Origin of the sequence: Dongia deserti (genome assembly GCF_003574735.1) — a bacterium.
Classification (GTDB): Bacteria; Pseudomonadota; Alphaproteobacteria; order Dongiales; family Dongiaceae; genus Dongia_A; species Dongia_A deserti.
Map to the genome: position 1 here is coordinate 1 of NZ_QORW01000003.1, position 384,695 is coordinate 384,695.

348 protein-coding genes, 1 tRNA gene, 1 pseudogene and 1 riboswitch are annotated in these 384,695 nt (G+C 63.1%); of the genes and pseudogenes, 164 read left to right on the forward strand and 186 right to left on the reverse strand.

Annotated features, from left to right (window positions below; genetic code table 11):
• The first annotated feature begins 265 nt into the window (after positions 1–265).
• The 4 genes from DTX69_RS05130 to DTX69_RS05145 are packed head-to-tail and all read left to right on the forward strand — an operon-like array spanning position 266 to position 6,008.
• Positions 266–1,849, forward strand: a complete 1,584-nt coding sequence (locus tag DTX69_RS05130; RefSeq protein ID WP_119300450.1) for an alkaline phosphatase family protein — start codon at positions 266–268, stop codon at positions 1,847–1,849.
• Positions 1,846–3,477: a glucose-6-phosphate isomerase gene (gene pgi, locus DTX69_RS05135; protein ID WP_284735557.1), complete on the forward strand. Its 1,632-nt coding sequence runs from the start codon at positions 1,846–1,848 to the stop codon at positions 3,475–3,477. The genes DTX69_RS05130 and pgi overlap by 4 nt, the downstream gene beginning before the upstream one ends.
• A gap of 17 nt (positions 3,478–3,494) precedes the next feature.
• A complete protein-coding gene (locus tag DTX69_RS05140) occupies positions 3,495–3,800 on the forward strand; it encodes a hypothetical protein (protein WP_119300451.1) in 306 nt (101 codons plus the stop codon).
• Between the two features lie 24 nt (positions 3,801–3,824).
• A complete protein-coding gene (locus DTX69_RS05145) occupies positions 3,825–6,008 on the forward strand; it encodes a N,N-dimethylformamidase beta subunit family domain-containing protein (protein ID WP_119300452.1) in 2,184 nt (727 codons plus the stop codon).
• A 157-nt stretch (positions 6,009–6,165) separates the two neighbouring features.
• On the opposite strand, the gene DTX69_RS05150 is transcribed toward DTX69_RS05145, so the two are convergent.
• From DTX69_RS05150 to DTX69_RS05165, 4 genes are all read right to left on the reverse strand, one after another.
• Positions 6,166–6,705, reverse strand: coding sequence for a PAS domain-containing protein (locus tag DTX69_RS05150; protein ID WP_162916699.1), 540 nt, complete (start codon positions 6,703–6,705; stop codon positions 6,166–6,168).
• A 15-nt stretch (positions 6,706–6,720) separates the two neighbouring features.
• Positions 6,721–8,055 (reverse strand): histidinol dehydrogenase, encoded by a 1,335-nt coding sequence (hisD, locus tag DTX69_RS05155; RefSeq protein ID WP_119300454.1) that lies wholly within the window; start codon positions 8,053–8,055, stop codon positions 6,721–6,723.
• A gap of 108 nt (positions 8,056–8,163) precedes the next feature.
• Positions 8,164–8,796, reverse strand: a complete 633-nt coding sequence (locus DTX69_RS05160) for a PAS domain-containing protein (protein WP_119300455.1) — start codon at positions 8,794–8,796, stop codon at positions 8,164–8,166.
• Between the two features lie 135 nt (positions 8,797–8,931).
• Complete coding sequence (locus tag DTX69_RS05165) at positions 8,932–9,465, reverse strand: O-acetyl-ADP-ribose deacetylase (protein ID WP_119300456.1); 534 nt, start codon at positions 9,463–9,465, stop codon at positions 8,932–8,934.
• Positions 9,466–9,524: 59 nt separating this feature from the next.
• Between DTX69_RS05165 and DTX69_RS05170 the strand changes: the two genes are divergently transcribed.
• Positions 9,525–10,196, forward strand: a complete 672-nt coding sequence (locus tag DTX69_RS05170; protein WP_119300457.1) for an SOS response-associated peptidase — start codon at positions 9,525–9,527, stop codon at positions 10,194–10,196.
• Between the two features lie 34 nt (positions 10,197–10,230).
• Here the strand turns inward: DTX69_RS05170 and DTX69_RS05175 are convergent, their stop codons facing one another.
• Positions 10,231–10,596, reverse strand: coding sequence for a hypothetical protein (locus DTX69_RS05175; RefSeq protein ID WP_162916701.1), 366 nt, complete (start codon positions 10,594–10,596; stop codon positions 10,231–10,233).
• Between the two features lie 165 nt (positions 10,597–10,761).
• Between DTX69_RS05175 and DTX69_RS05180 the strand changes: the two genes are divergently transcribed.
• Together DTX69_RS05180 and DTX69_RS05185 are read left to right on the forward strand one after the other, a co-directional pair.
• Complete coding sequence (locus DTX69_RS05180) at positions 10,762–12,099, forward strand: NAD(P)/FAD-dependent oxidoreductase (protein WP_119300459.1); 1,338 nt, start codon at positions 10,762–10,764, stop codon at positions 12,097–12,099.
• Positions 12,100–12,102: 3 nt separating this feature from the next.
• Positions 12,103–13,050 (forward strand): DMT family transporter, encoded by a 948-nt coding sequence (locus tag DTX69_RS05185; protein ID WP_119300460.1) that lies wholly within the window; start codon positions 12,103–12,105, stop codon positions 13,048–13,050.
• Position 13,051: 1 nt separating this feature from the next.
• Here the strand turns inward: DTX69_RS05185 and DTX69_RS05190 are convergent, their stop codons facing one another.
• Complete coding sequence (locus DTX69_RS05190; protein ID WP_284735558.1) at positions 13,052–13,645, reverse strand: HupE/UreJ family protein; 594 nt, start codon at positions 13,643–13,645, stop codon at positions 13,052–13,054.
• A gap of 83 nt (positions 13,646–13,728) precedes the next feature.
• Here DTX69_RS05190 and DTX69_RS05195 point away from each other — a divergent pair, with 83 nt between their 5' ends.
• Entirely contained in the window at positions 13,729–14,304 is a 576-nt protein-coding gene (locus tag DTX69_RS05195; RefSeq protein ID WP_119300461.1) for an isochorismatase family protein, read from the forward strand.
• Here DTX69_RS05195 and DTX69_RS05200 read toward each other — a convergent pair.
• The 4 genes from DTX69_RS05200 to cobA form a co-directional block, all read right to left on the reverse strand.
• Complete coding sequence (locus tag DTX69_RS05200) at positions 14,301–15,005, reverse strand: CbtA family protein (protein WP_119300462.1); 705 nt, start codon at positions 15,003–15,005, stop codon at positions 14,301–14,303. The two genes, DTX69_RS05195 and DTX69_RS05200, sit on opposite strands and share 4 nt — an antisense overlap.
• Positions 15,006–15,084: 79 nt before the next feature.
• Positions 15,085–15,285: a CbtB domain-containing protein gene (locus DTX69_RS05205; RefSeq protein WP_284735559.1), complete on the reverse strand. Its 201-nt coding sequence runs from the start codon at positions 15,283–15,285 to the stop codon at positions 15,085–15,087.
• Between the two features lie 114 nt (positions 15,286–15,399).
• On the reverse strand, positions 15,400–16,731 hold the full coding sequence (locus tag DTX69_RS05210) for a cobyrinate a,c-diamide synthase (RefSeq protein ID WP_119300463.1): 1,332 nt from the start codon (positions 16,729–16,731) through the stop codon (positions 15,400–15,402).
• Between the two features lie 175 nt (positions 16,732–16,906).
• Entirely contained in the window at positions 16,907–17,746 is an 840-nt protein-coding gene (cobA, locus tag DTX69_RS05215; protein WP_119300464.1) for a uroporphyrinogen-III C-methyltransferase, read from the reverse strand.
• A 68-nt stretch (positions 17,747–17,814) separates the two neighbouring features.
• On the opposite strand from cobA, the gene DTX69_RS05220 reads away from it, so the two are divergent.
• Positions 17,815–18,903, forward strand: coding sequence for a cobalt-precorrin-5B (C(1))-methyltransferase (locus DTX69_RS05220; RefSeq protein WP_119300465.1), 1,089 nt, complete (start codon positions 17,815–17,817; stop codon positions 18,901–18,903).
• Between the two features lies 1 nt (position 18,904).
• Positions 18,905–19,651 carry a cobalt-precorrin-6A reductase gene (locus DTX69_RS05225; protein WP_284735560.1) on the forward strand — a complete coding sequence of 249 codons (747 nt, stop codon included), beginning with the start codon at positions 18,905–18,907 and terminating at the stop codon, positions 19,649–19,651.
• Here DTX69_RS05225 and DTX69_RS05230 read toward each other — a convergent pair.
• The 7 genes from DTX69_RS05230 to DTX69_RS05260 form a co-directional block, all read right to left on the reverse strand.
• Complete coding sequence (locus DTX69_RS05230; protein WP_284735561.1) at positions 19,648–20,886, reverse strand: MFS transporter; 1,239 nt, start codon at positions 20,884–20,886, stop codon at positions 19,648–19,650. The genes DTX69_RS05225 and DTX69_RS05230 overlap by 4 nt on opposite strands.
• Positions 20,887–20,951: 65 nt before the next feature.
• Positions 20,952–21,725, reverse strand: coding sequence for a precorrin-4 C(11)-methyltransferase (cobM, locus tag DTX69_RS05235; protein WP_119300467.1), 774 nt, complete (start codon positions 21,723–21,725; stop codon positions 20,952–20,954).
• A complete protein-coding gene (cobJ, locus tag DTX69_RS05240) occupies positions 21,722–23,545 on the reverse strand; it encodes a precorrin-3B C(17)-methyltransferase (protein ID WP_119300468.1) in 1,824 nt (607 codons plus the stop codon). Before cobJ ends, cobM begins: the two co-directional genes overlap by 4 nt.
• On the reverse strand, positions 23,542–24,246 hold the full coding sequence (gene cobI, locus DTX69_RS05245) for a precorrin-2 C(20)-methyltransferase (protein WP_119300469.1): 705 nt from the start codon (positions 24,244–24,246) through the stop codon (positions 23,542–23,544). The genes cobJ and cobI overlap by 4 nt, the downstream gene beginning before the upstream one ends.
• Positions 24,243–25,448 (reverse strand): precorrin-6y C5,15-methyltransferase (decarboxylating) subunit CbiE, encoded by a 1,206-nt coding sequence (gene cbiE / locus DTX69_RS05250; RefSeq protein WP_119300470.1) that lies wholly within the window; start codon positions 25,446–25,448, stop codon positions 24,243–24,245. The genes cobI and cbiE overlap by 4 nt, the downstream gene beginning before the upstream one ends.
• Positions 25,445–26,083 (reverse strand): precorrin-8X methylmutase, encoded by a 639-nt coding sequence (locus DTX69_RS05255; RefSeq protein WP_119300471.1) that lies wholly within the window; start codon positions 26,081–26,083, stop codon positions 25,445–25,447. Before DTX69_RS05255 ends, cbiE begins: the two co-directional genes overlap by 4 nt.
• Positions 26,084–26,246: 163 nt before the next feature.
• Entirely contained in the window at positions 26,247–27,329 is a 1,083-nt protein-coding gene (locus tag DTX69_RS05260; protein ID WP_119300472.1) for a sirohydrochlorin chelatase, read from the reverse strand.
• A gap of 71 nt (positions 27,330–27,400) precedes the next feature.
• On the opposite strand from DTX69_RS05260, the gene cbiB reads away from it, so the two are divergent.
• The gene (cbiB, locus tag DTX69_RS05265) at positions 27,401–28,375 is read left to right on the forward strand and encodes an adenosylcobinamide-phosphate synthase CbiB (protein ID WP_119300473.1); all 975 of its coding nucleotides are present in this window, start codon (positions 27,401–27,403) and stop codon (positions 28,373–28,375) included.
• Here cbiB and DTX69_RS05270 read toward each other — a convergent pair.
• From DTX69_RS05270 to cobU, 5 genes are all read right to left on the reverse strand, one after another.
• Positions 28,356–29,810: a cobyric acid synthase gene (locus tag DTX69_RS05270; RefSeq protein WP_119300474.1), complete on the reverse strand. Its 1,455-nt coding sequence runs from the start codon at positions 29,808–29,810 to the stop codon at positions 28,356–28,358. The genes cbiB and DTX69_RS05270 overlap by 20 nt on opposite strands.
• Positions 29,811–29,988: 178 nt before the next feature.
• Positions 29,989–30,600, reverse strand: a complete 612-nt coding sequence (cobO, locus tag DTX69_RS05275; protein ID WP_119300475.1) for a cob(I)yrinic acid a,c-diamide adenosyltransferase — start codon at positions 30,598–30,600, stop codon at positions 29,989–29,991.
• The gene (gene cobN, locus DTX69_RS05280) at positions 30,597–34,388 is read right to left on the reverse strand and encodes a cobaltochelatase subunit CobN (RefSeq protein WP_119300476.1); all 3,792 of its coding nucleotides are present in this window, start codon (positions 34,386–34,388) and stop codon (positions 30,597–30,599) included. The genes cobO and cobN overlap by 4 nt, the downstream gene beginning before the upstream one ends.
• 1 nt (position 34,389) lies before the next feature.
• A complete protein-coding gene (gene cobW, locus DTX69_RS05285; RefSeq protein WP_119300477.1) occupies positions 34,390–35,421 on the reverse strand; it encodes a cobalamin biosynthesis protein CobW in 1,032 nt (343 codons plus the stop codon).
• A gap of 13 nt (positions 35,422–35,434) precedes the next feature.
• Positions 35,435–35,977, reverse strand: coding sequence for a bifunctional adenosylcobinamide kinase/adenosylcobinamide-phosphate guanylyltransferase (gene cobU / locus DTX69_RS05290; RefSeq protein ID WP_119300478.1), 543 nt, complete (start codon positions 35,975–35,977; stop codon positions 35,435–35,437).
• A 31-nt stretch (positions 35,978–36,008) separates the two neighbouring features.
• Positions 36,009–36,217: riboswitch (cobalamin riboswitch) on the reverse strand.
• Between the two features lie 301 nt (positions 36,218–36,518).
• On the opposite strand from cobU, the gene DTX69_RS05295 reads away from it, so the two are divergent.
• Positions 36,519–37,685, forward strand: a complete 1,167-nt coding sequence (locus tag DTX69_RS05295) for a PAS domain-containing sensor histidine kinase (protein ID WP_162916705.1) — start codon at positions 36,519–36,521, stop codon at positions 37,683–37,685.
• Here the strand turns inward: DTX69_RS05295 and arsC are convergent.
• Together arsC and DTX69_RS05305 are read right to left on the reverse strand one after the other, a co-directional pair.
• On the reverse strand, positions 37,682–38,026 hold the full coding sequence (gene arsC / locus DTX69_RS05300; RefSeq protein ID WP_119300480.1) for an arsenate reductase (glutaredoxin): 345 nt from the start codon (positions 38,024–38,026) through the stop codon (positions 37,682–37,684). The two genes, DTX69_RS05295 and arsC, sit on opposite strands and share 4 nt — an antisense overlap.
• A gap of 131 nt (positions 38,027–38,157) precedes the next feature.
• A complete protein-coding gene (locus DTX69_RS05305; RefSeq protein ID WP_119300762.1) occupies positions 38,158–39,564 on the reverse strand; it encodes a methyl-accepting chemotaxis protein in 1,407 nt (468 codons plus the stop codon).
• 189 nt (positions 39,565–39,753) lie between these two features.
• Between DTX69_RS05305 and moaD the strand changes: the two genes are divergently transcribed.
• The 3 genes from moaD to DTX69_RS05320 all read left to right on the forward strand — a co-directional run bounded on the left by moaD (position 39,754) and on the right by DTX69_RS05320 (position 41,407).
• Positions 39,754–40,005, forward strand: coding sequence for a molybdopterin converting factor subunit 1 (gene moaD / locus DTX69_RS05310; RefSeq protein ID WP_119300481.1), 252 nt, complete (start codon positions 39,754–39,756; stop codon positions 40,003–40,005).
• 8 nt (positions 40,006–40,013) lie between these two features.
• Complete coding sequence (locus DTX69_RS05315; protein WP_119300482.1) at positions 40,014–40,463, forward strand: molybdenum cofactor biosynthesis protein MoaE; 450 nt, start codon at positions 40,014–40,016, stop codon at positions 40,461–40,463.
• 173 nt (positions 40,464–40,636) lie between these two features.
• Entirely contained in the window at positions 40,637–41,407 is a 771-nt protein-coding gene (locus tag DTX69_RS05320) for a hypothetical protein (RefSeq protein WP_284735562.1), read from the forward strand.
• 56 nt (positions 41,408–41,463) lie between these two features.
• Here DTX69_RS05320 and DTX69_RS05325 read toward each other — a convergent pair whose 3' ends face one another.
• A complete protein-coding gene (locus tag DTX69_RS05325) occupies positions 41,464–42,360 on the reverse strand; it encodes a branched-chain amino acid aminotransferase (protein WP_119300483.1) in 897 nt (298 codons plus the stop codon).
• A 91-nt stretch (positions 42,361–42,451) separates the two neighbouring features.
• On the opposite strand from DTX69_RS05325, the gene DTX69_RS05330 reads away from it, so the two are divergent.
• From DTX69_RS05330 to DTX69_RS05350, 5 genes are all read left to right on the forward strand, one after another.
• Positions 42,452–42,943, forward strand: coding sequence for a MarR family winged helix-turn-helix transcriptional regulator (locus tag DTX69_RS05330; protein WP_119300484.1), 492 nt, complete (start codon positions 42,452–42,454; stop codon positions 42,941–42,943).
• Positions 42,944–42,955: 12 nt separating this feature from the next.
• Positions 42,956–43,651 carry a response regulator gene (locus tag DTX69_RS05335; protein WP_119300485.1) on the forward strand — a complete coding sequence of 232 codons (696 nt, stop codon included), beginning with the start codon at positions 42,956–42,958 and terminating at the stop codon, positions 43,649–43,651.
• Between the two features lie 9 nt (positions 43,652–43,660).
• The gene (locus tag DTX69_RS05340; protein ID WP_284735563.1) at positions 43,661–45,001 is read left to right on the forward strand and encodes an ATP-binding protein; all 1,341 of its coding nucleotides are present in this window, start codon (positions 43,661–43,663) and stop codon (positions 44,999–45,001) included.
• Positions 45,002–45,011: 10 nt separating this feature from the next.
• Entirely contained in the window at positions 45,012–45,599 is a 588-nt protein-coding gene (locus DTX69_RS05345) for a methyltransferase (protein ID WP_284735564.1), read from the forward strand.
• A gap of 155 nt (positions 45,600–45,754) precedes the next feature.
• Complete coding sequence (locus DTX69_RS05350) at positions 45,755–46,318, forward strand: hypothetical protein (protein WP_119300486.1); 564 nt, start codon at positions 45,755–45,757, stop codon at positions 46,316–46,318.
• Positions 46,319–46,322: 4 nt separating this feature from the next.
• Here DTX69_RS05350 and pgeF read toward each other — a convergent pair whose 3' ends face one another.
• The 3 genes from pgeF to lgt form a co-directional block, all read right to left on the reverse strand.
• On the reverse strand, positions 46,323–47,087 hold the full coding sequence (pgeF, locus tag DTX69_RS05355) for a peptidoglycan editing factor PgeF (RefSeq protein WP_119300487.1): 765 nt from the start codon (positions 47,085–47,087) through the stop codon (positions 46,323–46,325).
• Entirely contained in the window at positions 47,084–48,157 is a 1,074-nt protein-coding gene (locus DTX69_RS05360) for a class I SAM-dependent methyltransferase (protein ID WP_119300488.1), read from the reverse strand. Before DTX69_RS05360 ends, pgeF begins: the two co-directional genes overlap by 4 nt.
• 148 nt (positions 48,158–48,305) lie before the next feature.
• The gene (gene lgt, locus DTX69_RS05365) at positions 48,306–49,097 is read right to left on the reverse strand and encodes a prolipoprotein diacylglyceryl transferase (protein ID WP_119300489.1); all 792 of its coding nucleotides are present in this window, start codon (positions 49,095–49,097) and stop codon (positions 48,306–48,308) included.
• Positions 49,098–49,178: 81 nt separating this feature from the next.
• On the opposite strand from lgt, the gene DTX69_RS05370 reads away from it, so the two are divergent.
• The 6 genes from DTX69_RS05370 (at position 49,179) to DTX69_RS05395 (ending at position 52,889) form a co-directional block, all read left to right on the forward strand.
• The gene (locus DTX69_RS05370) at positions 49,179–49,493 is read left to right on the forward strand and encodes an accessory factor UbiK family protein (RefSeq protein ID WP_119300490.1); all 315 of its coding nucleotides are present in this window, start codon (positions 49,179–49,181) and stop codon (positions 49,491–49,493) included.
• A 218-nt stretch (positions 49,494–49,711) separates the two neighbouring features.
• A complete protein-coding gene (locus DTX69_RS05375) occupies positions 49,712–50,164 on the forward strand; it encodes a type III secretion system chaperone family protein (protein ID WP_284735565.1) in 453 nt (150 codons plus the stop codon).
• Between the two features lie 9 nt (positions 50,165–50,173).
• Positions 50,174–51,013 carry a pyrroline-5-carboxylate reductase gene (gene proC, locus DTX69_RS05380; RefSeq protein ID WP_119300492.1) on the forward strand — a complete coding sequence of 280 codons (840 nt, stop codon included), beginning with the start codon at positions 50,174–50,176 and terminating at the stop codon, positions 51,011–51,013.
• A complete protein-coding gene (locus DTX69_RS05385; RefSeq protein WP_119300493.1) occupies positions 51,013–51,498 on the forward strand; it encodes a YbaK/EbsC family protein in 486 nt (161 codons plus the stop codon). Before proC ends, DTX69_RS05385 begins: the two co-directional genes overlap by 1 nt.
• Before the next feature lie 86 nt (positions 51,499–51,584).
• On the forward strand, positions 51,585–52,244 hold the full coding sequence (locus DTX69_RS05390; RefSeq protein ID WP_162916707.1) for a TetR/AcrR family transcriptional regulator: 660 nt from the start codon (positions 51,585–51,587) through the stop codon (positions 52,242–52,244).
• Between the two features lie 156 nt (positions 52,245–52,400).
• Positions 52,401–52,889 carry a phasin family protein gene (locus DTX69_RS05395; protein ID WP_119300495.1) on the forward strand — a complete coding sequence of 163 codons (489 nt, stop codon included), beginning with the start codon at positions 52,401–52,403 and terminating at the stop codon, positions 52,887–52,889.
• Positions 52,890–53,014: 125 nt separating this feature from the next.
• Here DTX69_RS05395 and DTX69_RS05400 read toward each other — a convergent pair whose 3' ends face one another.
• Both DTX69_RS05400 and DTX69_RS05405 read right to left on the reverse strand, forming a co-directional pair.
• Positions 53,015–53,584 carry a hypothetical protein gene (locus DTX69_RS05400; protein WP_162916709.1) on the reverse strand — a complete coding sequence of 190 codons (570 nt, stop codon included), beginning with the start codon at positions 53,582–53,584 and terminating at the stop codon, positions 53,015–53,017.
• Entirely contained in the window at positions 53,581–54,171 is a 591-nt protein-coding gene (locus DTX69_RS05405; protein WP_119300497.1) for a hypothetical protein, read from the reverse strand. Before DTX69_RS05405 ends, DTX69_RS05400 begins: the two co-directional genes overlap by 4 nt.
• A gap of 135 nt (positions 54,172–54,306) precedes the next feature.
• Between DTX69_RS05405 and DTX69_RS05410 the strand changes: the two genes are divergently transcribed.
• Positions 54,307–54,672, forward strand: coding sequence for a tRNA-binding protein (locus DTX69_RS05410; RefSeq protein ID WP_119300498.1), 366 nt, complete (start codon positions 54,307–54,309; stop codon positions 54,670–54,672).
• 11 nt (positions 54,673–54,683) lie between these two features.
• Entirely contained in the window at positions 54,684–55,835 is a 1,152-nt protein-coding gene (locus DTX69_RS05415) for a M24 family metallopeptidase (RefSeq protein ID WP_119300499.1), read from the forward strand.
• A gap of 2 nt (positions 55,836–55,837) precedes the next feature.
• On the opposite strand, the gene DTX69_RS05420 is transcribed toward DTX69_RS05415, so the two are convergent.
• Together DTX69_RS05420 and DTX69_RS05425 are read right to left on the reverse strand one after the other, a co-directional pair.
• Entirely contained in the window at positions 55,838–56,644 is an 807-nt protein-coding gene (locus DTX69_RS05420) for a class I SAM-dependent methyltransferase (RefSeq protein WP_162916711.1), read from the reverse strand.
• Positions 56,641–57,324 carry an ArsR/SmtB family transcription factor gene (locus tag DTX69_RS05425; protein WP_119300501.1) on the reverse strand — a complete coding sequence of 228 codons (684 nt, stop codon included), beginning with the start codon at positions 57,322–57,324 and terminating at the stop codon, positions 56,641–56,643. Before DTX69_RS05425 ends, DTX69_RS05420 begins: the two co-directional genes overlap by 4 nt.
• Before the next feature lie 72 nt (positions 57,325–57,396).
• On the opposite strand from DTX69_RS05425, the gene DTX69_RS05430 reads away from it, so the two are divergent.
• From DTX69_RS05430 to DTX69_RS05440, 3 genes are read left to right on the forward strand one after another with little or no spacing between them, the layout of a single operon-like run.
• Positions 57,397–58,245: a sterol desaturase family protein gene (locus tag DTX69_RS05430; protein ID WP_119300765.1), complete on the forward strand. Its 849-nt coding sequence runs from the start codon at positions 57,397–57,399 to the stop codon at positions 58,243–58,245.
• Entirely contained in the window at positions 58,242–59,240 is a 999-nt protein-coding gene (locus DTX69_RS05435) for a VTT domain-containing protein (RefSeq protein WP_119300502.1), read from the forward strand. The genes DTX69_RS05430 and DTX69_RS05435 overlap by 4 nt, the downstream gene beginning before the upstream one ends.
• A 51-nt stretch (positions 59,241–59,291) precedes the next feature.
• The gene (locus DTX69_RS05440) at positions 59,292–60,419 is read left to right on the forward strand and encodes a cysteine desulfurase family protein (protein ID WP_119300503.1); all 1,128 of its coding nucleotides are present in this window, start codon (positions 59,292–59,294) and stop codon (positions 60,417–60,419) included.
• A 60-nt stretch (positions 60,420–60,479) separates the two neighbouring features.
• Here the strand turns inward: DTX69_RS05440 and DTX69_RS05445 are convergent, their stop codons facing one another.
• Positions 60,480–61,313 carry an AraC family transcriptional regulator gene (locus DTX69_RS05445; protein WP_119300504.1) on the reverse strand — a complete coding sequence of 278 codons (834 nt, stop codon included), beginning with the start codon at positions 61,311–61,313 and terminating at the stop codon, positions 60,480–60,482.
• Between the two features lie 325 nt (positions 61,314–61,638).
• Here DTX69_RS05445 and DTX69_RS05450 point away from each other — a divergent pair, with 325 nt between their 5' ends.
• From DTX69_RS05450 to DTX69_RS05470, 5 genes are all read left to right on the forward strand, one after another.
• The gene (locus tag DTX69_RS05450) at positions 61,639–62,574 is read left to right on the forward strand and encodes a ribose-phosphate pyrophosphokinase (protein WP_119300505.1); all 936 of its coding nucleotides are present in this window, start codon (positions 61,639–61,641) and stop codon (positions 62,572–62,574) included.
• Between the two features lie 125 nt (positions 62,575–62,699).
• Positions 62,700–63,440, forward strand: a complete 741-nt coding sequence (locus tag DTX69_RS05455; protein ID WP_119300506.1) for a 50S ribosomal protein L25/general stress protein Ctc — start codon at positions 62,700–62,702, stop codon at positions 63,438–63,440.
• 26 nt (positions 63,441–63,466) lie between these two features.
• Positions 63,467–64,069, forward strand: coding sequence for an aminoacyl-tRNA hydrolase (gene pth / locus DTX69_RS05460; RefSeq protein ID WP_119300507.1), 603 nt, complete (start codon positions 63,467–63,469; stop codon positions 64,067–64,069).
• An 18-nt stretch (positions 64,070–64,087) separates the two neighbouring features.
• Positions 64,088–65,191 carry a redox-regulated ATPase YchF gene (gene ychF / locus DTX69_RS05465; RefSeq protein ID WP_119300508.1) on the forward strand — a complete coding sequence of 368 codons (1,104 nt, stop codon included), beginning with the start codon at positions 64,088–64,090 and terminating at the stop codon, positions 65,189–65,191.
• Between the two features lie 64 nt (positions 65,192–65,255).
• Positions 65,256–66,053: a nucleotidyltransferase domain-containing protein gene (locus DTX69_RS05470; RefSeq protein ID WP_119300509.1), complete on the forward strand. Its 798-nt coding sequence runs from the start codon at positions 65,256–65,258 to the stop codon at positions 66,051–66,053.
• A 10-nt stretch (positions 66,054–66,063) separates the two neighbouring features.
• Here DTX69_RS05470 and DTX69_RS05475 read toward each other — a convergent pair whose 3' ends face one another.
• The gene (locus tag DTX69_RS05475) at positions 66,064–67,287 is read right to left on the reverse strand and encodes an MFS transporter (protein ID WP_119300510.1); all 1,224 of its coding nucleotides are present in this window, start codon (positions 67,285–67,287) and stop codon (positions 66,064–66,066) included.
• Between the two features lie 116 nt (positions 67,288–67,403).
• Here DTX69_RS05475 and gcvA point away from each other — a divergent pair, with 116 nt between their 5' ends.
• Positions 67,404–68,336 carry a transcriptional regulator GcvA gene (gene gcvA, locus DTX69_RS05480; protein WP_119300511.1) on the forward strand — a complete coding sequence of 311 codons (933 nt, stop codon included), beginning with the start codon at positions 67,404–67,406 and terminating at the stop codon, positions 68,334–68,336.
• 42 nt (positions 68,337–68,378) lie between these two features.
• Positions 68,379–69,344 (forward strand): dipeptidase, encoded by a 966-nt coding sequence (locus tag DTX69_RS05485; RefSeq protein ID WP_119300512.1) that lies wholly within the window; start codon positions 68,379–68,381, stop codon positions 69,342–69,344.
• Here the strand turns inward: DTX69_RS05485 and DTX69_RS05490 are convergent.
• From DTX69_RS05490 to petA, 4 genes are all read right to left on the reverse strand, one after another.
• The gene (locus DTX69_RS05490) at positions 69,341–70,198 is read right to left on the reverse strand and encodes a VOC family protein (protein WP_119300513.1); all 858 of its coding nucleotides are present in this window, start codon (positions 70,196–70,198) and stop codon (positions 69,341–69,343) included. The genes DTX69_RS05485 and DTX69_RS05490 overlap by 4 nt on opposite strands.
• A 134-nt stretch (positions 70,199–70,332) precedes the next feature.
• Positions 70,333–71,103: a cytochrome c1 gene (locus tag DTX69_RS05495; protein WP_119300514.1), complete on the reverse strand. Its 771-nt coding sequence runs from the start codon at positions 71,101–71,103 to the stop codon at positions 70,333–70,335.
• Positions 71,103–72,506, reverse strand: a complete 1,404-nt coding sequence (locus DTX69_RS05505; protein ID WP_322090877.1) for a cytochrome b — start codon at positions 72,504–72,506, stop codon at positions 71,103–71,105. The genes DTX69_RS05495 and DTX69_RS05505 overlap by 1 nt, the downstream gene beginning before the upstream one ends.
• A gap of 16 nt (positions 72,507–72,522) precedes the next feature.
• The gene (gene petA / locus DTX69_RS05510; RefSeq protein WP_119300515.1) at positions 72,523–73,065 is read right to left on the reverse strand and encodes a ubiquinol-cytochrome c reductase iron-sulfur subunit; all 543 of its coding nucleotides are present in this window, start codon (positions 73,063–73,065) and stop codon (positions 72,523–72,525) included.
• Positions 73,066–73,343: 278 nt separating this feature from the next.
• Between petA and DTX69_RS05515 the strand changes: the two genes are divergently transcribed.
• The 3 genes from DTX69_RS05515 to DTX69_RS05525 are packed head-to-tail and all read left to right on the forward strand — an operon-like array spanning position 73,344 to position 76,358.
• Entirely contained in the window at positions 73,344–73,802 is a 459-nt protein-coding gene (locus tag DTX69_RS05515; RefSeq protein WP_119300516.1) for a tRNA (cytidine(34)-2'-O)-methyltransferase, read from the forward strand.
• Entirely contained in the window at positions 73,799–74,674 is an 876-nt protein-coding gene (hemF, locus tag DTX69_RS05520; protein ID WP_119300517.1) for an oxygen-dependent coproporphyrinogen oxidase, read from the forward strand. The genes DTX69_RS05515 and hemF overlap by 4 nt, the downstream gene beginning before the upstream one ends.
• A 10-nt stretch (positions 74,675–74,684) precedes the next feature.
• Complete coding sequence (locus tag DTX69_RS05525) at positions 74,685–76,358, forward strand: glycosyltransferase family protein (protein WP_119300518.1); 1,674 nt, start codon at positions 74,685–74,687, stop codon at positions 76,356–76,358.
• Here the strand turns inward: DTX69_RS05525 and DTX69_RS05530 are convergent.
• A complete protein-coding gene (locus tag DTX69_RS05530; RefSeq protein ID WP_119300519.1) occupies positions 76,347–76,817 on the reverse strand; it encodes an Lrp/AsnC family transcriptional regulator in 471 nt (156 codons plus the stop codon). The two genes, DTX69_RS05525 and DTX69_RS05530, sit on opposite strands and share 12 nt — an antisense overlap.
• A 157-nt stretch (positions 76,818–76,974) precedes the next feature.
• On the opposite strand from DTX69_RS05530, the gene DTX69_RS05535 reads away from it, so the two are divergent.
• Together DTX69_RS05535 and DTX69_RS05540 are read left to right on the forward strand one after the other, a co-directional pair.
• Positions 76,975–77,991, forward strand: a complete 1,017-nt coding sequence (locus tag DTX69_RS05535) for a 1-aminocyclopropane-1-carboxylate deaminase (protein WP_119300520.1) — start codon at positions 76,975–76,977, stop codon at positions 77,989–77,991.
• Positions 77,992–78,116: 125 nt separating this feature from the next.
• Positions 78,117–78,758, forward strand: a complete 642-nt coding sequence (locus tag DTX69_RS05540; protein ID WP_119300521.1) for an alanyl-tRNA editing protein — start codon at positions 78,117–78,119, stop codon at positions 78,756–78,758.
• Here DTX69_RS05540 and DTX69_RS05545 read toward each other — a convergent pair.
• From DTX69_RS05545 to DTX69_RS05575, 7 genes are all read right to left on the reverse strand, one after another.
• Positions 78,755–79,246, reverse strand: coding sequence for a hypothetical protein (locus tag DTX69_RS05545; protein WP_284735566.1), 492 nt, complete (start codon positions 79,244–79,246; stop codon positions 78,755–78,757). The genes DTX69_RS05540 and DTX69_RS05545 overlap by 4 nt on opposite strands.
• 45 nt (positions 79,247–79,291) lie before the next feature.
• Positions 79,292–80,242: an ornithine cyclodeaminase family protein gene (locus DTX69_RS05550; protein WP_119300522.1), complete on the reverse strand. Its 951-nt coding sequence runs from the start codon at positions 80,240–80,242 to the stop codon at positions 79,292–79,294.
• A gap of 6 nt (positions 80,243–80,248) precedes the next feature.
• Positions 80,249–82,228, reverse strand: a complete 1,980-nt coding sequence (locus tag DTX69_RS05555; RefSeq protein ID WP_119300523.1) for an oxidoreductase — start codon at positions 82,226–82,228, stop codon at positions 80,249–80,251.
• Between the two features lie 48 nt (positions 82,229–82,276).
• Positions 82,277–82,810, reverse strand: a complete 534-nt coding sequence (locus DTX69_RS05560; RefSeq protein WP_119300524.1) for a PAS domain-containing protein — start codon at positions 82,808–82,810, stop codon at positions 82,277–82,279.
• A gap of 78 nt (positions 82,811–82,888) precedes the next feature.
• The gene (locus tag DTX69_RS05565) at positions 82,889–84,103 is read right to left on the reverse strand and encodes a CCA tRNA nucleotidyltransferase (RefSeq protein WP_119300525.1); all 1,215 of its coding nucleotides are present in this window, start codon (positions 84,101–84,103) and stop codon (positions 82,889–82,891) included.
• Complete coding sequence (locus tag DTX69_RS05570; protein WP_119300526.1) at positions 84,093–84,764, reverse strand: CoA pyrophosphatase; 672 nt, start codon at positions 84,762–84,764, stop codon at positions 84,093–84,095. The genes DTX69_RS05565 and DTX69_RS05570 overlap by 11 nt, the downstream gene beginning before the upstream one ends.
• On the reverse strand, positions 84,764–85,333 hold the full coding sequence (locus tag DTX69_RS05575) for a DUF1285 domain-containing protein (protein WP_119300527.1): 570 nt from the start codon (positions 85,331–85,333) through the stop codon (positions 84,764–84,766). Before DTX69_RS05575 ends, DTX69_RS05570 begins: the two co-directional genes overlap by 1 nt.
• An 86-nt stretch (positions 85,334–85,419) precedes the next feature.
• On the opposite strand from DTX69_RS05575, the gene DTX69_RS05580 reads away from it, so the two are divergent.
• Genes DTX69_RS05580 through DTX69_RS05605 form a run of 6 tightly spaced genes read left to right on the forward strand, consistent with a single transcriptional unit; the run spans position 85,420 to position 94,796 of the window.
• Positions 85,420–86,451, forward strand: a complete 1,032-nt coding sequence (locus DTX69_RS05580; RefSeq protein WP_119300767.1) for an AAA family ATPase — start codon at positions 85,420–85,422, stop codon at positions 86,449–86,451.
• Positions 86,452–86,478: 27 nt separating this feature from the next.
• On the forward strand, positions 86,479–87,396 hold the full coding sequence (locus DTX69_RS05585) for a DUF58 domain-containing protein (protein ID WP_119300528.1): 918 nt from the start codon (positions 86,479–86,481) through the stop codon (positions 87,394–87,396).
• Between the two features lie 7 nt (positions 87,397–87,403).
• Positions 87,404–90,133 carry a DUF4159 domain-containing protein gene (locus DTX69_RS05590; RefSeq protein ID WP_119300529.1) on the forward strand — a complete coding sequence of 910 codons (2,730 nt, stop codon included), beginning with the start codon at positions 87,404–87,406 and terminating at the stop codon, positions 90,131–90,133.
• Positions 90,130–92,202, forward strand: coding sequence for a hypothetical protein (locus tag DTX69_RS05595; protein WP_119300530.1), 2,073 nt, complete (start codon positions 90,130–90,132; stop codon positions 92,200–92,202). Before DTX69_RS05590 ends, DTX69_RS05595 begins: the two co-directional genes overlap by 4 nt.
• A 57-nt stretch (positions 92,203–92,259) precedes the next feature.
• Complete coding sequence (locus DTX69_RS05600; RefSeq protein WP_284735602.1) at positions 92,260–93,264, forward strand: glycosyltransferase family A protein; 1,005 nt, start codon at positions 92,260–92,262, stop codon at positions 93,262–93,264.
• Positions 93,261–94,796, forward strand: a complete 1,536-nt coding sequence (locus DTX69_RS05605) for a hypothetical protein (RefSeq protein ID WP_162916715.1) — start codon at positions 93,261–93,263, stop codon at positions 94,794–94,796. Before DTX69_RS05600 ends, DTX69_RS05605 begins: the two co-directional genes overlap by 4 nt.
• A 69-nt stretch (positions 94,797–94,865) precedes the next feature.
• Here the strand turns inward: DTX69_RS05605 and DTX69_RS05610 are convergent, their stop codons facing one another.
• Complete coding sequence (locus DTX69_RS05610) at positions 94,866–95,213, reverse strand: hypothetical protein (RefSeq protein ID WP_162916717.1); 348 nt, start codon at positions 95,211–95,213, stop codon at positions 94,866–94,868.
• A 211-nt stretch (positions 95,214–95,424) separates the two neighbouring features.
• On the opposite strand from DTX69_RS05610, the gene DTX69_RS05615 reads away from it, so the two are divergent.
• The 4 genes from DTX69_RS05615 to DTX69_RS05630 all read left to right on the forward strand — a co-directional run bounded on the left by DTX69_RS05615 (position 95,425) and on the right by DTX69_RS05630 (position 99,651).
• The gene (locus DTX69_RS05615; RefSeq protein WP_119300534.1) at positions 95,425–96,336 is read left to right on the forward strand and encodes an isocitrate lyase/PEP mutase family protein; all 912 of its coding nucleotides are present in this window, start codon (positions 95,425–95,427) and stop codon (positions 96,334–96,336) included.
• Between the two features lie 207 nt (positions 96,337–96,543).
• On the forward strand, positions 96,544–97,359 hold the full coding sequence (locus DTX69_RS05620) for an LOG family protein (protein ID WP_119300535.1): 816 nt from the start codon (positions 96,544–96,546) through the stop codon (positions 97,357–97,359).
• Positions 97,360–97,472: 113 nt separating this feature from the next.
• Complete coding sequence (gene guaD, locus DTX69_RS05625) at positions 97,473–98,765, forward strand: guanine deaminase (protein WP_119300536.1); 1,293 nt, start codon at positions 97,473–97,475, stop codon at positions 98,763–98,765.
• Positions 98,766–98,826: 61 nt separating this feature from the next.
• Positions 98,827–99,651 (forward strand): DinB family protein, encoded by an 825-nt coding sequence (locus DTX69_RS05630; RefSeq protein ID WP_162916719.1) that lies wholly within the window; start codon positions 98,827–98,829, stop codon positions 99,649–99,651.
• A 6-nt stretch (positions 99,652–99,657) separates the two neighbouring features.
• Here DTX69_RS05630 and DTX69_RS05635 read toward each other — a convergent pair whose 3' ends face one another.
• Complete coding sequence (locus tag DTX69_RS05635) at positions 99,658–100,023, reverse strand: response regulator (RefSeq protein ID WP_119300538.1); 366 nt, start codon at positions 100,021–100,023, stop codon at positions 99,658–99,660.
• A gap of 319 nt (positions 100,024–100,342) precedes the next feature.
• On the opposite strand from DTX69_RS05635, the gene DTX69_RS05640 reads away from it, so the two are divergent.
• On the forward strand, positions 100,343–101,539 hold the full coding sequence (locus DTX69_RS05640; RefSeq protein WP_119300768.1) for an aminotransferase class I/II-fold pyridoxal phosphate-dependent enzyme: 1,197 nt from the start codon (positions 100,343–100,345) through the stop codon (positions 101,537–101,539).
• Here DTX69_RS05640 and DTX69_RS05645 read toward each other — a convergent pair.
• From DTX69_RS05645 to DTX69_RS05655, 3 genes are all read right to left on the reverse strand, one after another.
• Positions 101,536–101,739, reverse strand: a complete 204-nt coding sequence (locus DTX69_RS05645) for an ATP-binding protein (RefSeq protein WP_119300539.1) — start codon at positions 101,737–101,739, stop codon at positions 101,536–101,538. The genes DTX69_RS05640 and DTX69_RS05645 overlap by 4 nt on opposite strands.
• 37 nt (positions 101,740–101,776) lie before the next feature.
• Positions 101,777–102,136, reverse strand: a complete 360-nt coding sequence (locus DTX69_RS05650; RefSeq protein ID WP_119300540.1) for an SPW repeat protein — start codon at positions 102,134–102,136, stop codon at positions 101,777–101,779.
• Positions 102,137–102,276: 140 nt separating this feature from the next.
• A complete protein-coding gene (locus DTX69_RS05655) occupies positions 102,277–102,909 on the reverse strand; it encodes a LysE family translocator (protein WP_284735568.1) in 633 nt (210 codons plus the stop codon).
• Between the two features lie 129 nt (positions 102,910–103,038).
• Here DTX69_RS05655 and DTX69_RS05660 point away from each other — a divergent pair, with 129 nt between their 5' ends.
• Entirely contained in the window at positions 103,039–104,145 is a 1,107-nt protein-coding gene (locus tag DTX69_RS05660) for a hypothetical protein (protein ID WP_284735569.1), read from the forward strand.
• Between the two features lie 284 nt (positions 104,146–104,429).
• Positions 104,430–105,338, forward strand: a complete 909-nt coding sequence (gene galU / locus DTX69_RS05665; RefSeq protein ID WP_119300541.1) for a UTP--glucose-1-phosphate uridylyltransferase GalU — start codon at positions 104,430–104,432, stop codon at positions 105,336–105,338.
• Here the strand turns inward: galU and DTX69_RS05670 are convergent, their stop codons facing one another.
• The 8 genes from DTX69_RS05670 to torT all read right to left on the reverse strand — a co-directional run bounded on the left by DTX69_RS05670 (position 105,339) and on the right by torT (position 113,414).
• Positions 105,339–106,313 (reverse strand): 5-oxoprolinase subunit C family protein, encoded by a 975-nt coding sequence (locus DTX69_RS05670; protein ID WP_119300542.1) that lies wholly within the window; start codon positions 106,311–106,313, stop codon positions 105,339–105,341.
• Positions 106,303–107,178: a 5-oxoprolinase subunit B family protein gene (locus DTX69_RS05675; RefSeq protein WP_119300543.1), complete on the reverse strand. Its 876-nt coding sequence runs from the start codon at positions 107,176–107,178 to the stop codon at positions 106,303–106,305. The genes DTX69_RS05670 and DTX69_RS05675 overlap by 11 nt, the downstream gene beginning before the upstream one ends.
• Positions 107,175–108,575: an acetyl-CoA carboxylase biotin carboxylase subunit gene (locus DTX69_RS05680; protein WP_119300544.1), complete on the reverse strand. Its 1,401-nt coding sequence runs from the start codon at positions 108,573–108,575 to the stop codon at positions 107,175–107,177. The genes DTX69_RS05675 and DTX69_RS05680 overlap by 4 nt, the downstream gene beginning before the upstream one ends.
• Positions 108,572–108,820, reverse strand: a complete 249-nt coding sequence (locus DTX69_RS05685) for an acetyl-CoA carboxylase (protein ID WP_119300545.1) — start codon at positions 108,818–108,820, stop codon at positions 108,572–108,574. The genes DTX69_RS05680 and DTX69_RS05685 overlap by 4 nt, the downstream gene beginning before the upstream one ends.
• Positions 108,821–108,985: 165 nt before the next feature.
• Complete coding sequence (locus DTX69_RS05690) at positions 108,986–109,714, reverse strand: LamB/YcsF family protein (protein ID WP_119300546.1); 729 nt, start codon at positions 109,712–109,714, stop codon at positions 108,986–108,988.
• Positions 109,715–109,737: 23 nt separating this feature from the next.
• Positions 109,738–110,760 carry an ABC transporter permease gene (locus DTX69_RS05695; protein WP_119300547.1) on the reverse strand — a complete coding sequence of 341 codons (1,023 nt, stop codon included), beginning with the start codon at positions 110,758–110,760 and terminating at the stop codon, positions 109,738–109,740.
• Positions 110,760–112,328 (reverse strand): sugar ABC transporter ATP-binding protein, encoded by a 1,569-nt coding sequence (locus DTX69_RS05700; protein WP_284735570.1) that lies wholly within the window; start codon positions 112,326–112,328, stop codon positions 110,760–110,762. Before DTX69_RS05700 ends, DTX69_RS05695 begins: the two co-directional genes overlap by 1 nt.
• Positions 112,329–112,337: 9 nt before the next feature.
• Positions 112,338–113,414: a TMAO reductase system periplasmic protein TorT gene (gene torT, locus DTX69_RS05705; protein WP_119300548.1), complete on the reverse strand. Its 1,077-nt coding sequence runs from the start codon at positions 113,412–113,414 to the stop codon at positions 112,338–112,340.
• 201 nt (positions 113,415–113,615) lie between these two features.
• On the opposite strand from torT, the gene DTX69_RS05710 reads away from it, so the two are divergent.
• Positions 113,616–114,539, forward strand: coding sequence for a LysR family transcriptional regulator (locus tag DTX69_RS05710; protein ID WP_119300549.1), 924 nt, complete (start codon positions 113,616–113,618; stop codon positions 114,537–114,539).
• On the opposite strand, the gene DTX69_RS05715 is transcribed toward DTX69_RS05710, so the two are convergent.
• From DTX69_RS05715 to DTX69_RS05735, 5 genes are all read right to left on the reverse strand, one after another.
• The gene (locus DTX69_RS05715; RefSeq protein WP_284735571.1) at positions 114,481–116,208 is read right to left on the reverse strand and encodes an MFS transporter; all 1,728 of its coding nucleotides are present in this window, start codon (positions 116,206–116,208) and stop codon (positions 114,481–114,483) included. The genes DTX69_RS05710 and DTX69_RS05715 overlap by 59 nt on opposite strands.
• 206 nt (positions 116,209–116,414) lie before the next feature.
• A complete protein-coding gene (locus tag DTX69_RS05720) occupies positions 116,415–117,935 on the reverse strand; it encodes an HlyD family type I secretion periplasmic adaptor subunit (protein WP_119300551.1) in 1,521 nt (506 codons plus the stop codon).
• A complete protein-coding gene (locus DTX69_RS05725; RefSeq protein WP_119300772.1) occupies positions 117,925–120,078 on the reverse strand; it encodes a type I secretion system permease/ATPase in 2,154 nt (717 codons plus the stop codon). Before DTX69_RS05725 ends, DTX69_RS05720 begins: the two co-directional genes overlap by 11 nt.
• A 289-nt stretch (positions 120,079–120,367) precedes the next feature.
• Complete coding sequence (locus tag DTX69_RS05730) at positions 120,368–122,245, reverse strand: calcium-binding protein (RefSeq protein ID WP_119300552.1); 1,878 nt, start codon at positions 122,243–122,245, stop codon at positions 120,368–120,370.
• 256 nt (positions 122,246–122,501) lie between these two features.
• Entirely contained in the window at positions 122,502–124,958 is a 2,457-nt protein-coding gene (locus tag DTX69_RS05735) for a calcium-binding protein (RefSeq protein ID WP_119300553.1), read from the reverse strand.
• A 338-nt stretch (positions 124,959–125,296) separates the two neighbouring features.
• Between DTX69_RS05735 and DTX69_RS05740 the strand changes: the two genes are divergently transcribed.
• Positions 125,297–125,986 carry a response regulator transcription factor gene (locus tag DTX69_RS05740; RefSeq protein WP_119300554.1) on the forward strand — a complete coding sequence of 230 codons (690 nt, stop codon included), beginning with the start codon at positions 125,297–125,299 and terminating at the stop codon, positions 125,984–125,986.
• Here DTX69_RS05740 and DTX69_RS05745 read toward each other — a convergent pair.
• Both DTX69_RS05745 and DTX69_RS05750 read right to left on the reverse strand, forming a co-directional pair.
• Positions 125,954–128,593: a hybrid sensor histidine kinase/response regulator gene (locus DTX69_RS05745; protein WP_119300555.1), complete on the reverse strand. Its 2,640-nt coding sequence runs from the start codon at positions 128,591–128,593 to the stop codon at positions 125,954–125,956. The genes DTX69_RS05740 and DTX69_RS05745 overlap by 33 nt on opposite strands.
• 13 nt (positions 128,594–128,606) lie before the next feature.
• Positions 128,607–129,800, reverse strand: coding sequence for an FIST N-terminal domain-containing protein (locus DTX69_RS05750; protein ID WP_162916723.1), 1,194 nt, complete (start codon positions 129,798–129,800; stop codon positions 128,607–128,609).
• Between the two features lie 337 nt (positions 129,801–130,137).
• On the opposite strand from DTX69_RS05750, the gene fghA reads away from it, so the two are divergent.
• From fghA to DTX69_RS05775, 5 genes are all read left to right on the forward strand, one after another.
• A complete protein-coding gene (gene fghA, locus DTX69_RS05755) occupies positions 130,138–130,986 on the forward strand; it encodes an S-formylglutathione hydrolase (protein WP_119300773.1) in 849 nt (282 codons plus the stop codon).
• A gap of 25 nt (positions 130,987–131,011) precedes the next feature.
• Positions 131,012–131,632 carry a glutathione S-transferase family protein gene (locus tag DTX69_RS05760; RefSeq protein WP_119300557.1) on the forward strand — a complete coding sequence of 207 codons (621 nt, stop codon included), beginning with the start codon at positions 131,012–131,014 and terminating at the stop codon, positions 131,630–131,632.
• Between the two features lie 108 nt (positions 131,633–131,740).
• Positions 131,741–132,721 carry an ABC transporter substrate-binding protein gene (locus DTX69_RS05765; protein ID WP_119300558.1) on the forward strand — a complete coding sequence of 327 codons (981 nt, stop codon included), beginning with the start codon at positions 131,741–131,743 and terminating at the stop codon, positions 132,719–132,721.
• On the forward strand, positions 132,718–133,497 hold the full coding sequence (locus tag DTX69_RS05770; protein WP_119300559.1) for an ABC transporter permease: 780 nt from the start codon (positions 132,718–132,720) through the stop codon (positions 133,495–133,497). The genes DTX69_RS05765 and DTX69_RS05770 overlap by 4 nt, the downstream gene beginning before the upstream one ends.
• Positions 133,494–134,258: an ABC transporter ATP-binding protein gene (locus DTX69_RS05775; RefSeq protein WP_119300560.1), complete on the forward strand. Its 765-nt coding sequence runs from the start codon at positions 133,494–133,496 to the stop codon at positions 134,256–134,258. The genes DTX69_RS05770 and DTX69_RS05775 overlap by 4 nt, the downstream gene beginning before the upstream one ends.
• A 9-nt stretch (positions 134,259–134,267) precedes the next feature.
• Here the strand turns inward: DTX69_RS05775 and DTX69_RS05780 are convergent, their stop codons facing one another.
• From DTX69_RS05780 to DTX69_RS05820, 9 genes are all read right to left on the reverse strand, one after another.
• On the reverse strand, positions 134,268–135,095 hold the full coding sequence (locus DTX69_RS05780; protein ID WP_119300561.1) for a substrate-binding domain-containing protein: 828 nt from the start codon (positions 135,093–135,095) through the stop codon (positions 134,268–134,270).
• 11 nt (positions 135,096–135,106) lie between these two features.
• Positions 135,107–135,568: a c-type cytochrome, methanol metabolism-related gene (locus tag DTX69_RS05785; RefSeq protein ID WP_284735572.1), complete on the reverse strand. Its 462-nt coding sequence runs from the start codon at positions 135,566–135,568 to the stop codon at positions 135,107–135,109.
• Positions 135,569–135,696: 128 nt separating this feature from the next.
• The gene (gene xoxF5, locus DTX69_RS05790; protein WP_119300563.1) at positions 135,697–137,499 is read right to left on the reverse strand and encodes a lanthanide-dependent methanol dehydrogenase XoxF5; all 1,803 of its coding nucleotides are present in this window, start codon (positions 137,497–137,499) and stop codon (positions 135,697–135,699) included.
• 325 nt (positions 137,500–137,824) lie between these two features.
• Positions 137,825–138,958 (reverse strand): pyrroloquinoline quinone biosynthesis protein PqqE, encoded by a 1,134-nt coding sequence (gene pqqE, locus DTX69_RS05795; RefSeq protein WP_119300564.1) that lies wholly within the window; start codon positions 138,956–138,958, stop codon positions 137,825–137,827.
• Positions 138,955–139,239 (reverse strand): pyrroloquinoline quinone biosynthesis peptide chaperone PqqD, encoded by a 285-nt coding sequence (gene pqqD / locus DTX69_RS05800; protein ID WP_284735573.1) that lies wholly within the window; start codon positions 139,237–139,239, stop codon positions 138,955–138,957. Before pqqD ends, pqqE begins: the two co-directional genes overlap by 4 nt.
• Positions 139,236–139,976, reverse strand: a complete 741-nt coding sequence (gene pqqC / locus DTX69_RS05805; protein ID WP_119300566.1) for a pyrroloquinoline-quinone synthase PqqC — start codon at positions 139,974–139,976, stop codon at positions 139,236–139,238. The genes pqqD and pqqC overlap by 4 nt, the downstream gene beginning before the upstream one ends.
• Entirely contained in the window at positions 139,973–140,890 is a 918-nt protein-coding gene (gene pqqB / locus DTX69_RS05810; RefSeq protein WP_119300567.1) for a pyrroloquinoline quinone biosynthesis protein PqqB, read from the reverse strand. The genes pqqC and pqqB overlap by 4 nt, the downstream gene beginning before the upstream one ends.
• Before the next feature lie 60 nt (positions 140,891–140,950).
• Positions 140,951–141,031 (reverse strand): pyrroloquinoline quinone precursor peptide PqqA, encoded by an 81-nt coding sequence (gene pqqA, locus DTX69_RS30950; protein WP_119300568.1) that lies wholly within the window; start codon positions 141,029–141,031, stop codon positions 140,951–140,953.
• Between the two features lie 115 nt (positions 141,032–141,146).
• On the reverse strand, positions 141,147–141,620 hold the full coding sequence (locus DTX69_RS05820) for a hypothetical protein (protein ID WP_119300569.1): 474 nt from the start codon (positions 141,618–141,620) through the stop codon (positions 141,147–141,149).
• 127 nt (positions 141,621–141,747) lie between these two features.
• Here DTX69_RS05820 and DTX69_RS05825 point away from each other — a divergent pair, with 127 nt between their 5' ends.
• From DTX69_RS05825 to DTX69_RS05860, 8 genes are all read left to right on the forward strand, one after another.
• Entirely contained in the window at positions 141,748–142,104 is a 357-nt protein-coding gene (locus DTX69_RS05825; RefSeq protein ID WP_284735574.1) for a hypothetical protein, read from the forward strand.
• Between the two features lie 201 nt (positions 142,105–142,305).
• Positions 142,306–142,710 carry a c-type cytochrome gene (locus tag DTX69_RS05830; protein WP_284735575.1) on the forward strand — a complete coding sequence of 135 codons (405 nt, stop codon included), beginning with the start codon at positions 142,306–142,308 and terminating at the stop codon, positions 142,708–142,710.
• Between the two features lie 53 nt (positions 142,711–142,763).
• Complete coding sequence (locus tag DTX69_RS05835; protein ID WP_119300572.1) at positions 142,764–143,939, forward strand: ABC transporter substrate-binding protein; 1,176 nt, start codon at positions 142,764–142,766, stop codon at positions 143,937–143,939.
• Between the two features lie 49 nt (positions 143,940–143,988).
• Positions 143,989–144,960: a YVTN family beta-propeller repeat protein gene (locus DTX69_RS05840; protein ID WP_119300573.1), complete on the forward strand. Its 972-nt coding sequence runs from the start codon at positions 143,989–143,991 to the stop codon at positions 144,958–144,960.
• 1 nt (position 144,961) lies between these two features.
• A complete protein-coding gene (locus DTX69_RS05845) occupies positions 144,962–145,735 on the forward strand; it encodes an ABC transporter ATP-binding protein (RefSeq protein WP_119300574.1) in 774 nt (257 codons plus the stop codon).
• Entirely contained in the window at positions 145,732–146,544 is an 813-nt protein-coding gene (locus DTX69_RS05850) for an ABC transporter permease (RefSeq protein ID WP_119300575.1), read from the forward strand. Before DTX69_RS05845 ends, DTX69_RS05850 begins: the two co-directional genes overlap by 4 nt.
• 11 nt (positions 146,545–146,555) lie before the next feature.
• Positions 146,556–147,245 (forward strand): hypothetical protein, encoded by a 690-nt coding sequence (locus DTX69_RS05855; RefSeq protein WP_162916725.1) that lies wholly within the window; start codon positions 146,556–146,558, stop codon positions 147,243–147,245.
• Positions 147,246–147,564: 319 nt separating this feature from the next.
• Positions 147,565–147,765 carry a hypothetical protein gene (locus tag DTX69_RS05860; RefSeq protein ID WP_119300577.1) on the forward strand — a complete coding sequence of 67 codons (201 nt, stop codon included), beginning with the start codon at positions 147,565–147,567 and terminating at the stop codon, positions 147,763–147,765.
• A gap of 23 nt (positions 147,766–147,788) precedes the next feature.
• On the opposite strand, the gene DTX69_RS05865 is transcribed toward DTX69_RS05860, so the two are convergent.
• The 7 genes from DTX69_RS05865 to DTX69_RS05895 form a co-directional block, all read right to left on the reverse strand.
• Positions 147,789–148,589, reverse strand: a complete 801-nt coding sequence (locus tag DTX69_RS05865; protein WP_119300775.1) for a pentapeptide repeat-containing protein — start codon at positions 148,587–148,589, stop codon at positions 147,789–147,791.
• Positions 148,590–148,677: 88 nt separating this feature from the next.
• On the reverse strand, positions 148,678–149,751 hold the full coding sequence (locus DTX69_RS05870) for an ABC transporter ATP-binding protein (RefSeq protein WP_119300578.1): 1,074 nt from the start codon (positions 149,749–149,751) through the stop codon (positions 148,678–148,680).
• Between the two features lie 10 nt (positions 149,752–149,761).
• Positions 149,762–150,598 (reverse strand): carbohydrate ABC transporter permease, encoded by an 837-nt coding sequence (locus DTX69_RS05875; RefSeq protein ID WP_119300579.1) that lies wholly within the window; start codon positions 150,596–150,598, stop codon positions 149,762–149,764.
• Positions 150,598–151,533 (reverse strand): carbohydrate ABC transporter permease, encoded by a 936-nt coding sequence (locus DTX69_RS05880; protein ID WP_119300580.1) that lies wholly within the window; start codon positions 151,531–151,533, stop codon positions 150,598–150,600. The genes DTX69_RS05875 and DTX69_RS05880 overlap by 1 nt, the downstream gene beginning before the upstream one ends.
• A gap of 136 nt (positions 151,534–151,669) precedes the next feature.
• Positions 151,670–152,932: an ABC transporter substrate-binding protein gene (locus tag DTX69_RS05885; RefSeq protein ID WP_119300581.1), complete on the reverse strand. Its 1,263-nt coding sequence runs from the start codon at positions 152,930–152,932 to the stop codon at positions 151,670–151,672.
• Positions 152,933–152,961: 29 nt separating this feature from the next.
• A complete protein-coding gene (locus DTX69_RS05890; RefSeq protein WP_119300582.1) occupies positions 152,962–154,140 on the reverse strand; it encodes a PLP-dependent transferase in 1,179 nt (392 codons plus the stop codon).
• Complete coding sequence (locus DTX69_RS05895; protein ID WP_119300583.1) at positions 154,137–154,847, reverse strand: FadR/GntR family transcriptional regulator; 711 nt, start codon at positions 154,845–154,847, stop codon at positions 154,137–154,139. Before DTX69_RS05895 ends, DTX69_RS05890 begins: the two co-directional genes overlap by 4 nt.
• 174 nt (positions 154,848–155,021) lie before the next feature.
• Between DTX69_RS05895 and DTX69_RS05900 the strand changes: the two genes are divergently transcribed.
• From DTX69_RS05900 to DTX69_RS05915, 4 genes are all read left to right on the forward strand, one after another.
• The gene (locus tag DTX69_RS05900; protein WP_119300584.1) at positions 155,022–156,083 is read left to right on the forward strand and encodes an ABC transporter ATP-binding protein; all 1,062 of its coding nucleotides are present in this window, start codon (positions 155,022–155,024) and stop codon (positions 156,081–156,083) included.
• Positions 156,084–156,331: 248 nt separating this feature from the next.
• On the forward strand, positions 156,332–157,969 hold the full coding sequence (locus DTX69_RS05905) for a type 2 periplasmic-binding domain-containing protein (protein ID WP_119300585.1): 1,638 nt from the start codon (positions 156,332–156,334) through the stop codon (positions 157,967–157,969).
• Between the two features lie 137 nt (positions 157,970–158,106).
• Entirely contained in the window at positions 158,107–159,225 is a 1,119-nt protein-coding gene (locus DTX69_RS05910; protein ID WP_119300586.1) for a carbohydrate ABC transporter permease, read from the forward strand.
• Positions 159,226–159,227: 2 nt separating this feature from the next.
• Positions 159,228–160,124, forward strand: a complete 897-nt coding sequence (locus tag DTX69_RS05915) for a carbohydrate ABC transporter permease (RefSeq protein ID WP_119300587.1) — start codon at positions 159,228–159,230, stop codon at positions 160,122–160,124.
• On the opposite strand, the gene DTX69_RS05920 is transcribed toward DTX69_RS05915, so the two are convergent.
• The 4 genes from DTX69_RS05920 to DTX69_RS05935 all read right to left on the reverse strand — a co-directional run bounded on the left by DTX69_RS05920 (position 160,117) and on the right by DTX69_RS05935 (position 164,518).
• Positions 160,117–161,616 (reverse strand): FGGY-family carbohydrate kinase, encoded by a 1,500-nt coding sequence (locus DTX69_RS05920; RefSeq protein ID WP_119300588.1) that lies wholly within the window; start codon positions 161,614–161,616, stop codon positions 160,117–160,119. The genes DTX69_RS05915 and DTX69_RS05920 overlap by 8 nt on opposite strands.
• Complete coding sequence (locus tag DTX69_RS05925) at positions 161,613–162,743, reverse strand: M42 family metallopeptidase (protein WP_119300589.1); 1,131 nt, start codon at positions 162,741–162,743, stop codon at positions 161,613–161,615. The genes DTX69_RS05920 and DTX69_RS05925 overlap by 4 nt, the downstream gene beginning before the upstream one ends.
• Positions 162,744–162,745: 2 nt before the next feature.
• Positions 162,746–163,558 carry a BtpA/SgcQ family protein gene (locus DTX69_RS05930; RefSeq protein WP_119300590.1) on the reverse strand — a complete coding sequence of 271 codons (813 nt, stop codon included), beginning with the start codon at positions 163,556–163,558 and terminating at the stop codon, positions 162,746–162,748.
• Between the two features lie 150 nt (positions 163,559–163,708).
• Positions 163,709–164,518 (reverse strand): metallophosphoesterase, encoded by an 810-nt coding sequence (locus tag DTX69_RS05935; protein ID WP_162916727.1) that lies wholly within the window; start codon positions 164,516–164,518, stop codon positions 163,709–163,711.
• A 392-nt stretch (positions 164,519–164,910) separates the two neighbouring features.
• Here DTX69_RS05935 and DTX69_RS05940 point away from each other — a divergent pair, with 392 nt between their 5' ends.
• A complete protein-coding gene (locus DTX69_RS05940) occupies positions 164,911–165,939 on the forward strand; it encodes a Gfo/Idh/MocA family protein (protein ID WP_119300592.1) in 1,029 nt (342 codons plus the stop codon).
• Positions 165,940–165,954: 15 nt separating this feature from the next.
• Here DTX69_RS05940 and DTX69_RS05945 read toward each other — a convergent pair whose 3' ends face one another.
• Positions 165,955–168,372 (reverse strand): GcvT family protein, encoded by a 2,418-nt coding sequence (locus DTX69_RS05945; protein WP_119300593.1) that lies wholly within the window; start codon positions 168,370–168,372, stop codon positions 165,955–165,957.
• On the opposite strand from DTX69_RS05945, the gene DTX69_RS05950 reads away from it, so the two are divergent.
• The gene (locus DTX69_RS05950; protein ID WP_119300594.1) at positions 168,371–169,078 is read left to right on the forward strand and encodes a TetR/AcrR family transcriptional regulator; all 708 of its coding nucleotides are present in this window, start codon (positions 168,371–168,373) and stop codon (positions 169,076–169,078) included. The two genes, DTX69_RS05945 and DTX69_RS05950, sit on opposite strands and share 2 nt — an antisense overlap.
• Here the strand turns inward: DTX69_RS05950 and DTX69_RS05955 are convergent.
• Positions 169,065–169,706 carry a TetR family transcriptional regulator C-terminal domain-containing protein gene (locus tag DTX69_RS05955; RefSeq protein WP_119300595.1) on the reverse strand — a complete coding sequence of 214 codons (642 nt, stop codon included), beginning with the start codon at positions 169,704–169,706 and terminating at the stop codon, positions 169,065–169,067. The two genes, DTX69_RS05950 and DTX69_RS05955, sit on opposite strands and share 14 nt — an antisense overlap.
• Before the next feature lie 68 nt (positions 169,707–169,774).
• Here DTX69_RS05955 and DTX69_RS05960 point away from each other — a divergent pair, with 68 nt between their 5' ends.
• From DTX69_RS05960 to DTX69_RS05975, 4 genes are all read left to right on the forward strand, one after another.
• Complete coding sequence (locus DTX69_RS05960; protein WP_119300596.1) at positions 169,775–170,893, forward strand: trimethyllysine dioxygenase; 1,119 nt, start codon at positions 169,775–169,777, stop codon at positions 170,891–170,893.
• A 103-nt stretch (positions 170,894–170,996) separates the two neighbouring features.
• Complete coding sequence (locus DTX69_RS05965; RefSeq protein WP_284735576.1) at positions 170,997–172,442, forward strand: aldehyde dehydrogenase family protein; 1,446 nt, start codon at positions 170,997–170,999, stop codon at positions 172,440–172,442.
• A gap of 104 nt (positions 172,443–172,546) precedes the next feature.
• Positions 172,547–173,488 carry a S1C family serine protease gene (locus tag DTX69_RS05970; RefSeq protein ID WP_119300598.1) on the forward strand — a complete coding sequence of 314 codons (942 nt, stop codon included), beginning with the start codon at positions 172,547–172,549 and terminating at the stop codon, positions 173,486–173,488.
• Positions 173,489–173,524: 36 nt separating this feature from the next.
• A complete protein-coding gene (locus tag DTX69_RS05975; protein ID WP_119300599.1) occupies positions 173,525–174,217 on the forward strand; it encodes a cupin domain-containing protein in 693 nt (230 codons plus the stop codon).
• Here DTX69_RS05975 and DTX69_RS05980 read toward each other — a convergent pair.
• Positions 174,205–174,588 (reverse strand): enolase C-terminal domain-like protein, encoded by a 384-nt coding sequence (locus DTX69_RS05980; protein ID WP_119300600.1) that lies wholly within the window; start codon positions 174,586–174,588, stop codon positions 174,205–174,207. The genes DTX69_RS05975 and DTX69_RS05980 overlap by 13 nt on opposite strands.
• Positions 174,589–174,824: 236 nt before the next feature.
• Between DTX69_RS05980 and DTX69_RS05985 the strand changes: the two genes are divergently transcribed.
• From DTX69_RS05985 to treY, 16 genes are all read left to right on the forward strand, one after another.
• A complete protein-coding gene (locus DTX69_RS05985) occupies positions 174,825–175,382 on the forward strand; it encodes an XRE family transcriptional regulator (RefSeq protein WP_119300601.1) in 558 nt (185 codons plus the stop codon).
• Between the two features lie 6 nt (positions 175,383–175,388).
• Entirely contained in the window at positions 175,389–175,925 is a 537-nt protein-coding gene (locus DTX69_RS05990; RefSeq protein ID WP_119300602.1) for a GNAT family N-acetyltransferase, read from the forward strand.
• A gap of 370 nt (positions 175,926–176,295) precedes the next feature.
• Positions 176,296–177,732, forward strand: coding sequence for a mannose-1-phosphate guanylyltransferase/mannose-6-phosphate isomerase (locus tag DTX69_RS05995; RefSeq protein ID WP_119300603.1), 1,437 nt, complete (start codon positions 176,296–176,298; stop codon positions 177,730–177,732).
• Positions 177,733–177,755: 23 nt separating this feature from the next.
• Positions 177,756–179,099, forward strand: a complete 1,344-nt coding sequence (locus DTX69_RS06000; RefSeq protein WP_119300604.1) for a glycosyltransferase family 4 protein — start codon at positions 177,756–177,758, stop codon at positions 179,097–179,099.
• 19 nt (positions 179,100–179,118) lie between these two features.
• A complete protein-coding gene (locus tag DTX69_RS06005) occupies positions 179,119–180,069 on the forward strand; it encodes an NAD-dependent epimerase/dehydratase family protein (protein ID WP_119300605.1) in 951 nt (316 codons plus the stop codon).
• Between the two features lie 31 nt (positions 180,070–180,100).
• The gene (locus DTX69_RS06010) at positions 180,101–181,249 is read left to right on the forward strand and encodes a glycosyltransferase family 4 protein (RefSeq protein WP_119300606.1); all 1,149 of its coding nucleotides are present in this window, start codon (positions 180,101–180,103) and stop codon (positions 181,247–181,249) included.
• Between the two features lie 319 nt (positions 181,250–181,568).
• Entirely contained in the window at positions 181,569–182,588 is a 1,020-nt protein-coding gene (locus DTX69_RS06015) for a sulfotransferase (protein WP_119300607.1), read from the forward strand.
• A 362-nt stretch (positions 182,589–182,950) separates the two neighbouring features.
• Complete coding sequence (locus tag DTX69_RS06020; protein ID WP_162916729.1) at positions 182,951–184,234, forward strand: O-antigen ligase family protein; 1,284 nt, start codon at positions 182,951–182,953, stop codon at positions 184,232–184,234.
• Positions 184,235–184,324: 90 nt separating this feature from the next.
• Positions 184,325–184,957, forward strand: a complete 633-nt coding sequence (locus DTX69_RS06025; protein ID WP_119300609.1) for a nucleoside triphosphate hydrolase — start codon at positions 184,325–184,327, stop codon at positions 184,955–184,957.
• Between the two features lie 187 nt (positions 184,958–185,144).
• Positions 185,145–186,653, forward strand: coding sequence for a glycogen synthase GlgA (gene glgA / locus DTX69_RS06030; protein WP_119300610.1), 1,509 nt, complete (start codon positions 185,145–185,147; stop codon positions 186,651–186,653).
• A gap of 177 nt (positions 186,654–186,830) precedes the next feature.
• The gene (locus DTX69_RS06035) at positions 186,831–190,250 is read left to right on the forward strand and encodes a maltotransferase domain-containing protein (RefSeq protein WP_407643973.1); all 3,420 of its coding nucleotides are present in this window, start codon (positions 186,831–186,833) and stop codon (positions 190,248–190,250) included.
• The gene (gene treS, locus DTX69_RS06040; RefSeq protein WP_119300611.1) at positions 190,247–193,600 is read left to right on the forward strand and encodes a maltose alpha-D-glucosyltransferase; all 3,354 of its coding nucleotides are present in this window, start codon (positions 190,247–190,249) and stop codon (positions 193,598–193,600) included. Before DTX69_RS06035 ends, treS begins: the two co-directional genes overlap by 4 nt.
• A complete protein-coding gene (gene glgB, locus DTX69_RS06045; RefSeq protein ID WP_119300612.1) occupies positions 193,587–195,836 on the forward strand; it encodes a 1,4-alpha-glucan branching protein GlgB in 2,250 nt (749 codons plus the stop codon). Before treS ends, glgB begins: the two co-directional genes overlap by 14 nt.
• Positions 195,836–198,064, forward strand: a complete 2,229-nt coding sequence (gene glgX, locus DTX69_RS06050; RefSeq protein WP_119300613.1) for a glycogen debranching protein GlgX — start codon at positions 195,836–195,838, stop codon at positions 198,062–198,064. Before glgB ends, glgX (DTX69_RS06050) begins: the two co-directional genes overlap by 1 nt.
• Entirely contained in the window at positions 198,061–199,878 is a 1,818-nt protein-coding gene (treZ, locus tag DTX69_RS06055) for a malto-oligosyltrehalose trehalohydrolase (protein ID WP_284735577.1), read from the forward strand. The genes glgX (DTX69_RS06050) and treZ (DTX69_RS06055) overlap by 4 nt, the downstream gene beginning before the upstream one ends.
• Positions 199,875–204,734: a malto-oligosyltrehalose synthase gene (gene treY / locus DTX69_RS06060; RefSeq protein WP_119300615.1), complete on the forward strand. Its 4,860-nt coding sequence runs from the start codon at positions 199,875–199,877 to the stop codon at positions 204,732–204,734. Before treZ (DTX69_RS06055) ends, treY begins: the two co-directional genes overlap by 4 nt.
• Here treY and DTX69_RS06065 read toward each other — a convergent pair.
• From DTX69_RS06065 to ehuB, 19 genes and pseudogenes are all read right to left on the reverse strand, one after another.
• Positions 204,731–207,160, reverse strand: coding sequence for a glycogen/starch/alpha-glucan phosphorylase (locus DTX69_RS06065; protein ID WP_119300616.1), 2,430 nt, complete (start codon positions 207,158–207,160; stop codon positions 204,731–204,733). The genes treY and DTX69_RS06065 overlap by 4 nt on opposite strands.
• Positions 207,161–207,359: 199 nt before the next feature.
• The gene (locus tag DTX69_RS06070) at positions 207,360–208,046 is read right to left on the reverse strand and encodes a spermidine synthase family protein (RefSeq protein ID WP_119300617.1); all 687 of its coding nucleotides are present in this window, start codon (positions 208,044–208,046) and stop codon (positions 207,360–207,362) included.
• Positions 208,047–208,049: 3 nt separating this feature from the next.
• Complete coding sequence (gene selD, locus DTX69_RS06075; protein ID WP_119300618.1) at positions 208,050–210,311, reverse strand: selenide, water dikinase SelD; 2,262 nt, start codon at positions 210,309–210,311, stop codon at positions 208,050–208,052.
• Positions 210,312–210,330: 19 nt separating this feature from the next.
• The gene (locus DTX69_RS06080; RefSeq protein WP_284735578.1) at positions 210,331–210,726 is read right to left on the reverse strand and encodes a hypothetical protein; all 396 of its coding nucleotides are present in this window, start codon (positions 210,724–210,726) and stop codon (positions 210,331–210,333) included.
• A complete protein-coding gene (locus DTX69_RS06085) occupies positions 210,713–211,168 on the reverse strand; it encodes a hypothetical protein (RefSeq protein WP_119300619.1) in 456 nt (151 codons plus the stop codon). The genes DTX69_RS06080 and DTX69_RS06085 overlap by 14 nt, the downstream gene beginning before the upstream one ends.
• 35 nt (positions 211,169–211,203) lie before the next feature.
• Positions 211,204–211,299: transfer RNA gene (locus DTX69_RS29980), tRNA-Sec, on the reverse strand.
• A 120-nt stretch (positions 211,300–211,419) separates the two neighbouring features.
• A pseudogene (gene selB, locus DTX69_RS30955) lies at positions 211,420–213,249 on the reverse strand (selenocysteine-specific translation elongation factor); the annotation flags it as partial.
• Positions 213,246–214,007, reverse strand: a complete 762-nt coding sequence (locus tag DTX69_RS06095; RefSeq protein ID WP_119300621.1) for a tetratricopeptide repeat protein — start codon at positions 214,005–214,007, stop codon at positions 213,246–213,248. The pseudogene selB and the gene DTX69_RS06095, both read right to left, overlap by 4 nt.
• On the reverse strand, positions 213,994–215,412 hold the full coding sequence (gene selA, locus DTX69_RS06100; protein WP_284735581.1) for an L-seryl-tRNA(Sec) selenium transferase: 1,419 nt from the start codon (positions 215,410–215,412) through the stop codon (positions 213,994–213,996). The genes DTX69_RS06095 and selA overlap by 14 nt, the downstream gene beginning before the upstream one ends.
• Before the next feature lies 1 nt (position 215,413).
• Positions 215,414–216,331 carry a formate dehydrogenase accessory protein FdhE gene (fdhE, locus tag DTX69_RS06105; protein WP_119300622.1) on the reverse strand — a complete coding sequence of 306 codons (918 nt, stop codon included), beginning with the start codon at positions 216,329–216,331 and terminating at the stop codon, positions 215,414–215,416.
• 48 nt (positions 216,332–216,379) lie between these two features.
• Positions 216,380–217,084 carry a formate dehydrogenase subunit gamma gene (locus DTX69_RS06110; RefSeq protein ID WP_162916733.1) on the reverse strand — a complete coding sequence of 235 codons (705 nt, stop codon included), beginning with the start codon at positions 217,082–217,084 and terminating at the stop codon, positions 216,380–216,382.
• Positions 217,084–218,031, reverse strand: coding sequence for a formate dehydrogenase subunit beta (fdxH, locus tag DTX69_RS06115; protein WP_119300623.1), 948 nt, complete (start codon positions 218,029–218,031; stop codon positions 217,084–217,086). Before fdxH ends, DTX69_RS06110 begins: the two co-directional genes overlap by 1 nt.
• Before the next feature lie 11 nt (positions 218,032–218,042).
• Positions 218,043–221,123 (reverse strand): formate dehydrogenase-N subunit alpha, encoded by a 3,081-nt coding sequence (fdnG, locus tag DTX69_RS06120; RefSeq protein WP_162916735.1) that lies wholly within the window; start codon positions 221,121–221,123, stop codon positions 218,043–218,045.
• A 398-nt stretch (positions 221,124–221,521) separates the two neighbouring features.
• Positions 221,522–222,520 carry a N(2)-acetyl-L-2,4-diaminobutanoate deacetylase DoeB gene (gene doeB / locus DTX69_RS06130; RefSeq protein ID WP_119300626.1) on the reverse strand — a complete coding sequence of 333 codons (999 nt, stop codon included), beginning with the start codon at positions 222,518–222,520 and terminating at the stop codon, positions 221,522–221,524.
• Positions 222,521–222,543: 23 nt separating this feature from the next.
• The gene (locus DTX69_RS06135) at positions 222,544–223,236 is read right to left on the reverse strand and encodes a GntR family transcriptional regulator (RefSeq protein WP_119300627.1); all 693 of its coding nucleotides are present in this window, start codon (positions 223,234–223,236) and stop codon (positions 222,544–222,546) included.
• A complete protein-coding gene (gene ehuA / locus DTX69_RS06140) occupies positions 223,233–224,021 on the reverse strand; it encodes an ectoine/hydroxyectoine ABC transporter ATP-binding protein EhuA (RefSeq protein ID WP_119300628.1) in 789 nt (262 codons plus the stop codon). Before ehuA ends, DTX69_RS06135 begins: the two co-directional genes overlap by 4 nt.
• Complete coding sequence (ehuD, locus tag DTX69_RS06145) at positions 224,018–224,686, reverse strand: ectoine/hydroxyectoine ABC transporter permease subunit EhuD (RefSeq protein ID WP_119300629.1); 669 nt, start codon at positions 224,684–224,686, stop codon at positions 224,018–224,020. Before ehuD ends, ehuA begins: the two co-directional genes overlap by 4 nt.
• Entirely contained in the window at positions 224,686–225,414 is a 729-nt protein-coding gene (gene ehuC, locus DTX69_RS06150; protein WP_119300630.1) for an ectoine/hydroxyectoine ABC transporter permease subunit EhuC, read from the reverse strand. Before ehuC ends, ehuD begins: the two co-directional genes overlap by 1 nt.
• Positions 225,415–225,494: 80 nt before the next feature.
• On the reverse strand, positions 225,495–226,373 hold the full coding sequence (ehuB, locus tag DTX69_RS06155) for an ectoine/hydroxyectoine ABC transporter substrate-binding protein EhuB (RefSeq protein ID WP_119300631.1): 879 nt from the start codon (positions 226,371–226,373) through the stop codon (positions 225,495–225,497).
• A gap of 208 nt (positions 226,374–226,581) precedes the next feature.
• Here ehuB and eutB point away from each other — a divergent pair, with 208 nt between their 5' ends.
• The 4 genes from eutB to DTX69_RS06175 are packed head-to-tail and all read left to right on the forward strand — an operon-like array spanning position 226,582 to position 230,274.
• The gene (gene eutB / locus DTX69_RS06160) at positions 226,582–227,592 is read left to right on the forward strand and encodes a hydroxyectoine utilization dehydratase EutB (protein WP_119300632.1); all 1,011 of its coding nucleotides are present in this window, start codon (positions 226,582–226,584) and stop codon (positions 227,590–227,592) included.
• Positions 227,589–228,584: a cyclodeaminase gene (locus DTX69_RS06165; RefSeq protein ID WP_284735582.1), complete on the forward strand. Its 996-nt coding sequence runs from the start codon at positions 227,589–227,591 to the stop codon at positions 228,582–228,584. The genes eutB and DTX69_RS06165 overlap by 4 nt, the downstream gene beginning before the upstream one ends.
• Positions 228,585–228,598: 14 nt before the next feature.
• A complete protein-coding gene (locus DTX69_RS06170) occupies positions 228,599–229,783 on the forward strand; it encodes a M24 family metallopeptidase (RefSeq protein ID WP_119300633.1) in 1,185 nt (394 codons plus the stop codon).
• Entirely contained in the window at positions 229,783–230,274 is a 492-nt protein-coding gene (locus DTX69_RS06175; protein WP_119300634.1) for an Lrp/AsnC family transcriptional regulator, read from the forward strand. The genes DTX69_RS06170 and DTX69_RS06175 overlap by 1 nt, the downstream gene beginning before the upstream one ends.
• Here DTX69_RS06175 and DTX69_RS06180 read toward each other — a convergent pair.
• From DTX69_RS06180 to DTX69_RS06195, 4 genes are all read right to left on the reverse strand, one after another.
• On the reverse strand, positions 230,271–230,693 hold the full coding sequence (locus tag DTX69_RS06180) for an aminomethyltransferase family protein (RefSeq protein ID WP_162916737.1): 423 nt from the start codon (positions 230,691–230,693) through the stop codon (positions 230,271–230,273). The genes DTX69_RS06175 and DTX69_RS06180 overlap by 4 nt on opposite strands.
• Before the next feature lie 103 nt (positions 230,694–230,796).
• Entirely contained in the window at positions 230,797–233,745 is a 2,949-nt protein-coding gene (locus DTX69_RS06185) for a sarcosine oxidase subunit alpha family protein (protein ID WP_119300636.1), read from the reverse strand.
• A complete protein-coding gene (locus DTX69_RS06190) occupies positions 233,742–234,017 on the reverse strand; it encodes a sarcosine oxidase subunit delta (RefSeq protein WP_119300637.1) in 276 nt (91 codons plus the stop codon). Before DTX69_RS06190 ends, DTX69_RS06185 begins: the two co-directional genes overlap by 4 nt.
• A complete protein-coding gene (locus DTX69_RS06195; protein WP_119300638.1) occupies positions 234,018–235,274 on the reverse strand; it encodes a sarcosine oxidase subunit beta family protein in 1,257 nt (418 codons plus the stop codon). It lies immediately after the preceding gene.
• 174 nt (positions 235,275–235,448) lie between these two features.
• On the opposite strand from DTX69_RS06195, the gene DTX69_RS06200 reads away from it, so the two are divergent.
• From DTX69_RS06200 to DTX69_RS06210, 3 genes are read left to right on the forward strand one after another with little or no spacing between them, the layout of a single operon-like run.
• A complete protein-coding gene (locus DTX69_RS06200; protein WP_119300639.1) occupies positions 235,449–236,942 on the forward strand; it encodes an NAD-dependent succinate-semialdehyde dehydrogenase in 1,494 nt (497 codons plus the stop codon).
• 9 nt (positions 236,943–236,951) lie between these two features.
• Entirely contained in the window at positions 236,952–238,103 is a 1,152-nt protein-coding gene (locus DTX69_RS06205) for a M24 family metallopeptidase (protein WP_284735583.1), read from the forward strand.
• A gap of 10 nt (positions 238,104–238,113) precedes the next feature.
• Positions 238,114–239,493, forward strand: a complete 1,380-nt coding sequence (locus tag DTX69_RS06210; protein WP_119300640.1) for an aspartate aminotransferase family protein — start codon at positions 238,114–238,116, stop codon at positions 239,491–239,493.
• A 52-nt stretch (positions 239,494–239,545) separates the two neighbouring features.
• Here DTX69_RS06210 and DTX69_RS06215 read toward each other — a convergent pair whose 3' ends face one another.
• From DTX69_RS06215 to DTX69_RS06275, 13 genes are all read right to left on the reverse strand, one after another.
• On the reverse strand, positions 239,546–240,415 hold the full coding sequence (locus DTX69_RS06215; protein ID WP_162916739.1) for a tetratricopeptide repeat protein: 870 nt from the start codon (positions 240,413–240,415) through the stop codon (positions 239,546–239,548).
• A 139-nt stretch (positions 240,416–240,554) separates the two neighbouring features.
• Complete coding sequence (locus DTX69_RS06220) at positions 240,555–241,256, reverse strand: tetratricopeptide repeat protein (RefSeq protein ID WP_162916741.1); 702 nt, start codon at positions 241,254–241,256, stop codon at positions 240,555–240,557.
• 137 nt (positions 241,257–241,393) lie between these two features.
• Positions 241,394–242,374 carry a type II secretion system F family protein gene (locus tag DTX69_RS06225; RefSeq protein WP_119300643.1) on the reverse strand — a complete coding sequence of 327 codons (981 nt, stop codon included), beginning with the start codon at positions 242,372–242,374 and terminating at the stop codon, positions 241,394–241,396.
• Between the two features lie 12 nt (positions 242,375–242,386).
• Positions 242,387–243,352, reverse strand: coding sequence for a type II secretion system F family protein (locus tag DTX69_RS06230; RefSeq protein WP_162916743.1), 966 nt, complete (start codon positions 243,350–243,352; stop codon positions 242,387–242,389).
• Between the two features lie 8 nt (positions 243,353–243,360).
• Positions 243,361–244,755: a CpaF family protein gene (locus DTX69_RS06235; RefSeq protein WP_119300645.1), complete on the reverse strand. Its 1,395-nt coding sequence runs from the start codon at positions 244,753–244,755 to the stop codon at positions 243,361–243,363.
• A gap of 46 nt (positions 244,756–244,801) precedes the next feature.
• The gene (locus DTX69_RS06240; protein ID WP_119300646.1) at positions 244,802–245,977 is read right to left on the reverse strand and encodes an AAA family ATPase; all 1,176 of its coding nucleotides are present in this window, start codon (positions 245,975–245,977) and stop codon (positions 244,802–244,804) included.
• A gap of 22 nt (positions 245,978–245,999) precedes the next feature.
• Positions 246,000–246,659 (reverse strand): TadE/TadG family type IV pilus assembly protein, encoded by a 660-nt coding sequence (locus DTX69_RS06245; protein ID WP_162916746.1) that lies wholly within the window; start codon positions 246,657–246,659, stop codon positions 246,000–246,002.
• Positions 246,660–246,663: 4 nt separating this feature from the next.
• Positions 246,664–247,161: a TadE/TadG family type IV pilus assembly protein gene (locus DTX69_RS06250; protein ID WP_119300648.1), complete on the reverse strand. Its 498-nt coding sequence runs from the start codon at positions 247,159–247,161 to the stop codon at positions 246,664–246,666.
• Positions 247,158–248,735 (reverse strand): pilus assembly protein TadG-related protein, encoded by a 1,578-nt coding sequence (locus tag DTX69_RS06255; protein WP_119300649.1) that lies wholly within the window; start codon positions 248,733–248,735, stop codon positions 247,158–247,160. The genes DTX69_RS06250 and DTX69_RS06255 overlap by 4 nt, the downstream gene beginning before the upstream one ends.
• 37 nt (positions 248,736–248,772) lie before the next feature.
• Positions 248,773–249,039: a hypothetical protein gene (locus DTX69_RS06260; RefSeq protein ID WP_119300650.1), complete on the reverse strand. Its 267-nt coding sequence runs from the start codon at positions 249,037–249,039 to the stop codon at positions 248,773–248,775.
• Between the two features lie 10 nt (positions 249,040–249,049).
• Positions 249,050–250,477, reverse strand: a complete 1,428-nt coding sequence (locus DTX69_RS06265) for a type II and III secretion system protein family protein (RefSeq protein ID WP_119300651.1) — start codon at positions 250,475–250,477, stop codon at positions 249,050–249,052.
• 57 nt (positions 250,478–250,534) lie between these two features.
• On the reverse strand, positions 250,535–251,530 hold the full coding sequence (gene cpaB / locus DTX69_RS06270; protein ID WP_119300652.1) for a Flp pilus assembly protein CpaB: 996 nt from the start codon (positions 251,528–251,530) through the stop codon (positions 250,535–250,537).
• Between the two features lie 152 nt (positions 251,531–251,682).
• A complete protein-coding gene (locus DTX69_RS06275) occupies positions 251,683–251,886 on the reverse strand; it encodes a Flp family type IVb pilin (protein ID WP_119300653.1) in 204 nt (67 codons plus the stop codon).
• A 319-nt stretch (positions 251,887–252,205) separates the two neighbouring features.
• Here DTX69_RS06275 and DTX69_RS06280 point away from each other — a divergent pair, with 319 nt between their 5' ends.
• On the forward strand, positions 252,206–253,318 hold the full coding sequence (locus DTX69_RS06280; protein WP_119300654.1) for a phosphatase PAP2 family protein: 1,113 nt from the start codon (positions 252,206–252,208) through the stop codon (positions 253,316–253,318).
• A 35-nt stretch (positions 253,319–253,353) separates the two neighbouring features.
• The gene (locus DTX69_RS06285) at positions 253,354–254,466 is read left to right on the forward strand and encodes a phosphatase PAP2 family protein (RefSeq protein WP_119300655.1); all 1,113 of its coding nucleotides are present in this window, start codon (positions 253,354–253,356) and stop codon (positions 254,464–254,466) included.
• Between the two features lies 1 nt (position 254,467).
• Here DTX69_RS06285 and DTX69_RS06290 read toward each other — a convergent pair whose 3' ends face one another.
• From DTX69_RS06290 to DTX69_RS06315, 6 genes are all read right to left on the reverse strand, one after another.
• The gene (locus tag DTX69_RS06290) at positions 254,468–255,148 is read right to left on the reverse strand and encodes a hypothetical protein (RefSeq protein ID WP_119300656.1); all 681 of its coding nucleotides are present in this window, start codon (positions 255,146–255,148) and stop codon (positions 254,468–254,470) included.
• A 400-nt stretch (positions 255,149–255,548) separates the two neighbouring features.
• The gene (locus tag DTX69_RS06295) at positions 255,549–256,565 is read right to left on the reverse strand and encodes a sugar-binding protein (protein ID WP_119300657.1); all 1,017 of its coding nucleotides are present in this window, start codon (positions 256,563–256,565) and stop codon (positions 255,549–255,551) included.
• Positions 256,566–256,626: 61 nt separating this feature from the next.
• Entirely contained in the window at positions 256,627–257,733 is a 1,107-nt protein-coding gene (locus DTX69_RS06300; protein ID WP_119300658.1) for an ABC transporter permease, read from the reverse strand.
• Between the two features lie 6 nt (positions 257,734–257,739).
• Positions 257,740–258,477: an ATP-binding cassette domain-containing protein gene (locus DTX69_RS06305; RefSeq protein WP_119300659.1), complete on the reverse strand. Its 738-nt coding sequence runs from the start codon at positions 258,475–258,477 to the stop codon at positions 257,740–257,742.
• Between the two features lie 440 nt (positions 258,478–258,917).
• Positions 258,918–260,231, reverse strand: a complete 1,314-nt coding sequence (locus tag DTX69_RS06310) for a type I glutamate--ammonia ligase (RefSeq protein WP_119300660.1) — start codon at positions 260,229–260,231, stop codon at positions 258,918–258,920.
• Positions 260,221–261,090, reverse strand: coding sequence for a MurR/RpiR family transcriptional regulator (locus tag DTX69_RS06315; protein WP_119300661.1), 870 nt, complete (start codon positions 261,088–261,090; stop codon positions 260,221–260,223). Before DTX69_RS06315 ends, DTX69_RS06310 begins: the two co-directional genes overlap by 11 nt.
• A gap of 177 nt (positions 261,091–261,267) precedes the next feature.
• Here DTX69_RS06315 and DTX69_RS06320 point away from each other — a divergent pair, with 177 nt between their 5' ends.
• The 10 genes from DTX69_RS06320 to DTX69_RS06365 all read left to right on the forward strand — a co-directional run bounded on the left by DTX69_RS06320 (position 261,268) and on the right by DTX69_RS06365 (position 270,621).
• Complete coding sequence (locus tag DTX69_RS06320) at positions 261,268–262,074, forward strand: N-formylglutamate amidohydrolase (protein WP_119300662.1); 807 nt, start codon at positions 261,268–261,270, stop codon at positions 262,072–262,074.
• On the forward strand, positions 262,071–262,727 hold the full coding sequence (locus DTX69_RS06325) for an isochorismatase family cysteine hydrolase (protein ID WP_119300663.1): 657 nt from the start codon (positions 262,071–262,073) through the stop codon (positions 262,725–262,727). Before DTX69_RS06320 ends, DTX69_RS06325 begins: the two co-directional genes overlap by 4 nt.
• Before the next feature lie 119 nt (positions 262,728–262,846).
• Positions 262,847–264,022, forward strand: a complete 1,176-nt coding sequence (locus tag DTX69_RS06330; protein ID WP_119300664.1) for an ABC transporter substrate-binding protein — start codon at positions 262,847–262,849, stop codon at positions 264,020–264,022.
• 56 nt (positions 264,023–264,078) lie between these two features.
• Entirely contained in the window at positions 264,079–264,813 is a 735-nt protein-coding gene (locus tag DTX69_RS06335) for an ABC transporter ATP-binding protein (RefSeq protein WP_119300665.1), read from the forward strand.
• Positions 264,806–265,513, forward strand: coding sequence for an ABC transporter ATP-binding protein (locus tag DTX69_RS06340; RefSeq protein ID WP_119300666.1), 708 nt, complete (start codon positions 264,806–264,808; stop codon positions 265,511–265,513). The genes DTX69_RS06335 and DTX69_RS06340 overlap by 8 nt, the downstream gene beginning before the upstream one ends.
• Before the next feature lie 4 nt (positions 265,514–265,517).
• Positions 265,518–266,408, forward strand: a complete 891-nt coding sequence (locus DTX69_RS06345) for a branched-chain amino acid ABC transporter permease (protein WP_119300667.1) — start codon at positions 265,518–265,520, stop codon at positions 266,406–266,408.
• A 7-nt stretch (positions 266,409–266,415) separates the two neighbouring features.
• Positions 266,416–267,444: a branched-chain amino acid ABC transporter permease gene (locus tag DTX69_RS06350; RefSeq protein WP_119300668.1), complete on the forward strand. Its 1,029-nt coding sequence runs from the start codon at positions 266,416–266,418 to the stop codon at positions 267,442–267,444.
• Entirely contained in the window at positions 267,441–268,109 is a 669-nt protein-coding gene (locus DTX69_RS06355; RefSeq protein ID WP_119300669.1) for a cysteine hydrolase family protein, read from the forward strand. The genes DTX69_RS06350 and DTX69_RS06355 overlap by 4 nt, the downstream gene beginning before the upstream one ends.
• A gap of 8 nt (positions 268,110–268,117) precedes the next feature.
• Positions 268,118–269,434, forward strand: a complete 1,317-nt coding sequence (locus DTX69_RS06360) for an aspartate aminotransferase family protein (protein WP_119300670.1) — start codon at positions 268,118–268,120, stop codon at positions 269,432–269,434.
• Between the two features lie 104 nt (positions 269,435–269,538).
• Positions 269,539–270,621, forward strand: a complete 1,083-nt coding sequence (locus DTX69_RS06365; RefSeq protein ID WP_119300783.1) for a S1C family serine protease — start codon at positions 269,539–269,541, stop codon at positions 270,619–270,621.
• 83 nt (positions 270,622–270,704) lie between these two features.
• Here DTX69_RS06365 and DTX69_RS29985 read toward each other — a convergent pair whose 3' ends face one another.
• Positions 270,705–270,929, reverse strand: a complete 225-nt coding sequence (locus DTX69_RS29985) for a hypothetical protein (RefSeq protein ID WP_162916748.1) — start codon at positions 270,927–270,929, stop codon at positions 270,705–270,707.
• Here DTX69_RS29985 and DTX69_RS06370 point away from each other — a divergent pair.
• Entirely contained in the window at positions 270,928–271,938 is a 1,011-nt protein-coding gene (locus tag DTX69_RS06370) for a glycosyltransferase family 2 protein (RefSeq protein WP_119300671.1), read from the forward strand. The two genes, DTX69_RS29985 and DTX69_RS06370, sit on opposite strands and share 2 nt — an antisense overlap.
• Positions 271,939–271,941: 3 nt before the next feature.
• Here the strand turns inward: DTX69_RS06370 and rfbC are convergent, their stop codons facing one another.
• From rfbC to DTX69_RS06390, 4 genes are read right to left on the reverse strand one after another with little or no spacing between them, the layout of a single operon-like run.
• Positions 271,942–272,490, reverse strand: a complete 549-nt coding sequence (rfbC, locus tag DTX69_RS06375) for a dTDP-4-dehydrorhamnose 3,5-epimerase (RefSeq protein WP_119300672.1) — start codon at positions 272,488–272,490, stop codon at positions 271,942–271,944.
• Positions 272,487–273,845, reverse strand: coding sequence for an NAD(P)H-dependent oxidoreductase (locus DTX69_RS06380; RefSeq protein ID WP_119300673.1), 1,359 nt, complete (start codon positions 273,843–273,845; stop codon positions 272,487–272,489). Before DTX69_RS06380 ends, rfbC begins: the two co-directional genes overlap by 4 nt.
• Before the next feature lie 43 nt (positions 273,846–273,888).
• On the reverse strand, positions 273,889–274,665 hold the full coding sequence (gene rfbF / locus DTX69_RS06385) for a glucose-1-phosphate cytidylyltransferase (RefSeq protein WP_119300674.1): 777 nt from the start codon (positions 274,663–274,665) through the stop codon (positions 273,889–273,891).
• A complete protein-coding gene (locus tag DTX69_RS06390; protein WP_119300675.1) occupies positions 274,662–275,744 on the reverse strand; it encodes an NAD-dependent epimerase/dehydratase family protein in 1,083 nt (360 codons plus the stop codon). Before DTX69_RS06390 ends, rfbF begins: the two co-directional genes overlap by 4 nt.
• Before the next feature lie 430 nt (positions 275,745–276,174).
• On the opposite strand from DTX69_RS06390, the gene DTX69_RS06395 reads away from it, so the two are divergent.
• From DTX69_RS06395 to DTX69_RS06410, 4 genes are all read left to right on the forward strand, one after another.
• Positions 276,175–277,962, forward strand: coding sequence for an MBOAT family O-acyltransferase (locus DTX69_RS06395; protein ID WP_284735584.1), 1,788 nt, complete (start codon positions 276,175–276,177; stop codon positions 277,960–277,962).
• Between the two features lie 9 nt (positions 277,963–277,971).
• Complete coding sequence (locus DTX69_RS06400) at positions 277,972–279,891, forward strand: HAD-IIIC family phosphatase (protein ID WP_119300677.1); 1,920 nt, start codon at positions 277,972–277,974, stop codon at positions 279,889–279,891.
• A complete protein-coding gene (locus DTX69_RS06405) occupies positions 279,888–280,160 on the forward strand; it encodes an acyl carrier protein (RefSeq protein ID WP_119300678.1) in 273 nt (90 codons plus the stop codon). Before DTX69_RS06400 ends, DTX69_RS06405 begins: the two co-directional genes overlap by 4 nt.
• Positions 280,161–280,231: 71 nt before the next feature.
• Positions 280,232–281,164: a hypothetical protein gene (locus DTX69_RS06410; RefSeq protein WP_119300679.1), complete on the forward strand. Its 933-nt coding sequence runs from the start codon at positions 280,232–280,234 to the stop codon at positions 281,162–281,164.
• 61 nt (positions 281,165–281,225) lie between these two features.
• On the opposite strand, the gene DTX69_RS06415 is transcribed toward DTX69_RS06410, so the two are convergent.
• The gene (locus tag DTX69_RS06415) at positions 281,226–282,080 is read right to left on the reverse strand and encodes a BKACE family enzyme (protein WP_119300680.1); all 855 of its coding nucleotides are present in this window, start codon (positions 282,078–282,080) and stop codon (positions 281,226–281,228) included.
• Between the two features lie 106 nt (positions 282,081–282,186).
• Here DTX69_RS06415 and DTX69_RS06420 point away from each other — a divergent pair, with 106 nt between their 5' ends.
• Positions 282,187–283,509, forward strand: coding sequence for an aspartate aminotransferase family protein (locus DTX69_RS06420; protein WP_119300681.1), 1,323 nt, complete (start codon positions 282,187–282,189; stop codon positions 283,507–283,509).
• 3 nt (positions 283,510–283,512) lie between these two features.
• Here DTX69_RS06420 and DTX69_RS06425 read toward each other — a convergent pair whose 3' ends face one another.
• Positions 283,513–284,364 carry a MurR/RpiR family transcriptional regulator gene (locus tag DTX69_RS06425; protein WP_119300682.1) on the reverse strand — a complete coding sequence of 284 codons (852 nt, stop codon included), beginning with the start codon at positions 284,362–284,364 and terminating at the stop codon, positions 283,513–283,515.
• Between the two features lie 134 nt (positions 284,365–284,498).
• Between DTX69_RS06425 and DTX69_RS06430 the strand changes: the two genes are divergently transcribed.
• Together DTX69_RS06430 and DTX69_RS06435 are read left to right on the forward strand one after the other, a co-directional pair.
• Positions 284,499–285,482 (forward strand): TAXI family TRAP transporter solute-binding subunit, encoded by a 984-nt coding sequence (locus DTX69_RS06430; protein ID WP_119300683.1) that lies wholly within the window; start codon positions 284,499–284,501, stop codon positions 285,480–285,482.
• A gap of 69 nt (positions 285,483–285,551) precedes the next feature.
• Positions 285,552–288,146 (forward strand): TRAP transporter permease, encoded by a 2,595-nt coding sequence (locus DTX69_RS06435; RefSeq protein WP_119300684.1) that lies wholly within the window; start codon positions 285,552–285,554, stop codon positions 288,144–288,146.
• Between the two features lie 645 nt (positions 288,147–288,791).
• On the opposite strand, the gene DTX69_RS06440 is transcribed toward DTX69_RS06435, so the two are convergent.
• The gene (locus DTX69_RS06440) at positions 288,792–289,319 is read right to left on the reverse strand and encodes a cupin (RefSeq protein ID WP_119300685.1); all 528 of its coding nucleotides are present in this window, start codon (positions 289,317–289,319) and stop codon (positions 288,792–288,794) included.
• A 210-nt stretch (positions 289,320–289,529) separates the two neighbouring features.
• Here DTX69_RS06440 and DTX69_RS06445 point away from each other — a divergent pair, with 210 nt between their 5' ends.
• On the forward strand, positions 289,530–290,366 hold the full coding sequence (locus tag DTX69_RS06445) for a DUF1003 domain-containing protein (protein WP_119300686.1): 837 nt from the start codon (positions 289,530–289,532) through the stop codon (positions 290,364–290,366).
• Positions 290,367–290,440: 74 nt separating this feature from the next.
• Here the strand turns inward: DTX69_RS06445 and DTX69_RS06450 are convergent, their stop codons facing one another.
• From DTX69_RS06450 to dinB, 3 genes are all read right to left on the reverse strand, one after another.
• Positions 290,441–291,031 (reverse strand): hypothetical protein, encoded by a 591-nt coding sequence (locus tag DTX69_RS06450; protein WP_284735585.1) that lies wholly within the window; start codon positions 291,029–291,031, stop codon positions 290,441–290,443.
• A 123-nt stretch (positions 291,032–291,154) separates the two neighbouring features.
• Complete coding sequence (locus tag DTX69_RS06455) at positions 291,155–292,414, reverse strand: DUF763 domain-containing protein (RefSeq protein ID WP_119300687.1); 1,260 nt, start codon at positions 292,412–292,414, stop codon at positions 291,155–291,157.
• Positions 292,414–293,538 carry a DNA polymerase IV gene (gene dinB / locus DTX69_RS06460; RefSeq protein ID WP_119300688.1) on the reverse strand — a complete coding sequence of 375 codons (1,125 nt, stop codon included), beginning with the start codon at positions 293,536–293,538 and terminating at the stop codon, positions 292,414–292,416. Before dinB ends, DTX69_RS06455 begins: the two co-directional genes overlap by 1 nt.
• A gap of 17 nt (positions 293,539–293,555) precedes the next feature.
• Between dinB and DTX69_RS06465 the strand changes: the two genes are divergently transcribed.
• On the forward strand, positions 293,556–294,062 hold the full coding sequence (locus tag DTX69_RS06465; protein ID WP_284735586.1) for a metallophosphoesterase family protein: 507 nt from the start codon (positions 293,556–293,558) through the stop codon (positions 294,060–294,062).
• Positions 294,063–294,380: 318 nt separating this feature from the next.
• Here the strand turns inward: DTX69_RS06465 and DTX69_RS06470 are convergent, their stop codons facing one another.
• Positions 294,381–296,216: an alpha-amylase family glycosyl hydrolase gene (locus DTX69_RS06470; protein WP_284735587.1), complete on the reverse strand. Its 1,836-nt coding sequence runs from the start codon at positions 296,214–296,216 to the stop codon at positions 294,381–294,383.
• A 252-nt stretch (positions 296,217–296,468) separates the two neighbouring features.
• On the opposite strand from DTX69_RS06470, the gene DTX69_RS06475 reads away from it, so the two are divergent.
• Positions 296,469–296,927 (forward strand): cupin domain-containing protein, encoded by a 459-nt coding sequence (locus tag DTX69_RS06475; protein ID WP_119300690.1) that lies wholly within the window; start codon positions 296,469–296,471, stop codon positions 296,925–296,927.
• Between the two features lie 84 nt (positions 296,928–297,011).
• Here DTX69_RS06475 and DTX69_RS06480 read toward each other — a convergent pair whose 3' ends face one another.
• From DTX69_RS06480 to DTX69_RS06495, 4 genes are all read right to left on the reverse strand, one after another.
• A complete protein-coding gene (locus tag DTX69_RS06480; RefSeq protein WP_119300691.1) occupies positions 297,012–298,181 on the reverse strand; it encodes a M20 aminoacylase family protein in 1,170 nt (389 codons plus the stop codon).
• Positions 298,182–298,213: 32 nt separating this feature from the next.
• Positions 298,214–299,020 (reverse strand): ABC transporter permease, encoded by an 807-nt coding sequence (locus tag DTX69_RS06485; protein ID WP_119300692.1) that lies wholly within the window; start codon positions 299,018–299,020, stop codon positions 298,214–298,216.
• Positions 299,017–300,147, reverse strand: coding sequence for an ABC transporter permease (locus DTX69_RS06490; RefSeq protein ID WP_162916751.1), 1,131 nt, complete (start codon positions 300,145–300,147; stop codon positions 299,017–299,019). The genes DTX69_RS06485 and DTX69_RS06490 overlap by 4 nt, the downstream gene beginning before the upstream one ends.
• A gap of 113 nt (positions 300,148–300,260) precedes the next feature.
• Complete coding sequence (locus DTX69_RS06495; protein WP_119300694.1) at positions 300,261–301,316, reverse strand: ABC transporter substrate-binding protein; 1,056 nt, start codon at positions 301,314–301,316, stop codon at positions 300,261–300,263.
• Positions 301,317–301,524: 208 nt separating this feature from the next.
• Here DTX69_RS06495 and DTX69_RS06500 point away from each other — a divergent pair, with 208 nt between their 5' ends.
• The 6 genes from DTX69_RS06500 to DTX69_RS29990 are packed head-to-tail and all read left to right on the forward strand — an operon-like array spanning position 301,525 to position 307,513.
• Positions 301,525–302,790 (forward strand): aspartate aminotransferase family protein, encoded by a 1,266-nt coding sequence (locus DTX69_RS06500; protein ID WP_284735588.1) that lies wholly within the window; start codon positions 301,525–301,527, stop codon positions 302,788–302,790.
• Complete coding sequence (locus tag DTX69_RS06505) at positions 302,787–303,581, forward strand: GntR family transcriptional regulator (RefSeq protein ID WP_119300696.1); 795 nt, start codon at positions 302,787–302,789, stop codon at positions 303,579–303,581. The genes DTX69_RS06500 and DTX69_RS06505 overlap by 4 nt, the downstream gene beginning before the upstream one ends.
• A complete protein-coding gene (locus tag DTX69_RS06510) occupies positions 303,578–304,693 on the forward strand; it encodes an ABC transporter ATP-binding protein (protein WP_119300697.1) in 1,116 nt (371 codons plus the stop codon). The genes DTX69_RS06505 and DTX69_RS06510 overlap by 4 nt, the downstream gene beginning before the upstream one ends.
• A 42-nt stretch (positions 304,694–304,735) precedes the next feature.
• Complete coding sequence (locus DTX69_RS06515; protein WP_119300698.1) at positions 304,736–305,695, forward strand: BKACE family enzyme; 960 nt, start codon at positions 304,736–304,738, stop codon at positions 305,693–305,695.
• A 16-nt stretch (positions 305,696–305,711) separates the two neighbouring features.
• Positions 305,712–307,130, forward strand: a complete 1,419-nt coding sequence (locus tag DTX69_RS06520; protein ID WP_162916753.1) for an NAD(P)/FAD-dependent oxidoreductase — start codon at positions 305,712–305,714, stop codon at positions 307,128–307,130.
• A gap of 17 nt (positions 307,131–307,147) precedes the next feature.
• Positions 307,148–307,513, forward strand: a complete 366-nt coding sequence (locus DTX69_RS29990) for an AraC family ligand binding domain-containing protein (RefSeq protein ID WP_162916755.1) — start codon at positions 307,148–307,150, stop codon at positions 307,511–307,513.
• 491 nt (positions 307,514–308,004) lie between these two features.
• On the opposite strand, the gene DTX69_RS06530 is transcribed toward DTX69_RS29990, so the two are convergent.
• The 16 genes from DTX69_RS06530 to DTX69_RS06610 form a co-directional block, all read right to left on the reverse strand.
• Positions 308,005–310,668, reverse strand: a complete 2,664-nt coding sequence (locus DTX69_RS06530; protein ID WP_119300701.1) for a response regulator — start codon at positions 310,666–310,668, stop codon at positions 308,005–308,007.
• Positions 310,665–311,771 carry a chemotaxis-specific protein-glutamate methyltransferase CheB gene (cheB, locus tag DTX69_RS06535; RefSeq protein ID WP_119300702.1) on the reverse strand — a complete coding sequence of 369 codons (1,107 nt, stop codon included), beginning with the start codon at positions 311,769–311,771 and terminating at the stop codon, positions 310,665–310,667. Before cheB ends, DTX69_RS06530 begins: the two co-directional genes overlap by 4 nt.
• A gap of 26 nt (positions 311,772–311,797) precedes the next feature.
• Positions 311,798–314,113 carry a hybrid sensor histidine kinase/response regulator gene (locus DTX69_RS06540; RefSeq protein WP_119300703.1) on the reverse strand — a complete coding sequence of 772 codons (2,316 nt, stop codon included), beginning with the start codon at positions 314,111–314,113 and terminating at the stop codon, positions 311,798–311,800.
• 20 nt (positions 314,114–314,133) lie between these two features.
• Positions 314,134–315,591, reverse strand: coding sequence for a HAMP domain-containing methyl-accepting chemotaxis protein (locus DTX69_RS06545; protein WP_119300704.1), 1,458 nt, complete (start codon positions 315,589–315,591; stop codon positions 314,134–314,136).
• A gap of 326 nt (positions 315,592–315,917) precedes the next feature.
• On the reverse strand, positions 315,918–316,418 hold the full coding sequence (locus DTX69_RS06550) for a chemotaxis protein CheW (protein WP_284735589.1): 501 nt from the start codon (positions 316,416–316,418) through the stop codon (positions 315,918–315,920).
• Between the two features lie 122 nt (positions 316,419–316,540).
• Positions 316,541–318,004, reverse strand: coding sequence for a CheR family methyltransferase (locus tag DTX69_RS06555; protein WP_119300706.1), 1,464 nt, complete (start codon positions 318,002–318,004; stop codon positions 316,541–316,543).
• The gene (locus tag DTX69_RS06560; protein WP_284735590.1) at positions 317,997–318,458 is read right to left on the reverse strand and encodes a chemotaxis protein CheW; all 462 of its coding nucleotides are present in this window, start codon (positions 318,456–318,458) and stop codon (positions 317,997–317,999) included. The genes DTX69_RS06555 and DTX69_RS06560 overlap by 8 nt, the downstream gene beginning before the upstream one ends.
• A 655-nt stretch (positions 318,459–319,113) precedes the next feature.
• Positions 319,114–319,494: a response regulator gene (locus DTX69_RS06565; RefSeq protein WP_162916757.1), complete on the reverse strand. Its 381-nt coding sequence runs from the start codon at positions 319,492–319,494 to the stop codon at positions 319,114–319,116.
• A gap of 683 nt (positions 319,495–320,177) precedes the next feature.
• A complete protein-coding gene (locus tag DTX69_RS06575) occupies positions 320,178–320,984 on the reverse strand; it encodes a class I SAM-dependent methyltransferase (protein ID WP_162916760.1) in 807 nt (268 codons plus the stop codon).
• Positions 320,985–321,106: 122 nt separating this feature from the next.
• Positions 321,107–322,894: a helix-turn-helix transcriptional regulator gene (locus tag DTX69_RS06580; RefSeq protein WP_284735591.1), complete on the reverse strand. Its 1,788-nt coding sequence runs from the start codon at positions 322,892–322,894 to the stop codon at positions 321,107–321,109.
• A 472-nt stretch (positions 322,895–323,366) separates the two neighbouring features.
• Positions 323,367–324,263 carry an ABC transporter ATP-binding protein gene (locus DTX69_RS06585; protein WP_119300711.1) on the reverse strand — a complete coding sequence of 299 codons (897 nt, stop codon included), beginning with the start codon at positions 324,261–324,263 and terminating at the stop codon, positions 323,367–323,369.
• Positions 324,264–325,007: an ABC transporter ATP-binding protein gene (locus DTX69_RS06590; protein ID WP_119300712.1), complete on the reverse strand. Its 744-nt coding sequence runs from the start codon at positions 325,005–325,007 to the stop codon at positions 324,264–324,266.
• Complete coding sequence (locus DTX69_RS06595; protein WP_284735592.1) at positions 325,004–326,071, reverse strand: branched-chain amino acid ABC transporter permease; 1,068 nt, start codon at positions 326,069–326,071, stop codon at positions 325,004–325,006. The genes DTX69_RS06590 and DTX69_RS06595 overlap by 4 nt, the downstream gene beginning before the upstream one ends.
• Positions 326,068–326,970, reverse strand: a complete 903-nt coding sequence (locus DTX69_RS06600) for a branched-chain amino acid ABC transporter permease (protein ID WP_284735593.1) — start codon at positions 326,968–326,970, stop codon at positions 326,068–326,070. The genes DTX69_RS06595 and DTX69_RS06600 overlap by 4 nt, the downstream gene beginning before the upstream one ends.
• A gap of 89 nt (positions 326,971–327,059) precedes the next feature.
• Positions 327,060–328,283: an amino acid ABC transporter substrate-binding protein gene (locus DTX69_RS06605; RefSeq protein WP_119300713.1), complete on the reverse strand. Its 1,224-nt coding sequence runs from the start codon at positions 328,281–328,283 to the stop codon at positions 327,060–327,062.
• Between the two features lie 704 nt (positions 328,284–328,987).
• A complete protein-coding gene (locus DTX69_RS06610; RefSeq protein ID WP_162916762.1) occupies positions 328,988–329,284 on the reverse strand; it encodes a hypothetical protein in 297 nt (98 codons plus the stop codon).
• A gap of 692 nt (positions 329,285–329,976) precedes the next feature.
• Here DTX69_RS06610 and DTX69_RS06615 point away from each other — a divergent pair.
• A complete protein-coding gene (locus DTX69_RS06615) occupies positions 329,977–330,651 on the forward strand; it encodes a Crp/Fnr family transcriptional regulator (protein WP_162916764.1) in 675 nt (224 codons plus the stop codon).
• 37 nt (positions 330,652–330,688) lie between these two features.
• On the opposite strand, the gene DTX69_RS30565 is transcribed toward DTX69_RS06615, so the two are convergent.
• The 5 genes from DTX69_RS30565 to DTX69_RS06640 all read right to left on the reverse strand — a co-directional run bounded on the left by DTX69_RS30565 (position 330,689) and on the right by DTX69_RS06640 (position 336,042).
• On the reverse strand, positions 330,689–331,429 hold the full coding sequence (locus DTX69_RS30565) for an FAD-dependent monooxygenase (RefSeq protein WP_284735594.1): 741 nt from the start codon (positions 331,427–331,429) through the stop codon (positions 330,689–330,691).
• Between the two features lie 751 nt (positions 331,430–332,180).
• The gene (locus DTX69_RS06625; protein ID WP_119300716.1) at positions 332,181–333,110 is read right to left on the reverse strand and encodes a hypothetical protein; all 930 of its coding nucleotides are present in this window, start codon (positions 333,108–333,110) and stop codon (positions 332,181–332,183) included.
• A 46-nt stretch (positions 333,111–333,156) separates the two neighbouring features.
• Complete coding sequence (locus tag DTX69_RS06630; protein WP_119300717.1) at positions 333,157–334,470, reverse strand: TRAP transporter large permease; 1,314 nt, start codon at positions 334,468–334,470, stop codon at positions 333,157–333,159.
• A gap of 6 nt (positions 334,471–334,476) precedes the next feature.
• A complete protein-coding gene (locus DTX69_RS06635) occupies positions 334,477–334,995 on the reverse strand; it encodes a TRAP transporter small permease (protein ID WP_119300718.1) in 519 nt (172 codons plus the stop codon).
• A gap of 72 nt (positions 334,996–335,067) precedes the next feature.
• Positions 335,068–336,042, reverse strand: a complete 975-nt coding sequence (locus tag DTX69_RS06640; protein ID WP_119300719.1) for a TRAP transporter substrate-binding protein — start codon at positions 336,040–336,042, stop codon at positions 335,068–335,070.
• Positions 336,043–336,330: 288 nt separating this feature from the next.
• Here DTX69_RS06640 and DTX69_RS06645 point away from each other — a divergent pair, with 288 nt between their 5' ends.
• The 5 genes from DTX69_RS06645 (at position 336,331) to DTX69_RS06665 (ending at position 340,964) form a co-directional block, all read left to right on the forward strand.
• Positions 336,331–337,470: an ABC transporter substrate-binding protein gene (locus DTX69_RS06645; RefSeq protein ID WP_119300720.1), complete on the forward strand. Its 1,140-nt coding sequence runs from the start codon at positions 336,331–336,333 to the stop codon at positions 337,468–337,470.
• Between the two features lie 162 nt (positions 337,471–337,632).
• On the forward strand, positions 337,633–338,553 hold the full coding sequence (locus DTX69_RS06650; protein WP_119300721.1) for a branched-chain amino acid ABC transporter permease: 921 nt from the start codon (positions 337,633–337,635) through the stop codon (positions 338,551–338,553).
• Complete coding sequence (locus tag DTX69_RS06655) at positions 338,550–339,539, forward strand: branched-chain amino acid ABC transporter permease (protein WP_284735595.1); 990 nt, start codon at positions 338,550–338,552, stop codon at positions 339,537–339,539. The genes DTX69_RS06650 and DTX69_RS06655 overlap by 4 nt, the downstream gene beginning before the upstream one ends.
• Complete coding sequence (locus DTX69_RS06660) at positions 339,532–340,281, forward strand: ABC transporter ATP-binding protein (RefSeq protein WP_119300722.1); 750 nt, start codon at positions 339,532–339,534, stop codon at positions 340,279–340,281. Before DTX69_RS06655 ends, DTX69_RS06660 begins: the two co-directional genes overlap by 8 nt.
• Positions 340,281–340,964: an ABC transporter ATP-binding protein gene (locus tag DTX69_RS06665; protein WP_119300723.1), complete on the forward strand. Its 684-nt coding sequence runs from the start codon at positions 340,281–340,283 to the stop codon at positions 340,962–340,964. Before DTX69_RS06660 ends, DTX69_RS06665 begins: the two co-directional genes overlap by 1 nt.
• Before the next feature lie 178 nt (positions 340,965–341,142).
• On the opposite strand, the gene DTX69_RS06670 is transcribed toward DTX69_RS06665, so the two are convergent.
• The gene (locus DTX69_RS06670) at positions 341,143–342,117 is read right to left on the reverse strand and encodes a trypsin-like serine peptidase (protein WP_162916766.1); all 975 of its coding nucleotides are present in this window, start codon (positions 342,115–342,117) and stop codon (positions 341,143–341,145) included.
• Positions 342,118–342,691: 574 nt separating this feature from the next.
• On the reverse strand, positions 342,692–343,183 hold the full coding sequence (locus DTX69_RS06675; RefSeq protein WP_162916768.1) for a MarR family winged helix-turn-helix transcriptional regulator: 492 nt from the start codon (positions 343,181–343,183) through the stop codon (positions 342,692–342,694).
• Between the two features lie 142 nt (positions 343,184–343,325).
• Here DTX69_RS06675 and DTX69_RS06680 point away from each other — a divergent pair, with 142 nt between their 5' ends.
• A complete protein-coding gene (locus tag DTX69_RS06680) occupies positions 343,326–343,826 on the forward strand; it encodes a methyltransferase family protein (protein WP_119300726.1) in 501 nt (166 codons plus the stop codon).
• A 57-nt stretch (positions 343,827–343,883) separates the two neighbouring features.
• A complete protein-coding gene (locus DTX69_RS06685) occupies positions 343,884–344,507 on the forward strand; it encodes a VTT domain-containing protein (protein ID WP_119300727.1) in 624 nt (207 codons plus the stop codon).
• Between the two features lie 79 nt (positions 344,508–344,586).
• Here DTX69_RS06685 and DTX69_RS06690 read toward each other — a convergent pair whose 3' ends face one another.
• Together DTX69_RS06690 and DTX69_RS06695 are read right to left on the reverse strand one after the other, a co-directional pair.
• Positions 344,587–345,612, reverse strand: coding sequence for a Gfo/Idh/MocA family protein (locus tag DTX69_RS06690; protein ID WP_119300728.1), 1,026 nt, complete (start codon positions 345,610–345,612; stop codon positions 344,587–344,589).
• Positions 345,609–346,595 (reverse strand): MDR/zinc-dependent alcohol dehydrogenase-like family protein, encoded by a 987-nt coding sequence (locus DTX69_RS06695; protein WP_284735596.1) that lies wholly within the window; start codon positions 346,593–346,595, stop codon positions 345,609–345,611. Before DTX69_RS06695 ends, DTX69_RS06690 begins: the two co-directional genes overlap by 4 nt.
• Positions 346,596–346,813: 218 nt before the next feature.
• Here DTX69_RS06695 and DTX69_RS06700 point away from each other — a divergent pair, with 218 nt between their 5' ends.
• The 7 genes from DTX69_RS06700 to DTX69_RS06730 all read left to right on the forward strand — a co-directional run bounded on the left by DTX69_RS06700 (position 346,814) and on the right by DTX69_RS06730 (position 352,216).
• Complete coding sequence (locus tag DTX69_RS06700) at positions 346,814–347,248, forward strand: CBS domain-containing protein (RefSeq protein ID WP_119300793.1); 435 nt, start codon at positions 346,814–346,816, stop codon at positions 347,246–347,248.
• A gap of 8 nt (positions 347,249–347,256) precedes the next feature.
• Positions 347,257–347,445, forward strand: a complete 189-nt coding sequence (locus DTX69_RS06705; RefSeq protein WP_119300730.1) for a DUF3008 family protein — start codon at positions 347,257–347,259, stop codon at positions 347,443–347,445.
• Positions 347,446–347,540: 95 nt separating this feature from the next.
• Positions 347,541–348,617: an inositol-3-phosphate synthase gene (locus tag DTX69_RS06710; protein ID WP_119300731.1), complete on the forward strand. Its 1,077-nt coding sequence runs from the start codon at positions 347,541–347,543 to the stop codon at positions 348,615–348,617.
• 21 nt (positions 348,618–348,638) lie between these two features.
• Complete coding sequence (locus DTX69_RS06715) at positions 348,639–349,742, forward strand: CgeB family protein (protein ID WP_119300732.1); 1,104 nt, start codon at positions 348,639–348,641, stop codon at positions 349,740–349,742.
• Between the two features lies 1 nt (position 349,743).
• Positions 349,744–350,493 (forward strand): sugar phosphate nucleotidyltransferase, encoded by a 750-nt coding sequence (locus DTX69_RS06720; protein WP_119300733.1) that lies wholly within the window; start codon positions 349,744–349,746, stop codon positions 350,491–350,493.
• 11 nt (positions 350,494–350,504) lie between these two features.
• The gene (locus DTX69_RS06725; RefSeq protein ID WP_284735597.1) at positions 350,505–351,287 is read left to right on the forward strand and encodes a TIGR04290 family methyltransferase; all 783 of its coding nucleotides are present in this window, start codon (positions 350,505–350,507) and stop codon (positions 351,285–351,287) included.
• Entirely contained in the window at positions 351,284–352,216 is a 933-nt protein-coding gene (locus DTX69_RS06730; protein WP_119300734.1) for a glycoside hydrolase 5 family protein, read from the forward strand. Before DTX69_RS06725 ends, DTX69_RS06730 begins: the two co-directional genes overlap by 4 nt.
• Positions 352,217–352,243: 27 nt before the next feature.
• Here the strand turns inward: DTX69_RS06730 and DTX69_RS06735 are convergent, their stop codons facing one another.
• A complete protein-coding gene (locus DTX69_RS06735) occupies positions 352,244–353,245 on the reverse strand; it encodes a UDP-glucuronic acid decarboxylase family protein (RefSeq protein ID WP_119300735.1) in 1,002 nt (333 codons plus the stop codon).
• A gap of 297 nt (positions 353,246–353,542) precedes the next feature.
• Between DTX69_RS06735 and DTX69_RS06740 the strand changes: the two genes are divergently transcribed.
• The 8 genes from DTX69_RS06740 to DTX69_RS29995 all read left to right on the forward strand — a co-directional run bounded on the left by DTX69_RS06740 (position 353,543) and on the right by DTX69_RS29995 (position 361,083).
• Positions 353,543–354,658, forward strand: coding sequence for an NAD-dependent epimerase/dehydratase family protein (locus DTX69_RS06740; protein WP_119300736.1), 1,116 nt, complete (start codon positions 353,543–353,545; stop codon positions 354,656–354,658).
• Positions 354,659–354,741: 83 nt separating this feature from the next.
• Positions 354,742–355,788: an SDR family NAD(P)-dependent oxidoreductase gene (locus DTX69_RS06745; RefSeq protein WP_284735598.1), complete on the forward strand. Its 1,047-nt coding sequence runs from the start codon at positions 354,742–354,744 to the stop codon at positions 355,786–355,788.
• Positions 355,785–356,945, forward strand: a complete 1,161-nt coding sequence (locus tag DTX69_RS06750) for a glycosyltransferase family 4 protein (RefSeq protein ID WP_119300738.1) — start codon at positions 355,785–355,787, stop codon at positions 356,943–356,945. The genes DTX69_RS06745 and DTX69_RS06750 overlap by 4 nt, the downstream gene beginning before the upstream one ends.
• 10 nt (positions 356,946–356,955) lie before the next feature.
• A complete protein-coding gene (locus DTX69_RS06755) occupies positions 356,956–358,080 on the forward strand; it encodes a CgeB family protein (protein WP_119300739.1) in 1,125 nt (374 codons plus the stop codon).
• A 9-nt stretch (positions 358,081–358,089) separates the two neighbouring features.
• Positions 358,090–359,175, forward strand: a complete 1,086-nt coding sequence (locus tag DTX69_RS06760) for a CgeB family protein (protein WP_119300740.1) — start codon at positions 358,090–358,092, stop codon at positions 359,173–359,175.
• Positions 359,172–360,278 carry a CgeB family protein gene (locus tag DTX69_RS06765; RefSeq protein ID WP_119300741.1) on the forward strand — a complete coding sequence of 369 codons (1,107 nt, stop codon included), beginning with the start codon at positions 359,172–359,174 and terminating at the stop codon, positions 360,276–360,278. The genes DTX69_RS06760 and DTX69_RS06765 overlap by 4 nt, the downstream gene beginning before the upstream one ends.
• A 77-nt stretch (positions 360,279–360,355) precedes the next feature.
• Positions 360,356–360,889 (forward strand): ferritin-like domain-containing protein, encoded by a 534-nt coding sequence (locus tag DTX69_RS06770; RefSeq protein WP_162916770.1) that lies wholly within the window; start codon positions 360,356–360,358, stop codon positions 360,887–360,889.
• Between the two features lie 35 nt (positions 360,890–360,924).
• Complete coding sequence (locus DTX69_RS29995) at positions 360,925–361,083, forward strand: hypothetical protein (RefSeq protein WP_162916772.1); 159 nt, start codon at positions 360,925–360,927, stop codon at positions 361,081–361,083.
• Between the two features lie 198 nt (positions 361,084–361,281).
• On the opposite strand, the gene DTX69_RS06775 is transcribed toward DTX69_RS29995, so the two are convergent.
• On the reverse strand, positions 361,282–361,491 hold the full coding sequence (locus tag DTX69_RS06775) for a cytochrome P450 (protein ID WP_119300742.1): 210 nt from the start codon (positions 361,489–361,491) through the stop codon (positions 361,282–361,284).
• A gap of 15 nt (positions 361,492–361,506) precedes the next feature.
• Here DTX69_RS06775 and DTX69_RS30000 point away from each other — a divergent pair, with 15 nt between their 5' ends.
• The gene (locus tag DTX69_RS30000; protein ID WP_162916775.1) at positions 361,507–361,713 is read left to right on the forward strand and encodes a hypothetical protein; all 207 of its coding nucleotides are present in this window, start codon (positions 361,507–361,509) and stop codon (positions 361,711–361,713) included.
• Here DTX69_RS30000 and DTX69_RS06780 read toward each other — a convergent pair.
• Together DTX69_RS06780 and DTX69_RS06785 are read right to left on the reverse strand one after the other, a co-directional pair.
• Positions 361,710–362,555, reverse strand: coding sequence for an SIR2 family protein (locus tag DTX69_RS06780; RefSeq protein WP_119300743.1), 846 nt, complete (start codon positions 362,553–362,555; stop codon positions 361,710–361,712). The genes DTX69_RS30000 and DTX69_RS06780 overlap by 4 nt on opposite strands.
• 29 nt (positions 362,556–362,584) lie before the next feature.
• On the reverse strand, positions 362,585–362,917 hold the full coding sequence (locus tag DTX69_RS06785; RefSeq protein WP_119300744.1) for a hypothetical protein: 333 nt from the start codon (positions 362,915–362,917) through the stop codon (positions 362,585–362,587).
• 179 nt (positions 362,918–363,096) lie between these two features.
• Between DTX69_RS06785 and DTX69_RS06790 the strand changes: the two genes are divergently transcribed.
• Both DTX69_RS06790 and DTX69_RS06795 read left to right on the forward strand, forming a co-directional pair.
• Entirely contained in the window at positions 363,097–364,923 is a 1,827-nt protein-coding gene (locus tag DTX69_RS06790; RefSeq protein ID WP_119300745.1) for an ABC transporter ATP-binding protein, read from the forward strand.
• 667 nt (positions 364,924–365,590) lie between these two features.
• Complete coding sequence (locus DTX69_RS06795) at positions 365,591–367,048, forward strand: phospholipase D-like domain-containing protein (RefSeq protein ID WP_119300746.1); 1,458 nt, start codon at positions 365,591–365,593, stop codon at positions 367,046–367,048.
• Positions 367,049–367,647: 599 nt separating this feature from the next.
• Here the strand turns inward: DTX69_RS06795 and DTX69_RS06805 are convergent.
• Complete coding sequence (locus tag DTX69_RS06805) at positions 367,648–367,947, reverse strand: DUF2934 domain-containing protein (protein WP_119300748.1); 300 nt, start codon at positions 367,945–367,947, stop codon at positions 367,648–367,650.
• Between the two features lie 713 nt (positions 367,948–368,660).
• Here DTX69_RS06805 and DTX69_RS06810 point away from each other — a divergent pair.
• Positions 368,661–369,560 carry an NAD(P)/FAD-dependent oxidoreductase gene (locus DTX69_RS06810; RefSeq protein WP_284735599.1) on the forward strand — a complete coding sequence of 300 codons (900 nt, stop codon included), beginning with the start codon at positions 368,661–368,663 and terminating at the stop codon, positions 369,558–369,560.
• A 10-nt stretch (positions 369,561–369,570) separates the two neighbouring features.
• Positions 369,571–371,478, forward strand: a complete 1,908-nt coding sequence (treZ, locus tag DTX69_RS06815; protein ID WP_119300797.1) for a malto-oligosyltrehalose trehalohydrolase — start codon at positions 369,571–369,573, stop codon at positions 371,476–371,478.
• Here the strand turns inward: treZ (DTX69_RS06815) and DTX69_RS30005 are convergent.
• Positions 371,465–371,755, reverse strand: coding sequence for a hypothetical protein (locus DTX69_RS30005; protein ID WP_162916777.1), 291 nt, complete (start codon positions 371,753–371,755; stop codon positions 371,465–371,467). The genes treZ (DTX69_RS06815) and DTX69_RS30005 overlap by 14 nt on opposite strands.
• 220 nt (positions 371,756–371,975) lie before the next feature.
• On the opposite strand from DTX69_RS30005, the gene DTX69_RS06820 reads away from it, so the two are divergent.
• Both DTX69_RS06820 and DTX69_RS06825 read left to right on the forward strand, forming a co-directional pair.
• Positions 371,976–374,150 (forward strand): PAS domain-containing sensor histidine kinase, encoded by a 2,175-nt coding sequence (locus DTX69_RS06820; protein WP_119300798.1) that lies wholly within the window; start codon positions 371,976–371,978, stop codon positions 374,148–374,150.
• The gene (locus DTX69_RS06825) at positions 374,147–374,515 is read left to right on the forward strand and encodes a response regulator (RefSeq protein ID WP_119300750.1); all 369 of its coding nucleotides are present in this window, start codon (positions 374,147–374,149) and stop codon (positions 374,513–374,515) included. Before DTX69_RS06820 ends, DTX69_RS06825 begins: the two co-directional genes overlap by 4 nt.
• A 63-nt stretch (positions 374,516–374,578) precedes the next feature.
• Here the strand turns inward: DTX69_RS06825 and DTX69_RS06830 are convergent, their stop codons facing one another.
• Both DTX69_RS06830 and DTX69_RS06835 read right to left on the reverse strand, forming a co-directional pair.
• Positions 374,579–377,032, reverse strand: a complete 2,454-nt coding sequence (locus DTX69_RS06830; RefSeq protein ID WP_119300751.1) for an AI-2E family transporter — start codon at positions 377,030–377,032, stop codon at positions 374,579–374,581.
• An 87-nt stretch (positions 377,033–377,119) separates the two neighbouring features.
• Entirely contained in the window at positions 377,120–378,229 is a 1,110-nt protein-coding gene (locus DTX69_RS06835) for a TIGR03885 family FMN-dependent LLM class oxidoreductase (protein ID WP_284735600.1), read from the reverse strand.
• Positions 378,230–378,245: 16 nt separating this feature from the next.
• Here DTX69_RS06835 and glgX (DTX69_RS06840) point away from each other — a divergent pair, with 16 nt between their 5' ends.
• Entirely contained in the window at positions 378,246–380,402 is a 2,157-nt protein-coding gene (glgX, locus tag DTX69_RS06840) for a glycogen debranching protein GlgX (protein WP_119300752.1), read from the forward strand.
• A gap of 64 nt (positions 380,403–380,466) precedes the next feature.
• Here glgX (DTX69_RS06840) and DTX69_RS30960 read toward each other — a convergent pair whose 3' ends face one another.
• The 6 genes from DTX69_RS30960 to DTX69_RS06870 all read right to left on the reverse strand — a co-directional run.
• Positions 380,467–380,751 (reverse strand): DUF2934 domain-containing protein, encoded by a 285-nt coding sequence (locus DTX69_RS30960; protein ID WP_119300753.1) that lies wholly within the window; start codon positions 380,749–380,751, stop codon positions 380,467–380,469.
• A gap of 81 nt (positions 380,752–380,832) precedes the next feature.
• Complete coding sequence (locus tag DTX69_RS06850) at positions 380,833–381,255, reverse strand: hypothetical protein (protein ID WP_119300754.1); 423 nt, start codon at positions 381,253–381,255, stop codon at positions 380,833–380,835.
• Positions 381,256–381,716: 461 nt separating this feature from the next.
• On the reverse strand, positions 381,717–382,007 hold the full coding sequence (locus DTX69_RS06855) for a hypothetical protein (RefSeq protein ID WP_119300755.1): 291 nt from the start codon (positions 382,005–382,007) through the stop codon (positions 381,717–381,719).
• A gap of 33 nt (positions 382,008–382,040) precedes the next feature.
• Positions 382,041–383,426, reverse strand: coding sequence for a sensor histidine kinase (locus tag DTX69_RS06860; RefSeq protein WP_119300756.1), 1,386 nt, complete (start codon positions 383,424–383,426; stop codon positions 382,041–382,043).
• A 157-nt stretch (positions 383,427–383,583) separates the two neighbouring features.
• The gene (locus DTX69_RS06865; protein WP_162916779.1) at positions 383,584–384,090 is read right to left on the reverse strand and encodes a cupin domain-containing protein; all 507 of its coding nucleotides are present in this window, start codon (positions 384,088–384,090) and stop codon (positions 383,584–383,586) included.
• 345 nt (positions 384,091–384,435) lie between these two features.
• Positions 384,436–384,695 (reverse strand): cupin domain-containing protein (locus DTX69_RS06870; RefSeq protein ID WP_284735601.1); only part of this gene is annotated, 260 nt, incomplete at its 5' end.

The window sequence follows — 384,695 nt, forward strand, 5'->3', positions numbered from 1 at the left end:
ATGCCAATGCGGATAAGCTTATCCATGGACGGCTCCCTTCAATGAGATCTGCAACGACCTCATTCTGGCACATCGATGCCGCGCGGGGGCCGTCCACACCATCACGAGTTTGCCTGCAACAGCGTCACTTGACCCAATGAAACTTGTGGATGGTCGTGCCAAGCACGACCATGACAAAACCACTGCACGGTGACACATGACCGGTTGCGGAGTCGGACGGCTTTGTTGACAATCGCGGCTCCCGCCAACCCTCCGGTCAAGGTCCATGAGCGAGCAGATCCGCAAAGTCCTCTACATCAGCGTCGATCAGTGGCGCGGCGAGTGCCTGTCGGTGGTCGGGCATCCTGTCGTGAAGACGCCCCACCTCGATGCGCTGGCGGCCGATGGTGTGCTGTTCAAGCGGCACTACACCGTCTGCGCACCCTGCGGACCAGCCCGCACCAGCCTGCATACCGGCTGCTATCTCATGAACCACCGCTCGGGGCGCAACGGCACGCCGCTTGATGACCGCTTTACCAATGTCGCGCGCGAGGCGCGCAAGGCCGGCTTCGATCCGACCTTGTTCGGCTACACCGATACCAGCATCGATCCGCGCACGCGCCATCCCGACGATCCCGCGCTCAGGACGTATGAAGGATTCTTGCCTGGATTCACCGTCGGGATGCCGTTGCCGGAGCACATGGCAAACTGGATCGCGGATTTGAAGGCGCGCGGCTATGACCTGCCGAACGGGCGCTGGGATGTCTACAAGCCGCGGCCCGGTTTCCGGAAACCGGCCGATCGCGGGCACAGCTTCACCCCGCCGGTGTTCACCGCGGAGGAAAGCGAGACCACGTTCATGGCGAACGCGATCCTGCGCTATCTGTCGGTGCGGCGGGACGAGAACTGGTTCGTGCACGGCGTGTTCCTGCGGCCGCACCCGCCGGTGATCGCACCGGAGCCATACAACGCGATGTACGATCCGGCCGAAGTGCCGATCGTTCAGCGCAAGAAGACGCCGGAGGAAGAAGCGGAGCAGCATCCGTTCCTGAAGATGAAGATCGCCGCGCTCGCGGCCACGAGCGGCGTCGACGAGCACAATCCCAACAACGCCGTGCATATGCCGGAGCTGGAACTTCGGCAGATGCGCGCGACTTACTACGGCATGATCTCGCAAGTGGATGACCAGATCGGGCGCCTGATCGCGCATCTGAAAGAGACCGGCGAATACGACGAGACGCTTATCATCGTGACCTGCGATCACGGCGAGATGGGCGGCGACCATTATTGCTGGGGCAAGGAAGTCTATTTCGACCAGAGCTTCCACATCCCGCTGATCATCCGCGACCCACGCCGCGTTGCAGACCGCAATCGCGGCCGCCAGGTCGGACACTTCACGGAATCGGTCGACGTCCTGCCAACAATTCTGGAGTGGCTGGGCCGGCCGATTCCAGACCAGTGCGACGGACGGTCACTGCTACCCTTCATCGAGGGCGCGTCGCCGCCGGATTGGCGCACCGAGGTGCATTACGAGCTCGATTTCCGCACCTCGCCGAACGCGCCGAACATCGATCCGGAAGCCGCGCTCGGCATCGCCCCGGACGAATGCTATCTGACGGTGCTGCGCGACGAGCATTACAAGTATGTTCATTTTGTTTCCCTGCCGCCGCTTTTGTTCGACCTCAAGAATGATCCGTATGAAATGACCAATCTTGCCGATGATCCCGTCTATCGCGACGTGCTGCTAACCTACGCGCAGAAGATGCTGTCCTGGCGCATGCGCTATGTCGACCGCACGCTGGTCAACTTTCATCTCAGCCCCGCAGGCGTAACCGACGGCCGCCGTCGACGCGCGTGGAGTGCGGTATGACCATTGCGGACTTGACTCGTTCGCCCGAATGGGCGGCGCTGAAGCGCCACCGCCAGTCTCTCGCCAAGACCCGCGTCGCCGACCTGTTCAAGGATGATCCGCAGCGTTTCACGGATTTTTCGCTGACGCTGGACGAGTTCGCGTTCGATTTTTCGAAAAACCTCGTGACCGCGAAGACTATGCGGCTGCTGCACGACCTGGCGAGCGCGGCGGATGTGGCCGGATGGTGCGAGCGCATGTTCGCCGGAGAGCGCATCAACACGACGGAAGACCGCGCGGCCTATCACGTCGCGCTGCGCCATCAGGGGCCGGAGCCCATGATGGTGGACGGCAAGGACGTGATGCCGGACGTGCGTAAGGTGTGGGAGCAGATGCGCGGCTTCGCCACGTCGGTCCGCGAGGGGACTTGGCGCGGCGCGACCGGCGAGCGCATCAGGACCGTGATCAATATCGGCATCGGCGGTTCCGACCTCGGCCCCGCGATGGCGGTCCAGGCGCTCCGCCCCTTCTGCCATCCGGAGATGCACTTCTATTTCGTCTCCAACGTCGATGGCGCGCATCTGCAGGCAGCCCTGGCCCATGCAGATCCGGCGTCTACTCTCTTCATCGTCTCCTCCAAGACCTTCACGACTCAGGAGACCTTGGCGAATGCGAACGCCGCTCGCGACTGGCTGACGGCGCGCCTATCGCCCGGCGCGGTGCCGAAGCATTTCGTCGCGGTCAGCGCCGCGGTCGACAAGGCCAGCACCTTTGGCATCGCGCCGGAGAACGTGTTCGGCTTCTGGGACTGGGTCGGCGGACGCTATTCCATGTGGTCGGCCATCGGCTTGCCGATCGCGGTGGCGTTGGGCTGGGACGGGTTCGAACGGCTGCTGGCCGGCGCGCACGCGATGGACCAGCATTTCAGAAGGGCGCCGGCGGAACAGAACATCCCGTTGACCATGGGCCTGATCGCGCTCTGGAACATCGACTTTCTCGACGCCGATGCCTATGCCGTTCTGCCTTATGCGCAGGATCTAGCGCGGCTGCCGGCCTATCTGCAGCAGCTGGAGATGGAGAGCAACGGCAAGACCACGCGCCGCGACGGCAAGCGGGTGAAATGCGCGACCGGTCCCGTCCTGTTCGGTGAGCCCGGCACCAACGGGCAGCATGCCTTCTATCAGCTGATCCACCAAGGCACGCAGCGGGTGTTCTGCGACTTCATCCTTGCGGCGCGCGACCGGTCCGGCTACCCGGATCTCCATCGGCTGCTGGCCGCGAATTTCCTGGCGCAAAGCCAGGCGCTGATGTTGGGCAAGAGCGCCGCTGAAGCGATGGCCGAGATGCGCCAGGCCAAGATGAAGGCCGGCAAGGCGCGCGCTCTGTCAACCCATCGCAGCTTCGCCGGCAACCGGCCGAGCAACAGTATCCTGCTGGGCGAGCTCGACCCATATCATCTCGGCAAGCTGGTCGCGCTCTATGAGCACAAGACCTTCGTGCTCGGCATCCTGTGGGGGATCAATTCCTTCGACCAGTGGGGCGTGGAGCTCGGGAAACAGCTCGCAAACGACATTCTGGGCGGGCGTGGTGTCGCCCGCGACGGCTCGACAGCGGGTCTCAAGGCTCTCTATGATGCCTGGCAAGGATAGCCGGGGAATCATCATTCATGCTGTCGATCGACCCATCGCGCACCGATCTGTGCGAGGAGTTCAAGCGCAAGCCGTTCGGCCGGCATAGCGCCGATCTGCACAAGCTGCTGGATCTCATGCGCTGGGGCTTCGCGCGCGGGCGCACCGTCATTCTGTGCACCGTTCCGCACAAGGAGTGGCGCCTGGCGAAGTTCGGTCCGCGCCGCGGCACGCCGATGCAGATCGACGAGAACCGCGCCTTCAATAGCTATCAAGATGCGGTCTGGGCCTGCTTCCGCGCGCGCTGGAAGGAAATGACCGGCCGCGACTGCCCCATCGAGTGATGTCACAACCATATCTGCCGCATCATGCCTGACCGCCTATTGGCCTATACCGACAAGTTGAGCTTAGAGCCCGGCGACCTCGTCGAGGTGAAGGTGAGCTCGCCGCGCCCCGGCAGCTATCGCGCGTCCTTGGTGCGCATGATCTGCGGCGATGATTCACCGGAAGGGCCGGGCTACAAGGCGGAGCCCGTCGCCGGCGTGCCCAGCAACGAGTATCCCGCCCGGCATCAGCCGATCCCCTGCGGCTCCTATGTCGAGATCGACGACCGCAACGCCTTTGCCTTGCAGAGCTTCTCGATCCGCACCTTCATCTGGCCGACCTGGCTGGACAAAAGCAGCGAGCAATGCATCCTCGGCAACTGGGATGCGGCGAGCAAGACCGGTTACGCGTTGTATCTCGATGCAGCTGGCCGGTTGGCTCTGCGCATTGGAGACCAGGCCCCGCTGCTGCTGCCGCATGACCTTGTCTCGCGTCATTGGTACTTGGTCGCCGTCGCTTTCGATGCCAAGAGCGGGCGCGCAACCCTCGGCTCGCGCCGGCTCATGGCCTACGGGCATTCCGGCCAGCGACACTTCGTCGAAGGACAGCTTGCGCCCTCCGCTGTGGCCAACCGCTTCCTGATCGCAGCGTGGAACAACGCGAAGAAAGTCGCTGCGCACTTCAACGGCAAGATCGATTCGCCCGCCATCTATGGGGAGGCACTGAAGCTGGAAGCGCTGCTGGCGTTTCCCGGCACGCGCGACGAGGTGCCGCCGGAGCGCGCGGTGGCGGACTGGGACTTCTCGCAGGATGTCGGCGGGACCTGGGTCATCGATTCCTCGCGTCACCGCCGCAACGGCCATACCGTCAACCTGCCGACCCGCGGCATGACGGGATGGAACTGGGACGGCAGCGAGATGAACTGGAAGCGCAAGCCGGAGCAGTACGGCGCGATCCATTTCCATGATGACGATCTCTACGATTGCGCCTGGCAGACGGATTTCTCGATGCGCCTGCCGAAGGACCTGAAGAGCGGCGTCTATTGCGTCCATCTCATGCAGGATGAGCTGGAGGAATTCGCGCCGCTGTTCGTGCGACCGGCAAAAGGCAAGCCGACCTCTTCGCTCGCGTTCCTGGTGCCGACCGCGAGCTATCTCGCCTATGCCAATCACCAGATGGATACCAGCTGGAGCTTCGATGAGCTGAGCTCCGCGCGCTTCACCTCGATCAACCGCACCGATCAGTTCCTGGAAGAGATCTACTCGCTCGGCCTCTCGACCTACGACCTGCATGGCGACGGCAGCGGCGTGTGCCACTCCTCGCGCCTCAGGCCAATCCTCAACATGCGGCCCAAGGGCGATCTGTGGCAGTTCAACGCCGACACCCACATCATAGACTGGCTGGCGGCGAAGGGGCTCGACTGCGACATCATCACCGACGAGGACCTGCATCGCGATGGGCTCGATTGCCTAAAGCCGTACCGCTGCGTCATCACCGGCACCCATCCCGAATACTACAGCCTGAAGATGCTGGACGCGGTGCAGGACTACACCGACCGCGGTGGGCGCCTGATGTATCTTGGCGCCAACGGCTTCTATTGGCGCATCGCCTGGCACCCTTCCCTGGAAGGCGTCATCGAACACCGCCGGTCCGAGGACGGCATGCGTGCCTGGATGACCCAACCCGGCGAAAGCTACATGGCGTTCACCGGCGAATATTCCGGCCTTTGGCAGCGCAATGGCCGGCCGCCCAACATGCTGGTCGGCGCCGCCTTCAGCGGACAAGGGTTCGACGTCGCCTCGTACTACAAGCGCCTGCCGGCCAGCCGAGATCCGCGCGCCGCTTTCATCTTCGAAGGCGTGACAGAGGATCGCATCGGCGATTTCGGATCGATCGGTGGCGGCGCGGCTGGCTGGGAACTGGATCGCGCTGACACTTCCCTCGGAACGCCGCCGCATGCGCTGATCGTGGCAACCGCCGATGACTTCCCCGCCAGCTATCACTGGGTGAACGAAGAGCTCAACCACACCCACTCTGCCGTGAACGGCGACACCTGTCCGATGATCAAGGCGGACATGGTGTTCTTCGAGACTCCTCATGGCGGCGGCGTGTTCTCGGTCAGCTCGATCTCCTGGGCAGGATCGCTGGCGCATAACGGCTACGACAACAACGTCAGCCGCATCACCGAGAACGTGGTCCGCCGCTTCCTCGATGCGAAGCCGTTGTAGGGCGCAGGTGGACGTACTTCTCTAACTGTCACCCCGGCCAAGCGTAGCGTGAGCCGGTGTCCATCCCGACGGTCACTGCGACGGATGAATGGACGCCGGATCATGCCGCTTCGCGGCTGTCCGGGGTGACGGGAGAACGGTATCCAGAATGCGTGACTTACCCGACCGGCAGAGCGCCCGGCCGTGTATCCAGATAGTGCGAGTAGACCAGTATGTCGGTGACTGCGACGCCGACATCGGAGAACGGCAAGAACAGCACTTCCGTTGCGATGAACCGCTTGCTGCTGTTGATGTCGACGGAAAGATCGAGCAATCCATCGCCGGCCGTCACAACGCGGTCGTAGTTCTCCAGCACGAAGTCCAGGATCTCGCCCTGGTGGCACTGACGCACCGTGCGGCCGGTCGGATCCTCGCCGCGCACGTCCATCTCGCGCTGGCCGCAATAGCGATAGCGGTAGTCGTGCGCCGCCTCGAGCACCTCGACCATCAGCATGTTCGGCATGAGGTCGGAGATCGGCTCCAGTGAGAAGTCGGCGAGCTTGAGAAGGCCGTGCGCCTGCCCAGCCTGTCGCCACAGTTCGAACGCGCGCCGCGTCTCGTTGCTGACGCGGCCCAGCCCTTCGACCACGCTGAGCTTTTCGCCGATCCCGAGAAGGCTCCCGTCGGGGCCGATCAATGTGCGTCGGCTGATATGCACGCCGGATCGTCCATCTTATGAATCATCTGCCATCAGGCGATCGCGCGTTGCGGACACCGCATTGGCGTGGCCGTCGAAGCCTTCATAGGTCGCCAGCCGACCTGCATGGCGCGCCGCCTCGGGATAGCCCAATGTCGTCACATACGCTACCGAGCTGCGCTTCACAAAATCGTAAACGCTGAGTGCCGAACTGGTCTTGGCCGCGCCGGAGGTCGGCAGAACGGCATTCGGTCCCAATACGAAGTTGGCCAAGGTGTTGGGCGTGCGGTCACCCAGCAGGATTTCCGCGGCATTGCGGATCTTGCCCATGTGGCGCCAGGGATCCTTGGCATGGATCGTCAGATGTTCGGGCGCATAATCGTTCACGAAGTCGCAGGCTGCGTCGAAGTCCGGGGACAGCACGATGCCGCCTTGTGGCCCGCCCAGCACGGTCGCCGAGAAATCGACCCGCTGCTGCGACATCTGCGCCCAGAAGCCCGGGATGGCGGCGCGCGCCGCCTCCGCCACCGGCCGGGAGTTGGTGACCAGGAAGCAGGAGGAATCCGGCCCGTGCTCGGCCTCGATCAGCAGGTCGAGGGCCGCCAGCCGGCCATCCGCCGTCTCATCGGCCAGGATGATGGATTCTGAGGGGCCTGCCAGGATGCCAGGATCAATGCAGTGGGAGAGCAGCTTCTTCGCCGCCACCAGATAAGGGCTGCCCGGCCCCACCATCTTCAGCACTCGCGGTACAGTCTGCGTGCCATAGGCAACCGCCGCGACCGCCTGGGCGCCACCGCAGCGGTAGACCTCAGTGACACCGGCGAGCTTCGCCGCCACCAAGGTCGCAGGATCAGTACGGCCATCGGGCAATGGCGGCGTGCAGATGATGACGCGCGGCACCTTGGCAACCATCGCCGGCACTGCGGTCATCACTGCAACCGAGGGAAACGAGCCCTTGCCGCGCGGCACATAGCAAGCAACGGAATCGATCGGCGACCAGCGCTCGCCCGCGAAAATGCCGGGGCGCATCTCCTTCATCCACATCTCTTCCGGCATCTGCGCTTCGTGATAGCGGCGGACGTTGTCGACCGCATATCGGATCGCTTCGACCACCTCGGGCGCGACGCTCTCCATCGCTTCATCGAATTCGCGCTCCGGCGTGCGGATGGCGTCGGGCTTGAGACCGGTCGCCCCATCGAAGCGCGCCCCGAAGCGCGCCAGGGCGGCATCACCGTCGCGCCGCACGTCCTCGATGATCGGCTTCACGCGCTCCTCAAAAAGCGCGAGGTCGGCCTCCGAGCGCACCAGCAAGCGCGCACGCGCCTCCGCCGACAGCGTGGCAAGCTCGAACAGGGCAATGGGCCGATCCATGGGCAGACTCCGTTCTGCGGGGCCTGAGCGCCCGGTTGTCGCGGTTCCAATAGGGAAATTCGGCCGGCATGACAATGAGAGATCCCTCCCCAAAAAGGAGGATGCTGGCTACTCGCCGCTCTGGACCAGCTTCCGGGCCGGGGCCGCCTGCTGGCCGAAGGTCAAAATGTCGCGCTCCATCCGCTCGTAATCCTCGATGGAGATGCTGCGATTGACGGTCACGCCGTCATCGGACAGGGGGAAGAGAGCGAACTCGCACTGTCCGAAATGGCGCGACCGCACCAGCCAGGCATAGTGGCCGAAGATCGGACGCTTTTCCTCCAGCATGCGGCGATAGCACTGCTCGATGAAGTCGCGGCCCTGAAACACCATCTCGTCCAGGCAGCGTCCGGTGAAATCGAAGCCGGTATATTGCACCACCCGGGTACCGACCAGCCGATATCGGAACCGCACCGGGTCGCCGATCGCGTCGATCATCATGAGGTTGGGCAGCAGCTCGCGCACATCGACCGGGTCGATCTCGGCGCGCGACGGCACCCCTCCCTTTGCTTTCGCTTGCCAATAAGTGTTGAGCCTGCCAATCCGCTCCGATCGCACAATCGAGCGGTCAAAACTGCTTGCCATCTTCTGGGCAGCGGTCGTGACATTGTCCAGCGGCCGCAGATCCATCTGAGTGTTTGGACCGCCTTCCGGCCGCGCCGTTTCGCTTCCTTTGGACTCTGATATCGGATCGATCATCATGGAACCCGCCGCCCCTCAGAGCGGACAGGCGCCGGACCGGCGCTCGGGACGTTCACTCTGAGCAATCTCCCACAATATGCGGGGGAATCTTAGGAAAGGCTTGCCACGCTTGGCAAGGTTGATCAACCAAGGGCGTCATCGGCTCGCTACGTTCGCCAGGCAGGCGCGGTAGAGCTGAGCCGTGGCTGAGTCAAAACAGCAGAAAATCACACTCCGCGGCCACGGATGGGCCATAAGCCAGTTTCCGACCGTGGTGACGGCCACCTCCGTCGCCTGGACCGGCGGATAACCAAACACGCCAGTGGAAATCGCCGGAAACGCGACATGCTCTGCCTCGATATCGGCGGCAAGCTCGAGCGACGTGCGATAGCAAGACGTCAGCAGGTCCGCCTCGCCGGATGAGCCGCCATGCCAGACCGGTCCCACCGCGTGGATGACGTGCCGCGCCTTCAGGCCAAAGCCGGGCGTCAGGACAGCGCCGCCGGTTGGGCAATAGCCGAGGCGGCGGCACGCCCTCTCGAGCTCCGGTCCAGCTGCGCGATGGATAGCGCCGCACACACCGCCGCCCGGAAGTAGACGCTCATTGGCGGCGTTGACGATCACGTCCACATCGAGGGCGGTAATATCTCCGACGTGCACGGACATGCGATCGGCGGCGGCTTGCGGCATCGCGACCTCCTTCGCTAAGCATAAGTATATCCCAATCCAGTCCAAAGGCCCGAAGAACAATGTGCGGCCGCTACAGTTTCAGCCTTCCGCCCGAAGCGATCCGCGAGCTGTTTCGCGTGGTGACCGTGCTCAACCTGCAGCCGCGCTACAACATCGCGCCGACGCAGATCGTGCCGGTGATCGGACTGGAGCCGAACGGCGAGCGCGCGCTGAGGATGTTTCGCTGGGGCCTCATCCCATACTGGAGCAAGGCGATGCCGAAGAGCGCGCCGCTGATCAACGCGCGATCGGAAGGCATTGCCGACAACAAGATGTTCGGAGACGCGTTCCACAGGCGCCGGTGCCTGGTGCCGGCCGACGGCTTCTTCGAGTGGAACCAGGACAAGAGCCTCAAGGACAGGACGCCTTGGCGCATCGTCGATCCTGAGCGGCCGGCCTTCGCGTTCGCGGGCGTGTGGGAAGGTTGGCGCAGTCCGGAGGGCGAGATCGTCCGGAGCTTCGCGATCATCACGACCAACGCCAATGAAAAGCTTGCGCGGATCCATGAGCGCATGCCGGTCATCCTGAAGCGCGAAGACGAGGATGCCTGGCTCGATCCCAACAACGCTGAGCCCAAACTCAAGTCGCTGCTGGCACCATACGATCCAACGAGGACTGAGCTCTATCGGGTCGATATGCGCGTCAACTCGTTCAAGTACGACGATCCCGCATGCCTAGCGAAGGTCGAGTGACCCGCACAGCTCCATCGAGACCGAAAAGACGGATCTAGCTTCGCACCGGCTCATCGTTGAGCCACTTCACGGCCGCGACGATATCGTTGTAGAAGACCCGATAGTCGCCTTCCCCGAACGCGAGACGCGCCAGATATGCGAGGCGGCTGTTCGGAACGACGATCGCCCGCTTCAGCTTGATGGCACCCAGCCCTTCATCGAGTTGGCGTTGGGCCAGGGGCACGTCGACCGGGGGTGGCTCCATTTCCAGGGCGTCGCACAGAACCTTGCCTCTCTCCGCGTCTTGTACCAGGAAGAGCACCTTTTCCTGACACTCCTGCAGCAAGGCAGCGGTCGGCTCGCCGCGGATGCGCGCCATCACAAGATCGCCGACGAGTTCGACCCACAATTGGCCCTGCAATCTTGCCTCCCCATGCAGCTGATAGCCGGTCGTCCGGCCCAACCCGGCTGCAGGCGACCACGAGACTGAGCGTAACGCTTCACTGTGGTCTGCGCCATAGAGGATTCGAACCGGGTCTACAGTTCGCAACGAGAGCCTGCTAAGGTGCGCGCCACGAGGGGTGAAATGACCATCAACATCATCGATCCGAATGCGCCGGGTCAGGCGCACGTAGACAGTTATTGGGCTGCAACCGGCGGCGCCGAAATCACCGACGCAACACCTATCGCTGGTGACATGGACGTGGACATCGCCATCATCGGCGGCGGCTACACGGGCTTATCCACCGCCCTGCATCTGGGGCGCAAGTTCGGCGTGACGTCGCACGTGCTGGAGGCCAACCGTATCGGCTGGGGCTGCAGCGGGCGCAATGGCGGTTTCGCGACGCTGGGGATCGGTAAGACCAGCATGGCAGGCTGGATCAGGCGCTGGGGCGAAGCGGAGGCGCGGCGCATCTTCGATCAATCCGGCGATGCCGTGCGGCTGGTCCGCCGATTGCTGACCGATGAAGGCATCGATGCGGAGGCAACGCCGGACGGCAATCTGGAGCTTGCGCATCTGCCTAACCGCATGCGCACATTGGAACACGATCAGCGCATGCTGGAAGCGAAGTTCGGCGTGAAGTCGCGCCTGATCGGCAAGGCGGAGCTGGAACGCAACTACCTTATCAGCCGCGAGGCGCATGGCGCGCTGCTGTTCGAAACCGGCTTCGCACTGCACGCCATGAAGTACGTGCGCGGTCTCGCACGCGCGGCCCAGCGCGCCGGCGCCGTGCTGCATGAGTCTTCCCCCGTGCAAGGCTGGGCGCGAGACGGCAAGCGCCATGTGCTGTCGACGCCCGGCGGAAAGGTGCGCGCGAAGCAGGTCGTGATCGCCGGCAACGGCTACACGGGTGACCGGCTGCATCCGGCGATCGATGGACGCTTGCTGCCGGCGCTCTCCAACATCGTGGTCACGCGGCCGCTGACCGAAACGGAGCGCAAGGCGCTCAACTGGTCGACCACGCTGCCGATCAGCGATACGCGCAATCTGCTGTTCTATTACCGCCAGCTGCCGGATCATCGCATCCTGTTCGGCGCACGCGGCGGCATCGAAGATACGGCCGCGAGCCGGATCGCACACAAACGCTGGCTGTTGGGCCGCCTGACCGACATGTTCCCGATCCTCAAGGACATCGAGACGACGCATTTCTGGAGCGGCTGGGTGTGCGTGCCGTTCGACAAGTCACCGCACGTCAATTCGATCGAAGACGGCACAGTGCACTACGCGCTCGGCTATGTGGGTACCGGCGTCGCGCTAGCCACGTATTGCGGCCTCCTGCTAACCCATCGGCTGGCCGGGGACACCAGCTTGAAGCCGTCTCCGTTGCTGGCGCGACCGCTGCCGCGCTTTCCGTTCCCAGCTCTGCGTCGCACCTACCAGCGCGCGATGTATGCGTATTTCGGGCTGCAGGATCGGTACTGACCCATGGCGGAAGGCGCGCTGGAGCCCCTGACAGCTGCGCCCACGCCGCCGCGTTTGCGCCGCCTGGTGCTCGGGCCTCTGGCGCTGCTCGCCATGGGAGCAATCTGGGGCCTCGGCTTCGCACTCGCCAAGCTCGCAGGCGAAAACGGCGCGCATCCGATCGGGCTCGTGCTGTGGGAGACGATCGGCAGCGGTTCGCTGCTGCTGACAGTCTGCATCCTGCTTGGCCGCTTTCCGCGGAGGCAATGGAGCTATCTGCGCTACTACCTGATCAACGGTCTGTTGGGGTTCACCATTCCAGGGCCGCTGCTGTTCTGGGTGGCACCACATCTACCGGTCGCGGTACTCACCCTGATGATCCCCATGGCGCCGCTGCTGACCTATGTGCTGATTCTGTTCTTGCGCACGGAGCGGTTCGATATCTGGCGGGCCCTCGGCGTGTTGATGGGGTTCGTCGGCGTCGGCCTCATCGTGCTGCCGGAGGGCAGCCTGCCGGAGCCGGGCTTGATCGGCTGGGTGCTGCTGGGATTGGCAGCCTCGTGCTTCTATGCGCTGCAGAATCTCTATATCGCGCTGCGCTCGCCGCCCGATGCCGACGTGCTGACGCAGACCACCGGCATGCTGATGCTGGGCGGGTTGGCCGCCATTCCACTGGCGGCCGGCGTCGATGGCTTCCTACTGCCCGTCTTTCCCATGACTGTTGCGGTCAAGGCAGCCTCGGCCATGCTGCTGATCAACGCCGCGATGATGTTGATCTTCGTCTGGGTGGTGCGGGCGATCGGGCCGGTCTTCGCCTCGCAAACGGCCAATGTGATCGTGCTCGCCGGCGTGTTCTGGGGCTGGGTGATCTTCGACGAAATTCTCAGTCCATGGGTCTGGGGCGCCATCCTCGCCATGGCGGCGGGCGTGGCGCTGGTGACCTTGCGCCACACCACACCAGCCGGAAAATAGCCTACGCGCCGAGCAGCAATCCGCCGCCGACAGCCCCCATCGCCGCGCCGGCGAAGCGGAATGGCATTTTCGTCGCATGGCGATGCACCACGCACGCGATGGCGAAACCGGCCGCATGCAGCAGCGCCGTCGCGGCGACGAAGCCGGCGCCGTAAGCGGCCGGATGCGCAAAGCCCGGCAGCTCCGTGCCATGGGCAAAGCCGTGGAACACGGCAAAGGCGCCGACCAATCCCATGGCCAAGCCAAGCGACATGCGCGCGCTGAACGCGATCAGGCCGCCGATCACGAGGACAGAGCCCGCGATCCCGAACTCGACCATCGGCAAAGCCGCGCCCGAGAGCGCCAGGGCCGCGCCACCGATCATGACCGCGACAAAAGCCGCTGGCACCAGCCAGCCCGCGCGCCTGCCGAGTTGCGCCGCCCACACACCAATACCGAGCATGGCCAGCATGTGATCGAGGCCCATCAGCGGATGGGCGAAGCCGGCCACTAGACCGTTGCCGTGCGCGCCGATGCCGGTATGCGCCAAGGCCGGGGCGGCAGACGCAGCGCCCATGATTGCGGCAAAAGCCACGATACGTGTCAGTCCATTCATGATCCCTGCATCCCTCTCTAGAACTTTCATTGCCTGATCCGCCCTTGTTATACCAGGGCAACCCTCGCGGCCCAAGGATCGCCATGCTCCATCTGCCCCATCGCACCGTTCTCATCCTCATCGACCTGCAGCGTGCGATCGACGACCCGCGCTGGGCCAAGCATGGGCCGCGCAACAATCCCGGCGCCGAGGCGGCGGCAGCCGCGCTGCTCGGCCGTTGGCGTCGACTGGGCTGGCCGATCATCCACGTCCGCCACGATTCGACGGAGCCGGACTCGACCTACAGGCCCGGCACTCCTGGCCATCTCTTCAAAGCTGAAGTTGCGCCGGTCGCAAGCGAGACGGTTATCGCCAAGCAGGTAAACAGCGCCTTCATCGGCACCGACCTCGATCGCCATCTCCGCGACATCAGCGCGCCGGCTCTGGTAATGCTCGGCGTCATTACCAACAACTCGTTCGAAGCCACAGTCAGAAACGGGGGCAATCTCGGGCATGCGGTCTTTGTGCCCGAGGATGCGTGCTTCACCTATGCAAAGCTCGATTTGCGCGGGCGAGTGTGGGCGGCGGAGGATGTTCATGCGCTCTCGCTCGCCAACTTGCATGGCGAATATGCAACCGTCACCAGCAGCACCGACATCTTGTCGGCGGTGCCGCACTAGGCGGCGACACCCGTCTCGTTCGCGTAGCGCTTGAAGAAGGCGCCGGTGAGGAGGCCCAGCACCAGCCAGAACACCAGGCTGGAGGCGATCGCGACCAGGATGAACTTGTGCTCGAGCTCGGCCGGAGCGAGGCCGCCCGGCACCTCCGGCTGCGGCGCGCCGATGATGTGAGGCAGCGCGATCAGCATCACGGCAGCCGCATAGCCATAGACGTTGCGCAGCCGCGCCGCGGCGAACAGGCCACCTGCCGTTGCGACCACAGTGCCGATCCACCACAGCTGGCGATCGAGCAACGGCGCCGCCTCGGTGCCGGGCAGTTCCGGCGGCAGGCCGATCGACGGCGCCAGCGTGAAGCTGGCGAAGCCGGCCAAGCCCCACAGCAATCCGCGGCGCCAGTCCGCGCCCTTGCCGAGGAAAACGATCGCGGCGGTCAGCAGGAAAGCAAAGCCCACGCCGGTGATGATCTGCGCGCCGAGGCTATAGGCATTGCGCTCCCACCCGTCGGCCGGGGCCCATGCTTCTGCTTCGTGCTGATGATCATGCCCGTCGGCCGCGATGGTCGATTCAGCCGCGCCTTCATACACCTCGGCCTGGAGGATGAGCGGCGTGGTGCCGATCATGTGCAGGCCCCAGCCGACCAGACCGGCGCTGATGCCGGCAAGCAAAGCGACTGTCAGAAAGATCCGGAGATAACCGAACATGGCAGAATCACGGCCGATCAGGCCGCCCCTTCGCTTGAATGCCGAAATACGAAGCCCGGACGGAGGCCGGGCGGCTGCCTTAATGGCAGGGGAAGTTGTTGGCGTGACGGGCGTCGTGCGCCGCGTTGTGCAACACATCCGCGCCGGCAAAGCCGATGCCGTAGGTGAACACGGCGCCGAACACGGCCACGATCATGGCGGCCGCCAATGCCGCGGTGCGGCTGTTCAGCTTGGCTTGGGTTTGAGTAGCGGTGCGAATCTGCGACATGTCGATCCCCATCTGCCGCGCCTGCCCACCGGAACGGGACGCCTGACGCGCGGATTGTCCTTCGAGTGCTAAAGTGCCCGATTTCCGTTGCCCTGGCAAGACTTAGCGCCTGCCGGGGATGCGGACTCAGGCCTCATCGATAAGGTGCAGGAACGATCCGAAGACACTGCCCTGCCGGCGACCTTGGCTCCCCAGATTGCGACAGGCTGCATCCTCCACCGCGAACAGCGAATCGCCAGGCCCTTCCGAAGCCACGGTCGCGTAGTGGAACTCGTGCCCCTTGAAGGCCTGTCGGGCCGCGCCCAGCGGGCCGTCGGCCAGCAGCGTGCCCTGGCGATAGCCGAGATGCAGCTTGCGCTCGGCAAAGGACGTGACGACGGGCAGCAGGCCGGCCATCGCGTGGCGCTCGCCTTGAGCATCGATGAGCCCTTCGCCCAGGGTCATGTAACCGCCGCATTCGCCATAGATCGTCGTTCCTTTGCGCGCGGCATTTCTTAGGCCGTTCATGAAGGTGTGGTTGGCTGCCAGCTTGCCCGCATGCAGCTCGGGGTAGCCGCCCGGAAGAAAGACCGCATCCGCAGCGCGATCGGGCGCCTGGTCAGCCAGCGGCGAGAACCTCTTGATCTCGGCGCCTGCCGCCCGCCAGCCGAGCAACGTCGCCGCATAGGAGAATCCAAACGCCACATCATCGGCGACGGCAATGCGCTGGCCGAGTGGCGGAACAATCGGCGCCGGCGCGACTTCAGCGATGGCCGGTTCCGCTGCGAGCGCCCGGAGCGCCGATAGATCGAGATGCGCCGCAACGTGCGCGCTCAGCCCGTCCAGATAGTGATCGAACGCCTCATGCTCGCGCGCCTGTACCAGACCGAGATGCCGGCTCGGCAGCGCGATGTCGTCGAAGGCCGGCAGGTAGCCGAGCACCGGCAGATCGGCGCGCACGGCCGCTTGTGCAAGCATCGCGCGATGACGCTCACCGCCAACTTCGTTGAAGATGACGCCCGCGACGCGGACATCCGGATGATGGCGCGTCATCCCTTGCAGCAAAGCCGCGGCGGTCGAGCCGATTCCTTTGGCGCGCAGCACCAGCACGACCGGCAGCTTCGTGAGCGCTGCGATCTCCGCAGTCGAGCCCGGCGCGAGCGCAGCATCGCTGGGTGCGCCATCGAACAGGCCCATTACGCCTTCGACAACCAACAGCTCCGCATCGCGCGCTGCTTGCCACACCAATCGCGCCAGCGTCGCGGAGCGCATCGCCCAGCCATCGAGATTGAAGCAAGGCAGCCCCGTCGCGCGCGCATGGAACTGCGGATCGATGTAGTCCGGCCCCACCTTGCACGAGGTGACCGCGATGCCGCTCCGCTTCAGCAACGCAAGCAACGCCAGAGTCACCGTGGTCTTGCCGCTGCCGGAGGATGATGCGGCGATAATCAGGCCTTTGGCGGAGCGAGTGGCGTCCATCAACGCAGCACATCACTCCCTCCCCCAAGTTGGGGGAGGGTTGGGGTGGGGGTTGTTCTCTCAAGCGAAGGCTGAGCCGAGCGGAAGCAGCGCCCCCACCCTATCCCTCCCCCGGCTCGGGGGAGGGAACGAGCGCAGATGGCGGTAGCAGAGATCGCACGATGAGGCACGCTCGTTACCCCGTCTGCCCCTGTCGGCGCGTTCCCAGCGGATCCGCTGCCAGCGCGCGGCCGTCAAGCGCGCCGAGCCAATCGAGTGCGGCGCGCAGGCGCACGACTTCGCCGACCACCACGATCGCAGGCGGCTCGATGCCACTCTGGACGACGTCCGCGGCGCAGGTGCCGAGTGTTGATTCCAGCACGCGCTGATCGGGGCCGGTCGCCTTGCTCACCACCGCGACCGGCTCGCTCGGCAGCCGGCCAGCGGAGACCAGGCGCGTGGCGATCGGCTCGATATGCTTCAGCGCCATATACATCACGACTACCGGCGAGCCCTTGGCGATCGCATTCCAATCTATTCCGTCGGGCACCACGCCGCCGGCATCATGGCCGGTCAGGAACGTGACGGCGTGATTGCAGTCGCGATGCGTGACCGGAATACCGGCGTAAGCGAGTCCGCCGATGCCGGCGCTGATTCCCGGCACGATGCGAAACGGAACGCCGGCTTCCACCAGCGACATCGCCTCCTCGCCGCCGCGGCCGAACACGAAGGGATCGCCGCCCTTGAGGCGCAGCACGCGCTGGCCTTCGCGCGCAAGCTGCACGAGACGCAGGGAAATGTCAGGCTGCTTGGCGGACGGCTTGCCGCCGCGCTTTCCGGCATATTCCAGCTGGGCGCCGGGCCGCGCGAGCTTCAGCACGTCCTGATCGACCAGCGCATCGTAGACCACGACATCGGCGGTGGTGAGCCCGCGCAGGGCCAGCAAGGTCAAGAGGCCTGTTGTTCCAGGACCTGCGCCGACCAGCCACACCCAGCCCGGCTCGATTCCGGGCAGCTTTTCCAGTAATTCATTCATGTCCCGATCCTACGGAGCCGCTGCCCGCCGACTAGCCAGATTCAGACCCCAAACGCTAGAATAGCGCCATGACTCGCAAGCCAGAAGGCCCGTTGCGCCGCGGCTGGACCACCGGGGCTTGCGCCACCGCCGCGGCCAAGGCCGCCTTCACCGCCCTCCTCACCGGCGAATTTCCCGATCCGGTGGAAATCGTCCTGCCGAAAGGCGAGCGGCCGAGCTTCGCGCTCGCGCGCCGCGACCGCGGCGAGGACTGGGCGCAGGCCGGCATCATCAAGGATGCGGGCGATGATCCCGACGTGACGCATCTGGCGCTGATCCAATCCAAGGTGCGCGCCTTGCCGTCACGCAGCGGCGTGCAATTCAAGGCGGGGGAAGGGGTCGGCACCGTCACCAAGCCGGGGTTGCCGATCGAGGTGGGCGAGCCGGCGATCAATCCTGCCCCGCGGCGCATGATGGCGGAAGTGATCGAAGAAGTGGCTATAACTTATGGCGCGGAGCCGGATGTGGAGATCGAGATCTCCGTGCCCGGCGGCGAGGAGCTGGCGAAGCAAACCTGGAACCCGCGCCTCGGCATCATCGGCGGCATCTCGATCCTTGGCACCACCGGCATCGTACACCCGTTCTCCTGCTCCGCCTGGATCGCGTCGATCCATAGTGGCATCGATGTCATCCGCGCGGCCGGGTTGGAGCATGCAGCGGCCTGCACCGGCTCCACCACCGAAAGCGCGGTTCAGCAGCTTTATCGCTTGCCGGATTTCGCCTTCATCGACATGGGCGATTTCGCCGGCGCAGTGCTCAAATATCTCCGCCATCATCCGATCAAGCGCCTCACTCTCGCGGGCGGGTTCGGCAAGTTCTGCAAGCTGGCGGATGGATTCCTCGATCTGCATTCCGGGCGCAGCCAGGTGAACTTGGAACGGCTGGCGCGCTGGGCTGGCGAGCAAGGTGCCAGCGATCTGACCCAGCGCCTGATCAGGGAAGCGAATACGGCGAGTGAAGCGCTGACCATGGCGCAGCAACAGAACGTGCCATTGGCCAAGGTGGTGGTGGAGAAGGCGCAGCAGGTCGCGCTGGAGGAGGTGAACGGCAAGGTGGCGATCGAGGTCCTGGTCTATGACCGCGATGGCAACATGGTCGCCGGTACGGGGTTCTCGTAAGATGCGCATCCTCATCCTGGGCGGCACGGAGGAAGGCTTTCAGCTCGCCGAACGACTGGCGGAGCTGCCCGGTCTCGAGTTCATCTCATCTCTCGCCGGGCGGACAAAGGAACCGCGCATGCCCAGGGGCGCAGTGCGCCTGGGCGGCTTCGGGGGCCCGGAAGGCCTCGCGCACTATCTGCGAGAGGAGCGCATCACGCATATCATCAACGCCGCCCACCCCTTCGCCGAGCACATCAGCGCCAATGCGGTCGCTGCTGCCGAGGCAGTCGGCATTCCGCTGCTGCGACTGCTGCGTCCGGCCTGGACGGCGCGTCACGACGATCATTGGGTCACGGTGCCTGACGTGGCGGAAGCAGCGGAACTGTGCCGCCGCGTGGGAGGTCGCATATTGCTGACCCTGGGATCGAGCGACCTCGAGGCATTCGCGCACATCCACAACGCCCATTTCGTCGTACGCATGATCGACGTGCCGGAGCGCTTGCCGCTCAGGGACTATCGCACCATCGCCGCCCGCGGCCCGTTCTCGCTGCAGGGCGAGTTGCGCCTGCTCGCCGAGCATCACATCAGCCTCATCGTGACGAAGAACAGCGGTGGCGACGCCACGTTCGCCAAGATCGAAGCGGCGCGCAAGACCGGACTTCCCGTCGTCATGATCGAGCGTCCGCCCATCGCCCTCGATCCACGATCGCCTGTGGTCGCAACCGTCGAGGATGTCATCGCCTGGGTGCAGCGAGGGGCCGGCTAGGCCGCTTCAACCCGCGGCAGGGCCCGGATCGGCGAGCACAGCAGCACCACCGGCGAGAGCGCATAGCCGGCGACGCAGATCCATAGAACCGGCGTCAACCCGAATTGCTCTGCCGCGATGCCGGCGAGAACGGCGCCGATCGGGCCCGGCGCATTGCCGCACATGGAGATGACGGTAGCGGCGCGGCCGAGCACGGCGTTCTCGATATGGTGCTGGCGCAAGGCGCGCTCCAGCGAGAATGCGTAAGCCAGCCCGAAATCGCTGATGAGCTGGCCCAACATCAGCAGCGGAATGACAGCCCAGGTGCCGACAAAGAGACCGGCGAGCGGTAGCAACATGTGCCCCACAGCAGCCGCGGCGATGCCGGCGACCATGCCGGGCCCGGCGGGCGTGACCGCGGCTATGCGCGTCGTCACGACGGCGGCGGCGAACGCGGCCGCGCCGCCGCATCCGACAATAATGCCGAGCTCGGCCGGCGAGACCTTCAGGTCGCGAAACAGGTAGAGCACGTAGAAGGCGCCGATCGCGCCGCCGCAGATGGCGCGGATGGTCTTGGCGATGGCGAGCGGCCGGAACAGGCGATGGCGGAAGACGATACGAAAGCCCGCCTTGAGATCGTCCCAGGTGACGCGGGCGCTACCGCTTCCCGCCGGCGGCGGCTCCTTGTGCGGCACACGCCAGAGCAGCAATGCGGACGCGACATAGCTGACGGCGTCGCACAGGATGGCGATCGGCGCCCCTAACGTTTGCACCAGCAGGCCGCCAATGGGCGGGCCGATGACTTCGGACGCGGCGGAAGTCGATTCCTGCTTGGCGTTGGCGTCGAGCAGCCAGCGCTTCTCGATCAGAACCGGAACGTAGCTCTGGTGCGCCGCGTCGAACACGAGCGTGCAGGCGGTGACCAGGAAGACCACGATGAGCAGCTGCGCCAGAGAGAAATCACCAATCCACGCGGCGAGCGGAATGGTGACGAGCAGGCCGGCGCGCAGCAGGTCGGTCGCGATCAGGAGCGGCCGCCGCCGCACGCGATCGATCAGGAGTCCCGCCGCCAGGCCCAAAATCAGGTAAGGCAGCGAGACAGCAAGGTTGAGCCAGGCCAGGTCCAACGGCCCCGCGCCCAGCAGCATGACAGCGCTCAACGCGATGGCCTCGCGCCCGATGCGCGTGCCGAAGGTCGAGGTCGCCTGCGCGCCCCACAGGTGCAGGAAACCGCGATGCCGCCAGAGACTCGTCATTTCAGTAGAGGCCACCTTCCCCTCCGCAGTTCCGGAAGGGAACATCGCCCGAAGGAGATTGCAAGCTACGACCGCGCTTTGGCCTTGGGGCGCAGGATGTGGCGGTGGTCGGCGTGGTAGAGGCGGCTGTCCTCGAAATCGCGCTTGCCGAACACGCGTCCGACCAGGATCAAGGCGGTGCGGGTGATCTTCGTTTCCTTCACCTTGGCCTTGATATCGCCAAGCGTGCCGAAGATCGCCTCCTGGTCCGGCCAGCCGACACGGAACGCAACGACAACTGGACAGTCGGGGCCGTAATGCGGTGTCAGCTCCGCCACGACCTTGTGGATGTTGCGCACGGAAAGATGGATGGCGAGGGTTGCGCCGGATCGGCCGAGCGTCGCGAGGTCCTCCCCCTCGGGCATGGGCGAGGCCGCGCCGTCGGTGCGCGTCAGGATGATGGTCTGGCTCACCTCCGGCAGTGTCAGCTCGGTCTTAAGCATCGCGGCCGCAGCGGCGAATGCCGGCACGCCCGGCGTCACATCGTAGGGAATACCGAGTTCGTCCAAGCGCCGCATCTGCTCCGCGATCGCGCCGTAGATCGAGGGATCGCCGGAATGCACGCGCGCGACCGTCTTGCCGGCCGCAATCGCGTCTTTCATGTGCGCGATGATTTCGTCGAGAGTCAGCGGCGCGGTGTCGATCACCAGCGCCTCGCTGCGCGCCATCGCGATTACCGCAGCCGGAACCAGCGAACCCGCATAGAGCACCACCGGCGCTTCCTCGATCAGACGCTTGCCGCGGACGGTGATGAGCTCCGGATCCCCCGGCCCGGCACCGATGAAATGCACGATGCTCATGCAGCCCCCTTTCCCGCGTCCATCTTCTTGGCGTAGCCGCGGGGTGTATAGACCCAGACACCGCCATCGGGCCGCGCCACGGCGCGCGTCGCGCTCGAGCCCACGATCACCAGGGTGAGCATGTCGACATCCTCGACCTTGAGGTCGCGAAGCGCCACCACCGTCACCGTCTCTCCCTCGCGCCCGAGATTGCGCGCCAGCACGACCGGTGTATCGGAGGGGCGATGACGCAGCAGAATCTCCTTCGCCGCCGCCAATTGCGTGCGGCGGCGCTGCGACACCGGATTGTAGAACGCCACCACGAAGTCGCCGGCCGCCGCCGCGAGGAGCCGCTGCTCGATCGCCTCCCACGGCGTCAGCAGGTCGCTTAGCGAGATGGCGCAGAAATCGTGACCGAGCGGTGCGCCGATGCGTGCGGCCGCGGTCTGCATGGCGGACACGCCGGGCAGGCCGGTGATCGCCACCCGCGCCCAGTCGGCATTGCCTTCTCGCTCGATCAGCTCGAACACCAGGGTCGCCATGGCATAGATGCCCGCATCGCCAGAGCAGACCAGCGCCACGTCCCGCCCCTCGGCGGCCAAGCCGAGCGCGATGCGCACGCGCATCTCCTCCTCACCCAGCTCGTAACCGTGCCGCGCCTTGTGCTCCGCCAGCGGGCCGAGCAAATCGAGATAGAGCTTGTAGCCGACCAGGTCGGTGGCGGCGCGGATCGCCGCCTCCACCTCGTGCGTGCGCGCAGCCGGCGCGCCGGGTCCGATGCCGACAATGGCGAGCGAGCCACGCGCGCGGCCGATGAGCTTCGGGTCGACGATCTCCGATGATCGTGCCAAGGCGCAGGTCGCGCGTTGCGACCGCTGTTTCGGCAGGATGAGTTCGCCACCCGTACCCACACCCGCGAGCGCCGCGCCTTCGGCGACGCCGTGACAGCCGGTCTCACGATAGACGAGGTCCGACGGGTTCTTGAGACGCGGTGTTTCGCGCTCCAGGCGTGCGGCATCGAAGAAACGGGCGGGCACGCCGAGCCGCCGCGCGACGCCATGGATCGCGGGCTCCGCCGCCTTCAGCGCGATGGAGGTCACGCACGCGATCGCTTCCCGAGCGATGTTCGCCTTGGCGAGCGACCGTTCGACCAGATCCCAGACTTCACTTTCTTCAGCCAACCGCTCACAGCCGACGCCAAGCACCACCGTCTGGGGCGCGTAGACCAGATCGGCTTTCGCATCGGTGCGCTCGCTCACCAGAACGGTAATTGGCGCATCCGCCGCTTGCGGCAGCTCCAGCAGCCACTCCGGTATTGGCCCCGCCTCCACGATGATGCGCGCCGATGCGCCGGCCAATAGCTCTGCCGCGACGCGCTTGTAGTCGGCAGTCTCGCGCAAGCGCCAGCCGACCGGCGGCGCGTCGAGCGGCACCCGCAGGGTCACGTCGCTCGCGGTGGTCAGCGCCGCGACGCCGCCCAGCGCGTCTGCCAGCCGCGTGGCCAGCACATTGGCGCCGTGATGGCCGCCAAGCAGCGGCACAACGACCGAGGCATCCTCTGCCACCGCCAGCACCGGTGGATCGTTTTCCTTCGAGATCAGGAACGGCGCGAGGGTGCGGATCAGGATGCCCGTCGCGCAGATGCCGATGATCGGCCGGCCGGCGGCGAAGACATCGTGCAGGATGGCGGCGACCTTGCTGAAGGCGCGGTCGCAATCGGCGACGCGGCCTTCGAGCCCGAACACTTCGCCGGCATGCAGAACAGTCTGGATGCGGCGCGCCAACGCGGCACCGGTCTCCGACAAGGCAATGATGGCGGGATCGTTCCGCAGGTCGGTCATTTCCAGGCATCCCCACGGCGATGCACCAGCAGCATGGAGAAATAAGGCGCTGCATCCGCCGGCACCTCGTGCAGCGGCAGCACGCGTTCATTCGCCAAGGTCGCGTGCTCCACATAGCGCGTGCGGTCGGCGAGCTTGAGATCGGTCAGCACCTTGCGCACCTTGGCGAAATGGCGGCCGACCTTGATGATGGCGGCGGCCTCGATCTCCGCCAGGCGCCGACGCAGATCCTCTTCCGGCAAGGGCGCCGGGATGATGGTGAGCACGTCATTGCGCGCCGCCAACGCACCACGAGTCGCGGTCGCGCAGGCCATCAAGGACGAGACTCCCGGCACCACTTCCACCCGGCAGCGATCCGCCAGCCGCGCGAACAGATACATGAACGAGCCATAAAAGAACGGATCGCCTTCGCACAGCACCGTTACCTGCTGGCCGCGCGCCACGGCCTCGGCGATCGTCTGCGCGGCGCCGTCATAGACATCGTCCTTCGGGAAGCGCCCATCGCCGATGTTCATGCGGATCGGCAACTCCGGCATGCCGGACGGGATATGGGTCGCTGCGATCTGCCGCGCGAAGCTCGGCCCTTCCTCCGGTGCCGGATAGGCGATGAGGTCAGCGGAGCGGATCAGCCGCGCCGCTTTCAAAGTTAGCAGCTCCGGGTCGCCCGGCCCCACGCCGATGCCATAGATGATGCCGGTCATGTCTTATCCACCCAATATTGCGTGACGGGCATCAGCGGTTTCCAGCCGTGCAGCTCGCCCACCGGCGCGAGGCGCGCGACGGAGAGGCGCGTCATTTCCCCACCCAGCTTGCCGCGCCAGGCGAAGAGATGAGCTTCGCCTTCAGCGGTCACGGCGTTGGCAACCAGGCGCCCGCCCGTTTTCAAGCGTCGCCAGGCTTGTTCGATCACGCCCGCATCGGCAAGCCCACCCCCGATGAAGACGGCATCGGGATCAGGCAGGCCGTCATAGGCCTGCGGTGCCGTGCCTTTCACGAGCTTCAGGTGCGGCGTGCCGAGTGCCGCCATGTTTTTCTCGATCAGGCCTAGCCGTTCTTCATCCGACTCGATCGCGATGGCCGAGAGCGAGCGATGAGCCCGCAGCCATTCGATGGCGATAGATCCGCAGCCGGCGCCGACGTCCCACAGCAATTGGCCGGGCAAAGGCCGGAGCACCGAAAGGGTCGCCGCACGGATCTCGCGCTTGGTCAACTGACCGTCATGCTGAAAGGCTTCGTCCGGCAAACCTGGCGACTGCGACAAGGCGCGCGCGCCATCTGTCCCATGGCACTCGACCGCCAGCGTGTTGAGATCGGCAGCGCGCGGGTGAGACCAGGAATCGGCGCGGCCGGCATAGATGCGTTCGCGCGTGCCGCCCATATGCTCGAGTACAGTCAGTACGCTCGCGCCATAGCCGAGCTCGATGAGGCGTCGCGCGACTTCAGTTGGCGAAGAGCCATCATGTGACAGCAGCAGCAGCTTGCGCTTCGGTGCAAAGGCGCTTGCCAGCAGATCGAGCGGGCGGCCATGGATGGTGAGGCACTCAACCTCCGACAGGGACCAAAGCATACGTGCGGCCGCCAGCGAAAAGGCCGAGATGTGCGGATAGACCGCCATCTCCTCTGCCGGCACGCGCTTGGCAAGGGCGACGCCGATGCCGAAGTGCATCGGATCGCCGGTCGCCAGCACCACAACCGGCCGGCCGCGCCGCGACCAGATGTCGTCGAGCGTGAGCGATAATGGCGAGGCCCAGCTTTTCTTTTCGCCATGCGCATGCGGCACCATCGCAAGATGACGTTCCCCGCCAATGATCAGCTCGGCGCGCTCAATAAGCGCCCGCAGAGTGCGCGGCAGGGCTTCGATGCCGTCCTCGCCTATGCCGATGACATTGAGCCAAGCACTCATGCTTCGGCTCCCGGCTTGTCGTCGGCGAGCGCATTGATGGCAGCGGCCGCGATCGCGCTGCCGCCCCGCCGGCCGCGCAACGTCAGATAAGGAATGCCGAGATTGGCGTCGATCAGCGCCTGCTTGGATTCGACCGCGCCGACGAAGCCGACAGGGAATGCGAAGATCGCGGCCGGGCGCGGCCCGCGGGCTTCGACGAGGTCGAGCAGATGGTACAAGGCAGTCGGCGCATTGCCGATGGCGACGATCGCGCCCTGCAGATGCTCGCGCCACAGTTCCACGGCGGCGGCAGAGCGCGTTGTGCCGAGACGGTGCGCAGTCTCTGCGACCTCATCCTCGGTGATCACGCAGAGGATGTCGTTCTTCGGGAAGCGCCCGCGGATGATGCCGGACGCGACCATCTGCGCATCGGTCAGGATCGTCGCGCCCGCTTGCAAGGCCTGATGCGCGGCCATAACGGGATCCCCGCCCCAGGACAGGTCGTCGACGAGGTCCGTCATGCCGCATGCATGGATCATGCGCCGCGCCACCGCGCGCAGCGATACCGGCAATGCGTCCAGCCGCGCCTCCGCCTCGATGGTCGCAAAGGACTGCCGATAGATCTCCGCCGGGTCTTTGACGTAGTCGCGGGGCATGGGAGTCACGCACCCCTTCAGTCGTCATGGTCGTGCTTGGCACGACCATCCACGAGTTTCCCTGATGCAGCGCGCTCTCGCCCAACGAAACTCGTGGATGGTCGGACCAAGTCCGACCATGACGGAAAAAAGAGCGAATAGCCGCAGGCCAACATGGTGCGCCTCACAGCCGCTCCGGATTGCGCTTGCCAGGGCCGTGGGGGTGGTCCGGGAAAGGCGGCGGGAAGTGCGTGTGGGTGTGGTCGTGATCGTGCGCATGATCATGATGAACATGAGCATGCGTGTGATCATGATCGTGGTCATGATGGTGGTGGTGCCCGTCATGCCCATGGTGATGATGGTCGTGGCCATGATCATGCCGATGCGCCTTGCCGGTGCCGATGCCTTCCACGTGGTGATGGTGGCTTTCCTGGATGCGGCCGACTTCGGCTTCGTAGCCGATCGCCTGCTCGCGGTATTTGCACATCTGGCAGTTCATCGCGTTGTCGCCGTCCAGGATCTCGCGCACCCGCGCGGCGAAGGCATCCAGCACCAGCGGATGGTCGTTGAGGTAGCTCGCCTTCAGGAACTCGATCTCCGGATGGAGCGCGGCCATCTCGTCGGTGATGTCGTAGATCCGCTTCACGAGCACGCCGGTGAACAGGAAATAGGGGAACACGATGATGCGCTTGTAGCCGAGCTTCACCGCATGCTCGAGGCCCGGTCCCACCAGCGGAAAGGCGACGCCGGAATAGCAAACCTCCGTCCAGCCGAAGCCCATGCCTTCCCACAGCATGCGCGCCACTTTGCTGATGTTGGAATTGGCATCAGGATCGGACGTGCCACGGCCGACCACCACCAGCAGCGTCTCGTCGCGCGGCACCTTGCGGCTCACGGTACGCTCCGCCTGCTCGATCCGCTCACGCGCGGCCCGCAGCAGCTTCAGGTCGACAGCAAGATCGCGGCCGTATTCGATGTGAAAGCCGGGATGGTCCGCCTGGTATTTGTTGAGCACCGAGGGGATGTCGTCCTTGGCATGGCCGGCCGCAAACAGCATGCCGGGCACGGCGAGACAGCGCGTGACACCCTGCTTGCGCAAGGCATCGAGCCCGTCGCGGATGATCGGCCGGGCGAATTCCAGGAAACCATAATCGGCGGGGAATTCCGGCAGGCGCTGGGCAATGCCGCGCGCCACTGCCTGGAACTCGGTGATCGCCTCCTCATCGCGGCTGCCGTGGCCGCACACCATCACGCCGATCTTGCTCATTGCTTATCACTCCCCCAGTCATTCCTTGAGGCCGATTGACGGGCCGCGCCAAATCGGCCAATGAACCCCGGATGTTTCTGTTCGCTCGTCCCGAATCCCTGCTGCTTGCTCTCGCTCTCGACGCCGTGTTCGGCGATCCGGAGGCGTTGAACCGGCGCCAGCTCCATCCGATCCAGCTGATCGGGCGGGTCATTGCATGGGCGGATGCCCGGTTCAATCTTGAAAGCGACACGCCCGGTCGCCGCCGCAATCGCGGCGCTTGGACCATTGCGGCGTTGCTCCTGGCTGCGCTGATCTTCGGCCATCTGATCCAGGAAGTGTTGCTGGCCTTGCCGCTCGGCTGGCTGTGGCTGGCGCTGGTCATGTCGACCTTGATCGCGCAGAGGAGCCTCTATGACCACGTCGCCGCGGTGGCCTCGGGCCTGGAGACCGGCGGGATCGGCGGCGGGCGGCTCGCGGTCTCGCGCATCGTCGGGCGCGATCCGGAGGCACTGGACCAAGCCGGTGTGTCGCGGGCCGCGATCGAATCGCTGGCTGAGAATTTTTCGGATGGCGTGGTGGCGCCGGTGTTCTGGGCGGCGTTGTTTGGCCTGCCCGGCCTGCTGGCCTACAAAGTGATCAACACTGCCGACAGCATGATCGGCCACAAGACACCGCGCCATCTGCAGTTCGGCTGGGCGGCGGCGCGGCTGGATGACCTGCTCAACCTGGTCCCAGCCCGCCTTTCCGGGCTCATCGTATGCCTGGCGGCGATGCTGCTGCCCGGTGCGAATCCACGCAGCGCTTGGCGCGCGATGCGGCGGGATGCGAACAAGCATCGCTCGCCCAATGCCGGCTGGCCGGAAGCGGCCTTTGCCGGCGCGCTTGGGCTCGCCATCGCAGGCCCACGCGTCTATCACGGCAAGCTGGTCGAGGATCATTGGATGAATGACGGCGGCCGGCCGCACGCCGCCGCCCCGGACATCCGGCTGGCGCTGCGGCTGTTCGTCCGCGCCTGCATCGTGCAGGCGGCGCTCCTCATCGCGCTTATCTGGCTGTTCGACTAGCAAGGTCCAGGATCCGTTCGGTATCGAGGTGGCGCGCGAGGTGGTCGGCGAGCTCGTCCAGCACCTGATCCACCAGCGATTCATAGGCGACGCCGCTCGCCGCACGCGCGCGCAGTGAGTTCAGGAACGCATGGCGAAACCCGTCGCTCGCAAAGATGCCGTGCACGTAGGTCCCCATGATGCGTCCATCTGCTGAGATTGCGCCGTCGGGCCTACCCTGCAGATCGAGCATTGGCCGTGCGCAATCGGCGCCACGCGTCTGGCCAATATGCATCTCATAGCCGCGCACAGATTGACCGCTCGCACGATCTTGCCCGGCCACTTCGACCAGCGCCTTGTCGCCACCGAGGCGCGTTTCCACCTGCAGCATCCCCAAACCATCGATAGCGCCGGCGGGCCCTTCCGTTCCGTCGGGGTCATCCAGCCGAACACCCAGCATCTGATAGCCGCCGCACAGACCGAGCACACGCCCGCCGCGCCGCACATGGGCCTTGATGTCGATATCCCAGCCGGCATCACGCAACGCCTGCAAGTCACCGATGGTGGATTTGGAACCCGGCAGCAGGACAAGATCGACATCGGCGGGCAGTGGATGGCCGGGCTCGATGAGCTCCAACCGCACATCCGGCTCCGCGCGCAGCGGGTCGAGATCGTCGAAATTGGAGATGCGCGGCAGACGCGGCACGGCGATCTTGATCTCGCCCTCGGACTTGGCGCGATAGCCGTTCAGGGCGACGGCGTCTTCCGCCGGCAGCAGATGCGCTTGGCTGAACCATGGCACCACGCCCACGCTTTTGAGCCCGGTTGCACGGTCGATGGTCACCAAACCATCCTCGAACAACAGTGGATCGCCGCGGAACTTGTTGATGAGATAACCTTTGATGCGTGCGGCCTCGGCCTTCGGCAACAGCGCCATGGTGCCGACGATCGAGGCGATGACACCGCCGCGATCGATGTCGCCGACCAGCAGCACCGGCACATCGGCTGCTTCTGCAAAGCCCATGTTGGCGATGTCGCCGTCGCGCAGGTTGACTTCCGCGGGGCTGCCCGCGCCTTCCACCAGGACGAGATCGGCTTCCTCCGACAGGCGCGCGAAGCTGTCGAGCACCGCTGGCAGCAGCTGCGGCCTGAGCGCGCGATAGTCGCGTGCCTTCGCCTGGCCCCAGACTCTGCCCTGCACCACCACCTGCGCGCCGATTTCGCTCTGCGGCTTCAGCAGCACCGGGTTCATGTGCACCGACGACGCAAGGCCGCAAGCCCGCGCCTGCAAGGCCTGAGCACGCCCGATCTCGCCGCCCTCCGCTGTCACCGCCGCATTGTTCGACATGTTCTGCGGCTTGAACGGCCGCACGCGCTTACCCTGCCGCGCATAGAACCGGCACAGGCCCGCGACGATCAGCGACTTGCCGACATCGGAGCCGGTGCCCTGGAACATGATGGCGCAGCAACGAGCGCTCACGTGCAATCACCTCGCTCGTGGCAGGCATACCCCTCATCCCAACCATTCTCCCTCAAGGGGAGAAGGGCGTTAGTGCACGAACCCAGCAACAGCATCCCCTCTCCCCTCGAGGGAGAGGGACAGGGTGAGGGGGTGTCGATGCAGCGCGACGCCGTCAAAACTCGATCCCCTTCTGTGCCTTCACACCGTCGCGGAACGGGTGCTTCACCAGCTCCATCTCGGTCACAAGATCGGCGACCGCCATCAACTCGTCCTTGGCGTTGCGGCCAGTCACGATGACATGGAGATGGGGACGGCGCGCCCTCAGCGTTTCAACCACCTCTTCGATCGGCAGATAATCGTACCGCAACGCGATGTTGAGCTCGTCGAGCAGCACCAGCTTGATGGTGGGATCCGCCATCAGCTTCTTCCCCTCTTCCCAGGCCGCGCGCGCATGGGCGACATCGCGTGCGCGGTCCTGCGTTTCCCAGGTGAAGCCTTCGCCCAGGGCCTTGATGGTGCAGAGGTCCGGGAACTTCTCCAGCACCCAGCGCTCGCCGGTATCCCACCTGCCTTTGATGAACTGGATCACGCCCACCTTCATGCCATGGCCGATGCAACGCATGACCATGCCGAAGGCCGCCGTCGACTTGCCCTTACCCTTGCCGGTATGGACGATCAGAAGACCTTTCTCGATAGTCTTGGTCGCCATCATCTTGTCGCGCGCTTCCTTGCGCTTGGCGGATTTCTCGTCGGCCCGGCGGTTGATGTCGGCTTCGTCGCTCATGAGGCTGCTCGCGTTGCAGGGTTTCGCCCAGACCACTCGTTAAGTTGGGCATGGGCCATATTGGACCGGGGGCGCCACAGATCGCGTTCCTGCGCTTCCAGCAGGCGCTCGGCGATCTCCTTCAAGGCGGCGGCATTGTGGCGTTCGATGAAATCGCGCACCGTCTCGTCGCTGAGATAGGCGTCGAACACCAGGTCGAAATGGTGATCGGCGACGCAGTTGGCCGTGGCAGCGAAGGCGAACAGGTAGTCGACGGTCGCCGCCATCTCGAACGCGCCCTTATAGCCGTGGCGCATCACACCCTTGATCCACTTCGGATTGACGACACGCGCGCGCACGACCCGTGCGATCTCTTCTTCGAGGCTGCGCACCTGCGGATTCTGGGGGCGCGAATGGTCGTTGTGCCAGACCTGCGCCTTGCGGCCGGTGAGGTGCTTGACGGTCGCGGCGAGCCCGCCTTCGAACTGGTAGTAATCGTCGCTGTCAAGCAGATCATGCTCGCGATTGTCCTGGTTGTGCAGCACTGCATCGACCTGCGTGAGACGATGCGAGAAAGAGGATTGCGCCGCCTCCCCCGCAGCTCCGTTGCCATACGCGTATCCACCCCAGGCGAGATAGGCGCGCGCGAAGTCGCCTTCGTCGGACCAGCCGCGCTCGTCGATCAGCGCCTGCAGACCCGCACCGTAAGCGCCCGGCTTGGAGCCGAACACGCGGAACGCGGCCTTGCGGCGGGCAGCCTTCTGATCGGCGCCCTGGGCGATCAGCTCTGCGCTCTCAGCGCCCACGCGGGCGGCGATCGGGTTGAGATGCTCCGGCTCGTCCAGCTCGGCGATCGCGCGCACGGCGCTGTCGAACAGATCGACCTGCGCCGGAAACGCGTCGCGGAAGAAGCCGGAGACGCGCAGCGTGACATCGACGCGTGGCCGGTCGAGCAGGCTGAGCGGCAGGATCTCGAATCCCGCCACGCGACCCGAGGCGCCTGCGTCCCAGGTCGGCCGCGCGCCGATCAACGCCAGGGCCTGCGCGATATCGTCGCCGCCGGTACGCATGTTGGCCGTCCCCCAAGCGGACAGCACTAGCGCGCGCGGCCAGCTGCCGTGCTCCTGCCGGTGGCGATCGAGAATCAGGCCCGCCGACTTCCAGCCCAGGGCCCAGGCGCTCGGAGTCGGGATCGCGCGGGTGTCGACGGAGTAGAAGTTGCGGCCTGTCGGCAGCGCATCGATGCGCCCGCGCGTGGGCGCGCCGGAGGCACCCGGCGCCACGAAGCGGCCGCCAAGACCGCGCAGCAGGCCATCGAGTTCCGCATTGCCGCAGCGATCAATGGTCGGCGCGAGGGTCTGGTGGACGAACTCAAGCACCGCGCCGCTGCACTTCCAGTCCGGCGGACAATGCGCACGGGTCACCAGCTTCAATGCCAAGAGCTCTAGGCGCTCGACGGTATCGCCGTTGGTGCGCCAAGCATCCGCCGTGATCTCGACCAGTACCGCCGGTCGCGGCCCGGTCCATGCATCTCCAAGATGTGCGGCAAGCGGATCGAATTCTTCGCCCAGCTCCAGGTCGACCGCGAGGGCGCGAATCAGCGACTGGTCCCTTCCCTCGCCCTTGCCGCGCGGCAAGCGCGTGAGTGCCACCAGCAATGCGTCGCGCTCGGTGCCGGCAGGCGAGCGCCCGAAGACGTGCAGACCGTCGCGGATCTGCAATTCCTTTAGCTCGCACAGCTGGTTGTCGAGCTTCGCCAGCGCGGTGTCGGCGTCATCGCCCTTGGTGATACCGCAATCGGCGGCGAGGCCGGAGCCCTGCGCCAGATCGAGGATGCGGTCGCGCAGATCGCGGCAGCGCCGCGGATCCAGCTGCGCCGCTTCGTAATATTCGTCGACCAGCAGCTCGAGATCGCGCAGCGGACCATAGCTCTCGGCGCGTGTGAGCGGCGGGGTCAGGTGATCAACGATGACCGCGCCGGCACGCCGCTTCGCCTGCGTGCCCTCGCCGGGATCATTCACAATGAAGGGATAAAGATGCGGCAGCGGCCCCAGCATCGCTTCGGGATAGCAATCCTCGCTCAAGGCCAGCGCCTTGCCAGGCAACCATTCGAGATTGCCGTGCTTGCCGAAATGCACAACGGCGTCGACCCCGGCAACTTCGCGCAGATAGGTGTAGAGGGCGAGATAATTGTGCGGCGGCACGAGATCCGGATCATGGTAAGACTTGACCGGATCGATGTTGTAGCCGCGCGCCGGCTGGATACCGACATAGACATTGCCGAGCCGGATCAGCGGCAGACGGAACGCGCCGTCGATACAGTGGGGATCTTGGTCCGATAGTCCCCAGCGTTTCGCCATCTCACCAGGCACACGCGCGAGACGGCGATAGTTTTCCGTCCCTAAGAGCAAACCCCCTCCCCCAGCTTGGGGGATCCGCACATCGGCTGCGTCAGAGCCGATTGGAGATTTCTTTGAGGGGAGCGCGTTGGTGGGACCTTCCAACAAGCGCGCGATCAGCGCGTCGCCATGCTCCGGCACCTCCTCAACCGCATAGCCTGCGTTCTTCATCGCCCTCAGCGCTTCCACCACACCGGCAGGCGTATCCAGGCCAACACCATTGCCGATGCGGCCGTCGCGGTTGGGATAGTTCGCGAGGATGATGGCGACCTTGCGTTCGCTCGCGGACTTCCGGCGCAGCTTTACCCAGTTGGCGGCGAGCTCAGCGACGAAGGCGACGCGGCTGTGCTCGGGCTGCGGCTCGACGATGGTGCATTGAGTGGCCTGGTCGTAGCGGCCAGCCGCCTTGAAGGAGATGGCACGGGTCATGATGCGGCCGTCGACCTCAGGCAGCGCGACCTGCATCGCGAGGTCGCGCGGGCTGAGGCCGTTCTTCCCTGCCTGCCAGTCGTCGAGCGTGCCGCTGCTCAGCACCACCTGCAGGACAGGCGCATCCGCAGCATCCAACGGCGTTGCGGCCTGCGCCGCGCCGGGCTGGGAGATCGCGAAGCCGGTGCAATTGAGCGTGATGTCGGGCTTCGTCTCTGCATAGAAGCGCGCGATCAAGTCGGCGGCTGCCTGCTCCTTGAGGCCGGCCGCATAGATCGGCAAAGGATTGAGGCCGCGCGCTGTCAAAGCTTCGATGAGAGCGTCGATCGGCGCAGTCTGGCCCGCCTGCATCAATGCGCGATAGAAGACAATGCCAGCAACCGGCGCGCCCTCACTCCACTCGCGACGCAGATCGTCGAGGGACAATACGGTCTTGCCCGGCCAGTAGAGCCCCGCGCGCAGCAACGGGCGTGGCTCCTGCCACGTGACTTCGCTGCCGATCAGGCTCGCGGCGTAGCGCAGGAACTCGGACGCATTCTCCAGCCCGCCTTGGACCAAGAACTGCCACAGGCGATGCGCCGCAGCCGCCGGAAGGGTGCTGTGATCGTTGAGCTCCGGATCCGGCTGATCGTCGCCGGGCAGGCACGCGAGGGCGATGCCGCGCCTGCGGCACTCCGCGGAAATCTGCTCGATACCATAGGGCCAATAGCGCACGCCGCCCAGGAGGCGCACCACCACGAGCCTTGCCTTCGCGACGATGTCCTCGACATACGAATCCACCGAGAGGTGGTGCGACAACTGCAGCAGGTTCGCGAGGCGCAGGCTCGGCTTCGGATCGGCAAGGTGCCCATAGGCCCGCGACAGGCACGCCAGCTCGCTGTCCGCCGCCGACAGCACGATGATCTCGCCGGGAGTCTGGCCGAGATCAATGGCCTCGCTGCCATCGATGATCTGACCAGGCTTGGCGGCGAGCAGATGCATGTTAGAGCCCGAGATCGCGTGCGATCGCGGCGTGGTCGAGACCCTTGAGCCCGATCACCACCAGGCGCGAGGAGCGGACCTCACCCGGCGCCCAGGCGCGGTCGTAATAGTGCTGCAGACGCGGCCCGACGCCTTGCAGCACCAGCCGCATCTCCTTGCCCACGATGTTCAGGAACCCCTTCACGCGCAGGATGTCGTGACGCTCGATCGCGGGCAGCAGCTTGGCGACCAGATCCTCCGGCTTGCTCAGCTGCGGCAGATCGAGGCGAAAGGAAATGAATTCGTCGTGGTCGTGGTCCTCGCCCTCCAGCTCGTGATGCGAATAGCGGCTGTCGAGATCCGCTTCCGCGGCGGCGCCCAAGCCCAGCAGAACCTTGGGATCTATGGCACCGAAGCTGGCCGGCACCACCTTGGCCGCACGCTTCAGCTCGGCGGTGATCGCTGCCGTCGCGGCCGCGCGTGCCGTGTCATCCATCTGGTCGTTCTTGTTAAGCACGATCAGGTCCGCGCAGTTGATCTGATCCTCGAACAGCTCTGCGATCGGGCTGTCATGATCCAGTGCCGCGTCGGCGGAGCGCTGGGCCGCGACGGCGTCGGGATTGTCAGCGAAGCGCCCCGCTGCGGCTGCAGGTCCGTCCACCACCGCAACCACGCCATCGACCGTCACGCGCGTGCGCACTTCCGGCCAGTTGAAGGCCTTCACCAGCGGCTTGGGCAGCGCGAGGCCTGAGGTCTCGATCACGATGTGCTCGGGAGGGTTGGGCCGGTCGAGCAGCGCGCGCATGGTGGGCAGGAAATCGTCCGCCACCGTGCAGCAGATGCACCCGTTGGCGAGCTCGACGATGTTCTCCTCCGGACAGCCTTCGATCTTGCAGCCCTTCACGATCTCGCCGTCGACCCCGGTCTCGCCGAACTCGTTGATGATGAGCGCGATGCGGCGGCCATTGGCATTGCGCAGCAGGTTCTGGATCAAGGTCGTCTTGCCGGCGCCGAGAAAGCCCGTCACCACGGTCGCCGGAATCTTGCCGCTCATTCTTTCAATCCCCTCATTTCAGGCGCAGCGGCAAGCCCGCCGCCACGAAAAACACATTATCTGCGACCTCCGCCACGCGCTGGTTGAGGCGGCCGGCGTGATCGCGGAAAGCGCGCGCCAGCGCGTTGTCCGGCACGATGCCGAGGCCGACTTCGTTGGAAACGAAGACAACCGGACCGCCGGCCTGCCCCAGCGCGCGGACAAGGTCTTCACTCTCTTTCGCCGGATCGCGGCCCGCCGCCATCAGATTGCTGAGCCAGAGCGTCAGGCAATCCACCAGGACCGCCGCGCCCTGTTCTGTTTCGGCCACGATCGCAGGCCCAAGCTCAAGCGGCGCTTCGACGGTGCGCCAATGAGCCTCGCGCCGCGCCTGGTGCTTACGCACGCGCTCGGCCATCTCCTCATCGCCGATCTCGGCGGTCGCGACATAGACGCAGCCGCGCGGATGCGCGACGGTGATCCGTTCGCCGAAACTGCTTTTGCCGGAGCGCGCGCCGCCCAGCACCAGAGTGACCGGCGGCAATGGTTGCGTGGTGCCAGCCGTGATGGCTGCCATGAATGTGGTCCCTTCCTCCCGCCGAGGCGGCCGACAAACCGAGCGTCCGTTGAGGTCTCCTGGCTTGATCGCGGGACTTTGGTCGCGCCTTCCCAGCCTGAAAGGCCAGTGGCCGATGCGCCGTCCTTGATTCCGCCGGAGTGCGGCGGGCGATCCTACAGTTGCGGGGGCAGCGCCGGATTTACGCCTCTGACCTTTGCGCGCACCGGCTTCCCTCACGACGGACAAGCGGACCATAGCGGAGAGATCGGCCGCTTTCCATCCCTCTTGATCGGGCCTCTGGCAAGCGGAGCAAGACGCCCAGTAGGATCAACTAACCATCGGATTTGTCACGCTTTTGGCTGGTCGCCAGCACTCCTGCCACGTTCCGCGGAAAAGCTCAAAATCACACACCCCAATATCAAAGATGCGTCATCCGGCGATCTGGAAAGGCGGCTGTACCCTGCCAACATTCTTTTCTGTCGCTGCGTCGACTCCGCGTTCGGGGATAGGTTCAGGCCCCCGAACGCGGAACACCTTGAGCGAAGCGGCGAACGAGGGCATGGCGTCCAACGAACCTTTCAGCGGGCCGGCCGACGAAGAAATCAGCCGATTGCTGCGCTTGTCATCTGTTGTGCCGGTCACCATCGCCGCGTGGGAAACGGGCGCGCTGCTTCATGCCAACGATGCGGCGGCAGCCATGTTCGGCACGTCAGCCGAGGCGTTGAGTGGCCGCTCCATTCTCGAATTCTATGTCGAGCCGGAGCGACGCGGTGCGCTGCTGCGTGACATCGATGCCGGTACCGGCGGCACACAAAAGCAAGTGCAGCTGCGGCGCGCCGACGGTAGCACGATCTGGGTCAAGGTCGCGGCGCAGCGCGTCTCCTATCGCGGCACGCCGTCCGTCTTCAAGATCAGCCACGACATCACCGAGCATATGGATCGGGCGCGCCAGTTGGCCGAGGCGCAAGAGAAACTGAGCCGGCAGGCCAGCAACCTGAACAGCAGCGCGCAGACTTCCGCCGAAGCCGCCAGCCGCGCGAAGAGCACCTTCCTCGCTCAAATGAGTCACGAGTTGCGCTCGCCCTTGAATGCGATCCTGGGATTCTCGGAGGTTGTCCGCGGCTTGCATTTCGGGCGCGATCAGGTCGACAAATACGCGGAATATGGCGGCTATATCCACCAGGCCGGCACGCACCTGCTGGCCTTGATCGACGACATCCTGGACCTGGCGAAGGTGGAGGCGGGCAAGCTGGAACTGAAGCGCACGCCCTTCGACCTCGTCGAACTGCTTGACGAATGCGCGCGCATGATGCGGCCGATGATCGACGGTCGCGGGCTCAAGCTCCAGGTCTACGGCACCGCGGCGAGCCTGATGCTGACTGCGGATCGTCGCCGCACCAAGCAGATGGTCATCAACCTGCTCTCCAATGCCATCAAGTTCACCCACCCTGGCGGCAAGGTGGAGATGGCCGTGCAACGCACGCCCGATCAGGCGATCGCCGTGACGGTCTCAGACACCGGTATCGGCATGAGCCAGGCAGAGATCGCCGTGGCGCTGGAGCCATTCGGCCGCGTTGGCAACGCGGCCGCAACCGATCCGACCGGCAGCGGCCTCGGCCTGCCGATCGTCAAGAACCTGATCGAGGCGCATGGCGGAAAGCTGCAAATCCTGTCCGAACTCAATCGCGGCACCATCGCGCGGCTGATCTTTCCCGCGCAGAGCTAGACGACATCCCATACCTTCTCCGGTGGACGGCACAGCGCGGCGCCCTTGTCCGTAACGACGATGGGCCGCTCGATCAGCACCGGGTCCTCCAGCATCTTACCGATCAGCGCGTCGGCATTGAGCTTGCTCACATCGCCCAGCGCTTCATACGCTTCACCCTTGCGACGCAGGATGTCGTGTGGCTTGGCATTCATCTGCTTCAGGATGCGCTTCAGCTCCCCCGCGCTCGGCGGAGTCTTCAGATACTCGATTACCTTGGGCTCGATGCCCTTGTCCTTGAGCCAGCCCAGCACCTTGCGCGAGGTTGAACAATTGGGATTGTGATAGATGGTGACGGCCATGCCTTGCCTCCTGCAGCAGGCGGCGACGGTAATGCAGCGCAATTGTTTGAGCAAGCCATGCACTTGCAACCTTGTCAGACCAAGTCCGACCATGACGATTAAGAGTGCGAGAGAAGAACTCAGACGCGCCGTTATACCTTATACCCGCAGCGCACACCGCCCCAGTGGCGCCCTTTGACGCAGATCGGGGCGGAGGCGTCCTTCATCAAAGCGAAGTTGCCACCGCCCATATCGCGGCGATAGGTCTGGACTACAAAGGGCTTTTCGTTGCGGCCGGCCTTCAGGCCAACGCGATCGTTGAAGATGCGGCGGTTGCGGCAGTTGGCGGTGTTCCACAGCACGTCGCCCTTGCGTTGCGGCTGTGAGAACTTGCGATTGTGCGTCGGCAGATAACCGTTGCGGTCCACCGTCGCGCAGAACACGACGCGGGCATCCACCTCCAGCGCCGCCTCCTGGATCGGCGGCAGGAGCCGGTCGGTCAGAGCGGTGAACTTCGCCATCACCTGCTGCGGCTCAGTGCCCACGATGGGTTCATAGCGCTCGTCGAACAGGTCCTGCAGCGTGATCTCGCCGCGATCAATCGCCTGCTCGAACAAGGCGCCGATCTTGGCCGCGTTCTCCACCACCAGGCGGATCATCGGCATGTCGGTAGTCTCGACCCCGGCATCGGCGGTCGCCTCGATCAGGTCCTCCGCCACATCCAGCAGATGATTGATGCGATCCTTGGCCTGGCTCAGATCGCCGGTCGATTTCTTGACTCCGCCCGAGAGCCCCACGAACGCACTGGTCAGCACGCTACCGCGCTCGCGGATCTGCCGCGTCTCGCCGGCGATGGCTTCGGCCTGGGCGGCGATGTCGCTAATGGCGCGCGCGGACTTCTCGACCACATCGCCGATCGCCGCGGTGCCCGACTCGACCTTTGCAGCGCGCTTGGTCGCTTCGGCGCCCTCGCGGCTCAGTTCCCCGGTCTGCTGCGTCAGCTGTCCGACTGTTCCGGCGATCTGCTGGGTGGCGTCTGCCGTCTGGCGCGCCAGCGCCTTGACCTCGCCCGCGACCACGCCGAAGCCGCGGCCGGCATCGCCCGCACGTGCCGCCTCGATCGTCGCGTTGAGAGCGAGAAGGTTGGTCTGCTTGGCGATCGCATCGATGGTCTGCGCCACCTTGGCGATCTGCTCCAGCGCCTGGCGCAGGCCAGTGATCTTGCTTTCGATCGCGGTGGCGCTGGCGGCAAGGCTGCGCACGTCGGCGAGAGAGGATTCGAGCGATCCGCGCGAGGCGGACATTTCGGCAGCGGCGTGACCTGCGTTCCTGGCCGCGGTCTCGACCTCGCCCGCGATGCGTTCGTTGGCTGCGACCATCGCATCGGCGGCGACGCGCAGTTCCTCGAACTGTTGCGCCTGGTTGGCGACGACCTTGGCCACATCGTCGATCGAGCCGGCCGCATCGGCCAGCTGCACGCCCAGCGAGCCCGCCTTTTCGGCGATCCTCTGGGCAAAGCCGGAATCCGCCACGGAAGCCGAGTCCCCTGCCTCAACCATCTTGCGAAGATCCAAAGCTTTCATCGGTGAAACCTAGGAGACTATGCGTTAAGTAGGGGTAAAATTCAGACCTAGACAAAGGTCGGATCGCATGGAAATCGTGTGGCTGGGCCGAAATGCCCAACGATGGCGCGAGCCGCGATTTGACATTATCTGTATCTGTGGTCCGAGAACTCGGACGGAGGTTTCATGAAGCTGCTGTACTTTGCTTGGGTCAGAACCAACATCGGCAAAGCCGAGGAAGAGCTGGTTGCCCCCGATCACGTCCAGACCGTGGAGGGGCTCCTCGACTGGCTCGCGACGCTGGGCCCGCAATACGCCGCCGCCCTCGACCGGCGCAACGTGATCAAGGTCGCGATCAACCACGAATATGTCGAGCACGATCACCCGGTCCGGCCCGATGACGAGATCGCACTTTTCCCGCCGGTGACCGGCGGCTGAGAGCAGCCATGATCAGAGTCCAGCGCGAGGATTTCGACATCGGCACGGAATTGGCGCTGCTGACCGAAGGCAACAGTAAAATCGGCGGCCTCGCCAGCTTCGTGGGCCTGGTGCGCGACCTCGCGGACCAGGGCGCGGTCAGCGCGATGACGCTGGAGCATTATCCCGGGATGACCGAGAAGCGGTTGGCCGAGATCGAGGCCGAAGCGCGGTCACGCTGGCCGCTCGACGGCGTGCTCATCATCCATCGTTACGGGCGGCTGGAGCCCGGCGATCGCATCGTGCTGGTCGCGACGACATCGGCGCATCGCCAGGCCGCGCTCGAATCGTGCGCCTTCCTCATCGACTGGCTGAAGACCAAGGCGCCGTTCTGGAAACTGGAAGAAGGCGCCAAGGGCACCGCGTGGGTCGAAGCCAAGGAGAGCGACGACCGCGCGGCGGAGAAATGGAAGCGATAGGCTCCGCCATCTGAATCCAACACCAGAAGGGTCCGAAAATTTGCCGGCTCTCTCGCGAGGACCGCAGGGTGGCGGCATGTTCCATCGTTCCAGGCCCAACGGGACAGATGCCGCCACGGCCGACAGCCATCCCGGATGATGCCTCGCACCCGCGCCTGAAGGAGAGCATCCAGATGGCCGACTTGCCCCCCTATCCCGGGACCCCGCGCTGGGTAACTGTGTCTGGCACCGTTATCGGCGGTCTTGTCATGCTGGTCGCGGTCTTGGCCCTGGCTGGCGTCGCTGGTCCCCACGGTCCCGGCCGCCACGCATCACCTGATCAAGCGGGTAGCCATGCAGGCTGGGGGCTTCTGGCGCTTCTGGGGGTCTTCGCCGCGATCGGCGCGGCGGTCAACTGGAGCGGACTCGTCGATCGCTGGCCGCCGACCGCCTCGACTACCATGGCGCCACAGCTCCGCAAGCCGGTGCTGATGGCGCACATCATCGCGTCCATCAGCTCGCTCGGCGCAGTCGCCGTTTTTCTCCTGCTCGCGATCGTCGGTCTGAGCAGCACAAACGGCCAGGTGGTACGTGCGGCCTACATCGCAAATGAACTGATTGCCTGGTACGTCATCCTTCCCCTGATTCTCGCTGCGCTCGCCATCGGCATCATCCAATCGCTCGGCACGCCGTGGGGCCTGTTCCGACACTATTGGGTCCTGGCGAAGCTCCTGCTCACGGTCGTCACCATCTATGTGCTGCTGCAGCAAATGGATGGAATCAGCCACATGGCAGGCGTTGCAGCAGACGGCGCGGTGACCGACGCCGATCTGCTCGGCTTGAGGCGCTCGATGCGGATGCATGCCGCCGGCGGCTTGGTGATGCTGCTCTTGCTCGTTGCGCTATCGATCTACAAGCCGCGAGGGATGACGCGCTACGGATGGCGCAAGCAGCATGAACAATGACAGGCACCCGCCGCCGCAAGCTGCCGCGACGGGTGCTGTGAGGCAGTCCGCGTTCGCTATTCCGCAGCCGCGCTGGTTGCCGGTTGGCGCACTTCCTTGAGGTAGTCTTCGCGCAGCTGTTTGGTCACCGAGCCTACGGTGAACTTGTATTCGCCGATCTGGCCGACCGGCGTCACTTCAGCGGCGGTGCCGACCAGGAACACTTCCTGCGTCTTGCCGAGCTCATCCGGCATGATGGCGCGTTCCACCACCTTGATCTGGCGCTTGCGCGCAAGGTCGATCACCGTCTGGCGCGTGATGCCGTTAAGGAAGCAGTCGGGCGTCGGCGTGTGGAGCTCACCGTTCTGCACCAGGAATACGTTGGCGCCGGTCGCCTCGGCCAGCTGGCCGCGATAATCCAGCATCATGGCGTCCTGGTAGCCTTCGCGCTCCGCATCGTGCTTGGCGATGGTGCAGATCTGGTACAGGCCCGACGCCTTCGAGGCAGTCGGCGCGGTGTCGGGCGACGGCCGGCGATAGATCGCCCACTTCAGGCGGATACCCTTTTCCAGCAGCTCCGGCGAGAAATACGACGGCCAAGCCCAGGCCGCGATCGCGAGGTGGATCTTCGCCTGCTGCGCCGCCACGCCCATCTGCTCGCTGCCGCGCCAGGCAATAGCACGCACATAGAGGTCTCCGCCGCCCATGGCCTTCACGACTTCGGCCTTGGCCTTTTCGATCTCATCGACCGAGTAGGGAATCGTGTAGCCCAGGATCTCCGCCGATTTGTGCAGCCTCTCGGAATGTTCCCGCGACTTGAAGACCCGGCCCCCATAGGCCCGCTCGCCCTCAAAGGCTCCGCCGGCATAATGCATGGCATGGGTCAGGACATGGAGCTTGGCATCGCGCCAGGGGATTAACTTTCCGTCGAACCAGATGACTCCGTCACGGTCATCGAATGGGACTAAACTCATCGCTGACAACTCCACGGGAGGGGGGTAGGGATTGTATTATGGTTCATCGTAGTCCAGACCAGCGTTAGAACAATCGAACAAATAAGTCAACATGGCTGACATAAAATCACCGGCAAATCCGCTGTTTCTGCGCGAAGATGAGCTGCGCCAGGGCATCGAGATGCTGTTTTTCGCCTACCGCGATTTCACCGCGAAAGCCGACCAGACCCTGGCCCAGTTCGGCTTCGGACGGGCCCACCACCGGGTCATCTATTTCGTCGGCCGCAATCCGGGCATGACCGTGTCCGAACTGCTCGGCATCCTCCACATCACCAAGCAGAGCCTGAGCCGGGTGCTCGGCCAGCTGGTGCGCCAGGGGTTCATCACCCAGAAGCCGGGCTCCACGGACCGGCGTCAGCGGCTGCTCAGCCTCACCGAAAAGGGGTCGGAGCTGGAGCGCAAGCTGACGGAGGAGCAGCGGGCGCTGATCGCTCGCGCCTATCGCTCGGCCGGCGCGGATGCCGTCGACGGCTTCCGCAAGGTGCTGCTGGGCATGATCGAGGAAGGCGATCGGCGGCGCTTCCGCCCGAGCCTGCCGCGCTAGTCGGCGAGCACGATGAGCGAAGCCCAGCCGCACATCCTGGTCGTCGACGACGACAAGAGGCTGCGCGATCTGCTCGGCCGCTATCTGACCGAGCAAGGCTATCGCGTCACCACTGCGGTCGACGCTGCCGATGCCCGCGCCAAGATGGCCGGCATCACTTTCGACCTGCTGGTGCTCGACGTGATGATGCCGGGGGAGAGCGGGGTCGATCTCGCGCGCAGCCTCCGTGAGAGCAGCCTGGTGCCGATCCTTCTGCTGACCGCGATGGGCGAAGCCACCGACCGGATCGCGGGCCTGGAAACCGGCGTCGATGATTACCTGGTGAAGGGGTCGTTCGAGCCGCGCGAGCTGGTGCTGCGGATCAGCGCCATCCTGAAGCGCGCGCAGGCGCGGAGCGAGCGCCAGACCAGCGTCGGCGCGGTGAAGTTCGGCGCATTCGTGTTCGAGATCGAGCGGCGGCGGCTGTTCAAGTCGGGTGAACCCGTGCATCTGACCGAGGCGGAATCAGAGCTGCTGTTCCAGCTGGCGCGCCGCGCGGGCGAGCCGGTCTCCCGCGAGGACCTGTCGCCGCAGGGCGAGGAAGGCGGCGAGAGCAGGCAGATCGACGTGCAGATGACGCGGCTGCGCCGCAAGGTCGAGGACGATCCGCGCTTTCCGCGTTTCCTCCAGACCGTGCGCGGGCGCGGCTATGTCCTGCAGCCGGACTGATCGTATCCCATGCTGATGGCACTGCGTGCACTGCTGGTGGAGTTTGAGGCGATGCTGCCGCGCTCGCTGCTCGGCCGCTCGATCATGATCATCGTGACGCCGGTGGTGCTGCTGCAGGTGGTGTCGGCCTGGGTGTTCTATGACAGCCACTGGAACACGGTGACGCGTCGCCTGGCGCAGAGCGTGGCCGGCGACATCGCCGCTGCCATCCAGCTGATGCCGCATCCGATCAGTGAAGAGCGCGCCAAGCGCATCTTCCGCGTCGCCAGCTCCACCATGCGCATCGATTTCAATTTCAACCTCGGCCAGATCCTGCCCAACGATCCCACCATCATGCGCCAGAACCTGGTCGACCGGCAGCTGTCGGATGCGTTGGAATCGCGGGTCGAGCGGCCGTTCATCATCGACAGCCGATCGCTGGAGAAGGAGGTCGAGATCCACGTGCAGCTCCCGGAAGGCGTGCTGCAGGTGGTCGTGGAGCGCAGACGCCTGTTCTCCTCCACGACGTACATATTCTTCCTGTGGATGCTCGGCACCTCGCTGGTGCTGCTCTCACTGGCGACCTTGTTCATGCGCGGGCAGGTGCGGCCGATCAGGCGCCTGGCCCAGGCGGCGGACGATTTCGGCAAGGGCCGCGACGTGGGCGAGTTCGTGCTGGACGGCGCGGCCGAGGTGGAGGTGGCGGGCCGTGCCTTCAACCAGATGCGCAACCGCATCCGCCGGCAGATGCAGCAGCGCACAGAGATGCTGGCGGGCGTCAGCCACGATCTCAGGACCCCCCTCACCCGCATGAAGCTCCAGCTTGCGATGATGGGACAGACTCCGGCGATCGAGGACCTGAAGCGCGACGTGGAGGACATGGAAGGCATGGTCAATGCCTATCTCGCCTTTGCGCGCGGCGAAGGGACCGAGCTGCCGACCGAGACCGACATCGTGGCGGCGGTCGAGGATGTCGTGAGCGGCGCTCGGCGCAACGGCGCACGCATCGGCTTCGCCGCAACCGACTCCGAGATCACGGTTCCGCTGCGGCGCGACGCCTTCCGCCGCGCGGTGGCCAACATCGTCGGCAATGCGCAGCGTTACGCCGGCCGCGTCGAGGTCGCGCTCAATCGCCGCCGCGGCAGCGTGGAGATCGTGGTGGACGATGACGGGCCTGGCGTGCCGATCGACAGCCGCGAGGACGTCTTCAAACCGTTCTTCCGTCTTGATGCCTCGCGCAACGAGGAGACCGGCGGAACCGGTCTCGGGCTCACGATCGCGCGCGACATCCTGCGCAGCCATGGCGGAGATCTGACGCTCGGCGATTCACCGCTCGGCGGCCTGCGCGCGGTGCTGAGGGTGCCTGTCTAGCGATCAATCGATGACCCGACGCCTGATTCAGAAATCGGTGATCGGCCTCGTGATCATGCTCGTGCTGCTATTCGTGTCCGCCGGAACGCTGGCGTGGCCCGCCGGCTGGGTTTTTCTCCTCGAGTTCAGCATCGCAAGCGCCCTCATCACGGGCTGGCTGGGGCGCCACAATCCCGCCCTCCTCGAAGAGCGGCTGAAGCCTCTGATCCAGCGCGAGCAGAAGCCGTGGGACGGGGCGTTGATAGCGACGTTCCTGCTCCGCTGGTGCGGCTGGTTCGTGGTGATGAGCCTGGACGCCGCGCGCTTCGGCTGGTCCGAGGTGCCGCTCTGGCTCCGAGCGATCGGCGCCGTCGCGATCGCAGTCTCCTTGTACATCATGTTCCTGATCATGCGCACGAACAGCTTCGCCGTCCCGGTGGTGAAGATCCAGGCCGAGCGCGGGCACCGCGTGATCAGTGCGGGACCATATGCGATCGTGCGGCATCCGATGTACGGCGGCACGCTGCTGCTGATCGCCGGCATTCCGCTGCTGCTCGGACATGGTGGGGCCTGGCGCTCGCGCCGGTCATCATCCTGCTGTTCGCCATCCGCGCGGTGATGGAGGAGCGCACATTGATGGCGGAACTGCCGGGCTACGCCGACTACGCCACACGCGTGCGCCATAGGCTGGTTCCCGGCGTGTGGTAGCGCCATCAATCCGACACCATTCGGCCGCAATCAGGATGGAAGCTCAGGGCGTCGAAGGAGACGACCGTGAGCCGGCGAATCCTGATCGTTTTCATCCTGCTGTTGTCCATTGTGCCGACCCCGCAGGCCGGTGCCGATCCCGAGCCGAAGCCGCGAAGCCGAATCGTCGCAGCGATCCTGGAACGTTTCGCTCCGGGCTATGATCGATTCTGCTTCATCGGAAGCGAGGTGAGCCGAGAGTTCAAGCCTAGGCCATTCGAGCTGCCGCCGACCTTTCATGAGCGCTTTACCGATGGCAGGTTCGATGAGGCGCAGGTCAATGATACCGGATGCCCGACACCTGAGCGCACAAGAGACGACTGTCATTGGGGTTGCGTCGTCGTCTTAGTCTTCGACTCTACCGCTTTTGGCTACCCCACACATTGGGAACCGTGGCCCGGTTGCAATGAGGAGACGATTTCATTCAGCAGCAGCTATCGAGAAGGTCCGAACGCCAGGCTGATCCTATGGGCAAATATCTATCGCGACGGTCTGTTCCACGCGAGCGACTACGGATCTCACAATTATCTGACAATCGTCGAGATCGCACCGTGCACATACAACGTCCACGACAAGCGTGGGATCGAATGAGCCTCTACACCAACCCGATCACCGACACGTGGCGGCCGTAGTCCGGCTCCTTGCGCAGGACGGAGCGGCGGTAGCTGAAGAAGGTACCCGCTTCGGCGCAGGTGTCGCGGTGTGCGACCTCGATCTCCGCAAGATTCATCGCTTCGAGCGCGGCAGCGACGTAGGATTCGAGGTCGAACATGTAATGACCGTCGCGCTGAGCAGGCCGGAAGTACCGCGCGTTGGCCGGGTCCTGCGCGAGGAACGGTGCCGGGAACTCCGGACCGACTTCGTAGCTCGCCGGACCGATGCACGGGCCGACCCCGGCGCGGATGCGCTCCGGCCGCGCGCCTAGCGCGCACATCTGCTTCACCGTCGCCTGCAGCACGCCGCTGACCGCGCCGCGCCAACCCGCATGGGCGGCTCCCACGACGCGTGCCTCCGGATCGGCGAACAGGATCGGCACGCAATCGGCCGATGACGCGGCGATGGCGATATTGCTGCGCCTGGTGACCAGCGCGTCGACCTTTGGCCGCGGCCCGTCGCGCCATTCCTCTTCGACCACCAACACGTCCGGCGAATGCACCTGATAGGCGGTCAGCAGCGTGTTCGCGGGAATATCGGCCAGCTTAAGCACGCGCCGGCGATTCTCACGCACGCGCTCTGGCTCATCGTCGGAGCCGAGACCGCAATTGAGCGAATCGTAGATGCCTTCGCTGACACCACCGGCGCGCGTCATGAAGCCGTGGCGGATGCCGGGCAGAGTTTCGAAAACGCTGAGTTTGATCATGGGAAGCCGGCAAGCTCCTGCAGGTCCGGATGCGAGATGGCGAGCGCCTTGAATAAACTGCCCATTTGCCGGGGATCGATCAAGCGGGTCATGGCTTGCGCGATGGCGCTGCGGTCGGCCTCGCTTGCTTTCGCGGACAGCAGCGCTGCGCGCGTGCGGATGCCGAGTGTTTCCAGGAAGGTCGCCTGTGCCAACGCGCCGTGGGTACGCGCGCCGGCCTCGCGCGCGGCGTTCGCCACCGCCGCAAAATCGACGTGGCCGGTGAGATCGGCGGCACCGATCTCGGCCAGCGGATCGCAGAAGCGGTGCGCCTTCACGGCTTGCAGCGACTCGCCGACGGCGCTGTCGGCGGGTCCATAATCGATGAACAAGGCCGCGATGCCCTCCTCAGCCATTCGCGCACCGACCGTGCTGGCAATGGACAGGGCGGCTGGACAGACTTCCGCGATCTCGTCCGGCTTCGCACGCTTGTGCGCCGCCTGCAACAGGGCGAGTTGCGGGCCGGGCGGCAGCAACGTCCAGGCGAGCGTGTCGTTCACGAGATCGACGCCGCGCTCGCGCCAACCCCGCTCCGTCATCTGGAACTGGTGGATCGGCAGAGCATCCAGGAACTCGTTGCCGACGATCAGGGCCGGTCCGTCGGGCAAGGTCGTCAGATCGTCGTGCCACAGCGGATGAAAGGCACCGAGCCTCTGCTCCTGCAACGCGCGCAAGGGCCGGCTGATCTCCACCAGATGCAGCCGCATGGCGGAGAGGAATGGCCGCCGCACCTTGGCGGCGCGCAGGGCATCCGCCATCAGCGTGCCGCGACCCGGACCCAGTTCCACCAGCAGGAACGGATCAGGCGCGCCTGCGCGCTCCCACGAGTCGACGCACCAGAGGCCGAGCAGCTCCCCGAACATCTGGCTGATTTCCGGCGCGGTGATGAAGTCGCCCGCACCGCCAAGCGGATCGCGCGTCGCGTAGTAGCCGGTCCCCTGCTCCGCCAACGCGATGCGCATGAACTCCGCGACCGTGACCGGCCCACTCGCCGCGATGCGCCGCTTCAGAAGATCGAGGGCGGAGGTCATTGCCCCTGCACTTTCCGCTACTCCATCCGTCATCCCGGCCTTGAGCCGGGGTCCATTCCGCAGTCGCACGCGCGGCTGGACCATGGGTCCCGGCTCAAGGCCGGGATGACAGTGAGAGAAGAACGTGCACTGCTGGCGAATATCGCGCTCACTTGCCTCCTTCCGCCATGCGCGGTTTGCGCATCACGAGATAGAGGCCGAACAGGAACATGGGGACGCTCAGGATCTGGCCCCAGGTCACGAAGCTGTAGGCGCCGAGGCTCACTTCCGGCTCGCGGAAGACCTCGCCGATCGAGCGCGCGATGGCGTAGCCGATCAGGAACAGGCCGGTCATCATGCCGAGCCGCTCGCGGATCCGTTGCTGGCGGGCGGCCCAGAACAGGAAGAGGAAGAGCACGATGCCTTCGAGCGCAGCCTGATACAGCTGGCTCGGGTGGCGCGGCACATTGTCGATGTGCGGGAAGATGAAGGCCCAGGGCACATCGGTTGGCCGGCCGACCAGCTCGCCATTAACAAAGTTCGCAACGCGGCCGAGAAAGAGACCGATTGGGGCCGAGACAGCGATCACGTCGGAGAAGGCAAACGGACTGAGCTTCTGGCTACGAGCATAGAGCACGATCGCAACGATTACGCCGATGAGGCCGCCATGGAACGCCATGCCGCCCTTCCAGATCTTGAAGATCTCCAGCGGATTGGCGAGATAGACGCTGGGCTCCCACAGCAGCACCTGCCCCAGCCGTCCCCCGGCGATGATGCCGATAGTGACCCAGAACAGGAGGTCGTCGAACTGCGTGCGCGACACGCGCTGCGGCGGCAGCTGCGCCTGCCAAATGCAATAGCGCCAGGCCAGGAGAATGCCGACGATATAGGCGAGGGCATACCAGCGAATGGCAATAGGTCCGATCTGCAACGCAACCGGATCGAACTCGGGAAACATCATGTGCGGAACCGATGGAATGGATGGAAACGGCCGGCGATCGGTTTATAAGTGGAGCCATCGACAGCGGCAAGCGAAGCGACCATGCAGACCGACAACCGATTTCTCGATGACCTAGCCAAAGTGGCCAGCGGCGCCTTGGGTTCCGTCAGCGGCGTGAAGCATGAGGTCGAGGTCCGCGTCCAGCAGCAGCTGGAAAGGCTGCTCGCCCGCATGAATCTGGTGCCGCGCGAGGAGTTCGACACCATGAAGGCGGTCGCCCAGGCGGCACGCGAGGCGCAGATCCGGCTGGAAGCGCGCGTTGCCACCTTGGAAGCCCGACTGGCAGCCGAGGATGCCATCGCGGCCGCGAACCGCACCGACGCGCCTCCACAAGAGTTCGAGTCTGAACAGCCTTAGGCGCTCTTCTTAGACTGGGACTCGAAATTTCCTTAATTCCCCGCTTGCGCTGGAGTCCCAAATTTGCAACTCTATTTGTTGTGGGGATTCACTGTTCTGTCATCTAGTCCTGGGGGCGCGGCCCCACCTGCGGGCCTCCGGGGGGCGACGCATGGAGGGCGCTAGCAATGGCATTGCTCCGAGTTGAGTCGACCCAAACCCGTCACAATCCCATCGACATGCTGGAAGAGCTGGTGGCCGTCAATGAATGGCGGCACGAGCGTTCGGCTGACGAAGAGATGGTGGTCGAGTTCCGTGGTCAGTGGTGCGAATACCGCATGTTCTTTGTTTGGCAGGAGGATTTGGGGGCCCTGTATTTCTCGTGCTTGTTCGACATGAAGATTCCGGCCGGCAAGCGCCTGCTGGTTTCTGAATTGCTAGCCATGATCAACGAACGGCTTTGGCTCGGCCATTTCGACCTCTCCTCCGAGGAGATGTCGCCGATGTACCGCCATACCGTCCTCTTACGCGGCACCAGTGGGATCGTCGCCGAGCAGCTTGAGGATCTGCTTGAAACCGCGATCGGCGAATGCGAGCGTTTCTACCCTGCCTTCCAATTCGCGCTGTGGGGCGGTAAGAAGCCCCATGAGGCGATGGAAGCCGCCATGTTGGAGACGGTCGGAGAGGCCTAAAACTCAACGATGAGCGATCAGAAGATCGTCTTGCCCGGCCCGCTTCTGCTGGTGGGTTGCGGCAAGATGGGTGGTGCGTTGCTGCGCGGCTGGTTGGGGCGCGGCGTCGCCGGCAAGAACGTGTTCGTGGTGGATCCGGCGCCGCGGGACCTGGAGGATGTCCAGGCCCGCGGCGTCACCATCGCGGCCGCGATTGATCAGCTGCCGGCCGGACTGCAGCCCGGCATCGTGCTCCTGGCGATCAAGCCGCAATTCATGGACGAGGCCCTGCCCGCCTATCGGCGATTCGCCAAGGCGGGCACGGTCTTTCTCTCGATCGCTGCCGGCAAGACCGTCGCTTATCTCAAGAGCAAGCTCGGTGCTGATGCAGCGATCGTCCGCTCCATGCCCAACACGCCGGCCGCGGTCGGGCGCGGCATGAGTGTCATCCTCAAGGACCCCAGCATCCCGGCCGCCACGCTCGAATTGTGCGGACAGCTCTTGTCTGCCGTCGGCAAGGTCGGCTGGATCGACGAAGAGGACCAGATCAACGCCGTCACGGCGCTCTCGGGCGGCGGGCCGGCCTATGTCTACCTACTGATAGAATACCTGGCGGAAGCGGGCCGCGCAGCGGGCTTGCCCGCCGACCTTGCCATGCAATTGGCGCGAGAGACGGTGGTCGGCTCCGGCGAGCTGGCGTACCAATCGAGCGAATCCGCCACCAAGTTGCGCGAGGCGGTGATGAGCCCCAAGGGCACGACCATCGAGGCGCTGGCCGTCCTGATGGCGCCGGATGGATTGCAGCCCTTGCTCACCAAGGCCATCGCCGCCGCCACGACGCGCGGGCGCGAGATCGCCGAAGGAAAGTGATGGACGCTGCGCCGGGGGCCAGGGGTAGCATCGCCCGCGTGCGCGACGCGCTCGCGCGCCACGGCCTCGAAACCGAGATCAAGGAATTCGATGCGTCGACCCGCACCTCCGCGGATGCGGCAGCTGCCATCGGCTGCACGGTTGCGCAGATCGCCAAGTCGGTGATCTTTCGGGCCAAGGGCGCCAACCAGCCGGTGCTGGTGATCGCGAGCGGCGTCAACCGGGTGGACGAGAAGAAGCTGGAAGCAGTGCTGGGCGACAAGATCGGCCGGGCCGATGCGGAGTTCGTGCGCGCCTCGACCGGGTTTGCCATCGGCGGCGTTGCGCCGGTCGGCCATACCGGACCGGTGCGCGTTTTCATCGACGCAGACCTCAACCAATATGACGAGATCTGGGCTGCAGCAGGGTCTCCGAATGCCGTCTTTCGCCTCACGCCGGCGGATTTGCGGCGCATCACCGGGGGCCACGTGCTGAAGGTGAGTTAGGAGTCCAGCCCTCTCAAAGCCTTGCTCTCGTCCTCTTCCCGCGCCAAAGTGCTTATTAAGGTTCGGCGCAAGGAATGGAGCAGGTCATGGCCAAATCCGCGCGCAAGGCAGCGAAGAAAGCTAGACCGAAGGCCCGGCCGCGTCCCCGGCCGAGACCATCGCCCAAGGGTCCCGCGGGCGACCCCAAGGCGGCCATGCGCGAGGCGCTGCTGCGCATGGTGGCAGCCGGTGGCTGGCGCAAACTCTCTTACGCCGAGATCGCGAAGGATGCGGGGCTAAGCCTCGCCGCCGCCTATGAAGCGTATCCGTCGAAGGCGGCGATCCTGACCGGGATCAGCCGAGACATCGACGCCCGGCTGTTCGCCAGCCTGGAGGAGGATCCGCTGGACGGCTCGGTCAAGGACAAGCTCTTTGACCTGATCATGCGGCGGTTCGACATCCTCAGCGAGCACAAGGAAGCGTATGCGGCCCTGGTCTGGGAACTGCCGCATACGCCGTTCGAGGCCGGCTGCCTGATGTTCCAGCTTCGCCGGTCCCTGGCAAACATGCTGGAGGCAGCGGGCGTCTCCGCCTCCGGGCTGCGGGGCGCCTTCCGCATCGAGGGGCTCGGCGCCATCTATGCTTGCGCGCTTCGCGTCTGGCTCAAGGATGAGACTGCCGACCTATCTAAGACCATGGCAGAACTGGATAAACGTCTTGCGCAGATCGATCGGTGGATCGGTTTGACGCGCCGCGTCAGAGATTAATTGTATGATTAATATAGCTTAATCGCAGATTTTTTGCATCGCAGCAAAAATTCCCTTGACGTTCCTGTTGCACTGCACAATATTGGCCTTAAGAACAGTTCGGCGGCCCGGGACGGGGTCCGAACAAGTTTAACCATACCCCTGAGGAGATCAGAGATGGCCAAGGCACAGACCGTCGAGACCGAGTTCGTGAAGGTTCCCGACTTTACCCAGTTTCAGGCCGAGTTCAGCAAGTGGGCTGGCGACTTCGGCAAGTATTTCGTCAACGGCAAGGCGCCGGGCTTTGACTTCGACGCGGTCTTCGCGCTCCAGCGCAAGAACGTCGAGGCCCTGACCGCCGCCAACCAGCTCGCTTTCGATGGCGTCAAGGCGGTTGCGCAGCGCCAGGCCGAGATCGCCCGCAAGGCGTTCGAGGAGTTCGGCAAGGTCACCAAGGAGCTGACCACGGCCGGCACGCCGGAAGACAAGTTCGCGAAGCAGGCTGACCTCACCAAGGCGGCTTTCGAAGAGGCGCTCGCCAATCTGCGCGAGCTCGTCGACACCCTGCAGAAGTCGCAGGCTGAAGCGGTCGACGTGCTGACCAAGCGCGCGGTTGCCAACATCGAAGACGTCAAGGTGGCCGTCGCCAAGATCGCGAAGAAGTAACGCTTACTCTCGAGTAGGCCCGAGAAGGTCTCCCCTTCCCCCCAAGTCGGCAGACCTTCTTAAAAACTGACCGCCCGCTGTCCCCCACAGCGGGCGGTTTTGTTTTCCAACCTGCCTTGTCAAGCCTAAGCTCGCCGGAGCCGGAGCATCAGCGACACGACGACAATTGCGGCGTCGCGCATCAAAAGAAACCCGAGAAACCCCGGACCAAGGATGATCAACGCCCACTTGACTGCAAGCGGCGTGGAACCAGCATCTTCGGCGAGCCATCCCTCTAGCGGGAAGTAGATAAGGGAGAAGATCAGAACTGCGGCCAACTTCGGTGCCAGCGCTTGGAGCCATTCGGCTGCCGGAAGGGACTGAAGCCGCGCAAGGTTGAACTGCCAGTAGCCGCCAGCATTGAGCTTCGGCCACGCCCGAACGTGTCTATAGTCGCGAATTATACTCGCACCCAAAACGATCACCATCCCGACCAGCAGGCCCCGAAGGAGATCGGGTTCGCCAATCCAGAACGCGGCGGCAACGCCGGGGAAGAATCCCAAGGCGAGCACAATGTGTGTGCGTTCGTGGGCTCTTGCGAGTCGGCTTCCGTTCTCAGCCGACGGTACGACACGCAACGCGCCAAACCAAGGCACGAACACCCGTTGGCCCTGCCATTCGACGAACACTCTACTTAGGCAATCACCTCCGTTCATGCGGACCTCGCGGTCCCTGCACGAGGCGGTAATGAGAACAGGGCCAGTACCGCATGACGGGCAGCAAGGAACGTCAACACGCTGAATCCGATCAGCATCGGACTAACCACGAACCAGTATTCGCGCCAACCTTCGCCCGGAGCCAACAACATCGAATAGAGCGCTTTTCCGCATATAGCGCCCCCAAGTGCGCCCCATCCAAGTTCCTTTACTCGATCGAGGATCGGCAGCGTTCTGAAATAGCTGAGCATGAAGCGAATACGGCTAGACCACGCCGTCGTCAGAGGCAGCCAATCCCTTACCCAGCAATGCTCCAGGAGCATTCCGCATCCGAGGGCACTCAGGCCAGAAGCAATGGCTGCTCCGGTCGCTACGGCAAGAACATCACTATCACCAATCGAACGCGCGGCTACGAAGAACAGAATCAGCGTCGACGCAGTGATAATATCCATGCGGTAGCGCATTTTCAGCACCCGTGTTTCCTCTTGAGCCGACGGTACTATTCGCGGCGCGCCAAACCACGGCACAAAGACGCGCTGCCCCTGCCAGTTCACGAAACCCCTGTTCAGACGCGTGTAGTCGCTCATGCGGCCCTCTTTGGCACCATGAAGCTATCAGAGTTCAATCATTGCGGGAAGGTCCGGGGCTGGAGGCGGCCTCTTTGCAAGTGCACGCAAGTTCCGTAGTCTCCCGCCCTTGCGCAGTTAACCACGAGCCGAGGCATGCCAGAGGGACAATCGGAGCCGCTTTCCGGGGAGATCAGCTACGATGACTTCCGCAAGATCGATATTCGCGCCGGGACCATCATCGCGGCGGAGCCGTTTCCCGAGGCGCGGCGGCCGGCCTACAAGCTGACCGTGGATTTCGGGCCTGCCATCGGCACGCGGCGAACCTCGGTGCAGATCACTCAGCGCTACACGCTGGAGGAGCTGGTCGGCCGGCAGGTCGCGGCGGTGGTCAATTTCCCGAAGAAGCAGATCGGCAAGTTCATGTCGGAAGTGCTGGTGCTGGGCTTCCCGGATGAGAACGGCGCGGTCGTGCTGATCCAGCCGAGCCTCTCCGTGCCGAACGGCGGCCGGCTCTATTGAGGACGACATAGATGGCGTTGCATTTCTCGGAATCGGAACTGGCGGCGCGGCGCGAGCGCGCGGTCGTGCTGATGCAGAAGCGCGGGCTCGATGGCCTGCTGATGTTCCGGCAGGAAAGCATGTACTACCTGACCGGCTACGACACGTTCGGCTATGTCTATTTCCAATGCCTCTATCTCGGCGCCGACGGCAGGCTCATGCTGCTGACCCGCATGCCGGATCTGCGTCAGGCCGAGAACACCTCCGACATCAAGGACATCCGCATCTGGATCGACGCACCCAATGCCGACCCCTCGGCCGAACTGCGCGAGTATCTGCGGACCTTCGGCCTCGCCGGCAAGACGCTGGGAGTCGAATGGGAAGCCTACGGCCTCACCGCCCGCGGCGGCATGCGGCTGCAGGCGGCGTTCGACAGCTTTGCCGATCTGCAGGATGCCTCGGATCTCGTCTCGCGCCTCCGATTGGTCAAGAGCCCGCAGGAGATCGCGTATGTGCGAGAGGCCGCGCACCTCGCCGACCTGGCGCTGGACGAAGCGCATCGCTTGACCAAGCCCGGCGCCGACGAGGGCGAGATCCTGGCCGCGATGCAGTCGATCATCATCCGAAATGGCGGCGACGATTCGGCCAATGAGTTCATCATCGGCTCGGGCCCGGACGCCCTGCTCTGCCGCTACAAGACGGGGCGGCGCAAACTCGACGCGCAGGATCAGCTGACGCTCGAGTTCGCCGGCGTCTATCGCCACTATCATTCCTGCCTGATGCGCACGATTCCCGTCGGCAAAGTGTCGCGGCGCCAGATCGAGATGCACAAGGTCGCGGTCGAGGCGCTCGAAGCCTGCAAGGCAGCGCTGAAGCCCGGCCGTCCGATCGGCGCGGTGTTCGACGCGCACGCGCGCGTGCTGGATGCCGCCGGCTATCGCCAGCACCGCATGAACGCCACCGGCTACAGCCTCGGCGCCACCTTCGCGCCGAACTGGATGGATTGGCCGATGTTCTATCACGGCAACAGCGAGCCCGCGGCGCCGGGACAGGTCTACTTTATCCACCTCATCATCTTCGACAGCGAGCACGGTCTCGCCATGACCAGCGGGCAGACCGTGCTGGTCAACGAAACCGGATGTGAGGCGTTATCCCAGCGCTCGCTGGAGCTGGTCGTGCGGTAGCGTTAGCCTCGGCCGTCCATCGAATTGCGCTGACCGCTGACCACCAGGGCCCGCGCCGAAAGCTCAAACGAGCCATCCGACCGGATATTCTGCAGCTTCTTTCGATAGAGCCGTTCGAGCTCGCCGCCGGACTCGCGGTCGAGCTGAGCCGCAAAGGCGGAAAACGGCGTGGCACTGGACCTGAACGGCAACCAGAACTCCTCGAAGGATCGGAACGGCATCCGGAATTCGAGATGCGCGGTCCTGACATTGGACAGTCCTGCCTTCATCCATCGTCTCGAGAATTCCTCGAGGTCGGCATTCCGGAGCGGCCGCGCCTTGGCCTGGTAGCCGGCGACTTCGTCCGGCGCCAACGCGGTCGCTGCTTCCCAGAACATCGCCATCATGGGCATTCCGCCGCGGAAGTCCCACTGGCAGGCCGCGACCCGGCCAAACGGCCGCGTCACGCGCACCATCTCGCCGATGGACCGATCGGGCTCGGCAAATTCCTGCAGCACCAGAAGGCCCAACGTTGCGTCGAATACGCCGTCCGGAAACGGTAACGCCTCTACGGAACCGACTTGAAACTCGGCGCGCGAACTACTCGCCCGCCGCGCAAATGCGATGAAGCTCTCGACTGGGTCCACGCCGGTGATTCGGATGGTTCTCCCGTCTGCCAAGGCGGCACGCGCCAGCACGCCCGTTCCGCAGCCAACATCGAGAATGTGTTGCCCATCCTCGAGACCCGCGAAGCGCAGGAACAGCGGAGCCAAGCGCGCGCTCCAGCGCCCCATGAATGCTTCATAGCCTTCGGGGTCGGAGTAGCTCATAGGCGCTGTGTGGTGGTTTCCACCGGCAATCCGGCGGCGCGCCATTCCGGCAGTCCGTCCTGCAGGCGCCGGACCTTGAAGCCGCGCGCCCTGAGCAGCGCGACCGCTTCATAGGACAGGACGCAGTAGGGGCCGCGGCAATAGGCGACGATCTCCTTGGATTTGTTGAGCTTGGTCAGGCGCCGCTCCAGCTCGCCGAGCTGCACATTGAGCGCTCCGGGCAGATGACCCAGCGCGAACTCGTCGGCCGGCCGGACGTCCAGAACGGTGACCAGCCCCAGCTTCATACGCTCCAGGAGCTCGGCACGCGAAACCGGCTCCATGCTGTCGCGATCGTTGAAATAGCCGCGCACCACGCGATCGACTTCGGCGAGGTTACGCTCCGCGACGCGCTGGATCGCGGCGAGCAGATCGAGGACCGAATCATCGGTCAGCCTGTAGAAAACGAACTTCCCGTCGCGCCGCCCGCTCACCAGGCCCGCCTGGCGCATGTGCTGCAAATGCTGGGACGCGTTGGCGATCGACAGATGAACACGGTCGGCAAGCAGTTCCACGCTGCGCTCGCCCTGTGCGAGTTGCTCCAGCAAGGCGAGGCGATGGGGGTGCGCCACCGCCTTCGCGACGGCAGCGAACTGCGCGAACAGGGCCTGTTTCGGACTCTCGCTTGACTTCTGAGTCATATCATTCCATCATTCAACAGATTTATTGAATAATGCGCTGATCGCCTGCCCTCGTCAAGCGCTGTGGAGCCGATGACCTGGACCGAAACATTGCTCGCGCATGAAGCCGCGATCCGCCTCGGTGCCTTTGCCGGCGTGTTCGTCGCCATGGCGGCCTGGGAGCTGTTGGCGCCCAAGCGCCGCCAGACGATCGGACGCCTGCGTCGCTGGCCAGGCAATCTTGGCATCGTCGTTCTGAACACGGTGCTCATCCGTATCATCTTTCCCGTCGCGGCGGTGGGCACGGCGATCGCCGCAGCAGCGCACGATTGGGGACTGTTCAACTGGCTGCCGGTACCAACCTGGCTCGCGGTGATCGCATCCGTCGTCCTGCTGGACCTCGCCATCTATCTGCAGCACGTCCTCGTCCACGCGGTGCCCGCGCTCTGGCGGCTGCATCGCATGCACCATGCCGACCTCGAGTTCGACGTGGCCACGGGAGCGCGCTTCCATCCGCTGGAGATCGCCTTGTCGATGGTGATCAAGATCGGGATCGTGGCGGCACTCGGGGCACCGGCGGTCGCCGTGCTGCTCTTCGAGGTGGTGCTGAATGCCACGTCGATGTTCAATCACGGCAATGTGCGGCTCGCGCCGTGGCTTGACGGCGCACTGCGCAAGATCGTCGTCACGCCCGACATGCACCGCGTTCACCACTCGGTCGTGCCGCGCGAAACCAACAGCAACTTCGGTTTCAATCTGTCCTGTTGGGATCGCCTGTTCGGCACCTACCGCGCAGCGCCGGCAGCGGGCCATGACGGAATGACGATCGGAATCGAGCAGTTTCGCAACCCGCGCGAGCTTCGGCTGGATCGGATGCTGATTCAGCCGTTCCGTGACGATGACCGCCTTTATCCCCTCGGACGCCGGGAAAACGCGACATGACCCGGTGGAGCGTCTTTCTCCGCCTTCTGCTCGCGCTGGCCGTGGCAGGCGGCGCAGTCTTGTTGGCGGTCTATCGGGACCGCTTCGATCCAGCACTCATCGAGCAGGCAATTGTCGCGATCGAGCCCTGGGCGCCACTCGCGCATGTCCTGCTCTTCACGATCGCGACTGTGCTCTTCGTGCCCGGTGCGATCGTCGGTCTTGTCGGCGGCGTCTTATTCGGGCCGGTGTGGGGGACCCTTTTCAACCTCGTCGGCGCAACCCTCGGCGCGACGGCTGCCTTCCTGACGGCGCGCTACATCGCGTCCGACTGGGTCAGGCGCAAGGCGGGCGGACGGCTTCAACGGCTGATCACCGGGGTCGAGGAGGAAGGCTGGCGCTTCGTCGCGTTCGCTCGGCTCGTACCGCTGTTCCCGTTCAATCTGCTCAACTACGCGTTTGGCCTCACACGCATCCGGCTCCTGCACTATGTCATCGCCTCTCTGGTCTGCATGTTTCCGGGAACGCTGGCATACACGTGGCTGGCCTATGCCGGACGCGAGGCGCTCGCAGGACATGACACGGCTATCCGCTACGGGCTGATTGCGCTTGCGCTGTTGGCCGCCATCGCCTTTGCGCCGCGCATCATTCGCCGTATTCGATCACGCATGCCGTTCCGCTGGATGGATGCGGCCGAGCTGTCGGGCGAGATCGATCATCTCCAGCCGACAATCATCGACGTACGCGGAGCGGACGAATTCGTGGGGCCGCTGGGGCACATTCCCGGCGCCCGTAACGTGCCTGTCGGAGAGTTGCCACGGCGGCTGCACGAGCTCTCCGCGGTTAGAGATCGTCCGATCGTCTTGGTTTGCCGGACCGACAAGCGATCAGCCAGCGCGGCTGCCTTGCTTCACGATGCGGGGTTCCGCGATCTTCGCGTCCTGCGGGGCGGCATGGAGCAATGGGACAGGCACGGGTTCAACATTGCAGACCGGAACGCTCCCGTTGCGGCATAGGGGAATATCCCACGCTGGAATCCGACAAGGTCATGACGCTTTGAGGTCCATATGACGCCGATCTATCTGGACTACAACGCCAGCACGCCGATCGATCCTTCGGTAGCTGCAGCGATGCGGCCCTTCCTGGAGGACGCTTTCGGCAATCCGTCAAGCGGCCACTGGGCGAGCATGCCGGCCAAGGTTGCGTTGGAAACAGCCCGGGGCCAAGTGGCGGCGCTCCTTGGTTGCGGGGCTGATGAAATTATCTTCACCAGCGGCGGAAGCGAAGCCAACAATCTCGCGCTCAAGGGCATCTTCTTTGCGAACAGGCACAAGGGCGATCACATTATCACCAGCCAGATCGAGCACCCCGCGATTCTCGGTCCCTGCAAGTTCCTGGAGCGGCTGGGCGCGCGGGTGACCTATCTACCCGTCGATGGCAGCGGCCGGGTGGACCCCGACCACGTGCAGCGCGCGATCGTGCCCGGCACGATTCTGATCTCCGTCATGCATGCCAACAACGAGGTCGGCACGATCCAGCCGATCGACAAGATCGGGCGCATCGCACGCGAGCACGGAATCCTGCTCCATACCGATGCCGCGCAGTCGGTCGGCAAGATTCCGACCAAGGTCGACGCGCTGAACATCGATCTCCTGACGATGGCGGGGCACAAACTCTATGCCCACAAGGGGGTTGGCGCCCTCTACGTCAAGCGAGGGATCGAGCTCGAACCACTGATCCATGGCGCCGGGCACGAGCGCGGCCGGCGCGCCGGGACAGAGAGTGCGCTGCTGGCCATCGGTCTCGGTGCGGCTTGTGCCCTGGTCGAGGACCTCGCACCGATGGCGCGTGTCCGGGCTCTGCGCGATCGGCTCTGGGAGGGACTGAACCGACAGTTCGGCGACGGGGTCGTCCTGAATGGTCACCACGAGCATCGTCTGCCCAACACGCTGAACGTTGCCTTCAGCGGCAAGATCGGCGCCGAGCTGCTACAGCGGCTGGATGGCCTTGCGGCATCAACGGGCTCGGCGTGCCATGCCGGACGCATCGAGCTCTCCCCGGTCTTGAAGGCCATGGGCGTACGCCCCGAGATCGGCGGCGGCGCAATCAGATTCAGCCTCGGCCGCAGCACGACGGAAGCCGAGATCGACCAGGTGCTGAAGCGTTTGGCCGACGAACTGAAGCCGGTCGCCTGAGCGAAGACGAGAAGGCAAGCGATGGCCGACAACGCGTGGCGGCGCGTGCCTGGCTGCGCTCTAGGCCTTGATCGGAATCCAGATCTCCAGGCCGCCGTTGCCGGTCCTCGGATCGAACTCCTCGCCGTAGCGTTCGAAATCCGGGCCGTCGACGACCTCGTGGCCGGATTCGGGCAGCCATTTACTCCAGATCGTGTGCATCGTCCGGCGGATGGCCGAGATGTGATCGCGATGGCGGAACACAGCGTAGCGCTGCGGCGCGATGCGCAGGCGCGCGAACTCCGGCGGCACGTCGCTGAAGTCAGAGATCTCGACGCCGCAGACGTAGTCGAAGTTGCCGGACTCATCGGCATTGCAGCGGACGCCATAGGCGACCTTGCCGACCTGTCCCGGAATATTGTCGATGTGCGGCCCGAAACGCTGCCACTGCGCCGGAATCGCCTTGCTGGATTCGCAGGTGTAGCGCTCGCTCAAGCCCACGATCAGCAGCGGCTTGCCGTTCTCGAAGCGCGGCGCATCCAGTTTCGCCATCAAGGTCTCATCCATTTTGATCGCCTCCACGAGCGGAAGATTGCCGAGATGGCCTTGCGCGCGGACCTGCTCCGGCGTGCAGCCGAACTGGTCCCGGAAGGCCCTGGTGAATGCCTCGTGAGAGCCGTAGCCCGATGCGAGCGCGACCTGGAGAATGTCGGCCGCCCCGTTGGTCAGGGACCGCGCCGCCTCGGTCAACCGGCGGGCGCGCATGTAGCGCATCACCGAATGGCCGGTGGCATCCCCGAAAGCCCGGGTCAGGTGGTAGCGCGAGACGCCCGCCACGCCGGCGACATCGTCAAGCGTCATCTCGCCACTGAAGTGGCTTTCGATGAACCACAGGGCCTTTCCGATCGGGTCCATAGCAGCCTCATGTCAGCACGGGCTCACTCTCGCCCGCCCGCGTGCCGCCCGCTTGATCGGTCTTGCGCAATCGGCATTGTTTCGGCAGCCGGTTTGCAGGAACGGAATGGCGGTCCGGCCGAGTCGCGCGGACCGGCCATAAACCAGTATAGATCATAGGCTTAGTACTCATATCCCGACCCCGCCAAAGGCATTGCCAGCCCGTCATCGCGCTGTTACATTCCGCGCGCTTTTCGCCCCTCGACCGACATCGGGGTGGCGGTTTTTTTGTCTCCCGGTGGCGGCGGGGCGACGGGCGGGCAACTTAGGGCAGCGCGGCGTTACGATGAAGATCCTGACGGGCAACAGCAACCGGCCGTTGGCCGAGGCCATTTCGGCCTATCTCAACCTGCCGCTGGTGAATGCCAGCATCCGGCGCTTCTCCGACATGGAAGTGTTCGTCGAGATCCAGGAGAACATACGCGGCGAGGATGTGTTCGTCGTGCAATCGACCTCCTTCCCCGCCAACGATAACCTGATGGAACTGCTGGTGATCATGGATGCGTTGAAGCGCGCGTCCGCGCGCCGCATCACCGCTGTCCTGCCCTATTACGGCTACGCCCGCCAGGACCGCAAATCGGGGTCGCGCACGCCGATCTCCGCCAAGCTGGTGGCGAACCTGATCACGACGGCGGGAGCCAATCGAGTCCTGACGGTCGACCTGCACGCCGGACAGATCCAGGGCTTCTTCGACATCCCGACCGACAATCTGTTCGCAGCGCCCGTCCTCATCAAGGACATCAAGGAGCGCTTCCACGGCGAGAACAATCTGTGCATGGTGTCACCCGACGTCGGCGGCGTGGTCCGGGCTCGCGCGATGGCCAAGCGCCTGAATGCCGATCTTGCCATCGTCGACAAGCGGCGCGAGCGCGCCGGCGTCTCCGAGGTCATGAACATCATCGGCGAAGTGAAGGACATGCGTTGCATCCTGGTGGACGACATCGTCGACAGCGCGGGCACCTTGTGCAATGCGGCCGTCGCGCTCAAGGAAGCGGGTGCGGCCTCGGTCAGCGCCTATGTCACGCACGGCGTGCTGTCGGGCGGTGCGGTTGCGCGCGTCTCGGCCTCGCCCCTGGAATCCCTGGTGATGACCGACTCGATCCAAGGCACCGAAGCGGTGCGGGTCTCGCAGACGGTGCGCCAATTGACGATCGCGCCCCTGCTGGCCGAGGCGATGGCCCGCGTCAGCGAGGAGCGTTCGGTCTCCAGTCTGTTCGACTGAAGACGCATTGCCCGGGTGGTTCGCGCCATCCGGTTCAAAATCCGTTCGGCACCCCTGGAGGCCGATCGGTTCCGCCGGGCGGATGGTCCGCCCGCGGAGATGCTGCAGGATGAAAGGAGATAATCATGCCCGCAGTTGAATCCATTCGCGCGGAGGCTCGCGACCGCGCTGGTAAGGGGGCTGCTCGTGCGACTCGTCGTGCTGGCCGCGTCCCTGCCGTGATCTATGGCGAGAAGAAGGAGCCGACCTTGATCTCGCTCGATCCTAAGGAACTGGTCAAGCTGGTACACAGGAAGGCGTTCTTTGCGACCCTGCTCGACCTCGACCTCAGCGGCACCAAGCATCGCGTGCTGCCGCGCGACGTGCATTTCGATCCGGTGACCGACAAGGTCTTGCATGCCGACTTCCAGCGCGTGAGCAAGGAATCCAAGATCCGCGTCCACGTGCCGGTGGTGGTGAGGAACGAAGGCGCTTCGCCTGGGCTCAAGCGCGGCGGCGTGCTCAACCTGGTGCGGCACGAGATCGAATTCCTGTGCTCGCCCGAGAACATTCCGCAGCAGATCGAGGTGGATGTGACGGGCCTCGAGATCGGCGGCAGCATCCATATCGGCAGTGTCGCACTGCCTGAGGGTGCCACGCCGACCGTCAAGGAGCGTGACTTCACCGTGGTCACCATCGGTGCCCCGTCCGGCCTCAAGGCCGAGATCGAGGCCGCTGCGGCGGCTGCCGCTGCGGCGGCGGGCGCTCCGGTTGCGGCTGCTGCACCGGTTGCCGGTGCTGCCGCGGCTGGTGCTCCGGCTGCCGGCGCTGCCCCGGCTGCGGGTGCCGCTGCTGGCGCCCCGGCAAAGGGTCCGGCGAAGAAGTAACGCGCTCCATCGGTTGGGAGCTGGCGATGCGTCTGATCGTCGGCCTGGGCAATCCGGGCGCACAGCATTCAGGGCATCGCCACAATGTCGGCTTCATGGCGGCGGGCGCGATCGCTCGCCGCCATGGCTTTTCTCCAGCCCGCGAGAAGTTCCATTCGCTGGCCGCGGAGGGCACGCTGGCCGGCGACAAGGCTCTGATCCTCTGGCCGCAGACTTACATGAACGACAGCGGCCGCGCGGTGCAGGCGGCGGCGCAGTTCTACAAGCTCGACCCGGGCGACGTGGTCGTGCTGTATGACGAGATCGATCTGGAGTTCGGAAAGGTCCGCGTCAAGAAGGGCGGCGGCACGGCGGGGCACAACGGCATCCGCTCCATCGATGCCCATATCGGCCCCGATTTCTGGCGCATGCGCATCGGCGTCGGCCATCCGGGCATCAAGCATCTCGTGAAGCACTATGTGCTGCACGATTTCGATGCCGAGGAGAAGCCGGAGGTCGAGAAGATCGTCGGCGCCATCGCCGACAATTTCCCGCTGCTGTTCGAGCGGGGCCACGAGCATTTCATGACGAAGGTGGCGCAGGTGATAAACCCGCCACCGCCGAAGCCTCCGCGGCAGGACCAAGAGTAATCAAGGAATTCGAGAACCATGGGTTTCAATTGCGGCATCGTCGGGCTGCCTAATGTCGGCAAGTCCACGCTTTTCAACGCCCTCACCTCCACGGCGGCGGCGCAGGCGGCGAACTATCCGTTCTGCACGATCGAGCCGAATGTTGGCCGCGTGGCGGTGCCTGATCCGCGGCTCGACAAGCTCACCGCGATCGGCAAGTCGGCCAAGACCATCCCGACGCAGCTGGAGTTCGTGGACATCGCGGGCCTGGTGCGCGGCGCCAGCAAGGGCGAAGGGCTCGGCAACCAGTTTCTCGCCAACATCCGCGAGGTCGATGCGATCGTGCATGTGCTGCGCTGCTTCGAGGGCGAGGTCACGCACGTGGAAGGCTCGATCGATCCGATCCGCGATGCCGAGACGGTCGAGACCGAGCTGATGCTGGCTGATCTCGAGAGCCTCGAGAAGCGCCTCGATGCCGCCGCCAAAAGGGCCAAGGGCGGCGACAAGGAAGCCAAGGCGCTGATGGAGGTGATGGAGCCCGCGCTCAACGCGCTGCGCGATGGCAAGCCGGCGCGCACGGTGATCGCCAAGCTCTCGCCGGAGCAGAAGCCGCTCTTCAAGCAGCTGGCTTTGCTGACCAGCAAACCCGTGCTCTACGCCTGCAATGTCGAAGAAAGCGCAGCCGCGACCGGCAACGCTTATTCCAATAAGGTCGAGGAACGCGCCAAAGCCGAAGCCGCGGTGGCAGTGGTGATCTCCGCCGCGATCGAAGCGGAGGTGGCGCAGCTGCAAGACGAAACGGAGAAGTCCGAGTTCCTGTCACATCTCGGCTTGCACGAGACCGGCCTCGCCCGCGTGATCCGCGCCGGCTATGCTTTGCTCGACCTCCTCACCTTCTTCACCGTGGGTCCCAAGGAAGCGCGCGCCTGGACCGTGCGCCACGGTGCCAAGGCGCCGGAAGCGGCCGGCGTCATTCACACCGATTTCGAGCGCGGCTTCATCCGCGCCGAGACCATCGCCTACGAAGATTTCGTCGCGTACGGCGGCGAAGCCGGCGCCCGCGACGCCGGCAAGCTCCGTTCCGAAGGCAAGGACTACGTCGTGCAGGACGGCGACGTGCTGCACTTTCGATTCAATGTTTGACGCCTTCTTGACCGGACGGCTGGGCGGCCCTAGCTGTTGATTGCGGCAACCCGGCAGGTCAGTCATGAAGAACGCCCAATCGCGCGAGCTGGCGCAGCACGAGTCCTTACTGGCGCGCATCGCCGATGTTACGCGGCGAGACCCACGCCTCATCGGCCTGTTGGTGGGCGGTTCTCACGTCAGCGGCACGACCGACCGATACTCAGACCTTGATTGTATTCTAGTCGCGGAAGCGGAGTCGTACGCATCCGTGCTCGAGGACCGACGTGCGATGGCGGACAGGGTAGCTCCCCTGCTCCATGCCTTCACGGGTGAGCACGTGGGCGAGCCGCGGCTCATGATCTGCCTGTATGAAACCCCGCCCCTGCATGTCGATTACAAGGTCCTCACGTTGGAGGCGCTCAAGGAGCGCGTCGAGGACCCGATCGTCGTGTGGGCGCGCGATGACAGCATCCGGGGTCTCTTCGAGCGGTCGGCGCCGCATTGGCCGCGCCAACTGCCAGAATGGTTCGAGGAGCGGTTCTGGATCTGGGTGCATTATGCCGCGATGAAGGTCGGCCGCGGCGAGATCTTCGAAGGGCTGGATATGTTCGCCTTGCTGCGACGGCGGGTGTTCGGGCCGCTGCTCGCGGAACGTGCTGGACATAGGCAGTATGAGGTCCGGCACATCGAGCGCCTAGTTCCTGAGGCCATCCCGCTGCTCGCTGCCTTGACGCCACCTCCGGATCGCGCTGCGTGTGCAACCGCCCTGGTCCGTGCGATGGATGTGTATCTCGATCTCACGCGCACGACGGTACCGAGCAATCGCAATCCAGCGGCCGAGATTACGGTGCGTCGCTATCTGGCCGAAGCAATCGTGTGACGTAGACGACTTATGCTAGCGCCGGGGTGCGCGATCGCGCCGGCACCAATCCCGCGATCATCGCCGCAGCCAGAGCGAGCCCGAACGAGCTCGACCACAGCCAAGTATAGCCGCCGGTGAGGTCGAACAGGTAGCCGCCGGCGAAGGCGCCCAAGGCCGCGCCGATCGCATGGCCGGCGGAGATCAAGCCCATGGCGGTGCCGACCCGCGCTTTGCCGAGGTGGCTGGCGGCGAGGCTGGCAGTCGGCGGGACCGTCGCGTAGTCGAACACGCCGAACAGGAAGGCGAAGATCCACAGGATCGCCGTCTCCTGGATCAAGAGCGGCAGCATCAGGAAGGTGAGCGAGCGGAAAAAGTAGATGCTTGCCAATAGCACCGTACGATTCATCCGGTCGGTAAGATAGCCAGCCGCCACCATGCCCAAGGTGTTCACGCCCATCAGGATGCCGAAGGCGAGCGCGCTTGGCGCCGGCGGAATGCCGCAGAACTGCGCGAAGGGAATGAGGTGCGTCTCCACCACGCCGGTCGAGGTATAGCCGCACAGCAGGAAGCTCCAGAACAGCCCGTGGAAGGCGGGGCGGCGCAGCAGGTAGCCGACGCGCGTGATGAAGCCTTCGTGCGTGCCCTCGGACGCGGCCCGTGGCACGGCGCCGGCCGCCGCGTTGCGCAACAGCCACCAGGCGATGATCGCCACAATGAGGCACGCCGCCGCGAGGGCTTCGTAGCCCAGGCGCCAGCCGCCGCCCGCCAGCACCAGCCCCAGGATGGGCATGAACACGAACTGCCCCGCAGTCGAGCCGGAAGTCGCGATGCCGACCGCGCGTCCCTGCCCCACGTCGAAGCTGCGCGCGACCGCGCTGCTGACCGCGTGGGTGGCGACCAGCCCGAAGCCGAGCGCGCCCAGAACCGCAAAGCCGATGATGAAGGCCAGCATGGAATGCATGCCGGCGAGCACGGCCGAGCTCGCACCCACCATCAGGAGGCCGCCGGCTAGGATGATGCGCGGGCCGCTGCGGTCGATCGCATAGCCGACCAGCGGCGCCAGGCCAGCCATGATGACCAGGGTCGCGGTCATGACGCCCGAGATGCCGGCTTTGGTCCAGCCGAACTCGCGCACCCATTCTTCCATCGCCAGGCTCAGCATGCTGCGCCCGGAGAAAGCAAGGCTGAGCGCGACGAAGCCAACCGCCACGATCGCCCAGCGCGCGTCCAATCTCGGTACTGCCCGCGTCATAGCTTAAGATTTTCTCCATATGGCCGTTGGCAGGCGTCAGCCCGCTTGATCTGGCACTATCGGCGGCCCATGATCAATCTCAAAGCTCTAACCCATGAGTTTAGTTCTTCTAACGTATGAAACGGAACCTGCCGCCGCTCAATGCCTTGCGGGCTTTCGAAGCCAGCGCGCGCTTGTCCAGCATGCAGCGGGCAGCCCACGAGCTCAACGTCACGCCGAGCGCCATCAGCCAGCAAGTCCAGAATCTGGAGCAGTGGCTTGGTTTTCCTTTGCTGGAACGCCGCGCGCGGCAGGTGCAGCCGACGGCGCAGGGCCGCACTTATCTAGCTGCCATCAGCGGCGCCTTTGACCAGATCGCGGCGGCGACGGCGGAATTGTCGGCCGGCGCAATTCCACGCTCCATTTGCATCACCTGCACGCCGGGCTTTGCCGTCCAATGGCTGGTGCCGCGGCTGCAGCAGTTCCAGGATCTCCATGCGGACATCGACGTGCGGATCGACGCCTCGACCCGGTTGATCGACCTGCGCGGCGAAGATGTCGATCTTGCCGTGCGGCATGGCACCGGGCGCTATCCGGGGCTGGTGAGCGAAAAGCTGCTGGATGATGATCTCATCCCCGTCGCCAGCCCTCGCCTGCTCACTGGGCGCGGCCGCATCAGGAAGCCGGCGGACCTCCTCCACCATCGCCTGCTCCATATCGAGACGCGGGACGATTGGCGGCTGTGGTTCGCCGCGCAGGGCATGGAGATCGACTGGCGGCGCGGCCCGCTGCTGATCGACACCGCGATCGGCGTACAGGCGGCCGTCGCCGGCAAGGGCGTCATCCTGGTTCGCCGCTCGCTTATCGCCGATGAGCTTGCCAGCAACCGGCTGGTTGCCCCGTTGCCGCAGGGCCTTTCGAAAGGTATGGCCTACTACCTGGTCTATCCGCCGGAGAATATGGGCCGGCCGGCGGTGCGCGCCTTTCGCGCGTGGCTGCTGGAGGCGGTGGGCGCTGGCTCACTGCCGGAGCCGACAGCCAAGCCGCATCTGTTGCAATCACGCGTCTGATCGCAGACGATCGGCGTCCCCAAGATTGGAGAAGAATGCATCATGCCGACCGCCATCCGCTGGGACGCCCATTCCTGCCTGCCGCTGCTCAGCGGCATCGACATGGGCCCGCTGCGCCGGCACAAGAAGGCGGGGTTCGATTTCGTCTCGATCAATGTCGGCATGGACATGAACCCTATCGAGCAGGTGATGAAGGCCATCGCCTGGTTCCGGCATTGGCTTGCGCAGCATTCCGATGAATTCGTGCTGGTCGATACCATGGCGGACGTGAAAGCGGCGAAGGAAGCCGGCAAGCTCGCCGTCGCGTTCGACCTCGAGGGCTCTAAGATGCTGCTCGAGGATGTTGCCATGGTGGAGGTCTATCGCAATCTCGGCGTCCGGCAGGCACACCTGGTCTATAACCGCAACAACACCGTCGGCGGCGGGTGTCACGATGACGATGACAAGGGCCTGACCGCCTATGGCCGCGAGGTGGTGCGTGCGGTCAACCGCGCCGGCATCCTGATGGATTGCTCCCACAATGGCGAGCGCACCAGCCTCGACATCATCGAGACGTCCGAGAAGCCGGTGATCTTCTCCCACGCCAATGCCCGCGCGCTGGTGGATCATCAGCGCAACGTCACCGATCGGCAGATCGACGCCTGCGCCGCGACTGGCGGGGTCATCGGTATCAACGGCATCCGCCTGTTCCTCGGCGCCGAGGACAATTTCGCCGAGCCGATGGCCAATCACATCGACTACATGGTGCAACGCGTCGGGCCGGACCATGTCGGGATCGGCATCGACATCTCCTTCGACCTCGGCGTCGACGATCATCCGAAGCACGAGGACCGCAGCTACTGGTGGCCCGCCAGCGGCCGCTACAATCGCACGCTCGTGGGCGGCGCCGGACCTGAGGTTCTGCCCGAGATCGAGCAGCTCTTGCGCCAGCGCGGCTACGACGACGCGGCGATCGACAACATCTTCGGGCTCAATTTCGTGCGCGTGGCCGAAACGACCTGGCGTTAGCCTGCGACGAACTCCACGATCGCGCCGTTCGCCTCCGCCGGCGGCACCAGGCAGCCGCGGGCAATTGCATGGAAGGCGATGCCGGCGTTCTTCAGGTGCGCGACGCATCGCGTCTTGTCGGCAACCAGCAGCTTCATCGCAATGGGGAATGGCAGCTCGGGCAAGGGCCCGGGCACCACGCCAGGGTAGATCTGCGATAGCGCCTCGGGCTTCGTGAAGCGAATTGCACCGGCGCCGCAGGAAACCGACGTCATCTGATCCGTGACCTTGATCCGCTCCGGGCCGAAGATCGGCAGGTAGCCGATCGCGGCACCGACCGGATCGGCACAGACCACCGTCACGGAGAGCAGGCGCTGCGCACCGTTCGCATGCTGCAGCCAGTCGGAGCGACGGACCAGTTCCGGGGAGAGGTGGTGGCAGACGAAGGCGCTGACCTCGGGCGTCGATTCCGGTGGCAGGAACACCAGACGGAATTCCGGGGTCACGGTGCCGGTGGGAAGCTCGAGATCGCGCTTCAGCTGCTTCGGTCCATCCGGGTTCAGGCCTGCGGCGTCCAGCGCGTCGCGGCAGGCATTGGCGTCCGACGTCGCGAAGGCGAGACCCAGCAGCCCTTCGCGCTGCTCCAGCAGCTTGTCGAGATTGTTGCTGAACTGGCTAGGATCGACGATGCCCAGCAGCTCGATATAACCCTCCTCGAGCATTATGCAGTAATTGCCGGTGCCCCAGCCGATGTGACGGCCGCGCGGCGTGACGGTAAAGCCGAGGCGGGCCCAAGCCGCACGCGCCGCTTCCAGGTCGCGCACGCCGACCAGGGTGTGATCGATGCCGGTGATGCCGCAGGCATCGAGCGCCATCAGCAAAGCTCCACCGAAGGAAAACCGCCGCCGAATGTAAGCCACTCGGCGGCGGTCGTCATGCTGCGATGTTTGTTATCCGGAGCGTTTTCCGGCCGATTCGGCGTAAAAAACGCGACAGATCTTGCCCAGCCTCAGTGCACGTTGGCCCAGACGCGCCGTTTGACGGTATAGGCCAGCAGCGTGAAGATCACCAGGAACAGCACCGCCTTGATGCCGGTCCGGTGCCGCTCTTCCAGATTGCCCTCGGCCGCCCAGGTCAGGAATGCCGCGATGTCCTGCGCCTGCTCATCCACGCTCGTCTCGCCGTCGGACAGCGGTGGCGGCATGGCGATTTGATGGCCTTCGAAAGCTTCGTTGTAGTACATGCCCTCCGGAACTTCGACATCTGCCGGCGGCTCCTTATAGCCGGCCATCAGGCTGTAGATGTAATCCGCGCCGTCGTGGCCCAGGAAGCCAGCGCCGGCCCGCGACTTCGCGATTAGCGAAAGATCCGGTGGATAGGCGCCGTTATTTGCGGCGCGTGCCGCCTCTTCGTTCGGGAACGGCGCCTTGAAATGGTCCGACGGCCGGCCGGGACGCTCGAACATCTCGCCGGTGTCATCGGGGCCGTCCTGCACCTGAACCTCGGCCGCGAACGCCTTCACCTCGTCCTCGGTGTAGCCGATGTCCTGCAGGTCACGATAGGCCAGCAGGTTCATAGCATGGCAGCCGGCGCAGACGTCCTTGTAGATCACGTGGCCGCGTTGCAGCTGCGCCCGGTCGAACGAGCCGAAGAAGCCCTCGAAGCTCCAGCTCCGGGTGTGGATCTCCGTGTGGTGAACAGGGTTGGCAGCCACGATGCCGACCGCGGCGGCACCGACGAGAATCGTCACCAGCCCGAGAACAATACGACCCTTGGACATCACGCCTTCTCCATCGACTTGGCGGTGGCGTGCGCCACACTCTGACCGCCGCCAAGCACCGGCTTGCTGATCGACACCGGCACCTGCCGCGGCCGTTCGAAGATCGAAAGCAGCGGCAGCACGATCAGGAAGTACGCGAAGTAGTAAAGCGTGCCGAGCTGGCCTAACCGCACAATCTTGATACCGAACGAGCCGCTGGCCGCGTTCACACCCCACATTTCGCCAACTGCGTTCATCGCTTCGTCAGGCGAGACGCCCCTGAGCTCCGCCACGCGGTCGGTGAAGGTGTCGGCATCGACGATCTGGAAATCGAACGGCATCCAGTAGGCTTCCGGCGGATACTTGCCGCAGAACATCAAGATCACGCAGTCGAAGATCAGGAGCCAGAAGAACCACTTGAACACCGGCCGGAAGGTGCCCGAGCGCACCGGCGAGCGGTCCAGCCAAGGCAAGACGAACAGGATGAGGATCGAAGCGAACATCGCGACGACGCCCAGCAGCTTGTCCGGGATCGAACGCAGGATGGCGTAGAACGGCAGGTAGTACCACTCCGGCACGATGTGCTCCGGCGTGGAGAGCGGATTGGCGACCTCGTAGTTGACCGGATCGCCCAGTGCGTTCGGCGCCCAGAACACCCAGAAGGCGTAGAAGATCAGGAAGATGCCGAGGCCGAACATGTCCTTCACCGTGTAGTACGGATGGAAGGGGATGGTGTCCTGCGGGCCCTTGGTGTCGATGCCCAGCGGGTTGTTCGAGCCGAAGCGGTGCAGAGCCACGATGTGCATGAGCACCACGGCCACGATCACGAACGGCAGCAGGAAGTGCAGCACGAACAGGCGATTGAGGGTCGGGTTGTCGACCGAGAAACCGCCCCACAGCAGCGTCACGATGCTGTCGCCGATCCACGGAACGGCCGAGAACAGGTTGGTGATGACCGTCGTGCCCCAGAAGCTCATCTGGCCCCAGGGCAGCACGTAGCCCATGAAGGCCGTCGCCATCATCAACAGATAGATGAGGACGCCAAGCTGCCACAGCAGTTCGCGCGGCGCCTTGTAGGAGCCGAAATAGAGGCCACGGAAGATGTGGATGTAGACGACAAGGAAGAACATCGACGCGCCGTTCATGTGGAGATAGCGCAGGAGCCAGCCCCAATTGACGTCGCGCATGATGCGCTCGACCGAGTTGAAGGCGTAATCGACGTGCGGCGTGTACTGCATCGCGAGGACGAGGCCGGTCACGATCATGATGATGAGCATGAAGCCGGCGAGCGAGCCGAAGTTCCACCAGTAGTTCAGGTTCTTGGGCGTCGGATACTCGTACGCCTCGTGATGCAGGTAGCTGAACATCGGCAAGCGATGATCGATCCAGCGGATGACCGGGTTCTTGAAAACGGGAGCAGCCATGATTCTCTCTCCTCCCTCAACCGATCTTCACGAGCGTGTCGGATTCGAAGGTGTATTGCGGCACCACCAGATTGGTCGGCGCGGGACCGCGGCGGATGCGACCGGAGGTGTCGTATTCCGAGCCGTGGCATGGGCAGAACCAGCCGCCGAACTGGCCGCGCGGTTCCGAGGGCTTCTGGCCCTGCGGCACGCAGCCCAAGTGCGTGCAGATGCCGACCACGATCAGCCATTCGGGCTTTTCAACGCGCGCGCTGTCAGGCTGCGGGTCGCGCAGATTGCCCAAGTTCACGTCCTCCGCTGCCTTGATCTCTTGCGGCGTGCGGTGGCGGATGAAGACCGGCTTGCCGCGCCACTTCACGGTGATGGCCCGCCCGACCTCGATCTGCGAAATGTCCACTTCGGTCGAGGACAGCGCCAGCACGTCCTGTGACGGGTTGAGGCTGCTGATGATGGGCCAGGCCACGGCGGCGGCGCCGAACGCCGCTACTGAATTGACCAGTAGGTTCATGAAGTCGCGACGGGTGCCGGAAGCCGACCCGCCATGCGTGGTATCCGCCATTACATTCATCCCTTAACCGGCCGCTTTTCCCGGATCCGGAGAGCCCCTGGACACCTTTCAGGCAAGCGCCCCAAAAGGCCCAATTTTCCCGGCGGTTCAGCGACCCTTGTCCGTTGGATGCCGCCTTATATCACGCGCCTTGAAGGCTGCCCCCGCACCCAATTGCGACAAGTCGCCGCATTCGGCGGAAGGCTCCGTGCTTGGCGGTTTCAACTGGCTTCACCCCGGCGGCCGGTATAATGGAAAAGCCCTTGATTTGCAAAGGATCAGGCCTCGCTATGCGGCTTGCGCTCTACCAGCCGGACATCCCGCAGAATACCGGTGCAATCTTGCGCCTAGCGGCCTGCTTTGGGCTGCCGGTCGACCTGATCGAGCCCTGCGGATTTGTCTTCGACGACCGGCGGCTCCGGCGCGCGGGCATGGATTATCTGGAGCACGTGGAGCTGCACCGCCACCGCTCGTGGGATGCCTATCAAGCGGCACGGACCGGGCGACCGGGACGGCTCGTTCTCCTGACCACCAAGGCCCCGATGCCGCACGTTGCGTGCCGCTTCGAAGCCGCCGATTCGCTGTTGTTCGGGCGCGAGAGCGCGGGCGTGCCGGACGACGTGCACGCGGCGGCGGACCTGCGCATACGGATCCCGATGCGCCCGGGCCTCAGATCACTTAACGTGGCAATGGCGGCGGCCATCGTCACGGGCGAAGCGATGCGGCAACTGGGATTTCCGAGCTCATGAGTTCCTACCCGGCGGATCACAAGCAACAGGCCAGCGTCTGGTTCGAATCCCTGCGCGACCACATCTGCGCGGAATTCGAACGGCTGGAGGACGCGCTGACGGCGACGCGCCATTGCGATCTGCCGGCGGGTCGATTCGCGCGCACGCCCTGGAAGCGGCCCGACGCCGGTGGTGGTGAAGGCGGTGGCGGCACCATGGCCGTCATGCGCGGGCGCGTGTTCGAGAAGGTGGGCGTCAACGTCTCCACCGTGTTCGGCACTTTCAGCGAGGAGTTCCGCAAGCAGATCCCGGGTGCGGCAGAAAGCGGCGCGTTCTGGGCCAGCGGTATCTCGCTGGTCGCGCATATGCGGTCGCCGCACGTGCCCGCCGTTCACATGAACACCCGGCATATCGTGACAAGCCAGAGTTGGTTCGGCGGCGGAGCGGACCTGACGCCGATGTTTCCCGAGGCGCACGCGGAGGACGCTGCCGATTTTCATGCGGCGTTCAAGGGTGCGTGCAACCGCTTCGACGCGACCTACTATCCGCGTTTCAAGAAGTGGTGCGACGAGTACTTCTATCTACCGCATCGCAAGGAGCCGCGCGGCGTAGGCGGCATCTTCTACGACAACCTGAATACCGGCGATTGGGACAAGGATTTCGGGTTCACTCGTGCGGTCGGGGAGGCCTTTCTCGCGATCTATCCCGAGATCGTCCGTCGGCACATGAGCAAGGATTGGACGGATGAGGAGCGCCGCAAGCAGCTGATCCGCCGCGGGCGCTACGTCGAGTTCAACCTGCTCTATGACCGGGGCACGTTGTTCGGCTTGAAGACCGGCGGCAATACAGAAGCGATCCTGATGTCGCTACCACCCGAGGTGATGTGGCCGTGAGCGCGGCTGCATGAAGGGCAAGATCGCAGCTCTGCTCGACCGCATCCGAGGCTCCGGATCGCGTGACGACGCTGATATCGTCAAGCGTTCCTGCCTCGAGCGCGCGGGAGAACCGCCGGCGATCGACGCGCCGCCGATCGCCCTCTCCTACGCCATCGACATCAAGAATATCGGTGACCTGATCAGCCCCGTCGCCGTGCAATACGCGACCGAGCGCCCGACCGTCTGGAGACCGCCCGCGGCTGGCGAGCATCTGCTGGCGGTCGGCAGCATCCTGCACTGGGCGACGCCTTTGTCGCATGTCTGGGGCTCTGGCTTGCAGCCGACCCTGGGCATCGGTGAGCTGGAAGGCGAGCACATCTGGGCGCTGCGCGGCAAGCTGACGCACAGCTTGCTGCAGCCGGAGGTCAGCGGCTTGCGCGACGTGCCGCTCGGCGATCCGGCCTATCTGGTCGCGCGACGCCTCGCCCCGCTCATGCCCGCCCGGTCGCCGACGCATCGGCTGGGCCTCGTTCCGCATGTCGAGGACCGCAATCATCCCGGCATTGCGCATCTGCGCGGGCAGGATGGTGTGCTGGTGCTCGATGTGCGTGATCCCGCACCCAAATTCTTCGCGCGAATGATGGAATGCGAGACAATCGCCGGCTCTTCGCTGCACGGGTTGGTTTTTGCGGAAGCGTTGGGCATTCCGAATGTGTGGGTGGATTTCCGGCCCGAGGACCCGGATCGCGCCTTCGCGTTCCAGGATTGGTTCTCGCTGGCGGACAAGCCGGGGAATATGCCGCTGCGGGTCGACGCCGCTCCTTCTGCGGGAGACCTGATCGCCGCCGCCGCGCTGCATGATATGAAGATCGACGAACGCGCGCTGCGCGGTGCCGTGCCGCAGCCGGTGCTGGATGAGCTCAGCCTCTCGCGCAAGAAGGCGCCGCGCATCGTGCACATGCTGAATTGTCGCCGGCGACCCATGCCGATCTTCCTGACCTGCGGCGATCTCGGCGCGCGGCTGCAAGCCATCGCGGCCTCGTATCGCACGCAGTCCGTCCCCACCGAGCTCGTCCTGATCGATGGCGGCGCCGGTGGTGAAAAGGCGCAGGGAGCGATCGGCCGATTGCAGCAGGACGGCGCCCTAGTCCGTGTCATCGATCCCGGCACGCCGGAACAGCAGGCCCAGTCCCTGCAACACGTGATCCGTGACTACTTCAAGCGCTGGGGCGAGCCGCAGCGCTACGCGATCGCCTCCGGCGCGGTTGACTTCTCGACCACATCAGCGGAGGCCTTTGCGCTCTACGACGAATTGCTGGATCGCTTTCCCGATGTCGAGGCCGTCGGTCCGATGCTGCGCGTCCAGGAACTGCCGCGCACGCATCCCGCCCTCGGTCACGAGATCGCAGCCCACTGGTCGCGCGAGCCGATCTGGTGCGATACGTCGCTGGGCCACATTGCCGTAGTCCGCTCCAGCCTGTTCGGAAACTTTGCGCTGTGCCGCGCCGGTGTCGGACATCTGCCGCCGAAGTCCGGGTTGCGCGTGCATCATCCGTTCGATGCGCACGCGCTCGATTGGCCGAAGCCCAGAACGACCGAACCGCCCGCACACCCTTTCTACTACGATGTCGAGCGCCGGCCCGATGGCACCTTGGCCGCCGTGACTCGGCCGCTGTGGTCGAGCCGCCGCCTACACTGGTAGCTCGGTCGTCGACATGATCTGCTTCACCACGAAGAAGGTCCGGATCTGCCGCACGCCGGGCAGGGTCAGGATCTCGTCGGCGTGCAGCTTGTTGAAGCGCTCGAGATCCTTGGTGCGGACGATGAGGAAATAGTCGAACTCGCCGGCGACCAGGTGGCATTCGAGGCAGCCGGGCACTTTGCGGGCTGCCTCCTCGAACTCGGCAAAGGAGGCCGGCGTCGAGCGGTCGAGCACGACGCCGACGATGACCAGCGTGGTGAGGTCGAGCTTCGCCGGGTCCGCCAGCGCGACCACTTTGCGGATGATGCCGTCCTGCTTCAGCTTGTCGACCCGGCGCATGGCCGCGGTCGGGGAGAGGTTCACCCGGCTCGCCAGCTCCGCATTCGTGATGCCGGCGTCGGCTTGCAGCTGTCTCAGGATGTTGCGGTCGATTTTGTCGAGCTTCCGTGTTTCGGCCATGCGCACTTTTCCTGCGCCATTCGTGGAACTAGCGCCATAAAATCATATCCACTCGCGTCAAGCGACGTTTTTCCGCGGGTACAGCTGGAATAACGCATTTGATCGGAGTCGCCGCCCTGAATAGCCTTTTGAGTTCATTCAAGGAGGGGCGACACCGATGCGGTTCGACAAGTTTCCACGCCTTCAGCTGACCTTCGGCCCGACTCCGATCGAAAAGCTCCAGCGCCTCAGCGACCATCTCGGCGGCAGAGTGGAAATCTGGGCCAAGCGCGAGGATTGCAACTCCGGTCTCGCTTTCGGCGGCAACAAGGTGCGCAAGCTCGAGTATTTGATGCCGGAGGCGATCGCGCAGAATTGCGACACGCTGGTGACGATCGGCGGCGTGCAATCCAACCACACCCGCCAGGTCGCGGCGGTCGCCGCCAAGCTCGGCATGAAATGCCGGCTGGTGCAGGAGAGCTGGGTCAACTGGCACGACGGCGTCTATGACCGCGTCGGCAATATCCTGATGAGCCGCATCCTGGGCGCCGAGGTGGAGCTGGTGAACGAAGGCTTCGGCATCGAGTTCAAGAAGAGCTGGGAAGCCGCGCTGGAGGACGTGCGTGAACGCGGCGGCAAGCCTTATGCGATTCCGGCCGGCGCCTCCGACCACAAGCTGGGCGGCCTTGGCTTTGTCGGCTTTGCGGAGGAAGTGCGCGCGCAGGAAGCGGAGCTCGGCTTCAAGTTCGACTATATCTTCGTCTGCTCGGTGACCGGCTCGACGCAGGCTGGCATGATCGTCGGCTTCGCGGTCGATGGCCGCGCCAATCGCGTGATCGGCATCGATGCCTCTGCCAAGCCCACGGAGACGCGCGAGCAGGTGAAGCGCATCGCGCAGAACACGGCCGAGTTGGTGGAGCTCGGCCGGCGCATCACCGACGAAGACGTGGTGCTGGACGAGCGCTACGCCTATCCGGAATATGGCGTGCCGTCGGACGAGACGCTGGACGCGATGCGCTTGAGCGCGCGGATGGAAGGCATGATGACCGACCCGGTCTATGAGGGCAAAAGCATGCAGGGCATGATCGACATAATCCGCCGCGAGGAAATTCCGACCGGATCGAAGGTGCTCTACGCCCATCTGGGCGGCGTGCCGGCGATCAACGGCTATTCGTACCTGTTCCGGAATGGATAGACTTCGCTCCACCCGTCATCACCGGGCCGCAGCGAAGCTGCGAGACCCGGTGATCCAAATTTGAGAGTTGCCTGGGGACGAACTTGGATTGCCCGGCAATGACGTGAGAGAGAGGAATTGAGCTCGTGGTCGCGAAGCTCTTCTGGCAGAACTCCTATCGCACCACGCTCGACACGCGCATCGCAGCGGTCGAGGGCGATCAGGTGCGGCTGGAGGAGACCATCTTCTACGCCTTCTCCGGCGGGCAGGAGAGCGATGTTGGTACGATTGGTGAATGCAAGGTGCTGGAAGCGCGCAAGGATGGCCGCGATATCGTCTACCGCCTGGAGCCTGATCATGGATTGAAGACTGGCGATTCCGTTACGATCGGAATCGACGGCGTTCGGCGGTTGAGGCTGATGCGGCTGCATCTGGCGGCGGAGATCATCCTGGAGCTCGCCTACCAGAACCTGCCCGGCATCCAGAAGATCGGCGCGCACATCGCCGAAGACAAGGCGCGCATCGACTTCGAATGGCCGGAGAACATCTCCAAGCTGTTCCCGATGATGCAGGAGAAGGCAGCCGCGCTCATCGCCGCCGATCATGCGATCGTCAGCGCCTTCAGCGACGAGGCGAACCAGCGCCGTTATTGGGAGAATGAAGGCTTCGCTCGCGTGCCTTGCGGCGGCACGCACCTGAAGCGCACCGGCGAAATCGGCGCCATTGCCCTGAAGCGCGTCAATATCGGCAAGGGCAAGGAGCGGATCGAGATCAGACTGGCCGGCTAGTCGGCCGGACTGGTCAAGGTGTAGGGCATGTAACCCACGAAACCGGCGATGCGCCAGCAGCCGGCATCGCGCGCGCAGAAATAGAGCGTTTGCCACAGCAAGCGGTCCGCGCCGCCATCAGCGCGCCGGATCGCGCCATTGAACTTCTTGTGCAGCACAGCGACCGAGCCGTTGATGTCGATGTCCGTAAGCGACGTGGCACGGAAGATCGCCGCCCGCAGCGGCTCGGCATAGGCGATCTTGCGCGTCTCGTGCGCCTGGCGCAGCCATTCGTCGCGATACGCCTCCACCGTGCCGAACGCGAGCCGCCAGCGGTCGGTATCCGGCGAATGACGGGCGTGCAGCCCGATGAAGCCGTCGCGCTTGAAGTCGTCGTCGATCCTGCCCCAGTCGGCGGCGAGGAACGCGTCGATGTCGCGCGCCACTAGCATCTCCCACAATTCGCGGCGGTCGGGATCGTCGGCAAACGGATTCTGCTCGGGATTCACGGGGCCCTCCTCAGCGCCATCATGGCACGCCGCTGCGTTCCTCGCCTACTCCGCCTTGAACGCCTTGTAGATCGCCCAAGCGGTGGCAAGGTCCTCGTGTCCGCCGCCACCGGACTTGAACCAGGTGATCTCGTCGTCGGAGATCCGTTTGGGTTTCTTGCCACGTGCGACCTGCTCCATGTCGATGATCGAAGCCTGGTCCAGCACACCCGATGTAATGGGCTGGGTGAGGTCGCCGGCCACCTCGATTGTGGTGAACCGCGCATCGACATAGTGGCGGGCAGCGAAGTTGACGCAGTCATCGTCCGCTTCGCGCATGTCCGGCCGGTAGCTGCCGACCAGATCGAGGTGCGTGCCAAGGCGCAGCCAGACACCCTTGACCAGCGGCTCTGTCGCCATGGTGGCGGTGGAGACGATGTCCGCGAAGGAAACGGCATCGTGCAGATCGTCAGCCGCCACGAGCGCAACCTTCGGCAGGCGCGCCGCCAGCGCCGCGATGGCGCGCTCCAGGGCCGGCCGGCTGCGGTTCCACCACAATACCTGGCGGATCGGTCGCACGGCGCAATGCGCCTCGATCAGGTGCGGCGCCAGAGCACCGGCGCCGATCATACATAGGGTCTGCGCATCCTTGCGCGCCAGCCAATCGGCGGCCGCCGCCGAGTTCGCGGCAGTCTTGCGCAGGGTCAGCATAGGACCGTCCATGCCGCAGAGAGTCTCGCCGGTCTTGCCGTCGAACAGCAGATAGGCGCCCTGCACGCTGGCGAGGTTCCTTGCGGCATTGCCAGGAAAGACGCTGGCGACCTTGATGCCGAAGCAGGTGTCGTATTGCCACGCCGGCAGCATCAGCCAGTCATTCTGCGCGCCGGCGGCTAGTTTCTGGCTGAGCAGCATGCGCTCGATGCGATCGGTGCCTCGCTTGTTCATCTCCTGGATCGCCGGCACCAGGCGACGGAAATCGCCGAAATGCAGAACCGCCTCCGCGTCGAGCCAATGCATAATGGCCTAGACCTCCATGCCAGCGCGCCGCCCATCATAGAGCGCAGCCGCCGCGTGCCGCGCCGCGATGCAGTCGCCGACCGTCATCACCGTCATGCCCGTCGCCTGCAAATCGCGCGCGATTGAATCATTCGAGACGTTGGTCAAGCCGGTCACGATATCGTCGATCTCGATCATCGTCTCGCTGCCATCCAGAAGGCTCACGATCCGCGCCTTGCCATCCGCGAAATCTGCGAGTGCGGATTCGACGAGGAACTTCGTGCCCAGCTTGGCAAGACGCATGCGCACCGGTCCGTCGATCGCGGTGCGGATCAGCTCCTTGCCCACCTGTGGGTCGGGCGTGACGATGGTCACCTCGTGTCCCGCTTCCGCCAGATGCCAGGCAGTGCCCACGCCTTTGTAGTTGCCGCCCTCGTCCAGCACCAGCACGCGCTTGCCGAGACGCGCCTCGCGCGCCATGACTGCTTCCGCCGGCCAGATATGAGGGCCGCGCAACGCCTTATCGGCCTCGGCATGCGGCCAATAACGCTGGGTCGGTGCGTCCGTCGGCGAAGAACCGGTGGCCAGGATCACCGCATCGTAGCCCATCGCTGCGATCTCTTCGGCATCGAGATAGGTGTTGCGCCGCACCTCCACCTGCAGATGCTCCAGCTGTCTCTCGAGCCAATCGAGGAAATCGAGAATCTGCGCGCGCCGCGGCTGCATCCCCGCGAGACGAAATTGTCCGCCCAGCTTGTCCGATGCTTCCGCCAGAGTCACGCGATGGCCGCGCTCCGCCGCCACGCGCGCGGCTTCCAATCCGGCCGGTCCACCTCCCACCACCAGCACCCGTTTCGGCTTTGCGCTCGGTGTAAAGCGATCGCCGCCCCATTCGAACTCGCGTCCAGCCGAAGGGTTGATGAGGCAGGAGATGTGATAGTCGCGCGAGCGGCGGCCCCAGCACATCTGGTTGCAGGAGAGGCACGGGCGGATATCCGATGCGCGATCCGCCTTCGCCTTGTTGACCCAGTGCGGATCGGCAATCTGCCCGCGCACGATTGAGATCATGTCGGCGCCGCCCGATGCCAGAATGTAGTTTGCGTTATCCGGCGTGCGGATGTGGCTTTCCGCCTGAATGCGGAGGTTCTTCGCCACCTCCTTCAGCGCCGCCGCATAAGGCGCCCCGAGCTTGTCCTCATAGACCACCGGCGGGATGATGCGCGTGAAATCGAAATAGCTGCCGGTGCCGACCGTCACGTAGTCGCACAAGTGGTGCCGATCGAGCCACCCAACCACCTCCTGCAAGCTCTCGATCGATTGCACATCGGGCCGCGCCGGATCGACACTGACCGCGAGCCCGATCACGAAATCCTCACCGCAGGCCCTACGGATCGCCTGCAGGACTTCGTCCGAGAAGCGCATGCGATTCTCGAAGCTGCCGCCATAGCGATCGTCTCGCCGGTTGGTGACTGGCGACCAGAACTGCTCGATCAGTGCGTTGTACGCTGCCATCAGCTCGCAACCGTCATAGCCGCTTGCCTTGGCCCGGGCGGCGCAGCGCGCAAAGGATGCGACGATGTCCGCGATCTCGCCTTGGGTCATGGCGTGGCTGCCGTCGGAATCGTGCATCGACGGCAAGCCGGACGGCGACCAGTTGTAGGCAAGTGAGTTATCCCAATCGCCGTGCGCGCCGACATGATAGAGCTGTTGCAGGATGTGCGCGCCTTCGGCATGCACCGCTTCGGTGATGCGGCGGAAGTGCGGAATGACGGAATCATCATCCGCGCGGAAATTGCCGCGCGTCAGCACCGCGGTCCTGTGGATCGGCACCGGCTCCACCACGATCATTGCCGCACCGCCCATGGCGCGCTCGCGGTAGTAGCCGAGATGCCGGTCGCCCGGCAGACCATCCACGCTCATGTTCGCGGTGTGCGCGCCGAACACGATGCGGTTGCGCAGAGTGAGATGTCGTAACTGAAGCGGTTGAAAGATTGCCGGATGATCCATCGTCCTCTCCCAGATTGAGGCGATGGTAGCGACCTCAGAGGCGGAGCGTTAGCACCCGAACGACGTAAGACCGGCTAGAGAGCGGCGCGCGAAGCGGTTGACTCGGGCGGCCGGCAGATCCTTTGGCTGGTAATGCGGGGCGACGGCGCAGAGCAGCATGTCGACGGTGACACCGTCAGCGGCGAGCGGGCAGATCAAGGTCTCGAACATCAGCGCGACACCGTTGGCCGGGTTGAAGGTGCGTTGCGCATGGACCGGCCGGCCAGTGGCGACCGCCGCGGCCGCGGCGCCATCATCCGCCGCGCTGAGGTCGATCAACTCACCGGTCGCATCGCGACCCATTATCTCGACATGCAGGCTGCCCACTACGCGATAGCGCAGGCGGCCTGCCCTGTTGGCCGCATCGCGCCTCACCTCGATCAGGCTGATCGCCGGCAGGATGTTAGCCAGATCGACCGGGTCGATATCAGCGCGGGCCGGCAGCGCCCCGCGCTTCGCGGCCTTGGCCTGCCAATAAGCGAAGATCTGGCGAAGCAAGGGATCCGAAATCGCCCGATCGATGCCAGCGGTCCAAGGGGCCATGGCTCTCTATTCCTACAGCGCCCAAAGGGGCCATGTCGGAACTATGGTGGAGAGGGATCGCGGCGGCAGTGTGGCGGATCACAGATGGTTTCGGGCGTAAACAAGGCAAGCGGCGCGGTCCGGCGCAAAATCCCGGTCGACCCACCAGTTTTCGACTTTCTCCAGCAGCTCTCCGATCCGCGGGCCTTCCGACACACCCATCTTGACGATGTCAGCCCCTTTGATGGGAAAGCGCGGCCGGGGCCAGCTTTCGACGATGGCCAGGGCTGCCGCGCCGGACGCACCGTCGATCCGGTCGAGCCAGTCCAGCAGCAGCCGGTCGCGGGCGCCGTCATTGCCCCAGGCATAGATCTGCCGGCGCACGGCCTGCGGGCCCGAAGCATCAAACGGTTCACGCGCAGCATCGAGGTCGATGATCCGATCGCCTTCCGCCCGTGAAAGCCTCAGGGTCTCCGCCACCTCGCGACCGCAGCCCGTCATGGTGAGCGCCGCCAAACGCCGGATGGGATCAGGCGCAAGCCCGTGGCGCTGCTCCAACTCCGCAACCCAGCGCAAACGGTCGAGGGAGGTGGCCCACGGCAGGTAATGCTGCACGATGCCGAGGCTCAGCATCTCGCCCCAGACATCCACGCCGCGCCGCGCCGTGAGCAGGCGCAGGGTCTCCTGCCGCAGTCGCTCGCCGGAGAGCGATTTCAGGTTCGGCGCCAGCTCCTGCGCCGCTCCAACCGCGGCTGGATCGAACTCGCCCGCGGCATAGTCCGCGTGGAAACGAAAGAAACGCAGCAGGCGCAGATAATCCTCCGTGATGCGCTGCCGCGGATCGCCGACGAAGCGCACGCGGCCCGCGGCCAGATCCTCGAGCCCGCCGAAATAGTCGTGCACCGTGCCGTCGGCATCGGCAGAGAGTGCATTGATGGTGAGGTCGCGCCGCGCGGCATCCGCCTGCCAATCATCGGTGAACGCCACCTTGGCGCGGCGCCCATCGGTCTCGACGTCGAGGCGCAAGGTCGTCACCTCGACACCGGTCTTGTCCGCAACCGCCGTGACGGTGCCGTGGTCGATGCCGGTCGGCACGGCCTTGAGGCCGGCCTTGTGCAGCAGCTCCGTCACGCGCTGCGGCGAGAGCGGCGTCGTGATGTCGATGTCGCGGATCGTGCGGCCGACCAGCGCATCGCGCACGCAGCCGCCGACGAAGCGGGCTTGGTCGCCTTCCGCCGTCAGCGCGCGCACCACCTTCGCCGCGGGACCATCCGTCATCCAGGGCTGCGGCAGTCGCTGCAGATCAGGCTTCATCGAGGTGCCCCAGGACTTCGATGAGGTTGTTCAACATGCCGGCAGTCGCGCCCCAGATGTAGTAGTCGCCCCATGGGTAAGCATAGAAGAAGCGCTGCCTGCCCTGGTACATGCGGCTTTCCAGCTGGCGGCTCTGCCGATCGCGGAAGAAGCGCAACGGCACTTCGAACACTTCCGCCACTTCGAACGGATCCGGCCGATAGAGCTCGGGCGGCTTCACAAAACCCACACACGGAGTCACCTCGAAGCCCGTGCGCGTGACATAGGTGTCGAGCCTGCCGATCATCTCCACATGATGGCGCGGCAGCCCGACCTCTTCCTCCGCTTCGCGCAAAGCAGCCGCGATCGCATCAGCGTCGGTCGGATCGACGCGGCCTCCCGGGAAGCTGATCTGCCCCGCATGGTCGGTTAGGTGCGGCGTACGCTTGGTGAAGAGGACGCCTATGCCTTCCGGTCGTTCGACCAGCCCGACCAGGACCGCGGCCGGGACGAGCGTGCGGGTCGGCAGCATGTCGGGATTGAGGTCATGGTCGCCACGCTTGGCTTGCTGCCCTTCGAGAGGAACTGCCACCACGCTGCTGCTGGTCGATGAATGCGGCGCGCTGCGGCGCCCGGGCGCCGGCGCCAAAGCAAAACGCTGGCTGATGAGAGTCCGTTCCATCAGTGTGCCAATTCGGTGCGAGCGCCCGATTCGAAATCCTGCAGATGGCCAAGCGCGAAGAACTGGCCGCGGCTCCACACCCCGAGCTGCTCGACGCCTTCGATGTTACGCACCTGCCCCAGCTCTACCAAGTGATAGAAGACAGAACGCAGGATCAGCGCCTCGAGCCCCGGCCGCACCAGGATGTAAGGTCGGGGTTCGCCGCCTGGCTGGTTGGTCTTGTTGCGGCGGTGGGCGACGCGGATGGGATGATCGCAATCGGCGATCACAAATTCGTCAAGATTAGTCCTAAAAGTCAGTTCCTGGTTGGACCCGGAACCGCTTACCGTCACTTCGACGGCAGTGAAAGGTGCGTCGTCGACCGCGATGCGGCCGCGCTCCGCCGGAGTGACGAGCCAATATTCGCCGTCCGGCTCGCGGCGCAGGACGGTGGAGAAGAGCTTGACCAGGGGTTTCCGATTGATGGGGGAGCCCCGATAGAACCATGTCCCGTCGCTGGCGATGCGCATGTCAAAATCGCCACACGTGGGTAAATCGGAGAACCTGGGGCCGGACTCTGGGTTGGACATGATTGTGGTTAACAGTTTACGCTTTAATCATCTTACGTGCGCTATAATGGAAGGTATAGGTGGCCATGACGGAAGGGCAGTTTTCCATGTCTTCACAAGGGCCTACAGCGCAAATCGGCGGTTCTCCCACTGCCGCCGCGGCTGCTGACCTCGCCGGACTGATCGAGAACTACAGCCAGCGCATCGATCTGGTGCGCCGTCAGCTCGGCCAAGTGATCTTCGGCCAGGAGCAGACGGTCGAACAGGCCCTAATCTCCATTCTGTCCGGTGGCCACGTCCTGCTGATCGGTGTCCCAGGCCTCGCCAAGACCAAGCTGGTCGATTCGCTCGGCCAGGTGTTGGGCGTCGATGCCCAGCGCGTGCAATGCACCCCAGATCTGATGCCGTCCGACATCGTCGGATCTGAAGTGCTCGAAGAGAGCGAATCCGGCCGGCGCAGCTTCCGCTTCATCAAGGGCCCGGTCTTCTGCCAGCTGCTGATGGCGGACGAAATCAACCGCGCCAGCCCGCGCACCCAGTCCGCGCTGCTGCAGGCGATGCAGGAGCGCAAGGTCTCGGTCGCCGGCCACACCTACAACCTGCCCGAACCGTTCCACGTGCTCGCGACCCAGAACCCGCTGGAGCAGGAAGGCACCTATCCCTTGCCCGAAGCGCAGCTCGACCGCTTCCTGCTTCAGATCGATGTCGATTATCCGTCACCTGACGCGGAACGGCAGATGCTCATCGTCACCACCGGCTCTCAGGAAGCCGGCCTTACCCGGGTGTTGTCGCCGGAGGACGTGCTCTCCATCCAGCGCCTCGTCCGCCGCATGCCGGTCGGCGAGAAGGTGGTCGACGCGATCCTCAAGATGGTGCGCGCCGGCCGTCCGGAACTCACCGGCATCAAGGAAGTGAAGGAAGGACTGGCGTGGGGTCCCGGTCCGCGTGCCGGCCAGGCGCTGATGCTGGCGACGCGCGCCCGCGCCTTGATCCAGGGGCGTTTCTCGCCCTCGATCGACGACGTTATGGCACTGGCGCATCCGGTCCTGCGGCACCGCTTTGCGCTGACCTATGGTGCGCGTGCGGAAGGTGCGACGCCCAGGGCGATCATCGATCGCCTGATTGCCGAGATTGGCTAGATGAGCGAAAGGGATCGCTAGACGCGCATGGCGACGGCGACCTTCGACAAGACGAAATATCAGGCAGCGGAAATCGCCGAGCGCGTGCCGCCGTTGCTGCTTGCTGCGCGGCGCATCGCCGCGACCATCGAGCAGGGCGTCCACGGCCGCCGGCGCGTCGGGCGCGGTGAAGCATTCTGGCAGTTCCGGCAGTACTACCCCGGCGATGAAATACGCCGGCTCGACTGGCGGCAATCGGCCAAGACCGACCGGCTGTATCTGCGCCAGATGGAATGGTCGGCCGCGCAAACGGCGTTCTTGTGGTGTGACCTGTCAGCCTCCATGCGCTTTTCGAGCAAGCGCGACCTGCCCAGCAAGCTCGAAATTGCGCAGGTCATCACACTCGCCCTGGCCGGTGCGATGTCGCGCGCGGGTGAGCGCGTTGCACTGCTCGGCTCCGGCGAACGGCCGAGCGCCGGCCGCTTCGTTCTGGAATCGATCGCTCATCGCCTGGCCCATCTTGCCGGCCAAGCGGAGACCTCGAGCGAGCCGAAGTTCTCCATTCCGCCGCCCACCTATCTGCCGGCGCATGCTCACGTGGTGCTGGTCAGCGACTTCCTGGCGCCACCGGAGGAACTGAAGACAACCATCAACCGTTTTGCGGGAACCGCGTGCCGCGGGCATCTGATCCAGGTGCTGGATCCGGCCGAACTCGACCTGCCCTATATGGGACGCGTGCGGTTCGAAGGCGTCGAAGGCGAAGGCGACCTGCTGATGAGCCGCGCGGAAAATATCCGCGAGGAATACAAGACCGAGCTGGCGAACCACTGGGACGGCTTGAGGCTGCTGGCGCAGTCCGCAGGCTGGAGCGTGTCGCGCCACATCACCGATCAATCGGCGGCGAAGTCGCTGCTCGAAGCCTATCAATGGCTGGCGGCCGATCACCGGCCGACAGCGCAGCACTAGAGGCCGCATGCTGACCTTAGGCAGCCTCACTTTTGCAGCACCCTGGCTCCTCGCGGCCCTTGCCGTGCTGCCGATCCTGTGGTGGCTGCTGCGCCTGACGCCGCCCAGCCCGCGACGCATCGCGTTTCCTCCGATCCGCCTATTGTTCATGCTGCGGCCGAAGGAAGAGACGCCGCATCGCACCCCGTGGTGGCTGATCCTGCTGCGCCTCATCATCGCCGGCTTGGTGATCGCCGGACTGGCGCAGCCGTTGTGGAACGCGAATTTCGGTTTTCCGCGCAACGGGCCAGTCATGGTCGTGCTCGATGACGGCTGGGCCGCGGCCCACGGCTGGGAGCAGCGCAAGGAAGCCGCGCATAGGTTGATCAATCGGGCGGAGCGCAATGGCCGTCAAGTCATTCTCGCCACCACGGCACCGCAGGAAAGCGCGTCCGGCATCGGCCTGACGCCGATGCCCCCGGCGACGGCAGCGGCGCAATTGGCGGCGCTGGAGCCTTCACCCTGGCCGAACAATCGTGCCGCGGCGACGGATCGGATTACCAAGGCCGAGCTGCCGTCGAATCTCAACATCTTCTGGCTCAGCGATGGGATCGGCAGCCAGAAGGCCGAGACGGACACCGCGTTCAGCGATGCGCTGTGGGACCGCGGCACGCTCGACGTGATGAGCTTGAAGCTGGATCTGCCGCTACTGGTCTTGCCGCCGGAGCGCGATGCCGACGGCTTGTGGGCCAGAGTGACGCGTGCGCAGATCGGCGCCGCGCAGCCAGTGAGCCTGCGGGCGCTTGATCGCGAGGGCCGTACGCTCGGCATCTCCCAAGGCCGCTTCCGGCCCGAGGAACGGACGGCACGCATCAAGATCGATCTGCCGGTCGAGCTTGCGAACCGCGCCAGCCGCATCACGTTGGAGGATGGCCAGACCGCAGGATCCGTCGCGCTGATGGATGATGGCGGTGGCCGCAAGCCAATCGGCCTCGTCACCGAGAACGCGGCTTTGTCTCGCCAGCCGATGCTGGGCGACCTCTATTTCGTCGAGCGCGCGCTGGCGCCCAACCACGAAGTGCGCGCCGACCGCTTGCAGACTCTCCTGAAGCAGGAGTTGGCGGTCATTGTGCTGACCGACAATGCGATCTTCGGGGAAGGGGACCGGACAGCCTTGCGCAAGTGGGCCGAACGTGGCGGCATGGTGGTGCATTTCGCAGGCGAGAAGCTGGCGGGCGACCCGAAGGATGATCTACTGCTGCCAGTGCGCCTGCGCACCGGCGACCGCACCTTGGGCGGCGCCTTGTCCTGGACCGAGCCGGCACATCTAGCAACGTTCCCGAACTCGTCGCCCTTCTCCGGTCTTGAGGTTCCAAAGGACGTCGAGATCAAGCGCCAGGTGCTGGCCGAACCCGATATCGATCTTGGTGCCAAGACCTGGGCGCGCCTCACCGATGGCACGCCGCTGGTGACGGGCGAGCGTGTGGGCAATGGGTTCTCGGTCCTCTTCCATGTCAGCAGCACGGCGGATTGGTCGAACCTGCCGATCTCCGGTCTGTTCGTTCAAATGCTCAACCGGCTGGTGATGACCGCATCGGGCGTCGTGACCAATGCCGACGAGAACCGGCCGCTAGCGCCGGCCCAGACCTTGAATGCATTCGGCCAGTTGACGACGCCGATCGCGTCCGCAGTTGCCGTCGTCGCCAAGAATCTGCCGGACACCAAGGTCGGGCCGCTGCATCCACCCGGTTTCTATGGCCCGGATAATCAGCATCGCGCGCTGAACATTGCGCCATCGCAGCCGGTATTCGCGCCGCTGACCATTCCGGCGCGTCAGCTTGCGGCGGATCGTACGCTGGACCTGGCGCCGTCGCTGTTCCTGATCGCATTCCTGCTGCTGATCGCGGACATGCTGATCGCGCTGGCCCTGCGCGGGTTGCTGCGGCGACGCGGCGCGGTGGCCACAGCGAGCGCGGGAGCGATCGCGCTCTGGCTGCTGATGACACCGCAGCCGTCGGAAGCGCAGCAATTACCCGAGCAGGACATCCTCGCCGCAACGGAGACCACGCATCTGGCCTACGTGCGGACAGGCGTGCCACAGGTCGATGCCACCAGTCGTGCAGGACTCTATGGCATCACCCAGACTCTCCTGCGCCGGACCTCGGTCGATGTCGGCAACCCGGTCGCGGTCGATGTGGAGGTGGATGAGCTGTCCTTCTATCCATTCCTCTATTGGCCGGTGACGGCCGGACAGCGCACGCCGTCACCCGAGGCGATCGACAAGCTGAACCACTATCTCGCGGTCGGCGGGATGATCCTGTTCGACACTGCTGATCAGAATCTGGTCGGCATGACCGGCGGCGACATGGGACCGGGTGCGCAGCGCCTCGTCGAGCTGACGCCGGGCCTGGACGTGCCGAGGCTGATTCCCATGCCGCCGGACCACGTCCTGACAAAATCCTTCTATCTGCTGCGCGACTTTCCGGGCCGGTGGATCGGCGGAACCGTGTGGGTGGAGGTGCCGCGAGGCCGCGTCAATGACGGTGTTTCCGGCATCCTGGTCGGCAGCAACGACTATGCGGCCGCATGGGCGACCGACGAAGTGGGTCAGCCGATGTTCCCGGTGACGCCCGGCGGCGAGCGGCAGCGCGAAATGGCGTTCCGGTTCGGGATCAACATGATCATGTATGCGCTGACCGGAAACTACAAATCCGATCAGGTGCATGTGCCGGCGATCCTGGAAAGGTTGGGGCAATGATCCGCGACGCCTACTCGATCGCCTTTGATCCATTGCTGCCCTGGTGGTTGGTCGCGGCGCTCGCGACATTGTTCGTGGCGCTGGTCGGATATGCGCTGGTGCGGCGTGCCCGGGGCGCGCTGCTGCGCTTGCTGGCAGGCGCCGCCCTCACGGCGATCCTGCTCAATCCCTCCCTGGTGCAGGAGCAGCGTGCCTACCAGAAGGATATCGGCCTGGTGGTGATCGATCGCTCGCCCAGTCAGACCTTGGAGAACCGCACGGCCGACGCCGATGCGGCGGTCGCCAAGCTGCGCGAGACAGCCAAAAACTTCGAGGACCTGGATCTGCGCGTGGTGGAGACCAAGGGTGGCGTCGACTATGCGGAAAAGGGCACGCAACTGTTCGACACGGTGCGCGAGGCATTGGCCGACATTCCGCAGAAGCGCTTGGCCGCCCTGGTGCTGGTGACCGACGGCCAGGTGCACGACGCACCCGCTGCGGCGCGGGAGCTCGGCATTACCGCGCCGGTGCATCTGGTCATGACCGGCAATCCTGACGGCAAGGACCGGCGCATTGTCGTGACGCAGTCACCGACCTATGGCTTGGTCGGCAAGAGCGTTGATGTCACGTTCCAGGTCGATGATCTGGGCAGCCCGGCCCTCGGTGTCGCGCGTGTGACGATCCGCCGCGACGGGCAGCGGATCGCGGACATCGACGCGCCGGTCGGCAAGCCGCAGAGCGTCCCGCTCGACATCGTGCATGGCGGCCAGACCGTGTTCGAGATCGAGGTCGCGAGGGCCGAGCAGGAGTTGACGCTGGTCAATAACGCGGCGGTGTTCGCGGTCAACGGCGTGCGCGACCGGCTGCGCGTGCTGCTGATTTCCGGCGAGCCCTATCCCGGCGAGCGCACGTGGCGCAACCTGTTGAAATCCGATCCGTCGGTCGAGCTGATCCATTTCACCATTCTACGGCCGCCGAACAAGCAGGACGCGACGCCGATCAACGAGCTGGCACTGATCGCCTTCCCCGTCGACGAGCTGTTCGATATCAAGCTGCGTGAATTCGATCTGATCATCTTCGATCGGTTCCAGCATCTTGGCATCCTGCCGGACGAGTATTTCCAGCACATCGTCGAGTACGTGAAAGAAGGCGGCGCGGTGTTCGAATCCGCGGGACCGAGCTCCGCGGGCCAGTTCAGCCTCTATCGCACGCCGCTGGAGCAGATCTTCGCAGCGCAGCCGACCGGCGAGATCCGCACCCAGGGCTTCCAGCCGCAGGTGACGCCGGTAGGCTTGCGCCATCCTGTCACCAATGACCTGCTGCCACCCGACCAGGACAAGCCGAGCTGGGGCCGCTGGTTCCGCGAGATGCCCGCGAGCTCCGCGCGCGGCGTGACAGTCATGAGCGGGATCGATGGCCTACCACTGCTGATCCTCGACCGCGTCGGCAAGGGCCGCGTCGCGCAGCTCTTCTCCGACCAGCTGTGGCTGTGGTCCAAGGGCTTCGAGGGCGGCGGCCCGCACGCCGAGCTGATCCGGCGGATCGGCCACTGGCTGATGCAGGAGCCGGACCTCGAGGAAGAGGACCTGCGCGCGACGGTGATCGACGGGCGTCTGGAAGTCCGCCGGCAAAGCCTCACGACCCAAATCGACGAGGTGGAGGTCACCCGACCAGACGGCACAAAGGAGAAAGTGAAGCTGCGCGATGATGGCCGCGGCCGCGCGACCGGCTCAATCGCCGCCGCCGAGCAAGGGCTCTACAAGGTTACCGATGGCACCCGCCAAGCTTTCGCCGCCTCCGGCGCGCTCAATTCCAAGGAATGGTCGGACCCGCGCGCCAGCGCCAGCCTGCTCCAGCCGCTGGTGGACGAGACCGCCGGCGGTGTGCAGGCAGTCAGCGTCAACGGCCAGCCCAACTGGCGCCGCGTGCCGGTCGACGGCGCCATGGCCGGCAGCAACTGGCTCGGCCTGCGCCAGAATGCCGACTACACGGTGACCGGCGTCACCAACATGCCGCTGCTGCCAGCCTGGGCCGCGCTGCTCCTGGCGCTCGGCCTGGTGCTGCTGGCGTGGCGACGGGAGAGCAAGTAGACAGCGCGCTCGTAGGCGTCTGCCGCGCCTAGCGTCCCTGTCGATTCCTTGCATATGATGCGCGACCAGAACGGCGCGAACGGGGGAAATCGAGGAAATCGACCGGTGAATATAGCCGTCGTCATCTGCACCTTTCGGCGACCTGGTTCCCTCCATCGAACATTGGCGTCTCTGGCCCAATGTGCTCCTCCACGCCGTTCCGCGTGGAGCATCGCGGTCGTAGACAACTTCGGCTGCATGCAGACCCAGAATGTTGTCGCGTCCTTCCGCGACCGCCTGCCCATCGAGATTCTAGTGGAGCGAAGACAAGGTCTGGCGCACGCCCGGAACGCGGCAGTCGCAGCGATAGATTGCGATTACTTCATATGGACCGATGATGACGTGACCGTCAGCTGCAACTGGATCCGCGACTATGAAGCGGCATTCGAGCGGCATCCGGAAGCGGCGTTCTTTGGTGGTCCAATCCTGCCCCAGTTCGAGGGCGAAGCACCAGCTTGGCTCGCCACGTGCCTGCCTGCCGTCTACACCGCCTTCGCGGGCCGAGACCTGTCCAAGAATGTGACCAGATTCGACCGAAACTCAAAGGAGCTGCCGTTCGGCGCGAACATGGCCATTCGCGCACGGGAGCAACGTCAGTTCTCGTACGACGTCAGGCTGGGTCGCCAGCCCGGCCGGCAGATTCTGAGCGGCGAGGAATCGGATTGCCTGGAGCGTATCTGCTCCGCCGGCGGGATAGGATTCTGGCTTCCGAGCGCGCGAGTCGACCACCGGATCGATCGGAAGAGGCAGTCGATTGCTTATCTGCGGCGTTATTACGCGGGTGTCAGTTTCGGCAAGACCCGCGCACGGCTACTCAACGGATCAGCAAGGCCGCAGGTCGGGACGCTCGGTGCCAGATGGAGATTGGTGCTCAGCGGTGGACGCTACCTGTGGGGCCGGCTGAGCGGCCAACCCAAGGTTTGGATTAGGGCGCTGAAGCACTCGGCGAGATTAAGCGGCGAGCTTGCGGCCCGGCGCGAGCTTCACATGGCAGGCCGCGACGCGCGGAGGCTCGAACAATGAAACGTCCCATGCTCATCCTCGGACTCGATGGTTTCGAGCCGAGCATCGCCGAGTGCCTGCTTGCCAAGGGAGGAATGCCCAACCTGCGGGCGCTTTCGGCTGCGAGCGCGCGCTATCGCCTGGATCACGGCGAGGCGAAGCGAACCGGCTTGGCCTGGGAGCACTTTGCGCTGGGGCGAGAGCCATCGGCTTACGGCCGTCATGCTGCCGTGCACTTCGATCCCGCGACCTACTTGGTCAACCAGGAGGGAACGTCGTCCAAGCCCTTTCTTGCCGATCTGGCCAAGCAGGTCCTCGTCTTCGACGCACCGTATTTCGATCTTGGCGCCGCCCCGAACTGCACTGGTCTGGTGAGCTGGGGCGCGCACGATGCCGGCGTAACGCCGCATTGCAATCCCGCGGGCCTCACCGAAGAGATCACTTCGAAATTCGGCCCCTATCCAGCGACCAAGTACATCTACGGCTTCGTCTGGCCAAACAAGCGCAAGGCCCGCAACATGGCGACGGCGCTGGTCGAAGCGGTTGAGCAGCGTAGCGCCATCGGCCATTGGCTGTGCACGGAGCGCCTACCCGGCTGGGATGTCGCTGTGATTGTGGTGAGCGAGTTCCACTCGGCGGTTGAGGCACTGTGGCACGGTTACGATCCCGATCATCCCCTTCACGATCACCGCTCGTCCAAGCCCGCTCGCGCCGGAATCATCGGTGTCTACGAGGCATTCGACCGGATGCTTGGAGTCTATCGCCGGTCAATCCCTGAAGCGGACATGATCGCCTTCTCGATGCACGGCATGGGGCCCAATGAGTCGGACGTGCCAACCATGCTGCTATTGCCGGAGCTCATGTACCGCGCGAGCGTTGGAACGGCATTGTTCGAGCCACGCGAGGATTGGCGCGGTGCTCTCCTCCCCACGCTCGAGCGCAAGGAATCGTGGAACCGCGCCGTCAAGTCTTGCCTGCAACACCAGCGAGAGGATGATGGAACGGGACTCCCGCTCGATTGGATGCCGGCGACAGCGTACCGCAGGTACTGGCCGACGATGGAAGCATTCGCGCTGCCCTCCTACTACGATGGGCGCATCCGGATCAATCTGAAAGGACGCGAGCGTGACGGCTTGGTGAGCGCCACAGACTATGGCGCCAAGCTCGACGAGATCTGCGCCTTGCTCGAGGAATGCAGGGACCCAAGAACGAACCAGCCGGTCGTTCGCCACATAACCCGCCCGGTCGCTGCGGATCCGTTGAAGGCCGGCCCGACCGAATCCGATCTCGTGGTGGTCTGGCGTGGCGCGCCGCTTGCCTTCCAGCATCATCGATATGGACTTATCGGACCAGCGCCGTACCGGCGTACCGGCGGGCATACCGGGGACTCGGGCATTGCCTATTTCAGCACACCACAGCTTCCCCGGGGTGACTTCGGGACAGCCAGTGCGTTCGACGTGGCGCCGACGCTCGTCGACTTGCTTGGTCAACCGCAGCTCCCGCATCTCAGCGGTCGGAGCCTACTCCAAGCGGAATGCGCGGCGGCAGTCTAGAAAACGTCAAAAACAAAACGGCCCCGCTTGCGCGGGGCCGTTGTCGGTTCGAAGAACCAGAGAAGTCGCTTACATGGCGACCAAGGCGTCATACTCCCTCAGGAGCGCCTGGACTTCCTCGTGGTCGCAGCCCTTGCTGACCGCGAGCACGCGGGCGTCGGTCTTCGCCGTCTCGATGAGCGTGAGGCGCTCACCGCCGCCGATCTCGTGATTGACGGCCGCGTCGATCTTGGTGCCGAGCGCGCGCCAGGTTGCGCGATCATGCACGACGCCGCGGCAGATCTCTGCCAGGCGGACCGCCTCTTGGAGTTGAGTCCATTTCGCAGCCGAATCCTGAGCCAAGGCAGCGCCGGCGCTGCCGGCAACACCGGCGGCCAGGGCCGCTGCCAGGAGCTTGCGGGAGAACTTCTTGGACATTTTGGCCATCCCTTCTGGTTCTTGGTTGTCCGATTTGGGGTTTTGAGAGAAAACCGCGCCTAGTCTCTGGCGGTCGAAGGCGGTTTGCAACCTTTTTTGTCGTCCAGACCGCGGAATTCCGCCATTGATAGACGGGTTTAAGCCAAATCCGGGCGTGCGAGTCGGGCATGCTCCGCCCCCGTTGCACCCCGGCCACAGCAGGGGAACTAACGTGCGATTGACCAAGCGGTTCCGCGATTTGATTGAGGCCGAGGAAATCCTGATCTTGCCTGGCATTTTTGACGCGCTCAGCGCTCGCTTGGCGGCGGAGGCTGGCTTCCAGGCTGTGGTCGGCGGCGGATATGCGGCGACCGCCAGCTTGATCGGCGCGCCCGACATCGGGCAGCTCGGCTTGGCGGAGATGGCCGACCATTATCGCCGCCTAGCCGATTCGATCGACATCCCGATCCTGGCTGACGCCGACACCGGGTTCGGTGATTCGGTCAACGTGGCGCGGACGGTCCGTGCATACGAACGCGCCGGCGTGGCGGCCCTCATCATCGAGGATCAGGTCGCTCCGAAACGCTGTGGCCACATGGAGGGCAAGCGCGTCATCCCCGTCGCCGATATGATTGCCAAGATCAAGGCGGCGCTGGACGCGCGAGTCGATGACGACCTGATGATCGTGGCGCGGACCGATGCGCGCGCGATCGAAGGTCTGGAGGCCGCAGTCGAACGCGCGCAGCTCTACCGCGCCGTCGGCGCCGACATGATCTTCGTCGAGGCGCCGCTCAGCACCGACGAGATGGCTTACATCTGCTCCGATATCGCGGCCCCCTGCCTTGCCAACAACGTGGAGGGCGGCAAGACGCCCATCCTCTCCGCCGAGCGGCTGGAGGAAGTCGGCTATGCGGCGGTCGCGTTCCCGGTCTCGGCCAGCTATGTGGCGGCCAAGGCCCTGCGCGCTTTCTTCTCGGACCTGCACGCGGCCGGCGATACGAGCACACTCACCGACCGTATGCTGCATTTCGCCGCCTTCCACGAGATCGTCGGCCTGCCGAAGCTCAGGGAGCAGGAACGTGCCTGCGATGCCTTCGCGCGTGAATTCCTGGAGCGCGCGGCGGAACTCGATCGCGAGGACTAGCACCCTGGATCGGTCCGTGTCGGAGCCTGCGTCCTCACATCACGTCTTTGATATTATTGCCAAATATCGATTGCGAGGTCTTAACACACGATTTATCCAGGAGGCATAGCATGAGATAAGAAAGGTTTGGCCGCGTCGGGCTTGGCACCCCATCCGACCAAATTCAGAGATCAGGATCGGCTATCGGTCGGAACAGGTTTTCAAAAGATGGATCACGACAACACCTCGCGCCAGCTGGCTTCGCAAAGCTACAAGCTGCCCATCGAGGATCAGGAGTTCCTGCTGCGCGATGAACTGCGCGGTCTTCGCTTCCAGTTGGAATACAGCAAGACAGAATTGCTTTTGCGCGATTGGGGCATCCGCTCCACCATCATCGTGTTCGGCAGTGCACGCGTGCCCTCGCCCGAGCAGGCGGAGTTGTTGCGCGAAGGCAAGGTCGCAGGCGTCGACACGGCGACGGCGCAGAGCCGGTTGCTGCTCGCGCCCTACTATGAGGAAGCGCGCAACTTCGGCCGCATTGTCTCGCTGCAAGGCGGCGCGCTCAATCCGAAGAGCGGAGTCCGCGACAACGTGATCGCGACCGGTGGCGGTCCCGGCATCATGGAAGCCGCTAATCGGGGCGCCTTCGAGGTCGGGGCGCCGACTATCGGCTTCAACATCTCATTGCCGCACGAGCAATATCCCAATCCCTATACCACGCCGGACCTGACCTTCCGCTTCCACTATTTCGCCATGCGTAAGATGCACCTCGCGATGCGCTCCAATGCGCTTGCGGTTTTCCCCGGCGGGTTCGGCACACTCGACGAGCTGTTCGAGATCCTGACGCTGCGCCAGACTGGCAAGTCCTCGCCCAAGCCGGTCGTGCTGGTCGGTCGCGATTACTGGAACGGGATGGTGAACTTCCAGTGGATGGTCAATCACGCCATGATCGACAAGGAAGACCTGGAGCTGTTCGCGATCTGCGATAGCGCGGAGGAGGCCTGGGCTTCGCTGCTGGATCGCGGCCTGGTCCTGCCGGAGTAGGCCATTGTTTCGGATCGCTTGAAGCCGAATCCGCGAACCCTTGATGCGGCGGACCTGCCGGCTCGGCTAGAGTGCGGGGCAAACAGCCGGCAGGACGCGACGGGCAGCACCTGATGACGACAACCACCTATTTACGCGGATCGATCCTGCATTTCCTGCGCGATCCGGGCGCACCGGCTGATCCGGAGGCGTGGGAATATTGGGAGGATGGCTGCCTCAAGATCATCGACGGCCACATCGGCGCAGTCGGTCCGGCGGACGAGACTCTCAAGACGCGCGCCGCGCAGGACGCGCTGCATGACCATCGCGGCAAGCTGATCCTACCCGGCTTCATCGACACCCATGTGCACTATGCGCAGGTCGACGTCATCGCCTCCTACGGCCGGCAATTGCTGGACTGGCTGAACGACTACACCTTCCCGGCAGAGCGTGCCTTCGCCGATCCGGATCATGCGCGCAGGATCGCGAGCCTATTCCTTGATACACTGCTGCGTCACGGCACCACGACCGCAGCCGTCTATCCGACGGTGCACAAGCAGTCGGTCGATGCCTTCTTCGAAGAAGCACAGAGACGTCGACTCCGCATGATCTGCGGCAAGGTCCTGATGGACCGCAACAGCCCGGACTATCTGCGCGACGATGTGCACGACGCGGAAGCGGATTGCCGCGAATTGATCCAGCGCTGGCATGGCAAAGATCGCCTCGGTTATGCGCTGACGCCGCGCTTCGCGCCGACGTCGAGCCGTGAACAGCTTGCGATGGCCGGGCGTCTCTATGCGGAGACTGGCGTCTGGATGCAAACGCATCTTGCGGAGAATGCCGACGAGATACGCTGGGTGAAGGAGTTGTTCCCCGAAGCTCGCTCGTATCTCGACGTCTATGATCGCTTCAGGTTGCTCGGGCCGCGCTCGGTCTTCGCGCACTGCATCCATCTCGACACGGAGGATCGCGCGCGCTTCGTCGCGAGCAACAGCGCGATGTCGTTCTGCCCGACCTCGAACCTGTTCATCGGTTCCGGCTTTTTCGATCTCGAGGCAGCACGAAGCCTGGGAGTGCGCGTCGGCCTCGCGACCGATGTCGGCGGCGGGACCTCCTATTCCATGCTCCAGACACTGGCCGAGGCCTACAAGGTGCTGATGACCCACGGCCAGCGCCTCAACGCCTGGCGCGGGCTATGGCTGGCGACCCTCGGCGGAGCGGAATGCCTGTCTCTCGACGACACGATCGGCAATTTCGCGATCGGCAAGGAGGCGGATTGCGTGGTGCTGGATCTGGCCGCCACGCCCGTGCTCGATCGGCGCATGCAGGTCGCCACGGCGCTGGAAGAGCGGCTGTTCGCCCTGATGATGCTGGGCGACGACCGGACGGTCGCCGCGACCTATGTCTTGGGCGAGCGACGCATTTAGCTACTTTTATCTTGATAATGTAGCTAATCGCTACTATTGTTCGCGGTAAATGGAGCGAACGATGGCCAAGCAAGACGTCACCATTCTGCGGCACGCCGACGGCACCGCTCAGCACGCCATCCTGCCATGGGACGAATATCAAGCGCTGCTTCGCGCAGCGGAAGGACGCGGCGCACCCCCGTTCCCGCCTGCGATTCCAGGGGCAGTGCAGCAGGCGACCGCGCAGGGGACTCATCCGGTACGGGCCTGGCGGGAGTATCGCGGGCTCAACCAAGGGCACCTCGCTTCGATCGTGGGGATCAGCCGCGCCTATCTGGCGCAGATCGAAGGCGGCGAACGGACCGGCACGTTGGAGGTAATGGCCCGCATCGCGCGCGCCTTGGACCGCAGCATCGAGGACCTGATGGCGCTGGCCTCGAATGATTTTGCCGTCATCGTTGCGACGCTCGGTGCGATGCCCGCCAAGGTGAAGGATCTTGCGTCCCCGATCAGCGAAAGCAGGTGGCGATCCAGGCCCGCAAGCGGCGCCTTCTCCTTGCTAGAGCATGTCTGCCACCTGCGAGACATCGACCACGATGGCTATCGCCTGCGTCTGCAGCGGATGCTGGCAGAGGAGCAGCCATCTCTGCCTGACATCGACGGCGACGAGCTGGCGAAGGAGCGCGACTACCAGAGCCAGGATCCGACCGCGGCGCTCGCGGCCTTCACCGCCACGCGTCTGGAGATTGTCGCCCGTCTCGCCAAGCTGACGGCGGAGGAGCGCCGGCGCACCGGTTTCATGGCCGGGGCCAAGGAGGTCACCGTCGAGGGGCTGGCCGAGGCCATGATGGCGCACGATTCCGCCCATCTGGACGAAATGGCGGAGCTGCTGTCGGAAGCGACCTAGCGCGGGCTATGCGCTCAGTACCGCCCGCAGACCGGCGACACTGAACGGCTTGCTCAGACAGGCGACGGCGAGCTTGCTGCCGTCCTGCCCGATCCGGCGCGCCATCTGCGAGTATTGATCGCTCGCACCGGACACCAGGATGACGCGCGCCGTGCAGCCGACCTCGCCGAGCCAGCGGATCAGTTCGATCCCGTCGACTTCGGGCATGAACAGGTCGAGCGTGACGATGTCCGGCTTGCTGCGTGCGTACGCGGCCATGAAGAAGCTGCCGTGGTCCACGGTATCGACCTCGAATCCCAGGTCGCTGCCTACCCGCCGAATGACCGACAGCACGCTAGGATCATCATCGACCGATAGAAGCCGCCTTGACATAAACCTGATCTCGCCGCGCCACCCGGTGATGCCGGCTCGCGCCAGTTTTCTGAAGACCGAATCAATCTATGGGCCGAGGCTTAACATGCGCATAACGGCCGATTAGGCCGAGTGGATTAGGCCCGGCCCTGCATACCAGTGCGGCGCGAGATTTGATCGATCGATCAACCTATGCCTGGCGAGAAACTTCATTTCATGCGGCGGGAATCCCGCTGCGAAAAAATCGCGCGGAGCCGGTTCTTAACCGGACTTTTGCCATGCAAGGGCCAAGATCGTCTGTATGATCGCCGCCCCTGACCAGCTTTGCCGGAGAAGCTACGTGGCCGAGGAACTGTTCCGTCTGAGTGGATTGCCGCCCTACGTGTTCGCGGAAGTGAACGCGATGAAGGCAGCCGCCCGGCGGCGCGGAGAGGATGTCATAGACCTGGGCATGGGCAATCCGGACGGCCCGCCTCCACCTCATGTGGTGCAGAAACTGGTCGAGACCCTGAACAACCCGCGGGTCCATGGCTACTCCACCTCGCGCGGCATTCCGGGGCTCCGCCGCGCCTTGGCCGGCTACTACCAGCGCCGCTTCGGGGTCGGGCTCGACCCCGAGACAGAGATCGTCGTGACTCTCGGCTCCAAGGAAGGTCTGGCGAACCTGGCCCAGGCGATCGTCGCGCCGGGCGATGTGGTGGTGGCGCCGGACCCCTGTTACCCGATCCACGCCTTCGGCCAGATCTTCGCCGGCGCCACGTTGCGCTCCGTGCCGATCGGACCGGGCATCGACTTGTTCGCCGGGCTCGAGCGCGCGATGCGGCAGGAGCCGAAGCCGCGCTGCGTCGTGGTCAACTTTCCGGCCAATCCGACCGCCCTCACCGTGGGCCTCGACTTCTACGAAAGACTGGTGGCCCTTGCGCGCGAGCTCAACATCACCATCGTGAGCGACGTCGCGTATGCAGAGATCTACTTCGACGGCAATCCGCCGCCATCGATCCTGCAGGTGCCGGGCGCGAAAGAGATCGCGATCGAGTTCTCCTCGCTCTCCAAGAGCTACAACATGGCGGGCTGGCGCATCGGCTTCGCGGCGGGCAATCCGCGCCTGATCGCCGCGCTCGCAAAAATCAAATCCTATCTCGACTACGGTGCCTTCACGCCGATCCAGGTGGCAGCGACCACTGCGCTCAACGGACCGCAGGAGTGCGTGGCTGAGATCCGCCAGCGCTACAAGGATCGGCGCGACGTGCTGATCGAAGGGCTTGCGCGTGCCGGCTGGCATGTGCCGGTGCCCAACGCTTCGATGTTCGTGTGGGCGCCGTTGCCGCCCGATTTCGCTGCGCTTGGCAGCCTGGAATTCTGCAAGCATCTGTTGGCGGAGGCGAAGGTGGCGGCAGCACCCGGTGTCGGCTTCGGCGCCGGCGGCGAGGGTTTCGTGCGGTTCGCCTTGATCGAGAACCGTCAGCGCCTGCGCCAGGCCGCACGCAACATCGCGCAGGTCCTGCGCCGCAGCAATTCCATCAGGAACGCGAGCTAGCCACCGACGCCTGTTCGCTGCTGACTTTGGCAGGGAGCGGCCGTGACGAGGCTTGCCGGCAGGCGCACGGTAATGCATGTGCCTTCGGCGATCGCGCTGTCGATCGCGATCGTGCCGCCGTGCCTTTCCACCAGCGAGCGCACGATCGCCGGATTTGACGCGCGGGTAACGTGCGCAAAAGCGAGGGAGCGATCACGCACTCGGCATGATCGCTCCCGATCAGTGCATCAAGACCTGTCAGGCCGCCGCTTCCGGTCGATGCCTGACTTCCCAGATCTCCCACGCCGCAGCCGCCGCGACCAGCAGGCCGAGTACGACATGGGTCCACATCGCGGCCGCGATCGCAGCGAAGCCCAGAACCCAAGGGGCCGCCACGACCCAAATGCCGGCGATCAGATTGAGCCATTCCTCCCATTCCCGGAAGGCGCTCAGGGCGCCAATCGCGATCACCGCGATCACCACCGCGCTGATCCACGCGTTCCCGGCGGCGAATTGTTGGGCGCTGTAGCCGAGAACCCAGGGAGAAATGAATAGCAGCACAGCCAGGACCAGATTGGCCCAGTCCTGCGGATGCTTGTTCTCCATGAATCTTGCCATGACTGACCTCCTGTTGAAGATCAAACCAATGACATGCCCACACTGACGTGTGGATAGCTCGGACGTAGGTAGTCCAGCGCCCAATTCAAGGGTCCAGAAGGCTACGTTAACGATTGGCCGAGCTAGCGAATTTACCGGACCTATCGCTGCTCGGCCGCGATTCTGACCCCCAGCGCCACCAGCAGCGTGCCGGTCACGCCCTCGATCCAGCGGCGGATCGCCCGACGCCGCAGGACCTCGCCCGCCTTGGCAATGACGAAGGCATAGACCGCCAGCCACAGGAAGGTCAGCAGGCTGAAGACGAGGCCGAGGCTCATCAAAGCGGCGAACAGCCCCTCCCCTGGCGTCGCGAATTGCGGCAGCAGGCTCGCGAAGAACACCGCCATCTTGGGATTGCCGAGATCGCTCATCAAACCCTGGAGAAAGGCTTTCCCTGGGCCGAGCCGCGCCTTGTCGACCCGTGCCGCGGCGGGCCCTCCGTCGCCGCCGCGCCATGCCCCGATCAAGGCATGCAGTCCGAGATAGATAAGGTAGGCGGCACCGGCATATTTCACCGCCTGAAATAGAACCTCCGACGCCACGAGGAGCGCGACCACGCCGAAGCTGGTCGCCAAGGCCCAGATCGCTTGACCGGTCGAGATGCCGAGCGCGGTGAGAATGCCTGCGACGCGGCCGCCAAGCAGCGTGTTGCGGACGGTGACCGCCGTATCGGGCCCAGGAGTCATGATGACGATGGCCGAAACGCCAAGAAAGGCCATGAAGGATGTAATCATTCGTCTGCTCCGCCCCAGCACGCATTAAGCGTGGCACGGCTTCGGCGCTGCGATCAACCGGCAATCACGTCCGGGAGCCTTTCTCCAGGCGTTGTGTTGTCCTGCGAGGGCCATGCCGTCAGGAGTCACATGCCGACATCGAAGAAAGTCAAGCCGAAGCCCTCCAAACGCAGCAAGAACGAGAAACCGCCTCCGCAGACCATGGGCCTCGGCGCGCATGGCGCCGAGGAACTGCCAGAAGTCATTCTGAAAAGCTACAATCTCGACATCCGAGATGAAGAAGGTTTCATCGGCGATCGCGCCAGCGGGCGCGCCTTTCGCGCACTGCTGGACGAAGTCCGCGCGCAGGTTCGCGAGGTCACGAAAGACCCGCTCGGCAAGAAGCCGAGCAGGGACATCTCGAAAAAACAGCTCGACAAGATGCTGGCCAACGGGGATACGGTCGCGGCCGGAATCATTCACGGGGCCATCGAGGAATTTGCGAAGCAGCTGGCCGGTGTCGTGCGGCGTTATCTAAGGCTAAAGGCCTGGCGCGACACCGAGCGCATCGTCATCGGCGGCGGCATCAGGCAGAGCCGTGTCGGCGAGCTGGTCATCGGGCGCGCTGCCGTCATCCTGAAAAGCGAGCGCGTGGACGTCGATCTGGTGCCGATCCGCGCGCATCCCGACGAGGCCGGCCTCATCGGTTGCGCGCACCTCGCGCCCGACTGGCTCTACAAAGGCTTCGGCGGCGTGCTGGCGGTCGACATCGGCGGCTCCAACATCCGCACGGGTGCCGTGAAGCTGAATGCGAAGCGTGGATCGAACCTGTCGCGCGCGACGATCGAGTGCTTCGAGATCTGGCGGCACTCAGAGGAGAAGCCGAACCGCGAAGAGGCGGTCGATCACTTGATCGAGATGCTTGAGCGTTCGATTGCCAGGGCGGCAAAAGCGCGCATCAAGCTGGCACCGCTCGTCACGATCGGTTGTCCTGGCGAGATTGCTCCGGATGGCTCGATCAATACCGGAGCGCAGAACCTGCCTGGCAATTGGGCGAGCACACGATTCAATCTGCCGGCCTTGATCCGCGAGCGTGTTCCCGCGATTGGCAAACATGAAACGGTTGCGATCCTGCACAATGACGCCGTGGTCCAGGGGCTGAGCGAGCTCCCGTTCATGGGCGATGTGAAGCATTGGGCGGTGCTAACCATCGGCACCGGACTCGGCAATGCCAGCTTTGAGAACAAGAATGGCTGAGAGTTTCGTGGGCATGACCTCGAAATGTCACAGAATGCCGCAAGTGCAGCATTCTGCAATGAAGATGGTGCGCGATTGGGCAGCGCGAGCATCGCCGGCCGCTACGCGCGGATTCCGAGCAGTCCACATTTGTGCTTGTGACACAAGGCAAACATCGTGACCAAAACTTCGCTGTTGGGTTGAACCGCGGATCCTATGCCCTTTATGCATTACGAGTTCGCAGGCGCGAAGATGGCGCAGCAGCAATTTGGCTGCAAGACACAGAAACATAGAAGAGGTGATTCATGCGCAAGCCGCTACGCAAGGCGATCTTTCCGGTCGGCGGGTTGGGGACGCGGTTCTTGCCGGCGACCAAGGCGATGCCGAAGGAGATGCTCCCCGTGGTGGACAAGCCGCTGATCCAGTATGCGGTGGAGGAAGCGCGCGCCGCGGGCATCGAGGAGATGATCTTCGTGACGGGCCGGGGCAAGAGCGCGATCGAGGATCACTTCGACTATTCCTACGAGCTGCAGGATCTGCTGAAGGAGCGGAACAAGGACGCCGAGCTGGCGATGATCGACAATTTGCTGCCGAACCCGGGGGAGTTCGCCTATGTGCGCCAGCAGGAGGCGCGGGGCTTGGGCCACGCGGTCTGGTGCGCCCGCAACCTGGTCGGCAACGAGCCGTTTGCGGTGCTGCTGGCCGACGATCTGGTGCAGGCCAAGACACCGTGCCTGAAGCAGATGGTGGAGGTCTACAACGAGGTCGGCGGCAACGTCGTCGCGGTGATGGACGTGCCGAAGGCGCACACCGACCGCTATGGCATCCTGAAGACCGGCAAGGAAAGCGGCCGCCTGGTGGAAGCGGCTGGGCTGGTCGAGAAGCCGAAGCCGGACGTGGCGCCGTCGACGCTCTCGATCATCGGGCGCTACATCCTGCAGCCGGACGTGTTTGCGCATCTCGACCAGCAGACGCCGGGTGCGGGCGGCGAGATCCAGCTGACCGACGCGATGGCCAAGATGTGCGGCCGCGGGCGGTTCCACGGCTACCGCTTCGAAGGGCGGCGTTTCGATTGCGGCGACAAGGCCGGCTTCATCGAGGCCAACATCGCCTATGCCCTCAATCACCCGAAGATCGGTGGCAGGATCCGCGACGCCGTGCTCGACTTCGCCGAGCAGCAGGTGAAGGTGGCGCGTCCCGAGGCCGCCGAGTAATCAGCTCAGCGCAGTTCGGACTTTATCCAGCATGGCGGCGCGGTCGCGGCGCGCCGCCAAAGCCGTCTTCATGTCCACCGCGACGAACTTGCTCGGCGTGTGCGGTTGCAGCTGCCCGATCAGGTCCATGTCGGCGGAAATGATCGTGCCCACCATGAAATAGCCGCCGCCCGACACCGCGTCGCGATGCAGCACGATGGGCTCGGTACCTCCTGGAATCTGGATCGAGCCGTAGGGATAGCAGGCATCGACGATGTTCGAGGGGTCTGAGCCGGCGCCGAAGGGTGGCGTGCGTGGCACGAATTCCAGCGGTTTGCCGCCTTTGAAACGATAGCCGATGCGGTCCGCCTCGAGCGCCACCTTCCAGACGTCCTCGAAGAACTGGTTGCCCGCCGCATCGGTGATGCGATGCCAATAGAGACCCGTCAGCACGCGCAGCTCCGCAATGTTGGTGGGGCCACGGCGCAGAGCGGCAGGAACGGATAGGCCTTCCTTGACGGATTTCGAGATCGCGCCGACCGGCAATTGATCGCCAGCCTGCAACTTGCGCCCTTCGTGGCCGCCCAGCGCACCCAGCGCATAGGTCGAGCGGCTGCCCAGCACCACTGGCACGTCGACCCCACCGGAGATCGCGATGTAGGCGCGCGCGCCCTTCTTGAGGAAATCGAAGGAGAGCACCTGCCCCGCCTTGACACGGAAGCTGGCCCAGGTTTCGCGCAGCTCGCCATCTACCTTCGGCGGCAGTTCCGCGCCGGTGACGGCGACCATCGCGTCGGACGTGAACTCCAGCTCCGGTCCCATGAACACGGCCTCGAGCACGGCCGCGCCTTCGTCATTGCCGACCAGCATATTGGCGGCGCGCAAGGCGAAGCGGTCCATGGCGCCGGAGAGCGGGATGCCGAGATGGTAATAGCCCGGCCGGCCGAGATCCTGGACCGTGGTGGCGAGGCCGGGAACGTTGACCTTAATTGCCATTGAGGGCCCCCTCGAGCTTATGGTTGTAGCCGTCGATGTCCTTGTGGAACTCATCGAGCGAGAACGTGACATCCCGCATACGCGGCGCGAACTTGCCGGCTTCGACGTCGGCGACCGTGGCGTCATAGGCGACGCGGTCGATCGGCTTCCACTTCACGATGTCGCCGGGCCGGAAGAACACCATGAAGTCGCGCAGATACTTGATCTCTTGCTTCGGGTCATAGATCGGCATGGGCGTGATGCCGAACATCTGGTAGCCGCCCGCGCCACGGACCGAATAGATGCAGCCGAAGCAGCCACCATGGCCGACCGTCAGCTTGGGCGTGTCGGTGCGAGGTCGCAGATATTTCGGCACTTCGATCTGCCGCTTGCGGTCGACCATCTGATAGAGGAAGGGCAGACCGGCGACGAAACCCACCATGGAGACGAACCAGGGCGAGCCGGAATGCGCCTTGATGAAGCCGTCGATGCCACTGAGATTGTTGATACGCGCGGCATATTCGATGTCGGTGCTCTTCGGGTCCTGGTGCCGCTCGCGGAACCGCATCAAAGTCTCGTGGGTCCAGGGGTCGTTATAGAAGACAGGAATCTCGATGATGCGCGTCTTCAGGCTATGGTCCGCCTTCTCGGCGTTCTGCTCCAGGCGCTTCAATTCTCTCAGCATGTCGTCGGGGCTAATCACGTCCGGATCGAACTTGATCTGGAACGAGGCGTTAGCCGGGCAGATCTCCGTGACACCTTTGATCTTGGAGTCGCGCACGGCATTGGTCATCGAGAGGGTCTTGAAAAAGGCCTCCAGCGACATCTCCTCGCTCACCTCGACGAAGATGTGCTCATCACCGCCAAACGAATATCGACTGCTCATGTCGCTGCCACCTCCCTCGCCTCAACGGTCCCGGCTTCCGCCAGGCGCGATGCATTCTGTTCCAGCCAGCGTTCCAGCCAGCGCGTATCGAACCGTCCCGCCGCGACCTCCGGATCCGCCGCCAGCACCTGATGCAGCACCTTGGTGGTGCGCACGCCGACGACTTCCAGCTCCGCCAGGGCCCGTTTGAGGCGCACGAGTGCGGCCTCGCGCGTCTCGTCCCACACGATCAGCTTGCCCAGCAGAGAATCATAGAATGGCGGAATCGTGTAGCCGGCGTAGAGCATGGAATCGAACCGCACGCCATTTCCGCCGGGCACGCGCAAGTCGCTGACGGTGCCCGGCGCCGGCGCGAAATCGCGCGCCGGGTCTTCGGCATTGATGCGCACCTCGATGGCATGGCCGGCTCGGCGCACATCCTCTTGGGCGATGCGCAGCATCTCGCCGTCGGCGACCCGGATCATCTCGCGCACCAGGTCGATGCCGGTGATGAACTCGGTCACCGGGTGCTCTACCTGGATACGGGTGTTCATCTCGATGAAATAGAACTCGTGCGTCTCATCGTCATAGAGATACTCGATCGTGCCGGCACCGCGATAATGCACCGCTTCTGCCAATGCCACCGCGGAGGCGCAGAGCTTCTGGCGGATGTCGTCGGGAAGGACCGGCGACGGCGCCTCCTCCCACACCTTCTGCCGCCGGCGCTGCAGCGAGCATTCGCGCTCGAAGCAATGGATGACGCGCTCGCCATCGCCCAGGACCTGGACCTCGATATGGCGCGCGCGTTCGATCACCTTTTCCAGGTAGAGCCCGCCGTCGCCGAAGGCAGCCTGCGCCTCGGCGCTGGCCTGGGGCATCAGGCGCTCGAATTCCTCGAGATTATTCGCGATGCGAATGCCCCGCCCCCCACCGCCGGCCGCCGCCTTGATCATGATGGGAAAGCCGGTCGACTTGGCGATAGCAAGGGCTGCTTCAGGGTCATCCACGCGCCCCGTGCTGCCCGGCACAGTTGGCACGCCGGCGGCCATCGCGGCCTTGCGCGCGGCGACCTTGTCGCCCATCAGGCGGATGGAGTCGGCGCTCGGCCCGATGAAGACAAGTCCGAGATCCGCAACGGCATCGGCGAACGCCGCATTCTCCGCCAGGAAGCCGTAGCCGGGATGCACGGCATCGGCGTCACTGCGCCGCGCAGCATCCAGGATGGCAGGGACGTTGAGATAGGACTTGGCAGCCTGGGGCGGGCCGATCAGCACCGCCTCGTCCGCCAGCTTCACGGCGAGCGAGTCCACGTCGGCCTGGCTGTAGACCTGGATGGTGTGGATGCCGAGCTCGCGCGCCGCGCGGATGATGCGGACCGCGATCTCGCCGCGATTAGCGATGAGCAGACGCTTGATCAAGATTCAGCCTCGATTTCGGCCAAGGGCTGGCCGGCCATCACCGCATCCTCGTTCTCGACCAGGAACTTCACGAGCTTGCCGGCAATGTCGGCTTTCACCTCGTTGAAGCTCTTCATCACCTCGACTAGGCCGATCACTTCGCCCGCTGCAATCCTCTCGCCGTCGGACTTGTAGGGCGGCTTGTCCGGAGCCGGTTTGCGATAGAAGGTGCCGGGAAGCGGCGAAAGGATCTGCTTGGTCGCCATTTTACAAGTCTCCAGTTCCCTGTTCGTACAGTTCGCGTCGCCCTCAGTTCGTCATCCTCGTGCTTGGCACGAGGATCCACGAGTTTGCGTCATCAGCGTTTTCATGCCCAGCGAAACTCGTGGATGGTCGGGCCACGCCCGATCATGACGATAGAATAAGTCACTTCATGCGGCGTCCATATACGGCTTCACCGCTTCCTTCACCGCAGACGCGATGGCAACGGCGTTGGGCGTGTCCGAGTGAACGCAGATCGCGTCGGCGCCGACTGCGATGTCCTTGCCGCCCACCGACTTGGTCTTGTGCTCCCTGATCGCGCGCACGCAGCGCGCGGCTGCCTCCGCCGGGTCCTTGGCCTCATGCTCGCGGGTGATGATGAGGTTGCCGTCGTCGGCATAGTCGAGGTCCGCATAGAACTCGGAGATCATCTTGAAGCCACGCTCGGTGTAGATCTTCTCATGCAGCGTGCCGGCCATGCCCATCAACGGGACCTTGTAGACCGCCGCCGCGTCGCAGATCGCGTGCGCCACATGCTCTTGCCGCGCCGCCATTCCGTAAAGTGCGCCGTGCGGCTTGATGTGGTTGAGCGGCATGCCTTCAGCATCGAGGAACGCCTTGAGCGCGCCGACCTGATAGAGGATGCAGTTGGCGAGCTCCTCGCGGCTCATCTTCATCTCCCGCCGGCCGAAACCCTGAAGGTCGGGCAACGAGGGATGCGCGCCGACCTTGACGCCGAACTTCTTGGCGCGGCGCACCGTCAGGCGCATATGGTTGAAATCCGAGCCATGAAATCCGCAAGCAACGTTGGCGACGGAGATGTAAGGCATGATCGCCTCGTCGTCGCCCATGCGGTAGAGGCCGAAGCTCTCACCCATGTCGCAATTGATGACAGCCATGGCAATTCCTCCACTCGTGATTTCTAGTCCTTGGTCCGCGCGCTGAGCCGCCGCCTGAACTCGTCCGCCACCGCGGCGAAGATGAGGATGAGGCCCGTCACGCCGATCTGGAGATAAGAACTGACGCCGGAGACATTCATTCCATTCTCCACCACGCCGAAGAACAGGGCGCCCAGCACGACATAGGGCACCTTGCCCGTACCGCCGCGCAGCGAGACACCGGCGATGACGCAGGCCGCGATCGATTGCAGCGGCATCGACGTTCCAATATTGGCTTCGCCCGTCTCCATGCGCGCCGTGAGCAACAGCCCCGCAATGCTGGTCAGGGCCGCGCAGATGGCATAGGCCAGGAACAAGGTGCGCCGTGTGTTGACACCAGAGAGCGCCGCCGCCTTGATGTTGCCGCCGACGGCATAGAAATGCCGCCCGAACCGCGTCCAGGTCATCAGGAGATAGACCGCGATGAACAGGACCAGCGCAACCCAGACCGGCGCCTTCAGGCCGAGGAACCCGCCGCTGCCGAAGGTGTCCGCGAACTCGTATGGAATGCCGCGCACCGGCATGCCGGCGGTGAGATAGAGCGCGGCACAGAACCCGACCGATGCCATGCCGAGGGTCATGATGAATGGCGAGACACTGAGCAGTGCCACGCCCAGGCCATTGATGATGCCCACCGAAAGACCGCACGCGAAGCCGACGACCACGCCGCCGCCGATGGCGAGCCAGGGCGCATCGGGATTGCCGGCCGCGATGCCGGACATGGCGAGCGCGCTGGTGACGGAGGTGACGGCAAGCGTGGACCCGACGGAGAGATCGAAGCCGGCGGTCACCATCACCACCATCTGCCCCAAGGCCACGATGGTGAGGTAGGAGCTCTGGCGCAGCACGTTGGCGATATTGTTGAAGGACAGGAAATAGTCCGACATGAACGAAAACAGGACGACGGCAACAACCAGCAGGATCGGCAGTACCCCGACTGCGACGAAGATCTGCTGCAGCTTCTGCTCATAGCCCTGAGCCTGGCGTTCCATCACGCGCTCCGCCATCAGGCCGCCCTCTCGAAGAAATGCGACAATACCCTGTCCTCCGTGATCTGTCCTTCCTGCAACTCCACCTGCACATGGCCGCGGAACATGACATAGGCGCGGTTGCACAAATGCAGGATCTCCGGCAGGTCGGAGGAGATCACCAGCACCGCTGCTCCGCCTTCGCACAATTGCGCGATAAGCTGATAGATCGATACGCGGGTGGACACATCGACGCCCACGGTCGGCTCGTCGAACACGAACAGCTTCACCTCGCGGGTCAGCATCTTGCCGATCAGCACTTTCTGCTGGTTGCCGCCCGAGAAGGTGCCGACATCGCGGTCGATGTCGAACGGATGCAGCTGGAGCTCGCGCGCGAGATTGGAGACGGTCTGCCGCTCCGCGCGGCGCTTCAGAAAAATGCCACTCGAGAACGCACCGAGGTGCAATGCCGGCAACGAGACGTTCTCGACCGAGGAGCGGCTCAGCACCAGGCCTTCCTTGTGGCGGTCGGGCGGCAGATAGGAGAAGCCGAGATCGAGCATCCGGCGCGGTGTCGCGCCCCTGACGTCCTGACCGGCAAAGGTCACCTTGCCCTTGGCAAGCGGCAGCAGGCCGTAACAGGCGCGCGCCACCTCCGACTTGCCGCAGCCGACCAGTCCGGCGATCCCGACGATCTCGCCCGAGCGGACCTCGATGCTGACGTCACGCACGCTACCGTCTTCGGTGCTAATTCGCTCGGCCCGCAGCACGACTTCGGCCGGCGCATATTTGACCTTAGGGAAGATCTGCGAGATCGGGCGGCCCGACATCATCTGAATGAGAGTCGTCTCGTCGGCATGGGCCGCATCCATCATGCCGACCTTACGCCCGTCGCGCAGGACCGTCACGCGATCTGCGATGCGGCGGATTTCCGCGATGCGGTGGGTGATGTAGATGATGCCGACACCGCGCGCCTTAGCCTGCGCGATCAGCGCGAACAGGCTCTCCGTCTCGCGCTCCGTTAGCGAGGCGGTCGGTTCGTCGAGGATAAGAACGGAGAGATCGCTGCGGAAGGCCTTGGCGATCTCCACCATCTGCTGCTCGGCGCGCGACAGATACTGCACTTGCCGGTCGGCACGCAGCGGAAAGCCGAGACGTTCCAGCAACTCCTGTGCCCGCTTGATCTCACCGCCACGATCGAGCAGGCCATGCTTCGTGGGTTCCGCGCCGAGGAACAGGTTCTCCGCAACCGTCAACTGCGGCACGAGCGAGAATTCCTGGAACACGGCGGAGATGCCGCGGGCGCGGGCCTCGCGCACATTGGCCAAGGTCGCCGGCTCGCCATTGGCATAGACCTGTCCGCGCGTCGGCTGGTTGGCGCCGGCGAGAATAGAAATCAACGTCGACTTGCCGGCACCATTCTCGCCGAACAGCACATGGACCTCGCCCGGTGCCAGCTCGAAGTCCACATCGACCAGCGCATCAACGCCGGGATAGTGCTTGCAGAGACCTTCCGTCCGCAGCAACGGGAGGCCGGCGCCGCCCTTTAGGGCGGCACCGGCCGGTGCTGTGGGAGGCACCTCTCGATACAAGCTACCGTTGGTCACGCCGTACTCTTAGTTCACGCTGAATTCCGGCTTGAAGCCGTCCGGCGCCAGCGAGGAGTTGCGATCGAAGGTCTCGATGTTCGACTTGTCGATCACATAGAGCTCCGGCCCGACATGCTTCTCGTACTCCTTGCCCTCCAGGATGCGCACGGCTTGGTCGACCGCGACGCGTGCCTGGATGACCGCGGAGTCCGTCGGCGCAGCCAGGATGCGGCCGCGCTTGATGCCTTCATAGACACCGGGCGTGAAGTAATAGGAGAGGATCTTCACCTGATCCTCCAGCCCACGGTCGCGCACCAGCTGCATCGCAGCCTCGGCGGTCACCGCCGTACCAACGATGTAGTTGACCTCCGGATGGGCGGTCAGCGCGTCCTCAAGCAAGGCGAGTTGCGCTTCCTTGCCTGTATCGCCGTATTTGGTGTCCACGACTTCGATCTCGCCTTCCTTGACCGCGGCGGTGAAGCCGGCATTGCCCGCCTCTACCCAGCCGGCGCCCGCCGGTCCGGGGAACCAGGCGACCTTGACCTTCTCGCCGCCCTTCGGGTGCAGCTTCACTAGGTATTCGCCGGCTTTGCCGCCCATCTCGCCGAAGGAGACCAGCGACTTGGCGGACAGTTTGTCCGATGACATGCCGTTGATGACGTCGATCACCGGGATCTTCTTGGCCGTGAGCTGGCCGACCAGGTTGTTGAGCCCGTCGAACGAGATCGCCCCGATGATGACCGCCTGGGCGCCGCCGGCCACGCAATTTTCGATCTGGCTGATCTGCTTGTTGAGCTCTGTGTAGCCGCCGGCCTCGAGCACCTGCATGGCCACACCCATGCGCTTGGCCTCGTCGATCGCCCCGTAGTCGACCGCCAGCCAGTAATCGTCCTTCATATGCGGGAACGACACGCAGAGCTTCCATTTCTGCGACGCCTTGTCCAAGGGCGTGTATTCCATCATGTGGCGCGGGCTTGCCATGTCGAAGGCCTTCTCCCACACCTCGATCTTATATGGAAACCAGCTGCCGGACGCGGCCAGCGCGCCGACCGATACGGTGACGAGCGCTGCGGCCGACGCCGCCAGCGTGAGCGACTTCTTCATCTGAAAAACCTCCCTGCGGTTTGGTCTATTCGCGGATGGCACGGACTCCCTTCCCATGCCAGGCCCTGATCCATCGCAGCGTTCGTATGCATGCGCCGCGATCTCGCGATTGCGGCAAATCCTGATTTGTGGCCGAGTTTTGTAAAGCGCGATCTTTTGAGTTAGTATTTCGGAAAATCCGAAATTCGAGCGGGACCAAGAATGAGCTTCAATATCCGGCAGATTCGCTATTTCGTGGCGGCGGCGGAGGCGGGGAAGATCATCACGGCCGCCTCAGCTGTCGGCATCTCGCCGTCGGCGATCACCGAAGCGATCCAGGATCTGGAGGAAAGCGTCGGCACGCGTCTCGTTACGCGCCATCGCGGCGGCATCAAGGTAACGTACGATGGGTATGTGTTTCTGCAGCATTGCAGGAATGTTCTCTCTGCCTTGACCGCGGCAACCTTCGCCGTGGGCGCGCATCGCAAGCGGGTGGAAGGTGAGCTGACGATCGGCGTCACGATCACCGTTGCTGGCTATTTCCTGGCTGCGCCTTTGGCGCGGTTCCGCCGCTCGTTTCCTGACGTCACGGTATCGATCCGTGAGCTCGACCGCAGCGTGATCGAGCGGCAGCTCGTGAACGGGCAGCTTGGTCTCGGCATCCTGCTGGTTTCCAATCTCAAACATGTCCAGGAATTGGCAACCGAGACACTGGCCAAGTCGCGGCGGCGCCTATGGACCTCCACCAATCATCTGCTGCTCGCGAAGCCAAAGGTGACCTTGCGCGATATCGCGAAAGAACCTTACATCCAGCTCACCATCGACGAGGCGGCGAAGACCACCCTCTCCTACTGGTCCAAGCACAACCTGGCGCCCAAAGTGGTGTTCCGCACGGATTCCGTGGAGGCGGTCCGCAGCCTGGTCGCGACCGGCGCCGGCGTCACCATCCTTTCCGACATGGTCTATCGGCCCTGGTCGCTGGAAGGCGACAAACTGGAATCGCGCGAAGTGAGCGCGCAGATCCCGACCATGGATGTCGGCCTCGCCTGGTCCAAAAGCGCGGAGCTACCCGCGCCGGCCCGCGCCTTCATCGAGTTCTGCCGGATGGAGTTTCTGTCGGGGAATCCGAGGTCGATGACTCTGTAGCCGTGGATGGATCCGGCGGCAGGGCCGGATCCGTTATCGCGATCGCCGGCACTCGCTCGCGCTCCGCAGACGGCGCGGCGGCGATGTGCTCGACAGGTTGCGCTATCAGGCGACGCACCCTCGGCGGCGCATCTCCGCGATGGAAGGTCCGGGCGTGTTCCCATATCGCGCGGTCGCCGACGGTGCCGCGATACCGCTGCCGCAGATAATCCACCCAGCTGGGATACTGGAATCGCTCGACCCACAGCTCCGGATCCGTGACATCGACCATGAGGGACCAGCGGCGGGCGCCGTTGCGCTGGCGTGCCTGCGCGAGCTTGCGCATAGCGTTCGCAAAGTGTGGCGCATCGGCAAGGGCAACGAGATACTCAATCGTCACCACGACCTGCCCGGCGCGATGGGGAATCGCCTGATTCAAGGTCGGCGTGGTATCGGGCGCGCGCGGATCGAGATCCTCGCCGCTTCCACTCGGGACGGGCCAGACACGCGAAAGCAACATCGACGCAACCAGCACGCCACCCGCCGCCGCAAGGCTGAAGACAAGACCGAAATGGTGTGCGGCAAGGCCCCACAGCCAGCTGCCAAGCGCCATGCCGCCGAAGGTGGCGGTCTGATAGATCGCAACGGACCGTCCGACCACCCAGCGCGGCACCGACAATTGCACCGAGATGTTGAAAGTGGACAGCGCCAGCACCCAGCCGGCGCCGCCCAGCACCATGGCGAACATCGTGATCGGCAGGGTCGTGCTGAAGGCCGCGAGAATGCTACCGACGGCAAAGGATAATGTAGCGACCGTCACGATATGCCCGCTCCCGAAGCGGGCGCGCAACCGAGTGCTCGACAGGGCGCTCAGCACCGCGCCCACGCCGAAGGCGCCGAGCAACAAGCCGTAGGTTGAGGGGCCGCCCTTGATCAAGTCGCGCGCGATCAGCGGCATCAGCGCCCAGATGCTGCTGGCGGCCAAGCCGAAAACCGTCGCGCGGATGAGCACGCTGCGGATCGTGGGCGAGAGTGCGACGTATCGCAGGCCCGCCATCATAGCGGCGGGGATCGTCTCGGGTGGGAATAGTCTTCGCTCCACCGGCCGCTTCCAGGAGAACAGCACCGCGATCAGGCCGATGTAGCTGATGCTGTTGATGAGAAACGCCGCCTGTGATCCGAATGTGGCCACGATCAGTCCGCCGATCGCCGGACCCACCGTGCGTGCGAGATTGAAACCGAGGCTGTTGAGCGCGACGGCGGCAGGCAGCTCGGTGCGCGGCACCACCTCGCCGACGGAAGATTGCCACGCCGGCCCGTAGATCGCATTGCCACAGCCAACCAGGAAGGTGAAGGTCAGCAGCAGCCAGGGCGTCATGACTCCGGCGAAAGTGAATGCCGTCAGCAGTGCCGAGACAACCAGGGCCAATATCTGTGCCGCCAGCATCAAAGCACGCCGGTCGAAAACGTCGGCTGCCGCGCCCGCAGCGAGGCAGAACAGCATGTAGGGCAGAACGGTCGAAGCCTGAACCAATGCGACGACATCCGCCGTCGGCGAGAGCGAAGTCATCAGCCACGACGCGCCGACCGATTGGATCAGGCCGCCGAAGTTGGAGAACAGGCTGGCAAGCCACAGCGCCAGAAAGATGTGATACTTGAATGGCGTGAGGGGCGACGCCCGTGCAGTCATGGGGCGCGCCGGCGTGGACTCATTCATGACTATCGATGTGGTCGTCGGTACTGTGATCGGGCCCGGACAAAGAGTCGCGTTCGTGCCGGGTCACGGGATTGTTGCACAGATCTCAGGCTCGCGAACACCGGCAATAGCGGGGTGAGGCAAAAACCCCCTCTCCCGCTATGGAGAAGGGGGCTCGTTACGATCCTAGACGGGAAGCCTCAGCGCTCGCGCATGCTCTCGGAAACGTTGCGGACCAGCGGGGACAGCAGGAAGGAGATGAGACGGCGCTCGCCGGTCTGGATCTCGGCGGTGACGGCCATGCCAGGTGTCAGAGCGACCTTCCCGTTCTCTGTCATCATCCAGTCCTGGGACAGGGCGACGCGCGCGATATAGACCGGACCCGACTCGCCGTCGGACGCGATGGCATCTCCGCGATTCGGATCGCCAGCCCGACCGCCCTTGTCATTGGCCGGGCGGTTGACGGCGTCACGGGTGACGTCCAGCACCTTGCCTTCAATCAGGCCGTAGAGCGTGAAATTGAAAGCCTCTACCTTCACACGCACCGTCTGACCGGCGCGGATGAAACCGACGTCCTTGTTCTGGACGGCGGCCTCGACCACCAGGCTGGCTTCGGCGGGCACGATAGTCAGCAGCGATTCGGCGGGGGTCACGACACCGCCGATCGTATGGACGGCTAGCTGCTGGACCGTGCCGTCGATGGGCGCGCGGAGGACGCCCTGGCGCAGGCGCTGCTCGGCCTTGGCCAGTTCCGCTTCCAGTTCGCTCGCCTGCGTACGCACCTTGTCGAGCTCGGCCAGGATCTGCATCTGATATTGCGTCGCCTCTGCCGCGCGCTGCTCGCGGAGGGCACGCTGAGCCGCCTCGGCCACTTCCTTGCGGTGAGCGACGACACCGACGTCGTGCTTCTGCTCGATCAGCTTCTGATTGATCTGGTACCAATCGAGCTTGCTGCCGACCATCTGATCGCGCATCTGGCGCATAAGCTTTTCTTGGTCAGCCAGCATGGGCAGCGAGGCTTGCAACTTCTCGACCATCGCCGCCGCCTCGGCCGCCTCGGCCTGCTTGGCCTGGATCTGCTGATCGAGATCGGCCAGCTTGGCATTCTCGTTCGCCGCGTGCGCGCGCATCGCGGCCAGAGTGAGCGCGAGATCCTCCGGCTTGGCATCCGCAGGCGGAGCCACGAGGTCCGGTTGGCGGCCCTCACCTGGCGTGCCAGGCAAAGTCGCAGCCAGTCCGCGCAAGCGCGCAAGATTGAGGTTGGCCTGCAGCAGGTCGCGCGCGAAGCGATCGCGATCGGCCAGGGCCTGCGTGGAATTGAGCTCGATCAGGACATCGCCCGCCTTCACGTTGTCACCGTCCGCAACATGAATGGCGGTGACGATGCCGGTATCGGCCGGTTGAACGACCTTGGTTTTGCCCTGTGGAACGATGCGGCCGGATGCAGTCGCGACGATATCGACCTTGCCGATGCAGGCCCAGGCGATTGCGATGATCGCAACCAGGATGATGGTCAAGCCGATCGCGCGGCCGACTGGCGAGGGCGGCGTGTCGACGATCTCCAGCGCGGCCGGCAGGAACTCGCGCTCATCCCGCGTGCGGCGCGGCAGGCGCAGCACCTTGGCGCTGGTCTTTTCCGATACCGATTCCTGCGAATCGTTAGCCGGAAGACTGCCATCCGGAACGGACGGCAGGTTGCGGGCGGCGTTGTCACGCTGCATCGATCACCTCGCCAGTCTGGACGCGATGCAGCAGAGCGTAACGCCCGCCGCTGCGGATCAAATCCTCGTGCTTGCCGTCCTCGACAATGCGGCCCTGCTCGATGGTGATGATGCGGTCACAAGTGCGGACGGTCGACAGGCGGTGCGCGATGATCAAGACAGTGCGACCCTTGCAGATATGGCGCATGTTGCGCTGGATCGCCTGCTCGGATTCGAGATCGAGGGCGCTGGTCGCTTCGTCAAAAATGAGGATGCGCGGGTTGGTCACCAGCGCGCGCGCGATGGCGATGCGCTGGCGCTGCCCACCCGACAGAGTGCCACCGCGTTCCCCGATCACCGTGTCATAGCCTTCAGGCAGTTGCAGGATGAAATCGTGCGCCCCGGCAAGCTTGGCCGCGGCCACCACCTGGTCCAGCGGCATGCCGGGATCGGCGAGCGCGATGTTCTCTCGCACTGTGCGATTGAACAGCACGTTCTCCTGCAGCACGACGCCGATCTGCCGCCGCAGCCAGGAAGCATCCACCATGGCGAGGTCAATGCCGTCGACCAGCACGCGGCCGGATTCGGGCACATAGAGCCGCTGCACCAGCTTTGCCACGGTCGACTTGCCGGAACCGGAGGAGCCAACAATGCCGACCACCTGCCCCGCCGGGAACTCGATGTTGACGCCGCAAAGCACTTCGGGTCCGTCCAGGCGGTAGCGGAACTTCACGTGGTCGAAGCGGATCGCGCCCTTGATGGTGGGCAACGCACCACGGCCGGGCGTCGCGGCGGGCTCCGGCGGGGTGTTGAGAATGTCGCCCAGGCGCTGGATCGACTGGCGCACCTGGTGGAAGTCCTGCCACACCTGGGCAAGCCGCAGGACCGGCTGGGACACGCGGCTTGCCAACATGTTGAAGGCGACCAGCGCGCCCACGGTCATGTCGCCGCTGATCACGGCCTTGGCGCCGAAATAGAGGATGCCGGCGGTCGCCAGCTTGGAGACCAGCTGGATCGATTGGCTGGCGTAGTTGCCGAGATTGGCGACGCGGAACGAGGAACCGACATAGCCCGCCAGCTGCTCTTCCCAGCGGCGCTGCATCTGCGGCTCTACCGCCATGGATTTCAGCGTCTCGATGCCGGTGACCGTCTCCACCAGGAACGCCTGGTTCTCTGCACCGCGCTGAAACTTCTCCTCCACCCGCGCGCGGAACAACGGCGTCAGAGCGAGGCTGATACCGGCATAGAGCGGCAGCGAGGCCAGCACGATGAACGTCAACCACCAGCTGTACCAGGCCATGACCGCCAGGAAGACGATGGTGAAGAAGAGATCGATCACCAGAGTCAGGCTGGAGCCGGTGATGAACTGGCGGATGTTCTCCAACTCACGCACGCGCGCAACCGAATCACCGACGCGGCGCGCGCCGAAGTAGGCCAGCGGCAGAGCGACGAGATGGCGGAACAAGCGGGCGCCGAGCTCCACGTCGATGCGGTTGGTGGTATGCGAGAAGACATAGGTGCGTAGGGCACCGAGCACGGTTTCGAAGATCGAGACCGTGACCAAGCCGATCAACAGGACGTCCAAGGTGGTCATGCCGCGATGGACCAGCACCTTGTCCACCACGACCTGGAAGAACAAGGGCGTGACCAGTGCGAAGATCTGCAGGAAGAAGGAGGCGAGCAACACCTGGCTCAACAGGTTGCGGTATTTGTAGATCGCCCGCATGAACCAGGAGATGTCGAACTGCCGGCCGAAGTCCGACAAGGTCGCCCGGCGCGTAATATAGATCAGGCTGCCGTCCCAGACGGCTTCGAAGGCGTTCCTGTCCAGCACTTCGGCGGCGCCCCCGGTGCCACGATGGACAAGCACCTTGTCCTCGTTGCTGCGACCGAGAATGAAAAAGCTGCCGTCTTTCGCCCCGGCCAAGGCCGGCAAGGGCGCGGCCGCGAGGCGCTCGTATGACGTGGTCGAGCGCCTGGCCTTCAGATCCTGCCGGCGCGCCAAGCGCACGATATCGTCGGCGCCGATCGCCTCCGAACTCGGCAATTCGCGGCCGAGCGCCTCGGCGCCCATGGCGATGCCGTGAAAGCGGAACAGAGTCGCGAGGCAGCTGAGGGTTCGCTGTCGGACATCAGCCGCACTGGAGACGAGTTGATCGGCCATGGCTGCGTTGGATTCGTTAACCAAGCTTATGGACACCGGAGGAATATCGCTGCGATAGTTGACTGAACCATTAATCTTCGCCGGCTTTTTCCGACAACTTCGCCCTATTTGGAGAGCGAGCGATCAACGGACATCTGACAAAGGTGATACGGACCCGTCTGCAAAAGTGATACGGAATCCGCCTGGTGGAAGACGACGAGGTTGAGGCGCCGGTTTGCCGATTGGCGGCGGTCGCCGCCTGACCGCGTGCCCATAGGGCTTGCTGTCAGGCGGCCATCCTTGCCGAGCCTTAGGCGCTGCTGCCGCTCTGCCAACTGGCGGCTATCACCGTCTCCACTTTTTGCTCCTCACTGCCGCTCAGGCTGGTGGGTGCGCCGGCGCTGGTCGAGAACGCCGCCATCGCCTGCACCATCTGTTGCACTTTGGACGCTTCCAGCGTGCTGCCATCGCTGAGCTGAAACTTGCTGAGTCGGTTCGACGAGTCGGAATACCATCCCTTAAGACGAACGCTATCCGAGCCGCCGGTACCGCGCACGGTCACCAGCAGGTCTTTGCCGTTTCGGGCGAACCAGAGGTCATCCTCCGTGATGCCCGAGCCGAATACCACCTTGTCCGGAGCTCCGCTATCGCCGTTGTAGATCGTGTCGTTGTCGCCGCCGAGACCGTACCAATAGGTGTCGCTGCCCTGACCACCGGTGAGCGTGTCATTGCCGGCGCCACCACTCAGCCGGTCATTGCCGGCCCCTCCTATGATGCGGTTCGCCAGGTTGTTGCCCGTTCCGGAGAAGTTACTGGAACCCGCGTAGCGCAGCTTCTCGATGTGACCGGGGAGCGTGTAGGAGCTGAGCGTGGTCTTCACAAGATCGATGCCTTCCGCCCCCTGCTCCATCGGACGATCGCCAACATTGTTGACGACGTAGGTATCGTTGCCCTTTCCGCCGATCAGGGTGTCGGCGCCGGCTCCCCCGGTGAGCGTGTCTGCGCCGGAAGTTCCATTCACAGTCAGTCCGTTCGAGGTCGAGCCGCTCAGCAGTTTGACCGTGCTGCCGTCGCCCAACCGGATCAGGTTTGAACTCGGCATGACCGTATCGATCAGGGTGACGGTGACTCCGTCATGCAAGAGATCAAAGACCTTGATCGTCCCCCCCGAAGTATCCGAGTAGCGGAAGTTGTCCAATGTGACGGTGGTGCCTCTGTGACCGCCTGCATGGAGGTGCGCCAGGGTGCCTTTTCCGCCGAAGTGATGTGGATTGGTACTAACGCTATCCACCACCGTGACCCCATCACCCCAGAACCGGTAGTTCTTGTTGTTGTAGGTCGCATGGGCGCGGATCATCGTCACGTCGTTAGACTTGATGTCGTAACCCGCATCGGTGTTGCCCGAGGCATAAGTATCCCGGAAAGTCAGATTGTAGGTGCCGCTCTCCGCGACGAAGCCATCGCCGTTCCAGTAGTCGGTCGAGCTGCCTCTGCCGTAGACGTTCTTCATCGTCACATGATCAACGACCACGTCGTGGACTGTCCCCTCTAACCTGAGACCAGCCATCACGAGACTGTATCCCTTCCCCAAGCCATCGCCGACGACGTTCTGCAGCGTCACATTGTGGCTGTCGTACTTCAGCCGAATCGCATTCTCTCCGAAACCGGTGATCGTCACGTCCTGGACCTTCAGCCCATTGATACTGGCCGAGGTCGAATCGCCGGAAGCTTGATTCTCGATGAATCGTTTGACGTTGGTGGCAGACACGCGCTGGATCGAAATATCTTGCAGATTGCCACCGATGCGGAACACACCGTTTCCGAAGTTCTTGGTCGTCAGGTCCGAAAACCTCAGATGATCCGCTCCGTCGAGCAGGCGGAACAACTCATTGCCTTGAGGTTCGCCCGGATCCCAGTCCGCCGGACGACTGCCGACGATGGTCGCTTTCATCGGCGCGCCGCTGCTGTCGGTACCACGAATCGTGATCGGCGCGCCCGCTGCGCCGCCGGCACTGATCGCAAGCTGCCTAGTCACCTTGTAGGCGCCCTGATCGGCAAGCACTCGGATTTCGTCACCCGGATCCGCGGCCGCAATGAGCTTGGGCAGATCGTTGATTGTCGCGGCATTCGCCACGGAAGATCCGCTGCGCGTGCCAGCACCGGTGGGAGAGATGTAGAAAATAGTCATGGACCGCCTGTACTCCTTGCAGACAAATTGACATGTCCAGGCGAACGGCGTTCAGCCGCTGCGCCCGTCGAAAATCCCCAAGTCTCAAAAGCGATTGCGCGTCTTGGGCCGATGCCACTCGGCTCAAGGCGCATTCACATGACCTTTGTTTCGGTCTTCCCCCACACAGGCGGCACCTGATTGTCAGACGCTGTCGCGCCGCTGCCGCTGTGAGCACGCAATTGCTAATACAATTAGCGACGCCTCGTCGACTCTGTCAATCGGCCGAGCGCCAATTTGCCGCAATCACTGATTCGATCGATTGTTGCTGCGTCGATGTCAGACTAGAGAAGCTCGCCGGAGGAGCGGAGAATGATCCCATCGCGGTGACGAGCTGCTGGACCTGGGAAGCCGCGAGGCTCGAGCCATCGCTGAGCTCGAACTGATCGAGCCGGTTGCTGGCGCTCAGATACCAGCCCTGCAAGGTCACGCGATCCGTGCTTCCGAGCACGCTCACCACCAGATCATTGCCGCTGCGCGTGAACCAGAGATCGGTTTCCGCGATGCCATTGCCGAACACCAGCCTATCCGCGCCGCCGTCCGTATCGGCGTTGGAAATCACGTCCCTGCCGCCGCCGCGGCCGAATCGGTAGGTATCGACTCCTTCGCCGCCGATCAGCGTATCGTTTCCCGCTCCGCCATCGAGGATGTCGTTGCCGGCCCCGCCGTTGAGGACGTTGGCAGCGCTGTTGCCGACGATGATATTGTTTCCGCCATTGCCAGCGCCATTGATCGCACTCGATCCCGTCAGGGTGAGGTTTTCGAGGTAAGAACCAAGGGTATGCCTGACGGAGCTCTGCACCGTATCGATGCCTTCTCCCGCCCTTTCGGAGACGACATCGCCCGCGCTGTTGACGACATAGGTGTCGTCTCCAATGCCGCCGGTCAGCGTGTCATTGCCGCCGCCACCATCCAGCAGATCGTTGCCGAGACCGCCATTGATCTTGTCCTTGCCGCTGCCCCCGCGCAGCGTATCGTCGCCCGCGCCGCCGGTGATCGTGTTGTTCGACGCGTTGCCTATCCCCACGAAGTCGCCGGTCCCGATGAAGGCCAGCTTCTCGACATTCGCTTCGAGCGCGTGGCTGGAGAGCGTCGTCTTCACCAGATCACTGCCCTGGCTCGACAGCTCGACGATGACGTCGCCCGTAGAATTCACGATGTAGGTATCGTTGCCTGCGCCACCTGCCAAACGATCGCCCCCAGCGCCCCCGGTCAACGTGTCATTGCCGGCCGAGCCGGTCTCCACCACGTCCGTCAGCTTGATGGCGACAGACTGGGCGCAGGAGAGGCCGCCTTGATCGGTGACCTGAATGGTGAGATTGTGGGACTTCTGTGTTTCGAAATCGAGCACAGCGCCTGCCTTGACGCGGATCTCGCTGCCCACGATCTCGAACAGGTTTGTCGCGCCGCCGACCAAAGTGAAGCTGTGACTATCGCGCACATCGGGATCGATCGCGCTCAAAGTGGCGACCCAGGTTGCGGCATCCGCATTCTCCTCCACCACGCCGCCCGACAGAGCGATGCCCGTCGGCGCCGCGTTGGTCACGATCACAGATCCGTTCCGGACCCGCATGAGGTCCTCGTAGAGGGGCGGAACAAACGTGTCGATCAAATGCAATGTTGCACCGCCCTTGGTCAGGTCGAACAAGATTTGCGGCGATAGCGCGTCGGAGAAGGTCAATCCGTCAACGGTGGCGTTCGCGTTTTCGGCCAGCCAGACGTGCACCGTATGGGAAGTGCCGCCATAGCGGGTCGGGTTGAGGCTGACACTGTCTTCAAGCGTGATTGACGTGCTCCAGAACCGATAGTTCCGGTTGTTGCCCTCGGCGGTCACATTCACCAGCGTGGTGTTGCTCGACTTGAGATCGTATCCGGCATCAGTATTGCCGGACGCCATCGTATTCTCGAAGCGTACGTTGTAGACGCCGCGCTCGGTCACAAAGCCGTCGCCGTTCCAATACTCGGTGGCGGTTCCTTGGCCGAAATTGTTCTTCATCTTGGTATTCGAGATGAGAACATCATGCACTGTGCCATCGAGCGCGATGCCGGACACATAAAGGCCGCCGTACGTGCGCTGGCTATCGCCGATCACATTGTCGATCAGCACATCGCGCGTGTCATATTGCAGGCGGATGACGCCGCGCGAATAGCCGGCAACGTCGACATCCTGGATGGTCAAGCCACTGACGGTCGCCGAGGTGGCGGTGCCGGAAACGTAATTCTCGAAGAACCGGCCGACATTGCTGGCGTCGACGTCGCGGATCGTGAGGTTCGAGATGTCAGCGCCGGCGCGGAACACGCCGTTGCCGAAATTCCTGACCGACAGGTCTTCGAATACCAGGTTGTCGGCGCCGGAAAGCAGGCGGAAGAGTTCATTGCCTTCGCTCATGCCGTATGTCCAGCCGGCGGAGCGTGATCCCACAATCTCGGCCGCCATCGGATTGCCATAACTATCGATCCCTCGGATGGTGACCGGCGCACCTTCAGTGCCACCGGCGGTGATGGCAATCTGCGTATTCTGCTGGTAGGCGCCTTGATCCGCGATCAGCAGCACCTCTCCGCCCGGTCCTGCCGCCTGGATGTGCTTGTTGAGGCTGGAGAGCGTGGCGGCATTCTCGATGGAAGAGCCGTTGCGCAAGCCGGAGCCGGTCGGCGAAACGTAGATAGTTGCCATCACGTCTGTCCTCGTCGGATTTCTGGGCGCGAGAAACCGTCAAGGGCGCGAATATGGGCGGCTCGACTGACTCGCTCTCCCGAATAGAGGCGAGAGCGGTTAAGGAAAACTTAATATTGCCCTAGTCCTTTCGGCGTAAGCTATTGATCCGCCACGCAATTTTAGAGAAAAGAACAGTATTTCCTGCACCTCCCTGTGGCAATATCGAAAGAACAAGGCCGCTATCCGTGTTTACTGGAATACCGTTGTTGACAGGGGCTCCCGTCGAGCCTTCAATAAGAAAAAAGACAAATAATTCGGCGTGCGCGGGGAGCGCCGCTTGGGAGGAACAGCGCCGTATGACAACCGTGCTGGTGGCTGACGACCATCCGCTATTTCGCGAAGCGATTGCGGATGCACTGCGCACCATGTTCGACCGGGTTGGCGTGCTGGAAGCCGGCTCGATGACCGAGGCGATCGATCAGGTCGCTCATACAAACGACATAGATCTGGTCTTGCTGGACCTGCGCATGCCGGGCATGAGCGGGGTCAAAGGCGTGCGGACGCTGCGCCGCCGGCGGCCGGACATCCCGATCGCGGTCATCTCCGCTCTCGATGACAGCATGGTGGTCCAGCAATGCTTCGATGCCGGCGCCATCGGCTATATCCCCAAGTCCCTGCCGCGGGCTGGAATCGCTGATGCGATCCAGACCATCCTGGAGGGCGGCAGTTTCGCGCCGGATGAGCGGCTGGTCGGGGTCAGTGCGCGGAACGAAGAGCAGGATGAGACGGAGGAACTGGACGACGCCATGCGTTGCCGGTTCGAGCTGCTCACCAATCAGCAATGGAAGGTGCTCGAGCTGATGGCCCAGGGCCTGCTCAACAAGCAGATCGCCTATGCCATCGACGTGCAGCTGACGACGGTCAAGGCACACGTCTCAAGCCTCTTGCAAAAGCTCGGCGTCTCACGCCGGACCCAGGCCGTCATCCTGTATCAGAAATACTGTCGCCAGGCTTCACTCTCGGACCGAAGCAATCAGCGCGCGTAGCCGCGCTGGTTTGATCGGTTTCAGCAGCAGGCTGACACCTTCCACCTTGCGCACGTCCTCCCGGATCGCGGGATTGTGGTCGGCGGTGATGATCGCCGCCGGTATGCCGGTTTGTACCCGCCGGCGGATGGCATTGATCGCCTCGGTGCCGACGCGCCCATGATCGAGATGATAGTCGACCAGCAGTAATTCCGGCTTCTCTCCCGTCCGGTCGAGCTCCGAGAGGGCGCCTTCGGTATCGGAGGCCGCGATGACGCGGCAGCGCCAGGTGTCGAGCAGGCTGACCATGCCTTCCAGCACCTGGGACTCGTTGTCGATCACCAGAACACGGACGCCGTCGATCGCCGTGTGGCGCGGAACGCGCAGCGCCTGCGCCGGACGCGACTGTGCAACGGTTTCGGCCAACGGGACGCGGACCGAGAAGACCGACCCTTTCCCGACCTGAGAGCGAACCTGGACGGGGTGATCCAGCAGGCGGCTGATGCGGCGCACGATGGAAAGGCCGAGGCCATAGCCCTTGGAGCCACCGGCAAGATCGGCCAGGCGGCGGAATTCCGCGAAGATTTCATCGAACTTGTCCTTGGGAATCCCGATGCCGGTATCGGCGATCTGGATCTCCGCGACGCTGCCGTGCCGGCGAACGCCGAACAGCACCTTGCCCTCTGGCGTGTAGCGGCACGCATTGGTGAGGAGGTTTTGCAGCAAGCGCCGCAGCAAGCGGACATCGGTTCGAACCGTGAGCGAGGTCGGCACGACTGCGAGTTCGAGTCCGGCGCGCTCCGCCAAAGGCGTCATTTCGTCGCGCAGCGACTGCATGACCGTCGAGAGCGACACCGGTCCTACCTGCACGTTGACCCGGCCCGATTCCATCTTGGAAATGTCGAGCAGAATGTTGAGGATGTCCTCGATATTGACCAGTGCGCGATCCACTTTCTCCACATATTCCGCGGTGCGCCGCGGCAGCTTGCTGCCCTGGATCGAGGCGATGAACAGGCGCGCCGTGTTCAGCGGCTGCAACAGATCGTGGCTGGCGTCGGCCAGGAACTGAGTCTTGCTGGCATTGGCAAGCTCTGCTTCCACTTTGGCGGAGCGTAGCTCGCGCGCGATGCGGCGCCTTTCCTCCACCTCGCGCACCAGGGCTTCGTTCAGCTCCTGCAAGCTAGCGGTGCGTTCATAGACCCGCCGTTCCAGATCCTCCTTCGCCATTTCCAGCATATGCTGGGTGCGCCGGCGCTCGGTGATGTCCTGGATCAGAGTAAAGAAACCGACCACGCGCCCGGCGCTGTTGCGATGCGGCACATAGGTGGCAAGACCGAAGCGTGGCTCGCCGTCGGCCGAAGGAAGTGTGACGTCGAACACGCTGGTCGAACCGGCCAGCGCACGCTCGATATAGGCACGGCGGAAGTTGTACTCGGCTTCGCCGAGAACGGCACGGATCTTGCGGCCGACCAGCTTGCCGCCATCGCGCGCAAAAGCGGCACGATAGGCGCGGTTCACGAACTGATAGCGCTCCTGATCGTCGATGTAGCACATCATCGTAGGCATGGCATTGGCGAACAGGCGGATGCGCGCTTCGCTGTCATGCAGCGCTTCTTCCGCCTGGCGCCGATCCGTGATCTCCGCATAGGAGACGACAAAGCCGCCGTCCGGCATCGGATCGCTCTTGATCGAGAACCAACGGCCATTGACCGAGACTTCCGCCGGTGGGCCGCCATGGGTCGTGATGATCGGCGAGGCCGTGCCAAGCTCCGACACATCGCGCAGGTCGTTGAATCGCTGGAAGCTACGCAACGAAGCGCCGGGTGTCAGCAAGGTGGCAGGCAGGCTAAGCAATTCGCCATATTGCCGATTGGCGGTGACCAATCTCTGATCCTTGTCGAACACGGCGACACCGATCGACATGCTCTCCAGCGTCGCCTGCAGATGCAATGAGCGCTCGGCCAGGGCTCGCTCGCGTTCTTGCCGCTCTTCATCCTTGACGTCGGTGATGTCGGTGTAGATGGACGCCAAACCGCCTTCGATCGACCGCCGGTCGTTGACCTGGACCCAGCGGCCGCTGGACTGGGCATAGACCCATCGGTCGGAGCCATGGCGGCGGGTATTCTCTCGCTGGCGCCTGCGATCGACGATCCAGGCGTCCGCACTCTGCCCGTCCGGCGCTGTGATGCAGCCGCTCTCGAACGCGATGCGGATGAGCTCCTGGAACGTGACGCCGGTGCGGATTTCGCTCGCCAGACCGGGCCAGAAATCGGTGAAGCGCCGATTGTACAGAATCAGCCGGTCCTCCGGATCGAAGATCGCAAATCCTTCGGAGATACTGTCGATCGCGTCCTGCAAGCGGTTCTGGGTCGTCATGCTGACGACCGCCGCTTCGTTCAGCTCGCGATTGGAGGTGGCGACCGCCTCCAACGCCTGTTCCAGTTCGCGCGTGCGGTCGCGCACCATGCGGTCCAGCAGGATCGCTGCCTGGAACAGATGATAGGCGTTGCCATGGAGGTCGAGGCCGTGCTCGACCCGCTGCATCAGCGCGCGGTTGATCTCGGTCAGCTTCGCGACCTTGGTGCGGAGTTCGGTCAACTCGTCCGCTGGTGCGCTGTCGGCGGCCATTTGAAGACCTCCGCTACTTCGCCAGCGCCGTGCCGAACGCAATGCCGGTGAAGGTCTGGCTCATATGCATGGTGCCGAACTGCTCACCATAGGTGTTGAAGCCAATCACCGTATTGGCATTCAGCAGACGCGAGATGTCGCCGAGCATCTGGCCCTGTTCCATCTCGATGTAGCGCAGGATGCAATCGAAGCCGAGGACCGCTTCGACCGGGCCCAGATCGTGATTGAGGCGCACGAACAGCGATTCGAGATCGGCCACCAGGTTGCCGCTTTCGGCGATGCTGAGCACGATGCCTTCGTCGATCGCGCAGAAGAAATGAAAGCTGTCGTCCTCGTTCACCTGCTGGATCGCGCGGGCATAATGTCGCCCGCCGGCACGCACCACAAGCGGATGGGCGGCGAAGACCTGGGGGGTCAAGTCCTCGCGCCTGAGGCCGAGCAGGCGTGCATATTCCTTCGCAGCCGGCTCGGCATTGATCTCCATGACCATGCGGTTGGCTGGATCGGCCTTGGTCACCACCACTTTCAGGTCCAACGGTTTGAAATGCTGGGTCTGGAACACTCGGAAGTCGTGATCGGTGGAGATCAGCAGCATCAGCGCGGCGTTCTCCAGCACGCGGCCATTGAGGAACATGTTGGGCTCGCGCACGGTCGGGCTGGTGCCCGCCGATCCGCCCACCAGCGGCACATGGCCGAGGGCCGCGCCGAAGGCGCTGACGATCGCCTCCTCGCGCATGGCGAGGCTGTCATTGATGAGCATGGCGAAGGTGTGGGGCGTCTCCAGGCGCTGCTGGATCAATTCTTGCTCAGCCAGCAGCGCGCGGGCCGTGGCAAAACCGGCGGCGATCTCGAAGTCGCACAGACGCTCGATCGGTTTCACGGACGCTGCGAAATGCTCGGTTTCGAAGCTGACGCCGATGATCGACCCGCGGCGGTGGCCGAGCGGCGTGATCTCGCCCGCCGTCGTGCAGCCGACCACCGTGGCGTCTAGATCGTATTCGCCGACCGCCGCAGCCACCTCTGCAATGTGAAACTGCGGCGAGCAGAACAGCATGACCAGCTCGGACTTCACGCCGGCGAAGGAGTCCAGGATCGCGTACACCATCTCCTTCGGCGTGTTCCCCATGCTGTCATCCTGAAGGGCCCAGCGAATGCAGCGGTGCCCGGCGGTATCGGGCGCAGGCGTCTCCTTGTACGCGAGTGACATGCCTTTCCTCCCAGAACGCGGCTGATTTCTACGTTTGCGGCCGTCGGCACTCGACGATGGATAGGGCTCCATTATCGGCTCTATTCGCTTCGATCCAAAGTCCAATTTCGAAGCGCCGGAACTTCTCGTTAACATTCGACCAGGGCAGACGGCCAATATCCACTCGCGCCGCGCGCTACTGTGCCCGGCAAATGGACGCTCACGCAATAAGAGGAGCGCGGAGGATGGGAACGCGCGCTGCAGCTCGAACAGAGGTCGTCCGACACCCGGGACTCTGCAATTTTGAGCCTTCAGGCCGCGGCCGGAGAGGTCCCATCCAATGCGACGGCCCGAAGATATGAATGTCAGCGAGACCTCCCGGCACCATTGTTTCGACGGATGGCAGATTTTTGCCAGCCATCCGTCGGAGGAATGCGGCGTTACCATGAGGTTCTCGTTGTATTTGCCGCCCGCAGCCTCCAGGGCCACTGTGCCGGTGCTGTATTTTCTCGCCGGCCTTACCTGCACCGAAGAGACCTTCGTCCTCAAAGCCGGCGGCCAGCGGTTCGCGGCCGAGACCGGCATTGCACTTGCCGCGCCGGATACCAGCCCGCGCGGCACCGGCACGCCCGGCGCCGATGCCGATTGGGACTTCGGGTTTGGCGCCAGCTTCTATGTCGATGCCACGCAGGCGCCATGGTCGGAATATTGGCGGATGTACAGCTACGTGACGTCGGAGCTGCCACGTGTGCTGGCGGAGAATTTCCCGATCGATCCGGAGCGGCAGGGCATTTTCGGCCATTCGATGGGTGGTCACGGAGCGCTGGTCGCCGCGCTGCGCAATCCCGGTCAGTACAAGTCGGTGTCCGCCTTCGCACCGATTGCTGCGCCAAGCCGATCGCCATGGGGTAGCAAGGCCTTCACCGGCTATCTGGGAGAGGATCGGGCGCGTTGGAGCGACTACGACGCCAGCGAGCTGGTGCAGCGCGCCAGGCTGTCGACGACGATCCTGATCGACCAGGGGCTCGATGATCCGTATCTGGCCGAACAGCTGCACCCGCACCTGTTCGAGGAAGCGTGCCGGCAGGCCAACCAATCCATCGTGCTGCGCCGGCACCAGGGATACGACCACGGCTATTACTTCATCCAGACCTTCATCGCCGACCATATCCGGCATCATGCAAGGCAGATGAGCGAAGCAGGATGAGGGCCCGGCGCAACGGGAGGCACAGATGATCAGGCTATATGACTTCGAGCTGTCTGGAAGCTGCTACAAGGTGCGGCTGCTGCTCAACATCCTGAAAGTGTCGTGCGAGCGGATCCCGGTCGATTTCGTCGGCAAGGAGCACAAGACCGAGCGTTTCCTGAAGCTGAATCCGCTCGGCGAAATCCCGGTGATGGAGGATGGCGACGTCCAGCTGCGGGACGCGCAATCCATCCTGGTCTATATCGCCCGGCAATATGACCGGTCGAACACATGGTTCCCCGACGCACCGGATTCGATGGGCCGGATCATGCAATGGCTCTCCTTCGGCGGGAACGAGCTGATGGCCGCTGCGGGGGCCCGACTGGTCAAGCTGTTGAACTATCCGTTCGACCTGCCTGCGCTGCAGGAACGCGCGATCGCCGCCTTTCGGATCCTCGATGCCCATCTGTCCGATCGCGAGTTCCTGGAGCTCGGTCATCCGACGATCGCGGACATTGCCTGCTTCCCCTATGTCGCAATGGCCGGCGAAGCGGGCATCGACCTCAAGCCCTATCCCAACATCCTGCGCTGGATCGACCGCATCAGGCAGATTCCGGGCTTCATCCCGATGCCGGGCATCCCGATGATCGGCGCGGTCGCCGCGTAGCAGGAGGCTGCCTCGCATGAAGCGCATCTGCGAAGGATTACTCGCTGAACTCCTTCCACCCTTGTGGAGGAAGGGGAGCCTTGTTTGCGCGATTGGAAGGCTGTCGTCATGTTGAGAGTCGTGAAATACGCGCTCCTTGTGTGCTTCGCGCTGCTGCTTGCCGCAGTGCAGGCGATCGCCGCCGAAGCGCCGGCCATCAAGGTCGGCACGCTCAAGTTCGGCACGGTCAATTGGGAACTGAAGGTCATCTCGGACGGGCTGGATGAGAAGCATGGATTCAAGCTGACGCGCGTCGACTTTGCCGACAAGGATGCCACCAGCATCGCCCTGCAATCAGGCGAGGTGGACGTCATCGTCACCGATTGGATCTGGGTCGCCATGCAGCGCAAGCTGGGCCACAACTTCACCTTCGTGCCCTTCTCCCGTTCCGTCGGCGCGGTGATGGCCGACCCCGCGAAAGGCATCAAGACAGTGGCCGATCTGGCAGGCCGCAGCATCGGCGTCGCCGGTGGGCCGAGCGACAAGAGCTGGGTGCTGCTGCAGGCCTATGCGCGCCAGACCGCCGACCTCGAGCTCAAGGATAAGGCCGATGTCCAGTTCGCCGCACCGCCGCTGCTCAACGAGCTGGTGCAGCGCGCCAAGCTGGATGCGGTCCTCAACTTCTGGCACTTCAACGCGCGGCTCAAGGGTAAGGGCTTCGTGCCGGTGATTTCGATCCGTGACATCCTGCCGGACCTCGGGCTCGAGGCCGATCCGCCTCTGCTCGGCTGGGTCTTCAGCGAGCAATGGGCCGCCGCGAACCCTGAACTCGCGAAAGGGCTGATAGACGCTTCATATGAGGCCAAGGCCCTGCTCAAGTCAGACGATGCGCTGTGGGAGAAACTGCGCCCGATCATGGATGCGGAGGACGATGCGACCTTCCAGGCGCTGAGGGACGGATATCGCGACGGCATTCCCGGCCGCTACGAGCGCAAGGACATCGCGGCCGCCGAGAGTGCTTTTGCGGTGATGCGCGCGGCCGATCCCGGCTCGGTCGGCAACCTCGAGGCACTGCCGGAGGGTACCTTCTGGCCCGGCTATCTCAAATGAACCGGCTGGTCAGCGCGGCTCCGATTCGACTGGGCGCGGGCTGGAGCCGGCTGATCTCGGCGATCGTGCTGCTGGCGCTGTGGCAGGCGGCTGCGACCGCAATTGCCGATCCCGCGCTCCTGCCCTCCCCTCTTGCCACGCTGCACGCGGGCTATGCCGAGCTGATGCGTGGTGAGCTCATCTTTCACGTTGCCGTTACGTTGGCGCGCGTGGCTGTCGCGTTCGCCCTCGCCATGCTGATCGGCAGCGCCATCGGCATCCTGCTCGGCCGCTCAACCGCGTTGGATCAGATCTTCAATGGCTGGCTCATCGTCGGGCTGAATTTGCCGGCGCTGGTGACGATGGTGCTTTGCTACATGTGGTTCGGGCTCACGGAAGTGGCCGCGATCCTCGCGGTCACTATCAACAAGGTGCCGACAGTCGCTGCCATCGTGCGCGAAGGCACCAAGGCGCTGGACCGCTCGCTGTTCGAAATGACCCAGGTGTTCAACGTGCGGCCGGGGCGCATCCTCACTCGGGTCATCCTGCCCCAGCTGGCGCCCAGCCTGATGGCGGCGGCGCGGGCGGGACTCGCCCTGACGTGGAAGATCGTGCTGGTGGTGGAATTGCTGGGTCGGCCGAACGGCGTCGGCTTCCAGATCCGTACCTTTTTCAACTTCTTCGACATCGCCAGCATCCTTGCTTACTCGCTGGCTTTCATCGGCGCGGTCATCGCGATCGAGACCTTCCTGCTGCAGCCGATCGACCGTCGGCTCGGGCGCTGGCGGCGGGCATGACCGGACTACTGTTGAACGGCGTGACGCGCGACTTTACCGAGCCCGCTGCGCGGCATGTTCTGCGCAGCATCGACTTGACCATTGCCAAGAGCGAATTCGTGTCGCTGGTCGGCCCGTCGGGTGCCGGCAAGACCACACTTCTGCGGATCATCGCCGGGCTCGATATAGCCCATGCGGGCCGCGTCACGTGGCAGGGCGAAGGCCGACCGCGGCTCGGCATCGTGTTCCAGGAACCGCGCCTGGTGCCTTGGCTCAGCATCCTCGACAATCTGCTGCTGGTCGGCGGCTCCGACCAAGCGGAGCGCGCCCGGGCCTTGCTGGCGGAGGTCGAGCTGGCGGGCAATGAAGACGCCCTGCCCAGCCAGTTGTCCGGCGGCATGCAGCGGAGGGCGGCGCTGGCGCGTGCGCTGCTGATCGCGCCCGATTTCCTGATGCTGGATGAGCCGCTGATCTCGCTGGACACGGCGCTGGCGGAACGGATGCGCCGACTGCTCAACAGCTATTGGCGCGAGCATCGCACGACGACGTTGCTGGTGACGCACAATCTGGCCGAGGCGGCGGAGCTCTCCACCCGCATTCTCATCCTGTCGCCAGACGAAGGCAGGATCGTGGCCGATTGCGCCTTGCCACCGCCGGCCCCGCGGCTGCGCAATGATCGCGCCGTGTCCGCAGTGCTGGAGGACCTCCGGCGCATGACCCACACTTGGCCAAGGCCGGACTCTCCCGAGACCGGGGTGCCCAAGGCGCACTCAGCCGCGTGAGCTAAACCGCTATTGAATGAGGTTTCCCCGTACGTCCAGCACAGGCACGTGATACTCGCGCAGGATCGCTGCGATCTGATCCTTGTTCTCGGCGAGCAGCTTCTCGATGTCATGCTTCCAGCGTGTCTCGCCGGGACGCACGCCCATCGCAATGTAATAGTCCATACGGCTGGATTTTGCTTCGTGTACCAAGGGTGTGACGGTGAGCGCATCGCCGTGCTCCGCAGCGAAATAACCGCCGAGCGGCCCCCAGAGCAGCGCCACGTCGATGGTGCCCGTCGCCAGATCCTCTACCATGCGACGGCTCGGGGAATCGTGGCGCGTGTCGACCATCAGATCGTACGGCTTGGCATGCGCCATCAGGCCGTTCTGAGCTACCACGCTCGCGGGTGGCGTGCCGGCGATCAGGCCGATCTTCAGCGACTTCAGTTCCGGATCGTCCAGGCGGTCGGCGGTGATGCCGTCGGCCTTGCGCGTGACCATTACATAAGTCGAGCGGTAATAGGGATTCGTACTGAGCACCATTTCGGCGCCGCTGGCCATGCCGACTACCAAGTCACAGCGGCGTGCGCGCAGCGTGTTGCGCAGGAAGCCAATTGCCTGCGGGAACCAGGTGTATTTGACGTCGACGCCAAGCTTGGCAGCAAGCAACTCTGCGATCTTGTTCTCGAAACCTTCGCCCTTCACATTGGAGAAAGGCATGTTGCCTGGATCGGCACAGACCCTGAGAACGGAACGATCGACGGCCTCCGGCTGATCAGCGGCCCACGTAGCAATGGGAGCCGCCGCTGGTATGGCGACGGCCAAGGCGAGAATACAGAGGCTCTTGAGCGCCATGGTCGCGCCGGCTAACCGCCCATGCAGGCTTCTTCGGCTTCCGCCGCCTCGGGTGGCTTGTCGGCATGCTTTGCCGGCCGACCGCGGCCGACAACGCCGTCAGACCTGGCCTTGAGATAAGCGTAGATATCGTCGAGATAGCACATGACGTTGGGGTCGGTGCCGAAGGCCGGCATCTTCTTCTGCACGGCTGTGTTCACGTCCTGCTTGCCGTTGACCACAATCTCCATGAACTGCTCGTAATTGAGACGCTTCATCGATTCCACCAAAGCCGGAGCAAAGGTGCTACCCACCCCGTCCGGACCGTGACAAGTGTGACAGACGCTGTTATAGCGGCGGAACCCGCTGAAGGTCGGCCAGTCAACAGTGCCGTCACCGGCCACGTGATAAGGCTTCTCCTCCTCTTGCGCAGCCGCCACATTCTCCTGCGCCTGCGCGGCCACGATGCCGCAAAGCGTGAGTCCGGTTACCAAGGCAATACGCCAACGCCAATCAGGTTGCATCAAAGCCCCACTTTGGTACGCGTTTCGTTTCATCGTTCCGACCGGCAAAAAGATCGGGCGAGAAGCTGCCGCCGCCCGCCCGATCGTCGCAAGCGCCGCTATTCAGGCAGCGCGAACACCGTCATGGTGCCGCCCAGCGCCGTGTAGTTGGACAGCGCCTTGTAGGCACCCACCGCGCCAAGGCCGGCGGTGTCTTCGGTCAAGCCCGCCGCCATGCCGATGCCGGCCCAGCCGCCGACGCCCGACAGGACTGCGATATACTGCTTGCCGTCATGCTCGAAGGTGTTGACGTTGCCGATGATGCCGGACGGAGTCTTGAAGCTGTAGAGCTCCTTGCCGGTCTCGGCATCGACCGCCTTCAGGTAGCCTTCCAGCGTGCCGTAGAACACGACGTCGCCGGCCGTCGCCAACGCGCCGCTCCACACCGAGAACGGCTCCGGCACCGACCACTTGATCTCGCCCGTGGTCGCATCCCAGGCAATGAAGTTGCCGAGATGGTCGTCACCCTCTGGCGGATACATGCTCAAGGTCGCGCCAACATAGGGCTGGCCGGCCGTGTAGGCGACCTTGAACGGCTCGTAGTCCATGCAGACGTGGTTAGTCGGCACGTAGAACAAGCCGGTCTTCGGTGAGTACGCCGCCGGCTGCTGGTCCTTGCTGCCGAGCGCCGCCGGGCAGATGCCCTTCGAGTTGACATCCTCGCCGTTAGCTTCCGTCGAGTACTCCTTCACGCGCTCCGGCAGGCCGGTCTCGAGGTCGATCTTGGTCGCCCAGTTCACCTTCGGATCAAACTTTTCCGCCACCAGCAATTCGCCGGTGTCGCGGTCGAGCGTGTAGCCGAAGCCATTGCGATCGAAGTGGACCAGCAGCTTGCGCTCCTGACCATTGACCTCCTTGTCGACCAGGATCATCTCGTTGACGCCGTCATAGTCCCACTCGTCGTGCGGCGTCATCTGATAGACCCACTTTGCCATGCCGGTATCGGCATCGCGTGCGAAGATGGTCATCGACCACTTGTTGTCGCCCGGCCGCTGTACCGGGTTCCAGGTGCTGGGATTGCCGGTGCCGTAATAGACCAGGTTCAACTCCGGATCATACGACATCCAACCCCAGGTCGTGCCACCGCCGATCTTCCACTGATCGCCTTCCCAGGTCTTCAGCGAAGAATCTGCGCCAACCGGCTTGCCGAGCGATGTGGTCTTCTGCGGATCGATTAGCATGTCCTTGTCCGGACCGGCCGAGAAGCCGCGCCATGCGATCGAGCCATCCTTCATGTTGTAAGCGGTGATCTTGCCGAGCACACCGAACTCGCCACCGCTATTGCCGATCAGGACCTTGTCCTTCACCACCAGCGGAGCGGAGGTTCCGGTCTCGCCCTTGGTCGGATCGCCGTCGGCGACGCTCCAGACTTCCTTGCCGGTCTTGGCATCGAGCGCGACCAGCTTAGTATCCGCTTGGTGCAGGAAGATCTTGCCGTCGCCATAGGCAACGCCGCGATTGACGGTGTCGCAGCACATAACCGGAATGACGTTCGGATCCTGCTGCGGCTCGTACTTCCAAACGATCTGCCCGTCCTTGGTGAGGTCGAGCGCGAACACCGTGTTCGGGAACGGCGCATGGACATACATCATGTCGCCGACGACCAGCGGGCCGCCCTCGTGGCCGCGCAGCACGCCGGTGGAGAACGTCCACGCGACCTGCAGGTCTCCCACGTTATCCTTGTTGATCTGATCGAGCTTGCTGTAGCGAGTGCTTGAATAATCGCCCAGCGGCATGACCCATTGCTTTGGGTCTTCTTGAAGTTTCAGCAACTCCTCATTCGCTGTGGCCTCCGCGCCCCACAGCGAAATCGCACCGGCAACTGCCAGCACGTACCCTGAAGCAGGCTTTAGTCTTGCCATCTTTTCCTCCCGATAAGGATTGGTGTCCAGGCTCCGCAACGTTCTCTTGACCTGTCGGAGTGGTCCTCTTTGTTGCCGTCACGTCAGTCCGCTCGCACGGACGGCAGCATTCCTGGTGCTCGCTATTGTCCCACGATCCTCCATCATTGACCGCGAGCGGCGTGATGGAACGTTAATCGACAAAGCCGCGAAAGAGCATTGTCCTTTGGTACAACTTCGCTCGATTGAATCTGCAGTCGAAAAAAGTGCATCAATCGCGGCGTGCTGCACGCCACCTCCACCGCCGCGCATAGCGGGCGCGTTCGCAAATGAGGAGATCGACCGCTCAGCTCGTGGCTGCGGCCAAAGCGGTCTTGTCGTCGTGCGGCGTCATACGCCGGTAGACGAAGTCCGGCGGCGGCTCCGACGATGCCGTGTCGGCCAGCGCGCGCAAGCTGTCGTGCGCGCTGGACAGCGCGCAGGCTGGATCGGTGGCCGCGGCATTGCCGGTGATGGCGAGCGCCTGGCACCGGCAGCCACCCCAATCCACTTCACGCTGATCGCAGCTACGGCAGGGTTCTGGCATCCAATCGGTGCCGCGGAACCGCTCGAAGGCCTTTGACGACGCCCAGATCTCCGCCAAAGGCTTGTGCCGCACGGATTCGAACGTGAGGCCCGGAATCGTTTGCGCGGCATGGCATGGCAACACCTCGCCGCTGGGCGTGATGTTAAGGAACTGCCGGCCCCAGCCGCCCATGCAGGCCTTCGGCTGCCGCGCATAGTAGTCCGGCACGACGTGGTCGATGACGATTTGACCGCGCAGCCGTCCGCGCGCCGCTTCAACGCGTTCGGTTGCTTCCCGCACCTGAGCAAGCGTTGGCATCAAGGCGGCGCGGTTACGGATTGCCCAGCCATAATATTGCGCGTGCGCGACCTCCACCCGGCTGGCACCGAGGGAGACCGCGAGATCGATCATGCGCTCGACCCGCGTAATGTTGTGGCGATTGATGACGGCGTTGATGGTGAGCGGCAGACCGGCCTCGCGCACCATGCGGGCGAAGGCGAGCTTCTTGCCCTGGACGCCCGGATAATTGGCGATGAAGGCCGCGGTCTGGTGGTCGACATCCTGGATGCTGAGCTGAACGTGGTCGAGGCCGGCGTCCGCCAGTTTCGCGATGCGCGCCTGATCCAGCGTCACGCCGGAGGTGATGAGATTGCTGTAGAGACCGATCTCGCGCGCATGCGCGACTAGGTCCGGCAGATCGCGGCGCACGGCGGGCTCCCCGCCTGAGAAATGCACCTGGAGGATGCCGAGCTCCGCCGCTTCATCCAGCACGCGCGTCCACTCGGCCGCCGAAAGCTCGTTCTTCGCTCGCTCCAGCTCGAGCGGATTGGAGCAGTAGGGGCATTGCAGCGGACAACGGTGCGTCAGCTCCAACAGGGCCGCGAGCGGCGGTGCGGGGATGCCGGGGGCGCTCATGCCGTCAGAATCCGCTTTTCGATCAACGATGCCAGCAGGTCCCTTACGTCCTGCTCGATCTCACTGCGGTCGGCACTGTACGCGCTGGCCAGTTCATCGATGATGTCGGTCAGCTGCCGGGTGCCGTTGCAGCGCTGCAGGATCTCCAGTGCCGTCTCGTCCGGCACCAACACCCGCTCAGGCGCCAGGACAACCCATTGGTCACGCGCCTTGTCGAAGGTCAAGCGTACGCCCGGGGCCAAGCCGGGGCGTGCGTCGCCCGACAATTGGGGCATCGTCATGGCGCGACCTCCTCCGGGCGAAAGACCCCGGGCGGGACATGCCCAGGCGAAACATAGGCGTGATAGAGCGCGTCAAGCTGGGCCCACAGCACATCGCACTTGAATTCCAGCGCGCGCAGGACAGCCTGCTGCTGATGGGGCAGGCGCGCCTCGCGCTTCACATACTCGATGGCGAAGTTGGCGTCGCGCGGTGCCTGGGAGAGCCGCTTGTCGAAGTAGCTGAGCGCCTCGCGGCTGATGAAATCGTAGTTGGCCAGCATGCCGGCCACGCGCTCGGTGATGATGCTCGGCGCAAACAGCTCGGTCAGGGAGGAGGCGATCGCTTCCAGCAGGGAGCGCTCGCGCACGAAATGGAGATAGGCCTCGACGGCGAAGCGAGTCCCGGGCAGCAGCCCATCGCCCGACATCACGTAGTCGCGGTCGAATCCCAGGCTGTCGGTCAGGCGCAGCCAGCGCTCGATGCCGCCATCGTATGATTCGTCGCCATCGTGATCGATGATGCGCTGGCGCCAGGCGCGGCGGGCATCGCGGTCGGTCATGCGCGACAGGATAGCGGCGTCTTTCAGCGGAATGATGGCCTGGTAGTAATAGCGGTTGAGCGCCCAGGCCTGGACCTGGCCGCGATTCAGCTTTCCGCTATGCAGCAAAGCATGGAACGGATGGAGATTGTGATAGCGCACGGCCCCAATGGCGCGCAGGGCAGCCTCAAGCTCCTCGGGTGCCATCAGTTCCGTCATAGCGAAATCCTCATGCCATCCTCTGCGACCTCCCAGCCATGCGCCACGATCTCCGCGTGCTCCGGCGAATCCTCGTCCAGCACCGGATTGGTCGTGTTCACGTGGATGAAGATCTTGCGCTTCACATCCAGCCTTTCGAACGCGCTCAGGGTGCCGGCGCCGCCATTCATGCTCATATGGCCCATGCGCTGCCCGGTCTTATGACTGACGCCAAGCCGCACCAGCTCGTCATCGGACCAGAGCGTCCCATCGAAGAAGACGAGCCCCGAGCCGCGCACGCGCTGCTCCACTTCAGGCGTCATGCGTGCGCAGCCCGGTATGAAGTGGAACTTGGTTCCCCCCGAGCTTATTTCCAGTCCAATCGTATCTTCCGCGACTCCGGCCAGATTCTTCGGATCCCGCCCCTCGAGAAATAGGGGCACCTTCCCCGGCACGGCAAAGGCGGTCATCGTAAGACCCAGCGGCCCGTCGCTGCCTGCGAGTGCGACCGGCTGGCCGAGCGTAAACATCCGCCGCTGCACGAAATCGGGATTGAGGGCGCCGAAGATCGGATTCTCTGCCAGCAGGCCGAGAACGCGTTGCGTGCCCCAGAGCACGAACGACTGGCTCTCTCGCATCGAGAGGAGGCCAGCGACGTGATCGATCTCCGCGCTGGTCAGGACCACCGCGCGCACCGGCGAGTCTCGCAACCCGTGGCGCGGCCAAAGACAACGGTTCTGCAAGAGTTGTTGCCGCGCATCGGGCGAGGCGTTCAGCATTACCCACCGCTCGCCGTCGACGCTGACCGCGATAGAGGCCTGCGTCCGCCACTTGGCGCGCGCGGACCCTTCCCGCGCACGTTTGCTGGTCGGCGCATTGCAATTCCATTGAGGAAAGCCTCCGCCGGCCGCAGAACCGAGCACCACCACTTCCATGGCCGCTAAACCCTGGCTATGCGAGGTCGCCCCGCTTTGTCGCGCGGCGGAGGGGGTCTGTTACAGGCGAGCGCAGGCGTAAGAATTAATCTCGAGGCCGACGCAGATCTCGCGCAACCGCGGAGTCTTCCAAACCTTCATGGTCAACTCTCCCAGTTAAAAGGCGATTGTTGAGTTTATTTTGTGTCGGCAGCACCGACAAGCCCATCCTACGTGCCACTTTTGAAGGTTTCTAGAACAATCGCCGCGCCTGCCCTTATCCTTTGGACCAAGATTCCGGCAGTGCGATATTCGAACGGTCCAGGCACAGCGTGTGCACCGGCACCCCAAGGTTCAGGCGCCTCATCGCGACCGAGAATGTCTGCACGGAGCCGCTATGATCCCGCAACCATTGGGCCTGGACTCCAAAGGCCTCGCGCTCACGATCTCTCCAGATCTGACAGGTGACCGGCTGCGGATGCGCAACGCTTTTCATCTGCAGAAAATGGGTCAGCTCATGCACCAGAATACTGGTTGCGGCCGGATCGCTGCCGATCGCGAGTGCCTCGTCAATGGTGATCTCGCCATCCGGCCAAGTGAAGCCGAACACCTGACACGGTCGGCCACACACCCTTTGCTCCAGCTCTGCGTGTGACAATGTCGTGATCCGCGGCGGCTCACCCGGGATGGCGTAGCCGGTGTAGCCTGCAATCGCGGTCAGCAGCGTCACCACCAGCTTGGCCGAGATCATGTGGCACCTCGTATGCTAGGGGCCGGGATCCATCATCCTAAGTTCATTGTCCGGAAGATCAATTGAACACCGCGCCGATCCTGTGATTTCTTCGCAAGAATTTCGCAGCGGACGCGGCGGAGGATGCATGAGCATGCGATCAAGTCTGGCCCACGTGAGTGCCGCCATCATGGCGCTCGGCACCATTGCCGCAGCGCAGCATGCAGAAGCAAATGCCTACCCTACCGAAGTGGTGGCCGATTACGTTATCGGCTGCATGGCGGCCAACGGGGAGACCCAGGAGATGCTGCGCCGGTGCTCCTGCAGCATCGACGCGGTTGCCTCCATCGTACCCTACGAGACGTACGAAAGGGCGGAGACCGTCATCCGGATGAGTGACGTTGCTGGCGCCAATACCGAGATTTTCCGGACGACAAGCATGCTCAAGAAGATCGTCGATCAACTCCGGCTGGCCCAGATCGAGGCGGATTTCCGCTGCTTCTGACCTGGCGCGCTGCTTTCACCGTCTCCAGCGCCGCTTCTCGTTCTTTGGTCGAAGAAGGCCGAACTTAGCTTGCTCACAATTTTTTCGATTCCTAGAGTTGCCCGCGGACATGAGCGACGGAGCCCGCTTGGGCTTCCAGCTCTTCAGGATCGGGCAACCGATCGATTCCCCCTGTGGGGCTATTAGCGGAAGGCTTTTGCGATGCGATTTTCTACCTGGCTGCTTGGTGCGATGCTTTCTCTTCCGGCGGGGCTTTTGATCGGTTCCGCCATTGCGCAGGCCGTGGAAGCGGGCGATCCTGCTCACGGCAAGAAGGTGTTCGCAAAATGCCAAGCCTGCCATTCGCTGGAAGCTGGCGTCAACAAGGTCGGGCCGACCTTGCACGCGATCATCGGCCGTGCATCGGCAGCGGAAACGGACTTCAACTACTCCGATGCGATGAAGAACGCGCAGCTGAGTTGGACACCAGAGGCGTTGGATCAGTATCTCGCAAATCCGAAGAAGATGGTGCCGGGCACCAAGATGGCGTTCCCTGGTCTGCCGAAGGAGAAGGACCGCACCGACATCATCACTTATCTGGAGCAGACAGCCGGGACGCCGCAGTGAATCGTGGCACGACCACGCCTTTCAGGTTTCGATTTCTGGCCGCGAGTATCGCGATGCTGATTCTCGCGCCTGACGGAAGCGAGGTCGTCGCTGCGGAGGGCGATGCACTTCATGTGCCGATCGTCTATCTGGGTGAGTCGATTCCGGAGCCGCCGCCGCTGTCCCTTGTCGAGCCGATCGCACCAGACAAGGGCATCGCCGGCGCCAAGCTGGCAATCGGCGACAACAATACGACCGGACAGTTCCTCAAGCAGAACTTCGAACTGATCGAGAAGGTCGTTCCCGCGGGCGGCGATCTCAAGGGAACTGCGGCCGAGCTGTCGGGCGCGGGGCAAAAACTGATCGTCGCAGACCTGACCGCTCCACGCCTGACGGAATTCGCCGACCTGCCGGAGATGAAGGATGCGGTGATCCTGAACATCCGCGCAGAGGATGACCCCCTGCGCGCGACCGACTGCCGGGCCAATGTCTTTCACGTGATTCCCAGCCGCGCCATGAAGGCAGATGCGCTGGGGCAGTTCCTGATCAGCAAGAAATGGATGCGCTGGGTCCTGATCTACGGCGTCAATGATGCGGACAAGGCCTTTGCCGATGCGATCCGGCGCTCGGCCAAGCGCTATCGCGCCGAGATCGTCGAAGAGCGCGGCTATGAGTTCAAGGCCGGCTCGCGCCGCACCGACACCGGCGAGCAGCAGGTGCGCGAACAGATGACGCAGCTGACCCAGCGCCTGCCAGACTACGACGTTCTGATCGTGGCAGACGAGAGCGAAGTGTTCGGCGAGTATCTTCCCTACCGCACCTGGGATCCACGGCCGGTGGTCGGCACGAGTGGCCTCGTCCCGACAGCCTGGCATCGCAGCCAGGAGCAATGGGGCGGAACACAGCTGCAGCGCCGCTTCACCCGCGCCTTCAACCGCTGGATGCTCGAGCGCGACTATGCAGCGTGGGAAGCGGTGCGCACGATCGGCGAAGCGGTGACGCGCACCAGCAGCGGCGATGCCTCGACATTGCGCAACTACATCGTCTCCGATTCCTTCGAGCTCGCCGCTTTCAAGGGCAAGCCGTTGACCTACCGCAAGTGGGACCAGCAGCTCCGCCAGCCGATCCTGCTCGCGACCCCGCTGATGCTGGTCTCTGTCTCGCCGCAGGAAGGCTTCCTGCACGAGCGCACGCCGCTCGATTCACTCGGTCATGATGAACCGGACTCGGCCTGTCGTTTGAACCAATAGGGGCTAGCCAAAAGCGATGCCGACTGAGCACCATCTTGGGAGGAAAACGATGCTTCAGCGGACATTGATGGCAGTATCAATCGCGCTTGCTTGTGGCGTAACCGTGGACAGGGCAGCGGCGGCGACAGCCTACGTTTCGAATGAGAAGAGCAACACCATCACGGTGGTCGATCTCGACAAGATGGAGCCGGTGGCGACGGTTGCGGTCGGCGAGCGGCCGCGCGGCATCACACTCAGCCACGACAAGAAGCTGCTCTACATCTGCACCAGCGATGATGACCATATCGAGGTGCTGGACCTCGAGACCCTGCAGGTTGTCCGGACGCTGCCGAGCGGTCCAGATCCGGAGTTGTTCGTGCTGTCCCGCGACGGCGGGACGCTCTATATCGCGAATGAGGACAATAATTTCGTGACCGTGCTCGACCTGGCCCAGGGTGTGGTGAGCACCGAGATTCCGGTCGGCGTCGAGCCGGAGGGAATGGCGATCAGTCCCGACAACAAGATACTGATCAACACATCCGAAACAACCAACATGGCGCATTTCATCAACACCGAAACGTTGGAGATCTTCGACAATGTGCTGGTGGATCAGCGGCCGCGCTATGCTGAGTTCACGCCAGACGGCAAGCAGGTGTGGGTTTCGTCGGAGATCGGCGGGACGGTGAGCGTCATCGATGTCACCACGCGCAAGATCCTGAAGAAGATCGGCTTCGAAATCCAGGGCATCCGCGCGGATACCATCCAGCCGGTCGGCGTCAGGATCACGCCGGATGGCAAGACCGCCTTTGTTGCTCTTGGCCCAGCCAATCGTGTGGCGGTCGTCGACGTGGACAGTGCCGAGGTGCAGGACTATTTGTTGGTCGGTCAGCGGGTCTGGCAGCTTGACTTTACGCCGGACGCCAAGTTTCTGGTTTCCACCAACGGCAACTCCAACGATATATCGGTGATCGACGTGGCCGAGCGAAAAGTAGTGAAATCGATTCCCGTTGGCGAATTGCCATGGGGTGTTGCGATCCGCTGACATGGCCGACCTTGCGCATCTTCCGGCTAGAAACTCCGCTCCAACGCCAGATGCGCTGACGATCGATGGCCTTACGCATCGGATCGGCGATCGCAACGTCCTGCAGGACGTCGCGCTCACGGTTCCAGCGGGCCGTTTCGTCACCTTGCTGGGACCGAACGGCGCCGGCAAGACCACCCTCCTCTCCCTGGTGACGCGGCTCTACACCGCTCAGCAGGGCACGATCACCGTCTTCGGCCATGACGTGCGCAAGGAGAGCTCGGCCGCCCTCTCCATCATGGGGGTCGTGTTTCAGCAGCGCGCCATCGACCCCGACCTCACGGCGAGGCAGAACCTCTCCTATCACGCGGCCCTGCATGGGTTGCCGGGCAAGGTGGCGCGGGCCCGCATCGCGGCGGAACTGGAGCGCATGGAGCTTACCAAGGACGCCGACCGGAAGATCCGCACCTTGTCGGGTGGCGAGTCGCGGCGGATCGAGATCGCGCGCGCCCTCCTGCACAATCCGAAACTGCTGCTGTGCGACGAAGCGACGGTCGGCCTCGACGTGCGCAGCAGGGCCGACATCATGTCGGACGTGCGCGGCCTGGTGCGCGATCGCGGCATGGCTGTGTTGTGGGCAACGCACCTGATCGACGAGGTGGAGCCGGAGGATTTTGTCATCATTCTCCACCGCGGAAAGGTGCGGCGGCAGGGCCGCGCAGCCGAGATCGCGGCATCGTTGGGCGCGGATGGCCTGAACGAGGCCTTCCGGCGTGTCACGGAGGCGGCAGCATGAGCCTAGCTGCGATGTTCCGCTGCTTCCTCGGCATCCTGTGGCGCGAAGTCCTGCGCTTCCTGCACCAATATACCCGGTTCATCGCGGCCCTTGTGAGGCCTTTGATCTGGCTGTTCGTGTTTGCGGCTGGGTTCCGCTCGGTGCTCGGTGTCTCCATCGTGCCGCCGTACCAGACCTATATCCTCTATGACGAGTACGTGATTCCCGGCCTGGTTGCGATGATCCTGTTGTTCAACGGCATGCAGGGCTCGCTCTCCATGGTCTATGACCGCGAGCTGGGTAGCATGCGGGTGCTGCTGACCAGCCCGATGCCGCGTTGGTTCCTGCTGCTCTCGAAACTGTTGTCGAGCACCCTGCTCTCGCTGGCGCAGGTTTATGTATTCCTGCTGATCGCCTTTGCCTACGGCATCGAATTGCCGCCGCTCGGCCACGTCTATGTGCTGCCGGCGCTTCTGCTGTCCGGCATGATGCTGGGCGGGCTGGGGCTGCTGCTGTCTTCCGTGATCAAGCAGCTGGAGAATTTCGCGGGTGTGATGAACTTCATCATCTTTCCGATGTTCTTCACCTCCTCGGCGCTTTATCCGCTGTGGAAGGTGGAGGAAGCGAGCCCGATCCTGCGCGACATCTGCGGCTTCAATCCGTTCACTTATGCGGTGGAGCTGATCCGCTTCGCGCTCTATGGCCAGTTCGAGCGTTTCTCCGCTTTAGTTGTCGCCGGCTGCATGGTGGCATTCGTCGCCGGCGCGATCATCGCCTATGATCCATCCAAGGGCATCATCACCCGCGTGCGCGCGGGCGCCCCGGCTTGAGGGAGGATGAGATGAAAGCAGGCGCCCGATTGTGTCCGCTTCTCTTCGCGTTCGGCATCGCATCGATCGTCGCGACAGCCTCGATGGCGCAGAGCACGGAGGCGCCGGGCACCGGCACGGAAGGCACGCAGGCTGGACCGATCCAACCAGCGTCCGAATGGCCATGCGAGCAACCGCTGCGGCCGGAGATGTCGATCGGCGCGATGTGGCAGGGCCCCGAGCTTGATGCGCAGGACGACTGGCGGGAGGTCTCAGCTGTGGTCACCCTGGTCAACCAGATCGCACCGCGCAGCGTGCCGCAGGAAGAGGCGGTCGCAAATATCCGGCGCTTCGCCGCAGGCTATCAGGGGGCAGAGCGCTCGACGGTCCTGACGGAATTGTTCGTCGGCCTATTCGAGACGTTGAGCGCGGAGCGCAATGACATCGTGCGCGGCATCAAGCGCTTCCACCGGCGGCAGGACGCGCTTGCTCGCCGGATCGAGGAAGGCTGGAAAGCGCTGGGCGAGATCGATCCCAACACGACTGATCCCAAGATCATGGAGCGGCGCGCCGAACTCCAGCAGCAGGTTGATTGGGACAGCCGCATCTTCGACGATCGCCAGCGCCTGCTTCCCGCGGTCTGCGAGCAGCCGCGAGTCTTGGAGCAAAGGGTGTTCGCCCTCGCGCGCGCCATCCAGGAGCAGCTCACCATCACGCAATAGTGTGATTTCTGCCCTAGCAGGGCGCACGCGGTTCCACCTTTTGGCCGATGTCATAAGAACTAAGCCATCCACCACAAATCGGTTGGTGCAGCGCGACGTTGCTATTGAATTTCCGAGCAATTGTAATATCATTCCGCTCGCTGCATTGCAGCATAGAATGCCGGCCGAGGCGAGACCGGCATGTCGGGGGATTTCAGATTTGTTAGTGCTAACCGGCCATTAAGCGGCCACTGGTAGCGTGTGCGCGCCACGACGACAGGCGTGGTTGTTTACGGACCATCCGCCGATCTCGGTCGGCAGTTTCGTGTGAGAACGAGTCATGCTCTATTCGCTTGTCATTTCGGTGTGCATGATTGCCACGCCGACCGATTGCAGAGTTTACGAACAGCCGGTGACGGAACTGTCCGCAAATCCGTCGACCGCCTTCATCCAGGCCCAAGCGCTGGTGGCCCAATGGATGGACAAGCATCCGGGCTTCAAGCTTGATACCTGGCGCTTGGAACCGGGCCGCGGCGCCTAGCCATCATCTCCGCCCCTGTTCCGTTAGTTCCGGATCGCGCGGTCGATGTTCCTCGCGTTATCGAGGTTGCGCGCCTGATCCGCGCCGATCAGCCCGATCAGCTTCGTCGACGTGACGTCGGTGCGGTCGAAATTGGCACCGGCCACGTTGGCGCCAGTCAGGTCGGCGCCGGCGAGCTCCGCCAGCATCAGGTTCGCGTCGGACAGATCCACGCCCGCCATCTTGGCAAACTTCATGCGCGTGCGCGCGAGATTGGCGCCCGACAAGTCAGCGCCGGTCAGATTGGCCGAATCGAGCACGGCGCGCATCAACCCCATCGACTGGTTCTTCATATCCGCGGACAGATCGGCGCCTATGAGCTTGGCGCCCGATAGATTGGCGCGCGTCAGATCGGCGGCGATCCGTGCCTTTGAGAGGTCCGCGCCGGAAAAATTCGCGCCACGCATCTGCGCCGCAAACAGCGCTGCGCCCTTGAGGCTCGCCTGCGACCAGTCGCTATCCAGCGCCCAAGCCTGATCCAGGATCGCGCCGTCGAAGTTGGCGCCCGTCAGCTTTGCCTCGTTGAGATAGGCGCCGCGCAGGTTCACCCGCGAGAAATCCAGGCCCGACAGGTCGAGGCCGTTCAACCGCCGCAGTGATAGATCCGGGGGCTGGTCGGCCTCAAGTAGTGCTGCCACCTCCTCGCGCGTCATCTCTGCTTCGGTAAAGGTCGGCGATGACAGGTTGACCCCGCTCATCATGTCTTGCGCAAGCGCAAGGCTGGGCGCTGCGAACAATGCGACCAGCCAGCACCGGATCAAGATGAGTGGCGCGCGCTTTGCCATCTGCGCCTCGTGGAGCGAAGCCACACCTTCGCGCCGCGGTTCGCCCGAGTAAACGGGCGAAGGCAGAATTCATCCCAAAGGCCAATGTTTATGGAAGACGCTGGCCGCTTTGGGCATCGAACAGATGCAGCCATTCAGCCGGCAGGCGGATGGTGACAGCATCGCTGCCACTGACGTCGCGGTTCAAGGTGAAAGCCTTCAGCGTGGTGCCGAACGGACGGATATGCAGGATAGTGCCAAGGCCGGTCGGCTCGACCAGCTCGACCTTGCAGCGGATGCCGGCATCATTGGTAGCGCCAACCGGAATGTGTTCCGGCCGAATGCCGACGGTGATGGCAGCACCGTCTGCTATTTGATGCTGCCGCTGCAGCGGGATGCGGGTGCCACCTTGCACTTCGATCGCCGGGCCGGCGCTATTGGCACAATAGGTGCCGTTGAACATGTTCATGGCAGGCGAACCGATGAAGCCGGCGACGAACAGGTTGGCCGGCCGGTCATAGAGATCGAGCGGGCTACCCACCTGCTGCACGAGGCCGGCATTCATCGCCACGATGCGGTCGGCCAGGGTCATGGCCTCGATCTGGTCATGCGTCACATAGATCGAGGTCGCGCCCAGCGACTGGTGCAGCTTCTTGATCTCGCCCCGCATCTGTTCTCGCAGCCGGGCATCGAGGTTGGACAATGGCTCATCGAATAGGAAGGCCTTGGGCGCACGCACGATGGCGCGGCCCATCGCGACCCGCTGGCGCTGCCCGCCGGAGAGCGCGCGTGGCCGGCGCGCCATCAGCGCGTCCAGTCCGAGCTTCGTTGCGGCGCCCGAAATTGCGGCAGCGATGCGCTCCTTCGCCGTACGGCGCAGACGCAGGCTGTAGCTCATGTTCTCCGCGACCGTCATGTGAGGATAGAGCGCGTAGGACTGGAACACCATCGCGATATCGCGATCCTTGGGCTCCAGATCGTTGACACGGCGGCCATCGATGCGGATCTCGCCAGCCGAGATGTCCTCGAGGCCCGCGATCATGCGCAGCAGCGTGGACTTGCCGCAACCCGATGGACCGACCAGAACCACGAACTCGCCGTCGTGGATCGAAAGGTCGATGCCGTGCAGGACGTGGACCGGACCATAGGCCTTGCGGATGTCGGCAATATCGATGGATGCCATGGGAATCTCCTCAGCCCTTCACCGCACCGGCCGTCAGGCCCTGCACGAGATAGCGCTGGATGAAGAGGAAAAAGAGGCAGGCCGGAATGAGGGCCAGCACGCCCGCCGCCATCATCTGCCCGAAATCGACCGAGAACTTCGAGACGAAGGAGAGCAACCCGACCGGGAAGGTGCTGACCCCGCTGCTGGAGATCAGCATCAAGGCGAACAGCAATTCGCTCCACGCCGCGGTGAACACGAAGCCAAGGGTCGCCGCGATGCCGGGCAGCGTCAGCGGCAGGATGATCTGGCTGAAGGCGCGGAAGCGGGTCGCGCCATCGATCATCGCCGCCTCCTCGAGATCCTTCGGTATGCCGTCGAAGAAGCTTTGCATCAGGAAGGTCGCGAACGGCACGTTGAAGGCGACATAGACGATGACGAGGCCGGTCAGGCTGTTGGTGAGGCCAAGGGGTGACAGCATCTTGAAGATCGGCGCGATCAGCATGACCAGCGGAAACATCTGGGTCAGCAGCATCAAGATGACGATCCAATACTTGCCGCGGAAAGCGAAGCGTGACAGCGCGTAACCCGCGCAAGACGCCAGGATCGTGACGATGAAAGCGGTCGAACCCGAGACGATCACGCTGTTCTGGAAGAAACGCGGGAAATCGCTGTGCTTCAGCACGAAGAGGTAATGGTCGACGCTGGCATGCGAGGGCCACAGGCGCACACCTTCGCTATAGAGCAGATCGTTGGGCGTGACCGAGACTTTCAGCAACCAATAGAGCGGGAACAGCGCGACAACGATGTACACGAGGATGGCGCTACGATGCGCGATAGTGCCTGCGATGCGCTTCGAGCGAGTCATCACGCCCTCCGCAGCATGGTCTGGCGCAGCAGCACGATCAGCAGCGAATACGCCATCAGCAGGAGCAGCAGGACCAGCGCGATGGCGGAGGCATAGCCGAAATCGAGCCGGCGGAAGGCCTGAGTGAAGATATAGCTGGCGACAATCTGCGTCCGGTCGGCTGGGCCGCCCTTGGTCATCACGATGATGAGGTCGGCAAAGTTGGAGATCCAGACCGTGCGCAACAGAACCGTGATGGCGATGGTCGGCGCCAAGAACGGCAAGGTGATGGACCAGAAACGCTGGAATGCGTTCGCGCCGTCGATTGCCGCCGCTTCGTAGAGATCGCGCGGGATTGCCTGCAAGGCCGCCAGCAAGGTGATCGCAAAAAATGGGATGCCCCACCAGATATTGGCGATGATCGGCCCCCACATCGCGTTCTGCGGATCGGACAGCAGGTTGGTCGGCGCATCGAAAATGCCGAGCGCCGTGAGCCAGTGCGGCAGCGGCCCGACAACCGGATTGAACAGCCACGCCCAATTGAGCCCCGAGAGGAAGCTTGGAACCGCCCAGGGCAGGAAGACGAGTGCCTGTGCGAGAGCGCGGCCGCGGAACGGCCGGTCGAGCAATAGCGCCAGGATAAGCCCGAAGGTGAACTGGAAGAACACCGATGCGCCGGCCCAGAACAAGGTGTTCTTGAGCGCACGGGCGAAGTTCTTGTCGCTCGCCAGCGTCTCGAAATGCTGCAGCCCGACAAAGCCGCCGCTGAACGGGTTGAGCAGGCGCACATCGCGGAACGCGTAGGACAGCCCGAGCGCCAACGGCACCAGCATCACCGCGACGATCAGGATCAGCGCCGGCGCGGAATAGAGCCAAGGCTCGCTCGCAGTCGCCAACCGCCGCAGGAAGGGGCGGTGGTCGGACGGCAGGCGAGCGTGTTGGGCAACGGTTGTCATGTTGCGAATCCCCCTCCCCCATCATGGGGGAAGGCCGGGGTGGGGGAAGCGAGCGAAAATTGCCTCACATTGAGACGCGGCTTCCCCCTTTCTAAGCCTCCCCCAGTTTGGGGGAGGGGATTACGGCGCATGTTCGTCACTGGGCCGCCAGGAACTTCTGCTGGGCCTTGGTCATGTAGTCGGCCCATTCCTGCGCGAGATCCTCAGGCGTGCGTTCGCCGAGCAGGGCTTCCTGGCTGGTCTTGATCACCAGCGAATCCTTGAAGTAGGCGAATTCTTCCAGGTGCGTCGGCATCACCGTCGGATGCACATCCTTGTCCGCCAGCTCCTCGAACCAGCCCTTGAACTTCGGATCGGCATAGAACGGATCGGTCTCCGCCGACTTGCGGGCCGGCAACGCGCCGGTGCGCTTGTTCCAGGCGATGTTGCCTTCCTTCCCCTCCAAGGTCGCGATCAGCTTCCACGCCAGATCCTTGTTATCGCTGTCGGAGAACATCGACCAGCCGGCATAACCGATGGTCGGGAACGCCTTGCCGCTCGGGCCCTTGGGGAACGGCGCGACGCCATAATCCTCCGGCTTCATGCGCTCGGCGATGGCGATCAAGGCATCGGGATCCTGGTCGAGCATCGCGCAGGTGCCGGAATAGAAACCGGCGACGATCTCGTTGAAGCCCCAGTTCACGCTGTCCTTGGGCGCATAGCCGTTCTTGTAGAGATCGACCAGGAAGGCGATGCCCTTGACCCAACCTTCATCGGCGAAGGTCGAGGTGCCATCCGCCCTGAAGAACTCGTTGGAGCCGGCGGCGGTGGCGCCGAACATCACCCAGCCATTCAACCCGCCCGGCCCACCGCGCAAGCAGTAGCCATACTTGCCCGGCAATGCCGAGACCTTCTTGGAGGCTTCCCAGAATTCATCGAGCGTCTTCGGCGGGCCTGCCACGCCGGCTTCCTCGAACAGCTTCTTGTTATAGAACATGGCGCGCAGATAGAAGCCGTAGGGCAGCATGTAGGCGGTATTGTTGACCGCCCGGCCGAACTCCAACGCGCGATTGTTGAGGTCATCGGTCTCGTCCCATCTCTTGAGATAGGGCTCGAGGTTCTCCAGCGACCCGTTCTTGGCATAGAGCGCCAGCCAGGTGTCGGGCATCTCCACCACGTCGGGAGTCTCGCCAGCGGACACCATGGTGGCGAACTTCTCGAACGCCTCGCCCCATGGCAGCGAGATGATCTCGACCTTGGCCTCCGGATTGGCGGCCTCGAACCTTGCAACGATGGATTTGAGCGTCTCGGTGCGCTCCGGGCTGGTGATGACCTCGACCAGTTTCAGCGTGGTATCGGCAAGGGCCGAACTGCTGAGCAATGCGGTCAGAGCGGTTGCAGCAACTAGTTTCTTGAACACTGTCTCCTCCTCTGTTGATTGGTTTCTGATTAGGTTTGCGAGCGCGCGGCGAAATCGACCGCCCCGGCCAGATCGCTCCACAGCACGTCAGCGCCTTCGAGACCCACGTGCAGTCGGACACAGCGGGGATCAACGCCGAAATCGATGGCGGAGTTGGGTCCGGCCGCCTGCTTGCGCACCACTTCAGCCGGAACGACCAGGCTCTCATGGCCGCCCCAGCTCACGCCGAGCTTGAACAGCCGCAGCTTGTCGGCGAAGGCGGGAATGTCGATCCCAGGCTTGAACACGAAGGAAAACAAGCCCGACGTCCCGGTGAGGCCGTCCGGCAGCTGATTGCCGAGACCGGGATGCTCCACACTTTCAACAGCATCATGGGCCGCGAGCCGCCGGGCGACCGACAGAGCGGCAGCCTCATGCGCCTTCATACGGATCGGCAGGGTGCGCAAGCCGCGGATCAGCAGCCAGGCATCGAAGGGCGAAAGCTTGCCCCCAAGATAAGGCAGCGTCGCGGACCGAATCTGGCCGATCAACGCCTTCGACCCCGCCACGGCACCCGCCACAACATCGCTATGGCCGCCGAGATATTTCGAGGCGGAATGCAGCACCAGATCCACGCCCATTGTGATCGGTCGCTGGAAGACCGGCGTCGCCCAGCTGTTATCGATGACCGTCAGCACGCCGTGATGCTTGGCGAGCGCGGCGAGAGTGCGGATATCGTGCGTCTCGAAGGTCCAGCTGGTCGGGCTCTCCATATAGAAGAGCGCGGCACCCGGCAGCGCCTTGGCGACCGCATCTTCATCGCGGCCGTCTACATAGGTTGCGCTGATGCCGAAGCGTTTGAGCAGCGTCTGGTTGAGGCGGTAGGTATCCGGATAAAGATGTTTGACGCACAAGATGCGATCGCCCGGCTTCACGAATGTCAGGATGGTAGAGGAGATCGCCGCCATGCCGCTGCCGAAGCCGAGCGCGTCTTCCGCGCCTTCCAACTCCGCCAGCTTCTCTTCAAACATGCGGACGGTGGGGTTGAGGCCGCGCGAATAGGTCGGCCGGACCTTGAGCCCGCGATAGGTCTCCTCCATCTCGGCATAGGTCGAGAAGGTGAAAAGCGAGGTCTGCACGATCGGCGGCACCACCGCATCGAACGCATTCGCTTCGTCATGCGCGACGGCAAGAGAGGCCTGGGCGAATACGTCGTCGGCATCGTTCATTGCGACATTTCCTTGATGTCTTCTTCGACGATCGCGAGGATCGCCAGCGTCTTTTCCCGCGCGTCCTCGTCATCACGCGCCGCGATCGCGTCGAACAATTCGCGATGAAACGGAAAGGAGCGGCGCGCGAAGTCGGACCGGTCGAACGGTTTCTCCCAGAAGCTCTCGAACGCTTCGCGCATCTGCTCGAGCAATTGCCGGAACAACGGATTGTGGGTGGCGTCGTAGATCGCCAGATGGAAGGCCAGATCCTCCCGCCCCGCCGTTCCCTTCTCGTGATGGACGGCCTCCATCTCCTCGAGCTTGCGCTCGATGACCTTGAGATCCTTCGCATTGCGGCGCAGCGCCGCCAGCGCGCTTGCCTCCACTTCCAGACCCCGCCGCACGTCCAGCGTCTGCAGCAAGGCATCGCGCAGATGTCTGGTATCGATCGACAGAGGAACGTGGATGGTGTCCGCCGAGACGCTGCGCAGCAGGTACGTGCCACTGCCCCGGCGCGATTCCACGATGCCGAGGGCCTGCAGCTGGCGAATGACCTCGCGTACCGTGGAGCGACCGACCGCCAGCGCTCCCATCAGCTCGCGCTCCGCCGGCAATCTTTGCCCGGGTTTCAGCCGCGATTGCGCGATGTAGCCGGCCAGCGCGTTCATCACGCTCTCCGCGCGATCGGCGTTCGGCAGCGGCTTCAGCGCGGCTGGCCTGTTCATACGGGTGATCCCAAATTGGTCTGACATCTGACAGGTTCTGAATTTGCCGGACATTTGTCAACCCGGATTCCGGCGATCGCGCATGTCGCTCTCGACGACCCGGCGCGCTTTGGCTAGTGTTGCCGCTCCAAAAAATACAGAAACCCAAAAAGAACACTGCGGAGGCGTAGTTTCATGGCTTCAGTCGATCTGGTCGATGTGCGCAAGGCCTATGGCGAGCATGAGGTCATCCATGGCGTCTCCATCGGTATCAGCGATGGCCAGTTTGTGGCACTCGTCGGGCCCTCCGGCTGCGGCAAGTCGACTTTGCTCCGCATGATCGCGGGGCTGGAGCCGATCACGTCGGGCGAAGTCCGCATTGATTCCAAGGTCGTCAACGATCTGGAGCCGAAGGATCGCGATATCGCGATGGTGTTCCAGAACTACGCGCTCTACCCGCACAAGAATGTTGCCGACAACATGGGCTTCGCGTTGCAGATGCGACGCGTGCCGAAGCGGCAGATCGCCGAGCGCGTCAAGCGTGCCGCGGAGATTCTGGACCTTGTCCCGTATCTCAATCGCTATCCGCGCCAGCTGTCCGGCGGTCAGCGCCAGCGCGTGGCAATGGGCCGGGCGATCGTTCGTGATCCGAAAGTCTTCCTGTTCGACGAGCCGCTCTCCAATCTCGACGCGAAATTGCGCGTGCAGATGCGCGCAGAGATCAAGGAATTGCACCAGCGGCTGAAAACCACGACCGTCTACGTGACTCACGATCAGGTGGAAGCCATGACCATGGCCGACAAGATCGTGGTGCTGCATGACGGCGTGGTGGAACAGATCGGCTCGCCACTCGAGCTCTATGACAGGCCGGCCAATTTGTTCGTCGCCGGTTTCATCGGATCGCCGGCCATGAATATGATCCAGGGCATCATCCGGCCCGGCGCTACGCCCACCTTTGAAGCCGAGGATGGGACACGGCTGCCGCTCAGCAGTGCACCCAGCAACAGTGACGGCAGGAAGGCGATTTACGGCTTTCGGCCGGAGCACCTGACCATCGGCGGGCCGGTGAGGACGGAGATCACCGTGATCGAGCCGACCGGTTCGGAGACACAGGTCGTCGCGCGCCTTGCGGGCCAGAAGATCGTCGGTGTGTTCCGTGAGCGCATTTCCGCCCGGCCGGGCGAGGTGCTGACGGTCGGCCCAAATCTCTCCTCCGTGCACCTGTTCGACGCCGCCTCGGGCCAGCGCCTGCAATAGCCGACGCTGCAGCTGCGAACCAAAGCGCGCGGACCATTTTTGCTGCTGTGCACAGCATTGTTACGGCAGTTCGCGGACCCGCAACCGAGGCTTAATTGACAATCAGATGGGCCGTTTGCATACTTTGCAGTGCGTCCTTCAAACAAGAAGTTGTGCCGCGGAGCGCGGGAGCAGAATCCACTCGCGAGCGCTTTTCGAGCCCAACCGGTACAACGTTTCATCGCACGGGCGCCAAGGGGAGGAAATCCATGAGAGTTGAGCTGTACAATCTGCTTACCCGCCGCACCGTGCTGAAGGGCGGTGCGGCTGCAGCGGCACTCGGTGTCGCGGGCGCCGCAGGCGTTCTGCCCAAATCGGCCAATGCCGATCTGCGCGCTGAACTGCTGAAAATTCCCGGCGTCAACATGGGATCGCCGACGGATGCCGACTGGCAGAAGGTCGGCGAGCTGTGCATGGGCTCGACCAAAGCGACCGTCCAGCAGGGCGAGTTCAAAGGCGTTGAGCTGACCTTCATGGGGCTTAACAACCAGAACCTTCACAATCTGCTGTTCCGCGGTTTCCTGAAGCCGTGGGAAGCCTACACCGGCGCCAAGATCAACTGGATCGACTTGGCGCAGGCGGACTACAACCCGCGCCTCCAGCAGGCGATCGCTACCGGCACCGTCGATTTCGACATCGTCGAGATGGGCGCGCCGTTCGAAGGCGACGTGTGCGGCAAGGGCTTGGCTTCCGTCATGCCGGACTGGGTCAAGCAGCAGATCGAAATGGACGATTATGTCGGCTACCTGAAGGCGCCGGTGGGCACCTGGGAAGGCAAGACCTATCGCATCTCGATCGACGGCGACTGCCACAACTTCAACTACCGCACCGACTACTTCTCCGACCAAGAACTCGCCGCGGCCTGGAAGGCTGAGGGGCACCAGGGCGAATGGGGTGTGCCGAAGACCTGGCAACAGGTCCAAGAGGTCACGAAGTTCCTCAAGGGCAAGCAGGTCGCCGGGCAGGACGCCTATGGCTATCTCGATCCGATCAAGCCCTGGGGCGGATTCGGCTTCTACTTCCTCGGCAGCCGCGCGACGGCTTATGCCAAGCATCCGGACGACAAAGCCTGGCTGTTCGATGCCGACACGATGAAGCCGCGCATCAACAATCCGGCCTGGGTCCGCGCGATCCAGGACGTGATCGATGCCCTGCCCTACGAGCCGGCCGACCAGCTGAACGCCGATCCGAACACGACCGGCTTCTCGCAATTCCTCGCGGGCACCGGCGCGATGTGCTCCTGGTGGGGCGATGTCGGCTCCAACGCCAAGACCAACGACAGTTCCGTCATCGGGGACGTTTGCGGATTCTCCATCCTGCCGGGATCGGACGACGTCTACAACTCGAAGACCGGCAAGTGGGACAAGCTGGCGAGCGGCCCCAACTACGCGCCCAACATGGCCTATATCGGCTGGGGCATCTATGTGATGGCGCGCGTCGACAGCGATTCCAAGAAGCAGAAGGCGGCCTGGAGCGCAGCCGCACATCTTGGCGGCAAGGACATCTCGCTGTGGACGGCGGCCTATCCGTCAGGCTTCCAGCCTTACCGCAACAGCCACTTCAATGTTCCGGAGTGGGTCGCTGCGGGCTACGACGAGGCCTTTATCAAGTCGTACCTGGATTCGGAGGGCAACTCCTACAATCATCCGAACGCCGCGATCGAACCGCGCATTCCCGGCATCTTCCAGTATTACAGCGTCGCCGAGGATGAGCTGAACAAGATCTGGTCTGGCGGTTCGGATGCACAGACCGGCGCGGACAGGATCGCCGCAGCGTGGGAGAAGATCACCGACGAGATCGGGCGTGACAAGCAGATCGCGCTCTACAAGGCATCGCTCGGCATGTAGCCAACGCGGTCGTGATCGTACACCAATGGACTGGTGGCGCTGGCCGGCGCCACCAGTCTCTCTTTTCATAGGCCTATTGCCTGGTTCTTTAGTATCGTCACTCCATGGATCAAACCGCGCCAACCACGACAGCCCCGATGCCGTCCAGGGCAGCACTGTCAGCCCTGTCCGAAGCCGCGGCGGTAACCGCCGGCGTCTCGCTCAGGCGGGTGCAGGACGGCAAGCGCATCATCACGCTGGCCACCATCGGCTTCGTCGTCGTCGTGCTGATGCAGATCCTGTTCGACGCGGGCCTGCAGCCGTACGGTTTCGAGAACTGGCGGCCAATCTTGTATGCCTATGTGCTGTGGGGCATTGCGCTCGGGTTCGGCCTGGTGCGGATGCGCGGCGCTGCGGGCCACAGAGCGCTGTTCGTACTGCCGGCGGTACTGTTCACAGTCGCGATGGTGATCTTTCCGACCTTCTTCGGACTCTACATCGCATTCACCGACTGGAACCTGTCCTCCTTCGAAGGCCGGCGCTTTAGTGGTCTCAAGAATCTGTATGCCCTGTTTGCGGACCCCTATTATCGGAATGCGCTCGCAAACATGGTGTTCTATGTACTCATGGTGCTGCCGCAATATGCCATCGCATTCGGCCTAGCGCTGTTGCTCAACGCCGATATCCGTGCGCGCAAGTTCTTCCGAGTGGCATTCCTGCTGCCTTTCATGCTGAGCCCGGTGGCGGTGAGCTGGATGATCGGCAAGTCGCTGATGGAGTATCGCTTCGGGCCGGTTGCCAAGCTCATGCGCGAGATCGGATGGGACAACCCCGCGTTCTTCACCTCACCGTGGATTGCGAAGTTCAGCATCGCGGTCATGGACGCCTGGGTTTGGATCCCGTTCATCATGATCATGCTGCTGGCTGGACTTCAGGCGCTGCCGAAGGAATTGTCGGAAGCCGCCAAGGTTGATGGTGCCAGCAAGTGGCAGGCCTTCTGGCAGATCACGTTTCCTCTGATGCTGCCGGTCAGCGTGACCGCAATCGTTCTGCGCATCATCTTCCAGCTCAAGCTCGCCGACATTGTCATCAACGTGACCTCCGGTGGACCTGGTGGCGCAACGGATACCGTCTCCTCCTTCATCTTCCGTGAATATCGCGATCGCTCGAATGTCGGCTACGGCACGATGCTGGCGGAGTTCTATCTGATCATCATCATTATCTTCATCACGCTGCTCCTGCACTGGGTAAGCCGCTGGATGAGAAAGATGCACTGACCATGGCGACGCAAGCTAGAACCCTCGGCGCGAGCCATTATCCGACCCGGATCATCATCTACGGGCTGCTGATCCTCTGGGCCTTTATCTGTCTATTCCCGATCTATTGGACTTTCTCGACGTCGTTCAAGAATGCGGTCAATGTGACCCAGGGACATCTCATCCCCTGGATGGACTTTGTGCCGGACTGGAAGGGTTGGCGATCTGTAGGCTTGTCGCCTGATACGATCGGACAGACGTCGACTGCACGCGAGGAGTTCTTGAAGCGCTTCGAGAATAGCGTCATCGCTTCGCTCAGCGCGTCCGCGCTGGCTGTGATCATCGGCTCCAGTGCGGCCTACGGCCTGAGCCGGTTCAGCTACAGGTTCGGGCCGATGCGGAACAAGGACATCTCGTTCTTCTTCCTGGCGCAGCTCATTCTGCCGCCGGTCGTGCTCGCGATGCCGTTCCTCGTGCTCTACAAGGAGCTGGCGCTGCTCGACACGCGGATCGGCCTCATCCTGCTTTATACGTTGATGGTGCTGCCGATCGTGATCTGGATCATGCGAGACCAGTTCGACACCATCCCCCTGGAGCTGGAGCAAGCCGCACTGGTCGACGGTTGCTCCGTCTGGAGTGCGTTCCTCCGCATCGTGCTGCCGATCGCGCTGCCCGGCATGGTGGCGGCCTTCATCCTCTCGGTCATACTGTGCTGGAATGAGTATTTCTTCGCCGCCCTGCTCACCAGTACCAATGCCAAGACGCTGCCGGTGATGGTGGCGAGCCAGACCGGATCGCAAGGCATCAACTGGTGGTCCATGGCCGCCCTCTCCGCGGCCGCTATCACGCCGCTGATCGTGATCGGCATTTTCCTGGAGCGTTACATCGTCAAGGGCTTGACGGCCGGCTCGGTCAAATAGAATCGAGCGTGGCCATACTGGCGCGGGTCGCCGGATAGAGCTCGCGGAAAATCCGGTAGAGCTTGGCGTATCGATTGCGCACGTCTGTGTTCGGCGTAAATATTGTCGCGACCGGATTCCACGCCTCGATGTCGCTCACTTTCACGTCGCCCACCGCCATCGCTGCCAGGAAGGCATCACCATAGCTCGCGCCGATGGTCTTCTCCCGCACGATCTGAGACCGGCCGGAGATGTCGGAGGTCGCTTGCGCCCAGACGCGGTTCTTGGTGCCGCCTCCGACGGCATAGATCTTCGCCGGCTCCTGCCCGACCTCGGCATAAGTCTCGAAGATGTGGTTTGTACCGCAGGCGATGCCTTCCAGCAGCGCACGGAACAAATCGCCGCGTTCATGGGTCAGGTTCAGGCCGAAGATCATGCCTTTGGCCTGTGGATCGTGGATTGGTGTGCGCTCGCCCGAGAAATATGGCAGCACCACCAGGCCTTTGGCGCCGGGCGGCGATTGCGCCGCTTCTTCCGTTAGAGTGACGATCGCAGTTTCGGCATCGAGCTCGCGGGCGAATTGCTGACGGAACCAGTGTGTGAGAGTGCCGCTGGTGGCAAGGCCGGACATCGAGGCGTGCTGGCCCGGGAATAGCCACGGCGCATACCACAGCCGGCTGTCGGTCACGCGCTTCGGCGTGATCTCGACGATGAAGATGGTCGAGCCGTACATCAGCATCATGTCGCCGGGGCTGGCGACGCCGACGCTGATCGCCTCCGCTGCCGCATCGATGGTGCCGACGATGACCGGCGTTCCGACGGCAAGGCCGGTTTCGTCCGCCGCGCGTTGGGTCACCGCGCCGGCGATCTCGGTGGTCCAGGCCGGATCGGGCAGCTTGTCGAGCGCGATGATGTCTTTGGCGAGTTCATCGCTGTAGGCGAGCTGGTCGGGCAGATAGAGCGGGCTACAATTCGCCGCGGAGTAGTGATCGATCACGAAACGGCCGCTCAGCCGATGCACCAGATACGACGTCGAGGTCAGGACCTTGTATGCCCTGGCGAAACGGTGCGGACGGTGTCTTTTCAGCCAGAGGATCTTAGGACCGACCGACTGCGAGGTCAGGGCATTGCCGCACTTGTCGATCAACCCTTGCTCTCCGATCCGCTGCGTCAGGTCCTTTATTTCCTCCGCTGCACGCGTATCGATGCCGTAGAGCACGCCATTCATCAGCGGCGCGCCGTCTGCATCCACGGGAAGCATACAGGGGCCGATGGCGCTGGTTCCGATCGCGGCGATGGAACTGGGCGCGATCCTGCTCTCCGCCAGCATCTTCTGCGTGACGAAGACGAAATCGCCCCACCAATCTTCCTCAGGCCGATGCTCGGCCCAGCCGGGCTGCGGCACCAGCATCTGGTGCGGGCGGGTCGCCGTCGAGACGATCCGGCCGCCCTGGTCTACGATGACGCCCTTGGTTTCGAAGGTACCAACGTCGACGCCAAGATAGTACTTCATTCGAGATACTGATCCCGATCGAGGCTGAACTTCCGGTCGATGCGCGAGATGCCGACAACCAGCAGCTTTGCCAGGCCTTCGAGGTCCGCAAGGTCGCACATCTCGAGCGAGGAGTGAGTATAACGCGTCGGAAAGCCGAGATCGATGCAGGCGACGCCGGTGCCGGTCACCTGCACATAGGAGGAATCGGTGAGCGCGCCGATATGGGCGCTACGCTGCAGCGGAATCTTCTCCGCGACTGCCGTCTTCTCGAACAGCTCGACCAATGCCGGATGCGGGATCGTGCCGTTGAGCGTGCCGCGACCGTGGAAGCTGTATAGGCTGATGCCCGGACCGCCGCCCAGCTTGACGTCGCCGCGCTGCGTCATGTCCGGCGTGTCGGTCGCGAGAATGAGGTCGAGCTGGATCGCGATGTCTGGGTTGAGCGCCTGGGCTGCCGTGACCGCGCCGCGCAGGTTGAACTCCTCCTGCACCGAGAAGACCAGATGGAGCGTGGACCGCTTGGCGTTGCCCTTGAGCGCGCGCGCCACCTCCAGCATCACAGCGCAGCCCGCGCGGTCATCGACCGAGGTGCCGACGATGCGACTGTTCGCCACCTCCAGCACGTTGGGCGCATAGACGATCGGGGCACCGACCACCACACCGGCCTCCGCAGCCTCCGCGGCGCTGCGAAAACCGCAGTCGATGTAGAGATCGGAATAAGGCAGAACCTTGTATTTCTCCTCCGGCTGGGTCGCGTGATGGCTCTTGTTGGCGATGATGCCGGGAATGGTCCTGCCCTTGCCGACCGAGACGCGCACCGCCTGCGACGGCAGCGCTTTCTCCGGCACACCGCCGACACGCTCGACGCGCAGCAATCCACTTACCTCGATCTTGCGCACCACCAGACCGAGTTGATCCATGTGCGCGAACAGCATGACTGAGGGCGCGCTCTTGTCGCCGGGCAGCGTCGCGATCAAGTTGCCCATGCGGTCGCTGTGGGAGGAAATACCGAGCTCCGAAAGTTGCTTTGCGAGCAGCCGGCGCACCGGTCCCTCATGGCCGCTGAGCCCGGAGGTCGCCATCAGGGCCGTGAGCCAGCCCTTGATCCGCTGTTGCGCGCCGCCCCGTGCCCCCCGCGCCGCCATGATCAGTGCCCTCGCGCGGCGCGCGCGAGCCGCATGAATTCTTTCGCGCGCTCCGGATCGATCGGGTTCCAGGTGTTGCCGTCGACCTTCAGCGCCGTGCCCACGATGCAACCGTCCGCAACGCGCAGCACATCGGCGACGGTCGCATGCTTGACACCCGTATTGGCCAGTACCGGCGTGTCGGGCAGCACCTTCTTCACCGCCTCGAGCTCCGATAAGGCGGCCGCCTCACCGGTGATGATGCCGGAGACCAGGATCGCATCGGGGATTGAAGAGAAAACCGCGCTGCGCGCCCGGTCCGGCAGGCTGCGCTGATCCAGCGACCAGGCGAATTCGGCGGAGATATTGTCGAACATGGCGAGGTCATGCCGCCCCAGCCGATCGCGATAGCGCATCGCCGCGCCGGCATCGGGATTCCATGGTCCCATGTCGGAGGCATAGGTGCCGGTCAGGATTTCGCGGATGAAGTGGGCGCCGGTCGCCGCAGCCAAGGCCACAGAGCTCATCGGATCCCACAGCACATTGACGCCGAATGGCACAGTGATCTCCCGCTTCACCTGCCCGATCGCGTAGGCCATGGTGGCGGTCGAAGCGGTGTCGACCTTGAACTCGTATGGCCGGTCATTCTCGTTACCGAACATGACCGCATCGACCCCGGCGACCTGCAACGTCCGCAAGTCCTTGCGGATGCCTTCGACTAGACCATCCAGGTCCGCGTCGACATCATGGAGCGGCGATCCCGGCAAAGCGCCGAAATGCACCATGGCAATAACGGGTTTCTTGCCCGGGAAAATCTTCGCGAATCGCGTCGTCATGGCGGCCGGACGGCTGTTGAGGAGTGAGATCAGTTGGTAACTGAATCCCCCACTTCCCGCAAGGCGCGCCTATCCAGCACGACAGCAGAGCGACGCTGATGCCACGTCGTGGCGCGAAGCGATATGTGCGAACTCTGGGGGAAACAGCGGCTAGTGATCGCTCGCCTGGATCAGGCGCATGCGATCGCCAAGCAGCTGGACGCAGGTCAGCCGGCCGGAGAAGTAGGCTCCGGTGTCGATGCCGATGCGGTTGCCCAGCAGCTCCGCTTCGCTGCGCGGCGTGTGGCCGTGAACGACGATGATGCCCTCGTCATGCTCGCCGTCGTAGGTCAGAAAAGGCCCGCGCACCCATAGGGGATCGCGATCCTCGTCGAGCCCGCTCTTGGGCAGGCGACGCCAGTCGCGCTTCAGCGCCGCGAGCCCGAACTGCGGATGAATGCCGCCATGAACGAACAGATACTGGCCGAGGCGGTAATGGTTGCCGAGCTTGAACAATTTTTCGATCCGCTCGATGCCGAGATCGGAAGCCAGCGCTGCGACGAAGGCATCCGCATCAGCGGCCTTGCCATCGGACAGCCCGAGCTCGCGCGCGATCGCGCCGGCGCCGTTGTCAAGCCAGTTCCAGAGAACGTCCTGCCGCTCAGCACCTTTGCTCTCCAGGAAGTGACGCAAGAACTGCTCATGATTTCCTGGAAGGCAGACTGGCTCCACCTTTGGATGCTGAATCCCATCCAGCACCCGCTTCAACACGGCGAGACCGGCCGGGCCGCGGTCGACGTAGTCCCCCAGCGTCACCAGCAGGGCTTTCTCGAGGCGTTCCTCATCCACGATGCGCAGGACTGCCGCGATCAAAGGTTCGAAGAGATCGGCCCGTCCATGAATGTCGCCGATGGCGAATACCGGGCGGGAAGCCGTCGCCGGCGCGGTCTGCCATTCGCCGATTCTCGGTACAATAGACATGGCCATCACGTTAGGAGCAGCGAAGCCTGCACACAATCCCCCAGAGGGAACGATACGATGGCCTAATAAAGGTTACTGATTTATTAGCGGTCCTGGAGATGGATCATTGCGAACGATCGTCCAAATCGTGCTGGACGATCAGGTCAACGAGCGATGGCCCTACTGCGCCTGGCGCCGCGGGAACTTGATGCGCTCCAGCAAAGGAAATGTGCGATGCAGTCCGCGACCAGCTGCTTGGCTTCGGCGATGATCAGCGGTCGTGCAGCGCCTTGCCAACGCCGCCGCCAGCCGCATGCTGTTCGACGGCGATTATCCGACAGACTGAGATTTACAGCTCGGCCAACCAGTCCTAGGCTTACACTCTGACCATCACGTCAGGGGAGCGATCGGCCATGGAACGCACGGGCTTGGGTGTGATCGGGTGTGGCTTCTTTGCGCAAAACCATCTGCATGCCTGGACGGATCTGGCGTCGAAGGGTGTCGACATCGTCGCGGTGTGCGACGTCGACGAGGCAAAGGCGCGCGCGGCCGCGGAGAAGTTCGGCGTCACGAATTGGTATAAGGATGCCGAGACGATGTTCCGCAACGAGAAGCTCGACCTGGTGGACATCGTCACCCGTGTCGAGACTCACCGGGACGTGGTCCGCCAAGCAATCCGGCATCGCGTACCGACCATCGTCCAGAAGCCGTTCGGGCCGGATCTTGCCGCCTGCCGCGCCATGGCGGACGAGGCGCAGAAGGCCGGCATCTTTTTGGCGGTGCATGAGAACTTCCGCTTCCAGGTACCGATGCGCAAGATCACGGATCTGCTGCGAGCCGGCACAATCGGAACGCCTTCCTGGGGCCGCATCAGCTTCCGCACCGGTTATGACATCTATAAGGGCCAGCCATATCTGGCGCATGAAGAAAGGTTCGTGCTGATCGATCTCGGCGTTCATGTGCTCGATATGGCGCGGGTCGTCTTGGGCGAAGTCGATCACCTGTCTGCCGAGCTGCAGCGGCGCAATCCGAATGTCCGCGGCGAAGATACCGCCACCATGCTGCTGCGGCACAGATCGGGAGCGGTCTCGATCGTGGAATGTACCTATGAGTCACGTCGCGTGCCGGACGTTTTCCCGGAGACGTTGCTGGAGCTCGAAGGCCCGAAAGGCGCGATCATCTTGAAGCCTGGATCGGTGCTCGATGTCACGGTCGAAGGTAAGACCACGACCCATGACGTCGATGCACCGGTCCTCAAATGGGCCGAGAGGCCGTGGCACATCATCCAGGAAAGCGTGCTGGCGACCTGCGAGCATATGCTCAAATCACTCCGCGCCGGCCGACCGGCCGATACCGCCGCATCGGACAACGTGCGCACGTTCGGACTGGTCGAAGCAGCCTATGAAGCCGGCAGTTCCGGCCGCGCAGTACGCTTCGCCTAGAACGACAGGTGCGCGTCAGCATCTGAGGCGGAGTCCCTTGGGATCATAGGCCGGCTCGCTCAACATGAGCGCGTTCCGACTTTCTCCGATCACATCAACCGTCAGCTTGGCGCCCGAACCCACCAGAGCCTTGTCAACGTAGGCGAGGGCCAGGCTCTTGCCAACGGAATGTCCATAGGCGCCGGATGTCACGAAGCCGACCAGCTTGCCGTCGCACTTGACCGGCTCGAAGCCGGAAGCGTCCGCATCTACCGCATCGATACTGAGCGTGACCAGGACACGATCGGCCCCCTTCTCCCGCTCGCGCAGAGCCGCATCCCGGCCGATGAAGTTGCCCTTGTCGAAAGCGAGGTGCTGCCGAAGGCTCGACATCTCCGGTGAATAGGATTGGGTGAATTCCGTCGACCAGATACCGTAGCTCTTTTCCAGTCGCAAGCTGTCGAGCGCGCGGTTGCCGATCGATCTGAGGCCGAGATCAGCGCCAGCGGCGCACAGCGCGTCATAGAGCGCGCGCTGGTAGGCGACCGGCACGTTGACCTCGTAGCCGAGCTCTCCCGTCAAGGACAGCCGCGCGACGACGGCCGGCGACATGCCCACTTCCATCTCCATGCAAGAGAGGAAAGGGAAGGAGTCGTTGGTCATGTCCACGCTGACCAGGCGCGACATCAGCGCGCGAGATCTGGGCCCGGAAATGGCGAACCCCATCCAGTCGTCCGAAAGATTGCGGATCGTCACGCCATCCGGCGGCAGATGGTCGGCCAACCAGCGCATATGCCAGGTCTGCAGATAATAGGAGCCGATCAGCCAGAACCGGTCCTCAGCCAGGCGGCTGACGGTCAGATCGCCCATCAGCCTGCCCTTCGGATTCAACATTGGCGCCAGGCGCACGCGGCCGACCTTGGGCAGCCTGGCCGCAAGCAGATGATCGAGCCAGCCTTCCGCGCGCGGGCCGGTCACTTCGTAGCGCGCATAGATCGCGCTTTCGAACATGCCGATCGCCTCGCGCGTGGCCTTCACCTCTGCGGCGACATAGGAGTGCGCGTTGGAGCGGCGCAGGGTCGGCTTCTCGATGAAGTCCGGCTGATCCGGGACGAAATATTGCGGCGTCTCCATGCCCCAGGTGCAGCCATACACGGCACCCTCCGCCTTCAGCGCATCGTAACAGGGCGATGTCTTCAGCGGCCGTCCCGCCGGCAACTCTTCGTTGGGATAGGAGATGACAAAACGCCGCGCATAGAACTGGCCGGTCATCGCCTTGAGGTAGGACTCGTTGGACGCGAAGCTGCCATAGCGGGCCACATCCATGCCGAAGATGTCAGCGCCCGGATCGCCCTCGATCATCCAATTGGCGAGAGTAAGCCCGATCGCCCCACCTTGCGAGAACCCGCCCATGCAGCCGCAAGCAACCCAGTAGTTCCTGAGGCCGGATACCGGCCCCACCAAGGGGTTGCCGTCCGGTGTGAAGGTGAAGGCGCCGTTCACCCATTTGCGGATGCCAACATTCTGCAGCGCGGGGAAGCGCTCGAAGCCGATGGCGAGCTCCGGCGAGATGCGATCGATGTCGGGCGGCAGCAGATCCATGCCGAAATCCCAATCGGCGCCTTCGCTTTTCCAGTGCCGCGGATCACGCTCGTAGACGCCGAGCAGCACACCCTTACGCTCCTGTTGCAGATAAGTGAAGCCTTCGAGGTCCGTGATGGCGGCGATCTCGCGATCCATGGCGACGATCTCCGGCACGTCCTCGGTGATCAGGTAATGGTGCTGCATCGGCGTGACCGGCAGGTTGATGCCGACCATCTGTCCGACCTTGCGCGCCCAAAGGCCGGCCGCGTTGATGACGTGCTCCGCCGTGAAGGTCCCCTGCTCCGTCACGACGGACCAGTGACCATTCGCCAGCGGCTTCAGGTCGAGGACACGGTTGCGCAGGATGATCTCCGCGCCGCGTTTCTTGGCCGCGCCGGCATAGGCGTGGGTTGTGCCGTGCGGATCCATGTACCCTTCGTGGGCGTCATAGAGCCCGCCCTGCAGGTTCGAGACATCGACGATCGGGCAGAGTTCCTTGATCTCCTCCGGCGTCACCAGGCGCGTTTCCATGCCCATGGTTTCGTACATGGCGCGCTCGGCCTTCAGCATCTCCCAGCGCTCCGGCGTCGCGGCGAGGCTGATCCCGCCGGTCATGTGCATGCCGACGCTCTGCCCGCTCTCCTGCTCGATCTCCTTGTACAGGCGGATGGTGTAGCCCTGGAGTGCCGCGATGTTGGGATCATCATTCAGCGCGTGGAAGCCCGCGGCTGCATGCCAGGTCGAGCCTGCCGTCAGTTCCGCGCGCTCGATCAGGACGATGTCGGTCCAGCCGAACTTGCTGAGGTGATAGAGGATGCTGCATCCGACGATGCCGCCCCCGACGATGACGACCCGATAATGCGACTTCATGGCAGGACCTGGACGACGCTCGCGATTTGTTGTAAGTTCTTACAATAAGAAAACCGACGACGAAAAGCAATTGCCGAAGAAAGCAGCGCCCCGATTCAGACGCAAAGCGCCGGAGAAACGACGGTCTAACCTCATTCAGGCCGCTATCCACTGCATCAGCGAAGGCGGTATGTCCGCCTTCAGGATGGAGCGGATTGCGGCGGAGGCTGGCGTTTCGCTCGGCCTCATGAGCCACTACTTCACGGACAAGAATGAGCTTCTGACCGAGGTCTATCAGGCAGCGCTCTACGAGGACGTGAACCGGAAGCTCGCGGAACTGGCCAACAAGGAGGTGACGCGATCGCCGACCGAGCGCCTGTGCCGGATCATCGATGCGATCATCGACCCAGAGTACCTGAAGCCTACCAACCTGACCATGTGGCTAGCGCTCTGGAGCGAGATCGTGGTCAATCCCGATCTCCGGCGCGCTCATCGAGCGCTCTATCGCAGCTATCTCCAGTCCCTGGCGGAGCTCATCGGGACCGTTGCCAAGGAGCGGCGCCGCGCCGTGAATGCCGTCGAGATCGCCCGCAATCTGCAGGCGCTGATCGACGGTTTGTTCCTGGAGCGCGCACTCGACCGACGCGCGGTCGATCACGCGGACCTCCGCCGCGCCAGCTACGAATTCCTGGAGCTGCATCTGGGAGCGTTGACTAGCGGGGTCTGAGTGCCAAAGCGCGGAAGCCGCCCGCGATCAGATCGTCGACCCAGGCGTGGGCAATGCGCAGCGCATCCTCCCTCGAAAAGATCGTGGGATCGAGGCACAGCTCGAGCCATAAGCCATCCAGCATCGCGGTGAAGCCGAGGGCTGCCAGATGCGCATCGATCTTGAAGCGCCGCGCCCGAGCGATGTCCGCGATCAGCGCCTCCAGCCGGCAGCGATAATCCGTATAGACCTTCTTGTGCACCTTGCGGACGCCGGGATCGCGCCGCACCAGCGACCAGAAAGAGAGCCAGATCGCGAGGAGGTCGCGGTCCAGAACCGGCGGCTTGAAGGAGGCTTCGATGAAGGCGCGCAGCTGCGATTCCGCATCCTTCGGTGCAGCCTCCATCGCCTCGCCGAGCGCCTCAGCGACCCGCCGCCCGACGTGATCGTAAGTCGCAACGATCAGATCATCGATGCCTTGGAAATGATGCGCCACCAGGCCTGGCGACACTTTGGCCTTTGCTGCGACCGCGCGCACCGAAGTGCCGGCATGGCCGAACTCCGCCAGGCATTGCGCCGTTGCCTCGATCAGCTTGCGTCGCCGCACGTCCGGCTGATTGCGGGTAAAGCGTGGTTCAGCGGTGGCCATGGTCCCCTCTTGCGCGAGCATTTCCGTTATTATACAGTTGTACAACAAGCAGGACAACGGAGCATATCATGGGCATTGCATTGCGTGACGTGAAGCTAGCGGAGCGCCATGTGGAGTTGAGTTGGCGGGATGGCCGTGCAGGCGATCGATTCTCCCTGCTGTGGCTGAAGGATCACTGTCCCAGCCCACAGTGCCTGCATCCCGATACCAAGCAGCGCCAGATCGACACCTTCTCGATTCCGGAGAACATTTCGGCACGCGCGGTCGCGATCGAGGAGAATGGCCGCGTGCTCAAGGTCGAGTGGGCGGACGATGCCCATGTCAGCCGCTTCGACGCCGCGTTCCTGGCCTCGGTGCTGCCCGCCAACCAGGCGATGCCGAAGCGTGTCCTGTGGGATGCGGCCGCGATCGAGCAGCAAGTGCCGATGGTAGCGCACGACGCCGTCATGGCCGACGATGTGGCGCTGAAGCAGTGGCTGGAGCTGACCGAGGCTTATGGCTTTTGCATCGTGACCGGCACGCCCGCAACGCCGGAAGCGACGCAGGCGCTGCTCGAGCGCGTCACCTATATTCGCCATACGATCTTCGGCGGCTTCTGGGACTTCACCGCCAACATGGAGCACAAGGACACGGCCTATACGACGCTGGCCATTGGGCCGCATACCGATGGCACCTATAGCTTCGATGCGCCGGGCTACCAGATGCTGCATTGCCTCGCGTTCAACGGCAGTGGCGGCGAGAACGTATTCGTCGATGGGTTCAAGGTCGCGGAGATCATGCACCGCAATCATCCGAAGGAGCACCATCTGCTGACCGAGATCGAGCTCACGGGCCAGTACATCGACAAAGAGCGGAACGTGCATCTGCAGGCCTCGCGTCCCCTCTTCCGCCTCAACAAGGCCGGCGAGCTGCTGCAAGTCAGCTACAACAACTACGACCGCGCGCCCTTCTACCTGCCGGCGGAAGAGACGGCGGCGCTTTACCGCGCACTGAAAATCTTCGCGTCCTATGTCAATGACCCGAAGATGCAATATCGCCGCCGTCTGACGCCGGGCGATGCGGTGATGTTCGACAATTGGCGCGCCCTGCATGCCCGCGATGCCTATCAGGGCTATCGCAGGCTGTGCGGTGCCTATCTCAACAAGGAAGATGTGGAGAGCCGCCTGCGCAGGCTGCGCGCTCTGTAGGGCTCTCCGCCAACCGCCTTGACGCCTCCCTGACCATTGGCCATCAATGGGCCGATCCGCTCCCGGCAAGACCGGCGAGCTGGCAAGACCCAGGGAGAGTATCGTGGCGGTTTTCAGCAATTTCATCGGCGGCGAGCAGGTCGCCGGCACCCAAACCGTTCGCAACATCAACCCGTCGAACACTGATGAGGTAATCGGCGAGTTCGCATCGGGAACAGCAGCCGATGTCGCAACGGCCGTGGCGGCTGCAAAGGCCGCGTTCCCGGCATGGTCTCGCACCACGCCGCAGGAGCGCTATGACATCCTGAAGAAGGCATCCGACGAGGTGCTGGCGCGCAAGGAGGAGCTTGGCCGCATCCTCTCGCGTGAGGAAGGCAAGATCCTGGCGGAAGGCATCGGCGAAGCGGCCCGCGCCGGACAGATCCTGGCCTTCTTCGCCGGTGAGTGCCTGCGCCTGGCCGGCGAAAACGTGCCGTCCGTCAGGCCCGGCATTGGCGTGGAGATGACCCGCGAGGCGATCGGCGTGGTCGCACTCATCACGCCGTGGAATTTCCCGATCGCGATCCCGGCCTGGAAGATCGCGCCCGCACTGGCCTATGGCAATTGCGTCGTCATTAAGCCGGCAGAGCTCGTTCCCCATTCCACCTGGGCGCTGGTCGACATCCTGCATCGCTCCGGCCTGCCCAAGGGCGTGCTCAATCTGGTCATGGGCAAGGGTTCAGTGGTCGGCCAGGCGATGCTCGAACATCCGGACGTCGCTGCGCTGTCCTTCACCGGCTCGGTCGCAACCGGGCGCAAGCTTGCGGCCGCTTGCGTCGCTGCGAACCCAATGAAGAAATTCCAGCTCGAAATGGGCGGCAAGAATCCGCTGGTCATTCTTGACGACGCAGACCTCGAGGTCGCAGTCGCCAGCGCGGCCAATGGTGCATTCTTCTCGACAGGTCAGCGTTGCACCGCTTCGTCGCGCTTGATCGTGACGGAGAAGGTCCACAATCGCTTTGTCGACGCGCTGACTGAGAAGGTGAAAGCGCTGGTGGTCGATGATGCGCTGAAGCTTGGAAGCCATATCGGCCCCGTGGTCGACCAGGCGCAGTTCGATCAAGACGAGCGCTATCTCGAGATTGGCCGCAAGGAAGGGGCGAAGCTCCATTGGGGCGGCGAGCGGCTCAACCGCGCCACGCCGGGCTTCTATCTGCAGCCGGCCCTGTTCACCGAGGTGGGCAATTCCATGCGGATCGCACGCGAGGAAATCTTCGGGCCGGTCGCAGCGGTGATCCGGGTCAAGGACTATGACGAAGCGCTGGCCGTCGCGAACGATACCGAGTTCGGCCTGTCGGCCGGCATCTGCACCACGAACCTGAAATACGCCACGCACTTCAAGCGCAATTCGGAAGCCGGCATGGTCATGGTGAACCTGCCGACGGCTGGCGTCGACTACCACGTGCCGTTCGGCGGCCGCAAAGCATCGAGCTTTGGCCCCCGCGAGCAGGGCGCTTATGCACGCGAGTTCTATACGATGGTGAAGACCTCGTACACGCTGGCGGGATGAGGACGAAGCCGCCAAGCCACCTCGGTTCGTGAGGGTTTAGCGCGCTGGTCCAGGCCTGGCGGGTTGCTCTTGTGGTGGAGCAGCCCGCTTCTTATTTGAGGTTCATGCCGTATGATTCTTCCCAGCTACCCGATGAGACGCTCGACCCCTATTCAGCTCGGGTAGCGCAAGCATTCGAGACCGTCGGCCCGGCAGTCGTGCACATCCATGCCGCAGGCCGGCAGAACGGTTCCGGCTCTGGTGTGCTGTTCGCGCCCGACGGCTATCTCCTCACCAATAGCCATGTCGTGTCCGGGGCCGCTCGCCTCTTCGGCAGCCTGACCGACGGACGCCGGTTCGACGCGGAGCTGGTTGGCGATGACCCCGCCACAGATCTTGCCGTCCTCCGCCTGCAAGGCGCCGGCCTGCCGCATGCAAGCTTCGGCAGTTCCGCGCGCCTCAGGGTCGGGCAGCTTGTCGTTGCCATCGGCAATCCGCTCGGCTTCCAAGCCACCGTCACCGCCGGCATCGTCAGCGCACTTGGACGCACTTTGCGATCACCGTCGGGGCGCCTCATCCAGAGCGTCATTCAGACCGATGCGCCGCTTAATCCAGGCAACTCCGGCGGTGCACTGGTCGATGGACAGGGCAAGGTCGTCGGCATCAACACTGCCATGATCGGCCACGCCCAGGGCCTTTGCTTCGCGATCGGTATCGACACAGCCGCTGACGTCACCATGCGGCTGATGCGTGACGGCCGCGTGCGACGCGCGCGGCTCGGCCTCGCGGGCCAGACGATCATGCTGGATTGGCGCCTCGCACGGCGGCTGCGCCGTCTCCAGAGCGGCGCGGTGCAGGTGCTGGAGGTGCCGGTTCGCGGGCCCGCCGCGCTGGCGGGCATCGAAACGGGCGACGTCATCCTGGAGTTCGCGGGGACCGACGTTTTCGCAGTCGATGATCTCCATCGCCTGCTGACGGCCGAGGTTGCCGGACATCCAACCCGCATCACTGTGCTGCGTAGTGCAGGTCTGCGGAGCTTTGACATTCGGCCGGAGCTGGACGAATAACAGTGCAAGAGCGGAGGCTGGCCGGAGCTGTTTCCCATGGAACTGAACGCCGATTTCTCGCAGCGGGTCGCGGTTCACGCCGCGCAGCTCCCCTGGATGCCCTCTCCCATGGCGGGCGTCGAACGGCGCATGCTGGACCGGATCGGTGATGAGGTGGCACGCGCTACCTCCATTGTGCGCTACGCGCCCCACAGCCATTTCTCCCCGCACGTCCACGGCGGCGGTGAAGAATTCCTCGTGCTGGAGGGCGTGTTCCAGGACGAGTACGGCGACTATCCCGCCGGCTCCTACGTCCGCAATCCGCCGACCTCGAAGCACACGCCGGGCTCAGAGCCAGGTTGCGTGATCTTCGTCAAGCTCTGGCAGTTCGATCCGGATGATCGCACCGAGGTGCGGACTGATACTGGCGAAGTGTCATTCCTCTCAGTGCCCGATCGTGCGGGCGTGGAGATCATGCCGCTTTTCCACGATTCTCATGAAGATGTGCTGCTGGAGCATTGGGCGCCACGTGCTCGGATCGATCTACCCGTTCCCGGCGGCGCAGAGATTCTCGTGCTAGACGGCGCCTTTAACGAAGGAACTGAAGAGTTCACGACCCAATCCTGGCTTCGGCTGCCTGCAGGATCGCGCTTGCAGGCCGAGGCCGGACTCACAGGCTGCCGGGTCTGGATAAAGACCGGCCACCTGGTCAAGCCCCTAAAATTCAGCTCCAAGCCTCAGGTCGCATAGGTCGGCGGCGAGAATTCCTGTTCGAGCGGAACGACGCCAAGGCCGGGCGCGGTCGGGGATGCCATTTGTCCATCACGACAGGCGGGCATGCCGGTCGCATTGCTGACGGTGACCCAATTGTGGAAATCGACCGTGTGCAGCCGCGCACTTTCGGGAGTCGATAGCGACATGTGCGCTATGGCGGCGGTACCGATCTCGGCACCGCCGGTATCTTCCACAGTCACCGCAAGGCCCATTTCGACGGCCGCATCGCGGATCAGGCGCGCCCGTGTGATGCCGCCCACACGCGCGAGCTTGATGGTGATACCATCCGCCAGCCGGTCCGCACACGCTTGGGTCAGTACCCGCAGGCTGTCACAATCGCCGCGGATGGCGAGGCATTCCTCGTAGCTGGCGCAGTGAAAGAAGTTTTGGCTGTACTAATTTTTTGCGACCATATTGGAGTTTGCTCGCTCTCTTGAAGCGGCTGAGGCGCGCGATGTTATCTCAATTTTCCGTAGCCACGCTTGCGGATCGGTACCCTCGGGGGATGGTTACCGCCAAGTAGCCTGGAGGCGTCTGATCAAAGCCTTTGACATCATCTCACATTCGGGAGATATTTCCGAATATGGAAGAAATGAGCATCGACCGGCGCATTGCGCAGCGCCTGAGGGGCTTGCGTGGCGAACGCCAATGGTCGCTCGACGAGCTGGCCAAGCGCAGCGCGGTGAGCCGCGCGACCCTGTCCCGCCTAGAGAACGCCGAGGTCAGCCCAACGGCGAGCGTGCTGGGGAAGCTCGCCTCCGTCTATGGCCTCACCATTTCTCGCCTGATGCACATGGTCGAGGATGATTTCGCGCCGCTCATCCGGCGTGATGCGCAGCCGGTCTGGACGGATTCCAGCATCGGCTTTCGGCGCCGCTCGGTCTCCCCGCCGACGCACACTTTGAAAGCCGAACTTCTGGAGTGTGAGCTCGAGCCCGGCGCGCACATTACTTATGATGCGCCGCCTCGGCCGGGGCTCGAACATCATCTGCTGCTGTTGCAAGGGCAGCTGGAGGTCAGAATCGACGGGCAGGCCTACGACCTGAAACCCGGCGACTGCCTGCGCTACCAGCTCTACGGTGCCAGCACTTTCACGACGCCGAAGCGATCGGGCGCCAAATACATCCTGGTCGTCTCCTGAGACTACATGATCCACCCAACTCAAATCATCATCTCCACCATCGCTGCGGATGAGGTGCTGTTCCATCGCCGCGACCTTGGCGTCTTGCTGCATGCCTGCGTTCATGACGGCGCCAGCATAGGGTTCGTGCTGCCCTTCTCGATCCCTGATGCCGAAGCCTTCTGGACCGACAAGATGCTGCCACGCATGCGCAACGGCGCGCTGACACTATTGATCGCGCGCAGCGACGAACAAATCGTGGGGTCGGTCCAGCTGGACTACGACACGCCGCCGAACCAGCCGCATCGAGCGGAAGTCCGCAAGCTCCTGGTCCATCCCGGCTTCCGCCGCCAAGGCATCGCGAAGGCGCTGATGGCTGCGCTCGAGCGCCATGCCAGCCAATTGGGCCGCAACTTATTGACGCTCGACACCCGTACCGGCGACAAGGCTGAACCGCTCTATACCGCGCTGGGATACGAAACCGCCGGCATCATTCCGGGATATTGCCGCGATCCGTTCAAGGATTGTTTCGACCCGACAACAATTATGTACAAGGCGCTCTGAGCTGGCTGCCGCGCAAAAACGTCACAGATTTGTCCCGCCCACAACCATTCGTCTGCGGCATTATGATCCAAATTGGGATGGCCGCGCGCAGCACGGAAAGCCAATGCTCTCCGGTTGCTCTCGAGCACTCTCAAGGCCAGCCGGTGCAGTTCCCCGTTTGGGGACGCACCTGGATGGCAGAGTTGCATAGCTAGGTTGTGGAAGCATCGTGCAGCCGTGATCGCCGCTATTCCCACCGCTTTGCACGATTGAAACAAGGGTGACGGGACCAAGTGGCGATTGATTGCCCGATGGCTCATTCGGCTGTGAAGCAACACCGGTCGGCGACCTTTGAAGGGCGAACTTCTGATCTCAGAAGGAATCAGCAAGGATGAAGGAATCCGGTATTCGTCCGGTTGTCCTATGTGGCGGCAGCGGCACGCGGCTCTGGCCGCTTTCCCGGACGGGATTCCCCAAGCAGTTCCTCGGCCTCACGGCCGATGAAAGCCTATTGCAGCAAACGCTGCTGCGGGTGACAGGCCCACAGTTCGCGCCCCCAATCGTGGTGGGCGGGGCGGAGCACCGCTTCATGATCGCCGATCACCTACATCGGGTAGGCGTGCGGCCAAGGCAGATCATCCTGGAACCGGTGGCGCGCAACACTGCGGCAGCCGTGGCCCTGGCGGCCCTGCGGGCGGCGGAGGATGATCCGGACACGCTGCTGCTGATCCTGCCTTCCGATCACGTGATCCGCAATGTCGAGGCCTTCCGCGCCGGTGTGGAGGCAGCCGTCAAAGCGGCCAAGGCCGGCTACATCGTCACTTTCGGAATTGAGCCGACCGAGCCCTCCACCGCCTATGGCTACATCCTGCGCGGCGAGCGGATCGCGGCGGTGCCTGGCGGCTTCAAGATCGAGAAGTTCGTCGAGAAGCCGGACCGCGCACGCGCCGAGGAGCTGATCACGGCCGGCAGTTGCAGCTGGAACGGCGGCATATTCCTGGTCAAGGCCGGTACCTACCTGAGCGAGCTCGACCTGCACGAGCCGGCGATCCTCGCCGCCTGCCGCGATTCGCTGGTCGGCGCCAAGACGGATCTTGATTTCTTGCGCCCCGATGCCGAGCGCTTCGCCGCCTCGCCCAACATCTCCATCGACTATGCAGTTATGGAGAAGACCAGGAAGGCGGCAGTGGTGCCAGTCAGCACCATCGGCTGGAGCGACGTCGGTTCGTTTGCTGCGCTTTACGACATCGGACTTAAGGACAATCGCGGGAACGTGGTCCAGGGCGATGTCGTTCTGCAGGATGTGGAGAAGTGCTTCATCCACGCCGAGGAGAAGATGGTGGCGGCACTCGGCGTCGAGGATCTGGTCATTGTCCAGACCGACGACGTGCTGTTCGTCTCCACCAAGGACCGCTCGCAGGACGTGAAGCAGATGGTGGAGGATCTGGCCGATGCCGGCCGACCGCAAGCCAAGCTGCACTCAACCGTCCATCGGCCCTGGGGCACCTATCGCACTGTCGCGGCAGGCGACCGCTATCAGGTGAAGCGAATTACCGTGAAGCCAGGATGCAAGCTCTCCATGCAGTTCCATCATCACCGCGCTGAGCACTGGGTGGTGGTGCGTGGGACAGCGCGGGTCACCTGTGGGACGGAGGTCAAGCTGCTGCATGAGAACCAGTCCACCTATATCCCGCTGGGCGAGATGCACCGGCTGGAGAATCCCGGCATGCTCGACCTTGAGCTGATCGAGGTGCAGTCCGGCGCCTATCTCGGCGAGGACGACATCGTGCGGGTGGACGACGCCTATGGCCGGACCGCGGCCGAATAGCGGGTGGACGAACGCGACCCAGCATGAAGATCCTCATCGCGAACTATCGCTATTTCGTCTCAAGCGGGCCGGAACGGTATCTGTTCAACATCTCCGATCGCCTGATGGCCGAGGGGCATACCGTCATGCCCTTCTCCATCCGCTATGATCAGAACGAGAAAACGCCATATGCTCGATATTTCGTGTCGCCGATCGGCGGTGACAGCGAAGTCTTCTTCGAGCAGCACCGCAAATCGCTCTCGGCGGTCTATAAGGGGCTATCGCGCCTCGTCTATTCGCGCGAGGTCGAGCAGGCGGTCGCGCGCATGGTCGACGAAACGAAGCCCGACGTCGCTTATGTCCTCTATTACCTGAGGAAGCTCTCACCCTCAGTGCTGGTGGGGATCAAGAGCTGCGACGTACCGATCGTGGTCAGGATCTCCGACTATGGCATGTTCTGCCCGGAGCATCACCTGCTGCGCAATGACGCGCCTTGTACGCTCTGCCAGCAGGGCAGCATCTTCAATAGCGTCAAGCACAGGTGCGTGAAGGGCAGCCGCATTCTCTCGCTGCTCGATGCGACGGCCACCACTTTCCACCGCTGGCGCGGGTACTTCGACCTCATCGATCGGTTTGTCACGACCAATCCCTTCATGACGGAGATGATGGTAAAGGCGGGTTTCCCGGCGGACAAGCTGACTTGCATCCCGACTTTCGCCAATCTCGACAAGTTCACGCCCGGACCGGCGGGCGCCGGAAAGAGCTACCTGCTCTATGTCGGCCGTCTCGACAAGCCGAAAGGCGTACATGTTCTCATCGATGCCATGGCGCTTCTCAAGCAGCGCGGGTACATCGTGCCCTTGAAGATCGCGGGCAGTAGTCACGCGCCCGATTATCCCGCGGCGCTTCGGAAGCAAACGGACGATGCCGGCCTTTCGGACAGCATCGAGTTCCTCGGCAGCGTGCCGGCGGAGCAGATTCCCGCGCTGATGCGCGGCGCGATCGCGACCATCATGCCCGCCCTCTGGTACGAGAATCTTCCCAACAGTGTGGTGGAGGCCTTCGCCAGCGGCTGCCCGGTCATCGCTTCGGATCTTGGGTCGTTGTCTCACACTGTCACGCACGAGGTGGATGGGTTGCATTTCCGCCCCGGCGATGCCGCCGATCTCGCGGACAAGATCGAGCGCCTACTGACTGACAGCGCGCTGCGCAACCGCTTGGCCGAAGGCGCGTATCGGAAGGCCGTGACGCGCCATTCGCCGGCGGACCACACGGCTAAGCTGCTCGAGCTATTTGGCGATGTGACGTCAACCGAGCGCCATGCTCTTGCCTCGGGGAATCCCGGCGGTCGCGCAGAGCTGAGAGTGTTCAACGAGAATGCCGGGTAATCCGGCCCCTGGAGGTAGAATGCGAATTCTGGTGAGCGGCGCAAATGGCTTTGTCGGCGTGCAGACGGTGCGGGAGCTGGTGCGCGCCGGCCAGGAGGTCCTAGCCCTCGACAATCTGCGCTACGGCCCCTGGCGCTTCACCGAACGCGAGATGATGGGTTTTGAGACCTCCGTCACAGACTTGCGCGACCGCGCCGCAACCGAAGCGGCCGTCGCCCGCTTCAAGCCGGATTCCATCATTCACCTCGCCGCCATCCATTTCATTCCGGAGTGCGAGCGCCTGGCCGACGAAGCGGTCGCAATCAACATCCAGGGAACAGTCAACCTTCTGATCGCTTGCCCGGAGACGTGCCGCTTCGTGTTTGCCTCGACGGCTGCGGTCTATGCGCCAAGCGACACGGCGCACACGGTCGCCGACAAGATCGGCCCAATGGACGTCTATGGCTTCACCAAATGGAGCGCCGAGGATTTCGTCCGCTACTATGCAGGTGCGCGTGCCTTGAAGTCCGTCATCGTGCGCCTGTTCAACGTTATCGGGCCTGGCGAGACCAACCCGCACATCCTGCCGGAGATCGTGAAGCAGTTGAAACGCGGCGAGCGCACCCTGCGCCTCGGCAATACTGCCCCGAAGCGCGACTACATCTATGTCGCCGATGCTGCGCGTGGCTTCATCGCCGCAGCGGTCAAGCCGTACCCCCACGACTTGGACGGCGTGCCGGTAGTCAATCTCGGCAGCGGCAGGAGCTATTCGGTCGAGGAGCTGGTCAAGTTCATCGGCACGATCATCGGCGATGATATCAAGATCGCCGTCGATCCCACGCGCGTGCGCAAGGTCGACCGGCCGAGCCTGCTGGCCGACAATTCCGATCTCAAAGCCATGTTCGGTTGGAGCTGCGAGACCGACATCAACGGAGCGCTGCGCATGACGTGGGACGATCCCCGGATGCTGGAGACCCTGGTCGCCGAGTAACGGGGCCGCATTCAAGTTGGAGGTTTGTTGAATGGAGAGCCGCTTTAAAGTTGCGCAGATCGGCAGCCGGGGCATACCGGGCCATCGCGGCGGCGTCGAACGGGTAGTGGAGGCCGTGGCGCCGCGCCTGGCCGCCCGTGGCCATGACGTGACGGTCTATTGCGCGAGCTGGTCCAGGGAGAAGGCTCCGACCTGGCGCGGCGTGACGCTCAAGTATGTGCCAAGCGTCAAGAGCAAGCACCTCGACACGTTGCTGCGCTCCTTCGTCGCGACACTTGGTGCGATGTTCGGCCCCGCCGACATCCTGCACTATCACGGCAGCGGATCCGCGCCGCTCGCGGCGCTGGCGCGCCTCGCCGGCAAGAAGGTGGTCGTGACCGTCCACGGCGCCGACTGGGCGCGGCGCAAATGGGGCGCCTTGGGCCGCTGGTTCCTGCAATTCGGCGAGTGGGCAGCTCTCAAGATCCCGCACCAGACGATCGTGGTCGGGCCTGATCTCAAAAGTGGGCTCGACCGCATCTACGGCACCGATACCCTGTTTATCCCTAACGGCACCGAGGAACGTCCAAAGCGCCCGGCCAAGGCCATCCTCGATCTCGGCCTTGCCGCCCGCGGCTACGTGCTTTTCCTCGCGCGCCTAGTGCCGGAGAAACAGTGCCACACCTTGATCGAGGCGTGGATGAGCCTCAAGGACAAGGGTGACCTCAAGCTTGCCATCGCCGGGCCGGTTTGGCATTCGGTCGAATATGCTGCATCGCTCAAGGAACAAGCGAAGGATGACCCGTCCGTCCTCTTCCTCGGCGAGGTGAGCGAAGAAATTCTGGAAGAGCTCTACTCGAACTGCATCTCCTACGTCCTGCCGTCGGAAGTCGAAGGCATGTCCCTGTCGCTGCTCGATGCCATGGCGTTTGGCGCCTGCATCATCTGCAGCGACATCCCGGCCAATGCTTATGTCGTATCCGATGCCGGCCTCACCTTCCCGGCCGGTGATGTCGGCGCGTTGCGCGCACGGCTGCAGGAAGTGATCTCCGATCCGGCTCACGCCCAGCATTTGCGCGACGCGGCCCTGCGGCGCATTAACAACGAGTTCAGCTGGGACCAGATCGCGCAGCGCTGGGAGGAAGCCTATAGGCGCGTCATGGTCGAGGGTGCGCGCCTCGTGGAAGTGAAGAAGGCTTAGGGAATGAGGCACCTCGGGGCAGCGCAATCGCGGCGGTCTTTGCAAATGCGGTCGAGGCGGCCCCTCCATTGTGACAAACCAGTGATTTGTGCAGATGCCGCGAACGGCGCCGTTTGCCACCTAATAGCGAGCCACGACGCGGCTGAAGATTATTTGTGCTGCCTGGAGTAGGACAGCGGTGTTACGTACAATGTTCAACGCACCAATTGTGATTCAGCTCGGTGAGCCGAAGGTGGGTTGAATGATCCCGGGCGACCACCGCTCCTCGCCGTAGGCATTGAGTTCGTGCAACGCCGTGAAGCTCTGCTGGGAGGGGCACATGGATCAACAATCACCGACAAAATATCTTTATATTGTCGGGAGGGGATATAGCGGGAGCACTATCTTCTCGCTGTTGCTTGGTCAATCGAGCGCAGTCGAAAATGAGGGGGAGATCGTCTTTGGCTTCCGACCCGGATTCGAAGGAAGGCGCTGCGTCCAGCGCGACCTATTCATGGACTGTCCGTTTTGGGCAGAGGTGAAAAGGGACTTTGAGCGCCGCACAGACAGTGCATTTGCGGATGCTGTAACCCTGCTCTATCGGCGGGCTCATTTCCTGTTTGCGATCCCCAATCTGCTGGCTTCCTCGCGCAGCGCGAAGGTGCTCGAAACAAAGCGGCTGGCCACGGCATTGTACGACAGCATATCCGAGGCTTCGAACCGCCCGGTTGTACTTGATGCATCAAAGGAGATGGCGACGGCAGTGTTCCTGCTGAGGCACGTCGATGGCGTGAAGTTTATTCATTTCGTGCGCAACCCCTTTGGCGTCGTCGATTCCTACGTAAAGCGCATCAAACGCGACCAGCGCTTCGACATGTTCAGGCTGCACCTTCGCTTGGAGCGCCACTATTTCATTCCGATCGTCATTTCGGCCCTCGTGTGGACTCTTCAGAACTTGTTTTGGGACCTGCTTCGTCTTCTTTATCCCAAGAAGATCATTCGGCTACGATATGAAGATCTTTGCGACGGGCCCGTCGCGCTGTTGGAGGCAGTCGAGCAGTTCGCAGGCGTCTCCCTGGCTGGCTCCAAAGCTGCAGCCACCGAAAAGCGCGAGATGAAGCTCGGTCATGCTCTTCAGGGCAATCGGACGATGTGGCGAGGCGACCTAGTGTTCGAGCCCAGGAAGGGCCTACCCCAACACCTCACGTCGTTCGACAAGGCCGTTATTGTACTCTGTACGTTTCCCTTGATGTTGGCCTACGGATATCTCGGTTGGCGGATCGGGAAGCGAGGCAGGATCCAGTCTGCGTCCGACGCTGAGGCGCCGGCGGTCAAACCTCCGAAGGCGCCCGCAAGCTGATGGTCGGTCACATCAGTTCGACGCGGGTGTTCGGGTCACGGCGGTGCGGCGCATCGGAGGGGCGCCTGCAGCTGGAAATCTGGCTGCAATGGCCCTTCTCTAATCATGTTTCGGACTTTAATCTGCTGACCGTTTGCGCCATGAAGCAATGTTTTCCATGCCGAGATTCACTTGGAATCCGTATTCGGGTTGACGAAGTCGATCATGGCCGTAAAACGCGTCTGACGGTTCGGCAATCGTGATAACAGGAACAAGACGGGCTGATGGATGAAGGTTTAGAGATCGGCAAATCGTTGCCGCCATGGTTGCTGTATCCCGCAACGCTCATGGTGCTCGCCCTCTTGAGCTATCCCTTCTATCGGGTGCGCAGCCTCATCGCGCGCTATGTTCTGTTCGCGCTCTCCTTTCGCTACCTGATGAGCGCTCATCATGACTTCACATTTGATGCGTCGCCGATCGGAATATCCTGGAATGCCTTGGGCTCGATCTCCGTATTCCTGCTCGGATGCCTGCTAATCAGAACGAAACATCTTCTATTGACGACGCTGATACCGTTTTACGCGGTCACCTCCGTGGTGATGATGAGTGCATACGTCAACCACTCCATCGGCAGCAGCATCGATGTCGTTGTCAAGTTCGGCTATCTCATCATCATCACCATCGCAGTCTATGAATCGATCAGTGAGCGCGGCGAAGAACGCACGATGAGTTTGCTGCTGTGGGCGATGGTCACGCCGATGCTGTTCCAATTTCTTTCGGTCGTGTTCGGCATCAGCAAGGGTATCGAGGGCAGAGGCGCCGGCGTCAGCTATGTCGGCGGCTATAACCACGAATCGGGTTTCTCCACCGTGTTGGCGACGGGATTTGTCATTGCCTGCTTCGCCACAGGTCTGAAGTTGTGGGTCCGAGGCGGCGCGCTATTGACGCTGCTGGCCGGCATCCTTATGGCCAACTACCGTACTGCCATCGTTGCCTTTGCACCGATGGTTTTCATGCAGTTCAACGCCGACGTCATTTCGCGTTTCTCCCCGCGAGTACGAATCATAATCGGGCTGGCGATCCTGACTGTCAGCACGGCCGGCCTGCTGACTGCCGCCTGGTTCCTGCGCGAGAAATTCGCCGACCTCAGCATCATCTACTCGGACCCGGGCCGCTTGATCAAGCCGCCGTCGGAATACACGCCTGATGAGAGGCAACTCCTGTCTGCGCGCCCGTACATCTGGGCAGGATACATCGACGCGTATGTCAATGGTGGGATCAAGAACCTGGTGCTGGGCTTCGGTCCAAATGCCTGGGTCACGAAGTTCCCGGTCTACGCCCACAACACGTTGGTTTCGACCCTTTATGAATATGGAATCGTCGGGGTCGTCGCAATGATCGTGCTTTGGGGCTGGATGATTGTGGCGGCGCTTCGGGTGAAGCATGGGCCGAAGGGCAAGCTGCTGGCTGCGCACGGCAGCTTCCTGCTGCTGAACATGGCGACCATGCCGCATTGGACGATCGAAGGAAACCTGCTTTACGCCATCATCTGCGGCTATACCTTCTATCTGTTGCTTGGCCCAGCGCCCAAACCGGTTCCCACGACGGCAGAGCCAAGCACGGCACTTGCTCCACTCTCCCATGCACGCCCGAACATCCTGAAATAGCACGGGCCTGCGTCGAGGCGACCTTGCGACGTGTTGTTTCCAGGAGCGCCGGCCGGTATCTTGCCGGCGGAACCACTTCTGAAGGGTCGAATGCCCAAGCAACTTGATCTGACCGGCATTCTGGACATCGTGCGCCAGCGTGGAGCATCCGCGCGCAGTCTCACTGCGATCGTGGGCCCGCCCGGCGCCGGCAAATCAACGCTCGCCGATGCATTGGTTGCGAGGCTGAATGATGAAGCTCCCGACAGCGCAGCCGTGCTTCCCATGGATGGCTATCATTTCGACGATCGCATCCTAGTGCCCCGCGGCCTCAGGCCGCGCAAAGGTGCGCCGGAAACCTTTGATGTCGCCGGCTTCTACCACATGCTCCAGCGCCTCAAGCTCAATGAGGAACCCGAGATTGCGGTGCCGGTCTTCGACCGCGATCTCGAGATCGCCTGTGCCGGCGCGAGGCTCATCCCGCGCTCCGTCCGGCATCTGGTCGTCGAAGGCAACTACCTGCTGCTGGATCGGCCGGGCTGGTCTCGCCTGCCAAGCCTGTTCGACACCACGATCATGATCGCAGTCCCCGAGGCGGTCCTGCGCCGGCGGCTGGTGGAGCGGTGGCAGGGCTATCAACTCCCCCCGGAGGAGGTCGCCGCCAAGGTCGAAGCCAACGATCTGCCGAATGGCAGACTGGTGATCTCGGCCAGCGTCCCGGCGGAGTTCGTCTTTGCCTTCTAATTTCCCCGGGCTGCGATCTTATGTTGCGGTCTCCTTCCGGAGCAGTGCTCAACTAGAATTTTTCGCGCGGCAGTTGGAACGAAAGAAGCAGCATCGTTGTTTGTAGCTTTGGCTGTTTCTCCGCGATCGCGCGAGAAGCGGGCGGGTGGCAGTAACTGGCTTTGCTTCGGCCGGGGGGTTCCAGTTCATGGCGAGCGCGGCAAGCGCCCTCTCAATCGGCGTCCAAGCGACGGCTCACTCCGGCGTCGCGATTGGCGCGCCGAGCAGGGTTCTCTATGTCACCCCCGAAACCTCCGACTTTGTAAAAGCCGGCGGCCTGGGCGATGTCTCCGCCGCCTTGCCTCGGGCGCTCCGCGGCCGCTGCGATGTGCGCGTTCTGCTGCCCGGGTATCGCCAAGTGCTGCAGTGTTGCCGAACGTTGGAAATACTCGGACGGTTGGAGGGACTGGCCGGCATACCCCAGTGCGATATTGCGCAAGTCACGATGGCCGACGGCCTCGTCGCCTATATCGTACTTGCGCCTAGTCTCTACGACCGTGATGGAACGCCCTACGGCGGTCCCCTGGGCGATTGGAGCGACAACGATGTCCGGTTCGCACGCCTCGCGCTCGCGGCGGTGGAGATCGCCGGTGGTAAGAGGGAGCTGGGCTGGCGGCCGGACCTCTTGCATTTGAATGACTGGCCGACCGCCCTCGCCGCCGGCTACGCGGCATGGCGCGATACTCCGGTGCCCAGCCTGCTCACCATCCACAATTTGGCGTATCAAGGGCTTTTCGGACCGGATTGCCTCGATCGCTTGGGAATTCCGGCCGGCGCCTTCAACATCGACGGCGTCGAATTCCACGGCAAGGTCTCGTTCCTCAAGGCTGGCATCTCTTTCGCCTCGGAGATCAGCACCGTGAGCGCGACTTATGCACAGGAGATCACGACGGCGGAATTCGGTTGCGGCTTGGACGGTCTGCTGAAACTGAGGGCCGAGGAGGGCCGGCTGACCGGAATCATTAACGGCATTGACCCGTCCTGGGACCCCAGCCGCGGCGCGGGGATTGCAAGCCCGTTCGACGCACGCGATCTCAGAGGAAAAGGGCGCAACGCCGAACAGGTGCGCTCCGACTTCAAGCTTGCAGTTTCGCGCGGCCCTCTGTTCGCCGTCGTCTCGCGCCTAGTGCACCAAAAGGGGCTGGACCTGATGATCGGCGCGGCCGAGACCGTGGTGCGCTTAGGCGGCCAGATTGCCATCATGGGCCAGGGCGAGCCGACGGTCGAACGAGAACTCGGCGCGCTGGCTAAGCGCCATCCGGGCGATATCTCCTTGAAAGTCGGGTTTGACGGGGCGGAGGCACGCTGCATGTTCGCGGGCAGCGACTTCCTGCTCATGCCGTCGCGCTTCGAGCCGTGTGGCCTTAGCCAGATGTATGCGCAACGCTTCGGCTCTCTCCCCATCGCGCGCAAGACCGGCGGCCTGGCCGATTCGATCGAGGACGGCCGGACCGGCTTCCTGTTCCGCGCGATTTCGGTTGAAGCATGCCTGGAAGCGATCACACGAGCCTTCAATGTGTTCGGCAACGGCGATATCTTCATGGCAATGCGCAGGCTGGCCATGGCACGCAACTTCAGCTGGACCAAGCCGGCGGCTTCGTACCAGGCAATCTACGCCCGCGCGATCAATGGGCTTCGAACGCACCACGTGGCCTGAACGCATGGAGCCTATGGAACCGGCGGCGTTAACAGGTGTTGATATCCCTCGGGAAGCATAGGGTGCACGGCCTTCGCTGTGAGTCAGTTAGCAATTTGCTTACCGCCAAATGACGATCGTTCGGTGCGCGAGCAAGAGCGTTGAAACCTCGTCCACCGATCCGGGGTGGAGAGTTTCGTGGCGAGAACATCCAGAGCACATCCTGCCGATACTGAGTTCCACGAAGATAGGACGCCGCTCGCCCAGCTAGGTGCAAAGGCTCCGGAACCTGGCCCACGCATTTACAATCTGTTTCCGCCCTTGGCGGGCAGCGTCTCGGATTGGGGAAACCACCTGCGGCGCGTTGCCGGGATGAACTTCAACTGGGTGTTTGTTAACCCATTCCACGCGACCGGCGGGTCCGGGAGCATCTACGCCATCAAGGACCCTTATAGCCTGAGCGACCTCGCCCTGGGGTTGCGGCCGCGCGAGGACCAGCCCGCCGCTCTCCGGCAATTCACCTCGGACGCGAAGCGGCTGGGACTTCGCGTCATGATGGATCTGGTGATCAACCACACGGCGCAGGATGCCATCCTGGCAGCCGACCATCCGGAATGGTACCGCCGCAACCCTGACGGCACGTTATACGCCCCACGCGCGCTTGACCCCGATGATCCAACCAAAGTGACCGTCTGGGGGGACCTGGCGGAACTCGACTACGATACGCCATCGGCACGCACAGCGCTCATCGATTACTGGACTCACTACGTCCGGCACTATGCGGGATTGGGCTTCGATGGGTTCCGGTGTGATGCGGCCTATCAAGTGCCGGCCGACGTCTGGCGAAATATTCTTGCGGCCGCAAGGCAGAGCTTTCCTCACCTGCGCTTCTTCGCCGAAACGCTCGGCTGCACGACAGAGCAGGTGACGGCCCTCGCCGACGCCGGGTTCGACTACATCTTCAACAGTGCCAAATGGTGGGACTTCCGCGCGCCTTGGCTGCTCGACCAGTATGAAAAGTTCCGGTTGATCGCACCTTCGATTGCCTTTCCAGAGAGCCACGATACGGAGCGGCTGGCGGCTGAAGTCGAAAGCGACGCGCGGCTCAAGGCGAGCCTGAAGTTCCATCTCTTGTTCGCCGCCTGCTTCTCCTCCGGTGTCATGATGCCGATGGGCTATGAATACGGCTTCCGGCGCAAGCTCGACGTGGTGCGAACGCGGCCCGAGGATTGGGAAGAGACGGGCATCGACCTCACCGAATTCGTCGCGGCCGTGCACGCGATGAAAGCTGCGGTGCCGGCCCTCAATTGCGAGGGCCAGCAGCGGCGGATTACGGCGCCCGGCAGTCCGGTCATCGGCCTGTTGCGGTTGGCCGGAGGACACCCGATCGACTCAGATGGGTGTGCGATCATCCTTCTTAACCCCGACAGGCAAACATCTCATGCCATTGCGATCGGTCCGCTGCTCACCGAGACTGGCGGCCTGTTCGGCCGCTTCACCGACGTCACGCCGCTCAGCGCGCCGCTGACTCTGCATCCTGGCGATTCCATCACTTTGGAGCCGCTCAGTGCACGCGTATTTCGTGGCGAGCGTGTCAGCCGTCCGGCCAAAATTGCGGCGACTCCTGCTCCAACGCCAGGTGCGCTCAGTGAACTCGAGGAGTTGGCGGCCCATCGCATTGCGATCGAGCGGGTCTATCCCGAGTTGGACGGCGGTCGCTTTCCGATCAAGCGCATCGTCGGCGATGTCCTGGAGATCTGGGCCGACATTTTCGGCGATGGCCACGATCAGCTGCAGGCGCGCATCAAGTACCGCCCTGTGGGCGAGACGGAATGGTCGGAAGCTCCCATGGAGTTCTTCGACAATGACCGCTGGGTCGGGCGTATCCCTCTCACGCTCAATACCGACTACGTCTACACGATCGAAGCCTGGCGCGACCTTTTCGGCAGCTGGCGCGCCGAAGTCACTAAGAAGCGCACAGCCGGTCAGGATATTCATCTCGAGCTGGAGGAAGGCTGCATTCTCGTCCAGAAGGCCGCTTCACGCGCGCAGGGCCGGTACCGCGAGACTCTGGAGGCCTTGCTGGCGCACGCCCAGACACTGCGCGGCCGACCGAACGAGCTCGTCGACCTGCTGATGGCCGACGAGTTGCACATCGCTGTCGTGCGGTGTGCCGACCGAACCAATGTCTCGCGCTATTCACGGGAAGTGCGGGTGATCGTCGATCGACAGGCTGCGCTCTATTCCGCCTGGTACGAGCTAATGCCGCGCTCGCAAAGCGGCTCGACCGAGCGCCATGGCACCTTCGACGATGTGATCGCCCGGCTCCCGTATGTCCGGGAGATGGGTTTCGATGTGCTCTACCTGCTACCCATTCATCCGATAGGGCGGGTCAACCGTAAGGGCCGCAACAACAGCCTCGTGGCCGGCCCGCGCGATCCGGGCAGCCCCTACGCGATCGGCGCGAAGGAAGGCGGCCACACTGCCATCCATCCGGAGCTCGGCACTTTGGAGGACTTCAAGCGCCTGGTGCGCGCCGCTCATGCTCACGGTCTCGAAATCGCGCTCGATTTCGCTATTCAATGCGCGCCGGATCATCCGTGGATCGAGGAACATCCCGAATGGTTCGACTGGCGGCCTGACGGCACCATCAAATTCGCGGAGAATCCGCCGAAGAAATACGAGGACATCGTCAACCTGCATTTCTATCGCGAGGCGTACCCCGCCGTCTGGCACGCGCTCCGCGATGTCGTGCTGTTCTGGATCGAGCAGGGCGTGAAGATATTCCGCGTCGACAACCCACACACCAAGCCCCTGCCCTTCTGGGAATGGATGATTGACGAGGTGCGCGCGCAGCATCCGGATGTAATCTTCCTGGCGGAGGCATTCACCAGGCCAAAGATGATGAAGCGTCTGGCGAAGCTGGGCTTCAACCAATCCTACACCTACTTCACCTGGCGCACGACCAAGCAGGAGCTGACCGAATATCTGACGGAGCTGACGCAACAGGAGCCGAAGGAGTACTATCGGCCGAATTTCTTCGCCAACACGCCGGACATCAATCCGTATCACCTGCAGACCGGCGGCCGCCCGGCCTTCGTTGCACGCGCGACTCTCGCCGCGACTTTGTCGAGCGTCTATGGCCTCTATAGCGGCTTTGAACTGTGCGAGGCGGCGCCGATCCCTGGCAAGGAGGAATATCTAAATTCCGAGAAATACGAGATCAAGGCTTGGGATTGGGACCGGGCCGGCAACATCCGCCAGCACATCACGCGGCTGAACGCGATCCGGCGTGACAATCCGGCCCTGCATCAGCTGACCAATCTGCGCTTCTACAACGCCTTCAGCGACAACATCCTGTTCTATGGCAAGATGACGGAAACCAAGGACAATGCGATCCTGGTGGCGGTTAATCTTGATCCGCACCATGCGCACGGCTGCGACTTCGAAGTGCCGCTGTGGGAGTTCGGACTGCCGGACCACGCCGCGATCGACGCTGAGGAGTTGCTCACCGGGGCCAGGATCCGCTGGCACGGGAAGATCCAGCGCATGCAGCTTGATCCCCACGCCAATCCTTGCGCGATCTGGCGGCTGACTCCGACGGGGGCGCAGGCATGAACCTGCCTTTGCAGCAGAGTGTTCAGCTGGATCGCCAGCTGGAGGTGTCGGCCCGCAGCAATCCGCTGTGGTTCAAGAGCGCTCTCATCTATGAGGCCCACGTCAAGGCGTTCTATGATTCCAACAATGACGGGATCGGCGACTTCGAAGGCATGCGCCGCAAGCTGGACTACCTCCAGGACTTGGGCATCACCGCGTTGTGGCTGCTTCCCTTCTATCCTTCGCCCTTGAAGGATGATGGCTACGACATCGCGAAGTATCGCGGCATCAACCCGGCCTACGGCACGATGCGGGATTTCCGCCGGCTTGTGCGCGGATGCCATGATCGCGGCATCCGCGTCATCACGGAGCTGGTGATCAACCACACCTCTGACCAGCATCGTTGGTTCCAGCGCGCGCGGCGCGCCAAGCCCGGTTCCACATTGCGGGACTTCTACGTCTGGAGCGACACCGATCAGAAATACAAAGATGTCCGGATCATTTTCAGGGATACGGAGAAGTCAAACTGGACTTGGGATCCGGTTGCAAATGCCTACTACTGGCATCGCTTCTATTCGCATCAGCCGGACCTTAACTTCGACAATCCCCGCCTGCTCGAAGAGATCATCCGGGTCATGCGCTTCTGGCTGGACACCGGAGTCGACGGACTGCGGCTCGATGCTATCCCCTACCTGATCGAGCGCGAGGGCACCATTTGCGAGAACCTGCCCGAGACACACGAGGTGATCCGCAAGATCCGGGCAGAGATCGACGCCAGGTATCCGGACCGCATGCTGCTGGCAGAGGCCAATCAATGGCCGGAAGACGTGTCGGCCTATTTCGGCCTCGGCGATGAATGCCACATGTGCTTCCATTTCCCGCTGATGCCGCGCATCTACATGGCGATCGCCCAGGAAGACCGCCACCCGATTACCGATATCATGCGCCAGACGCCGGAGATTCCTGGCAACTGCCAGTGGGCGATCTTCCTGCGCAACCATGACGAACTGACGCTTGAGATGGTGACGGACAAGGAGCGCGACTACCTCTGGAGCTTCTACGCCACCGACCCACGCATGCGGCTCAATTTGGGCATCCGCCGGCGCCTCGCGCCGTTGCTCAGCAACGACCGGCACAAGATCGAGCTGCTCAACAGCCTGCTGCTCTCCATGCCCGGCACGCCGGTGCTATACTACGGTGACGAGATCGGCATGGGGGACAATGTCTATCTCGGCGACCGTGACGGCGTGCGCACGCCTATGCAATGGTCATTGGACCGCAATGGCGGCTTCTCGGCCTGCGATCCACAGCGGCTCTATCTGCCGCCCATCATGGACCCGATCTATGGTTACAACACCGTCAATGTGGAGGCCCAGGCACGCTCCTCCTCCAGCCTGCTCAACTGGATGAAGCGCCTGATCGCGGTCTGCAAGCAGCATAGCTCCTTCGGCCTGGGCACCTTGAAGTTCCTCTATCCGGGCAATCGCAAGGTCCTTGCCTATCTCCGCGAGCACGAGGGGGAAGCGCTGCTGTGTGTTGCGAACCTGTCTCGCGCGGCGCAGGCCGTCGAGCTGGATCTATCGCGTTTCAAAGGGCGCGTGCCCGTTGAGCTGCTAGGCCGCTCGCCATTCCCGCCAATCGGCGATCTGCCCTATCTGCTGACGCTGCCCAGCTATGGATTCTATTGGTTCGTTTTGCCGGAATGGGCGGACGCCCCGCGCTGGCATGACGTCATTCCGGAGCCGGTTCCGGAATTCACCACTCTTGTGATGCGCGACGGCTGGCACAGCCTGACGACCGGCCGTGAAGCAAATGAGCTCGCAAGCTCCGTCCTGCCGAATTTCATTGCGAAGCAGCGCTGGTTCGCGGCCAAGGATGATCACATCGCGCGCGCGGACGCCACCGTGCTCGGCACCCTAGGTCGGCGTCAGCTGGGCGACTATCTGCTGCTGATGGCAACGTTGGATCTGGAGGGGCGCAAGGAGAGCCAGCATTACTTCCTGCCGCTGGACGCGTCGTGGGACGAGGCTGCGGGCACGATGAACTGGCCGCTCACCCCCTTTACGCTCGCCAAGGCGCGCCGCGGCTCGAAAGTTGGAGCGATCTATGATGCATTCACATCGGATCAGTTCGTCCTGGCATTGATCGACGCCATGCATAAGGGCACGGAGCTGTCCAGCGCTGATGGCACGACCAAGTTCGCATCGACGGAGGCGTTGGCCGAGATCGACTGGGGTGCTGCGCCGGATATCCGCCGCTTGGGCGTCGAGCAGAGCAACAGCTCCGTCATCATCAGCGATCACGCTGTTCTCAAGATTTTTCGGCGGCTGTCGGAAGGCGAGCATCCCGAGCTCGAGATCGCACGCTTCCTGACTGAGGTCGCTCACTTCCAGAACACCCCGCCCCTGCTCGGCACTGCAGAGCAAGTCGGACAGGACGGGAGACGGCACGCCCTCGCCATCCTGACCGGCTTCGTGCGCAATCAGGGCGACGGATGGGTTTTCACCACCGAATATCTGGACCGCATCTTCGACGACGTGAGGGTGGTTGAGGGAGCCGACACCGTGGCACCCGAAGAGCGCCACGCCGCCTATCTCGGGCAGATCGCGACGCTGGCGCGCCGGACCGCGGAACTGCACATCGCTTTTGCCAGTGGGATCGACGAGCCCAACTTCAAGCCGGAGCCGATTCGAGCCGCCGATATCGCCGTATGGGCCGGCAGCGCCAAGACGCTGGCGCAGGCAGCCTTCGCCCAGCTTGCGAAGGCGCAGGCCGCCGCACCAGAAGCGGTGAGCGGATCGATCGACACGCTGCTCGAGCGCAAGGACGAGTGCTTCACTGCCATCGATCAGCTGGGCAAGGGTCCGATCACCGCCAGCAAGACGCGTATCCATGGCGACTACCACCTGGGCCAGGTCCTGGTGGCGAAAAACGACTTTTACATCATCGACTTCGAGGGTGAGCCCACCCGTACCCTGCAGGAACGCCGCCTCAAGTCCTCGCCTTTCAAGGATGTCGCCGGAATGCTGCGATCCTTCGAGTACGCCGAATGGTCGGCGCTGTTCGCCATCGCGGAGCACGAAGCCGACTCCGTCGCCAGGCTGCTGCCGTTCGCAGAAGCCTGGCGCCAATGCGCGCAAGCCACCTTCCTCAACGGCTATTTCGAGGCAATCGGCGATTGTCCGAGCTGTCCGAAGGATCGTGCCGAAGCGGATCGGCTGCTCAATCTCTTCACCCTCGAAAAGGCGTTGTACGAGATTTGCTACGAGGCGACCAATCGGCCGACCTGGCTGCGTATCCCCATCGCTGGGCTCCAGACCGCGCTCGACAGCTTGAAGGGACAGAAGGGAGCCGGCGATGGCGCAGCGTAGCAAGAATCCTAGGCAGGCGACATCCACGCGCGGGCGGCACGCCCGGCGCGAGACCGATCTGCATGCCCTGGCCAGCGCACTCGCCGGCGGGGATTGCGGAGATCCCTTCTCCGTCCTTGGCCTCCACGCCGAGAAGCCCGATCAGTTCGTCGTCCGTTGTTACCATCCGGCGGCGAGCCAGGCTTGGGTCATCGATCGCGCCGGCGGCGAGATCACCAAGCTGGAGCAGCAGTACGAGCCCGGCTTTTTTGCGGGACCGGTCCCCGGACGCATCAACTACCGGCTCCGCCTCGCCTTGCCCGTCCGCACGATCGAGCTGGAGGACCCCTATCGTTTTCCACCCGTGCTCGGCGACATCGATATGCATCTGCTGGCCGAAGGAACGCATCTCAGGCTCTATGAGCGTCTCGGCGCGCAGCTGATCGAGATCGATGGCATCAAGGGCGTGAGCTTCGCCGTGTGGGCGCCGAATGCCCGGCGTGTCAGCGTAATCGGCGACTTCAACGATTGGGATGGCCGCCGCCATCCCATGCGCAAGCGTTTCGAGGCCGGTGTCTGGGAGTTGTTCCTGCCGGAACTCAAGGGCGGGGAACTCTACAAATACGAGGTCAAGAGCGCGGACGGCAGGCTGCTGCCGCTAAAGGCCGATCCGGTCTCCTTCCAGTCGGAACGGCCGCCGCGTACCGCTTCCGTCGTGCATGGAGCGAAGAAGCATGAATGGAACGACGCCTCCTGGATGAGTGGCCGCGAATCCACGAGCAGCCGTTCCGCGCCGATCTCCATCTATGAGTGCCATCTCGGCTCCTGGGCCAGAGTGCCGGAGGAGAACAATCGCTATCTCACCTACGAGGAGCTCGGAGAGCGTCTGGTACCGTATGTGAAGCAGATGGGCTTCACACATCTGGAGCTGCTGCCGATCAGCGAGTACCCGTTCGACGGCTCGTGGGGCTATCAACCGATCGCGCTCTATGCCCCCACGAGCCGCCATGGCAGCCCGGTCGAATTCGCGCGCTTTATGGACCGCTGCCACCAGGAAGGGCTCGGAGTGATTCTGGACTGGGTACCTGGCCACTTTCCCACCGATGCACACGGCCTGGTCTATTTCGACGGCACGCACCTTTATGAGCACTCCGATCCGAGGCTCGGCATGCACCAGGACTGGAATACGCTCATCTATAACTACGGCCGACATGAGGTCACGAACTATCTGCTCGCCAATGCCCTCTTCTGGCTGGACCGCTATCACATCGACGGGCTCCGGGTCGATGCGGTTGCGTCCATGCTCTATCTCGATTACAGCCGCAAGCCCGATCAGTGGATCCCGAACCGCTATGGCGGCAACGAGAATCTGGAGGCGACCGCCTTCCTGCGCAGGCTCAACGAGCTGGCCTACGGTCACCATCCCGGCGTGATGACAATTGCCGAGGAATCGACTGCCTGGCCTGCGGTGTCACGCCCCACCTATGTCGGCGGCCTCGGCTTCGGCTACAAGTGGAACATGGGCTGGATGCACGACACGCTGCGTTATATCGGCAAAGAGCCTGTTCATCGCCCCTGGCACCACAACGATCTCAGCTTCGGACTGCTCTATGCATTCAGCGAGAACTTCATCCTGCCGATCAGCCATGACGAGGTGGTGCACGGCAAGGGCTCGCTGATCGGAAGGATGCCCGGCGACAGTTGGCAGCGCTTTGCCAACCTGCGCGCCTATCTCGGCTTCATGTTCACCCATCCGGGCAAGAAGCTGCTATTCATGGGATGCGAGTTCGGGCAGGAGCGCGAATGGAACCACGATGCTGGGTTGGACTGGCATCTGCTGTCCGATGCTGATCACAGTGGCGCGCAGACATTGGTGCGTGACCTGAACGCCATCTATCGCACTCTCCCTGCGCTCCATCAGCTGGATTGCGAGCCGCAGGGCTTCGAATGGATCGACGCCTCCGACCATGAACGCAGCATCATCTCGTATCTCCGGCGCGGGAAGGCCCCGGAGTCTCTTGCCGTCATCGTCTGCAATTTCACACCGGTCCCTCGCCATCATTGTCGCATCGGCGTTCCTGAACCCGGTTTCTACGCGGAGCGCATCAACACGGATTCGGCCTTCTATGGCGGCAGCAATGTGGGCAATGGCAGCGGCGTCCTGGCCGAGCCACAGGGGTGGCACGGACGGCCCTATTCCATCGAGCTGACGCTTCCTCCACTCGGCACGCTGATCCTCGAGCGGAAGAACGCCTGATGCGCAGGTCGGAACTCGGCTCATTGGCGCCGAAGGCGCGGTTGTCCACGAGCATTGCGGCAAGGCAGACCGCCGCGCGGGTGGTTGCCCCTCTCACGACCCGATCACGCGTTTGGCCGGGGCGGCCCTATCCGCTGGGAGCCACCTGGGACGGCAAGGGCGTCAACTTCGCGCTGTTCTCTGCGCATGCGGAACGCGTCGAGCTCTGCCTGTTCGACGCCGCCGGCGTGCGCGAGATCGATCGCGTACGCCTGCCCGAATATACCGATGAAGTCTGGCATGGCTATCTGCCTGACGCCCGTCCGGGCACACTCTACGGCTATCGGGTCCACGGACCGTATGAGCCTAGAGCAGGTCACCGCTTCAACCCGAACAAGCTGCTGCTCGACCCTTACGCCAAGGCGATCTATGGCAGGTTCCTGCAGTCCGAGGCAATCTTCGGGTATCGCGTCGGATCGCCGCGCGAGGATCTGTCATTCGACCGGCGCGACAGCGCACGCGCCATGCCCAAGAGCCGTGTGGTCGATGGCAGCTTCCAGTGGGGCGACGATCGGAACCCTGCCACGCCATGGTCCGACAGTGTCATCTATGAAATGAATGTCCGCGGCTTCACCATGCTTCACCAGTCCTTGTCGCAGCCGCTGCGTGGCACCTGCGCCGGGCTCGGCAGCCAGCCGGTCATCGACTATCTACGGTCGCTGGGCATCACGGCGGTCGAGCTTTTACCGGTGCACGCGCGGTTCGACGAGCCGCACCTGCTTCAGAACAATCTGAGAAATTACTGGGGCTACAACACGATCGGATTCTTCGCAGCCGAGCCGCAGTTGCTCTCGACGGGGCTGGTGGCGGAGTTCAAGACCATGGTCCGGCAGCTGCACGATGCGGGGATCGAGGTGATCCTGGACGTGGTCTACAATCACACCGCGGAAGGCAATCATCTGGGGCCGACGCTTTGTTTCCGGGGCATCGATAACGCCTCCTATTATCGCCTAGTCTCGGACGACCGGCGGCACTACATCAATGACACCGGTACCGGCAACACGCTCAACCTGTCTCATCCTCGCGTCCTGCAGATGGTGCTGGACTCTCTCACTTATTGGGTCGAACAGATGCGTGTCGACGGTTTCCGCTTCGACCTGGCGGCAACTGTTGGACGGGAAGAGCACGGCTTTGATCCAGGTAGCGGGTTCTTCGACGCCATCCGGCATGTGCCGGCCTTGCAACATGTCAAGCTGATCGCGGAGCCCTGGGACATCGGTCCCGGCGGCTACCGGCTCGGCCAGTTCCCACCAAGCTGGGCCGAATGGAACGATCGCTACCGCGACGCCGTGCGGCGCTATTGGCGCGGTGACGAACGTATGCTGCCGGAGCTAGCAGCGCGCATCAGCGCGTCCGCCGATCTGTTCGACCATCGCGGACGGCGCCCATGGGCCAGCATCAATTTCGTCACCGCTCACGACGGATTCACATTGAACGATCTTGTCTCCTACAACGAGAAACACAACGAAGCCAATCAGGAGGATAACCAGGACGGCCATCCCGAGAACCTGACCTTCAATTTCGGCGTGGAGGGCCCGACGGATGATCCGGTCATCATCGCCCAGCGCGACCAGCAGAAGCGGAACTTCCTGGCGACGCTGCTCCTGTCGCAGGGAACGCCGATGCTTCTGGCGGGCGACGAGATCAGCCACACGCAGGGCGGCAACAACAATGCCTATTGCCAGGACAATGAAACGACTTGGCTCGATTGGAGCCGCCAGGAGTCGGAGGCGACGCTGGTCGATTTCACACGGCGCCTGATCGCGTTGCGCAGCGCGCATCCGGTTCTACGGCGTATGCGCTTCCTGCACGGCAATTTCACCTGCTCGCGCGGAATCAAGGACATGACCTGGTTCACGCCGCAGGGTGTCGAGAAGACGTCCGAGCAATGGATGGACCCGGTGGCGCGTTGCATCGGCGTGCTGCTGAACGGTCGCGCGGGACCGAGCGTGGGCCCGCGCGGATCGCTGGTCGAGGATGACCTGCTGCTGATCATCCTCAATTCGCACCATGAGATCGTGGAGTTCACGTTGCCGTCGCTGCCGATCGAAGCGCACTGGACTCGATTGCTTGATACAGCCGATCCCGACAGCATTGTGGAGGCATTCTCCATGGGCGCTGTTCTACCGACGAAGGGCCGCTCCTTGGTCGTCCTCTCCCTGCCCGTCGGTGAGACTGAAGAACCGTGACTAGTTTCGTGCACGACATGCGTTTCGGCGCCAACCTGTTGCCCGACGGCACAGTGCGCTTCCGACTGTGGGCGCCCGGACTGGACCGAGTCTCTTTGGTCATCGACCAGGATCAAGCTGCCATGGCAATGGAGCCGCACGGCGACGGCTGGTTCGAGGTAACAACGGATGCCGCCCGGGCCGGCAGTCTCTACGCCTTCCAGCTGTCTGACGGCTTGCGCATTCCTGACCCGGCTTCGCGCCAGCAGGCGGAGGATGTCCATGGCCCCAGCGTGGTCGTTGATCCGCTGAGCTATCCATGGCGCTATCCCGATTGGCGCGGCCGGCCATGGCACGAGGTGGTCCTGTACGAGCTCCACACCGGCACGTTCACTGACAGCGGCGATTTCGAGGGCATACAACACAAGCTGGACTGGTTGGCCGACCTCGGCGTCACGGCCATCGAGCTCATGCCGCTTGCCGACTTTTCAGGCAGGCGAAACTGGGGTTATGACGGCGTTCTGCCCTTCGCGCCCGCGCGCAGCTACGGTACACCGGATCAGTTGAAGGCACTGATCGACGCGGCCCATGAGCGTGGACTCATGATGTTCCTGGACGTGGTCTATAACCATTTCGGGCCGGATGGAAACTATCTCGGGCGATATGCGCCGCAATTCTTCACCGACCGCCATCATACGCCGTGGGGTGCGGCCATCGACTTCGCGCAGCCGGTGGTGCGCGAGTTCTTCATCCAGAATGCGCTCTATTGGCTGAATGAGTTCCGGTTCGATGGCCTGCGCCTGGATGCAGTCCATGCGATCCTCGACGACAGCCCCACGCACATCCTGACCGAGCTGGCGAACCGCGTTCGTGAAACATCCGATCCCGACCGCCATGTTCATCTCGTGCTGGAGAACGACGCCAACCAGTCGCACTTCCTGCAGCAATCGCCGAAACTCCAGTACAACGCGCAATGGAACGATGACTTTCATCACGCGAGCCACGTGGTTCTGACGCGCGAGTCAGAAGGCTACTATGCCGACTACCAGCGCGATCCGCTCGCCGCGCTTGGGTTGGCTTTGGCGCAGGGCTTTGTCTACCAGGGCGAAAGCTCCATCCATCGCGACAACGCCCCCCGCGGCGAGCCGACGCTCGACCTGCCGCTCTCTGCCTTCGTCGCCTTCCTGCAGAACCACGACCAGGTCGGCAACCGTGCATTTGGTGAGCGCTTGGCCCAGCTGGTCCGGCCAGAATTGCTGAGGGCGGCGGCCAGCATTCTCATCCTGTCGCCGCAGATTCCTTTGCTTTTCATGGGCGAGGAATGGGCTTCAGCGCGGCCCTTCCAGTTCTTTTGTGACTTCAGGGGTGAATTGGCGCAAGCGGTGCGGGACGGCCGGCGGCGGGAGTTCATGAAATTCCCGGCCTTTGCGGAGCCCGCGGTCCGCGACCGCATTCCCGATCCCAACGATATCGCCACTTTTCGGCGCTCCAAGCTGGACTGGTCGGAGGTAGATCGCAACGCGCACACCGAGCATCTGCAGTATTGTCGCGAGCTGCTGGCGGTGCGGCGCGCGGCGATCATACCGCGGCTCGCCCAGGCCGAGGTCAGAGATGCCACATACGACACGAGTGATGGCCTGTTGCGCGTGTCGTGGCTGTTGGCGGACAATGCCAGACTGACGCTGATCGCGAATTTGCACGCCGACACGTCCAATCCTATGCCCGCACCTCTTGGCAGAATGCTCCACAGCACACATCCGCATGTCGCCGACAGTGCGGCCAAGCCAGGCTGGTTCGTGGCCTGGTATCTGGCAGATCGCGGGGCGGCGACGTGACCGAGACGAACGCGCTCGACCAGATCTGTGAAGAACTCGGTATCCTGCCGCGGTATCGCGACCATGCCGGCGCCATTAGGGAAGTGCCGCAAGCGACCCTGCGCTCGCTGATGGCATACCTGAAAGGCGTCAAATCGGACGGACTGGTGCCACCGGTCTTCGTGCATCGCCAGGGCAGCGGTCCAATAGCTGTGCCGCTACGACATGCGGATCAGACGCTCCGCTGGGAAGTGGATATCTGTGGGCGGACCTTGGCGGGTTCGGTTGCCCCCAATGCAACCTGCATTGTTGTCGAAGACGATGCCCCTTCCGGTTATCACGAACTGAAGTTGTACTCGGGAAACGCTCTCCTCGCCACGTGCACACTGATCATCGCCCCCCAGCAAGCGTTCTTGCCGCCCTTGCTGCGGGATGGCGGGCGGCTCTGGGGCTTGGCGACGCAACTCTTCGCCCTCCGATCCGCGCGCAACTGGGGCATCGGCGACTTCACCGACCTCGCCGATCTCGCCTGGCATGCGGCATCACACGGCGTGGCGGCCATCGGTCTGACACCGCTGCACGCGCTCTTTCCCGACGAGCCGGACCGGTGCAGCCCTTATTCGCCGAGCAGCCGCTGCTTCCTGAACGTGCTCTATATCGATCCGGAAGCAATGCCGGAATTCGCAACCTGCGAAGCCGCGCAGGCGTTACGCGCAGAGCCGACCTTCGATTCCGAGCTCGCGCGCCTGCGGTCCACACCTCTCGTCGATTACGCCGGCGTTGCGACATGCAAGCGCCGTATGCTCGGGCTGCTCTACGAGCACTTCCGCAACCTGCACCTTGCACGCAACGACGAACATGCTGCGCAGTTCCAGCGCTTCCGCAAGGAACATGGCAGCCGCCTGCGCCAATTCGCGACCTTCGAGGCGTTGCGCGAGCATTTCGAAAGGCTGGGGGGCAGCCTCTCATGGCCGAGCTGGCCGGAGCCGTTTCGCGATCCGGACAGCGAAGCCGTCGCCGACTTCGTCGCGCGCCATGAAGAACGCATCACATACTTCGAGTACCTCCAATGGCACGCCCATCGCCAGCTTCTCCAGTCGCAGCAGGCCGCGCGCGAGGCTGGCATGCCGATCGGGATCTATCTGGATATTGCCGTCGGCGTGGACCGCGATTCTGCCGAAGCGTGGTGGTCGCAGGACTATCTGGTGGGCGGTTGGAGCATCGGAGCGCCGCCGGACAACTGGAATCTCAAGGGCCAGAGCTGGGGCGCCCCACCCCCCAACGCCTTGCGCATGCGCGAAACGGCCTATGCTGCCATTCGCGAGTGCCTGGAAGCCAACATGCGTGCGGCCGGCGCGGTGCGCATCGATCACATTCTCGGCTTCATGCGACTGTTCTGGGTACCGGAAGCAGCTGATGCTGCCGCGGGCGCCTACATCCGCTATCCGCTCGACGACTTGCTGGCGATTCTTGCCCTCGAAAGCCAAGCCCACCGGTGTCTGGTGATCGGTGAAGATCTCGGGACCGTTCCCGACGGTTTGCATGACGCCATGCAGCGCACCGGCATTCTCTCGTACCGTCTGCTCTATTTCGAACACGAGCCGGACGGCAGCTTTCGCAAGGTCACCGATTGGCCGCAGCAAGCGCTGGTCGCGCCCTCCACCCATGATCTCTCCACCTTGCCGGCCTATTGGCGTGGTGCGGACCTTGACCTGCGTGCCAAGCTCGACCTTTATCCCTCGCGGGATGTGGCGGAAGCCGAACGGCAGCGGCGAGTCGTAGACAGGGAGCAGCTCGTCGCGGCATTGGCGGAGCAAGGTCTGCCGGCGACTGTCGACGGCGATGTGCCGATCGAGTCCGTTTATCGCTTCCTTGCTCGCACTCCTTCTTACCTGCTGATGGTACAGCCGGAGGATCTGCTCAGCGTCATTGAGCCGATGAACGTGCCCGGCACGACCACGGAATATCCGAACTGGCGACGCAAGCTGCCGGTCAGCGCCGTCGATTTCTTTGCCGACGCGAAGGTTGCGCGAGTCGTGGCGGCGATCAACGCCGAGGGCCGCGAGTCGCCTAAGGAGACGCAGGGACCAGATACCGTACCCAGCGTTCCGACCGCCACCTATCGGCTGCAGTTCAACCGCCATTTCACCTTCGCGGATGCCAGGCAGCTCATTCCCTATCTCAGCGAGTTGGGCATCAGCCACGTCTACGCTTCGTCTTATCTCAAGGCCCGGCCGGGGAGCGCCCATGGCTATGATATAATCGATCACAACGAGATCAACCCGGAGATCGGGAGCTGGTCGGAATTCGAGGGGTTCTGCGATGCCTTGCGCGAAGCCGGCATCGGGCAGATCCTAGACTTCATTCCGAACCACATGGGCATCGGCTATGCCGACAACGAATTCTGGCTGGACGTACTGGAGTGGGGCCCCATTTCGCCGTTCGCCGGCTTCTTCGACATCAACTGGCATCCGCGCCAGCCCAATCTCAAGGGCAAGGTGCTGGTGCCCTTGCTTGGCGATCAATATGGCAACGTGCTAGAGCGCGGTGAGCTCGAGCTGAGATTCGAAGCCGAGAGCGGCAGCTTCGCGATCTGGTATTTCCAGCATCGGTTTCCCATCCACCCGCGCTGCTATCACCAGATCCTCGGCGACGTCGATACAGATCTGAAGCGGCTTGCGCTCACGGTCGCGGAGGTCAACGAGGCAGCGATGCGCAGCGTCGGCGACAAGCTGAAGCAGGATCTGGCCAGCTTCGCGCGCGCAGATCCGGAGCATACCCCGCAGATCGAGAACGCGATCAAGTCCTTCCAGGGCGAGCCAGGCAACCCCGAGAGCTTTCGGCCTTTGCATGACTTGCTGGAGCAGCAAGCCTATCGCCTCGCTTTCTGGCGCGTGGCTGCCGATGAGATCAACTATCGTCGGTTCTTCGACATCAACGAGCTGGCCGGAATCCGGATGGAAAACCCGGAGGTGTTCGCGCATGCCCACCGCCTGGTTGGACAACTCACCGCCGAGGGAAGGCTGCATGGGCTGCGTCTCGATCACGTCGACGGATTGCTGGATCCGGGCGGCTATATTGCGCAATTGCGGGACTTCGCCGCGCACCGTAGCAAGGACTTCTACATCGTCGTCGAGAAGATCCTAGCGCGGCACGAGCGGCTGCGGACGGACTGGCCGATCGCAGGCACGACGGGCTACGATTTCACCAACCTGGTCAATGGATTGTTCGTGGACCCCGACGGAAAGCAGGCGATGGATCGGACCTATCGCCGTTTCCTCGACCGGTCGGCGGACTTCGATGAGATCCTCTATGCCTGCAAGCTGCAGGTGATCGATACCATGCTGGCGAGCGAGCTGAATCGTCTGGCATCCGGCCTCGATGCCATTTCCGAGCGTCACTGGAGCACGCGCGACTACACGGAGGAGCGCCTGCGCGCGGCATTGCGGGAGGTCGTCGCCTGTTTCCCAGTTTATCGCAGCTATGTGACGGAGCGAGGCGTCTCGCCTGACGATCGGCGCGACATCGATTGGGCGATCGGCCAGGCCCGCAAGAGCTATGCTGGCCCGGACCCGGAGATCCTCGATTTCATCCGCGCTGCACTGGCGACAGACCTGGCAGACTGGAGCCCGGCCTTCAATCGCGACGAGATCCTGCGCTTCGCCATGCGCTTCCAGCAATATACCGGGCCGGTGACGGCGAAGGCGCTGGAAGACACCAGCTTCTATCGCTACAACCGATTGCTGTCCTTGAATGAGGTCGGCGGTGATCCGCGCCAGTTCGGTGTAACGCTGTCGGCCTTTCATCACCTTATGCAGGAGCGTGCGAAGAGCTGGCCCAATGCCATGTCGGCCTTGGCGACGCACGATACCAAGCGCGGGGCAGATCTGCGCGCCCGGCTCAATATCCTGTCGGAGATCGCGCCGGAATGGAACCAGCGTGTGCGCCGCTGGGCCACCCTGAACCGGTTCAAGCGCGGAAAGGTCGGGGGCGATCCGGCGCCGTCACCGAACGACGAATACGCCATCTATCAGACACTGCTCGGTGCGTGGCCGGTGCAACTCCTCGGCGTCACCGCCCCTACCCAGGCAGAGCTCGAAGTCTTCCGCGAGCGCATGAAAGGCGCAGTTCTCAAATCGATTCGCGAGGCTAAGCGCCGCACCAGCTGGAGCAACCCCAACGAGGCCTACGAAGCGGCTTGCCTGCGCTTTGTCGAACGGCTGCTGGAGACCGATCGACCCAATCCGTTCCTGGACGACTTCGTGACGTTCCAGCGTCGGGTCGCACAGCTCGGCGCGTTGAACAGCCTCAGTCAGACAGTTGTGACGCTGACTGCGCCAGGCGTCCCTGACCTCTACCAGGGTGGAGACTTGTGGGACCTGAACATGGTCGATCCCGACAATCGCCGGCCCGTGGATTTCGAGTTGCGGCAGCGCATGCTGGCCGACATCACCCAGCCTGACGCCGACCGGCGTGCTCAGGTCCGCAACTGGCTCGCGAACTGGCCCGACGGTCGCGTCAAGCTGGCTGTCGCATCCGCCGTGCTGCGCTGCCGCCGCCAGCATGCGGATCTGTTCCGCCAGGGCACGTACGAGCCGATCGCCGTCAACGATTCCCAGCACATGATCGCGTTCGCGCGCCGCGATGGCAACAGGAGCTGTCTCGTCATCGCCGGCCGCCTGTTCGCGCGGTTGATGCAGGATGCCTCATCCTATGACGGCGCGGAGCTCTGGGCCGATCTGCGCATCGAGGCACAAGGCATGCCGGAGATCTTGACCAATGTGCTGACGGGCCAGATCCACTTGAGCGGCGACGGACTGCAGATGGGTGAGGTTCTAGCCGACCTGCCCGTTGCGGTCCTGCTCGGCCATAACTAATTCCGGTCTATGGCCTTCGTACCCCAGATCTCGCGCGAGTAATCCATTACCGCCCGGTCGCTGGAGAAGCCGCCCATGCGTGCGACGTTGAGGATCGCGCGCCGCGTCCATTCCTCCCGATCCGGATAGAGCGCGTCGACCTCGCTCTGCACGTCCAGGTACGACCGGAAATCAGCCAGAACGCAATATCGCTCGGTCCTCTTGGTCAAGCTCTGCACGATGGGATGGAACAGGTCGCGCTGCTCCGGCGAGAAGAAGCCGCTCGCCAGCATGCCCATGACTTCCTGCAGCTCTGGATCCCGATTCACGTACTCCATCGGATCATAATGATCGGCCTTCAGACTGCTGACCTCCGCTGTCGAGAGGCCGAAGGTGAAGAAGTTCTCCGCCCCCACTGCCTCGCGGATCTCAATGTTCGCGCCGTCGAGCGTGCCAATTGTGAGCGCGCCGTTCAGCGCCATCTTCATATTGCCGGTGCCCGAGGCCTCGGTCCCGGCGGTCGAGATCTGCTCTGACAGGTCAGCTGCGGGAATGATCCGCTCGGCCAGGCTGACGCCATAATTGGGCAGGAACAGAACCTTCAACCGGCCACCCACCACCGGATCATTGTTCACCACGCGCGCCACGTCGTTGGCGAGCTTAATGATGAGCTTCGCCATAGCATAACCCGGCGCCGCCTTGCCGGCGAAGATGATGGTCCGCGGCGGGTGGTGCCCGCCTGGATTGCGCCGGACGCGGTTATAGAGAGCGATCGCATGCAGCAGCTTCAGGACCTGCCGCTTGTATTCATGGATGCGCTTGATCTGCACATCGAACAAGGACGAGGGGTCGACGCCGACCCCGACACTCTCGAGGATATGGTCGGCGAGCCGCGCCTTGTTGACTTCCTTTGCGGCGCGGAAGCGCGCACGGAAATCCGCATCATCCGCGAGCGATGCCAGCTGTTCCAGCTTGCCGAGATCCTGCATCCAGCCATCGCCGATGCGCGAACTGATCAGCCAGCTCAGGCTTGGATTGACCTGTGCCAGCCAGCGGCGTGGTGCGATTCCGTTCGTGATGTTGACGATCCGTCCGGGCAACAGACGGTCCAAATCGGTGAACACCGTCTGGCGCATCAGATCGGTGTGGATCTTGGAGACGCCGTTCACCGCATGGCTGCCGACGAACGCCAGATGCGCCATGCGCACGCGGCGCTCGCCTTGCTCGTCGATGAAAGAGACGCGCCGCAGCAAATCGACATCGCCCGGATAACGCGTGACCACATCGTCGAGGAAGATTTCGTTGATGCGATAAATGATCTGCAGATGCCGTGGCAGCATGCGCTCGAAGAAGTGCAGCGGCCAGGTCTCCAGCGCCTCCGGCATGAGCGTGTGGTTGGTATAGGAGATGGTGCGATGCGTGATGCTCCACGCTTCCTGCCAGCCCAAACCATGATCGTCCATCAGGAGCCGCATCAGCTCCGCAACGCAGATGGCAGGATGCGTATCATTGATCTGGATCGCGACGAAATTGGGCAGCTCCGAGAGCGGGCGCTTCTGCCGCTGCAGGCGATGCAGAATGTCCTGCAGGGATGCACTGACGAAGAAATATTGCTGCTTGAACCGCAGCTCGCGGCCGGCCTCCGTCCCGTCGTGGGGATACAGCACACGGGTCAGGCTTTCCCAATGCGCCTTGTCACCGACGGCGCCGAGGTGGTCGCCTTCGTTGAAGCGCCGGAGATCGAGCTCGCGCGGTGCGCGCGCAGACCAGAGCCGCAGCGTATTGACCGTGTCGGAACGATAGCCGGGAATCGGAACGTCGAAGGCCGTCGCGAGCACGCCCGCCGTCTCGGTCCACTGGTTGTCGACGATGCGGCCGTAGAATTTCACGGGATAGGTCAGATCGGGGCGGGGGAACTCCCACGGACCGCCCAGACGCAGCCAATGGTCCGGCTCCTCATTCTGCCAGCCGCCTTCGATCTTCTGCGCGAACATGCCGAATTCATAACGGATGCCGTAGCCATAGGCCGGCACGCCGACCGCCGCAGTGCTGTCGAGTAGACACGCCGCCAAGCGACCAAGGCCGCCGTTGCCGAGACCGGCATCAGGCTCCTGCTCGGCAACCTCTTCGATGTTGCAGCCGACTTCAGCAAGAGACTCGCTGAAGACCTCGTGAATGCCGAGGCTGCGGAGCGTGTCCATCAGCAGCCGGCCGATCAGGAACTCCATCGAGAAGTAGCAGGCTTCCTTAGCCCCCTGCTTCTCCTTGCTCTGGCGCGCAATCGCCCAGCGCTCAAGCAGTAGCGCGCGGGTGAAGGCTGCGGTGGCATAGAGCCAGTGCTGCGGTTCTGCCGCGTCGGGTTCAATTCCCGTGGACTGCAGAAGGTGCCGCTCAAGCGACCGGCGGACGGACGGCTTGTCCAGGGTAGGCGCGGAGTCGGTGAACATATCGGGACCGGTTACCACTCGAGCGATATGTGTCAATTGCTGATTCTGATGCAAATTTCACCAATCAAATCAATGGGCTGAAGGTAGCAGTTTTGCCTAAAGCGATCAGTCGCAAACGATTCGGAGTCAGTTTTATGTCCGACTCGATTGGCGCTGGTTCTGGCTGCCAATCCGCGACCTTTATCTCAGCAGAATATGGTTAATTTTTGGTTTTTGGGTGGCTCTCGCCGCGATCCGGGCTTTTGGCGAGCACGTAGATATAATGATATAGGTCAGCCCGCGACCTCTCGAATGGCTCGCACGTCACCGCAAATCCGGCCTCCTCCGCATGCGCTGCGAAGGTGGTGGATTCAAAACCAGACCACAGCAACGCAATCCCGTTCTCCGAGAGCGAAGCGTAAAGCTTTCTCAGCCCCGCCGGTGAATAGAGCGCAGCGTTGCTGGCGGTTACGAGTGGCTCCGGACCGTTATCGATATCCAATACGATGACATCGTAGCGATCATCTGCTGCGAGCAACTGCATGACATCGGCATGGACGATTCTCAGATCCGTGCATCTCTCCAGCAAGGCCGATGACTTCACATAGCGATGGAACCAATCGATCACGGCACCGGAAAGCTCGGCGACCGTGATCGTTCCGACGGCACCGACCGCCTCGATGAGTGCAGCGATCGTGTAACCGAGGCCAAGCCCGCCGACCAGAACGCGAGGTTTGCGCGACGGCGCGAGTTGTGCGGCATATTGCCCCAGTGCCGTTTCCGACTCGTGGCAGAACCCGTTCATCAGTTCCAGGCCATTGGCGCGGATCATGAACATGCCGTCCTTGCCATAGAGTTCGAGCAAAGCATCGTTCTCTGTCACAGACTCGATCAGCGCCCAAGGCATTCGCTAGCCCCGCCCATTTGTTCGGTCCGGGAGGCTGCCGGCGATGAACACCGATGCCCCTGCTTCGCCGAGGCCGACTTGCCTCACACGGCCGACGATTGTTGCATATCCATGGCCGGCGGACTGCAGTTCGGCGGCGCAATCGGCCGCCGCTGCGGCAGGGACACCGGCGAGCAAGCCGCCGGAGGTTTGCGGGTCGAACAGGACCGCCTTGGCCGGCGCATCGATGTGGCTGCGCAGCAGCTGAAGGCGCGCCAGGTTCTCCGGAAGAAGGGTCGATGCCATCCCCTCCCGGGCCTTGGCGAGGACGTCGGCGTAGATCGGCATGGCGGTGAGGTCGAGTTCCGCTTCTGCACCGCTGGCGACCAGCATTTCCCCCAGATGCCCGATCAGGCCGAAGCCGCTTACATCCGTCATAGCGGTCGCGCGGTACCTCGAGAGGATCGCGGCTACACTGCGATTGGACCGGCGCATCTCCTCCAGTGCGGCAGCGACCGAAACCGCACGCGCCCGCCCGCGCATGGCGGCCGCGAACAGGATGCCCGTGCCGAGCGGTCGCGTCAGGAGCAGCGCATCGCCCGCCGCCAATCCGCCCTTGCGCACGATGCTGTCTGCCGCAACTTCGCCCGTGACACTCAGCCCCAGCGACAGATCCATTCCTTCACTTGAATGACCGCCGACCAGCGCGACGCCTTCGCGGTCGAGACATGCGCGTGCACCGGACAGCAGCTGGAACAAATGCTCTTCGACCTTGTCCGTAGGGCCGACAGGAATGACCGCCGTAGCCAGTGCGTGGCGCGGCACACCGCCCATTGCGAACACGTCATTCAGCGCATGATTGGCCGCGATCTCTCCGAACACGAAGGGGTCGTCGATGAAGGCACGGAAGAAGTCGACGGTCTGCACTAGGTATCCGGATCTCGGCGGCAGTAGGATAGCCGCATCGTCAGGCGCATCCAGCCCGATCATCACACCATCGACCATCGGCGGCGGCAGCTTGGCGATGGCGCGCGACAAAGGCAACGGACCGATCTTCGCCGCGCAGCCGCCGCAGCGCATCTCCTCTTCCCGAGCGCTGTCCAGCTGCACCTTGGGCATGCGTCCGAGCATGGCATCGGTGTCCTGATACATCCGCATCCAGCGGCGATCGATCCAATCCTTCCACCGCCAGACCCAGGCACCTTCGGTCTTGAAAGGTCCGCGCGACGCGACCGCGTAGCGTTCTCCAGTCGAGATCAGCGCGAGATGCCGCTGCTGTGGTCGCCACGGTCTTGGCGCCTGGCCGCGCGCACGCCGGCGCAGATTCCGGGCAAGGGGCGGACCGGCGCGCACGGCATAGACGCCTGCCTTCTCCCGCGGCGTCTCGGTCAGGGTCACGCAATCGCCGGCGCCGAACACATCCGGATCGTTGAGCGCTTGAAGCGTGGGGCCAACGGCCAGAAATCCATCCTTGTCCAGCGCCAGGCCAGTCCCGCGGAACCAGCCCGGCGCCGCGGCTCCGGTCGTCACCAGCACCGCGTCCGCCGCAACGCTCTGACCTCCTTCCAATTCGATCTCGGACGGCATCACCGCGCCGGCCAGGCTATGCTCATGCAGTTCGATACCACGCGCGGCGAGCGCTCGCCGGAAGCTGTCGCGCACCTTCGTGTCGTGGGTCGCCAGAATCTCGTCATCAGTCACCAGAACAAAGGAAAACGCCGCCTCATCCCGACCGTCCGCCCGCGCATCGGCCAGCAGGTGCGCGCGCATCGACAGGATGAGTTCGACGCCACCGGCGCCGCCGCCGATCACTGCGATGCGCCGCGGGCCATCGGGCGCGCGGCAACGCTCCCGCAAGGAAGCGAACTTGGCGAGGAAAGACCCGATCGGCTTGACCGCGATGCCGTATTCCGCCGCGCCGTCAATGTGCGCCAGTGCCGGCGTGATACCGACGTCGATGGAGAGCAGGTCATAGGCGATGGGCGGTCGCCCTGCGAGATGCACGCGTTTCTGCGCGCGGTCGACCCCGATCGCTTCCGCATGGATCAGCCGCGTGCCCGTGATTGCTGTCAAACGCAGCAGGTCGATATGCGCTTCCGGCTCGGCATAGAGGCCGGCAATCACACCGGGCAACATGCCCGAGTAGGGCGTCTCGAGGTCACGCGTAACCAGGGTCAGGCGCACGCCCGGCGCTGGCTTCATCGCAAACGCCTTGAGAACATGCACATGAGCATGTCCCCCGCCTAGCAGGACGATGTCGATGCGCACCTCTCCCGCGCGCATCATCGCCGCCGGACCCGGCCCATCATTGCGCGGCGACCTCCTCGATCATTATGCGCCGCCCCTGCCGGTCGAAGAAGAAGCCCTCGTTCAGAGTCAAGCGCTCGGCCTTCACTCGCGATTCGATCTCACTCAGCCTGGCACGTGCCGCGGCGTTATCGAGCGGCCCGCCTTCCGGCGCGATCGCGGGGAAGAAGGATGCGCCATCCCAATGGACTCCGGCGTCCGCGAACAGCGCCATGATTTCCAGCCACTCGACCTCCGCGCCGATCACGTTGAGATAGGTCGAGGCAAGCGGAGTCACGGATCGGTCGCCGATTTCCACCAACACCACCAGCGCGGTGAAGGCGCCGCGATCGGCGAATTCGGCAACGATCCAGTCGTTGAAGTCGAGCACGTCGCCGGTCTCAGAAATCGACAAGGGGAGTCTCCGGCATGGGCTGATCGAACAGGTCCCAGAATGGCTTGCGATGCGTCGCTTCGTACCAGGCTTCGAACGCGCCCAGCGAGGCGAGGATGTCGACCGGCGGCGCGTCCGGCTGCGGATGCAGATTCCTAAACAGTCCCCGAACCACGGGTGCAAACTGAGTCAAGATGGCGGAGCGGGCTTCGCTGTCGCTCGACCAGCCGAGCTTGGCGCGCAGAACCGCCTGACTGCCGGCGACTGCCATCTCCTCGCTCTCCGCGCGCGCCACCGCATCGGCGATCGGCCGCATCAGGTTCGCGCGGCGGAAGGCAAAGCTGCGCTCCCGCTCGAGGGCTTTGATGCGCTCGGCAGCTTCCCGGCGGTACGCCATTTCCGCGGCCGCAGCGCTCTTGGCTGCGGCCTCGAGCGTCTCGAGGAACGGCGCAATCGGGCTCATCGGCGCGCGCCCTGCGAAACTGGTGAATGGGAAATTGGCGGAAGAGAGTGGGAGTCGAACCCACCAAGGATCGTCTCGCGACCCTTCCCGGATTTGAAGTCCGGACGCCCCACCGGGGACGCATCTCCTCCAATTGGAGCCTGCGCCGGCTCGGCGCGCTTGGCGAACATGTCTGTGCGATTGGGATTGATGCGCCGCCAATCGCCACGCCGCATCGTGAAACCTTGGCGGTCGAAATATTCGAGGATCTGGATCGCCACTTTGCGGCCGTTCTCCAGGCGGTCCCGGAACTCCGCCGCATTGAATCGGCCGTCCTCGGTATTGCGCGCAACATCGATCGCGATCTCCGCCATCTCTGCGACGGTCTCCGCCAGGAAGAAGTGATCCAGCGCAACCTCGTCCACTTCACCGCGGCGGGCCACCAAGCGGAAGATCCGGCGCACGATCTTCTCGTCGATCCCGAACTCACGCGCAATGTCGCGCACGCGCGGCGGGCGGAAGCGGTTGAACTCGCCCAGCAATGGCTTGGCACGCGACCAGATCCGCTCCTCCTCCGGCGTCATGCGCACTTCGTGATGTGGCCGCCGCAGCCAGGCGCGGTCCAGAACCACGGCGCCGGCACTCACCATCCGCTGGATCGCCGCCGCGAACAATGGCGCGGGCAGACGCGGATGAAGAGATAGCCTCAGCTTCTCCTGCCCCATCCCTTGCAGATCTGGCCGTTCGGAATGAAACGCATCGAGCGTCGCGATGGCGGCATCGCTGAACCGCTGCCAGGTCGTGCGTCGCATGGCGATGGCCTGGTGACCGCCCGACAGCGCGACGAGATCATGCCGCTCAATCGCCTCTCCGGCCGCGTTGGCGGAGGCCGCACGGTCTCGAAAGAAAGCTTCCAGATCGACAAAGCCCCTCGGCCCAGCCAGAGCGGCCGAGAGCGCCGCTGCGGGATCGGCAGTGTCGAGCGCCAACAGCTCTGCGCGGCGCTCCGACGTGCGTCGCTTGCGTTCCGGGGCACGCAAGTCGATCAGCACACCGCCTCCGATGGTGCGGGTGGCGGAGGTATCGCGGATGACGAACCGGTCGCCCGCCGCCGCGGCGATCGGCTTTTCGAGAACGATCTGCACCAGCTCGGTTTCACCCGGTGCGATGGGCTCATCCCGCAGGACCACGACGCGCGCCGCCACGTCCGTCGCGCCGTGATGAAATCGCACCGGCATCCATTGGCCAACGGGCTTGAGTTCGGACTTCAGCACCCGCAGCTGCGTGTCGATGCGACCGGTCGGTGCATGCAGGGATGGATCGAGCACGATATCGCCGCGTCCGATCGCTTCCTTGGTGATGCCCGCGCCCGCCAGCGCCAACGCACAGCGCTCGCCGACTTGCCCGTGCTCCGCCGCGCGGTTCTGCACATGCAGAGAGCGCACGCGCGCTTCCAGCCCTGATGGGCTCACGATCACGGCATCACCGACGGTCACATGGCCGGACAGGACCGTGCCCGTGACGACCGTCCCTGTGCCGATCAAGGTGAAGGAACGATCGACGGCAAGACGGAAGCGCCCGTCAGCCGCCCGTGTCACAGTCGCGCGGCACAGATCATCCAACCGCTCTGCCAGTGCGCCGATGCCCTCTCCCGTCATGGAGGAGACGGGCAGGATTTCGGCACCAGCCAGGCACGTTCCGGTCAAGGCTGCCAAGATTTCCGCTCCGACTTCGCGTCGGCGCGCTTCGTCCGCGAGGTCTGCCTTGGTCAGTGCGACGATCCCGCGCGTGAGGCCCAGCAGGTCCAGGATGGCGAGGTGCTCGCGCGTCTGCGGCATGATGCCATCGTCGGCTGCCACCACCAGCAGTACGAGATCGATGCCGGTCGCGCCGGCCAGCATGTTGTGCACCAGCTTCTCATGGCCCGGCACGTCGATAAAGCCGATGACCTGCCCGTCCGGGCGCGCCCAATAGGCGAAGCCAAGATCGAGGGTGATGCCGCGCGCCTTCTCCTCCGGCAGACGGTCGGCATCGACGCCAGTCAAGGCCCGCACCAAAGCGGTCTTGCCATGATCGATATGACCGGCGGTTCCGACGATCATGTGGCACTCCGCTCGGCTTCCAACCGCTGTGCGGGCGTGCAGGCGGCGTGCGCCGCGGACAGGAACGGCCCTGCAAGCTTGCTGCCGCGGCGCTGCGCCCGCAGCAGCCACGTGAGCGCCGCCACCGAATCCCGTTTGATACCAGCACCCATGTGATGTGCTGCGCCCAGCATCGCTTGCCCATCGGCATCGCCGAGCACAGCTGCCTTTTGCCACCACTGCGCAGCAGCCGCGGGATCGCGCGTGACGCCCAGCGCATTGTGATAGAGCATGCCGAGCCGGGTCATCGCAGATGCCACGCCCTGCTCCGCTGCCGCCATCGCCCAGCGCCGCGCCTCTTCGTAGTCCGGCGGCAGCAGTTCGCCTTCGACCAGTAGCCAGGACAGCATGTCCTGGGATTCCGCATCGCCCTGTTCGGAGGCCGCGCGATACCAGCGCGCGGCTGCGGCCGCGTCCAGCTCGACCAACTCTCCTTTGAAGTAGAGCGTGGCGAGATTGCGCTGGCCGACGACATCGCCGGCCTCCGCCGCCAGGGTCAGCCAGCGCATGGCCAGCGTGCCATCGGGCGCGACCCCAAGGCCGTTGGCAAAGCAGGCGCCGATATTGCTCTGCGCGCGCGCGATGCCGGCATGGGCCAGCGGCCCCCAGATCTCCAGCGCTCGCGCGTGGTCGCCATGTTCCGCCGCTTCGTAGGCCATGGTCATCTGGTCGGTAACGCTATCGAGCGCACGCTCTACCCCGGAGTCAGGCGCTTGCATCCCATCCCTCCGACAAATCGAGCGCGTTGAGATTGGCGGCAAACCCAGCCTCATCCTCCAGGCAGCGCAGATCAAGCATCAGACAATTGTCGGCGATCCGGCCGATGACGGGAACCGGCAAGTCGCGCAGCGCCGCCCCCAATGCCGCGAGCGCGCGGCCCTGCCCGCGCGACGCCGATGGACGGATGGCGATGCCGGCACTGGGCACGATCTCCAATGGCAAGGCGCCAGAGCCGATCTGGCTGGCGCAAGCGACGCTTTCCACCTGATAGGCAGCGCCAAGCTTCGCGACCAGAAGCGGGGCGATGCGGCCGACCAACTCTTCGATCTCGACCTTTGGTCGCGCCAGCAGGCGGATGGTCGGCAGACGCGCGGCTAGGCGGTCAGGATCGCGGTGGAGCTTGAGCGTCGCTTCCAGCGCAGCCATGCGAATCTTATCCACGCGCAGGGCGCGCTTCATCGGGTTGCGGTTGATCTGCGCCAGCAGCTCCTTGCGGCCGACGATGAATCCGGCCTGCGGCCCGCCCAGCAGCTTGTCGCCGGAAAAGGTGACGAGGTCGGCACCCTCGGCAACGACTTCCGCCACCGTCGGTTCGTGTTTGAGTCCGAAGCGCGTGAGATCAATCAATGTGCCGGAGCCGAGATCGTTGACCAGCGGCAAGCCGTGCTCCCGTGCCAGTCCCGCAAGCTCGCGCGCGGAGACCTCGCTAGTGAAGCCTTCGATCCGGTAATTTGAGGTATGCACCTTCAGCAGCAGACCGGTCTTTGGTCCGATCGCCGCCTTGTAATCCTTGAAATGCGTACGGTTGGTAGTGCCGACTTCGACGAGCTTCGTGCCCGCACGGCTCATGATCTCCGGCATGCGGAAGGCGCCGCCAATCTCGATCAGCTCGCCGCGCGACACCACCGCCTCGCGCCCTTTCGCCAGCGTGTTGAGCGCCAGCAAAATAGCGGCCGCATTGTTGTTGACGATGGTCGCATCCTCGGCGCCTGCCAGCTCGCATAATAATCCGCGCAGATGATCGTCACGGTCGCCGCGCTTGCCGGCCTCAAGGTCGAACTCGAGTGCGACGGCGCTGCGCATGGCGTCCGTCGCCGCCTCGATCGCTGCGTTCGCCAGCAGCGCGCGGCCCAGATTGGTGTGCAGCACCGTGCCGGTCAGGTTGAAGACCGGGCGCAGGCTCGGCACAGCTTTGGCCTGCAGCAGCAGCCGCGCGTCTTCAGCCACGGCCTCCGCAGCAGCGCCGGTGCCAGCCTGGCGCGCGTCGGCTATCACATCGCGCACCGCAGCCACGACCGCAGAGCGGCCGAACTCGCTGATCGCAGCATTAGCGATCCCGGTCCTCAGCACTTCGTCGACCGAGGGCAGGCGTCGTGCGCTGGCGATGTTGCCGTCCGAGCTCACGTCAATACCCAACCAGGAACGGGTTTGCGCCGCCGCGCGTGAAGCCCGTCTCGCGCACCAGCAGATCCAGTCCGAGACTGGCGACGTCGTCGGCAATGGGATCGACCGCCGGGTCCTGGTGCTGGTGCAGGATCTTCACGTAGCCGTGGCAGCTTTTGCAGGTTTCGGCCTTGATCGTTCCCGCGCCGCCTTCGAGTTCCTCATAGGCAATGCCGGCCGTCGAGCCGCACAAGGCGCACTTGATACGGACATAGTTCCACAAGGTGCCGCACAGCGCACAGCCGCAATAACGCGCGCCGTGCGCGCCCTGCCAGCCGACGACCATCGACGTCGCCGGCAGGCCGCCGCAGACCGGGCACGCCCCATCTCCGACCGGCACCAGCGACTTCGCGTCAAGCTGTGCGGCAAGCCGGGCGAACTGGACCTGCAGGGCAGCCGCAACGTAGAGATGATCCGCCAGCGTTTCCATCGGAATGGCATAGGCCAGCACGGACCTGACCATCTCCGCGCGCGCCACGCCATCAGTGGAGCGCAGCCGTGCGAGCGCCTCCGCCGCCGCCTCGGGCATGTCGATGCCTATCACCTGATCGAGAAGACGCTCGAGCGTCTGGTCAAGCACCTGGTCGGGTTCGAACCGCGCGCGATCCAGCGCCGGCATGCTGAACTCGCGCGCACGCTTGAGCGCGTCCGCCTTGGGCAGTGTGGGCGCCGGCAGCCCGCCCTGCACGACATGCTGAGCCTCGGCGATGCCGGCCAGAAACAGCAGATAGGGCTTGAGATCGTGGCCTTCCGCCAGATAGCGGAAGCGCGCGGCGCGGGTGCAGAAGAGCTGCAGCGGCTCCGGCAGGCGGACAAAGGCAGGACTGACAACCTCGCCGATCGAGGTCATATCGCGCTGCGGCGCGTCCGTCTTTGCCATTGCTCACCTCACGAACCACACGGGTCACGTGTTGGGTGCCAGTTTACCCTATTCCGCGGGCTTGGCCCCACTGCCTTGGTCGTCACGCTTGCCGGTGACCAGTTCCCTCAACCACTTCCGATGATGCCGCCAAGCCCAGCCGCCGGTGACCGAGCCTTTGACCATGGCGCGGATCGTGCCGCGCACCCAGATCGCAGCATAGACGTGAACGATCCAGACGCAAATGCTCACGACTGCACCCACTGCATGGATCAGCACCGCGGCGCGTTTCTGCCCCACACTGGTATATTCAGCGAAATACTGGTCCCACAGCACCACCCCGCTCCCGATCATGATGATGATCAGGACCGACATCGTCCAGAAATACAACTTCTGACCGGCATTGTATTTGCCGACCTCCGGGACATTCTCCTCGTGGCCGCGCAATACGTCGCTGAGGCGCCGCATCCAGGTGCCATCCTCGCCCCGCCACAGGTTGGCCCGCCAGAAGCGCAGGAACAGTCCCAGGAATCCGAAGAACAGGACCACGCCGATCCACGGATGGATGGCGCGCGTCGTCTCGCCGCCGCCGAACAGCCCGGTCAGGAAGAACAGGCTGGGATGGAACAGCGCCAGACCGGACAATGCCAGCAGCACCAGGCTCGCCGCGGTGATCCAGTGATTGATGCGGGCGGCCGGTGTGTAGCGATCCACCGTCACCGGGTCGCCCGGATGGACCTTGTCGTCAGGCCCGACATCATACGGTCTTTCCATCATCCACCTCCCGGCTGATTTTCCGTCAGCCGCTTGGCATTACGCTCATCCTCCGCCGACACGCGGTTGGCGCCGGAGACGATGTGGTGCAGGAACCCGATGCCCACGAAGGAGGCGATCGCGGTCAGGCCTGCATATTTGGTGAGGCCCTTCCACAGTTCCACCACTGGGCTGATCTTCGGGTCCTTCGGCAGGTCGGCATAGATCTCCGGCTTGTCGGCATGGTGCAGCACATACATGACGTGGGTGCCGCCGACGCCGGGCGGATCATAGAGGCCCGCATTCTGGAAGCCGCGGGACTTCAGATCCTCGATGCGCGCGTTCGCGTGCTGGATCATGTCTTCCTTGGGGCCGAACACGATGGCCTGGGTCGGGCAGGCCTTGGCGCAGGCCGGTCCCTGCCCCACCGCGACGCGATCAGAGCACAAGGTGCACTTGTAGGCCTTGTGATCGACCTTGGAGATGCGCGGGATGTTGAAGGGGCATCCCTTCACGCAATAGCCGCAGCCGATGCAGTTCTCCTTCACAAAATCCACGATGCCGTTGGAATATTGCACGATCGCGCCGGGTGCCGGACACGCCTTGAGGCATCCTGGATCGCCGCAATGCATGCAGCCATCCTTGCGGATCAGCCATTCGAGATTGCCGGTCTCCCCGTTCTCCCACTCGGTGAAGCGCATCAGCGTGAAGCTGGCCGGCGTGAGATCGTGCGGGTTCTCATAGACACCCGTGTTCACGCCGACTTCTTCGCGCATGTCGTTCCATTCCAGGCAGGCGACCTGGCAAGCCTTGCAGCCGATGCACTTGGAGACGTCGATGAGCTTCGCCACCGGGGTAAGCTGCCGCGGTGGCGTCGGCACGGTAGAGGCCGAGCGCCGGACCAGGTCTTCCTGGCCGTATTGCATCGCGGAAGGCTGGACGGACGGGTTCGGAAGCGGAGGATACATGGCTGCCTCCCTTACGATACCGGTTCGGTCAGCGGCGCAATATCAACCAGGAACGCCTTATATTCCGGCGTCTCGATATTGGCGTCACCTACGAACGGGGTCAGCGTGTTGGGGCCGAGCCCCTTCTTCGCCACACCGGTAAAGCCCCAGTGCAGCGGCACGCCGACGATATGGACCGTCTTGCCGTCGCATTGCAGCGGCTTGATCCGCTTCGTCACCACGGCCTTGGCTTTCACCTCGCCGCGATTGGACATGACCTTGACCCAGCCGCCTTGCTTGATGCCCTTCTCCTCAGCCAGCTGCTCCGAGATCTCGACGAAGAACTCGGGCTGCATGACGGCGTTTGGCTGAACATGCTTGGTCCAGAAGTGGAAGTGCTCGGTCAGCCGGTAGGAAGTCGCCGCGTACGGGAACTTCTCCGCCTCGCCGAACTGGGCCATGTCGCCCTCGAACACGCGCGCAGCCGGGTTGCCCTTCACGTTCGGGGCAACCGGGTTGGCGATCGGCGATTCGAACGGCTCGTAGTGCGCCGGGAATGGACCGTCCTTCATCATGGTACGCGTGAACAGGCGCGCCGTTCCTTCCGGGTTCATGATGAAGGGGCCGACCACATCCGGCTTCGCCGTGGGAGCGATGTCGGGCACGTCATAGCCTTCCCACTTGGTGCCGTTCCAGGCGATCACTTTGCGGCTCGGATCCCACGGCTGGCCGTTCATGTCGGCCGAGGCGCGGTTGTAGAGAATCCGACGGTTGGCCGGCCAGGAGAACGCCCATTTGGAGTAGAAGCCGGCCTCGTCCGGATCGGAATTGTCCCGCCGGGCCATGTTGTTGCCGTCCTCGGTGAAGCAGCCGGTGTAGATCCAGCAGCCGCAGGAGGTCGTGCCGTCGTCGCGAAGCTGGCCGAAGCTCGCCAACTGCTTGCCCTTTTCCACCAGCACCTTGGTCGGATCGGTGGGATCGTAGACCGCCTCGATCGCGTAGCCATTGATCTCACGCGCGATCTCGTCAGCCTTGGGATCGTCTGGGTCCGCGTACGGCCAGCGCACCTTGAGGATCGGATCCGGCAGCGGTCCGTCTTCTTTCTCGTAGAGCGCTTTCAAACGCTTCCAGATCTGCGCCATGATCCAGGTGTCGCGCTGGGCCTCGCCCGGCGGTGTTCCGCCCGCCCAGTGCCACTGCAGCCATCGCCCTGAATTGACGAGGGAACCGTCATCCTCCGCGAAGCAGGTGCTCGGCAACTGGATCACTTCGGTCTGGATTTGGGATGGATCGACGTCATTATACTCGCCGTGATTCTCCCAGAACCGCGCAGTCTCGGTGTCCAGCGGATCCATCGTAACCAGGAACTTGAGCTTGGACAGTGCATCCGTGCACTTCTTCCGGTTGGGGAAGGAGAGCAGCGGATTGAAGCCCTGGCAGACGTAGCCGTTCATCTTGCCCTGGTGCATGAGCTCAAACGCACGCAGCACGTCGTAGGCCGGCACGTCGAGCTTCGGCAGCCAATCATAGGCGAAGTCATTCCACGGCTGCGCTTCGTCACCCCACATCGACTTCTGGAAACTGACGAAGAACTTCTTGTAGTTCTGCCAGTAGCTCATCTGGTCGGGCCTGAGCGGCTTGAAGCCGCGGGTCGACATGTAAGTGGCGAAGTCGACCTCTTTCTGAGTGGGAATCGTGAGATAGCCGGGGATCAGGTTTGACATCAGCCCGATATCGGTGAGCCCCTGGATGTTGGAGTGGCCGCGGAGCGCATTCATGCCGCCGCCGCGCATGCCGATATTGCCCAGGATGAGCTGCAGCATCGCCATACTGCGGATGTTCTGTGACCCCTTGGAATGCTGGGTCCAGCCGAGGGCATACATCGACGTCATGGTCTTGGTCGGCGAAGAGGTCTCCGCTACCATTTCCGCAACCTTGAGGTACTTGTCCTTGGGCGTGCCGCAGATCCGCTCCACCATCTCGGGCGTGTAGACGGACACATGCTCCTTCAGTAGGTTCCACACGCAGCGCGGATTGCTGAGCGTGTCATCCACCATCACGAACCCGTCTTCGCCGATTTGATAGTCCCAGCTCGACTTGTCGTATTCGCGCTTCGATTCGTCGTAGCCCGAGAACAGGCCATCCTTAAAGCTGAAGCCGTCCTTCACCAGATAGGTCGCATTCGTGAAGGCCTTGACATAGTCCCAGTGGACCTTGTCGTTCTGGATGCAGTAGTTGATAAGGCCCAGGATGAACGCGATATCGGTGCCTTGCCGGATCGGCGCGTAGAAATCCGCCACCGACGCCGACCGCGTGAATCTGGGATCCACGACAATCAGCTTCGCGCCGCGATTGGCCTTGGCTTCCGTGACCCATTTGAAGCCGCACGGATGGGCTTCGGCGGCATTGCCGCCCATGATGATGACGAGGTCCGTATTCTTGATGTCGGTCCAGGAATTCGTCATCGCGCCACGGCCGAATGTTGGGGCGAGACTCGCCACCGTTGGGCCGTGTCAAACTCGCGCTTGGTTGTCGAACGCCAGGATCCCGGTGCTGCGGACCACCTTGTAGGTCAGGAACGCCGTTTCGTTGGTGCTCGCCGACGCAGCGAGGAAGCCGGTGGTCTTCCACCGGTTCACCGTGACGCCATCCTGGTTCTGCGCTTCGAAATTCGCGTCGCGGTCATCCTTCATCAGGCGCGCGATGCGATCGAGCGCATCGTTCCAGGAGATGTCCTCGAACTTGTCGGCGCCCGGCTTGCGGATGCGCGGCTTGGTCAGGCGCGTCTCCGACTTCACGAAATCGAGCAACGCCGCGCCCTTCGGACACAGCGTGCCGCGATTGGTCGGATGGTCGACATCACCCTCGATGTGAGTGATCTCGGCCTTTTCGCCTTTCGTCAGGTCGCCCTTGGAATACATGATCACGCCGCAAGCGACGGAGCAGTACGGGCACGTGTTGCGGGTTTCTGTGGTGCCGACCAGCTTGAACGCCCGGATCGCATCGGCATAGGCAGCTTCGATGCCGCCAAAGCCGAACGCACCAAGCGCCGTCCCGGCCAACCCCACGCCCGCACCTTTCAACAAGGTGCGTCGCGAGAGTTCCATGTTCATGATACCGGTCCCTCCCCAGAATGTGTTTCTGCTGGCGACCGTCCTCACCTTGTGAGGATGCGGAGCCAGCGCACGAGGTTCCGCAGTCACTGTGATGACATTTTGGAACCACTTTAAGGACAACGCAACGGCGTTTGCGTACCTTGGCCGAAAGATCGAATTCTCTGGACGGGCCCAATGATTCGTTTCATGGGCCCAATCACTGGATTGGGCGAGATGGGATTACGCGGTGCAAGCGCAGGTTTTTGCCACCGTAAAGCGATTTGAGCGGGGCGCGAGGGAAAGGATGGCCATCCAAGCGGCCCAAGGTAGGGCGTCCGGAGGGTGAGCTGCTATCTGTAGAGCGCCTTTGGCACGCGGCACGGTTGTGAGCCGGGGAGCTCCAGGGCCCGGATCGCTCAGGAAACGACCTGCGCCGTGACCGCAATGCAGTCCCCGGACTTCACCAGTCCTGGGAAATGTCGGCCCGCCAGGATGCCATCCATGGCGGCGCGATATTGAGTCGGCGGCGCGCCGGTCCGGTGGGCCGGCCAGACCTGCGCGATGACGTCGCCCTTACGAACCGGCTGGGCGAGATCGATATTGGGCTCGAGCAAGCCGTCCTGCTCACTGAAAGTGAAGCATTCGCCGCTCGGCATATCGAGCATGGTCGAGGATTCAGTTTCGATCTTGCCAGCAAGAATGCCGGCATGTATCAGCAAGTTCCGCACGCCGCGCTTGGCGATCGCAACCGTTTTCGCACTGGTCGTGCCGCCGCCGCCGAGTTCGGTCGAGATGAAGACCTTCCCCATTTCCTCCGCGGCGGTGTCATACATGCCGACATTGTCGATCTCCAGCAGCATCATTGAGTAAGGCGCGTTGAACGCCTTCATCGCTGCGACGCACTGGGCTTGGTGATCGCGATCCGGCAGCCGGTGCGCGCAGCAGAACGGCACGAATTCCAGCGTCTTGCCGCCGGAATGGATGTCGAGCACGACGTCCGCCAGCGGCAGCAACGTGCGCTGGAAGTAGTCGGCGATCTTTTCCGTCACGGTACCGTCCGGCTTGCCCGGAAACACGCGGTTGAGGTTGCCCTTGTCGATCGGCGAGGTGCGTGTGGCGCTGCGGAAGGCAGGATAGTTCATCGTCGGCACGATGATCACGCGCCCGGACAGTACGGACGCATCGATCGATGCAGCAAGATTCATCAGCGCAACCGGCCCCTCATATTCGTCACCGTGATTGGCGCCGGTCAACAAGACGGTCGGACCTTTGCCATTCTTCGCCACGGTGATCGGAATCATCACGGCGCCCCAGGCGGAATCGTCGCGGCTGTAGGGCAGCCGCAGGAAGCCGTGCTGCAGGCCGTCACGTTCATAGTCCACGGTCGCGGAGATGGGATTGGCCCGCTTCTCCATACTCTCAACTCCTGTGCCCGATCTTATTCCTTGCCGTCCGGATAGCGCTTCATGCGCTTGACGCTCATGGAAATGTGGCTGCGGCGGATATGGCCCACCGCCTCCAGATCGCCGACTTCCATCGCCTGTAGGATGTCGGCCATCTCGCGCCGGAACACCTCGATCTCATCCGGCAGGTTCAGGTGTGGCACCGATTTCAGCCAGATCCGCGTCGTCAAATAATAGAGCCGCTCGGAAATTTCGCGCAGCGGCGCGTTGCCGACCATCGCGCCCAGCTCCTGGAAAAAGTCCATGTTGAGTCGCGCATACGCCTTCGGATCTGGCTTCTTCAGCAGCTTGTCGCACCGTGCCACCAAGGATCGCACCCGTGCCAGATCCTCTTCACTGCGCGGGATCGGGTCGAGCTTGCCGATCAGCTCCGCTAGCTCCATGCGCAGCCGGAACACCTGCGCCAGCGAATCAATATCGACATCGGTGACGAAGGTCCCGACGCCGTGGCGGCTTTCGAGCAACCCTTCGCTTTCGAGCCGCGACAGCACGCGGCGGATCGGTGTGCGCGAGACATGGAACTCACGTGCCAACTCCTCCTCAGCCAGGCGTTCGCCAGGCTGGTATTCGAGCAGGCAGATGCGGTCGCGGATCGCCTTATAGATCCGCTCGAACCGCTCCCGCGACATGCTGAGCGGGCGCTCAAGGTTCTCGTCATAGGTGCTCATACCGCCTCCAGGACGGCGCGCAAGAACTGCTGGGTTCTTTCGTTCTTCGGCGCGGTAAACAGCTCCTTGGGCTCGCCCTGTTCGCAGATCTTGCCTTGGTAGAAGAAGCAGACTCGGTCTGCGAATTCCTTGGCGAACCCCATCTGATGCGTGACCATCAGCATGGTCAAGTCATGCTCGCTGCCCAGCTTGCGGATAACCTGCAGCACCTCGCCGCACAGCTCCGGATCCAGAGCCGAAGTAACCTCGTCGAACAGCATGATCTTGGGCCGCATGGCGAGAGCCCGGGCGATGGCCACGCGCTGCTGCTGACCACCGGATAGCTGTGCAGGATAGTGCCCTTTCTTGTCGCCGAGGCCGACCATGTTCAGCAGCTCGGCAGCCCGCTCTTCGGCCTCGCGGCGCGGCAGGCCGAGCACCGTCATCGGCGCTTCGGTGCAATTCGCCAAGGCGGTCATATGCGGGAACAGGTTGAAGTGCTGGAACACCATGCCGATCTTGGAGCGCACCCGGCGCAGATGCTTCGGTTCCGCCGGAACCATTTGGCCGTTCTTCTGCATATGGGTCATGGGCTCACCGTCGACCCAGATCACGCCGCCGTCGATCCGCTCGAGCGTCATCAGCATTCGCAAGACAGTGGTCTTGCCCGAGCCGGAGGGACCGATGATCGCCACCTTCTCCCCGCGACCGACCTCGAGGTTGAGGTCGTCGAGCACGGTCAGTGCGCCGTAGCGCTTGGTGACACCCTCGAACCGCACCATCGGATGGTTGGTTGTTGCGCTCATCGCACGCTCCTTCGATTGAGCCGCTGTTCAAGCCAGCGAATCCCGGCCGCGGATACCAGGCTGAGAACCAGGAAGGTCAGCCCGACGATTGTCATCGGCTCATTGTAGCGGAAGTTCTCCGACCCCAGGTTCTTGGCCGTCTGCACCAGCTCCGCGACCGCGATGGCTGAAAGCAGCGGCGTGTCCTTGAACAGGGCGACCAGGTAGTTGCCCAGCGCCGGCACAATCGGCGGGATCGCCTGGGGCAGGATGATGTTCTTGAACGTGTTCCAGGAACTGAAGTTGAGCGCCGTGCAGGCCTCCCACTGGCCGCGCGGCACGGCCTCGAGCCCGGCGCGATAGACCTCGGAGCAATAGCAGCCGTAATGCAGGCTGAGCGCGATGATGCCGGCGGTGAAGGCGTCGAGCGTTATGCCGAAGCGCGGCAGAACGAAGAAGATGAAGAAGATCTGGATCAGCAGCGGTGTAGACCGCACCAGCTCGACGAAGGCCGACGCGAACCAGCCGATCACCGCCCCGCTCATCCTCAGTACCGCCAGCACAAGGCCCAATACCAGGGCGATGACGAAGCTGATCAGCGTGGCCTCAATCGTGACGATCGCGGCGTTGGCCAGGATCGGCAGGATTTCGAGCGTATAGCTCCAGCTCCAGATGTCAGCGCTCATTATCGCCCCCGCCCGCGGACCATGCCGCGTAAGGACGCGCGCTCCAGCCAGCGCATGCCGATCGTGATGGTGAGCGACATCACCAGATAGGTCAGAAGCGCCAGGGTGAAGATCGGAATGGTTTGCATCGTCGTGTCGTTGATGGTCTTCGCCCGGAAGGTGAGGTCGCTCATGGTGATCAGCGACACGAGCGCCGTCGATTTCAGCAGCTCGATGAACAAATTGCCCCAGGGCGGGATCATCGCGACGAAGGCCTGCGGGAGGATGATGCGCTTCAACGCCTGCCAGCGTGTCATGTTGAGCGCCGTCGTCGCCTCCCACTGGCCGCGGTGGACGCCCTGGACTGCGCCGCGCACCACTTCCGCGCCATAGGCGCCGATATTAAGGCCAAGACCGAGCACGCCAACGGAGAACGGATCCATTGAGATGCCGAAGAGCGGCAGCACAAAGAACAGCCAGAAGAGCTGCACCAGGGCCGACGTGCCGCGGAAGAATTCGACATAGGTGACGGCCAGCCAGCGCAGCGGCGGCGCACCATAGAGCCGGAACAAGGCGGCGGTAGTTGCCATAATCACCGCCAGGAGACTACCGAGCAAGGTAATCTGCACCGTCAGCCAGGCACCCTGCAACAGACCGGACATGAAGAGGGCGTTGTCCCCGAACAGCGACATGATCGCGATTGCGATCAACGCCGCCACCAACATTGCGCTGAGCGAGAACATGCCCATGGCGATGATCCTCGGCCTACGGGAAGGGGGTGGGTTCGCGAAGCGATGCGGGGCGGACCAAAGGCCCGCCCCGTTTCAGCCTACTCGCCCTTGCAGAGCTGTTCCGTCGTTTTGTTCGGCAAGTAGTCCTTGCCGAAGCCAATCGGCGTCACCAGCGCGATATGCTCCGGCGAGCCGATGAACTTCTTCAGCTCGGCGTTGAAGGCATCAAGGAGGTCCTTGTCCTCTTTGCGGAAGCCGAAGCCGCCATGGCCTTTTACCGACTTGCCGGCCACTTCACCGAACGGCGTGGTGGATTCTACGCCTTCGCCCTTCTTCGCCATGTCGGCGATCGAGAGCGCGGTCAAAGCGGCACCGTCGGCCCGGCCGGACTGCACCGCCGCAAGCAGGCTCGACTGATCGGGGAGGACCAGCAGCTGACCCTGCGGGATACCAGCATCCTTGGCATAGCCAACCTCGACCGCGCCGGACATGACCGCGAGCTTCAGGTCCTTGTTGCTGGCAAAGGTGGAGAAATCCTTCACGCCCTTGGGATTGCCCTTGGTCACCAGCATCGCTTGTCCGATGCCGTAGGACGGCTCGGAGAACGCGATCTCGGCGCAGCGCTTGGGATTGATGAACATGCCTGCCGCGATGATGTCGAAGCGGCCGGCCTTGAGGCCCGGGATCAGCGAACCGAACTCGGTCAGCACGCCATCAACTTGGGGAATGCCGATCTTCGCCAGCACTGCCTTGGCCACCTCCGGCGCTTCGCCGGTCAGCTGGCCATCGGGTGTCGCATAGCCGAAGGGCGCTTCGTTGGCGAAACCCACGCGGATGAAGCCCTGCTCCTTCGCCCGCTCCAAAGTGGTTTCCGCGAACGCCAGTCGGGCGCCGGCGCCGAGCGCCGCAATGCCCGCGCCCAAGCCGATGGCGGATTGCAATAGGCCGCGCCGCGTGACCCTCAACTCGTGATTCATGCTTTCCTCCTCTGTTGTCTGGTCGCATGTTTTTGCTGTGTCGGCCCCGGGAAGGTTTGACCAGCGCCCCCGCCCGGAAAACCCTTTCTTAGATAGTTGTATACATCTTATCTTTTCTTTGCGCAAGTTCCGCGCTAGTCTTTGAGTGTCTTAGCGGATTTCTCTCCAAGAGCAGTCCGGACACTCCTGGCGATGTATACATTAACGCATGAGCCTGCCTGAGACCGCGCCAAGCCTTGCCGACATCCGCAGCGCGCGCGACGCGACCGCGGGGCTAGCCCTGCGTACGCCTCTGATCACGGCCCCGAGCCTCTCGGCCTTGGCCGGCCGCGAGGTGCTGCTGAAGCTCGAGAGCCTGCAGCCGATCGGTGCCTTCAAGCTGCGCGGTGCGATCAACGCGGTGAGCCGCCTCGATCACGAGCAGAAGCGGCGCGGGATCGGCTGCTGTTCGACTGGCAATCATGGGCGCGCTGTCGCCTACGCCGCAGCGCGCGCCGGCATTCGCGCTACCATCTGCCTGTCCGCGCTGGTGCCGGATGCCAAGGTGCGCGCGATCCAATTGCTCGGTGCTGAAGTCAAGCGCATCGGCAACAGCCAGGACGCCGCCCAGGCGGAGATCGATCGTTTGGTGCGCAGCGACGGGCTAACGGACATCCCGCCTTTCGACCATCCGCACGTGATCGCTGGGCAAGGCACGATCGCGCTCGAGCTGCTGGACGATCGACCGGACCTGTCCGCAATCATCGTGCCTCTGTCCGGCGGCGGACTCATCAGCGGTATCGCGATCGCCGCCAAAGCGTTGAAGCCGGACATCAGGATCATCGGCGTGTCGATGGATCGCGGCGCGGCGATGCACGAAAGCCTGATGGCCGGCCGGCCTGTCGACGTGACAGAGGTTCCTTCTCTCGCCGACTCGCTCGGCGGCGGAATCGGCCTCGCCAACCGGTGGACTTTTCCGATCTGCCGCGCGCTGGTGGACGAGACGATCCTGGTCGGCGAAGAAGAAATCTATCGCGGCATGCAGGCCCTGTTTGGCGATCAGAAGCTGGTCACCGAAGGAGCAGCCGCTGTCGGACCGGCGGCGCTGATCGCGGGCAAGCTGAAACTCAATGGCCCGGCCGCCATGATCATCAGCGGCCACAATGTCGATCCGGACCAATTCCTCGCCATCGCCGGCGGCCAGCCGGTCAAGATCGGCGATCAAGTGATTAGGGGGTGAAATTGCGCGATATCTTCGTGCTGACCGAACGCGACCTGCGCGCATGTGTGCACCTGAACCGTGACGCCATCGACATCGTCGAACAGGCGTTTCGCGCCTTGGCCAGCGGCAAGGTCATCATGCCGCCGATCTTGTCCATGGAAATCCCCGATGCCCACGGCGAGGTCGATGTGAAGACCGCCTATATTCCCGGCTTCGACGGCTTTGCCATCAAGGTCAGCCCGGGCTTCTTCGACAATCCCAAGATCGGCTTGCCCAGCCTCAATGGCCTCATGATCCTGTTCTCTGCCAAGACCGGACTGGTCGATGCGCTGCTGCTGGACAACGGCTACCTCACCGACGTGCGCACTGCCGCGGCCGGCGCCGTTGCCGCGCGTCATTTGGCGCCGCGCGAGGTGCGGGTCGCCGGCGTGATGGGAACCGGCGTGCAGGCGCGACTGCAGATCCAGGCGGCCCATCTGGTGCGCCCCTTTTCCAAGGTCCTGGTGTGGGGCCGCGACGCAGCCAAGGCAGCGGCCTGCGCACGCGACATCGCCGCCGCGACCGGCGTCGAGGCTAAAGCAATCGACGATCCCGCCGCGTTGGTGCGCGAAAGCCAGCTGGTCGTCACGACGACAGCGGCGCGCGAGCCGATCCTCAAGGCCGCGTGGCTGCACCCCGGCTTGCACATCACGGCGATGGGCTCCGATCAGGCCGGCAAGAACGAGATCGAGCCGGCAGCAGTCAAGGCCGCCACGCTTTTCGTGTGCGATCGCGTTTCCCAGAGCGCCAAGCTCGGCGAACTGCGCTCCGCACGTGAAGCCGGCCATCTCCTCGGCATCGATCCACCCGAGCTCGGCGAAGTGATCGCCGGCATCAAAGCCGGGCGCAAGTCGGACGAGGACATCACCGTCTGCGATCTGACCGGCACCGGCGCGCAGGATACCGCCATCGCGACCTACGCACTGGCAGCAGCGCGCAAGGCCGGCAGCGGCACCATCATTCAGGCCTGAAGGAGAAAGTGACCATGGCCATCTACGACAAACCCTTCGAAAAGGCCGAATACGCGAAGCGCGTTGCCGATACCAAGCGGCGCATGCAGGCAGCCGGCTTCGATCTCATCATAGCCCAAGACCCCGCCAATATGTGCTGGCTGACCGGGTTCAGCGGCTGGTCCTTCTATGTGCCGCAATGCGTGCTGGTGCATGTGGAAGAGGAATGGCCGATCTGGTTCGGCCGCGCCCAGGATGCCAAGTGCGCGCGCGTCACCACCGATCTGCCGGACCGCAATATCGTGCCGTTCTCCGAGCGGCTGGTGCAGCACAAGGTCGAGCATCCTTATGATGAGCTGGTGCAGCTGATCCAGTCGCGCGGCTGGGACAAGGCGCGCATCGGCGTCGAGATGGATGCGCATTACTACACGGCACGCTGCCATGCGCATCTGACCAAGGGCCTGCCCAACGCCAAATTCTCCAACAACGGCGATCTGGTGAACTGGGCGCGCTTGGTGAAATCGCCGGCAGAGCTGAAGCTGATGCGCGAGGCGGGACGCATCTGTACCAGCGCGATGAATGCGGCGATCGCCAAGATGAAGCCCGGCGTGCCGCAGAACCACGTGATCGCAGACATCTACCATGCCCAGACGATGGGCATGAACGGATTCGGCGGCGACTACACCGCGATCTGCCCTTTGTTGCCCGTGGGCGAAGGCACCAGCACGCCGCATCTGACCTGGTCCGACGCGCCACTCCCCGACAACGGCCTCGTCATGCTGGAGATCGCGGGGTCCCGCCGCGGCTATCATGCGCCGCTGACCCGCACGATGTATCTCGGCAAGCCGCCGGCCGGGATCCTGGACGTGGCAAAGGTTGCCGTCGAGGGGGTCGACGCCGGCCTTGCCATGGCCAAGCCGGGCGCAACCGCGGAAGAGGTCGAAGCGGCTTGGCAGGCTGTGCTGCGCCGGAATGGCCTCAAGAAGGAGAGCCGGGTCGGCTATTCCGTCGGCCTTTCCTTTCCACCCGATTGGGGCGAGCGCACGGTTTCGCTGCGGCCGGGTGACACGACGGAACTGCAGGCCGGCATGTGCTTCCATATCCAGGCCGGCCTGTGGCTGCAGGACTGGGGTGTCGCGATTTCCGAATCCTTCGTCGTTACCGACAAGGGCGGCGAGCGTCTGTGCGACGTGGCGCGCCATCTGATCGTGATCGATTGATGAAGAATGGCGGCCTCAAGCTGGATGAGCGCGATCTCAGGATCCTCGCGATCCTGCAGACGGAAGGCCGCATCACCAAGACCGAATTGGCGGAGCGGGTGAACCTTTCGCCCACTCCCTGCTGGAGCCGGCTGAAGCGGCTGGAGAAGATCGGGCTGATCGAAGGCTATCGCGCCAAGATCGCGCTCAAGCGCTTCGGCCTCACGATGGTGTTCATGGAAGCGGAGCTGGAGAGCCACCGCGCGGCCGATTTCGCCCGCTTCGAAGCGGAGATGAGGCAGATTCCGGAGATCACCGGGTGCTGGTCGGTGGGTGGCGGCATCGACTACCTGATCCAGGTCATGGTGAAGGACGTCGATACCTACCAGCGCTTGGTCGACCGGTTGCTCGAAAGGGGCATCGGGCTCAAGCGCTACTATACCTACGTAGTCACCAAGGCCATCAAGGAAGACAGCCCACCGCCGCTGGAGCGGTTGCGTGCTGCCGACTAATTCAGTCGCGTGGCCGCCTCCGCCAGCACGTCCCAGATCGAGCGGGCGAAGCTGCGTGGCACCAGAACGTCGATCCCATCTGCTCGCCGCCACAGCACGACACTCACGCGGTGCAGCGGCGTCAGCGCGATGTCGTCGACAGCGAAATGCTGCGGCCGGAGATCGACCGCAACGAAGCGGCTCAGCAGCGGGCTCACGATGCGCTCTTCGACGTGAATGATGGTCCGCGCGTAAGAGAGGTCCAGCATGGCACCGGTATCAGCGCCGATCGACGGGTGGTCGTGTGCCGTGCCGCGATCGGCGAGCAGCCACAGGCGCTGCGGGTGGACGCGCAGCAATGCAGCCCGTGCGCCGCAAGCAGCCTTGCCGGGGCGCGGCGGCGCGGGCAGCTCGCAATGCATGGCCAGATTCTTCGCCATCTCTGCGTAGCGATCCGGCCAAGCATGATATTGCAGCAACATGGCGCAGTGCCGATGCGAAAGGGCGGGAGCCGGCTTGCTATGCAACAGGGATGAGTTGCGGTCAGCCATTGAGGCGCTTCCCTTCCGGATCGAGGAAGTGCGGCGCCACGACCTTCACCAAGGTACGGCGGCCGCGGATCGGATCATCCGCCAGCAAGGTCCGCCCGCCCCATTCGCTGAGGCCCCCCTTCAGCAGTCCGATTCCGACCCAGTGGCCGAGCGAGGGGCTTTCCGTCACCGACGTGACCCAGCCCAAGCCGTGCCCCGTTTCGTTGCCCCCTTCGCACAGGATCGATCCGCCTTTGAAGATCTCGCCCTTGGTGACCGGCACCAGACCGACGAGCTGCGGCCTGTCCTTGCGTTGCAGGTCCGGCCGTGTGCGCAGCACGCCGCCGATGAACGCTTTCTTGGTCGATGCCATGCGCCCGAGGCCGAGATCGTCCAGAGTGGCGCGTCCATCCAGCTCCGGTCCGCCAACATGCCCCTTCTCGATCCTGAGCGCACCCAAGGCTTCCAATCCATAGGCACCGCCGCGGCGCGCCGTGGCACCGTCCAGCAGTGCCCGCCAGAGTTCCTGACCGTGATCCGCTGGGACATAGATCTCGTAGGCGAGCTCCCCGGAGAAGCTGATCCGCGCGATCCGGCACGGTACACCATTGAACGATCCTTCCCGCACACCCATGAACGGGAATGCGTCGTTGCTGAAGTCGAGATCTGCGACCAGCGCCTGCAACAGATCGCGTGCCAATGGCCCGGCCACCGAGGCGCCGGCCCACTGATCCGTGACAGACGTGACCGCGACGCGCAGGTCCGGCCAACGCATCTCCAGCAGTTCTTCCAGCCACGCCATCACCTTGCCGGCATTGGCGGTCGTCGTCGTCATGAAATACTCATGCTCGCCGAGGCGCCATGACGTGCCGTCATCCATTACGATGCCGTCGTCGCGCAGCATCACGCCGTAGCGCGCCTTGCCGATTGCCAGCGACTTGAAAGCGTTCACATAGACGCGGTCAAGGAGTTCGCCCGCGTCGGGGCCTTGCACCGCGATCTTGCCCAGGGTCGAGACGTCGCAGATGCCGACGGCTTCCCTCACCAGGCGCATCTCGCGGAGATAGGCCTCATCGACGGTTTCGGTCCCTTGTGGATAGAACCAGGGACGCAGCCACAAACCCGTCTCCAGCATGCGTGCACCCTGCGTGACCAGCGCATCATGCATGGGTGAACGGCGGGTCGGCAGCAGATGCTGATCGCGCTCCGCGCCTGCGAGCGCGCCGATCGAGACCGGCGCGAACGGTGGGCGGAAGGTCGTGGTCCCGATGGCATCGAGCGGCCCACCGCGCAGCTTGGCGATCACTGCCAGCGCGTTGACAGCAGAGGTGCGGCCCTGATCCGTTGCCATGCCGAGGGTGGTGTAGCGCTTCAGAAGCTCCGGCGCGTCATAGCCTTCGTGGCAGGCCTGGCGCACGTCACCGAACGTCACGTCATTCTGGATGTCGACGAAGGCTTTGCCCTTGATGCCGCCGAAGATCCAGGGGCGGATCGGGTAGTCCCAGCCGCCCGGCGCTGGGAAATCCTCTTTCGGCGCGCTGCGGCCGAGCGCATGCGCCGCTTCCGCGCCCGCAGCCCGGCCGGATCGCGCACAATCATCGGTACGCCAGATGCCCGTGGCAGCGCCGATGCAGCGGACCGGCTCGCGCGCTTCGCCTGGGAGGAAGGCGGCCAGCGTCTCGTTCCAGACCGGCCTGACGCCGCGTTGGCTCAAGAGATGCTGGGTCGGCGACCAGCCCCCCGACATGCCCATGGCATCGCAGTCTATGGTCTCGCCGGCTTTGCCATCGATTCTCGCAACTTCCAGGGCGCGGACGCTTTGACGGCCGATGGCCCGCACTGGGACACCGCCCAAGCGCAGCTCCACGCCGGCGCTCTTTGCCATCTCCGGGAGCGGCCCCGAAACATCCTCGCGTGCATCAAGCAGCATCGTCGCGATGCCAGCGCGCGCGATATCAGAGGCTGCGGCGTACGCCGAGTCGTTGTTCGTGGCGATGACGATGCGCGTGCCCGCCGCCACCCCCCACCGATTGACGTAGGCGCGCAGGGCCGAGGTCAGCATCACGCCGGGTCGGTCGTTGTTGCCGAAGATCAGCGGCCGTTCGAGTGCTCCCGCAGCGAGCACGATGCGCTTGGCACGCACGATCCAGAAGCGCTCGCGCACCCCGGCGGCCGGCTGCAGCCGTTCCACCAGACCAGCGACCCCATGGTCGTAGAGACCGAACGCCATGGTGCGGCTGAGGACCCGCACATTCGACGCTCCGCGTAGACTGCGCTCCCGCGTCAAAAGCCAGCCACGCGCATTGATACCCTCAATCGCTTCGCTCTCTTGCAGCAAGCCGCCGCCAAGGGCGAAATCGCGCTCGACCAGGATCACATCCAGGCCAGCCTCTGCCGCAACGCGCGCCGCTTCGATTCCGGCCGGACCGGCGCCGATCACCAGCAGATCGCAAGAAGCCTCGCAGCTTTCGTAGTGGTCGGGATCGGGCTCGCGCGAGGCGACGCCCAATCCCGCAGCGCGGCGGATGAAACGCTCGTAGAACAGCCAGCTCTTGGGGCTGTTCCCGGGTCCCATGAAGGTCTTGTAGTAGAAGCCGGCGCTGAATAGTCGCGCGGACAGCTGGTTGATCGCGCCCAGATCGAACCGTAGGTTCGGCCAGCAATGTTGGCTATGCGCCTCCAGGCCTTCTACGAGTTCCTCTGTCGAGGCCAGCGTATTTGGGATGGTGCGCGCGCCGCTGCCGATCGTCACGAGCGCAGAAGTTTCCTCGATTCCTGCGCTCATGATCCCGCGCGGCCGGTGATATTTGAAGCTGCGCGCGACCAGGCGCTCGCCATTGGCCAGCAACGCGGAGGCCAGCGTGTCGCCACGGAATCCGTGCAGCGTACGGCCATCGAACGAGAAGCCGAGCGGCTTGCCGCGGTCGATGGCGCCGCCGCTCTTGAGACGAAATCCGGTCATTTCATCAGCCCGGGGATGGCAGTGCGCGCCGGCTCGACGCGCGTGATGGCATGGGTCAGCGTGTCGCGCTCCACGATGAGCCACAGGCGGCAACCATCGCTGTGCTGCCAGCGCTCGCGATGCGGTCCTTTCGGGTTCGAGCGCACATAGACGGCCTCGATCCACGCCTCGAGTGGGGCGGACAGCTCGGGATAGGCAATATTGGCATCGCCGCCATAGGTGAACTCGCTATGGTCGCGCTCGCCGCAGAAGGGGCAATTGATGCGCAGCATTCAGTGCAGCCTGGGTGTCGGACCGGAACCGGCCTCATCGACGATGGCGCCACGGGCGAAGCGATCGAGCGAGAACGGCACGGAGAGCGGGTCCGGCTGGTCGCGCGCCATCAGGTGCGCAAAGCACCAGCCGGAGGCCGGCGTTGCCTTGAACCCGCCATAGCACCAGCCGCCATTGAGATAGAGCCCGTCGACCGGCGACTTGGAGATGATGTGCGAGCCGTCCATGGTCATGTCCATGACGCCCGCCCAATGCCGCAGCAGGCGCACGCGCCCGAGGCACGGCATGAGCGAGACCGCCAGCGCGGCGACATCGCGCACCACCGGTAAGTTCCCGCGCTGCGCATAAGAGTTGTACATGTCGAGGTCGCCGCCGAACACCATGCCGCCCTTGTCCGATTGGCTGATATAGAAGTGGCCATGGCCGCCGAAGCCGATCACGTAGTCGAGCAGCGGCTTCAAAGGCTCGGAGACAAAGGCCTGCAGCAGGTGGCTTTCGATCGGCAGGCGCAGTCCCGCCATCTCGCCCAGGCGCGAGGTATGACCAGCGACCGCGATGCCGGTTTTCGCCGCCATGATCCGGCCGCGGCTGGTCTCGACCCCCGTGATGCGTCCGCCTTGGCGCACAAACCCGGTGACCTCGCAATTCTGGATGATGTCGACACCAAGCTCCGATGCGGCACGGGCATAGCCCCAGACCACCGCATCGTGGCGCGCGGTGCCTGCGGTCGGCTGCATCAGCCCGCCCCAGATCGGAAAGCGCGCTGTTGGGCGGTAGTCGAGGTGCGGCACCAGCTCCTGCATCGCCGCACGATCCAGCAGCCGCGCCGCGATCCCGTGACGTCGCATGATGTTGCCGCGCCGCGCCGCCGAATCCAGCGCATCAGGCGAATGCAGCAGCAGGATCTGCCCGCGCGGACTGAACATCACGTTGAAGTTCAGGTCATGGGCGAGCGTATTCCAGAGCTTGAGCGAGAAGTCGTAGAACTCGGTGGCGCCGGGCAACATGTAATTGGAGCGCACGATGGTGGTGTTGCGCCCGACATTGCCGGAGCCGATATAGCCCTTCTCCAGCACGGCGACATCGCGGATGCCGAACTCCTTCGCAAGATAGTAAGCAGTTGCGAGCCCATGGCCCCCGCCGCCGACAATGATCGCCTCGTAGCGCTCCTTCGGGGCGGGATCGCGCCACGCGCGCGGCCAGGGCCGGCCGGTGATGGCATGCTTCAGGAGCGCGAGCGCGGAATAGCGCGACATGGGGCCTTTATGCAGCGAATTCGATGCCGCCCTTCATCGCACTCCCGGGGCGGAAAAAGCAGCTAAAGGCGCGGTGCTGGATAGTGGAATCTTCTGCGGTCCGCTGCCACTTTGGACCAAAGTGGGCCGCTTCACCCCCTATCCTGCAGGTCTTGCGACTCCAGGGAGGATGGCATGCAAAGCTCCGCCACCAGCCGGCACAGACGCTCCGCCGGATTGGAGCTGCTTAGGGATTCCAGGTTGCTGAAGGAATTCGCCTATATCGACGGCGCCTGGCGGTCCAGCGCCTCCGGCCGCGTGATTTCGGTGACCGATCCCGGCAACGGCGAATGGATCGGCCATGTCCCGGCCTTGACCGCCGACGAGAGCGCGCAGGCGATCGCAGCAGCAGACCGAGCTTTTCCAGCCTGGTCCGCCCTTTTGCCTCAGCAGCGAGCGCAGGTCTTGCGTCGATGGTTCGAGGCGGTCGTGGCAAACCGCGAGGATTTGGCCGTGCTCATGACGCTCGAGCAGGGCAAACCGCTCTCGGAAGCCCGTGGCGAGATCGACTATGCGGCATCCTTCATCGAGTTCTATGCCGAGGAAGCGAAACGCACGAACATCGAATCGGTGAGCTCGCATCTCGCCGATGCGCTGATGAGCGTGCGGCGGCAGCCGATGGGTGTCGCAGCCCTGGTGACGCCCTGGAACTTCCCCTCCGCCATGATCACGCGCAAGGCGGCGGCGGCTCTGGCGGCCGGCTGCACCACGGTGGTCCACCCGTCGCATCAGACGCCCTTTTCCGCCCTTGCGCTGGCGGAACTCGCGGAACGCGCCGGTGTGCCCGCCGGCACATTCAACATCGTGACCGGCGAAGCGGCCGAAGTCGTCGCGCCGATGACGGAATCTCCTGCGGTTCGTGTACTCTCCTTCACGGGTTCGACGGAGGTGGGCCGCCTGCTCTATCGGCAATCTGCCGCGACCATCAAGACGCTGGTTCTGGAACTGGGCGGTCATGCGCCGTTCCTGGTGTTCGCCGACGCCGATCTCGACCGCGCGGTGGATTGTGCCGTGAGCGCGAAGTTTGCGACCTCCGGCCAGGATTGCCTCGCCGCCAACCGCATGCTGATCGAGCGGCCGGTCTATGATGCTTTTGTCGCCCGCTTTGCGGAGCGGGCGCGGGGTCTGACCGTCGGGCATGGATTGTCCGATCCCGCCATCGGCCCGCTGATGAACGAAGCCGCCGTGCGCAAGCAGGAAGAGCATGTGGCCGACGCCCTCAAGCGCGGCGCGCGGCTGGTGGCTGGCGGCAAACGGCATCAGGCAGGCCCGCTCTTCTTCCAGCCGACCGTGCTGGCCGATGTGCCGGCCGATGCGCTGATCTTCCGGGAAGAGACATTCGGGCCGATCGCCGCCCTCGCGCCATTCGATGAGGAGGCACACGCTTTAGATCGCGCCAATGACACGGATTATGGGCTGGTCGCCTACCTTCATACCCGCGATACGGGACGGATTGCGCGACTGACTGCCGAGCTGCAATACGGCATGGTGGCGGTCAACCGCACCAAGATCACCGGTGCGCCGATCCCCTTCGGCGGCGTCAAGCAATCGGGCCTGGGGCGCGAAGGATCGCGGCTTGGCATGGAAGCCTTCATGGACGTCAAATATATATGCCAGGATGTCGCGTGAGGTCAGCCGATGATGCACGATAACCCATTCTCTGAAGCGGAAATCGCGCGGCGCCTGGCGGCGTTCCGCACAGGGCTATTACAACGCGGGCTCGACGGCGCAGTGGTCGCTGCGCCGGAGAACGTGTTCTATCTGACCGGCCTCGATCATTGGGGTTATTTCGCGCCCCATCTGCTGATCGTGCCGCTCGCAGGCACGCCCGTGCTCGTGACCCGGGCCATGGAGCGCGTCTCGGTCGAGAAGCAGGTAAAGGCGGCGGAGTTCCGCGGCCACAGCGACAGCGAGACGGCCGCCGATGTGGCGGCACGCGTCTTGCGTGACCAGAAGCTCGCGGGGCGCCGCCTGGGCCTCGAATATTGGACCGCCGGCTTCAGTCACGGTCTGGCCATGTCGTTGCAGGCACAAGCCGAAGCGCAGTGGCAGGACATCTCCGGCCTCATCGACGATCTTCGCCTGGTGAAAAGCACGGAAGAGCAAACCCTGATGCGCCGCGCCGCGGCCGTGACGGATGCCGCTGCGGGCGCTGCAATCGAGGTCATTGCAGACGGAGCGCCGGAACGCGAGGTCGTCGCTGCCTGTGTTGCCGCGATGACGAGAGCCGGCGGATCGCCGCCCGCGTTCGGTCCCTTCATCCGGCCAGGGAGCCGTCTCGGCGAAGAGCACACGACCTGGGGCGACGGGCGTTACAAGTCAGGCGAGCCGGTGTTCCTGGAATTGTCCGGCTGCGCCTCGCGCTATCACGCGCCGCTGGGGCGGCTCGTCCATATCGGCTCCATCCCTGACCCGGACGCCCGGATGGCCGAGACGAGCCAGCAAGCCTTCCATGCCGTCCTGGGGGCGCTGCGTTCCGGTGCTCGCGCGCGCGACGTCTATGCCGCCTGGCAACAGGTGGTCGACGAGGCCGGCCTGCCGCGGTATCGTCGTCACCATTGCGGCTATTGCGTCGGGATTGGCCTGTCGCCGACCTGGACAGGCGGCAACAAGGTCGTCGGCCTGCGCCACGATTCCGAGATGGAGATCCGGGAGGGTATGTCGTTCCACATTCTCTCCTGGCTCATGGGAACGGGACGCGGTGATTACTTCATTTCCAATACGGTGCTGCTGGGTGCGGGGGGACCGGAAGTCCTGACCCGCACGCCCGACGGCCCGATCGTCAGATAGGAGCAATGCGATGTTGCGCAACGACCAGCTCGACCAGTGGGATCGCGCCAATCTCTTTCATCCCTCGACTCATCTGGGTCAGTTCGCGCGCGGAGAAATGCCGAACCGCATCGTCACCGGCGGCGAAGGCGTTTATATCCGCGACCGTGACGGCACCAAGCTGCTCGACGCATTTGCCGGGCTCTATTGCGTGAATGTCGGCTATGGCAGGACGGAGATCGCGGATGCCATCGCCAAGCAGGCGCACGAGCTTGCCTACTATCATGCTTATGTCGGGCACGGCACAGAGGCTGCGATCACACTGGCACACATGGTGCTGGAGCGCGCGCCCAAGAACATGTCCAAGGTCTATTTCGGCCTGTCGGGCTCGGACGCCAACGAGACCAACATCAAGCTGATCTGGTACTACAACAATATCCTGGGACGGCCTGGTAAGAAGACCGTCATCTCGCGCTGGCGCGGCTATCACGGATCGGGCCTGATGACCGGCTCGCTGACCGGCCTCGACCTGTTCCACAAGAAGTTCGACCTACCGCTGGATCAAGTCACGCACACGGAGGCGCCCTACTACTTCCGCCGTCCGGACGCGTCGATGTCGGAAGAGGAATTCTCCGCCTATTGCGCGGCCAAGCTGGAGGAGCTGATCTTGAAGGAAGGGCCGGACACGGTTGCCGCCTTCATCGGCGAACCGGTGCTCGGCACCGGTGGCATCGTGCCGCCGCCAAAGGGCTATTGGGCCGCAATCCAGCCGGTCCTGAAGAAGTACGACATCTTGCTCATCGCCGACGAAGTTGTGACGGGTTTCGGTCGCCTTGGCAGCATGTTCGGCTCCGACCACTACGGGATCGAGCCGGACATCATCACCATCGCCAAGGGCCTCACCTCGGCTTACGCGCCGCTGTCCGGCTCCATCATCTCCGAGAAGGTGTGGAAAGTGCTGGAGCGCGGTACCGATGAACTCGGCGCAATCGGCCATGGCTGGACCTATTCCGCCCATCCGATCGGTGCGGCGGCGGGCGTTGCCAATCTCAAGCTCATCGACGAGCTCGGCCTAGTCGAGAACGCACGCAACGTCGGCAGCTATCTTCTCGATACCATGCGCCAGGCGCTCGCCCGCCAGCCGATCGTCGGCGAGGTACGCGGCGAAGGCCTGCTCTGCGCGGTCGAGCTGGTCGAGGATCGGGACAAGCGCCGCTTCTTCGATCCGGCGAAAAAGGTCGGCCCGCAGGCGGCCGCAGCGCTGCTGAAGCGCGGTGTCATCGCACGCGCCATGCCGCAGGGCGACATCTTGGGATACGCCCCGCCGCTCTGCCTCACGCGGCAGGAAGCCGACACGATCGTGATGGCCACGCGCGACGCGATCGAGGAGGTCGGCAGAAACCTTCGCTGACCCCTCGCCCGCTCAGTCCCTGATCGCTTCGATCAGGGACGGCGGGGCCGGGTCACTGCCCCGAACTGCCGGCAGACTGCTGAGCCTGTGCCGGCAGTTTCGACTTGACTAGAACCTTCAGCGCTTCGAGGTTCATGGCCGCGCCATTGTGATAAGTCGGGCTGCTCTCCAGCGCCTGTGAGAAGTATTGCTGGGCGTCCTTGTAGTCTCCGCGCAACATCGCGACGTAACCCACGTTGTTGAGCGCATCCGGCCGTACGTCGGGTTGCAAACCCGTCAGCGCCTCGGTATAGCGGCCCTGCCAGGCCAAGGCAATTCGGAGATTGGATTTCGCAGTGTCCAAAGTGGGATCCTGCGCGATCGCCTTCTCGAACTGGGCGGCAGCCTCTTCATATCGCTTCTGCAGAAGCAATGACATGCCCATATTGTTCACGATCACCGCCGGCGTTGGACATGCAGCCATGCTCTTGTCGTAGGCCGCTACAGCTTCACTCCATCGCTTCTCCTGGTCATAGGCCCGTCCCAGCCCCGCCCACGAACGCCACAGCGACGGATCCGCCTCGAGCGCGCTGTTCAGCTGCGAAATGGCCGTAGTCGTATTGCCCATGGCCAGCAGGGCCAGCCCCATGCCTTGCCACGCCCGCGCGCGGAAAGCGTCATCGGACTGCACTTCCTCGAAGCGCGTCAGCGCTTCCTTCGGTCGATCCAGGCCCAGCAGCACCTCCGCCGCGGCGTAACGCGCTCGCGCTGTTGTTCCCATCTCCGCATTTAGTCGCCCCAGCCGCTGGTAAGCCAACTGAAATCGGCGTGCCTCGATGTCCGCCTCCGCCGCCGTCAGGATCGCGTCCTGCGACTCCACCGCTGGGCGAGCGACATTCTCGACGGGCGGGTTTGTTGCGCCGCAGGCCGTCAATGCGATCATGACAGCTGCCGTCAACGCGTATCGAGCCGGCCTTCGGCAAGATCGGGCCCCCGAGCGCAGAATTCCATGTATGCTATCCATGTGTGCCCCCCAAGCGTTCATCCACAGCGCGTTATATCACCATTGAGATGCAGCGCCCTCACAGAACCGAGAAATCGTCGACATCCGAGACGTGCAGGAACGACGACGATTCGGTTCTCGTCGACGCGTCAGCAACCTGCTCGCCATCGAAGAGCGCGAACAATTCCCGGAACAATCTATGACGCGGGTCCGGCGAACTTCCCTCAATGCTGCTGACGGCAGTTGCCGGCCCAGGCTCGGGCTCCGGCGCTACCGACGGCGCGTTCGTGATCAGCAGTTGCACACCTGGCGCTATGCGCTGAAGCTGCCCGGCGCGGCGCACCAGAGTCACGTGCTCAGACAACCTGATGCTCTGCTCGGCCTGCAACGGCGCAGGCTGCGGTATTGGCCTTGTCGCAAGCGCATTGTCTCGACCCGTCGCGAGACCAAGGTTGGCCGCTACAACCTGGTTGCCGTCGCCAACGGCGGCCGCACGCTCGAGGAGCCCGATCGCCTGCGCTGTGTCGCCACGCACCAGATGCGAATACCCCAGGTTGTTGAGCGCGGCGACCGAATTCGGATCGACCTGGAGCGCCTGCTGATGGTAGCGGTCGGCAAGATCGAAGCGTTTGAGATTGGCGTAGGTTACGGCCAGCAGATTGAGCGCCCTGACGTTGCGCGGATCGTCATGCACCACCTCGGTCAGCGTTTCGATCGCCGAGCCGAACTGCCCCGTCGCCACCAGCCCACGGCCACGCTCCACGGGATCATCGAAGGCCATGCGCTGTCCGTCCATCGTCATGATGGGGCGCATTCCGCCCGGCAAGGCGGAGCAGCCGGACACCAGCAGCGCTCCTCCCAACAAAGCGAACCCCAGCAGGTGTCGAATGATCGAACGCATCCCAGCCTCCACCATTCTTAGCGATACAGGATCAAGCGATAGATGCGGATCATGACCGGCAGCAGGATCACGATCAGCATCGTCGGAAACACGAAGAAGCCGAGCGGCAGCGCAAGCTTCACCGGCAGGGCATGCGCCTTGGTCTCGGCACGGAGCATGCGCATGGTGCGCATGTCGTCCGCGTAGAGCCGCAGGGCGTCCGCGACGCTGGTGCCCAGCTCCTCCGATTGCAGGAGCAGGGTGACCATCGAGCGGACCTCATCGATCCCCATGCGCTCGGCGAGATTGCGGAGAGCATCGGCGCGACTCTCCCCTGCACGCAGCTCCAGCGCCATCATCGCGAAGTTCTCCGCCAGCGCCGGATGAGCGTGGCCGATTTCCTGCCCCACCCGGTTGATTGCCGCGTCCAGGCTGAGGCCGGCCTCGACACACACAACCAGTAGATCGAGCGCGTCGGGGAATCCTTCGCGATACTGCATCTGCAGGGAACGCGTGCGCCTCGCAATCCAGAGATCGGGGAAATAGAAGGATATCGCGGCCCCCACCAGGCCCAGAACCGGTATCATGTGGTCGGGAATCCGTGTCGAGATGATCGGCGCCGCGAACGCGAACAGGATGACGAACAGCACGGCCAAGCCGATGCGGGCGGCATAGTAGAACCCTACGGCCGATGGCCGATAGTAGCCCGCGCACACCAGACGCCGACGAAGCAGGGAGATCTTCGTCATGTCGGTCGGCATCAGCCGCCGCACGATCGGCGATATCACCGGGGAAACACGCGTCGCCTCGTCGAGGTAACTCAGCGACTCGGTCCTGGCCTTCGCGCCTTGCGCGACACCCACATCGACACCCATGCGCCGGCGCACCGCGCTGCTGCTCGACCACAACGCGCTGACCCCATAGACCGCGAGGCATACGGCAAAGAACACCGTCGCGAGGAATGCCAAGCGCAGCGCATCGTCCGGCGCGAGTCCGATGAGGGCAAGCACGTCTGTCATGTTCGGCTGTTCCTAGACACGGAAGTTCACCATGCGAAACATGACGATGATTCCGACAACCATGAGGAAGAACCCGAACCCCAGGATCGGCCAGAACACGGGGTCGTCCTTGACCGCGGAATAGAATCGCGGCGCTATCAGATTGATCACGCCGATCAGCGCGAACGGCAGGATTGAAAGAAGGACAGCGGAGAAGCGACCCTCGGCCGAGAGCGCGCGGATCTTGGCGCGCATCTTAAAGCGCTCCCGGATGACCCGGGACAGGCCACTCAGGATCTCGGCAAGGTTGCCGCCGACCTCGACCTGGATGGTCACCGCCACCACCAGAAACCGCAGGTCGCCGAGCCCGACACGGCGGGCCATGTTGGAGAGCGCATTCTCGAGCGTGAGGCCATAGGTCATCTCGTCGACGACGAGCCCGAACTCCGTCGCCAGAGGGTCGCGCATCTCGCGCGCCACCATGGAAATCGAGGTGGCGACCGGATGACCCGCGCGGAGGCTCCGCACCATGATGTCGATCGCGTCCGGCAGCTGCGCCGTCATCGCCTTCCAGCGGCGGCGACGCCTCAACATCAATACCAGCACCGGCAGGACGAAGCCCACAAGCACAGCCACAGGCGCGGCCACGACGGCGGACTTGTAGATCGCCATCAAAATGATCGCCGAGAGCGCCCCGATGGCCGCCATCAGCAGCATGACCTGATTCGGCGAGCGCCTGACGCCGGATTGCGATATCAGCAGAAGGAACCACTCGAGCGGATTGCGGGCATGATCACTCGCAGGCAGCGGCCGTTCGCGCTGCAGCCGCACCAAAACCTCTTCCCGCTTGTCGCCGCCGACGAGCATGCGCAGGCGCCGATTGGGCGAGGCTACCGTTCCGCCGCCCGGCCCCGCCAGCAGGTAGAACAGGCCCTCCACCAACAGCAGCACGCTTACGAAGATCGCGCCATAGAAGAGGTATGTGAGATAGACCGGCATCTGCACCTCTAGCCGAGTATCCGCTCGGGCTCGAACGCCCGGGGCGGCATCTCGATGCCGCGTGTCTGGAACTCCTGCATGAAGCGCGGCCGGATTCCCGTCGCCCGGAACTCGCCGTGCACTGTGCCGTCGCTGTCGGTGCGCCGACGCACGAACCGGAAGATCTCCTGCAGCTGCACCACCTCGCCTTCCATGCCGGTGATCTCGGTCAGGCTGACCAGTTTTCTGCGGCCATCGCTGAGACGCTGCAGCTGCAGCACCACGTGCAGCGCCGAGGCGACTTGGTGGCGCATGGAGCGCGACGACAGATCGAGACCGGCCATGCCGATCATCTGCTCGAGCCGACTCAGCGCATCGCGCGGCGTATTGGCGTGCACCGTGGTCATCGACCCTTCGTGGCCGGTGTTCATCGCCTGCAGCATGTCGAAGGCCTCGCCGCCGCGGACCTCGCCTACGATGATGCGGTCGGGTCGCATGCGCAGCGCATTCTTCACCAGCTCACGCTGCCGAATCTCGCCGCGTCCTTCGACGTTCGGCGGCCTCGTTTCCATCCTGGCGACATGGATCTGCTGGAGCTGGAGCTCGGCCGCATCCTCGATGGTGATGATCCGCTCGCGGCCATCGATGTAGCGCGACATCGCGTTCAGCATCGTCGTCTTGCCCGAGCCGGTGCCGCCTGAGATCAGGACGTTGAGGCGACACTGCACGACTCCCTGCAGGATCGTGCTGATCTCCTCGGTGATGGTCCCATTGGTGACCAGGCTGTCGAGGGTATAGGGGCGTGCGGCGAACTTTCGGATCGAGACCAGCGGCCCGTCGATGGCAACCGGCGCGATCGCGACGTTGACGCGCGAGCCATCCGCCAGGCGCGCATCCATCATAGGCTGGGATTCATCCACCCGGCGACCAACCGCCGATACGATCTTGTTGATGATGCGCAGCAGGTGCCGCTCATCCTGGAATATCACGGGGGTCAACTCCAGCCGCCCCTGCCGCTCCGCGAACACCTGGCGGTGGGTATTGACCAGGATGTCGTTGATCGACGGATCCTTGAGGAGCGGTTCGAGCGGCCCGAGCCCGACCATCTCGTCGATGACGTCGGTAGTGATTTGCGCCTGTTCACGCTGGTTGAGCTGGACCCGCTCCGCCTTCAGGAGCCGCGTGATAATGCTCGCCGTCTGCTCACGGAACGCCTCTGGCGGCAGCTTCTCGATCGCGGTCAGGTTGATCTCTTCGAGCAGGCGCTGATGCAGCCGAACCTTCACTTCGGTATAGAGCCGGTTGGCGGCATCTATATCCGCCTGTATGGCGTCGGCCTGCGCCAGCACCATCGATTCGGTGCGCGCCGAAGGCTCCGGCTCCTTGCCGTTGACGTTCGTCAGCTTGGTGAACCGGCTCAGCATCGCGGGTCTGCCTCTTTCGCTGTGCGCACAGGGATCATGCGGCCTGTCATCGCTCGCTCCCCCGGTTGACCGCATCCATCGCCATCTTGGTGATCTGCTTTTCCGCCCGCGTGCCGGAATGGAACTTGCCGACCGGCATGCCGTGATTGGCCGCGCTGGAGAACAGGCGGTAGTCGCTGGCAACGAAGTAGTCGATCTTGCGTCCCAGGGCGCGTTCCACCTCCCTCACCTTGAGGCCGGAGCGCCACCATGAGCGACGGTAGCGGTTCAGCACCACCGCGATCGGCGTGCCGGCCGCGCTCGTTTCCTTGATCTGATTGAGGAACAGGTGTGCCTGCTTCGCGGCGACGACGGTCAGCTGCAGCGCCAGGAAGATGCGGTTGGACCCGGCCAGGACCTCCGTGAACCAGCGCGTCCAGCCAAGCGGCAGATCGACCACCACGCAATCGTAGCTCTCGCAGACGAGCGCCATGAGATGCCCGACAACGTCGCTCGGTACCGAATCCGGGTTCATACTGCCGTTCGGCGCAGCGATCAGATCGAAGCCAGCCGGGTGGTGTGTTGTCATGGCGGCCAGGAGCTCGGCATCGAGACGATGCGGCGAGCGGACGATCTCGGCGATGTCGAGAAGCGGCTCGGCATCGAGATGCAGCCAGGCGGAACCGCCCTGGAAATCGAGATCGATCAGGCACACCCGGCGCCTCGGCTGGCCACGGCGCACGCGCGACAGCTCGTATGCGCTCTCGATCGCGAGCGACGTCGCCCCCATCCCGCCCGAGCGCCGGACGAAGCTCAAGACCTGACAATCGTGCTGGGACCTCTCCGTGCCGCCGCGCAGCCGCGACCGCACCGCGCGGACCACCGCGATGACATCCTCGTGCACGATCGGCTGCGGCAAGTAATCCGCGACGCCGAGGCGGATCAGCCGGCGCATGGCGTCCACGCTGGCGGGGGACGCCGACGTCACGATCACGGTCGGTCGCATCTCCCCAGCCAGCAGGCGCTCGAGCGCGGTCATGTCCTGCCGGCTGTTGAGGTCGATGTCGACGATCAGCACGTCCTGTAGTCCGAGCCGGTCCGGCAGCCGGTCGTGCAGCCGCCCGCGCACGATGCCGATCTCGAAATGCGACGCACCGGCGAACGCCGTCCGCAGATCGTGCTCCGTCTCGGCGGATTGGACGATGGCTCGAACCCTGGTTTCAGTCACTGCGTTCACAGTCATGCCTCAGTATCATCGCATTCGCTCAGTTCACGCCCGCGGCGCTCAGATCCTCGCCGGTCATGGTCACGGTGAAGTCGGGCATCGTGATTTCGTCAAAGCCCATCAGGCCGCCGAGGGCGAAGAACTGATAGGTGAGCCCCGTAATGGTCAGCGTGACGGTCGGCACCGGCCCGCCCGGCCGGCCGGCGAAGCCAAGCTCGGTGTGGCGGTAGTTGACCCGCACGTTCTGCGGCGTGATGCGCCAGAAGATGTCACACATGCCGGGATCGCCGTCAGCGCCGATCGTGCCGCACGTCAAGTCGCCGCCTCGGCCAAAGACCAGTCGCTGCATATTGGCTGCGCTGTACGCCAGAGAGACGCCACCCGGAGCGGTTCCGCTGCAGGTACCGTTCGTGCCGCTCGCGTTGGTTCCCCAGCAGGTGACGCTGTAGTTGGTCTGCCACGGCCCGCCCGGAGTCCCCGTGGACGTGAGAGTCGTCAGCGGGCTCCAGACGGGATCGGACACAGCTGCCATGCGCGCGCCGAGCTGCGCGGCCTTGCTGGCGCTGTTCCACTGGAAAAGGGCGTACCCGAACTCGACCAACCCGAAGGTCAGCAGGAAGAACAGCACCATCACGATCGAGAACTCGATGATCGAGGCGCCGGTCTCGTCACGAAGCAGGCGGACGAAGAGCGAACGCATGGCATCACTCCCCGATCGCCCGCTGCATGTGAGTCGCGGTGATCGAGAGCGCCGGCAGCCCAAGCGCATCCAGGAATCCGACGTCGACATAGTCGAAGGTTGTGCTAGCCTGGACCGTATAGACGAAGGCACCGCCCCTGTAGCTTCCATCCGAATTGTCGACAGGAGTGACATTGAAGGTGACATCCGCCGCAGCCCAGTCGTCGACGCGGGCAGTGCCTGTGCCATCAATTGTACCCGTGACCGCTAGATTTATTGCCTTGGTCTCTTTTGCTGTCGCTTCATCCGTAGTGTCACCGGGATCATAGGCCCTCGCCAAGTAGCGCGCCCCGTCGCGCAGGCCGTCGAGCACGAGCTGATACTGATAGAGGAAACGTCCGAACTCGCTCACTCCCAGCCCGAGGAAGAGCAGGAAGGGCGCCAGCAGGGTAAACTCCACCATCGCGGCGCCGGCGGTGTCACGCCACAGGGCCAGCCCTGCGATGGAGCGCCACGTCCTCATCGGTAGAGCTGCACGATGTCGTGCAGCACCGCGTCATCGCTCCCTGGCTTGACCTTGTCGATGATTTCTATGAACAGATCGTTCGCATCCTCTTCACAGTTAGGATCAAAGTTGCCGTTGCCATTGCAATTGTTGCTGTTCTTGGCCATTGGTCGCGTGACGAACATCTTTACGAACGCCAGCGCGGGCATTTCCGTCTGCGAGTTGCCGTTGGGCAGCGCGCTGCAGTCCAGCACGGCGGCATAGATAATACGGCGGTCGATGTCGTCTGGGTTCCTGGAAGGATCGGAGAGCGTATTGTTCTGGTTGCCGTTCTTGTAGCATTGCGGATTGCCGTTCTCGCCCTTCGGGCTCAGGTTCGACGTATTCGGAATACGGCTATTGTCTACTTCCGAGCGATACATGTCGTAGCGGCTCATCGTGGTGTTCGCGGCGGTTGAGCAACCGCTCGGGGCGGCGGGGTCGCCAGCGGCAGTATGATCCGGACCGTGGTTCCATGCCCAATAACTGGCGCAATCCCAGTCGCCGAGACCCCAACGAGACCCGGCTGTTCCTGCCAGCTGGGTCCAATTCTCATCGAGCGGCAGAGGCCGGGCGTTCGTAGGGTCCAACTGATTGTTGTTGGTGCACGCGCCACCGTTTTGAAGCGTATATCCTTTGACCACGTTCACCGCCGGTCTGTAGGCTTCGTTGTTCTTCTTGCTGTTGAAGTTTCCGTCATACAGATCGAAGCGGGTGTTGATGCCCTGACGCACCGACGCGACGTTGCCTTGGTGGAGATCAACGCCGTCCTGCGAAAAACAGGCCAATGGTTCATCTACGGCCAAGGCGTCCCTCAAAGCGGCTGCGCCGTTTTGACCGGGCGTGTCCAAGAATCCGAAGTTTCCCGGCGAGAGCTGTCCGTTGCCCGACCACTTCTTCAAATTGATGAGCCTTCGGCGATCCGCATTATCAGGATCGTTCCAGTCGTCCAGCTTGTCGAGCAGCGCCTGCTCGTCTGGGTAGGGGTTGCATATGAACAGCGGAGTGAACTTGCAGACGGCCGAGGTGAAGCCCGCGATGGCGACGGCATTGGCAGGCGCCGTCGTGCCACCACCGATTGCCGGAGCAAAGAGAGTATCGATGGAACGGCTGTTGGCATCCGTCAGCTTGACCAACACGAATCGCGCTTCGATGGGGTCTGTGGTCGTGTGGGTCGAACTTTCCACAACGCTTATTGGCGTGTCGTCCGACGGCAGAGACTTCAAGAAAATGGGCGTGCTTACGGTGATCTTGGACGTGTTGCTGCTGAAAGTGGGATTGTTGTCGACCAAGTTCGCCATCGCCTGCGTGGCGCGTGTGATGGCGTCACCATTGCCGTCCAGCTCCGCGGCGCCGGCGAGAGCGAGGGCGTCGGCAGCGGATTGCATCTCGGTATCGAGCGTGAACAGGCGTCCGCCGTCGATCACCAGAGCGGCAAACCCCATGAACACCGTCAAGGCGAGCGACACATAGATCAGCACGGCGCCGCGCTCGTCGCGTCCGAGGCGCCGGCCGAAACCTATTATTCCGATCCTTCCTGACGAGATTCCCATGGCCGAATCTCCGCGTACCTTTCTGTCCAGGCCCCAGCTAGTTCGTGGTGGTCAGGTCCTCCGGTGGAATGACCTGGCCGGTGCGATACCGCTCAATCGCGATGCTGTCCTTCCGCCCGTCGAAATCGATATCCACGTTCGCCGCCGACACCGGCTGCGGATCGATGATCATGACGGCGTTATTCTGCCGCACCGAATCCCCGTAGCCGACGAACTGTGTTCTCGAATCCTGGTACACGCTGGGGTCGCACGCGGTTACCGCCATGCCTACCACCAGCAGACCGAAGCAAAGATGCGCTTTCATCGCTGTGCCCTCATTCCAAGATGTAACCGTAGGAGCCGCTGAAGCCGACCTGGTCCTTGCTCAGCGCATCAGCGCCGCTGGGCACAGCGGACACACCCGGAGCCTGCGGCGTGGTGCCGGAGCCCTTGCCCTCCGTCTGGCCGAACAGGAAGAGCTCGGCATCGCTCGGCAGAACGAGGCGATCGACCGGCGTTGCTAGATCGGCCATGGACGGTGCCGGCTTCACCAGCCGCGGCGTCACCAGGATCACCAGCTCCGTCTCGTTGCGCTGGAAACCGGTGCTGCGGAACAGCGCGCCCAGGATGGGGATGTCCGACAGCCAGGGCAGGCCGGAGATCGCGTTCTGATAATCCTGCTGCAGCAGGCCGGCAATGGCGAAGCTCTGGCCGTCGCGCAGCTCGACGGTGGTCTTGGCGCGGCGGGTCGACAGGCCCGGTACAGTCACGAGCGTCGTCTGCACGGAGATTGACGGATCGATGCGGCTGACCTCCGGCGCCACCACCAGGTTGATGAGGTCCTTCCCGATGACCGTGGGCGTGAACCCGAGGCCGACGCCGAACTCCTTGAACTCAATCGTGATCGTGTCGTCTTCCGATTCGACCGGAATGGGGAACTCGCCGCCGGCCAGGAAGCTGGCCGTGTCGCCTGAGAGCGCGATCAGCGTGGGTTCGGCCAAGGTCCTGGCCAAGCCATTCTGCTCCAACGTCTGGAAGGTCGTCTGCAAATCCGGATTCCCACCGGTGTCGAGGGCGCCGATCCCGAACGGCAAGCTGCCGGTCGCTATGGGCAGTGCGGACGAGGTGATGAGACGGAAACCAACATCGCCCGCCACGATCAGGTCGTGCCCGATGCCGAGCTCGCGCACGACGTTGCGCGAGACCTCGGCGAACTTCACCTGCAGCATGACCTGTTGGCTGCCCTGCACGCTCATCGCGTTGGTCACCGACTGCGGCGCGTATTGCTGGGCGATCGCCAACGCGTCGCTCAACGAGGTTGCGTTGCTCACAACGCCGCTCAGCAGGATCCCGCCACTGACCGGCCGCACCTCGATCGCCTCGCCCGGCATCACCTCGTGCAGCTTGGCCTTCAGCGATTCCACGTCATAGGAAACGACCAGATCGAGCACCGCCAGAAGCTGCCGCCGGGGGCCGTAGATCGTCAGGTTCGTCGTGCCGAGCCGCTTGCCAAGGACATAGACCGTCTGGTTCGTGAGCGCGACGACGTCGGCAATCTCGGGATTCCCGATCAGGAGCTCGGTAAAAGGCTGATCGACCCGCAGCACCTGCGATTTGTTCACCGGCACCACGAACTCGCCGGCATGAACCACGTCCTCCCCCAGCGGACTGATCGCGACCTGCGCCTGCGCGGTCGTGAGCGGTGCCGAGAGCGACGCGGCCACGATGAGATGAAGAAACGCCCTCACAAGAAACTTTGCCATTGGCCCCCATTCGCCCCCTTGTTCATCCCACTCCCCGCGCTGGGATCAGCACCACAGTTACGACGATGTCGCGGCCGCTGTCGGCACCGAAGGCGGCACCTGAACTGGCGGCGGCGCCACCGGCACCTCTTCGGCCTGTTTCTTGGCCGGCGCCTCATACGGCGCATTCGGCTGCAAGACCGTCCCTTCCGGCGTCACCTTGTATTCCTGGCGCGCAGTCCCGCGCGTGATCCCAATGCTGGGCAAGTTGTTGCCCTTCGGCTTCGGCACCATCTTCACGACCGGTGTCTCCGGCTTCTTCTCATTCGGATTCGGCTCTACTGTGCCGATCGCCTCGGTGATGCCGAGATCCTTCAGCGTCACCGGCCTCACCCGCGCGAGATCGACATTGCTGACGTCGCGCAAGGCGAGCGACAAGGTGCCGACCCGAGACGCCAGCGTGATCTTCTGCGCCTGCTCCGTGGTGACCTCGATGGTGACGGCCTTTACGACATCCGGCTTGTTGTTCTGTTGATCGGCTCGCTGGTCGATGCCGAGCACCTTGACGTTCTGCAGCAGGACGTCCGTGATCGGCTGCTGCTGGACAATCTCGCGCGTCAGCATGATATCGACGCGGTCGCCAGGCAGCACGAAGCCAGCGACGCCGAGCACGTCGTTCACCCGGATGGTCATGGCCCGCATGCCGGAGGTGATGACGGCCGAGAGCGATGCGCGCTGCCCGGGGCCGGTCACCTTCGAAACCAGGATGAGTTCATTCGGCTGGACCGCCTGCAGGACCACACGCGGCTGCGGCTCCAGCAATTCGTCGATCGACTTGAAGGTGCCCTCCGGCACGCTGCCGGCCGGCCAGTCGATGAACCGCAGGTTTTCCTTGGCGAGACGATCGCCGAACTTGAGCGCCGTGCCTGCAACGACCAGCCTCACCACCGATGCCTTCTCCACCTCGGCGGTGGGACGCGTCGCCTGATTCTGGATCCAGTTGCGGGCAAGGAACACTGCCGCCAGCGCTAAGAATAGCGCCAGCGCCAGCACGATCAGTGGACGCACTTTCATATGGGCGACCCTCTATGCGACATGGTTCGCCGCAGCGCTTAACCTACGCAACGGCCTACCGCTGGGTCGGCGCACACCGACCAGCTACGCGATCAACTACGGCAGATCTCTCAGCCGCAGCCAATCACGAGCCGGCCGATGTTAGCCGCTCATTAGCAGGTCAAGGAAATGTTGGAAAGCGTGCCCTGGACATCATTGCAGAGATTGCCCCAGGCGCCAGAGACGTAGATCCCCATCTGAAGGATCAACGTAATCGCTGCCGCCGTGATGATGCCGATCAGGATCGAATACTCGATCATCGTCGCGCCGTCCTCGCTCTTGCGAAGACGCACGAACATACCCCGTAGCTTCGTCATTTCATGCTCCTCAAGCCGTAGTTGTCTTGATGGGCCTAGTTTCTGTTTTGATTTGAGCCCCACTACGTTGCTGTGAAATGACCGCCTCGAGCTTTGACGTAAAAACCGGTCGCAACGCACTCATACTTTAGTCAAATGCTCTGAAAATTCGCAACATATCCCCATGCACTTTTTAATGCTTAATTAAGCATCTGGGTGTGCGCTTGGGCAGATTTTTCTCTTGTTCGAAGGATGTCATAGGGATGGAGTAGGCGCAGATCGGCGGCAAGGTGGGGAGCCGGAGTTCGCTCGAAGGACGTCTAGAGGGTCATCGACAAAGATGCTGCTGTTGGCGAACGGTCAGGCCAAGGCTCAGCTGTTTCTATTTGAGCTTGTGGCAGCGATACCGGTTGCGATCCGCCATGTCGCGCCGCTGCTCGCGATAATAGTCATCTACTGGATCGTTGGGCTCGCAATCGCGTACTCGGTCGGACTTCCGATGGACGCAACGGTCACGGGCTATCTGCCGACCTTCCTGCGACTGATGCCACTGATGCTAGGGATTCTGGTGGTAGGCCGCGGATTCCAGATCGTTGCCTTCGAACGACCTCAGCGGCCTTTGACTCAGCTGCTGCACGAGCTTCGAACAACGTTGGTGACACCGAGCCGCATAGCGCATGCGCTGCCGATACTGCTTGGCATGCTGGTGTTCGGAGGCACATTCACAGTGGTCAAGACATCGATACCACTGCTGACCTCGTACAGCTGGGATGTGACCTTCGAACAATGGGACCGCTGGCTACATGGCGGCTTGGCACCCTGGCAGATCTTGCATCCGCTGGTCGGGCAGGCCCCGGTGACTAAGGCAATCGACGAAATCTATCGTTCGTGGTTCTACCTTCTGAGCCTGATCTGGGTCTGGCAGGCGTTCAGCCAACGCGACAACCGCCTTCGCCTGCGATTCTTCCTGACGATGATACTCGGATGGATCATCCTGGGGAACGTCGCGGCAACGCTCCTTGCGTCAGCAGGACCAGTCTATTACGGAAGGATCAGCGGCCTTTCGGACCCCTTCCTTTCCCTGACGGCCTACTTGAGCGATGCAGACCGAACATACTCGATCAGGGCACTCGTCGCCCAGCGCTACGTGTGGGACAACTTTGTAATGCGGGAGTTCGCGTTGGGCACCGGGATTTCGGCGATGCCGAGCATGCATGTTGCCATCGCGACGTTGCTCGCACTCGTGTGCTGGCACACGAAGCGGTGGATTGGAGTCCTCATGACAATCTACGCCACGACGATCATGATCGGCTCCGTGCATCTTGGGTGGCACTATGCCATCGACGGCTACTTTGGCGCGCTTGGCACAATGGTCATCTGGTGGGCGGTGGGGTGCTTTCTGGACCGTCAGGCGCAGAGCACCTTAAGACGTCCAACCGCAGAAACCGTGTGAAGCGTGATGGCTTCGCGAGAGGGGAGGAAGGCTCGATGATGCTGTTGGCGAACGGCCTGACCACGGCCCAGTTGTTTCTTTCTGAGTTCGTCAGAGCACTGCCGGCAGCGACGCGCCATCACGCGCTGCCGCTCGCGATCATATTGGTCTACTGGATGGTCGGCTTCGCGATCGCTCACGCGGTAGAGCTTCCGGCCGGTGCAACGATCACCGCCTACCTGCCGACGTATATGGAGAAGATGCCGGTGATGATCGTGCTGCTTATTGTGGGTCGCGGCTTCCAGATCGTTATGTTCGAGCGGCCGCACCGGCCTCTAACTCAGCTCGTGCGCGAACTACGAACAACGCTGGCGACGCCTCAGCGCATGGCGCATGCACTACCGTTACTGCTCGGGATGCTGGTCTTCGGCGGAACATTCACGGTCATAAAAACATCGATACCACTGCTGACCTCGTACAATTGGGATGTGACCTTCGAGCAGTGGGATCTCTGGCTACATGGCGGCCTCGCGCCGTGGCAGATCATCCACCCGCTGGTCGGACTGCCCTTCGTGACGAAGGCAATCGACGAGATCTACGGTTCGTGGTTTATGGTCTTGAGCTTTATCTGGGTGTGGCAGGCGTTCAACCAGCGTGACAATCGCCTTCGCCTGCAGTTCTTTCTCACGCTCATGCTCGGATGGATCATCCTGGGAAATATTGCGGCAACGTTCCTTGCCTCAGCAGGTCCGGTCTACTACGGAAGGATCAGCGGTCTTTCGGATCCATTTCTTCCCCTGACCGCCTATTTGAACGATGCCAACGAAACATACCCAATCATAGCGCTCCTCGCCCAACAATACCTGTGGGACAACTTCCTGATGCGTGAGTTCGCGTTGGGGGCCGGCATCTCAGCGATGCCGAGCATGCACGTAGCGATTGCGACCTTGTTCGCGCTCGTGTGCTGGCGCACGAAGCGATGGGTCGGAGTACTCATGACGGTCTACGCGATGCTCATCATGATCGGCTCCGTGCATCTAGGATGGCACTACGCGATCGATGGCTATGTCGGAGCGTTGGGGATGATTGCGATCTGGTGGATCGTGGGAGCCGTGCTGGCGCGTCGAGCCGAGAAGATGCCCGGTGGTCTGGTTGCCGGTCCGGCGTAAGCTATTGTGCGCTGCGATCTCGCCGCCGATCGGCGCGAGTAAATGCGAGCACCGCACGCGACCGGTTGGGCGCTGGGCTGAGCTGCTGGATCATCTCGATGGCGGCGGCTTCGATGTTCGAACGCATGCCGGTGATGGAAAGGCCCAAGCGCCGTACCATCCGCGACGACCACGGGTTCCATCCGATGTATTCTGCATGAATCCGCAAGCACAACGTAGCCGCAATCGCCGTGAGCAAGCCACCAAGCAGAACGTACGTCTCTGATGGCGTACCGATTACCGAACGGGGTTGGATGGGGAGGCCCCTATCGAAGCAGAGCACGGCCAGGGTCGCGGCGGCGCCGAACAGCAGGTGATATGAAACCGCGCGCGCCAACCTGAGCCGCGACAATGCACCGCCGGCGATCAGCGCTGCTGCCGCGATCACCAGCATGCTGAAGGCGAAGGGAGACCAAGTGCCCCAATTGAGTTCGGCAAAGTTGTGATACACGGCAATCGGCCGCAGATACTCGAAGCGGATGTGCCAGAGCAGGCCCCATGTCGGGAACTCTCCGATCAGCCATGCCGCGAAACGGTCGGCCACGGCGAGGCCGGCGAGGATCGTGATGGAGCCCAGTACAAGATAGGACTCCCACGGGGTGCCCGCGTGCGCGGGGCTTGTCGAACGGGTGCGTTGGGTCATGCACCCATGGTGACAAACAGCCCTTTAAGGGAGGTTAACGCAGCTACCGTACCTTTGTTTCGTGTGTGATGACGAAAAAAAGCCGCCGGGCTCGAGGACGCCGGCGGCTTTTCTGACAGATGCAATGATGCCCCTGCAGTGACCAAGTTGGGCAATCACTCTGAAACGCTCGCTAAGAGCGTTGCCCTCGTGATTGCCGCGGTCACCGGGACTCTATGAACTGGAGAATGAACAGCACCTGAACCGGGCTAGGAACCGGGCTATACCGAAGTGGGTAGATGTTCGCTCTTTGGTATAGTTCCCACCACCCCGGGGTGAACTCGATATCGCGGGTGGATTCAGGCACCAGGAAAGGAAGTTCGGGCGGAGCACTGCGGGCTCCGCCCTCTTCTCGTGCGTGTCAGCTTCCGCCGCCGCCGATGCAGGTATCGACGTTCTCCGGCGTGCAGACATCGAGGCCGGTATAGGTCGGATCCTTCGGCGGGGCCTTGCCGTCCTTGATGTCCTTCAGGAAATACATCGACTTGTAACCCATCTCGAACGGCCGCTGCCCCACCTGGCCGGCGGAGAGGCCTTTCTTCATGAGCTCGATCTGGACCGGCAGCGTGTCGGCGACCACCAGGGCCAGCTTGCCCGACGCGATCTTCTCCTTGTGCTGGCTCGCGATCTTCTCGTAGGCGTCGGGGAGGAACTGCGGGAATCCGCCGGTCGGGATGAAGGCATCGAGATCCGGATACTTGCCGAGGATGTCCTCCATCTGCTGCACGGCGCGGGCGAAGTCATCGTCCGTATAGAGGGGGCAGCCATCCACTTCCTTCCAGCCGTTCTGGCCGGTCAGCTTGTCGCCGGGCGCCTGGGCGCTCTTCTTGCCGGCGAGCGTGTCGCGGATGCCCTGCATGCGCTCGTTGTGGTTGGCGGCCGCCGCGCCGCCCGACTGGATGCAGATCGTTCCGCCGTCCGGCTTGATCTGCTGGGCGATCTTCGCGAGATTCACGCCGATCTCGTAATTGTGCGTGCCGACATAGGCGAGGCGCAGCCCCTTGTCCTTCTCCAGCAGGTCGGAGTCCCAGGTCAGGACGGGAATGCCGGCCCCCTCTGCGCCCTGCAAAGCCGCCGCGATCGCGGCCGCGTTGGAGGGCGAAACGGCGATGCCGTCGACACCCCGGGTGATCAGGTCCTGCACGATCTGCGCCTGCTCGTCACCGCCGCCATGCTCGCCGGGGCCGATATAGAGGCACTCGACGGCGCCGTTCAGTTCCTTCTCCGCCTTCTTGCATCCGGCGAGCGCCTGGTCGAAGAACGGATTGTTGGTGTTCTTGGGGACGAGGGCGAACGTATAGGTCTCGGCACTGGCGCTGCCAATGCCAGTCGCCACGCCTGCCGCAGCCAGCGCGGCAATCATCAAATACTTGAGCATGCGTCTCCTCCACTCTCTTGTCTTCTTTGTCGAACCACACACGGATGCCCGCTTGTCCGGGTCATTCGCGTCTCCTGCCGCGGATCCGCTCGAGCAGAACCGCGAGAACGATGAAGGCGCCGACGAAGATGCCTTGCCAGTTGGAATCGACGCCGGCCATCAACAGCGAATTCCGGATCACGAAGATCAGCGCCGCGCCCACGAAGGCGCCGAACGCCGTCCCCTCGCCGCCCATCAGATTGGCGCCACCGATGACGACAGAGGCGATCGCCAGCAGCTCATAGGTGGCGCCGAGGCTGTTATTCGCCGATCCCGACCAGCCGACGCTGAGGATCGCGGCGAGCGCTGCCGACAAGGAGCACAGCACATAGGCCTGCACCTTGACGCGTTTCACCGGCACGCCGGTGAGGTTCGCTGCCTGCTCATTGCCGCCGACTGCGTAGATGTGACGGCCCCAGGTCGCCATCCGCAGCGCGAGGGCGAGCGCAAGCGTCAGGAGGATCAGGATGATGAACGGGTTGGACAGGCGGAACGGCAGGTCGAGTCCCAGGTTCCAGCCGCCCCCGATGATCTTGAAACCGTCAGCAGCCGGCACGAAGTCGTAGAGCATGCGATTGCCAGATAGGATCACGCCCACGGCGCGCGCGGCCGCCAGCATGCCGAGCGTGACCACGAAGGGCGGCAGCCCGACATAGGCGATCAGCATGCCGTTGATGAACCCGACGATCGCGCCGGCGGCGAGGCCGGCCAGCACCGCCATCCACCAGGAATGCGCCCAGGCCGCCTCCGGCCACCAGCCCGCCAGCCAGGCCGGCGTTTCCGTCAGCAGGATGGATCCGCTGACGATCGCGGTCAGGCCCATCACCGAGCCGACGGAGAGGTCGATGCCGCCCGTGATGATCACCGGCGTCATGCCGAGCGCCATGATGCCGATGAAGGCGAAGTTGCGCGTGATGTTGTAGAAATTGTCCTCAGTCGCGAAGCGCGGCTCGATCCAACTCATGGCGAGGCAGATGGCGACCAGCGCAACCGTCACCCAGAAGGACTGGTTGGCGATGAAGCGCTGATACGCGGATTTCTCCTGCACGTCGAGAACGGACTCGAACGCGACATGCGCCTGGTCCGAACCGGGATTCGTACGGACTGGTCTTTCGGCTGTATCGGTCATGATAACTCAGGCGGCATGGATGGCACCGGTGATCAGCCCGGTGACTTCTTCGGGCGAACTCTCCTTGATGGGCTTGTCCGCGACCTTGCGACCGCGCCGCATGACCACGACCCGCTCGCACACCTCGAACACGTCCGGCATGCGGTGGCTGATGAGAACGACCGTGATGCCGCTGTCCTTCAGGCGCCGGATGAGGTCGAGCACTTCCGCCACTTGGCGTACGGAAATGGCAGCCGTCGGCTCGTCCATCAGAACGAGCTTGGCATCGCTGAGGCGCGTGCGCGCGATCGCGACGGCCTGGCGCTGCCCGCCGGACATCTGGCGCACCAGATCGCGCGGTCGCGTCTCGGATTTCAGTTCCGCGAAGAGTTCGCCGGCACGCCTGTACATCGCCGGATGATTGAGCCAGCGAATAGGACCGATGCTGCTCTTCACCTCCCGGCCGAGGAACACGTTGGCGGCGGCAGAGAGATTGTTGCACAGCGCGAGATCCTGATAGACGACCTCGATACCCTTGCCGCGCGCCTCCACGGGCCTGTGGAAGTGCACCACCTCGTCATCGATCACGATCTCGCCGGAGGTTGGCGGGAAATTGCCTGCAATCAGCTTGATCATCGTCGACTTGCCGGCGCCGTTGTCGCCCATCAGGCCCACGATCTCGCCCCTGTCGACCTGCAGATCGACATCGGAGACCGCCTTGATCGCCCCAAAGCTCTTCGACACTTTCCGGAGTTCAAGCAACATCCCTGACCCCTCAAAATCCCTCAGCGGCGATGAGTTTCGCGCATCGGCCGGTGACACATCTGTGGCCAGACCTTTCCGGTTGGGGCACCACCATATGCGGCTTGCACCGACAGGACGCACGTCAGTGATTGAAGATGGCGCCATCGCCTGCGAACGATCGCAGGCGAACTGGCTCAAACCTTAACGCCTGACCTGATCTGCGGCCGGAATTACCTCCCGTATGTAGGCTGCTGCTGCAGCTCTTAAGTTCCGGCCATTACAGCGATTGTTCGGAGCCCCGTCAATGCCCGCAGGGTCGTGCGGGCGGCACGCCCCGCAGTCCATTTGCACACCAACGATGAGAGTGGTCAGCGGCCTGCAGGGAGATCAGATCTTATCCGCTTCTTCGCGTAGCTGCTCCCGTTGCTGGGGCCAGTTCGCGTGCAGCCGAGAGCATCGGTTCAGTAGACCTGCTCGTACAGTCCGCAGATTTCCGTCTGGTTACGTTCGCCAAGATAGGCCTGCTCGCCCCTCTTGTGCTTGACATAGACGTCAGCGAATCCGCTGGGAAACCAGCCCGTGACGACAGCGTTGGTCCGGAAGCGATCGAGTGCCTCCTCCAAGCCTTGCGGCAGGCGAACATAGCCGCGTGCACGCAATGCCGCGGCATCCAGAAGCGAGAGATCCTCTTCGGTCGCTTGTGGCACCGATAGCCCCTCTTCGATTCCTTGCGCGCCGGCGTGAACAATCGCGGCGAGCTGCAGATGCGGGCTGGCGGCTGCGTCGGCAGCGCGGAACTCGAAATTGAACTGCGCGGCCTTGGCGATGTCGCTGAGATCGGAGACAGGACAGATGCGCACCGACGCCTCGCGGTCGCGGAAGCCGAGATTGTTGAAAGCAGCACTCCAGCGATGCGGTGTCAGGCGGAGATAGGAGACCACGCTCGGCGCGGTGATGGCGATGATCGCGTCGAGATATTTGAGGATTCCGGCGATGAACTGGCCCGCGTGGCTGCCGAGGCCATATGGCCCCTTCGGGTCGTAGGTCGCAGGCTTGCCAGTGCGATCGAGGAAGCTGAGATGGATGTGCACGCCGTTCCCGACGCTGGCGGGATCGCGGATCGGCGTGAAGGTCACCGGCCGCTCTAGTCTTTCGCCCACCAGCCGCACCAATTCACGCAGGATGGTGGCCTGATCGGCGATCGCGACACCGCGCACCGGTCCGATCGTCGCCTCATATTGGCTGGCACCGAACTCCTTCATAAAGGTGTCGGGCTCCAGGCCGGCGTTGCGCATCGCCGCAAGCAGCGTCTCTGCAAAGTCCCGCCCTCTTCGGAACCCGTCAGAGGTATAGGCATCACCCAGCCGGCTCGGCCCATCCCGGAACTGGAACTCGTGCTCGAACGCGCCGTAGAGCGTCAGCCCGGTCAGGCGCTCAAGTCGTTCGAGTGCCGACTTGAGGATGGAGCGGGTGCAGAACTCCCATGGCCTGCCGTCCGTGTGCTTGATGTCGCCGAGCGCGAAATGCTCGGCGTCCCCGCCATCTTCGAGCACGACGCGCACGCGCGCCTTTTCGTCCGGAATCAGCACGAGGTCGCCAAGCGCGCCGAACGGGCTCTCGGCGATGGCATCGAAGCAAGTGATCTGGACGTTGGTCGGCGTCCATCCGACGCCGCGTTTCTTGCGTAGGTCGAACTGGCGGGCCGGAAAGGCCTTGCCGCGGACCTTGCCGGCGAGGTCCGTGCAGCAGGCGACGATCATCTCCTCACGTATCATCTCTCTCCCCGTTATTGCTGCCGGGCGGCGCTAGGCGCAGCTGGTCCCAATCCTCCAGCCGCTTGCGCGTTGCCGACCAGTTCTCTTCCGATACCTTTACGATGAGCGCCTCCACGAAGGCGATGGCGCACACCACAGTGTCCCACGCCGTGCCGCTCTCGATCGGAAGCGCGATCACGATATCGCTGTGCCGCGCGATCGACGACATCCATTTGTCGGTCACCAGCACAATGGTCGACTGGCGCTTCGTCGCCACGATCTGCGCGAGCCGTGCAAGATCCGCCTGATAGCGCCGGAAATCGAACAGGATAAGCACGTCCTGCTTGCGCATGCGCAGGACATGCTCGGGCCAATGCTCCGGGTTTGACGGCAGATGCGACACCTTGGGTCGGATCTGCGTCAGGTGGATGGCGAGGAAGGCGGCAATGCCGTCGCTGATCCGGCCACCCAGCAGGAAGATATTGCGCGTCGGATCGGCGACCAGCTTGAGCACGTGCTCGAACTGTGTCTGCGAAACACTGTCCGCCATTTCGTGCAGGCGCGCGGCGAGGCGGTGCGCATAGTCATTCAGGAACTCGCCCCCGTCGCCCAGCTGCTCCGTGGCCTTCAAATCAAGCGGCGACCGCCGACCCTCGCGCAGCTCGCCGATCAACTGGCGCTGGAACTCCTGGTAGCCGGCGAATCCGATCTTGCTGACGAAGCGGGTGATCGAGGGCGCGCTGACGCCGGTTCGGCCGGCGAGCTCGAGGATGGGCTGCAACCCGCCGAACGGATAGTCGGCCAGGATCGCATTGGCGACCTTGCGCTCGCTGGCAGTCAGGTTCGGGGCTTCCTGCCTGATGGTCTCGCGCACCGTCATTGACGCAGTCACAGCCGGCGATGCTCGTGAATGGGTTTGCAGGACAGGATGATTAGGCCGTGAAAAAAATTAGTCAAACCGAAAAACAACATTGACAATGATCAGAAAGTTTCTTTGAGTCATGTGGGCAGTTCCGAAAGGCCGAACGAGGGGAACGCCCGAGGCAGTCTGGGACAGATGTTGCAGTCTCTCGAGCACAGTGCGCCGCTGTTGTCGGAGCGCGACCCCGCGCCGGTCGAGGTCGTGAACCCTGACGGCCGCTCCGTTTTCGTGCTGACGTGCGAGCATGCGGGCCGCCACGTGCCGTCGCGATTGCGAGACCTCGGCATCGCCGCCACCGAGATGGACCGCCACATCGCCTACGACATCGGCGCGGAGGGGCTGGCGCGAAAACTATCGACTATTCTCGACGCGCCATTGATCCTGCAGCGCTTCAGCCGGCTGGTGGTCGACTGCAACCGGCCGTTCGATGCGCCCGATTGCATTCCGGCGGTGAGCGACGGAACGAGGGTGCCCGTCAATGAGAACCTGACCGAGCACGACCGGCGGCAGCGCTTCGAAGCGATTCATCAGCCCTTTCACCGTGCGGTCACCAAGCTGCTCGATCAGCGCGCGAACGCGGCTACGCTGACGATCCTAGTTTCGATCCACAGCTTCACCCCGCATCTCACGAATGGCGCACCGCGACCCTGGTTGGTGGGCGCTTTGTCGAACCGCGACCCGCGCCTCGCGCAGCGCTTCATAGCGATCTTCCAGACGACTCATCCTGGGATTTCGTGCGCCCACAACGAGCCTTACGTGGTCGACGATCGCACCGACTATACGATTCCGGTGCATGGCGAGAGGCGCGGCCTTCCGCACTTGCTGCTCGAAGTCCGGAACGACGTCATCGCCGATTACTCAGGCCAGGAGCGCTGGTCCCGCCTGATTGCGGGCAGCCTAACCACCGCAGCAACCGCTGACATGGAAGAGTTTCCCCGATGAACACCGATCACCTGACCACACGCGAAGTACCGCTTGAACCGAAATCTTCGGCCCTGCTTTTCATCGATGTGCAGAACTTCTCCTGCCGGCGCGACGGCGGCGAGTTCAAAGACGTGCCGGAGTCCGAGATCACGGGCAAGTTCGGCTACTATTTCGAACGTTTGAGATCGGCTGCGATTCCTAACATGCAGCGGCTGCAGAAGGCGTTCCGCGCCGCCGGCATCGAAGTGCTGTATACGACGATCGAGAGCTTGACCAAGGACGGCCGCGATCGCAGCCTGGACTATAAGATCACGGGTTTCAACGTTCCCAAAGGGTCCTGGGATGGCAAGGTGATCGACGAGATCGCGCCAGGCGAGGACGAGATCGTTCTGCCCAAGGGCTCGTCCAGCGTGTTCGTGTCGACCCACATCGACTACCTCCTGCGCAATCTCGGCGTGAAGCAGCTGGTGCTCGTGGGCGTCCTGACGGATCAGTGCGTGGAATCGGCGGTTCGCGATGCGTGTGATCTCGGCTACCTCGTGACGCTCGTCCCGGACGCCTGCGCGACGATGAGCGAGGAGCGCCACCAGAACACACTCCGCGCGATCAAGGGTTATTGCCGGCAGGTCAAGACCGATGCGCTGATCGCCGAGATCGAGAAACGGAATTGAGCAGGCATTGCATGAGCACCGTGCCTGCCAGTACCGCGGAGGGCCGTTGTCCGCAAATCGGGTGAGAGTTTCAGGGCAAGGCCGCCGCGGATGAGTTGCTCAGAAGCAAGGGGACTGACATGAGACGATCGATCCAGAGCATATCGAGCGCAGCGATCGCTGCGCTCGTCTTCGCAAGCGCTGCAGAGGCGCAGGACGACACCATCATCATCGGCGGGGCCATGTGCCAGACTGGCGTGCAGGCACCGCTCGACACCCCGGGTGTTATGGGCGCCCAGGTCGCAGTCAAATATATCAACGACAACGGCGGATTGCTGGGCAAAAAGGTCCAGTTCATCAATGTGGACGGCAAGTCCGATCCGGTTACGGTCGGCAATGCCGCAGTCGAGCTGATCGACAAGGGTGCCGACATCATCATGACGCCGTGCGATTTCGACTTCGGCGGCCCGGCGAGCCGTGAGGCACAGGAGGCCGGCCTGGTCGGCATCTCCGCCTGCGCCTCCGACCCGCTCTATTCCTCCTGGTCCCTCGGCGACAAGCAGTTCACACTCTCCATGTGGAACACCACGATGGGAGCGACGGCGGCCGACTTTGCGTTGAAGGAGAAGGGCTGGAAAACGGCCTATGTCGTCACCGACCAGTTCATCGCCTACACCAAGTCGCTGTCCAAGTACTTCATCGCCCAGTTCAAGGCGAATGGTGGCGAGATCATCCTCGAGGACACCTACACCAACGGTGACAACGACTTCTCCGCACAGCTCGCGCGCCTGAAGGCGCTCGGCAAGAAGCCCGACGTGATGTTCATCTCCTCGTACGGCCAGGATATCGCGTTTATCACCCGGGCTTTGCGCGAGGTGGGGTACGATGCACCGGTACTAGGCGGCGACGCTTACGACGATCCCGCCCTGCATGCTGCGCTGGGAGAGGCCCATGGGAATGAGGTGTATTTCGTCACACATACCTTCATGACGCCGGAAGCACATCCGGACATGCAGAAGTTCATCGATCTCTACGTCGACATGCACGGGCAGGAGCCCGATACGGCGTTCGTCGCCACCGGATGGGACACTGTCATGCTGATGGCTGAGGCCATCAAGGCGGCTGGCACGACCGAGGGCGCTGCCGTGGCCAAGGCGCTCGAAGACGGCCATTTCAAGCTGCTCACCGGAGAACTCGACTACGGCACGGCGGAAGAAGGCCACGTTCCGAACAAGGCCGCGGTGATGGTCGAGCTGAAGGGCGGCAAGCCGACCTTCCTCGGCTGGCGCAAGCCGGAGACGCTGCCGGCTCCCTGATTGTGCGATAGCGCCGGGACCCGCCCGGTCCCGGCGCTTCTCTTTGCGGAACTTTCATGGCCAGTTCGTCGCTGAAGGCAGTTAACATCTCGGTCGAGTTCTCCGGGCTGCGCGCCCTGGATGACGTCACGCTAACCGTTGATCCGGAGGAGATCGTCGGCCTCATCGGCCCCAACGGTTCCGGCAAGACGACGTTGGTCAACGCGATCACCGGCGAAGTGCCCCTAGTCCACGGCAGCGTCTCGCTGCGCGAAGAGGCAATCACGTCTCTGCCACCCTGGAAGATCGCTCTCAAAGGAATCAGCCGTTCCTTCCAGATCGTGCGACTGTTCAACAACCTGACCGTGATCGAGAACATCGAGAGCGCTTCCCTTGCCCACGGCGACAGCCTGCGCGTTGCACGCGGCAAGAGCGAACGCCTGCTTGATGAATTTGGCCTGTCGAACAGGGCCGAGGAACTGGGAGGCGCGCTCAGTTATGGCGACAAGCGCCGGGTGGAGATCGCGCGCGCTTTGGCCGCGGATCCGTCCTTCCTCCTGCTCGACGAGCCGGCGGCCGGCATGAACGAAGCCGAGACCGACGCCCTTCTCCATACCCTCTCGAGGATCCCACGCGATCGCAAGCTTGGCCTGTTGATCATCGATCATGACATGAGCCTGATCATGCGGCTGTGCCATCGGCTGCACGTTCTGGCTTCCGGCCGCACCATCGCAGCCGGCAAGGCCGACGAGATCCGCCGCGACCCGGCTGTGATCGAAGCCTATCTCGGAGCGAAAGCCGCGCATGCTTGAGGTGACGGATCTGGAGGTGCGGTATGGCGCGATCCGGGCGGTGCGCGGCATCTCCTTTTCGGTATCCAGCGGCGAACTGGTCACTTTGCTCGGCGCCAATGGCGCCGGCAAGTCTTCGACCCTGCGATGCATTGCGGGCGCGTTGAAGTCGGCCGGTGGTTCCATTCGCCTGGATGGAGAGAACGTCACGTCCGCAAAGCCGGAGATCATGGTGCGCAAAGGCGTGGCCACAGTGCCAGAGACCCGCGACGTTTTCCCCGATCTGACGGTGGACGAGAACCTGAGGCTCGGCAGCTACACCCGCCGCGCAGACAGATCCGGCGTCAATGCCGATCGCGAGCGGATGTTCGAGCTATTCCCGCGCCTGGCGGAGCGTCTGAGCCAGCCGGCGGGAACCCTCTCCGGTGGCGAGCAGCAGATGCTGGTCATCGCGCGCGCCATGATGTCGCGGCCGAAGGTGCTGCTGCTCGATGAGCCGTCCCTGGGCCTGGCACCGGTAATCGTCGACCAGATATTCGAGTTGATCGCGAAGCTCAAGCAAACAGGCGTCACCATTCTGCTGGTGGAGCAGAATGTCACGGAAGCGCTTGCCGTCGCCGACCGTGCCTATGTGATGCGGCTTGGCAAGGTTGCGGCGGCCGGCACCGCAGCGGAGATCAGTGCCGCGACCGATATCGACGCGCTGTATCTGGGAGGCTGAGGCCATGACCTTCGCAATCCAGTTCTTGATCAACGTGCTCAGCCTAGGCGGCGCCTATGCGCTCATGGCGCTCGGGCTCGTCATTGTCTACGGCATCCTGCGCCTGGTGAACTTCGCCTACGGCGAGCTGATCATGGTCACGGGCTACACGTTGTTCCTGATCAGCGGATCCGCGCTGCCGTGGTTCGTGATGGCGGCAGCGGCCGTTGCGATGGCGGTGGTGACCGGCATCGCAACCGACTACATCGCGTTCAGGCCAGTGCGGGCGAAGTCGGTGACGGCGGTGCTCATCACCTCCTTTGCCTTCTCGACCCTGCTGCAGAACGCGGCGTTGCTCTTCATCTCGCCGCGCCCACGGGTCATTCCGCTGCCGGAGATCTTCTCCCGCACCGTCGAGATCGGCGGCGCCATCACGCCGATGCGGAATCTTCTCACCATTGCCGCAGCCGTGATCCTGCTCGCATTGTTCGCGTTCCTCATGCGCCGCACGGTACTCGGCATTGCCATGCGCGCGGCCGCGACCAACTTCACCATGGCGCGCATGCTGGGAGTGCCGGCGAACCTCATCATCTCCTCCGCCTTCGCGATTTCCGGCTTCATTGCCGGCGTGGTGGGCCTGCTATGGATGGGCAGGATCGGAACCGTGGTTCCCGGCATCGGGCTGGAGCCGCTGCTGGTGGCGTTCATCGCGACTATCATCGGCGGCATGCGGAGCCTCACCGGCGCGGTCATCGGCGGTTTCGTGCTGGCCTTCATCGACACCAGTCTGAACTACACGCTGCCGCAGGAGTTGCTGAAGTTCCGCGACGCTTTCACCTTCAGCCTGGTCATCCTGATCCTGCTGTGGCGTCCGGAAGGCCTGATGCGCGGCCCGGCGACCGGCCAACGGACATGAGAACAAGATGAAGCGCAACCTGCTCACCTTTTTCATCCTGGGCGGATTGATCCTGCTGGCCGTGGTGGCGAGCCAGGTTGTCGGCATCCGACTCTATGATCGCGTTGCCACGAACCTCTGCATCTCGCTCACGCTGGTTCTGGGCCTGCAGGTCTTCATGGGAAATTCCGGCATCCTGTCGTTCGCGCACATAGGCTTCATGGGCATCGGCGCGTATGCCAGTGCTTTGCTCACCATTCCCACCATGATGAAGGGAATGGCGCTACCGGATCTGTATCCCTTCCTCAAAGACGTGCAGCTATCGCCCTATATCGCCATCGCAGTCAGCGGCCTGGTTGCCGCGTTGGTGGCGGCGATCGTCTCCTATCCGCTGATGCGCCTATCCGACGCAGCGGCAGTCATCACCTCTTTCGCCCTCCTGGTCGTGCTCCATACGGTCATGACCCACTGGAGCGCGCTGACCAACGGCCCGCGGACTCTGTTCGGTGTTCCCAAGGCGACCGACGTCAAGCTTGCTGCGCTGGTGGCGCTCCTCGCCCTTGTCACCGCCCTTGCCTTCAAGGAATCCCGCACCGGCAAGCTTCTGCGCGCCAGCCGCGACGACGAGCGCGCCGCGGCGGCCGTCGGGGCGCGCATCCCGCAGTTGCGCTGGCGCGCCTTTATCCTGGCCGCGCTTTTTACCGGCATCGGCGGCGCGTTGTGGGGGCACTTCATCACCTCGTTCTCGCCGCGCGCCTTCTATCTCAAGGAAACCTTCCTCATCCTCTCGATGTTGGTGATCGGCGGCGCGAACACGGTGACGGGCGCGGTCATCGGCACCTTCATCGTGACGGCCGCCTATGAATCGCTGCGTGGCATTGAAGGGCTGCTGAACGAGGCCAAGGTCTCCAGCCAGCCGGTGATCGGCCTGACCGAGATCGTTCTGGCCCTTGCCATGATGGCGATACTGGTGCTGCGGCCGGGCGGCCTGTTCCCGACACGGGAGATCGGCGCCCTGCTGGCGCGCCGCTTTGGAAGACCGGAGAAGAGCGGATGAGCTGGAAGACTTCCTATCGTTCCTTCTACTACGCCAATGCCGAGGAGCCCGCGGACATCAGGCTGGATCCCGCAACGACTGCACTCCTGGTCATTGATATCCAGAACACGTATCTGGAGGACAAGGACACGCCGGAAGAGACCGCGCGCTGGCAACCCTTCTACCGCCGCATGCGCGAGATCCTGATACCCAATACGGCCAAGTTGATCGCCGCGTGCCGCAAGCGGGGCGTGGAGGTTATCTTCGCGCGCATCGCTTGCCTGAAGAACGATGGCCGTGACCGGTCGCTGAGCCAGAAGAAGCCTGGATTCAACTATCTGCTGTTGCCCAGGGATCGCGCGGACGGGCAGATCGTGTCTGATCTCGCGCCGCAGGCCGACGAGATCGTGGTGTTGAAGACCACCGATAGCGCGCTGACTGGGACGAATCTGCGCCTCATCCTCCACAACATGGGTATCAAGGACGTGATCTGCGCCGGCATTTTCACCGACCAGTGCGTGTCCTCCACGGTGCGCAGCCTGGCCGACGAAAGCTACGGCGTGGTGGTGGTCGAGGATTGCTGCGCGGCTGCCACAGATGCGCTTCACCGGCATGAGCTGGAGGTCATCAACATGATCTATTGCCATGTTGTTCAACTTGATGAGGTGCTGGGCTTTTTTGCGTGAGGTGAGCGATGGCCGGCCTCTATGATCGCGACGCCAAAGCGTTGTCACGCATGTCCTTCCTGCGGTTCTTCCCGCAGGCCGTGATCGGCGGGGATGGCGCCCACCTCATCGGCGACGATGGCCGCAGGCTGCTCGACTTCTCCGCATCGTGGGGTGCCGCCAGCTTGGGCCATTCGCATCCGGCGCTCCGGGATGCAGTCACGCGGGCTCTGGAGAGCCAGGCCGGCGCCAGTCACCTCTCCAGTGCCAACTTGCCGGCAGTCGAACTCGCGGAGAAGCTGCTATCGATCGCCCCCAAGCGCGCGACAGGCCGCGTGTGGCTCGGCCATTCGGGATCGGATGCCAGCGAGACCGTGGCGCGCGCCGTGGTAGCGGCAACCGGCCGGCCGCGCATCATCTCCTTCAAGGGTGCCTATCACGGTGGCAGCGTTGGATCGATGGCGGTGTCAGGTCACCCCGTGCAGGAAGGCGTGCCGAAGGCGCCCGGCTTGGCACTCATCCCCTACCCGGATCCGTATCGCGATGGCGGCGAGGAGGCCGCTGCCAATTCTGCCATCACGCAGCTCGAAAGCCTGCTCTCGGGTCCGGTGCCGCCGCAGGACGTCGCGGCCTTGTTCCTCGAACCGATCCAGTCCGATGGGGGCATGGTGGTACCGCCCGCTGGCTATTTCGAGAAAGTCGAAGAAATCTGCCGGCGTCACGGAATCCTGCTCGTTGCCGACGAGGTGAAGGTCGGTCTCGGTCGCACTGGATCCCTGCATGCGTTCGAGCAGTTGGGTATCGAGCCCGATGTCATCATCTTCGGAAAGGGACTGGGCGGTGGCTTGCCAGTCTCCGCTGCAGTCGGCCCTGAAGCGATCATGGATCACAAGCCGGCCTTCTCCTTTCAGACCGTACACGGCAACCCGGTCTGCGCCGCCGCCGGCCTTGCAGTCCTGCAGACGATCGAGCGTGAGCGACTGACCGAGAACGCGGCAACAGTTGGTCGGCATCTGCTGGAGCGACTGTTGAGATTGAAGGACAAGCACGCCATCATCGGCGATGCCCGCGGCCGAGGATTGTCGATCGGCGTCGAACTGGTTGTCGACCGCGCGAACAAGGAGCCGGCGAAAACAGAGGCCGCGCTCATCGTCTACCGCGCGTTCGAACTCGGCCTCGTGCTCTACTACGTCGGCATCAATTCCAACGTTCTGGAGTTCACGCCGCCGCTGACCTTGACCAAGGAGCAGGCCGATGAGGGCGTGGCTCTGCTCGACCAGGCGATTTGCGACGTGGCGGCCGGACGGGTGGACCGTTCTGCACTCGCCGCCTTCGCTGGCTGGTAGCCTCGCTATCTGCCTGATGGCACTCGGCTGGGCTGCTGTCCGTCCCCGCGGGAGCAAATTACCCCTGCAGCCGTTCTCAGTTCGTGTTTCCGAAGGAACCGGACATGCGAAGCCGTCTGACAACTGTGCTGCTGATCGCGCTAACCGTTCTGCTGGCGATCAATATCACGCGGCCGTACGTGGATCGTCTCCTGTTCGCGGCCACGGAACCGCGCGCGATCACGCCGCGCGGAACCCTCGCCGAGTTCGAGCAGACCGCCAAGCAGATCTTCGAGACGGTGAGCCCCTCGGTCGTACATGTCGTCGTCCAGGTGCCAGGCGGCCTGCGCGGCGACCCGGGCGCGGCGCAATCGGGCACTGGTTTCGTCTGGGATAAGGCAGGGCACATCGTCACCAACGCGCACGTCGCGAGCGGCGAAGGCGCGATCGCGGTCCGGCTCGCTTCTGGAGAGGTCGTGCGCGCGAAGCGCGTTGGCGCAGCCGCGAACTACGATCTCGCTGTCCTGCGGCTTGACCGGCCGCAGAGCCTACCGGCTCCGATTTTGGTTGGGCGATCCGGCAATCTCAGCATCGGGCAGGCGGCATTCGCGATCGGCAACCCATTCGGCCTCGAGCAGACACTGACCACGGGCGTGATCAGCGCATTGAAGCGACGCCTGCCGACTAGCGGTGGGCGCGAGATCGCCGACGTGATCCAGACCGACGCCGCGATCAACCCCGGCAACTCGGGTGGCCCACTCCTGGATTCGGCAGGCCGCCTGATTGGCGTGAATACCGCTATCTTTTCACCGTCGGGCGCCAATGTCGGCATCGGTTTCGCGATTCCGATCGACGTGGTGAACCGCATTGTCCCGGAACTGATCCGAAGCGGGCGCGTGCCGACGCCCGGCGTCGGCATTCTGGCCGCGGACGAGGCCATCGCTGCACAGCTCGGCGTCAACGGTGTGATCGTCGCAGACGTGGTGCCGGGATCGCCAGCAGACCGCGCGGGCCTGTCCGGCATCGATCCATCCACCGGCGCAGTCGGAGACGTGATCATCGAGGCCGATGACAAGCCGGTGCGCCGGTTGTCGGACCTGACGGAAAGGCTTGAAAGCGTGGGGCTTGGCGGCTCAGTCGAATTGACGGTGCTGCGCGATGGAAACCGCCGCACCCTCGACGTCTCGGTCGTCGACGTCGGCCAGTGACTGCAAGTGGCATTGGCCTAGAGCACGAAGCGAGAGTGGTGGAGCAAGCCGTGACATAGTGATGACATGAAAGAGCAGAGCCATTATGCAGCAATCGTAATGACGACGAAGTTAACGCGCGCCGATGCGTTGGTCATCATGATATTGGTGGCGCTGCGCAACGCTCTGTTGTAGAGTTGCCAATCAATATACCGGAAGCAGTGATATTTTGGGGATACTTGTTCCGGCGCGCATGGCTGAGAGCCGTCGCAATTTTCCTTGCGGAGAGGGCCTTCGCAGATAGCGATACCGTGGAAGGATTGCAGCATGGCCAGTGTCTTTGCAGTCGTCCTGACGTTCAATCGTAAAGAACTGCTTCGGCGGTGCCTCGATTGCATCTTCACGCAGTCCCGCGCATGTGATCGCGTGGTCGTCATCGACAATTGCAGCTCCGACGGCACGTCGCAGATGCTCCGCGACGAGTGGGCCGGACGTGTGGAGGTTCACACGCTCTCGCGGAACGTCGGGGCATCCGGCGGATTCAATGTCGCCATTCGCGTGGCCTATCAGGCCGGTGCCGATTTCGTTTGGCTGATGGACGACGACGTCTTGCCCGACAAAGATGCATTGGCCAAGCTGATCGAAGCCGATCAATACCTCGCGGACAAGAGCGTGGAACGCGCCTTCGTCCTATCAACGGCGTGGACCGAAGATGGCCGCGTAACGAACGTCCCGAAGGTCGACACGCGGCCGAGCGACAGAGGATATGAGAATTGGCCCTTGTTCTTGGAACGAAGGCTTGTGCCGGTGACACGGGCAACGTTCGTCTCAATCCTTCTCCCGCGCTCCACAATCGCTGCATACGGATTGCCTCTCGCGCCGATGTTCATCTGGGGTGAGGATTCCGAGTACACGTTGCGGATTACCGGCAAATGCCCCGGCTTTCTGGTGTCGGAAAGCAAGGTCGTGCATCTGCGGCAGGTGAGCGGTACCGTCAACATCCTGACGGAAACCAATGACACCAGGCTGAAATACCACCGCCACTACATTCGAAATCACTTGTACATAGCGCGCGTCTACAGCACTAAGTTTGATTATGTCCGGTATGCGATCCGGCAGCTTCAAATGCTTTTTACATTGCTTGGGAAGCGCGACCTCAAGAGAGCCCGGATTGTCGTGACCGGCATTCTCGAGAGCCTGTGGTTCAGGCCACCGATCGAAACGGCAGATACCGCGCCGGAGCAGCTTGGTGTCGCAATCAAGAGCGACCGGGCGGCTGCCGCTGTCTTGCCAAGGGGGTTGGAGTCGCTCCGCCGGTCTGCGGGACCCTCCACTTAGCTCTCAGAAAGGTGCCCCTGCCCCTTCCTGCAGCAACGGCCAGGACGCATCCTTGTTCGAGATGACGGTCACGGGCAGCGGCCACGTGATGCCGAGCCTCGGATCGCTGTATCGCACACCGCGCTCGGCCGAAGGCGTGTACGGCGCCGAAACAAGGTAACTCACTTCGGCATCGTCGCTCACCGTCTGAAATGCATGCGCAAAGCCCCGCGGCACGTACAGTTGCAGGCGATTTCGGTCGTTCAGCTCAAACCGCTCGTGCTTCATGAATGTCGGCGACTGCCGCCGCAGATCGACAATGACATCGACGATCGCGCCGGCGATGCAGCGAACCAGCTTGGCCTCGGTATAGGGCGGTAGCTGATAGTGCATTCCCCGAAGTGTCCCCTTGTGAGCGGAAAACGACGTGTTCTGCTGAACATAGTCGGTGTCCAGGCCATGAGCGGCAAATTCCTCCCGACACATGGTGCGCGCGAAGAAGCCGCGATCGTCGCCCTTCTTCTCGAGCTCGATCAGATACGCATCCTGCAGACTGGTCTTGTGAAAGATCATGCCCCGCCCATCTCTCTGCTCAAATCTGGTGAGGAACTGGATCTGCTGCCGCAAAAATACCGCTCCTGCTCCGCGTAAAGAGAATCGACAAGCCGGTCGGGCGGACGCACGACGTCCTCGACCGTCAGGACGGCATCCTTGGCAATAGAACGCGCCAGCCGACAGCCGAGGCTTAACCCAATCGGTAACAGCTGTTCCCGACGGATAGCATCCATGTTCTCCGCGACGCCGTAGACCTGATACCCGCCAAACTCTTCGATCAGCTCGCCGGCGGCGAGGTCCTTCTTTGCAGTTGCGATTACTCCAACCGTTGGCGGACCGGCTGGCGCAAGGGTTGCGTCATCGAAGAGCACGGCGCGCGCGACCGAAGTTGGAACCTCGAAGTGACACAGGTGGTACGGCGTGTAGAAGCAATAGTACGGACCTGTGCCAAGCTTGTAGAGATTTAGGTAATGCTTCTGCACCGGATGGTCGGTCGCGCCCAGCACGAACACCCCGGGCCCGGGCCGCGCCCCGACCACATAATCGACCAGGCCCGGCCCAGCCGGATCCAGGTAGGGCAGGAATTTCGAGACCGTCATTTCTATCGGCGTCAGTGGCGCATCGGGATCGCCGCCCGAGAAGTCGGGACCGATCATTCCGCGCTTCGCAACCCGCATCCCGGTGCCGTTTGCCACGATTGCCTGTTCAAAGGAGATCTTCGTGCCATCCGCGAACGACGCCACCATTGCCGGCTTTTGCCCCCATTTCCAGGCAAAGGCTTCCTGCGTCGTCGGATTGCGATAGGGATCGTGCAATCCCTTGATGTTTCCGCAGAGGACCGGCTTCAATCCCAGCCCGGCGACGAAGCGGTAGAGATTCATCTGTACGCCGGGCTGATCTCCGTCCGAGAAGGTGTAGATGACGCCGGCATGGTCCGCTTTCACCTTCAGTATCGGACCGACTGTTCCATCCAGCTCCGCATTCATGTGCACGACATGTTTGCCTGCATTGATGGCGGCCAGAACTGCCTGAGCCGCGTATTCGACGGAGCCTGTGACCTCGATGATGGCGTCCAGCCCGGCAGCCGTGGCGAGAGCCAGCGCATCTTCGGTGACCGCCGGCCGGCCGGCTGAGATAGCGTCTTCCAGTGCTGCTTGCGCATCGCAGACGATTGCTTCGCGACCAGCCTGGCGGAAGGCATCGACTGCCTGCTCCAATCGCCGGCAAGCGATCGCGCAAAGCTCCATTCCGGACGTCGAATCCAGGATCTGGAGCGCAATGCCCTTCCCCTGGAATCCGGCTCCGACCATGCCCACCTTGATCGGCCGGCCTTCCGCCTCACGGCGTCGCAATGCAGTGTCGACGATGATCATTGGAAGCTCGACGGCTGGCGGCGCCCGCCCATGGCAGCACTCTTCAATCCGACCACACCTTCCAAGGCGGCCCCTCTTTCCAGGTTCGCTCCAAGAGCTCCTTGTCGCGCAAGGAATCCATGCTCTGCCAATAGCCCGTGTGATGATAGCTCGACAATTGTCCGGCCTCGATCATGCGCGACATCGGCTCGTTCTCCCAGATAGTGTCGTCGCCGTCGATCAGATCGAAGATCGCGGGCTCGCAAACGAAGAACCCGCCATTGATCAGGCCGCCATCTGTGATGCCTTTTTCGCGAAACCCGTCGACGCGTGAGCGCTCTCGATTCAGTCGAAGCGCACCATAGCGCCCAGGCTGCGTGACTGCTGTCAACGTGCACCACCGCCCCAGCCGCCGATGCGTGTCGATGAGCTTGCCAATATCGACATTGCTGACGCCATCACCATAGGTCAGGCAGAACGCTCCATCGGACAGCAGGTGCCGCGCTCGTTTCAGCCGACCGCCGGTCATGGTATTGATGCCGGTGTCGACAACGGTCACGCGCCAATCCTCCTTCACTTGGCCCAGCCATTCGACGCGCCCTGTCTTGAGGTCGATGGTGAAATCGGTGGTGTCCATCTGATATCGCATGAAGTACTCGCGGATCATCTGGACCTTGTAGCCCCCGATAACCACGAAGTCCTTCAATCCATGGTGAGCATAGAGCTTCATGATGTGCCACATGATGGGCCGCCCGCCTATCTCCACCAGCGGCTTGGGACGAATAATTGTCTCCTCGCTCAGCCGCGTCCCCAATCCGCCTGCCAACAGCGCCACTTTCATTGAACCAGCTCCTTCGGCAGGCCAGAGGTTACGCGTGATGAGAGCCATTCCAGATTCGCAGAGAGCCGCCGTTCCTCAATATGCCGCCGCAAAACCTGCAGGCGCATGAACTGCGACTGCCTGAACTCCCCGTCCTTGAATCCCATGTCCCGCAGCCCATCGATCAGTCGGAAAATGGACTGAGAAAGCGTGACCTGAGGCCGATAATTGGGGGCCAAGGACTCGAACAGACTGAAGTCCACGCGGTATGACCGACTGTCCACCGGCGCCTTGGAATTGATGTTGATCGTGGTGCCGGGGAGCGCCTCAGCCACTGCTCGAGCAAGATCTCGCACCTGGTAGTTACGATCGTTGGATCCCGTGTTGACAACCAGGTAACGGCCACCGTCTTCCGGCGATCGCAGGATCGCCCAGTCGATCGCGCGCGCCATGTCGGCGACGTCAATCAGCGGCCGCCAGGGCGATCCGTCGCTCAGGACCGTTATTTCGCCACGTGCAAGCGCGCAGGCGACGAAGTCATTCAACACGAGATCGAGCCGCAGCCGATCAGACATGCCGCAAGCCGTGGCAAACCGCAGACACGTGATTGTCATACGTGTGTCGAGGCGCCCGAGGTCCTCCTCGGCGCCGACTTTCGATTTGGCATAAGCCGTGACCGGACCGAGTGGATCACTTTCCCGTCTCGGTGTACTGTCCGCTACGCCATACACGCTGCAGCTCGAAGCAAACACGAAGTTTCGGACACCGGCGCTTGCTGCCGCTTTCGCGGCGAGTATGGTTGCCGCGCGATTTATGTCCGCCGTCACGCGGGCGAATTGCTCGCCCATCGGGTCATTCGATATCGCCGCCAGCTGAACAACAGCTGAATAACCCTCGAACATGCGCGGACTGATCGACCGCACGTCTCCGAAGAACTGTTCGTCGAGCAACTGTTCGGGAAGCGACTTGGCGCCGGTCAGACAGTGAGCGAAATAACTGTTGTCGAAACCGTGAAGCACGGCACTGGGATGTTGGGCGCGCAGGTGGCGCACGACCGCCGGCCCGACATAACCCATGTTGCCTAGGACTAGGATTCTCACTCGCCTCCTCCAACATGGCGGACCAGGTGTCCCGCAAACGAGCGTGTACCCTCTGCACGGCTATCGGATCCGACAGGGGCACTTGATTCACATTCAGTCTTGAGCGACACAGGGGAGAAAAGATGTGCTCGCGCGGTTTGACTGATAGCCAGGCAGTCCGTCACAGTGCCCTCCGCCTGCCGCTCAAAGCGACGGATCCCCAAAGCCGCCGACCCTGTATTGCCCGTTTTCAACGATCAAAGGCGCGTGGCCGTCCGGCAGATCACGCCCGACCCCAAATTGGCTCGCGAATGGCGCCTATGCGCTCATACCCAAAAGGGATCCACAGACGCAAACATTCCGCAGCTGCAGGTCCGCCGCTTCCACTTCTACACCGCAACTTTCTCGACGATCACTCATTTTTGCGCTTGACCGTTTCGTTGTTTCTGAATTGTCGCAGGAAAAACTATTAAACCGTGCGTTAGTAAGGGAGACGATCGAAGCGCAGTGCCTCGACAGGCAGGCACGCAGATGGCTGTTTGCGCTTGTGGCACCAGGGAACGCAAACCAACCCGTCACCTTGGGGAGCGAAGGAGGGGGACAAGACGCTGGCAAGAGGGCCCTGATGCTCTTTAACTCATCATCATTTCTCTTTGGTTTTTTTCCTGTCGTCCTGGCAGGGTTTTTTGTGTTGTCCAGACTTGGGCACCAGCGGTTGGTGGGCATCTGGCTCACCGGGGCGTCGCTCTTTTTCTATGCGTGGTGGAACCCGATTTACCTGCCACTGCTCCTGGGCAGCATGATTTTCAACTACGTCCTCGGAGGCTTGCTGTTGAGCAAGCCGAGCCGGACGCTCCTGGCTTTGGGTGTCGCGGCCAATCTGGCGCTCCTTGGCTATTACAAATACGCCGGCTTTCTGGTGCAGACGGTCGATCAGCTTGCGGGTCTGGACTGGGCGATTCCGAATATCGTCCTGCCGCTGGCCATATCATTCTTCACGTTCCAGCAGATCGCCTATTTGGTTGACGCGCGCGATGGTGCGGTCGTCGAGCATGACTTCCTCAACTATTGCCTCTTCATAACCTTCTTTCCGCATCTGATCGCGGGGCCGATCACGCATCACCGAGAGATGTTCCCGCAGTTCAACGACCCCAACCTGTTCCGGCCAAAGATGGAGAATATCGCTGTCGGCCTGACGCTGTTTCTGATCGGGCTGGCCAAGAAGGTGGCGATCGCCGACACAATGGGCACCTTTGCGCGGCCGGTATACGAGGCCGCCGCGGACGGTGTGCCGGTCACCTTTCTCGAGGCGTGGAGTGGCGCCGTGTCATACACGCTGCAGATCTATTTCGATTTCTCCGGATACACTGACATGGCCATCGGCCTCGGCCTCATGTTCGGTATCAGCCTGCCGCCGAATTTCGACAGCCCTTTGAAGGCGCGCAACATCATCGAGTTCTGGTCGCGTTGGCACATGACCCTTACCAGGTTTGTGACAGCCTACATCTACAATCCCGTCGTGGTCCGCATGACGCGGCGGCGCGCGAGCAAGGGTTTGCCGCTGCCCAAGCGCAGCATCATGCCGGCGGGCGCCTTCATGAGCTTGGTGGCATTCCCGACAATCCTGTCCATGTTCGTGATCGGGGTCTGGCATGGAGCCGGATGGCAGTTCGCTGTATTCGGCCTGGTCCATGGAGCGTATCTGACGATCAACCATGCGTGGCGCGCTGTCAAAGTGCGCCTCGGCTTCCCGATCGACAGCAATCGCCCTGTCGCGGTCGTGGCGTCGGTGCTGCTGACTTTCGTTTGCGTCGTCATAGCGCTGGTGTTCTTCCGGGCCGATAACGTGCCGGCAGCGTTGAACCTGTTGACCGGAATGACCGGCGGGCACGGCATTGTTCTTCCGGAACCGGCCATCTCGCTGCCTGGCGCCGCGGCCATCGCCGACGCACTCAACCTGTCGATAGCCAGCCTGGAGTATTTCGGCCCTGCGCAGATGATGTGGATCGTCGGCTTGCTCGCCATCGTCTGGACCATGCCCAACTCCCAGCAGCTCATGCGCCACTACCGCACGGCACTCACGGCACAGCCAAAGCCGAGTTCGTTGCAGATCGCGTTCCCGGCCGTGGTTTGGCGCCCGAACGCAATCGTCGGCCTTGCTGTCGGCTGGCTCGGGTTCTTCCTGATTATCCGCGCCATCTCGGCTGCGCCGATGGAATTCCTGTATTTCCAGTTCTGAGGCGCTCAAATGGAGCAGCTCGCCTGGCTACCCATCCACCCCGATTTCGCCGGCGCGCTAAAGGCGGCGCGCCTTGTGGCCGATCCGGAAGAAAAACTGTCTCGGTTGGTGGAGCTGGCCAACTACCGCCGGAACTTCGTCGCGACCGAAAAGCTGGATCGCACAGCAGCGCAGCACCTGAGTAGCGCGCCCAATCTTCTGTCGGCGCTGCAGTTGCGGCAGGCTCGCCTGGCAGTCCTCTCGTCTCACACGGTTGACCACTTGGTGCCGGCAATTCGCATTGCCGGTCTGGGGCGCCGTACTACCTTGTCCACACACGTGGGTCCCTATGGGCTCTATCGGCAAGCGCTGCTGGACTCCAATCCCGATCTCGTTGCCTTCGCGCCACAGTTCCTGCTGCTGGCGCTTGATGCACGCGACTACACATCGGACATCGCGCTGAGCGCGTCAGAAGCGGAGGTCACTGAAGCGATCGTTAAGCACATTGACGAGTTGCGGGTACTCTGGCGCGCGGGGCGGGAAAGATATGCCGCCCAAGTGATCCAGCAGACGTTCGTTGCAAGCTCCCCAACCCTCTTTGGCTCTTATGACGGCCTTGTCCCCGCTTCCCCGGGCGCCTTCGTTGAGCGGCTGAACGATGCCGTTCGGTCTGCAGCACGCGAGGAAGGCGTCCTGCTGCTCGATGTAGCGTGGCTCGGGCGGCGTTGGGGCAACGAGGCGATTGGAGATCCCGTTCGGTGGCACCAGGCAAAACAGCTGGTGGCGCCGCACTTCGCTCCCCAATACGGCGACTGGGTGGCGCGAATCATTGCGGCATCGCTTGGCCTGTCTCGCAAGTGCCTCGTGCTTGATCTGGACAATACGATCTGGGGCGGCGTGGTCGGGGATGACGGGGTCGAAGGCATCCGACTGGGTCAAGGCGACCCGCTCGGGGAGGCCTATCTGGAATTCCAGCGCTATGTTGCGGCGCTCGGCAAACGTGGGATCGCGCTCGCAATCTGCAGCAAGAACGATCCTGCCACCGCCGAGGCTGCGTTCTCGGAGCACCCGGAAATGGTGCTGCACCGTACGGATATTGCGAGCTTCGTCGCGAATTGGGACGACAAAGCCAGCAATTTGCGGCGGATCGCGCAAGAGCTCGGCCTCGGGCTCGACAGTTTCGTCTTTGTCGACGACAACCCCGCCGAGCGCCACATCGTCCGTCGCGAGCTGCCGATGGTCGCCGTTCCCGAGCTGCCGGATGATGTCGCCAACTACCCAGGCAGCTTGGCTGATGCAGGGTATTTCGAGGCAGCCTCCTTCACATCCGATGACGTGATGAGGGCTCGCGCCTATCAGGCGAACGTAGAGCGGCAGGCAGTTCTGGCGCGCACGACCGACATGGAAGGATATCTCAAGAACCTGTCCATGACACTGATCGCTTCGGAGATCAGGCCAGTCGATCTGCCGCGCGCCTCGCAACTGATCAACAAGAGCAATCAGTTCAACCTGACGACACGTCGCTACACGGAAGCCGAGCTCCAGCGTCTGGTCGACGATCCTGCGATCCTGGCCATGTGCTTCAGGCTGAAGGATCGCTTCGGCGACAACGGCCTGATCAGTGTCATCCTCGCGCGGCCCGATGTGCACTGGGGCAAGAACGCGTTCCTAATTGACACATGGCTCATGAGCTGCCGGGTGCTCGGTCGGCAGGTTGAGGCGGCTGCCCTCGAAGTGCTGGCAAACGAAGCGGCCAATCGCGGCGCGCAGTCGCTGATCGGCGAATATCGTCCGACCCCGCGGAATGGACTGGTGTCCGACCACTATGCGAAGCTGGGTTTCGCGCCGGCGTCAGCGCCACGGGACGAGTCCAATAGTGCGAGCTTCTGGCGCTTTGACATCCAAACGCCTCCGCCGCGCCACTTCATAACGGTGGAAAGACTGTCATGACCGAGCAAGAGATCTTTTCCGAGTTGTCGAGCGTGTTTCATGACGTCTTCGACGACGAGACGATCACACTCCGTCCCGAGACAACGGCCGATGACATCGATGGGTGGGACAGTCAGGCTCATGTTACTCTCGTCGTGGCGACGGAGATGCACTTCGGAATCAGGTTCCGCACTGCGGAACTGGAGTCGCTCCGCAATGTCGGCGATTTCGTGCAGCTGATTCAATCTCGTCTAGTCGATTCAAAGGCTGCTGGGAAGGATGGGGGATGAGGCTTGAAAGGCAAGCAGCGGGTGTCTCGTTCGGCGGCCACAAAGCTCTTGTGGCGAGCCCTGTGAGATACATGATCGCGATCCTTGGCGGCGCGATTGCCGCCCTGGCGGTGTTCTGCGCCACCTATGGCGCCCTATACGTCACCGGCTATCTCCCGCCGCCGCCATTGTCAAACAACATATGCACCGATGAGAAGCTGCTCTTCTTTCGCAGGAATCCACCCGCAGAGCCGAATTTTGTGGTGATCGGTTCATCCATCGCCTGGCGCAACATCGATAGCGCCGCCATCGCCAGCGGGATTCCCGGCGCACAACCGCTGAACGGTGGTTTCTGCGGATTGATGGTGCATCAGTCGGCCTTCGTCGCGGATTGGATGATAAGCCGTTGGCCTGCCATTCGGGGCGTCCTGCTGATCGTGTCTCCCATGGACTTCAAGGCCTGCAAGGGCACCGGGCAGATATTCGACCCAGTCGATGCCAACGAGTTCACATTCGAAGGCGCGCCAATGTGGAGCTTCTACCTGCGATACTTCGATCCGATATCGCTTCATCACAACGTCATGAGGGAGATGTCGGAGCGCGAACAGGAGCGTATTCTGAAGGTGAGTAGACGATTCACCAAATACGGCGACAAGCCGTTTGATACGAAAGAGGATCGGGGCCTGTTCTATGGCCGAATGCGCGATCCGGATCCAGCTTGCCTCACCGCCCTTCGCTCCTTGGCCACGACGCTCGCTGAGCAGGGCCGATCCTTCATGGTCGTCGTCACACCGATTCATCCCGATTGGCACGCTCAGTACGATGCCGACCGCCGTTTCACGAAGCACGTTGTGTGGCAGCTCACCGATGCGCTAACCGGTACGCGTGCGCGAATTTGGGATGCAGACGCTGCGCGCGTCATTGACTCATCAGGATTCATCGATGCCGTCCATCTCCGCTGGTCTGCAGCGACGATCCTAACCAGCGCGATTGTCGAGCACTTTCGTGCCAATAGAGGTCTATGACATCGCGGAGAAGACGGGCGCATCATCCGCGGCATTTTGGATAATGATCCAGCTTTGATCGTCAGGCCGTCCGATTCCAGGCCGCGCGCAGCTCGTTAGCGGTTGCGGCGAGCAGGCCGCATGTGCCGATGGCCGCCTGCGCGCCGGCAACGAGGGCGGCATTGTCGGGAGCGATCGAACCGTCCGGCAGCAAAAGATTGTTTTCGAAGCCCACCCTGACATGGCCGCCGAGTAAGGCGCCGGCGGTGACGCACGCGTTCTCGCGAACGCCGAACGCACACACGCTCCAGTGGGCGAAACGCGGGATCTCGGCCGCAAGGAAAGGCAACAGGTCGGCAGGAGTCGATCGCTGCCGAGCCGTGTAGCGGCCCAGGACATAGAGCACCGGCACGTCCTCGAACGGCACCAGACCGCGCGCCTTGAGTGCAGCGAGCTTCACCGCTTCTTCCGGCGAATAAAGGATGATCTGAGGAATCACCCTCTCGGTCCTCAGCCAGGCGAGAAAGCCGGCAAAGGAGGACTCGTGGCTCGCATCCGGCACGAGCTCCCTCAGTGCCAGCGAGACCGCTTCGGGGCGCACGTCACGAACGACCGCCATCTGCTCGTCCGATCTGTAGATGCCCAGGGCCTCGCTCGTGATCTGAACGACCATCCGCTCCCCGACTGCGGCGCGAATTGCCGCGATTGCGGTCCGGTAGGCATCCGCGTTCAGGAGGTGGCCGCCGCTTCGATCGCGAACATGGACGTGGATCATGCAGGCGCCGGCATCGAGACACGCGCTCGCTGTCGCCGCGATTTCCTCCTGGGTCAGCGGCAGGGCCGGATGATCGGCCTTGGTGCGCCTGCCGCCATTCGGAGCGACGGCAATCGCGACCGGCAAGGTGCCATTCGGATCGATCGGATCATGGGTGGCCATCAGTCAACTCAATTGTTTCAATTTCTAACGCAGTGTAACACATGTTGCATAGCCAGGGTGAAGCGCCTATCGTGCATCTTGAGCACAGTTGCTGCCGGAGTGTCACATGACCCGCATCCTGCACCGCCAGATCGGCATGAATCTGCCGACAGCAGTCGGCGGCAGAGGCATTTACCTGTTCGATCAGGATGGACGATCCTATATCGACGCCTCCGGTGGCGCGGCAGTGTCCTGCCTTGGCCATGGCCACCCGGATGTCACTGCTGCAATCCATGCTCAGGCCGATCGGCTGGCCTATGCCCATACGAGCTTCTTCACCAATGATCCGGCGGAAGCGCTCGCCGAGCGGCTAATCGCCGGCGCGCCGCAAGGGATCAGCCATGTCTATTTCGTTTCCGGCGGATCGGAAGCGGTGGAAGCAGCGCTCAAGATGGCGCGGCAGTATTTTGTGGAACTGGGGCAGCCGCAAAGGCGCAACATCATCGCCCGCCGGCAGAGCTATCACGGCAACACGCTTGGCGCGCTCGCGACCGGCGGCAACGAGATGCGGCGCGCTCAGTTCCGGCCGCTGCTGATCGAGACGCACCATATCGCGCCCTGTTTTGCCTACCGATACCAGGAGCCTGGGGAAACCGACAAAGGCTACGCCGCGCGCGCCGCGCAGGCACTGGAGGACAAGATCCTGGAGCTCGGTGCTGAAACGGTGCTGGCCTTCGTGGCCGAGCCGGTCGTGGGCGCGACGGCCGGTGCGGTGCCGCCGGTCGCGGACTATTTCAAGCACATCCGCGCGATCTGCGATCGCTACGGCATTCTTCTGATCCTGGATGAGGTGATGTGCGGGATGGGGCGCACTGGCACGCTTCATGCTTCCGAGCAGGATGGCATCGCCCCTGACCTGATGACCATCGCAAAAGGGCTCGGCGGCGGCTATCAGCCGATTGGCGCGGTCCTGCTCAGCGAACGCATCTTCAAGGCCTTTGCCGATGGGTCCGGCGCGTTCCAGCACGGTCACACCTATATTTGCCATCCGATGGCATGTGCAGCTGCGCTGGCTGTGCAGGAAGCGATCGTGCGGGATGATCTGTTGGCCAACGTCAGGACGATGGGCGCCCATCTCACGCGGCGTTTGCGCGAGCGCTTCGGCAATCATGCTCACGTCGGCGACGTTCGCGGCCGGGGACTGCTGATGGGAGTGGAACTGGTCGAGGACCGCTCGATGAAAACGCCCTTTGACCCGAAACGCAAAGTGAACGCCCGGGTCAAGCAGGAGGCGATGGCGCGCGGACTGGTGATCTATCCCGGTGGCGGCACGATCGATGGCGTGCGCGGCGACCACGTGCTGCTTGCGCCGCCTTTCATCATTGATCAGACCGCGATCGACCTGGTGGTGGAACGTCTCGGCGATGCGATCGATGCCGCGACTGCGTGACGGTCAGTCAGGCAGATAGGCACCCAGCGCGCGGAGCACCGCTTCAGCCTCTCTCACGCGCACCGCGGCAGCAGGTCCTCGGCGCGCGAGCATGGTGGCGGCCAGGGCCTCGACGATTGCGACGGCCGCCGCGATCGACGGAAAGAATGACGGGCTCTCCGTCGAGAAGCGCAGGGTGACGTCGGCATGTCGGGCAATCGGTGCGGCCATGCTGTCGGCAAGGGCGACAACGGGCGCGCGATGCCGACGGGCAGTCTCCACCACCGGCCCAAGCTCCCGCGAATAAGGCGTAAACCCGATCACCACCACGGCATCTTTCTTGCCGATGGTGGCAAGCTCCGCCTCCAGCGCACCGCCATCCCCGCCCAGCAGCGCGACATCCCGGCAGAACATGCGGCACAGGTAGACCAGCGTATGCGCGGGCGCGCGGCAGCTTCGGAAACCGGCAACCCGTATCCGTTCCGCCCGTTCCAAGATGGAACAGGCCTTGCCAACCTCCCTGCTTCCATTGCCGGCTGCCGCCAGATTGGCCGCGGCCGCTTTCAGCGAATCCACGAAGACCGCCTGCGAGCCCCGCTGGACCAGGGCGTCGGCCCTGATGGCAAAGGGCATGCTGCCGGAGCGGAGCCGACTCTCGAATGGTCGCCGCAGTGCTGCCCAGTCCTCAAACCCCAGGCGCCGTGCCAGCCTCACGAAGGTTGTCGGCGTCGCACCCGAACGGGAGGCGAGGACGCGCATCGAAACCAGCGCCACGTCGTCCGGATGATCGACCAGAAACCGCGCGGCCTTGCGCAGCTCTGCGCTCAGTTCCGGGAGCTGCGCAAGGATACGTGACTGGACCGTCTCATAGTTCATGGGTCTCGTCCGCCATGTAACAAATATTCCTCTACGTTGACTTTCTGAAACAATTGTATCATAGGTTGGAGAACCGTTGACACAAAGATCAAGGGCCGGCCCAATGGCCCGCGAGAGCACCAAGGGAGGATAAGATGAAGCACAACCGAATGATCGGTCGTGGCGCGCAGATTGCTGCCTTGTCGGCCGCGCTTCTGCTTACAGATGGCGCAGTCGCGCAGGAGCAGCAGTTCGTGACGATCGGCACCGGTGGCGTTACCGGCGTCTATTACGCCGCAGGGGGCGCCATCTGCCGGCTGCTCAACAAGGATCGCAAGACGCATGGCATCCGCTGCTCGGTCGAATCGACCGGCGGATCGTCGTTCAACGTCAACACCATCAAGGCCGGCGAGCTCGACTTCGGCATGGCCCAGTCGGACGTGCAGTACAACGCCTACAACGGCGAGGAGAGCTTCAAGGAGGGCGGTGCCCACACCGATCTGCGTGCGGTGTTCTCCGTTCATCCGGAGCCGTTCACGGTCCTCGCGCACCCCGATTCTGGCGTAACCAAGTTCGAGGACTTCAAGGGCAAGCGCTTCAATGTCGGCAATCCCGGATCGGGCACACGCGCCTCGATGGAACGCTTGCTTGCGGCCATGGGCTGGTCGCTCAAGGACTTCTCGCTCGCCTCGGAACTGAAGGCGGATGAACATGGGCCGGCTCTGTGCGACCGCAAGATCGACGGCTTCTTCTATGGTGTCGGCCACCCCTCGGCCAACATCCAGGACCCGACCACGACCTGCGCTGCGAAGCTCATTCCGCTGACCGGCCCGGCCATCGACAAGCTGGTGGACGAAAACCCGTACTACGCCAAGGCGACCATCCCGGGCGGTCTCTACAAGAACAACCCCGACGATACCCAGACCTTCGGCGTGCTTGCGACCCTGGTCACCTCAGCGAATACGTCCGAAGAATCCGTCTATCAGCTCGTCAAAGCGGTGTTCGAGAATTTCGACGAGTTCAAGGCGCTGCATCCGGCCTTTGCCAATCTCGATCCCGCCAAGATGATCAAGGATGGCCTCTCTGCGCCGCTGCATCCCGGCGCAGAGAAATATTACAAGGAGAAGGGCTGGCTGTAAGCTGCGCGATCCGACCGGGACCGGCGGGCTGGAGCGGCCCGCCGGTCCCGTCCGGCTTTGGGAGGCCTCATGAGCGGATCCAGGCAGCAGCCGGCCGACGTCGATCTTGAGCAACTGGTCGCGGATGTCGATGCCGGCGGCCGCGCGCCCAAAGGAGCCGTCGGGACTCTCCTGCTCTGCATCGCGCTTGCCTGGGCGCTGTTCCAGCTCTGGTACGCATCGCCCCTGCCCTTCGTCGTCGGGTTCGGGGTCTTCAATGACACGGAAGCGCGGGCCATTCATCTCGGCTTCGCGTTGTTTCTGGCCTTCACTGCCTACCCGGCCCTGAAATCCTCGCCGCGCGACAAAGTGCCCGTGCAGGATTGGATCCTGGCGGTGCTGGGTGCCTTCGCGGGCGCCTATCTGTTCCTGTTCTATAACGCGCTCGCCGGGCGGCCCGGCCAGCCGACGACGCTCGACCTCCTCGCCGGCGGCGCCGGGATCCTTCTGCTGCTGGAGGCGACGCGCCGCACGCTCGGCCTGCCGATGGTGGTCGTCGCCAGCGTGTTCATCTTCTTCACCTTCGCCGGGCCCTGGATGCCGGACGTCATCCAGCACAAGGGCGCCTCGGTCACCAAGTTCCTCAATCACCAATGGCTGACGACGGAGGGCGTGTTCGGCATCGCACTCGGGGTATCGACCAGCTTCGTGTTCCTGTTCGTGCTGTTCGGCACGCTGTTGGAAAAGGCCGGCGGCGGGAACTGGATGATGCAGATCTCGATCGCGCTGCTTGGCCACCTGCGCGGCGGCCCGGCCAAGGTGGCGGTTGTTTCCTCCGCTTTGAACGGCGTCGTCTCCGGCTCCTCCGTTTCCAATGTCGTCTCCGGCGGCATCTTCACAATCCCGCTCATGAAGCGGACCGGCCTTTCGGGCGTGAAAGCGGGCGCGATCGAGGCCTCCGCCTCGATCAACGGCCAGATCATGCCGCCTGTCATGGGCGCGGCCGCCTTCCTGATGGTCGAGTATGTCGGCGTGCCCTACGCGGAGATCGTCAAGCACGCCGTGCTGCCCGCCATCTTCTCGTATCTGGCGCTGCTCTACATGGTCCATCTCGAGGCAGTGAAGATCGGCCTCAAGCCGATTCCTCAGGCCGTGGCGCCAAGGAAAGAGCGGCTCCTGCGAATGGGCCTGGGCCTTTCCGGCACGATCGCGACCATCTGCATCCTCTATTACGGCATTCTGGCCATCGAAGCCCTGTTCGGCGCCGCGGCACCGTGGTTGCTGAGTGCTGCAGGCATCGCGCTCTATGTGGCGACGATCTGGTATGCCGCGCGGTTTCCGGATCTCGCCCTCGATGATCCGGACACGCCGATCGAGCATTTGCCGCGCGCCTGGGACGTCACGCGCACGGGTCTCGACTTCCTCATTCCCATCGCCGTGCTGCTGTGGTGCCTGATGGTGGCACAGTTATCTCCTGGCCTGTCGGCCTTCTGGGCAACGGTATCCATCATCGGCATTCTCGTGACGCGCAAGCCGCTGATGGCGCTCTTCCGCAAGCAGTCGCTTGCACCCGCCATCCGGGCGGCGGCCGCCGATCTGGTGGACGGCCTGGCGCTTGGCTCCCGCAACATGACCGGCATTGCGGTCGCGACCGCAACTGCCGGCATCGTCGTCGGCACCATCACGCTGACCGGGCTTGGCCTGATGATGACGGAGTTCGTCGAGTTTATCTCGGGCGGCAATGTCATCCTGATGCTGATCCTGATCGCGGCCATCAGCCTCGTGCTCGGGATGGGCATTCCGACCACCGCCAACTACATTCTGGTCGCGACCCTGATGGCGCCGGTCGTGGTCGATCTCGGGGCGCAGGCCGGACTGGCGATCCCGCTGATCGCGGTCCATCTTTTCGTGTTCTATTTCGGCATCATGGCCGACATCACGCCGCCGGTCGGGCTCGCGGCCTTCGCCGCGGCCGCGATCTCGAAGGAGGATCCGATCGCCACCGCCTTCCAGGGCGGCTTCTACTCGTTGCGCACCGCGATCTTGCCTTTCGTCTTCATCTTCAATCCGGCGATGCTGCTGATCGACAACGAGGGCTGGATTCATACGGCTTTCGTTGCCACGGCGTCGCTGATCGCCATCCTGCTGTTCTCCGCTGCTGCCATGAACTGGTTCGTGACGAAATCGCGCTTGTGGGAAAGCGCGGTTCTGCTGCTGGTCTGCTTCACGCTGTTCCGGCCGGACTGGTGGCTCAACCAGTTCTCTCCACCGTACGAGGAGGTGCCCGCCTCCGAGTTCCTCGCCGCAGTCGAGCAGGCGCCGCCCAAGGGCAGGATCTCCTTCGTCGTCGAAGGCATCAACCTGATGGGCGATGATGTCCGCAAGACCGTCAACGTCCGGCTCGACGAGGCCGGCGATCCGATGCAACGGCTGCAGGAAGCGGGCCTCAGCGTCACGCCGGCGGGCGACACGCTAGTGATCACGAACGTCGCCTTCGGATCCTATGCCAAGCGCATCGGGCTCGAGGTCGGATACGATATCGTGGCCGTCGTGAAGAAGGCCGACCAGCCCTCCATCGCCATCCCCATCGGGATCAGTCTCGCCATCGCCGGGGCGATCGCGGCGCTGCAATTTGCTCGACGGCGAGCCAGAACGGCGGAGCCCGTGCGCACGCCCAGCCGGTGATCCGATCGCGCTTCCCGCCACTCTTGCCGATGCGATGGACACTCAAGCTGTGTCGCATGCAGTAGCATTGCAACAATGCACCCGCCCTTGGCGAAATCGCAATAAGCTCTGCGTTCGCTGCTGACTTACACTCCGTCCTGCAGATGCTTGACCCGTCGCCAGGGGATCGCTGGATTTGACCCTCAAAAAGCGGAGACTCTCCATGGGCGCTCCATCTCCCGAACTCTGTAATCTCTGGCTTGCGCGCGCCTTCAACGCGCACGACGTCGAAGCCGCAGCGGCGATGTATCATCCGAGGCCTCGATCGTTCAGGTCGACGCGGTTCACGGCGAGACCACAGTTGCGCGCGGCGCGGACGGCATCCGGAAGACGATGGCTGCCTATATCGGCCTCAGGCCGCACATGGATGTGATCACGCACCATACGACGGTGGCCGGCGACTTCGCCATGACGAGGTCGCAGTGGCTAATCAAGGGCGTCGACAAGGACGGCAAGCCAACCGAAGTGCATCACCACGGCATGGAGGTTCACCGCCGGCTGTCCGATGGAACCTGGGTATTCTTCATGGATCATCCATTCGGAGCCGATCCAAGCTGGGCCGTCGGGGGCACCCCCGCACACCGAGTAGTGATGGCGGTAACCGGCTCAGGCTGCTTGCCAGAGCGAGGTGAGCGGCCCACCCGTCCCAGCGACGGGGTCGGAGGGCGGAAATGGCAGGCGCGCGATACGCGCAACCATCTCTGGCGTTGGCGCCTCACGGCAGAGGTCCGGGCTCTGGTCGGGTGGATAAGCCCCGACCACCAGGAAGTCTGCGGTCGCTTCCAGCCGACAATGCGCCGTGCCGACGGGCAGCAGCGCAACATCACCGGCACTGACCGCAACCTCGCGACCATTTGGACCGCCGAGCATGAGCCGGGCGGCTCCAGCAGCGAAGCCAAGCACCTCGTGTGCGGTGGTGTGATAGTGATGATACGAATAGACTCCGTTGCGCCATGCGGCGGGCCAGCCGTTGCGATTGAATGTGGCTTCAAACCTGGCCGCGGGATCTTGGTCGGAGATGTCGAAGACATTTCGATAAAGGAGGACCGGCAAGCGCGTGTTGTTCGGTACCCAGCCGTTTGGTCCCAACCGTAACGCCTCCGGCTTCGGCGCCGTAGCGATGGCGTCAGTCATCGGATTCTCCCTCCAATAGCGGACTGGACAACCTCTTGAACATCATGCGCCTGCTCGGGATGCCATGCGGAACAAGGGTCAACATCCTATTCGGGCTGCCGGTTCCCGGCAGCCCCTTCTGTGTTGCAGCAAACGCAGAACAACGCAACTATAGGTGTGGCTTATGGAGCCATCCGGGGGATCCCGGCTCACTGGATAGGATGGATCTGCATGTCGCCTCTCGTTTCCTTGCTCGCCGAAGTGCCGTTGTTCCAGCTGCTGGATACCGACGAGCGCGCCGCCCTGGCGCAAATGATGGAACAAGCCAGTTTTCCCACCGGCTACATGATCTTCCAGGAAGGGGAGCCCGGTGAGCGGATGTATGTCGTCTGCTCCGGCCAGGTGGAACTGGCGACGACGGACAAGCTGGGCCAGAAGCTTGTGCTGACCACAGCCTCGCGCGGTGACCTGTTCGGCGAATTGTCGTTGCTGGACCACGGCGCCCGCAACGCCCACGCCACGGTCCTTGAGGATGCCGAGTTGCTCGTCCTCGACCGCGCTGCGCTGATCGATTTCGTCCGCCGCCGCCCTGAAGCGGCACTCGACATGATGGCAGTCATGGGCGGCCGCATGCGTGCCACCACCAACCGCCTGCGGCAGATGGCGACCCGCAACGCGAACGAGGAGACGGAAACGAAGCTGACCATGCTGGAGCGCATCACCGATGCCATCGCCGCCTTCAGCGGCAGCCTCTCGTTCCTCGCCCTTCATGCCGTCTGGTTCTCCATCTGGATCGGCATCAATACGATACCGGGCCTGCCCGACTTCGACCCATATCCATTCGGCTTTCTGACGATGTGTGTTTCGCTTGAGGCGATCTTCCTTGCGGTCATCGTGCTGCTCAGCCAGAACCGGCAGTCGGCCAAGGACCGCATCCGCGCCGACGTCGATTTTGAGGTCAATTTGAAGGCCGAGCTCGAGGTCTCGCACCTGCACGACAAGGTCGATCACCTGCACACTGTGCTGCTCAGCCGTCTGCACCAGCTGGAAGCAGGTTTGCGCCGCTGAGATCCTGATCGAGATTCCTCTCAAGCGCCGTACATCGGGGCCGCGCTCGCGCGTGAATCGAGCTATGAAACCGCTCAGTGTGCCAGCATGTAATCCGCCAAGCTGTAGCAATGGCTGGCCTGGTAAGCGTTCCGGCCTCGGTTCATGTGCGTCAGATTGAAAGCCCGGATGGCGCGCAAGACGCGGCGCGTCGCGAGGAACTTGCCGATCGAGCGGCAGCCGCGAACCTTGATGCCGAAGATATCCTCGCCGCGCGGGAAGAAATACCCGACGTCTTCCGGCATCGCGGCGGAGCGCTCAAGAAAGGATATGTCCACCTGAGCCCGCTCGAGCGAATGGTCCGTGGTGAAATCCGAAAGATGCACCAGGAATTTCGCACGGATGCCCTCGCCGTCCGCGTAGAGTGCGAAAAGCTCCATCCAGTTCGCATTGACGCGAACAAGCGCCTTGCCTGGGGTCGACGGCAAGCAGGAGACTGACCAGTACTGCCGCTCGGTCTTGCGCGGAATCGGGATGCAGTCGCGGCCGTAGCGTCGAAGAATCTCCAGGACCTCTTGCGCCTGCGGCCGGCGGAGCAGCTTCTCAAAGCGCGCGACGTACTTGAGACGCAACTCCGGGGAATCCGCGCGCTCGTCGGTGTCGCGCAAGATCGTCCGGCTCTGCATCCAATCGCGTTGCTCCTGGAGGTCCACCAATCGGCGAAGACCGGTAGTGCTCTGGCGACGGGTCGCGTTCACGTCAAATACCTGTAACAAGGAATCCGTGCCCATAAATCGGCATTCGTGTAGTCACAACGCGCGACTGCGGACCGCAAAAACGGCACTTGGTGGAAGTTCGTCACCAAACACACTGCGACCTCCGTATTCATGCGAGTGCGCGCGCTCATCGGCGAGAAGCGTCTCGAGAGATGGTCCCGATGCACGCCGTTCCAAGTAACGCGCCTGATCATCAAGACGCCTGAGCGCCGCCAGCTCTTCGGCATGTCCGAGCTTCGCGCGCCGCACCGCAAGTTTCATGACTTCGATCGTGCGATCGTAAACCTTCAGTGGCACCGGATACGGATGTCGATCCTTGCCGCCATGTGCCAGGGAGAACCGAGCTGGGTCGCTGAACCGATACGGTGCGCCATGGATCACCTCAGCCACCATCGCCAACGCGCGAACAGTACGCGCGCCGACGCCAAGTACGAGCAGGAGTTCGGAAAAGTCCTTCGGCCCGCAATCGGCTGCAGCGGCCAGATTGCCGTGCAAGCGACGGGCGACCACGTCCTTGGCGCGAACGTCATGATGATCGGGCATGACCAGATGTGGCAGCACAGGTTGCGCGGCCGGCATACCCTTGCCCTCGGCTTTGCCGAATTCGCGGACGATCGCGTCGGGGCCGAGGTTCCGGAGAAGGTCGAGTTGGCTGTGCCGCGACAGTTCGGCTCGTCGATCGGTGAGATTGACGATCACGCCCTGATCGACGCCGTCGATGGCGGCATGGGGCGCATCGACGAAACTCTGCAGGCCTTCGGAGAGCCAATGATACCGCCGTGCTTGCCTGCGGTCCCCGTTCATGCCCTGCTGGACGACTACCCAGCGCCCATCATCCGTCACGATGAAACCATGCAGGTAGAGATCAAAACCGTCCTGAACCGCGGCACTATCGACCTTGGCGATGAGCCGGCTCGCTTTGGCGAGCGCGGCGCCATCGACTCCCACACGATCACCGACGGCCATGAGTTCGCCCGGCGTATCGCGCGAATACCTGCCGCGGCCGCCGCAGACGTGGATGCCGAGCTCGCCGGACAGCGGCGTGAGGCCTCGCTTCAATGCGCCGAGCACGCTCGTCGTGATACCGGATGAATGCCAGTCCATGCCCATGACGGCGCCGAACGACTGGAACCAAAAGGGATGAGCGAGCCGACGGAGCAGTTCATCGCGGCCATATTCGATGACGATCGCTTCGCTGATGACGGCGCCAAGGCGCGTCATGCGATCGCCCAGCCATTTGGGCACACGACCGCCGTGAAGCGGGAGATCGGCGCTGCCGGCACGGCTGGCCATCAGGTGGCCTCCGCCAGCACAGGGGCCGTCCGGCGGTGCTCGTCCCTGGCGAACAGGGGCAAATCGTCGCCAGAAAACTCTTGCTCCTCTGGGAAATTCGACACCGTGACGCCCACAAGCCGGATACCCTGAGACGGAGGTAACAGCGATCGGATCAGGTCGAGACTTGTCTGTCGCAGCAGATCGCGGTTGGTCACGGGCGCGCTGAAACTGCGGCTGCGCGTGACCTGGTGGAAATCGGCGAACTTGACCTTGACGGTCACTGTTCGGCCGAACGCCTTAGCCTTCGCACACCAGGCCCAGACCTCGTCCGCCATCGCCAGGACGCCGGCTTCGATTGGCCCTGGTTCTGTCAGGTCATCCTGGAACGTAGTCTCCGACCCGGATGATTTGCGCGGGCGATCGGCCACCACGGGGCGATCGTCCTCGCCATGCGCAATGGCGCGATACCAAGCTGCCGACTTTCCGAAATGCTGCTGCAATAAAGACAGCGGCGCCGACCGGAGATCCGCGCCGGTCTCGATGCCGAGCTTCTGCATCTTCATCGCGGTCACGGGCCCCACGCCATGAAACTTCGCGACCGGCAACGTTTCGACAAACGCACTGCCCATTTCCGGTGCGATCACGAACTGACCATTCGGCTTGCGGTGGTCGGAGGCGAGCTTGGCGAGGAACTTGTTGTACGAAATCCCGGCCGACGCCGTGAGCTGCGTCTCTTCAAGGATACGCGCGCGAATCTCCTTAGCAGTGGCGGAAGCGCTCGGCAGGCCGCGTCGATTTTCGGTGACGTCGAGATAGGCTTCATCGAGCGACAGCGGCTCGACGAGGGACGTGTACTCGGCAAAGATCTGCTGAATCTGGCTCGAGACGGCCCGATAGATCTCGAAGCGCGGGGGCACGAACACGAGATCGGCGCAGAGGCGTAGTGCACTGGTCGATGGCATCGCCGAGCGGACTCCGAAAGCCCGCGCCTCATAACTTGCCGCGAGCACGACGCCGCGCTTCGCGCCGTGGCCGACCGCAACAGGCCGGCCGCGCAGCGTGGAATCGTCGCGCTGTTCGACCGACGCATAGAACGCGTCCATGTCGATGTGAATGATCTTGCGGACGGCGGTTGCGGACATGAACGAAATGTAGCAGGATGAGAACGGAAGGTGAACTACTTTTCCCGGAGCCGTGTATCGTGCCACGCGTAGGTCTCATCTCTGACACTCACGGTCTGTTGCGGCCCGAGGCAGTGACGTTTCTGCGCGGAAGCGATTACATCGTCCACGCCGGCGATATTGGAGAGGCCAACGTACTAGGAGAGCTCAATGCTTTGGCGCCGGTTACGGCGGTACGAGGCAACAACGACAGGGGGTCCTGGGCGGCAGCGATCCCCGAATCGCAAGTTCTCCAGGTGGACGACGTCTTTATATACGTCCTCCACAACGTGGCGGAGCTGGACCTCGATCCTGTTGCAGCCGGATTCAAGGTCGTTGTGTCGGGGCATTCGCACCAGCCGTCGGTGGAGGAGCGAGACGGAGTGTTCTATGTCAACCCCGGCAGTTCCGGTCCCCGCCGGTTCAAATTGCCGATTACGGTAGCGGAACTCGATATTGCGGGCCATTCCGTTAGAGCGCGGGTGGTGGAACTCCAAATGGCATGAGCGGATGGCTCCGGCCAGACGTCGCCCTAGGTGCGACCGAGCCGGTTCGTAAGCCCAACAGCGTCTTGAGGCCGGGCCGGCGACGGTTGACTTCATACGACAGCTGGCGACCGGTCATGCCGCAGGGCATGATGACATCAGTTAGCAGCAGATCGATGGCTGTTGGCTCCTCAAGAGTACCCAATGCCGATGGTCGTCCTGATTTTGCCAAGCCCTCGACGGAGTCGCCGCGAACGCAAAGTGCCGGCACACGAAGGCGCGACACTGCGTCAGCCAGCCGCGCCTTCCCTCGCGGCGTGGACCCTCGATTGCAACAGATCAATGCTCCTGGGTAAGGACCAGTGCGGTATAGGGGCCGATTCCGATCGCGCCATGAAAATCCAGGCCATCGTACCTGCCCGGCTTAGCGACCATGTGATAGCCGGGATGGTTGGAGAAATCTGAGCTGTATCCGGACCAGTCGCTGTTGAAGCGCACGCGCCAGTCGCCAGGGCGCGGAAAGCCGATCGTGTAGCTGTCGTAAGCGCGGTTGGCGAGATTGAGCACGACAATCACGTCATCGCCAGCGCCGCCGCGGTCCCAGCGGTGAAAGGCGATCACCTTATCCGCATCATTGCAGTGGAAAACATTGACGCTGTGTCCTTGGAGGCCTGCGAACCGCGCGCGATCTCGCCGCATCCGAACCAGATCCTGATACAGTCGAAAGATCCCCACAAACCGCTGCTTCTTCGACCAGTCGAGAGGGTCTATATCCCGGAACCACTCATCCTCGAGGAACTCCTGCCCCTGGAAGATCATCGGAATTCCGGGCGCCGTAAAGACCAACACCGCACCGAGGGCCGATCGCTTCCGTGCGAACCAGCCGCCAGGGTCCTGCGACGCGATATCCTGCGGCAGACGGGCACGGCCGTTGGCGACCTCGTCGTGCGATTCTGTGTAAATCACGCGCTCGAAGGCATCACCATTGTAGCGGCTGCTGATCGCCTCACGCAGGTCCGCCATGCTTCGATCCTCATCTCGGCCGGCGATCAGGGCGCGGCGCACCGGATGAACAAAGTTTGCCGCCCACTGCGATCCAAAGCCCGCACCACCAGCATCCACATCCCGCGTCAGCCACGGATTGTCCTGCAGATCCTCCGCGATGCTGATCTTCCAGGGCCAGCGCGTGCCGATCTCGCGGTTGATCCACTGCATCAGGCTGAAACCGTCGGGCAGGGCTTGGCCCGGGTCGCCCTGGTCTCCGAAGACGGTGCGGATGTAGAGCGTCATATCCCAACGCAGACCGTCAGCGTGAAATTCATCTAGCCAGTAAAGCCCATTGTCGCGCAGGTACTGGCGAACCTCACCGCGCCCGTAATCTGGCCTGCCAGTCTCGCTCCACGGCGTCCAAGATCGCCAATCATTGTAGAAGTAGATGCCACCCTTTCCGGGCTCAAGCTCGCCGTCGAACTGCCACGTGGTCAGATCGTTCGGCCCCAGGTGGTTGTAGACGACATCGATGATGACCGCGAGTCCGAGGCCATGTGCGCCCTTGATGAAGGCCTTCAGATCATTTGCGCCGGCGTACTTGCTTTCCACGGCAAAGATGTCGCTGGGATTGTAACCCCATGAAAAGTCACCGGGGAACTCCGTGAGCGGCATAATCTGAACGGCATTCGCGCCGAGCTCGGCAACATGGGGCAAGCGCTCGATCGCCATTGCGAGATTTCCCGGTTCTCCGCCTTGCACGTCATTGAAGGTGCCGAGATGCATTTCGTAGATGACAAGTTCATTCCAGGCCGGCATCCAGAAGGCGTCGCCGGCCCAGTCAAAGCTATCGACATCGACGATGACGGAAGGCCCATTCGAATGATCAACGTCGCGCGCATAGGGATCCTTACGCTCGAGGCGCTGCGAACCATTCCAGATGACATAGCCGTATCGCTGGCCCGCGCGGGCACCGGTGACCTCACCCGACCAATAGCCCCCGCCCTCGTGAACAAGCCGGTTACGATCATCCCCCCAATCATTAAAGTCGCCGACAACGGCGATGGCATCGGCGTTCGGGGCCCACACACGGAAGGACACCCCGCCGGGGAACAGCCGCGACCCCATTCCTGGTCTTGACGACGGCGCACCGCGCACGGGCTCAGTTGTCTCCATCATATCAAGCATGGAGCCGCTCCCGCCTCAAGTCGGAGATCGGCTATCATCGCATTTTGTCAGGATCGCGTCCATCCGGGTCGGATTGAAGAGGCCGCGACTATGCACAGCTGCGAAGCTGCTGGTCGCGCCATTGCTCAATAACTACTATGGTACGTTCTCTTTGCGGAGGAGGGATACCTAAGGGTGGTGGCAGTACGGCCTGCTCTTTTTTCGGACCGATAGGTTCTTGCCAACCATTTTCGGGACGCAGAGGAAAAGACGATGACCCAATCGAAATGGAAGCATGACGGCGTTCGGGTAGTTCCTGGTGATTCGCTCGATGCGAATACAGCCCAAACTCCGGGCATGGATCGCCGCGCGGCCATTAATTACGCACGTGTCGGTGCTCAGAAATTGTGGGTTGGCACCGTTCACATTCATCCGAATGCCAAGACGGGCGCGCACCACCACGGGCCCCTCGAAAGCGTCATTTATGTGGTACGCGGCAGGGCTCGCATGCGGTGGGGCGAGCAACTCGAATTCGTCGCTGAAGCCGGGCCCGGGGATTTCATCTATGTTCCTCCCTACGTCCCCCATCAGGAGATCAACGCCTCCCCCAACGAAGAGCTGGAATGCGTCCTGGTCCGGAGCGACGGCGAAGCAGTGGTGGTCAATCTCGACGTGGAACCGGTCGAGCGTCCAGAAACCGTCAAGTGGATTGACCCAATCCACAAGGACTGACACGACGCATCTTCTTTATGACGACTCTGCATGCCTTGCTCCGTCTGCTTGTTCCAGCAGATGAAGTTGCCGCTTTTCAATCTATCAAGCGACCCTTAGTCGCCGCTCGACGAGACGGACCCAGAGGCTTGCGCCGATCGACAACAGAGCGTCATTGAAATCATAGCGCGGATCGTGGGCGCATGCCTGATGACCGGTGTCACCTTGTCCCAGCAAGAAGTAGCAACCCGGCTTCACCTGCAGCATGTAGGAGAAATCCTCCGAGCCCATCTCAGGCGGCGGATTGCGCAAGACGTTTTCGTCTCCCACGACATCGTCGGCTACCGAGGCCATGAAATCGGCCTGTGGCGCGCTATTGATGGTTGGCGGAAAGATCCGGTTGTACGAGCAGGTGGCGGTGGCGCCGAAGGCGGCGGCCAGCCCGTTAGCCGTGCGGCGGATGGCCGCTTCGAGGCGATCGCGCACCTCTGGATCGAAGGTCCGGACGGTTCCGGCGATCACGGCCTGCTCGGGAATGACATTGAAGGTGCGGCCCGCACGCATCTGTGTGACTGAAACGACCGCTGGCTTGGCGGCTTCGATCTCGCGGCCGGGAATCGCTTCGAGCGCAAGGATAAGACGCGCCGCGATCGGGATAGGGTCGATAGCGAAGTGCGGCGTCGCCGCGTGGCCGCCGCGTCCGGTGATCGCGATTTCAAACTGGTCGGCACTGGCGGCCACCGCTCCGTCATAGATCACGACCTGCCCGAATGGCCGCTCGGAGTTGTGCAGCGCATAGACCTCATCCGCAGGGAAGCGCGTGAACAGTCCTTCCTCCAGCATCGCCTTCGCTCCGCCGAGCCCTTCCTCCGCGGGCTGGAACACGAAATGTACCGTGCCCTTGAACTTCGGCTGCAAAGCGAGGCAACGGGCAGCGCCCAGCAGCATGGCGACGTGGCCATCGTGGCCACACGCATGCATCCGGCCCGGATGTCGGGATGCATAGGGATGGTCCTGCAGCTCGGTCATCGGCAGTGCATCCATGTCCGCACGGATCGTGATGGCGTCGCCAGGTCCAAGAGCACCGCGGAGCGTGCCAACCACGCCTGTGCCAGCGATCCCCGTCACCGTATCGATGCCCCAGCCGCGCAGCCTTTCGGCAATGAAGTGCGCGGTCGCATGCTCCTCGAACCCCAGCTCAGGATGGGCATGGAGGTGCCGCCGCCACTCGGTCATCTCGCTTTGAATGCCCTGGACAGACTCATTGATCTGCATATGGCCCCTGACGTTCCATGGATGAATGGGCACTATAACCTGGCGCCGCGCTTGCTTCGCGACTGAATCCAGCCGACGAGCCCCAGCAGGCAGGCAGAGAACGCGATGAGCAGAATGGCAGCGGCGGCTATGGCGGGGCTGACCGATTCCCGTACGCCGCTAAAGATTAGCCGCGGCAACGTGCGCTGCTCGGCCACCGACAGGAAGCTCGCCACCACCACCTCGTCGAAAGAAATGATGAAGGCGATCAACGCTCCGGTTGCCACGCCCGGCGCGATCAGCGGCAGCAGCACGCGGACCACGGCTTGAGCATGGCCGGCGCCGAGTGAGGCGGCAGCACGCATCAAGGTGCGATCGAAGCCAGCGAGGCTGGCGGTAACCGTGGTGAGCACGACCGGAACGGCGAGCGCGGCATGGGTCAGCACCAACGACAGCCGATTTCCAACCAAGCCCAGGGTCGCATAGAACGAAAAGGATGCCACGCCGACGATGACAATCGGCGCGACCAGCGGCGCGGCGGCGACGGCATAGATCAGCTTGCGGCCTGGAAATGAGCCCCAGGCGAGGCCGATCGCCGCTAGTACGCCCATGATGGTGGCCAGCATCGTCGAGGAGACGCCGACCAGTAGCGAGTTCCACAACGCACCGACCCAGCGGGGATCGGTCACGACTTCCTCGTACCACCGCAAGGAGACCCCGGGCGTTGGAAATATCAGCGTGTTCCCGCTGGTGAGGGAAACCGGGACTATGACCAGCAAGGGCAGAAGCAGGAATGCCAGCACCAACAGGGTATGGGAATACATCGCCCAGCGCCGGACGCGTTCCGCGCGGAAGGTCATGCTGCGCTCCTCCGCGCCACCAGGCCCCGGCCCAGCATCAGGGCGCACCACGTCAGCACCAGAAGAAGCAGGAGCTGGATGGAGAGAGCTGCCGCCAACCCCCAGTTCAACGTGTTGTTGGTATAGAAGGCGATGAAGGAGGAGATCATCTGCTCCTTCGGCCCGCCGATCAGCGCCGGCGTGATGTAGTAGCCGAGCGAAAACACGAAGACGATGCCGCATCCGGCCAGGATTCCCGGCATGATCAGGGGCAGTTGCACGCGCCGCCAGGCCGTGAACCAGGGCGCCCCGAGGGACAGGGCCGCCTTCATGTAGTCCTTCGGCGTGCGTCGCATCACGGCCACGATCGAGAGGATCATCATGGGCAGCAGCACCTGCACCATGGCGATGTAGAGCGATGTCCGCGTGTAGATCAGGTCCAGCGGCTCGACGATGATGCCAAGAAACTGCAGTCCGCCATTCACTGGCCCGTTGGCCTGCAGCAGGATGATCCAGATGACCGTCCGAATCAGAAGCGACGTCCACAGCGGAAACAGGATGAGGGCGATCAACACCCTGCTCGCCGTCGGGCCGACCGCCACAATGGCATGCGCTACTGGAAGCGCCACGACGGCGCAGACGAGGGTGACGACGACGCTGATCCAGATCGTCCGCAGCAGCACTTGCACGAACACTGCCTGACCCGCCGGTGCCGGCGCGACCGACCCCTCGGCGGTCCTGCGCAGATCAAGGCTGGAGAGCAGGTAGAAATCAGTCAACCGGGCGGAATCGTCGGCGATCGTCGACCAGACCTCGACCCGGTTCCATTCCGGAAAGTGCTGCAGCATGGCCGCGCGTGGCGCCGTCTCGAAAGCGCCCTCCTCGGCGAGCTTCGCGGTCTTCAAGATCAGGTAGCGGGTGCCGACCAGCCGCTGATTGATCAGCTGCGCGACAATGCCATCGGTCTTCCGGCTGCGTGCATCGGCCAGATCCTGCGCCAGGGCGCCAAAGACGTCTTCCCCCGGCACACCGTCCGCACGCTGCCACGTGGCCAGCGCGGCGACCGTTCTTGGCAGGTTGTCGACAATGTCGGAATTATCGACCGCCAGGTACAGGAACCTGCCCAGCGGCCACAAGAAGGTTAGCACGAGGAAAATCACCAGCGGAGCGACGCAGGCCGCGTATCCCCAGCCGCGGAATCGACGCGCGAAAGGACGAGCGCGCAATGCAGATGGCGCGCCCGTCCAGACGGCCGTGCCGGTCACTGCGCCAGCCAAGCCTTGAACCGTTCCTCGAGCGACTCCTTGTTCTCCACCCAGAAGGCGTCGTCGTAGCTTGCGCCATGCTTGATGTGGTGCGGCGCGGTCGGCAACTGATCGAGCTTTTCCTTCGCCACGAAATCAGCGGCCTCTTTGCGCCCGGTACCATAGGCGTAGAGGTTGGAGAAGCCGGCCTGGTTCTGCGGTTCCGAGAACCAGGTGAGGAGCTTGAGCGTCGCCTCGCGGTGCGGCGCGCCCTTCACCAGCGCCCACAGATCGGTGCCGTAGAAGAAACCGGCCTCCCACACGATGACGTAGTTCTTGCCTTCTTTCTCGATGTCGTTGGACACGCGCGCATTGTATTGATCGGTCATCACGACCTCGCCGGACGCAAGGTTCTGCATCGCTTGCGTCGAAGTATTCCACCAGACGACATGGGGCCGGATCTGGTCCAGCTTCGCGAACGCCCTGTCCACGCCACCAGGCTTGCGCAACTCGTTATAGACCTCCGAAGGCGGCACGCCGTCGGCCATCATGACATTCTCCAGCGTGTACTGCGCCTGCGCCAGCATGCCCCGCTTGCCGGGAAACTTCTCGACGTTCCAATAGTCCGCCCAGCTCTTCGGCCCCTCGCCCTTAATCCGATCGGCATTGTAGGCGAGAATGGTCGCCCAGGTGTCGGAGGCGACGCCGCACTCATGGATCGTGCCGGGCAGATAGCTGGCCGGATCACCTGTCACCGACGCCGGCAGCGGTTCGAACAGCCCTTCGGCACAGCCGATCTCGACGCTGGGTGCTTCCGCGGCCACCAGATCCCACACGACATTTCCGCTCTGCACCTGTGCGCGCACCTTTGCGATCTCGCCGGCCCATTCCTCGATCACGATCTTCGTGCCGGTCTTCTCGGTGTAGCGATCCCAGACGCCTTCCTTATAGGCCTTGTCCCAGTTCCCGCCCCACCCGACGACGGTGATCGGCCCCTCCTCCGCCCACGTCACGGAGACCGCCGGAACTGCCAGCATCAACATCGCCGCGCCTAGCGCACATCTCATCCTCATGATCCTGCTCCCTTCCGCTGATTAACATCGCTATTATTTGATCAAATCTATTCTCACGTTTTTCCCTGGTGAGCAAGAATTAAATAAGCTATAGCTGCCGTTGCATTGCCCAGCGACGCGAGGGTTTGATCAAATCATGTCAACAATCCAGTCTCGACGAAGCAACATCGATTTGGACGCCAGCCTCGCCGAAAGCCGGGAACGCTTCGTGGCGGCGAATCCGAAGAGCCGTTCGCGGCAGGCCGACGCGTCGCACGCGCTGCCCGGCGGCAGCACGCGCGCCGTCCTATGGTATCCGCCCTTTCCTCTCGCGATCGCGCGGGGCGAAGGCTGCTATGTCGAGGACCTGGACGGACATCGATATGCGGATCTCGTGTCCGAATACAGTGCGGGTCTCTATGGACATTCCGACCCCGCGATCGCGGATGCCTTGTGCCGCGCCATCCGCGAGGGGATCTCCCTCGGCGCTCCCAACGTCTACGAGGCTCGCCTTGCCGCGGCCATCGTGGAGCGTTTCCCGGCGATCGAGCGGGTCAGGTTCTGCAATTCGGGAACCGAAGCCAACATCATGGCGCTATCGACCGCGCGAGCCCTGACGCGGCGCGAGAAGGTGCTGGTCTTCCACGAGGGTTATCACGGCGGTGTCCTGACCTTCGCCCATGGCGGCTCTCGGCTCAATCTGCCGTTCCCCTATGTCCTTGGCGAATACAACAAGGTTGAGAGCACGGACCGAGCCATTCGGCGCGAAGCATCCAACCTTGCAGCCGTCATCGTCGAGCCGATGATGGGCGGCGGCGGCTGCATTCCCGCCACTCCGGAGTTCCTTTCGATATTGCGTAGCGCCACACGTGACATTGGCGCGCTGCTGATCTTTGACGAGGTCATGACATCACGCCTGTCCTATCGCGGCCTTCACGGGGAGCTCGGAATACATCCGGACCTGGTGACGCTCGGAAAGTATATTGGCGGAGGGTCAAGCTTCGGCGCATTCGGCGGCCGGGCGGACATCATGGACCGCTTCGATCCGTCCACACCCGAGGCATTCCCGCACGGCGGCACCTTCAACAACAATATCCTCAGCATGGTCGCCGGTCTCACCGGCCTCGAGAAGGTCCTGACGCGCGAGGCCAGCGCGCGGATGAACGATCTGGGGGACCGCTTGCGCGCGAAGCTCCAGCACCTGCTCGACCGCCATCAGATATCCGCCGTCCTCCTTGGCCGCGGGTCGCTGATGAACCTGCATTTCGTGTCCGGCCCTGTCACCCAGCCACAGCAACTCGCCCACGCCGATCGTCGCCATCTGCAGCTCTGGCACCTCGAGATGCTCGCCCGCGGCCAGCATGTGACGCCGCGCGGACTTCTCGCCCTGTCGTTGCCATTCGGCGAGGACGAGGCCGACGCGTTCACTGAAGCGATGGAGGACTTTGTCGTGACGCACAAAGCGGTCCTGCCGCGCACGGAGAGCAGGGCATGAGGCAAGGCGCGCATTCCACACGGCCGGAAGCCGATCTGGCGGGGGACGGCCAGCACGGCACGGCGCATGAGCGAATCTACGAATCACTCAAGGCCGCGTTGATGAACGGCGCCTTCTGGCCGGGCGAACGCCTGGTCGTGCGGGATCTCGCCGAGCGATTCAGCACCAGCCCGATGCCGGTCCGGGAGGCCCTGCGCCGTTTGGTGAGTGAGCAGGCGCTGTCCAATCACCCCAATCGCGGCGTGATCGTCCCGCCGGCGACGGTCGAGAGCATCGCGGATCTGCAGCGGGTGCGCTGCTCGATCGAGGGTGCGGCGACGGAGTGGGCCGCCGCGACCATCACCGCCGCGGAAATCAAGAAGCTCAAGAGCCTCAACGATCGCATGCTTGCGTGCACGCGGCAGCGCGATCCTTCCGACTATCTCGCGCTGAATACCGAGTTCCACTTCACGATCTACAAAGCGGCCCGCTCCGGCATCCTGATCCCGATCATCGAAGGATTGTGGCTGCAGGCCGGCCCGCGCCTCAACATCATGCGCGGCGAGGCGACGATCGGCATGGGGATGGATCATCACCAGGAAATTGTCGCCGCCCTGCTCGAGGGAGATGGCGCGCGCGCTCGCAGGGCTCTGGTGCGCGACATTTCCGACGCGGCCGACATCATGCTGCGCGCAGCCGCTGCCGATGGCGGGCAGATCTCCATGGAACGACCCCGTGTGGGCCGCAAACCGGCGAGCGGACGCAAGGTCGCGGCTGCGGAGCGACCCAGGCTCCGCAAGGCGCAGCGATGATCGGGCAGGCGACGGCCCCCCGTGGCCACCAGGATGTCCACGTCACCTTCGCCGGCGTCGGCAAGATGTTCGATGCCAAGAACTGGGCGGTCAGGGACCTGAATCTCGACGTCGTCCGGGGCGAGTTCCTCACGCTGCTCGGCCCATCCGGCTCCGGCAAGACCACCTCGCTGATGATGCTGGCGGGCTTCGAGGCACCGACCACCGGCGAGATCCGCATGGATGGTCGCCGGATAGACCAGATCCCAGCCAATCGCCGCGGCATCGGCCTGGTGTTCCAGAACTACGCGCTCTTTCCGCACATGACGGTCGCCGAGAATTTGGCATTTCCGCTTCAGGTCCGGCGCCAGTCCCGCGCCGAAGTGGAGAGCCGCGTGCGAAGGGTTCTGGAGATGGTGCAGCTGCGTGGCAAGGAATTGCGCCGGCCGGACCAGCTTTCGGGCGGCCAGCAGCAGCGGGTGGCGGTCGCGCGCGCCCTTATATTCGAACCGAAGCTGGTGCTTATGGACGAGCCACTCGGCGCGCTCGACAAGCAGCTGCGCGAGCAGATGCAGCTCGAGATCAAGCACATCCACGAGCGGCTCGGCGTAACCTTTGTCTACGTCACGCACGATCAGGCCGAAGCCTTGACCATGTCGACGCGCATTGCTGTGTTCAATCAGGGTGCCGTGCAGCAACTGGCCACTCCGGCGGAACTGTATGAGCGGCCGGCAACCAGCTTCGTCGCCAGCTTCATCGGCGAGAACAACCGCCTGACCGGACAGATCGTGGGTGATGAAGGCGCCGCTGTCCTGGTGCGCCTCGAGACCGGGGCAATGATCAGGGCCCACACTCATGAGCATCTGAGGCGCACCGGCGCCAGGACCTCGCTATCGATCCGCCCAGAGCGAGCGGACATCGTGCAGGGCGAACGCTCCTGCGACAATGAGCTGACCGCCAAGGTGGCGGAGGTCGTCTATGCCGGCGATCACCTGCGAATCGTTCTGGACGCGCCGGAAATGCGCGGCTTCGTGGTGAAGAAACCGAACACCGCCGGATTGACCGCAATGGCCCCGGGGCAGATCGTCCGCGTGGGTTGGCGGGCGGACGATTGCCTGGCCCTGGACGCCTGAGGGCACCGGTGAAAAGTCGAACGCGTCAAGGGGAGGACGAGCATGCAGGACAACACGGGCAAGCCCACCAAGACCGGCCGCAAGGTGATCATCACCTGCGCAGTGACCGGTTCTGTCCACACGCCGACGATGACGCCATACCTGCCCATCACGCCGGATCAGATCGCGCGCGATTCGATCGCGGCAGCCGAAGCTGGCGCCGCGATCATCCATCTTCACGCGCGCAATCCTGAAGACGGCCGACCGACCGCCGAGCCCGCCGTGTTCATGCAATTCTTGCCGCGCATCAAGCAATCCTGCGACGCCGTCATCAACATTACCACCGGCGGCTCGCTGGGCATGAGCATGGAGGATCGCTTGGCGGCGCCGCTGCGCGCGCAGCCCGAGCTCTGCTCGCTGAACATGGGGTCGATGAATTTCGGGATCTATCACGTCACCGATAAGATCGCGGACTGGAAGTACGACTGGGAGCGGCCCTATGTCGAGAAAACAAAGGACCTGATCGTCAGCAATACGTTCGGTCAGATCGAGCGGTTCATTCGCGAACTCGGCGAGGGATGCGGCACGCGCTTCGAGTGTGAATGCTATGATGTCGGCCACCTCTACACGCTCGCGCATTTCTTGGATCGCAAGCTCCTGCAGCCACCCTTATTGGTGCAGACGATCTTCGGCGTCCTCGGCGGCATCGGGGCCCATCCGGAGGACCTTCAGCACATGCGTCGCACCGCCGATCGACTGTTCGGGGCCGACTACCAGTGGTCGATCCTGGCGGCGGGCAGGCATCAGATCAATCTCGCCACCATGGGGGCCGTCATGGGCGGCAACGTGCGGGTCGGCCTGGAGGACAGCATCTATCTCGGCCCGGGCAACCTGGCGAAGAGCAATGCCGAACAAGTGGCGAAGATCCGCCGCATTCTCGAGGAGCTGTCCCTGGAGGTCGCAACCGCCGAGGACGCCCGCCAGCTGCTGCGCCTCAAGGGTGGCGATCGGGTCGCATTCTGAGGCGGGCGAGGCGGACATGCAGCATCAGACCAGGATTGCCGGACGTTGCGCCTGGCTACGTGAAGCGATCGCGCCGGGCGAGATTGATGCGCCGGCGCTGGAGGGCGAGCAGCGGGCTGACGTCTGCATCGTCGGCGGTGGCTATGCCGGGATGTGGACGGCTCTCGAAATCAAGAGACGCGCGCCGGCGACCGACGTCGCCATCGTGGAAGCAGACATATGCGGCGGTGGTGCCAGCGGGCGGAACTCCGGCATGGTGCTGTCGCAATGGGCGAAGTTTGCCGCGCTCGAGAATTTCTGCGGAACCGCGGATGCCATCCGCCTGGGTCACCTCTTCGGGAACTCCGCCGGCGACCTGGATGCCTTCTGCCGAGCGCAAGGTATTGAAGCGGAATTCCGGCGCGACGGCTGGATCTGGGGCGCGTCCTGCGAACGCCATGTCGGATCGTGGAACGGCATTCTTGCCGCGCTCGCCAAGCACAACCTGGCGCCCTTCACGCCCATGTCCGCCGAGGAGATTGCAGCCCGCACCGGCAGCCGGTCCTTCCTGGCAGGGATCTTTGATCCGACAGCAGCGACAGTTCATCCGGGCAAGCTGGCCAGGGGCTTGCGCCGCGTTGCGCTGCAAGCCGGCATCCGCATCTATGAGAACTCGCCGATGGTTCGGCTCGAGTCCCGCCCGTCTCCTCTCGTGCACACGCCCGCCGGCCGCATCGCGGCGCAGCGCGTCGTGCTGACACTGAATGCCTGGTCGACGCTGCTCCCCCAACTCCGTCCTGCCATCCTGGTGATCGCAAGCGACGATGCGGTCACGGCACCGCGCCCGGACCTGATCGAACGTGCCGGCTACAAGGCGAAGCCGCTGATCAGCGATTCCCAGGTCTTCGTTACGGGGTTCCGCACCACGGGCGATCATCGCCTCAATGCCGGCGTCACCGGCGGGATCATCGGCTACGGCAGTCTGGGTGGCGCACGCTTCGAAGGCCGATCACCGCGAGAGGATGCCATCCGCGCCGCGCTGCGGCGCTGTCATCCCACCCTTGCCGATCTGCCCTTCGCTGATTCCTGGTACGGTCCGATCGACCGCACGCGCAGCGGCCTGCCGCTCTTCGGCGCACTGCCGCGTAGCCCCGATATCTTCTACGGGTACGGATTTTCCGGGAATGGAATCGCGACCACACCGATAGCCGGCCGCATTCTGGCATCCCTCGCCCTGGGCCAGAAGGACGAATGGTCGGGTTGCGGCCTGGTGCGGCCGGTGGAGCGCTGGCTGCCCCCGGAACCTATCCGTTATATCGGAGCGCACCTTGTCCGCGCCGCCATCAGGCGCCAGGACGCGCTCGCTCACCAGGGCCGCATGCCCGGCCTTCTGGTGCGCAGCCTCGCCGCCCTGGCGCCCGGCGGTATCACCAGCTCGCGGATTGCGCGCAATTGAAAGCCTGGGAGGAAGCCATGGCCGATGTGATGCATTTCTTGTTCGACCGGATGCCCTTCATTCCCTGCAAAGTGCCGGGTGGAGAGACGCGCATCGCCCGAGTCGTAAACGGACAGATCAGCCGGCATATGGGCGGCGGACTGGAGATCGGCGAGAACGTCCGCTACGACTGGACCACGCTGTATGACGAGATCCTGTTCATCCACGAAGGCAGCATGATCATGCGCACCGATCGGCGCGCGTTCGAATGCCGTGCCGGAGACATCGTCTGGCTACCGGAGGGCGCGACCGTCCACTACGACATGACCGGACGGCGATGTTCCTATTTCTATGCACTCTATCCATTCGACTGGGCGGAACGACATGGTATGGCCGAGCCCTAGTCTTCTTCAAATTCTTGAGTTTGGCACCTGCCTTGTGCCGGCAGCTATCGTGCGCTGAACTAACGCCAACGCCGCCTCGGACGGCGCGAGTCGCTTGTGAACTGCTGCCAATTGGCCTGCCAAGCCGACCTCGTCTGCTACGTCTCAAATACCGGTTGGCATGTCAGTATGGCAATTCAGTGCCAAGCTCGGACGCTGTTTCGGCCAATCGGCAAGACAGCTCAGTGCAGGACCAAACCGCTTGCGCGGTGTATGGGGCGACGGGCCGGCGGGCGCATCAGGAGAATGGGATGGGTGCGCCTGCCGGTGCCATCCGTCGGCGGCACACGTTCGAGAACCCCTTAACAGAAGCTGCCTTTCAGTGGATTTGTGGCAAAAGTCTTGTGACCACTGCTCCTGCACTTGGCAGGTCAAGACGCCAAATCGTCAAGCGGAAACATGAATGCGTCACGTTTAGCCGGCACGCGGACCCAGGGTGCCGGCTTATCCCCTCAGCGGCTCCGCAAGGTGTCCCGGAGCTTTCGGGCCAGCTGCTGGCGCTGGTAGGGCTTGCTGAGAAGCTCCAGGTCGTCATGCGCATCGCCCTCGTTCCGCGCCCCCATATTGCTGAAACCGGAGGTCAGGAGCACCTTGAGTCCCGGGCAGAGCTTCTTCGCCTGCCGCGCCAGATCCAGCCCCGTCATTCCGCCAGGCATGACGACATCCGTGAACAGCAGATCAATCGCCCGATCCTCCCGTAGAATCGCCAGAGCCTTGGTGCCATTCTCCGCCTGCTGCACGCGATGGCCCATCTCGGTGAGCTGACGGACCACGACGTTGCGGACCTCGCTGTTGTCCTCGACGACCAGGACTCGCACCTTCGGTGTTTCGGAGAGCACCTCGTCAATGTCCGGCTCCGCGGCGCTTGCCGACTCGCCGCTGGCACAGGGCAGATAGATCCGAACCGTCGTGCCATGGCCAACCTCGCTGTAGATCTTCACATGGCCACCGGAATGCCGCACAAATCCATAAACCATGCTGAGGCCTAGACCCGTTCCCTTGCCCGCTTCCTTGGTCGTGAAGAACGGCTCGAACACCCGATGGAGGATGTCGGCCGGAATGCCGGTGCCCGTATCGGAGACCGCTACCATCGCATATTCGCCTGGTGTCACGCCCGGATTTGCTGCGGCATAAGCGGCGTCGAGGTACGTGTTGTCGGTTTCCACCGTCAGGACGCCGCCCGACGGCATGGCGTCCCGCGCGTTGATCGCGAGGTTGGCCAATGCCGACTCAAGCTGTGCAGGATCTGCGACAGCCGTTTTCAGTTCCTCGTGGAGCCGGAGTCTCACGGTGATTGTTTCGCCGAGGGTGCGCTTCAGGAGCTTGGTTGTGGATGAGACGATCGTATTAAGGTCGACCTCCTTCGGCTGCAGGGCCTGCTTGTGCGAGAAGGCAAGCAGCTGCCGGGTCAGCTCGGCGCCCCGGAGGCTTGCATGAAGTGCGGCCGCGGCCACCTCGCTAGCCTTTGGATCTGCGGTCAAGGGTCCATCAAGCAATTCGAGGTTGCCGATGATGACCGTCAGAAGATTGTTGAAGTCGTGCGCTATGCCGCCGGTGAGCTGCCCCACCGCTTCCATCTTCTGCGCTTGCACCAGCTGACGTTCGGTAGCACGCTGCTCGGTGACATCATCCGCGATATAGAGAACCCTCGGAATCTCGCCTGGCCTTCCGTGCAGCGGCGCCATCGACAGGCGCAGCTCAATGTTTTTTCCGTCCGGCCGACGGTATGGCAGTTCGATGTTCTGCCGCTGCTTTCCCGCCTGCACTTCGTCGATCGCGACGGCCAGCACACGTGGGTCTCGTTCGAGAATGTCCAGGAGGGAGCGTCCCAGCACCCCGTCGGATGGGATGCCGAAGATGCGCTCCGCCGATGCATTCCAAAGGTCGACTTTTCCCTCCCGGTCCTCGGCAAAGATCGCCAGCGGCGAGGAATCGATCACGGTCCGCAGCGAGTCTTGGGCCTGCTGGAGGTTGTCCTGCGCTTGCCGGCGGACCTGAACTTCCCGGCCGAGCTGCTGAATGGCTTCCGTCAGTTCGAGCGTCCGTTCTTCGACCCTTCGTTCCAGATTCTGGTGCAGCTGCGCGCGATCAAGGGCCGCAGCTACCTGATTGCCGATCCCATCCAGAACCTTCAGCGCGTCCTGGTCGAGCGAGCCGTCTCCGTATCCGATAGCATTCATCACGCCAATGGTGCGTCCGCTGATGATGAGCGGAACGCAAGCATGGTATCTGGACTCCAGTTCTCCGATCGCGGTGGCTTTCATCCGCTCGCAATCACCGATGTTGACGGCACCGCTGAGCACACCATCGGCGAGCTTCCGCTGGCAGCTGCACGGGCCGGCGAAAGCGTCCGCCGCGCTCAGCCACGCCGGCAGATCTCTGCACGCGACGGTGCGAAACTCGCCGGCCGCATCGATCAAGCGGATCCAGCCCGACCTGACGTTGGGCAGCTCGAGTATCCGTTCCAGGGCGGCATCCGCCACCTCTACCTCCGATACGGCGCGATTGAGGCTTTCTGCGATGCGGTAGAGCTCGGCCAGCAGGTGGTTCGAGCGCGCAAGCTCCTGCTCCCGCTGCTTGAGATCTTGATTGATCTGCACCGCCTGTTCATAGGTCGAAATCAGCAGATCCAGAATCTGCTGGCGTTCCGCTGTGATGAACTGGCGGCGACCGCCAATGTTGATCTCCACACCGAGGCGCATCTTCTGGCTCTTACGCAGCTCCCGGTTCATCAATATGTAGTCGATGCGGGACAGCAAGTACTGCTGGTCGACGGGCTTGCGGAGGAAATTGTCGGCACCCGACTCGAGACCGCGGATCACGTCCTGGGGATCCGTGAGCGTGGTAACCAGGATGACCGGTATCTCCTTCAGACCATCGTCGCTCTTGATCGCTGCGCAGAGGCCATACCCGTCCAGCTTTGGCATGACGACATCGCTGACGATAAGTGCCGGCTTGCTCCGGCGTGCAAGAGTGAGGGCCTGCTCCCCATCGCCCGCCACCACCACGCTGTAGCCACGTCCCTCGAGTGTGCTTTGCAGCTGCATGGCCTGCGTGGCGCTGTCCTCTGCGATGAGGATCTCGACGTGGCCATTGCTTGCTTCTCGCCCGATCATGTGGTGCGCTCCGCTCTGATTGCTCCGCCGCTGGTCATGGTGAGCAGCATGGCCGCGATCTTTTCCGGCGGGAGGACGAACATCGCGGCGTCAAGCTTGATTGCCTCACCCGGCATGCCGTGAACGGCGGAACTATCCTTGTCTTGCACAAAGGTCACGGCGCCCGCTTCCTTGAGCAGCCGCAACTCCTCGGCGCCATCCCTGCCCATTCCCGTCAGCAGCCCCGCAATGGCATCTCCCCCATACGTTTCTGCCACCGACCGGAAGAGCGCAGAGACCGCCGGTCTTATTCCGTTCATGGGCGGCTTGGTGGTCAGGACAATCGTGCCGTCCTTGGCGACCGTCATGTGGCGCTCGTCGGGCGCAACATAGACGCGGCCTGGAGCCAAGACTTCACCGTGTATGCCGACGCGAATGTCAAGGCGGCAGGCTCCACGGAGCCAGTCTACGAATCCGCCGATGAAGCCGCTGGCCATGTGCTGCACGATGACGATGGGAAGCGGGAACGTCTTCGGTAGACTCGACAAGATCGTGTGCAGGGCCGGCGGACCGCCGGTCGAGGCGCCGATCGCGACCAGCCTCGGAACGCCCTCCTTGCCGGCGCTGGCTGATGCCCGGCCGCCTGCCGCGCGGGGGCGGCTTACAGACCAACGCCGGACGACCTTCACTTCCGACATCAGCTTCACCGTTTGAATCAATTCGCGCGCCATGGCCGCGTGATCCGGATGGCCCAGACCAGTCGGACGCGGCAGGACGGTCAGTGCCCCTGCCTCCATCGCGTCGAAGGTGACGGCGACCGACTCCGGCTCACTGCTCCCAGTGATGATCACGATCGGGACCGGCGCCGTCTCCATGATCTGACGGGTCGCAGTGAGCCCATTCATCCTGGGCATGTGAATGTCCATGGTTACGACATCAGGCCGGTGCTGGAGGACGGCGGCCAGCGCCTCGTCGCCATCGCTGACGACTCCGACAACGCGCAGGCTAGGATCCGAACTGAAAAGCTCGACGAGAAGCGCGCGAACTGTGGGCGAGTCCTCCACCACCAGTACCTTGACGGCACCAGCGCGTGTGCGCCTCTCTTTATCCTCCGTCTCGCCCATGATGCCTTTCCGTTCTGATGAGACGATCAGATCAAGCGACGGATCGCCTCCACGAGGTTGCTCTGATCGAAGCTGCTCTTCACAATGTATGCGTTGGCGCCGCTATCGACGCCGCGTTCCCGGTCTTCGCGCGATTCGAGCGCTGTCACGAGCACGACCGGTGTCTCGAGCAGGCGCTTGTCGGCACGGATCTTGGCCGTGAGGTCGAAACCATTCATACGCGGCATGTCGACATCCGAAACGACCAAGTCAAAGCGTCCGGTCCTTAGGATCATGAAGGCGTCGACGCCATCGACAGCAGTGGTCACCTGATATCCCGCGGCTTCCAGGATGTTCTTCAGCAAGGTCCGCGCGGTGATGGAATCCTCGACAACAAGGATGGACTGCTTGGCGGTCGTTGCGTCGCTCTCGACGCTCGCCGTCGGCATGCGTGTCACGCCGTGGAGCACTGCCGATTTCAGGAGATCGGGCACATTGAGCACGGGCACGACCTGCCCGGTGCCTAGCACGGTGGCGCCGCCCACGTTCCGTACGCCAGCCAGCTGCGGCCCCAGGCCCTTCACGAGGATCTCCTGTTCTGACAGCACCTCATCGACGCGATAGGCGATGCGATTGAGACCCAGGCTGAGGACCACCACCTGCACCCGGACAGCGCTGCGGCCCGCAACCGGGCCACGCGGCAGGTCGAGGACGTCCGCCAGCCAGACGAGGGATACAGCCTTGTCATCCAGCAGGATCGTCTCCCGGTTCTCCACGGTCCGGATGCCATCGGCCGGGACGCGCAACACCCGCTCGATGCCAAGCGCGGGGACCGCAAACTGGCGGTCGCCCACGCGAACCAGCACCCCCCGCATGGTCGCCAAAGTCATCGGTAGGACGATCCGGAACGACGTGCCTTCGCCGGGCCGGGACTCGATTGCGATCATGCCACCCAGTTGCTCGATCTTCTCGCGTACGATGGCAAGGCCAAGCCCACGTCCGGACACATCGGTCACAAAAGGACTCGTGGAGATACCTGACCGGAACACCAGCTCAAGCACATCCCGATCGCTCATTGCCTCCGCCTCAGCGCTCGAGATGGATCCCTGGCGCAGCGCTGAAGCCCTCACGCGCGCCAGATCGACGCCGGCCCCATCGTCGGACACTAGGACCTCTACCTTGCCGCTCTCGCGTTGCGACAGGATCAATTGAATGGTGCCGGCCCGTGGCCTTTCGTGGCCGAGGCGGACGTCCGGTCTGGCGATACCGTGGTCAATGCAGTTGCGAAGCAGATGGATCAGCGGATCCTTCACCTCTTCCAGGATGCGTCGATCGATCTCGATCTCTGCCCCCTGAATGACCAGCTCCGCTTCCTTGCCCTGATCGCGCGCCAGGTCGCGCACGAACCGGGGGAATCCCTGCAGCAGGGTGGTGAAGGGAAGCAGCTGCAGATCTTTCACATCACGCAGCAAAGCTTCAGACATGCCGCTCAGCGTGCGCTCATCGCCGGCAATGGACCGCGCGAGCCGCGCCAGCTCGCCTTCAAGTGCCTTGACCAGGATCTGTTCGCTGTCGAGGACGTCGAGCAGTTGCCTCAGGTCGTCGCCGGTGAAGTCTGGACCGTCTGGCTTGACGCCTGCAGAGACCGATCGCTCGAGAGAGCGGCAGAACGGTTGGATCTTGCTCCTGAGTTTTCGAAGCTCTCCGAATGGCCGTATCGCGTGTTCCACATCCCTCACACGTTGCTTCAACGCCGCGGCGGGCAGGAGCAGTTCCTCCGCTTGTCGCATGACGCTTGCGACCTTGGCAGCAGAAACGCGGACGGTCTCGGAAGACAGCGCGGCGCCGGGCGCCAAGGAGGCGGATGCGGCCTGTTGGTCTTCGCCTGAATGCGCCACAGTGGAGTTTGACCGGGGCGGCTGGCGCTCGGGCGCGCTGCGCGCGTTCGCGTCGGTTGCGGACGCGAGAGAGTCGAGCTGTCGGATCAACCGCAGTGAATCAGAACTCTCAGCGCCAGACGGACCGTGCTCTTTCACAATGAGCCGAGCAAGCAGATCGAGACTCCGATGCAGCAGGTCGAACAGCGCGGCCGAGACCGTGATCTGGCGGCTCTTCAGCTTGGCGAAGACCCCCTCGATGGCCTGGCAGACCGCCTCCACCTGGGTCAAATTGACGGCGCGCGCAGCGCCTTTCAGGCTGTGCACCTCCCGGAATACGCGCTCTATGATGTCCGCCTGTGGCGCCCCGGGCTTCGACCGCTCGAGCACGATAAGGCTGGAAGACATCACCCCAAGATGCTCCTCCGCTTCGACGCGGAACGTCGCGAGCAGCTTGTTCAGCAGGTCGTCCTTTCCGGGCGGCATCGTATGATCCGCGCCCCGGGCTAACGCCGTGCTTCTACGAGTGCATTGAGTTTCTGTCCGAGCCGCTGCAGGTCCTGCGCGGCTGTCTCGGCCTGTTTGGTGCCGGAGACGTTCTGCACGCTCGCCTGCTTGATGTTCTCCATCGCCAAAGCGACCTGGTCCATCCCAACCATCTGCTGCTGGCTGGAGGCCGCGATCTGGGTCGCCGCCTGTGCTGCCTCGGCGATGCTCTCCGCCAGCAGCCGGATTGTCTCGCCCGCCTCCATCGACTGCTTTACGCCGGCCTCTACCGCCTTGTTGCCCTGCTCGGTTGCCAGTACCGCCGCGCTCGTCGCCTTCTGGATGTCACCCAGGATCGTGCGCACCTGGGCTGTTGCGTGCTTCGATTGCTCGGCCAGATTCTTGACCTCCTGTGCCACGACGCCAAAGCCTTTGCCCGCCTCGCCCGCCCTTGTCGCCTCAATCGCCGCATTCACCGCCAGCAGGTTCGATTGCTCCGCGAGATCGTTGACGCTTGCGATGATCTCGCCGATCGCCTGGCTCTGCTCGCTGAGGCGAACGATGCTTTCAGCAATCGATTCCATTTGTTCCTGGATCCGATGCATCGCCTGAATCGCGTCATCCACCGACTTCCGGCCGGTCTGCGAAACCTGCGCAACCTTCTGCGCGCTGTCGGACACATAGCGCGCCTTCTGGCTCGAGAGCTGCGCCGTCTGCTTCACCTCCTCGACGGTCGCCGTCGTCTGGCTTACCGCTGTCGCGGTCTCCGCGGCGCCGGAGGCCACCTGGCTCGTCGTTGCCAGAATCTCGGTGGCGGACGTCGCCAGCTGACCAACACTTTCCTTCAGCCTGCGCGTGATGTCGCGGCTCAGGTAACTGCCCAGCAACAGCGCGATGATCAGAGCCAGGGCTGAGGCGAGGCTCATGACCAGTACGTAGGCGTTCGCCTGCTCGGCCGCATCCTCGCGGCCCGCGGCGATCACGCGCGCCTCGCGATCGCGGAACGCCTGCGTCTTGTCTGCCAAGGCCTCGTTGATCGGTCGCGACTCGCGCTCGGAGATCTCGGCCGCTCCAGCGCGATCACCCCGGTTAACCATCTCCAGGGCCCTTCTCTCCGTCTGCACGTAACTGTCGTTCAGGCTCGAAATCTCATCCAGGAGCCTGGCACCCTCAGGAGAGAGGCCGGCTCTACGCATGCGCTCGAGCAGCGCGCGCACCTCGTTGTTCTCGATCTGCAATTTCTCAGTGAAGTCGCGCGCGAGATCGGGATATAGAAGCAGCCCGCGGTAATGAGCCGTGCGGTCTCGCATCGAGAACTGCAGTTCGTCCGCGCGAATCATGGATTGGACGTTGACGTCGAAAAATTCGTCATAAGTCGCTTTGACCTGGTTAAGGGAATAAAAAGCGACGGCCGCCACGAAAGCAAGCATGGCCAGCACAACGGCATAGCCTCCCACGATCTTCTTGCCTATGGTCATGTCACGATCTCCTTCCCCGCTAAAGGCCCATTCTGTTCGGCGCCCTTCGGTCTATGATGCAGCGCCCGATTAAACCGGCTGAGGGCTCTGGGCGGCCGCCTCTGCCTGCATCGTGTCCGAGACGTTCCGTAATCCCGCCTGCTTGATGCTCAATCGCTCCAGCATCACGCCATTCCTCCGTTTCCTCGTCCGCGCGTCTGCCAGCATGCCTCCAGACTCGATCACTCTCCGGACATGCCGCGGATGCCCGCGCCTCCTCACGTTCTGCCTCATGGTGGTTGGCCCCTGTTGCCCCCGCTTCCAACGACCGCGACCGGTCGCGCTCCTCAAGCACCTGTCCTCTGCTGCACCACCAGTGCGGGATCGTGCAGGAGACGCGCCCCATCCAGGATCGCGACGCGATCGCGGTCCACGCCCCTGAGGTACGCCTCCCGAATACCAGTCAGCGTGGGCAGCGACGGCTGGAGCTGCTGGACTGGAACGCGGCGCGCGCCCGTCACCGCGTCCGCCAGAATGCCGAACACCATCCTGTCGTCCTGAAGCACGATGACTTTGTTGAGATCGGTGAGGCCTCGCTCAGGCAAGTCGAAGAATTTCCGAATATCGATTACGGATATAATCTCACCGCGAACATTGGCGATGCTCACCACATAGTCCGGCACACAGGGGATCGGTGCAAGGCTCTCCAGCGGATACACTTCCCTGACAAAGCGCGATTCGACCCCATAGCGCTCCCGCGCGAGCAGAAATTCGACAACCTCGATCTGCGGGCCGGTCTCTTCGTCGGATTGCGCCGGCGTGGCGAGACGCTGCGCCCGCTCCCGCAAGATCCGATCCACGTGCTCAGCGCTTGGTGACAGCACCTGTTCGGCGGCAAGACGCGCAGAATGCAGTCGCTCTTGCACCACGCCCCAGTCGATCGGCGCTCGCCGCCCTCCGTGATGGCCCCTCAAACCTTATCGCCCCCTATTCCCCGCCCAATCAACCGAGACCGTATGCTTGCGATGATCTCATCGAGACCCCTCGCCGATAACCCGCCGGAGTCAGGGAGAATGGTCTCCGGCGGCAACTGACGCAGCAGCGTGCGCGCACCATCGAGTAGGCGCGCCGCGTCCTGGTGTCTTCCTTGCGTCAGGCGCAGCTTGCCCACCGCGACATGCGCAAGGACATGGTCCGGATCCAGGTAGAGCACGCTGTTCAGGCTCTGAATCGCGCCGTCGAGATCCCCCATCTCCTGTCGAATCGTTGCCAACAGATAATAGTGTGCCGGGTTGTTGCGCTCGAGCTGGATTGCCTTGCGGCACCATTCGGCGCCTTCCGCCAGCTGCCCGAGGTCGGCGCACGCGCGCGCAGCGCGGTGAGAGTCCCCCGCGACTTGTGCCGGTGGCTCGGGCCCTGTCAGATCGGGCTCTGCCGGCGCCATCGACATCGGCATGCGGTCAATTGGCGACGCTGCAGGCTGCACCAGTGTATCCTCCAGCAGGGCAGAGCCATGCCCCATGAAGCTGGCGGCCATTGGCTGTGATGCCTTGCGTCTTCGACGGTCCTCGACCTCCTGCCACAAAACATCTGTCTTGCGGCCCAGGATCGCGCCGGAAAACTGCACCGGTTCGAATGGTGCGAAGAGACTCACCGTGGCTTCGGCGGGGCTGACGACCAGCCAGCCGTCCAGGACCGCCGCCTGATGGAGCCTGTTCACCACGGCCCTTGCCGCGTCCGGTCTGAAATACATCAGCACATTCCGGCAAACAATCAGATCCATCGCCTCGGTGTGCGTCGTAGAGGACGGGTAGAGATCGCTTGCCAGGTTGAGGGTGGCGAACGTCACACGCTTCTTGAGCCGGGGGTGAATCTCCCATCGCCCCGGAGCAATTCGCTTGAAGTAACGCTCCCGAAGCCAATTGGGCGTGTCGCGGAAGGACCACTCGCCATAGATGCCGCGCGCAGCCCTGCGGAGGAACTGCACGTTGACGTCAGTCGCGTGGATGGTGATGCTCCAAGACTCAAGATCAGGGATCAACCGGTCCAGGAGTATCGCGATCGAGTATGGTTCTTCCCCCGTGCAGCATCCCGCGCTCCAGAATCTCAGCACACGGTTGGTCTGTGCGCGCTTCTCAATGAGTCGCGGCAGCACCTCCTGCTCGAGAACCTCGAAGCTGCGCCAATCGCGGAAGAAGTACGTCTCGCCGACGGTCAGATGCGCCGCCAGCACATCGATATGGGCGCTGGTCAGTGGCCGAGAGAGCAGCCCCAGCGCGCAGGATTCGGCATCCCGGAGCCCGAGCGCAGATGCGATAACCTCGGTCTTCCGCTCCAGCTCCGGCCAGCGTTCCACGGGAAAGTGCAAGCCCAGCTGACGGGCGAGAAGCTCGCTCCAGGGATCCAGGTAGGAGGCGATCGCTGTCTCAGGCATCGGCAATCGCCCGGCTCAAGGCCTCTTCTTCGTCGAGCGAAAGAAACGTCTCGAGATCGTGAATGAGGATGAGACCATCCCTCAGCCTGACAACGCCCTCGATATAACCGCTGTCCGGTACCACCGCGCCCGTTGCGATGATGTCCTTATCGGGACAGTCCAGTACGCCTGAAACCGTATCGGCCGCGACAGCCACCGGTCTGTGGCGCGTGCGGGCAATGACCAACCTGTCGGACAGAGCAAGCCGGGGTTTCGGTGGCAGAGCGAACCGTCGGCGCACGTCGACGACCGGGACGATCTCGCCGTGGATATTCACGATGCCGGTGATGATCTCGGGTGCCTTGGGCAGCGGTGTCACGTGGACGGCTGGCACGACCTTGTCGACCGTCTCAAGGTGCAGCGCGTAACGATGCCCCTCCAGACCGAACACAAAGAGCTGAGTCCCCAGTCCCACAGCCGTCTCACCTGGTGCATCTTTGCGATGAGAAACTTAGATAAACCGAGTATATACCGTATTAAGATTAGGACAAAGGCCTCAACTCACGGGTACTGGCCGCTGCTAGCTCGAGACACAGCCGCGCTGGGCCCATCGAAAGCTGAGAAGCCTGACGGGAATGGATTGCCCTAGCCCGGATCAGGACGTATGGCGCTGATCCTGCGGTCTGATCTGCCCTGATTGCATCCTTTGGTCCTTCGATCCTCTGCCGGCCAAGGCTCGGTTCATCCAAATGGCTTAAGCCGAATGCTTCTCCGGCCTTTACCGCGACTAACGGACTCTTATCCGCTGAGACCTGCCCCGCTCGAGCATCTTTCGCATGATCTTGCGACCATGAGCTCATCATCGATCAATAGGACGCGCATTGTTGGTCTCCCGTCTTCGCCTGCCAGCCTTGTTGCGCTGAGCAGATCGGGCGGTGGCCGTACCGGCAATGTTGACTTTCTGAATGTGGCCGAGCGGCGCGGCGGCTCGGCCACGCTGCAAAAGCCGTTTACGTCCGGCCGCGCTTGACGAGGCGATCAATCAGAGTTGCGCCGATCGGAAGGTCGCGTAGCACAGAGGAGTCGCAGACGCTCCAGTCCAGAGTTGACCTCTGCTACCAACAGCAAGCTCACGTCATCAAACTTTCCAGCAGCGTCGTTAGCTCCTGCCTCCTGAAAGGTTTTGATAGCGTGCCTGCAATCTGAAGTCCGCGGGTCTTGCCGATAACGGCGCTCATCTGAATATAGGATGGATGGGAACCGCTCATGACCACGATCTTGCCTGGATACGACCGCGCGGCCAAGGCGGCGATCAGTTCAACCCCATCTCGATCCGGCATCGTAATGTCCAGGCAAATAATTGTCGGATCAAGCTGCGACAAAGCCGTTTCGAACTCTTCCGAGGCGTGGATGGCGGCGACCTCAAAGCCGAGCTCTCGCGCGACCGTTTCGATCACACGGGCGACGCTCGGCTCATCATCGACAATCAGCAGACGATTGCGTACCGCCATGTCTTGTCCTGATTGGTACCACAAGCAACCAAAGATAGACGGTCCGATTCCAGTTGAAAAGATGGCCAAAACCTCACTGTGCCTCGTGATTGGAACGGAACAGACCATCACCAGCGCATACCACGGGTCTTCCGAGAGAGTGCGAACACGCGGTCCTTCGCCAGGAAAGCGGAAAGCATAAAGGGGATCAGAGTCCTTCGCCGCACAACGAGGTCGCCGGCGCTCTCGATGCACGGTTCACCTCAGCAAGTAATACCGTCAGGATACAGAACTACCTTCGCCAGCATCCCAACACTCCGAAGCCTCGATCGCCCAAGATGCCGGACTGAAAATACCGTCAATTCCCTCGCTTTCGCCGATGTACGCGCCACTGTCCCATTGATCACCGGCGGGCCCGTTACCTTCGCCTGATGGTCGTCGCTTCAATGATGTGATTTACATCATGTTGACGCAGCCCGCGAAGTTCCACAACCGCACGGCTCGCTCGGTATCAAGCCCCGCTCGCGCGCGGGCAATGGAAAACCAGCGCCCTCTTTGTCCGCTACGCATCAACTCGGACGCCCGTCTTCGCCGATAAATAAGGCAGCTCAGTGCCAGTCTGGTCTGATACATGAGGCTGAAGCCAGTGTCCGCCCCGCGACAGCTGTTGGGCACCGGTTATCGCCGAGCATTTAGGTTTTCGCTTATTTCAGCGCGGTCGCCGTCGTCATGCCCACTTGCAGGCGCATGGCGCCGTCCACCACGAACTCCTGCCACTGCGCACAGACGTCGCGCTCCAGTGCGTCGCGCTTGGCCTTGCTGGCCTGCGCCGCCATTTCGGCGATCGGCGTGCTGTCGATGTATTGCCACAGGAAATCGCTTGGCGCCGGGAGGCGAAGGGACTTGGATTTCGCCTGGACATCGACTCGCCGGAAGCCGGCGCTTCGCATGAGTTCGCTGAGTTCGTCGACATCGTGCATCGAGAACACGAGATCGCCGAACGATGCTGCTTCAGGGCCCAGGTGCCGGGCTAATGCGTCCGTCATGATCGCGAACAGGGGCGGCTTCGGCCCCGGCACGGTGACAAGGGCCCGTCCGCCATCTAAAACCCGCCGCATCTCGCGCAGCGCGGCCAGCTTGTTGGGGATGAACTGCAGTGCCATCTGGCAGAGCACGACATCGAAGGCCTCGTCAGGAAGCGGCATCGACTCCGCAGTCGCCTCGTACCAATCGATCGAGATATCGGGCGGCGTCTGTGAGCGGGCCACCGCCAGCATGCCTGGGTTCACGTCGAGGCCGGCAACCGTGCCCGCGACGCCGACGCGCTCCGCCGCGAGCCGCGTCACGACGCCGGTGCCGCACCCCACGTCGAGCACACGCTCGCCCGGCTTAAGGCGCGCCACCTCCATCAGGTCCTCGGCCACCGATGCGCCGATGGCAGGGACAAAGAAGCGCTGGTAGTTCTCGGCAGGATTCCCTCCAAAGGTCTTGCCATAAACTTGCTGGGTCATCGTCATCCTCCTTTTCGTCGGGAGCTCGGGCACCCTAGGAAAGGAGGGGACGCTGCGCATCGCCCGAATTCGCCACATGCTTCCGTTGGCCAATGTGGTCAAAATTGACCACATGGCGATGCTCAGACGAGCTTGTGCTTATGGGCGAATGCACTGGCGGCGGTTCGGGACGTGACACCAAGCTTGTCGAAGATATTGCTCAGGTGGCGGGCAACGGTGTGCTCGCTGATGCCGAGTGCGGTGGCGATTTCCCGGTTGGTTTCACCCGAGGCTACGAGGGAAAGCACCTCCCGCTCGCGGTCCGTTAATGTGCTGGACGGACGAGCGTCCTGAATAGCCATCAGACGTTCGAGTTCGACCAGATCGGGCGCAGCCCCCAGCTGCTTGAAAACCGCATATGCGGCGTCGAAGTGCATGCGCGCCGTCTCGTGGTCGCCGAGCCCGTGGCAGGTTCGCCCAATGAGCACCCGCACGCGCGCGGATTCGTAAGGCATATTCAGTTCTTGCCAAGTCGCCCACGCCTCGCGCAGGTGGGCGAGGGCCGCTTTCGTCTTGCCCTCCGCCATCAGGACGGCGCCGGTGCCCTGGGTGGACGCTGCCTGAAGGAATGGGGCATCGAATGTCATAGCGATGCGCGTCAGTTCGTCGGCGGCAGCATGTGCGGTATCCATGTCGCCGGTGGCAATCAGAATTTCGACGTAGGGGGCGAGCAGCTTGGGGCGCGACGATCCGGCGCGCGGCCCCTGCAGGCTGCCGGCAGAATCCACGATGCCGCGGATCGCGGCAACGGCGGCATCGCGTTTGCCCTCGGCCAACAGAAGCAGCGACAGGCCGGGCTGCGGTTCGCACCCGTTCCGGCCCGCCTCGCGGTACATTTGATCCGCCTGCGCAAACTCCCCACGCAGGCGGTGGAGTTCGCCCTGCTGGTAGCACGCGCGCCCCACGACAGCTTCCGACCGGTCGGCCAGATGCTCGCGGGCTTTCACCACCTCGGCGAGCGCTTCGGGCCAGTCGCCCTTCAACTGCAGAACTTCGGAGCGGTGCACCAGGCATTGGCCCCGATAGGGCACAAGATCGGGCTGGGAAGCACACCAGGCATCGAGCTGCATGGTCCATTCACGCGAACGGCGGAGATCGAAGATGCGCTGGCAGGTCAGGATGACGGCGCAATAGATGATCCCCGTCAGCACCGGCGACACTTCCCCTGCCGTAGCCGCCACCATCGCCTCATCGAGCCGGGCGACGCCGTCCGCGATGTTGTTTGATTGGATCAGGCTCTGACCCTTGCTGAGCAGGCCCAGCGCCAGCAGGTCTGGATCCCTGAACTGCTCGGCGAGCGCGAGTGCCTGATTGAAACTGGCATCGGCCTCTCCGGCGTTCCCCTTGCCCATCGCCAGCAGGCCGGTCACGATCAGCCCATATCCCTGCTCAGCGCACACCTTCTCGCGATCCTTGAGCAACCGCTGAGAACGGGCGAGCCATCCCGTGCTGCGCGCCATCTCGCCTGCGAGCAGCAGGCTCAAGCTGAGCCAGAACCCCAATCGGGCGGCGCGCTCCACATCTCCCTGGTCGACGAGTTGGTGGTGCGCACGCATCCACATGGTGGTTGCCTGCGCCTCCTTACCAACGAGCCACGCCGCCGTCGCGAACCGTTCGAGATCGGCGGGTTCGAGGGGCAGCTCGCGATCCGCTGCGGCGAATTGCGCGTACGCCTCCCTCCATTTCCGGCGGGCGAACGCCTCGCGCCCCTGAATAATCGCGGAGGGCCTTGCCATGGCTCTATTTAACACAATCTGCCGTCCATGGTACGTCGAGATCAGGCAGTCTTTGCTCGACCGGGTGGCAAGCGGAATCAGCGGCCGCTTCTGGCGCTTCCCCGGACAAGTCCAACATTCCCGCTGAACGGCCATGATGCCTCCGTCCCGCCCATCGTCGTGCGCCCCCACGACCGCCTCAGGTCAGAGTGAGACCAGCAATCACAGTTACGTTAGATCGGCTTTACTTTCGAATGCGACCTCTCCCGGCGCCACCATTCCGGCTATCTCCTAGGATCCCTCTTAAATGAAACTTTCGCTCGACAAGGCGGAGAGCACCCTTGTCCGCCAGCTCATCCTGGGCGGCACGCCCCATGAGGAGGTCGTCCGGCAGAGCGGAGTCTCGAGCGGCACGGTCAGCAAGATCCGTCAGCAGCTCAAGGCGAACGTGATGCTCTTGCGCAACACAGAGGGCCAGATGTGCGTGCCCACTGCGTGCCCATACCAGAACATCGCGCCAACAAAAGCGCAGGTGAGCGAAGAACGCGATTCTTGTTGCAAAGATTGGTGGGCGCGGCAGGACTCGAACCTGCGACAACACCGTTATGAGCCTTTCTCTTTGGCGCCCTTATCCGCCGAGGAACAGCCGGCCCACCTCGGCATCTGCGGCAAGCTCACCCCCTCTGCCGGCGCGAGCGAGCTGGCCGGAGACAAGGACGTAGCCGATGTCGGCGAATTCCAGCCCCTTCTTCGCATTCTGCTCCACCATGAGGATGGTCTTGCCATCGCGTCGCTGCAGCTCGTTCATGATCTCGAACACCATGTCGATGAAGCGTGGCTCCAGTCCAAGTGAGGGTTCATCGATCAGGAGCACTTGCGGGTCCATAACGAGGGCACGCGAGATCTCCAAAAGACGCCGTTCACCGCCTGAGAGGACACGGGCCGGTAGATGTCGCCGCTCCGCCAGTCGCGGATACTTCTCGAGGATCCGCTCGGCCGCCGCTTTGGCCTGTTTCGGCGAGTCCATGAGATAGCCGCCCATCCAGAGATTCTCCTCCACGGTCATGTCGGCGAAAACGGAGTTGTCTTGCAGTACATAGGCGATGCCGCCGTGCTTGAGCTTGTCGTTGGGCTTGAGTCGGGTCACATCACGCCCCCCGATCTGCACCGTACCAGAATAGATATTGGTAAAGCCGAAGATGGTATGGAGCACGGTCGACTTACCGGCTCCGTTCGGCCCGATTAGACAAAGCGACTGGGCCCTCCCCACCCTGAGCGAGAAGTCATGCAGGATCTCCATCGGTCCGTAGCCGGCACGCAGGCCGTCGAGGGCGAGGACAACATCGCCACCGGCCAGCTGGTCGAGGACATCGATCGACGGAGCGTCAGCAACGAGCCGCTCGGCTTCACGCGCAACGTCAGTTACGGAGAGCACTATATCTACCGGCTCGGAAGCACGTCCCGAACAACCTTGGCGCGCCCGCTCGGTTGGCAGGTTTTTCGGTTGCCGCTTCCGTTCCGCCATTCAGTGCGATCCCAGGTAGGCGTCGACCACGCGCTGGTCGTTGCGGACCTCGTCCGGTCGACCCTGGGCCAGGAGCTCGCCATGCGCCAGGCAATAGATGTACTCGGCCAGGTTCATGATCACGCGCATATTGTGCTCGATCACGAATAGCGTGATACCGAACTCCTCGTTGGCCCGCTTCAGACGGTCGATCACTCCGTTGATGAGCGTTGGGTTGATGCCGGCCGTCGGCTCGTCGAGCATCAGCATTTTCGGCTCGTTCATGAGCGCCATGGCGAATTCCAGCAGCTTTTGCTGGCCGAAGGAGAGCGAGCCGGCCTGCAGATGGCGCTTGGGGTGGAGCCCGACGAACTCGAGCAATTCCTCGGCACGCTTCTCGCGCAGAGGATTCCGCGCCCGGAACAGATCGAACAGGCTGCTCCCTCTTTGAGAGGAGGAGATCAACATGTTTTCGACACAGGTCATGCGGCCGTAGATCCGCGTCTGCTGGAAGGTGCGGATGAGGCCGAGGCGCGCAACGTCGGCGGCCCGAAGATGGGATATCTCGCGTCCCTCGAAACGGATGACTCCTTCGTCGATCGGATGAGTGCCGACGATTGAGGAGAACAGGGTTGTCTTTCCCGATCCGTTGGGGCCAATCAGCCCGACAATCCGGCCTTCCTCCACCGAGAGACTGATGGAGCGGTTGGCCCGGACACCTCCGTAGGACTTCGACACGCGCTCGACTTCCAGCATGGCGTTCATCGAGCCTTCGTCTCCTCAACCGCGTCCATGTCCTTCACACCCTCCACGCGGTGACCGAACCAGGCCGGAAAGCGCTCGCGCAGGAAGCCCATGATGCCCTGCGGGAAAAATACCACGATCAATACGATCAGGAGGCCGAGTGCCACGCGCTGCCACCCAAGGAGATAGGTCCAGCTTGCCTCCTTGAATACCTGGAACAGTATGGCGCCGATGACCGGCCCCCACAGCGTGCCCTTGCCGCCAAGCACGGCCATCAGGACCATCCACACGCCGAAAGTGGCGCCGGCGAAGGCCGTGTCGATCGGATCGATGAAGCGTTTGAGATTGCCGAGAATTCCCCCGGCGATGCCAAGGAAGAATGCCGCGATGACCCACGCCGTCGTCTTGATCTGCGTGGTCCGCAGTCCCATCGCTTCGGCCTTGTCCTCGTTATCGCGTATGGCGTTGATGGCAAATCGGAAACGCGTCGTATAGAGCCAACGCAGGCCGAGAAACGTGACGATGGCGAGCGCAAATGCGAGGTAGTAGTAGAAGCGCGACAGGTCGCCTATGGCGCCTGGCGGGTTGGGCGGTACCATGCCGGATCCCGCGCCGATCCATTCCCAACCGTTGGCGAGCTCGCCTGCGGCAACGCCAAGGCCCAGCGTGCAGATCGCAAAGTAGTGTCCGCGCATTCCGAGGACGAGGGAGCCGAGAAAGGCGGCCGTGAGTGCGGCAAGGACGGCGCCGACCGGCAGGCCGATTGCCAGTCCTTCGAAGTACTGCCTGGGGTCGAACGTGAAGATCGTCGCCCCGCCGCCACGCGCGTCATTGTAGGCAGAGACTTGGTAAAACAGGCCGACCTGCGTGACCACGCAGGCATACATGCCGACACCGAGGAACACGACATTGCCGAAGGAGTTGTAGCCCATCTGGCCGCCGACCAGGTCCCAGGTCAGTGCGAAGACGATGAACAGCCAGAGCTCAGCCATCTGCGACTGCCAGGCGGGAAAGACAAGCGGCGCAGCAATGCCAATCGCCAGGATCGCGAGATGACCGAGAAGAGGTCGGCGCGACTTGCTCACTTCAAGTATCCTCTCTTGCGCGCGAGCCGCCTGTTGCGCCACACGAGCACGACAACAAGGAGCAGGAAGACGAAGGCGAGCTGGTACTGCGTGCCGAACACGAAGCCTGCGACGTTTTCCGCCGCCCCAAGGCCCAGCCCGGCCGCTATGACGCCGGCCAGATTGCCGAGCCCGGCGACGACGACGATCATGAAGGATCGAATCGTGTAGGGCAGGCCGATATAGGGATGGACCGTATAGGCCATCGCCACCAGGGCGCCGCAAGCACCGCAGATCGCTGCGTTGAGCCCGTAGGTCGCGGCATAAACGCGATCGGTGTCGATTCCGAGCACCCGTGCAGCGCGCGGATGCTGCGCAGTCGCCCGGATCGCCTGGCCGAGCCTAGAGCGCTTCAAGAACACGACCAGCGTCGAGCCGAGCACGGCAGCGAGTGCGAAGGCCAGAAGCTTGACCTGGGCAAGCGACACCATGCCGTTCATCAGGAAAACCGTGCCGAGCCCGGCGTCGGCGATCCGCACATTGCCGCCGAATATCGTGTTCATCAGCTGCTGCAGCACGATCGATATGCCGAAGGTCGCGAGTATCGAGGTGAACAGATCCCGGTCGACGATCCGGAAAATCACCGTGCGGTATAGAGCCCAGCCGATTGCGTAGAGCAACAATGCGGCTACCGGCACCGCGATGAGCGGGTGTATCCCGTATGCCGCCATGACGACGGCGACATAGCCACCCAGGATCACGAACTCGCCTTGGGCAATGTTGATGATGTTCATAACGCCCCAGACGAGCGCCATACCATAGGCTGCCAGCGCGAAGATGGCGCCGAGCAGGAGCCCGTTGAGCACGAGATCCAGCGTGATGACCGGTGCTTGGACGAGGATTTCGATGTTGTCCAGCACGATCCGGGACTGCTTTTCAGATCGTCATCGCGATGATGGAGCGGATGCGGGCGGGTCGGTCACCGACCCGCCCAAATCTGCACGACCCATCAGGTTGACGGGCGCGGCACCACCGCTTCCGTATCGGCGACACCGGATGGCCAGACGACCTTGTACTCGCCGTCGAGCACCTGATAGAGTGCCATCGGCTTGGCGATGTTCTTGCCGGCCTGGTCGAACTTGATCGGTCCGTAGAACGTCATCATGTCGGTCGCCGCCAACGCGTCGCGTACCTTTTTCGAGTCCAGTTCGCCGGCTCGTTCGAAGGCATCGGCGTAGACTTGCACCGCTGCCGCGGACTCCGCGGCCTGATAGGGTGGAGCATATCCATAGGTCTCTTCGAACAGCTTGGCAAAGTCCTGCGCCGAGCCGAACAGCTCGTCGGAGTAGCTCATCGTCGGCGCCCATTGAGTGGCACACAGCGTGTGCTCCGCCCCATCGCCGAACTTACCGATGATGTCGGCGGAGTCGCAGTGGGTCATGGCGAGGACCGGGAAGTTGACCTTCAGCTCGTTGATCTGGCGGATCGCCGTCGCGGCACCTTTGGAGTGGCCGGAGACAATCAGCAAGTCTGGTTTGAGCGCCTTCACCTTCGTGAGCGTGGCAGTCATGTCGTTGAGCTCGCGCGGAAGCTGGTCGTCGATGACCGCCTCCATGCCGTACTCCTTCATGTCGTCAAGAACACCTTCGCGAACGTCCTGGCTGAATGGATCGTTCTCGAACGCCATGGCCACCTTGATTTCCTCCGGCTCCTTGCCAAGATCGTCCGCATTTTTCGCGACGAGCGTTATAGCGCCGGTTAGGTACTGTTCCGACGTCGAAAGCGTGGCGAAGAGGTATTTCCAGTTATTGGTGAACAGCGACCGCGATGCGCCATTGGCCTCCACCATCGGCACCCCGTGCTCCTCGGTCACCGGCGCGATGGCCTTGGTCATGCCCGAGGAATAGGGGCCCAGCATGAATTTGATGCCGTCCTGCTGGATGAGGCGCTCAGCGAGCTCTGCACCCCGGGCCGGCGTTGACTCGTCGTCGTAGTACTTGATCTCGATCTTGTAGGTCTCGTCACCGACCGTCACGCCGCCGGCCTCGTTGATCTTCTTCACGGCAAGATCATAGCCGCGCTTTGTATGTTCACCGTTGGTCGTGTACTTGCCGGTCAGAGATACCGCGGCGCCCAGAGTGATGATGCTGCCATCGGACTGGGCATTCGCTGCCGCGAACGGCAAACTCGCCGCTGCAACAGCGGCGATCATAAACGTGCGATAATGCAGCATAGCTGGTTCCTCCCTTGTTTTTCTTGCGTTCCAGCCGAAAGGAACGTTTGGTTCGAAGGTCCTGATTGGGCCGATGCCGTCGAGAACGCTCGCGATTTTGTTGGCGCACCGCTTGCTGGGTATTCGGCCGGTGCATCAGCTTGCCGTGACGGCGCGCGCCCCTTCGGGTCACGCACCCAGGCTGACGTTCTCTGACAAGCGGCAGTCGCACCGGACGGTCTGCTGGCGGACATGGCACCCCTCCGCCCCGCCTTCGCAGGCCCCAGCTTGCTCTGGCGCTGCCACAAGGCCCACTGGTGCCCCTTCGCTGCAACACATGCGCGAATTCCCAGCGATTCGCGGTAGACTCTACTGTTTCATGGAAGGGACCACCTTCGCCTTAACATAGGTTAGGCCGTCGCGGGGCGCTTGGGATCAGTCTGCACTTGATATTTCTTCCACTCAAAGAAAGCGCTTTAGGCCTCGTCTGCCGACTCCGCTATGTTGGCTGGAGGCTGGAAGCGACAATGCCGTCTGCCGGAATCCAATTGGCTCGCGCCTGGTCTCAATCGCTCCCAGCACAAGCAATAGAATCATCTGTTCGTCAGGCGGCCTGCTCCGCCATGGCCACAAGCCATCGTCATCGTCCAGGCCTAGCTGGGCCGAACGATCTGAGGCCCTGCCGAAGATAGCGCCGGGTGGGATGTTTCCGCATCCTTGCCGGATCAATCTGATTCGGCCATCTGCGCCACATTGCCCAACAGCTTCTGCACTTCATCGTAGCGCGATTGGATGCAGAGGTCGCGGGCCATTGCGATCAGACTCCTGGCTTTGGCGCTTAGCTCGTCCTCTTGTCTTTCCCTCCGGTTTTCAACCTCAGCGACGCTACGCATGCAGTCACGGGCTGAGACATAAGGCGGCTCGTCTGCAAAGGCCGGACTAGGCGCGGCGTGCCCGCCCAGTAACATCAGCGTCAGGGCCAAGACAAGGATCGGAATGTGTGAAGATTCAGGTCCTCTCATCGAGCCTCCTCTCCGAATTACGAACCGGGGCTCTAGCGGGATTGGCTGCAAATCGGCCTCGAGGGTCCAGACCCTTGCCGAAGCTTCACCCTCCTGATCCATGATTTTGTGCAGGCAGTGCCCGCTTCGCCGCGAGGCGCTCTTAGGCGGGAGACTGCCTTTCACGAGCCATCCCGTGGTACACAGCCCATGTGTCGGACGTAGCCGTGTGACAAGGACGTACGCCTGGCAGTCACCGGCTCGAATAGCCATTAGGGCCGTCCGTCAATCATGCCCATGTTCCATGGAAGGGACGGCCTTCGCCTTAACATGGGTTAGGCCATCCTCCGGCGTGCCCCGGCAGGTTCCCACGACAGCGGCGATGCCGCATGGCTTTTCCTGGCAATGATGGGAGCTGCGAGTGGGCTATCTATTTGATTGGGCAGAGGAGTTCTGTCCAATGGGCGAGACAGGCCACCTGGCGTCCGTGTACCGGTGACATTGCCAAGGGCAGACGAAATTCGGTCATTGCCGTTGTTCGTCCCCGTCCAGGAAAGGCGGCGCTCGGCCAGTCTCTTGCTGCAAAGCACGTCTTTGGTCATTCATGGTCGGTTCGTTCGCAACGGCGCCGAAACAGACGACTTCGGTCGGCACAATCGGGGGACCTCTTGGTGGACACACCGCTTCACCGGAAACTGAGCTCAGCGGTTTCTTTGACCGACGAAGACGTCATTGTGGTCGACAGACTGCTGTCAACCACCCAAGTCGCGCCCGCAGGTGCCACGCTCATCCCAGAGGGCCATGTTGGCGGGGAGGCTTATGTCCTGCTGGCGGGGTGGGCCTACCGCTTCCGGATGTTCGAGGATGGCCGGCGCCAGATATCTCGCCTGCTTCTCCCCGGTGATTTCATCGGATTGAATGCCAGCTATTTGGGAATGCCGGAGCAGTCCATCGTGGCGCTCACGGATGTGCAGCTTGCGAAGATCGACGCGAAGCTGCTGATGGAGCATTTTCGGCAATCTCCGCGGCTATCTTTGGCATTCTTATGGTCCGACACCAGGGATCGCTTCATCACCGAAGAACGGGTCGCGAGCATTGGTCGGAGATCAGCATATGAGCGGCTCGCCCACGTATTTCTGGAGCTGTACCTACGCCTCGAGCTGATCGGCGAAGCGGCGGAGGATGTGTACTCATTGCCCCTGACGCAGGAGCATCTGGCAGACCTCCTTGGGCTGACAAGCATTCATGTCAACCGCGTGCTCCATCGCCTGAAAAACGACGGCTTGATAGCGATGGAGGCACGAACGATTCGCCTCCTGTCGCGTGAGAAATTGATGCGTGTTTCAGACTTTGATCCGAGATATCTCATGCACCGGAGCCCCAAGTAGCAGACGCCTGCTTGCAGTGGCCTGACCCCGTTGGCCTTCAAGGACTGTATAGGCCTGGGGATCTTAGTTGATCGCGAAGTACGGGCCCGAGCACCAGACCTGCGAGCCACGGGATGGACAGCACCTTGGAAGCTCGATTCCGAAGGAAAATACCGAACCTGGTGCGCGGCACAAACGCGCCGGCCAGCGTCTCGCCCGCTCTCTGCTTCCTCTCGACGAGGGGACGCATCCAGTCTTCGTAACGCGAGAACGCTGCTTCGTATTCTCTGCCGAAAACGTCCAGCTCACGTGCCAACACGTATGCCCCTGTCATGGCAAGAGCCGCACCCTGCCCCGCCAGGAGGGACGGAGCGTAGGCCGCATCGCCGACAAGCGCGATCCGGCCACTGGACCAGCGTTCCATGCGTATCTGGCTCACCCGATCGAAATAGAGATCCTCGCTCTGATCTAACAGATTGAGCATCGTAGAGCATTCCCAGCCCTCGCGATCGAACTGGTGATGCAGGAGTTCCCTTTGGATTGTTGGATCGCTCAGGTCTGCCGTGCCCAAGCCGTTCGCCGCGAAAACGGCGAAAATGACAGTCGCGTCATCCTCGACCGCAAATCGCGCGATCTGCTTGCCCGGCGCGGAATAAGCGACATAAGCACCTTCGTCGCGCGGCCGATATCCGTACACGGCAAACGCCGCCGCCATGTATCCGAGATGCCTTTCAAAACGCCCTTGTCCTCCAAAGGCCAGTCTGCGAACCGTGGAATGAAGGCTATCCGCGCCAATCACGAGGTCGAAGGAAAATCAACGTCAACCGCCGATGAGGTTTTCGTCATCTTGGTGATCGTATCATCGAAGATGACTTCGCATTCCGATTCAATCGATCGATAGAGGAGACTGGCAAGGGCTCCGCGTCTCAGGCTCGCGAATCGACCACCCGAGAGCCGCTGAAACACAGTAGCGTCAAATCCACCTGTCCTCTGGCCCAGACGGTCGACAAATTTGAGCTCCCTGACGCGGTAATCCTCTCGGGCAATGTCGCGAGTCAGTCCCATATGCTCAGCGACATCATATCCGGTACCCCAGAAGTCGATTACGTATCCACCGGTTCGCGGAGAGGCGTCGCGCTCGACAACCGTCGGACTGAAGCCCGCCTTTGCCAGCCAATATGCCAGACAAGGTCCTGCTATCCCGAGGCCGGAGATGAGGACGGATCCTCTCGTCACAGGACATGTCCTACTCTGCTTCTGCGGCTTGGCGAACTCTCGGCGCGAGCTGCGCCAAAATCTGCACTCTGCTGTCGTGGTCCATTCGCAAGCGGACGCTTCCGAAAAAGGACCGGCATGCCATTCCGCACGCCGGCTGAGTTGGACAATAACGTCACTGGAGCTCGAGACCAAGGCGTCCGAGTGCCGACCTCTTGATCTCCAATACCCCAGGGTTGACAGGCTTATATGAGCGCCGCCCTGTGTAGCACTAACATGGGTTAGGAAGCGCGATCATTTGAAGCAGCGTTAGAGTTCTCTTACGCTAGCCTCGCTCAGGCACTCTTTCGATAGAACGCGCCCAGCAGGATCGGCGTGAGGTACATGGGTATCTGATAGCATCCGATGAAAAGCAGAAGCGGATCGGTCACGGCCGCCGGAAGCGCGGCAAGGAAAAGCGCAATGTTGCGATTTCCTGCAACGATCCCCAACGGGGCCGCTATATGACGGGTCCCGGAGCGCCGGAGCCACAAGGTCACCAGGATTTGAAGGCCGAAATTGCCGGCAAAGGCAGCGCCGAGCGCGAGGGCAAATGCCTGAGGGTTGGAGCCCATCGCCGGGCCAACGGCGGACATGAGGCCCACGACCACCACGGCCATCCCAATAGCTGAGAGTCCGTCGATCGCCACTAACGTCTCCTTGGCCGGATTGGCGAACCAGAAACGGACGGCGAAAGCGCCTCCTGCTGCCAGAGAGATTATGAGGAGCAGCCGAGCGGCGGCCGTGAACACTTGCGCTCCGTCGCCTAGCGCGGGCGCCAGCCAGAACACGGGAATGACGGTGAGGGGCAGGAGAGCTGTTCCGACGACGAGCTGGCGCAACGCCGGCGCTGGATCGTGTCCGGTGAGGATCGTCAGGTTCGGGCTTCCCGAAATCGGAGACGCTGCCATCATCAACACCAGCGCCGTTGAGAGAGCACCCGACCATCCGGCAATCCGGAACAGCAGCATCGCCGCCACAGGAAACGCGATCTGAAAAATCAACGTGAATACTATCGAGTTTCGGAGGTCCGCCAAGGCGCCGACGGCCTGCCGCGGTCCGACCCGCAACGCTGCGATGAACAGCAGGACCGCGACCAGCTCGCCGATCCAGGGCCTGAGCGCGAGCGCCAGATCGGGGAAGAGAATGCCGGCGAGAAGCCCCAGCACGAGCACGGAGCGGCCATGGCGCGCGACCCACCCGAGGCCGGTGACGATCGCAGTCATTCCAGCCTCTGACAGCATGGGGAAGGCGGGGCAGTATCCAACGGGATCAGCCGCCTGGCCGATAGTACATGTTGGCCGGCAGCCAGGTCGCCAGATCCGGGAAGGCGATCAGGAGGAAGACCATAAGCATCATGATCAAGAACATCGGGAAGGCCACCCGCGCGATATAGTTCATCTCGTGCCCTGTCATGCCTTGCAGCACGAAGAGGTTGAAGCCGACGGGCGGCGTCACCTGAGCCATTTCGACGACCACCACGACGAAGATGCCGAACCAGATGATGTCGATTCCCGCCTCCCGAATCATCGGCTCTACGACCGCGATCGTCAGCACGACCGCGGAGATGCCGTCGAGAAAACAGCCAATGATGATGTAGAAGACGAGAAGCACCATCAAAAGCTCCAAGCGCGAGAGCTCGAGAGAGCCGATCCACTGAGCCAAGCCACGCGGCAGGCCGGTAAAGCCCATCGACAACGAAAGGAAGGCCGCGCCGGCGAGGATGAAAGCGATCATTGCAGAGGTCCGCGTCGCGCCCATCAGGCTTTCGGCAAAGGTGATGCGAGTCAGCGAGCCCTGCGCGGCAGCAAGCGCGAGGGCACCGACGACCCCGATAGCGGCTGCTTCTGTCGCCGTGGCAAACCCGAGGTACATGGACCCGATCACCGCGATGATCAGAAGCAGGACGGGGATCAGGAAGCGCGAGTTCTTGAAGCGCTGCGAGAACGGTACTGCCGGTTCCGGGTCCGGACGGTAGCTCCGTGAGAACTTCGAGGCGACAGCTACATAGCCCATGAAAAGGAAACAGAGGACAAGGCCGGGGATGATGCCGGCAATGAACAGCCTCGTGATCGACTCATTGATCGTCACCCCATAGACGATCAGGGTGAGTGAAGGCGGAATCATCAGACCGAGCGTCGCGGCCCCCGCGAGCGTTCCGATCACCATGCTTTCGGGGTAGTGGCGCTTCCTGAGCTCCGGGATCGACATCTTCCCGACCGTAGTCAGCGTGGCAGCCGAGGAGCCGGAGACGGCGGCGAAGACCGTGCAGCCGACCACATTGGTGTGGAGCAGACCACCCGGCAATCTCGCCATCCAGGGCGAAAGACCCTTGAACATGTCTTCTGAAAGCCGGGTCCGAAAGAGGATCTCACCCATCCAGATGAAGAGCGGCAGCGCCGTCAACGTCCATGACGAAGCCGAGCGCCAGATGGTGGTCATCATCGCGTCGCCCACCGGTCGCAACGTGAAAAGCTCCATTCCGACCCAGGCGACGCCGAGGAGCGCAAGGCCCACCCAGACGCCGGTGCCGAGCAGCAGGAACAGGACGAACAGAAAGATGGCGATTGCGGCGAAGCCTTCCATGCCGGGCTATTCCGCCGCTCTCTCGACCACATCCGACCGGATGTTGTCCTGGCGGGTTGCAATCAGGCTGATGAGATTGTCCGCGAAGCAGATCGCCAGAAGAATAGCGCCGAACGCCATCGGCAGCTGTGGGATCCAGAGCGGTGTCACGTCTTGACCCTGGCTGACGTCGTGCAACTTCCACGACCAGTAGACCGTCTTCACCGCGTACCAGGCGAGGTAGGAAGACGTGGCAGTGCCGACAACAAGGCCCCAGAGCTCGCCCCAGAAGCGGCGCTCGCCGAGCACTGTCAGCAACAGGCTCACCCTGATGTGGGCGCCGCGGTTGAGCGTATGAGCAAAGGCGAGGAAGGAGGCCGCGGCCATCAGATACCCGGCATACTCCGCGGAACCGGGAAAGGGCGTGCCGATCCATCGCGCTACCATCTGCAGGACAATCACGCAAAGGATGAAGATGAGGCAGAGCGCCGCCATTACGCCCGCGCCATCATAGATCGCGTCAAGTGCGCGCCGGATAGCAGGCATCACGGCCTCTCCCAAACAGTCGCTCGCCGATTGCGGCTCGACTCAGCACCCGGGCCGCCGCGTTTGCAAGGATCACATCGCCTTGTAGGCGTCGATAATCGCCTTGCCCTCTGCGCCCGCACTGTCCACCCATTCCTGGGTCATGGTTTCGCCGAAGGCCTTGAGCTCCGACTTCAGCTGGTCGCTGGGCTCGGAGACTTTCATGCCGTTGTCGGCGAGCGTCTTGAGAGTCTGATCGGTAAGCGCCTTCGATTTCGCGGTTCCTTCCGCAGCCGCCTTCTCGCCGCAGTCGGCGATCGCTTTCTGCGTGCCATCGTCGAGCGCACTCCAGGCGTCCTTGTTGACGAAGACCACGTTGCGTGGCAGCCAAGCCTGGACATCGTAGAAGTGCGTCAGGCTCTCCCAGACCTTGGAATCGACACCCGTGGCGCCTGAAGAGATCAAGCTCTCTGCCACGCCGGTTGCCAGCGCCTGGCTGAGCTCGGCCGCCTCGATCTGGACGGGTGCCATGCCGGCCAGCGCGGCGATGCGTGCGGTCGCGGCGTTGTAGGCGCGGAACTTGATTCCCTTCATGTCCGCTACCGCGTTGACCTCCTTCTTGAAGTAGAGGCCCTGCGGCGGCCAAGGGACGGCATAGACATAGACCAGGTTCTGTTCATCGAGCGCCTGGGTCAGCTTTTCGCGCGCGGCCTTCCAGAGCTTGTCGGAAGCCTCGAAGGAGGTCGCGAGGAAGGGGATGGAGTCAATGCCGAACAGCGGGTTCTCGTTGGCGTGGGCCGAAATCAAGCGTTCGCCGATCGGCGCCTGACCTGTCTGCACGGCGCGCTTTATGTCGTTTCCGCTGAACAGGGCGCCGTTGGGGTGGGTGACAATCTCCAGATTGCCGCCGGTGCCCTCGGCCACGCATTTGGCGAAGGCGACAGCGTTTTCGGAATGGAAGTTGGTCGCCGGGTAGGCCAGAGGCATGTCCCATTTCTCGGCCGCCAAGGCCGGTGCCGAGGCCACGACGAGTGCCGCCGAGGCAAGAAGCGCCGATAAATGCTTCATTTTCTGGTCTCCCATTTTTGCCACGCCGTTCCACTCTCTTTCTCATCGCCCTATTGGAACCGCGAAGGTGCGTAGAGCGCAAGGTTCAAATTGGGTGCGCGTCCGGACACAAGCCGAGCCAGAAGCCGGCCTGTTTTCGTCTAAACAGGTCCTGGACCAACCGCAGGCCTGCCACGGCGTGATCGCCCCGTTCCTTAGGAGCGGTCGAACCGGAAAAGTGTTGCACCGGCCAAGCGGAACTGGGCTGAATAGGCTAAACGGCGGGCAATCCACTGGGAGGAGAAGACAATGAAGAAAACTCTTGTGGCAGGTCTGTTTGGGCTTGCGGTCAGCGTGTCGGGCGTTGCCTTTGCCGAGCCCGTCAAGGTCGGCATGATCACCACGCTTTCGGGCGGCGGGGCGGGCCTTGGCATCGACGTGCGCGACGGCTTCCTGCTTGCGATCAAGCAATCGGGCAACAAGGACATCGAGGTCGTCGTCGAGGACGACGCGATGAAGCCGGAGCTAGCGGTGCAGATCGCCGACAAGATGATCCAGAGCGACAAGGTCGATATTCTGACCGGAATCATCTGGTCCAATCTTGCGATGGCCGTGGTGCCGAACGCGGTCGCGCAGGGCAAGTTCTATCTTTCGCCCAATGCCGGCCCCTCAGCGCTCGCTGGCGCCAAATGCGACGAAAACTATTTCAATGTCGCCTGGCAGAACGACAATTTGCACGAGGGGATGGGCAACTACGCCAACACCGCAGGCTACAAGAACTCCTTCATCCTGGCGCCCAACTACCCTGCCGGCACCGATGCGCTGACGGGCTACAAGCGTTTCTACAAGGGTGAGCTCGCCGGCGAGATCTATACCAAGCTCGCCCAGACCGACTATGCGGCGGAGATCGCCCAGATTCGCGCTTCGGGCGCGGATTCGGTTTACATCTTCCTCCCGGGCGGCATGGGGATCGCCTTCATGAAGCAGTACGCCCAGTCGGGCGTCGGTATCCCGGTGCTGGGCCCCGGTTTCTCGTTCGACCAGGATGTGTTGGGCGCGATCGGCGATGCGGCCATCGGCGTAAAAAACACCTCGCAGTGGTCGAAGGACCTCGACAATCCGACCAACAAGACGTTCGTCGAGACCTTCCAGGCCGAGTACGGCCGGCTGCCGTCGCTTTATGCAAGCCAGGGCTACGACACGGCGAGCCTGATCCTCTCGGCCGCCGCCAAGGCCAGCGTAAAGGACGCAGATGCCTTCCGCGCCGCGCTCAAAGCGGCGGATTTCAAGTCGGTGCGCGGCGACTTCAAATTCGGCAACAACCACCACCCGATCCAGGACATCTACGTGCGGGAAGTCGTGAAGGAAGGCGACGTGCTGACCAACAAGATCATCGGCGTGAGCCTGGAAGACCATCAGGACGCTTACGCCAGCGAGTGCAAGATGTGACGGCTTCGTCTCCCCCTTTTCTGCCCGCTTTGCGGGAGAGAAGGGGGATGGCGTCAAGCTTGAAGGCCCATCATCAATGAGTTGCGCACCTCACCCCTGCCTATGTCGCCGACAGGGTGAGGGCGAGCCGCAGCGATGCCAATCCTGAGATCCCGTTAGCCTATGCAGACGACCCTCCTGATTGAGCAGATCCTGAATGGCGTGCAGTTCGGCGTCATGCTGTTCCTGATGGCGGCCGGGCTGACGCTGATCTTTGGCGTCATGGGCGTGATCAATCTGGCACATGGCTCGCTCTATATGCTCGGCGCCTTCGCCTGTGCAGCCGTCGCGACGGCGACAGGCTCGTTCTGGCTCGGGCTCATGGCCAGCCTTGCAGCGGCAGCGGCCGCCGGCGCCATTGTCGAGCTTCTCGTCATCCGCCGGCTCTATGATCGTGATCACCTTGACCAAGTGCTTGCCACGTTTGCGCTGATCCTGATTTTCTCGGAAGGGACGCGCTGGCTGTTCGGTTCCTTTCCGCTCTATCTCAACATACCGCCCGTGCTGTCCGGTGCGGTCGACCTGCCGGCAGGAGCGCGCTACCAGCTCTACCGCCTGGCGATCATTCTCGTGGGGATTGCAGTGGCGATCGGGCTCTACCTGCTCATCTCGAAGACCAGGCTCGGCATGCGCATCCGCGCAGGCCAGTCGGATCGCGAAATGATCGCCGCACTCGGTGTGGACATTCGCACGCTTTATACCGTCGTCTTTGCACTCGGGGCGGCGCTTGCCGGCCTCGCCGGCGCAATGGTCGGGGCGCTACAGTCGGTACAGGTCGGCATGGGCGAGCCGGTGCTGATCCTCGCCTTCGTTGTCATTGTTATCGGCGGCATCGGCTCCATCAAGGGCGCGCTGGTCGGTGCTGCGCTCGTCGGTCTCGTCGATACGCTCGGTCGTTTCCTGCTGCCGCAGTTCTTCGCCCTTTTTCTCGGCCCCTCCCAGGGGACGACCGTCGGGGCGGCACTCGCCTCCATGCTGATCTATATCGTAATGGCGTTGATCCTGGCTGTCCGGCCGCGGGGCTTGTTTGCGGCAAGCACATGAAGAGGATGCGCGCCGAAACGCCGATCAATTTCCTTCTGGCGGGACTGCTGCTCCTCGTGCCGCTTGCTGCTTTGGCGTTGGAAGAGCCTTTCTACATCACGCTGGCCACACGGATGGCGATCCTGGCGCTCGCAGCGGTCGGCCTGAACCTTGCGCTCGGCTTGGGCGGGCTGGTGTCCTTCGGCCATGCGGCTTTCTTCGGCATCGGGGGCTATACAGCGGGCATCCTTTCCACCCACGCCTCCAATGCTCAGCCTTTGATGACCTGGCCGATCGAGATCGGCGGGTCCGACAACATGCTCGTCATCTGGCCGGTGGCAGTGGTCCTGTCCGGCCTTGTCGCATTGGTAACAGGCGCGATCAGCCTGCGCACCTCGGGCGTCTATTTCATCATGATCACGCTGGCGTTCGCGCAGATGATCTATTATTTCGCAACCTCTTGGCCGGCCTACGGCGGCGAGGACGGCCTCTCGCTGGGGCTCCGCAACGCCTTTCCAGGGATCAACACAGCGCTTCCGCTCAATTTCTTTCTCATCTGCTATGCCCTGCTGATTGCAGCGCTGTACCTTTTCGCGCGCATCCGCGACTCACGATTCGGCACCGCCCTGCAGGCGGCGCGGCAGAACCAAGTGCGGCTCGCAGCCGTCGGCATTTCGCCGTTCCCGATCCGTCTGGCCGCCTTCGTGCTCTCCGCCATGATGACCGGTCTCGCCGGTTCGCTCTTCGCCGACCTCAATCGCTTCGTCAGCCCGTCGATGCTCTCCTGGCAGATGTCTGGCGAGCTCATCGTGCTCGTCATTCTGGGCGGTACGGGCCGGCTTTTCGGGCCTGTTGCCGGCGCCATGCTCTTCGTGCTGTTCGAGTTCATCCTCGGCGGCTTCACCGAGCGTTGGCAGCTCTTCCTCGGCCTCATCCTGCTTGGCGTGGTCTTGTTTGCACGCGGGGGGCTGCTCGGCCTGCTGGCGGGGAAGGTGCGCCATGGCTGAGGCCATCCTGTCCGTCCGGAATCTGCGAAAGAGCTACGGAGCGCTGACGGTAACGGACGGTGTCAGCCTCGATCTTTGCGCGGGCGAGATCCACGCGCTGATCGGACCGAATGGCGCAGGCAAGACGACGCTCATCCATCAGATCGCGGGCACCGTCAAGCAGGATGGCGGCACGATCGCGTTTCTCGGACGCGACATCGGTGGTCTTGGCGTTGCCGAAAGAGCGCGGCTCGGCCTCGGCCGCTCCTTCCAGATTTCGTCGCTTGCCCCCGAATTCTCCGCACTCCGCAACGTAATGCTGGCTGTCCAGTCGCAACAGGGGTCGAGCTTTCACGCCTTCCGCCCTGTCATGCGCGATCCTTCCCTGACCGAACCTGCATTGAACATGCTGGAGCGGGTTGGCCTCGCTGGTCGCGCGCATGTGACCGCGGCGGAACTTTCGCATGGAGAACGCCGCCGGCTCGAAATCGCGATTGCGCTGGCGCTTTGCCCCAGGGCGTTCTTGTTCGACGAGCCGATGGCTGGAATGGGACCGGAAGGTTCGAAGAGCCTTACTGGATTCTTGAATGACCTCAGGCAGGAAGCGCCCATTCTGCTCGTCGAGCACGACATGGATGCAGTTTTTGCGCTCGCCGATCGCGTTTCCGTCCTGGTCTACGGCCGGGTCATCGCAAGTGGTAGCGTGAGCGAGATCCGCAACAATGCGGAGGTTCGCCGCGCATATTTCGGGGAGCACATCTGATGCTCCTGGAAGTGTCGCGTCTCGAAGCGTTCTATGGTGCCTTGCAGGCGCTTTTCGGAGTGGACCTCGCCGTCGATGATGGCGAGGTCGTCGCTCTCTTAGGGCGCAACGGTATGGGAAAGACGACGACGATCTGTTCGATCCTCGGTCTCTTGCGATCGCGAAGCGGAAGTGTGCGCTTTGACGGTACCGAGACGTCACGGTTGCCTGCCCACCGTATAGCCCGCCTGGGCATGGGCCTCGCTCCCGAAGGCCGCCGCTGTTTTCCCAATCTGACGGTGCGTGAGAATCTGGTGGCGGCGGCGCGGCCGGGCACCTGGACGCCTGCCCGCGTCGCAGCCCTCTTTCCCCAACTCGAAGAGCGGAGGGACCAATATGCCAATACACTCTCCGGCGGCGAACAGCAGATGCTCGCCATTGGCCGCGCTTTGATGACCAATCCGAAGCTCCTGATCCTGGACGAAGCGACCGAAGGGTTGGCGCCATTGATCCGGCAGGACATCTGGGCTGCCATCCGTAGGCTGAAGGCTGGCGGTCAATCCATTCTCGTTGTCGACAAGGCGCTCGCCGAGCTTCTGCCGATCGCCGACCGCGCCTTTGTTCTGGAAAAGGGCGTGACCGTCTGGAGGGGGCGGCCTGACGAACTCACGGCCCAGCTTCAGGACCGCTATCTGGGTGTCTGATCCGTTGCGCGCCGGCTTTACGGCGCTAGAGGCGCTTCACGCCCTCTGGGATGTGCGGACACCGCATCCATTTCGATGCGGTGGCATTCGCTACCGATGCAATGACGCGCGCGTTCACGATCGCGCCGCAATCCACGACGAGTCACGCGCGTCCGCGAGGAAGCGAAGAAGTCAATGACTATGGGTTCTCATTCCGCGCCTGGTTGACGAGCCGGGATAGATCCGAGCCACCCGAGCACCAGTTCTCGAGTCCGGAGGCGAACACTTGGCCGATGGCGGACACGACGGCGACCGCGTAGGCGCCTGGATCATTCTCCCAGAAACCGAACATTGGCGATCCCGACTGGATCCTGCAGATATCCGCGTTGGTAGTCATCGCCCTTCCGGAACCGTAGTCGAATTCGTCTTCGTCCATGCTCTTGCCCATCTGAAAGAGCGGGAACGACGTGCCGGGATTGACGGCATATCCCATGTTGAACCAGACGCTGAGATCGTCCCAGGACGAGCTGTAGACCTTGGTACCGAGCCACCCGAAGCGGTCGCCCAGTCTTTCGTTGATGACGAGTACCGCATAATCCTCATCGACCGTGCTCGCGCCCGGATCGCCCTGGATCTGGGTATAGGCATAAGCGAGGGTATCGAAGACGGTCGCCTGAGCCGCGTTCCCAGCAAAGTGGACCTCGATTTTCTCGGCTACATCGGTGTTCCAAGCCACGACATGACTTGCCGTCAAGATGTGACGCGGGCCGATGAGCGCACCGGAGCCCATGCGACCGTTCGCGTTGGTGATCCGGCACACGCATCCCCACGGATAGCTCGTGTCGTTGTAGATCCTCCGATCATCGGAGCCATAGAAATGACAGTCGATGGCGGGCGTCAGCCGATGGCCGCGATGCGTCACGACAGGTGGCTCAGGCAGCCGCAGGCGCTGCGGAGCGAACGCCCCTGCAATCCAGGCCGGGCGATAGGAGTCGGTCTGCGCAACCGCTTCGGATGGGGCCGCGCGCTCGACGAAGCGCACGGACTTGCTCGGCGGCACGGACGAGATCAAGCCCTGCAGTTCTCTGGGGACCTCTTCCCGGGCCGCTTCGCGCGGCCGGCGGCGGAGCTCTTCCGGATTCATCGGGAACACATTCTCGACGTGCGACGTCATTGTCCCTCCTTGGCGGGTGCCTGGGACCGCAACCCGACTATCCTGAGAACGCTTCGTGAGAAAATAGCAGGCCCGGCGGCGGAACATGACCGCCCCGCACGCATGATCATCGTATCAATGCCGATATTGGGGCCACTGCCTGCCGACCCGATCTCTATAGTAGGCTTGAAGCGGCACGGTGTCCACGACTTTCACTTGTGCGCCTTGTGTAAAGCCGATAACAGAGCGACCTCGCGTCTTGCGCGCTCTACGCCAACCCGAAACGATATCGCCGATGTGGGCGCGCACCGGTCACGCTGTCTGCTGACACGCACGGAATATGCCTATGAGCAGGCCAAACCAGAGTTCACAGCGCAGATGGTGATCAAACCGCACACCGCATGCTCAATGATGCAGGTTGCGATCTCACCTCAAGGTAACGCCGCCGCCTCCGGGTCAAACAGAGCCTATCCAGTCAATTGAACTAAGTCGGATTTACCTCCGACAGCAGACGTCCCAATTGCTGCCGCTCGGCGAGTGCCAGAAGCAGTATTATTCGCAAAGTCAGCTTATATGGCACACCGCAGGCTTGGGACTACGATAGCTGCTCCGAGCGCGCTTTCACGTCATCGCTAAGCCGCTGTATGATCTCGATGGTCTTGCGGATATCCACTTCGCCGAGAGCGACACCCATCGTCGAGGCGATCGCCAAGAGGCGGTCGTTGAGCTCCTGGTAGCGCGCCTCACCTTTAGGCGTAAGCCGCACCAGCTTCGAGCGCCGGTGCTTCGGATTGTCGATGAACTTCACGAGCCCTTCGGCGGCAAGCTCATCCGCCAGCCGCTGCATGCGTTGGCGGCTGGTGGGCCGCATCTCCGCGATTTGGGGCACGGTCAGCGGACCAAGCAGCGCAAGGCTTCGCATAAACCCGAACGCACCGCCGCCCCAGCTCGTGATGAGCCCTGTCTTCTGGCCGAGGGCCCTTATCCTAAAGAAACACTGGGCGACTTCGAGCATCAGCTGAGCGACTGCCTCGCCCTTGCTGTCGACGATTGGGCTCGCACCTGTTCTCTGTCGTGTCGACACCATCGCCTCCGTTCCCTTTGGCTGTACCAGGTCTCCAGTATACCAATTCTCAATTGACACCTTAGTTGTCAAATCGTAGACTGACACCTTAGTTGTCATTTTCAGAATCTCTGCTGCGTGTCCTCCAGCATCTGCGGGAGCAACCATGGATATGGACACAGATGGACAACAGATGGACGACACAGAAACGGCGGGCGTCATCGCGCGACCACCCTTCCTCTTTCTCGCCGCTCTTCTGCTCGGCCTTGTCTGGGATCGCCTCCTGCCTTTGCCGTTCCCGGTTCCAGGGACCAACTTGGTCCACTGGATCATTGGCGGCGCGCTGATCCTCATCGGGTTGGCGCTTGCAGGCTCGGGTATTCGCAACTTCTCACTGGCCGGGACGCCGGTGCCCGGGAACAAACCCACCCGCGTGCTGGTGACGACCGGCATTCACGGCTGGACCCGCAATCCCATCTATCTCGGCATGTTCCTCATCTACGGGGGCATCGGCGTGGCCGCACAGAGCTCGTGGGTGCTGATGATCACGCTGCCTCTGGCAATCACGATCCGCTTCGGCGTCGTCGCGCGCGAGGAGATGTATCTGGAACGGCGATTCGGCGACGCCTATCGGGACTACAAGAGCCGTGTGCGCCGCTGGCTGTAGCCGTCGGACACAGCGCTGGCCCTCTAGCGCCGACGCGCTGCGCATTCGGAGGCCCAGGTGAGATCAGGCCTGATTGTGATCGGCGTCTTGGCGGTCGTGCTCTCCTCCTGCGCGACGATCCCGACACCCCAGGAGGCCAACGTTGCCGTACTGACGCTCAGAAAGTATGGTAGTTGGGCGTGGGCCGTAGGCATTGCTCTCATCTGGGTCGATCTGGTATTGCCGATCCCACAGACTGCCGTGATCACCGCACTCGGCATCATCTATGGGACATTGCTCGGCGGATTGCTGGGTAGCTTCGGCCTGATCACCGGTGGTCTTCTCGGCTACGGCCTGATGCTCACCTCCGCACGGCGTCTTGTGCGGCGGTTCGTTGGACTCAAGTCCCTGCACAAGATGGAGGGTTTGTTCGACCGGGGCGGGGCTTGGGCGATCGTTCTCACCCGCAGTCTTCCGTACAGCATCCCCGAGGCCATGGTCTTTCTCGCCGGCCTCGCGGGCATGACCATGCCGAAATTTATCATGGCGCTGACCATCGGCAGCGTACCCGCGGCATTCGTCTTCGCAGCGATCGGCGCTGGCTGGGCGGACCAGCCGATCTTGGCCCTCGTGGTTAGCTACGTCCTTCCCATCCTCCTTCTACCCATCGTCGTTTATCTCATGCAGCGGCGAGCAATGTGAGAAATGTCACTATAGCAAGTCAGGTAGCGAAGCCGAGATGCGTGGTGGCGAACCATGATCAGCCTCAACTCGCTCACAGCTATCGTCCATATATCCAGTCCAACGTGTCTGCCACTATAAACAAGTCTTCGGCGTCTGGATCGAAGCGCTGGCCAGCAGCCAGTCGGACTGCCCAATCGGCCGCGGCGCGACCGCCCCAGGCATCCGGCGGGGTTGCGATTCTCTGGCACTGGGTACCGCGGTAGTGCTCAGCGATGAAGTCATAAAAAGATCCATTCACGTTGCGTAGTGCCGCACCACCCGTGGTGCCGTAGAAGGCGGCAGAGATGAGCGCATCGCGGCCCGCTTGGAGTCGCCATGAGCAGACCAGTCGTGCAACCGCACCGGTCTCCAGTTCCAGCGCAATACTGGCGTAATCTTCCACGCGCCCGTTCACCATGTTGAGCCGCTCGCCGCCGGCAAACAGCGTTGAAGAGACGCGCGAGACCTTGGGAAAATCCAAAGTCCAGAGGGCCAAGTCGACGAGATGAACGCCGAGATCCATGACACAGCCACCACCGGAGAGAGCAGCGTCATAGAACCAGGGCTTGTCAGGCCCATAGGCGTTGTGGAACACCAAATCGATGGCATAGATGCGCCCCAGTTCGCCGCGAGAGATCAGGTCGCGGATAAGGCGCATGCCCACTGTGAAGCGATAGGAGAAATCGACGGCCAGCAGCCGGTCGGCACGGCGCGCCGCATCGAGTACCGCGCGCACTTCCGTCGCGGTTCGGCCTAGCGGCTTCTGGCAAAACACCGCCAAGCCGCGCTCGAGCGCGCGGATCGCTTGGGCGGCATGCAGAGCGGTTGGCGTCGCGATCACGACGCCGTCAAGTCCCGCCTCGAGCAACTCATCGAACGTCCCGCCGCAGACGGCATCCGGCGCCAGCTCCGCCGCGCGGCGGATCATTTCCGGCGAAGGATCCACAATAGCGGCTATCTCTGCGGCGCCCGTCTCCAGGATCGCTTTCATCCGGTGGTGACCGATCCACCCCACGCCGAGAAACCCCAGCCGCGGCCGGTGCAGTGCTGTCTCGCTCACGCGATCGGGCGCGGTCTGCATCATGGATAGGTCACCAGCGCCTTGACGAATCCGTCCGGACGTTCGCGCGTCGCATCGAGCGCCTCGTCCAGCCGCTCTAGCGGGTAGGTATGTGTGTAAAGCACGCGAGGATCGAGCCGGCCGGCCGCGACCGCATCCACGGCTGACCGGATACCCTGGATATAGATGGCCGGATCGCGCTCATGCGCGCAGATGACATCGAGACCACGCCAGTTCCAAAGCCACATGTTCACTTGCCGTGGACCGTCCTGATGGTAGCCGGCAACGATCATGAGGCCGCGCTCACGCGTGAGCTCAGCTGCGAGATCGAGCGGCCCCTGCTTACCGACTGCTTCGATTGTACGGTCGCAGAACGTCCCGGCCGTCAGGTCCTTGACCTGCGCGATGATGCGACGATGGTCATCCATCTTTATGGTCTCAGCCGCGCCCATGGCGCGCGCGAGATCGAGCGAACTAGGCCGCCGCGAGATAGCGATCACCCGCGCTCCGGCATTGCTTGCCAGTCTGGTGAGGAGCGCGCCCAGGAACCCGATACCGATGATCGCGACCGTATGGCCGGCCGCAACATCGCTGCGCTTGAAGATGTTGAAGGCGCAGCCGAGCGGCTCGCCCGGAAAGGGTTGGCCCGCGAGAGGACCGGGGAGTTTAACCACGCAATCCGCGTCCGCCACGTCATATTCGGCATAGCTGTGGTAAGAGAGCGCCGCGACGCGGTCCCCGACCGTGATCGCTGTGACATTGTCACCCACCGCATCGACGACACCCCAGCCCTCGTGACCGAGAGACCCCGGCGCCGTCGGGTATTGCATCCAGTCCGGGCCCGCCCAGGGAACGAGATTCGACGCACAGACGCCGCACCCCTCCAGCCGAACACGCACCTGGCGGGGACCCGGCTGCGGCTTCTGTGTCTGCTCGATGCGAATCCGGCCCGGCCCGACCAGCACGGCGGCACACATGGTCTCTGTGTCAATTGATGAGCCCCTCATCGTCTCTCGCATGACGGTCGAATGCCCTGTCCGCTAACCCTTGTTCCTGCAGCACGTTCCAACGTGAACGGCCAGATGCAGTTCCGCCGGCGCGCAGGCACGCGGGATTTTCCTCGTGCCGCGTGAACGTTCGGCCTGCATTCCTGTTCACAACGCATATTCCAGGTTGACGCTCCCACGCGACGTGCTGGCGCCAGAGGCATTTTGGAGAGATGACGATGAAGATCAGCGATTGCATGAGTTCGGACGTGCGGATCGCCTCACCTGCCTGGTCGATCCGCGACGCCGCCCGTGCGATGAGGGAAATCGATTCCGGATTCCTTCCGGTCGGAGAGAACGACCGCCTTGTCGGTGCGGTCACCGATCGGGATATCGTGATCCGCGCCGTCGCCGAGGACAAGGGGCTGGAGACCAAAGTGCGCGACGTGATGTCAGATGAGATCATCTACTGCTACGATGACGAGGATCTCGACGCAGTCGCCACCAGAATGTCGGATCGCAAGATCCGGCGCCTGCCGGTCCTCAATCACGACAAGCGGCTGGTCGGCGTGGTCTCGCTTGGCGACCTCTCGCAAAGCCCGGAGGATGATGGAAGGCGCAGTGCCGCCGCACTCGGAAGTATATCAACGCCCGGCGGCGAGCACGTTCAGTAGAAACTCCGATGCCGGCGAAATCCAAAAAGCAGCAAATGGCAGCGGGCGCCGCGCTCGCCGCCAAGCGTGGGAAGCGAAATAAAAGTTCCCTGAAGGGTGCCTCCCGCTCCATGGTCGAATCCATGAGCGAGAAGGAGTTGCGCGACATTGCTTCCACCAAGCGCAAAGGAAAGCCGAAGCGCGCTTCACGCTCGTAACGTGCAGCGCGACTTCTCGGCCACCCGGGGAGGTTGCGCAATGGGACAATTAGAGGGGCGGATCAGTTGCCTGCTCGATTAAGCAAGGACCCAACATGACTAGGCGCAAGCTCCGGGTAGCGATCGTCGGCGTCGGAAATTGCGCCTCATCCTTGATACAGGGCATTACCTATTATCGCGACGCACGCACCGGCGATGCCGTGCCGGGCTTGATGCATGTCGATCTGGGCGGATACCGGGTCGGCGATATCGAGATCGTCGCAGCCTTTGACATCAATGCCGAGAAGGTGGGGAAGGATCTGGCGACGGCCATCTTCGAGCGGCCGAACAATACATTCCAGTTTACCCAGGTGTCGCCGCTGGGCGTCACGGTCCAGCGCGGCCCCACGCTGGACGGACTTGGTCGTTATCTTAACGACGTGGTGCCGGAATCGGACAAGCCAGCAGTCGACGTCGCGAAGGTCCTGCGACGCTCGGAGGCGGAGATCGTGGTCTGCTACCTGCCCGTTGGATCGCAGCGTGCTGCCGAATGGTATGCCGAGCAGGCACTGGCGGCGAACTGCGCTCTGGTCAACTGCATTCCGGTCTTCATCGCTTCGGACGAGGGCTGGAGCCGGCGCTTTGAGGAGCGTCGCTTGCCTGTCATCGGTGATGACATCAAGAGTCAGGTCGGCGCGACGATTACACACCGGGTGCTGACAAACCTCTTCCGCGAGCGCGGCGTGCGCCTCGACCGCACCTATCAGCTGAATTTCGGCGGCAATACCGACTTCCAGAACATGCTGGAGCGTGACCGGCTCGAGTCCAAGAAGATCTCCAAGACGCGCTCGGTGGAGAGCCAACTCGACGTGCCGCTGTCGCCGGACTGCATCCACGTCGGGCCCAGCGACTATGTGCCGTGGCTGACCGATCGCAAGTGGTGCTATATCCGGATGGAGGGCACCACGTTTGGCAATGTGCCGCTGAATTGCGAGCTCAAGCTGGAGGTGTGGGATTCGCCCAACTCGGCGGGCATCGTGATCGATGCCGTTCGCTGCGCGAAGTTGGCGCTCGATCGCGGCATCGGCGGCGCACTGATCGGCCCATCCAGCTATTTCATGAAATCGCCGCCGCAGCAATTCACCGATTCAGAGGCAAGGCGGCTGACGATTCAGTTCATCGATCAGGGCTGAGCGGCGCCAACGGACATTGACATGCTGATCGTCGTCTTCGGTCTTACCATCAGTTCTTCCTGGGGCAATGGTCACGCGACCTTGTGGCGCGGCCTGTGCGGTGCGCTGGCGCGGCGTGGACACCACGTCGTCTTCTTCGAGCGAGACGTCCCCTACTACGCCCTTAATCGCGATCTCTGGGAGATTCCCGATGGAGAGCTGGTGCTCTATCGCGATTGGGCCGAAGTGACTCCCACCGCCGAAGAGCGTCTCGCCGCCGCCGATGTCGCGATCGTCACCTCCTACTGCCCTGATGGCGTGGAAGCGGCGGAACTGGTGCTCTCCTCCCCGGCAGAGATGCGCGTCTTCTACGATCTCGATACGCCCGTCACGCTCGCCAACCTGAGTGCGGGCAAGGAAGTCCCCTATATCGGGCCGCACGGGCTGTCGGGGTTCGACCTGGTACTGAGCTATACCGGCGGTTCCGCGTTGGATGCGCTCAGGACGCAACTCGGCGCGAGGCGGGTCGCACCGCTCTACGGAAGCGTCGACCCGGCCGCGCATCGGCGTGTTGCCCCTCAGCCGCAATACGCTGCCGACCTTTCCTATCTCGGCACCTATGCGGCCGATCGGCAGGCGGCGCTCCGCGAACTGCTGATCGAGCCGGCGCAGCACAGGCCGGGGCAACGCTTCCTGATCGGCGGGGCGCAGTATCCGCCGGAGTTCCCGTGGCTCGGCAACATCTTCTTCGTCCGCCACCTGCCGCCTTCCGAACATCCGGCCTTCTACAGCTCCTCGCGCCTCACCCTCAACATCACACGGGCGGCCATGGCTCGGATGGGCTGGTGCCCGTCGGGCCGGTTGTTCGAGGCGGCAGCATGCGGCGTTCCCATTCTGTCCGATTCCTGGCCGGGGCTGGAGGAGTTCTTCACGCCCGGCTCGGAAATCCTGGCGGCCGAGACGCGGGAGGATGCCATTGCCGCCCTGGACCTCTCCGTCGCGGAGCTGGCGCGGATGGGGCGCGCGGCACGGGAGCGAACGGAAGCGCAGCATACGTCCGATCAGCGCGTGCGCGAGCTCGAGCGCCTGCTGGCCGATCGTGCGCCGCCGGCGCCAGGAATCGACATCCATTCGGCAGGAGCTTGAAATGTGGGGAATAGTGCCGGCCGCGGGCAGCGGCACACGCATTCAGCCTCTCGCCTTTTCCAAGGAGCTGCTGCCGGTCGGCAGCAGATTCGACGGGACCACGGAGCGGCCCCGCGCAGTCAGCGAATATCTGATCGAGCGCATGATCGCAGGAGGCGCGGACAAGATATGTTTCGTCATCGGGCCGGGGAAATCCGACATCTTGCACCATTTCGGCGACCGATATGGCGATGCCGCCATCGCTTATGTCGTGCAGCCGCAGCCCCGCGGGCTGTGCGATGCGATCTTTCGCACGACGCCGCTCATCCATCCCGACGAATCGATGACGGTCGGGCTGCCTGACACGATCTGGTTTCCGGCGGACGGGCTACGCGCATTGCCGGACGACCGCCTCTCCTTTCTCCTCTTCCCTGTGGAGCGCCCGGAAGCGTTCGATGCGGTCGTGCTTGATGAGCAGGATCGCATCCGCGAGATCCAGGTGAAGCGGCCCGACGCGCAGTCGAATTGGATTTGGGGTGCGTTCAAGATGCCGGGCGCCGTGCTGCATGCACTCAATCGCCTGTGGCTCGAGCGGGTGCCGCGGGACGAATATGTCGGAACGTTGATCAACGCCTATCTGAGTCAAGGAGGAGACGCGGTCGGCGTGCGCGCCGGGCAATCCTATGTCGATGTCGGGACCCTGCATGGATATCGCGAGGCGGTCGCGCTGCTGGCGCGTGGCGATAGTCAGACGCAACGCATGCGCGCCTGAGGACGATCGAGATGATGAGCAACCTGGACACCATCGAGCGGATGTCCCACGAGCAGGTCCGGCAGCGCGTCGCAGAACTCGGCCCGTGGTTCCATAATATCGACCTCAACGGCGTAAGAACGGCGCCCGAGCACTTCCTCGGCGACTACCCGGCGGTCAAGTGGCGGCGCTTCGCCGACCGCATTCCGGCCGATCTCGGAGGAAAGAGCGTCCTGGATATAGGCTGCAACGCCGGGTTCTATTCGATCGAAATGAAGCGCCGTGGGGCCGCCCGCGTCCTGGGCATCGATTTCGACGAGCGGTATTTAGCCCAGGCCCGTCTGGCCACAGACGTATGCGGAGTGGATGTCGAGTTCCGTAACCTCTCGGTCTACGACGTGGGCGCCCTCGGCGAACGGTTCGACATCGTGCTTTTCTTGGGCGTGCTCTATCACTTGCGCCATCCGCTGCTCGCCCTCGATCTCATCCATGAGCATGTCGCCGGCGACCTCCTTGTCCTGCAATCGATGCAGCGCGGGAGCGAAGCCATCGATCCGCTGCAGGACGACTACGACTTCTGGGAAGCCGACATGTTTGAAAGCTCGGGCTTTCCAAGGATGCATTTCGTCGAGCACAAGTACGCGGACGACTGGACCAACTGGTGGATTCCCAATCACGCCTGCATAGAGGCGATGGTACGCAGCGCCGGCTTCGACATCCTGGAGCATCCTGAACAGGAGGTATTCATCTGTCGGCGCGGCGCGCCCCCCTACGGGGCTGGCAGCGTCTATCCTGCGCGTGGAGACAGCCGATGATCGAAGCGGTCATGATCTGGAACGAACCTAACAACAAGTCGCATTGGGACCCCGAAATCGATCCGGACTGGAGGCTCTACGGCGAAATGGCTGTGACGGCTGCCGACGCGATCGCGGCTGAGGCACCGAGTTTGCCCAAGGTGCTTGGCGGCATTTCGCCGATCGATCCGAACTTCATCCGCAACATGGCGGGAAAAGGTGTTCTGGATCATGTCGATGTCGTGGCGCTCCACGGTTTCCCGCTCGACTGGAACCTCTGGCCCATCCACGAATGGCCGGACCGGATCAGGGATGTTGAAGCCGTCACCAGGCTGCCTATCTGGATTACCGAAGTTGGCGTTTCGACCTTCGGGGCGGAGCAGGTGCAGGATTGGGGATTGCAACGCACCGCCGAGCTACTCATCAGGCGCGTGCCGCGGATCCACTGGTACAGCCTGTATGACTTGCCGCGCGCTTGGACGGCGACGACGCGCCACAAGGAAGCCGAGGGTTCGTCCTATTACAGGCACTTCTACATGGGTCTGTTGCGCGAGGATGGCTCGCCCAAGATCGCGGCCGAGCAATTCGCGGCTTACGGTGCGGAGATGGGAATCTGCCAGTGGTTCAATTTCGACGATCACCGGCTCTATGACGCGGTGCAGTGGCTGCGCCGGCTCGGCGTGCGGCACGTGCGTACCGGCCTCAGCTGGGCCGACAGCTTCAGGCCTAACGCACTGGCCTGGTTCGACCGGCAGATGGCAGCATTGGACGAGTTCGACGTGACGCTCACTTTCTGCTTCACGCCGGAACATCGCGGCATTGCCCCGCACCACACCAGTGCTCCGCTGATCAAGGAGGAGTTTGCGGATTTCTGCGCGGCTATGACGCGCCGCTATGTGGGCAATGGACGCGCTGATCGTCTCCGGGCCATTGAAGCCGCCGCGGGATAAGAACCGGCGGCCTCTCCTGCGCCGCGCTCAGGCGGGCACGGCCGCCTGCCCGTTAGCGCGCTTGGCCGCGGAGACGCGACGCTCGCGTCGTCCATCGGAGAGCCGCCGTTCGAAATAAGCTATGGTGTACCCAAGTCCCTCCGTCAGCGGAACGGCCGGACACCATTTGAGCAGTTGCTGCGCCTTCTCAATGGCCGGCCGGCGTTGCCGTGGATCGTCTGTCGGCAGCTTCTTGTGCACGATCCTCGACTTGGAACCGGTTATGTCGATCACCAACCTAGCCAGCGCGAGAACGGTGCATTCCGTGGGATTGCCGAGATTGATTGGCCCCGTTGCACGTCGGTTATCCATCAGCCGACGCAATCCCTCGATCAAATCGGTCACATAGCAAAACGAGCGCGTCTGCAGGCCGCTGCCATAGATCGTGATCGGCTTGCCCTGCAAAGCCTGGACGATGAAGTTAGATACCACTCTTCCGTCCTTCGGGTGCATGCGCGGGCCGTAGGTGTTGAAAATCCGCGCGACGGCAATGTTCAATCCATGGTGGCGCTTGTAGTCGAACATAATGGTCTCGGCGCAGCGCTTGCCTTCATCGTAACAGGATCGCACCCCGATGGGGTTGACATGGCCCCAATATTCCTCCGGCTGTGGGTGGACCTCCGGATCGCCGTAGATTTCGCTCGTCGAGGCCTGCAGGAGCCTCGCTTTAGCCGCCGTCGCGAGCTTGGCCATGTTCAGGGCGCCGAGGACGCTCGTCTTCACGGTTCCGAGGGGGTCAGCCTGATAGTGCGCCGGTGAAGCGGGGCACGCGAGATTATAGATCTGATCGACCTTCAGTTGAAACGGCAAAGCGACATCGTGGCGCACAACCGTGAACCGGCGATTGTCGAGAAGCGACTCTAGGTTCACAGGACTGCCGGTGGAGAAGTCATCCAGGCAGATAACGTCGCCCCCATCGGCCAACAACGCCTCGCACAGATGCGATCCTAAGAAACCGGCACCCCCCGTCACCAAAATCCGTGTAGCCATGCAATACCTCGACTGACTCAGGCTGATTTTCAACTCCGCGACTGGCTGCCCGATTACAAGTGAATACGCGGACGGCAGCGACGGTTCCACGTGCTACTTACGCCTACATCGCCATGCATGGAATGTGCAGAACTGTTGCAACGCGGTGCGTCCTTTGAGGTTTACCGTCAGTTACGCGCTGACGTCTCATCACCGCGATGTCAAACGATAACGCGATGCCGAATGGGCAAGTGTTGGTCCGTGCAGTGCTTTGGGATGATTGGTGCAGTGCTTTGGGATGATTGGAGCGACAGTGGCATGCGCGAGCGAGTGCTGATAACGGGCGGCGCAGGATTTATCGGGTCGCATCTCTGCGATGCATTGCTGGCCGCCGGATACGACGTCCGCCTGTACGACAACTTGAATCCGCAAGTGCACGGGAACGGCGCATGGCCATCCTATCTGACAAAGCATGCAGAGCTGCAATGCGGCGACATGCGCGATGCAGCGCGGCTGGGGCGTGCCCTGGAGGGAATCGACGATGTCGTCCACCTCGCCGCGTCTGTCGGCGTGGGCCAGAGCATGTATGAAATCGCCGACTACGTCGGTGTAAACGATTGTGGCACTGCAAACCTCCTGCAGCTTCTGAGCAAGAAGCCGGCACGCAAGCTCGTCGTTGCGTCCTCCATGAGCGTCTATGGAGAGGGTCGATATCGGACGGCGCCCGGCGCGATCGTGGACAATGCCGTGCGCTCGGATGGCGCCATTCGCGCCGGCGCATGGGATCCTGTCGACGAGCGGGGCGAAGCGTTGGTGCCGATCCCCACACCGGAGGAAAAGGTGCCGGATCTTGCCTCGGTTTACGCCCTCACCAAGTTCAGCCAGGAGCGGATGTGCCTGCTGGTCGGCAAGGCCTATGGGATGAGCACCGTCGCACTGCGTTTCTTCAACGTCTATGGAACGCGGCAGGCGCTGTCCAATCCCTACACGGGCGTGCTGGCCATCTTCGCGAGTCGTCTGATGAACGGCAATCCGCCTATGATTTTTGAGGACGGTGGTCAGCTTCGCGACTTCGTTCATGTCCGTGACGTCGCCCAGGCTTGTCGTTCGGCCATTGAGGCGGCTCCGACAGCGGACGGCGTGTACAATGTCGGCACGGGCCGCGGCGTTTCGATCGCGGAGCTAGCCGACAGGATGCGGACATTGCTCGGTCGGCCGGACCTAAAACCGCAATTGACCGGCCGCTATCGCATCGGCGATGTGCGCCACTGCTTCGCCGAGATCAAGAAAGCGCGCCACGCTCTGGGATTCGACCCGAAGGTCGGGCTCAATGAAGGCATGGCGGAGCTCGTGGAATGGGTGCGCTGCGAAGCGCCGCGCGATCAGGTCGATTTCGCGACCAGGGAGCTGTCTCGCCGAGGATTGGTCGCATGACGGTGGACGGCTTGCAGCCTTGGAGGCTGCGTCAAGTAGACGGGCTCGAACCGGTGCGGCACCGAGACAGCGCGGATGATGCGTTGACGCTAATCACAGGCGGGGCTGGCTTCATCGGCACCAATCTTGCAGACCGGATCGCGCGCGAAGGCGGCCGTGTTCTGATCTACGACAATCTCAGCCGAGCTGGAGTCGAGCGGAACCTCAAGTGGCTGAAGCAGCGCCATGGCGATCGCATTTCGGTGGACGTGGCGGACATCCGGGACAATGAGCGGATCGAAGCGGCCGTCGCACAGGCGGTTCGCGTCTTTCACATGGCCGCGCAAGTGGCGGTCACCACTAGCCTCGCTGATCCGCTGACCGATTTCCAGATCAACGCGGCTGGGACCTTGTCCCTGCTTGAAGCGCTACGCAAACGGCACAAGCCGCCGCCGCTCGTCTTCGCCTCCACCAACAAGCTGTACGGTGAATGCGTGGCCCGTGACCAGCTGTCCGAAGAGGCGACACGGTATCGGCCCCGCCGGCTCGGTCTGCGGCGTGGCATCGATGAGCTTTGCCCAATCCAGCTCGTCAGCCCATACGGTTGCTCCAAGGGAGCGGCGGATCAGTACGTGCTGGACTATGCCCGTGCTTTCGGCATACCGGCCGCTGTGATGCGCATGAGCTGCATCTACGGGCCGCGTCAGTTCGGCACGACCGACCAGGGTTGGGTCGCACATTTTGTCGGCGCCTGCCTGCAAGGCGAGACCATCACCGTTTATGGCGATGGCAAGCAGGTGCGAGACATACTGTTCGTCGAAGACGCAGTGAATGCCTATCTGCTCGTGCAATCCCATATGCCGCAGATTAGCGGCCAAGTATTCAATCTCGGCGGTGGTCCCCGCAATGCTGTTAGCCTGCTCGAACTGCTCGCGTTGCTCGAGGGGCTGACAAAGACGAAGCCGAAAGTACGATTCGACAACTGGCGTCACGGGGATCAGCTCTACTACGTGTCGGATACCACACATCTGCGGCGCGCAACCGGCTGGCAGCCGACCGTCAGCTATACGCGCGGCATTGCGCAGCTCCATCATTGGCTTTCGGGCTTCCTCGGCACCCACACACTGCACCGCGAGCGGGTTCCCGCATGAGCCCACTTTGCCGCGAACGCAAGCGCAAAAGTGAAGCGCCACGACGCATCCTGATGACGGCCGATGCCGTGGGTGGCGTATGGCAATATTGTCTGGAGCTGGCTGCCGGACTTTGCCGCGCCGGCTCGGAAGTCTGGATGGCGGTGATGGGACCGGCACCAAGCCAGGGACAGCTGCAGAGCACGCACATCGCTGGCCTCAGAATCCTTCATGGCGATTTCCGGCTGGAGTGGATGGTGGACGCAGAGGCGGATTTGGGGCGCGCTGGCGACTGGCTCCTGACGCTGGCCGACGCGCTGAGGCCCGACATCGTCCACCTCAATGGCTATGCGCATGCGGCGCTGCCCTGGCGCCGGCCGGTCGTCGTGGTCGCGCATTCCTGCGTGATCACCTGGTGGCGGGCGGTGCACCGATGCGAAGCTCCCCAAGAGTGGGACAGATATCGCAACTTCGTCGCACGCGGGCTTGAGGCTGCGGACCTTGTAATCGCGCCGACCCTAGCGTTCTTGCGGGCGTTGCGCGCGACCTACCGGTTCGACACACCGAGCTGCGCGATCTGGAACGGTCGCAGCCGTACCCCTGAGAGCACAGGGGCGAAGCAACGGGTGGTCATGACCGCCGGCCGACTATGGGATGCCGCGAAGAACGTCGCCATATTGACAAGAGCGGCCGAGCACGTGCCATACCCGATCTGGGTCGCCGGCGCCGACATGACGCAGGATTGCCCGGCTTCTGTCCTGCCGCTTGGTCGCCTCGATGAATGCGAGATGCGGCAACGATTGGCCGACGCGATGGTCTTTGCCATCCCCGCGCGCTACGAGCCGTTCGGCCTCACTGCCGTGGAAGCCGCCCAGGCGCGCTGCGCGCTGGTGCTGGGCGACATCGATACCCAGCGCGAGCTATGGGATGGGGCTGCCATCTTCGTTCCGCCGGATGATTCCGCGGCCCTGGCGCGCCATCTGAATCGCCTGTTGGAGCAGCCGCAACTGGCTGCAGCGCTGGGCGCCTTGGCCCATCGCCGAGCAAGCCGCTTCACGGCGGAGCGTATGGTGCACCGCTATCTGCACGCTTATGGCATGGTCAACAAGTCGGCCCAGCGCCGCACTTCAGGCGCTGAAACGAGCGATCTGCCACGCGCCCACCTTCACACCCTCTAGGGAGCCGAGTGTGCGCTTTGTCCTCTTCTATCACTCTCTGATCTCCGACTGGAATCATGGCAACGCCCACTTCCTGCGCGGCGTTGTTCGCGAATTGCTGGCTGCTGGACACGATGTAGCGGTCTATGAGCCGGACGGCGGATGGAGCCTGCAGAACCTACTGCGCGAACACGGGCCCCACGCCGCGGAAGCCTTCCGTCGCGCCTTTCCCCAGCTCCGTTCGACCGTCTACGATCTGGAGACGCTCGACCTGGATCGCGCGTTGGAAGGCGCGGATGTCGTCATCGCCCATGAGTGGAACCCGCCGGAGCTGATCGCACGCCTCAACCGAAAGCGCGCGAGCGGCGCAAAGTTCCGCCTGCTGTTCCATGACACGCATCATCGTGCCGTCACCAAGTCGCGGGAGATGGCGGCCTATGATCTCTCGGCCTTTGACGGCGTCCTCGCCTTCGGTGAAGCCGTTCGCCAGCTCTATGTCCGAAACGGGTGGTCGGGACAAGCCTGGACGTGGCACGAGGCGGCCGATACCGCCTTATTCAAACCCATTCGCGCGACGCGCCCAGTCGATGACTTGGTCTGGATCGGCAATTGGGGTGATCGCGAGCGTAGCGCCGAACTGCTTGAGTTCCTGGTCGAGCCGTCGCGCGCGCTCGGTTTGCGTACGTCGATTTATGGCGTGCGCTATCCGCAGACGGCCAAACGTCTTCTGGCGAGTGCGGGCATCGCTTACCACGGCTGGTTGCCGAACTATCGCGTGCCGGCGGTGTTCTCGCGGTTTCAAGTCACCGTCCACGTGCCTCGCCGACCCTACGTCAAGCGGCTGCCCGGGATCCCGACGATCCGAATGTTCGAGGCCTTGGCATGCGCCATTCCACTCATCTGCGCGCCGTGGGACGATGCAGAGAGCCTGTTCGGGTCGATGGACTTCTTGCGTGCCCGGAACGGCGACGAGATGAGGACACAGCTTCAGCGCGTGCTCGCAGACCGCGATTTGAGGCGGGAACTCGCGCGCAACGGCTTGCGTACTATCGAGACGGGACACACCTGTGCCCATCGCGTTCGTGAACTCCTCTCGATCTGCGAGTCGATCGGTGCTGTGCCGGAGGCGCGCCGGCCCTCCGTGGTTGCTGCCTAGGAGTTCGTGATGCACATCGCCTTCTTTGGATCCAGCCTTGTCTCATCCTACTGGAACGGGGCGGCGACGTATTATCGCGGCCTGTTGCGAGCCCTGGCGGATCGGGGCCACCGGATCACGTTCTTCGAGCCAGATGCCTTCGATCGCCAGGCGCATCGAGACATGCCGGATCCATCCTGGTGCAAGGTCGAGGTGTATCAGCCGAACACGCTGGCGTGCGAGCGGATGCTTCGCCAGGCGCGTGTGGCCGACCTTGTGGTGAAGGCGAGCGGCGTCGGCGTGCTCGACGAATTCCTGGAGCAAGCCGTGCTGGAGCTGCAGCGTCCGAACCGACTGGTGGCATTCTGCGACGTCGATGCACCCGCAACCCTGGAGCGCGTGACCAACGATCCGGCAGATCCATTCCGATCGCTAATTCCAAGATACGATGCCATCTTCACCTATGGCGGCGGCGATCCGGTGGTCCGCGCCTATCGCGCGATGGGAGCGCGGCTGTGCCGTCCGATCTACAACGCACTCGATCCGGCAACCCACTTCCCTGTTGCTCCCGATCCGAAGTTCGCCGCCGATCTCAGCTTCCTCGGCAATCGCCTGCCAGACCGCGAGCAGCGCGTGCGCGACTTTTTCCTGCAGCCTGCCGCGCATCTTCCAAACCTGACTTTCCTGCTCGGCGGTGCCGGATGGCCCGGCAGCCACCTGCCGGCCAACGTCCGCACCATCGGTCATGTCGGCACTGGTGATCACAACGCGTTCAATTGCTCGGCAAAGGCGGTGCTGAATATCGCGCGCGACAGTATGGCGCGCTCCGGCTTCTCGCCGGCGACGCGCGTGTTCGAGGCGGCCGGCGCCGGCGCCTGCACGATCACCGACGCCTGGGAAGGAATCGAGGAGTTCTTTATTCCGGACGAGGAGATTCTCGTTGCGCCGGATGGCGATGCTGTTTGCTCGATCCTTGAGGGTCTCGACGCCGAGCGTGCCGCCCGGATTGGCGCAGCGGCCCGCCGCGCAGCACTTCACCGCCACACTTATGCCATCCGGGCAGTGGCGGTGGAGGAGACCCTCGAGGGCCAGAAGATTGGATCGGTGGCGGGATGAAGATTGTCATTCTGGGACTTTCCATCACCTCCTCCTGGGGCAACGGGCATGCCACGACCTATCGTGCGCTGGTCCGTGCGCTGCATCATCGAGGACACGAGGTCCAGTTCCTCGAACGAAACCTCTCCTGGTACGCTGACAATCGTGACATGCCGCGGCCGGATTTCTGCACCGTCAAGCTCTACGCAAGCGTGCGCGATTTGATTCGCCGATTCTCCGGTGCGGTTGCAGGCGCGGATCTGGTGATGGTGGGATCTTTCGTGCCGGACGGAATTGCCGTTGGCGAATGGGCTACCGAGACCGCCACCGGGACGACCGCGTTCTACGACATCGATACGCCCGTCACGCTCACGAAGCTTCAAGCGGGAAGCTGCGACTATCTGTCACCCGATCTGGTGCAGCGCTTCGATCTCTATCTATCCTTCACCGGTGGCCCGGTGCTCGATCGTCTCGAGCGCGCTTTCTTCGCGCGACGAGCGCGTGCGCTCTATTGTTCGGTCGATCCGGCCCTCTATAGGCCCGCGCGATCCACGCCGCGCTGGGAGCTGGGCTACATGGGCACCTATTCGGCGGACCGGCAGCCCAAGCTGGAGTCCCTGCTGTTCGACACTGCACAGCGTCTGCGTGACCGCCGTTTCGTGGTAGCGGGCGCGCAATATCCATGCGAGATCGCATGGCCGACGAACGTCAAGCATATCGAGCACCTGGCGCCTGATCGCCATGCCGCATTCTACAACGCACAGCGCTTCACCCTGAACATTACGCGAGCCGACATGACGGAGCTAGGCTGGTCGCCTAGCGTGCGCCTGTTCGAAGCGGCGGCCTGCGGCACGCCGATCATTTCTGATCTCTGGGGCGGCATCGAAAGCTTCTTCCGTCCGGATTCGGAGATCTTCCTGGCACGATCCGCGGATGACGTGGAGCGCATCCTGCGATGCACCGGCGATGCAGAGCGCCGGAAGACGGCCGCCGCGGCACGAAAGCGGGTGCTGAATGCTCATACCGCGCTGCATCGCGCTATCCTGCTGGAGCGATATGTCCACGAAGTGACGACCAGCAGTCGGGCCAGATCCCGGCCGCGGCAGGCTGCCAGCGTGGCCTGAGCACCCGGGGAGAGGGCTCGGGCGTGGTTTCGCAAGTGAACGCGGAACCGCCCTTGCGGCGGATGGTTGACAACACGATGTGGCTAGCACTGGAGGAAAACTTGGCCAGCGCGGACGAAAGATTCATGGAATGGCTGCGTGACGCCCATGCCATGGAAGAGCAATCGGAGCAGATGCTGGAAAGGACGTGCGACCGGCTCGAGAATTATCCGGAAGTGCGGGAGAGATTCAATGCTCACCGCGCGGTTTCGCGACGGCATGCCGATACCGTGAGGCAATGCATAGGCCGGCGAGGCGGAAGCCCTTCGGCGATCAAAGATACGGCGGGCAAGCTGATGGCGTTCGCGCAGGGCGCAAGCGGCCTGTTTGTCGGCGATGAAGTCGTGAAGGCGATCCTCGCGACCTCGACGTTCGAGCAGATGAAGATCAGCTCGTACGAGATCCTGAAGGCGACCGCAAGGACTGTGGGTGACAGCGAGACGGAGCGCGCCTGCGAAGAAAACCTGCGGGAAGAGCAACAGATGGCGGACTGGCTGGAGGACAACATCGCGCCGATCACCCAGACCTATCTGCAGCGCGAAGAAGCCTCGGGCGTCACCGCCAAGCATTGAGGAAGCACGCTTGGCCGACAAGCCGAGCACGCAGATTGCAGCAGGACAAGCCCGAAGGGCCGCGGAAGGCTGTCGAGCACAAGCTCGAGCGCCAGCAGAAGGAAGTGTCGTCGCGGGAAGCGGTGCGCCCTTCCGAGGACGACGCAGGGCGCGCGGCCGGCCGCGAGAACAGCGGCACAGGGAATCAGTCCTGAGCGCCTAGCCTGCGAAGTGCGGCATACTGAGGACAAATCCGCTCCTCGGGAGCGCGGGTGCGCCCGAGAGGTCGACGGTCATATCCTGCTGCGGCACCGCGTAAGCCAAGCGGACCAGGCGGAGGATGGCCGTCTTGAACAGCGCTTCCGTGGCCCACTCACCCGCACAGCGATGGGTCGTCCGAACACCGCCGGCGCCTAGACTAGCGGAACGAGATCGAAGGGTCCGGGTTGCCGTTTCAGGAACCGCTCCGGGCGGAACGCGTCCGGCTCCGACCAAGTCCTGGAATCGTGGTTGGTACCATAGAAGTCGAGCAGCAGCCAATCTCCGGCCGCGAAATGGTGCCCCAGGAAATCGAACGGCGTCGTCACTCCTGCCGCCGATCGTAGGGAAGAACGGCGCATCATGGCGCACCTCGAAGCGTGCAGCAAGCGATCGTCACCAGTACGGACGACGAGGCTGCGGGGACGCCGCGAAGGCCGGCACGATCGCGCAGCTCCGCCGCAGTGAACGCGCCAGAGGAGATCCGGATCCGCAAGGAAGCGACCGGCGTGCAGGCGCGAGCGTGGGCATTCCTGCCGGCCTGCGTGGCCATGACCGCGTTTCTCCTCTGGGCGGTCCTGCGCTAGATCGACGACCCCTTTCGTGCGGCGCTGACTCGGGCCCGAAGCCGCTCGAGCAATCGGGTCACCGCTTCCTGCGGATCATCTACTTCCCCGCGCAGGGCCACTACGCCCCATTGCTTGAGCACCTCGGCCTGCATGTCATTGTCATGTGCCATGAAGATGAACGAGGCAGGTCGGTGCCGTGCATAACCTGATTTCTCCCAGGTCCGCCAAAGCCAGTGGAGGAGCATGCGGATGTTCATGTCGCTCATGCTGTAGCCCAGGAACAGCACGGTCTTGCCCAGGGCGTCGGCGCGGAACTTGATGTCGAGCGGGGAATCGAAGCGCAGCCGGTCGAAGTAGTCCGTCTCGGTGATAACCAGGGATTGCTCGTCGTCGAAGTCGCCGTGGAACTTGACGATCTGGGTCGCGCCCTCGCGCACCTTCGCAAGATCCAGCGCATTGGCGATCTTCACATAGGGCTTGTCATGGGTTTCGAAGGCCGCCTCGATATTGCGGTCGTAATTGGTCGTGTAGACGATCGGGAAGTCGAGCTCAACGATCAACTCATGGATGCGGGAGTGCGGGACGCGTTCGCGGGAAAGGCTGCGATTCTGGTCCATCCAGCGCCGCAGGGAACGAACATCGCCGTGCTTGATGCGGTAATATTCGGCCAGTGTTCGGTAGGCGTCCGGGCCGGAGATACGCTCCGCCTCGACCCCAAGCTCTGCGCACATGTTCTCGATCAGCTCCCGCCAGGACGGCAGGCCGAGCGCCAGCGACAGGCCCGCTCCAACAAACAGGATCGCTCGGCGCTCGGCGATGCTCCTGGAAAGCGGGTCGAGCGCCTCAGGGTCGACATCCACGCCCGGGCACTCCTCGTCGCGCTCGTTCGCTAGCCCTCGTCGCCACGGCTTATGAACTTGTTGAAGTAGCTTTGCTTCCCTTCGTTGGTTTCCTCTTCGTGCAGGAAGGCAAGCTCGCGGTCGTCGAAGATCTGGAAGAACTCGTCCCAGCCGATCGGCATCAAGCTCTCCTCAGGCTCACCGAAGTCGACGCGCAGGATGCCGCTGCCCCGGCGGCCGTCAGTGTCGGCCACCTTTGCCGGCTTGCCGCTCCGCGTCTCGACCCACTTGCGGATCTCGTCGTGATCGGTCGTCGTGCGTGCGCCGGCCTCGGCCTTCCTGCTCTTGCCGGTCGTCTGCGGCGCTGCCTGCGTCCTCGCCATGGTCACCTCCTCAATGAATTCGGATGCCCATTAACAACAGCCGGCAATCTGCGGCGTTCCGAATGAACCTTTTTGCGGCTTTCCCGTTCACAGAGGAGCGGTTCGGCGCATACCGGGAACCCTGGCCGTCCCGCAACAACGCGGGGGATTCAGCAGAGGGCTCAAGTGGGGAGATCTCGATGACAGAGATCGAGTCCAACGGCCCGTCCGACCGTCGCTCCAGATTTCGCCGTCTGCATCAGGTGGCGCAGTTCGCCTTTCCCCAACGCGATGCAATCGCCATTATCCTGGGCTTCACTTTGGCCGTGGCGGCGATCAGTGCCATCGAGCCCTTGATCCTCAAGGCAGTGTTCGACGAACTGGCCGGCGCGCAGAACGGCCGCGCGCTCATGGTCGCCGTGGCGGCGCTGCTGGGACTTGCGATTGCGCGCGAGCTGCTGGACGGGGCCGCCAATTGGCTGACCTGGCGGACGCGCATCGGCCTGCAATATGCGCTACTCGAAGCGACCGTCGGCAAGCTTCACAAGATGCCGCTCCGGATCCAGCGCAGCGAAGGGGTCGGCGCCATCATGACGCGCCTCGATCGCAGCATTCAGGGCTTCACGTCCGCCGTCACGCTGCTCCTGTTCAATGTCCTGCCCTCCGTGATCTTCCTGTCGATTGCCATCTGGATCATGTTGCACCTGGACTGGCGCTTGGCACTGGTCGTTTTGTCCTTTGCACCGATGCCGGCGCTGCTGGCGATGCGCGCGGCGCCCGAGCAGGTGCGGCGGGAGCGCTCCTTGTTGGATCAATGGGCGCACATCTACTCCCGCTTCAACGAAGTGCTGTCCGGCATCGTCACGGTGCGCAGCTTTTCCATGGAAGAGGCGGAGAAGGGCCGGTTCCTGAAGGACGTGGCGGCGGCCAACCGATTGGTCGTGCGCGGGGTTGCAACTGACGCCAGCTATGGCGCGGTGAGCAATATCATCGTTGCCGTCGCGCGCATCTGGGCAGTGGGATTTGGCGCATATCTCGCGGTCAAGGGGGAGGTCACCATCGGCACGATCGTCGCCTTCCTTGGCTATGTCGGCGGGCTGTTTGGACCGGTTCAGGGCTTGAGCGGCGTCTATTCGGCCCTGCGCCGCGCGTCGGTGTCACTGGATGAGATCTTTCGCATCCTGAACGTCCAGGAGCATCTCGGCGATTCACCCGACGCGGAGGAGCTGACCAGCGTACTGGGCGATGTGCGCTTCGAGAATGTCCACTTCCGATACGAGCAGGCTGGCCGGCCACTACTGGACGGCGTATCGCTGCATGTCGAGCCTGGCCAGACCATCGCGATCGTCGGGCCCAGCGGCTCTGGCAAGACGACTCTCATAGCGCTGCTCATGCGATTCTATGACCCGCGGGATGGGCGCATCTTGCTCGATGGTCGCGACCTCCGCACGATCAAGCAGAGTTCCCTGCGCCGGAACATCGGGGTCGTTCTGCAGGATCCACTGCTGTTCAACGACACCGTCCTGGCCAATATCGCCTATGGCAAAATCGGTGCGGGCGAGGAGGAGATTATCGCTGCCGCGAAGGCGGCGCAGGCCGACGAATTCATCCGGCGCCTTCCGGACGGCTACAACACGATGGTCGGCGAGCGGGGCAGCTTGCTGTCCGTCGGTGAGCGGCAACGCATCACCATTGCGCGCGCCCTCTTGAAGGACCCCGCCATCCTTGTTCTGGATGAGGCAACGTCTTCGCTGGACGCGGAGTCCGAAGAAGCAGTGCAGACGGCGATCGAGTCCCTTGTGAAGAGCCGCACCACCTTCGTCATCGCCCATCGCCTGGCGACCGTGGTCAATGCCGACCGAATCGTCGTTCTCAAGGAGGGTCGGCTCGCCGAAAGCGGCACGCACGTCGAGCTTCTGCAGCGGCGTGGATATTATTCGACCCTGGTCAAACGCCAGAGCCGGGGCCTGATCGTGAATGAAGGCGAGGAGCCGATGCCCGGCCCGGGCGATGGACCGGGCGCGTGAAAGTTGGGCGCTGCGAGTCCCCGCGCGTACCTAGGCTCGAGCTAAAAGCCATGGATGCGGCTTGCGTGCACGCGGCTTGGAAATAGACAATCTCGCTCACCCAATCCATTATGCATGTGAAACTTCACCGACCGAAATCGCGACCAGATCGCAAGCCTGCAATTTGCTGTCTATCGCGAGATTGAACAGCGCGAGGTCCCGTTCTGCGCGGTGTCGAAAAATCGTGTTCGATCGCCGGCGGTAGAGGAAGGACGGTGAGCAGACGCATGCGCGTGGACGGCCGAAATTCAGCTCGCTGTAAAGGTACTAATGGAAACCTAGAAGAGGGCTTACCCAGCCCAGGCATCCTGTGCAGCGGTCGTTCCGTTCGTTTGGCGGGAACTTTCGCTAATCCTATTCGTTGCTGGCCTTAGTGCCGCCATCTGATTCAGGTGGTGCCATGGGATGCCTCCTCGCGTCCCCTTCTGACATCGCTTGCTGGGATCTCTCCTAAGCGGTTGCGAATACGCAGGTTTGTTACGACGAGGTGACCGGGTCTGGATTTGGGCAGCCCTAACCGTAGTTCTGTCTGCCAAGGCATCGAACGGATTCGGGTCTCGAGACTGTTGATCCGAACCACGCGCTCGCGGCAGCGTGGGAACACGAGAACTAAGCCGAATGGCGATCTATGACAGGAGCATCGCTTCTAAGGCCCGGCCAGACCTGCTGGCGAATCGAGAGAGCAAATCGGATCGCGTTCCTGATCGACGCAGAGGCGTACTTTGCCGCAGTCAAGGCTCTCTTGCGAAATGCTCGCCATTCGATCCTCTTGCTCGGCTGGGAGTTCGATCCCCGCACGCGTCTCGAGCCTGGAGCTGAGACTAAGTCCGAACCGGACGCAATCGGTCCTCTCCTCTTGGACCTGAAGAAGCAGCGTCCGGAACTCGACATCCATGTTCTGATCTGGGATATGGCAATTCTGTTCGCTCTGACGCACTACCTCTATCCTCAGCGCGCCGAGAAATGGTTCGAATATCGGCTCGCATTCCGGCTGGACAGTTCCGTCCCGTTCGGCGCATGCCACCATCAAAAGGTGCTTGTGATCGATGACGCGGTGGCATTCTGCGGCGGAGGGGATTTCGCGCCGAACCGCTGGGATACGCCGAGCCATCCCGACGATCACCCCGCTCGGCGACTGCCGTCGGGACGGGCGTACGAGCCGCGGCATGACGTTACAATGATGGTGGACGGCGCTGCCGCCGGGGCGCTGGGTGACCTTGCTCGAGCGCGGTGGCAGCGAGCAACCGGCGAAGTGATCAAGCCACCTGAGCGATGCCTTGATGACCCCTGGCCCGCTACAACCATTCCGGCCCTCACGGACGTGCATGTCGCAATCGCCCGTACTGAACCTGCCTGGCGCGGTCGCCCGTCCATCCGCGAGAACGAGGCGTTGTACCTCGGGGCGATCGCGGCGGCGCGCTGCCTCATAGTGCTCGAGAACCAGTATTTCGCCTCGCCTCTAATTTGCGCTGCGCTCAAGGCGCGTCTGAGCGAGCCCGATGGTCCTGAGGTCGTCGTGATCTGCTCGGGGCACAGTCCGAGCCTCTATGATTTCTTCAGTATGGACAGAACGCGCGACGCGTTGATCCCTAAGCTGGCGAGAGCTGACGCTTACGACCGGTTCAGAGCCTACGCGCCCCTCACATCCGGCGGGCGGGTGATCGTCGTTCACTCCAAGGTAGCACTCATCGATGACCGGTTTCTCCGCATCGGATCCGCAAACCTCAATAATCGTTCATTCGGCTATGACACCGAATGCGACCTCGCGATAGAGGCTGATGATCGGAACGAGGGGAAGCAGAGTCGGCAGGCGATCGAGCAGTTTCGGAATTACCTAATCGCCCACTATCTCGGCTCCACCACAGAGCACGTGTCAAAAGCGGTAGAGTCGCACGGTAGCTTGATCGAGGCGATCGAAGCGTTGGACAAACGTAGAGAGCGCAGACTGCGCCCATTTGAGCGGACGGCGCCTAGTCTGTTCGGGCGAGTGGTTGCGGAGTGGAGTCTCGGCGATCCGATCAGTGTCGCGGATGCGTGGCGCCCCTGGCGCCGGCCGACCGCCCAACACGTAGTCGATGGGATGTAGTGATGCCCGACGGGCGGCGCCGGGCAGCTGCCGGACCAAATTGCAGCAACCTGTCGCTTAAGCCGACACCAACACTCATCCGGCAAGGGCGAACGCGCTCCGGAAGGCCTAGCGCCTTCAGCTGCGTGCACTGAGGTAGACCTTGCGATGTCAGGTCCTCGCCCAACAGCGGACCTCTCCCGCCAGGGACGATCGGCAGAAACGTGCTAAGAGCCGCCTCTGGGATCGGCCTTGTGCCGCACACATCGTGATGTCAGCCTGTGGCATGCGGCAATTTGCCGGTCCTAACGGCCGCGCGGCGCCGCCGATGAGATCAACACATAGGCCAAACCGGCCAGAAGTCCGATTTGAGTCGCTAGGCGTACTAGGAAGCCCTGAATAGGTCAGCTTCAACTCCGATAGCCGAGCTCGCCTGTTGGGATCTCTTTAGCCGGGTGCCATTTTCAGACATCGCTGTCATCGAACCATAGTAGACTACCGTGAGCGCTTTGACCTTCCGACCCGGCTCAAACGCGAACAGCTCTGAGCCAGCTGAGCTGATCTCACGCCAGCCCTCGGCCACGCACATCATCGAGAACGGTCTGTAACAGCGGGATCGCTCAGCTACCTGAGCTATCCTTTGTGGATCCGGTTGACGGACCGGCGGTACCTCCCCTGCCTGCCCTCGTGCCCGGAGGCCCGGCCGGGTTGGTTCCTTCAGGCTGCAGGCCCGATGCAAGCCCAGAGCTTCCGCTGGATTGGCTTGAACTGGCGCTCTCGCTGTCGGCTTTATGTTCGTTCTGCCCTTCGATCTCGCGCTCAGCGCGTTCCCAGTGCTCGCGCTCGCGTCCATCCGGCCGGCCTTCGTCTTCCCAAATCTGGCGCGCCCGCTCTCGAATCCTCTGCTCCCGGTCATCCATGACGTGCCTCCTCGACCGCACGCAATGTAAATGCAGCGGCTTGAGGCGTGTTCCAACCGCAAGAGGCGGTGCTGGTATGTTGACCTGTTCAGTTGGCTTGCCACCACATCTTCATTCCTAGACCACGGCAAGGATACGTCGAGTGCGAGCGCATGCGGATACAGCAGACCTACCTCCTTTGTGGCGGTACCTGCCACATCGCGCCGCCACACACAGGAGCGCCCTTCGGGCCAGCCCCAGGCGTCGTTCTACATCGACGGTCGTTCTCTCGAAGAATTTGCCGTTCGATGATCCGCTTCGGGAACGGCCTATGCGACAATGCGGTTCTTCTATTCGGCTTCAATCGCCTCGGCTGCGAGCTCCGGAAACCGGGTTCGCAGTGGGCCGAATACAGTTGGAGAACTTGCAGAAGGCATATCCTGCGTTTCGAGCGCTGAGATCGCGGCAGCAAGGAAATGGCAGCCGCATCATAACCGTAGTGCTGGATCGCGATTATAGCGATCCGCGTGACCTGGAGGGGCGAAAGCTCTGGGTTGATGGCGAGCTCTGCCATTGTGAGCGAATCTGCGAAGCAGCGACCGTACCTCGCAAGAAGGGTGAACGAATCATGTTGCAGGTCGGGAACTGCCCCGAAGACGACATGGCCCCTTTTCCGCTCTCGCCAGGCCGCAATTCGCAATGAAGCAGCCGCTCTCCTCTACGGGTGCACGGACTTGCTAGACTGCGTCATCGTCGGCGGTGGTCCGGCCGGATTGGCCGCGGCCATATACCTCGCGAGATTTCGTAGGGCCGTCCAGCTTGTCGACGCCGGATCGAGCCGGGCAAAGCTGATTCCTCGCACGCACAATTTGCCCGGGTTTCCCGATGGCGTTTCCGGACGCGATCTCCTCGACCGCCTCCATCAGCAGGCAGCCCGGTTTGGTGTTTCGCCGCTCATCGGCCAAGTTGAGACCGTTGACGCCGTGGATGGTGGTTTTTCAGTTGGCGGGACCAGTGTTGCTTTGAACGCGCGCACTGTTCTGTTGGCAACGGGAGTGGTCGATCGGAAGCCGGACATAGCGGACCTGGACGAACTGGTCGCTCGAGGCATAGTGCGTTTTTGCCCAATCTGCGACGCTTATGAGATCGTAGGGCGCAAGGTCGCGGTCATAGGACCAATCGACCATGCGATGAAGGAGGCGCAGTTCCTCCGGACCTATACCCCCGATGTTACGGTACTGGCTTCTGATCTCCTCCGATCCGACAGGACGAGCAAACCAGAACGCGGAGAGCCAGGCATCAGAATCCTGCGTGAGCAGCGACTCCGGTTCGATGCCATCGCCGGGCAGGTGACTGCGGCCCTTCCGGATGGGACTCATCTGCATTTCGACGTGCTCTACGCGGCTTTGGGGACGACCGTGCGCTCCGAACTAGCCAGACGGCTTGGCGCCGGCTGTACCGACACAACATGCATCCTTGTCGATGGCCATCAACGGACATCGGTCCGCGGCCTCTACGCGGCTGGAGACGTGGTGCAGGAGCTGGACCAGATCGCAGTCGCCTTCGGACACGCCGCCATTGCTGCCACTGCAGTCCACAATGACCTGCCTCGAAGCTCCGGAGGTGAAACCTGAGGCATTCGGCATGAGCGACTCCCAACGCGAAACGCCCCATGTAGAACCGCCCCTCCGGCGACTTCCGATCGGTGCGGAATTCATGAACAGTGACGTGCACTTTCGCGTATGGGCGCCAGACCAAAAGCGCGTCGAGGTCGTGCTAGAGAGGGCACGAGGCAAGTACACCTCTTTCGAGCTGAAAGCGGAAGCAAATGGCTATCATTCCGCCGTAATGAACGGGATTGGTCCAGGCACCCTGTATCGGTTCAGGCTTGACGATGGTGACCAGCTGTACCCGGACCCGGCGTCAAGATTCCAGCCAGCTGGTCCTCATGGGCCGTCCATGATCGTGGATCCGCTTGCCTATCGCTGGAGGGCTACGGAGTGGAAAGGCCTTAGCAAGCAGGGTCAGGTGATCTACGAAATGCACGTGGCGACTTTCACGTCCGAAGGCACCTGGGACGCCGCGATCGGCCGGCTAGAGTATCTTGCGGACATCGGTATTACCGCATTAGAGATCATGCCTGTCGCTGATTTTGCTGGCAGCTTCGGATGGGGCTATGACGGCGTCAATCTATTCGCACCGACCCGTCTTTATGGAACTCCTGATGAGATGCGCACCTTCGTCGACCAGGCGCATCGTCTGGGAATGGGCGTCATCCTCGATGTCGTCTATAACCATCTCGGCCCCGACGGAGACTGCCTGCGCCGCTTTGCAGACCATTATTTTTCCAAAATTCATAGAACCCAATGGGGTGATGCGATCAATTTTGACGGACCTTACTCCGCACCGGTACGTGAGTTCGTCCTTTCCAACGTGCGCTACTGGACAGAGGAATTTCGCCTCGACGGATTGCGCATCGACGCAACACAGGACATGTCCGATTCGAGCCGACAGCACATATTGTCGGAGATATCGCAGACCGCGCGTGCGGCTGCGCGGGACCGAAGCGTGCTGATCATCGCCGAGAATGAGCCCCAACAGCGGCAGCTTGTAGATCCCATTGAGCAAGGGGGCTACGGCTTTGACATGCTTTGGAACGACGATTTCCATCACACTGCCATGGTCCGGTTGACTGGTCGGCGCGAAGCCTACTACACCGACTATTGCGGCACGCCGCAGGAACTCGTGTCGGCAGCCAAACGTGGCTATCTCTATCAAGGGCAGTTCTATCGCTGGCAGAACAAAAAGCGCGGAAGTTGCACGCGCGGTCTGCCTCGATCGACCTTCGTGAATTTCCTGCAGAATCACGATCAGATTGCCAATTCCGGCCGGGGCGTTCGTGTCCACGTCTTGGCGGGTCCCGCGCTCTACAGGACGATGACGGCACTTCTCTTGCTCCTTCCGGGAACGCCCATGTTGTTCCAGGGCCAAGAGTTCGCTTCCAGCTCGCCATTCCTGTATTTCGCCGACCATAAGCCGGAGATCGCCGCCTTGGTAAGACACGGACGAGCCGAGTTTCTGGCACAATTTCCGAGCCTCGCGACACCCCAAATGCAGGCAGTGCTGACGGATCCGGGCGACCTTGAGACGTTTCGGCGTTCGAAGTTGGACTGGTCCGAGCAGCAAGAGCATGAGGACGTCCTCGCTCTGCATCGCGATCTCCTGGCGCTGCGGAGAACCGATGCCGCCCTTCGCGCGCTAGAAAGCATCGAGGTGGATGGTGCAGTGCTAAGCGGAAACGCACTTGTGTTGCGGTATTTCTCGCCTGATCGTGCTGATCGGCTCGTTTTGGCCAATCTCGGTGACGACCTTCAGCTCGAAAGACTGCCTGAACCTCTGTTGGCGCCGCCTGTCGATCTCTCTTGGGCAGTGCTCTGGTCAAGCGAAGACCCGCGATATGGCGGAAGTGGGACGCCGGAGATGGAGAGCGAGCGTGGCTGGCACGTGCCAGCAAATACTGTACTTCTGGTGGGCGCGGTTAAGTCTGGCTAGTCAGGCGCAGGCAAGTAGTTGCGGCATTTGATGGTAAGCTCCGGATGTATTCAGCCCGATGCGCAACGGCAACTTGCTCGCCGGTTTCGCGGCTCTCGAGCGACAACTTGCCGACCGTACGAAGCCACTTGGTATGCCAAGCACCTGAAGCCGCAAGGCCAATACGTGCTGAGAACATCAACAATCGCTTTGCCTCCTGACCAGCGTCGGATGTGGCGCCCTCGACCACCAACGCCTGCGAGCTATCGGCTTCCTTGGCGTGCGAAACTCCGGCCATAGCGGGTATCCAATTGCGACATCCTTTGCCCGGGGTACAAAAGCAGCCTTGTGGCCGGGCGTCTTCGTCAACTCGGCTATGATCCTGCATACCGAAGGCCGCCTCCGCATTGGGATGCATGCGCATCGCTAGATACCGGGAACTTTCTACCAGGACGTTTGTTTGCGAATGTTGGTCGGGGCAGCCGATGATACGTAATGTCTTCGACAGTGGGGGCTTGATGTCGAGCGTTGAACATCTTCCTAGAGCTTTGGGGATCACAGAATACGAAGCACTGGTCGCTGCACCGCCATCCTTGCTCGATGCTATACCGGGCGCAGTTTATCTATGCGATCGGGGCGGACAGCTCGTCCGCTACAATGCGGAAGCACAAGAGCTATGGGGGAGAGTGCCAGACGCCAACGAGCGCTTTTGTGGTTCGCACCGCCTATTCCACATAGATGGTCGGCCGCTTCGACACGAGGACTGCCCGATGGCCGAAGCCATCCGGACGGGAACGGCCACCCGCAACGCCGAGGTCATGATCGAAAAGCCGGACGGGTCCCGATTTGTTGCTCTTGTGAACATCCGTCCGCTCAGGGACCATCACGGCGACATTCAGGGCGCCATCAACTGCTTTCAGGACATATCCGCGCGCAAGGCAGTCGAGGATGAGTTGCGTCGCAAGAACGCAGAGCTCGACGACTTCTTTGAGAATGCTGCCGTCCCTCTCCACATTGTGAGCGGCGAGGGCATCATTCTGCGGGCGAACCAGTCGGAACTGGATCTCCTGGGGTATACCGCGGATGAATATATTGGTCGGCATATCGCGACCTTCCACGCCGAGGCTCCGGTGATTGGCGAGATCCTGGAGCGCCTCTCCTGTGGAGAGAGGCTCATCCGGTTTCCGGCGCAACTGCGGGCCAAGGACGGCTCGATCAAGCATGTCCTAATCACATCCAGCGGCCGCTTCGAGGATGGCAGGTTCGCCAATACGCGTTGTTTCACCATTGATGTGACGGATCTGTACGAAGCGGAAGCCGCCCGCGCGGACATCGACGGACGCCTTGCGGCAACCTACGAAGCCGCAAACGTCGGCATCACTGAAGCTGACCATACCGGTCGTATCCTCCGACTGAATGATGCTCTCTGCAGAATCTTGGACATGCCGCGCGAGCAGCTTCTCAGGATGAGCTTCCTTGATTACACGCATGAGGATGATCGCGAGCGGGATGCTGCTCTCTACGCGCGCCAGGTCCGAGGAGAGTTGGAGGGCTACTCCATTCGGAAAAAGGCACTGAGGCGCGACGGCACGATCCGATACCTCGATGTATCGAGCACGTCAGTCCGGGACCCGGAAGGTCGGTTCCGATACGGAGTTCGGGTCATCCAGGACGTGACAGAAGCCAAGACTCTGGAAGACCGTATCAGAGATGGTGAACGCCACATGCGGGAGCTGCTCGAAGCATTGCCCGCGGCGGTCTATACGACCGATCAACATGGCCGGGTCACATTCTACAACAAGGCGGCCGTTGAGATGACTGGCCGCATCCCGCAGCCGGACGATGAATGGTGCGTCAGCTGGCGGCTCTATCGGCCTGACGGCACGCCGCTACCTCACGATGAGTGTCCGATGGCCGTCGCGTTGAAGGAGCAACGGGCAATCCGCGGAGCCGAAGCTGTCGCGGAACGGCCGGACGGCACGCGCGTGCCGTTCATGGCATATCCGACTCCACTGAGGGACGCTGAGGGAAATGTGGTCGGCGCGATCAATATGATGGTCGATATTACACAAAGAAAACAGGCCGAAGCCCATCAGAAGGCTTTGGTTGCCGAGCTCAACCACAGGGTCAAGAACACCCTCGCGACTGTTCAGTCTTTGGCGCTTCATTCGGCCAAGCACTCCAGCAGCATCACGGATTTCGCCGAAGCGTTTCAAGCCAGATTGCTGGCCCTTGCCAAAGCACACGATCTGCTGACGAAAAGGCATTGGAAAGAAGCTCCACTAGACGTGCTGCTTGGGGAGATTGCGGCTCCCTTTGCGGGAAAGAATGGCGATAGCATTAAAATTGATGGGCCCGCTTTCCAGGTGGATCCCAAAACCACCCTAAGTCTCACCATGACCTTGAACGAACTCTGCACCAACGCCGCAAAGTATGGCGCACTATCCTCGCAAGAGGGGGCGCTTTCGGTGTCCTGGAAAGTGCATCAAGACGGAGCGCGGAGCGTGCTGCACCTTGATTGGAATGAGCATGGAGGACCTCGGGTTACGCCCCCGACCCGGCGTGGATTCGGCACTCGCCTGATGAAGACCTGCATTGAGCACGATTTGGCAGGGCAGTTTGACTTGGCATTCGACGCGGCAGGCGTGCGTTGCCAGATAAAGATTCCGGTGAATTCAAAGATAGACCAATGATCGGCTTCAACGAGTTGCCAGTACTGCTCGTTGAAGACGAGGGTATGGTTGCTCTCCTCATTGAGGACATGCTTGCCCAGTTGGGGTGCAAAGTCACGGCGTCAGCGTCGCGTGTCTCGCAGGCCTGTGAATTGGCAAAATCGACACCTGTTGAAATCGCAATACTTGACGTGAATCTCGCAGGCGAATCGGTGGCACCCGTGGCGCGTATACTTCAGGATCGAGGTATTCCGTTCGTCTTCAGTACGGGATATGGTCGAACAGGACTGCCTCCAGGATTCAGCGCATCCCCGGTGATTACAAAACCATTCTCGATCAACGAACTGCAGGCGCAGGTTTCAGCGGCACTCTCACGCGCCCCTTAGCGACCGAGATTCTCCAGGCGTGCTCGCGCCTCGGTCGATCATGTTGGACAAATGTCGCTGCGGCTAGGATGCAGCACGACCGAGTTCGACTTCTGCGTCGCTGACAACCGAGGTTGCGGTGCGGGCTGCCAGGGAGGAACCGGACGACGTTTCCTCCACTCCCTCGCATTCCTGCTCCACCTTGTGCATCAGATCGTCGGCGATCCTGCGCAGCAATGCCTGTTCCTTGCTGCCGAACGAGCGGGGCTTCGTGTCGATGACGCATAACGAGCCGAGCGTGAAGCCCGATCGGGTCCGCAGCGGCGCACCGGCATAAAAGCGTATTTCGTTCTCGATCAGGAACGGATTGTTTGCAAACCGCTTGTCTCTTGATACATCCTCAACGACCACCATCTCGCCCATTGCCACCACGTGGCCGCAGATAGAGGTTTCGCGCGCTTCCCGCCGGCACGCATCGAGAGCCGGGGGCAGCCCGGTCGCGCCCGGCCAATTCTGGTGCGCCTCATCGACCACACTGACCAAGGCAATCGGGGTGCCAAAGGCGGCGGCCACCTTTGCGGCGACCTCGTCGAAATGCCGGCTTTCGGCTTTGACCAAGCCCAGTGTCTGGAGCACACGGAGACGGTCCTGCTCGTTCTCCGGGATCGGAGCCGCCTGCATAGGCGCGGTGACGGGTGGCGCGGTCAGCGCCGCGATCTGTGTCACCGCGGCCGCGATTGAGGAGACCACCGCGTCCGCGCCAGAGCGATCCTTCAACTCGGAGGCAAGTGTCGGCCCGATCGCCGTGTTCCATAGGCAGACGACGATCTTCAGGTTCGGCGCCCGCCTCTTGAGGCGCCGGCAAACGAAGCTCGCGTAAGTCTGAGGCTCCTGCGCAAGATAGGAGAGGCACACGACATCGACTCCCGCGAGATCGATGCGGCCAATGCCATTCTGGCTAACTGTGATCGGGGGAAGAACGCGCGAGCCGATCCCGTGCTCGCGGAGCGTCTGGGCCACCATTTCAGCCGCCACACGGTCCAGATCGGTCTTACCTCCGATACAAAGGCACGGCTCGCCCAGCGAATGAGAAGCAGCATCGTCCCCGGCCTCCTCGTCCCCGCGCTTCCGTTGCTGCGCATATTCCGTTACCTCTGGGACGACGGCGGACATGCCTTCTGCCACAGTCCGCCTGAAGCCGCCAGCCCCAGCATCCCTCTGGCGGTCGTTCTCGGCGAGGCGGAGCGCGGGGATAGCGACATGATCGTAGAAAGCTGGAGCGGAATGCTCGTCAACATAGCGCTCTGCGATTTCAATCGCGCCCTCGTGGTTCTGAGAAAGAAGGCGCTGATAGAGCTGCTCCTCCGGCGCGAGGACGGGATCGCTCCCCAGGAGGGTGCCGAGGAAGCTCAGCCGAGGAACATACCGACCGATCACAATGAGGCAGACGGTCAGCGGGGTCGAGAGAATCAGCCCGACCGGCCCCCAAAGAGTGGTCCAGAAAATCGCCGCAGCAATGACAGATAGCGGCGACAATCCCGTACTGGAGCCATACAGCCAAGGCTCCAGGAAATTGTTGCTGACGAGCTCCATTGCCAGGAATAGCCCAGCGACCCATAGAAGCATTGACCATCCCGGATCGACGGCGAAGGCCAGCGTCATTGGGAACAGGGCGGCAAGGAACGGGCCGAGATAGGGAATGAACCGGAGGAAAATCGCAAGCAGGCCCCACAGCACGGCATTGGGAACGCCGATGATATAAAGACCGATGCCAAAGGGCACTCCATAGCTGACGTTCAGGATTAGCTGCATCAGCAGATAGCGGCTGATGCGATGTCCCGCCTCGTTCAGCGCTTCGGTGCTGGTCTGCAGGTCACCCGCACCAACCAGCTTGATGAAACGGTCCCTCAGGTCGTCGCGCTCCAGAAGAACGAACAGGACAAAGACGATGGCAAGCCCTGCCGTCGTAAGCGGCTTCAGGAGCGGGCCGATCACCGATCGAAAGACGTCCATCGGCGAACTTGCCTCGGACTCGATGATGACCGGGATCGGATCAGCTCTGTCCTGCCCGTCCGAAGCGGATCGAGGCAGCCCGCTTGGCTCGCGCTCGTCTTGCTGGGCCAGCCGGCTGCGAAGCCGCTCAAGAGTGGCAGCAAGGCGGTCGATCACCCCACTTCCATCCGCCTGCTCGCCCCGCATGGAGTCTATCTTGTTGAGCATCGTGTGCTGGTAGCTCGGAATAGACTCCGCCAGCCTGATCAGCTGTGTCGAGAGGACATACGACACGCTTGCGATCAGGAGCATCGCAAGCGCGACCGTGAAGATGACCGCAGGCACACGCGGCACGCGCCAGCGTCTCAACGCATCGATGATGGGAGAGATTGCAAAGGCCAGAAGAACGGCGAGCGCAAACGGGATGAACAGCTCGCTGCCAAAGTAGAGTGCTGCGATGGCGAGGAGAATGCCTCCCGTCGTGAGGATCGACTGCGAATTTGTGCCTGCCGCCTGACCGGGTTGCTCGGGTTGCTCATCAGCCATGACCGCCCCATTGACAATGCCGAGAGCGAAGAACCTTGACCCAGCACCATAACCCGGTCGGCGCAAACTTGGTTCCACCTCAGGCCGTCAGGCGATGAGGCCCGGAATGACCTCGGAGCCGAACGCCTCGATAAAGGCCCGCTGGTTGCGGCCCACCTGATGCAGGTGCAGTTCCTCAAACCCCATGGATGCCAGCACGTGCAAGCGCTCAGTGTGTCGCTCGAGCTGGGACGAGATGAAAAGCGAGCCGTGCATGTCTTCTGGACGAACGAACCGCGCGGCAGTCTCGAAGTCCGCCGGCGACCGCATTTCCCAATTGACCTCACCTCCAACGGCATTGAACCGCCACTGCTCGTACGCGGCTTGCAGCGCATCCTCCTCGGTTGGAGCCCAGTTCAGCCCCACCTGCGCAAACAACGGCTTGTGCGTGCCACCCCCGGCGCGAAAAGCCTCGACCACGTCTTTCACGCTCTCCGGCGAGGAAGCGGTCGTGAGCAGCCCATCTGCCCAGCCGGCCACAAAGCGCGCCGTTTCGGCAGTGACGGCAGCGCCGAGGAGCAGCGGCGGCTCCGCCGGGAGAGAGTAGAGCCGCGCGTCGATTAGAGTGACCCGGCCGCGGTGCGTCACGGTTTCGCCGCGCAACAGGGCGCGAATGATGTCCGCGCATTCCCGCAGCCGGGCATTGCGTTCGCTCTTTTCTGGCCACAAATCGCCGACGATGCCCTCGTTCAGCCGCTGGCCGCTCCCTAGCGCCAGCCAAAGGCGTCGGGGATGCATTTCGCAGAGCGTCGCCGCGGCTTGGGCCACCAGGGCTGGATGGTGGCGGTAGCCTGGCGTGCAGACGATTCCAAACGGCAGGCCGGTCGCCTGCATCGCCGCACCCAACCACGACCAGGCCGATCCGGACTGGCCCTGCGCCGTCGACCAGGGCTGGAAGTGCTCCGAGGACATGGCACATTGGAAGCCCGCCTGCTCGGCCTCCCTGACAAGCTGCACCAGCTCCGAAGGAGCGAATTGTTCATGGGAGCAGTGGTAGCCGATGCGAACCATGGTGTGCGCCGTCAGATCCACAACCGCCGATCGGGGCGTGTGTTCCAAGCGGCGCGCGAATTCGGCGGCACGATCCGCTCGTCTTGGAACGCGAGCGCCTTCGTCCTGTTCGCTCAAGCGCAAGACGGAGGATTCTTCCTTGAACAAACCGCTTCAAGGCCGGATGGCCCAGGTGATCCGACGATCGCGGCTGCGCGAAGGCTTACCGTTTCCCCTGGGCGCATCCTGGGACGGCTTGGGCGTGAACTTCGCTCTGTTCTCAGCGCACGCGACCAAGGTCGAGCTGTGCCTGTTCGATCCGCACGGCGAGACGGAGCTCGAGCGCATCGAGCTGCCGGAATTCACCGACGAGGTCTGGCACGGCTACCTGCCGGATGCGCGGCCGGGAACCATCTACGGGTTCCGTGTCTACGGGCCGTATGATCCCCAGAACGGACACCGCTTCAACCCCAACAAGCTCTTGCTTGACCCCTGTGCCAAGGCAATCATCGGCCAACTGAGCTGGAACCCGGCCTTGTTCGGCTACAAGCTCGAGAGCAAGGATGACCTCACATTCGATGACCGGGACAGCAGCCCGTTTGTGCCGCGCTGCCGTGTCATCGATCCGGCCTTCACCTGGGGTAGCGACCGTCCGCTCCGAACTCCCTGGGAACGCACGGCTATCTACGAAACCCACGTGCGCGGCTATACCAAGCTGCACGAGGCAGTGCCGGAGGAGCTGCGGGGCACGTTCCGCGGCCTCACCGACTCTCCCGTCCTGGATTACATCCGCGGCCTAGGCGTCACGGCGGTCGAGCTGCTGCCCATTCACACCTTCGTCGATGACAGCCATCTTCTCGACAAGGGCCTGCGAAATTACTGGGGCTATAACACCATCTCGTTCTTCTCGCCGGAGCGTCGCTACGCGAGTGTGCCTGACTTCGCCTTCGCCGAATTCAAGGAGATGGTGGCAAGGTTCCACGCTGCCGGAATCGAGGTCATCCTGGACGTCGTCTACAACCATACGGCCGAAGGCAATGAGCTTGGCCCGACCCTGAGCTTCAAAGGCATCGATAACGCGTCATACTACCGGCTGATCCCCGATCAGCGGCGCTACTACATCAACGACACCGGGACGGGGAACACGCTCAACCTCTCGCATTCCCGCGTGCTCCAGATGGTCACCGATTCGCTGCGCTACTGGGTGCAGGAAATGCACGTGGACGGATTTCGCTTCGACCTCGGCACAATTCTCGCGCGGGAGCCGCACGGTTTTGATGAAGGCGGCGGATTCCTGGATTCGTGCCGCCAGGATCCGGTGCTCTCAGCCATCAAGCTGATCGCAGAGCCTTGGGATTGTGGCCCAGGCGGCTACCAAGTGGGCCGCTTCCCGCCCGGCTGGGCGGAATGGAACGACCGCTTCCGCGATACGGTCCGATCCTTCTGGAAGGGGGAGGATGGGATGCTGCCGGAGTTCGCCAAGCGCATCACCGGCTCTGGCGACCTGTTCAACCGGCGGGGGCGCAAGCCGTGGGCGAGCGTCAATTTCGTGACAGCTCACGATGGCTTCACCCTCAATGATCTCGTCTCCTACGCCGAGAAGCACAACGAAGTGAACCAGGAGGGCAATCGGGACGGCCATTCCGATAACCGCTCATGGAATCACGGCGTCGAGGGGCCGACGGACGATCCCGCCATCATCGAACTCAGGGAGCGGCAGAAGCGGAACTTCCTCGCCACGCTTCTTCTGTCCCAGGGGACGCCAATGCTGCTGGCCGGCGACGAGTTCGGCCGCAGCCAGCAGGGCAACAACAACGGCTATTGCCAGGACAACGAGATTTCATGGGTCAATTGGGACCACGATGATCGAGCGCAGCGCCTCACACGGTTCTGTCAAAGACTGCTGGCGATCCGTCACCGTTACGTCGTTCTGAGGCGGAGCCGCTATCTCACGGGGGAGTGGAATGATGAAATGGATATCAAGGATTCGGCTTGGCTAGATCCGACCGGCAAGGAAATTGGCGAGGAGCAGTGGAAAGACCCGCAGGCGCGGTGCCTGGGCCTCCTGCTCGATGGGCGTGCGCAAAGCAGCGGGATCAAGCGGCGCGGAAGCGAAGCATCGCTGCTGCTTATCGTCAATGCTCATCACGATGTCGTCGTCTTCTCCCTGCCGGCGGTGGATGACGGAAGCGAATGGATGCTGCTGGTTGACACCAACCGGCCTGGCGAGAACGAGGAACTCGATGACGGACCGCGTTTCAGCGTCGGTGATCAATACGAGGTGACCGGCCGCTCCATGCTGCTGTTTGCGCTGCGGACCGGGAAACAGCAGAGGGAGTAACAGCAATCGCCGCCGGGCGAGCCGGACCATAGGCGACCAGCGTGTGGATTATTACCGTTCGTAACTAAGCCTTGTCGCGAGCGTGCTCGGTATCGCGAGTGGGACGGGGACCCGGCTTTCCGTCTGCAATTCCTTCGCGCTGGATTTCCGCGTCTTCACGGTCCAAGTCTTCCGCGGCACGGTCCCAATGTCTTTGGGCCTCACCCTCCGGCCGGCCTTCTTGCTCCCATAGCTGGTGAGCACGCTGTCGAATCCGTTCTTCACGGTCAGACGGAGCGCCCCGTCCCAGATTGTTGTCTGGATCAGGCTTTGCCGGCTGCGGCACTTTTGACTCCTGACGGTCTTTCATGGCTCAAGACTCCCATTACTAACTCTTGGATTTCGCCGTAGCCACTGAGTTTTGCGGCTTCAATCGAAGGACCGGCAACGCTCATTGTTGCCCGCGGGAGCGTGCCGGGTTGCTTGAGACACATTCGTCATCGTCGATGGACTGGACGACGCTTTTACCATCTGTACGGCGAAGGACAACTTCGACGGAGTAACCTTGCTCGCGTTTCTTCCTCGCCACGGCCTTTGCGGCAAGGACGGCCGCAGCTTGATCTGAATAGGGAGGGGAAAGCTTGCCGCGATGAAGCGTGCGCCAACGTCCGCGATGCCGGACAACCTCAAAGACCAAGGAGAGCGACCCTTCTTCAGGGTTATCCAAGCGGATCTGCCGCAGCTTCTCAATCTTTCTCGCGTGCTCTGCGAGGGCCCGCTCTCGTTCTTTCGCGGCATCGCTCGGCTCTTGGGGAGGACGTTGCGCCTCCGGCGCGCCAGCGGCAGCATCAAGCATGGTTTGGAAATTCTTCATTCTGGAAGCTCTCCCGTCGTACGCCTCGCAGAAATATGGCGAGGTGCTTCGACTTCCGATCAACGGGGCCGGTCCGAATAGATTCCGGTCCCAGGTCAGTCAGTGCTTTGCGTCTCGGTCAATGCGAGTCTTGCGAAGCGCTTCAATTCTCTTGGCCTTCTCTGCCAGTTCTCGCTCCCGCGCCAAAGTGAACTCGTTTGGTTGCTGAGGTTCGCGGGGTGAAGGAGATTGCCCAAACACTCGGTCGAGTATGTCTTGCTTGATCATAGCGTGAGGCTCCTAGTGCCACGTCCCAAACGCCGAATCAGTGGCGTCGTCGGACATCATTTTTTTAGAATGGCAATCTGGTGGAATGGTTCCGATCTCGCCGCCTTCATGATCGGGCCACTGGGCATCTCGGCGCGGCTCCGTTCGGCGAGGCGGAACACGAACCAGCCCAAGCCCCAGGTCAGCGCCGCCAGCTAGATGCTGCTGTCGCCGTTCGCCTGGCGCCTTGGGCTCGCGGCATCGGTATTGCCCCATCTCCCAACAATTCGGCTGCCCTGCCAGAGTTCGGCTGAGGGAAATCGCGACGCAGCCAGCAGTCTCTGGGCCTCCAGCGTCGCTTCTGCGTCATTCTCGCACTCGATCTGCTCGTAGGATCGGATTCGATCGTCGACGTCGGTGAAGTAACAGCGATAACTCTTGTTTGCCGCTGTGCTCCGCGCGTCCGCTTTCGGCGATTTGCGCGGCTCAAGTGTCTCAAACGTCACGTGTTACCTCCCTTGCGTTCGACGACGCGCTTGTCATCGCAGCCTGTCCACCGGAATGCGAACGGTGCAGACCAAGCCTTCCGTGTTCCAGTCATAGTGAATTTCGCCGTTCAGAGCTGGCAACGTGGTCTCGATCAGTTGACTACCAAAACCCACGTTCGCCGGCCGCGCCACGGCCGGTCCGCCTGTTTCACGCCAGCGCAGGCTCAAGTGCTCTCGATTGACATTCCATTCCACTGTGATCCGGCCGGTTTGCTGCGAGAGCGCTCCATACTTGGTCGCATTCGTCGTCAGTTCATGCAGGATCAAGGCAACCGACTGTGCCGCGTCCGGCGCGAGCTCCAACGCCGGCCCCGAAACGACAACGCGATCTTCGACGTTGATGAACGCAGCCAGCTCCTCTTCGATCAGCCCTTGCAGGCTGGCTCCATGCCATCGGCTCGCTGCAAGCAGTGATTGCGCGGACGCGAGCGCCTGTAGGCGACCGATGAGAGCCTCAGCGAAATCGTTGGCCGTGTTGGCCTTGGTCAGTCGCGTGAGAGCGATCGCCGTTGTGAGGATATTCTTCACGCGATGCTCGAGTTCGCGGGTGAGTAGCCACATATGCTGTTCGGCCCGCTTGCGCTCGGTTATGTCCACCAGCATGTTGATCGCACCCACGATCCGGCCGGCATCGTCGCGCAGTGGTGTCGGATAAGGCGTGAACCACACGCGCGTTCCATCGGGCCGCTCCGCGATGGCCTCAGCGCCATGTATCGGGCGGCCCTCCTTCAGGCTAAGGGCCATGGGGCATTCATCGTGCGGCATTGGCGTGCCGTCGGGATAATAGAGCTTCCACGTCACGCACCATTCGTCTGTCCCCAGTTGCGGAACACGCCCAGCGAAGGCGACGGCGGCCGGGTTGAAATGTGTGATGCGACCCCCTGCGTCAGTTGTGTAGATCGCCGCCGGCAGTGAATCGATCATCTGGCGGAATCGACGCTCGCTCTGCTTGCACTCGGTGATATCCTGGAAGCAATTGATGGCGCCCTCGATGCGGCCTGCTTGATCCTTGAGAGCGTCGATGTTGACAAGCACCGTCCGCCGCTGTCCGGTCGGCTGTTCGACCACGACTTCCTGGTTACGGAAGCATTCACCGGTCTGCAGCGCCGCAGCCATCGGGCACTGGTCATGAGGCAGCAGTGCGCCGTCGGTTCGATAGAGCCGATAACTGCCGCAAAATCGCTCGCGTGGATCTCCCGCGTTCGGGGATCGCCCCCACAACTCGGCAGCTGTTTGGTTGAAGCGGATCACTCTACCGTCCGCGGCGCACAAATAGACTGCTCCCGGCAGAGCGTCCATCGCCGCCTGGTCCAACGTAGCAAGCGCCGCGAAGCTGCTGCTGGTCAGGTGGGCTTCGCCCTGATGCACTAAGTTCATGCGCGGCTCCTGACTTGCTCTTCGATGTTCTCGGGAAGCGCCAGCGACGCAACGAGCTGGTATCGGCTGCTACAGACGTCGCAGGTGTGCACCGCGAGGCGGACGCGATCGATTCCCGGTAAGCCGCAACGCGCAACATGGGAGAGATTCGTCATGCTCATCGCAGAACGTCTTTGGTGCCGGTGATGAGAACGCAGGTGCAGCCGGTCTCGCTCCAGACGCGCTGGTCGCCCGTTCCTGGCGCACCGTAGCTGTAATCGCCCGGGAAGAGCTTGCGCGCGTCGATCCACAGCTCGCCGTCCAGGAGATGAAGTTCCTCAACACCCGCATGCGTATGCGGTGGATAGCTCGCGCCAGGCGCCAGGCGGACCAGCATGCTCACCCGGTGCCGGTCCGTGTCAGTCGCGAGCAGCTTGCACTCAATGCCGAGCGCGACCTGTTCCCACTCGGGCTCGGACCACTGCCGCGCCGTCGGCAGGACCGGCGGTTTTCTCGTCTCCTCGGCGATGCGAAGCGCAAGGCGCGCCTGCAGCGATGTCGTCGGCCGCAGCACATCGGTGGGCCAGCCGACAAACCGCTCGACCACCGGGCGCAGGATTTCCAGCTCACGCTGGCAATCCGGGCACGCGGCGATGTGCGCTTCGACCGCCGCAATCTCGCTCACAGGCAGGGCTTGCAGGGCGTACGCGCACGTCACCTCCCTCTGCCCGCAGCGGTTCAGGTGTGGGCTCGGGCTCATGGGAGATCGGCCGCCAGCTTGCTCGGCCGCGACCGGGCGATCGGTGGAGATGCGGCTAAAGACCTGTCACCATTCACGAATTTGACCGCGACCTGCCCGATGGAGGGGGAATGCAAGCATTGCATATCCCTAAAACGTCAAACGCTCGCCTTTGGATTGGTCCGAGACAGAAGTAGGGCGGAAAGAGCGGCCCCTGAATCAGCCGGCGGCGTTTCCCGATCTCGAGGGGCACTTGGCGCGGATCATGCGCCCCCAGGCATTTGGGGCGATTCAGCGAAGAGTATCCTTGGTGCTGGTGATGAGAACGCAGGTGCAGCCGGTCTCACTCCAGACGCGCTGGTCGCCCGTTCCTGGCGCACCGTAGTTGTAGTCGCCCGGGAAGAGCTTGCGCGCGTCGATCCACAGCTCGCCATCCAGGAGATGAAGTTCCTCAACACCCGCATGCGTATGCGGTGGATAGCTCGCGCCAGGCGCCAGGCGGACCAGCATGCTCACCCGGTGCCGGTCCGTGTCAGTCGCGAGCAGCTTGC

Excerpts from the sequence above, each read along its gene's own strand:
- DTX69_RS05130 (WP_119300450.1), top strand. The coding sequence starts at position 266 with ATGAGCGAGCAGATCCGCAAAGTCCTCTACATCAGCGTCGATCAGTGG.
- pgi (WP_284735557.1), top strand. The coding sequence starts at position 1,846 with ATGACCATTGCGGACTTGACTCGTTCGCCCGAATGGGCGGCGCTGAAG.
- DTX69_RS05140 (WP_119300451.1), top strand. The coding sequence starts at position 3,495 with ATGCTGTCGATCGACCCATCGCGCACCGATCTGTGCGAGGAGTTCAAG.
- DTX69_RS05145 (WP_119300452.1), top strand. The coding sequence starts at position 3,825 with ATGCCTGACCGCCTATTGGCCTATACCGACAAGTTGAGCTTAGAGCCC.
- hisD (WP_119300454.1), bottom strand. The coding sequence starts at position 8,055 with ATGGATCGGCCCATTGCCCTGTTCGAGCTTGCCACGCTGTCGGCGGAG.
- DTX69_RS05160 (WP_119300455.1), bottom strand. The coding sequence starts at position 8,796 with ATGATGATCGATCCGATATCAGAGTCCAAAGGAAGCGAAACGGCGCGG.
- DTX69_RS05165 (WP_119300456.1), bottom strand. The coding sequence starts at position 9,465 with ATGCCGCAAGCCGCCGCCGATCGCATGTCCGTGCACGTCGGAGATATT.
- DTX69_RS05170 (WP_119300457.1), top strand. The coding sequence starts at position 9,525 with ATGTGCGGCCGCTACAGTTTCAGCCTTCCGCCCGAAGCGATCCGCGAG.
- DTX69_RS05180 (WP_119300459.1), top strand. The coding sequence starts at position 10,762 with ATGACCATCAACATCATCGATCCGAATGCGCCGGGTCAGGCGCACGTA.
- DTX69_RS05185 (WP_119300460.1), top strand. The coding sequence starts at position 12,103 with ATGGCGGAAGGCGCGCTGGAGCCCCTGACAGCTGCGCCCACGCCGCCG.
- DTX69_RS05190 (WP_284735558.1), bottom strand. The coding sequence starts at position 13,645 with ATGAATGGACTGACACGTATCGTGGCTTTTGCCGCAATCATGGGCGCT.
- DTX69_RS05195 (WP_119300461.1), top strand. The coding sequence starts at position 13,729 with ATGCTCCATCTGCCCCATCGCACCGTTCTCATCCTCATCGACCTGCAG.
- DTX69_RS05200 (WP_119300462.1), bottom strand. The coding sequence starts at position 15,005 with ATGTTCGGTTATCTCCGGATCTTTCTGACAGTCGCTTTGCTTGCCGGC.
- DTX69_RS05205 (WP_284735559.1), bottom strand. The coding sequence starts at position 15,285 with ATGGGGATCGACATGTCGCAGATTCGCACCGCTACTCAAACCCAAGCC.
- DTX69_RS05210 (WP_119300463.1), bottom strand. The coding sequence starts at position 16,731 with ATGGACGCCACTCGCTCCGCCAAAGGCCTGATTATCGCCGCATCATCC.
- cobA (WP_119300464.1), bottom strand. The coding sequence starts at position 17,746 with ATGAATGAATTACTGGAAAAGCTGCCCGGAATCGAGCCGGGCTGGGTG.
- DTX69_RS05220 (WP_119300465.1), top strand. The coding sequence starts at position 17,815 with ATGACTCGCAAGCCAGAAGGCCCGTTGCGCCGCGGCTGGACCACCGGG.
- DTX69_RS05225 (WP_284735560.1), top strand. The coding sequence starts at position 18,905 with ATGCGCATCCTCATCCTGGGCGGCACGGAGGAAGGCTTTCAGCTCGCC.
- DTX69_RS05230 (WP_284735561.1), bottom strand. The coding sequence starts at position 20,886 with ATGACGAGTCTCTGGCGGCATCGCGGTTTCCTGCACCTGTGGGGCGCG.
- cobM (WP_119300467.1), bottom strand. The coding sequence starts at position 21,725 with ATGAGCATCGTGCATTTCATCGGTGCCGGGCCGGGGGATCCGGAGCTC.
- cobJ (WP_119300468.1), bottom strand. The coding sequence starts at position 23,545 with ATGACCGACCTGCGGAACGATCCCGCCATCATTGCCTTGTCGGAGACC.
- cobI (WP_119300469.1), bottom strand. The coding sequence starts at position 24,246 with ATGACCGGCATCATCTATGGCATCGGCGTGGGGCCGGGCGACCCGGAG.
- cbiE (WP_119300470.1), bottom strand. The coding sequence starts at position 25,448 with ATGAGTGCTTGGCTCAATGTCATCGGCATAGGCGAGGACGGCATCGAA.
- DTX69_RS05255 (WP_119300471.1), bottom strand. The coding sequence starts at position 26,083 with ATGCCCCGCGACTACGTCAAAGACCCGGCGGAGATCTATCGGCAGTCC.
- DTX69_RS05260 (WP_119300472.1), bottom strand. The coding sequence starts at position 27,329 with ATGAGCAAGATCGGCGTGATGGTGTGCGGCCACGGCAGCCGCGATGAG.
- cbiB (WP_119300473.1), top strand. The coding sequence starts at position 27,401 with ATGTTTCTGTTCGCTCGTCCCGAATCCCTGCTGCTTGCTCTCGCTCTC.
- DTX69_RS05270 (WP_119300474.1), bottom strand. The coding sequence starts at position 29,810 with ATGTTCCAGGGCACCGGCTCCGATGTCGGCAAGTCGCTGATCGTCGCG.
- cobO (WP_119300475.1), bottom strand. The coding sequence starts at position 30,600 with ATGAGCGACGAAGCCGACATCAACCGCCGGGCCGACGAGAAATCCGCC.
- cobN (WP_119300476.1), bottom strand. The coding sequence starts at position 34,388 with ATGCATCTGCTCGCCGCCAAGCCTGGTCAGATCATCGATGGCAGCGAG.
- cobW (WP_119300477.1), bottom strand. The coding sequence starts at position 35,421 with ATGAGCGGCAAGATTCCGGCGACCGTGGTGACGGGCTTTCTCGGCGCC.
- cobU (WP_119300478.1), bottom strand. The coding sequence starts at position 35,977 with ATGGCAGCCATCACGGCTGGCACCACGCAACCATTGCCGCCGGTCACT.
- DTX69_RS05295 (WP_162916705.1), top strand. The coding sequence starts at position 36,519 with ATGGCGTCCAACGAACCTTTCAGCGGGCCGGCCGACGAAGAAATCAGC.
- arsC (WP_119300480.1), bottom strand. The coding sequence starts at position 38,026 with ATGGCCGTCACCATCTATCACAATCCCAATTGTTCAACCTCGCGCAAG.
- DTX69_RS05305 (WP_119300762.1), bottom strand. The coding sequence starts at position 39,564 with ATGGTTGAGGCAGGGGACTCGGCTTCCGTGGCGGATTCCGGCTTTGCC.
- moaD (WP_119300481.1), top strand. The coding sequence starts at position 39,754 with ATGAAGCTGCTGTACTTTGCTTGGGTCAGAACCAACATCGGCAAAGCC.
- DTX69_RS05315 (WP_119300482.1), top strand. The coding sequence starts at position 40,014 with ATGATCAGAGTCCAGCGCGAGGATTTCGACATCGGCACGGAATTGGCG.
- DTX69_RS05320 (WP_284735562.1), top strand. The coding sequence starts at position 40,637 with ATGGCCGACTTGCCCCCCTATCCCGGGACCCCGCGCTGGGTAACTGTG.
- DTX69_RS05325 (WP_119300483.1), bottom strand. The coding sequence starts at position 42,360 with ATGAGTTTAGTCCCATTCGATGACCGTGACGGAGTCATCTGGTTCGAC.
- DTX69_RS05330 (WP_119300484.1), top strand. The coding sequence starts at position 42,452 with ATGGCTGACATAAAATCACCGGCAAATCCGCTGTTTCTGCGCGAAGAT.
- DTX69_RS05335 (WP_119300485.1), top strand. The coding sequence starts at position 42,956 with ATGAGCGAAGCCCAGCCGCACATCCTGGTCGTCGACGACGACAAGAGG.
- DTX69_RS05340 (WP_284735563.1), top strand. The coding sequence starts at position 43,661 with ATGCTGATGGCACTGCGTGCACTGCTGGTGGAGTTTGAGGCGATGCTG.
- DTX69_RS05345 (WP_284735564.1), top strand. The coding sequence starts at position 45,012 with ATGACCCGACGCCTGATTCAGAAATCGGTGATCGGCCTCGTGATCATG.
- pgeF (WP_119300487.1), bottom strand. The coding sequence starts at position 47,087 with ATGATCAAACTCAGCGTTTTCGAAACTCTGCCCGGCATCCGCCACGGC.
- DTX69_RS05360 (WP_119300488.1), bottom strand. The coding sequence starts at position 48,157 with ATGACCTCCGCCCTCGATCTTCTGAAGCGGCGCATCGCGGCGAGTGGG.
- lgt (WP_119300489.1), bottom strand. The coding sequence starts at position 49,097 with ATGATGTTTCCCGAGTTCGATCCGGTTGCGTTGCAGATCGGACCTATT.
- DTX69_RS05370 (WP_119300490.1), top strand. The coding sequence starts at position 49,179 with ATGCAGACCGACAACCGATTTCTCGATGACCTAGCCAAAGTGGCCAGC.
- DTX69_RS05375 (WP_284735565.1), top strand. The coding sequence starts at position 49,712 with ATGCTGGAAGAGCTGGTGGCCGTCAATGAATGGCGGCACGAGCGTTCG.
- proC (WP_119300492.1), top strand. The coding sequence starts at position 50,174 with ATGAGCGATCAGAAGATCGTCTTGCCCGGCCCGCTTCTGCTGGTGGGT.
- DTX69_RS05385 (WP_119300493.1), top strand. The coding sequence starts at position 51,013 with ATGGACGCTGCGCCGGGGGCCAGGGGTAGCATCGCCCGCGTGCGCGAC.
- DTX69_RS05390 (WP_162916707.1), top strand. The coding sequence starts at position 51,585 with ATGGCCAAATCCGCGCGCAAGGCAGCGAAGAAAGCTAGACCGAAGGCC.
- DTX69_RS05395 (WP_119300495.1), top strand. The coding sequence starts at position 52,401 with ATGGCCAAGGCACAGACCGTCGAGACCGAGTTCGTGAAGGTTCCCGAC.
- DTX69_RS05400 (WP_162916709.1), bottom strand. The coding sequence starts at position 53,584 with ATGAACGGAGGTGATTGCCTAAGTAGAGTGTTCGTCGAATGGCAGGGC.
- DTX69_RS05405 (WP_119300497.1), bottom strand. The coding sequence starts at position 54,171 with ATGAGCGACTACACGCGTCTGAACAGGGGTTTCGTGAACTGGCAGGGG.
- DTX69_RS05410 (WP_119300498.1), top strand. The coding sequence starts at position 54,307 with ATGCCAGAGGGACAATCGGAGCCGCTTTCCGGGGAGATCAGCTACGAT.
- DTX69_RS05415 (WP_119300499.1), top strand. The coding sequence starts at position 54,684 with ATGGCGTTGCATTTCTCGGAATCGGAACTGGCGGCGCGGCGCGAGCGC.
- DTX69_RS05420 (WP_162916711.1), bottom strand. The coding sequence starts at position 56,644 with ATGAGCTACTCCGACCCCGAAGGCTATGAAGCATTCATGGGGCGCTGG.
- DTX69_RS05425 (WP_119300501.1), bottom strand. The coding sequence starts at position 57,324 with ATGACTCAGAAGTCAAGCGAGAGTCCGAAACAGGCCCTGTTCGCGCAG.
- DTX69_RS05430 (WP_119300765.1), top strand. The coding sequence starts at position 57,397 with ATGACCTGGACCGAAACATTGCTCGCGCATGAAGCCGCGATCCGCCTC.
- DTX69_RS05435 (WP_119300502.1), top strand. The coding sequence starts at position 58,242 with ATGACCCGGTGGAGCGTCTTTCTCCGCCTTCTGCTCGCGCTGGCCGTG.
- DTX69_RS05440 (WP_119300503.1), top strand. The coding sequence starts at position 59,292 with ATGACGCCGATCTATCTGGACTACAACGCCAGCACGCCGATCGATCCT.
- DTX69_RS05445 (WP_119300504.1), bottom strand. The coding sequence starts at position 61,313 with ATGGACCCGATCGGAAAGGCCCTGTGGTTCATCGAAAGCCACTTCAGT.
- DTX69_RS05450 (WP_119300505.1), top strand. The coding sequence starts at position 61,639 with ATGAAGATCCTGACGGGCAACAGCAACCGGCCGTTGGCCGAGGCCATT.
- DTX69_RS05455 (WP_119300506.1), top strand. The coding sequence starts at position 62,700 with ATGCCCGCAGTTGAATCCATTCGCGCGGAGGCTCGCGACCGCGCTGGT.
- pth (WP_119300507.1), top strand. The coding sequence starts at position 63,467 with ATGCGTCTGATCGTCGGCCTGGGCAATCCGGGCGCACAGCATTCAGGG.
- ychF (WP_119300508.1), top strand. The coding sequence starts at position 64,088 with ATGGGTTTCAATTGCGGCATCGTCGGGCTGCCTAATGTCGGCAAGTCC.
- DTX69_RS05470 (WP_119300509.1), top strand. The coding sequence starts at position 65,256 with ATGAAGAACGCCCAATCGCGCGAGCTGGCGCAGCACGAGTCCTTACTG.
- DTX69_RS05475 (WP_119300510.1), bottom strand. The coding sequence starts at position 67,287 with ATGACGCGGGCAGTACCGAGATTGGACGCGCGCTGGGCGATCGTGGCG.
- gcvA (WP_119300511.1), top strand. The coding sequence starts at position 67,404 with ATGAAACGGAACCTGCCGCCGCTCAATGCCTTGCGGGCTTTCGAAGCC.
- DTX69_RS05485 (WP_119300512.1), top strand. The coding sequence starts at position 68,379 with ATGCCGACCGCCATCCGCTGGGACGCCCATTCCTGCCTGCCGCTGCTC.
- DTX69_RS05490 (WP_119300513.1), bottom strand. The coding sequence starts at position 70,198 with ATGGCGCTCGATGCCTGCGGCATCACCGGCATCGATCACACCCTGGTC.
- DTX69_RS05495 (WP_119300514.1), bottom strand. The coding sequence starts at position 71,103 with ATGTCCAAGGGTCGTATTGTTCTCGGGCTGGTGACGATTCTCGTCGGT.
- DTX69_RS05505 (WP_322090877.1), bottom strand. The coding sequence starts at position 72,506 with ATGGCTGCTCCCGTTTTCAAGAACCCGGTCATCCGCTGGATCGATCAT.
- petA (WP_119300515.1), bottom strand. The coding sequence starts at position 73,065 with ATGGCGGATACCACGCATGGCGGGTCGGCTTCCGGCACCCGTCGCGAC.
- DTX69_RS05515 (WP_119300516.1), top strand. The coding sequence starts at position 73,344 with ATGCGGCTTGCGCTCTACCAGCCGGACATCCCGCAGAATACCGGTGCA.
- hemF (WP_119300517.1), top strand. The coding sequence starts at position 73,799 with ATGAGTTCCTACCCGGCGGATCACAAGCAACAGGCCAGCGTCTGGTTC.
- DTX69_RS05525 (WP_119300518.1), top strand. The coding sequence starts at position 74,685 with ATGAAGGGCAAGATCGCAGCTCTGCTCGACCGCATCCGAGGCTCCGGA.
- DTX69_RS05530 (WP_119300519.1), bottom strand. The coding sequence starts at position 76,817 with ATGGCCGAAACACGGAAGCTCGACAAAATCGACCGCAACATCCTGAGA.
- DTX69_RS05535 (WP_119300520.1), top strand. The coding sequence starts at position 76,975 with ATGCGGTTCGACAAGTTTCCACGCCTTCAGCTGACCTTCGGCCCGACT.
- DTX69_RS05550 (WP_119300522.1), bottom strand. The coding sequence starts at position 80,242 with ATGCATTGGCTCGACGCGGAGGCGGTTCTGCATTTCGGCGATTTCCGT.
- DTX69_RS05555 (WP_119300523.1), bottom strand. The coding sequence starts at position 82,228 with ATGGATCATCCGGCAATCTTTCAACCGCTTCAGTTACGACATCTCACT.
- DTX69_RS05560 (WP_119300524.1), bottom strand. The coding sequence starts at position 82,810 with ATGGCCCCTTGGACCGCTGGCATCGATCGGGCGATTTCGGATCCCTTG.
- DTX69_RS05565 (WP_119300525.1), bottom strand. The coding sequence starts at position 84,103 with ATGAAGCCTGATCTGCAGCGACTGCCGCAGCCCTGGATGACGGATGGT.
- DTX69_RS05570 (WP_119300526.1), bottom strand. The coding sequence starts at position 84,764 with ATGGAACGGACTCTCATCAGCCAGCGTTTTGCTTTGGCGCCGGCGCCC.
- DTX69_RS05575 (WP_119300527.1), bottom strand. The coding sequence starts at position 85,333 with ATGTCCAACCCAGAGTCCGGCCCCAGGTTCTCCGATTTACCCACGTGT.
- DTX69_RS05580 (WP_119300767.1), top strand. The coding sequence starts at position 85,420 with ATGTCTTCACAAGGGCCTACAGCGCAAATCGGCGGTTCTCCCACTGCC.
- DTX69_RS05585 (WP_119300528.1), top strand. The coding sequence starts at position 86,479 with ATGGCGACGGCGACCTTCGACAAGACGAAATATCAGGCAGCGGAAATC.
- DTX69_RS05590 (WP_119300529.1), top strand. The coding sequence starts at position 87,404 with ATGCTGACCTTAGGCAGCCTCACTTTTGCAGCACCCTGGCTCCTCGCG.
- DTX69_RS05595 (WP_119300530.1), top strand. The coding sequence starts at position 90,130 with ATGATCCGCGACGCCTACTCGATCGCCTTTGATCCATTGCTGCCCTGG.
- DTX69_RS05600 (WP_284735602.1), top strand. The coding sequence starts at position 92,260 with ATGCGCGACCAGAACGGCGCGAACGGGGGAAATCGAGGAAATCGACCG.
- DTX69_RS05605 (WP_162916715.1), top strand. The coding sequence starts at position 93,261 with ATGAAACGTCCCATGCTCATCCTCGGACTCGATGGTTTCGAGCCGAGC.
- DTX69_RS05610 (WP_162916717.1), bottom strand. The coding sequence starts at position 95,213 with ATGTCCAAGAAGTTCTCCCGCAAGCTCCTGGCAGCGGCCCTGGCCGCC.
- DTX69_RS05620 (WP_119300535.1), top strand. The coding sequence starts at position 96,544 with ATGGATCACGACAACACCTCGCGCCAGCTGGCTTCGCAAAGCTACAAG.
- guaD (WP_119300536.1), top strand. The coding sequence starts at position 97,473 with ATGACGACAACCACCTATTTACGCGGATCGATCCTGCATTTCCTGCGC.
- DTX69_RS05630 (WP_162916719.1), top strand. The coding sequence starts at position 98,827 with ATGGCCAAGCAAGACGTCACCATTCTGCGGCACGCCGACGGCACCGCT.
- DTX69_RS05635 (WP_119300538.1), bottom strand. The coding sequence starts at position 100,023 with ATGTCAAGGCGGCTTCTATCGGTCGATGATGATCCTAGCGTGCTGTCG.
- DTX69_RS05650 (WP_119300540.1), bottom strand. The coding sequence starts at position 102,136 with ATGGCAAGATTCATGGAGAACAAGCATCCGCAGGACTGGGCCAATCTG.
- DTX69_RS05655 (WP_284735568.1), bottom strand. The coding sequence starts at position 102,909 with ATGATTACATCCTTCATGGCCTTTCTTGGCGTTTCGGCCATCGTCATC.
- DTX69_RS05660 (WP_284735569.1), top strand. The coding sequence starts at position 103,039 with ATGCCGACATCGAAGAAAGTCAAGCCGAAGCCCTCCAAACGCAGCAAG.
- galU (WP_119300541.1), top strand. The coding sequence starts at position 104,430 with ATGCGCAAGCCGCTACGCAAGGCGATCTTTCCGGTCGGCGGGTTGGGG.
- DTX69_RS05670 (WP_119300542.1), bottom strand. The coding sequence starts at position 106,313 with ATGGCAATTAAGGTCAACGTTCCCGGCCTCGCCACCACGGTCCAGGAT.
- DTX69_RS05675 (WP_119300543.1), bottom strand. The coding sequence starts at position 107,178 with ATGAGCAGTCGATATTCGTTTGGCGGTGATGAGCACATCTTCGTCGAG.
- DTX69_RS05685 (WP_119300545.1), bottom strand. The coding sequence starts at position 108,820 with ATGGCGACCAAGCAGATCCTTTCGCCGCTTCCCGGCACCTTCTATCGC.
- DTX69_RS05690 (WP_119300546.1), bottom strand. The coding sequence starts at position 109,714 with ATGGCTGTCATCAATTGCGACATGGGTGAGAGCTTCGGCCTCTACCGC.
- DTX69_RS05695 (WP_119300547.1), bottom strand. The coding sequence starts at position 110,760 with ATGGCGGAGCGCGTGATGGAACGCCAGGCTCAGGGCTATGAGCAGAAG.
- torT (WP_119300548.1), bottom strand. The coding sequence starts at position 113,414 with ATGAAGAAGTCGCTCACGCTGGCGGCGTCGGCCGCAGCGCTCGTCACC.
- DTX69_RS05710 (WP_119300549.1), top strand. The coding sequence starts at position 113,616 with ATGAGCTTCAATATCCGGCAGATTCGCTATTTCGTGGCGGCGGCGGAG.
- DTX69_RS05715 (WP_284735571.1), bottom strand. The coding sequence starts at position 116,208 with ATGACTGCACGGGCGTCGCCCCTCACGCCATTCAAGTATCACATCTTT.
- DTX69_RS05720 (WP_119300551.1), bottom strand. The coding sequence starts at position 117,935 with ATGCAGCGTGACAACGCCGCCCGCAACCTGCCGTCCGTTCCGGATGGC.
- DTX69_RS05725 (WP_119300772.1), bottom strand. The coding sequence starts at position 120,078 with ATGGCCGATCAACTCGTCTCCAGTGCGGCTGATGTCCGACAGCGAACC.
- DTX69_RS05730 (WP_119300552.1), bottom strand. The coding sequence starts at position 122,245 with ATGACTATTTTCTACATCTCTCCCACCGGTGCTGGCACGCGCAGCGGA.
- DTX69_RS05735 (WP_119300553.1), bottom strand. The coding sequence starts at position 124,958 with ATGGCAACTATCTACGTTTCGCCGACCGGCTCCGGCTTGCGCAACGGC.
- DTX69_RS05740 (WP_119300554.1), top strand. The coding sequence starts at position 125,297 with ATGACAACCGTGCTGGTGGCTGACGACCATCCGCTATTTCGCGAAGCG.
- DTX69_RS05745 (WP_119300555.1), bottom strand. The coding sequence starts at position 128,593 with ATGGCCGCCGACAGCGCACCAGCGGACGAGTTGACCGAACTCCGCACC.
- DTX69_RS05750 (WP_162916723.1), bottom strand. The coding sequence starts at position 129,800 with ATGTCACTCGCGTACAAGGAGACGCCTGCGCCCGATACCGCCGGGCAC.
- fghA (WP_119300773.1), top strand. The coding sequence starts at position 130,138 with ATGAATGTCAGCGAGACCTCCCGGCACCATTGTTTCGACGGATGGCAG.
- DTX69_RS05760 (WP_119300557.1), top strand. The coding sequence starts at position 131,012 with ATGATCAGGCTATATGACTTCGAGCTGTCTGGAAGCTGCTACAAGGTG.
- DTX69_RS05765 (WP_119300558.1), top strand. The coding sequence starts at position 131,741 with ATGTTGAGAGTCGTGAAATACGCGCTCCTTGTGTGCTTCGCGCTGCTG.
- DTX69_RS05770 (WP_119300559.1), top strand. The coding sequence starts at position 132,718 with ATGAACCGGCTGGTCAGCGCGGCTCCGATTCGACTGGGCGCGGGCTGG.
- DTX69_RS05775 (WP_119300560.1), top strand. The coding sequence starts at position 133,494 with ATGACCGGACTACTGTTGAACGGCGTGACGCGCGACTTTACCGAGCCC.
- DTX69_RS05780 (WP_119300561.1), bottom strand. The coding sequence starts at position 135,095 with ATGGCGCTCAAGAGCCTCTGTATTCTCGCCTTGGCCGTCGCCATACCA.
- xoxF5 (WP_119300563.1), bottom strand. The coding sequence starts at position 137,499 with ATGGCAAGACTAAAGCCTGCTTCAGGGTACGTGCTGGCAGTTGCCGGT.
- pqqE (WP_119300564.1), bottom strand. The coding sequence starts at position 138,958 with ATGAGCGCCCCCGGCATCCCCGCACCGCCGCTCGCGGCCCTGTTGGAG.
- pqqD (WP_284735573.1), bottom strand. The coding sequence starts at position 139,239 with ATGACGATGCCCCAATTGTCGGGCGACGCACGCCCCGGCTTGGCCCCG.
- pqqC (WP_119300566.1), bottom strand. The coding sequence starts at position 139,976 with ATGACGGAACTGATGGCACCCGAGGAGCTTGAGGCTGCCCTGCGCGCC.
- pqqB (WP_119300567.1), bottom strand. The coding sequence starts at position 140,890 with ATGGAAGTGGTGGTGCTCGGTTCTGCGGCCGGCGGAGGCTTTCCTCAA.
- pqqA (WP_119300568.1), bottom strand. The coding sequence starts at position 141,031 with ATGAAGGTTTGGAAGACTCCGCGGTTGCGCGAGATCTGCGTCGGCCTC.
- DTX69_RS05820 (WP_119300569.1), bottom strand. The coding sequence starts at position 141,620 with ATGATCTCGGCCAAGCTGGTGGTGACGCTGCTGACCGCGATTGCAGGC.
- DTX69_RS05825 (WP_284735574.1), top strand. The coding sequence starts at position 141,748 with ATGAGCATGCGATCAAGTCTGGCCCACGTGAGTGCCGCCATCATGGCG.
- DTX69_RS05830 (WP_284735575.1), top strand. The coding sequence starts at position 142,306 with ATGCGATTTTCTACCTGGCTGCTTGGTGCGATGCTTTCTCTTCCGGCG.
- DTX69_RS05835 (WP_119300572.1), top strand. The coding sequence starts at position 142,764 with ATGCTGATTCTCGCGCCTGACGGAAGCGAGGTCGTCGCTGCGGAGGGC.
- DTX69_RS05840 (WP_119300573.1), top strand. The coding sequence starts at position 143,989 with ATGCTTCAGCGGACATTGATGGCAGTATCAATCGCGCTTGCTTGTGGC.
- DTX69_RS05845 (WP_119300574.1), top strand. The coding sequence starts at position 144,962 with ATGGCCGACCTTGCGCATCTTCCGGCTAGAAACTCCGCTCCAACGCCA.
- DTX69_RS05850 (WP_119300575.1), top strand. The coding sequence starts at position 145,732 with ATGAGCCTAGCTGCGATGTTCCGCTGCTTCCTCGGCATCCTGTGGCGC.
- DTX69_RS05855 (WP_162916725.1), top strand. The coding sequence starts at position 146,556 with ATGAAAGCAGGCGCCCGATTGTGTCCGCTTCTCTTCGCGTTCGGCATC.
- DTX69_RS05860 (WP_119300577.1), top strand. The coding sequence starts at position 147,565 with ATGCTCTATTCGCTTGTCATTTCGGTGTGCATGATTGCCACGCCGACC.
- DTX69_RS05865 (WP_119300775.1), bottom strand. The coding sequence starts at position 148,589 with ATGGCAAAGCGCGCGCCACTCATCTTGATCCGGTGCTGGCTGGTCGCA.
- DTX69_RS05870 (WP_119300578.1), bottom strand. The coding sequence starts at position 149,751 with ATGGCATCCATCGATATTGCCGACATCCGCAAGGCCTATGGTCCGGTC.
- DTX69_RS05875 (WP_119300579.1), bottom strand. The coding sequence starts at position 150,598 with ATGACTCGCTCGAAGCGCATCGCAGGCACTATCGCGCATCGTAGCGCC.
- DTX69_RS05880 (WP_119300580.1), bottom strand. The coding sequence starts at position 151,533 with ATGACAACCGTTGCCCAACACGCTCGCCTGCCGTCCGACCACCGCCCC.
- DTX69_RS05890 (WP_119300582.1), bottom strand. The coding sequence starts at position 154,140 with ATGAACGATGCCGACGACGTATTCGCCCAGGCCTCTCTTGCCGTCGCG.
- DTX69_RS05895 (WP_119300583.1), bottom strand. The coding sequence starts at position 154,847 with ATGAACAGGCCAGCCGCGCTGAAGCCGCTGCCGAACGCCGATCGCGCG.
- DTX69_RS05900 (WP_119300584.1), top strand. The coding sequence starts at position 155,022 with ATGGCTTCAGTCGATCTGGTCGATGTGCGCAAGGCCTATGGCGAGCAT.
- DTX69_RS05905 (WP_119300585.1), top strand. The coding sequence starts at position 156,332 with ATGAGAGTTGAGCTGTACAATCTGCTTACCCGCCGCACCGTGCTGAAG.
- DTX69_RS05910 (WP_119300586.1), top strand. The coding sequence starts at position 158,107 with ATGCCGTCCAGGGCAGCACTGTCAGCCCTGTCCGAAGCCGCGGCGGTA.
- DTX69_RS05915 (WP_119300587.1), top strand. The coding sequence starts at position 159,228 with ATGGCGACGCAAGCTAGAACCCTCGGCGCGAGCCATTATCCGACCCGG.
- DTX69_RS05920 (WP_119300588.1), bottom strand. The coding sequence starts at position 161,616 with ATGAAGTACTATCTTGGCGTCGACGTTGGTACCTTCGAAACCAAGGGC.
- DTX69_RS05925 (WP_119300589.1), bottom strand. The coding sequence starts at position 162,743 with ATGGCGGCGCGGGGGGCACGGGGCGGCGCGCAACAGCGGATCAAGGGC.
- DTX69_RS05930 (WP_119300590.1), bottom strand. The coding sequence starts at position 163,558 with ATGACGACGCGATTCGCGAAGATTTTCCCGGGCAAGAAACCCGTTATT.
- DTX69_RS05935 (WP_162916727.1), bottom strand. The coding sequence starts at position 164,518 with ATGTCTATTGTACCGAGAATCGGCGAATGGCAGACCGCGCCGGCGACG.
- DTX69_RS05940 (WP_119300592.1), top strand. The coding sequence starts at position 164,911 with ATGGAACGCACGGGCTTGGGTGTGATCGGGTGTGGCTTCTTTGCGCAA.
- DTX69_RS05950 (WP_119300594.1), top strand. The coding sequence starts at position 168,371 with ATGGCAGGACCTGGACGACGCTCGCGATTTGTTGTAAGTTCTTACAAT.
- DTX69_RS05945 (WP_119300593.1), bottom strand. The coding sequence starts at position 168,372 with ATGAAGTCGCATTATCGGGTCGTCATCGTCGGGGGCGGCATCGTCGGA.
- DTX69_RS05955 (WP_119300595.1), bottom strand. The coding sequence starts at position 169,706 with ATGGCCACCGCTGAACCACGCTTTACCCGCAATCAGCCGGACGTGCGG.
- DTX69_RS05960 (WP_119300596.1), top strand. The coding sequence starts at position 169,775 with ATGGGCATTGCATTGCGTGACGTGAAGCTAGCGGAGCGCCATGTGGAG.
- DTX69_RS05970 (WP_119300598.1), top strand. The coding sequence starts at position 172,547 with ATGCCGTATGATTCTTCCCAGCTACCCGATGAGACGCTCGACCCCTAT.
- DTX69_RS05975 (WP_119300599.1), top strand. The coding sequence starts at position 173,525 with ATGGAACTGAACGCCGATTTCTCGCAGCGGGTCGCGGTTCACGCCGCG.
- DTX69_RS05985 (WP_119300601.1), top strand. The coding sequence starts at position 174,825 with ATGGAAGAAATGAGCATCGACCGGCGCATTGCGCAGCGCCTGAGGGGC.
- DTX69_RS05990 (WP_119300602.1), top strand. The coding sequence starts at position 175,389 with ATGATCCACCCAACTCAAATCATCATCTCCACCATCGCTGCGGATGAG.
- DTX69_RS05995 (WP_119300603.1), top strand. The coding sequence starts at position 176,296 with ATGAAGGAATCCGGTATTCGTCCGGTTGTCCTATGTGGCGGCAGCGGC.
- DTX69_RS06000 (WP_119300604.1), top strand. The coding sequence starts at position 177,756 with ATGAAGATCCTCATCGCGAACTATCGCTATTTCGTCTCAAGCGGGCCG.
- DTX69_RS06005 (WP_119300605.1), top strand. The coding sequence starts at position 179,119 with ATGCGAATTCTGGTGAGCGGCGCAAATGGCTTTGTCGGCGTGCAGACG.
- DTX69_RS06010 (WP_119300606.1), top strand. The coding sequence starts at position 180,101 with ATGGAGAGCCGCTTTAAAGTTGCGCAGATCGGCAGCCGGGGCATACCG.
- DTX69_RS06015 (WP_119300607.1), top strand. The coding sequence starts at position 181,569 with ATGGATCAACAATCACCGACAAAATATCTTTATATTGTCGGGAGGGGA.
- DTX69_RS06025 (WP_119300609.1), top strand. The coding sequence starts at position 184,325 with ATGCCCAAGCAACTTGATCTGACCGGCATTCTGGACATCGTGCGCCAG.
- glgA (WP_119300610.1), top strand. The coding sequence starts at position 185,145 with ATGGCGAGCGCGGCAAGCGCCCTCTCAATCGGCGTCCAAGCGACGGCT.
- treS (WP_119300611.1), top strand. The coding sequence starts at position 190,247 with ATGAACCTGCCTTTGCAGCAGAGTGTTCAGCTGGATCGCCAGCTGGAG.
- glgB (WP_119300612.1), top strand. The coding sequence starts at position 193,587 with ATGGCGCAGCGTAGCAAGAATCCTAGGCAGGCGACATCCACGCGCGGG.
- glgX (WP_119300613.1), top strand. The coding sequence starts at position 195,836 with ATGCGCAGGTCGGAACTCGGCTCATTGGCGCCGAAGGCGCGGTTGTCC.
- DTX69_RS06065 (WP_119300616.1), bottom strand. The coding sequence starts at position 207,160 with ATGTTCACCGACTCCGCGCCTACCCTGGACAAGCCGTCCGTCCGCCGG.
- DTX69_RS06070 (WP_119300617.1), bottom strand. The coding sequence starts at position 208,046 with ATGCCTTGGGCGCTGATCGAGTCTGTGACAGAGAACGATGCTTTGCTC.
- selD (WP_119300618.1), bottom strand. The coding sequence starts at position 210,311 with ATGATGCGCGCGGGAGAGGTGCGCATCGACATCGTCCTGCTAGGCGGG.
- DTX69_RS06085 (WP_119300619.1), bottom strand. The coding sequence starts at position 211,168 with ATGAGCCCGATTGCGCCGTTCCTCGAGACGCTCGAGGCCGCAGCCAAG.
- DTX69_RS06095 (WP_119300621.1), bottom strand. The coding sequence starts at position 214,007 with ATGCAAGCGCCTGACTCCGGGGTAGAGCGTGCGCTCGATAGCGTTACC.
- fdhE (WP_119300622.1), bottom strand. The coding sequence starts at position 216,331 with ATGGCAAAGACGGACGCGCCGCAGCGCGATATGACCTCGATCGGCGAG.
- DTX69_RS06110 (WP_162916733.1), bottom strand. The coding sequence starts at position 217,084 with ATGGAAAGACCGTATGATGTCGGGCCTGACGACAAGGTCCATCCGGGC.
- fdxH (WP_119300623.1), bottom strand. The coding sequence starts at position 218,031 with ATGTATCCTCCGCTTCCGAACCCGTCCGTCCAGCCTTCCGCGATGCAA.
- doeB (WP_119300626.1), bottom strand. The coding sequence starts at position 222,520 with ATGGAGAAGCGGGCCAATCCCATCTCCGCGACCGTGGACTATGAACGT.
- DTX69_RS06135 (WP_119300627.1), bottom strand. The coding sequence starts at position 223,236 with ATGAGCACCTATGACGAGAACCTTGAGCGCCCGCTCAGCATGTCGCGG.
- ehuA (WP_119300628.1), bottom strand. The coding sequence starts at position 224,021 with ATGAGCGCAACAACCAACCATCCGATGGTGCGGTTCGAGGGTGTCACC.
- ehuD (WP_119300629.1), bottom strand. The coding sequence starts at position 224,686 with ATGAGCGCTGACATCTGGAGCTGGAGCTATACGCTCGAAATCCTGCCG.
- ehuC (WP_119300630.1), bottom strand. The coding sequence starts at position 225,414 with ATGGGCATGTTCTCGCTCAGCGCAATGTTGGTGGCGGCGTTGATCGCA.
- ehuB (WP_119300631.1), bottom strand. The coding sequence starts at position 226,373 with ATGAATCACGAGTTGAGGGTCACGCGGCGCGGCCTATTGCAATCCGCC.
- eutB (WP_119300632.1), top strand. The coding sequence starts at position 226,582 with ATGAGCCTGCCTGAGACCGCGCCAAGCCTTGCCGACATCCGCAGCGCG.
- DTX69_RS06170 (WP_119300633.1), top strand. The coding sequence starts at position 228,599 with ATGGCCATCTACGACAAACCCTTCGAAAAGGCCGAATACGCGAAGCGC.
- DTX69_RS06175 (WP_119300634.1), top strand. The coding sequence starts at position 229,783 with ATGAAGAATGGCGGCCTCAAGCTGGATGAGCGCGATCTCAGGATCCTC.
- DTX69_RS06180 (WP_162916737.1), bottom strand. The coding sequence starts at position 230,693 with ATGGCGAAGAATCTGGCCATGCATTGCGAGCTGCCCGCGCCGCCGCGC.
- DTX69_RS06185 (WP_119300636.1), bottom strand. The coding sequence starts at position 233,745 with ATGACCGGATTTCGTCTCAAGAGCGGCGGCGCCATCGACCGCGGCAAG.
- DTX69_RS06190 (WP_119300637.1), bottom strand. The coding sequence starts at position 234,017 with ATGCTGCGCATCAATTGCCCCTTCTGCGGCGAGCGCGACCATAGCGAG.
- DTX69_RS06195 (WP_119300638.1), bottom strand. The coding sequence starts at position 235,274 with ATGTCGCGCTATTCCGCGCTCGCGCTCCTGAAGCATGCCATCACCGGC.
- DTX69_RS06200 (WP_119300639.1), top strand. The coding sequence starts at position 235,449 with ATGCAAAGCTCCGCCACCAGCCGGCACAGACGCTCCGCCGGATTGGAG.
- DTX69_RS06205 (WP_284735583.1), top strand. The coding sequence starts at position 236,952 with ATGATGCACGATAACCCATTCTCTGAAGCGGAAATCGCGCGGCGCCTG.
- DTX69_RS06210 (WP_119300640.1), top strand. The coding sequence starts at position 238,114 with ATGTTGCGCAACGACCAGCTCGACCAGTGGGATCGCGCCAATCTCTTT.
- DTX69_RS06215 (WP_162916739.1), bottom strand. The coding sequence starts at position 240,415 with ATGATCGCATTGACGGCCTGCGGCGCAACAAACCCGCCCGTCGAGAAT.
- DTX69_RS06220 (WP_162916741.1), bottom strand. The coding sequence starts at position 241,256 with ATGGCCTTCGATGATCCCGTGGAGCGTGGCCGTGGGCTGGTGGCGACG.
- DTX69_RS06225 (WP_119300643.1), bottom strand. The coding sequence starts at position 242,374 with ATGACAGACGTGCTTGCCCTCATCGGACTCGCGCCGGACGATGCGCTG.
- DTX69_RS06230 (WP_162916743.1), bottom strand. The coding sequence starts at position 243,352 with ATGCCGGTCTATCTCACATACCTCTTCTATGGCGCGATCTTCGTAAGC.
- DTX69_RS06235 (WP_119300645.1), bottom strand. The coding sequence starts at position 244,755 with ATGCTGAGCCGGTTCACCAAGCTGACGAACGTCAACGGCAAGGAGCCG.
- DTX69_RS06240 (WP_119300646.1), bottom strand. The coding sequence starts at position 245,977 with ATGACTGTGAACGCAGTGACTGAAACCAGGGTTCGAGCCATCGTCCAA.
- DTX69_RS06245 (WP_162916746.1), bottom strand. The coding sequence starts at position 246,659 with ATGCGTTCGCTCTTCGTCCGCCTGCTTCGTGACGAGACCGGCGCCTCG.
- DTX69_RS06250 (WP_119300648.1), bottom strand. The coding sequence starts at position 247,161 with ATGAGGACGTGGCGCTCCATCGCAGGGCTGGCCCTGTGGCGTGACACC.
- DTX69_RS06255 (WP_119300649.1), bottom strand. The coding sequence starts at position 248,735 with ATGGGAATCTCGTCAGGAAGGATCGGAATAATAGGTTTCGGCCGGCGC.
- DTX69_RS06260 (WP_119300650.1), bottom strand. The coding sequence starts at position 249,039 with ATGAAAGCGCATCTTTGCTTCGGTCTGCTGGTGGTAGGCATGGCGGTA.
- DTX69_RS06265 (WP_119300651.1), bottom strand. The coding sequence starts at position 250,477 with ATGGCAAAGTTTCTTGTGAGGGCGTTTCTTCATCTCATCGTGGCCGCG.
- cpaB (WP_119300652.1), bottom strand. The coding sequence starts at position 251,530 with ATGAAAGTGCGTCCACTGATCGTGCTGGCGCTGGCGCTATTCTTAGCG.
- DTX69_RS06275 (WP_119300653.1), bottom strand. The coding sequence starts at position 251,886 with ATGACGAAGCTACGGGGTATGTTCGTGCGTCTTCGCAAGAGCGAGGAC.
- DTX69_RS06280 (WP_119300654.1), top strand. The coding sequence starts at position 252,206 with ATGCTGCTGTTGGCGAACGGTCAGGCCAAGGCTCAGCTGTTTCTATTT.
- DTX69_RS06285 (WP_119300655.1), top strand. The coding sequence starts at position 253,354 with ATGATGCTGTTGGCGAACGGCCTGACCACGGCCCAGTTGTTTCTTTCT.
- DTX69_RS06290 (WP_119300656.1), bottom strand. The coding sequence starts at position 255,148 with ATGACCCAACGCACCCGTTCGACAAGCCCCGCGCACGCGGGCACCCCG.
- DTX69_RS06295 (WP_119300657.1), bottom strand. The coding sequence starts at position 256,565 with ATGCTCAAGTATTTGATGATTGCCGCGCTGGCTGCGGCAGGCGTGGCG.
- DTX69_RS06300 (WP_119300658.1), bottom strand. The coding sequence starts at position 257,733 with ATGACCGATACAGCCGAAAGACCAGTCCGTACGAATCCCGGTTCGGAC.
- DTX69_RS06305 (WP_119300659.1), bottom strand. The coding sequence starts at position 258,477 with ATGTTGCTTGAACTCCGGAAAGTGTCGAAGAGCTTTGGGGCGATCAAG.
- DTX69_RS06310 (WP_119300660.1), bottom strand. The coding sequence starts at position 260,231 with ATGATACGTGAGGAGATGATCGTCGCCTGCTGCACGGACCTCGCCGGC.
- DTX69_RS06315 (WP_119300661.1), bottom strand. The coding sequence starts at position 261,090 with ATGACGGTGCGCGAGACCATCAGGCAGGAAGCCCCGAACCTGACTGCC.
- DTX69_RS06320 (WP_119300662.1), top strand. The coding sequence starts at position 261,268 with ATGTTGCAGTCTCTCGAGCACAGTGCGCCGCTGTTGTCGGAGCGCGAC.
- DTX69_RS06325 (WP_119300663.1), top strand. The coding sequence starts at position 262,071 with ATGAACACCGATCACCTGACCACACGCGAAGTACCGCTTGAACCGAAA.
- DTX69_RS06330 (WP_119300664.1), top strand. The coding sequence starts at position 262,847 with ATGAGACGATCGATCCAGAGCATATCGAGCGCAGCGATCGCTGCGCTC.
- DTX69_RS06335 (WP_119300665.1), top strand. The coding sequence starts at position 264,079 with ATGGCCAGTTCGTCGCTGAAGGCAGTTAACATCTCGGTCGAGTTCTCC.
- DTX69_RS06340 (WP_119300666.1), top strand. The coding sequence starts at position 264,806 with ATGCTTGAGGTGACGGATCTGGAGGTGCGGTATGGCGCGATCCGGGCG.
- DTX69_RS06345 (WP_119300667.1), top strand. The coding sequence starts at position 265,518 with ATGACCTTCGCAATCCAGTTCTTGATCAACGTGCTCAGCCTAGGCGGC.
- DTX69_RS06350 (WP_119300668.1), top strand. The coding sequence starts at position 266,416 with ATGAAGCGCAACCTGCTCACCTTTTTCATCCTGGGCGGATTGATCCTG.
- DTX69_RS06355 (WP_119300669.1), top strand. The coding sequence starts at position 267,441 with ATGAGCTGGAAGACTTCCTATCGTTCCTTCTACTACGCCAATGCCGAG.
- DTX69_RS06360 (WP_119300670.1), top strand. The coding sequence starts at position 268,118 with ATGGCCGGCCTCTATGATCGCGACGCCAAAGCGTTGTCACGCATGTCC.
- DTX69_RS06365 (WP_119300783.1), top strand. The coding sequence starts at position 269,539 with ATGCGAAGCCGTCTGACAACTGTGCTGCTGATCGCGCTAACCGTTCTG.
- DTX69_RS06370 (WP_119300671.1), top strand. The coding sequence starts at position 270,928 with ATGGCCAGTGTCTTTGCAGTCGTCCTGACGTTCAATCGTAAAGAACTG.
- DTX69_RS29985 (WP_162916748.1), bottom strand. The coding sequence starts at position 270,929 with ATGCTGCAATCCTTCCACGGTATCGCTATCTGCGAAGGCCCTCTCCGC.
- rfbC (WP_119300672.1), bottom strand. The coding sequence starts at position 272,490 with ATGATCTTTCACAAGACCAGTCTGCAGGATGCGTATCTGATCGAGCTC.
- DTX69_RS06380 (WP_119300673.1), bottom strand. The coding sequence starts at position 273,845 with ATGATCATCGTCGACACTGCATTGCGACGCCGTGAGGCGGAAGGCCGG.
- rfbF (WP_119300674.1), bottom strand. The coding sequence starts at position 274,665 with ATGAAAGTGGCGCTGTTGGCAGGCGGATTGGGGACGCGGCTGAGCGAG.
- DTX69_RS06400 (WP_119300677.1), top strand. The coding sequence starts at position 277,972 with ATGGAGCAGCTCGCCTGGCTACCCATCCACCCCGATTTCGCCGGCGCG.
- DTX69_RS06405 (WP_119300678.1), top strand. The coding sequence starts at position 279,888 with ATGACCGAGCAAGAGATCTTTTCCGAGTTGTCGAGCGTGTTTCATGAC.
- DTX69_RS06410 (WP_119300679.1), top strand. The coding sequence starts at position 280,232 with ATGATCGCGATCCTTGGCGGCGCGATTGCCGCCCTGGCGGTGTTCTGC.
- DTX69_RS06415 (WP_119300680.1), bottom strand. The coding sequence starts at position 282,080 with ATGGCCACCCATGATCCGATCGATCCGAATGGCACCTTGCCGGTCGCG.
- DTX69_RS06420 (WP_119300681.1), top strand. The coding sequence starts at position 282,187 with ATGACCCGCATCCTGCACCGCCAGATCGGCATGAATCTGCCGACAGCA.
- DTX69_RS06425 (WP_119300682.1), bottom strand. The coding sequence starts at position 284,364 with ATGAACTATGAGACGGTCCAGTCACGTATCCTTGCGCAGCTCCCGGAA.
- DTX69_RS06430 (WP_119300683.1), top strand. The coding sequence starts at position 284,499 with ATGAAGCACAACCGAATGATCGGTCGTGGCGCGCAGATTGCTGCCTTG.
- DTX69_RS06435 (WP_119300684.1), top strand. The coding sequence starts at position 285,552 with ATGAGCGGATCCAGGCAGCAGCCGGCCGACGTCGATCTTGAGCAACTG.
- DTX69_RS06440 (WP_119300685.1), bottom strand. The coding sequence starts at position 289,319 with ATGACTGACGCCATCGCTACGGCGCCGAAGCCGGAGGCGTTACGGTTG.
- DTX69_RS06445 (WP_119300686.1), top strand. The coding sequence starts at position 289,530 with ATGTCGCCTCTCGTTTCCTTGCTCGCCGAAGTGCCGTTGTTCCAGCTG.
- DTX69_RS06450 (WP_284735585.1), bottom strand. The coding sequence starts at position 291,031 with ATGCAGAGCCGGACGATCTTGCGCGACACCGACGAGCGCGCGGATTCC.
- DTX69_RS06455 (WP_119300687.1), bottom strand. The coding sequence starts at position 292,414 with ATGGCCAGCCGTGCCGGCAGCGCCGATCTCCCGCTTCACGGCGGTCGT.
- dinB (WP_119300688.1), bottom strand. The coding sequence starts at position 293,538 with ATGTCCGCAACCGCCGTCCGCAAGATCATTCACATCGACATGGACGCG.
- DTX69_RS06465 (WP_284735586.1), top strand. The coding sequence starts at position 293,556 with ATGAGAACGGAAGGTGAACTACTTTTCCCGGAGCCGTGTATCGTGCCA.
- DTX69_RS06470 (WP_284735587.1), bottom strand. The coding sequence starts at position 296,216 with ATGCTTGATATGATGGAGACAACTGAGCCCGTGCGCGGTGCGCCGTCG.
- DTX69_RS06475 (WP_119300690.1), top strand. The coding sequence starts at position 296,469 with ATGACCCAATCGAAATGGAAGCATGACGGCGTTCGGGTAGTTCCTGGT.
- DTX69_RS06480 (WP_119300691.1), bottom strand. The coding sequence starts at position 298,181 with ATGCAGATCAATGAGTCTGTCCAGGGCATTCAAAGCGAGATGACCGAG.
- DTX69_RS06485 (WP_119300692.1), bottom strand. The coding sequence starts at position 299,020 with ATGACCTTCCGCGCGGAACGCGTCCGGCGCTGGGCGATGTATTCCCAT.
- DTX69_RS06495 (WP_119300694.1), bottom strand. The coding sequence starts at position 301,316 with ATGAGGATGAGATGTGCGCTAGGCGCGGCGATGTTGATGCTGGCAGTT.
- DTX69_RS06505 (WP_119300696.1), top strand. The coding sequence starts at position 302,787 with ATGAGGCAAGGCGCGCATTCCACACGGCCGGAAGCCGATCTGGCGGGG.
- DTX69_RS06510 (WP_119300697.1), top strand. The coding sequence starts at position 303,578 with ATGATCGGGCAGGCGACGGCCCCCCGTGGCCACCAGGATGTCCACGTC.
- DTX69_RS06515 (WP_119300698.1), top strand. The coding sequence starts at position 304,736 with ATGCAGGACAACACGGGCAAGCCCACCAAGACCGGCCGCAAGGTGATC.
- DTX69_RS06520 (WP_162916753.1), top strand. The coding sequence starts at position 305,712 with ATGCAGCATCAGACCAGGATTGCCGGACGTTGCGCCTGGCTACGTGAA.
- DTX69_RS29990 (WP_162916755.1), top strand. The coding sequence starts at position 307,148 with ATGGCCGATGTGATGCATTTCTTGTTCGACCGGATGCCCTTCATTCCC.
- DTX69_RS06530 (WP_119300701.1), bottom strand. The coding sequence starts at position 310,668 with ATGATCGGGCGAGAAGCAAGCAATGGCCACGTCGAGATCCTCATCGCA.
- cheB (WP_119300702.1), bottom strand. The coding sequence starts at position 311,771 with ATGGGCGAGACGGAGGATAAAGAGAGGCGCACACGCGCTGGTGCCGTC.
- DTX69_RS06540 (WP_119300703.1), bottom strand. The coding sequence starts at position 314,113 with ATGCCGCCCGGAAAGGACGACCTGCTGAACAAGCTGCTCGCGACGTTC.
- DTX69_RS06545 (WP_119300704.1), bottom strand. The coding sequence starts at position 315,591 with ATGACCATAGGCAAGAAGATCGTGGGAGGCTATGCCGTTGTGCTGGCC.
- DTX69_RS06555 (WP_119300706.1), bottom strand. The coding sequence starts at position 318,004 with ATGCCTGAGACAGCGATCGCCTCCTACCTGGATCCCTGGAGCGAGCTT.
- DTX69_RS06565 (WP_162916757.1), bottom strand. The coding sequence starts at position 319,494 with ATGGCGGTACGCAATCGTCTGCTGATTGTCGATGATGAGCCGAGCGTC.
- DTX69_RS06575 (WP_162916760.1), bottom strand. The coding sequence starts at position 320,984 with ATGACCCAGCAAGTTTATGGCAAGACCTTTGGAGGGAATCCTGCCGAG.
- DTX69_RS06580 (WP_284735591.1), bottom strand. The coding sequence starts at position 322,894 with ATGGCCGTTCAGCGGGAATGTTGGACTTGTCCGGGGAAGCGCCAGAAG.
- DTX69_RS06585 (WP_119300711.1), bottom strand. The coding sequence starts at position 324,263 with ATGGCGGAACGGAAGCGGCAACCGAAAAACCTGCCAACCGAGCGGGCG.
- DTX69_RS06590 (WP_119300712.1), bottom strand. The coding sequence starts at position 325,007 with ATGAACGCCATGCTGGAAGTCGAGCGCGTGTCGAAGTCCTACGGAGGT.
- DTX69_RS06605 (WP_119300713.1), bottom strand. The coding sequence starts at position 328,283 with ATGCTGCATTATCGCACGTTTATGATCGCCGCTGTTGCAGCGGCGAGT.
- DTX69_RS06610 (WP_162916762.1), bottom strand. The coding sequence starts at position 329,284 with ATGAGAGGACCTGAATCTTCACACATTCCGATCCTTGTCTTGGCCCTG.
- DTX69_RS06625 (WP_119300716.1), bottom strand. The coding sequence starts at position 333,110 with ATGACTGCGATCGTCACCGGCCTCGGGTGGGTCGCGCGCCATGGCCGC.
- DTX69_RS06630 (WP_119300717.1), bottom strand. The coding sequence starts at position 334,470 with ATGGAAGGCTTCGCCGCAATCGCCATCTTTCTGTTCGTCCTGTTCCTG.
- DTX69_RS06635 (WP_119300718.1), bottom strand. The coding sequence starts at position 334,995 with ATGCCTGCTATCCGGCGCGCACTTGACGCGATCTATGATGGCGCGGGC.
- DTX69_RS06640 (WP_119300719.1), bottom strand. The coding sequence starts at position 336,042 with ATGAAGCATTTATCGGCGCTTCTTGCCTCGGCGGCACTCGTCGTGGCC.
- DTX69_RS06645 (WP_119300720.1), top strand. The coding sequence starts at position 336,331 with ATGAAGAAAACTCTTGTGGCAGGTCTGTTTGGGCTTGCGGTCAGCGTG.
- DTX69_RS06650 (WP_119300721.1), top strand. The coding sequence starts at position 337,633 with ATGCAGACGACCCTCCTGATTGAGCAGATCCTGAATGGCGTGCAGTTC.
- DTX69_RS06655 (WP_284735595.1), top strand. The coding sequence starts at position 338,550 with ATGAAGAGGATGCGCGCCGAAACGCCGATCAATTTCCTTCTGGCGGGA.
- DTX69_RS06660 (WP_119300722.1), top strand. The coding sequence starts at position 339,532 with ATGGCTGAGGCCATCCTGTCCGTCCGGAATCTGCGAAAGAGCTACGGA.
- DTX69_RS06665 (WP_119300723.1), top strand. The coding sequence starts at position 340,281 with ATGCTCCTGGAAGTGTCGCGTCTCGAAGCGTTCTATGGTGCCTTGCAG.
- DTX69_RS06670 (WP_162916766.1), bottom strand. The coding sequence starts at position 342,117 with ATGACGTCGCACGTCGAGAATGTGTTCCCGATGAATCCGGAAGAGCTC.
- DTX69_RS06675 (WP_162916768.1), bottom strand. The coding sequence starts at position 343,183 with ATGGTGTCGACACGACAGAGAACAGGTGCGAGCCCAATCGTCGACAGC.
- DTX69_RS06680 (WP_119300726.1), top strand. The coding sequence starts at position 343,326 with ATGGATATGGACACAGATGGACAACAGATGGACGACACAGAAACGGCG.
- DTX69_RS06690 (WP_119300728.1), bottom strand. The coding sequence starts at position 345,612 with ATGATGCAGACCGCGCCCGATCGCGTGAGCGAGACAGCACTGCACCGG.
- DTX69_RS06695 (WP_284735596.1), bottom strand. The coding sequence starts at position 346,595 with ATGAGGGGCTCATCAATTGACACAGAGACCATGTGTGCCGCCGTGCTG.
- DTX69_RS06700 (WP_119300793.1), top strand. The coding sequence starts at position 346,814 with ATGAAGATCAGCGATTGCATGAGTTCGGACGTGCGGATCGCCTCACCT.
- DTX69_RS06705 (WP_119300730.1), top strand. The coding sequence starts at position 347,257 with ATGCCGGCGAAATCCAAAAAGCAGCAAATGGCAGCGGGCGCCGCGCTC.
- DTX69_RS06710 (WP_119300731.1), top strand. The coding sequence starts at position 347,541 with ATGACTAGGCGCAAGCTCCGGGTAGCGATCGTCGGCGTCGGAAATTGC.
- DTX69_RS06715 (WP_119300732.1), top strand. The coding sequence starts at position 348,639 with ATGCTGATCGTCGTCTTCGGTCTTACCATCAGTTCTTCCTGGGGCAAT.
- DTX69_RS06720 (WP_119300733.1), top strand. The coding sequence starts at position 349,744 with ATGTGGGGAATAGTGCCGGCCGCGGGCAGCGGCACACGCATTCAGCCT.
- DTX69_RS06725 (WP_284735597.1), top strand. The coding sequence starts at position 350,505 with ATGATGAGCAACCTGGACACCATCGAGCGGATGTCCCACGAGCAGGTC.
- DTX69_RS06730 (WP_119300734.1), top strand. The coding sequence starts at position 351,284 with ATGATCGAAGCGGTCATGATCTGGAACGAACCTAACAACAAGTCGCAT.
- DTX69_RS06735 (WP_119300735.1), bottom strand. The coding sequence starts at position 353,245 with ATGGCTACACGGATTTTGGTGACGGGGGGTGCCGGTTTCTTAGGATCG.
- DTX69_RS06740 (WP_119300736.1), top strand. The coding sequence starts at position 353,543 with ATGCGCGAGCGAGTGCTGATAACGGGCGGCGCAGGATTTATCGGGTCG.
- DTX69_RS06750 (WP_119300738.1), top strand. The coding sequence starts at position 355,785 with ATGAGCCCACTTTGCCGCGAACGCAAGCGCAAAAGTGAAGCGCCACGA.
- DTX69_RS06760 (WP_119300740.1), top strand. The coding sequence starts at position 358,090 with ATGCACATCGCCTTCTTTGGATCCAGCCTTGTCTCATCCTACTGGAAC.
- DTX69_RS06765 (WP_119300741.1), top strand. The coding sequence starts at position 359,172 with ATGAAGATTGTCATTCTGGGACTTTCCATCACCTCCTCCTGGGGCAAC.
- DTX69_RS06770 (WP_162916770.1), top strand. The coding sequence starts at position 360,356 with ATGTGGCTAGCACTGGAGGAAAACTTGGCCAGCGCGGACGAAAGATTC.
- DTX69_RS06775 (WP_119300742.1), bottom strand. The coding sequence starts at position 361,491 with ATGATGCGCCGTTCTTCCCTACGATCGGCGGCAGGAGTGACGACGCCG.
- DTX69_RS06785 (WP_119300744.1), bottom strand. The coding sequence starts at position 362,917 with ATGGCGAGGACGCAGGCAGCGCCGCAGACGACCGGCAAGAGCAGGAAG.
- DTX69_RS06790 (WP_119300745.1), top strand. The coding sequence starts at position 363,097 with ATGACAGAGATCGAGTCCAACGGCCCGTCCGACCGTCGCTCCAGATTT.
- DTX69_RS06795 (WP_119300746.1), top strand. The coding sequence starts at position 365,591 with ATGACAGGAGCATCGCTTCTAAGGCCCGGCCAGACCTGCTGGCGAATC.
- DTX69_RS06805 (WP_119300748.1), bottom strand. The coding sequence starts at position 367,947 with ATGGATGACCGGGAGCAGAGGATTCGAGAGCGGGCGCGCCAGATTTGG.
- treZ (WP_119300797.1), top strand. The coding sequence starts at position 369,571 with ATGAGCGACTCCCAACGCGAAACGCCCCATGTAGAACCGCCCCTCCGG.
- DTX69_RS30005 (WP_162916777.1), bottom strand. The coding sequence starts at position 371,755 with ATGGCCGGAGTTTCGCACGCCAAGGAAGCCGATAGCTCGCAGGCGTTG.
- DTX69_RS06820 (WP_119300798.1), top strand. The coding sequence starts at position 371,976 with ATGTCGAGCGTTGAACATCTTCCTAGAGCTTTGGGGATCACAGAATAC.
- DTX69_RS06825 (WP_119300750.1), top strand. The coding sequence starts at position 374,147 with ATGATCGGCTTCAACGAGTTGCCAGTACTGCTCGTTGAAGACGAGGGT.
- DTX69_RS06830 (WP_119300751.1), bottom strand. The coding sequence starts at position 377,032 with ATGGCTGATGAGCAACCCGAGCAACCCGGTCAGGCGGCAGGCACAAAT.
- glgX (WP_119300752.1), top strand. The coding sequence starts at position 378,246 with ATGGCCCAGGTGATCCGACGATCGCGGCTGCGCGAAGGCTTACCGTTT.
- DTX69_RS30960 (WP_119300753.1), bottom strand. The coding sequence starts at position 380,751 with ATGAAAGACCGTCAGGAGTCAAAAGTGCCGCAGCCGGCAAAGCCTGAT.
- DTX69_RS06850 (WP_119300754.1), bottom strand. The coding sequence starts at position 381,255 with ATGAAGAATTTCCAAACCATGCTTGATGCTGCCGCTGGCGCGCCGGAG.
- DTX69_RS06860 (WP_119300756.1), bottom strand. The coding sequence starts at position 383,426 with ATGAACTTAGTGCATCAGGGCGAAGCCCACCTGACCAGCAGCAGCTTC.